409 protein-coding genes, 8 tRNA genes, 1 other RNA gene, 2 pseudogenes and 1 riboswitch (2 of these 421 running past the window's edge) are annotated in these 461,373 nt (G+C 55.5%); of the genes and pseudogenes, 193 read left to right on the top strand and 227 right to left on the bottom strand.

Annotated features, from left to right (window positions below; all coding sequences use genetic code 11):
- Nucleotides 1-913 carry the 3' portion of a metallophosphoesterase gene (locus tag ACFPDR_RS06450; RefSeq protein ID WP_376910918.1) on the top strand. 212 nt of this gene lie to the left of the window's left edge, so the window shows 913 of its 1,125 coding nt (coding positions 213-1,125); its start codon lies beyond the left edge, outside the window; its stop codon occupies nt 911-913.
- A 22-nt stretch (nt 914-935) separates the two neighbouring features.
- On the opposite strand, the gene ACFPDR_RS06445 is transcribed toward ACFPDR_RS06450, so the two are convergent.
- Complete coding sequence (locus ACFPDR_RS06445) at nt 936-1,712, bottom strand: DNA alkylation repair protein (RefSeq protein ID WP_302356904.1); 777 nt, start codon at nt 1,710-1,712, stop codon at nt 936-938.
- Complete coding sequence (locus ACFPDR_RS06440) at nt 1,709-2,197, bottom strand: MarR family winged helix-turn-helix transcriptional regulator (RefSeq protein WP_022983289.1); 489 nt, start codon at nt 2,195-2,197, stop codon at nt 1,709-1,711. The genes ACFPDR_RS06445 and ACFPDR_RS06440 overlap by 4 nt, the downstream gene beginning before the upstream one ends.
- A 290-nt stretch (nt 2,198-2,487) precedes the next feature.
- On the opposite strand from ACFPDR_RS06440, the gene ACFPDR_RS06435 reads away from it, so the two are divergent.
- Nucleotides 2,488-3,771, top strand: a complete 1,284-nt coding sequence (locus ACFPDR_RS06435) for a pyridoxal phosphate-dependent aminotransferase (RefSeq protein ID WP_009456304.1) — start codon at nt 2,488-2,490, stop codon at nt 3,769-3,771.
- 56 nt (nt 3,772-3,827) lie between these two features.
- Here ACFPDR_RS06435 and ACFPDR_RS06430 read toward each other — a convergent pair whose 3' ends face one another.
- On the bottom strand, nt 3,828-4,730 hold the full coding sequence (locus ACFPDR_RS06430; RefSeq protein ID WP_257112066.1) for a LysR family transcriptional regulator: 903 nt from the start codon (nt 4,728-4,730) through the stop codon (nt 3,828-3,830).
- A 142-nt stretch (nt 4,731-4,872) separates the two neighbouring features.
- Here ACFPDR_RS06430 and ACFPDR_RS06425 point away from each other — a divergent pair, with 142 nt between their 5' ends.
- Nucleotides 4,873-5,274, top strand: a complete 402-nt coding sequence (locus ACFPDR_RS06425) for a RidA family protein (protein WP_257113647.1) — start codon at nt 4,873-4,875, stop codon at nt 5,272-5,274.
- A gap of 31 nt (nt 5,275-5,305) precedes the next feature.
- Here ACFPDR_RS06425 and ACFPDR_RS06420 read toward each other — a convergent pair whose 3' ends face one another.
- Together ACFPDR_RS06420 and ACFPDR_RS06415 are read right to left on the bottom strand one after the other, a co-directional pair.
- Nucleotides 5,306-5,902, bottom strand: a complete 597-nt coding sequence (locus tag ACFPDR_RS06420; RefSeq protein ID WP_257112067.1) for a TetR/AcrR family transcriptional regulator — start codon at nt 5,900-5,902, stop codon at nt 5,306-5,308.
- Nucleotides 5,903-6,358: a MaoC family dehydratase gene (locus ACFPDR_RS06415; RefSeq protein ID WP_035272656.1), complete on the bottom strand. Its 456-nt coding sequence runs from the start codon at nt 6,356-6,358 to the stop codon at nt 5,903-5,905.
- Between the two features lie 729 nt (nt 6,359-7,087).
- On the opposite strand from ACFPDR_RS06415, the gene ACFPDR_RS06410 reads away from it, so the two are divergent.
- Nucleotides 7,088-8,830, top strand: a complete 1,743-nt coding sequence (locus ACFPDR_RS06410) for an ABC-F family ATP-binding cassette domain-containing protein (protein ID WP_376910917.1) — start codon at nt 7,088-7,090, stop codon at nt 8,828-8,830.
- Nucleotides 8,831-8,929: 99 nt separating this feature from the next.
- Here ACFPDR_RS06410 and ACFPDR_RS06405 read toward each other — a convergent pair whose 3' ends face one another.
- The 3 genes from ACFPDR_RS06405 to ACFPDR_RS06395 form a co-directional block, all read right to left on the bottom strand.
- Entirely contained in the window at nt 8,930-9,433 is a 504-nt protein-coding gene (locus ACFPDR_RS06405; protein WP_251196214.1) for a GNAT family N-acetyltransferase, read from the bottom strand.
- A gap of 33 nt (nt 9,434-9,466) precedes the next feature.
- The gene (locus ACFPDR_RS06400; protein WP_009456291.1) at nt 9,467-9,958 is read right to left on the bottom strand and encodes a RidA family protein; all 492 of its coding nucleotides are present in this window, start codon (nt 9,956-9,958) and stop codon (nt 9,467-9,469) included.
- Nucleotides 9,959-10,161: 203 nt separating this feature from the next.
- A complete protein-coding gene (locus tag ACFPDR_RS06395) occupies nt 10,162-10,779 on the bottom strand; it encodes a LysE/ArgO family amino acid transporter (protein WP_251196215.1) in 618 nt (205 codons plus the stop codon).
- 110 nt (nt 10,780-10,889) lie between these two features.
- Between ACFPDR_RS06395 and ACFPDR_RS06390 the strand changes: the two genes are divergently transcribed.
- Nucleotides 10,890-11,789, top strand: coding sequence for a LysR family transcriptional regulator ArgP (locus ACFPDR_RS06390; protein WP_247966652.1), 900 nt, complete (start codon nt 10,890-10,892; stop codon nt 11,787-11,789).
- 112 nt (nt 11,790-11,901) lie between these two features.
- Here ACFPDR_RS06390 and ACFPDR_RS06385 read toward each other — a convergent pair whose 3' ends face one another.
- Nucleotides 11,902-13,410 (bottom strand): PLP-dependent aminotransferase family protein, encoded by a 1,509-nt coding sequence (locus ACFPDR_RS06385; RefSeq protein WP_376910916.1) that lies wholly within the window; start codon nt 13,408-13,410, stop codon nt 11,902-11,904.
- A gap of 105 nt (nt 13,411-13,515) precedes the next feature.
- Between ACFPDR_RS06385 and ACFPDR_RS06380 the strand changes: the two genes are divergently transcribed.
- Nucleotides 13,516-14,169 (top strand): FMN-binding negative transcriptional regulator, encoded by a 654-nt coding sequence (locus ACFPDR_RS06380; RefSeq protein WP_226349402.1) that lies wholly within the window; start codon nt 13,516-13,518, stop codon nt 14,167-14,169.
- Between the two features lie 132 nt (nt 14,170-14,301).
- Entirely contained in the window at nt 14,302-14,763 is a 462-nt protein-coding gene (locus tag ACFPDR_RS06375) for an Rrf2 family transcriptional regulator (RefSeq protein ID WP_088452992.1), read from the top strand.
- Nucleotides 14,764-14,819: 56 nt separating this feature from the next.
- Here ACFPDR_RS06375 and ACFPDR_RS06370 read toward each other — a convergent pair whose 3' ends face one another.
- The 3 genes from ACFPDR_RS06370 to ACFPDR_RS06360 all read right to left on the bottom strand — a co-directional run bounded on the left by ACFPDR_RS06370 (nt 14,820) and on the right by ACFPDR_RS06360 (nt 17,328).
- Nucleotides 14,820-15,515: a class I SAM-dependent methyltransferase gene (locus ACFPDR_RS06370; protein WP_376910915.1), complete on the bottom strand. Its 696-nt coding sequence runs from the start codon at nt 15,513-15,515 to the stop codon at nt 14,820-14,822.
- Between the two features lie 93 nt (nt 15,516-15,608).
- Nucleotides 15,609-16,544 carry an NAD(P)/FAD-dependent oxidoreductase gene (locus ACFPDR_RS06365; protein WP_376910914.1) on the bottom strand — a complete coding sequence of 312 codons (936 nt, stop codon included), beginning with the start codon at nt 16,542-16,544 and terminating at the stop codon, nt 15,609-15,611.
- A gap of 160 nt (nt 16,545-16,704) precedes the next feature.
- A complete protein-coding gene (locus ACFPDR_RS06360; RefSeq protein WP_035272643.1) occupies nt 16,705-17,328 on the bottom strand; it encodes a glutathione S-transferase family protein in 624 nt (207 codons plus the stop codon).
- Between the two features lie 230 nt (nt 17,329-17,558).
- Between ACFPDR_RS06360 and ACFPDR_RS06355 the strand changes: the two genes are divergently transcribed.
- A complete protein-coding gene (locus ACFPDR_RS06355; protein ID WP_376910912.1) occupies nt 17,559-17,885 on the top strand; it encodes a plasmid mobilization protein in 327 nt (108 codons plus the stop codon).
- 172 nt (nt 17,886-18,057) lie between these two features.
- On the opposite strand, the gene ACFPDR_RS06350 is transcribed toward ACFPDR_RS06355, so the two are convergent.
- Nucleotides 18,058-19,752, bottom strand: coding sequence for an SMEK domain-containing protein (locus ACFPDR_RS06350; RefSeq protein ID WP_376910910.1), 1,695 nt, complete (start codon nt 19,750-19,752; stop codon nt 18,058-18,060).
- A gap of 276 nt (nt 19,753-20,028) precedes the next feature.
- Here ACFPDR_RS06350 and ACFPDR_RS06345 point away from each other — a divergent pair, with 276 nt between their 5' ends.
- The 24 genes from ACFPDR_RS06345 (at nt 20,029) to ACFPDR_RS06230 (ending at nt 41,592) form a co-directional block, all read left to right on the top strand.
- On the top strand, nt 20,029-20,256 hold the full coding sequence (locus tag ACFPDR_RS06345; RefSeq protein WP_376910908.1) for a hypothetical protein: 228 nt from the start codon (nt 20,029-20,031) through the stop codon (nt 20,254-20,256).
- A gap of 19 nt (nt 20,257-20,275) precedes the next feature.
- Nucleotides 20,276-20,611 carry an H-NS family nucleoid-associated regulatory protein gene (locus ACFPDR_RS06340; protein ID WP_376910906.1) on the top strand — a complete coding sequence of 112 codons (336 nt, stop codon included), beginning with the start codon at nt 20,276-20,278 and terminating at the stop codon, nt 20,609-20,611.
- An 89-nt stretch (nt 20,612-20,700) separates the two neighbouring features.
- A complete protein-coding gene (locus tag ACFPDR_RS06335) occupies nt 20,701-21,378 on the top strand; it encodes a TrbM/KikA/MpfK family conjugal transfer protein (RefSeq protein ID WP_376910904.1) in 678 nt (225 codons plus the stop codon).
- Between the two features lie 9 nt (nt 21,379-21,387).
- Nucleotides 21,388-22,050: a lytic transglycosylase domain-containing protein gene (locus tag ACFPDR_RS06330; RefSeq protein WP_376910902.1), complete on the top strand. Its 663-nt coding sequence runs from the start codon at nt 21,388-21,390 to the stop codon at nt 22,048-22,050.
- Between the two features lie 29 nt (nt 22,051-22,079).
- Nucleotides 22,080-22,478, top strand: coding sequence for a hypothetical protein (locus ACFPDR_RS06325; protein WP_376910900.1), 399 nt, complete (start codon nt 22,080-22,082; stop codon nt 22,476-22,478).
- A gap of 236 nt (nt 22,479-22,714) precedes the next feature.
- Nucleotides 22,715-23,038 carry a hypothetical protein gene (locus ACFPDR_RS06320; protein WP_009454265.1) on the top strand — a complete coding sequence of 108 codons (324 nt, stop codon included), beginning with the start codon at nt 22,715-22,717 and terminating at the stop codon, nt 23,036-23,038.
- Between the two features lie 3 nt (nt 23,039-23,041).
- Complete coding sequence (locus ACFPDR_RS06315) at nt 23,042-23,398, top strand: type IV secretion system protein VirB3 (RefSeq protein ID WP_376910898.1); 357 nt, start codon at nt 23,042-23,044, stop codon at nt 23,396-23,398.
- 11 nt (nt 23,399-23,409) lie between these two features.
- Nucleotides 23,410-25,863, top strand: coding sequence for a VirB4 family type IV secretion/conjugal transfer ATPase (locus tag ACFPDR_RS06310; RefSeq protein WP_376910897.1), 2,454 nt, complete (start codon nt 23,410-23,412; stop codon nt 25,861-25,863).
- A 78-nt stretch (nt 25,864-25,941) separates the two neighbouring features.
- Nucleotides 25,942-26,304 carry a hypothetical protein gene (locus tag ACFPDR_RS06305; RefSeq protein WP_376910895.1) on the top strand — a complete coding sequence of 121 codons (363 nt, stop codon included), beginning with the start codon at nt 25,942-25,944 and terminating at the stop codon, nt 26,302-26,304.
- 98 nt (nt 26,305-26,402) lie between these two features.
- Nucleotides 26,403-27,089, top strand: a complete 687-nt coding sequence (locus tag ACFPDR_RS06300) for a type IV secretion system protein (protein ID WP_376910893.1) — start codon at nt 26,403-26,405, stop codon at nt 27,087-27,089.
- A 12-nt stretch (nt 27,090-27,101) separates the two neighbouring features.
- Nucleotides 27,102-28,040: a type IV secretion system protein gene (locus ACFPDR_RS06295; RefSeq protein WP_376910891.1), complete on the top strand. Its 939-nt coding sequence runs from the start codon at nt 27,102-27,104 to the stop codon at nt 28,038-28,040.
- Nucleotides 28,041-28,134: 94 nt separating this feature from the next.
- Nucleotides 28,135-28,281, top strand: coding sequence for a conjugal transfer protein (locus ACFPDR_RS06290; protein ID WP_094197160.1), 147 nt, complete (start codon nt 28,135-28,137; stop codon nt 28,279-28,281).
- The gene (locus ACFPDR_RS06285; RefSeq protein WP_249459640.1) at nt 28,274-28,960 is read left to right on the top strand and encodes a virB8 family protein; all 687 of its coding nucleotides are present in this window, start codon (nt 28,274-28,276) and stop codon (nt 28,958-28,960) included. Before ACFPDR_RS06290 ends, ACFPDR_RS06285 begins: the two co-directional genes overlap by 8 nt.
- 20 nt (nt 28,961-28,980) lie before the next feature.
- The gene (locus ACFPDR_RS06280) at nt 28,981-30,093 is read left to right on the top strand and encodes a TrbG/VirB9 family P-type conjugative transfer protein (protein WP_376910888.1); all 1,113 of its coding nucleotides are present in this window, start codon (nt 28,981-28,983) and stop codon (nt 30,091-30,093) included.
- On the top strand, nt 30,090-31,202 hold the full coding sequence (gene virB10 / locus ACFPDR_RS06275) for a type IV secretion system protein VirB10 (protein WP_376910886.1): 1,113 nt from the start codon (nt 30,090-30,092) through the stop codon (nt 31,200-31,202). Before ACFPDR_RS06280 ends, virB10 begins: the two co-directional genes overlap by 4 nt.
- Nucleotides 31,171-32,193: a P-type DNA transfer ATPase VirB11 gene (gene virB11, locus ACFPDR_RS06270; protein ID WP_376910884.1), complete on the top strand. Its 1,023-nt coding sequence runs from the start codon at nt 31,171-31,173 to the stop codon at nt 32,191-32,193. Before virB10 ends, virB11 begins: the two co-directional genes overlap by 32 nt.
- Nucleotides 32,194-32,208: 15 nt before the next feature.
- The gene (locus ACFPDR_RS06265; protein ID WP_268379034.1) at nt 32,209-32,475 is read left to right on the top strand and encodes a hypothetical protein; all 267 of its coding nucleotides are present in this window, start codon (nt 32,209-32,211) and stop codon (nt 32,473-32,475) included.
- A 134-nt stretch (nt 32,476-32,609) separates the two neighbouring features.
- Nucleotides 32,610-33,548, top strand: a complete 939-nt coding sequence (locus ACFPDR_RS06260; RefSeq protein ID WP_376910881.1) for a TrfA — start codon at nt 32,610-32,612, stop codon at nt 33,546-33,548.
- 654 nt (nt 33,549-34,202) lie between these two features.
- A complete protein-coding gene (locus tag ACFPDR_RS06255) occupies nt 34,203-34,625 on the top strand; it encodes a hypothetical protein (protein ID WP_376910879.1) in 423 nt (140 codons plus the stop codon).
- 42 nt (nt 34,626-34,667) lie between these two features.
- Nucleotides 34,668-35,411, top strand: a complete 744-nt coding sequence (gene stbB, locus ACFPDR_RS06250) for a StbB family protein (RefSeq protein ID WP_376910877.1) — start codon at nt 34,668-34,670, stop codon at nt 35,409-35,411.
- The gene (locus tag ACFPDR_RS06245; protein WP_376910875.1) at nt 35,404-35,838 is read left to right on the top strand and encodes a hypothetical protein; all 435 of its coding nucleotides are present in this window, start codon (nt 35,404-35,406) and stop codon (nt 35,836-35,838) included. Before stbB ends, ACFPDR_RS06245 begins: the two co-directional genes overlap by 8 nt.
- 62 nt (nt 35,839-35,900) lie before the next feature.
- Complete coding sequence (locus ACFPDR_RS06240) at nt 35,901-37,490, top strand: helicase HerA-like domain-containing protein (protein ID WP_376910873.1); 1,590 nt, start codon at nt 35,901-35,903, stop codon at nt 37,488-37,490.
- Between the two features lie 37 nt (nt 37,491-37,527).
- Nucleotides 37,528-40,452 carry a MobF family relaxase gene (gene mobF / locus ACFPDR_RS06235; protein ID WP_376910871.1) on the top strand — a complete coding sequence of 975 codons (2,925 nt, stop codon included), beginning with the start codon at nt 37,528-37,530 and terminating at the stop codon, nt 40,450-40,452.
- A 534-nt stretch (nt 40,453-40,986) separates the two neighbouring features.
- Complete coding sequence (locus ACFPDR_RS06230) at nt 40,987-41,592, top strand: hypothetical protein (protein ID WP_376910869.1); 606 nt, start codon at nt 40,987-40,989, stop codon at nt 41,590-41,592.
- A gap of 106 nt (nt 41,593-41,698) precedes the next feature.
- On the opposite strand, the gene ACFPDR_RS06225 is transcribed toward ACFPDR_RS06230, so the two are convergent.
- From ACFPDR_RS06225 to ACFPDR_RS06200, 6 genes and pseudogenes are all read right to left on the bottom strand, one after another.
- Nucleotides 41,699-43,432, bottom strand: a complete 1,734-nt coding sequence (locus ACFPDR_RS06225; RefSeq protein WP_376910867.1) for an ATP-binding protein — start codon at nt 43,430-43,432, stop codon at nt 41,699-41,701.
- A 9-nt stretch (nt 43,433-43,441) separates the two neighbouring features.
- Nucleotides 43,442-44,536 carry an SIR2 family protein gene (locus tag ACFPDR_RS06220; protein ID WP_376910865.1) on the bottom strand — a complete coding sequence of 365 codons (1,095 nt, stop codon included), beginning with the start codon at nt 44,534-44,536 and terminating at the stop codon, nt 43,442-43,444.
- Between the two features lie 96 nt (nt 44,537-44,632).
- Nucleotides 44,633-45,583: an endonuclease domain-containing protein gene (locus ACFPDR_RS06215; RefSeq protein WP_376910863.1), complete on the bottom strand. Its 951-nt coding sequence runs from the start codon at nt 45,581-45,583 to the stop codon at nt 44,633-44,635.
- Nucleotides 45,584-45,791: 208 nt separating this feature from the next.
- Complete coding sequence (locus ACFPDR_RS06210; protein WP_376910861.1) at nt 45,792-46,073, bottom strand: helix-turn-helix domain-containing protein; 282 nt, start codon at nt 46,071-46,073, stop codon at nt 45,792-45,794.
- Nucleotides 46,070-46,372: pseudogene (locus ACFPDR_RS06205) on the bottom strand (type II toxin-antitoxin system RelE/ParE family toxin). The gene ACFPDR_RS06210 and the pseudogene ACFPDR_RS06205 overlap by 4 nt, the downstream one beginning before the upstream one ends.
- 74 nt (nt 46,373-46,446) lie before the next feature.
- Nucleotides 46,447-48,330 (bottom strand): ParB/RepB/Spo0J family partition protein, encoded by a 1,884-nt coding sequence (locus tag ACFPDR_RS06200; RefSeq protein WP_376910859.1) that lies wholly within the window; start codon nt 48,328-48,330, stop codon nt 46,447-46,449.
- Nucleotides 48,331-49,735: 1,405 nt separating this feature from the next.
- Here ACFPDR_RS06200 and ACFPDR_RS06195 point away from each other — a divergent pair.
- Complete coding sequence (locus tag ACFPDR_RS06195) at nt 49,736-49,903, top strand: hypothetical protein (RefSeq protein ID WP_376910857.1); 168 nt, start codon at nt 49,736-49,738, stop codon at nt 49,901-49,903.
- A 60-nt stretch (nt 49,904-49,963) separates the two neighbouring features.
- Nucleotides 49,964-52,060: a hypothetical protein gene (locus tag ACFPDR_RS06190; RefSeq protein WP_376910855.1), complete on the top strand. Its 2,097-nt coding sequence runs from the start codon at nt 49,964-49,966 to the stop codon at nt 52,058-52,060.
- A 138-nt stretch (nt 52,061-52,198) separates the two neighbouring features.
- Here ACFPDR_RS06190 and ACFPDR_RS06185 read toward each other — a convergent pair whose 3' ends face one another.
- The 4 genes from ACFPDR_RS06185 to ACFPDR_RS06170 all read right to left on the bottom strand — a co-directional run bounded on the left by ACFPDR_RS06185 (nt 52,199) and on the right by ACFPDR_RS06170 (nt 58,121).
- A complete protein-coding gene (locus tag ACFPDR_RS06185; RefSeq protein ID WP_376910853.1) occupies nt 52,199-53,863 on the bottom strand; it encodes a UvrD-helicase domain-containing protein in 1,665 nt (554 codons plus the stop codon).
- Entirely contained in the window at nt 53,860-55,764 is a 1,905-nt protein-coding gene (locus ACFPDR_RS06180) for an ATP-dependent nuclease (protein WP_376910851.1), read from the bottom strand. The genes ACFPDR_RS06185 and ACFPDR_RS06180 overlap by 4 nt, the downstream gene beginning before the upstream one ends.
- A gap of 110 nt (nt 55,765-55,874) precedes the next feature.
- The gene (locus ACFPDR_RS06175) at nt 55,875-57,332 is read right to left on the bottom strand and encodes an SEC-C metal-binding domain-containing protein (RefSeq protein WP_376910849.1); all 1,458 of its coding nucleotides are present in this window, start codon (nt 57,330-57,332) and stop codon (nt 55,875-55,877) included.
- A gap of 522 nt (nt 57,333-57,854) precedes the next feature.
- Nucleotides 57,855-58,121, bottom strand: coding sequence for a transcriptional regulator (locus ACFPDR_RS06170; RefSeq protein WP_003802952.1), 267 nt, complete (start codon nt 58,119-58,121; stop codon nt 57,855-57,857).
- A 508-nt stretch (nt 58,122-58,629) separates the two neighbouring features.
- On the opposite strand from ACFPDR_RS06170, the gene ACFPDR_RS06165 reads away from it, so the two are divergent.
- Nucleotides 58,630-59,817 carry a tyrosine-type recombinase/integrase gene (locus tag ACFPDR_RS06165; RefSeq protein ID WP_376910847.1) on the top strand — a complete coding sequence of 396 codons (1,188 nt, stop codon included), beginning with the start codon at nt 58,630-58,632 and terminating at the stop codon, nt 59,815-59,817.
- A 64-nt stretch (nt 59,818-59,881) separates the two neighbouring features.
- Here the strand turns inward: ACFPDR_RS06165 and ssrA are convergent.
- Nucleotides 59,882-60,243: a transfer-messenger RNA gene (ssrA, locus tag ACFPDR_RS06160) on the bottom strand.
- 144 nt (nt 60,244-60,387) lie between these two features.
- On the opposite strand from ssrA, the gene sstT reads away from it, so the two are divergent.
- The 7 genes from sstT (at nt 60,388) to ACFPDR_RS06125 (ending at nt 67,336) form a co-directional block, all read left to right on the top strand.
- Complete coding sequence (sstT, locus tag ACFPDR_RS06155) at nt 60,388-61,614, top strand: serine/threonine transporter SstT (protein ID WP_060186886.1); 1,227 nt, start codon at nt 60,388-60,390, stop codon at nt 61,612-61,614.
- A 158-nt stretch (nt 61,615-61,772) separates the two neighbouring features.
- Nucleotides 61,773-62,405, top strand: a complete 633-nt coding sequence (locus ACFPDR_RS06150) for a LysE family translocator (protein WP_376910844.1) — start codon at nt 61,773-61,775, stop codon at nt 62,403-62,405.
- A 333-nt stretch (nt 62,406-62,738) separates the two neighbouring features.
- On the top strand, nt 62,739-63,242 hold the full coding sequence (locus ACFPDR_RS06145; RefSeq protein ID WP_009456284.1) for a nucleoside 2-deoxyribosyltransferase: 504 nt from the start codon (nt 62,739-62,741) through the stop codon (nt 63,240-63,242).
- Nucleotides 63,243-63,436: 194 nt separating this feature from the next.
- Nucleotides 63,437-64,285: a MurR/RpiR family transcriptional regulator gene (locus tag ACFPDR_RS06140; protein ID WP_115633882.1), complete on the top strand. Its 849-nt coding sequence runs from the start codon at nt 63,437-63,439 to the stop codon at nt 64,283-64,285.
- Between the two features lie 287 nt (nt 64,286-64,572).
- Complete coding sequence (locus tag ACFPDR_RS06135) at nt 64,573-64,884, top strand: DUF485 domain-containing protein (RefSeq protein ID WP_009456280.1); 312 nt, start codon at nt 64,573-64,575, stop codon at nt 64,882-64,884.
- Nucleotides 64,881-66,545, top strand: coding sequence for a cation acetate symporter (locus tag ACFPDR_RS06130; RefSeq protein WP_376910841.1), 1,665 nt, complete (start codon nt 64,881-64,883; stop codon nt 66,543-66,545). Before ACFPDR_RS06135 ends, ACFPDR_RS06130 begins: the two co-directional genes overlap by 4 nt.
- A 128-nt stretch (nt 66,546-66,673) precedes the next feature.
- Nucleotides 66,674-67,336: a response regulator transcription factor gene (locus ACFPDR_RS06125; protein WP_035272636.1), complete on the top strand. Its 663-nt coding sequence runs from the start codon at nt 66,674-66,676 to the stop codon at nt 67,334-67,336.
- Here the strand turns inward: ACFPDR_RS06125 and ACFPDR_RS06120 are convergent.
- Nucleotides 67,323-70,766 carry a NahK/ErcS family hybrid sensor histidine kinase/response regulator gene (locus tag ACFPDR_RS06120; RefSeq protein WP_376910839.1) on the bottom strand — a complete coding sequence of 1,148 codons (3,444 nt, stop codon included), beginning with the start codon at nt 70,764-70,766 and terminating at the stop codon, nt 67,323-67,325. The genes ACFPDR_RS06125 and ACFPDR_RS06120 overlap by 14 nt on opposite strands.
- A 30-nt stretch (nt 70,767-70,796) precedes the next feature.
- Here ACFPDR_RS06120 and ACFPDR_RS06115 point away from each other — a divergent pair, with 30 nt between their 5' ends.
- Together ACFPDR_RS06115 and ACFPDR_RS06110 are read left to right on the top strand one after the other, a co-directional pair.
- Complete coding sequence (locus tag ACFPDR_RS06115; protein WP_376910837.1) at nt 70,797-71,231, top strand: hypothetical protein; 435 nt, start codon at nt 70,797-70,799, stop codon at nt 71,229-71,231.
- Entirely contained in the window at nt 71,228-72,937 is a 1,710-nt protein-coding gene (locus tag ACFPDR_RS06110) for a sulfate adenylyltransferase (protein WP_083053316.1), read from the top strand. The genes ACFPDR_RS06115 and ACFPDR_RS06110 overlap by 4 nt, the downstream gene beginning before the upstream one ends.
- A gap of 111 nt (nt 72,938-73,048) precedes the next feature.
- Here the strand turns inward: ACFPDR_RS06110 and speE are convergent, their stop codons facing one another.
- Both speE and ACFPDR_RS06100 read right to left on the bottom strand, forming a co-directional pair.
- Complete coding sequence (gene speE / locus ACFPDR_RS06105; RefSeq protein WP_376910835.1) at nt 73,049-74,326, bottom strand: polyamine aminopropyltransferase; 1,278 nt, start codon at nt 74,324-74,326, stop codon at nt 73,049-73,051.
- Nucleotides 74,327-74,500: 174 nt separating this feature from the next.
- Entirely contained in the window at nt 74,501-75,586 is a 1,086-nt protein-coding gene (locus ACFPDR_RS06100) for an ATP-binding protein (protein WP_230940667.1), read from the bottom strand.
- Between the two features lie 852 nt (nt 75,587-76,438).
- On the opposite strand from ACFPDR_RS06100, the gene ACFPDR_RS06095 reads away from it, so the two are divergent.
- Both ACFPDR_RS06095 and ACFPDR_RS06090 read left to right on the top strand, forming a co-directional pair.
- On the top strand, nt 76,439-77,062 hold the full coding sequence (locus ACFPDR_RS06095; RefSeq protein ID WP_321217079.1) for a helix-turn-helix domain-containing protein: 624 nt from the start codon (nt 76,439-76,441) through the stop codon (nt 77,060-77,062).
- Nucleotides 77,063-77,264: 202 nt separating this feature from the next.
- Complete coding sequence (locus ACFPDR_RS06090) at nt 77,265-78,971, top strand: methyl-accepting chemotaxis protein (protein ID WP_376910832.1); 1,707 nt, start codon at nt 77,265-77,267, stop codon at nt 78,969-78,971.
- Nucleotides 78,972-78,976: 5 nt separating this feature from the next.
- On the opposite strand, the gene ACFPDR_RS06085 is transcribed toward ACFPDR_RS06090, so the two are convergent.
- Entirely contained in the window at nt 78,977-79,552 is a 576-nt protein-coding gene (locus tag ACFPDR_RS06085) for a TMEM165/GDT1 family protein (protein ID WP_009456260.1), read from the bottom strand.
- A 1-nt stretch (nt 79,553) separates the two neighbouring features.
- Nucleotides 79,554-79,730: riboswitch (yybP-ykoY riboswitch) on the bottom strand.
- 90 nt (nt 79,731-79,820) lie between these two features.
- Here ACFPDR_RS06085 and ACFPDR_RS06080 point away from each other — a divergent pair.
- Complete coding sequence (locus tag ACFPDR_RS06080) at nt 79,821-81,383, top strand: glycosyltransferase family 39 protein (protein ID WP_376910829.1); 1,563 nt, start codon at nt 79,821-79,823, stop codon at nt 81,381-81,383.
- Nucleotides 81,384-81,388: 5 nt separating this feature from the next.
- Here the strand turns inward: ACFPDR_RS06080 and ACFPDR_RS06075 are convergent, their stop codons facing one another.
- Nucleotides 81,389-82,297 (bottom strand): LysR substrate-binding domain-containing protein, encoded by a 909-nt coding sequence (locus tag ACFPDR_RS06075; protein WP_009456252.1) that lies wholly within the window; start codon nt 82,295-82,297, stop codon nt 81,389-81,391.
- Nucleotides 82,298-82,422: 125 nt separating this feature from the next.
- Here ACFPDR_RS06075 and ACFPDR_RS06070 point away from each other — a divergent pair, with 125 nt between their 5' ends.
- Nucleotides 82,423-83,049: an FMN-dependent NADH-azoreductase gene (locus tag ACFPDR_RS06070; protein WP_026483011.1), complete on the top strand. Its 627-nt coding sequence runs from the start codon at nt 82,423-82,425 to the stop codon at nt 83,047-83,049.
- Between the two features lie 303 nt (nt 83,050-83,352).
- Here the strand turns inward: ACFPDR_RS06070 and ribA are convergent, their stop codons facing one another.
- Entirely contained in the window at nt 83,353-84,024 is a 672-nt protein-coding gene (ribA, locus tag ACFPDR_RS06065) for a GTP cyclohydrolase II (RefSeq protein ID WP_080748089.1), read from the bottom strand.
- Between the two features lie 310 nt (nt 84,025-84,334).
- On the opposite strand from ribA, the gene ACFPDR_RS06060 reads away from it, so the two are divergent.
- Together ACFPDR_RS06060 and ACFPDR_RS06055 are read left to right on the top strand one after the other, a co-directional pair.
- Nucleotides 84,335-84,847 (top strand): hypothetical protein, encoded by a 513-nt coding sequence (locus tag ACFPDR_RS06060; protein WP_035272627.1) that lies wholly within the window; start codon nt 84,335-84,337, stop codon nt 84,845-84,847.
- A gap of 81 nt (nt 84,848-84,928) precedes the next feature.
- The gene (locus tag ACFPDR_RS06055; RefSeq protein WP_115633886.1) at nt 84,929-85,627 is read left to right on the top strand and encodes a cytochrome b/b6 domain-containing protein; all 699 of its coding nucleotides are present in this window, start codon (nt 84,929-84,931) and stop codon (nt 85,625-85,627) included.
- Nucleotides 85,628-85,780: 153 nt separating this feature from the next.
- On the opposite strand, the gene ACFPDR_RS06050 is transcribed toward ACFPDR_RS06055, so the two are convergent.
- Complete coding sequence (locus ACFPDR_RS06050; protein WP_035272623.1) at nt 85,781-87,427, bottom strand: ABC1 kinase family protein; 1,647 nt, start codon at nt 87,425-87,427, stop codon at nt 85,781-85,783.
- A gap of 265 nt (nt 87,428-87,692) precedes the next feature.
- Here ACFPDR_RS06050 and ACFPDR_RS06045 point away from each other — a divergent pair, with 265 nt between their 5' ends.
- Both ACFPDR_RS06045 and ACFPDR_RS06040 read left to right on the top strand, forming a co-directional pair.
- Nucleotides 87,693-88,544, top strand: coding sequence for a neutral zinc metallopeptidase (locus tag ACFPDR_RS06045; RefSeq protein ID WP_060186892.1), 852 nt, complete (start codon nt 87,693-87,695; stop codon nt 88,542-88,544).
- 75 nt (nt 88,545-88,619) lie between these two features.
- Nucleotides 88,620-88,695: transfer RNA gene (locus ACFPDR_RS06040), tRNA-Lys, on the top strand.
- Nucleotides 88,696-89,011: 316 nt separating this feature from the next.
- Here ACFPDR_RS06040 and ACFPDR_RS06035 read toward each other — a convergent pair.
- The 3 genes from ACFPDR_RS06035 to ACFPDR_RS06025 form a co-directional block, all read right to left on the bottom strand.
- Nucleotides 89,012-90,316 (bottom strand): MFS transporter, encoded by a 1,305-nt coding sequence (locus tag ACFPDR_RS06035; protein ID WP_376910827.1) that lies wholly within the window; start codon nt 90,314-90,316, stop codon nt 89,012-89,014.
- Between the two features lie 36 nt (nt 90,317-90,352).
- Complete coding sequence (locus tag ACFPDR_RS06030) at nt 90,353-91,231, bottom strand: TauD/TfdA dioxygenase family protein (RefSeq protein ID WP_115633888.1); 879 nt, start codon at nt 91,229-91,231, stop codon at nt 90,353-90,355.
- Nucleotides 91,232-91,319: 88 nt separating this feature from the next.
- Nucleotides 91,320-91,796 (bottom strand): MarR family winged helix-turn-helix transcriptional regulator, encoded by a 477-nt coding sequence (locus tag ACFPDR_RS06025; RefSeq protein ID WP_009456231.1) that lies wholly within the window; start codon nt 91,794-91,796, stop codon nt 91,320-91,322.
- Nucleotides 91,797-93,265: 1,469 nt separating this feature from the next.
- On the opposite strand from ACFPDR_RS06025, the gene glnK reads away from it, so the two are divergent.
- A complete protein-coding gene (gene glnK / locus ACFPDR_RS06020; RefSeq protein ID WP_009456229.1) occupies nt 93,266-93,604 on the top strand; it encodes a P-II family nitrogen regulator in 339 nt (112 codons plus the stop codon).
- A gap of 14 nt (nt 93,605-93,618) precedes the next feature.
- Nucleotides 93,619-94,860, top strand: a complete 1,242-nt coding sequence (locus ACFPDR_RS06015) for an ammonium transporter (protein ID WP_083053308.1) — start codon at nt 93,619-93,621, stop codon at nt 94,858-94,860.
- A gap of 118 nt (nt 94,861-94,978) precedes the next feature.
- On the opposite strand, the gene ACFPDR_RS06010 is transcribed toward ACFPDR_RS06015, so the two are convergent.
- Nucleotides 94,979-95,431: a c-type cytochrome gene (locus ACFPDR_RS06010; RefSeq protein ID WP_083053307.1), complete on the bottom strand. Its 453-nt coding sequence runs from the start codon at nt 95,429-95,431 to the stop codon at nt 94,979-94,981.
- Between the two features lie 98 nt (nt 95,432-95,529).
- Nucleotides 95,530-96,906, bottom strand: coding sequence for an adenylosuccinate lyase (purB, locus tag ACFPDR_RS06005; RefSeq protein WP_009456227.1), 1,377 nt, complete (start codon nt 96,904-96,906; stop codon nt 95,530-95,532).
- 235 nt (nt 96,907-97,141) lie between these two features.
- On the opposite strand from purB, the gene ACFPDR_RS06000 reads away from it, so the two are divergent.
- Nucleotides 97,142-97,753 carry a glutathione S-transferase family protein gene (locus ACFPDR_RS06000; RefSeq protein WP_009456225.1) on the top strand — a complete coding sequence of 204 codons (612 nt, stop codon included), beginning with the start codon at nt 97,142-97,144 and terminating at the stop codon, nt 97,751-97,753.
- Between the two features lie 59 nt (nt 97,754-97,812).
- Here the strand turns inward: ACFPDR_RS06000 and ACFPDR_RS05995 are convergent, their stop codons facing one another.
- The gene (locus tag ACFPDR_RS05995) at nt 97,813-98,658 is read right to left on the bottom strand and encodes a helix-turn-helix domain-containing protein (RefSeq protein WP_376910822.1); all 846 of its coding nucleotides are present in this window, start codon (nt 98,656-98,658) and stop codon (nt 97,813-97,815) included.
- An 83-nt stretch (nt 98,659-98,741) separates the two neighbouring features.
- Between ACFPDR_RS05995 and ACFPDR_RS05990 the strand changes: the two genes are divergently transcribed.
- Nucleotides 98,742-99,836 carry an alpha/beta hydrolase gene (locus ACFPDR_RS05990; RefSeq protein WP_376910820.1) on the top strand — a complete coding sequence of 365 codons (1,095 nt, stop codon included), beginning with the start codon at nt 98,742-98,744 and terminating at the stop codon, nt 99,834-99,836.
- Here the strand turns inward: ACFPDR_RS05990 and ACFPDR_RS05985 are convergent.
- From ACFPDR_RS05985 to ACFPDR_RS05960, 6 genes are all read right to left on the bottom strand, one after another.
- Nucleotides 99,823-100,635, bottom strand: a complete 813-nt coding sequence (locus tag ACFPDR_RS05985) for a sulfite exporter TauE/SafE family protein (RefSeq protein WP_009456212.1) — start codon at nt 100,633-100,635, stop codon at nt 99,823-99,825. The genes ACFPDR_RS05990 and ACFPDR_RS05985 overlap by 14 nt on opposite strands.
- 9 nt (nt 100,636-100,644) lie before the next feature.
- Complete coding sequence (mnmA, locus tag ACFPDR_RS05980) at nt 100,645-101,760, bottom strand: tRNA 2-thiouridine(34) synthase MnmA (protein WP_009456210.1); 1,116 nt, start codon at nt 101,758-101,760, stop codon at nt 100,645-100,647.
- Between the two features lie 216 nt (nt 101,761-101,976).
- Nucleotides 101,977-103,398 carry an FAD-binding oxidoreductase gene (locus ACFPDR_RS05975; RefSeq protein WP_060186901.1) on the bottom strand — a complete coding sequence of 474 codons (1,422 nt, stop codon included), beginning with the start codon at nt 103,396-103,398 and terminating at the stop codon, nt 101,977-101,979.
- Nucleotides 103,399-103,424: 26 nt separating this feature from the next.
- Nucleotides 103,425-104,519, bottom strand: a complete 1,095-nt coding sequence (gene aroG / locus ACFPDR_RS05970) for a 3-deoxy-7-phosphoheptulonate synthase AroG (RefSeq protein WP_269465265.1) — start codon at nt 104,517-104,519, stop codon at nt 103,425-103,427.
- A 485-nt stretch (nt 104,520-105,004) separates the two neighbouring features.
- Nucleotides 105,005-105,235: a YbdD/YjiX family protein gene (locus tag ACFPDR_RS05965; RefSeq protein ID WP_376910817.1), complete on the bottom strand. Its 231-nt coding sequence runs from the start codon at nt 105,233-105,235 to the stop codon at nt 105,005-105,007.
- A 1-nt stretch (nt 105,236) separates the two neighbouring features.
- Nucleotides 105,237-107,324 carry a carbon starvation CstA family protein gene (locus ACFPDR_RS05960; protein ID WP_083053303.1) on the bottom strand — a complete coding sequence of 696 codons (2,088 nt, stop codon included), beginning with the start codon at nt 107,322-107,324 and terminating at the stop codon, nt 105,237-105,239.
- A gap of 520 nt (nt 107,325-107,844) precedes the next feature.
- Between ACFPDR_RS05960 and ehuB the strand changes: the two genes are divergently transcribed.
- The 4 genes from ehuB to ehuA all read left to right on the top strand — a co-directional run bounded on the left by ehuB (nt 107,845) and on the right by ehuA (nt 110,962).
- Nucleotides 107,845-108,711 (top strand): ectoine/hydroxyectoine ABC transporter substrate-binding protein EhuB, encoded by an 867-nt coding sequence (gene ehuB / locus ACFPDR_RS05955; protein WP_035272602.1) that lies wholly within the window; start codon nt 107,845-107,847, stop codon nt 108,709-108,711.
- A 102-nt stretch (nt 108,712-108,813) separates the two neighbouring features.
- Nucleotides 108,814-109,485 (top strand): ectoine/hydroxyectoine ABC transporter permease subunit EhuC, encoded by a 672-nt coding sequence (ehuC, locus tag ACFPDR_RS05950; protein ID WP_009456199.1) that lies wholly within the window; start codon nt 108,814-108,816, stop codon nt 109,483-109,485.
- Nucleotides 109,486-109,487: 2 nt separating this feature from the next.
- On the top strand, nt 109,488-110,180 hold the full coding sequence (gene ehuD / locus ACFPDR_RS05945) for an ectoine/hydroxyectoine ABC transporter permease subunit EhuD (RefSeq protein WP_083053302.1): 693 nt from the start codon (nt 109,488-109,490) through the stop codon (nt 110,178-110,180).
- On the top strand, nt 110,177-110,962 hold the full coding sequence (gene ehuA / locus ACFPDR_RS05940; RefSeq protein ID WP_009456195.1) for an ectoine/hydroxyectoine ABC transporter ATP-binding protein EhuA: 786 nt from the start codon (nt 110,177-110,179) through the stop codon (nt 110,960-110,962). Before ehuD ends, ehuA begins: the two co-directional genes overlap by 4 nt.
- 48 nt (nt 110,963-111,010) lie before the next feature.
- On the opposite strand, the gene ACFPDR_RS05935 is transcribed toward ehuA, so the two are convergent.
- From ACFPDR_RS05935 to ACFPDR_RS05905, 7 genes are all read right to left on the bottom strand, one after another.
- The gene (locus ACFPDR_RS05935) at nt 111,011-111,466 is read right to left on the bottom strand and encodes a DUF1330 domain-containing protein (protein WP_247966632.1); all 456 of its coding nucleotides are present in this window, start codon (nt 111,464-111,466) and stop codon (nt 111,011-111,013) included.
- 21 nt (nt 111,467-111,487) lie between these two features.
- Nucleotides 111,488-112,096: a DUF2239 family protein gene (locus tag ACFPDR_RS05930; protein ID WP_203145638.1), complete on the bottom strand. Its 609-nt coding sequence runs from the start codon at nt 112,094-112,096 to the stop codon at nt 111,488-111,490.
- 372 nt (nt 112,097-112,468) lie between these two features.
- The gene (gene thpD / locus ACFPDR_RS05925) at nt 112,469-113,392 is read right to left on the bottom strand and encodes an ectoine hydroxylase (protein WP_035272589.1); all 924 of its coding nucleotides are present in this window, start codon (nt 113,390-113,392) and stop codon (nt 112,469-112,471) included.
- Nucleotides 113,393-113,410: 18 nt separating this feature from the next.
- Nucleotides 113,411-113,803, bottom strand: a complete 393-nt coding sequence (locus ACFPDR_RS05920; RefSeq protein ID WP_009456191.1) for an ectoine synthase — start codon at nt 113,801-113,803, stop codon at nt 113,411-113,413.
- The gene (gene ectB / locus ACFPDR_RS05915) at nt 113,803-115,110 is read right to left on the bottom strand and encodes a diaminobutyrate--2-oxoglutarate transaminase (RefSeq protein ID WP_009456189.1); all 1,308 of its coding nucleotides are present in this window, start codon (nt 115,108-115,110) and stop codon (nt 113,803-113,805) included. The genes ACFPDR_RS05920 and ectB overlap by 1 nt, the downstream gene beginning before the upstream one ends.
- Before the next feature lie 97 nt (nt 115,111-115,207).
- Nucleotides 115,208-115,765 carry a diaminobutyrate acetyltransferase gene (gene ectA / locus ACFPDR_RS05910; protein ID WP_376910811.1) on the bottom strand — a complete coding sequence of 186 codons (558 nt, stop codon included), beginning with the start codon at nt 115,763-115,765 and terminating at the stop codon, nt 115,208-115,210.
- A complete protein-coding gene (locus tag ACFPDR_RS05905) occupies nt 115,762-116,289 on the bottom strand; it encodes a MarR family winged helix-turn-helix transcriptional regulator (protein WP_376910809.1) in 528 nt (175 codons plus the stop codon). The genes ectA and ACFPDR_RS05905 overlap by 4 nt, the downstream gene beginning before the upstream one ends.
- A gap of 427 nt (nt 116,290-116,716) precedes the next feature.
- Here ACFPDR_RS05905 and yddG point away from each other — a divergent pair, with 427 nt between their 5' ends.
- Nucleotides 116,717-117,628: an aromatic amino acid DMT transporter YddG gene (gene yddG / locus ACFPDR_RS05900; RefSeq protein ID WP_203145636.1), complete on the top strand. Its 912-nt coding sequence runs from the start codon at nt 116,717-116,719 to the stop codon at nt 117,626-117,628.
- A 162-nt stretch (nt 117,629-117,790) separates the two neighbouring features.
- Here yddG and tldD read toward each other — a convergent pair whose 3' ends face one another.
- A complete protein-coding gene (tldD, locus tag ACFPDR_RS05895) occupies nt 117,791-119,251 on the bottom strand; it encodes a metalloprotease TldD (protein WP_009456184.1) in 1,461 nt (486 codons plus the stop codon).
- A gap of 528 nt (nt 119,252-119,779) precedes the next feature.
- Here tldD and ACFPDR_RS05890 point away from each other — a divergent pair.
- Nucleotides 119,780-120,127 carry an H-NS family nucleoid-associated regulatory protein gene (locus ACFPDR_RS05890; RefSeq protein ID WP_009456182.1) on the top strand — a complete coding sequence of 116 codons (348 nt, stop codon included), beginning with the start codon at nt 119,780-119,782 and terminating at the stop codon, nt 120,125-120,127.
- Between the two features lie 95 nt (nt 120,128-120,222).
- On the opposite strand, the gene ACFPDR_RS05885 is transcribed toward ACFPDR_RS05890, so the two are convergent.
- Complete coding sequence (locus tag ACFPDR_RS05885) at nt 120,223-120,870, bottom strand: DUF4136 domain-containing protein (protein WP_060186909.1); 648 nt, start codon at nt 120,868-120,870, stop codon at nt 120,223-120,225.
- A 163-nt stretch (nt 120,871-121,033) separates the two neighbouring features.
- On the opposite strand from ACFPDR_RS05885, the gene pepN reads away from it, so the two are divergent.
- Nucleotides 121,034-123,712 carry an aminopeptidase N gene (pepN, locus tag ACFPDR_RS05880; protein WP_083053297.1) on the top strand — a complete coding sequence of 893 codons (2,679 nt, stop codon included), beginning with the start codon at nt 121,034-121,036 and terminating at the stop codon, nt 123,710-123,712.
- The gene (locus tag ACFPDR_RS05875; protein WP_009456167.1) at nt 123,709-124,734 is read left to right on the top strand and encodes a class 1 fructose-bisphosphatase; all 1,026 of its coding nucleotides are present in this window, start codon (nt 123,709-123,711) and stop codon (nt 124,732-124,734) included. Before pepN ends, ACFPDR_RS05875 begins: the two co-directional genes overlap by 4 nt.
- A 254-nt stretch (nt 124,735-124,988) precedes the next feature.
- On the opposite strand, the gene ACFPDR_RS05870 is transcribed toward ACFPDR_RS05875, so the two are convergent.
- On the bottom strand, nt 124,989-125,975 hold the full coding sequence (locus ACFPDR_RS05870) for a quinone oxidoreductase family protein (RefSeq protein WP_060186911.1): 987 nt from the start codon (nt 125,973-125,975) through the stop codon (nt 124,989-124,991).
- Nucleotides 125,976-126,123: 148 nt separating this feature from the next.
- On the opposite strand from ACFPDR_RS05870, the gene ACFPDR_RS05865 reads away from it, so the two are divergent.
- On the top strand, nt 126,124-126,984 hold the full coding sequence (locus ACFPDR_RS05865) for a DMT family transporter (RefSeq protein ID WP_009456164.1): 861 nt from the start codon (nt 126,124-126,126) through the stop codon (nt 126,982-126,984).
- A gap of 4 nt (nt 126,985-126,988) precedes the next feature.
- Here the strand turns inward: ACFPDR_RS05865 and ACFPDR_RS05860 are convergent, their stop codons facing one another.
- The 3 genes from ACFPDR_RS05860 to ACFPDR_RS05850 form a co-directional block, all read right to left on the bottom strand.
- Entirely contained in the window at nt 126,989-128,059 is a 1,071-nt protein-coding gene (locus tag ACFPDR_RS05860) for a tartrate dehydrogenase (RefSeq protein WP_060186913.1), read from the bottom strand.
- A gap of 128 nt (nt 128,060-128,187) precedes the next feature.
- Nucleotides 128,188-129,126 (bottom strand): 2-hydroxyacid dehydrogenase, encoded by a 939-nt coding sequence (locus ACFPDR_RS05855; RefSeq protein ID WP_060186914.1) that lies wholly within the window; start codon nt 129,124-129,126, stop codon nt 128,188-128,190.
- Entirely contained in the window at nt 129,126-130,628 is a 1,503-nt protein-coding gene (locus ACFPDR_RS05850) for a helicase HerA-like domain-containing protein (protein WP_035272578.1), read from the bottom strand. The genes ACFPDR_RS05855 and ACFPDR_RS05850 overlap by 1 nt, the downstream gene beginning before the upstream one ends.
- A gap of 139 nt (nt 130,629-130,767) precedes the next feature.
- Between ACFPDR_RS05850 and ACFPDR_RS05845 the strand changes: the two genes are divergently transcribed.
- From ACFPDR_RS05845 to ACFPDR_RS05800, 10 genes are all read left to right on the top strand, one after another.
- Nucleotides 130,768-131,499, top strand: a complete 732-nt coding sequence (locus ACFPDR_RS05845) for a YebC/PmpR family DNA-binding transcriptional regulator (protein WP_026483044.1) — start codon at nt 130,768-130,770, stop codon at nt 131,497-131,499.
- A gap of 47 nt (nt 131,500-131,546) precedes the next feature.
- The gene (gene purD / locus ACFPDR_RS05840; RefSeq protein WP_022983309.1) at nt 131,547-132,836 is read left to right on the top strand and encodes a phosphoribosylamine--glycine ligase; all 1,290 of its coding nucleotides are present in this window, start codon (nt 131,547-131,549) and stop codon (nt 132,834-132,836) included.
- A gap of 21 nt (nt 132,837-132,857) precedes the next feature.
- A complete protein-coding gene (hemF, locus tag ACFPDR_RS05835) occupies nt 132,858-133,763 on the top strand; it encodes an oxygen-dependent coproporphyrinogen oxidase (RefSeq protein WP_376910801.1) in 906 nt (301 codons plus the stop codon).
- A complete protein-coding gene (gene nadD / locus ACFPDR_RS05830; protein ID WP_035272573.1) occupies nt 133,754-134,371 on the top strand; it encodes a nicotinate (nicotinamide) nucleotide adenylyltransferase in 618 nt (205 codons plus the stop codon). The genes hemF and nadD overlap by 10 nt, the downstream gene beginning before the upstream one ends.
- Before the next feature lie 8 nt (nt 134,372-134,379).
- Entirely contained in the window at nt 134,380-134,784 is a 405-nt protein-coding gene (rsfS, locus tag ACFPDR_RS05825; protein ID WP_009456142.1) for a ribosome silencing factor, read from the top strand.
- Nucleotides 134,785-134,857: 73 nt separating this feature from the next.
- A complete protein-coding gene (gene rlmH, locus ACFPDR_RS05820; RefSeq protein WP_009456141.1) occupies nt 134,858-135,328 on the top strand; it encodes a 23S rRNA (pseudouridine(1915)-N(3))-methyltransferase RlmH in 471 nt (156 codons plus the stop codon).
- 24 nt (nt 135,329-135,352) lie between these two features.
- Nucleotides 135,353-135,964, top strand: a complete 612-nt coding sequence (locus tag ACFPDR_RS05815; RefSeq protein WP_026483047.1) for a Maf family protein — start codon at nt 135,353-135,355, stop codon at nt 135,962-135,964.
- Between the two features lie 150 nt (nt 135,965-136,114).
- On the top strand, nt 136,115-136,888 hold the full coding sequence (gene dsbG, locus ACFPDR_RS05810) for a thiol:disulfide interchange protein DsbG (protein ID WP_321387176.1): 774 nt from the start codon (nt 136,115-136,117) through the stop codon (nt 136,886-136,888).
- Between the two features lie 21 nt (nt 136,889-136,909).
- Complete coding sequence (locus ACFPDR_RS05805; protein WP_376910797.1) at nt 136,910-137,212, top strand: hypothetical protein; 303 nt, start codon at nt 136,910-136,912, stop codon at nt 137,210-137,212.
- A 131-nt stretch (nt 137,213-137,343) separates the two neighbouring features.
- Nucleotides 137,344-138,114, top strand: a complete 771-nt coding sequence (locus ACFPDR_RS05800; protein WP_009456452.1) for a MipA/OmpV family protein — start codon at nt 137,344-137,346, stop codon at nt 138,112-138,114.
- Between the two features lie 7 nt (nt 138,115-138,121).
- Here the strand turns inward: ACFPDR_RS05800 and ACFPDR_RS05795 are convergent, their stop codons facing one another.
- The 6 genes from ACFPDR_RS05795 to ACFPDR_RS05770 form a co-directional block, all read right to left on the bottom strand.
- Nucleotides 138,122-138,499: a translation initiation factor gene (locus ACFPDR_RS05795; RefSeq protein WP_137430170.1), complete on the bottom strand. Its 378-nt coding sequence runs from the start codon at nt 138,497-138,499 to the stop codon at nt 138,122-138,124.
- 248 nt (nt 138,500-138,747) lie between these two features.
- Nucleotides 138,748-140,202, bottom strand: a complete 1,455-nt coding sequence (locus ACFPDR_RS05790; protein WP_035272563.1) for a YdgA family protein — start codon at nt 140,200-140,202, stop codon at nt 138,748-138,750.
- A gap of 78 nt (nt 140,203-140,280) precedes the next feature.
- Nucleotides 140,281-141,156 carry an NAD(P)-dependent oxidoreductase gene (locus tag ACFPDR_RS05785; RefSeq protein ID WP_035272561.1) on the bottom strand — a complete coding sequence of 292 codons (876 nt, stop codon included), beginning with the start codon at nt 141,154-141,156 and terminating at the stop codon, nt 140,281-140,283.
- A 117-nt stretch (nt 141,157-141,273) separates the two neighbouring features.
- A complete protein-coding gene (maiA, locus tag ACFPDR_RS05780) occupies nt 141,274-141,921 on the bottom strand; it encodes a maleylacetoacetate isomerase (protein WP_115633901.1) in 648 nt (215 codons plus the stop codon).
- A gap of 33 nt (nt 141,922-141,954) precedes the next feature.
- Nucleotides 141,955-142,926: a 4-hydroxy-3-methylbut-2-enyl diphosphate reductase gene (gene ispH / locus ACFPDR_RS05775; RefSeq protein WP_115633902.1), complete on the bottom strand. Its 972-nt coding sequence runs from the start codon at nt 142,924-142,926 to the stop codon at nt 141,955-141,957.
- Entirely contained in the window at nt 142,926-143,402 is a 477-nt protein-coding gene (locus ACFPDR_RS05770; protein WP_230940668.1) for an FKBP-type peptidyl-prolyl cis-trans isomerase, read from the bottom strand. Before ACFPDR_RS05770 ends, ispH begins: the two co-directional genes overlap by 1 nt.
- A gap of 49 nt (nt 143,403-143,451) precedes the next feature.
- Between ACFPDR_RS05770 and radC the strand changes: the two genes are divergently transcribed.
- The 8 genes from radC (at nt 143,452) to ACFPDR_RS05730 (ending at nt 152,762) form a co-directional block, all read left to right on the top strand.
- Nucleotides 143,452-144,123 carry a RadC family protein gene (radC, locus tag ACFPDR_RS05765; RefSeq protein WP_022983307.1) on the top strand — a complete coding sequence of 224 codons (672 nt, stop codon included), beginning with the start codon at nt 143,452-143,454 and terminating at the stop codon, nt 144,121-144,123.
- 93 nt (nt 144,124-144,216) lie between these two features.
- Complete coding sequence (locus ACFPDR_RS05760; protein ID WP_009456462.1) at nt 144,217-145,059, top strand: MurR/RpiR family transcriptional regulator; 843 nt, start codon at nt 144,217-144,219, stop codon at nt 145,057-145,059.
- Nucleotides 145,060-145,330: 271 nt separating this feature from the next.
- Nucleotides 145,331-146,749, top strand: coding sequence for an MFS transporter (locus tag ACFPDR_RS05755; RefSeq protein ID WP_137430166.1), 1,419 nt, complete (start codon nt 145,331-145,333; stop codon nt 146,747-146,749).
- Between the two features lie 38 nt (nt 146,750-146,787).
- The gene (locus tag ACFPDR_RS05750; protein WP_060186922.1) at nt 146,788-147,465 is read left to right on the top strand and encodes an aspartate/glutamate racemase family protein; all 678 of its coding nucleotides are present in this window, start codon (nt 146,788-146,790) and stop codon (nt 147,463-147,465) included.
- A 28-nt stretch (nt 147,466-147,493) separates the two neighbouring features.
- Nucleotides 147,494-148,819: an MFS transporter gene (locus tag ACFPDR_RS05745; RefSeq protein ID WP_302356933.1), complete on the top strand. Its 1,326-nt coding sequence runs from the start codon at nt 147,494-147,496 to the stop codon at nt 148,817-148,819.
- Between the two features lie 352 nt (nt 148,820-149,171).
- The gene (locus ACFPDR_RS05740) at nt 149,172-149,438 is read left to right on the top strand and encodes a type B 50S ribosomal protein L31 (protein ID WP_009456467.1); all 267 of its coding nucleotides are present in this window, start codon (nt 149,172-149,174) and stop codon (nt 149,436-149,438) included.
- Between the two features lie 135 nt (nt 149,439-149,573).
- Nucleotides 149,574-151,334, top strand: a complete 1,761-nt coding sequence (locus tag ACFPDR_RS05735) for an ArnT family glycosyltransferase (RefSeq protein ID WP_376910792.1) — start codon at nt 149,574-149,576, stop codon at nt 151,332-151,334.
- Between the two features lie 9 nt (nt 151,335-151,343).
- Nucleotides 151,344-152,762, top strand: coding sequence for an MATE family efflux transporter (locus ACFPDR_RS05730; RefSeq protein WP_115633905.1), 1,419 nt, complete (start codon nt 151,344-151,346; stop codon nt 152,760-152,762).
- Between the two features lie 218 nt (nt 152,763-152,980).
- Here ACFPDR_RS05730 and ACFPDR_RS05725 read toward each other — a convergent pair whose 3' ends face one another.
- The 4 genes from ACFPDR_RS05725 to ACFPDR_RS05710 all read right to left on the bottom strand — a co-directional run bounded on the left by ACFPDR_RS05725 (nt 152,981) and on the right by ACFPDR_RS05710 (nt 158,098).
- Nucleotides 152,981-154,258 (bottom strand): quaternary amine ABC transporter ATP-binding protein, encoded by a 1,278-nt coding sequence (locus ACFPDR_RS05725; protein ID WP_009456471.1) that lies wholly within the window; start codon nt 154,256-154,258, stop codon nt 152,981-152,983.
- Nucleotides 154,255-155,112 carry an ABC transporter permease gene (locus ACFPDR_RS05720; protein WP_009456478.1) on the bottom strand — a complete coding sequence of 286 codons (858 nt, stop codon included), beginning with the start codon at nt 155,110-155,112 and terminating at the stop codon, nt 154,255-154,257. The genes ACFPDR_RS05725 and ACFPDR_RS05720 overlap by 4 nt, the downstream gene beginning before the upstream one ends.
- 164 nt (nt 155,113-155,276) lie before the next feature.
- Nucleotides 155,277-156,320, bottom strand: coding sequence for an ABC transporter substrate-binding protein (locus ACFPDR_RS05715; protein WP_009456480.1), 1,044 nt, complete (start codon nt 156,318-156,320; stop codon nt 155,277-155,279).
- 539 nt (nt 156,321-156,859) lie between these two features.
- Nucleotides 156,860-158,098: a class I SAM-dependent methyltransferase gene (locus ACFPDR_RS05710; RefSeq protein ID WP_035274497.1), complete on the bottom strand. Its 1,239-nt coding sequence runs from the start codon at nt 158,096-158,098 to the stop codon at nt 156,860-156,862.
- A gap of 350 nt (nt 158,099-158,448) precedes the next feature.
- Here ACFPDR_RS05710 and ACFPDR_RS05705 point away from each other — a divergent pair, with 350 nt between their 5' ends.
- The 12 genes from ACFPDR_RS05705 to ACFPDR_RS05650 all read left to right on the top strand — a co-directional run bounded on the left by ACFPDR_RS05705 (nt 158,449) and on the right by ACFPDR_RS05650 (nt 171,907).
- Nucleotides 158,449-159,597 (top strand): Bcr/CflA family multidrug efflux MFS transporter, encoded by a 1,149-nt coding sequence (locus tag ACFPDR_RS05705; RefSeq protein WP_088452995.1) that lies wholly within the window; start codon nt 158,449-158,451, stop codon nt 159,595-159,597.
- A 140-nt stretch (nt 159,598-159,737) separates the two neighbouring features.
- Nucleotides 159,738-159,974: a 50S ribosomal protein L28 gene (rpmB, locus tag ACFPDR_RS05700; protein ID WP_003802782.1), complete on the top strand. Its 237-nt coding sequence runs from the start codon at nt 159,738-159,740 to the stop codon at nt 159,972-159,974.
- Nucleotides 159,975-160,009: 35 nt separating this feature from the next.
- Nucleotides 160,010-160,177: a 50S ribosomal protein L33 gene (gene rpmG / locus ACFPDR_RS05695; RefSeq protein WP_003802781.1), complete on the top strand. Its 168-nt coding sequence runs from the start codon at nt 160,010-160,012 to the stop codon at nt 160,175-160,177.
- Nucleotides 160,178-160,389: 212 nt separating this feature from the next.
- Complete coding sequence (gene leuS, locus ACFPDR_RS05690; protein WP_060186926.1) at nt 160,390-163,050, top strand: leucine--tRNA ligase; 2,661 nt, start codon at nt 160,390-160,392, stop codon at nt 163,048-163,050.
- Nucleotides 163,051-163,052: 2 nt separating this feature from the next.
- Nucleotides 163,053-163,685 (top strand): LPS assembly lipoprotein LptE, encoded by a 633-nt coding sequence (gene lptE, locus ACFPDR_RS05685; protein WP_026483068.1) that lies wholly within the window; start codon nt 163,053-163,055, stop codon nt 163,683-163,685.
- 2 nt (nt 163,686-163,687) lie between these two features.
- A complete protein-coding gene (gene holA / locus ACFPDR_RS05680; protein WP_060186927.1) occupies nt 163,688-164,749 on the top strand; it encodes a DNA polymerase III subunit delta in 1,062 nt (353 codons plus the stop codon).
- Between the two features lie 68 nt (nt 164,750-164,817).
- Nucleotides 164,818-166,113 (top strand): glutamate-5-semialdehyde dehydrogenase, encoded by a 1,296-nt coding sequence (locus ACFPDR_RS05675; RefSeq protein WP_088450488.1) that lies wholly within the window; start codon nt 164,818-164,820, stop codon nt 166,111-166,113.
- A gap of 3 nt (nt 166,114-166,116) precedes the next feature.
- Nucleotides 166,117-166,533, top strand: coding sequence for a CopD family protein (locus ACFPDR_RS05670; protein ID WP_035272539.1), 417 nt, complete (start codon nt 166,117-166,119; stop codon nt 166,531-166,533).
- A 10-nt stretch (nt 166,534-166,543) separates the two neighbouring features.
- A complete protein-coding gene (locus ACFPDR_RS05665) occupies nt 166,544-169,312 on the top strand; it encodes a THUMP domain-containing protein (RefSeq protein ID WP_376910787.1) in 2,769 nt (922 codons plus the stop codon).
- 214 nt (nt 169,313-169,526) lie between these two features.
- Complete coding sequence (locus ACFPDR_RS05660) at nt 169,527-170,045, top strand: RDD family protein (RefSeq protein WP_026483072.1); 519 nt, start codon at nt 169,527-169,529, stop codon at nt 170,043-170,045.
- A gap of 43 nt (nt 170,046-170,088) precedes the next feature.
- Complete coding sequence (gene hslO / locus ACFPDR_RS05655) at nt 170,089-171,000, top strand: Hsp33 family molecular chaperone HslO (RefSeq protein ID WP_009456504.1); 912 nt, start codon at nt 170,089-170,091, stop codon at nt 170,998-171,000.
- A 79-nt stretch (nt 171,001-171,079) separates the two neighbouring features.
- Nucleotides 171,080-171,907 (top strand): hypothetical protein, encoded by an 828-nt coding sequence (locus tag ACFPDR_RS05650; protein ID WP_353639636.1) that lies wholly within the window; start codon nt 171,080-171,082, stop codon nt 171,905-171,907.
- Between the two features lie 231 nt (nt 171,908-172,138).
- On the opposite strand, the gene ftsB is transcribed toward ACFPDR_RS05650, so the two are convergent.
- The 4 genes from ftsB to ACFPDR_RS05630 all read right to left on the bottom strand — a co-directional run bounded on the left by ftsB (nt 172,139) and on the right by ACFPDR_RS05630 (nt 176,148).
- Nucleotides 172,139-172,444 carry a cell division protein FtsB gene (gene ftsB, locus ACFPDR_RS05645; RefSeq protein WP_009456508.1) on the bottom strand — a complete coding sequence of 102 codons (306 nt, stop codon included), beginning with the start codon at nt 172,442-172,444 and terminating at the stop codon, nt 172,139-172,141.
- 45 nt (nt 172,445-172,489) lie between these two features.
- Nucleotides 172,490-173,776: a phosphopyruvate hydratase gene (gene eno, locus ACFPDR_RS05640; RefSeq protein ID WP_009456510.1), complete on the bottom strand. Its 1,287-nt coding sequence runs from the start codon at nt 173,774-173,776 to the stop codon at nt 172,490-172,492.
- 354 nt (nt 173,777-174,130) lie between these two features.
- The gene (locus ACFPDR_RS05635; RefSeq protein ID WP_052159446.1) at nt 174,131-174,577 is read right to left on the bottom strand and encodes a MarR family winged helix-turn-helix transcriptional regulator; all 447 of its coding nucleotides are present in this window, start codon (nt 174,575-174,577) and stop codon (nt 174,131-174,133) included.
- 2 nt (nt 174,578-174,579) lie between these two features.
- Nucleotides 174,580-176,148 carry an MFS transporter gene (locus ACFPDR_RS05630; protein WP_035272762.1) on the bottom strand — a complete coding sequence of 523 codons (1,569 nt, stop codon included), beginning with the start codon at nt 176,146-176,148 and terminating at the stop codon, nt 174,580-174,582.
- 163 nt (nt 176,149-176,311) lie between these two features.
- Here ACFPDR_RS05630 and ACFPDR_RS05625 point away from each other — a divergent pair, with 163 nt between their 5' ends.
- Nucleotides 176,312-177,037 carry an SDR family NAD(P)-dependent oxidoreductase gene (locus ACFPDR_RS05625; RefSeq protein WP_251196851.1) on the top strand — a complete coding sequence of 242 codons (726 nt, stop codon included), beginning with the start codon at nt 176,312-176,314 and terminating at the stop codon, nt 177,035-177,037.
- A gap of 125 nt (nt 177,038-177,162) precedes the next feature.
- Here ACFPDR_RS05625 and ACFPDR_RS05620 read toward each other — a convergent pair whose 3' ends face one another.
- The 8 genes from ACFPDR_RS05620 to ACFPDR_RS05585 all read right to left on the bottom strand — a co-directional run bounded on the left by ACFPDR_RS05620 (nt 177,163) and on the right by ACFPDR_RS05585 (nt 184,446).
- Nucleotides 177,163-177,447, bottom strand: coding sequence for a DUF1330 domain-containing protein (locus ACFPDR_RS05620; RefSeq protein WP_009456520.1), 285 nt, complete (start codon nt 177,445-177,447; stop codon nt 177,163-177,165).
- Between the two features lie 18 nt (nt 177,448-177,465).
- Nucleotides 177,466-178,317, bottom strand: coding sequence for a 3-deoxy-8-phosphooctulonate synthase (gene kdsA / locus ACFPDR_RS05615; protein WP_009456521.1), 852 nt, complete (start codon nt 178,315-178,317; stop codon nt 177,466-177,468).
- Between the two features lie 76 nt (nt 178,318-178,393).
- Nucleotides 178,394-178,774, bottom strand: a complete 381-nt coding sequence (locus tag ACFPDR_RS05610; RefSeq protein ID WP_009456523.1) for a VOC family protein — start codon at nt 178,772-178,774, stop codon at nt 178,394-178,396.
- An 88-nt stretch (nt 178,775-178,862) separates the two neighbouring features.
- Nucleotides 178,863-180,509 (bottom strand): CTP synthase, encoded by a 1,647-nt coding sequence (locus ACFPDR_RS05605; RefSeq protein WP_009456525.1) that lies wholly within the window; start codon nt 180,507-180,509, stop codon nt 178,863-178,865.
- 148 nt (nt 180,510-180,657) lie between these two features.
- Nucleotides 180,658-182,436 carry an aminopeptidase P family protein gene (locus ACFPDR_RS05600; protein WP_376910781.1) on the bottom strand — a complete coding sequence of 593 codons (1,779 nt, stop codon included), beginning with the start codon at nt 182,434-182,436 and terminating at the stop codon, nt 180,658-180,660.
- A 93-nt stretch (nt 182,437-182,529) separates the two neighbouring features.
- Nucleotides 182,530-183,183 carry a CoA transferase subunit B gene (locus ACFPDR_RS05595; RefSeq protein WP_009456529.1) on the bottom strand — a complete coding sequence of 218 codons (654 nt, stop codon included), beginning with the start codon at nt 183,181-183,183 and terminating at the stop codon, nt 182,530-182,532.
- Between the two features lie 19 nt (nt 183,184-183,202).
- Nucleotides 183,203-183,901 carry a CoA transferase subunit A gene (locus tag ACFPDR_RS05590; RefSeq protein WP_009456533.1) on the bottom strand — a complete coding sequence of 233 codons (699 nt, stop codon included), beginning with the start codon at nt 183,899-183,901 and terminating at the stop codon, nt 183,203-183,205.
- A 122-nt stretch (nt 183,902-184,023) separates the two neighbouring features.
- Nucleotides 184,024-184,446 carry an acyl-CoA thioesterase gene (locus tag ACFPDR_RS05585; protein WP_009456536.1) on the bottom strand — a complete coding sequence of 141 codons (423 nt, stop codon included), beginning with the start codon at nt 184,444-184,446 and terminating at the stop codon, nt 184,024-184,026.
- Between the two features lie 182 nt (nt 184,447-184,628).
- On the opposite strand from ACFPDR_RS05585, the gene ACFPDR_RS05580 reads away from it, so the two are divergent.
- On the top strand, nt 184,629-186,275 hold the full coding sequence (locus tag ACFPDR_RS05580) for an electron transfer flavoprotein-ubiquinone oxidoreductase (protein WP_060186497.1): 1,647 nt from the start codon (nt 184,629-184,631) through the stop codon (nt 186,273-186,275).
- Between the two features lie 85 nt (nt 186,276-186,360).
- On the opposite strand, the gene ACFPDR_RS05575 is transcribed toward ACFPDR_RS05580, so the two are convergent.
- The 3 genes from ACFPDR_RS05575 to ACFPDR_RS05565 form a co-directional block, all read right to left on the bottom strand.
- Complete coding sequence (locus ACFPDR_RS05575; RefSeq protein ID WP_031232600.1) at nt 186,361-187,248, bottom strand: DMT family transporter; 888 nt, start codon at nt 187,246-187,248, stop codon at nt 186,361-186,363.
- A 164-nt stretch (nt 187,249-187,412) separates the two neighbouring features.
- Nucleotides 187,413-189,398, bottom strand: coding sequence for an acetate--CoA ligase (gene acs, locus ACFPDR_RS05570; RefSeq protein ID WP_376910777.1), 1,986 nt, complete (start codon nt 189,396-189,398; stop codon nt 187,413-187,415).
- A 97-nt stretch (nt 189,399-189,495) separates the two neighbouring features.
- Entirely contained in the window at nt 189,496-190,800 is a 1,305-nt protein-coding gene (locus ACFPDR_RS05565) for an MFS transporter (RefSeq protein ID WP_026483086.1), read from the bottom strand.
- 346 nt (nt 190,801-191,146) lie between these two features.
- On the opposite strand from ACFPDR_RS05565, the gene ACFPDR_RS05560 reads away from it, so the two are divergent.
- On the top strand, nt 191,147-191,866 hold the full coding sequence (locus ACFPDR_RS05560) for a C40 family peptidase (protein WP_026483087.1): 720 nt from the start codon (nt 191,147-191,149) through the stop codon (nt 191,864-191,866).
- Between the two features lie 112 nt (nt 191,867-191,978).
- On the opposite strand, the gene ACFPDR_RS05555 is transcribed toward ACFPDR_RS05560, so the two are convergent.
- The 3 genes from ACFPDR_RS05555 to ACFPDR_RS05545 all read right to left on the bottom strand — a co-directional run bounded on the left by ACFPDR_RS05555 (nt 191,979) and on the right by ACFPDR_RS05545 (nt 195,051).
- Entirely contained in the window at nt 191,979-192,326 is a 348-nt protein-coding gene (locus ACFPDR_RS05555; protein ID WP_259672468.1) for a DUF2325 domain-containing protein, read from the bottom strand.
- 194 nt (nt 192,327-192,520) lie between these two features.
- Nucleotides 192,521-193,471, bottom strand: coding sequence for a CysB family HTH-type transcriptional regulator (locus tag ACFPDR_RS05550; protein WP_009456554.1), 951 nt, complete (start codon nt 193,469-193,471; stop codon nt 192,521-192,523).
- A gap of 86 nt (nt 193,472-193,557) precedes the next feature.
- Nucleotides 193,558-195,051: a CoA-acylating methylmalonate-semialdehyde dehydrogenase gene (locus ACFPDR_RS05545; protein WP_009456555.1), complete on the bottom strand. Its 1,494-nt coding sequence runs from the start codon at nt 195,049-195,051 to the stop codon at nt 193,558-193,560.
- Between the two features lie 165 nt (nt 195,052-195,216).
- On the opposite strand from ACFPDR_RS05545, the gene ACFPDR_RS05540 reads away from it, so the two are divergent.
- Nucleotides 195,217-196,110, top strand: coding sequence for a LysR family transcriptional regulator (locus ACFPDR_RS05540; protein ID WP_035272524.1), 894 nt, complete (start codon nt 195,217-195,219; stop codon nt 196,108-196,110).
- A gap of 61 nt (nt 196,111-196,171) precedes the next feature.
- On the opposite strand, the gene lptF is transcribed toward ACFPDR_RS05540, so the two are convergent.
- Nucleotides 196,172-197,281: an LPS export ABC transporter permease LptF gene (gene lptF, locus ACFPDR_RS05535; RefSeq protein WP_035272521.1), complete on the bottom strand. Its 1,110-nt coding sequence runs from the start codon at nt 197,279-197,281 to the stop codon at nt 196,172-196,174.
- 56 nt (nt 197,282-197,337) lie between these two features.
- On the opposite strand from lptF, the gene ACFPDR_RS05530 reads away from it, so the two are divergent.
- From ACFPDR_RS05530 to epsC, 4 genes are all read left to right on the top strand, one after another.
- Nucleotides 197,338-198,831: a leucyl aminopeptidase gene (locus ACFPDR_RS05530; protein WP_035272520.1), complete on the top strand. Its 1,494-nt coding sequence runs from the start codon at nt 197,338-197,340 to the stop codon at nt 198,829-198,831.
- A gap of 2 nt (nt 198,832-198,833) precedes the next feature.
- The gene (locus ACFPDR_RS05525) at nt 198,834-199,256 is read left to right on the top strand and encodes a DNA polymerase III subunit chi (RefSeq protein WP_376910772.1); all 423 of its coding nucleotides are present in this window, start codon (nt 198,834-198,836) and stop codon (nt 199,254-199,256) included.
- Between the two features lie 81 nt (nt 199,257-199,337).
- Nucleotides 199,338-200,048 carry a Bax inhibitor-1/YccA family protein gene (locus tag ACFPDR_RS05520; RefSeq protein WP_374697267.1) on the top strand — a complete coding sequence of 237 codons (711 nt, stop codon included), beginning with the start codon at nt 199,338-199,340 and terminating at the stop codon, nt 200,046-200,048.
- A 266-nt stretch (nt 200,049-200,314) separates the two neighbouring features.
- Nucleotides 200,315-201,244, top strand: coding sequence for a serine O-acetyltransferase EpsC (gene epsC / locus ACFPDR_RS05515; RefSeq protein WP_374697268.1), 930 nt, complete (start codon nt 200,315-200,317; stop codon nt 201,242-201,244).
- 245 nt (nt 201,245-201,489) lie between these two features.
- On the opposite strand, the gene rarD is transcribed toward epsC, so the two are convergent.
- From rarD to ACFPDR_RS05415, 20 genes are all read right to left on the bottom strand, one after another.
- On the bottom strand, nt 201,490-202,395 hold the full coding sequence (rarD, locus tag ACFPDR_RS05510) for an EamA family transporter RarD (protein ID WP_376910769.1): 906 nt from the start codon (nt 202,393-202,395) through the stop codon (nt 201,490-201,492).
- A complete protein-coding gene (locus ACFPDR_RS05505; protein WP_203145618.1) occupies nt 202,392-202,997 on the bottom strand; it encodes a PIN domain-containing protein in 606 nt (201 codons plus the stop codon). The genes rarD and ACFPDR_RS05505 overlap by 4 nt, the downstream gene beginning before the upstream one ends.
- A 1-nt stretch (nt 202,998) precedes the next feature.
- Nucleotides 202,999-203,589, bottom strand: coding sequence for a DNA repair protein RecO (gene recO / locus ACFPDR_RS05500; RefSeq protein ID WP_026483095.1), 591 nt, complete (start codon nt 203,587-203,589; stop codon nt 202,999-203,001).
- Nucleotides 203,582-204,472, bottom strand: coding sequence for a GTPase Era (gene era / locus ACFPDR_RS05495; protein ID WP_026483096.1), 891 nt, complete (start codon nt 204,470-204,472; stop codon nt 203,582-203,584). Before era ends, recO begins: the two co-directional genes overlap by 8 nt.
- Nucleotides 204,469-205,227: a ribonuclease III gene (gene rnc / locus ACFPDR_RS05490; RefSeq protein WP_009456563.1), complete on the bottom strand. Its 759-nt coding sequence runs from the start codon at nt 205,225-205,227 to the stop codon at nt 204,469-204,471. The genes era and rnc overlap by 4 nt, the downstream gene beginning before the upstream one ends.
- Nucleotides 205,227-206,111 carry a signal peptidase I gene (gene lepB / locus ACFPDR_RS05485; protein WP_009456564.1) on the bottom strand — a complete coding sequence of 295 codons (885 nt, stop codon included), beginning with the start codon at nt 206,109-206,111 and terminating at the stop codon, nt 205,227-205,229. Before lepB ends, rnc begins: the two co-directional genes overlap by 1 nt.
- Nucleotides 206,112-206,175: 64 nt before the next feature.
- The gene (gene lepA, locus ACFPDR_RS05480; protein ID WP_009456571.1) at nt 206,176-207,969 is read right to left on the bottom strand and encodes a translation elongation factor 4; all 1,794 of its coding nucleotides are present in this window, start codon (nt 207,967-207,969) and stop codon (nt 206,176-206,178) included.
- 243 nt (nt 207,970-208,212) lie between these two features.
- Nucleotides 208,213-209,721, bottom strand: a complete 1,509-nt coding sequence (locus ACFPDR_RS05475; RefSeq protein ID WP_060186494.1) for a DegQ family serine endoprotease — start codon at nt 209,719-209,721, stop codon at nt 208,213-208,215.
- 24 nt (nt 209,722-209,745) lie between these two features.
- Nucleotides 209,746-210,771, bottom strand: a complete 1,026-nt coding sequence (locus ACFPDR_RS05470) for a MucB/RseB C-terminal domain-containing protein (RefSeq protein WP_230940648.1) — start codon at nt 210,769-210,771, stop codon at nt 209,746-209,748.
- Nucleotides 210,768-211,265 carry a sigma-E factor negative regulatory protein gene (locus tag ACFPDR_RS05465; RefSeq protein ID WP_009456577.1) on the bottom strand — a complete coding sequence of 166 codons (498 nt, stop codon included), beginning with the start codon at nt 211,263-211,265 and terminating at the stop codon, nt 210,768-210,770. Before ACFPDR_RS05465 ends, ACFPDR_RS05470 begins: the two co-directional genes overlap by 4 nt.
- Before the next feature lie 6 nt (nt 211,266-211,271).
- Nucleotides 211,272-211,874 carry an RNA polymerase sigma factor RpoE gene (gene rpoE, locus ACFPDR_RS05460; RefSeq protein WP_009456579.1) on the bottom strand — a complete coding sequence of 201 codons (603 nt, stop codon included), beginning with the start codon at nt 211,872-211,874 and terminating at the stop codon, nt 211,272-211,274.
- Nucleotides 211,874-212,059, bottom strand: coding sequence for a hypothetical protein (locus ACFPDR_RS05455; protein ID WP_226349219.1), 186 nt, complete (start codon nt 212,057-212,059; stop codon nt 211,874-211,876). Before ACFPDR_RS05455 ends, rpoE begins: the two co-directional genes overlap by 1 nt.
- A 274-nt stretch (nt 212,060-212,333) precedes the next feature.
- The gene (gene fabF / locus ACFPDR_RS05450; RefSeq protein ID WP_021446869.1) at nt 212,334-213,566 is read right to left on the bottom strand and encodes a beta-ketoacyl-ACP synthase II; all 1,233 of its coding nucleotides are present in this window, start codon (nt 213,564-213,566) and stop codon (nt 212,334-212,336) included.
- A gap of 140 nt (nt 213,567-213,706) precedes the next feature.
- A complete protein-coding gene (gene acpP, locus ACFPDR_RS05445) occupies nt 213,707-213,946 on the bottom strand; it encodes an acyl carrier protein (protein ID WP_003800961.1) in 240 nt (79 codons plus the stop codon).
- Nucleotides 213,947-214,130: 184 nt separating this feature from the next.
- Nucleotides 214,131-214,874, bottom strand: coding sequence for a 3-oxoacyl-ACP reductase FabG (gene fabG, locus ACFPDR_RS05440; protein ID WP_021446870.1), 744 nt, complete (start codon nt 214,872-214,874; stop codon nt 214,131-214,133).
- A complete protein-coding gene (gene fabD / locus ACFPDR_RS05435; protein ID WP_376910762.1) occupies nt 214,875-215,813 on the bottom strand; it encodes an ACP S-malonyltransferase in 939 nt (312 codons plus the stop codon).
- Between the two features lie 46 nt (nt 215,814-215,859).
- Nucleotides 215,860-216,837 carry a beta-ketoacyl-ACP synthase III gene (locus tag ACFPDR_RS05430; protein WP_009456588.1) on the bottom strand — a complete coding sequence of 326 codons (978 nt, stop codon included), beginning with the start codon at nt 216,835-216,837 and terminating at the stop codon, nt 215,860-215,862.
- Between the two features lie 25 nt (nt 216,838-216,862).
- Entirely contained in the window at nt 216,863-217,951 is a 1,089-nt protein-coding gene (gene plsX / locus ACFPDR_RS05425; protein ID WP_009456590.1) for a phosphate acyltransferase PlsX, read from the bottom strand.
- A gap of 41 nt (nt 217,952-217,992) precedes the next feature.
- The gene (gene rpmF / locus ACFPDR_RS05420; protein WP_003800968.1) at nt 217,993-218,175 is read right to left on the bottom strand and encodes a 50S ribosomal protein L32; all 183 of its coding nucleotides are present in this window, start codon (nt 218,173-218,175) and stop codon (nt 217,993-217,995) included.
- A 74-nt stretch (nt 218,176-218,249) separates the two neighbouring features.
- Nucleotides 218,250-218,771, bottom strand: coding sequence for a YceD family protein (locus ACFPDR_RS05415; protein WP_060186491.1), 522 nt, complete (start codon nt 218,769-218,771; stop codon nt 218,250-218,252).
- A gap of 340 nt (nt 218,772-219,111) precedes the next feature.
- Between ACFPDR_RS05415 and ACFPDR_RS05410 the strand changes: the two genes are divergently transcribed.
- Genes ACFPDR_RS05410 through ACFPDR_RS05400 form a run of 3 tightly spaced genes read left to right on the top strand, consistent with a single transcriptional unit; the run spans nt 219,112 to nt 221,212 of the window.
- Nucleotides 219,112-219,666 carry a Maf family protein gene (locus ACFPDR_RS05410; RefSeq protein ID WP_021446872.1) on the top strand — a complete coding sequence of 185 codons (555 nt, stop codon included), beginning with the start codon at nt 219,112-219,114 and terminating at the stop codon, nt 219,664-219,666.
- A 12-nt stretch (nt 219,667-219,678) separates the two neighbouring features.
- A complete protein-coding gene (locus tag ACFPDR_RS05405) occupies nt 219,679-220,401 on the top strand; it encodes an SAM-dependent methyltransferase (RefSeq protein WP_137431422.1) in 723 nt (240 codons plus the stop codon).
- Between the two features lies 1 nt (nt 220,402).
- Nucleotides 220,403-221,212, top strand: a complete 810-nt coding sequence (locus ACFPDR_RS05400) for an N-acetylmuramoyl-L-alanine amidase (protein ID WP_137431423.1) — start codon at nt 220,403-220,405, stop codon at nt 221,210-221,212.
- A gap of 42 nt (nt 221,213-221,254) precedes the next feature.
- On the opposite strand, the gene ACFPDR_RS05395 is transcribed toward ACFPDR_RS05400, so the two are convergent.
- Genes ACFPDR_RS05395 through ACFPDR_RS05380 form a run of 4 tightly spaced genes read right to left on the bottom strand, consistent with a single transcriptional unit; the run spans nt 221,255 to nt 224,489 of the window.
- Nucleotides 221,255-221,863, bottom strand: a complete 609-nt coding sequence (locus ACFPDR_RS05395; RefSeq protein ID WP_376910758.1) for a sulfite oxidase heme-binding subunit YedZ — start codon at nt 221,861-221,863, stop codon at nt 221,255-221,257.
- Entirely contained in the window at nt 221,863-222,816 is a 954-nt protein-coding gene (msrP, locus tag ACFPDR_RS05390; RefSeq protein ID WP_026483107.1) for a protein-methionine-sulfoxide reductase catalytic subunit MsrP, read from the bottom strand. The genes ACFPDR_RS05395 and msrP overlap by 1 nt, the downstream gene beginning before the upstream one ends.
- A gap of 54 nt (nt 222,817-222,870) precedes the next feature.
- Entirely contained in the window at nt 222,871-223,524 is a 654-nt protein-coding gene (locus tag ACFPDR_RS05385) for an HAD family hydrolase (protein WP_009456607.1), read from the bottom strand.
- A gap of 2 nt (nt 223,525-223,526) precedes the next feature.
- On the bottom strand, nt 223,527-224,489 hold the full coding sequence (locus ACFPDR_RS05380; protein ID WP_264180248.1) for an RluA family pseudouridine synthase: 963 nt from the start codon (nt 224,487-224,489) through the stop codon (nt 223,527-223,529).
- A 488-nt stretch (nt 224,490-224,977) separates the two neighbouring features.
- Between ACFPDR_RS05380 and ACFPDR_RS05375 the strand changes: the two genes are divergently transcribed.
- Nucleotides 224,978-228,319: an Rne/Rng family ribonuclease gene (locus ACFPDR_RS05375; protein ID WP_321387184.1), complete on the top strand. Its 3,342-nt coding sequence runs from the start codon at nt 224,978-224,980 to the stop codon at nt 228,317-228,319.
- A gap of 487 nt (nt 228,320-228,806) precedes the next feature.
- Here the strand turns inward: ACFPDR_RS05375 and accD are convergent, their stop codons facing one another.
- The 4 genes from accD to ACFPDR_RS05355 form a co-directional block, all read right to left on the bottom strand.
- Nucleotides 228,807-229,685, bottom strand: a complete 879-nt coding sequence (gene accD, locus ACFPDR_RS05370) for an acetyl-CoA carboxylase, carboxyltransferase subunit beta (RefSeq protein WP_035272491.1) — start codon at nt 229,683-229,685, stop codon at nt 228,807-228,809.
- 117 nt (nt 229,686-229,802) lie between these two features.
- Complete coding sequence (gene trpA, locus ACFPDR_RS05365) at nt 229,803-230,636, bottom strand: tryptophan synthase subunit alpha (protein ID WP_009456611.1); 834 nt, start codon at nt 230,634-230,636, stop codon at nt 229,803-229,805.
- Between the two features lie 16 nt (nt 230,637-230,652).
- The gene (gene trpB / locus ACFPDR_RS05360) at nt 230,653-231,852 is read right to left on the bottom strand and encodes a tryptophan synthase subunit beta (protein ID WP_009456612.1); all 1,200 of its coding nucleotides are present in this window, start codon (nt 231,850-231,852) and stop codon (nt 230,653-230,655) included.
- 75 nt (nt 231,853-231,927) lie between these two features.
- Nucleotides 231,928-234,222 (bottom strand): RelA/SpoT family protein, encoded by a 2,295-nt coding sequence (locus tag ACFPDR_RS05355; protein WP_115633918.1) that lies wholly within the window; start codon nt 234,220-234,222, stop codon nt 231,928-231,930.
- 83 nt (nt 234,223-234,305) lie between these two features.
- Here ACFPDR_RS05355 and ACFPDR_RS05350 point away from each other — a divergent pair, with 83 nt between their 5' ends.
- Nucleotides 234,306-234,824 carry a flavodoxin family protein gene (locus ACFPDR_RS05350; protein ID WP_021446876.1) on the top strand — a complete coding sequence of 173 codons (519 nt, stop codon included), beginning with the start codon at nt 234,306-234,308 and terminating at the stop codon, nt 234,822-234,824.
- Between the two features lie 181 nt (nt 234,825-235,005).
- On the opposite strand, the gene pncB is transcribed toward ACFPDR_RS05350, so the two are convergent.
- A complete protein-coding gene (gene pncB / locus ACFPDR_RS05345; RefSeq protein ID WP_035272486.1) occupies nt 235,006-236,181 on the bottom strand; it encodes a nicotinate phosphoribosyltransferase in 1,176 nt (391 codons plus the stop codon).
- Between the two features lie 240 nt (nt 236,182-236,421).
- On the opposite strand from pncB, the gene fdxA reads away from it, so the two are divergent.
- The 6 genes from fdxA (at nt 236,422) to ACFPDR_RS05315 (ending at nt 241,438) form a co-directional block, all read left to right on the top strand.
- The gene (gene fdxA / locus ACFPDR_RS05340) at nt 236,422-236,745 is read left to right on the top strand and encodes a ferredoxin FdxA (protein ID WP_009456619.1); all 324 of its coding nucleotides are present in this window, start codon (nt 236,422-236,424) and stop codon (nt 236,743-236,745) included.
- A 212-nt stretch (nt 236,746-236,957) separates the two neighbouring features.
- Nucleotides 236,958-238,181, top strand: a complete 1,224-nt coding sequence (locus ACFPDR_RS05335; RefSeq protein ID WP_009456621.1) for a polyhydroxyalkanoate depolymerase — start codon at nt 236,958-236,960, stop codon at nt 238,179-238,181.
- 52 nt (nt 238,182-238,233) lie between these two features.
- Complete coding sequence (locus ACFPDR_RS05330; protein WP_009456623.1) at nt 238,234-238,875, top strand: RnfABCDGE type electron transport complex subunit B; 642 nt, start codon at nt 238,234-238,236, stop codon at nt 238,873-238,875.
- Complete coding sequence (gene nth, locus ACFPDR_RS05325; RefSeq protein ID WP_026483118.1) at nt 238,872-239,510, top strand: endonuclease III; 639 nt, start codon at nt 238,872-238,874, stop codon at nt 239,508-239,510. The genes ACFPDR_RS05330 and nth overlap by 4 nt, the downstream gene beginning before the upstream one ends.
- A 244-nt stretch (nt 239,511-239,754) precedes the next feature.
- Nucleotides 239,755-240,468, top strand: a complete 714-nt coding sequence (locus ACFPDR_RS05320; protein ID WP_035272484.1) for an ATP-binding cassette domain-containing protein — start codon at nt 239,755-239,757, stop codon at nt 240,466-240,468.
- Between the two features lie 328 nt (nt 240,469-240,796).
- Nucleotides 240,797-241,438: an OmpW/AlkL family protein gene (locus tag ACFPDR_RS05315; protein ID WP_009456629.1), complete on the top strand. Its 642-nt coding sequence runs from the start codon at nt 240,797-240,799 to the stop codon at nt 241,436-241,438.
- Here ACFPDR_RS05315 and ACFPDR_RS05310 read toward each other — a convergent pair.
- From ACFPDR_RS05310 to ACFPDR_RS05295, 4 genes are all read right to left on the bottom strand, one after another.
- Nucleotides 241,435-242,217, bottom strand: a complete 783-nt coding sequence (locus tag ACFPDR_RS05310; RefSeq protein WP_026483121.1) for an ABC transporter ATP-binding protein — start codon at nt 242,215-242,217, stop codon at nt 241,435-241,437. The two genes, ACFPDR_RS05315 and ACFPDR_RS05310, sit on opposite strands and share 4 nt — an antisense overlap.
- Nucleotides 242,214-244,046, bottom strand: coding sequence for an ABC transporter permease subunit (locus tag ACFPDR_RS05305; RefSeq protein ID WP_052159445.1), 1,833 nt, complete (start codon nt 244,044-244,046; stop codon nt 242,214-242,216). Before ACFPDR_RS05305 ends, ACFPDR_RS05310 begins: the two co-directional genes overlap by 4 nt.
- A 5-nt stretch (nt 244,047-244,051) precedes the next feature.
- Complete coding sequence (locus tag ACFPDR_RS05300; protein ID WP_035272757.1) at nt 244,052-245,089, bottom strand: branched-chain amino acid ABC transporter permease; 1,038 nt, start codon at nt 245,087-245,089, stop codon at nt 244,052-244,054.
- 138 nt (nt 245,090-245,227) lie between these two features.
- The gene (locus tag ACFPDR_RS05295) at nt 245,228-246,397 is read right to left on the bottom strand and encodes an ABC transporter substrate-binding protein (RefSeq protein ID WP_009456635.1); all 1,170 of its coding nucleotides are present in this window, start codon (nt 246,395-246,397) and stop codon (nt 245,228-245,230) included.
- A gap of 339 nt (nt 246,398-246,736) precedes the next feature.
- Here ACFPDR_RS05295 and msrB point away from each other — a divergent pair, with 339 nt between their 5' ends.
- Genes msrB through ACFPDR_RS05275 form a run of 4 tightly spaced genes read left to right on the top strand, consistent with a single transcriptional unit; the run spans nt 246,737 to nt 248,751 of the window.
- Entirely contained in the window at nt 246,737-247,132 is a 396-nt protein-coding gene (msrB, locus tag ACFPDR_RS05290; RefSeq protein WP_009456637.1) for a peptide-methionine (R)-S-oxide reductase MsrB, read from the top strand.
- Nucleotides 247,129-247,695, top strand: coding sequence for a septation protein A (locus tag ACFPDR_RS05285; RefSeq protein ID WP_009456639.1), 567 nt, complete (start codon nt 247,129-247,131; stop codon nt 247,693-247,695). The genes msrB and ACFPDR_RS05285 overlap by 4 nt, the downstream gene beginning before the upstream one ends.
- 7 nt (nt 247,696-247,702) lie before the next feature.
- On the top strand, nt 247,703-247,966 hold the full coding sequence (locus ACFPDR_RS05280) for a BolA family protein (RefSeq protein ID WP_088450531.1): 264 nt from the start codon (nt 247,703-247,705) through the stop codon (nt 247,964-247,966).
- A gap of 8 nt (nt 247,967-247,974) precedes the next feature.
- Nucleotides 247,975-248,751: a peptidylprolyl isomerase gene (locus ACFPDR_RS05275; RefSeq protein WP_026483124.1), complete on the top strand. Its 777-nt coding sequence runs from the start codon at nt 247,975-247,977 to the stop codon at nt 248,749-248,751.
- Nucleotides 248,752-249,051: 300 nt separating this feature from the next.
- Here ACFPDR_RS05275 and ligA read toward each other — a convergent pair whose 3' ends face one another.
- Genes ligA through smc form a run of 3 tightly spaced genes read right to left on the bottom strand, consistent with a single transcriptional unit; the run spans nt 249,052 to nt 255,728 of the window.
- Nucleotides 249,052-251,139, bottom strand: coding sequence for an NAD-dependent DNA ligase LigA (gene ligA / locus ACFPDR_RS05270; protein WP_376910752.1), 2,088 nt, complete (start codon nt 251,137-251,139; stop codon nt 249,052-249,054).
- Nucleotides 251,136-252,158, bottom strand: a complete 1,023-nt coding sequence (locus ACFPDR_RS05265; protein WP_021446882.1) for a cell division protein ZipA C-terminal FtsZ-binding domain-containing protein — start codon at nt 252,156-252,158, stop codon at nt 251,136-251,138. Before ACFPDR_RS05265 ends, ligA begins: the two co-directional genes overlap by 4 nt.
- Before the next feature lie 45 nt (nt 252,159-252,203).
- Complete coding sequence (gene smc, locus ACFPDR_RS05260; protein WP_376910751.1) at nt 252,204-255,728, bottom strand: chromosome segregation protein SMC; 3,525 nt, start codon at nt 255,726-255,728, stop codon at nt 252,204-252,206.
- Nucleotides 255,729-256,228: 500 nt separating this feature from the next.
- Between smc and lplT the strand changes: the two genes are divergently transcribed.
- Nucleotides 256,229-257,539, top strand: coding sequence for a lysophospholipid transporter LplT (gene lplT / locus ACFPDR_RS05255; protein WP_376910750.1), 1,311 nt, complete (start codon nt 256,229-256,231; stop codon nt 257,537-257,539).
- 123 nt (nt 257,540-257,662) lie between these two features.
- Here lplT and ACFPDR_RS05250 read toward each other — a convergent pair whose 3' ends face one another.
- Both ACFPDR_RS05250 and tsaB read right to left on the bottom strand, forming a co-directional pair.
- Nucleotides 257,663-258,586: a uracil-DNA glycosylase gene (locus ACFPDR_RS05250; RefSeq protein ID WP_376910748.1), complete on the bottom strand. Its 924-nt coding sequence runs from the start codon at nt 258,584-258,586 to the stop codon at nt 257,663-257,665.
- Nucleotides 258,583-259,815, bottom strand: a complete 1,233-nt coding sequence (gene tsaB, locus ACFPDR_RS05245; protein WP_376910747.1) for a tRNA (adenosine(37)-N6)-threonylcarbamoyltransferase complex dimerization subunit type 1 TsaB — start codon at nt 259,813-259,815, stop codon at nt 258,583-258,585. The genes ACFPDR_RS05250 and tsaB overlap by 4 nt, the downstream gene beginning before the upstream one ends.
- Nucleotides 259,816-260,092: 277 nt before the next feature.
- Here tsaB and ompR point away from each other — a divergent pair, with 277 nt between their 5' ends.
- A complete protein-coding gene (gene ompR, locus ACFPDR_RS05240; RefSeq protein ID WP_003801024.1) occupies nt 260,093-260,827 on the top strand; it encodes a two-component system response regulator OmpR in 735 nt (244 codons plus the stop codon).
- 35 nt (nt 260,828-260,862) lie between these two features.
- A complete protein-coding gene (locus ACFPDR_RS05235; RefSeq protein ID WP_162473399.1) occupies nt 260,863-262,272 on the top strand; it encodes an ATP-binding protein in 1,410 nt (469 codons plus the stop codon).
- 62 nt (nt 262,273-262,334) lie between these two features.
- On the opposite strand, the gene ispF is transcribed toward ACFPDR_RS05235, so the two are convergent.
- On the bottom strand, nt 262,335-262,820 hold the full coding sequence (gene ispF / locus ACFPDR_RS05230) for a 2-C-methyl-D-erythritol 2,4-cyclodiphosphate synthase (RefSeq protein WP_021446886.1): 486 nt from the start codon (nt 262,818-262,820) through the stop codon (nt 262,335-262,337).
- Complete coding sequence (gene ispD / locus ACFPDR_RS05225) at nt 262,817-263,518, bottom strand: 2-C-methyl-D-erythritol 4-phosphate cytidylyltransferase (protein ID WP_376910746.1); 702 nt, start codon at nt 263,516-263,518, stop codon at nt 262,817-262,819. Before ispD ends, ispF begins: the two co-directional genes overlap by 4 nt.
- A gap of 29 nt (nt 263,519-263,547) precedes the next feature.
- On the opposite strand from ispD, the gene mfd reads away from it, so the two are divergent.
- On the top strand, nt 263,548-267,027 hold the full coding sequence (gene mfd / locus ACFPDR_RS05220; RefSeq protein WP_376911060.1) for a transcription-repair coupling factor: 3,480 nt from the start codon (nt 263,548-263,550) through the stop codon (nt 267,025-267,027).
- A gap of 199 nt (nt 267,028-267,226) precedes the next feature.
- Here the strand turns inward: mfd and serB are convergent, their stop codons facing one another.
- Nucleotides 267,227-268,078 (bottom strand): phosphoserine phosphatase SerB, encoded by an 852-nt coding sequence (serB, locus tag ACFPDR_RS05215; RefSeq protein WP_009456669.1) that lies wholly within the window; start codon nt 268,076-268,078, stop codon nt 267,227-267,229.
- 171 nt (nt 268,079-268,249) lie between these two features.
- On the opposite strand from serB, the gene ACFPDR_RS05210 reads away from it, so the two are divergent.
- Nucleotides 268,250-269,365: an NAD(P)H-dependent flavin oxidoreductase gene (locus tag ACFPDR_RS05210; RefSeq protein WP_115633925.1), complete on the top strand. Its 1,116-nt coding sequence runs from the start codon at nt 268,250-268,252 to the stop codon at nt 269,363-269,365.
- Between the two features lie 131 nt (nt 269,366-269,496).
- Here ACFPDR_RS05210 and ACFPDR_RS05205 read toward each other — a convergent pair whose 3' ends face one another.
- From ACFPDR_RS05205 to ACFPDR_RS05110, 20 genes are all read right to left on the bottom strand, one after another.
- Entirely contained in the window at nt 269,497-270,030 is a 534-nt protein-coding gene (locus ACFPDR_RS05205; protein WP_009456672.1) for a DUF2818 family protein, read from the bottom strand.
- Nucleotides 270,031-270,042: 12 nt separating this feature from the next.
- Complete coding sequence (gene nuoN, locus ACFPDR_RS05200; RefSeq protein WP_083053262.1) at nt 270,043-271,521, bottom strand: NADH-quinone oxidoreductase subunit NuoN; 1,479 nt, start codon at nt 271,519-271,521, stop codon at nt 270,043-270,045.
- Between the two features lie 11 nt (nt 271,522-271,532).
- The gene (locus ACFPDR_RS05195; RefSeq protein WP_026483134.1) at nt 271,533-273,020 is read right to left on the bottom strand and encodes an NADH-quinone oxidoreductase subunit M; all 1,488 of its coding nucleotides are present in this window, start codon (nt 273,018-273,020) and stop codon (nt 271,533-271,535) included.
- Nucleotides 273,021-273,032: 12 nt separating this feature from the next.
- Entirely contained in the window at nt 273,033-275,036 is a 2,004-nt protein-coding gene (gene nuoL / locus ACFPDR_RS05190) for an NADH-quinone oxidoreductase subunit L (RefSeq protein WP_060186471.1), read from the bottom strand.
- A gap of 15 nt (nt 275,037-275,051) precedes the next feature.
- Nucleotides 275,052-275,360 (bottom strand): NADH-quinone oxidoreductase subunit NuoK, encoded by a 309-nt coding sequence (gene nuoK / locus ACFPDR_RS05185; protein ID WP_026483136.1) that lies wholly within the window; start codon nt 275,358-275,360, stop codon nt 275,052-275,054.
- A 2-nt stretch (nt 275,361-275,362) separates the two neighbouring features.
- Nucleotides 275,363-276,004, bottom strand: coding sequence for an NADH-quinone oxidoreductase subunit J (locus ACFPDR_RS05180; protein ID WP_009456678.1), 642 nt, complete (start codon nt 276,002-276,004; stop codon nt 275,363-275,365).
- Between the two features lie 18 nt (nt 276,005-276,022).
- Nucleotides 276,023-276,511, bottom strand: a complete 489-nt coding sequence (gene nuoI, locus ACFPDR_RS05175) for an NADH-quinone oxidoreductase subunit NuoI (protein WP_003801051.1) — start codon at nt 276,509-276,511, stop codon at nt 276,023-276,025.
- A gap of 17 nt (nt 276,512-276,528) precedes the next feature.
- Nucleotides 276,529-277,602 carry an NADH-quinone oxidoreductase subunit NuoH gene (gene nuoH, locus ACFPDR_RS05170; RefSeq protein WP_060186470.1) on the bottom strand — a complete coding sequence of 358 codons (1,074 nt, stop codon included), beginning with the start codon at nt 277,600-277,602 and terminating at the stop codon, nt 276,529-276,531.
- 1 nt (nt 277,603) lies between these two features.
- Nucleotides 277,604-279,934, bottom strand: coding sequence for an NADH-quinone oxidoreductase subunit NuoG (gene nuoG, locus ACFPDR_RS05165; protein ID WP_035272463.1), 2,331 nt, complete (start codon nt 279,932-279,934; stop codon nt 277,604-277,606).
- A gap of 14 nt (nt 279,935-279,948) precedes the next feature.
- On the bottom strand, nt 279,949-281,316 hold the full coding sequence (gene nuoF / locus ACFPDR_RS05160) for an NADH-quinone oxidoreductase subunit NuoF (protein ID WP_009456684.1): 1,368 nt from the start codon (nt 281,314-281,316) through the stop codon (nt 279,949-279,951).
- Nucleotides 281,313-281,807, bottom strand: coding sequence for an NADH-quinone oxidoreductase subunit NuoE (nuoE, locus tag ACFPDR_RS05155; protein WP_026483139.1), 495 nt, complete (start codon nt 281,805-281,807; stop codon nt 281,313-281,315). Before nuoE ends, nuoF begins: the two co-directional genes overlap by 4 nt.
- Before the next feature lie 29 nt (nt 281,808-281,836).
- Entirely contained in the window at nt 281,837-283,090 is a 1,254-nt protein-coding gene (locus ACFPDR_RS05150; protein ID WP_003801056.1) for an NADH-quinone oxidoreductase subunit D, read from the bottom strand.
- 5 nt (nt 283,091-283,095) lie between these two features.
- Entirely contained in the window at nt 283,096-283,707 is a 612-nt protein-coding gene (locus ACFPDR_RS05145; protein WP_009456690.1) for an NADH-quinone oxidoreductase subunit C, read from the bottom strand.
- Between the two features lie 26 nt (nt 283,708-283,733).
- Nucleotides 283,734-284,210, bottom strand: coding sequence for a NuoB/complex I 20 kDa subunit family protein (locus tag ACFPDR_RS05140; RefSeq protein ID WP_003801059.1), 477 nt, complete (start codon nt 284,208-284,210; stop codon nt 283,734-283,736).
- 147 nt (nt 284,211-284,357) lie between these two features.
- A complete protein-coding gene (locus ACFPDR_RS05135) occupies nt 284,358-284,717 on the bottom strand; it encodes an NADH-quinone oxidoreductase subunit A (RefSeq protein WP_003801061.1) in 360 nt (119 codons plus the stop codon).
- A 603-nt stretch (nt 284,718-285,320) separates the two neighbouring features.
- Nucleotides 285,321-286,496 carry a porin gene (locus ACFPDR_RS05130; protein WP_137431432.1) on the bottom strand — a complete coding sequence of 392 codons (1,176 nt, stop codon included), beginning with the start codon at nt 286,494-286,496 and terminating at the stop codon, nt 285,321-285,323.
- Between the two features lie 621 nt (nt 286,497-287,117).
- Nucleotides 287,118-287,202 (bottom strand) — tRNA-Leu (locus ACFPDR_RS05125).
- A 226-nt stretch (nt 287,203-287,428) separates the two neighbouring features.
- The gene (secG, locus tag ACFPDR_RS05120) at nt 287,429-287,836 is read right to left on the bottom strand and encodes a preprotein translocase subunit SecG (RefSeq protein ID WP_115633929.1); all 408 of its coding nucleotides are present in this window, start codon (nt 287,834-287,836) and stop codon (nt 287,429-287,431) included.
- 18 nt (nt 287,837-287,854) lie between these two features.
- The gene (gene tpiA / locus ACFPDR_RS05115) at nt 287,855-288,595 is read right to left on the bottom strand and encodes a triose-phosphate isomerase (RefSeq protein ID WP_115633930.1); all 741 of its coding nucleotides are present in this window, start codon (nt 288,593-288,595) and stop codon (nt 287,855-287,857) included.
- 158 nt (nt 288,596-288,753) lie between these two features.
- Entirely contained in the window at nt 288,754-289,728 is a 975-nt protein-coding gene (locus ACFPDR_RS05110; RefSeq protein WP_035272457.1) for an NAD(P)H-quinone oxidoreductase, read from the bottom strand.
- Nucleotides 289,729-289,961: 233 nt separating this feature from the next.
- On the opposite strand from ACFPDR_RS05110, the gene ACFPDR_RS05105 reads away from it, so the two are divergent.
- Both ACFPDR_RS05105 and ACFPDR_RS05100 read left to right on the top strand, forming a co-directional pair.
- Nucleotides 289,962-290,051 (top strand) — tRNA-Ser (locus ACFPDR_RS05105).
- A 12-nt stretch (nt 290,052-290,063) separates the two neighbouring features.
- Nucleotides 290,064-290,149 (top strand) — tRNA-Leu (locus tag ACFPDR_RS05100).
- A gap of 226 nt (nt 290,150-290,375) precedes the next feature.
- Here ACFPDR_RS05100 and ACFPDR_RS05095 read toward each other — a convergent pair.
- From ACFPDR_RS05095 to ilvB, 7 genes are all read right to left on the bottom strand, one after another.
- Nucleotides 290,376-292,091, bottom strand: coding sequence for an amidohydrolase (locus ACFPDR_RS05095; RefSeq protein WP_376910738.1), 1,716 nt, complete (start codon nt 292,089-292,091; stop codon nt 290,376-290,378).
- A gap of 378 nt (nt 292,092-292,469) precedes the next feature.
- A complete protein-coding gene (gene pnp, locus ACFPDR_RS05090) occupies nt 292,470-294,608 on the bottom strand; it encodes a polyribonucleotide nucleotidyltransferase (protein WP_035272454.1) in 2,139 nt (712 codons plus the stop codon).
- Between the two features lie 89 nt (nt 294,609-294,697).
- Complete coding sequence (rpsO, locus tag ACFPDR_RS05085) at nt 294,698-294,967, bottom strand: 30S ribosomal protein S15 (RefSeq protein WP_003801068.1); 270 nt, start codon at nt 294,965-294,967, stop codon at nt 294,698-294,700.
- A gap of 166 nt (nt 294,968-295,133) precedes the next feature.
- Nucleotides 295,134-295,901, bottom strand: a complete 768-nt coding sequence (gene pssA, locus ACFPDR_RS05080) for a CDP-diacylglycerol--serine O-phosphatidyltransferase (RefSeq protein ID WP_035272453.1) — start codon at nt 295,899-295,901, stop codon at nt 295,134-295,136.
- Between the two features lie 408 nt (nt 295,902-296,309).
- Nucleotides 296,310-297,326: a ketol-acid reductoisomerase gene (ilvC, locus tag ACFPDR_RS05075; protein ID WP_009456705.1), complete on the bottom strand. Its 1,017-nt coding sequence runs from the start codon at nt 297,324-297,326 to the stop codon at nt 296,310-296,312.
- Between the two features lie 215 nt (nt 297,327-297,541).
- The gene (gene ilvN / locus ACFPDR_RS05070; RefSeq protein ID WP_003801075.1) at nt 297,542-298,033 is read right to left on the bottom strand and encodes an acetolactate synthase small subunit; all 492 of its coding nucleotides are present in this window, start codon (nt 298,031-298,033) and stop codon (nt 297,542-297,544) included.
- Nucleotides 298,034-298,043: 10 nt separating this feature from the next.
- Nucleotides 298,044-299,765, bottom strand: a complete 1,722-nt coding sequence (gene ilvB / locus ACFPDR_RS05065; RefSeq protein ID WP_035272452.1) for a biosynthetic-type acetolactate synthase large subunit — start codon at nt 299,763-299,765, stop codon at nt 298,044-298,046.
- Between the two features lie 440 nt (nt 299,766-300,205).
- Here ilvB and ACFPDR_RS05060 point away from each other — a divergent pair, with 440 nt between their 5' ends.
- Nucleotides 300,206-302,491, top strand: coding sequence for an FUSC family protein (locus tag ACFPDR_RS05060; protein ID WP_115633931.1), 2,286 nt, complete (start codon nt 300,206-300,208; stop codon nt 302,489-302,491).
- Nucleotides 302,492-302,763: 272 nt separating this feature from the next.
- Here ACFPDR_RS05060 and yaaA read toward each other — a convergent pair whose 3' ends face one another.
- The 3 genes from yaaA to ACFPDR_RS05045 form a co-directional block, all read right to left on the bottom strand.
- Nucleotides 302,764-303,549 carry a peroxide stress protein YaaA gene (yaaA, locus tag ACFPDR_RS05055; RefSeq protein WP_376910735.1) on the bottom strand — a complete coding sequence of 262 codons (786 nt, stop codon included), beginning with the start codon at nt 303,547-303,549 and terminating at the stop codon, nt 302,764-302,766.
- Nucleotides 303,550-303,628: 79 nt separating this feature from the next.
- On the bottom strand, nt 303,629-304,411 hold the full coding sequence (locus ACFPDR_RS05050) for a 3-hydroxybutyrate dehydrogenase (protein WP_088450555.1): 783 nt from the start codon (nt 304,409-304,411) through the stop codon (nt 303,629-303,631).
- A 362-nt stretch (nt 304,412-304,773) separates the two neighbouring features.
- Nucleotides 304,774-304,863: transfer RNA gene (locus ACFPDR_RS05045), tRNA-Ser, on the bottom strand.
- A 299-nt stretch (nt 304,864-305,162) separates the two neighbouring features.
- Between ACFPDR_RS05045 and ACFPDR_RS05040 the strand changes: the two genes are divergently transcribed.
- Nucleotides 305,163-305,573: a hypothetical protein gene (locus ACFPDR_RS05040; protein WP_026483205.1), complete on the top strand. Its 411-nt coding sequence runs from the start codon at nt 305,163-305,165 to the stop codon at nt 305,571-305,573.
- Between the two features lie 176 nt (nt 305,574-305,749).
- Entirely contained in the window at nt 305,750-306,058 is a 309-nt protein-coding gene (locus ACFPDR_RS05035; protein ID WP_026483206.1) for a hypothetical protein, read from the top strand.
- Nucleotides 306,059-306,138: 80 nt separating this feature from the next.
- On the opposite strand, the gene serS is transcribed toward ACFPDR_RS05035, so the two are convergent.
- The 4 genes from serS to ACFPDR_RS05015 all read right to left on the bottom strand — a co-directional run bounded on the left by serS (nt 306,139) and on the right by ACFPDR_RS05015 (nt 312,055).
- The gene (serS, locus tag ACFPDR_RS05030) at nt 306,139-307,485 is read right to left on the bottom strand and encodes a serine--tRNA ligase (RefSeq protein ID WP_371476437.1); all 1,347 of its coding nucleotides are present in this window, start codon (nt 307,483-307,485) and stop codon (nt 306,139-306,141) included.
- 141 nt (nt 307,486-307,626) lie between these two features.
- Nucleotides 307,627-308,940 carry a replication-associated recombination protein A gene (locus tag ACFPDR_RS05025; RefSeq protein WP_009456739.1) on the bottom strand — a complete coding sequence of 438 codons (1,314 nt, stop codon included), beginning with the start codon at nt 308,938-308,940 and terminating at the stop codon, nt 307,627-307,629.
- Between the two features lie 123 nt (nt 308,941-309,063).
- A complete protein-coding gene (gene lolA / locus ACFPDR_RS05020) occupies nt 309,064-309,690 on the bottom strand; it encodes an outer membrane lipoprotein chaperone LolA (RefSeq protein ID WP_060186456.1) in 627 nt (208 codons plus the stop codon).
- On the bottom strand, nt 309,680-312,055 hold the full coding sequence (locus ACFPDR_RS05015) for a DNA translocase FtsK (RefSeq protein ID WP_376910733.1): 2,376 nt from the start codon (nt 312,053-312,055) through the stop codon (nt 309,680-309,682). Before ACFPDR_RS05015 ends, lolA begins: the two co-directional genes overlap by 11 nt.
- Before the next feature lie 43 nt (nt 312,056-312,098).
- On the opposite strand from ACFPDR_RS05015, the gene trxB reads away from it, so the two are divergent.
- Nucleotides 312,099-313,055, top strand: a complete 957-nt coding sequence (trxB, locus tag ACFPDR_RS05010; protein ID WP_009456742.1) for a thioredoxin-disulfide reductase — start codon at nt 312,099-312,101, stop codon at nt 313,053-313,055.
- A complete protein-coding gene (locus ACFPDR_RS05005; RefSeq protein WP_376910730.1) occupies nt 313,042-313,809 on the top strand; it encodes a Smr/MutS family protein in 768 nt (255 codons plus the stop codon). The genes trxB and ACFPDR_RS05005 overlap by 14 nt, the downstream gene beginning before the upstream one ends.
- A gap of 249 nt (nt 313,810-314,058) precedes the next feature.
- On the opposite strand, the gene ACFPDR_RS05000 is transcribed toward ACFPDR_RS05005, so the two are convergent.
- The 4 genes from ACFPDR_RS05000 to ACFPDR_RS04985 all read right to left on the bottom strand — a co-directional run bounded on the left by ACFPDR_RS05000 (nt 314,059) and on the right by ACFPDR_RS04985 (nt 317,604).
- The gene (locus ACFPDR_RS05000; RefSeq protein ID WP_009456744.1) at nt 314,059-314,385 is read right to left on the bottom strand and encodes a tetratricopeptide repeat protein; all 327 of its coding nucleotides are present in this window, start codon (nt 314,383-314,385) and stop codon (nt 314,059-314,061) included.
- A 215-nt stretch (nt 314,386-314,600) separates the two neighbouring features.
- Nucleotides 314,601-315,647: a peptidase M29 gene (locus ACFPDR_RS04995; protein WP_088450567.1), complete on the bottom strand. Its 1,047-nt coding sequence runs from the start codon at nt 315,645-315,647 to the stop codon at nt 314,601-314,603.
- Nucleotides 315,648-315,715: 68 nt separating this feature from the next.
- The gene (locus ACFPDR_RS04990) at nt 315,716-317,047 is read right to left on the bottom strand and encodes an MFS transporter (protein ID WP_235484276.1); all 1,332 of its coding nucleotides are present in this window, start codon (nt 317,045-317,047) and stop codon (nt 315,716-315,718) included.
- 59 nt (nt 317,048-317,106) lie between these two features.
- Nucleotides 317,107-317,604 carry a flavin reductase family protein gene (locus ACFPDR_RS04985; protein WP_009456753.1) on the bottom strand — a complete coding sequence of 166 codons (498 nt, stop codon included), beginning with the start codon at nt 317,602-317,604 and terminating at the stop codon, nt 317,107-317,109.
- Between the two features lie 291 nt (nt 317,605-317,895).
- Here ACFPDR_RS04985 and ACFPDR_RS04980 point away from each other — a divergent pair, with 291 nt between their 5' ends.
- Nucleotides 317,896-318,201 (top strand): Dabb family protein, encoded by a 306-nt coding sequence (locus tag ACFPDR_RS04980; protein ID WP_376910728.1) that lies wholly within the window; start codon nt 317,896-317,898, stop codon nt 318,199-318,201.
- A gap of 147 nt (nt 318,202-318,348) precedes the next feature.
- Nucleotides 318,349-319,245 carry a PaaX family transcriptional regulator C-terminal domain-containing protein gene (locus ACFPDR_RS04975; protein ID WP_083053247.1) on the top strand — a complete coding sequence of 299 codons (897 nt, stop codon included), beginning with the start codon at nt 318,349-318,351 and terminating at the stop codon, nt 319,243-319,245.
- 14 nt (nt 319,246-319,259) lie between these two features.
- On the opposite strand, the gene ACFPDR_RS04970 is transcribed toward ACFPDR_RS04975, so the two are convergent.
- The 3 genes from ACFPDR_RS04970 to icd form a co-directional block, all read right to left on the bottom strand.
- Nucleotides 319,260-320,594, bottom strand: a complete 1,335-nt coding sequence (locus ACFPDR_RS04970; protein WP_376910726.1) for a carboxylesterase family protein — start codon at nt 320,592-320,594, stop codon at nt 319,260-319,262.
- A gap of 3 nt (nt 320,595-320,597) precedes the next feature.
- The gene (locus ACFPDR_RS04965; RefSeq protein WP_035274528.1) at nt 320,598-321,833 is read right to left on the bottom strand and encodes an acyl-CoA dehydrogenase; all 1,236 of its coding nucleotides are present in this window, start codon (nt 321,831-321,833) and stop codon (nt 320,598-320,600) included.
- A gap of 308 nt (nt 321,834-322,141) precedes the next feature.
- Nucleotides 322,142-323,398 carry an NADP-dependent isocitrate dehydrogenase gene (gene icd, locus ACFPDR_RS04960; protein WP_026483219.1) on the bottom strand — a complete coding sequence of 419 codons (1,257 nt, stop codon included), beginning with the start codon at nt 323,396-323,398 and terminating at the stop codon, nt 322,142-322,144.
- Between the two features lie 267 nt (nt 323,399-323,665).
- Here icd and ACFPDR_RS04955 point away from each other — a divergent pair, with 267 nt between their 5' ends.
- A complete protein-coding gene (locus ACFPDR_RS04955) occupies nt 323,666-324,094 on the top strand; it encodes a DUF1841 family protein (RefSeq protein ID WP_009456762.1) in 429 nt (142 codons plus the stop codon).
- A gap of 14 nt (nt 324,095-324,108) precedes the next feature.
- On the opposite strand, the gene ACFPDR_RS04950 is transcribed toward ACFPDR_RS04955, so the two are convergent.
- Nucleotides 324,109-324,477 carry a c-type cytochrome gene (locus ACFPDR_RS04950; RefSeq protein ID WP_026483220.1) on the bottom strand — a complete coding sequence of 123 codons (369 nt, stop codon included), beginning with the start codon at nt 324,475-324,477 and terminating at the stop codon, nt 324,109-324,111.
- 16 nt (nt 324,478-324,493) lie between these two features.
- On the bottom strand, nt 324,494-324,850 hold the full coding sequence (locus ACFPDR_RS04945; protein ID WP_009456766.1) for a c-type cytochrome: 357 nt from the start codon (nt 324,848-324,850) through the stop codon (nt 324,494-324,496).
- A gap of 217 nt (nt 324,851-325,067) precedes the next feature.
- Here ACFPDR_RS04945 and ACFPDR_RS04940 point away from each other — a divergent pair, with 217 nt between their 5' ends.
- Genes ACFPDR_RS04940 through ACFPDR_RS04930 form a run of 3 tightly spaced genes read left to right on the top strand, consistent with a single transcriptional unit; the run spans nt 325,068 to nt 327,709 of the window.
- Complete coding sequence (locus ACFPDR_RS04940) at nt 325,068-325,925, top strand: AAA family ATPase (protein WP_009456767.1); 858 nt, start codon at nt 325,068-325,070, stop codon at nt 325,923-325,925.
- Nucleotide 325,926: 1 nt separating this feature from the next.
- On the top strand, nt 325,927-326,547 hold the full coding sequence (locus tag ACFPDR_RS04935; protein ID WP_115633938.1) for a GNAT family N-acetyltransferase: 621 nt from the start codon (nt 325,927-325,929) through the stop codon (nt 326,545-326,547).
- Nucleotides 326,537-327,709 (top strand): vWA domain-containing protein, encoded by a 1,173-nt coding sequence (locus tag ACFPDR_RS04930; RefSeq protein WP_009456769.1) that lies wholly within the window; start codon nt 326,537-326,539, stop codon nt 327,707-327,709. The genes ACFPDR_RS04935 and ACFPDR_RS04930 overlap by 11 nt, the downstream gene beginning before the upstream one ends.
- 126 nt (nt 327,710-327,835) lie before the next feature.
- Here ACFPDR_RS04930 and ACFPDR_RS04925 read toward each other — a convergent pair whose 3' ends face one another.
- The 15 genes from ACFPDR_RS04925 to ACFPDR_RS04855 all read right to left on the bottom strand — a co-directional run bounded on the left by ACFPDR_RS04925 (nt 327,836) and on the right by ACFPDR_RS04855 (nt 342,375).
- Nucleotides 327,836-328,549 carry a DUF2968 domain-containing protein gene (locus ACFPDR_RS04925; RefSeq protein ID WP_235332504.1) on the bottom strand — a complete coding sequence of 238 codons (714 nt, stop codon included), beginning with the start codon at nt 328,547-328,549 and terminating at the stop codon, nt 327,836-327,838.
- 61 nt (nt 328,550-328,610) lie between these two features.
- Nucleotides 328,611-330,014: a sigma 54-interacting transcriptional regulator gene (locus ACFPDR_RS04920; RefSeq protein ID WP_009456771.1), complete on the bottom strand. Its 1,404-nt coding sequence runs from the start codon at nt 330,012-330,014 to the stop codon at nt 328,611-328,613.
- A 20-nt stretch (nt 330,015-330,034) separates the two neighbouring features.
- Complete coding sequence (locus ACFPDR_RS04915) at nt 330,035-332,107, bottom strand: pilus assembly protein TadG-related protein (protein ID WP_083053243.1); 2,073 nt, start codon at nt 332,105-332,107, stop codon at nt 330,035-330,037.
- Between the two features lie 34 nt (nt 332,108-332,141).
- Nucleotides 332,142-332,630 (bottom strand): DUF3613 domain-containing protein, encoded by a 489-nt coding sequence (locus ACFPDR_RS04910; protein WP_052159417.1) that lies wholly within the window; start codon nt 332,628-332,630, stop codon nt 332,142-332,144.
- A 25-nt stretch (nt 332,631-332,655) separates the two neighbouring features.
- Nucleotides 332,656-333,654, bottom strand: a complete 999-nt coding sequence (locus ACFPDR_RS04905; RefSeq protein ID WP_302356966.1) for a tetratricopeptide repeat protein — start codon at nt 333,652-333,654, stop codon at nt 332,656-332,658.
- 5 nt (nt 333,655-333,659) lie between these two features.
- A complete protein-coding gene (locus tag ACFPDR_RS04900) occupies nt 333,660-334,640 on the bottom strand; it encodes a type II secretion system F family protein (RefSeq protein WP_226348973.1) in 981 nt (326 codons plus the stop codon).
- 9 nt (nt 334,641-334,649) lie between these two features.
- The gene (locus ACFPDR_RS04895; RefSeq protein ID WP_060186403.1) at nt 334,650-335,573 is read right to left on the bottom strand and encodes a type II secretion system F family protein; all 924 of its coding nucleotides are present in this window, start codon (nt 335,571-335,573) and stop codon (nt 334,650-334,652) included.
- The gene (locus ACFPDR_RS04890) at nt 335,574-336,908 is read right to left on the bottom strand and encodes a CpaF family protein (RefSeq protein WP_051316243.1); all 1,335 of its coding nucleotides are present in this window, start codon (nt 336,906-336,908) and stop codon (nt 335,574-335,576) included. It lies immediately after the preceding gene.
- Nucleotides 336,909-336,935: 27 nt separating this feature from the next.
- Entirely contained in the window at nt 336,936-338,213 is a 1,278-nt protein-coding gene (locus ACFPDR_RS04885; RefSeq protein WP_238441763.1) for an AAA family ATPase, read from the bottom strand.
- Nucleotides 338,214-338,230: 17 nt separating this feature from the next.
- Complete coding sequence (locus tag ACFPDR_RS04880) at nt 338,231-339,565, bottom strand: type II and III secretion system protein family protein (RefSeq protein ID WP_203145588.1); 1,335 nt, start codon at nt 339,563-339,565, stop codon at nt 338,231-338,233.
- Between the two features lie 84 nt (nt 339,566-339,649).
- The gene (cpaB, locus tag ACFPDR_RS04875) at nt 339,650-340,603 is read right to left on the bottom strand and encodes a Flp pilus assembly protein CpaB (protein WP_115633944.1); all 954 of its coding nucleotides are present in this window, start codon (nt 340,601-340,603) and stop codon (nt 339,650-339,652) included.
- Entirely contained in the window at nt 340,603-341,091 is a 489-nt protein-coding gene (locus ACFPDR_RS04870; protein ID WP_035272108.1) for a TadE/TadG family type IV pilus assembly protein, read from the bottom strand. Before ACFPDR_RS04870 ends, cpaB begins: the two co-directional genes overlap by 1 nt.
- Entirely contained in the window at nt 341,088-341,627 is a 540-nt protein-coding gene (locus ACFPDR_RS04865; protein ID WP_137431152.1) for a TadE/TadG family type IV pilus assembly protein, read from the bottom strand. Before ACFPDR_RS04865 ends, ACFPDR_RS04870 begins: the two co-directional genes overlap by 4 nt.
- The gene (locus ACFPDR_RS04860; RefSeq protein WP_371476421.1) at nt 341,609-342,112 is read right to left on the bottom strand and encodes an A24 family peptidase; all 504 of its coding nucleotides are present in this window, start codon (nt 342,110-342,112) and stop codon (nt 341,609-341,611) included. Before ACFPDR_RS04860 ends, ACFPDR_RS04865 begins: the two co-directional genes overlap by 19 nt.
- Nucleotides 342,113-342,183: 71 nt before the next feature.
- Entirely contained in the window at nt 342,184-342,375 is a 192-nt protein-coding gene (locus ACFPDR_RS04855; protein ID WP_115634052.1) for a Flp family type IVb pilin, read from the bottom strand.
- A 761-nt stretch (nt 342,376-343,136) separates the two neighbouring features.
- On the opposite strand from ACFPDR_RS04855, the gene ACFPDR_RS04850 reads away from it, so the two are divergent.
- The 9 genes from ACFPDR_RS04850 to ACFPDR_RS04810 all read left to right on the top strand — a co-directional run bounded on the left by ACFPDR_RS04850 (nt 343,137) and on the right by ACFPDR_RS04810 (nt 355,984).
- Complete coding sequence (locus ACFPDR_RS04850; RefSeq protein ID WP_321217348.1) at nt 343,137-344,810, top strand: ShlB/FhaC/HecB family hemolysin secretion/activation protein; 1,674 nt, start codon at nt 343,137-343,139, stop codon at nt 344,808-344,810.
- 338 nt (nt 344,811-345,148) lie between these two features.
- A complete protein-coding gene (locus ACFPDR_RS04845) occupies nt 345,149-346,873 on the top strand; it encodes a collagen-like triple helix repeat-containing protein (RefSeq protein ID WP_240688256.1) in 1,725 nt (574 codons plus the stop codon).
- Nucleotides 346,870-347,460, top strand: coding sequence for a MarR family winged helix-turn-helix transcriptional regulator (locus ACFPDR_RS04840; protein ID WP_226348979.1), 591 nt, complete (start codon nt 346,870-346,872; stop codon nt 347,458-347,460). The genes ACFPDR_RS04845 and ACFPDR_RS04840 overlap by 4 nt, the downstream gene beginning before the upstream one ends.
- A gap of 232 nt (nt 347,461-347,692) precedes the next feature.
- Entirely contained in the window at nt 347,693-349,642 is a 1,950-nt protein-coding gene (locus ACFPDR_RS04835) for a collagen-like triple helix repeat-containing protein (protein ID WP_376910722.1), read from the top strand.
- A 103-nt stretch (nt 349,643-349,745) separates the two neighbouring features.
- Entirely contained in the window at nt 349,746-350,462 is a 717-nt protein-coding gene (locus tag ACFPDR_RS04830; protein ID WP_376910721.1) for a hypothetical protein, read from the top strand.
- Between the two features lie 107 nt (nt 350,463-350,569).
- Nucleotides 350,570-351,448 carry a hypothetical protein gene (locus ACFPDR_RS04825; protein ID WP_083053238.1) on the top strand — a complete coding sequence of 293 codons (879 nt, stop codon included), beginning with the start codon at nt 350,570-350,572 and terminating at the stop codon, nt 351,446-351,448.
- Between the two features lie 107 nt (nt 351,449-351,555).
- On the top strand, nt 351,556-352,431 hold the full coding sequence (locus ACFPDR_RS04820) for a hypothetical protein (RefSeq protein WP_376910720.1): 876 nt from the start codon (nt 351,556-351,558) through the stop codon (nt 352,429-352,431).
- Between the two features lie 12 nt (nt 352,432-352,443).
- Nucleotides 352,444-352,968: a MarR family winged helix-turn-helix transcriptional regulator gene (locus ACFPDR_RS04815; protein ID WP_376910719.1), complete on the top strand. Its 525-nt coding sequence runs from the start codon at nt 352,444-352,446 to the stop codon at nt 352,966-352,968.
- 175 nt (nt 352,969-353,143) lie between these two features.
- The gene (locus ACFPDR_RS04810) at nt 353,144-355,984 is read left to right on the top strand and encodes a M16 family metallopeptidase (protein ID WP_376910718.1); all 2,841 of its coding nucleotides are present in this window, start codon (nt 353,144-353,146) and stop codon (nt 355,982-355,984) included.
- Nucleotides 355,985-356,099: 115 nt separating this feature from the next.
- On the opposite strand, the gene dnaJ is transcribed toward ACFPDR_RS04810, so the two are convergent.
- The 5 genes from dnaJ to hrcA form a co-directional block, all read right to left on the bottom strand.
- Nucleotides 356,100-357,233: a molecular chaperone DnaJ gene (dnaJ, locus tag ACFPDR_RS04805; RefSeq protein WP_009459542.1), complete on the bottom strand. Its 1,134-nt coding sequence runs from the start codon at nt 357,231-357,233 to the stop codon at nt 356,100-356,102.
- A gap of 102 nt (nt 357,234-357,335) precedes the next feature.
- Nucleotides 357,336-359,261, bottom strand: coding sequence for a molecular chaperone DnaK (dnaK, locus tag ACFPDR_RS04800; protein ID WP_035272098.1), 1,926 nt, complete (start codon nt 359,259-359,261; stop codon nt 357,336-357,338).
- A gap of 185 nt (nt 359,262-359,446) precedes the next feature.
- Entirely contained in the window at nt 359,447-360,037 is a 591-nt protein-coding gene (grpE, locus tag ACFPDR_RS04795; protein WP_376910717.1) for a nucleotide exchange factor GrpE, read from the bottom strand.
- A gap of 116 nt (nt 360,038-360,153) precedes the next feature.
- Entirely contained in the window at nt 360,154-361,239 is a 1,086-nt protein-coding gene (gene hemH / locus ACFPDR_RS04790) for a ferrochelatase (RefSeq protein ID WP_247966570.1), read from the bottom strand.
- Between the two features lie 63 nt (nt 361,240-361,302).
- Nucleotides 361,303-362,316: a heat-inducible transcriptional repressor HrcA gene (hrcA, locus tag ACFPDR_RS04785; RefSeq protein WP_009459549.1), complete on the bottom strand. Its 1,014-nt coding sequence runs from the start codon at nt 362,314-362,316 to the stop codon at nt 361,303-361,305.
- Between the two features lie 127 nt (nt 362,317-362,443).
- Between hrcA and ACFPDR_RS04780 the strand changes: the two genes are divergently transcribed.
- A complete protein-coding gene (locus ACFPDR_RS04780; RefSeq protein WP_009459550.1) occupies nt 362,444-363,343 on the top strand; it encodes an NAD kinase in 900 nt (299 codons plus the stop codon).
- A 6-nt stretch (nt 363,344-363,349) separates the two neighbouring features.
- On the top strand, nt 363,350-364,999 hold the full coding sequence (gene recN / locus ACFPDR_RS04775) for a DNA repair protein RecN (RefSeq protein ID WP_226348989.1): 1,650 nt from the start codon (nt 363,350-363,352) through the stop codon (nt 364,997-364,999).
- 175 nt (nt 365,000-365,174) lie between these two features.
- Here the strand turns inward: recN and fur are convergent, their stop codons facing one another.
- Nucleotides 365,175-365,630, bottom strand: coding sequence for a ferric iron uptake transcriptional regulator (fur, locus tag ACFPDR_RS04770; RefSeq protein WP_035272094.1), 456 nt, complete (start codon nt 365,628-365,630; stop codon nt 365,175-365,177).
- A 113-nt stretch (nt 365,631-365,743) separates the two neighbouring features.
- Here fur and ACFPDR_RS04765 point away from each other — a divergent pair, with 113 nt between their 5' ends.
- The 3 genes from ACFPDR_RS04765 to ACFPDR_RS04755 all read left to right on the top strand — a co-directional run bounded on the left by ACFPDR_RS04765 (nt 365,744) and on the right by ACFPDR_RS04755 (nt 368,355).
- On the top strand, nt 365,744-366,244 hold the full coding sequence (locus tag ACFPDR_RS04765; RefSeq protein WP_196784070.1) for an outer membrane protein assembly factor BamE: 501 nt from the start codon (nt 365,744-365,746) through the stop codon (nt 366,242-366,244).
- A gap of 25 nt (nt 366,245-366,269) precedes the next feature.
- On the top strand, nt 366,270-367,061 hold the full coding sequence (gene dapB, locus ACFPDR_RS04760; protein ID WP_026483245.1) for a 4-hydroxy-tetrahydrodipicolinate reductase: 792 nt from the start codon (nt 366,270-366,272) through the stop codon (nt 367,059-367,061).
- A 475-nt stretch (nt 367,062-367,536) separates the two neighbouring features.
- Nucleotides 367,537-368,355 carry a sterol desaturase family protein gene (locus ACFPDR_RS04755; RefSeq protein WP_009459555.1) on the top strand — a complete coding sequence of 273 codons (819 nt, stop codon included), beginning with the start codon at nt 367,537-367,539 and terminating at the stop codon, nt 368,353-368,355.
- A gap of 14 nt (nt 368,356-368,369) precedes the next feature.
- Here ACFPDR_RS04755 and ACFPDR_RS04750 read toward each other — a convergent pair whose 3' ends face one another.
- Complete coding sequence (locus ACFPDR_RS04750) at nt 368,370-369,092, bottom strand: GntR family transcriptional regulator (RefSeq protein ID WP_026483247.1); 723 nt, start codon at nt 369,090-369,092, stop codon at nt 368,370-368,372.
- Between the two features lie 136 nt (nt 369,093-369,228).
- Between ACFPDR_RS04750 and ACFPDR_RS04745 the strand changes: the two genes are divergently transcribed.
- From ACFPDR_RS04745 to ACFPDR_RS04735, 3 genes are all read left to right on the top strand, one after another.
- Nucleotides 369,229-369,954, top strand: coding sequence for an alpha/beta fold hydrolase (locus tag ACFPDR_RS04745; RefSeq protein ID WP_137431160.1), 726 nt, complete (start codon nt 369,229-369,231; stop codon nt 369,952-369,954).
- Nucleotides 369,951-371,198 carry an iron-containing alcohol dehydrogenase gene (locus ACFPDR_RS04740; RefSeq protein ID WP_376910715.1) on the top strand — a complete coding sequence of 416 codons (1,248 nt, stop codon included), beginning with the start codon at nt 369,951-369,953 and terminating at the stop codon, nt 371,196-371,198. The genes ACFPDR_RS04745 and ACFPDR_RS04740 overlap by 4 nt, the downstream gene beginning before the upstream one ends.
- Before the next feature lie 154 nt (nt 371,199-371,352).
- Nucleotides 371,353-372,714: an MFS transporter gene (locus tag ACFPDR_RS04735; protein WP_203145580.1), complete on the top strand. Its 1,362-nt coding sequence runs from the start codon at nt 371,353-371,355 to the stop codon at nt 372,712-372,714.
- Between the two features lie 100 nt (nt 372,715-372,814).
- Here the strand turns inward: ACFPDR_RS04735 and ACFPDR_RS04730 are convergent, their stop codons facing one another.
- Nucleotides 372,815-374,104 (bottom strand): C4-dicarboxylate transporter DctA, encoded by a 1,290-nt coding sequence (locus ACFPDR_RS04730; protein ID WP_088450611.1) that lies wholly within the window; start codon nt 374,102-374,104, stop codon nt 372,815-372,817.
- A gap of 172 nt (nt 374,105-374,276) precedes the next feature.
- Here ACFPDR_RS04730 and ACFPDR_RS04725 point away from each other — a divergent pair, with 172 nt between their 5' ends.
- Entirely contained in the window at nt 374,277-374,948 is a 672-nt protein-coding gene (locus tag ACFPDR_RS04725; RefSeq protein ID WP_009459563.1) for a GntR family transcriptional regulator, read from the top strand.
- On the opposite strand, the gene murB is transcribed toward ACFPDR_RS04725, so the two are convergent.
- On the bottom strand, nt 374,945-375,955 hold the full coding sequence (gene murB / locus ACFPDR_RS04720) for a UDP-N-acetylmuramate dehydrogenase (protein ID WP_137431162.1): 1,011 nt from the start codon (nt 375,953-375,955) through the stop codon (nt 374,945-374,947). The genes ACFPDR_RS04725 and murB overlap by 4 nt on opposite strands.
- Nucleotides 375,956-376,270: 315 nt before the next feature.
- On the opposite strand from murB, the gene ACFPDR_RS04715 reads away from it, so the two are divergent.
- The 7 genes and pseudogenes from ACFPDR_RS04715 to ACFPDR_RS04685 all read left to right on the top strand — a co-directional run bounded on the left by ACFPDR_RS04715 (nt 376,271) and on the right by ACFPDR_RS04685 (nt 382,710).
- Nucleotides 376,271-376,346: transfer RNA gene (locus ACFPDR_RS04715), tRNA-Gly, on the top strand.
- 42 nt (nt 376,347-376,388) lie between these two features.
- Nucleotides 376,389-376,462 (top strand) — tRNA-Cys (locus ACFPDR_RS04710).
- 37 nt (nt 376,463-376,499) lie between these two features.
- A tRNA-Gly gene (locus ACFPDR_RS04705) sits at nt 376,500-376,575 on the top strand.
- Between the two features lie 97 nt (nt 376,576-376,672).
- A pseudogene (locus tag ACFPDR_RS04700) lies at nt 376,673-377,896 on the top strand (IS3 family transposase).
- A 279-nt stretch (nt 377,897-378,175) separates the two neighbouring features.
- Complete coding sequence (locus tag ACFPDR_RS04695; RefSeq protein WP_376910713.1) at nt 378,176-379,750, top strand: DUF262 domain-containing protein; 1,575 nt, start codon at nt 378,176-378,178, stop codon at nt 379,748-379,750.
- Nucleotides 379,743-380,555, top strand: coding sequence for a PIN-like domain-containing protein (locus tag ACFPDR_RS04690; RefSeq protein ID WP_376910712.1), 813 nt, complete (start codon nt 379,743-379,745; stop codon nt 380,553-380,555). Before ACFPDR_RS04695 ends, ACFPDR_RS04690 begins: the two co-directional genes overlap by 8 nt.
- A 304-nt stretch (nt 380,556-380,859) precedes the next feature.
- The gene (locus ACFPDR_RS04685) at nt 380,860-382,710 is read left to right on the top strand and encodes an esterase/lipase family protein (RefSeq protein WP_376910710.1); all 1,851 of its coding nucleotides are present in this window, start codon (nt 380,860-380,862) and stop codon (nt 382,708-382,710) included.
- A gap of 51 nt (nt 382,711-382,761) precedes the next feature.
- Here the strand turns inward: ACFPDR_RS04685 and ACFPDR_RS04680 are convergent, their stop codons facing one another.
- From ACFPDR_RS04680 to ACFPDR_RS04650, 7 genes are all read right to left on the bottom strand, one after another.
- Nucleotides 382,762-384,168, bottom strand: coding sequence for an efflux transporter outer membrane subunit (locus ACFPDR_RS04680; protein WP_376910709.1), 1,407 nt, complete (start codon nt 384,166-384,168; stop codon nt 382,762-382,764).
- Nucleotides 384,165-385,349 carry an HlyD family secretion protein gene (locus ACFPDR_RS04675; protein WP_238441756.1) on the bottom strand — a complete coding sequence of 395 codons (1,185 nt, stop codon included), beginning with the start codon at nt 385,347-385,349 and terminating at the stop codon, nt 384,165-384,167. The genes ACFPDR_RS04680 and ACFPDR_RS04675 overlap by 4 nt, the downstream gene beginning before the upstream one ends.
- Nucleotides 385,350-385,364: 15 nt before the next feature.
- Nucleotides 385,365-387,017, bottom strand: coding sequence for an MFS transporter (locus ACFPDR_RS04670; protein WP_083053213.1), 1,653 nt, complete (start codon nt 387,015-387,017; stop codon nt 385,365-385,367).
- Entirely contained in the window at nt 387,014-387,613 is a 600-nt protein-coding gene (locus tag ACFPDR_RS04665; RefSeq protein WP_009459745.1) for a TetR/AcrR family transcriptional regulator, read from the bottom strand. The genes ACFPDR_RS04670 and ACFPDR_RS04665 overlap by 4 nt, the downstream gene beginning before the upstream one ends.
- A 216-nt stretch (nt 387,614-387,829) precedes the next feature.
- Nucleotides 387,830-388,414 carry a hypothetical protein gene (locus ACFPDR_RS04660; protein WP_374697356.1) on the bottom strand — a complete coding sequence of 195 codons (585 nt, stop codon included), beginning with the start codon at nt 388,412-388,414 and terminating at the stop codon, nt 387,830-387,832.
- Between the two features lie 120 nt (nt 388,415-388,534).
- Nucleotides 388,535-389,701 carry an MFS transporter gene (locus ACFPDR_RS04655; RefSeq protein WP_115633956.1) on the bottom strand — a complete coding sequence of 389 codons (1,167 nt, stop codon included), beginning with the start codon at nt 389,699-389,701 and terminating at the stop codon, nt 388,535-388,537.
- Between the two features lie 62 nt (nt 389,702-389,763).
- Complete coding sequence (locus ACFPDR_RS04650; protein ID WP_060186383.1) at nt 389,764-390,279, bottom strand: MarR family winged helix-turn-helix transcriptional regulator; 516 nt, start codon at nt 390,277-390,279, stop codon at nt 389,764-389,766.
- A gap of 158 nt (nt 390,280-390,437) precedes the next feature.
- Between ACFPDR_RS04650 and ACFPDR_RS04645 the strand changes: the two genes are divergently transcribed.
- Nucleotides 390,438-390,962, top strand: a complete 525-nt coding sequence (locus ACFPDR_RS04645) for a DinB family protein (RefSeq protein ID WP_376910705.1) — start codon at nt 390,438-390,440, stop codon at nt 390,960-390,962.
- A 175-nt stretch (nt 390,963-391,137) separates the two neighbouring features.
- Here the strand turns inward: ACFPDR_RS04645 and ACFPDR_RS04640 are convergent, their stop codons facing one another.
- The 3 genes from ACFPDR_RS04640 to ACFPDR_RS04630 form a co-directional block, all read right to left on the bottom strand.
- Nucleotides 391,138-393,336, bottom strand: a complete 2,199-nt coding sequence (locus ACFPDR_RS04640) for a TonB-dependent siderophore receptor (RefSeq protein WP_376910704.1) — start codon at nt 393,334-393,336, stop codon at nt 391,138-391,140.
- 106 nt (nt 393,337-393,442) lie between these two features.
- Nucleotides 393,443-394,618: a Bcr/CflA family efflux MFS transporter gene (locus ACFPDR_RS04635; protein ID WP_376911059.1), complete on the bottom strand. Its 1,176-nt coding sequence runs from the start codon at nt 394,616-394,618 to the stop codon at nt 393,443-393,445.
- A 147-nt stretch (nt 394,619-394,765) separates the two neighbouring features.
- Nucleotides 394,766-395,710, bottom strand: coding sequence for a helix-turn-helix transcriptional regulator (locus ACFPDR_RS04630; RefSeq protein ID WP_371476386.1), 945 nt, complete (start codon nt 395,708-395,710; stop codon nt 394,766-394,768).
- A 265-nt stretch (nt 395,711-395,975) separates the two neighbouring features.
- Between ACFPDR_RS04630 and fdnG the strand changes: the two genes are divergently transcribed.
- From fdnG to ACFPDR_RS04605, 5 genes are all read left to right on the top strand, one after another.
- Complete coding sequence (gene fdnG / locus ACFPDR_RS04625; protein WP_376910701.1) at nt 395,976-399,068, top strand: formate dehydrogenase-N subunit alpha; 3,093 nt, start codon at nt 395,976-395,978, stop codon at nt 399,066-399,068.
- Nucleotides 399,065-399,979: a formate dehydrogenase subunit beta gene (fdxH, locus tag ACFPDR_RS04620; RefSeq protein ID WP_376910699.1), complete on the top strand. Its 915-nt coding sequence runs from the start codon at nt 399,065-399,067 to the stop codon at nt 399,977-399,979. The genes fdnG and fdxH overlap by 4 nt, the downstream gene beginning before the upstream one ends.
- On the top strand, nt 399,963-400,616 hold the full coding sequence (locus ACFPDR_RS04615; RefSeq protein WP_203145569.1) for a formate dehydrogenase subunit gamma: 654 nt from the start codon (nt 399,963-399,965) through the stop codon (nt 400,614-400,616). The genes fdxH and ACFPDR_RS04615 overlap by 17 nt, the downstream gene beginning before the upstream one ends.
- Nucleotides 400,613-401,485: a formate dehydrogenase accessory protein FdhE gene (fdhE, locus tag ACFPDR_RS04610; RefSeq protein ID WP_376910696.1), complete on the top strand. Its 873-nt coding sequence runs from the start codon at nt 400,613-400,615 to the stop codon at nt 401,483-401,485. The genes ACFPDR_RS04615 and fdhE overlap by 4 nt, the downstream gene beginning before the upstream one ends.
- A gap of 291 nt (nt 401,486-401,776) precedes the next feature.
- Nucleotides 401,777-402,679 (top strand): alpha/beta hydrolase, encoded by a 903-nt coding sequence (locus ACFPDR_RS04605; RefSeq protein WP_376910694.1) that lies wholly within the window; start codon nt 401,777-401,779, stop codon nt 402,677-402,679.
- A 48-nt stretch (nt 402,680-402,727) separates the two neighbouring features.
- On the opposite strand, the gene ACFPDR_RS04600 is transcribed toward ACFPDR_RS04605, so the two are convergent.
- From ACFPDR_RS04600 to ACFPDR_RS04550, 11 genes are all read right to left on the bottom strand, one after another.
- A complete protein-coding gene (locus ACFPDR_RS04600; protein WP_137431174.1) occupies nt 402,728-404,479 on the bottom strand; it encodes a DUF4153 domain-containing protein in 1,752 nt (583 codons plus the stop codon).
- 106 nt (nt 404,480-404,585) lie between these two features.
- On the bottom strand, nt 404,586-405,503 hold the full coding sequence (locus ACFPDR_RS04595) for a hypothetical protein (protein WP_137431175.1): 918 nt from the start codon (nt 405,501-405,503) through the stop codon (nt 404,586-404,588).
- Nucleotides 405,504-405,588: 85 nt separating this feature from the next.
- On the bottom strand, nt 405,589-406,284 hold the full coding sequence (locus ACFPDR_RS04590; RefSeq protein WP_376910691.1) for an RES family NAD+ phosphorylase: 696 nt from the start codon (nt 406,282-406,284) through the stop codon (nt 405,589-405,591).
- Nucleotides 406,277-406,951, bottom strand: a complete 675-nt coding sequence (locus ACFPDR_RS04585) for a hypothetical protein (RefSeq protein ID WP_376910689.1) — start codon at nt 406,949-406,951, stop codon at nt 406,277-406,279. The genes ACFPDR_RS04590 and ACFPDR_RS04585 overlap by 8 nt, the downstream gene beginning before the upstream one ends.
- Nucleotides 406,952-407,265: 314 nt before the next feature.
- Nucleotides 407,266-408,420, bottom strand: coding sequence for an iron-containing alcohol dehydrogenase (locus tag ACFPDR_RS04580; protein ID WP_088450643.1), 1,155 nt, complete (start codon nt 408,418-408,420; stop codon nt 407,266-407,268).
- Nucleotides 408,421-408,431: 11 nt separating this feature from the next.
- Nucleotides 408,432-409,094: an ABC transporter ATP-binding protein gene (locus ACFPDR_RS04575; RefSeq protein ID WP_009459228.1), complete on the bottom strand. Its 663-nt coding sequence runs from the start codon at nt 409,092-409,094 to the stop codon at nt 408,432-408,434.
- On the bottom strand, nt 409,084-409,833 hold the full coding sequence (locus ACFPDR_RS04570; protein WP_009459230.1) for an ABC transporter ATP-binding protein: 750 nt from the start codon (nt 409,831-409,833) through the stop codon (nt 409,084-409,086). Before ACFPDR_RS04570 ends, ACFPDR_RS04575 begins: the two co-directional genes overlap by 11 nt.
- On the bottom strand, nt 409,830-410,816 hold the full coding sequence (locus tag ACFPDR_RS04565) for a branched-chain amino acid ABC transporter permease (protein WP_021446921.1): 987 nt from the start codon (nt 410,814-410,816) through the stop codon (nt 409,830-409,832). Before ACFPDR_RS04565 ends, ACFPDR_RS04570 begins: the two co-directional genes overlap by 4 nt.
- The gene (locus ACFPDR_RS04560) at nt 410,813-411,709 is read right to left on the bottom strand and encodes a branched-chain amino acid ABC transporter permease (RefSeq protein WP_035272061.1); all 897 of its coding nucleotides are present in this window, start codon (nt 411,707-411,709) and stop codon (nt 410,813-410,815) included. Before ACFPDR_RS04560 ends, ACFPDR_RS04565 begins: the two co-directional genes overlap by 4 nt.
- A gap of 254 nt (nt 411,710-411,963) precedes the next feature.
- Nucleotides 411,964-413,262 (bottom strand): ABC transporter substrate-binding protein, encoded by a 1,299-nt coding sequence (locus ACFPDR_RS04555; protein ID WP_035272059.1) that lies wholly within the window; start codon nt 413,260-413,262, stop codon nt 411,964-411,966.
- A gap of 100 nt (nt 413,263-413,362) precedes the next feature.
- Complete coding sequence (locus tag ACFPDR_RS04550; protein ID WP_376910684.1) at nt 413,363-414,838, bottom strand: NAD-dependent succinate-semialdehyde dehydrogenase; 1,476 nt, start codon at nt 414,836-414,838, stop codon at nt 413,363-413,365.
- 325 nt (nt 414,839-415,163) lie between these two features.
- Between ACFPDR_RS04550 and ACFPDR_RS04545 the strand changes: the two genes are divergently transcribed.
- Entirely contained in the window at nt 415,164-415,937 is a 774-nt protein-coding gene (locus ACFPDR_RS04545) for an IclR family transcriptional regulator (RefSeq protein ID WP_376910682.1), read from the top strand.
- 100 nt (nt 415,938-416,037) lie between these two features.
- On the opposite strand, the gene ACFPDR_RS04540 is transcribed toward ACFPDR_RS04545, so the two are convergent.
- Nucleotides 416,038-416,646 carry a hypothetical protein gene (locus ACFPDR_RS04540; protein WP_376910680.1) on the bottom strand — a complete coding sequence of 203 codons (609 nt, stop codon included), beginning with the start codon at nt 416,644-416,646 and terminating at the stop codon, nt 416,038-416,040.
- A gap of 88 nt (nt 416,647-416,734) precedes the next feature.
- Here ACFPDR_RS04540 and dbpA point away from each other — a divergent pair, with 88 nt between their 5' ends.
- Both dbpA and ACFPDR_RS04530 read left to right on the top strand, forming a co-directional pair.
- Complete coding sequence (gene dbpA, locus ACFPDR_RS04535; protein WP_009459240.1) at nt 416,735-418,135, top strand: ATP-dependent RNA helicase DbpA; 1,401 nt, start codon at nt 416,735-416,737, stop codon at nt 418,133-418,135.
- Nucleotides 418,136-418,444: 309 nt separating this feature from the next.
- A complete protein-coding gene (locus ACFPDR_RS04530) occupies nt 418,445-418,891 on the top strand; it encodes an OsmC family protein (RefSeq protein ID WP_376910677.1) in 447 nt (148 codons plus the stop codon).
- Nucleotides 418,892-418,936: 45 nt separating this feature from the next.
- Here ACFPDR_RS04530 and ACFPDR_RS04525 read toward each other — a convergent pair whose 3' ends face one another.
- A complete protein-coding gene (locus tag ACFPDR_RS04525) occupies nt 418,937-419,890 on the bottom strand; it encodes a LysR substrate-binding domain-containing protein (RefSeq protein ID WP_009459251.1) in 954 nt (317 codons plus the stop codon).
- A gap of 385 nt (nt 419,891-420,275) precedes the next feature.
- Between ACFPDR_RS04525 and hcaE the strand changes: the two genes are divergently transcribed.
- From hcaE to ACFPDR_RS04465, 12 genes are all read left to right on the top strand, one after another.
- Complete coding sequence (gene hcaE, locus ACFPDR_RS04520; protein WP_009459253.1) at nt 420,276-421,634, top strand: 3-phenylpropionate/cinnamic acid dioxygenase subunit alpha; 1,359 nt, start codon at nt 420,276-420,278, stop codon at nt 421,632-421,634.
- Nucleotides 421,631-422,179, top strand: coding sequence for a 3-phenylpropionate/cinnamic acid dioxygenase subunit beta (gene hcaF, locus ACFPDR_RS04515; RefSeq protein ID WP_035272051.1), 549 nt, complete (start codon nt 421,631-421,633; stop codon nt 422,177-422,179). The genes hcaE and hcaF overlap by 4 nt, the downstream gene beginning before the upstream one ends.
- A gap of 28 nt (nt 422,180-422,207) precedes the next feature.
- Nucleotides 422,208-422,528 (top strand): 3-phenylpropionate/cinnamic acid dioxygenase ferredoxin subunit, encoded by a 321-nt coding sequence (gene hcaC, locus ACFPDR_RS04510; RefSeq protein WP_376910674.1) that lies wholly within the window; start codon nt 422,208-422,210, stop codon nt 422,526-422,528.
- On the top strand, nt 422,525-423,340 hold the full coding sequence (gene hcaB / locus ACFPDR_RS04505; protein WP_060186371.1) for a 3-phenylpropionate-dihydrodiol/cinnamic acid-dihydrodiol dehydrogenase: 816 nt from the start codon (nt 422,525-422,527) through the stop codon (nt 423,338-423,340). The genes hcaC and hcaB overlap by 4 nt, the downstream gene beginning before the upstream one ends.
- Nucleotides 423,340-424,626 carry a 3-phenylpropionate/cinnamic acid dioxygenase ferredoxin--NAD(+) reductase subunit gene (gene hcaD / locus ACFPDR_RS04500; RefSeq protein WP_376910671.1) on the top strand — a complete coding sequence of 429 codons (1,287 nt, stop codon included), beginning with the start codon at nt 423,340-423,342 and terminating at the stop codon, nt 424,624-424,626. The genes hcaB and hcaD overlap by 1 nt, the downstream gene beginning before the upstream one ends.
- A gap of 14 nt (nt 424,627-424,640) precedes the next feature.
- Nucleotides 424,641-425,588, top strand: a complete 948-nt coding sequence (locus tag ACFPDR_RS04495; RefSeq protein WP_376910669.1) for a 3-carboxyethylcatechol 2,3-dioxygenase — start codon at nt 424,641-424,643, stop codon at nt 425,586-425,588.
- Nucleotides 425,589-425,620: 32 nt separating this feature from the next.
- Nucleotides 425,621-426,475 (top strand): alpha/beta fold hydrolase, encoded by an 855-nt coding sequence (locus ACFPDR_RS04490; protein ID WP_060186368.1) that lies wholly within the window; start codon nt 425,621-425,623, stop codon nt 426,473-426,475.
- Nucleotide 426,476: 1 nt separating this feature from the next.
- Nucleotides 426,477-427,274, top strand: coding sequence for a 2-keto-4-pentenoate hydratase (gene mhpD / locus ACFPDR_RS04485; protein ID WP_009459271.1), 798 nt, complete (start codon nt 426,477-426,479; stop codon nt 427,272-427,274).
- Nucleotides 427,275-427,299: 25 nt separating this feature from the next.
- Nucleotides 427,300-428,244, top strand: a complete 945-nt coding sequence (locus ACFPDR_RS04480; protein WP_203145562.1) for an acetaldehyde dehydrogenase (acetylating) — start codon at nt 427,300-427,302, stop codon at nt 428,242-428,244.
- A 17-nt stretch (nt 428,245-428,261) separates the two neighbouring features.
- A complete protein-coding gene (dmpG, locus tag ACFPDR_RS04475; RefSeq protein ID WP_115634055.1) occupies nt 428,262-429,296 on the top strand; it encodes a 4-hydroxy-2-oxovalerate aldolase in 1,035 nt (344 codons plus the stop codon).
- Nucleotides 429,297-429,438: 142 nt separating this feature from the next.
- Complete coding sequence (mhpT, locus tag ACFPDR_RS04470; protein WP_009459273.1) at nt 429,439-430,683, top strand: 3-(3-hydroxy-phenyl)propionate transporter MhpT; 1,245 nt, start codon at nt 429,439-429,441, stop codon at nt 430,681-430,683.
- 362 nt (nt 430,684-431,045) lie between these two features.
- Complete coding sequence (locus ACFPDR_RS04465; protein ID WP_371476359.1) at nt 431,046-431,666, top strand: hypothetical protein; 621 nt, start codon at nt 431,046-431,048, stop codon at nt 431,664-431,666.
- Nucleotides 431,667-431,708: 42 nt separating this feature from the next.
- Here the strand turns inward: ACFPDR_RS04465 and ACFPDR_RS04460 are convergent, their stop codons facing one another.
- Complete coding sequence (locus ACFPDR_RS04460) at nt 431,709-432,881, bottom strand: fimbrial protein (protein WP_081055412.1); 1,173 nt, start codon at nt 432,879-432,881, stop codon at nt 431,709-431,711.
- Between the two features lie 366 nt (nt 432,882-433,247).
- On the opposite strand from ACFPDR_RS04460, the gene ACFPDR_RS04455 reads away from it, so the two are divergent.
- The 6 genes from ACFPDR_RS04455 (at nt 433,248) to ACFPDR_RS04430 (ending at nt 444,150) form a co-directional block, all read left to right on the top strand.
- On the top strand, nt 433,248-433,811 hold the full coding sequence (locus tag ACFPDR_RS04455) for a fimbrial protein (protein ID WP_009459276.1): 564 nt from the start codon (nt 433,248-433,250) through the stop codon (nt 433,809-433,811).
- Between the two features lie 67 nt (nt 433,812-433,878).
- The gene (locus tag ACFPDR_RS04450) at nt 433,879-434,634 is read left to right on the top strand and encodes a molecular chaperone (protein WP_376910663.1); all 756 of its coding nucleotides are present in this window, start codon (nt 433,879-433,881) and stop codon (nt 434,632-434,634) included.
- A gap of 129 nt (nt 434,635-434,763) precedes the next feature.
- A complete protein-coding gene (locus ACFPDR_RS04445) occupies nt 434,764-437,439 on the top strand; it encodes a fimbria/pilus outer membrane usher protein (RefSeq protein WP_376910661.1) in 2,676 nt (891 codons plus the stop codon).
- Nucleotides 437,440-437,465: 26 nt separating this feature from the next.
- Nucleotides 437,466-440,228: an ATP-binding protein gene (locus ACFPDR_RS04440; protein WP_376910659.1), complete on the top strand. Its 2,763-nt coding sequence runs from the start codon at nt 437,466-437,468 to the stop codon at nt 440,226-440,228.
- Nucleotides 440,229-440,324: 96 nt separating this feature from the next.
- Nucleotides 440,325-443,468, top strand: coding sequence for a hybrid sensor histidine kinase/response regulator (locus ACFPDR_RS04435; protein ID WP_376910657.1), 3,144 nt, complete (start codon nt 440,325-440,327; stop codon nt 443,466-443,468).
- Between the two features lie 22 nt (nt 443,469-443,490).
- Entirely contained in the window at nt 443,491-444,150 is a 660-nt protein-coding gene (locus tag ACFPDR_RS04430; RefSeq protein ID WP_035272032.1) for a response regulator, read from the top strand.
- 32 nt (nt 444,151-444,182) lie between these two features.
- Here ACFPDR_RS04430 and ACFPDR_RS04425 read toward each other — a convergent pair whose 3' ends face one another.
- On the bottom strand, nt 444,183-445,181 hold the full coding sequence (locus ACFPDR_RS04425) for an EAL domain-containing protein (RefSeq protein ID WP_080748062.1): 999 nt from the start codon (nt 445,179-445,181) through the stop codon (nt 444,183-444,185).
- Between the two features lie 160 nt (nt 445,182-445,341).
- Nucleotides 445,342-446,460 (bottom strand): fimbrial protein, encoded by a 1,119-nt coding sequence (locus ACFPDR_RS04420; protein WP_376910653.1) that lies wholly within the window; start codon nt 446,458-446,460, stop codon nt 445,342-445,344.
- Nucleotides 446,461-446,862: 402 nt separating this feature from the next.
- On the opposite strand from ACFPDR_RS04420, the gene ACFPDR_RS04415 reads away from it, so the two are divergent.
- Both ACFPDR_RS04415 and ACFPDR_RS04410 read left to right on the top strand, forming a co-directional pair.
- Entirely contained in the window at nt 446,863-447,045 is a 183-nt protein-coding gene (locus tag ACFPDR_RS04415) for a hypothetical protein (RefSeq protein WP_003803240.1), read from the top strand.
- Nucleotides 447,038-448,450: an amidase gene (locus ACFPDR_RS04410; RefSeq protein ID WP_376910650.1), complete on the top strand. Its 1,413-nt coding sequence runs from the start codon at nt 447,038-447,040 to the stop codon at nt 448,448-448,450. The genes ACFPDR_RS04415 and ACFPDR_RS04410 overlap by 8 nt, the downstream gene beginning before the upstream one ends.
- A gap of 373 nt (nt 448,451-448,823) precedes the next feature.
- On the opposite strand, the gene ACFPDR_RS04405 is transcribed toward ACFPDR_RS04410, so the two are convergent.
- Nucleotides 448,824-450,170 carry a PLP-dependent aminotransferase family protein gene (locus tag ACFPDR_RS04405; RefSeq protein WP_376910648.1) on the bottom strand — a complete coding sequence of 449 codons (1,347 nt, stop codon included), beginning with the start codon at nt 450,168-450,170 and terminating at the stop codon, nt 448,824-448,826.
- A 219-nt stretch (nt 450,171-450,389) separates the two neighbouring features.
- Here ACFPDR_RS04405 and ACFPDR_RS04400 point away from each other — a divergent pair, with 219 nt between their 5' ends.
- The 3 genes from ACFPDR_RS04400 (at nt 450,390) to ACFPDR_RS04390 (ending at nt 453,532) form a co-directional block, all read left to right on the top strand.
- Nucleotides 450,390-451,586 (top strand): MFS transporter, encoded by a 1,197-nt coding sequence (locus ACFPDR_RS04400; RefSeq protein ID WP_371476344.1) that lies wholly within the window; start codon nt 450,390-450,392, stop codon nt 451,584-451,586.
- Between the two features lie 327 nt (nt 451,587-451,913).
- Complete coding sequence (locus ACFPDR_RS04395; RefSeq protein ID WP_052159406.1) at nt 451,914-452,276, top strand: hypothetical protein; 363 nt, start codon at nt 451,914-451,916, stop codon at nt 452,274-452,276.
- Entirely contained in the window at nt 452,273-453,532 is a 1,260-nt protein-coding gene (locus tag ACFPDR_RS04390; protein ID WP_266108039.1) for an FKBP-type peptidyl-prolyl cis-trans isomerase N-terminal domain-containing protein, read from the top strand. Before ACFPDR_RS04395 ends, ACFPDR_RS04390 begins: the two co-directional genes overlap by 4 nt.
- Before the next feature lie 190 nt (nt 453,533-453,722).
- Here ACFPDR_RS04390 and ACFPDR_RS04385 read toward each other — a convergent pair whose 3' ends face one another.
- From ACFPDR_RS04385 to ACFPDR_RS04355, 7 genes are all read right to left on the bottom strand, one after another.
- On the bottom strand, nt 453,723-454,475 hold the full coding sequence (locus ACFPDR_RS04385; RefSeq protein ID WP_021446930.1) for an SDR family NAD(P)-dependent oxidoreductase: 753 nt from the start codon (nt 454,473-454,475) through the stop codon (nt 453,723-453,725).
- A gap of 109 nt (nt 454,476-454,584) precedes the next feature.
- Complete coding sequence (locus tag ACFPDR_RS04380; RefSeq protein ID WP_060186352.1) at nt 454,585-455,337, bottom strand: SDR family NAD(P)-dependent oxidoreductase; 753 nt, start codon at nt 455,335-455,337, stop codon at nt 454,585-454,587.
- Nucleotides 455,338-455,374: 37 nt separating this feature from the next.
- Nucleotides 455,375-458,122, bottom strand: a complete 2,748-nt coding sequence (locus ACFPDR_RS04375) for a DUF3141 domain-containing protein (protein WP_376910644.1) — start codon at nt 458,120-458,122, stop codon at nt 455,375-455,377.
- 25 nt (nt 458,123-458,147) lie between these two features.
- Entirely contained in the window at nt 458,148-459,332 is a 1,185-nt protein-coding gene (locus ACFPDR_RS04370) for an acetyl-CoA C-acetyltransferase (protein WP_009459302.1), read from the bottom strand.
- Between the two features lie 70 nt (nt 459,333-459,402).
- Complete coding sequence (gene phbB, locus ACFPDR_RS04365; RefSeq protein ID WP_026484632.1) at nt 459,403-460,149, bottom strand: acetoacetyl-CoA reductase; 747 nt, start codon at nt 460,147-460,149, stop codon at nt 459,403-459,405.
- Between the two features lie 5 nt (nt 460,150-460,154).
- On the bottom strand, nt 460,155-460,595 hold the full coding sequence (locus ACFPDR_RS04360) for a phasin family protein (RefSeq protein ID WP_230940634.1): 441 nt from the start codon (nt 460,593-460,595) through the stop codon (nt 460,155-460,157).
- A 54-nt stretch (nt 460,596-460,649) separates the two neighbouring features.
- A protein-coding gene (locus tag ACFPDR_RS04355) for an ABC transporter permease (RefSeq protein WP_021446932.1) crosses the window boundary here: on the bottom strand, nt 460,650-461,373 show its 3' portion. 401 nt of this gene lie beyond the right edge of the window; only the last 724 of its 1,125 coding nucleotides appear in the window; the start codon falls outside the window, past its right edge; its stop codon occupies nt 460,650-460,652.

Genomic DNA, 461,373 nt, shown 5'->3' with positions numbered 1-461,373 from the left:
CGTCCTGCTGGCTGCCTGCTTTACCTTGATCACCGATCTGGCAGGTTTGCTGATGCGCGTTCTGTACAAGCCAGCCGGGCTGCTTCTGTTGCGCTCCTCTACCTTGCGGGGCATGCTGGGCATCGCAGCGGTCAGCCTGTCCGCACTGGGTGTCTGGCAGGCAGTGCAAGTCCCCGAGCTCAAGTCCATCGAAGTAAAGGTCAAGGGCCTGTCCCCAAAGCTGGATGGTTTCAAGCTGGTGCAACTGACTGATCTGCACGCCAGTCGTCTGCTGCAAGGCCCCTGGATACAAGCCATTGTTGATAAAACACAGGCTTTGAAACCGGACCTGATCGTCATTACTGGTGATCTGGTCGATGGCACGGTGAAAGCGCGCCGCGATGATGTCGCCCCCTTGCAAGCCCTGTCTGCCCCGCAAGGGGTGTGGGTAATTGCAGGCAACCACGAGTACTACACCCAGTACCAACCCTGGATCGAGCACTTCAACAGCCTTGGGCTACGTATGCTTCTGAACGAGCACAGCATTATTGAACAAGACGATGCTGCTTTTGCTTTGGCTGGCATTACCGACAAGTCGGCAGCCGTGCATGGGCAACCCATGCCCGATGTGGCTGCAGCAGTCGCCGGGATCCCTGCTGGCATGCCCATCATCATGTTGGCCCACCGCCCTGACACCGCCAAGGAAAGCGCTGCGGCCGGGGCGGCCTTGCAGTTGTCGGGCCATACCCATGGCGGCCATATTGTGGGCATGCACAAGATCGTGCAGATGGCCAATGATGGCTATGTGGGTGGACTGTATCAAGTGGGGGATATGCAGCTGTACGTCAGCTACGGTGCCGGACTGTGGGCGGGCTTCCCGCTGCGACTGGGGCGCGCCTCAGAAATCACCTTGATTACCTTGCGCGCCTCCTGATTCCAGGACTGGAACCGGAGCATCAAGACACGCTGCGCAGCGCCCGTCGACACAGGCGCTGCACAGCAGCATTATCTGGCGCTTGCATCTGCCATTGAGCACATAGATCACGCACCCACTGCGGCTGATCCTTGGCCGCATCATTCAAGAAATTGGCTACCGAGTCCTGCACATACACACTGCCATCCCGATACAAGAGCTCAAGAATCGGCAACATGCGTTCCGGTTCTTTTTTCAGGATGGCAATATGTGCGCACCACACTCCCCGAGGGCGCAAAGCCTCACACGCAAAACGACGCAGATATTCCGAGTCTGAGCGCGCCCACTGCTGCAAGCTCTGAATCGACGCATCCAGCTCGGCCACCAAATGAGGACGTACCGCCATCCAGGACCATTCACGCACACCAAAATGCGCATCATCAGCCAAAGGGCACAGTACCTCCAGGCGCTGAGGCACACTTAAGGATGCACGGGCTCCCACCATAAAGCAGGCCCAGCCCCGCACCACATCAGCCGGGTGATCCAAACAGCGCGTCCAGGCCATCTCGCCATACGTGTCCAGCAAGTATTCCCCAATGGCTTTCATGCGCTTGAGAATGCCCAATTGGGCCAGGGTGTCGATGTGCTCTGCGCCCTGCTCATCCAATTCCGGAAATACGGTCGCCACCAGCACGCGCTGATCGATGGCCAAGGACTCGGTCAGAGTAAGACCCTGGATTTCCCCCTTGGACAGAGCCAGCAAAATATCAGCCGGTATATCCGCAACCTTGGCATAAGCCTTGCGGTTCTCGATACTCATGACGCGTCTTCTCCGCCAGCGGCTTTGTTCAACAAGGCGCTAAGCTGGGTGCACTCCGCCTCGGACAAATGCCGGAACAATTCGCCTATCCACTGGGCGTGAGTTCCTACCAGCGTCCTGGCCAACTCCGCCCCCTGAGGGCTGAGTTTCACCATGACAGAACGCCGATCGGTCTGGGCCGCAAAGCGCTGCACCAAGCCCGCTTTCAGCAGCCCATCCACCAGAGTTGTGACAGTCGCCCGCGTCACGCCTGCCCGTTCAGCCAGGATGTGGGAAGGCATCCCGTCGGGTGCTTCCTCCAGCAGGAACAAAAGTACAAAACGGGCTTCACTCAAGCCATGGGGCGCCAACAAGGCGGCGCAGTCCCGATCAATACGGGCAGACAAGGACAGGAGCTGAAAACACAGAGACATGCCCTGAACATTGACGCCCTTTTGCTGCTCTGCGTGCGAGAGCAAGGCCCGATATTTCGCTTCCAGTTTCATAGTTCGACATCAAATGATTTGATGTCGAATCTTAATCTCAGAGCGCTTCAAAAACAAGAAAAATAAAGGAGGGCTGATTTCACATCATGCCAATCCAATCCATAAAGCGGAATATGTCCAGGTAGTAAGGAGCCTATCGACAAAAGAGTGTCGCCAAAATTCGACAATGCCACATTTTAAGCTTGATGCTTACAAGACAGGCTCACGCATGCGGTAAGGTATAAGGCTGGTCAGGCATCAGCCCTGCCACCGTTCATTAGCAGCACACATGGAATCCGATTACCAGCATCATGAATAGCATCAAGAAATCGAGCAAATTGGCGAATGTTTTGTACGATATTCGCGGCCCCATCATGGACCGGGCCAAACAAATGGAAGACGAAGGCCAGCAACTGATCAAGCTCAATATCGGCAACTTGGCGGTATTCGGTTTTGACGCCCCGGAAGAAATCCAGCTCGACATGATCCGCAACCTGCCCAACTCTTCGGGCTACTCGGATAGCAAAGGTATTTTTGCCGCGCGCAAAGCCGTCATGCACTACACCCAGGAGCAAGGGATCAAGGGCGTGACGCTGGAAGATATTTACCTGGGCAATGGCGCCTCTGAGCTGATTGCCATGGCCACCAACGCCCTGCTGGACGACGGTGATGAACTGCTCCTGCCCATGCCCGACTATCCGCTGTGGACGGCTGTAACCAGCTTGTCCGGCGGTACACCCGTGCACTACTTGTGTGACGAATCCAAAGGCTGGATTCCGGACCTGGACGATATCCGCTCCAAGATCACCCCACGCACCAAGGGCCTGGTTGTCATCAACCCGAACAACCCCACCGGCGTGCTCTACCCCGACTCGGTGCTGCAAGCTCTGGTCGATATTGCTCGCGAATTCAATCTGGTGCTGCTGGCCGACGAGGTCTACGACAAGGTCCTGTTCGACGACATGAAGCACACCGCCATGGCCAGCCTGTCCAACGACGTACTGACCCTGACCTTCAACTCCCTGTCCAAGAGCTACCGCGCATGTGGTTACCGCGCAGGCTGGCTGGTGATTTCGGGCGACAAGAAAGCCGGTGCCGACTACATCGAAGGCCTGAGCATGCTGGCCAATATGAAGCTGTGCGCGAACGTGCCCGGCCAATGGGCCATTCAGACCGCCTTGGGCGGCTATCAAAGCATTAACGACCTGGTATGCGAAGGTGGACGCCTGCGCCGTCAGCGCGATCTGGCTTACGAGTTGATCACCGCGATTCCCGGGGTCAGCTGCGTCATGCCCCACGCTGCCCTGTACATGTTCCCGCGTCTGGATCCCGAGGTTTATCCCATCAAGGACGACCGCCAATTCTTCCTGCAACTGCTGGAAGCCACCCGCGTGATGCTGGTGCAAGGCACGGGCTTTAATTGGCCTCATCCGGATCACTTCCGCATGGTGTTCCTGCCCCACGAGCCGGACCTGCGCGAGGCCATCAACCGCATCGCCAAGTTCCTGAAAGACTACCGTATCAAGCACGGTACAGAACGGCCTGAGTTTGCCCAGGCGACCATTCCAGTCGTAGACAGCGCCGAAGCTGAATAAAAATCGGATTCAATGAAAAAAGCCAAGGATTCATTCTCCTTGGCTTTTTTTGGCACTCAAGATACTTGAGACAATTGCTCCGCAACCCAATCAATAAAGACACGCAGCCGAACATTCGTATGTTTGCTGCGATGAAAAGCCACATACAAGGGCATAGGGTCCATCGTCCAATCCGGGAATAACGCGATCAGGCGCCCTGCTTGCACCGCTTCCTTGGCCAAATACGCCGGCAGGCAAACCAGCCCCAAACCCGCTTCACCCGCTGCCAGATAGGCATTGCCATCATTCACGGCCAAGCCATAACGGCCTGGCAAAGAAACCCGTTCTTTATCGCGACGCAAGGCATAAGGAAACGGTTTGTTCTGATGTTCCCACAGGTACCCCACCATTCGATGTGCAGACCCGTCCAGCTCTTCAGGATGCACAACGGTACCAAACCGCTCCAGATACAAGGGTGCAGCATAGATGGACAGATGCAGCGCCCCCACCCGCTTGGCGATCAAGGACTGGTCCTGAATATGACCACCTCGAACCACACAGTCCATGCTTTCATCGAGCAGATCTACCGTCTTGTCGCCTACGCCCATATCCAGCTGAATATCCGGGTAGCGTGCGTAGAACGACGGCAAGGCTGGCACCAGCACACGGCTGGCTAAAGGGCTGGGCACATCTACCCGCAAGCGGCCACTGGGCGAAGCCAAGGCTTGGGCCAGATCCCGCTCACTGTCTTCCAGATCGGCCAGCAATTGCACCACACGCTCAAAATAAAGTGCCCCAGCGCTGGTCACACTGACCTTGCGCGTCGTGCGATGCAGCAAGCTCACCTGCAAGCGTGCCTCCAATTGCTGCACCAGATGCGTGGCCCGGGTTCGGCTCAGATGCAAAGCTTGGGCCGCCTTGGTAAAGCTGCCCGTTTCCACCACCTTGGCAAAGGTACGCATCGCTTCGAAACGGTCCACGTATTGTCTCCAATCAGTTGCATTGATTGTTTGGATTATAGAAACAGTGTTGTCTGCCATCCAGCGTTTATCTGTCCACGCACAAGACCTACAGTGCATAACTCAATGAACTTCACCTGCCCAGCAGGCACTGGAAAGCATGATGACTACCTTACGCCAAGCCGTCTTTCCCAGCGAACGCCAAGCCTTGTATGAGCGTGGTCACTACTCACCGGCGATTCGTTCCAATGGCTTTTTGTTTATTTCTGGCCAGGTCGGCAGCCGCGAAGACGGCTCACCCGAGCCGGACCTGGAACAGCAAATACGCCTGGCCTTTGAGAACCTCAATACCGTGCTGGCCGCAGCAGGTTGCAGCTTTGCTCATGTGCTGGATGTGACGCTGTTTTTGGTGAACCCGGAAGCCAATCTGGAAACCCTGTGGAAGGTTCTGCCGGACTACTGGGGTGATGCGCCCTACCCGGCGTTGACAGGTGTAGGGGTGCCTTGGTTGTCAGGCTTTCAGTTCGAGATCAAGGTAGTGGCACAACTGCCCGAACAAGCCTGATACGCAAGCTCTTGTCGCCTTTATCGATAGGCTAATCGTGCTGATCGGACTCACTGCCAGGCAATGCAGCTAATACCGCAGCCTGCATACTTTGCGTAAACGCGGTATCGCCCATGGCCCGACTGATCATCCCTGTCCCCAACATGGCGGCAAACAAGAGCATGACTTGCTCTTCGGTCTGCTCGGCACACGCTTGCATGGCAACGCCACGAAACTGCTCAAACAAGCTCTCTACGCCTTCACTGTAAATTGCCGTGGTCTGCGCATCCGCAGGCAGGCCGCTGGCCAGGGAAGAAAAGGCCAGGATCGGGCAGCTTTGGGTTTGAGGACGGTGCTTGAAATATCGCCGCATCAAGGCTTGAAACCCTTGCACGGCGTCCTGTTCATAGCGCTGGTTGATACGCTCCCAGGATTCGGAAGACTGGGTAAAAGCAAATCGGGAGGCCTCGTCAATCAAAGCCTCCTTGGAGACAAACTGCTTGTAGAAAGCGCCTGCCGTCAAGCCCGCCTCTTTCATGATGTCCCCGATCGAGACCCCTTCCACTCCATGTTTGCGAAACAGTCGGCAAGCCGTCTCCAGCACCCGCTCGCGGTTGCGTTCGGCCTGCTCACGCGAGACACGCCCCATTCAAACCTCCGGACGACGAAAGGCAATCAGCTTGGCAATCAGGCGCTGGCACACCTCATTGTTCTGATTCAGGGTGTGAGACTCCACCACTACCATGCCTCTGTCCGCTTTGGAGCGGGAGGGCTGAATGTCGATGATTTTACTGAGCACATGCAAGACATCGCCAGGGCGCGTAGGCCGTGGCCAATCGATTTGCCCGCCTGCACCAATAATCCCCTGACTGAATACCAGGCTGTCCACCAAAAGCTTCATGGTAATGGCGGCGGTATGCCATCCACTGGCGGCCAGCCCCTGAAAGAACGTGCCCTTGGCCGCCTCTGCATCCAGATGGAAAGGTTGTGGATCAAACTGGCGGGCAAAGCTGATAATTTGCGCTTCATCCAGAGCATGTTCTGCGCTGCGAAACTCCATTCCCAGGGCCAGATCCTCAAGATAGACAGGTGCTTTAAGGCTCATCCGAATACTCTCCAGAAAGTGTGTGAGTGCGCGTCGCTGCCCGCGTAAATAGATTATGGATGGCAGCTATTCTTGCACAGCTTTCCTGGGAAAGCAAGGATAGATTATGGTCATACTCTATTTTTAAAATGGTAATAATTCTGCTTTTTTTACTGCGGAACAACCCATCCAGACGCTTGCAAGCAGGTGCCTGAACACCGAAAAACAGTCTAAAAACCAGTTCCTTGCGGCCAGATGAAGGCACAGTAGCCAGTGACACACCCGTCAGGCACCCCCCTGCTACTACAGGGACAATGCATCTTGAATGCTACACACCCCTCCAAAAACCAACGCCTGAGTTTTCTATCGTTCTGCTTCCTGATTACAATCACACTCTTGCGGTTTTGTCGGGACGAACGGTGTTTCATACCCGTCTTTCTTTCCCAGGCACAACCAGTCCTTACCCTGCCCTGAGGCCACAAGCTTGTTGATTCAACAAGTCTTTTGTACCCGCTTCAAGCATGGCTAACCCATTGATTAAGAGGAGATCCTACACCTATGTGCACATTCATTTATGCACTCTTCTTTGGTATAGAGAACGGCTCAAGTTTTCGATTTCGCAGCGCGATAATCTAGACTTGAGCGAAGCATTAACTTACTGAAGGACTTCACTCAGGCCTCAAGAATTATCGTCAGCTTCTATTGACGAGGATGCGCTGTACCCGCGCACCCAAAAAACTTGAGCATGTCATGAGTACTTTACTGTCAGTCCACTCACTCTCTTACGAAACCCTTTCCGGTCCTTTATTCAAAGAAATTGCCTTCACTATCAAGGCCGGAGATCGAGTTGGACTTATAGGCCACAACGGTTGTGGCAAAAGCACCTTAATCAGCCTGCTTTGCGGCGAACTGACGCCCAGGCAAGGCAGTATTTCACTAGCAAACCACTGCATTCTGGCGCGTGTTGAGCAATACCTGCCAGCGGATCTGCACGCCTTGAGTTTGCTGAACGCCGTACTGGCTGCCCTGCCCGCAGAGCAGCACGATACGGGTGCCTGGCGCGCAGAAAGCTTGCTTGGCGAGATGGGCTTTCAGGAACTGGACTGGCATACCCAGGTCAGTGCCTTAAGTGGTGGGCAATACACTCGCCTGCTGCTGGCACGGGCCTTGATTACCCAGCCTGATCTGCTCTTGCTGGACGAACCCAGCAACCATCTGGACTTGCCTTCCCTGCTTTGGCTAGAAGGCTTTCTAAGCAGTTGGCGCGGCACATTTGTGCTGGTCTCTCACGACCAGCGCTTGCTGGATCGCGTGTGCAACAGCACCATTATTTTGCGCGATCGTACGCTGTCTTTTTTCTCTCTACCCTGCTCGGCTGCGCGTGAAGCGTTGCGCAATCGAGATGAGGCGGATTTGCGTCGTTATCAAGGCGAGCAAAAGGAAATTGATCGCATCGAACAAAGCGCAAAACGCTTGGCTATCTGGGGACAGGTCTACGACAACGAGACCTTTTCCCGCAAAGCCCAAAGCATGGAAAAGCGCCTGTCCAAACTGCGCGAAAACCAGACCGATCTGACGGATGGCACACCCTGGACCTTGCAGCTGCATGGCCTGGACATGAAGGCAGATCGCCTACTGGATATTGCAGATATGGTCGTCAGCCCGGCACAGAACCTGCCTGCTCTCTTTCAAGCCCATGGCCTGCAAGTGCGCAGCGGGGATCGCATCGGATTGGTCGGTCGCAATGGTTGCGGTAAATCCTCTTTATTGCGTCAGCTATGGCGCTACTGGCAGGACGAGGCGGACATGGACGGGCTGAAGTTTCACCCGCAATGCCGCATTGGTTATTACGACCAGGACCAACAGCAACTGGATGGTTCCAAGACCTTGCTGCATGCCTTGCAGGACTTTTCGCCCTTGCCGGACGATGTCAGGAAAATGGCGCTGATCAGTGCCGGTTTTCCTTATCTGCGGCATGCACAGAAAGTGGATAGCTTGAGTGGTGGCGAGCGTGCTCGGCTGATGTTTATTGCCCTGTCGCTGGCCAACTATCATCTGCTCTTTCTGGACGAGCCAACCAACCACCTGGACCTGGACGGCAAGGAAGAACTGGCAGAGGAACTATGCGAATTCAAAGGCGGTTTTATCCTGGTCACCCATGACCGGGAGCTGCTGGAGAAAAGCTGCAATCGCTTCTGGCTGGTGGACGAAGGTTCCTTGACGGAAATGCAGGACTTGACGCAGTTGTATGCCGCTCTGATCCAGACAGATCAGCCAGAGAAATCCTCACCCATCCTCAGTCCGGGCCCAGGGAGCACAACAAGGGCTCAATCAACCCCCTCCAGCGACGACACATTGCTGGAGCAACTGATTGAACTGGAAAGCAAACTGGAGGCTGATCTGGCACGCAAGCCCAAGCATCAAAAGCCTGGCTTGCAAGAGGTCTGGCAAGCGGAAATCCACAAGCTGCGCCAAGCCTTGAACCTGGAGTAATCCAGACCTTATGCCTTGACTGCTCAACAGATCCGGCAAGGCATAAAAACAGCCCCTTGTTGTCAGATTCAACAAGGGGCTGTCTGTATCAGCTGGGCTTCAGTCTGCTAAATCCAGCACCAAGGTCTGCGACATCAAGGACGAACCCTCACGCAAAGGCTCGGGCTCTCCGCTGGGCACAAAGCCGTAACTCTCATATAGCCGGACGGCTGCTTCATTCGTCAGGGTCACGCCTAAGCGAACACCGGCTGCTTGCCTGCTTTTTGCCCATTGCACTGCGGTATCCAGCAGAGCAAAACCCGCTCGCAAACCTCGCGCCGACGGCGCCACCCACATCTGATAAATATCGGCCAGAACAGGCTCTGAGGCAGACAACTTGCACCAGACCAGGCCGCAAGCCTGCCCCTCTTTTTCAGCGAACAAGACGCGGTCCGTCTCGGACGCACAAGCAGCTTGAATCCGCTCCTGCCAGAAATGCTCTGGATGTGTGGACTCCACGGCATAGGTACTCCCAAATGCATCGGGACAATCACGCAAGGCGCCAAGACGCAATGCTTGATACGTGCGCCATTCCCGCCCCTGAACCGGACGAATAGAGATCACAACACATCCTTTTCAAGAAAAATCTGGCGGCGATCAAGGCCGTACAGCCGTCACCTCCAGCTCGACCAGCCAGCCTGGGTTCACCAGAGCCTGGACCGCCATGGCTGATCGCACAGGCAGATTTGGCTGCTCCTTGGTTCCAAAGTACTTGGAATAGCCTGCCATGAAGCCGTCAAAATCCAACTTGCCACCCTCCGGAGCAACCAGGAAGGCCTGCATCTTGATAATGTCCCCTACCGACATGCCCATGCCTTCCAGTTGAGCCTTGATCTGCTCCATGATGGACTCGGTTTGCTGCTGCATATTGCCATAGGCTGCCGTGCTGGCTGCATCAGCCGACTTGTCACGCACAGCGGGAACGGTACCGCTCAAGTACACCGTGGTTTTACCGGCAGGCACTTCCACTGCCGTCAGAATCGGGAAATCCGAATTGGGAATAGGATGGCGCTTCACATCCTGCGCCAACGCCGGCGCAGCCAGACTACTGATCAGAGCAGCAGAGGCAAGCATCTTCACGACATTCATAGTTTTCTCCTGATTGAAGGTGTAAAAACCAAGACTTCATTAGGTACAAGCTCTTCCCTAAAGCCTATTTAATTTCAGAAAGCCGCTCTAAAGTTCAGACAGTTATCTTTTGATTCAAAAAAACTGTCTTTCTGTAGTCTGTGCAGCGGGCTGTTATCCAGGCAGCAATCGCATCCACAGAAAATATCTAAGGAGTCCAAGGCTTAATGCAAAGGCCTCAACAGCAATAAAGCACACAAAGCCAGCATGAAAACAGCAATGCTGCCATCCAGTACACGCCAGGCCAACGGCTGACGAAACACAGGTTGCAGCAACCGCGCCCCATAGCCCAAGGCCAGAAACCAGCTGGCACTGGCCGCACAGGCCCCCAAAGCAAATGCCCACTGCAAGTTACCGGGATAAGGCGTGGACAGACTGCCCAACAGCACCATCGTATCCAGATAGACGTGGGGGTTCAAAAAGGTGAACGCCAGACAGGTCAGCAAGATACGACGACGATTGCGCTCGCTCCCCTGCCCGGCCATCAGGCTTCCTTTACCAGTCCAGGCCCGCTGCGCGGCCAGCAGCCCATACCAGGCCAGAAAAGCCGCGCCACCAAAGCGCAGAACTTGCATCAAACCAGGCCATTCCCGTACCAACGTACCAATGCCAGCCACGCCTCCCAGAATCAGGACAATGTCGGCCAGCGCGCAGATTGCCACCACCAGCCCCACATGACTACGCTCCAAGCCCTGCCGCAACACAAAGGCATTTTGAGTGCCGATAGCCATGATCAGGCCCGCCCCCGTCAGAAAGCCAGTTGCAACAACAGAGAAGAACATGCCAGCCATCCACAGAATTGAAAAACTGCGTTATGGTGCTGTCATTTACGGTTTAAGAAAAGCTAATTATTCTTCACTTAATTAAGAATAATTAATCAAACAAGCCAATTATGGATCTGCTGCACCCACAACTACGAGCATTTACGGCCGTCCTGGAAGAAGGCAGTTTTGAAGCAGCCGGGCGCAAGCTGTACATCACCACCTCAGCCATCTCGCAGCGTATCAAAGCGCTGGAGGACAGACTGGGGCAAGTGCTGGTCCTGCGCCAGCCGCCTTGTCGTCCAACACCGGCGGGAGAGTTGCTGCTGCGTCGTGTACGGCCCATGCAGGTTCTGGAAGCCGAGGCCGTCGCAGACTTCCTGCCAGAGCAAAATGGCCCACGACGGCCTATCGCCATTGCGGTCAATAGTGACTCGCTGGACACCTGGTTTCTGGAAGCCTTGTCCCGGCTAAGTCAGGAATATGGCTACCTGTTTGATGTGCGCGTGGATGACCAGGACCACACACTGGAATTGATACGCAATGGCTCCGTGCTGGGCGCGGTCACTGCCGAACCTGCCCCCCTTCAAGGCTGCGAGGTGCAGGCCTTGGGCATCATGCGCTATCAGGCCATTGCTTCTCCCGAGTTTGTGGCCCGCCATTTTGGATTGGGAATAGACGCAGCATCCCTGGCTCAAGCCCCCATGATCGTCTTTAACCGCAAGGACGAATTACAGTGGCGCTTTATACGCCAAATCACGAATGAATCCGTAGCCCCTCCCATCCACTACCTGCCCACCTCCACCGGCTTTGTGAAAGCAGCGGCTTTGGGCCTGGGATGGTGTCTGGCACCCGACTCCATGGTCAGCGATGCCTTGGCCGCCGAAGAGCTGGCTTTAGTCGCCCCCGGCCTGTGGCTGGATGTGCCTTTGTATTGGCAACATGCGGCTATCCGCTCCGACACCTTGCGCAATATGGGTAGAGCCCTTCAAGAAGCGACCAGCACCACATTGCTGCCGGCGCCTTCTTGAACAGCTCTTTGAGGCCCGTACGGGGAAACAATGGATGAAGTTTTCCACTTCAGGAAGATGGCAGAAGTCTGACTCATGCCGGCTCTTGCCACAGACTTGTCGAGAACAGCACTCAGGACTTTCGTTTGGTTCTGGAAGGTCGGGCAAGCTCAGAAATAATGCGCGCCAGCTTCTGCGCCGCTTCCTTCATTTGCTCGGGACTGAATGCGCTCAAACCCAGAATCAGTCCCGAAGGCCCCTGCCCAGCGTGATACATGGGTGAGACGGGACGCACTGCCACGCCTTCCTTCATGGCCCGCTGCGCCACCACCACATCATCAACCGGCGAGGCCAGCCACAAGACGGAATGCATGCCTTGATCGCTTGGCTGCAAGCTGGCCAAGTCACTGGGCAAAACCTCGCGCACAATCTCAAAAAGGTGGTTACGACATTGGGTGTAGATCCCGCGCATACGCCGAATATGGCGCTCCAGATGCCCCTCTGAAATAAAGCTGGCCAAGACATGCTGGTCTGCACTGGGCGGATGCCGATCCAGCAGAACGCGCGCTCCGCAAAAAGCCTGGACCAACTGCGGCGGCACAATCGCATAGCCCAGGCGCAGCGAGGGAAACAACACCTTGCTGAAGGTCCCCAGATAGACCACTCGCTCCGGGTCCAGGCCCTGCAAGGAAGGAAAGGGATGACCACTGTAGCGGAACTCGCTGTCGTAATCATCTTCGACAATCCAGGCGGACCTATCGCGTGCCCAGGCCAACAAGGCATTGCGCCGCGCCATGCTCATGGGCATGCCCAAAGGATATTGATGCGAGGGAGTGACAAAGGCAAGCCGCGCATCTGCTTGCAAACGTATGCCCGCAGCCACATCCAGCCCCTCTTCATCCACAGGTACACGAACCATCCGTTCCGGCGAACCTATCGTATTCAAGATCGCGGTAATACCGGGATAGGCGGGGTTCTCTACCCAGGCAAAATCCTGCCTGCCCATCAACACCAGACAAGCCAGAAACAAGCCCTGCTGTGTACCCGTCGTCACAATGACCTGCTCCGCCTCGCAGCGCACCGAGCGTGACCGGCGCACGTACTCTGCGATAGCCTCTCGTAAAGGCAAGGCGCCTTGAGGGTCCCCATAACCACCCGGCGCGCCCTGACCATGGGCCCGCAAGCGATTCCCCAAGCGTCGCCAGATGGGGCCTGGCGCGGCGGCACCCAAGGGGATCGACACGGCAAACGGGGCAGAGGGCAAAGGCTGAAATTGAGCCGCAACCGTATTGAATGGCTGGGCGGCAAGTGGTGCAGGCTGGGCAGGCAGCGATGCCGTCCTGCGCTTCTTCGGCCTTGTTTCGGGATTGGCCAGCGAGTGAGCGATGTAAGTGCCTACGCCCGGCGAGGACTCCAGAAAACCTTCGGCAATCAGTTGCTCGAAAGCCTCTACGACCGTGCCGCGGGCGACACCCAGGGACGCTGCCAAGGCTCGTGTGGAGGGCAAGGGTTCACCCGGCTTGAGCGCACCGTTTTTTACTGCTTCGCGCAACTTCTGCGCCAACTGACGGCCCAGGCCCCCTGCACTTCGGTCCAGTTCGCCAAGGGAAGGAATCTTTGGATTATGAGCAGTACGAGACATGAATTGTGGTCCATAAAAATAGCGCCAAACTGGTACAGATCAATGATCCAGAATAGACCAATAATAGACACATTGATCCTGAATCCCAAGCCAAGAAAGACAACGATGTATATCCCCGCTCACTTCAATGAATCCCGGCCTGAACCACTGCACGAGCTGATCGCCCAGCATCCCCTGGGCATTCTGGTCGCCCATGGCAAAAGCGGATTAAGCGCGAATCACCTGCCCTTCATGCTGCATCCCCAGGAAGGTGCACAAGGAGTACTGCACTGCCACGTCGCCAGAAACAATCCCGTCTGGCAAGACCTGGAAAACGGCGACGAAGTGATGGTGATATTCCGTGCAGGAGACGCCTACATCTCCCCACAGTGGTTTCCAAGCAAACTGGAAACACACAAGCAAGTCCCGTCCTGGAACTACATCGTGGTACACGCCTATGGGCGAGTAAGAATACGCGATGAAGAACGCTATGTTCGCGGTGCCGTGGCACGTTTGACCCGCATCCACGAAGCCAGCCAGCCCGTGCCCTGGAAGATGACGGATGGCCCCAAGGACTATATCGACGCCATGCTGAAAGCCATTGTCGGAATTGAAATCGAGATCACTCGGCTGATCGGCAAAACCAAGCTGAGCCAGAATAAGGAGGCTCGGGATGTGGAGGCCGCATCAGCAGCATTAATCAGCCAGGGAGATCATTTCATTGGCAGTGCGATGCAGGCGGTGGCAGCAGAAAAACGGGCACAAGAGGCCAAGAAATAAGCAAGGTGACGGCCAACTGCAAAGTACAAACCACCCCGCTCGGACTATCCCCTTATTGCTACTTATAATGTGACATCGTGCACCGGGACACCCTCCCCCCTTCCTTCCCCGGTGCATTACAAGGTCAAGAATATGAGAAGTGATAGTCGGCTCTCCCGCATGCTGCATGTTTTGCTGCACATGGCCAGGCACGATCAGCCATTTACCTCCGAGCAAATCGCCACCATGCTCAGCACCAATCCCGTGGTCGTCCGACGCACCATGGCGGGCTTACGCAAGGCGGGTTACGTGCGCTCCGAAAAAGGCCACGGGGGCGGCTGGACACTAAGCTGTGATCTGCAAGAAGTCACGCTGCTGGACATACACAAGGCGGTTGGGGGACCGCGTATCTTCTTTATCGGCCACGAGAACGAGAACCCAAGCTGCGGTGTCGCCAAAGTGGTTAACGCCGCCTTGGGCGATGTGCTCAAGGAAGCAGAGGCCCTGGTCATGCAAAGGCTGGAAGCCATCCCCCTGGCAGAACTATTGGCCGAGTTTGAGCAGCTCTATAAGGCAGAAATGGCAGAGCTGGACAGGAAAATGGCGGAGCAATAATCCGCAGGCTCTGCTTGGTTCAGGGCAGAATCAATACAAGAGCAAAGGCTGAGCAATTAGGCCTGATCATCCGCATAGGCTACCCAACCCCGGAACGAGAGCCCTGCATAGAACAAGGCTGGTGCGGTGAACCCGGCCTCCCGCAACAAACCCTCTTCCTCCTGCGGGCTTAACAGCGTCAAATGCCGGGCCATATTTGATGCAGAACCTATCGCTTCCACCGTAGTTTCCGTCCCTGTAGCAAAGGCGATGGATCGGGCTAGCCAGTCCTCAGTTGCCCCCTCCTCTGGCCGACAATGATGGGCCACCACAAGCGCCGCCCCCGGTTTCAAGCGTGCGAGCAAGGACTTCAACAGCGACAAGCGCTCTGCTTTTGACAAGAAATGCAGAGTCAGCAGACAAGTAGCACCATCAAACAGCTCCAGCGGTGCATCGTCCACATAGCCTGGTATCAAATCCACTTGCGACCCCAAAGGCCCTAGCACCTGGGCCGCCAGATCCAGCATGGCTTGCGAAGGATCGACTCCCACGAAAGACCAATCCGGGCGGGCTTGCACAAAGGACTTCAACTCCAGCCCGCCACCTGCTGCCAGGACCAGAATCCTGGCATTGCTCGTTACCCGTTCGGAAAGCAGGATCAAGGCCATGCGATGAAGATCATGGAAGCCAGGAATGCGCTGTGGTGTTGTATCGGCATACCGAGCGACCAAGGCAGGATCGCTAAAGGGCTGGACGGAAGTGGGTGTCTTCATTGAAATCCTGAGCGGGTGGTAAGCAATGGCATGGGTACACCCTATGCCATTACTCGGTCTGCGTGGAGTTTGGCGCTGGACATTGCTCTGGCCTCATGCAGCCTTTTCCGAGCTGGCTCCAGCCTGCTCCGCCAAGCCATAAATCAAGGAATGATGTGCCCCACCCGCCGCCATTACCCCCGCAGCGGCAGAGATGGTGGCATTAGCCATGGGACTGGCGGCATCACCGGCCGCAAACACACCCGGCACGGACGTGTGCTGCATGGGGTCCACAGCAATAAAAGACCCCGTAGGGCCCGCTGTCAGCTTGCAACCCAACTGTAGGGCCAGGTCGCTGGCCAGCTCTGTTTTGGGCGCTACAAACAGGCCGGAAATAGCCACGATTCTGCCATCCTGCAAACGCACTGCCTCCAGCCCAGGCTTGCTTCCCAACAGCTCTGCAATCGGTGTCTTTTCGATCTGGACGCCACGCGCTATCAGTTGGACTTCCTGCTCTGCACTCGGTGTAAATGCAGCTTGAGTAAACAACGTGGTCGGCCCCCAATCTGGCACCAGCATGGCTTGATGTATAGCCAGCTCGCTGCTGGCCAACACACCCAACGGCTGCTGGTTCAGCTCAAAGCCATGGCAATAAGGACAATGCAGCACGCTGCTGCCCCAACGCTCCTGCACACCGGGAATATCAGGCAAGCTGTCCTTGACGCCAGTGGCCAGAATCAGGCGACTCGCACGGACTGTCTGGGCGTCCTCGGTCAATAGCTGAAACCCACCCTCAATGGCATGAACCTCCACAGCACGCCCGGCTCGCTGCTCGACCGTCTCGTACTTCGCAAGCTGAAGTTTTGTCGTCGCCATGATGGCCGCCGGAGCCTGCCCGTCTTGCCCCAGAAAACCATGAGAGGCCTGGGCAAAGCGATTCCGGGGCTGTCCCGCGTCCAATAAAAGTGCGCGCCGCCGCGCCCGACCCAATTGAATCGCCGCAGCCTGACCCGCAAAACTGCCACCGACGATGATGATGTCGAAGTCCATAAGTTCACCTTCTCTTTAACGTATCTTTTCATGTTACTTATTAGAGAAAAACAGGTCAACTCATGAAACTATGTTTGTTACGATTTTGATTCGGGAATAGGAAGAAAGGCGTTACGCCATGCCGAACACAACGCAACGCAACGCATATAAAGAATGCCGTTCAGGCAGCGGCCTCGGCTACCGCTTTGCGCACGGCTTCACGCGCCCCTACCCGCTCCAGATAAGCACTTAGCTTGGGAAATTGGCTCATATCGACTGCATCCCCCTCCAGCCAACCACCTACTGTATACAGATAAGCATCAGCTACGCTGAACTGATCGCCCAACACCCAGGGCCCCACAATCAAGGACTCCAGATAAGCCGCACAAACCGTCATGTTCTGCGGCACCTTGGCGCGCATGGCTTCTTCCGCCGCTGGATCATCTGCCCAACGAGAGCCACGGCGCTTATGTGCGTGGGCCACATGCACCGTGGACGCCAGATAGCTATGCAGCTCCTGCATACGGGCGAATCCAAAAGGATCATTCACAGGCGCCAGCTTGGCATCCGGAAAGCTCTGCGCCACAAAAGCCAGCAAAGCCGGAGTTTCCGTCAAAGCCCCCTGCTCTGTCACCAGTGCCGGCACACGCCCCTTGGGATTGACGCGCAGAAACTCCGGGCTTTGCTGTTGATTCGCACCAAAATCCAGCTTGACCACATCAAAGTCAGCCCCTGCTTCATGCAGTGCAATATGAGTTGCAAGCGCGCAGGTCCCTGGCGCGGAATAGAACACCCAACGAGACATGTCGATCTCCTTTTGTCCATAAAACGAAAGGATCATTATGACGCTGAAGCCTTGTTGGGCAAGCAGAAAACAAAAAACCCAACAGCCGTTAAGCTGTTGGGTTTCTTGGGATATCTTGGTGGAGTCGGGGGGAATTGAACCCCCTAACAATCACCAGTTGGCGCGTCTTTCCACGTGACTCCTGTCATGTGCGTGTCATTTCTCACCCTTTTCACTATCAGGAGCAGCCTATGGCAGAACCTCTGTCGGAACTGTTGCGCTTACGCATAACGCCATCGCAACGCCAGCACCTAAACGAAGCAGCGGCCTTGGCCGGGCTATCTTCATCAGAATATGCCCGCCAACTGCTGACCACTTCTCAATCCATGCAATCAGAGCTGGCGTCACTGCGCCATGCTCTAGAGAATCTACTGGATCAACACTCGCCAGCCACTCAAATGGAAACCCTGATGCTGCTGCGGATCTTGGTCCAACCCGAACAAGTCAGCCAAGTACACAAAAGCATGTTAATCATCGGGCAAATCCCAACATATTATGCGGATGTCACTGAGGCTTGAACTTCAGTGGCCCAATTTTGATCACCCCCTACCCAACTGGTGCCAGCAAAGTGTGTGTGAGCCATGTATAGGCTTCAAAACCGACTTACTTTGCTTTTTCGAAGCGGGTAGTCACGCTCGAAAAATTTCAATGATACTCGCTGCTTTCTCAGCAGCAGCAAACACTTTTCTACTACGGCAAGATGTTATCTTTCAACTCTTTCAAGGAAGGCAGCATATCAAGCTCAACATAAAGCTTCTTCGCTTCCAAAAAAAACCTCTTAACCTCTTCGTCTTTTCCCTTTAATTTATTCACAATAGCCATATTTGCATAAATATGAGCACGCAAATTAGGGTATAAATTATTTTCCTTTCTCATCCCTTCTCTAAGTTTTTTCTCTGCCTCATCAATAAAACCCTCTCTAATCATCAGAGAACCCAGATTCAACAGACCAGCTACTTCCGAACGATAATCTTTATTCTCCACAGCAATATCCAATGATTTTTCTAAAAAAACCCTTCCGCTATAATAATCTCTAATTTGAATATATATATTTGATAAATTTCCGTAATGACGCGCCAACTCAGTCTTTTCTTTAAGCAGCTCAGCAATCTCAACCGCCTCATTCAGATTAGATATTGCCTCCCTAAGCAAAAACTCCTCATTATTTTTTTTTGCCTCATGCCTCAGGCGAATTGATATATTCGTAAGAATATTACTCTTTTTTAATCTCAATAAATTTTTTTCATCAATATCCTGCTCCCTAGAAACAAGAATTCCAATTAAATCATATGCCTCATCCAGCAGTTTCTTTGACTCCAAAAAATTAGAAATATTGTTATAGCAGCTTGCAAGATTATTCAGATTATTTACTTTCTCTTTATTATCAATACCACCATTCAGAGCCAATGCCTCTTTAAAACAATCAACCGCCTCCTTCCAGCGAGATCGGTTCTTATAAAGCACACCCAAATTCCCTAAAACATGCACTCTATCCTTGAGGGATAAATCAGCAGAATCAAGACAAGCCTTGAATATATTTTCTGCCTCATTCAATTTCCCAATTTTCATAAGATTAAGCCCACGAATATTTGCATATTTAATATTCCCAGAATTCAGCTCAATCGCTCTCCTATAATGAAGCTCTGCCTCGACTGGATTCACTAAAGAGTAAATTTCCGCCAAGCTATATATTTCATCTGATGCATTATCATATATTTTCTTTGCCCAACAATCTAACTTAGCTTTCGCTTCATCTCTTTTATTTTTTTTTATTAATTCCAAAATTTCTAATTGAACCCCTGAACCTGAAAGGCCTGCATAACGCCCCTCTATTTCAGCCATGATCAGTCTATCTTCATTACCTTCAAAATATGGAAGTTTACTAGATATATGATTCCTCACAACAATCAATACATTTCCCACCATTTCTAAACTTTTAATTGATTTTTTTGCAATCACTACCACATCACTGAAATCAATAATGTCATCATTTTTATTGAAATTCATACCCTTTGGGCTCGAAACAGAATAACTTTTCTGCTTAGGCAAAAGCATAAATAAAATTAATCTATTTATTTTATTATTAAACCCATTTCTTTCAACACAAGAAAAAGTATCTTTTATTTTTTTTATCCCAGTTTCCGCTGTTACCTGCACCCCTATTTTATTCACCTCATCCATTAAATCAATACAAGGGTAATTACTCCTTTTAATATTTAAATTAAATAGCTCCCACCCATTTAGAGCATTCAACAAATCAGCAACCAAACCCTCCGCAGATATATTCACATCCACCAATCCGAGCTTAGCTTTACACCTTATATAACTCTCAAAAACCGAGAGAATAAAAGTTATTTCATCAACCATCTTATCAATTTTTAACATTATTTCACCGCATTAATTTATTATTCTACTCTTCAACAACACCTAATTTACATTACTCAATAAAGATCCACTCCCCTCTCTAAAAAACACCCTCACGACTAACTAATAGACAGCAATCATAAATCCTTATTATCTTTCTGGCCAATATCTTCCGCCAGCCATAATCCATTAATATTATTCAATACAGGACTTCAAAAATAGACCATGCAAATTACGTGAGTCTAAAAAAAAACCAGTTTCCCTGCAACATATTTACTTACAAAAAATGGAGTTCATATGAAACCCGCATCTAAAGAAGGCAAGCAACAATCCAGTGGTCGTGCCTTCATCCTCGGAATAGTAGCAACACTTATTGTTCTTTCTGCCTGGAACTCTATCCCTGAGTCTGGCGGAAGTTGGATCTTGCAAGCGATCGCCTTTCTTGCACACCTATTCATGTGGTTTTTTATGATTGCCGTCATCACCAAGTTTTGCTCGTCACTCTGGAGATGGCTCACTCGTTAACACAACAACAAGGATCATCATGATCAATGACCTCAAGACCGTTTCAGAAATCAACGCAGAAATTTCCCGCCTTCAGCGTAAAGCGGAAGTTATCAAACGCAAGACCCGCCAGAATGTACTTGCTGACATCGTACGAACCATGCGGGACAACGACCTAACCATGGACGAGATTGCACAGGCCTTTCGCCATCCTGGTGTTAAGCCAAATACCTCGCCCACAGTCAAATACAAACACCCAAGCGGTGCAACTTGGTCAGGCAGAGGCCGTACCCCAGGCTGGATGAAAGCAGCTGAAGCCGCAGGTGAGTCGCGTGAACGCTACCTGCTTCCCACCCCGTCCACCAACCCGCAGTAATACAAAAGAAGGGCATCTCCCCTTCCGCCCTCTTCCTTCCAGTCGTTCTGTGGCCCAGCGCCATCGTCTTCTATCCATTTGGAGTAATCATGAAACAGCTCCCCATTTCATTGGGTGCGCTAGCGTTGGCCTGCGCGTCCACCTCTTATGCTCAATCGTCCGAAGTCTTGACTGGACTTCCCGGATTGGCTTGCGAGGCCGTCCTATGCCTGTCCAGCAGCCTGCAACCAGGCGAATGCACCGCCTCTTTCGATCATTACTTTGACATTCGCAAATACGCCAAAGGCATGCTCGACTGGGAAGCCACTGTAGACGCTAGACGTTTTTTCCTAGGTATGTGCCCAGTTGCATCTGAACCCGGCATGTCGGTACGTATGGATGCCATCTCTCGCGGAGCAGGCAAATGCGATCCTGACTATCTCAATGCGACATATGGGCAAGACATCTACCGCTACCGGATGGTGGGCTCTAATTATCTGGGCATACCCGCCATTCGGGACTTGTCCCTTATCAAGACAGTCACCCTTACTAAATTGCCCAATTACTGCGTTGTCTACAACGACCATGAATGGACATACGACTTGAGCATTAAGTACGTCGGTGATCCAAACCGTGGGGGCTATTGGGCTCCAGCCAGAGACTACGTATCAGCCCAATCAAAATGGAATGCTGAACACACTGGTAGTTGGGCCAACAATTGGCACTACTCGTTTGAAGATCCTCGTCGCAATATCGATGACACCGCGGGCACTGGAAACAACCATTGAGAGAGAGCCGTGCTAGCAGAATTCGCACTTTTGGCCGCCACATGTGCGCCCAACATTCATGAAACGACGTTATCGGCCCTGGTACGCCATGAATCAAAGGCCCAGGTATATGCCATTGGCATAAACAAAGGTAAACGACTAGCCGAACAACCAACTGACTACGAACAAGCCGCACAAATTGCGAACGATCTCCTTGATCGTGGCATTGACTTTGATGCGGGTCTTGGTCAGATCAATGTTCGCAACTGGTCTTGGCTTGGATTGACGACAGAAACAGTCTTTGATCCTTGCACAAATCTGAAAGCTGCTCAAACAGTTCTGACGGACTGTTATCGGCGAGCCTTACGACAGTCAGCCGATGAGCAGCAGGCTCTACGCTCTGCCTTGTCTTGCTACAACACCGGCAATTTTGAGCGTGGCTTTAGCAATGGCTATGTTGGGAAAGTTCTAGCGCAAGCTGGAGTGAAAGTACCAGCTCTCAAAGCTATTAAGCATGAGGCTGTAGTCGTCGCGGAAGAATCAAGGCAGCAAAAACCCAGGAAAACGGGAAAACCAGATGGCTTTACCGGAAAGAGAGTCACTGATGGTTTCGTCAATACAGAAAACAAATCGTTGGAAGCACCTATACAAAACGAAGTCACACCAGCGTTCCTAGTACAGCCCTCAGCCTAACCAACTCCAAAACTCCAAAGGATATTTTTATGAAACTGACACCTCTTAGGGCTCCCTTATCTGTCAATAAACAGAACCGCTTCACTCGCAGTCTTCTTGCGGTCATGTCTTTGCTCTGGAGCTCCCTTATCGGCCTGTGCGTTTTTCTGGGCTTGCCCATCCTTGGTTTTATGCTAAGCCGAGGGAGCAGTCATGAAATCAACGACTTGCTTACTGAAGTGAATATTAATTACTTGCTAGACAAACTTATTCAGATGGATTGGGTGAGCTTGGGGATCTTGTACGGCTTTGCCTACGGCCTATTCTCGCTTTTAGTAAAGCATCGTGAGTACTTTGAGCAACTTCGGCAACGTCGTTTGGCCAAGCGGATGGCGGGTCAAGGGGCTGGTGCGGCCCACAGCCTATCGGGCGAGGACACGGCCCCTTGACGCGACCGTAGCAACATACGCTATTTCCGAGGACAGGGGCGAAGAGACAACGTCTCGTAGTTCACTGATCCCGAGGTTACCGTCGGCGAGGGCGGAGAGTTCAGAGAGGCAGCGCCTCTTTGCTTACGGCCGCAAATACCGGCCACCAGTTTTTATCAGCGCCCATTCGGGCAAACACATCCCTTTTCTTAACCAAAATGCCCGGTGTTTTCTGACACCAGGCCAAGGAGCTATGCATGTTTGTTAAGCAATACCTGACCCGTTTAGCGCAAAACCATGTCGTGCGCCATGTTTACCAGTCGGCCATTGTGGCAATGCTGACCACCAACATGGCCTACGCCCAAGCGATTGGGGGCTTGAATAAAGCAAAAACGACACTGGAAGCGCTCCGTGACGCTCTTATCATTATTTTGCCCATCGCCTGCGTGATTGCCGGTCTGGTGATCTGGGTCCTGTACTCCGCTGAGATCATGCGTAAAGAAGATGCCACACGCTGGGCTATTGGCGTTATTGGCGCAGGCTCAGTTATCGAAATCGTGGCGCTGCTCTGGAGAGGTTAAGACATGGCAAACAACTCAGACAACTACGATGATGACGAAACTGAACTAAAGCCATTTCACTATCTCGTGTTCAACGGTTTAGGTAGAAAGCCAACATTCATGGGGGTACCCACCATGGTCTTCCTCGGCACTTTGTCCTCTGTCGCCATCTTGGCCATGTTCGTCGGTCTGTACATGTGGGCCACCTTGATCTTTGTAATCCCATGGCTGGCCTGGATTACAAAATCTGATGACAAAGCCTTCGAGATCTGGGGGTTGGAGCTGAAGACACGACTCAAAAACCGCAATAAAAGTTTTTGGAATGGTTCCAGCTACGCCCCAACCTCATTCTCAGCGCGCCGCCCCTGGCGCCACAAATAAAGGAGTAAGTAATGAACGCGCTGACTTTGAAGGAACGTCCGGTATCACATTACGTACCGTACTCACACCACGTTACTGACGAAATTATTGCGGACAAAGGCAATGAGTACCTGGCGGTCATTAAGGTCAGCGGACGCTCCGCCATGGCCGCCAGCCTGGAAGATCAAAATGACTGGCTTGAAGCGTTACATAACGTCCTTCGTGGTTTGCCACTCGGCAAGCTGGGCTTATATACGCATATCGTCGGTCGCTACGTGACTGAATACCCAAACAGCCAATTCTCACAAGTCTTCGCCCGGCAGTTCGATGACTCCTATCGCGCAACCTTCAATGACAGAAATGCCTTGAAGGTCAACGAACTCTACCTGACCGTCTCTATTCATCCCGTAGCAGATGAATTACTGGGCGTGATGGCATCGCTTGAAAAAGCATCTCCTGAACGTCTAAAAGCATGGCAAACCGAATCCATTGAGGATCTGAAAGGGGCTGTTCGCGCCATTCTTGCTGGGCTGCATCGCTATGACGCTGAAGTCCTGAAAATTGTGGATCGAAATGGGTATGCGTTTAGTGAGCCAGGTGAATTTTTTGGATTCCTGCTCTCTGGTGAATGGCATGCAGTGCCAGTGACGGATGGCTACCTGTGGGACAGCTTGCCGTCTGCGCGACCCGTATTCTCGCGCTATGGCGAACTAGGTGAAATCAGAACCCTTACCAGGAAACGAAAATTTGGCATGCTTGAATTGTTTCGCAAGCCGGGACAAGTACGGCCTGGCCACTTGGACTCTATCTTGTCCAGCCCTTATGAGTATGTCATCACTCAATCTTGGGGCAGCTTCACCAACTCGGCTGCCAAAAAACTCGTCAAAAAGCATAAGAAACTACTTCAAGACTCTAATGATGATGCACCGGGTCAAGTCAAGCAGTTAAAGAAAGTGATCGAAAAGATCGAGACTGGCGACCTTGGGCTGGGTGATCATCACGCAACCATGTTGATCTGGGGAGACGACGGTGATTCACTGCGCCGCTCCATGTCCGATATGAGAGCAAGGTTCGCCGATCGCGGTTTAGTTGTTAAACCACTTGAGAAAGCCCTGGAGGCGGGCTTCTGGTCGCAACTACCAGCGAATTGGAGTTGGCGAACTCGTCCTGTAGCCATCACTAGCGAGAATTTGCTTTGCTTGAACAGCTTCCACAACCAGCTCTCAGGCAAAGCAACAGGCAACCCGTGGGGGCCTGCCGTAACGATGTTTAAGTCAGTTGTAGGTGCCCCCTTCTTCTTCAATTACCACGTCTCACTTGAAGAGGTCGACGAGACTGGCCAACGACGACCCGGCAACACCTTGATCATTGGATACACCGGGACCGGCAAAACAGTGCTGCAAGGTGTATTGCTCACTCAAGCACAGAAGTTTGGTGCAACGGCGCTTATCTTGGACAAAGATGAAGGACTCCATGTACTTGTATTGGCCCTGCGTGGGCAATACTTCACTCTCCGTTTGGGTTTACCGACTGGCTGGCAGCCTTTCCAACTGGACCCGACACCCAAAAACATGGCCTTCATGCGCCAATTGGTGGCGCACCTAGCCGGACTTCGGGGTGAAACGGTCTCTACCAAGGAAGCAAAAGACATTGCGAAAGCAGTGGAAATGCTAATCCTGGAAATTGACAAAGAAGATCGAGGTATCCATACCCTTCTCCAGTATCTGCCTGACTACTACCAGGAAGAAGGACAGCAGCTCACCCTGCATAAGCGCCTCTTGCCATGGAGGCGTGACGGTGAATATGGCTGGGTCTTCGATAACCCGACAGACAGGCTAAATCTGGAAGTGCCTGAAGGACACAATCCCATTTTTGGCTTCGACCTTACTGAAATCCTGGATGACGAGCATGTTCGCGGCGCAGCGACGATGTACATACGACACCGCAGTCAGGCTCTGCATGATGGTCGACGGATAATCAATTTGGTTGATGAGTGCCAACATCCTTTGAAAGACAAACACTACCAGGATGACATGCAGGACGCGGTTAGGACCATCCGTAAAAAGAACGGTGTGCTGGCGTTCTCCACCCAGGAACCAGAGGCCATTGCAGAAAACCCGGTCGGACCTTCGATTATCCAACAGGCCGGAACCCTCATTTTCCTTCCAAACCCACGAGCAAAGCGCGAAACCTACATGAAGGACTTTGGGCTAAGCGCTAGAGAGTTTGAGCTAGTGAAACAACTTGGAGAAAAAAGCCGTCAATTCGTCGTCAAACAGGGTTCCAGCGTCACGGTCGCCGAGTTGGATCTATCTACATGCCCTGAAGCTCTTTTGGTTTTTTCCGGCAGCCCCGACATGGCCACCATTGCTAAACAGGTGATTGCCGAGGTTGGCGATGACCCAGCCACATGGTTGCCCCTTTACGTCAACCGGGCTGAACAAGCTCGTAAAGGTGAAGAAACAGTCGAGCTGACTGGTCATTAACTTAATCGCGTAATTATTAATTTCTTAGCTATTATTGCGAGGTTAATTAAATCCAATATCTATTGAATGGAGCCCAGCATGAATAAACGAAAATTTATATTTATTTCCGGCCTAATTGCAATCAGCCTAATTACTGGCTGCCAAACAAAAGAAGAAAATTTCGCAGGATACTGGCTCCAAAACAGCGACAAACGCCCTGTTTCCATGTACATCAAACCTGACGGCAGTGACTTTCTTGTCAATATCAATCAACTTAATTTCGGTCGATTTTCAAGAGATATTGAAAAAGGGATATACAAAGGAAACGGAATTTTGACAATAGGAGAAAAAAAGCAAGTCAAATACAGTGGTGATAATGATTCATTAAGTGATGTTGATGATGAAACCATCACATTCAAAAGAGTGACAGCGGATCAATACAAAGCAGCCAGCAGTCACTAGACTTAATCCAATCCTCTAGATCCCCCCTTTGATGGCCAGTTTTTACTGGCCATCTCCTTGCGCCGTCCTGGCGTATCCATGTATACCTCGGAGCAATTATGAAAAGCATTTCTGCGCTTGCAGCAGGGCTTTGCCTTGCCTTTTCACTTGTATCACCCAGCTACTCAGCCGGTGGCATTCCTACCTTGGATGTGAACTCAATCCCCCAACTCAACGCCTTGCTGGATCAACTGGAGACGGCGCGTGCTCAGCTCCAACAAGCGCAAGCACAAGTTCAAGCACTAACCCACTCCTCGGGCTTTGGCTACATTCTTGAAAATGCCGATGTTCGGCGAATGATGCGGGAGTCACTACCTAGTGATGCCTCTGCGCTCCTCAATCGCCTGGATGGCCAGAACTCGACGCTTTCAAGCTCTATCAGCGCCATAGCTGAAGACGTCAATGCACCGGTGAACTTCCAACAGGACTCTAAGGCGCTTCGTGAGCGATCTGTACGCATTGCGGCGACAAAAAAGGCCATGTCTGAACAGGCGTACAACGCGATGACGAAACGACTTGAGACGATTGATGGCCTCCAGGCCCAAATCAATCAAACAACTAACCCGAAGGAAATCGCAGAGTTGCAAGCTCGCATTGCGATTGAGCAAGCGAACATTCAGGCAGACCAAACCCGTATTCAACTGGCAGAACAACAGTTTGCTGCCGAATCGGCACTACTGGAGGAGCGCGGCAATGTCGTCTACGGGGGCTGGTTTGGCGGCAGAAACAGACCAGCAACTCCATAACTGGAGATCATTATGGCTTTTGATGCAAACAGAATATCCGAGCCAGCCAACATTGACCGGATTGGCGAGTGGTTGATGAGGCAAGTAGATGTCGTTTTGAATACCGCCATAGCGACACCCATTGAGCAACTAGCCCGGGCCTTGGCTCCGATCATTGTCGTTGGGCTAACCCTGCAATTTTTGTTCTACAACATGGCCATTATGCGTGGCTATGGGAACATGACCGTCACTGAGCTGATGTGGAAAGCAATGCGAGTGGCACTCATTGCGGGAGTCGCAACAGCCGGTGGTTTCTATCAAACCAATATTGTCGATGTCATGATCTCCTTGCCTGACGATGTTGCCGGTATCGTCGCAGGCGGCAATACCTTCTCCGACAGTATCGACACCCTTCGGGCAAGGACCGAATCAGCAGCAGCCACCATGGAAGACTCAGAAACAAACTGGTATCCAAGCAGCAAGAACATCCTGGTCAATATCTATGCAAGCTTCTTAACTGTAGTCACCGCGATAATTAGTGCCTCTGTAGCGGTGCTGATGATTGTCGTCAAAGTTGGTATGGCCTTAGTGGTAGCAGCCGGGCCATTTTTCATAGCCGCATTAGCATTTGAGCGCACAGAACGGCTATTTGACAGTTGGGTGTCACAGGCTCTGAACTTTGTGATCCTGGCATTACTAGGCGCACTGATCATGTCTATTTTGCTAGAGCTAACCCTCTCGTACATAGCCATGCTCATACGGCTACTGACCGAAGGAGACACATCACTTCTTTCATTGATCGCTGGGTACTTTCTCGTGGGGATTGCCACGATTGTCATCATCGTTATGTTGCCTGGCCTTGCCCAAAGTCTTTCCAGCGGCTTTGGTGCCCAATTTGGCCTTGGCAGCGCGGGTCGCGGGGCCATGAATGCCATGCGCGCTGGTAGCTTGATTCGGAAGCTGATTCGCTAATACATCCTTAACTGCGCTACAGCACCACCCATTTCCTCCTCAACTCTTCCATAAAGCCCAACAGTCTACATAGCTGGGCCAGGAGTCATTCCCGATGAAAATACAACTTGCCGCGGTGGCTTTGGCCGCCGTGATGGCTGGTTGCGCCTTTACGCCGCCAGCCCCACCACAACCAGCTGACTCACCACGAGTCCCGGTCAATCTCACGGCCCCTCTGTCCAGCGGAGGTAGCCATGAGTAAAAAGCTCCGAACCATCGATGTCGCTGAAGAGCTGGAAAAGAGCCGGGGGCTGGAACGTGACTTGAAGACCGAACTGATTTCGAGCCGTCGTCGAGCTCATCGACTCAATATTTTTCTTGGCGTTTTGGCATTGGCAGGCGTCGTTGCCGTAGCAGGCTTAACCCCTTTGAAAGAGCCAGCAAAACCGCACATCATCCGTGTCAATGACACAACCGGTGCCATTGAACACATCACCAGCCTGGGCGATACCCCTGAAAGTTATGGTGAACGCATCGACAAGTATTTTCTGAATACCTACGTCCTGAATTGCGAAGGCTATAACTGGTACACCATCCAAGCGCAGTTTGACACCTGCGCTCTGCTTTCTTCACCGCCAATACAGGCCCAATACGGCAAGCGATTTGAGGGTCCTAACGCTCCTACTGAGCGACTTGGCCAGCTTTCAAATCTGGATGTTGAAGTTCACTCGATCACGATGGGCGCCAATCAAACCGCTACGGTTCGATTTAGTACCGCTCAACGGGACGTCAGCTCCGGCCGCAATGAAAAAGAGCGTCACCAGATTGCCACCGTCGCATACGAATACCTCCAGGTGCCCTTAAGCGAATCAGTTGCTCGACGCAACCCTCTCGGCTTTCAAGTTATCCGCTACGACTTAGCCGCAGACCTTTCACGTTAAATCCCCTTGAAGGAGTACCCATGAACCGATTTGCCAAAACGGCATTTGCGGTGGCACTGGCGTGCCTGGTCGCTACGCCTGCACTCGCCCTAGATCTGCCCAAACAAGCAGGCACTGACCACCGGATACGCTACGCCAACTACGACCCTCACAATGTCACCCAGCTGGATTCCGTGATCGGTGTGGGAACAATGATTGAGTTAGAAGAAGGCGAAAACTATCTGTTTCATGTATTCGGTGACAGTGAAGCCTATGAATTTACCGAATACACCAATCATCTGTTTCTCAAGCCTGTGGTTGATCAAGCTGATACCAACTTGATCGTAGTCACTGACCGCCGGAACTATACCTTCCGAATCGAGTACCACAACGAGCGGGAGACAAAGCAAGCCCTCTATAAATTGATCATGCGCTATCCCGACAGTGAAACGATAGAAGCGCGCCAACAGCAACATGAACAAACCGTTCAAGCCGCATTTTCTCAGGTAGGTCTTCCAGTGAACTGGCAAGCATATTCTAAGAGTGGCGACCTTGATTTAGCCCCGATACACGCTTGGGATGACGGCCATCAAACCTGGATGCAGTTTGCACCAACCGCCGAAATCCCCGCCATTTATCGAGTCACTGAAGATGGCCAAGAAGTGCTCACGAATTACCACATGGCCGATCACAGAACGATGGTGCTACATCGCACTAGCGCACGTTGGCATATTCGGCTCGGAGGCAATGTAGTCGCAATCCATAACGCCGCATTTAGACAGACACCCACAAAGCCACATACAGGAACAGCCTCTCCCTCTGTCGAACGTGTCGTCCATGGTGTTAAACCGCTTTCCCTGCCCTCCTCTGCTGGCCCTGCCGCCACTGCCTATCCGGCTCAACCGGCTTACGATCCGCAAGCTTTTGAACTGGGCCCCGAACACATAGAACAAAAGGACGGCAAAACGCTCATGACCTTCAGCTCAAACCGTCTGCCAATCGTCCAACCAGTCAATGAGCAGGGGCAAGCATACGCCGCAACCACCACCATTCGGCCTGGAAACATATTGCTCATCGAGAGCAATGCGGATGCTTGGCAAGCACAGAGCCGTGGTTTGACTCACATTTTCAAAACGGAGGAGTATTTGAAATGAGCCTCAACCAAACCAACTCACATGACGTTGATGATCGGGGGCCAAGCGACACCGGAAGTACGCGTCGCCCCTTGCCTCCGGGTGCCCGTGGCTTTCTGTGGCTCTGCCTCGTGATCGGTATCTGCATCATTGCAATCGTCATCTGGAACATGACAGGCACTCGTGCTGAAGCCCCTGTTGAGAATGCAGACCCTACCACCAGTGGCATCAGCAACTTGCTTCGATTACCTGAGCTAAAGGCGCAGCCAAGCCCTACACCTGCATCTAAGCCAGATACCTCTACGACTGATACATCGTCTCAAGAGCAAACTGGCACCATCACGTTGCCCATGATCCCAAGCCTGATCAATGGTGTTGATGCTCGACGGCTACGCAGTCCGCTACGCGCTCAGAACAATGAACAGGGGCAACAGCACACACAACAGAACGTCGGGACCTCAGTAACGGCTCAAGATGATGCCGGTCCATTAGCGAGTCAATTACGCCCGTTAGAGCTTGCTCCTTCTGTGGCGGGACAACTAGGGAATCGTAATTTCTTGATTACCCAAGGCACGATGATCGATTGCGTCATGCAAACTCGATTAGTTACCGCGCAGGCAGGAATGCTGACCTGCAACGCCACCCAAAACGTCATGAGTGCGAACGGGAAAGTCGTCCTTATTGATGCTGGAACCAAGTTTGTTGGTTATCAAAGCGGTGGCATCGAACAAGGTCAACCACGCGCATTTGTGACATGGCATCGCCTTGAAACACCCAGTGGCGTCATTCTCAACCTCGGCTCGCCGGGGACGGGTCCGTTGGGTGAGGCGGGCGTTGACGGTGCCATTGATCACCACTTTTGGGATCGCTTGGGCAATGCCATTTTGCTCAGTCTCCTCGGCGACTTAGGCAATTGGGCATCGAATCAAGGAAACAAGGGAGACGGCAATATCAGGTTTGATAACACCCGTGAGGGTGGCCAAGAAGTCGTTGCCAAGATTTTGGAGCACTCACTGGATATTCCCCCCACCTTGTATAAGAACCAGGGCGAACGAGTCGGAATCATGGTCGCCCGCGACTTGGACTTCAGTAAAGTTTATGACCTCAAACCCACCACTTACCGTCAATAGTGTGGACCGAGGGATTGCGGTTCGGGCGGCCTTACGGCCACTCGAACCGTATCTTAAAGACCCCGCTATTTCAGAACTTGCGATCGTGCGCCCCTACTCCGTATTTGTGCGTCAGCACGGAGCCTGGCATGAGCACGAGTGCATGCCTTTGACCTTATCTAGCTTAGAGGGTCTATCGCTCTCACTGTCTGTGTATAACGGCTTGGCACCAGCTCCCATCATGTCGGTCATACTGCCTGACGGTGAACGGGGACAAATCGTACAAGCGCCTGGATGCCTGGATAACACCATGGCAATCAATATCCGCAAGCACACCCAGCTAGTCAAAACACTGGATGAGCTGGAAGCAGAAGGCGCTTTCAACGAGGTTTGCGACAGCCTGGATCTACTCGACGAAAGCGGTCTAACACCGACTGATCACCTCCTACTTCAACTAAAAAACGAAGGTCAGATTGCACGTTTTCTGCATGAGGCAGTTCAGACTCGCCGCAACATCATCGTTGCTGGCAAGACCGGCTCTGGGAAAACAACCTTTGCCCGCTCCTTGATAGAACGTGTGCCACTAGAGGAACGCATCATCACGATTGAGGATGTCCATGAATTAATCCTCCCCAACCACAGAAACTTGGTACACATGCTCTATGGCGGTAGCCACGGCCGTGTGACAGCGACCGACTGTGTTGCGGCATGTATGCGCCTATCACCTGACAGGATATTTCTGGCCGAATTACGTGGTGGTGAAGCCTGGGAGTATTTGGTTGCTCTCAATACGGGTCACCCAGGATCCATTTCAACGACACACGCAAACAGCTCACTGGATACCTACGACCGCCTGGCCTCATTGATCAAGCAGTCGCCGACTGGTGGCCAGCTAGATCTGGCGACCATACAGGCCTTCCTGCGAAACACAGTCGATATCGTCCTGTTTTTTGATCGTTTCAAACTACGTGAGATTTTCTATCAACCACGCCGTCGAGACCTGAGCACTTGATTAGAGGAAATCGATATGAATGAACCCTATGAAGGCATTGGCTTCGCCGTCTATTCCTACAACTTGATGGCCGATGTCTACAACGACGGCCGAGCGGAACGAAAGAACCTAGAGCAAATCGCATCCGACATTGATGCCAGCTACCCGTGGGATGAGCGGTACGGTTGGCGCTACAAAGAATGGTTACGCGCCCGACGAGAGTTCTTTGAGGAACATGGGCTGCCAGGTCTTCAACCGCGTCGTAGTCTCAAACTGGGCAACGAACTTTCGGTTTATCGCTGAACGTCTGTACCAGTCCCTCTGCAACGACTAACCGCTACGCACGCTCTACGTGCATGAAGCGGTTTTTTTATTGAACGGCACAGGGGCGCGTATCCAAGCAGCAGCGGCCCTGTGCCCATGCTATTTGGATTGTCATGCCTTCGCAAAACCATCATTCCGCTGCCCGCTTAAAGGATGCCCTTAGCCGTCTGGCTAAGACAGCCAGTACACGAACAGCTACTCAGTACACACAGGACGAACAGGGGCCCCTACAACTGGAAAAACCGATGTTCAAACGTATCTACTTACCGGGTATCGGCGAAAATATACGAGCAATGCCCAACTACATTGCACGCAGCGGCATCTTCGCACCGATAGCTCGCGGCCACCGCACTATCCACGATGATGCTATGTTCCTGCGCAATGAGCGAGTTGTCATCAAAGGTTCGGGCAAACAGCTAGGAGAGGGCCATGCCGACATCTGGATGCACGCCATGTACCTGCAAATGACTTGCCCCGCTGGTCAGCGCCCCATAGTGAACCGAGCTGATTTTTTACGTGCGCTAGGTCGTCCTGTAGGCGGTAGTCAATATGAATGGCTCCATAACGCCATAAAAGACTTGGCCAGATTTACCCTGTCAATCGAGGCCAGTCGATCGAACGGGACTCTTAAATATAGCTTCGGCAACCATCCTTCAAGCCGCCTCTTGGCCATGATCGGCGGCTTTGATTATGACGATGAAGACAGTGAGTACACACTGTATGTAGACCCTCGCTGGGCACAGATTTTCGGCAACCGCGAATTCACATTGATTGACTGGTCTACGCGGCAATGCATGCGTCACGAGCTGTCTAAAAGTCTCCAGCGATTGATTGGTACGTCAAAGGATGAAGAGCAACGCTACAGCCTACAAATCCTTAAAGAACGCGCTCAATACAAAGGACGCTTACGCGACTTTCGCCCAGCACTAGAACGAGCCATCAATGAACTAGCAGAACTTGGCTTAATCCTTGCCCCTCGCATCGAAACGAGTCGACGCGGGGTCGAGCAAGCTGTTTGGTATCGCGTCAGCGACAAACCCCATCAAGCCTAGAAAACGTCACTGATTAGCCGACTTACATCGGCATAGCGTCGCGCCAGTTGGTCATGAAATGACCGGATTTGCCATGTGGATAACTTGCTCCAAGAATCGGCATAGCATCGCGCCTCATCGGCATAACGTCGCGCTTTATCGGCATAGCATCGCGCTTTGTCGGCATAGCATCGCGGTTACATTTCCAAAACCCTTTATGCATGCGGGTTTCAGAGCCTCTGTTACACCTCTACCTTCTTCTACCTATTTTCTACCATATAGGGCTGTGGATAACTCACTTGCTCCACCTTATTTAAGTTACATTTCAGAAACAATCTCCCAGCGCAACATTTCGCACCTTCGGGACGTAGTGCATGTGAACCACATGCGTATCACGTCAGTCCCCCACGCTAATCGCGTGGGGGAAAAGTAGCCGCCAAAAGAAGATTGGTCCCCACCCTATCGGGCGGGGATAAGTATCCCCCTTGGCCGCGGAACCCCTGCCGGGTTCCCTGTCCAGTCCTCCCAAGGTCGGACTGCGGCCTCGACCCTTCCCCAGGGGCCTTGCCCCCCACGCCCATCACCGGGCGCGGCTCCCCCTGCGCGGCCTGCCGCGCTTTTGTCTTCAACGTGGAAGGTGACATTTACCTTCCAACACAACCAGGAACCCTACCCATGCAACTTGACCAATTCGTCGAGCAATTTCGTCGCGCATTGGCCGATGCTGACCCACGCTCAACCAAAACAGCCCGCATACGCCTGCTGTTGCCCATCATCGAACGGCGGCTGGAAAACGGTTCGTCATATGCCGCGATTGTCGAAGATCTCGACTCAGTCGGGATATCCGTTTCGCGATCGGTCTTTGCCAGAACAATCTGGCGAATACGACATGCAAAGAATGCCGCTTCGGCACCACTACCCCTCGTCGCAATAGGGGTACAAGCCTCACAACCGCCACCAGACTCACCCGCCGTTCAAGGCCGTCCTAGTTCCATCGAATCACCCGCTGACTTGCGCAAATTCCGCGAGATGAACATTGATCTGGATGCACTGCGCGAAGAAGGCCGCGCTATGCGAGCCGGGCCTAAATCCTCTTAACCCCAGCTTTAATTCACCCTCACAACCTGAAGGAAAACTCTCATGAAAATCGCTGTTCTGAACTACACCGGCTCGGTCGGTAAAACCGTCGTTGCGTCGCACCTGCTAGCCCCACGCTTGAATCATGCCCAGATTTTCGCTATCGAATCGACCAATGAAACAGCGGGCGATCTGGGGCTGGATGTAGACCAATTGCGCGGGATACAGTTTGGCAAATTGTTCCGTGATTTGCTCACGCTGGACGACGCCATCGTGGACGTTGGGGCATCAAACATCGAGGAGTTTTTGGCGCATATGTCGCGCTACGACTTGTCTCACGAAGAGATTGATCAGTTCGTTCTACCGGTTGTCCCAACAGGCAAAGCACAGCGAGAAACCATCAAGACCGTTGCCGCCTTGAGCGGCCTGGGCGTGCCAGCACATCGAATTCGCGTGCTGTTCAATCGTGTAGAAAGCGATGTGGATGAAGAGTTTCTAGCGCTGCTGACCTACGCCAAGAAAACTGGCGAATTCATCGCCAATCCAAACGCTGTCATTTTCGAGAATGAGGTGTTCGAGCTGCTGGCCGATAAACGCATCACTATCGCATCGATACTAGCCGACCAGACTGACTATCGTCAGCAATTGCGCGAGGCGGACCCCAAAGACCGAAAACGCATCTCACACCTGTCGGACATGCATGCGTTAAAAGCGTTAGCCCGCCCAGTAGATCGTCAGCTTCATCGTGCCTTCCAGGCCTTATTCGAGGAGCTGCTGCCCGCCACCAACGGAGCTTCGCATGAGTGAAGAAAAAACCGCACGGACCAAGCTGGATCTGTTGTTTCAGGAAACCTTGGGGGATGTGGCTGGACTGATCGAACGCACAGAACGCGTCAACGACAAACTGCGCGAAACCGCCACCGCGCTACTGGCCGGTATTGAAGCCTTTTCCGCCGCCAATGCACAGCTACAGGCCTTGCCCGAGGATCTGGCCAACACGCTGGGGGCCGTGCTCGATCGCGCCAGCATGGATCTGACCGATCAAGTGGTGCACAACGTGCAAGGCAGCCTTTCACCTATTCGCGCTGAGTTGAAGCTGATCAGTGCGGACACAGCCCGATACGCAAAATTTGCACATATCTCGGCACGCAAGATGGCCATCCTGGCGTTGGTAATTGGGGCAAGTGCAGGGGTAGGCGCCACCACCCTCTTTTTGCACTTTTTTGCTTCATAGACGCGGCTGCATGCCTTTGCCTTGGGACTCAGCCCCTGGGCATATCTTTTCAAGGATTCTTTATGTCACCGATTACGAGACGACGTTTGTCTGTCCTGATGATTGTTGCATTCCCACTTCTGGCATGGATAACGGCCGCAAGCTTGGCCAGCGGGGTGGCCGTCAACCGTTGGGATGCACGAACTACTTGGCATCTACTGATAGCAACCGCCCAGTACCCGGTCCTCTATATTCCCCCTGCCATTGGGTTCGCTTTGTCACTGATTGCCGTTATTGCGTTAAGCAGAATGTTTAAACGCACAGCCGGTTTTGAAGGCGACCGATTCACACGACATATCCGGGGAACAAAAGTCGTCCCTATCGCCAAGCTCCGTTCGCAATGTACAGACCGAATACACCGACAGGTAGATGTGGCCTCTGTACCGATGCCTGTCAAAGTTGAAAACCTTCATTCCCTGATCGGTGGAGCAACTGGGAGTGGTAAATCCGTGGTGCTTCGCAGAATGGCCAAGTCCGTGCAAAAACGTCGGGACCGAATGTTTGTGATTGACCCCGATGGCGATTTGCTCAGCAAGTTTTGGAAGCCGGGCGACATCATCCTCAATCCATACGATGCTCGTTCACCAGGCTGGGCGTTCTTCAATGAAATTCGGGCGGAATATGACTGGAAACGCCTATCCCATTCAATGGTACCGATGAGCCAGGACAAGAGTGCAGAAGAATGGAACGATTACGGACGTTTGTTGCTGCGCGAGACCGCCAAGAAACTCTACACCGTCACTCCTGACAAAGCACACATCGACGAGTTGTTCCGGCTATGTACGATTGAGGACCCTGCCAAGCTCAAGGACTACCTGGAAGGCACATTGGCTGAATCGCTGTTTGTAGGTTCATCTGAGGCCAGTAAAGCGCTTTCAAGTGCTCGCTTTGTACTGTCGAACAAGCTGTCCGAGCACACCAGTATGAAATCCGGCTCATTCTCTATTCGTGACTGGATTGACGATCCCAACGGTGGGAATTTGTTCATCAACTGGCGCGAAGACATGGTGACCGCGATGAAGCCATTAGTCTCGTCTTGGGCGGACGTGTTCATTACGGCGGTCCTGTCCTTACCCGAAGATGCAAAACGACGCTGGTGGTTGTTCATCGATGAGTTGGCCAGCCTGGACGCCCTTCCCTCATTGGAGGATGGGCTGACCAAGGGCCGTAAAAAAGGCTTGCGTATCGTCGCTGGCCTGCAAAGCACGTCCCAACTGGACTACATCTACGGCGAGAAGAAGGCTCAAACGATTCGCGCCAGTTTTCGTAACTTGCTGGTTCTGGGCGGATCTCGCACTGACCATGAAACCGCTGAGGATCTGAGCAAGAGCCTGGGCGAGCATGAGGTAGAGCGTCATAAATATAGCGTCTCTCGCTCCGTCGGTGATCGCAATACCAATGATCAAAATACGCCGGTCACAGAACGGGTGGTAACCGCCGCGCAGATTCAAGCCTTCGATGATTTAACTGGCTATGTTGCCTTTGCCGGTAAGTACCCGATCTCACGGTTCAAGTTGCAGTTTCAACCCTTTACTCAAGTGATCGAGCCGTTCATTGAGTCGAACCAGCTCAAACGCATTGCCCGCTCAACACAAAGCACGGCTGAAGCGTAGCGACAGCCTGCTCTAGTCTTGCCAGTAGGAACACAACATGATTACTAAAGAGGTTTTACACCGCTCTGGGGCAGCCAAGCATTCGCACTACTATGGTGACCAGGCCGATGACTACTACAGCCGTGATGGCCAGGCCGCCCTTTGGCAAGGCAAAGGAGCCCAGATGCTTGGCGCATCGGGCGCGGTCGATACCCAGCGCTTTCATGCCATGTTGCGCGGCGAGTTCGGCCGTGGCGTGAATGCTGGCAACAGTATCCGTCACGACTCCCAAGCCCGCTCTGGCTTGGATCTGACGATCTCAGCACCCAAAAGCGTCTCGCTGCAAGCCTTGATCGGTGGCGATGAGCGCATCATCACTGCCCATGACCGAGCGGTTGAACGTGCATTGGCCTACGCAGAGCAGCATTTTGCACAGTCACGCCAAACCATCCGTGGTAAATCACAGGTGGAAAACACCGGCAATCTGATCATCAGTAAATTTAGACACGAAACGGCCAGAGCCACAGACAACTCCCCGCCGGACCCGCAGCTCCACACCCACGCCGTCATCATGAATCTGACCCAGCGCCAGGACGGTAGTTGGGCAGCGCTGAACAACGATTTACTGGTTCAATCCCGTCCGCTCCTGGACTCGATTTACATGGCTGAATTAGCCAAAGAGTTAACCGCCATCGGCTACGATCTGCGCTTTGAAAAAAACCATGTTGAGCTGGCGCATATCACGCGTGACCAGATCGAGCACTTTAGTAAACGCAGTGCGCAAATGAACCAGCGTCTGGCCGATGTAGGCATGGACGGTCCCACCGCCTCTCATGCGCAACGCCAAATGGCTGTGCTAGCCACACGTCAGCCTAAAACACAGGAGTTCACCCGCGATCAGCTACACGCTGACTGGACGTCGCAGTCAAAGGACATTGGGATCGACTTCCAAAGTAATCTGCACACCTCCAAAGAACGCGCCAAAGATCTGGCCAGTCTTACACGCCACTCACCTGAGCCCGAGACGCGTCAGCGCATTGCCGATACCGCGATGATTTGGGCCATCAAGCACTTGGCTGAGCGCGAAACAGTCATGAGCCAATCCGCATTGTTCAGTCATGCGCTGCGCCATGGGGAAGGAGCCGTCAGCGCAGAGCAACTACGACAGTCTCTAAGTCGCCTGGTTGCACGAAACGAGCTGGTGGCCAGGGCCTTCCATTACCGAAGCAGCTCTGACCATGAAGCCAAACCGCGCACACGGCAGGCCTGGGCGCAAGAGCTAGTCCAACTGCGCGGCATCTCCATAAATAAGGCCCTGCAACAAGTCGATCAGGCCATCGATGTCGGTCGGTTGACACCTACTGAACCACTCTTTGCGACCCAGACGGCATTGCGCAGTGAACGCGATGTCGTCTCCATGATGCACGCGGGACGCGACAAGGTAACGCCGGTGCTAGCGCGTGATCAATTGCAAACGGAGTTAACCGATACCACACTCACACCAGGCCAGCGCAGTGCCATCGAACTGATGCTATCAGGCCAAGATCAGGTGATGGGCGTACAAGGATTGGCCGGAACAGGAAAATCATTTGCACTACAGGAAACCAAAGCATTGTTAGAGGCGCGTGGATATCGCATGATCGCCCTAGCCCCTTACGGTTCACAGGTCGCAAATCTACGACAGGACGGCATTGAAGCGAACACGGTCGCCTCTATGACAACAGCCACCGAGACCGAGCGCCTGGATAACAAGCTGGGGGAAAAAACGGTGGTCGTTATTGACGAAGCTGGAGTCATTCCGGTGCGCGAAATGCAAAAGTTGCTACACCGCTTGCAGCCCAGCGGTGCTCGCATCGTATTGCTCGGAGACACTGGCCAGACCAAAGCAGTCGAGGCCGGGCGGGCATTTGCACTGCTACAAGAACAAGGCATGAAAACCGCCCTCATGGGGGATATTCAACGTCAGAAAAGCAATGTACTTAAACAAGCGGTTGAACTGGCTGCCGTTGGCAAAGCCAGCGCATCGCTCAAAGTTCTGGAAAATCATATCGTCCAGATCGACGATCGCATCACAAAACGGAATGACGGCACCCAAATCCGCGACAGCAGTCCACGTTATGAAGCGATCGCACGCGAGTACGTCAACTTGTCCGATACCGCACAAGCCAATACGCTCATTGTCACTGGGACCAATCACTCTCGTCGGGCCTTGAACCAACGAGTACATGAGCTCAGAGGTCTGAACGGCAAAGGACGGCAATACCGCCTACTCACGCGACACGACACCACCCGCGCCGAGCGCCGCTGCGCCAAGTACTACACGGTCGGCGATATTGTCCAGCCCGAGCGCGATTACAAGAATGGGATGAAACGCGGCCAACTGTATGAGGTGATCGAATGCAATCGCTCCACCGATAGGCTGATCGTTTTACCCCTGCGCCTCGATTCTGGCCAGGAAGCTCAGCCCATTGAAGTGATCCCGAAAACGATGAGCACTTTATCGGTCTATCACCAGCACGCCGCCGAAGTGTCCGTGGGTGACATGGTTCGGGTCACTCGCAACAATGCCGAGCTCGACCTGGCCAATGGGGAGCGCTATGAAGTACTCGGTATTGCGCAGGACTCGGTGACCATTGCGGCCAATGGCCGAGCCGTCACCTTGTCCGCAGATCAACCTCTGCACCTGGATCATGCTTATGCAACGACGGCCCACAGCGCCCAGGGCTTGACCTGCGATCGCGTGCTCTACAACGCGGAAAGTTTTTCACGCACCACGGCCCAGGACACCTATTACGTGAGTATTTCGCGTGAACGCCATCAGGTTACCGTCTTCACGGATAACGCCACGCTGCTCCCAAAGGCAGTCAATAGAAAGGCATACAAAGGACTGGCTCACGACTTGCTGCCAACCCGTAGCAATACCAAGCCGCACGAACTTAACCGGGCCAAACCCGAGAAGCAGCATACCGAACTGGAAATTTGAGGATTAGGCCATCAAATGGTAATTAGTTGGTAATCAATTAACGACTATTGGTAATTGCTTGGTAATTACCTGTCTATGGATTGGCGTCTATTTGGTAATTATTGGGTAATTGGCTAGTTTTCAACCCTTGTCTACAGGCTCAAATGCCACATGCGTACCCCATAGAAATGCTGTGTTTACTGGCTTATAGATAATTCTGTTGCTCAATTTGTTCCACACTACCTAAAGTCGCCAACCTTTTGAAAGCCCGCACTCATGCGGCTTTCGGCACCCCGGCAGGGGTGCGTCCTGTGTGAGACCTTAAGGGCTACAAAGAGCGCCAGCTCATTGTGGGACTTTTGGTCTCTTGCCTGGTCCTCAGACCAGGCAGCGTCACCATGATGGGGCCCCGGCAACGCCGGGGAAACTCACTATCCCAGAAACTTCGATTTAGCTGCTGCTAGACAGAGCGGCCAGATAGTCACGCCTTCATCTCTACGACGGGGGCTTCACCAAGCAGTGCATAAAGCTGCACGCAATAGGAGATTCACGACGATGGAAAAAAAACTCAACAATGAAAATGACAGTACCAAACGCAAATCAATAGATGATCACGAGCGACGGCGACAAGCCGAAAAGTCACGCGCGGTTGAACAGCAAAGGCGAACCAATACCATGGACGGACCTCGATTATTTCGTGATGTGATGATCAAACTGGAACTCCAGCGGCAACCGGCTGAGCGTGAGCACATCAATATGAAACTTTATGAGGCCAGTATGTCATTAGAAAAATTGACATCAACCGACCACGCAAGAGAGGATCAGCGAAATTTTGAGTCTCCAAAATCTGAACATCAATTTGTGCATGAAGAATCTGAGGGATTTCAAGCCTATGACCGCGGTTATGCAGCAGGCCTGAAGGCACAAGAGATGACCGTTGCAGGACTGAAAAATCCAGACGTACTTGAAGGCTATATCAAAAGGCTGGAGGGACATCGGACAAATCTGTACATCGGAAAAGATGTCAAGAATGCACACATATCACAGACGACTTTTGAGCGAGTCAATCAGCTATTGACACCCGCTTATGAGAGTAGACTGCATAACATGGAGGAGCAAAGTCTTGAAGTAAAATCGAACGATCCAGAACTTGACCGCTAAAAACTTACTGCCCACAAGAAGCAACGAAGGCCACCCGAGAGATGGCCTTCGTTGTATGCAAATAACGTGAGAATCAGATAATTATTGCTTCTCGCCCAAAGTTACTTTACTGAATGTTTTGCTTACGCCAGTTATCTACTGCAATCGATAGGCGTTTTTCGTTGACTGGTTTTTGCCATTCATCCCAGAAATTGACCGTGCCGCTATTCGGTTTATTTATGGGCTCTTCGATCCTGATTCTGCTTGGTAGCAAGCTCGCATCTCCAACAACCAAGGCCTCTCCTGTATCAAGAGTCGGCAAGATGTCGCTGAAGCCCCCGAGGCTATCGGGCAGGAGTCTCTTGATAACTCCCTGATCCTCTGCGTTAGTCAGCCTCATGGATACAAAGTTGCTACATTGACTGAGCATCGTTTTATTCACCTCGGAAGGACGCTGGCTTATAACGACAAGGCTGACGCCATACTTACGGCCTTCCTTGGCGATTCGCTCGAAAATATCCAGAGAGATATCGTCAGCTGATTCTGCCATGTTTCGTTGAGGCATGTAGAGGTGCGCTTCATCGCAAAGGAGAGCGATAGGATGGCGCAGCTCGGATGGCGTCCACTGTTGGACAGAAAATGTGACACGCGCAACAAGGGAAACGATAAGCGGGAGAACGTCAGATGGAACTTCGGAAAAATTGATGATCTTGATACCAGCTTTACCATTCTCTTCAGAGCTTCCAAGCACGGCAGTTGTGAACTTATCAAGCCAGCTAAAATCCAGAATGTCCCCGCCACCATTGAACATGAAGCCAAGGCGCCTATCGGAAATTTTATTCTCAAGTCGTGAAATCATCCGAGCGAGCTTTCCAAAAAAATCACCCTGCTTTTCCTTCCCGGACGATGCACCTGGAACCATCTCCACATTGATATCGTTCAGCCTCTTCATCAGAATATCCAGATCAAATGGAACCGGGCTGTCTACAGTGAAGTGCTTCAGAATTTCCTTCTGACTACCATCCTCTAGATATTTTCTTTTGGCTTGGTTGATTTCGCGAGACATGATCATGGCTTGGTTAGGCGCATTCTGATCGCTACGGTCAACAAACATTGCCACGAGTGCTTCATACGAAAGTAGCCAGTAAGGCAGATAAAGCACTCCATTATCAATGGTACGTTTAGCTTCAACATCTGCGGGGCCAGCAACCTTGAAATGCTGAATCCCTTTGCCTATCAATGGAGCATACTCACCGTGAAGGTCAAAAACGATGGCGTTAGCCGTAAATAGCCCAGCCATCTGCTCTATGATTCTAGCTGTCGCCCAAGATTTACCAGACCCTGTGCTGCCGCCTATGAAAGCGTGGCGTTGAAAAAACTTATTACCATTAAGATAGGCAACAGCATGCTCGTCTAGTGTGTACTTGCCTAGCGTTAGAGCATTGTCATCAGCTGAGACACTGGAAAGCGTACGCATAAAGCTAGTAAGGTTGTCGCTCTCTAGTGAAAAGCAATTAGCGTCGATTTCTGGAACACTCTCCAGAGTGCGGCGAAAAACGTTTTCTCTTTTTCCATCACGATCCAGCATCGTGCCAATCAAGGCGATTTTGCACAGATTCAATTCCGAGGATTGCTCGCTAATTCCATCATTGACAATATCTTCGATGCTACGCTTACGAGTAACTTGGGTGATGAGACCGATGAGATGCTGTCCAGGCCTACTGCTTTGAAGTACGGCCAAGTGGTTGACTTGCAATTTTTTTAGTTGGTCAACATTTCCCACTTCCACGATAACGTTTGTAGTGTCAACGGAAGCAACCTTACCTAGCGCGTCTTCATCCCTAAAATTAAATATCGGCATCTCTTCTTCCTACATGATGAGTGACAAGTAACCCTCAAGACTCCAGATATTTCTTTCCACGATCACTGGAGTCTTATCCAAAGAAGAGTAGACGATGGACTGATCGTCTGATTCTCCACGCTCAATTGCCAGGTAATTCTGCACTTTGCCACCAGTAACTAGCTTCCTGGCGGCTTCTGAAAGTGAATGAGTGATAATCGTAATCGGGCTATTCTGCCTCTGGCATCTGGCCATGAGTTTAGGCTGAATGTGCTCATCATTGAAACCATAACCAATGCATAAATAGGATTTCGCCGAAGTAATAGCTTGGTCAGCACTGTGAATGATTGAACGGTATGGCTCTAAATGTGTAGTTTGGTATTTTTGAGTGCCAGGGGTAACGATTTCAGGCTTGTAATTGACGGGTATTCCTTGAATGTTTGAAATTGCCACAATGTCCTCGAGTGGCGATTTAAACCAATCCAGCGACCCGTGAACCTTCCAGATATTGACTCTTCGGGCAGAATTGGTCTCATTTGGGGCGGCTAGTTGCCGGAAAAACCCGTGCGTAAAGCCAGTAAAATGGTGAATTCGCTCTTGATCACAGGCATATTCTGCAAGCCTGTCGTAATTAGTAGTAATTATATTTAATTTTGTAAGACTGCTTTTGAACATGTGGCGGAGCAGTCGGCTAAGCGGGAACATTCCCTGGTTCTGGAGACTTTCGTTAAAAACTTGAATGTCTTCAGCGTTGATGAGAGACCAGGTTGAATGGATAATTCTGGATGTTAATTCGGCTGTAACTGCCACTTGGTGTAGTGCCGACTCCAGATCAACGCCTGCATTTAAGACTTCACAGAATTTTCCCCAAGTTTCTGTCTCACCAGCGGATAATTTTGAAATATCGGTATTTGCGACTAAGTGCTGCGCAAGCGCCCACATCCCAGACATGCCATGGGCAGCCGATGCACCGCTGCCCAGGATGATAAGTGGAGCTTGGTTATAATAGTCTTGCGCTTGTTTTTCAAATTTTAGCTCTGGCAAAATTCCATCCTTGATATTGTGGCAATCCCAAAATCGGCCATGAAAACCTATCAAGTCTCGAAGAAAAACACCATATGACATTGATAAATCGGTTCTCTAATTAGAGCAGTGACTTTTGATCTGCCCCTAATGTGTGTTTTGTTAGGCGGTAGACCAAATATCATTTAGCGATTGACCTCATAACTCATAAACATTAAGTCCCATTGATGTGCCAATTGGGTACCAAACATCCTGCCAACGAACGTGGGCCAAGTCAGTCTCTGCAAACGCAGTCTCATCATTGCCTTTTCTGAGAATTTTTCCACCAGAAAGGAACTTGACTACATGCCTACCCAACTGATTTTCCCTAAACCCCTCGGGCAAAACAGATCGTAATGGATAAACGTATACAGGGTCATCAGCTACTAGGTAGAAATCATCAAAAAAATGAGAAAAACTCACCATGTGGTTCCCTAGCTCTAACGAATACCACTCATCTGCAACGATGTTAATTCTGACCTCACCTTTCTCGTATTCTTTTACCGTTCCCTCCAAATAACTGATTTCCTCTTGCTCCTCAGGAGGGAGAAACACAAATGCCGTAATAAAAGATTTTTCGTGAAGCCAATCAACGGCGTGGGGGATGAATTTTTCCAGAGACGGAAATTCCAACGATTTGTTCGGATGAAGCTCCCTATAGAATCTGAATGCTTCTGACATCTGACGAACCAGAAACCTGTAATCGATATACATGACACGATACTTAGAAGGCGCTCGTTGCATGCGTTCTTTGTAGATTTGCCGTACCTCTGCGACGCAATTCGTTGGGCTTCTATTTACTTCCCTGCCTGTAAATCTGATTACAGTGTAACCAGCCCTTGTTAGATACCTCTGTCTCACAGCGTCTTTTTCAAGCTGCTCTTTGGATGAATGAAACTCATGCCCATCTAGCTCAATAATTAACCGAGCGTCTTTCAAAATGAAATCGACACGGTAACGGCTGTGTTTCTCAAGGTCTCCAAACCAATGTTCCTTTTCAATGAGCTCGGCCATCTCATCAAGAGCATTACTAAATTTATCTTCAATAAATGACTGACCTCGATCCTTATACCAACTGGGTGGCACTTCTGGTTTCCCTGGATATTTCATGGCATCTTTTGAAATTCTAACCTTTACGATACAAGCCCAGTGGGTCGGTGTAGCTACACTAAGATACTAACGCTGGGGGCAACTTTGAGGATCTGCTATTAGAAAGAGCCTCAACGGCTAGTTGTGGCCGAAAACAGCCCTCCACTGTAATTTTAAGCCGAGATCAAATCTGACAGAGTCCACCAGATTAAGCCTAGTTTTCTATAAATCAGGTAACCTCCAACACCCGCATTTCAATATGAAATCCGGCTGCTGCCGCCATATTCACCAATAAGTCAAGACCAAACAAATTGATCTTGCCGCGCATTAGATCAGAAATACGTAGTTGCGTCACTCCGAATAGTTTGACTGCTTGTGCTTGGCTCATTCCGGTACGTGTGATGGGATCCTTTAATGTAGACAGTAAAGCAGAACGCAACTTCATGTTTTCCGCTTCTTCCGGGGGATCGTCGATGGCATCCCAGACACTAGTACATCGTTGGTTGCTCATTGATGTATCTCCTTTAGCAAGTCACGGTAGCGCTTCGCAGCCAAGTCCAAATCAGCTTTACTAGCTCTCTGAATCTTTTTCTGAAAACAGTACAACACATAGACAGCATCTACCTATTTGGCGATGCAGAAAATCCGAAACACCCCTGCAGTATCCTTAATCCGAACTTCTCTTACCCCTTTCCCGACCGTATTCATAGGCTTCCAGCCGTCCAGTTCCTTACCGTTTTGCACGTGGTCAAGCTGATAACCTGCCCAACGCGTAGCTTCAAGAGGAAAGGCTCGAAGTCGAATAAGCATGACTCTAGTCAACCACGAGATAAGCATTTATATCGTTCAGATGCTACCCCACAGTGGGGTAGCACTTCCGGAAATCAGTCTTTGATTGCCATAATTGATGGTAGCCAACCAGTACCATCCAAGGCTTGCTCTGCCGCTCCCACCGCCTCTTTCTTCTTCATCCGCACTAATGATGCAGCTTGCTCGGGCGAAGCTGCTATAGAAACCACTTCCACCAAACGATCTTTTGAGACGTGACTTAAGTAGGTTTCCCCCGTAGCACTCCACCACTCAGGTATTTGTACGTCCAACAACCCGGCCAGTTGATCAAGTGTGGCCGCCTGACTGGACTCCTGATGTTGGATGCCCTGCACGGTAATAGCCACCAAATAGGCCAATAGTTCAAGCAGTGTCTCGGTATCTTGACTCAGCGCCCAGGCCAACTCGCCACCGTCGCTACCTGGAGTAATCACATCACCCCAATGCTGCTCGATACGTGCTAACTCTTGGCCTGCGCGGCTTTCCGGAAAGTCTGGCGCGTCTGCTGCCAAGGGCTCGCAACTGGTTGAAATACCCAATCCAAAGCCACCGTGACTGTAATAGCCAGCGCCATAATGACGACGCGCCAGTTGAGCGACCAGCACAGCCAAGGCCACATTAGGATTGTTGGCCAGGGCAGCTTGCACAATGGCCGTTTTATTGGCGGTCAACTGGCGCACCAAGCGTTCAGAATGCATTGGACGGGTCTTCACTGCCGGCAGGGAAACACGCCCTACTCCCTCAGCGTCTTGTTGCTGCTCCTGAGCTTGCGCACGATCTTCCGGGCGAATCAACCCTTCAACTATGTCCAGTACACCTTGGTAATCCAGACGGACAATACAACCTGCTACGTTTTTCTGACTGTCGGTATAGGCTTCGCACTGGTTTTCAATCGCACGGATTTGCTCTTGTAGTTCGTCAAGCTGCTGATTCAATGCTTGCCATTCATCTTCATCAGCCTTTTCTTCCTCGTCTTCAAGAATCGCTATGTCATGCATCAGCGTTTTTTCTTGGATTTGCAACTGGTCAATCGCCGCCGCTTGCTCCGGCGTCAAATCAACCTGCTCAGGATAAACACGTCCATAGCGATTGCTGACTGGTTCAGAATCAAGTGTGACCTCTGCCCAAGCCCAGCCCTGCGCCCTCAAACTGGCAGCAGTATCTTGCAACTTGTTGAGCGCCAGTCGATCAACCAAAGCTCTATCAATTAGATAGATACCGTTCAGGTCATCTTCATCAGCAAACAAATCTCTCGTGACCCCGCCGCCAGCCGCTTGATAAGCGTCCAGGCCGATAAAATGCACCAGCCGGTGATTAGCTGTCATGGCTTCTTCAAGCATGCCGCGAATAACACGGGGGCTCTTTCGGTCCCACATATTTAGATTGGAATAGACCTGCACTTGACGATCTTGGTTGTCAGTCATTGCATACGCCATCAGCGCATCCAGAGGCAATTCATTGTCACGATATGCTTGCATCAAAGCGGGTGCCACTCGCCCTAACTGCAAGCGACGGCGCACAACGGTTGCGGTGACGCCAAACGCGGCAGCCACATCTTCAATGATTTTGCCTTGTCCGATCAGCTCAGCGAATGCTTCAAACTCGTCTGCCGGGTGCATCTGCTCACGCTGCACGTTCTCAGTAATCGACACAAGCAAGGCATCTTCTTCATCGTAGAGATTGCCTGCGACTAACTGTCCTTCCGGCCAACGCCCATCCTCCAACAAATGATGGATTGCCTGCAAACGCCGTCCCCCTGCTATAACCTCATGGAAACCGCGTTTTTTGCTTTTGACTACCGCCAGGGCATGAAGCAAGCCGACAGTCGCAATCGAGTCAGCCAGTTGTGGCAACGGTGTCTGACTTGCGGTCTTGCGAGCTTGGTATTGCTCCGAGACAACCAGTTTGCGCGGGTCGAGCTCAATAGCTTTATGTTTCATGATGCGTACTCTCTCTGAATCAATGAACAGTCGAATTGCCAACCACAGGCAATGACTCGGAAAGGAGCGCGGACAATAGTCCCAACTGGGCAACGGTCAACCCTGGTAAACGAAAGGGTGTTGCGGTCGCATGGGCTTCTCGCCATTCCTGGGCTAATTTGATAAGATCAACTTGCATTACGTGAACTCCTTCAAGGTTGTGTGATGCCTGCCCCTGTTTCGGTTGCTGCCGAACAGGGGCTTCTTTATGCTGTGTGTATATAGAAAAATCCAACGAACACCGCGCATTCAGGCAAGGTTGATGACTGGCCCCAATCATCGCTATTTCGTGGGCCAAAACGAGGGTCTAGTGGGTCATGGCCAGAACTGAAAAGAACAGCCCCATTTGGCTTGACCACATAGTGAGTTTCAGATGTTTCATCATCGTCCTTCACGGTTACGATGTACCCCTTATGCCGAGTTTTCTGCGCTTGCATGAATCACCCCTTTAAACATTCCAAGGATTTACCGCTGACCGGGATCGAAGATTCCGAGCCCGATTCGTAGATATGTGTTGCGTTCTACATTTCGGCTTGCGGTGTGTGCCGCCGGTCTCGTTAGTTCGTCGCCCTTGCCGTGCCGAACCATGGAAGGACAAACGGAAAGGGACCGTGGAATAAATAGGGAGCGAAGCGAGCGGTTTATGCCGCGAAAGCCCTTGGCGTGCGGGCCTGGAATGGTACGGTCGGCGTTGTTGGGGCGACGGACTGACGAGATCGGATTCGCGGTAGCCCAGTAATGAGAGGACGCAACACAGCCGCGCGGCGAGCGCCTTCTGTGCGCAGCGCACCAACTAGGCCGCACCGCGGCCCTGGCAAGCAAAGCGCGCAGGCCCAATAGGGCCGGAGGTGTAAAGGATCGTTAACCTAGGAGCTGATGAAATCCGTAGGGATTCAGTCGAGCCGCTTGCGTGGCAATAAAGCCTAGCCCGTCAAACAGACACACTCAGCGCATAGTGGCATAGCTCAACTTTTGACTAAAAAAACCGATCCAAAGTCAGTTAATTATGTACAAACCCATACTTGATCTGACAAAACCGTAAGGTAGGAGACGCCCCGAAGCCAACGTCCACTCTGCCGTAAGAGGCCGTTCAAGATGATATCCCTACCGTTTGCGAGTGCCCCTCTAGGGCAGTTACGCGTTGACACACTCCTAAATGAAGTACCTACAGGGTTGCGGCTCTTTATTTTTGCTAATAACTAATGTCTTGCATAACTGATCTCGTATCTCGCACGCATTGATTGCTACCGCAACAACGTTTCGGCAGAGGTTCCCCTTTACGCTAAGGATCGGTTGCGTTATTATGTTAGGCCACCTGCGTCAAAAGAAAGGCGCACATCCTACTGAATTCTGTCGGAGTTTTGTCATGACTGTTGCCGAAATGATCGCTGCTGCCAAAGCGTCTGTCGACGTCGACACAGATCGTTTGGACGCTCTGCGTGAAGTTGTTGCTGACGCCTCAAGGATCTACGAGGAGGAGACTACTCGCAAATTCGCGGCTCCGGAAGACTTCGCACGTACATATAGCCTGTAAGCATATTCCGCGTCTCAGCAGCAGCCCTAGGGCTGCTATTTTTTTGCCTAAAAAGATAAAATGATTCCATTTTTGGTTTGTGCATTTCAGAAATCGACATTCAGCAACCTAATCAAGGAGTGCATCAACTCCGATTTCTTAGATATTTTTAACAAGCCACAGATAGATTACATCTTTAGATACCTAGAAGAGATAGGAGCAAAATCTGTCGTTCTTGAGTATAACTATATCGACAAAGACTATCTTGACGATTATTCAAAATTTTACGTCCGTCGATTTAATAGCTCTGGACACACCTGCTCTCGATTACATTTCTTCTCGAAAGAACTAGACCACCAGCAGTTAGAGACGTTACTGAATGGCAATGTCGAGCCTAAAGAGCATACTGATCTTCAGTCGACATATCTTGGCTTCATGGTGATCAAACCACTGCCAAAGACCTTTATCGGAAGAACGTGTTTAAAGCAGTATTCTGAAACGATGGGGCCCTCGCAGAGCAAATTCTCACTTCTATCGCGGCTCTACCATGTCAGCTTCTTTGGTGTACCCTTGACAGTCAACTCCATTGCCTTCCAGGAGCAAGACAAAATCGTCGCAGCATGTGCGACCACATCAATCTGGTGTGCCCTGAATGCGATGTTCTGGAAGCAAGTACGCGAGATTCCATCCTGCAGTCAGATCACCACAGATGCAATAAATTTCATCGAAGGGTCTAACAATAGCTTTCCGAACAAGGACCTTTCGAACAAGCAGATACTACGTGCACTCGATGTGGAAGGCCTGCGGCATCATTTCGAGAGCCTCAAGAGGATTTCTGCGAAGGACTTGGTTGAAACAATAAAATGTTATATAGACAGTCGCATTCCAGTCATCCTTGGAACGTCCGTATTTTCCGCGGATGAAACTGGGGAAATAGCGAAGTTTAAAGGAGCCCACGCTGTAACGGTTCTTGGTTACAAAGTGTCGGAGTCAGATCAAATTTTTCTCTATCTTCATGATGACCGCCTCGGTCCCTTTGTGCGCGCGGCACTGGTCAGCCTAGACGAAGATCAAAGAAAAGAAGTTGCCACAAATAATCTGACTTGTGGCATCAAGCTCCAAATGAAAGAGAAAGGTGAATGGCTTCCACCGCATGAGTGGCTCGTCCCCGAGCACCTGATTGCTGCGACAAACAGAAAAGTGCGGATTCCTCTTTCCTCCGTGCAGCGCACCTGCCGGTCTATCATCAGGCTTCACAAGAAAGAAGTGAAATTGCTTAAGGCTAACGTCAAGAGTGAATCGAATAGTCCTAGCGATCTTAGCCAAATCGACTTTCGAATCAGGTTGCTGGAAATATCCGACCTAAAAAAGGTTGTTTGGGAGAGAGGTTCGCTAGTTAACTGTCAGCCTCCAGAGTCGACAGCGACGTACGGGATTCAGCGATTGGAGTTTTTAACCTCGAGTCTGGCGCGTTTTCAATGGATAGTCGAATTTTCATTCCAAGAGAAACCGGCTTTCGATATGTTGATAGATGCCACCGATATTCCTCAAGGAGATGCAGTATCTGCAATCCTGGTTCGAGATAGTCTTAGCGCGGATGCCATCCTAGCGCTGATGTTGAAATACGCCGACTCGACCACTTCTCTGGAGATTTCTGACGCTGATCCGGACTTTCTCAGTTCCTTTCTGCGGAAACTCCGAAAGCCCAAGAAAGAATTGAATATGCATCTAGATGAGACGTTCGGAAAGCTGAGGGCGCCACGGTATTTTAAGGCTCCTGAGGTCGCCGAGGGTGATCTGCCAGTAAATCCGTCCGCTTCGAGTTTTTATGATGCCTCTGAGAAGTCTCTTGAAGACTTGTTCCCGGCCCTCCTGGAAAATGAGAATGCGCACTCGTTGATTTGGGTTATCACTCATGATGGATCATTGGTTATAGCTGATGAGGTTCCTGGTATTGGACACCCACGACTTACAGGCTTCCGACCTGCCAGAATTGCAGGTGAGCTCAAAAGGGCATCTGGGAAATGGATTATCAATGGAAAATCCGGGCGTTATAGCGGTGACTACGAAAACAAACAGGCTTTGCTTGACAATGCATTGCGTCATTTCAAGAGCATATTCCCGAGTTCACGAAATGATCTGACCGTAGATAATAACTTTACCGGATCTAGTTCCTAACGACGTTGCACGGCGATGCACGTTGACAGGATGACGCCTACCGCAGCTTGCCTTGACTACGTCGGGCGGATTTCTGGCCCCCCCCCTGCCCACTAAGGTTCACGTACTACGGTCAATCCCAATAGTTATTATGTTTTCCTAGGTAAATGCTCTTACATAGTCAAGGTATTCAGTTTTAGCCGTTCTCCGCACTTCCCAACGCCGCGTATGCCCTTCTGGGCGTTCCCGCTGATCTACATGGGTGATAACCAATCTTTTTTTGGCACGGGACACTCCAACAAAGAAAGCGCAGTGATTCTCATCCTGGTTACCAAAGAAACTTTCATTTTCAACGGCCATAATAATGACCGAATCAAACTCCAAACCCTTACTCTTATGTATAGTCAAGATTCGAACTGCCTGATCGTCAGAAAAGCGCCCTAGGGCTCTAAGTAAGTCAGGATCTAGGTTTAGCAGCTCTTCAATTCGCATCTTAGTATCACGGATAACCTCTCTAAGTCGAGCACGTGATTCATAGTCTGGGGAAAGCGACATCAACGTCTCAAGACTAACTTCCTTCAAAAAGGGAACCACAAGATCCCACCATCCCAAGAAAGGCTCACCAAGTAGTTCTGCAGTAACCACTTCTTTTCTTTGCCGCCTGATAAACCGATCAAAACTCTTGCGAGCGCTTGACTGAGTCTCTTCATCAGAAAACGGGAGCAGTTGATTCATAACTCGAGTCCATGCCTTAGGCTCACGCTGGCCATAAAGACAAGATAAATAGTCAACAATCAAACGGGCTGCCGGCTCAACGGTAATGTCTTGCATCTGTTGCTCGTTGCGAAAAGGAACTCCAACTGCCTCTAATGCAGTCATAAGATGGCTAGAGTACAAGTCAAGCTGACTGCGGATGAGAATCGCAATTTCTGCAGGCGGTATTTTTTCAGTTTTAATCCAGCCGTCAATAACACTTGCAAGGTAATCTGCTTCCTTACGACAGTTCTCAAAGTGCAATGCAAACACCTCTCCTCCGTCATAACCAAGCATTTCATCAGGCATGACAGAAGAAGGGTCGAGCCTCCGGATAATCTCATTCTGTAATCGCAGCAAGCGCGGTTTAGACCGAAAGTTGCGGTACATGTTAAGCGGGGTAGCAGCAAAATCGATAACAAAAACCTGGAAAATACCATCCATGGCCCCTGCCCAACCCATAATTTTCTGCTTCGTATCACCCACAGCAGTTAGGCGGACACTGCTGCCTTGAAACGCGAGCTTCAACAACTCGTACTGTAAATTAGTACAATCTTGGAATTCATCTAGAAAAACGTCACTGTAGGTTTGACGTATAGCATTTCGCGCTAGAGCTGACTTCCGCAAAATCTCAATTGACAAAGGAACAAGGTCGGCAAACTCAATTTCCTGGCGGGACGGCTTCACCTTGCGTTCAACAATTTTATAGTTAACGTCCAGCGCAAGGGTACCCGTCAATATAAGACGGAAGCGATCAATGATGCGCTTGGCAAATGCGTGAAAAGTATAGCTATCAAACCGTATCGCAAGTTCTGAACCACAACGCCGTCTCACTCGTTCCTTCAGATTACTACTGGCATCAACCTTGAACGAAATAGCCAAAATACGTTTGGGATATCGACATATGCCAGTACGTAGTAGAAAGTCTGCCCGCTGCGCCAACATTTCTGTCTTTCCCGCCCCCGGGCCAGCTGTAAGTGCGAGACTTCGCTCCTGCTCCTTAACCGCAAGCAAAGCATTTGGTTCGAGTACTAGCCCATCAGCGGGACTCCAAACATCGATGGCGATCACTCGGGCAACTCCTTTAGCTTTGCTACGACCGCATCAGCTAAACGTCCGATTGATAATGGAATAGTCGCAAGCAGGCTCTTATCGCTAAGTTTAGCTAGAGCTTCAATGTGGGCAGCAGGCTTGCTCGCTAGTTTGAATCTACGGTGATAGATACCAAACAAAAGCTGTTCGTCTTCGCTGTATTGACTTACCTCGTGATGGCTTTTTCCAAGAACAGCCTTGATCATCGACTCGTCTGGCTTTTCTGCCTCAACAGCATAAGCATCTGGATAAGCTAGCATCATTGAAAAATCCAGATCCATCGGATACGAGAAATAGACACCCCGTTCCTCAAAAAAATCCACATACCATGCATAATCCCGAACTTTGTAATTTGGATCATCCCAACGGGGAATACTATAGCCGCCAGTAAGAACCTTGCTTGGCTCGTATGCCGCCAACTGGTCATTAACGTACTGAAATCGTCCCCACCCTGCTTGATAGCGCGCAACGTCCAGATCAAGCAGTGTTAGATAAGGTATTTCCAAAGCTGACAACAAGCGCCAGAAATGATTCACATGGCGCCCGCCTAAAGGTGCTATTGAAACCGCTGCTTCATCAACTAGAACCCCTTTAGCCTGGAGAAGACGAGGCAATACAATCTCTTCGCTATCTCCCTCACCCAAAACCACAAGACGGGAGAAATAGACTTCTGGAAATGCTTGCACAGCCTCACGCACAAACTTGTGAGCGTCACTCGCAGTATTCGGTAACTGAATACGTGTGACACGTGATGTCCGTTCTTTGTTTAAGCGCAGATATCGAATAAGCTCTGGAGCGACACGCCTGAGCATAGACGGCGCATGGGTTGCAATTAAAGCTTGCGCGTCCCCGTCACCAACCATCCTGTTCAGCGCATTGACTATCCTTCCTAGAAAATGCGGCGACAAACTGTTCTCCGGTTCCTCGACTGCAACCACAGTAAAAACAGGCGGACGCAACTTGTCTACATCAAATGAATCATTCTCTGCAGACAAGACAGCACGTCCAATTGCTTGCGAAGACAGCACAAGAGAAAGATATAGCATTGATTTCTGACCGTCACTCAGCCGTGAAAAATCAACTAACTGCTCATCGTGTCCTGGAGAGAAAGACACAGACATGTGTCTTAACAAAGCCTCAATCTCTGACGCGACAAAGGTGAGCTTCGGATCAGCAAAAAAACTACCTTTATGCAAATCCCCCCACGCTGCCTTCAAACTTATGCTAAAAGCACTGATTGCCGAATTCGATGCCAAACTGCCGCTAATTTGATCGGTAAGCCCCTTGATAGTACTTCGCTCAGCATCCCAGTTAACTGCACGCAGCATACGGCCAAGCAAAGCATTAGCGCCATAAGCAATATGATCAGCGGGGTCACGACGCGCTGGTAAGTAATGAACCTGAATATGATTGCGCTCAGCTCTAGGTACCTGCGCCGTATTCAATGGCGAACCATCGGGATCAATGTCCAATACGTAAACCAAACTTTCCTCTATGTCTCCATCCAACCCCATGACGGCGGTGTGACGGAAACGCACGCGCGGTACACCATCCACTTCGTCGAGGCGCATATGACCAAAATGAGGTGCAACAGTACTGTTGTCTCCATCATTAGCAAGCTCCGGAAAAAAGAAGTCGACCTCAATCCATAGCTGACGCTCAACAGGAGGAACCACCTCATCAAATGGAACATGAAAGTCCGATCTCACTATACGACGCAGCGATGGATCGAAGGCAAAAAGCCGACATAAAGCCTGAAGCGCAGCCGTTTTACCTGAGCCATTTGGACCAATCAGATAGGTAATTTCCTCCAGCGTAAGCTCAGTTGGCGTTGCACCAAAAGACTGAAAGTTAAACAATCGGATTGCTTGAAGCTTCATTAATTAACTCCGCTTAGGCCAGCCACTTAAGAAATTTATAAAAACATTGAGATAGAAGACCTGACAGTTGACGCTTACAACATCAGCTTTGAATTAGCGCTTGTGCTCAGTCATGGTCGGCAGCACTTTTTGTATTTCTTACCTGAGCCACAACTACACGGCTCGTTCACTTTGGGCTGCTTTGGGCGAAGTGTTTGGATGGGGGGACGCACAGAACGAACTGGAGCATTTTTTCCAGTGAAGATGCCTTGTTCTTCCATTGCCTTTAGCGTCTGCGCTTTCAAGTCTTGCGGCATATCAGGATAGGCGTCAACGACCAAAACTGTCTCAGATCCTCCCACTGTTTCCTTTGGGTCAACCCCAAGGACAACGATTTCGTCATACTCCGAAAATTTTACTTGGGCAGACAGCGCATATAATTTCATCCAATCCAGACGCTCTTTGCGATAGTCATCATAAGACTCATGACTTTTTAATCGTGGATAGATCAAGAAGATGTAAAGCCGACCCCGATTCGACAACGAATACGTCACACGCACTGTCACTGCCTGGCTAGGTGCAATACTGAGAATATCAACAAGCAAACGTCCCAGCATGGAACGAGAGATTCGGTTCTCAGCGGCCAAAGTACGCACAGCTCGCTCATGAACCTGAAGCGACTGATCCTGTGCTTCTCCAACTGTAGCAGTCAATATGGCTCGGGAAAAATCGTCGGTAAGCCGTTTCCATGCACCTGCGTAACGTCGAGCCTCCGCATGGTGAGCATATTCGGGCGACCTCAAAAAATTACGCCACAAGTGCTCTTCAAGAGCCAACGCTTCCGGAATCTCGACGACAGTTCTAGGAGGCCTCTCAAAAAAACCACCAAACCCCTCCTCACCCATATTAGCCAAGTAGGCACAGAGAAAGTCCTCCTCCCCACAAAAGTGAACTAACCGCTCTCCACGAATGGCGCGCTCTCGTACGAGAAGATAGTCTATGAAGTCCGGACCGGTATCCAGCTCAGACATCAATAGAAACAACGACTCCTCATCAAAAACATGAACAAAAGTCTTCGCCCGATCAAAGTCCCCAATCGTAAAAGGATGCGCGAGCATCTCTTTCTCATCAAAAGACGCATTAAAGATAAATGTTCCCGTACTCTGAAACTCCACACCCTCGTCGTTGAAATGTTCAAAATAGCGTTCCCCTGGTTGGCACGAATTTCTGCAGATAGCAACCAAATGTATCCTAAGGTCTGGGGTATTCAACATAAATGGAAACGGCTGAGTACATTTTGCATCTAGGAACAGGGAGCCACGTCCGGACTTGATATACGCCTCAGCGCCTCGTAGTTGATCAACTGAGTCACGTACTGATTTCCGAAACCACCGCGCCCACGCCGTATGGATATCTCTAGACTCGGGGAACTTAATATCCTTCTCGGAAAAAATGATGACATCACGCTCAAAGAACACAAGAAGGTCAGCCACTTCGTGGGCAAAAGAACGACCTCTCTTCTGGATAAGGCGTTGAACAGACGCATAGCTCCAAAGCCCGAAAAAAGAAGCCTCGGCGAGCTTAGCCAAGGCCTCTTCGCCTGGCGTAGACCCACCTTCTTTGTGTATCACCGTAAGCATAAGTGTCGCAGTATTTATCAAGCTAAAGCATTAAATAAGAAGGCAAATAATACCTGCTGTTTTCATTCAATTCAAAACCACACTAAATCAGACATAACAACTAAGCCCTAGCATGTACTCGGCATGCCTATTTACATCGAAATTGATCAGAAAACGCTCAAACCGAGCACAGATTTTTCAAAGCAAAACACACAAAGAATAAGTAATTTTACCAATCCACCCACACTGAATTTCCCGCTTAAATCCAACCTTCCACAAAGCCACAGACATGTTACACAAATAAAAAATTAGCCGCCAGATAATGAGAGTCAATAGCTTTATTAATATATCTAAAAAACACCTATTAGAATCAATCAAAAATAAAATATTACTATCCTAATATTTTCAGTAGCCACAAAAAAGCCCACTGTAAAGTGGGCAATTTATTTAAATAGCGTTATGATCTAAGTTTTTTGACTCGTAACAAAATTGTTATTTTTCTCTTAGTTCTGGCCAAATCTGATGCCAATCATCCGGCCGTAGCTGCTTGCGAGTCACTTGTCCACCTGTTATCTCCTCGATTTCCACACATCGAATGATCGGCACAGGCCGCTTTCCAGACGCCCAGTTGTTGAGGCTCACAGGGGTGACACCCAGTCGCTCAGCCAACGCCACTCCGCTGCCAACAATTTTAATGGCACGCCTCACATGATCAGATCCATCTGTATTTTCGGACGGGGATTGATTATCAAAATTCATAAAGCACATTTAACGAGCAGAGAGCTGTTGACTAAAATTAGACAACGGCTAATAATACGATCAATTGCTAAGTAATAGCAGCTCTTTAACAACCTAAATCGATAAATACCGCGCCCTACCCCACTGGTAAGCGACTGCGCGGCTGCCCGACACACCACGGAGGCAGAAGATAAATCTGTGAAAAATCAGTGTCCCTCGGGCTTGTAGGGTAGGCAATAAGAGAGGTCAACACTGACGACCCAGCAATCTTGGGCGCCGTACTGTCGTGAGACAGCCTTTCGAGGATGGCGGGTAATTCTCGACAAACTAATTCGATTCCCTGAGTTAGTTCTCCAAACAGTAAAGTGGATCATTAAGCAGGGCACGATGCAGCTTCAGCTGTACGTGCCCACAATCTTCTGGCTGTTGCCAGACTGAAGCCGTCTAGCACACAGCGTTATTTTGGGCTTCACATGAAGTTCTGGAATTTTTACTGCCTATTAGCGGCAGTGACGGATCTCAGTACCTTATGAGCAAAAATAGTTGCGGTGTCACTCCCGCCTCAAAAACCAGTATTCAAATTTCATTTCAGTATGGTGGAGTACGTTATCGGGAGATTATTCCGCTAATCCCAACTCCTAAAAATCTTGAGGTAGCCCAGAAAAAGCGGTCTGTTATTCTAAGCGCCATCAAAGATGGGACATTCGAATATGCCGCTCATTTCCCAAACAGCCCTAGAGTTAAAAAACACATAACTACTAGTGGCCACACTGAGAAAATCTCCAACTACCTCACACATTGGCTCCGTTCACAAAAAGCTGTTTTAAAGGCATCTAGCTACGAAGGCTACAGAAAAATTGTGGACAATCTGATTGTTCCTCAATTCGGCGACCTTTTGCTCCCTCAGTTAAAACGACGGGCAATCAAAGAGTGGCTAGAAACAATGCCATGCGGAAACAAACGACTGGTCAACATCCAGAGCGTGATACGCAAAGCACTTTCAGATGCGGTTGACGACGAGCTGCTTGATATCAACTGCATGGCCAACTACTGCTTCCAACGCAAAGCCAAAGTCAAAGAAGTCGACGATATCGATCCGTTCACACTGTCCGAGCAAACTTCTATCCTGGCCACCGCTGACCCACAGCTACGGCATCAGATACAGTTTGCGTTCTGGACAGGTGTCCGCACGAGCGAACTCATCGCCTTGAACTGGGCTGATATCGACTTCGATCGAAATCTGATCAATATCCGTCGAGCCATTACCCAGGCAGCCAAGGGTGTAGCCGAAACCACTAAAACCATGGCAGGACGCAGACAAATCAAGATTCTGGCTCCTGCTCTGGAGGCCCTCCTCTCTCAACGGCAATACACGGCGAACAAAGGCGAAGCTATCTTCCTCAATCCACGCACCAACCAGCGATGGACAGGTGACAAGCCAATCAGAGATACCTGGACCCAGCTACTCAAAACAGCTTGTGTTCGCTACAGATGGCCTTATCAAACCAGGCATACCTATGCCTCAATGATGCTCAGCGCCGGAGAGAACCCCATGTGGGTCGCTAAACAAATGGGACATAGAGACTGGACGATGATTGCCAAGGTCTACGGAAAATGGATGCCTGACGCGAACTCCCAAGCCGGGGAGAAGGCGGAGGCCACTTTCGGGACCCAAGTAGTACGCAACCGACTCATCGCTCTTCACTCAACACAATAAAAAAAGATCGTGTCAGAAATTCTGACACGATCTTTTTTTAACATACTGATTTTTCAAGAAATTTTGGTGGAGTCGGGGGGAATTGAACCCCCGTCCGCAAGCCGTCCACAGACAGTTCTACATGTGTAGTCAATTAATTTTAAGTTTTAACCTTGGACTGTGCCAATTGACAGGCCTTTCCTTGGCGATCCACTAAGTTTTAGAACCGGACTTCGTGGCGCAGGCCGATTCGATTCTTTGTAAATAACACTGCTGTAGGTTGCCCTACCTAACCCAAAGACAAATTAGTGCAGTGGCCCAGCCTTAAGCGGCTAGAGCGAAACGCTCGTCGTTGGCGTTTGTAGTTTTCCAGTGGATTTACGAGCGTACTGGTGCTCGACACGCCCTGATCTGCTTCTTGACCCACGTCGAAGCCATGTCGACCCCATGTGGATTAGCAACCATATCACATCGGCTACAAAATGTATAGCGCCTAGTGCTAGAATAACCCTCTTCCGCGCTCTGGCTGAGTCCTCGCCAGAGCGTTTTTCACGTACTTCACGCCTACCCATTTGTTTGGAGTCGCTTTTCATGGCCCATCCCGCCAATCAAGCCAGAGGCCCATTAGGCTTTATCCTGCACGGCAGTCTTGTTACTCAAATTGTGATCGGTTTGGTCGCCGGTATTTTGCTGGGACGCTTTGCTCCCGATGCCGCGCACTCGATCGCCCTGCTGGGCCAATTATTTGTCTCTGCCTTGAAGTCGGTTGCGCCGATTCTGGTGTTTGTTCTGGTGATGTCTTCCATTGCCAACCAAAAAGCCCAGTCCTCCACCCGCATGGGTCCTATTTTGCTCTTGTACGTGCTGGGCACCTTCCTGGCTGCACTGATTGCCGTAATCGCCAGCTTCGCCTTCCCCGTCAAGCTCAAGCTGGATCTGGCCGATGCCACCTTGAACCCTCCTGGCAATATCGTTGAGGTATTGCTGGATCTGCTGACCAGCATTGTGGTGAACCCGGTTGATGCCTTGCTCAACGCCAACTACATGGGCATTTTGGCCTGGGCTATTGCTCTGGGCCTGGCACTGAAACACGGCTCGCAAGGCTCTCGCGACCTGCTGACCGATATGGCCAATGCCGTGTCGTCCTTGGTGCGCCTGGTCATTCGCTTTGCACCGCTGGGTATTTTTGGTCTGGTAGCAGTCACTATTGCTGAATCGGGCTTTGATGCGCTGCGCCAATACGGTTTGCTGCTGCTCGTGCTGGTAGGCTGCATGTTGGTGGTGGCTCTGGTCATCAACCCCTTGATCGTGTTTGCCAAGCTTCGTCGCAACCCCTACCCGCTGGTATTCACCTGCCTGCGTGAAAGCGGTATCACAGCCTTTTTCACCCGCAGTTCTGCGGCCAACATCCCTGTGAACATGGCTTTGTGCGAACGCCTGGGCCTGCATAAAGATACCTACTCGGTGTCAATTCCACTGGGTGCCACCATCAATATGGCCGGTGCTGCCGTCACGATTACCGTCTTGACGCTGGCTGCGGTGCACACACTGGAAATCCCGGCTGACCTGCCTACCGCCCTGTTGCTGAGCCTGGTGGCTACCATTGCGGCTTGCGGTGCGTCTGGCGTGGCCGGTGGCTCTTTGCTGCTGATTCCACTAGCATGCAATATGTTCGGAATTTCCAACGATGTCGCCATGCAAGTCGTTGGTGTAGGTTTCGTGATTGGGGTGGTGCAAGACTCGGTAGAAACGGCCTTGAACTCCTCGACCGACGTGCTGTTTACCGCTGCGGCAACACTCGAACCAGGCCGTGCCTGATTTGATATCTTGACGCACAAGGGGCCAGCCATTCAGGCTGGCCTTTTTTGTAGGCCGATCAAGCAACGCCTGATTGCCTCAGCCCAAGCACCCGCCGCCATGCTTGAGTGCGCAGGCACTCAATGCTTCTGCAATCAGACTCTTACCAAGGAATCTTCGTGGATTTAGCCAGCCTTTCTCTGTATATCGTTGCAGTATCGGCCGTCACTATCATGCCGGGTCCCACCATGCTGCTTGCCTTGAACAATGGTGCACATGGCGGCAAACGGATCGCAGCATGCGGTATTGCGGGTGCGGCGCTCTCGGACCTGATTCTGATTGCTGCTGTCGGCTGTGGACTGGGCGCGCTGCTGCTTGCCTCCGAGCAGCTTTTCACAGTGGTGAAGTGGATAGGTGCGGCGTATCTGCTCTATCTGGCCTATGGTCTCTGGCACGCTCCGGTCAGATCTATCCAGACGGACACTCCCACGGAAAAAGTTCGGACGGGTCGCGCGGCTTTTCTGCGATCTTTGCTGGTTGCCCTGTCCAACCCTAAAGCGCTGCTGTTCTTCTCTGCATTTTTGCCGCAATTCATTCGTCCGGAAGAAGCGATTGCCGTTCAGTACATCACACTGGCCTTGGTCACAGCCCTGATTGATATGGCTTTAATGACTGTCTACGCCGTGGGTGGCCATCACGCCATGCGGCTGCTTTCCGGCAAGGCTATGCGTTGGTTGAACCGGGCTTGTGCTGGCATGCTGGCAGGTCTGGGTATTGCGTTAAGTCTGTATCGACGCGGTAATGCCAACTGAAGATCGCAACCTCCAAGGAAAACAAGGGACCTGAATCGGTCCCTTTTTCTTATGTGCTGCAACCCAGTCTTGCCTACCACAAGACTGCACCTCACCATCCGTGACGCTAGAGCAACAGGCCAAACGACAAACCGCAAACCCGTGCCAGGTCCTTACACCCAGCGCCATGTTCAGGCTGATGGGATCGTATATCATCATTCAGATGGCCACCACGAATAGCCTGCTATGGGTTCAGAACAGCCATGTCTCACAAATTCCGGTTTGCCCCAGCGGCCAGCAGCCCAGCCTGAACCGGCACGATTTCCCTTCACCCCGAATCAACAAGGAGCCAAGATGAAGCGTATCTATTTAGCGGGTCCTGATGTGTTTTTCAGCGATGCCACCGAGCGTGCCAAGCTGCACAAGCAATTGGTACGAGACTTTGGCTTCAAGCCCTTGCATCCCGTTGATCAGGAAGAGATCGAGGCCTCGGCTATCTACCACCACAATATTCGTCTACTGGACCAAGCCGATGCGGTTCTGGCCAACATCACGCCCTTTCGAGGCGCAGAGATTGATACCGGCACCGCTTTTGAAATCGGTTACGCCGTAGCCCAGGGCCTGCCTGTTTTTACCTACCGCTCTACCGCCGATACCGTTCTGGACACCGTACGCGAGCACTACAGCCCAGTTGTGCTGGACCCGGCCAGCCAGATCTGGCGTGATCGCAATGGTGCGCTGATCGAAGACTTTGGCCTGCCCTCGAACTTGATGGTGGCGATCAGCACGGAGTTTGTACACGGCTCCTTTACGGATGCCCTGATCGCCGCACAGGATTATTTCAAAGCTATTGGCTAATTCATTTTCGGAAAAAATACTGCTGATTAATCAATCACAAGCAGTCAAACAGAGTCAAAATTAAACGGTTTTCAGGGAAATTAAACGCATCTTGTACTCAGGTATGATGTGAACTTGAAATTCCCTGCCCGTACACAGGAACCACAATTGGTTCCCCGCCGCACCCGCTTTTCCTGAATCAAAAAAACAGGGCTATGCCCAGCACCATGCCAGACACCAGCAACATCTCTTTTCTTGATCGTGTACGCGCTATTCTTAGTGATCTCCCCGCCTCCGAGCGACGTCTGGCCCAATTCACACTGGATTTCTCGGGTGATTTATCCAGCTACAACGCCTCGGAACTCGCCAGTCTGGCCCAAGTTTCCAATGCCACTGTCACACGTCTGATCCGTCGTCTGGAATACGCCAACTACGAAGCGGCACGCAAGCAGATTCGCACGGAAAGAACGGATGACTCCTTCACCTCGGTCCACCAGCCGCTATCTCCGGGCGAGGCCGCCTTGCACTCACACTTGCAGGAAAGCTATAGCAAGCTGGGCAATACCTATCGGCATCTGTCCCATTCTGTTCTGCAGGAAGCCAGTCAGGCCATCAGCCGTGCGCGGCAGGTTTGGCTGGTGGGTTTGCAGGCAAACTACTTTCTGGCCGGGCATTTTTACTGGCATTTGTCCAAACTCATGCCGGGCGTACGGCTTATCCCCGGAGCGGGGCAAACCGTCTCCGACTACCTGGCCGACATTCAGCACCAGGATGTCGTGATTGTTTTTGATTTGCATCCACGCCCCAGCCACATGCCGGAGCTGATCGGACGCCTGGAAACACGCTGTGCGGACATCGTGCTGATCACCGACCAGGATTACAAAGAGCGGCCCAAAACCCGCTGGTCCCTGCCCTGCCAGCCTGGGCCTGAAGCGCTGCCTGATAATTCGGTGGCCGTTGCCAGCCTGTCTCATCTGCTGCTGTCCGAAATACTGAAAGTACGTGGCGCTGATCGCCGTGATGAATCAGAACAAGAACTGGCCACCGCTGACGCGCTGTTTTGAACTAACAAAAAAACTCCCTTTTCAAGCTCTGCAAGCTACTCAGAGCAGAAGAGACCAGCTCTTGTGCCTGTGCGTCTCCTGCATCATTTGCCCCGCCCAGCTAAACCAAGGCTCCAAAATCAGAGCCTTCTCCCCCCTCATCTACGACCAAAGTCGCCTGTTGGGAAAAGTTGATTCGTTCTATACATGCTGTACACAGAGCGCCCTCAAGCGCCAACTCTCTGTACACGCCGTGTTTAGAGAGCCTCGATGCCAAGAATCATCAAACCCCATAAGGAGACATAAGAATGAGCTCAGCCAATACTGTCGTGACGGCAGTAACTCAGCACCCTGCCTATCAAGAACTGCTTAGAAGACGCAACCGCATGAGCCTGATTTTTTTCGGCTTGACCGTGATTGTGTACGCCGGTTTTATCTTGACCCTGGCCTTTGACCCCGAACTTTTCAGCCGTTCTGTCGGTTCCATGACCATGACCATTGGCGTGCTTAGCGCCGCCATTGTGCTCATTAGTGCCGTCGTCCTGGTGTCCACCTTCGTCTACATTTCCAACAAGGTGTATGACCCCTTGCTGGCTCAAATCATGAAGGACGTGACATGAAGAAACTACTTCTGAGCCTGGGCCTGTTTGGCATGGCCAGTGGCAATGCCATGGCAGCCTCTTCCGGCCAGGCCAATACCTCTGCCATTGTGATGTTCCTGATCTTTATTGCCGGGACCATGGTCATTACCTGGTGGGCGGCCCGCCGTACACGCACCACGTCCGACTTTTACACCGCCGGTGGCGGTTTGACCGGCTTTCAAAACGGCCTGGCAATTGCCGGGGACTATCTGTCCGCCGCTTCTTTCCTGGGGATTGCGGGCATGGTGTACGTCAGCGGTTTCGACGGCATGATTTACGCCATCGGCTTCATGTTCGGCTGGCCGGTTGTGATGTTCCTGATTGCAGAGCGCCTGCGTAATCTGGGCCGCTACAACTTTGCCGACGTCACCTCGTTTCGCCTGTCGCAAAACCCCATGCGGATTCTGGCGGCCAGTGCCTCCCTATTGATCATCGCCCTGTACCTGATCGCGCAAATGGTCGGCGCTGGCAAGCTGATCGTGCTGCTGTTTGGTCTGGACTACAACGTGGCCGTGGTGATTGTAGGTTCGCTGATGATGATTTACGTCACCTTTGGCGGCATGACGGCCACCACCTGGGTGCAAATCATCAAGGCCGTACTGATGTTGTTCGGTGCCACGCTGATGACAATTCTGGTTCTGGCAGCATTCTACTGGGATGTGGACAGCATGCTGGCCGCTGCCGTGGAAACGCACCCTACCGGACACGCCATTCTTGAGCCCGGCGCTGCCGTCAGCAGCAACCCGCTGAACGTGCTGTCCCTGGGTATTGCGCTGGCCTTCGGTACCGCAGGTCTGCCCCATATCCTGATGCGTTTCTTCACTGTAGCGGACGCCAAGGAAGCCCGCAAATCCGTGATCTATGCCAGCAGCTTTATTGGTTACTTCTACCTGCTGACCTTCATCATCGGTTTCGGTGCGATTGCCTTGCTGGTCAAGCATCCCGAGTACTTCCAGACGGGTCCGGACGGCTCCTTCAATATGCTGACCAACCTGATTGGCGGCACCAATATGGTGGCGGTGCACCTGGCCAATGCAGTAGGCGGCAACCTGTTGCTGGGCTTCCTGGCAGCAGTTACCTTCGCCACGATTGTGGCCGTGGTTGCAGGCTTGGCCTTGGCCGGTGCCGCCGCCATTTCGCATGACCTGTACGCCAACGTCATTGCCAAAGGCCGCGCCACCGAAAAAGACCAGATGCGCATTTCGCGTATCTCCACAGTGGTGTTGGGTGTGCTGGCGATTTTGCTGGGCATTATCTTTGAAAACCAGAACGTCGCCTTCATGGTGGGCCTTGCCTTTGCCATTGCAGCCAGTGCCAACTTCCCGGTCCTGGTGCTGTCGATTGCCTGGCGTGGCTGCACCACGCGTGGTGCCACCATTGGCGGTTTTCTGGGCCTGGTCACCGCCACGGTGTGGGTGGTCCTGAGCAGCACGGTGTGGGTGGATGTCTTCGGTTTTGCCGAGCCCATCACCCCCTTCCCTAACCCTGGCATCCTGTCCATTCCGTTGGCTTTCTTCTCGATCTGGCTGTTCTCGACCCTGGATAACAGCGCACGCGCTGCCAAGGAACGCGAAGCCTTCGAAGCTCTGACCGTACGCAGTCAAACCGGCATTGGTGCTGCCAGCGCCAGCGCTCACTAAGGCTTTTACGCTGATTCAATCAGCACGCTGGAACAGAAAACAGGGCATTTCGGTGCCCTGTTTTTACTGATGTGCAGCTCATCCTGGCAGGCACCATTACAGAAACTTGAACATGGCATAATCCTCACATGAATGAACTGCTCATTGCTGACGATCACCCACTATTTCGTGAGGCGTTACGAGGCGTCGTCGCCAACCTGTTTCCCGGCACGGCCATCTACGAAGCGGATCGTATCTCCAATTTGTATCCCCTGGTCGACGACCATCCTGACGCCGATCTGCTCTTGCTGGATCTGGATATTCCAGGGGCAATCGGTTTCAGCGCTCTAGTCCATTTACGCGCGACCTACCCCTGCCTGCCCATCATTCTGGTCACCGCCCATGAAGAGGCACGCTTCATGCGCCGCGCCATGGATCACGGAGCCATGGGCTTCATCCCAAAATCCATTGATGCACAGACGCTGGGCGTAGCCCTGCAGGTGGTTCTGGATGGTGGCACCTGGTTGCCGGAAATCGGCTCTTCCTCTCCGGGCATCAGCCTGGACGAACGGGAGGTCGCGGCGAAATTGCGCGAGCTGACACCGCAACAATTTCGCGTTCTGCAAATGCTCAGCACCGGGCAACTGAACAAGCAAATTGCCTACGAACTGAATGTCTCGGAAGCCACCATCAAGGCGCACATGACGGCCATCCTGCGCAAGCTCGGTGCTTCCAATCGCACTCAGGCCGTCTTGATGGCCAGTCATCTTGGCCTGAATCAGGACGAATCTCAGGACGCTAATACGTTTTAATTTGTGCGGCCAAAAAAGCTCGCAGTGAAGCGGGCTTTACCGGCTTGGTCAGCACCAGATAGCCATATTGTCGAGCCGCTGCTTTCAGCTCGTCGCTACCATCCGCCGTCAACAAAGCGCCTTGCGCATGAGGCAGATGCAGACGCAATAGTTGCAGTGCCTGCAAGCCGTCCAGCCTATCATGCAAGTGATAATCCACCAGCAAGACATCGGGACTCAAGGCAATTTTCTCCAAAGCGCTATCTACCGTATTGGCGGTGATAATTTGTGCTCCCCAACGCCCCAGCAGCACTTCCATACCCGCAATAATATCCAGATCGTTATCCAGACACAGCACACGCAAGCCTGTTAAAGGCAAGCCATCGGCTGGCTTGCTGGACTCGTTATTTTGCTGACTGCTGGCCTGCGTAGCGTCACTCAAAGGAACGCGAATGGAGAACATGCTGCCACGCCCCACTTCGGATCGCACATCCAGCGTGTGCCCCAGCAAGACCGCAATACGTTGGCAAATGGACAGGCCCAAGCCCAGGCCACGGCCATCCCAATCGAAGGCTTGTTCATAGCGATGAAACTCCGCATAAATCTGCTGAATATGATGTGGCGGGATACCTTGGCCTGAGTCCCAGACCTGAAACTCCAGCTCCTCGCCCCGGACACGCACGCCAAACACCACTCGTCCTTCCTGGGTGTACCGCAAGGCATTGGCCAGGAAATTCTGCAGCACGCGCCGCAACAGACGATGGTCGCTATACACCTGTAAAGGTCGAGCATGAATCCGCAACTGGATACCACGTCGTGCAGCCATAGGAGCGTATTGGTCTGCCAAATGCTGCAGCAAATGCTGCACATTGATCACGCCCAGATCCGGCTTCAAGGCTCCGGCATCCAGACGGGAAATATCCAGCAGGCCTTCCAGCAATTCCTCCGCCGTACGCAAAGAGGTATCGACTCGTTCGGCCAGATTGGGCATCTCCGCCAGGTCATTCGTATCGCGCAAGGCCGACGCAAACAGACGTGCCGCGTTAATCGGTTGCAGCACATCGTGGCTGACGGCCGTCAGGAATCGGGTACGAGACTCCTGAGCTTTTTCCGCCTCCTGCGTACGCACCGCGACACGCTGCTCCAGGCTGTCGTTCATCTCTCGCAGCTCGCGCTCCACGCGCTTGTAGTGCGTGATATCGCTATAGCTGGTGACATAACCGCCGCCCGGCAAAGGCCGCCCCCGCAGCTCGATCACCTGCTTGTCATTCAACATACGCTGAGTCACATAGGAAGAGCCTTCGCGCATGAACTGAATACGACGTTCTATGGCTTGTTCCACCCCTATGCTTTCCACGCCATCGACCTTGCCCCGCTCGGCATTAAAGCGAATCAGGTCCGCCACGGACCTCCCCACGTACAACATGCTGGGCGGGTAATCGAATAACTGCTGATAGCGCTGGTTCCAGGCGACCAGCCGCATGTCCGCATCCACCACACTGACACCCTGATCAATGTTCTCCAGGGTGGCCAGCAAAATATCCCGATTGAAACGCAGTTCCTGCCCCGCCTCATCCAGCACGGCCATGATGGCAGCCACCTCCATGCCCGAACCACGCAAGGCGCTGGTCAGCACCAGGCGCGCGGACGCGGCCCCCACCGCAGCTGCCAGCAATAGCTCCGTGAAATGCACCCAGGAACTATCCGCCCGCAAACCAGGCTCCAGCGATTGCTTGGCCTGTCTGGCCTGCGTTTCAAAAGCCCGCTTCGCCATTTTTTTACCAACGATACGCTCTGCCAAAAGCAGCAAATCCTGGACCGACAAATCCCCATAAGAATGACGGGCCGCCAAGGTCTGCCGCTCCGCATAAGGATTAAGAAACGGTTCGGCCCGCAAGCGCTCTCCCAAGCCCGGACGCCGGCGCCAGGACACCCACAAAAAGGCGCTGATATTGCACAGCAGGGACCAGAAAGTGCCATGTGTCAGCGGGTCCCAGCCCTCTACGCCAAAAAGTTGATAAGGGCGCAGCCAGGACAGGCCAAATGGCCCGTGATACAACCAATCATCCGCCAGCCAGCCCACCTCGGTCAGCGTCGGCAAGAGCAAGGTATAGACCCAGATGGCAAAGCCCAATAGCAGTCCGGCCTCTACGCCCTGTCGACTGGCACCGCGCCAATACAAACCACCAATCAAGCCCGGCCCAAACTGCGCAACCGCCACAAAAGCCATCAGCCCATACGCGGCCAGGGTCGTATCGCTGCCGCTGAGCATGTAATAGCCGTAAGCCACACCCGCCAGCGCCATGATGGCGACACGGCGTATCCATAGCACTGTGGAAGCCACCGTACTTTGCTGATACTGCGCCCAGCCACGACGCAGCAACAAAGGCATCACCAAGTCATTACTGACCATGGTTGAGAGCGCCACACTGGTCACAATGACCATGCCAGTTGCAGCCGAAAAACCGCCTATGTAAACCATCAAGGCCAAGCCAACCTGGTTTTGCGACAGGGGCAAGGCCAGCACAAAACTGTCCGGTGCCACGCCCTCGCCCCCGACGCCAAACAGGCTGACCCCTGCAGCAGCAATAGGCAAGACCATGACGCTGACCACCAGCAGATACGCCCCAAACAACCAGCGCGCCCGCCGTATATCCACCACGTCACCACATTCCACAATGGCCACATGGAACTGACGGGGCAAACAAATAATCGCGGCAAAGGCCAGCAAGGTTTGACCGACAAAACCCACCGGCGGACTGTTCTCGAACAGTGTGCTGACGGCCCCCACCATATTCAGTTCAGTCTTGCCAAACCAGCGAAAGGCGAACAGGCCAACCGCCACCAAGGCCACCAGTTTCACCACGGACTCAAAGGCCACGGCCAGCATCAAACCCGGTCTATGCTCGGTCGCGTCCACCTGGCGTGTTCCAAACAGAATGGAAAACAAGGCCATCAAAATCGCAACATACAAGGCCGGATCGCCAAACAGCCCGGCGTGAAACTCCGTCCCGGCCAGCACACTCAAACTCAAGGCCACCGCCTTGTATTGCAGGGCCAGATACGGCACGGCCGCCACCACGGCAATCCCCGCCACCATGGCCGCCAAGCGCTGCGAGCGCCCATAACGACTGGCCATGAAGTCCGCAATGGAAACCGTGTTCTGGGATTGAGCCACCAGCGCCAGGCGTTCAATAATCCGCCAGCCAAACAGCAGCATCAGCATGGGGCCAAGATAAATAGGCAGAAAACCAATGCCATAGCGCACGGCCGACCCGACCGCGCCGTAAAACGTCCACGACGAACAGTACACAGCCAGGGCCAGGCTGTAGACCGTAGGTCGCAACCAGGGGCGCTGAGTATACAAAGGATTCCTGTCCCCGAACCAGGCAATGGCGAACAAAATTGCGGCGTAAATCAACGAGGCCAACACCACCCAAGCTGGCGTCATCTGCACTGTCTCCTACTTTGGTATAACGCGATGATTTTTCTCGCGATTGTGAGTAATACTAAGACAGTTCCAGCAGGATCTGAGCTCGGAAAACTAGGGCTTATCACCTATACCCAATTTGATTTTCAGGACAGATCTCCTGGGGCAAGCAGCACCCGCAGCATCATGAGCCACGGTGAGGAGCACCTCACGCACCGACAAACCCGGAACGATGCCTGCATTCCTGTCCTCATGTCGCATTTAACAAGCGCAGCACAACGATGCGCAGGCGGTATTCAAGCCAGCGCTGCATCACCTGTTTGGACGAAGAGCTTTCGTCTGGCATCACAAGAAGAAATAGAGCGTTTGAAACCGGGGAGTCACTGCTCCAGTCCAGAACTCATCTATCACTCGCAAACGAAAAACGCCCCGACAAAAAAACTATCTTTCATCGTCATGCGGGGCAAATTAAAGGAGGCAATATGAACCACTCAACATTGAACTTTGATCGCTATCCACAGCAACCGCACGGTGGAACACTGGTCAACCAGGTTGTCCCGGAGGATCGCGTCAAGGACGAGATCGAACGTGCGCGCACCCTGCCCAGCATCCGCGTGGATCTGGAAGCCGTCATCACCATCGAGATGATTGCTACGGGCGTGCTCTCCCCCAACAAAGGCTTCATGAACGAGGCCGACTACAACTCCGTGCTCAAAGAGGGTCGTTTGAGTAATGGTGTGGTGTGGCCTGTGCCGCTGAGCTTCGCCCCGATTGGCGATCGCAACCGCGACATTATTAAAGGACTTTCGGTCGGCTCTGAAGTGGCGCTGACCAATAGCGACAACGAGCCGGTAGCCATCCTGAGCATCGAGGACATCTTCTCCTACGACAAGGAGCAACGCGCTCAGCAACTGTTTGGCACCACGGACAGAAATCACCCCGGTGTGGACTCCATTTACCGCCGCATGGGCGATGTGTCCCTGGGTGGCACCTTGCACCTGCTGCAGCGTGTGGACTGGGGCCCGTTCGAGAAGCTGCGCCGCGAACCCAAAGACACGTGGCGCCTGTTCTACGAAGAAAAGAAATTCAATTCCGTGGCAGGCTTTATCACCGGCGCAAACCCGCTGCACCGTGGCCACGAGTACATTCACCGCAATGCGCTGGAAGGGATTGATGGCCTATTCCTGCAGCCACTGGTAGAGATGGCCAAGCGTGAATACGTGCGCCACGAGTTCCGCATGATGGCCTACCGAAACGTACTGGATACCTACTACCCCAAGGACCGTGCCATCCTGTCACCGTTGCGCGTCACCTATATTTTTGCTGGCCCACGCGAAACCATTTTGCATGCCCTGATCATGAAGAACTATGGGTGCACCCACGCCTTGATTGGTCGGGATCACGCCGGGATTGGCAGCTACTACGACAAGTACGCCAGCCACAGTATTTTCGATCAGTTCAGCCCCAAGGAAATGGGCATTGATGTGCGCCTGTTCCACGAAGTGTTTTACTGCACGCGTTGTGCCTGCCATGCCACCTCCGAGACCTGCCCTCACGATGATCGCTTCAGGCTGACCATCTCCGGCACCGGCATTCGCGAGATGCTGCGTCACGGCATCATGCCGCCCAAGGAAATTTGTCGCCCTGAATCCATTCTGCCGGCCATGCAAGGCGTACAGCCCAAAGGACTGTGCGAGGAAGGCGAAGCAATCCAGCCCGTCAGCAAAGTTATCCAGAGCATGTTCCCCTACTACACCCAGTACACCCGTCTGGGCGGGGCCAAGCGTAGTGAACCGCTGGATCCATCTCAGTTGACGGTGCGCGATCTGGAAATCGCCAGCCACGACGTGCGGCACCATGCGGGAGATATCTACAACGGGGTGTACACCGAGTACAGCGCCGTGGTGGATCACAACCGCAGCATGCAAGCCGCCTGGATCGAGGATGCACGTGCTGCCCTGCGCTTCCAGCAGGAACGTCTGATCAGCGATCTGGAAGAAAAGCAGCAGCAAGCACCGGAAGAAGCCTCGGACGAGTTCATGTATCAGGACAAGCAGGAAGTCGTGCGCGAGCTGCATTCGGCCCGCAGCTTGCTGGATGATATTCCGACCGTGATTTCTGCCAAGCAGTTGACCACACGCACCTGGAACGTCCTGCCTTACCAGCGCTATCGTGGGGCGGATAAGGAATAAGGCTCTATCCAGCTTCCCCCTGAACAGAAAAAGCCCCTGACCTTAACAAGATCAGGGGCTTTTTCATCACGAAATCTGCCCGAAGGCAGACTCAAACTGTCCAGAACCTGCTCAACAGACCTCTTCCAGATTGACCTCATTCACAGGCATCAGGCGGCGGTAGAAAGTAGGCAGTGCAAACAAGGCGCCATGAATGTCAGCGTTGTAGAACTGCAGGGAATCCTGGTTCTCGTTGCTCATACGCTGCTCCAGTCGTTCCTGGATTTGATCGGCGGAGAAAGCACGCGGGTTCAGCTCGTCGGAGGCAATTGCCAGCCCCCAGTAAGAGCCGTACAGCGGGATATGCAGACCGTAGCCATGCACTTGTGCAAACACACTGGCGAGGGATTCGCTCAGGTTCTTGACCTGCTGACTTTCGTGGAAAGGCGAACCCAGGTGCAATACCAAAGCACCACCACTTGCCAGCGCACGTTTGCAGGACTCAAAAAAGGCAGTCGTGTACAAGGGACCGGCCGGAGTTTCGGGGTCGGTCAGGTCCAGATAGATCAAGTCAAAGCGTTCCTGTGTATTGGCCAGGAACTTCGCGCCGTCTTCGATCTGAATTTGTACACGCGGGTTATCAAACGCCCCCTTGTGAATGGACTGCAAGTGCTCGCGGGCCACCTCGATCACTTCCCCATCCAGCTCAACCAGAGAGACTCGCTCCAGGCTGGGGTACTTCAACAACTCTTCCAGGGCTCCACCATCCCCACCGCCCACAATCAGGGCACGGCGTGGATTCGGGTGAGCCATAGCGGCCGGGTGAATCAGACCTTCGTGGTAGAAGAACTCTTCGGCCTCGGAAGTCATCATGCAACCGTCCAGGCGCAAGGTCTTACCCAAGGTTTCGGAACGCAGCAACTCCAGACGCTGAAAAGCAGTCTGGCGCTCCAGCAAGCGCTCGGTGAAGCGAAAGCCGTACAGTGCATCCTGATTCAGGTTTTCCGTCAGCAGTTCACCAGCATGGGCCGGGCCATCAGCCTCGCCACGCCACAAGCGATTACGCTGGGCTTGGCCGGGCTTGAAAGCCTGCTCAATACCGTCAATCAGGCGGGTCGCCTTGCCCGAATTGTCCTGCATGAAATTGCAGACATAGACGTCCAGCGTCACGCCATCACGCTCTGGCCAGGTATGGATGGCCAAGTGAGACTCGGCCAATAACAGTACCCCGGTAACACCACCAGGCTGCCCTTCAAATTCGGGAAATGCCTGCCACTCTTCACCAACAATCGTCAGCCCTGCATCAATAGTCTGCTGACGGCAAAAATCAGCCAGTTTCTGGGCATCGATCAGCAGCTCCGGGCTGCATGCACATTGGTAAAGGTCTGCGGTCAAGTGCAAGCCTTGCATAATCGTGTGCTCCTTTAACAGATTTTGCGCTCCCTACCAACGAGACGACCGCAACGTAAAAACTTCAAAGCGAGGTGCACCTGGAATGGCGATCACCTCGCTTCATCGAAAAGAGCGCAAATTGTACCTTATATCAAACTTAAATATATGAAAATAACCCTATTTTAGGGAAGATTAAGGTATATACGACGCGGAAGGCAGCAGAACCAATTCCATGACCAAATGCGCTCCTGGACCCGGACGGTCCTTGAAATAGACTCTGCCCCCGTGGTGGTGAACAATCGAGCGCAAAATGGACAAGCCCAGACCGCTTCCTTGCACCTGTTGGCCGGGCAGGCGATAGAACTTGTCAAAGACCTTCTCTTTATAGAGCGGATCAATTCCCGGCCCTTGATCCAGGACCTCTATCCGAGCCCAACCGGTTTCGCCCGGCTGCAAGCGCAGGGTCACCATGGTGTCTGGCGCGGAGTACTTCAGGGCATTTTCCAGCGCATTGCGCAGAGCTACCAATAAAGGAACGATATCCACCTTGGCCCATAAGCCATACTCGGGCACATCCAGGTAAATGCGGTGGCGCTGTTCGTGAAAGGGGCGCAGACTCAGGCGCAGCACAGCACGCAAATCGGACTCGCGCCATTCCTGCATGCTCGTCCCCTCGTACTCCATGCGATTCAAGCGCGTCAAATCATCCAGCAGCACATCAACGCCACGAACCTTTTCATGTAATTGAGAGTAGATCTTGCTGGCCCAGGCTGACGGGGTTGTCTCCAGTTGCAGCAATTGGATATAGCCGCTGATGGCGGCCAGCGGAGAGCGTATTTCATGGGCAGCCATGGCAAAACAGTCGGCACGATCGCGCTCCTGTTGCATTTTTGTGCTGACATCGCGAATCATCAACAAAGTTGCGCTGTCTGAATCGGAGGCCGCATAGGCATGAAACTCCAGGGCACGGGCCTGTTCCCCTTCCCCATCCCGGTGCATGTAGTAAAAAGGATTTTTTTCGCGGTTAATAACCTGACTAATCCCAGGGAGCAAATACGCTAAATCTGCCCGTATTCCTTTTTCCAGATTCTGGAAAAAATCGATTAAATCATCGTTGTCATTGGCCAATTCCGGCGTATCCAGCAAACGCCGCATGGCCCGATTACAACCCTCAATTCGCCCACAGGAATCGAACATGACAATGGCATCGGGCAAGGCATCCAGCATTTGCTCAAAGCGATGTGCTTTTTCATAAGCCTGTCCCGGCCATTTAGGCACGCTCGCTCGGTCAAACAAACGTTGCCCGATCAAAAAACTGGTAAATAGTGTGAGCAACAAGCCAATCCCCTATTTTCGTCCCAAAACAAGCACCAGGCCTGCCTCAGTGTGGTTTCAATCTCCATGCGACAAAAAGCCAGTCCAGCGGATAAACCAAGCATTTTTCTAGATGGGATTACTGATCTGCCAATGCCTTTGCATCAGCCTGGGTGAAAAAACGGTTAAACGCCTAATAAATAAATTTCATAACAATCAGGCGGAACAATAAGAAAGGGATTAGTACTTTTTAAAAGTTTTACTCCAAAACCACCGCCCATACTGCTTAACGGCAGAAACAGCCGTATCATAAGGCGCATAAATTTTCTTTGAGGAAACAAGGGAACTTGTACAAAATGGATTCCTATTTATTTCATAAAGACTGACCAGGATCAAGACTAACGATAAAAACAAGTGCTAGGGTGCTAACACCCTTTTTCTCGGCCCGACAAGCCGAGCACCGCCCGGACCCGCCCGTAACATCAACACTTATAAGTGTGTTCAGCTCCCCACACTGGGCCCGTCCGGTAACACGACAGCGCAAGGGATACGCGTAAAATCAGCAAGGCGAGTCCAGGTTCACAGGCCCGCCCGATTGAAGTGAGTCCCTGATGAAGCATGAACATCTGAAAATCGGAGATATTAGAAGCATGTGTGTCGAATACTCTGCCTATCACTTGGCGTGAACAGGCCACTTCCCATTGCCATTAGTAGTATTTCTGTACTTACTAATACCGTCTCTACACTCTGCACTGCTACATCGGGGCCCATAGCCTTTCTTTCCCCGGTCTGGCCTGCTTTCATTTTGTTGACTCCATGAACGACGCCGTTTACTCCACTCGGCAGGCTGCTGATTTACTAGGTGTGTCTGTACGCACCGTACAACTTTGGGTAGAAGCCGGAACCCTGAAAGCCTGGAAAACCCAAGGCGGGCACCGACGCATCGACCGCGATTCCGTACAAGCCATCTTGCAAGAGCGCCGTGGGCAAACCAGCCCCCCGACGCCTGATGCTCCGATCACTCCCAGCCTACCTGTTTGCAGCAGTGAACCCTGCCTGCGCGTACTGGTCGTTGAAGACGACCTGGATTTGCTGGCGATTTACCGCATGGCCATGGAACATCTGCCCTTCCCGGTCGAATTGCGCTGCGAACAAGATGGCCTGAAAGGTCTGATTGCTGCCGGCAATTTCTACCCCGATGTGCTGATCGTGGACCTGAACCTGCCCAAACTGGATGGTTTTGCCATGCTCAAGGCGCTGGCCGATGCCCCTGAAACCGAACATACCCAGATTTATGTGATTTCTGCATTGAGCGCCGCCGATATTCACGCGCGTGGCGGTCTGCCCGGCAAAGCAACAGCCCTGGCCAAGCCCATTCCCATTGCCCTGCTCCTGCAACTGCTCAGCGAAGCCTTCCACGCCCAATACTTGCCCTCCTGAGCACGTCCTCTTCCCTTTATCAGCCAGGATCAATTTTTTCAATTTCGATCTTTTTGTGACAAAAATTTTCATTTGATTATCATTTTTTTATTTTTAGACATAAAAAACGAATCAAATGATACTATTCACGAAAATTCACAACAAGAAATTGATCCGTTTATCTCGAGTCTTTTGCTGATACAAAAATACAAAGGGAAAGGCTATGCGCAAGAACCTACCAATTACCGGCATCGAAACCGAGCTGCTGGACGAGCAATATCTCATTTCCAAAACTGACCTGGCCGGCCGCATCATTTATGCGAACCCGGCCTTTGTCGAGGTGAGCGGGTTTAGTCGGGAAGAATTGATTGGCGAGCCTCACAATATCGTGCGTCACCCCGATATGCCATCCGAAGTTTTTGCAGATTTGTGGCATACCTTAAAACAGGGCCGTTCGTGGGTGGGGGTGGTAAAGAATCGCCGTAAAGACGGCGGTTTTTATTGGGTTCTGGCCCATGCCAGTCCCATTATTGAACAAGGGGAATTAACCGGCTTTGCGTCGGTTCGTGTGCGCGCAAAACCTCAGGATATTCAAGCAGCTGAACAGTTTTATCAGGAATTGCGCGAAGGTCGAAATCGTTCCCGAACGATACGCGCTGGCCAAATTACGGCTCGCAGCTGGCGTCGCCCTTTTGCCGGCCTTCGTTTCCTGGCTGGTCCCAGTTTGCTGGCCGCCTTTTTACGAAAAGGCCTGTTGAATCTGGGTATTACCGGCGGGATTATTGCCATGATCCTGAATACGGAAATGCCACAGCAAAGCATGATCCTCCTGGCCAGTTCTCTGGGGGTGGGGACACTGATGATTTTGGGCTATCAGGCCGTGCTGATGCGACGGGTTTTGGGATCGTTTAAAACGGCCACGCACATCGCCCAACAAATTGCCGCAGGCAACCTGACAGTCAACACACGCGGACCCGCTGTGAAGAAGCTGGAAACGCTGGGCCAGAATCTGGATCTGATGCGTAAGAGCCTGATGAGCATTAGTACCGACGTGGACCATAGCTGCAGCAACAATCAAATGGTGTCACGCAAGCTCTCGGATAACAGCGCCCTGCTGGAAGCACGCACTCACGAGCAAGCGGCCTCCATGCAGCAGACCACTGCCAGTATGAGCTCCTTTGGGCAAGCCGTTCTACAGACCGCGGAAAACGCCAAGGCCAGCCACGAACTGGCTAGCCGCAGCGCGGATATCGCGGGTCGCGGGAACGAGGCGGTTCAGAAAGTCAGCTCATCCATGCAGCAGATTCTGGAAAGCTCGCAGCATATCGGCAATATCGTGTCGATGATCAATAACATCGCCTTTCAAACCAATATCCTGTCGATCAACGCCTCAATTGAATCGGCCCGCGCCGGAGAGGCCGGTAAAGGCTTTGCGGTGGTTGCCTCTGCCGTGCGTTCGCTGGCTCAGCAAGCGGCTCAAGCGGCCGATGAAATCAAGCAACTGGTCACCGAAACCCAAACCCTCAGTGCTGAAGGTGCCACCCACGCCGCCCATGCGGGGCAGACCATGCAGGAAATCCTGACATCCGTGTCTGAGGTTGCGGGTTTGATGGGTGAGATTTCTGCTGCCACCAGCGAGCAGAGCATCGGTTTGGGCCAGTTGACCCAGGCCTTGAAACAGGTGGACCAAATCACCAGCGACAATGCCGCTCTGGTCCATGACTTGAGTGAAACAGCGCAGGAACTGAACCAGAATGGGGCCGAACTGCAAGAGGCTATCAGTGTCCTGAATCACGGAGAAAGTGCGCATACTCATCCACCCACTCGCTCTGCTGCCCCCTTGATCCTGGCCCCGGTTGTGAAAATGGACGCCGCTCGTCGCAAACCAGCCCACCCAGGCCGACTACGACAATTGGCATCCAGTACCTGAGTTCGCTAAAAGCCCAGGCTTTCAGCCCCTCCCAACAAGGCCAGCACGCCCAGCACAGCAAAGATACAGGCAGCAATCCGGTGTACCAACTGAGTCGGCAAACGGCGGGCAATGCGCTCGCCAAACAAAACGGCAGGTGCATTGGCCAACATCATGCCCAAGGTCGTGCCCAGCACCACCAAACCGAACTCTTGATATTTAGCAGCCAAAGCGACCGTCGCAATCTGTGTCTTGTCGCCCATCTCGGCCAGGAAGAATGTCACCAGCGTGGTGCCAAAAACACCAAAACGCGTACGGGTGGCTTCGGCATCATCGATCTTGTCAGGAATCAGAATCCAGATGGCCATGGCCAGAAAGGAAATACCCAGCACCCAACGCAGCACTTCCGGATCCAGCAAAGCGGGAACCCAAGCACCAATGGCGCCAGCCAGACCGTGATTAACTAAGGTTGCTATGAAAATAGCGAGAATGATGGGCCAAGGGCGTTTGTAGCGGGCTGCAAGAATAAAAGCCAACAATTGGGTTTTGTCCCCAATTTCTGCCAAGGCAACCACACCCGTGGAGATAAACAACGCTTCCATAACAACTCCTGGCCGGATAAGAGACAAATGACCACAAACCCTCCCGGCCAAACGCGAAGGTCCATGGTCAAAAGTCTTGCCAGGCTAAGTTGCTATCAGCGCCATGACCCTGTGTAGGTCAAGTATGTTGACGCTGATCTTCGGTAAACCGAAGCGGCTACTCCCTAATGACGAAGCGCATCGTAGCCCAGATTAAGACGCCTGTCCAATCGGGGCTTTTCAACGCACAAGAAGTACACTTGCTTATTTTCACGCTTTCACCAGACGCATGACTGCCCAAAACCCAGCATCGGCTCAGCCCAACACCTACCAGCGCTATGTGCTGCTGTATCTGTTATTCATGATTTTGCTGTGGACCGTTTTGATGGCGATTAGCCATAAAGCCCCCGATCTGGACGGCATGGAAGAACTGGTCTGGTCGGCCAGTTTCGAGCTGGGCTATTTGAAGCATCCGCCCTTCCCAGCGTGGGTAATGGCCGCCTTGACCAGCGTAGTCGGACGCCCGGCATGGCTGACCTTTGCCGCGGGCATGACAGCTTCGGTGCTGGGGCTATGGTTTATCTGGAAACTGGCCTGCGAATTTCTGAATCCCGAACGCGCCTTCATGGTCTTGCTGATCAGTTCTGTCAGTATTTACTTTTCCTTGCGCGGCACCATTTTTAATCACAACACGGCACAACTGTGGTCCGTAACCGCCGCGACCTGGTTTTTCTATCGCGCCAGCCGCGACCAGAAACCGGCAGACTGGTTATGGCTGGGCGCCGTCGCTGCGCTGTCGACGGTCACCAAATACAGTGCCGTGATTCTGTTCACCGCCTTCTTTTTGTATTTCCTGCGCAGCGGTATGTGGCGTCAGCGGCAGACCTGGATAGGGCTGGGCTTGGCCCTGCTTGCCTATGTGCTGGTCTTGTCGCCCCATCTGTACTGGCTGGTGAAGCACGACTTCGCCCCCTTCCGCTATATGGACGGCTCGCTGGAAACACATACCCGCTGGGAGGCCTACAAGGAACTGCTGGCGTTTAGCCTGGACCAGCTGGGGAGACTAAGCCCCATGGTTGTGGCCATGATTGCGCTGGGTATCTGGAATCGTCGCGACAGGAAAAAGCTGGCCCCATCCGACGCGGCCTTGCAAAACAAGCAACGCTACGCCGATGATATTTCCCGCAGCGACAAGCAATTCCTGCTGTGGGTGGGCCTGACTCCGATCGTCAGCACCGTCTTGATTTCAGCCATGATGGGCACCCGTCTGGTCGCTTCCTGGGCCACCACTTTCTTTGTTTTGTATGGCTTTTTTGCTCTTTGGGTCATGCACGGCAAGGACAAGATCCAGCTGCGGCGCGTGGCTATTATTGTGATCGTGTTGCAGATATCGCTGGCATCGGGCTACGCCTTGGCTCGTGGCCCATTGGCCTGGCATAAAGGTAGGGACTCTCGCTCCACCTTCCCCGGCCCGGAAGTGTCTGCCCAAATGCAAGCCATCTGGAACGAACACATGCCCGGCATCCCACTTAAAGTCGTCGTAGCCGATACCTGGCTAGGCGGCAATATTGCCGTTCATGCCGGCCAGGATGTGATGGTCTTTATTGATGCTGACCCGGCTGCTTCACCTTGGCTGACACTCCCGCAGGATATGGAATGCGGCGCTCTGATTGTGTACAGCATCCAGACCCGTGGGAAACCTCCCGCATCCTTGCTCCAGCTGTACGAGCAAGCCCCTATCAAGGGGCAGGCCGAGCAGCGCTGGTCTTCCGAACGCAGTCCCATGATTGATCTGAACTGGGCCATTCTGCCCGCACAACGCAGTTGCCCCTTTACAGCCACTGCCCGCTGAATCACTTAAATTTTAGGGTGATGCACCGGCAGTTGCTCACCCAGATAATCCAGAAAATGTCGTACCGCCGGGGCCATGCCTCGGCGGGAAGCAAACACAGCGTGAATAATCCCCGGCAAGGGTGCCCACTGTGGCAATACCTGCACCAGGCGTCCGGCTTTCAAGGCCTCGCAACACATATAGTCGGGCAAGATACCCACACCTATGCCCTGCTCCACCCCTTCACGCAACGTCAGCAAATCCGAGGCCATATAGCGCGGCCTGTGCGTTACCGTCAGGCTGGCGCCCTCGGGACCATACAGCTCCCATTCGTTTTGACCTTGTCGGGCCGACATAGCCACCGTGGGCAATTTCACCAAATCAGCCGGGCCGCGCACCGGATCAAAACGCGCCAGCAGTTCAGGCTGAGCAACCAGAATTGCCCCTGTTTCACCCAGGCGCTTGACGATATAGCTCGCACTATCACTTAAGGTGCTGCGCACTCGCAAAGCCACATCAATCCCGTCCGCCACCGGATCAACCACCCGGTTGCTGACTTCCACCTCCAGCTCAACCTGAGGGTAGCGAATCAGAAACTGTGCAAACACGGTCGACAAGACCGTATGGGCCAAGGTGACCGGGCAACTGATACGCAAGAGACCACGCGGTTCTTGCTGCACTTGAGCCACCGCAGAATACGCAGCTTCGGCCTCGTCACGCATGGCCTGGCAATGGCGCAGGAACACCTCTCCAGCAGGGGTCAGAGACAGGCTGCGCGTGGTGCGTTGCAGCAGGCGCACACCGACTTCAGCCTCAAGACGGCTAAGACGTCGCGATACTCGCGATGGCGGCATGCCCAAGTGTCGGGCAGCAGCACTAAAGCCGCCACGCTGTACCACTTCGGTAAACAGCACCATGTCATTTAAGTCATACATACAGGGAAGTTTTCCAGGATTACAGACAAAAGTAGAATAATCTTTCTCAGAAAAACCGGCTTATCAAAGGTATGGGCATCAAACATAATGACACCATTCCTTCATCGCTTTGGACACCAAACATCATGAAACTGCTACACGTAGACTCCAGTATCACCGGCGCCAACTCCGTTTCCCGCGAACTTTCGCAATTTGTGGTTGATCAGCTGCGCCAGCAAAATGAGCAAGTCCAAGTGGAGCATGTAGATCTGGCCCTGAACCCGCCACCTCACTTTTCGGCTGACTCCCTGGGCATGCGTCTGGGTCTGGACCCAGCCACCCTGAGCGAGCGCCAGCGTGCCGAGAACGCCATCACCGAACAATACCTGAGCCAGTTCCTGGCTTCCGATGTGGTGGTGATTGGCGCCCCCTTCTACAACTTCACCATTCCTAGCCAACTGAAAGCCTGGATGGACCGTCTGGCTCAAGCTGGCCGCACTTTCCGCTACACCAGCAATGGCCCGGAAGGTCTGGCTGGCGACAAAACGGTTTACCTGGTTCTGAGCCGTGGTGGCATCTACTCCGAATCGGAGCAAGGCCAGGCCATGGAACATCAGGAAAGCTACCTGCGTGTGATGTTCGGCTTCATGGGTGTAACGGACCTGCGTATTGTGTACGCCGAAGGCCTGGGCAAAACCCCAGAGCTGCGTGATCAGATTGTAGAGAACGCCAAGGCCAGTGTCAGCGCCTTGCTGGAAAAGAGCCCTGCCTAAGACCGGGAAGGCCTGGTTCGACCAGGCCTTGGCTGTTTAGTTCTGCACAAGCAGCCACCCGCCCCTTCAGCGCTCAAGCCTGAGCAAACAAAGATAAAGCCGGATCCCAATCCCTGTGTGGACATCGGATCCGGCTTTCTCTTTTGCGTTGCCTGCCGGCAGGCAGGCAGGCAGCACATTCTGATCGCGCTGAATCTCCACCAGAGAAAAACACAAAGGGCCAATTGATGGCCCTTTGTGTTGATACCGCGATAAGCAGGAACGAAATCGGAGCAGAATCAATTTCTGCCCGCGCGCCCCTTTTTATTCGTCTGTTTCCAGCCAGTGGCCCAAGCGCAGACGCTTGGTGTTCAGGTAAGCCTCGTTAAAGGGATTACCTTCAATTTGATGCGGCACACGCTCCACCACATCAATGCCAATTTCCTGCAGGGTTTTTACCTTGCGCGGATTATTGGTCATCAGACGCAGCTTCTGGATACCGACGTGCTCGAGCATATCCTTGCAAATATCATAGCGACGCATATCCGCAGGAAATCCCAGCTTCTCGTTGGCTTCCACCGTATCCGCCCCCTGATCTTGCAGGTTGTAGGCACGGATCTTGTTCACCAGACCAATACCCCGCCCTTCCTGGCGCAAATACATCAAGGCACCACGGCCTGCCGTAGCAATACGTTCCAGCGCCAATTGCAGTTGAGGGCCGCAATCGCAGCGCAGGCTGAACAAGGCATCGCCCGTCAGACACTCGGAGTGGACACGGGCCAGGACAGGCTCGCCGTCGGCCACATCCCCCAGGGTCAGCAAGACGTGTTCTTTTTGATTGCTGCGCTCTACAAATACATGGATTTGGAATACGGCCCAGGGGGTAGGCAAACGGCTGGAGCTGACGTAGTCCAATAAAGCGCCGGGTTTGGCCTGCTGGGCAGCCAGCGTGGAGTCCGATTCTGATGCCAGTGCGGCATCCGGGATGGATTGCATAATGAGTCTCTGCTGCAACGAAGAAATGCGGCTTGGCCCCATCCGGGGCAACCTAGCAATGATAGCCCAATTCACTCCATTTCTTTAAGCCTGAGGCAAGATGCTTTTCAGGACTAATTTCGCCAATGCCCCTATGACACAGACATGAAACATTCACCTTATGTGCCTATCCTTATAGCGAAAAGTTCTGCGATCCGGTATTCTACGCAACAAGAAAATACATAAAATGTTATGAAACTTACAAATACAGATGATCTATGGCGCTTTGTGTTTTTCACTGAGCCTTGATCATCCTCTTACTTGATTGATCATGCCCGCCACTAAGGTCGTTATTCGTTATGTTGTGATTGGGCTCGGCTTGGCCCTGCAACCGTTTGTCGCCCATAGTGCGGCAAGCCAGACCTGGCCCCAGCCTCCTTCTCAATTAAGTCTGGACAGCCCCTACGGCACCTTGCAAGTGAGCCAAAGCGATTATGTCTATGAGGCACAACTGCAACTGGACTCGCAAATCATCGCGCCCGAACTCAAGGGCTTGATCAATATTCCCTACGCCTTCAGACAATCCAACAACCAGACAGCGTTGATTTCGGTGGACAACGGCCTGGGGGGTTGCTCGATTTATTATCACTGGGTCACAGTGTCATCCAAGGGCTATACCGTCTCGCCAGCGTTTGGGTCTTGCAGCGCACAAATTCGAGTACGCCACCAGGGCCAAACCCTGATCATGGAAACCCCCAGCCTGGATAATCCCACCCTGATCGACGAGTACCGTTACGACGGTCGCAAGATCAGTTTGCGCAAGCGCAAACACCGCGCTCAATAAGAGAAGGAACCCGCGGCGGAAAACGGACTCCAAGACAACACTGACTATAATCAGATGTCTTAGTCTCTCCGGATTTTCCCTATGCACGCCTCCTCGACTCGCCCTTTACTCATCTGGGATCTACCCACCCGCCTGTTCCACTGGCTGCTCGTGATCAGCATCGTGGGCTGTTTTGTGACGATCAAGGTTGGCGGTTTGTGGATGGACTGGCACGTACGCTTTGGCTTGCTGGCCCTGGGGCTGCTGGCATTTCGTCTGGTCTGGGGCCTGATTGGTGGTTACTACTCCCGCTTTAGCCACTTCCTGCCCAACCCTGTGCGCAGCCTGCGCTACTTGCGTGACAAGCCCGCGGTTTACCCCGGCCACAACCCCATCGGTGCCTGGTCCGTCTGGATCATGTTGATTGTGTTCGGTTTTCAAGCGGTCTCGGGCCTGTTTGCCAATGACGACATCTTCACGACTGGCCCTTTGGCCTATCTGAGCAGCGACTGGTCCAAAACCCTGACCGGCCTGCACAAAGCCAATGAATGGATCATGCTGGCCATTATTGCCTTGCATATCCTGGCTATTTTCCTGTATCGCGTGTTGCGTGGTCAGAAATTAACCAGCGTCATGGTCAAGGGCAGCATGCCGGTTCCCGCCGATGCCAGCCTGCCTGCCAGCAAAGACAGCTGGAAAACCCGTTTTCTCGCTCTGATCATTGTGGCGCTGATTGCCTGGGGTGTGTACTGGATGACAGGTCTGGCACCCGTAGGCGGCGGCATGGACGACTTTATGTAAGCCCGACTTATCCCCAGAAGCTGTGAATAAACCTGGGGATAATGCGGGGACTGTTTGGGCTGAGCCGCATTTTTACTAGCCGTCTTTTAAACTGGACGGTGACTAGCCGCTTGAGCACTTCCTGCGCAGAAAGCGACGGCCTCAAGATACTTCTTAGCGCCGTCGCCAAAATCCCCACAAAACCAGAACCAGGCCCAGCACAGCGGCTAATAAACCCGCCCAGCTGAAAATAGTCAGACCCAGCCATGCGGGACCGCGCGTAACCAGCACCGGACCCAAAATCAATACAAAAGCCGCCGTCACAATCGCAATGGCCAGACGGGTGGCCGCCTTTTCCAGCGACGAGGCCAGACGCGGCATTCCCTCGATTTGAATACGCGCCGAGATCTTTCCTTGCCGCACCCTATGCATCAACAGACGCAGCAATTGGGGCGCATCCATGGCCAACTGCCGGGACTCCAGCAAACTGCGTTGCAGGTCCGCATAAACACGACGTGGCGAGTACTGCTTGCGCATCAAGCCCATAATCACGGGCTGCGCGACTTCGACCACATCAAACTGCGGGTCCAGACGCTTCAGCACACCGTCCGCCGTGATAAAAGCCTTGAACAGCAAGGCCAGATCCGGCGGCAGAATTAAATGGTTCTCGCGCGCCAGAGCCATGAAGTCCAGCAAGGCAGCCGAGATGGACAACAGCCCACTGCTTTGTCGGGCTACATAACGCTGGGCACTTTCTTCCAGACGGCTCCAATCAAAGTCCTCTGCCCCGGACCAGTCCAGCAAGGTCGTTGCCACCCCATCTGCCTGTCCATCCACAATCGCCCGTAGCAACACCAGCAATTGCTGGCGGCGACGTTCCGTCAAATGGCCCACCAAGCCGAAATCAATAAAGGCAACCTTATTGCCCGGCAAGGCCATCATATTGCCGGGGTGCGGATCAGCATGAAACAGCCCGTCCTCCAGCACCATATGCAGGAACGCCAAGGCACCTCGGCGGGCCAATAATGGACGATCCGCCTCAATAGCTTGCAACTGTGCCTCTTGAATGGGCGAGACCCCGGGGACAAACTCCTGCACCATGACCGTCGCGCTGGTCCACTCCATATAGACACGCGGAACCACGATGTCCTTGAAGGGCTGCATGTTCTCGCGCACCGCCAAGGTATTGGCCGCTTCGCGGGTGAAGTCCAGCTCATCGGCAATGGCTTCAGCCAGGGCACGCACGATATCGTAAGGGCGATACTCGGGCAGCAGGCCTTGTTGCTGGACCAGGCGGGCAATCTGTTTCAACAAACGCAAGTCAGCCTGAATCAGTGGCTCCAGACCAGGGCGCTGCACCTTCACCACGACTTCGGTGCCATCCCGCAAACAGGCGCGATACACCTGTGCCATGGAGGCCGAGGCCAGCACCTGGGTGTCAAAGCGCGCAAAGGCTTGCTCAACCGTTTGCCCCAAAGCCTGCTCCAGCTCGGGTCTGATCGTTTCCCAAGGCACCGGCGCGGCATGACCTTGCAGCTTCTCCAGCTCCTGTGTCCACTCCAACGACAGCAAATCATTACGTGTAGCCAGAATCTGACCCAGCTTGATAAAGGTCGGACCCAGCTCTTCCAGCGCACGTCGCAAACGTTCAGGTGCCGAGCGCTCGGGCATTTCGGCCGCCACCGGGGTCTTGTTACCGGGCAGGAGGTCCGACAAGCCCAGGCGATGCATCACATCCCCAATCCCGTATCGAGCTATGACCGCTCCAATGGCACGGACTCGTGCATGGTCGCGCAAGGCCAACAAGGTTCCTCCCAACATACTCGCTCTCCAGTAGGGTACGCTCTGAGAAAAGTAGCATACCGCAGTGTCCCGGTGACTTACTTATCCACTTATCCACATTTTCAGTGGGCAAGCTCGGGGATAGCCTTTGGACAAGTCACATTAAGCCAAGCAATTCAATGACTTGTCATGGTGGGGTAATTAACGCCCCCTACCCGTTTTCCGATGACAAGAATCGAAAATGCCCCTGCTCTATCCACGGAAATCAGAGTACATTGACGTTTTCCAATTCAAGGAGAGCGTGATGCGTCTGGATAAGTCTCGCTCCAGCCGTAATGTCGAGGACCGCCGTGCCAATGGGCCACGATTGAGCGGCGGCAAGATCGGCTTGGGGACAATCGTGCTGGCCCTGGTGGCCATGTACTTTGGGGTGGATCCCAGTGTGGTGCTGAACCTGGCCGACGGCCCTACCAGCGCCCCTCAGTCTCAACCCGTTGCAGCCTCGGATGCACAGGGCCAAACCATTGCCAAGATCCTGGGCGAAACCGAGGATGTCTGGCGTGATGTTTTTGCCAAGCAAACCAATGGCAGCTACCGCGATCCCGTGCTGGTGCTGTACCGGGGCGCTACCCCGACCGCCTGCGGGGCGGGTCAATCTGCCATGGGGCCGTTTTACTGCCCTGCCGATCAAAAGCTTTATATAGACTTGGGCTTTTTCACCGAGATGGAGCAAAAGATGGGCGTCAAGGGCGACTTTGCCCCTGCCTATGTGATTGCGCATGAAGTGGGCCACCACGTTCAGAACCAGTTAGGCATGATGCGTCGTGTCGATGAGGCCCGTCGCAGCGGCTCAGCCTCCCAGGCTCGTCAAGCCTCCGTACGCCTGGAGCTTCAGGCTGATTGCTATGCCGGTATTTGGGCAAACCACGCTGACGCGCAACGCCAGATTCTGGAACCAGGCGATATTCGCTCGGCCCTGGATGCCGCTCAAGCCGTAGGCGATGACACCTTGCAAAAGCAATCGCAAGGCTATGTGGTCCCCGATTCCTTTACCCACGGCAGCTCGCAACAACGCATGGCCTGGTTCATGGAAGGCTATAAAACCGGACAGCTGAAAATGTGCGACACCTTCACCCGTCCTGACCCGGTCTCCTGATAAACGTAAAATTATGTAACCGCGTCTTGCGCTAGATAATTTCCGTTCTATAATCTTTTTCTTCGCAGGAAACGGGGGTCGTTAGCTCAGTTGGTAGAGCACTGGACTCTTAATCCATTGGTCGACAGTTCGAGTCTGTCACGACCCACCACATGTCCTGCTGCTTACGGCACACCATGCCGTAACACCGTAAATCAGCCCGCTACTGCAGCGGGCTTTTTTGCGTCTGAACACTATCCCTGAGAAGCTCAAGGGCCCTGCCAATTTTTGAGTGGCAGGGCTTGGGTGACAATACTGCACACGGTCAATAGTCGTGGCACCCCTTCTGTAATTCGGTCATGAAGCGGCCCGCATGAAACCCGTCACACTTGCCATCATCTTTTCCTGAATCTCCATACTGTCCATCCAGGCAAGTGTATAGAAAAACACGGTAAGCAGTGCCACTCTGCGTTCTTCAACACCCTGCCTTAAACAGAAGCCGAACCACTCACAGGACTTCCTGCCTTTGCCTGAATCTGCGACAGTGTGCGGGAGGGATCCACCAAGACAAAACCCAGCACGGCTCCCAGCAGCAAAAGTACGGCCGTCAAGGCAAAAGCCTGGTGAAAACCGGCAAGACCTGGCTCGGCCTGAATCAGTCTTCCCATCACAATCGGTGCAACCAGACCCGCTGTTGTGGACAAGGAATTGGTGATGGCCAATGTAGAACCTCGCTTTTCGATTGGGCTGATTTGCGCTGAGATTGCCGAACAAAGCACAAAACCGACCTGGGGGAAACTCAAGCCCAAGGCGATCAGCACAATCCCCGCTGTTGGACCCGGCTTCAAGTAAGCGGCCGCCAGCAGGCACAAGGCCCCTGCCAACAAGAAACCTACCGTGACCAGACTGCGTGCCACTCGGGACGAATACCCCTGACGCAAGAAGCGGTTGGACAGGTAAGAGCCGCCCGACACAATCGGGATTGCCACAAAAATACACAGGGAAAATAGCCATCCAGCCGTGTCCGACGAGAAGTTCAGACCGCGTTGCAAATAAGCGGGTAACCAGGTAAAGACCAGTGCAGCACACCAGTACGCTACCCAGTACATCAGCAGGTTGCCGATGAAACTACGATTCAAAAGCACATCACGGTACGAACAGCGAGACTGCGGCTTGCTCTTGCCAACGGCGGGCGCCGGATTCGCACTGATGGGACCATCCTTGCCCAGCAAGGCCCATACCACCAGCCACATCAGCCCCGCTGCCGCTGTCACCCAAAACACCGAGCGCCAGCCGTGGCTGATGGTCAAATACCCCACCAAGGGGCCAGCCAGCAGCATGCCCACCTGCCCACCCTGCATCACAATGGCCGTAGGCCAGGTACGCTCCTGATCCGGGAACCACTTGTAGCAAGCATGCAAGGCCAGGGGATAGGCAGGCCCTTCCCCTACTCCCAGCAAAATGCGACAAGCCATCAAGGCAATAATCGTGCTGGCTCCCATAGCGATCGGAACCTGGGCTACAGACCAGATAATGACCAGCCCCACCAGCAGCAAACGCGAGGACACCGTATTGGACACAAAACCCACCACAATGCCCGAGATCGCAAACAGGAAGAAAAAGCTGCCTGCAATGGTGCCAAACTGCTGTGGCCCGATGGCCAGCTCCTCCATCAACGGCACAGCGACCAGACCAAATATCGCCTTATCGGCAAAGTTGATCACCATGAACAAAAACAACAAGAACACCACGACGTAGCGCTGTCCTGGGAAATACTTTTTCTGGTTTTCCATGTCTCCCCCCAACTTGTCAAAAGTGCAGCGATACGATCAATAAGGACGGTCACCAATAATGGTGGCTCGGGCCATTTTGCGGGGCAAAGGAAAATAGTCCTGAACGGCATAATGCTGAGTGGCCCGGTTGTCCCAAAACGCAATGGTGTGAGGCTGCCATTTCAAGCGCACCTGATACTCCGGGTGACGGGCCTGATCCACCAAATACTGCAGCAGGAAATGAGCGCCGCTTTGCAGCTCGGGCATGCCACGGAAAAAGCCGGTTTCGATGTAATTGGCCAGATGGGTAGTCCAGCTGCTGACATACAAAATCCGCTGGCCAGTTTCTGGATGAGTGCGCACCACAGGGTGAGTCTGCGCTGGAAAACGATCTCGCAACGCAGCTCTGTCTTCCTCGGGGATACGGTCTATGAAACCGGGCAATAAATCGTGTACGGCTTCCAGCTCGTGCAAAATATCTTTGATGTGAGGCGGCAAGTTCTCATAGGCCAGTGCCATATTGCACCAGATCGTATCGCCCCCGGCGGGTGGACATTCAATGCAACGCAGAATGGAACCCATGGAAGGTTCGGCCCGCCAGCTGACATCGCTATGGTAGATATTCTCACGCCCCGGCTGCGTGTTATTGCCCCCCAGCAGCACCAGCTCGGGATAGTCCGGATCGTGTGGAAAAACCGGGTGCACTTCCAGCTCACCAAAGCAACGGGCAAATGCAACATGCTGTGCCGCATTCAAAGGCTGGTCGCGAAACACCAGCAATTGATGCTTCAACAACAAGGCGCGCAGCTCCTGTACCTGCGTATCCTCCAGGGGCTGAGTCAAATCGACACCCGCTACCTCGACACCGATAGCGGGCGACATGATTGTGGTTTCCAAGCGGCTGGCTGCGATTGGGCTGTCTACGACCTGCGTCATGATCCTCTCCTGAATATTGTTTCGTTTCAAACGAAACAATATTAGCGTGAGAAATATCCAGCACAACTCGGTGATTACCCTTGAGACTTCAAATATGTGCGTCGCCGCTGAAATCGCTGCCAAAGCGCTGGACCATACGGTTCTCCAGGCGCGTCATCATCTCTTTAAAGGAGCTGAGCTCTTCCTGGCTAAGCACGGACGTCAGCTCCTGCTCCAGACCCAGAGCGATGGGCACAATGCGATCGTGCACTTGCTGGCCCTGCTCGGTCAGACACAGCAGATTGCTGCGCATATCGTTTTCATTATCGCGACGAGCAATTAACTGAGCGGCTGTCAGGCGAGAAACGGCACGGCTGACCTTGGCCTTGTCCATGCTGGTGCGCTCGGTCAAACTGCCCGAGGTCAGGGTGCCATAGCGTCCCAGGGTCGCAATGATGCGCCACTCTGGAATGGACAAACCAAATTGCTGTGCATGCTGACGCGCAAAGGTCACCGCAATATGCGAGGCCAATATCGTGACTTGATAAGGGAGAAAATTCTCCAGGTCCAGGGTGGTTTTTTCCAACTCGCTTCCCAAGGCGCTAGTCCGCTTTCTGTAAGGAGTTTGATCATAGCATCGCCAGGCAATGGCTTCGCCGATTGGCTACCCAGCTTCTTTTCGATGCAACAAGAAAAAACAAGAGCGGCCTGCCCTGCAGTCATAGTTGTTTACTTTAGCTGCGCCCTAAATCCGATACGCTGGAAGATCACTTCAGTCAGGAGATGTTCATGCTAATTGCCATTGATCCCACCAAAGCGCCCGACACCACTCCTCCCGGCAAAACGCCCAACCCCGAGCCGGACCCTAAAAAGATTCCTGGCAATGAGCCGCCATCCAAAAAATAGTCAAAGGCCAGAGCTTTTGACGCTGGTATTTGCAGGAATTTGAACACTTGCTCGCCATACGCAGGTCGCATGTCATTACATTGAGATGCGGCCTGAAACGGCTGTCACATTTTCTGCAGTACAGTGAATCGTGGTGATATTTATTACAAACCATCACCCTACGCTAATTGGCAAGCCAGTTTGCAAACGCTATTACATCAACCACAAAATTATTTGAGGAGCATTGTATGGCCCAGCTAGACCGAGGCACCATGTGCATCATGTGCCAAACCCTTCCACTATCGCAACCCAACGCTCAACGACATCCTTACCTCAAACCCATCAGACGAGTAGATGACACTGACGAACCAAGCACCGAAAGTCTGTATCACTGCACTGTTTGTCACACCCATTGGCTATACCAACGCGACAAATGGGACGCCTGCCTGGGATTCAAATTATGGCAAGGAGGCCTGCAGGCATTTAACCGGCGGCATGTACCGCTTACTTTCCCCACTCAGAGCACAGACAGCAAAAAAAACCAGAAAGCACAATGGTCCTGAGCTGCTCTCTTGATCCTTGCTAGTCGCAGAACTAGCTCTATCGATACACGGGCAGCGCTGACATGCGGGCTGCCCTGTGGATCCTCCTGGTGCCCTGCCTGCCATTCAGACACAGCAATTCCAGCACGAACAGGTCTGTTTTGCCTACTCTGCAGCCGGTCATTTTTCTGAACCGAATGTTGCAAAGTTAAGACTATTAAAAAAAAATGCGCACTTGTTGCGCCGCAACATATATTATTTTTCCATAGTCGTTGTTCCTGCGGTGGTGAGATGAGCGGAGACAGGCGTCACAGAGCGCTGCTGTTATCTCGCTGCCCACCGACTAGGCAAGACCGGGGTCACGTGCCTAGCTAGCTTACTCGCCTTGCCGGAATTGTGTTGCTCTTCAACCTACAACACAGGTCCGCTTGCCTACCACTTGCGTTCGCGCTGTCGCACACCCTGCTGACAGCCGGAGAGTCGCTCAAACCGGCGTTGCCCGGTTGCACTCAAGCCATCCACCAGGATTACCCATCCCGGTCGGCCCCCTCTCAACCGTCTCCTACCCCTCTCGGTGTTCCTTTGCATCCGCAAGGCCAGCTTGCCTGTGTTTACTTCAGGAACACCTATGAAATTGATTACCGCCATCGTCAAACCCTTCAAGGTTGACGAGATACGCGAGGCCCTTTCCGATCTGGGCATACAGGGGATGACGCTTACCGAGGTCAAGGGATTTGGTCGCCAGAAAGGCCACACCGAGCTTTACCGCGGTGCGGAATATGCAGTCGACTTCCTGCCCAAGATCCGCATTGAACTGGCTATTCCCGACGAGCAGTTGCAAAGCGTTCTGGAGGCCATTCAAAGCAGTGCCCGCACCGGACGTATTGGTGACGGCAAGATCTTTGTCCAGCCGCTGGACCATGTCATCCGCATCCGCACCGGCGAATGCGATGAGCAAGCCCTGTAATCGGAGACTCCATCATGAACAACGCTGATCTATCGTGGATGCTGGTCTCCACGCTTCTGGTACTGATGATGGCCGCGCCGGGCCTGGCCCTGTTTTACTCAGGGATGGTGCGTCAAAAAAATGCCTTGTCCATGTTATCCCAGACCTTGCTGGTGTTCAGTCTGGGGGTGGTGCTGTGGTTTATCTATGGCTACTCACTGGCCTTTACCGCTGGCAATCCCTTGATTGGCAGTTTCGACAAGGTCTTGTTCAACGGCATGTTCACCGCTGCTGACCAACAGTTCTCCATGTCGGGCACCTTGCCTGAACTGCTGTTTGCGTCTTTTCAGGCCACCTTTGCCGGTCTGACTTGCGCTCTGGTTGTCGGTAGTCTGGCAGAACGTACCCGCCTGTCCGCCATCCTGGTCTTTACCGTGATCTGGTTCACTTTGGCCTATCTGCCCATTTGCCATATGGTCTGGTTTGCCGATGAACAGAACGGCGGCTTGCTCAACTCCCGTGGCGCGCTGGACTTTGCCGGTGGCACGGTGGTGCATATCAACGCCGGTATTGCCGGTCTGGTCGGTGCCTGGATGATTGGCCCCAGACTGAACTACCGTCGTGAAGCCATGCCACCTCATAACCTGCCCCTGACCTTTATTGGTGCTGCTCTGCTGTGGGTAGGCTGGTTCGGTTTCAACGCAGGCTCGGCTTTGTCGGCCAATGAAAATGCCACGCTGGCATTCTTCAACACTATGCTGGCAGCCGCCATCGGCGTTGTGGCCTGGACTTTGGGTGAATGGATCAGCAAAGGTCATCCTTCCTTGCTGGGTGCCTGCTCAGGTGCGATCGCAGGTTTGGTCGGCATTACTCCGGCAGCCGGTTTTGTGGCTCCTTCCGGCGCACTGGCCATTGGCCTGATTACCTCCCTGGCGTGCTTGTGGGGTGTGAATGTTCTGAAGCGCTGGTTACGCGCCGACGATACGCTGGACGTTTTTGGCATTCACGGTTTGGGCGGGATTGTGGGCGCTTTGCTCACAGGTCTGTTCAACGCACCTGTTCTGGGTGGTCCTGGTACTGCCGCTGGTAACAGTATCTGGATGCAGTTGTGGATTCAGCTCGAAGGCGTGCTGGTTACGCTGGTCTGGTCCGGTGTGGCTGCCTGGATTGCCTTCACCATTGCCAAGCTAGTCTGCGGCGGTTTACGTGTCGATGCTGACCACGAGCGCGAAGGTCTGGATATCCGTACCCACGGTGAAACGGGTTATCAACACTGAGATCCCATCATGATTCTTGCCAATCTTGCCTGCAGGCAAACTGCTCCCTTCAAACACAGGCACAGGCCTAAAAGAAAAGCCCTCTTTCGAGGGCTTTTTTTATAAGCAAACCAGTTGCTTATTTTTCTTTACGGTAAGCGTCGTGACAAGTCTTACAGGACTTGCCCACATTACCGAAAGCCACGCGGAAGGCATCAAAGTCGCCCGAATCGGAAGCCACTTTCAGCTTGTCGATGGCAGCGGTGAAATCATCGGTAGCTTGCTTGAAACCCTGAGCATCGCTCCAGGCCTCAGCTTTGGTCTCGCCGCCTTCGGTACCAGCGCCAAATGCGCCCCAAGGCAAAGCCGCCAAAACCGTCAGCACTTCTACGTTTTTAGCGATTGCAGCCGCATCATACGGTGCTTCTTTTTTGGCCACGGGAGCCATACGACCAAAGTGCGAGCCAATCAGCGACATGCTGGCTTGACGGTAGTTCACGGCCTGTTCTGGCTTAGCAAACTGGGCGGTAGCAGGCGTGACAAACGCAGCGCACAAGGCGGCAGCGGCAGTCAGAAACGCGAATTTTTTCATGTGAACTCCTGTGTGATGAAACATAAAACACTTCATAAAGCACTGGCTCAAGAAACCCGGCCGGCTGTGCCCTTGTGCAAGAACACAGCCGTTTGGATTTAGATCGCCTGGGCCAACTTTACTGCCACGCCCAGATAGCTGCGTGGAGTTAGCTCAAGCAAATAGGTTTTAGCGTCGGCGGGCAGTTCCAGACCGCCAATAAACTCGCGCAACGCTTCCTGAGTAATACCACGACCACGTGTCAGGGCTTTGAGTTGCTCGTAAGGCTGGGGCAAACCGTAGCGGCGCATCACCGTTTGAACCGGCTCGGCCAGGATTTCCCAGCATGCGTCGATGTCCGCATCGACAGCAGCGGCGTTCAGTTCCAGTTTGCCCAGACCACGCAGGCAGGCGTCGTAAGCCACCACGCTGTAACCCAGAGCCACGCCCAGGTTACGCAGCACGGTCGAGTCGGTCAGGTCACGCTGCCAACGGGAGATAGGCAGCTTTTCGGACAGGTGACGCAGCATGGCGTTGGCCAGGCCCAGGTTGCCTTCCGAGTTTTCAAAGTCAATCGGGTTGACCTTGTGCGGCATGGTGGACGAACCGATCTCGCCTTCTTTGAGGCGCTGCTTGAAGTAACCCAGGGAGATGTAGCCCCAGACGTCACGGTTGAAGTCCAGCAAGATGGTGTTGGCGCGGGCGATGGCGTCAAACAGAGCGGCCATCCAGTCGTGGGGTTCGATCTGAATGGTGTAGACGTTTTGCGTCAGACCCAGGCCAGCCAGCACTTTCTGGCTGAAGGCTGGCCAATCAATTTCGGGGTAAGCCGAGAAGTGAGCGTTGTAGTTGCCGGTGGCACCATTCATTTTGGCCAGAGGCTGGACCGCAGCAATGGCCGCAATGGCGTTTTGCAGGCGAGCGGCCACGTTGGCAAATTCCTTGCCCATGGTGCTGGGGCTGGCTGGCTGACCGTGGGTGCGCGAGAGCAAGGGCTGCTCGGCGTGCAAGCGGGCCTGAGCCTTGATGGCATCGCACACTTCTTGCAGTTGCGGCAAGATTACTTGTTCACGAGCGCGCGTCAGCATCAGCGCATGCGAGGTGTTGTTGATGTCTTCAGAGGTGCAGGAAAAATGGATGAACTCAGCCGCAGCGGACAGCTCAGCGTGGTCGGCCACTTTTTCTTTCAACCAGTATTCCACGGCTTTCACGTCGTGGTTGGTGGTGCGCTCGATGGCTTTGATGCGGGCGGCATCGTCTTCCGAGAAGTTCTGCACCAGGCTCTTGAGTACCTCGCGAGCTTCGGCGGAGAAAGTAGGCAGTTCGGGCAGACCCGCGTCGGACAGGCCGATCAACCAGGCCACTTCGACCTCTACGCGATGCCACATAAATGCGGCTTCGGACAACAGGCCACGCAAGGGGGCGGTACGGCTGCCATAACGCCCGTCCAATGGCGACAAGGCATTCAGAGTGCTCAGGGTATCGGCTATGTGCATCGTTCTACAGAAAAGAAGGGGGAATAAAGTCAGCCCGCATTCTAACATTGCAGGCTGGCACCCGTATGCCACGCGTTCAGCATGGGGTCAGAATGCGACGGCTGTTCGAGGCTTTGACGAATAAACCACAGTTTTCCAACATTGTTTCCAGCGACAGGTTCAGGCCCGGCCTGCGGGACGTTCGCCCATAGGTTCCTGCTATACTTTTTGAGCCTGCAACTTTTGATAGCTTTTTATGAAACTTCTAGCTTCCCTCACCAGCCCATACGCGCGCAAAGTGCGTGTTGTCATGGCGGAAAAAAAGCTCGACTACGAGCTGATTCTGGAGGATGTGTGGGCCGATGACAGCGATATTCTGAAGCACAATCCACTGGGCAAAGTCCCCTGTCTGATTATGGATGATCAGGCAAATCTGTTTGACTCCCGCGTGATCGTCGAGTATCTGGATACCCTCTCGCCCGTCGGCCGCCTGATTCCCCAAGCCGGACGTGATCGCGCTGCAGTCAAATGCTGGGAAGCCATTGCCGATGGCTTGCTTGATGCCTGCGTTGCCATCGTGGTGGAAAAACGCCGTCCCCAAGAGCTGCGTCTACCCGCCTGGATTGACCGCCAAAACAGCAAGATTACCGCCGCCCTGCAATCCATGAACAACACCTTGGGTGACCAGTCCTTTTGCATGGGCACCAGCTTTAGCCTGGCCGACATTGCCGTAGGCTGCGCACTGGGTTATCTGGATCTGCGCTTTCCTGAACTGGACTGGCGCTCGCAGTACGGCAATCTGCAACGCCTGGATGAAAAACTCCAAGCGCGCCCCTCGTTTGCCAGCACCTTACCGCCTACGCAGTGAGCGTTGCGCCAGCAAGCCAGGGCCCATTCTTTTGAATGGGTTTTTTTATGCCTGCTGGTTCAGGCCTCGCCCAGCAATCGGTACATCCAGAAGGCCTCATCAGACTTCATGCGCTGGGCGAACTGGGCAGGTGAAAAGCCCGAAACCCGTTTAACCTCTCTGCCAAAATGAGACTGGTCGCTATACCCGGCTTGCAACGCCACATCAGACCACACCGGATTTTCCTGCTGCTGCACCAAGGCAAAAGCACGCTCGGCACGCACATACAGCTGCAGCTCACGCTGGCTCTGCCCGGCCCAACGCTTGAATTGCCTTTGCATCTGACGCAAGCCCGTTCCCGTGCGTGTTGCTGCCATCCTCATCCCCAATGCCGTCAACCAATGATGCAAGGTGGCAGCACCTTCTGTCGCCAGACAGCCATGAGCACAACGATGAATTGCCGCCTCCAGTTGTTCGAATAAAGGGGCTTCTTCTGTGCCAGCTTGTCCAAGTGTCTGACAGCTGGCAGCGGGCAAGACCTGATCCATGGGCAGTACCTGATCCAGAAAGTCGCTGGCCTCGATACCAAACACACGTTTCAAGACATCCGGGTACAGTCCAATCGAAATCGCATGGACAGGCCCCGGAGACCAGCTAATGGAAGGTGTGCGCGAAGGCCCGGCAAACAGCATGCCGGGCAGGGGCTCTGACAGTACCGGACTCCCTCCATCCACGGGCGTCTGCACCATGTGCAGCTGGCCATGGAAAACCCAGGACAACACCACCAGGGGCGAAGCCGGATAACAGTTCAGACGTTGCTGCGGCAGCAGATGCAGAGCACGGGTATCACGCTCCACGCCCATATGGATAATGGACGCCGTTTTTCGGCTGGGGTGATGCAAACGGGCACAAGGCAAAGCAGACATGGGAGGTCGTTTCCGTTCTATCCGGCCCAGGCAAGCCGGGCCACACTGAAAGTCCTTTTATCCTACTTCAGCCCCGCCCTTTTATGCCCAAAACTATCTTGCAAGGTTCCTGGTCTCATCGTTGCCGAAGCGCCCTCGCCCTCTGGGCCACCACCATAGACGTACTGGCTCGACGTATCATCGCCAAACCGCTAGTGCCCGGCTGGTCCGTGCCTTTTGAAATCGCCACCCTGTTCTATCGCAAGCAGTTCAACCACGCCTTCCGCTTGCCAACCATAGCTGAAGGCCGCGCCTATTTCGACAGCTTGTACACGATTGCCGAACCGGACTTGCCCGTCCAGATGCAGGCCAGCACGTCCCCAGAACCACGGGGTGACTGGTTCATTCCAGATCGCCCGAACAGCAGCAAAACCATCTTGTACTTTCATGGCGGCGGCTATGCTTTCTACCCAATCGTGTCGCGCCACTTCATTCGTCTGCTGGCCTACAAGCTGCAAATACCCATCTTCGCCGTGGACTACCGCCTGACCCCGGAGCACCCTCACCCGGCCCAACAGGAAGATGCGCTAGACGCCTACCGCTATCTGCTTGGACGTGGAATCCCCGCCCAGGATATTGTCCTGGCAGGCGACTCGGCAGGCGGACACCTGGTGCTGATGAGCTTGGTCGGCCTGCGTCAAGCGGGACTGCCCCAACCTTCTCTGGCCTTGGCACTAAGCCCCTGGACGGATATAGGACGACGCGGCGCCAGCCAGTTTGGTCATGATCGCTACGATATGGTGCAGGGCTATCAAACGCTGCGATACGGTCAATGGCTAAAGGGCAACGGCCCCTGGAGTGATGATCGGCTCTCGCCCATTGCACAGGATCTGCGCTATCTGGCCCCCATCTACATTCAGGCAGGCGGCAAGGAAATTCTGGTCGACATGATCCGGGATTTTGCCCGAGAGGCGCACAAGCAAGGGGCCAATATACGGCTGGATGTCTGGCCGGATATGACGCACGAATTTCATGCTTACGGCAGCACACTGCCGCAAAGCGAGCAGGCAATGACTGCGCTACGGACAGCAATTCACTGGACAGCTGGGGGAGTTTTTGAGCCGGCAGAAGAAACCGAGCTGAATGGGCTGGACTGTGCGTATGGCAAAGTCCAGCCAGAAAACATCAAGCCTGTGTGATGGCCTGCGTAATCATGTAGATCGCCAGCACAGTCAACATGCCAGCAAAGATGCGCTTGAGCGTCACCTGATCGATCTTGTGGGCCAGACTGGCCCCCAGGGGGGCGGTACAAATACTGGTGGCCGAAACAATCAACAAGGCCGGCCAGTAGATAAAACCAATCATGCCGGGGTGGCTGCCAAAGGTGGCCTGCCCGGACCAGATATAACCCACGCTATTGGCCAGAGCAATGAAAAAGCCCAAGGCGGCCGAGGTAGCGACGGCCTGCCGCACAGGCACATTGCCGCGCAGCATGAAGGGGACAGACAAGAAGGCTCCACCCGCCCCCAGCAGACCGGACACGAAACCGATCAAGGCTCCCATGGCAGCAATCCAGAATGGGGCTGGCAAAGAGCGGCCTTGCACCGGGGCCGACTTGCGTGCCATTTTGGAGGCCGAATACAGGACGAACACACCGAACACAATCGCCAGCGCCGTGCTGTTGATCATGGCAAAAATCGCGCCGCCCGACAGCAGCCCGCCCAGGATCAGGCCGGGCACCATGACCTTGACCACATCCCAGCGAATGGCACCATGTTTATGGTGCGCCCTCACACTGGACAAGGAGGTGAACAGAATCGTGGCCATGGCCGTGGCAATGGAAGCATGCACGGCCAGCTCTTGCGGCACACCAAACAGCGGTAGCAGGAAAGTCAGGAACGGCACCAGAATCATGCCTCCGCCAATCCCCAGCAGCCCGGCGGCCAAACCAATACCGGCACCCAGCACCAGCAAACTGATGACAAGAATGGGATCCATGCCCGCCTCTTATTGAATAATGCCGCCGCCCAGGCAGCGGTCACCGTCGTACAGGACCACGGATTGGCCCGGCGTTACGGCCCATTGGGGCTGATCAAAATGAAGAGACAGGCTGTCGCCTTCGGCAGCCAGGATCGTGCAGGCCGCATCGGCCTGGCGATAACGGGTCTTGGCATGGATCGGGCCCAGCGCTGGCGGATGGCCTGCTACCCAACTGGTCTGCTCGGCCTTCAATTCAGACTGCAACAGCCAGGGGTGATCGTGCCCTTGCACCACATACAGCGTGTTCGTGGCCAGATCCTTGCGGGCGGCATACCAGGCGTCGGCGGTACCGTCTTCGCGCTGCTTGCCCTTGACACCACCAATGCCCAAACCCTTGCGCTGACCATAGGTGTGGAAAGCCAGACCCACGTGCTGACCCAATACCTGGCCTTCCGGTGTTTTGATAGGACCGGGTTGAGTGGGCAGATAGCGATTCAGGAACTCGCGGAAAGGACGCTCACCAATAAAGCAAATGCCGGTCGAGTCTTTTTTAGCCGCATTGGGCAGCTTCAGTTCCTCGGCAATACGGCGTACTTCCTGCTTGTTGATCTCGCCCAAGGGGAACAAGGTGCGCGACAGCTGCGCCTGGTTCAGGCGGTGCAGAAAATAACTTTGATCCTTGGAAGCATCCAGACCTTTCAACAATTGATAGTCGGTGCCGCCCCCGGCCATGGGCACGCCACGCACACGGGCGTAATGGCCGGTGGCAATCCAGTCGGCGCCCAAGGTCATGGCGTGATCCAGAAAGGCCTTGAATTTGATTTCCGCATTGCACAGAACATCGGGATTCGGGGTGCGACCTGCCGAATATTCCCGCAAGAACTCCGCAAACACGCGGTCCTTATATTCCGCAGCGAAGTTGACCGCCTCGATCTCGACCCCGACCAGATCGGCCACGCTGGCCGCGTCCAGCCAATCCTGGCGCGAAGAGCAAAATTCGGAGTCATCGTCGTCTTCCCAGTTCTTCATGAACAGGCCCACGACTTCATAGCCTTGCTCTTTAAGCAGCCAGGCCGAGACAGAGGAGTCCACGCCGCCGGACATTCCGATAACGACGCGACCTTTTTTGGTGGAAATAGTCATTGCAGTGATGATGAGAGGTGCCGCAGCAAGCAGACCGATGGTCTGGCACGCACCTGACTAACTAAAAAAGGCATTGTACGCCTGCGCTGACGCATGTACAGGCAGACATCGCCAGTGCTTGGGGTTTCTGGAAAACTGTGCTGCCCAGGACACAAATAAAAAGCCCGAACACGCGGTCCGGGCTTTCAGGGCGGCTCAAGTGTGGCTCAAGCGCGATCAGTCCAGAGGACGCGGGGGCAACATCTTGCCGGGATTCATGATGTTGCGAGGATCCAGCGCCTGCTTGATGCTGCTCATTACATCCAGTGCATCCTGACCGTGCTCGGCCAGCATGAACTCCATCTTGTGCAAGCCCACACCGTGTTCGCCGGTGCAGGTGCCCTGCATGGCAATGGCACGCTCTACCAGACGATGGTTCAAGCGCTCGGACTCGTCCCACTCTTCCTGACTATCGGCGTCCAGCAGCATCAGGACGTGGAAGTTGCCATCGCCCACGTGACCCACGATGGTGTACGGGAACGGAGCCTGATCCATATCGGCCGCAGTTTCTGCCACACACTCTGCCAAAGCGGAAATGGGAACACAAACGTCCGTGGTGCTGGAGCGGCAGCCGGGACGCAGTTGCAAACCGGCAAAGTAGGCATTGTGTCGCGCCGTCCACAAGCGGGAACGATCCTCGGCCTTATCGGCCCACTCAAAATCCATGCCGCCGTTATCACGGGTGATTTCCTGAACCACCTGAGCCTGCTCCTGCACACCGCTGGGGCTGCCGTGGAATTCAAACAGCAGCAAGGGCGACTCTTTCAGCGTCAGCTTGCTGTAGGCATTGGTGGCACGTACGGCGGCCGTATCCATGAATTCGACACGCGCAATCGGGATACCCATTTGAATGACCTCGATCACGCTTTGCACGGCAGAGCGCAGATCGGGGAAATTACAGATAGCCGCCGAAATGGCTTCGGGCTGCGGGTACAGACGCACCGTCACTTCGGTAATGATGCCCAGCGTGCCTTCGCTACCGATGAACAAGCGGGTCAGGTCGTAACCGGCAGAGGATTTCTTGGCACGGTTAGCCGTATCAATAATGCGGCCATCTGCCGTCACAACCTTTAAAGTCAGGACGTTTTCGCGCATGGTGCCGTAACGCACGGCATTGGTACCCGACGCACGCGTTGCGGCCATCCCGCCCAGGCTGGCATCCGCACCGGGGTCGATGGGGAAAAACAAGCCCGTATCACGGATGTGCTCGTTCAAGGCCATGCGTGTCACGCCAGCTTGCACTGTGGCGGTGAAATCTTCGGCATTAATCGCCACGATCTCATCCATGCCGGACAAGTCCAGGCTGACGCCACCTTGAATCGCCAGAAAATGCCCTTCCAGCGAGGAACCAGCCCCGTAAGGAATCAGGGGCACATGGTGTTCATGACAATGACGTGCCACCCAGGCCACTTCTTCTGTGCTGCGAGCAAAAACAACCACATCAGGCAGCATGGGTGGATACGGCGATTCATCCCGTCCATGGTGTTCACGCACAGCGTGAGAAAGCGAGCAACGCTCTTGGAACTGAGCCTGCAAGGCTTCTACAAAACCTTCAGGTAAAGGGCGCCGCGCTAGGTCGGCATGACCGGGAGCATTCATGAGCATTCCAAAAAGGCAAAACCCTATTATGAGTGGCTAAGTGCCCCCTCTTCAAGAGCGACTCGCGCCTGACGACGCTGACGCACCGCTTCAGCCAGTTTTTCCAGAACCACCACCGTGTCATCCCAATCGATGCAACCGTCGGTAATGCTTTGGCCGTAGGTCAAAGGCTTGCCTTCCACCACGTCCTGACGGCCGCCTACCAGATGACTTTCGATCATCACGCCGCAGATACGCATATCGCCGCCCGAGATCTGACCAGCAACATCGGCCAGCACTTCGGGCTGACGGCGGTAGTCTTTATTACTGTTGGCGTGGCTGGCATCGACCATCACACGCGGCACCATGCCGGCCTTGATCATGGCCTGGCTGGTTGCCTCAACGTTTTCAGCGTCGTAGTTCGGCGTCTTGCCACCGCGCAGAATCACGTGGCAATCGTTATTGCCCACGGTGGACACAATGGCGGAGTGACCGCCCTTGGTGACCGACAGGAAATGGTGCGGCTGGGAAGCGGCCTTGATCGCGTCCAGAGCAATACGGATATTGCCATCCGTGCCATTCTTGAAGCCGACGGGGCAGGACAATCCGGAGGACAGTTCACGGTGAACCTGGCTCTCTGTCGTACGAGCACCAATGGCACCCCAGGAAACCAGATCAGCAATGTACTGGGGAGTAATCATGTCCAGGAACTCGCAGCCAGCGGGCAAATCCAGCTGGTTGACGGCCAGCAGCAATTCACGCGCCGTACGCAAACCCTGATTGATGTTGAAGCTGCCATCCATGAAGGGGTCGTTGATCAGCCCTTTCCAGCCCACGGTGGTACGTGGCTTTTCGAAGTACACGCGCATCACAATTTCCAGCTCGGGGGCAAAGCGCTTGCGCTCGACCGTCAGGCGACGCGCGTAGTCCATGGCGGCTTCGGTATCGTGGATGGAACAAGGACCCACCACGACCACCAGACGATCATCGCGTTCGTGAAGGATCTTGTGAATGCTGCGGCGGGCCTTGTGAACCGTCGTCGATACAGCAGAGGTACACGGGAACTCGCGCATCACATGGGATGGGGGAGACAGCTCCTTAATTTCACGAATCCGTAAATCATCAGTATTGTGCGACACGATTGAACTCCAGTTGGTTTGCCAGGTCCGGGGGCAAACGAAAAAAAAGCCGCCCGGTCTATGCTGGCGGCTTATTTCAGGATTTAGGTCTTACTTGTGTTTGGTGCAACCCGTCCTTTCCTCCACCAGCGGCATCGGAAAAGCATAAAAATAAAAGAAGAAAACGGGGGTTGCGAAAGTCATGGGAAAAATCCTAACACAGTTCCTGACGCGCCGCCAACAAAACCAGCAAGATTCATCCACAAAAACGCAGAACAACAAAATATTTATACCAACAGGACCCTAAAAAACACCATCAAACGAAATCATTGTTTCGTTTTGAGTTTTTTATTGGCCCTTTTGTTTCGTGTTATCGCGAAAAACCACGATAAATCGTTTAGATGCCTTGTTTGTCTTATTTTTACATCTACATACAAACCTGATGGCACACTGCCAGGCACAAATGCAAAAGGGCCAGAACACTGGGTTCTGGCCCTTAGCCGCCTAATTTAGCAGCAGGCTATACGCCCTTTGCCACCATACCGGGCTTGCTGTCTCTCCCGGAAAAACTCGGCGTACTCCATCGGTTTCTGATCCGGGTGGTTCACCCGCATATGATTCAGATAGGTTTCGTAATCAGGCACGCCCACCATCAGACGCAAGGTTGTGGCCAGATAACGCCCGGTGCCCCACCCTGCCTGGGCACTGCGCGAAATGGCTCCTGTCAATAATCCTTTCATATCAAGCTCCTGCTGCCGCTTGAGCCGGTAATGGCTCGTACGGAGTCTCGGCAGAATGCGGCTCCGTGCTGCGACGTGCTTTCAGCACGCAACGGATGCCAAAGAACACCATGCTCAAGACCACAAAGATGAACAGACCGCACAAGGTGGAGTTCACGTAATCGTTGAAAATCACCTGTTGCATCTGCTCCAGAGATTTGGCCGGTGCCATGACAGTTTGTTCCGCCAGACCTTTTTGATAAACCTTGGCGTGGGCCAAAAAGCCAATCTTGGGGTCGGGGTGGAACATTTTCTGAAAGCCTGCCACCAGCGTGCAAATCAGCAGCCAGATAGTGGGAACCACGGTCACCCATGCGTAGCGGTCTTTCTTCATCTTGAAGAGCACCACCGTACCCAGTACCAATGCCACCGCTGCCAGCATCTGGTTGGCAATACCGAACAAAGGCCACAAGGTGTTGATACCACCCAGTGGATCGACCACACCCTGATACAGGAAGTAGCCCCACGCCGCCACGCACAAGGATGTGGCAATCAGGTTGGCGACCAGCGACTCCGTACGCCGCAAGCCCGGCACAAAAGTACCCATCAAGTCTTGCAGCATGAAGCGACCTGCACGCGTACCGGCATCTACCGCCGTCAGAATGAACAGGGCCTCAAACAGAATGGCGAAGTGATACCAGAAGCTCATCATCGCCGGCCCGCCGATGACGTTATGCAAGATGAAGGCCATGCCCACCGCCAGGGTAGGAGCACCACCGGCACGGGAAATAATGCTGTTTTCACCCACGTCGCTGGCCATTTGGGTCAGATCAGCGGGAGTAATCAGGAAGCCCCAGCTGGACACCACTTGTGCGGCCTGCTCAGGCGTGGTGCCAATCAAAGCGGCTGGGCTGTTCATGGCGTAGTAAATGCCGGGCTCGATCACGCAAGCCGCAACCAGGGCCATGATGGCTACAAAGGACTCCATCAACATACCGCCATAGCCGATATAGCGCGCCTGGGTTTCGTTTTCGATCATCTTGGGCGTGGTGCCCGAGGAAATCAAAGCGTGGAAACCGGACACGGCACCGCAAGCAATGGTAATGAACAGGAAGGGGAACAAGCTGCCGGACCAGACCGGGCCTGTGCCGTCAATAAACTTGGTGGTCGCTGGCATTTTCAGCTCGGGCGCCACAATCACAATCCCGATGGCCAGACCCACAATCGTGCCAATTTTCAGGAAGGTGGACAGATAGTCACGCGGAGCCAGCAGCAGCCACACGGGCAGCACAGCAGCAATAAAGCCGTAAATAATCAGCGCCCAGGTCAGCTCCTCGCCATTCAGGGTGAAGAAGGGCCCCCAGGTCGGGTGGGCCGCCACGTTCTGACCATAGACAATCGCAGCCAGCAGGAAGATCAGCCCGATCACCGAGACCTCGCCAATACGGCCCGGCCTCAGGAAACGCAGATAAATCCCCATGAAGATAGCCAGCGGAATCGTCGCTGCCACCGTGAAGGTGCCCCATGGCGAGTTGATCAGAGCTTTGACCACAATCAGCGCCAGCACGGCCAGAATGATGACCATGATCATGAAGGCGCCAAACAAGGCAATCACACCGGGCACCGTGCCCAGTTCGGACTTGATCAGATCCCCCAGCGAGCGCCCGTCGCGGCGCATGGAGATGAACAGAACCGTGAAGTCCTGCACCGCCCCCGCAAACACCACACCGGCCAGAATCCAGAGCATGCCGGGCAGATAACCCATTTGCGCAGCCAGCACTGGCCCGACCAAAGGGCCAGCCCCTGCAATGGCGGCAAAATGGTGCCCGAAGAGCACATGCTTATTGGTCGGCACATAATCCAGACCATCGTTATGACGCCACGCTGGCGTCATGCGGGTCGCGTCCAGCTCAAAGACCTTGCGAGCAATGAAACGGCTGTAATAACGATAGGCAATTAAATAGACGCAGACTGCGGCGACTACGATCCATAGAGCATTGATGCTCTCCCCCCGGCTTAGTGCCACCGTTCCCAGGGCAAAAGCCCCCAGCACCGCAACCAGCACCCAAATCAGATGCTGTTTTATAAAACCGCCCTCTTCTCTGCTCATAGAGCCTCCACGATTTTGCATTAAGTAAGCCTGTCACCAACTTTTTCTTCTGGCCGCGCTTCTGATCTGAAGAAGTCGCCAGCTGCCTGTACAAGAGACGCAATACCGAGTGTGGCAGGCGTTCTTGCGGGGTCAGCACAGTCGTTTGGTACCGTGCATTTCCCGAACCGGCAGGGTTTGAAAGCGCGCCAAAGCGCACTTTCCAAAAGGGTGTCGGCGCGCCCGAAGACGCGCCGAACTCATTCATGAATCAATCTGGGGTAGGCATAAGCCAGGCGCTTTTGAGAGGACAAGCGCTCTTTAATCCTTGGGAGCATAGTGAAAACACGTACTCAAGACACCACGCATTTTCCCTAAGACCTGCCACTTTCCTTATATAGAAAGGCTAAGCAGACCCTTTACTCGATAGTTTCTATACATTTAATTTGAGTACGAATGATTTTATAAGCTATGATTTCCCTGCAAATCTTTCGTAAAACAAATCATTTATAACGAAATGGTATAGGCGAGAAAAGGACTCATGATGAAACTACAATCCAAGCCCCTCTGCGCGTTGGCCTTTGCCCTGCTGGGCACCCTGGCTGCCGCCTCCAGCGCCCAGGCAGTCACGCTGGAACAAGTCAAAGAGCGCGGCGTGATTCGCGTCGCCGTTGCTAATGAAATTCCGTACGGATACATGGACATGTCCGGCAAAGCCCAAGGCGCTGGCCCCGAAGTGGCCCAGGCCATCATGGAGCGTCTGGGCGTCAAAGAAATCAAATGGGAAACCGCTAATTTCGGTTCCCTGATCCCCGGCCTGCAAGCCAAACGCTTTGATATGGTGGCCGCCGAAATGGCCATCCTGCCGCAACGTTGCAATACCGTGCTGTTCTCCGAGCCCAACAGCTCCTACGGTGAAGGCCTGCTGGTCGCCAAGGGCAACCCCAAGAACATTCACTCGTACGAAGACTTCGCCAAGACTGATCACAAGATCGCCATCATGGCCGGTGCCGATCAACTGGAAATGATGCAGGCCCTGGGCGTGCCCGATAACCGCATGATCACTATTTCCAACAACGCGGATGCGATCTCCACCGTGGCAACCGGCCGTGCCGATGCCTATGCCGCAACTGGCCAGACTGCCAGTGATCTGGCCTCCAAAGGGGGCGGCAAAGTCGAGCTGGCCGCCGAGTTCAAGGACCCCATCATTGATGGCAACCCGGTTCGTAGCTGGGGCGGCTTTGCCTTTGCCAAGGAATCCGAAGACCTGCGCGACGCCGTGAACAAGGAACTGGCCGAATTCAAGAAAACCGATGAATGGAAAGCCATCCTGAGCAAACACGGCTTTACCGAAGAAGACGCCAAGCACTCATTTGAGAAATCCACGGAACAGCTGTGTAAAGCCTGATCCTTCACCTGCGGGTAAGGCGGCCGCACGGGCCTGCGCGGCCCCTTGCAAGGGCCGACAGCGCACTGAAGGTGTACCGCCTGCCCTTGTCTGGAACCTGATATGGATTGGTTAAGTTACAGCTCGGCCCTGATGGACGGAGCCTGGGTCACCATACAGCTCACTCTGTATTCAACCGTGGTGGGAGCCATCGCCTCCTTTGCCCTGGGCATAGGCAGGCTGTCCCACTCGGTGGCCCTGCGCTCGCTGTCCGTCACGATTATTGAAGTTTTTCGCGGCACCTCTTTATTGGTACAGCTGTTCTGGCTGTACTTTGCCCTGCCCATTCTGGGCGAGTCCATGGGTCTGGACTGGCGTCTGGACCCGGTCGTGGCCGGCACCCTGGCCCTGGGCCTGAACATTGGCGCTTACGGTGCCGAAGTGGTGCGCGGTGCCATCCAGGCCGTGCCACACTCCCAACTGGAAGCGGCCAAGGCCCTGGACTTTACAGAGCGCCAAACCCTATGGCGCATCAGCCTGCCCCAGGCCATCCCAGAGATGATGCCCAGCTTCGGGAATCTGGCCGTGCAAAATCTGAAAGACACCGCCCTGGTCTCCCTGATCAGTCTGGGCGACTTGAGCTTCAGAGCTGAGCAAATACGCAACTTCACCCAGGACAGCACCACCATCTATACCCTGCTCTTGCTGATGTACTTCGGCATGGCACTGGTGCTGACCGTCCTGATGAAATTGCTGGAACGCGCAACCGGCCGCTGGCGTGCGCAAAGGAGCTGAACATGCTGTTTGGTATTGAATGGGACACCAGCAGCAACGGAGCATTTGCGCTGTCTATCCTGCCTATTTTGCTTAAAGGCTTATGGGTCACCATCCAGGCCGCCGTACTGGGCTTTGGTGTTGCGGCTGTCTTGGGACTGATTCTGGCAGGCCTGAAAAGTGTGCGTCTGCGCCTGATTTCCTGGCCCGCCTATGTGCTGACCGAATTCCTGCGCGACACGCCTTTGCTGGTGCAATTATTTTTCCTGTACTACGTGCTACCGGACTACGGGATTGTGCTGCCCGCCTTTCTGACCGGCGCACTGGCGCTGGGGGTGCAGTACAGCGCCTATCTGTCCGAGGTCTACCGAGCCGGTCTGGAGTCCGTTACCCATGGCCAGACTGAAGCAGCCCGCGCACTGGACATTTCCCCGCTGCGTACCTTTATGGTCATCACTCTGCCCCAGGCCATCCCGCGCATCATTCCGGCCATGGGTAATTATCTGGTGTCCATCATGAAAGACGTGCCTGTACTCTCTGTTGTATCGGTACTGGAAGTTCTGAATGTGGCCAAGATTATCGGTGACCGTACCTTTAACTACATCATTCCCCTGTCCATGGTGGGCGGCCTGTATCTGCTGCTGACCCTCCTGGCATCCGCTGGGGTACGAGCGCTGGACCAGCGTTTGCCCAAGCAAGGAATCCCCCTGCGATGACTGACTCTACGAACCCCATCATTCAATTTGACAATGTCACCAAGAAATTTGGTGATGTCACCGTGCTGGACGCCTTGAACTTCCAGGTCGAACCAGGTGAAAAAGTCACCATCATCGGCCCTTCCGGTTCCGGTAAATCCACCGTGCTGCGCATTCTGATGACGCTGGAGACCATCGACGAAGGTGTCATCACGGTAGCGGGCAAACCCCTCTGGCACGAGCGGGTCGATGACAAGCTGGTGCCCGCCAGCCAGAACCACTTGCGCGAGATGCGCAAGGAAATGGGCATGGTGTTCCAGCAGTTCAACCTGTTCCCGCATATGACGGTGATGCGCAATGTGACTGAAGCGCCCACCCATGTGCTGGGCCTGTCCAAAGAACAGGCGCGCGAACGGGCCACCAAGTATCTGGATCTGGTGGGCCTGATCGACCATGCCGACAAATTCCCCAGCCAGCTCTCTGGCGGACAGCAACAGCGCGTGGGCATCGCCCGGGCCCTGGCGATGGAACCCAATATTCTGCTGTTTGACGAACCTACCTCGGCTCTGGACCCGGAACTGGTGGGCGAAGTGCTGGGCGTGATTCAAAAGCTGAGTCAGGAACAGGATCTGACGATTCTGCTGGTGACCCACGAAATGCAATTTGCCAAGGAAGTCTCAGACCGCGTCTGCTTCTTTGATAAAGGCGTGATCGTGGAGTCCGGCCCGCCTGAACAAGTGTTCTGCCATCCGCAGGAAGCGCGGACGCAGGCGTTCTTGAGCAACTTTATTCAGGCGGCTTGAACACTTGCGCTCTACGTCACTTGGAGGTGGCTCTGCCCTGAGCCACCTTCAAGCAGCTTTGGCCGAAAAGGTAGCCATCTCCTGCAAAGGCAACAGGCGGGAATCCTCAAGCGCTGCGCTACGATGAGCCAGCCCTTTCAAGTAGTCCGTATTATCAGCAAAAGCCAGAAAGGAATCCGCGCTTTGCTGCTTAACCAGCATGGCCAGATCCCAGCGCTCCTCTTCTGGCCCAATCAAGAATGACCCGCCAGAACCCAAAAATAAAAGCTGGCCACCACTTGCGTGCAGAAATGGCAGAGTGTGTTCGATATATCGCTCAAACGCCTCTGCTCCACTGATGGGTGTTTCAGGAGCCAGTTCTGGACAAGCGCAGTAATCCGCCACACGGCGAAAGCGCAGCAGATTTAACATGGTGACGCTGCCCTGCAAATGACGCATGACAAAAGCACGGCCTGACGCCTGTGTCGGCTCCAGATACACACGCGGCTCAGGATTGGCATTCATGATCTTTGTCCTCAAATCTTGTTAGGCCGAAAGTGTCACCGGAGTTTCAGCCAGCTTGATCGCATGCTCCCGCACATCTTCCGGCCAGCCAGCCAGCAGGGTTTTGAAGCGCTCCAGCTCATCAGCAAACAAGGCTCGCATCGCTTCCTCAAAGCCAGGCAAATCTCCACCGATTGCCGTCATGAAGTTATAGGCTCGTTCCTGCGCCTGGCGACGCTGATCTTTGGCGGCGCTGGCACGGCGAGCTTCTTCAACCAGTTTGCGTAGCGCAACCGATGCCCCTCCGGGTTGAGTCGCCAGCCAATCCCAATGTCGTGGCAACAAGGTCACTTCACGAGGAATCACGCCCAGCTTAGGGCGACCACGGCCGCGTGGAGCTTCTTCCTCTGTCTGCTCGACCTCTACTTCAGGAGCATCCACTGGCGCATAGCGTTGCGCCAGCTCTTCGTCCGTCCCTTGGGTGTTCACATCCACAAAACGACCTGTCACATCGTCAAAGATCAGCACGGGATCGTTAACCCGGCTCTCCAGCACTTTCTTCACGGCCAGCACATTGGTCAGCATGGGACCGGACGCGATACGGCGGTGGCCCATAAAGCTGGTGTAGGTATTGGGGTAAGTCGTTTTCATGTCAAAACCAGAGCTTCAAGTAAGAAGGTTCTATTTTTACCCGGATGATATTGATTCGTCAATATTATCCGGGTAAAAATAAACAATTGTTGCTAATTGGGTGCATTAACACAGTTGATCCCGTCCAGCAGCCATCACAAGGACTCCTGGACATGCCGAGTCATATCTGATGAGCATCTCCGATAACTGCTTTTCCGGACGCCGGCCAATCAGTACGGTGCAGACCCGTCATTTACCAACGCCCGCCCCCAGACGCTGGCCGTTCCCCTCTTCTTCACAATCCTGAGCCCACAAAAAAACGCCCCCTGAAATAAATCCAGGGAGCGTCTTATCCGGCCAGGTCTGCGCACAAGGCGCAGACCTTCTTTCTGCCTAGGACTCCAGCAGCGGTCCGTTCAACGGCGTCAGGACAGGGAACTGCCCGCGAGTGGCCACATGCGCAGGACGGGGTGTCAGCCCCTGCTTGGGATCACCCACGCAGTTTTCCACGCTGTTATAGACCGTAAACACATTGGCTCGTGGCCAAGGCGAGATATTGCTGGCCGAGCCGTGCAAGGTATTGCAGTCAAAAAAGATCACCGAACCGGCCTTGGCAGTAATGGCTTCAATGCCACCCTGATCCACCAGCAAACGCAGGCTGATCGGATCGGGTACGCCATACTCCTGCTTGCGCAAGGACTCCTTGTAATGGTTGTCCGGCGTTTGCCCCGTGCAGGAGATGAACTGACGGTGTGAACCCGGCACCAGCATCAAGGGGCCATTGCACACATTATTGTCCGTCAGCAGCACCGAGCAACTTAAGGCGCGCATTTGCGGCATGCCATCTTCGATATGCCAGGTCTCGAAATCCGAATGCCAGTAAAACTCCTTGCCGGTAAAGCCCGGTTTCAGGTTGGCACGGGACTGATGCACATACACCTCCGAGCCCAGAATCTGGCGGGCCACATCCAGTACACGCGGGTCGCGCACCAGGCGGGCAATCAGCTCGCTTAACTCGTGCACTCGAAAGATCGAGCGCACGGCCTGACTGCCCTTTTCCACCACCGCTTCTTCACGCGACAAGATGCCGGGATCGGTGCTCATGGCTTCCACATTGCCCAGCAAGGCTTGCACTTCCTGCGCATTGAACAAATCAGGCAGCAGCAAAAAGCCATTGTCCTCGTACTCCCGCAGCTGGGACTTGTTCAAAGGCTGGCTACCTACCGGATCCGGATACACCACCGGCTCCTGGCGGCTGACGATGGCCGCCGTTCGTTCTGTACGGGATGTGTACAGATCGCTCATGGTCACTGTCATCATGCTCTCCTTAGGTCTTCAGTCTTCCACGATGGCTGGGTAAACCCCTTTCTCATCGTGAACCTCCTGACCGGTCAGGGGCGGATTGAACACGCAGATCACTCGCAGCGGCTCTTTGCCACCGCGCAGATAGTGTTCATCGTGCTGGTCCAGGGCATAGACTACGCCTGGACCCAAATCGTATTTCTTGCCGTCGGCAACGGTTTCGATTTCGCCATCGCCCTCGATGCACCACACCGCTTCCAGATGATTCTGGTAGTGGATGTGGGTTTCGGTGCCAGGAAATATAACGGTTTCATGAAAGGAAAAACCCATGCCGTCTTTCTTGAGCAAAACACGGCGGCTGACCCAGGTGTCTGTGCGCACCTCGTCACGGGTTCCAATCACATCTTGTACGTTCTTGACCAACATTAGCGTGCTCCTCCAATCTTCAGAATCTTGGCCTGGCTGCCGCGCTTGGACAGGCACTGGGCCACGCTGCGTTCAATAATGTCCAGGCCTTGAGTCAGCTCTTCATTGCTGATCGTCAGGGCAGGCAGCAGCTTCAGAACTTCGTCGTGGGCGCCCGAGGTTTCAATCACCAGACCCTGCTTGAAAGCCTGTGCAGCAATTTCATTGGCCAGACCGGCACCGGGCGGCGTCACCAGGCCCTGGATCAGGCCGCGACCACGTACGCTCAAACCACGATCTGGATAGCTGTGCACCAGGTTTTCCAGCCAGTCGCGCACTTGACGCTCCTTACCCTGGATCTCGGCTTCAAAGTCCTCGTTGGCCCAGTAGCTTTCCAGAGCTTGAGCCGCAGTCACGAAAGCCAGGTTATTGCCACGGAAGGTGCCGTTATGGGCGCTGGGTTTCCATACGTCCAGTTCAGGACGCAACAAAACCAGAGACATGGGCAAGCCAAAACCGGACAAGGATTTGGACAAGGTGATGATGTCAGGGCTGATACCGGCCTGCTCGAAGCTGAAGAAACGGCCCGTGCGACCACAACCGACCTGAATGTCATCGACAATCAGCAGCATATCGTGCTCGCGGCACAGACGTTGCAGTTCACGCAGCCAGCGCTGTGTAGCAACGTTCACACCCCCTTCACCTTGCACGGTTTCCACGATGACCGCGGCAGGATGGTCCAGACCACTGCTGGGGTCTTCCAGCAAGCGCTCCAGATAAGCCATCGTATTGACGTCCGGTCCCAAGTAGCCGTCATAGGGCATGAACGAGGTATTGCCCAGGGCCACACCCGCTGCACTACGAAACTTGGAGTTCGCCGTCACTGCCAGGGAACCCGTGCTGACGCCGTGGAAACCGTGCGTAAAGGAAATCACATTCTGGCGCCCCTTGACCTGGCGTGCCAGTTTTAACGCCGCCTCCACGGCATTGGTGCCGGTAGGCCCCGTAAACTGCAAGCGGTAGTCCCACCCGCGCGGTTTGAGCAGCACTTTGTCCACCGTTTCAAGAAAGTATTTCTTGGCGCTGGTGGCCATGTCCAAACCGTGTACCAAGCCGTCGGTGTTCAGGTATTCAATCAGCTTTTCTTTCAGATGGGGATTGTTATGCCCATAGTTGAGCGTACCGGCTCCACTGAAAAAATCGATGTATTGCCTGCCTGACTCGTCCTCCAAAACCGAGCCTCGGGCTTTGTTGAAAATGACCGGGAAGGACCGGACGTAGCCCCTTACTTCAGACTCCATCCGGTCGAATATTTTTAAATCAGTCATATTTCCTCTCCTGGTTATAGAACGGCGTGTCTTGAGCCGACAAACAACAATCAGCGAACCAGACCGGCTCTACCGTTCATTTGCGTAAAGTCCCCTCTTATCCAGAGTCCAAGGGGCCGATTCGTAATAGAGGTTCTGCCTCGTGAGCCTGTGCGGCAAACAAGGCGGTATCAAAGAATTCCTGTTCCTGCATGGGAGCGCCCCAACGCCGGGCCATGGCCGCAAACAGGCCACGCGAAGCCCGGTTACCGGGGCTGACCGTCGTTTCCAGATAGCGCAAGGAACGGCCACGCAGACGCTGTCGCAGATGCTCCAGCATGGCCTGCCCCAGACGACGCCCACGGGCGCGCTCATGCACGGCCACTTGCCACACAAAGAGCACATCAGGACGGTCGGGGAGAAAGTAGGCAGAGATGAAACCGTCTATTTTTTCCCCACGCTGCGCGACAACGCAGGTCTGGGAAAAGTGCTCGCTGAGCAGCAAATAGAGATATTCAGAATTCAGATCCAGTGGCGGGCTGTCGGCAATCAGCTGATGGATTGCGGCCGCATCACGCAACAGGGGCGCACGCAGTATCAGCGCCGGGTCACTGGGGGCAGGATCGGCGGCAGTGATGCTGCCTGCCGAGCTGCCCGGACTAGGTCGGTCCGTCAAACCACCAACCCGGATTCGGGGGGTACATCCCCTTCCGGGACCTCAAGAATAGGCGAGGCCGTATCGTCGGCCTCCAGCACAACATCCGGGTCAGCATCGAGCAAGCGCACAATGCGCTCCAGGGACAAGGTCATGGTGGCCTGTTCCAGCTCGGGCAACTCTTTCAAGGCGTCCGACAACTTCTTTTGCAAGGGGGACGGCGTATCGCGTGCCAGGGTCTCCCCTTCTGGTGTCGCACTGACAAATACAATGCGTCGATCTTCACGACCACGCTCGCGCAGCACCAGCTTCTTGTCTTCCAGGCGGTCCAGAATACCAACCACGGTGCTGGGGCTGACGTGCATTTCGCGGCTGATGGCCGTGGCCGTCAACGGGCCTTTTTCGATAATGGTGCGCAGGCAGATCAACTGGGGCGCGGTGATATTGCTGTACGCCGACAGTTGCCTGGAATGCAGGGCAATCGAGCGCGTGATCTGGCGCAAAGCCCGCAAAATTCGTAAATCGTAGTGTTGATTTGTGGTCATTTAATTAGCCAAACAAAATAATTCAGCACGATTAATTCGTGTTGAAATGATATGCCTAGAAAAGATTCAAGTCAAACCGATTTACACTCAAAATCATAGAGAGCATAAACAAGAGGTTCTGACTCAAAGTCCAAAAAAATGTAAGTACCCTGGCTTACGGGGGTGGACCAGCAAGGCGCAGAAAATCCCCTGCCTGCTCCCCTTTTCGCCATGAGTGGCTCGAGCCGACACGCCGCTTACAGTAAACTGCCACGAGCCCTTGCCGTGGGGGCCTGTCGGTTTTCACTCAAGACCGGGTGTGCCGCGTCACAGCCCTGCTTGCAAACCGGCACAGTCTGATACAAACCCGGTCCATTAACCCATAAGTCTCTTGGCCAAGTAAAGCCTGCTGCTGTTCTCGCCGTGCCTTGCAGACACTGAAACCCGCATGAAGCAATCTGATAAGGCAACCCTGATTGGTCTGATCGCCATTGTTCTTTGGAGCATGATTGTCGGCCTGATACGCAGCGTCAGCGACTACCTGGGTGCGACTGGCGGCGCCGCACTGATCTACACCCTGGCCTCTGTCTTTCTTCTTTTATCGCTTAGCTGGGTACGCTTGCGCGACTTTCCGCGCCGCTACCTTATCTGGGGAAGCGTTCTGTTCGTCTGCTATGAGCTGTGCCTGGCTCTGTCCATTGGCTACGCCCACAACAGCCAGCAAGCGATTGAAGTGGGAATGGTTAATTATCTGTGGCCCACCTTTACCATCGTGGCCGCTATTCTGTTCAACAAGCAAAGAGCCAACTGGCTGATCGCGCCAGGCCTGCTCTTGTCCATGATGGGTATCAGCTGGATTCTGGGCGGTGAGCAAGGTTTGAGTCTGCACGGCATCTGGCTGAATGTGCAGGACAACCCCTTGAGCTACGGCCTGGCCTTTAGTGGCGCACTGATCTGGGCGGGCTACAGCACCATGACTGCACGCATCGGCCAGGGCAAAAATGGCATTACCTTGTTTTTCATGCTGACAGCCACCGTCTTGTGGATGAAATATCTAGGCCAAGGAGCACCTGCAATGACCTTTACCCTTCCAGCACTGATCTACTTGCTGCTGGCGGCCATGGCGATGGGCTTTGGCTATGCGGCCTGGAACGTGGGTATTTTGCACGGCAATGTCACCATACTGGCCGGCGCCTCCTACTTCATTCCAGTATTGTCAGCCGCCCTGTCTACTTTTTTGCTGCAGGCTCCCTTGACGCCCAGCTTCTGGCAAGGCTCGGCCATGGTGTGTTCGGGCGCCTTGTTGTGCTGGCTGGCCATCCGGGTCTGCAAACCCAGGCCAATGAAAAGTGCTACCTGAAAAACCATATTCATTAATCCGGGCACGGCTGTGCCTGATGAGCAAAAATCAAAATTAAATTCTATTTGCTGCACTGCAATAAAAGCAGCATAAAAAAACCGCCCAACCTTGAATTAAGGGGGGCGGTTCTTTTTATCTATTTTGATTAGCCAGCAAATTAAATCAGGCGGTTCCACCTACGGTCAGATTTTCCATCCGCACGGTAGGAATACCGACTCCAACCGGAACGCTTTGACCTTCTTTACCACAAGTCCCCACTCCTGAATCCAACTGCATGTCATTACCGATCATGCTGATTTGGTTCATGGCATCGGGGCCGCTACCAATCAAAGTGGCACCTTTGACGGGATACATCAGTTTGCCGTTTTCAATCACCCAGGCTTCCGAGGCCGAGAAAACAAACTTACCGCTAGTAATATCGACCTGGCCGCCACCGAAGTCTACGGCATATAAACCCTTTTTAACCGAGGCAATAATTTCCTGAGGGTCTTTATCGCCACCCAACATAAAAGTGTTGGTCATGCGTGGCAAAGGAAGGCTGGCGTAGGACTCGCGTCGACCGTTGCCCGTAATGGCAGCGCCCATCAGACGCGCATTATGGGTGTCTTGCAAATAGCCTTTCAAAATACCGTCTTCAATCAAGACGGTACGTTGTGTGGCATTGCCCTCATCATCCATATTCAAGGAGCCACGGCGGTTTTCCAGGGTGCCATCGTCAATGACGGTCACGCCCTTGGACGCCACGCGCTGGCCAATACGACCCGAGAACAGGCTGCTGCCACGACGGTTAAAGTCCCCTTCCAAACCGTGGCCCACGGCTTCATGCAGCATGACACCTGGCCAACCTGGGCCCAGAACCACCGTCATCTGACCGGCAGGTGCGGGTTTGGCTTCCAGATTCGTCATGGCCGAACGCACGGCCTTATCCACGTAGCTGCGCAGCATATCGTCGGAGAAGTAGGACAGATCAACCCGTCCACCACCTGCCGCCGAGCCGCGTTCACGGCGGCCATTTTGTTCAACAATGACCGACAAGGACAAATGCACCAAGGGGCGTACATCGGCGGCCAGACGACCATCGCTACCGGCCACCAGCACGACATCGTATTCCGCACCCAGACTGGCCATGACCTGCACCACGCGCGGGTCCGCTGCACGAGCCAAGGCATCCAGTCGCCCCAACAGGGCTACTTTTTCAGGAGCAGGCAGGCTGGCAATAGGGTCTGTGCCCGTATACAAGGTGGGGCGCTGCGTGTCGGCTGGCACCAAAATGCCGCTTTTACCTGAACCGCCCTGGCGGGCAATCGAGCGCACCACGCGGGCCGAAGACAACAAAGCCTCGGGGCTGAGGGAATCCGAATAGGCAAAGGCGGTTTTCTCGCCACTTAATGCGCGCACACCCACGCCCTGCTCAATGGAAAAGCTGCCGCTTTTGACGATTCCTTCGTCCAGCGCCCAGCCTTCGCTGCGGGTGTACTGAAAATACAGGTCGGCATAGTCAGCCTGATGGGTGAAGATCTCACCGAGCGCGCCGGACAAATGGCTTTCATTCAAGCCCCAGGGCTCAAGCAACAGTCCACGGGCGCATTCCAGGGCATTGATAGCCGGATCAACTAACTTCATCGTTTATTCCTACTGACAGATCCCCGGCAAACCCATGGCTGCAAGGGACGAAAATGGGTACCAAAAGACGTGCTGACATCAACTTGGCTTCCGTCCATCTGAGCATTAAAACAGAATGTGCCCCCGTATGCGATGCCGACGTACTGATCGGGCAGTTTCCTGGCTTTCAGAACCATGAATCAGCCTGTTGAACTAATAGGTTCAAAAATTCCAATTACGACATTTTCTGATACGGAATTAAAACTATTTTAAAATCTTCCTAATTAGAAACCCACCTATATGGTTTTGATATAAACCCATTCAAATTCATGATAACCCCTGATTAGATTAAATAATCAAGAGCCATTGAATTGTCTAATGACCTTAAATAATTACAAAAACCAAACACCTTTTTGATTAAGCGTTTATTTTTTATCCAAACCACTTATCTTTTCAAGAAAATCAAAGTACACTGTTTTCGCATGATAAACACGAGCTTGTACAGGCAGGGTTTATCAGATAACTACAATCATGAAACAGGAATCCCATATGTCAGTCGAAACTTACAGCTCCGCGAAGCAAAAGATAGAAAAAGAGATTCTGCGTCTGCAAAAGCAGATGAAATCCCTTCGAGTCAAACAGCGTCGTCCTGTCATCGCGTCTATCGTCAAGTCCATGCAAGATAACGAGATCACGATTGAAGAAGTCGCTGAAGCGCTGGAAAATTCCGCCCGCCGCGGCGCTGGTGCTGGTTCCAACGGCCCTAAAACCAGCCTGCCTCCAAAATACCGCCACCCCGGCACCCAGGACACCTGGACGGGCCGTGGCCGCCCACCACGCTGGATTATCGATGCTGAAGCCAATGGTCGCAGCCGTGAAGAGTTCCTTATCAAATAAGTTTTGGGAACCAAACAAAAGAAAGGGACCGCTTGAAAAAGCGGTCCCTTTCTTATTGATATAAATCCCCTACATAATGCCGGGGTTCTGGCGACTCAATCCCGAGCTAAAGGATATCGGATATCAATCACTTGTCCATTATTACCCGGGAAACCATCAAATATGGCCTGGGACAAAAACGGCATCTGCTGGTCCAGGTTGTCGGAATGGCTATAAGACACGGCGGTGGCGCGATACACTTCCGCGCCCGAGTTTTGATTATCTGTAATGATTACATTTAGATAATTTTTATACACAGTGACAGGAACATTCACTACATTCGGAGAATAAAAGAAACCTCCGCCCCAACCATCATTTGGCGCATAATAGCCGCGCCCGATTCCCCACGCCGATGGACCATAAAAACTATCTGCAAATTGAGGCACCCAGCTTTGTTCTTGCGGATTGCCATAATCCATTTGCACTACAAAACGCGCAGACTTCAGATCCGCTGCTTGCACCAGTCCGGTCACACCAATAGAGGCCCGTACAGAATCTGCAAAAGACTGGTATTGCAGACTACTGCTTTTGTCCGGCGAGGACTTGATGTAATAGGTATCGCCACTGGTCGCCGTGGGCCATTGCTGATAACGCGTCAATTTGGCGGACCAGCTAGGCGCAGCGCAAGCCGTGGTCAAAACCGCCAATACCAGGCTCATCAGGCGTAGGGCGCGCCAGGAAACCCCTTCAGAAAATAACGTCATAGTTTCACCCTTGCTTGTTTTTCGCTTGCACGTTCAAGCCCGATTAATGGCAGCGCCGTAGCGCCGACGAACAATTAGTTTACTGCCTGTTTCTGGCGTCCAGTGTGGGCGTTCAAACAACATTACAATAGACCATCTTTTTCGATTGTCGGACCAGGATCACATGCGCACAGACACCTTACCTACGATCTCCCGCCACGATTACCAGCCCTACCCTTATCAAATAGATAAGGTACGGCTGGAATTTGATTTGGCGGCCGAGCAAACCTTGGTTCGTCTGGCTTTTCGAGCCAGCAGCCGGGACGGCCAGATCCGCCCCCTGGTACTGGACGGCGAAGACATTGAACTGCTTGAAGTCAGCCTCAACGGGGTCGCCCTGACCGCCCAGGATTACCAGCTTGATGAACAGGGCCTGACGCTCTCGCCCCAGACCGCAGAATGTGATCTGGTGCTGGTAAGCCGTTGCCGCCCCCAAGACAACACCATGCTGATGGGCTTGTATGTCTCGGGCCAGAACCTGTTTACCCAATGTGAAGCCCAGGGCTTTCGTCGTATTACCTTCTTCCCGGACCGTCCTGATGTGATGTCCCGTTATGAAGTGGTCCTGCGCGGCGATGCAAAGCTCTATCCTTATCTGCTGTCCAACGGCAATTTGCTGGAAAGCACTACGCTGGACGATGGACGCAGCCAGGCCATTTGGGAAGACCCATTTCCAAAGCCTTCTTATTTATTTGCACTGGTTGCTGGCGACTTTGATGTGCGCGAACGCGAAATCAAAAAAGCCAATGGCCAGCCTGCCCTATTGCAGGTTTATTGCGATCGTGGTGACGGCGATAAAACAGAATGGGCCATGGAATGCCTGGAACATTCGGTACGCTGGGATGAGCAACGTTTTGGGCTGGAACTGGATCTGGACCGCTTCATGATTGTGGCCGCTCGCGACTTCAATATGGGCGCGATGGAGAACAAGGGCCTGAACATCTTTAATGCCGCCTACGTGCTGGCCGATGCACAAAGCACTACCGATGCGTCCTTTCACGCCGTGGAAGCAGTTATTGGCCATGAGTACTTCCATAACTGGACCGGCAACCGCGTCACTTGCCGCGACTGGTTCCAGCTTTCCCTGAAAGAAGGTCTGACGGTTTTCCGCGATCAGGAGTTTTCGGCTGACATGCTGGCTCAAGGGCTGGACGGCGCTCAAGCCGCCAGCGCCCGCGCCGTCAAACGCATTGATGATGTCAGCGTCCTGCGCGCGGCCCAGTTCCCTGAAGATGCCGGCCCAATGGCTCACCCCATCCGCCCCGAGAGCTATCAGGAAATCAGCAACTTTTACACCGCCACAATTTACGAGAAAGGTGCGGAAGTCATTCGCATGCAGCACACCTTGCTGGGTGAAGAAAACTTCCAGGCTGGTATTCGTGAGTACTTCAAGCGCCATGACGGCCAGGCAGTCACTTGCGACGATTTCGTGGACAGCATGGACAGCGTATATCGCCAGGTCAAACCCGGCCAAAGCCTGGAGCAGTTCCGCCGCTGGTATCAGCAAGCGGGAACGCCACGCGTTCAGGTCAGCCTGCAGCACGACCCTGCCACTCAAACCGCTACGCTGACCCTGCGTCAAAGCAATGCGCCCGCCGGGATCGAAAACAAATCCACACCCAAGCCACCTTTGCACATCCCCTTTGCCTTGGGCATGCTGGATCAGCAAGGCGCACCACTGACCCTGCACCTGGATGGTCAGCAAGGCGATACGCTGGTACTGGATTTCACGCAAGCCGAACAAAGCTGGACCTTCACGCAGATTCCTGAGGCGCCCGTCCTATCCTTGTTGCGCAATTTCTCTGCGCCTGTGCGGGTGGACTACTACCGTCCGGATTCCGAGCTGGCCTTGCTGGCCCGTCACGACACGGATCCATTTGCACGTTGGGAGGCGGCTCAACTGCTAGCGACCCGTCTGATCTTGTCCTCGGCATCGGGACGCACACCGTCGGCCGCACAATTGGCGACCGTGGTGCAAACCTGGCATGCACTGGTCCAAGACCCGGCCTTGAGCCCTGCTTACAAGGCGCGCATCCTGTCCCTGCCCAGCGAGCGCGAATTGCTGGAACAAACCAAGCCCATGACCCCGCGCGCCGTGGTTCAGGCCCGTCGTCAGCTGCAACGTGAGCTGGGCCTGGCCCTGACTCCCTACTGGCAGGAACTGTATCAGTACCTGAGCCTGGAACAAGCCCCGTACAGCCCCGACGCCTTGCAGGCTGGCCAGCGCTCCTTGCGCAATCTGGCCCTGAATTACCTGCTGGTTGCCGGTGTGAATACCGGCCCGCAGTTGGCACGCAATCAATACGATCAGGCCACCAATATGACTGATCGCATGGGTGCCTTGAGCGCTCTGGTGAATTACGGTGACCAAGAGGATCGTCAAGACGGCCTGGATGACTTTTTCCAGCGCTGGCAGGACAATCCTCTGGTGCTGGACCGCTGGTTCAGCTTGCAGGCCACCGCCCCCAGCACGCAAGTTGCCCAGGTGCGCGCCCTGATGCTGCATCCCGCTTTCTCGATGCGCAATCCCAACCGCGCCCGCTCTCTGATTTTCCAGTTCTGCATGAATAATATGCAGGCTGTACACACGCCGGAAGGCTATGCCTTCTGGGCTGAGCAAGTCATTGCCCTGGACAAGCTCAACCCGGAAATCTCTGCCCGTCTGGCCCGTGTGTTTGATAACTGGGCCCGCTTTGAACCCGAAGCCCGCGACCTGCTCAAGGCAGCGCTGGAGCGTATTCAGGCCGAACCTGGCCTGTCGGGCAATGTGGCCGAAATCGTACATAAAGCATTAACTCTTTGACCTCGGAGTCTGTCTTGAAGAAAAACCTTACTCAGTATCTGGTGGAGCAACAGCGCCAGAAGAAAACGGTCACCGCCGACGTGCGCCTGCTGCTGGAAACAGTGGCTCGCGCATGCAAGGCCATTGGCCATGCCGTCAGCAAAGGAGCGCTGGGCGGCGTTCTGGGTTCTCTGGACTCCGAGAATGTCCAGGGCGAAGTTCAGAAAAAGCTGGATGTGCTGTCCAACGAAATCCTGCTGGAAGCCAATGAATGGGGCGGTAACCTGGCGGCCATGGCCTCCGAGGAAATGGATACCCTGCACCGCATTCCCGACTACTACCCCAAGGGCGAAAACCTGCTCTTGTTCGATCCGCTGGATGGCTCGTCCAATATTGACGTGAACGTGTCCATCGGCACGATCTTCTCGGTCCTGAGCGTCCCACCTGAAGCACGTGATCGCGTCATCGAAGAGCAAGACTTCCTGCAACCCGGCGTGCGTCAGGTTGCCGCCGGCTATGCCATTTACGGCCCGCAAACCATGCTGGTCCTGACTGTCGGTGACGGCGTCGCCGCCTTCACCCTGGACAAGGAAATGGGCTCCTGGGTGCTGACCACCGAGCGCATCACCATCCCCGAGGACACCTCTGAGTTCGCCATCAATATGTCCAATATGCGTCACTGGGAAGCCCCGGTAAAACGCTATATCGACGACTGCCTGGCTGGCCCGGACGGCCCACTGGGCAAAAACTACAATATGCGCTGGATCGCCTCCATGGTGGCCGATGTACACCGCATCCTGACCCGTGGCGGTATCTTCATGTACCCTCGCGATGCCCGCGCCTCCGGTCGCAAGGGCAAGCTGCGTTTGATGTACGAAGCCAACCCCATGAGCTTCCTGGTCGAGCAGGCCGGTGGCATGTCGATTGACGGTACACAGCGTATTCTGGACGTGCAACCTACCGAACTGCACCAGCGCATTGGTGTGATTCTGGGTTCGCGCAATGAAGTCGAGCGCGTGCGTCAGTACCACGAGCAAGGCTGATTCCTGTCCGCTGAATCTCAGCGGCTGCCGCACTGCTAAATAAAAATGGCCTCCGCTAAGGAGGCCATTTTTTATAAGTAGAACTATTGGGGCTGCGTGCTTATCGGGCTTTCAAAATACCTGACATACAAATCGGGACATCAGGAAAAACAAGCAACGCCAGAAGAGTGGATGCCTGACTTACACCTGTTATATCAAGCGCAGCGCTGAGCAAGGGCTAGCTGTTCATCCCCCTTCTTACCCGATAATCCGCCTTAATCCAGCGTCAACACCGTCGAGCCCGTGGTACGACGCCCTGCCAATTCCTCATGGGCCTTGGCAACCTGATCCAGCGGGAAACGCTGACCGATCAGCGGCTTGATCTTGCCTTGCAGCACCAGCTCGAACATTTCGTCAGCGGCATCTTGCATGGTTTCCTGTGTAGGCACATAAGCCCCCAGCACAGGACGGGTCACATACAAGGAGCCCTTCGATGCCAGCGTCGCCAGACTCACACCGGTTACCGGGCCGGAGGCATTGCCAAAGCTGACCATCAGGCCACGCGGCTGCAAGCAATCCAGCGAGCGCTCCCAGGTATCCTTGCCCACGCCGTCATATACGACAGGTACTTTCTGGCCATTGGTCAGTTCCAGCACGCGCTGCACCACGTCTTCGTGGGAGTAATCAATCACTTCCCACGCACCGTTCTCTTTCGCCAAAGCGGCTTTCTCGGGACTGGACACCGTACCGATCAACTTCACGCCCAAAGCACGTGCCCATTGGCAGGCGTACAAGCCCACGCCACCCGCAGCGGCATGAAACAGAATCGTCTGGCCTTCATGCACGCGATAGGTCTGGCGCAGCAAATACCAGCACGTCAAACCTTTGAGCATCATGGCCGCCGCCTGCTCAAAAGTGACGCCATCAGGAATGCGTACCACACGATCAGCAGGCACATTACGGGCCTCGGCATACGCACCCAGCGGGCTTTGACCGTAGGCAACACGGTCACCCACTTTCAGATGCGTGACGCCCGAACCGACTGCTTCCACAATGCCGGACGCTTCAAAACCCAAACCATGCGGCAAGGGATTGCTGTAGAGGCCATTACGAAAATAAATGTCGATAAAGTTCAAGCCCACTGCTTTTTGGCGTATGGTGACTTCCTTCTCCTGCGGAGCGGGCAGCTCTACCGAAGCCCACTGCAATACCTCCGGACCACCATTACGCTCAATCCGTATCGCCTTAACCGTCTGCGTCATTGTTTTACTCCTTTGATGAGGGGCCCGTAGCAATGTCTTAGAATAATGCCTTGCTCTTATTGCCTGCCCGACCCACTAGCCCTATCACTGGCTGATATAAAACACCAGAATAGCCTAAATTGACTCCTTTTTTCTCGGATCGCTTTCCATGACGCATGGACGTGCTCTGGCTGCCATTCATGTGGCCGCCGTTCTGTTCGGACTGACCGGCATTTTTGGTGAACTCATTCAGGTCGGCGCCATGCTGATCACCGCGGGCCGAGCCAGCTTTGCAGTCCTGGCCTTGTTTATCAGCATTCGCTCTCAAGGGCGCGGTTTGGGTCAGGGCATGAAAACAGCGGACTTTCGCACCCTGCTAATGGCCTCCATCATGCTGGCCATTCACTGGGCCACTTTTTTTGTGGCCGTCAAAGTGGGCGGCGTGGCCATTGCCACCTTGGGCTTTGCCAGCTTCCCGGCCTTTATTACCTTGTGTGAATGGGCCGTACTGCGCGAGCGCGTTACCGTATCGGAGTGGATCATTCTGGCCTTGGTCACCGTGGGCTTGTTGCTGGTGACCCCCTCTTTTGATTTCCAGGATCAATCCACCATTGGCCTGGCCTGGGCCATTGCCTCCGGCTTTACTTTCGCCATGTTCACCCTCATCAACCGACGCGCAGCCAAGCATCTGTCTGCACAGCAAGTGGCCTGGTGGGAAAACCTGTTTGTCGCCCTGATGTGCTGGCCTTTTGCCATACCGCTGCTGGGCGACAGCACGCTGGTGGACTGGGTATGGATTGCACTGCTGGGGGTGTTTTGTACGGCCTTGTCGCACTACCTGCTGGTCTCTGCGCTAAGCGTTCTGAATGCTCGCAGTGCCGGGATTGTGATCGCCCTGGAACCTGTCTACGCCATCGCTTTTGCAGCGCTGCTTTTCGCTCAATACCCCAGCAGTCGTGCGCTGCTGGGTGGCGCCATCATGATTGGAGCCATCACTTGGGCAGGCTTGCGCCCACCCAAGTCCAACTGATGGCTTAGGCCATCGCTTCCAACACTTGGGCGATAGCCTCGCCTACTTGTGTTGTGCTGGCCTGACCACCCAAATCAGGGGTACGTGGGCCATTGGCCAGAACCTGCTCAATGGCTTGCACTACTTCGGCGGCTGCCTGGGGGTAGCCCAGGAAATCCAGCATCAAGGCACCACTCCAGATCTGACCGACCGGGTTGGCAATGCCCTTGCCATAAATATCCGGTGCCGAGCCGTGCACGGGCTCAAACAAGGAGGGGAATACGCGTTCGGGGTTCAGGTTGGCCGACGGTGCAATGCCGATGGTGCCGGTACATGCCGGGCCCAGATCGGACAAGATATCGCCAAACAGGTTGGAAGCTACAACAACATCAAACCAGTCCGGGTGCTGCACAAAGTGTGCACACAGAATATCGATGTGATACTTGTCCCATTTCACATCCGGGTATTGCTCGCCCATGGCGGCCACGCGGGAATCCCACCAGGGCATGGAAATCGAAATACCGTTGGACTTGGTCGCAGCAGTAACGTGTTTACCGCGTTTTTTAGCCAGTTCAAAAGCGAACTTCAAGACTCGGTCCGTACCCGTGCGGGTAAAGACACTTTCCTGAATCACCACTTCGCGCTGCGTGCCTTCAAACATGATGCCGCCGCTATTGGAGTATTCACCTTCGGTGTTCTCGCGCACGATAAAGAAATCGATATCACCGGGCTCACGACCTGCCAGTGGTGAACGCACACCAGGCATCAAACGCACAGGACGCAAGTTGATGTATTGATCAAATTCACGACGGAACTTGAACAGAGATTCCCACAGCGAAACGTGGTCGGGAACCAGATCAGGCCAGCCCATGGCGCCAAAGAAAATGGCCTCGGTATCCATTAATTGGGCTTTCCAGTCCGAAGGCATCATGGTGCCGTGCTTTTGGTAGTAGTCCGAGCTCCAGTCCAGCACTTTCCAATCAAAATTGATGGCGTGACGGTGAGCGGCCACTTCCAGAATACGCAGCCCTTCAGGCATGACTTCCTTGCCGATCCCATCTCCCGCGATCACGGCAATACGATGAACTTTACTCATTCCTCTTTCCTTGTGGTTTTACATGGCCTCCACGGCCTTATTCTGAAAAGACGCTGCTCTGTTCACAAAACAGCAATTAGCCTGCCAGCTTCCACGGTGCCGGCAGGCTAGTCCAAATCGGTTCAGGATTAATAGCCCTGACTGTGATTCACCCGACCAGTCGCAGGCTTGCCTTGCTGCAAAAGCTCGATGCGCGAGCCAATTTGCTCCAATGCCAATTCACGAACGGTGATACCCGAAATATGAGGCGTAACCATCACAGAAGGAATACCCCAATACGGATGATCGGCTGGCAACGGCTCCTGGGTAAAGGCATCCAGCAAAGCGCCTGACAGATGACCGCTCTTCAGGGCGTCCAGCACATCGGCATCGACCAAGTGGCCACCGCGAGCCACGTTGATCAAATAGCCACCAGGCTGCAAATTCGACAATACGTCGCGGTTGATCAAACCTTCTGTTTGCGGAGTCAGTGGTAAGGCGTTGACCAGGATACGGCTGGCAGAGACGCACTCTTTCAAGCCCTCTTCACCGGCATAGCAAGGGAACTCCGCCTCGTGCAGACGACGCGACCAACCATGTACGGGATAGCCCAGACTGGCGATGACCTTGGCAATCTTGCTGCCAATCGCGCCCAGCCCCAGCACAGCGACTGGCCATTGGCGGCGGTCGATCGGGCGGTAGGCTTTCCACTTTCCTTCACGCGCCTGTTCCTCGTAGGGCTGAAAACGGCCTACCGCACGCAGCACGCCATACAAGGCATATTCGGCCATTTGCTCGGCCATGCCCGCATCTTCCAAGCGGTACAAAGGCATCTCGGCCGGGATGGTCCCTGCGACGGCATCCACGCCCGCCCCCAGATTGAAGGTGGCGCGCAAATGGGGTTCTTGCTTGAACAAGGCCGCATCCGGCTGCCAGACGATGGCGTAGGTCGCCCCGGTGCTGGGCTGACCCGCTACAAACTCATCAACTTTCCAATCGGGATAGGCTTTGCGGAATTCATCCGCCCAACGTGTTGTTTCTGATGGCCTTGTGGTGGCAACAATTAAATGAGGCAGTTGCGTGGGCATTAACGTTTCCCTCCAAATAAAGAACCCAATACCCCACGCAGCACTTTGGTGGCAGCCCGTTTGGTCTCGGTTTTGATCATGCTTTGCACCAGGCCGTCCTTCTTGCCACCACGCGGCCCGGTTGATCCAAACAGAAAGTCATTCACAACGCCCATCAGGCCGTCGTCCTTGCCTGCCGCCGCTCCCGGCTGCGTGGCACCCGCGGCACCATTGGCAGCCGCATCAGCCGCTTTTTTGGCCAGCACCTCGTAGGCGGATTCGCGGTCAATTGCCTGGTCGTACTTCAAGCCAAACAAGGACGCCTGTCGTACCGTTTGCCGCTCCGCATCGGTAGCAGGGCCAATGCGGCTACCCGGAGCCACCAGCCAGGCACGCTCGGTAGGCGTGGGAATCCCCTTGGCATCCAGCATGGACACCAGGGCCTCGCCCACACCCAATTCGGTAATGGCCGCTTCAATATCCAGACCGGGATTGGGGCGCATGGTTTGCGCTGCTGTCTTGACGGCTTTCTGATCACGCGGTGTAAAGGCGCGCAAGGCGTGCTGTACTCGATTACCCAGCTGACCCAGAACGGTATCGGGAATATCCAGCGGGTTTTGTGTCACGAAATAAATACCCACACCTTTGGAGCGGATCAGACGCACAACCTGCTCGACTTTTTCCAGCAAGGCCTTTGGTGCACCTGTAAACAATAAGTGGGCTTCGTCAAAGAAGAAAACCAGACGCGGTTTGTCCAGATCGCCCACTTCCGGCAGGCGCTCGTACAGATCGGCCAGCATCCACAGCAGGAAGACCGCATACAAGCGGGGGGACTGCATCAGCTTGTCGGCTGCCAGCACATGGATCATGCCGCGCCCGGCCGAGTCGGTACGAATCCAGTCCATCACATCCAGCGCTGGCTCACCAAAGAAGCGATCCGCCCCCTGCGTTTCCAGGCGTAGCAAGGCGCGTTGGATTGCCCCCACACTGGCTGCCGCGATATTGCCATACTGATTGCGCAGCTCGGCAGCACGGTCCGATACGTCTTGCAGCACGGCGCGCAAATCCTTCAGGTCCAGAATCAACTGGCCCTCGTCGTCTGCCAGACGAAAGACGATATTGAGAATCCCTTCCTGGGTATCGTTCAACTCCAGAATCTGGGACAGCAGCAAAGGCCCCATGTCGGAAATCGTGGCCCGGACCGGATGGCCCTGCTCGCCAAAAATATCCCAGAAGGTGACCGGGTTCGCCCCCCAGGCTGGCTCGGGCAGGCCCAGCTTTTGCAGACGCTCCTGCAACTTGGGATTGGGTTGGGCGGCCTGGGAAATCCCGCTCAAGTCGCCTTTGGCGTCGGCCAGAAAAACCGGCGTTCCCAGACGGGAAAAGGCTTCGGCCAGTACCTGCAAGGTGACGGTTTTCCCCGTCCCGGTGGCCCCCGTAATACAACCATGCCGATTGGCCAGCGCAGGCAACAGGTAAATGGGAGTATCGCTATTCTGAGCAAGCAAAATTGGATCAGCCATGATTGTTTGTTCTCTTCCGGATAGAATGCCAAGTGCCTAGATTCTAGCGACTTTCGCCCAAGCTCGGGCCTTGTCGCGCAGACAGGTTAAAATAGATCTGTTTTTCTTTGAACGTAGTCTACTGAATTGGTAATACTTTATGGCCGGACATAGTAAATGGGCGAATATTCAGCACCGTAAAGGTCGTCAAGACGCAAAACGGGGCAAACTTTGGACCAAGATCATTCGTGAGGTCACCGTGGCCGCACGTGCCGGCGGCCCTGACCCCGAGTCCAACCCACGTTTGCGCATGGCCTGGGACAAGGCAACCGCTGCCAATATGCCCAAAGACAACATTCTGCGCGCCATCCAGCGCGGCGCAGGCGGCGCGGACGATGCCAACTACGAAGAAATTCGCTACGAAGGCTACGGTATTAACGGCGCGGCCGTGATTGTGGACTGCATGACCGACAACCGTCAGCGCACGGTCTCGGATGTGCGTCACGCCTTTACAAAAAATGGCGGCAATCTGGGTCTGGATGGCTCGGTGGTGTTTCAATTCCGCCACTGCGGTCAGTTTCTGTTCGCTCCGGGCACTTCGGAAGACACGATTATGGAAATCGGCCTGGAAGCTGGTGCCGACGATATCGTGACCGACGAAGAAGGCCTGATCGAAGTGCTGTGCGCTCCTACGGACTACCCGGCTGTGCAAGCCGCGTTCCAGGCCGCTGGTCTGACGCCTGAAGTGGAAGGCGTGGTCATGAAAGCCCTGAACGAAACCGAACTGAGCGGCGACGATGCCGTCAAGATGCAAAAACTTCTGGACGCACTGGAAGGCCTGGACGATGTCCAAGAGGTCTACACCACCGCCGTCATGGACGAAGCCGAATAAGCTATTTCTGAAAACTCCTCTTTGCGGGCCCTGCCCGACTCATCACTATGAAGCTACTTGTTGTCGGCAGCGGCGGCCGTGAACACGCCTTGGCATGGCGCCTGGCCCAATCTGCACGCGTGCAGACTGTCTACGTTGCCCCGGGCAATGGCGGTACCGCGCGTGCCGAACGTATTGAAAACCTGGCCATCACCGATATCCAGGAACTGATTGCCTTTGTGAAGCAAGAAAAAATTGCCTTCACTGTCGTCGGCCCGGAAGCACCGCTGGCCGCCGGCATTGTGGACGCCTTCCGTGCGGCCGGTCTGAAAATCTTTGGTCCCACCCAGGCTGCCGCGCAGCTGGAAAGCTCCAAGGACTACGCCAAAGCCTTCATGGTGCGCCACAACATCCCGACGGCAGCCTACGCCACCTTTACCGATCCGGACGCCGCCAAGGATTACATCCGTCAGCAAGGCGCTCCCATTGTGGTCAAGGCCGATGGCCTGGCCGCTGGCAAGGGCGTGATTGTGGCCACCACGCTGGAAGAAGCATTGGGCGCCATTGACGACATTCTGGGCGATGGCCGCTTTGGTGCCGCCGGTGCCCGCGTGGTCGTGGAAGAATGCCTGACCGGCGAAGAAGCCAGCTTCATCGTGATGTGCGACGGCAAGAATGTGCTGCCCATGGCCACCAGCCAGGACCACAAACGCCTGAAAGACGGCGATCAGGGTCCGAACACGGGCGGCATGGGGGCTTACTCCCCCGCCCCTATCGTCAGCCCCACGCTGCATAACCGCATCATGCGCGAAGTCATTCACCCCACCATGCAAGGCATGGCCAAGGAAGGCTTGCCCTACTCCGGCTTTCTGTACGCGGGCGTGATGATTGACGATGGCCCGGACGCTACCCGCCCCATCAAGGTGCTGGAATTCAACTGCCGCATGGGCGACCCTGAAACCCAGCCCATCATGATGCGCATCAAGAGCGATCTGACCGAAACCTTCGAACTGGCTCTGGCTGGCAAGCTGGACGAGGCCACTATCGAATGGGATCGTCGTACCGCCATTGGCGTGGTACTGGCCGCGGCCAACTACCCCGAAGAGCCTCGTACTGGTGATGCCATCACGCAATTTGCGAAAGACACCGACGAGTGCATCACCTTCCATGCAGGTACGCAAATGAAAGACGGCACCGTGGTCACCACGGGTGGTCGGGTACTGTGTGTCACCGCCATGGCCGACTCCATCCGTCGCGCTCAGGAAGCCGCTTACGAGGCCATTTCCCAAACGCATTTCGACGGCAAGCAATTTCGCACCGATATCGGCTGGCGCGCTCTGCCCAGCAGTGAATCCTGATTGTCGCAGCAAGGTCTTTTCATGTCTTTACCCATTGATACCGTCCAGGCTTATTTCCGTCAGTTGCAAAGCCACATCGTGGACACTCTGGAGCAGCTGGATGGCACGCCTTTCGAGTCGGACCAGTGGGATCGTCCAGAAGGCGGTGGCGGTCTGTCCCGCCTGCTGGAGAACGGCCCCGTGTTCGAGCGGGCGGCCGTTCTGTTCAGCCATGTCAAAGGCCACACCCTGCCTCCATCGGCCAGCGCCCACCGCCCCGAACTGGCAGGACGCCCCTGGGAGGCCATGGGTGTTTCGCTGGTGATTCACCCGCGCAATCCCTTTGTGCCCACCACCCATATGAATGTGCGCATGTTTGTGGCCCAGGCCCAGACAGCGGATCAAGAGGATGTGTTCTGGTTTGGCGGCGGTCTGGACTTGACGCCCTACTACCTGCACGAAGACGATGCCCGCCATTTCCACCAGGTGTGCCACGATGCTCTGACGCCGCACGGTGCGGATTATTACCCGCGCTACAAGCGCTGGTGCGACGAATATTTTTATCTGAAGCACCGCAACGAGACCCGTGGCATTGGCGGCATTTTCTACGACGACCTGAACGAGCCCGGCTTTGAAGCCAGCTTTGCCCTGACCCGCTCCGTGGGCAATTCCTTTACCGATGCCTATGCACCTATCGTGCGTGCCCGCATGGATCAGGAATACACCCAGGCGCATCGAGACTTCCAGGCCATTCGTCGCGGCCGCTATGTCGAATTCAATCTGGTCTTTGACCGTGGCACCCTGTTTGGCCTGCAATCGGGTGGCCGTACGGAATCCATCCTGCTGTCCATGCCACCCCAGGCGAACTGGCGCTACAACTGGTCGCCTGAACCCGGCACGCCAGAAGCGGCCCTGGCGCAATACCTGGTGCCTCGCGAATGGATTTAAAGCGTGTCGGGCTCCTGGGTGGCAGTTTCGACCCCATCCATAAAGCTCATGTAGCGCTGGCGCTTGCTGCGTTTGACCAACTGCAGCTGGACCAGGTTCAGTTGCTGCCCGCTGCCCAGCCCTGGCAACGCGACGCCTTGGGTGCCAGCACCCAGGATCGTTTGGTCATGGCCGAGCTGGCCGCCCAAAGCCATCCGGGCTTGCAGGTCAACCCCGTAGAGATCGAGCGCGGTGGCCCAACCTACACCATCGACACGGTGCGCAGCTTGCCCGCCGGGTCGCGCTACTACTGGATTTTAGGCAGCGACCAACTGCATAATTTTTGCAGCTGGAACGACTGGCAAGAAATTCTTGAATACGTCGAGCTGGCTGTTGCCCAGCGCCCCGGCAGTCCTTTGGAGACGCCCGTCGCCTTGCAGCAGGAACTCAGTCGACTTCAGCGCCGTTTGCATCAGATTGACTTTCTGCCCATGGACATCTCGGCCACCCAGATTCGGGAGCGAGTGCAGCGCGGTGACAACATCGCCGCCCTGGTCCCGGAAGAAGTCGCTCAATACATTGACAAAAAACGGCTCTATCTTTCCCACCCACAGGCGCGCCCTGTATAGTTCTTTTTATGAATATAGAAACACTTCAACGACTCGTCATCGATGCCCTCGAGGACGTCAAAGCTCAAGACATCAAGGTCTTTAGCACTACCCACATGACCGGCCTGTTCGATCGTGTGGTCATTGCCAGTGGTACTTCCAACCGGCAAACCCGCGCTCTGGCCCAGAGCGTGTTTGACAAGGCCCGCCAAAACAAGGTCGAAGTCCTGGCCCATGAAGGCGAAGACACCGGCGAATGGGTGTTGCTGGATTTGGGTGACATCGTGGTGCATTGCATGCAGCCAGCCATCCGCCAGTACTACAACCTGGAAGAACTTTGGGGCGAGCGCCCTGTCGAAGTGGAACTGCTGCCGCAATCGCGCCAGGTTCCACCGGCTGGCTTTTTTGCCAGCGCCGACGAAGACGAAGACTAAACCCTTCCTCTGTCCTGTCGGCAATACCCGGGCCGCAGCTTACGATGCGGCCTTTTTTCTTTTACGACATTTCATGAAACTCATTGTCATCGCGGTAGGTCAGCGCATGCCCGACTGGGTGGAACAAGGCTGGCAGGAATATGCTCGCCGCATGCCCCAGGACTGCGCCATCGAGCTGCGCGAAATCAAGGCCGAACCCCGTACCAGCGGCAAGACGCCTGCCCAGATGATGCAGGCCGAGGCCAAACGCATTGAAGCGGCCATTCCCGCCCAGGCGATGCGCATCGCCCTGGACGAACGCGGCAAGGACCTGACCACCGTCAAGCTGGCTCAGGAGCTGGAGCGTTGGCGCAGCAGCGGTCAGGATATTGCCATTCTGGTCGGTGGCCCGGACGGACTGGATGCGGCACTCAAGCAAAGCTGCCACGGCATGTTGCGTCTGTCCTCCCTGACCCTGCCCCACCCCTTGGTACGTATCTTTCTGGCCGAGCAACTGTATCGCGCCTGGTCCGTCATGACCGGGCATCCTTACCACCGCGCCTGAACCTTCTTTTAGTCCTGGTTTCTTATGCCTTTTCAGCCCATCTATCTGGCCTCAGCCAGTCCACGTCGCCACGATCTGCTCAACAGCATCCAGATCACTCATGAAGTCCTGCATGTGCCCAGCCCTCCGGGCGAGGATGAACCGCGTCTGGAACAGGAAGCGGTGCTGGATTATGTCCGTCGCACGGCCCGTGACAAGCTGCTGCGCGCCCTGGAATGGCGAGCACAGGACAGCAGTCTGGATCAGGAGCGCGCTATTTTGAGTGCCGACACCACGGTCTGCATGGACGAGACCATATTTGGCAAACCTGCTGATCTGGCCGATGCCGCACGTATCTTGCGCGAGCTCTCGGGCCGCCGTCACAAAGTGATGACCGCCTTGTCCCTGGGCGTAGGTGGTGTGGAGTTTGAAAGTATCAGCATCAGCGAAGTCAGCTTCAAAACGCTGAACGAACAAGAAATTGCGGAATACTGCGCCAGCGGCGAGCCTATGGGTAAAGCGGGAGCCTATGGCATTCAAGGTCTGGGCGGTGCTTTTATCAGCCACTTGAGTGGCAGCTATACCGGCGTAATGGGCTTGCCTGTTCACGAAACCTACCGCTTGCTGGAACTGGCCAATCTGAAGATCCGCGCCTAAAGACCGGCTAATACAGAGAAACAACCTGATCAGAACAGGAATGGGGAACTATCCAGGCAAGGTCTAGTCCCATTCTTTTATTCCATTTGGATCTTAGTATATATTTTCTGGATATATACATTCACCGACTGTTTTGCAGGATTAACCACCATGCCGCTTTCCTCTTTTTCGATCCGTCTTGCCTTGGCCGGTTTACTGTGCGCCAGCACCGTCGTCCAAGCCGCCGACCGCCCCGCTGCCTTGAAGGCCCTGGAAGAGCAAGGGCTATCCATTGTGGGCGAGTTTGATGCTCCCGGTGGCCTGAAAGCCTGGGGTGCGTATAGCGGGAATCGCGCATTGGCCATCTATAACCTGCCCGACGGGCAGCACATGATGGTGGGCACCATGATCGATGCCAAGGGTGAAGAGGTACGCCCGGCCGGTCTGGACGAACTGGTGCAACCCGCCATTGCCAAGGACATGCTGGGCAAGCTGGAAAAATCCCGCTGGATCAAGGATGGCGACGACAAGGCGCCACGCGTGGTCTACGTTTTTACCGACCCGAACTGCCCTTACTGCATGCAGTTCTGGCAAATGGCTCGCCCCTGGGTTGAGTCCGGCAAAGTACAGCTGCGCCACGTCATGGTGGGCATTCTGGCCCCCAGCAGCAGCCTGAAATCGGCTGCCATCCTGGCCGCCAAAGACCCCACCAAGGCCTTGAACGAGCACTCTTTGGCCATGCTGAAAGATCGCAGTGCCGGTGTGAAAGGCCTGGACAGTGTGCCCAATGATATTGAAGCCGATCTGACCCGCAATGAAGATCTGATGATGGGCTGGGATTTGCGTGCCACCCCCGCCATGGTCTGGCAGGATGAGCAAGGTCGCGTTCAAATGCAGACCGGCGCTTCACCCGACATTACCGAACGCGTTTTTGGCCCACGCTAATTTCAAGCAGGACGTTTATTCATGAGCACTCGTGTTCTCTTGCATGCCCCCACTGCCCATGCCCTGGAGCGTGCCCGCAGCAATGCGCGCAACTTGCTCAAGGACATACCGGATGCCCAGATTCGCATCATCGCCAATGCGCAGGCCGTTAAAGCCTGCGTAGAAGGCGCGGAACACGATTGCGACGCCTACACCTACCTGTGCCCCAACACGCTGCGCAATCAGTCCCTCAGTGCGCCAGAACGCTTCCAAACCTTGGAGCAAGGGGCCATCACCGCCCTGGTGAAACTACAGACGGAAAACTGGATTTACATTCGAGCCTGATGGGGTGTAGGGCCAGAACAACAGACCATACTGGCCGGTCATGATTCTGCCTGCCCCCGCCCAAACCTTGATACGATAGCTAAGCTCGCGACAAGCGGGCCTGTTTTTACCCGTATCACAAGGAATCCGTCATGCCCACCCTCGTCCGTTCTGCTCTGCGTCCCTGCCTTTTACTGGCTTTATGTGCTTTAGGAACCAGCCAGGCACTTGCACAGCAAACTACCGTGGGTGTCGGTGTTGGCTTTGCCCCCAAGTACGAAGGGGCTGACAGCTACGACGGCCGTTTCTACCCGCTGCTCTCGCACCGTAACGGCCACTTTTTCCTGGCTCCCAAAGCAGGCATGCCTGCCATCGGTCTGCAAACCAATCTGACAGACAACTGGACTATCGGTACTTACGCCGCTCTGGCCCGTGCCCGTAAATCCGGTGATGCCGACCGCCTGTACGGAACTGATGATATTGATCGTCACGGCAATCTGGGTGTATTTACTGCTTACCAACTGGGCAATGCCAAGATTGAAGGCAGCTACTACCAGGCACTGAAAAGCGGTTATGGCGCCACGGCCGTTCTGGATTTGAGCTACCGCCTCTGGAACGATCAGGACAGCAGCTTCTCGCTGGGTGCCGAATTGAAATGGTCCAACGAAAAAGCCATGCGCACCTATTTTGGCGTGAAGTCGCATGAAGCTGCTGGCAGCAATGGACAACTGCGCACCTACCGCCCTGACGCTGGTTTGCGCTCTTATGCTTTGTACGGCCAGTACACCCACAAGATCAGCGAAAGCTGGTCCCTGCAAGGTCTGCTAGGCGTGAACACCCTGGGTGAAGAGGCCAAAGACAGCCCGCTAGTCGAGAAGAAAAGCAGCGTCTTTGGTGGCGTAGGCTTGGGCTACAGCTTCTAAATTCCTGTCAGGGTCTGCCGACCCGCTTGACCGTCAAGCCGTTGTGCTCCAGGCGTGCCTGCACAACGGCTCGATGATCGCCCTGAATCTCCAGCGTTCCCTCTTTCAGCGTCCCGCCCGCTCCACAGGCGTTCTTCAGTTCCTTGACCAGCGCCTTGAGCTGCTCCTCGGGCATCACCAGGCCCGTTACCACGGTCACTCCCTTCCCTTTTCGCCCTTTGGTTTCCAGACTCAAGCGCACCGGCCCCTGAGTCTGAGACAGGCTTTGCTCGCGCCGATTCTCCTCGCAACGACATTGCTTTTGTGGCTGCCCGCAATCAGGACACATACGCCCTTGTTCCGTGCTGTACACCAGCCGAGACAGCTGATCCGATAAGCTGGCCATAAAACCTGGCTCCCTTCGCTGATTAAATAAAAAAGGCCCCCACGCTGCGCCTTTGGCTTGCGCTCCACCTCGCGGCTTGCATGCCGCTCGGATTCGCCAGGCACACAGCAGTCCGCAATGGACTACTGTGTCCGGGCTCATCCCCAAGGGGGCTTTTTACCGGGGGCGCCGAGCCTTGGGACGGCCCGACAGTAAAAAAAAGCCCACCGAACTTCGGTGGGCTTTACGCTGGACCAGGCCCAGACGAATTACATCATGCCCATCAGGACCAGACCAAGCAATTGCTCGGAAGTGAAACGCTGGCCGTTGATGTCGAACACGCGATCCTTGCCGTCGTACTTGATGGCCGTGGAAATGCCGTTCTCGTCATTCTTGACCATATTGGATTCAGCGTAAGGAGCGACAGCCGCATCCAGAATCATGTCCAGCATGGCAGCATTGCCTTCTTCAGGCGACAGGCCTTCAGCCTTGTCCATATCGGCAGCCAGGCCACGCAGCATGGGCTTGGAAATCAGAACATCCAGCTGAGCAGCAGGAATGGCTTCGATCCACATTTCAGGGCTGGTTTGCAGCTCTTGCAAAGTCGCATTGGGCTTTTGGAAGTCCATACGCAGTGTGGCTTTGGACTCGCCAGCGGCGGTGTACCAACGCAGAGGCTCAACACGCAGCACAGGTTTGTGCTCCAGCGCCTGCAGCACCAGTTCCATCATCTTCTGAGCCGTTGGGCCATCTACCGAGTCCATATCGTTTTGCAGATTGGAATCGGAAATCAACTTGGACAGGGCGGAGATTGCAGGTGCGTAAACGCGGTCAAAGTTCATCGACAGCTCAACCGAACCCAGCTTGACCTTGTCTTCAAACACCAGATCAGTCAGCGCGTAAACAACCTTGGTATCACTGACGGAGTCTTTGGTGACCGCATCGGAATTGATGGCGATCTGCTTGAAAGTAATACCATCGGTCTCGGCAGATTGCATCTTGACGTCATCGACGCTCAGCTTGCCGACCTGGGTGCCGCTGACATTGATGTCACCGTCTTGCTTGAAGTCCACCACGAAGTTGGAGGCTTCCAGCTTCAAGGGATCTGCGCTGATGTCATCAACAAACAGCTTGGGGAAGCTGCCGGTCACAACAATATCTTTGCTCTTGCCACCGGCTTTGGTGCGCAATTGACCGCCGCTGAAGTCTACTTTGACTTCGTCGCCTTGGTGCTTGATGGCTTCAAAATGCACATTGGAGTCCACGGCACCGTCAAAACCGACCAGGCTGTCCGCCCACAAAGGAGTCTTGTCGCCCGTCAGCTTGTACCAGCCTTCGGTGTCTTTGGTCTTGACCAGAGTGCTGTGCGACAAGGCGGCAACAGGGGTGAAGTTGCCCAGAGCCATTGCCGACATAGGCAGCGGGCCATGGCTGATCTTGTCATCAAAAGTCAGCTCCAGAGGCTTCTCTTCAGCGTCGGAAGGCTTGATGGTGATGGTGTAACGAGCAGTAGAGGAAAATACGCCACGTTGGTAGTCCACCACGTTCATGACGACCGACTCGCTCATGCCCATTTGCTGCATCTGCTCGGCAGCCAGGGTATTGAACTGGGCCACTTTCTCACCCACCAGCGCTTCAGTTTTCTTACCGGTGTACCAGGTCGAACCGCCGTATGCGGCCGCTAACACGACAACCAGTGTGACCAGCCCTGTACTTTTCTTCATGACTTCCCTTTTGTAGACCTACAGTCCCAACTTCAAATAGCCGACATAATACCGAAACTAAGTTTGACTGATGGTAGTTTATTCCCCGTAATTGTAACTATTCACATGCGTAATGCGAGCGACATCGTCTGCGCCCAAGCCCAAACGATGGGCCGCACGATAGGTTTGCTGGGCTGCATGAGCCACTGGCATGCTGGTGTGACTGGCACTGGCCAGCTCCGCCACGGTATTCAAATCCTTCAACATGGTATCGACCGACGCTTTTACTTGATTGTCGGGCGTAGTCATGCGCGGCACGAACAATTGCAGCAAAACCGAATCGGCCCAACCACCCCCCAGGGCCTCACTGATTTTGGAGGCGTCCACGCCATTGTCATTGGCCAGGCTCAAGGCCTCGGCGATAGCGGTCAAGGTGGTGGCCACAATGGTCTGATTGCATAACTTTGTTACTTGGCCGGCCCCTACCGCCCCCATCAAGGTGACGCGCTGCGAATACGCGGCCAGCACCGGACGAACACGATCCAGCTGCGCCGCCTGCCCGCCCACCATGATGGCCAGCGTGCCTTGTTCTGCTCCGCCTACACCACCGGATACCGGAGCATCCAGCCAATGAGCCCCGCAACGTTGCTGCAATTGGGCAGCCATCTCGCGTGTAGCCTGTGGAGGAATCGAGGAATGGTCCACCACAATCCGCAAGGCTCCCTGTACCGATGCCAGGCCCTGCTCGCCCAGGACCGTGTCGTGCACCGCCTGCGCATCGAAGACGCACAGGAACACGGCTTCGCACTGCTCGGCCATTTGCGCCGGGGTATCGCACCAGTGAGCACCGGCTTCGATCAGGGCTTGCCCCTTGTCCTTGGAACGATTCCAGATACGAACCTGATGACCGGCATTCAACAAGCGGCGCACCATAGGCTGACCCATACGGCCCAAACCACAAAAACCAATATTCATGTCTCGTCCTTTACGCCCCCAACATCATCCAGCCAATTGAAACGGGGCAAGAAAAACCCGCCTGTCAGGCGGGTGAAGTCTGGTCGGCCCAACAAGGGACCGCCCTTATGCTGATACTCAAGCCGCGTCGGGCTGGCGGTCGGGGGCCGCTTCCTGAAAGGCGGACAGCTCCAGACATTTTTCCTCCACAGCCAAGAGGCGTGGAAATATGCTGAGATCAATGTCAAAACGACGGGCATTGAACATTTGAGGAATCAGGCAGATTTCGGCAAGACCAGGAGTATCGCCAAAAATAAAATCATGATCTTTTTTGCCATGGCGCTGCACCAAGGCTTCCAGGCCTTCCAACCCTACGCTGACCCAATGGCGATACCATTGATTGCGAGCATCTTCCTGGGCGTGCAGTTCGTTTTTCAAATACTGCAACACGCGCAGATTATTCAGCGGATGAATATCGCAAGCCACGGTTTGGGCCATGGAACGTGCCCAGGCCCGCTCTGCCGACGCTTTGGGCAGCAAAGGCAGCTCAGGATAGCGTTCGTCCAGATATTCCAGGATGGCCAGGGATTGCGTAATGATCAGACCATCATCATCCAAAGCGGGCAGCAGTTGCACGGGATTGACCTGCACATAATCGGGCTGATGCTGCTGACCACCATCCTTGAGCAGGTGTACAGGCTTGATCTGGTAGTTCAGACCCTTGAGGTTCAGACCAATCCGCACCCGGTAAGCAGCGGAACTGCGAAAGTAGCTATACAGAATCATCTTGTCTCCTGTCCACCCTGCAAAAATCGTTTTTTATTTGTTCAGGCTTTCAATCTTGCGCGACAGCTCTCGGGGCAGCGGGAAGGCAATGTTTTCTTCCACACCATCCAGGGCCCGCACTTTACCTACGCCCAGTTCCTGCAAGCGCTGAATCACCTGATTCACCAGAACTTCCGGAGCAGAAGCGCCGGCCGTCACACCCACGCGCTTTTTACCGATCAGCCAGGCCGGATCAATCATTTCCGGTTTATCCAGCAGATAGGCTTCAGCCCCCTTGCGTTCGGCGACTTCGCGCAAACGATTGGAGTTGGAGCTATTGGTACTGCCCACCACCAGGACCAGATCACACTGAGGAGCCATGATCTTGACCGCATCCTGACGGTTCTGTGTGGCATAACAGATATCGCTTTTCTTGGGTTCCACAATATTGGGGAAGCGTTCACGCAAGGCCTGGGCCACAACTGCCGCATCGTCCACGGACAAGGTGGTTTGCGTCACAAAGGCCAGCTTGTCGGGATCGGCCACTTTCAGGTTGGCGACGTCCTCGGGCGTTTCCACCAGGTACATGCCGCCATCAGCCTGCCCCAGCGTACCCTCGACTTCAGGGTGTCCGACGTGACCAATCATGATGATTTCCCGGCCTTCGGCGCGCATGCGAGAGACCTCGATATGCACTTTGGTCACCAGCGGACACGTGGCGTCAAAGACTTTCAGGCCACGCTTTTCGGCATCGTCACGCACCTGACGCGATACGCCGTGAGCCGAAAAAATAACGATTGCACCCGAGGGAGCCTCGTCCAGCTCTTTAATAAAGATCGCCCCTTTATTGCGCAGGTCTTCCACCACGTAACGGTTATGGACGATTTCATGGCGCACGTAGATTGGTGCACCGTGCAATTCCAAAGCGCGTTCGACAATATCAATCGCGCGATCGACCCCAGCACAGAATCCACGGGGCTGGGCCAGAACAACCTCAGCGTTCTGAACGGGAGTAGCTTGACTCATTACAGAATCCCCAAAATATGAACATCCAGGCGCAAAGCCACACCGGCCAAAGGATGGTTGAAATCGAACAAGGCGGTCTTGTCGTCGATTTCCTTGAGCACGCCCGAATAGCGACTGCCATTAGGGGCGGCAAACTCAACCATATCACCGGGCACGAATTCCGCGCCTTCGGCGGCGTTGCTGGCCAGCATTTCGCGAGTGATGCGCTGCAAGAGGTCCGGATTACGGGCGCCGTATGCATCCTCGGGAGTAATGTCGAGCTGAAAGCGCTCGTCTTCACGGTGACCCAGCAGTTTCTCTTCCATACCGGGGGCCCACTGACCATTGCCCAGTTGCAAGGTCGCCGGGCGGCCCGTAAAGGTATCCGCAAATACAGAGCCTGCCGCCGGGCCACTGGCCAGCTCTATACGATAGTGCAAAGTCAGGTAGGAATCCTGACGGACAATTCCAAGCTCGGAACTAGCAGAGTTACTCACGATCGCTCACTATAGAAAATCATTCAATTACCGCATTTTAGCGTTTCTTATGGCCACATCCACTTTACGCCGCCAAGGGCCCCGTGAGCGCATGTTGGCGCACGGCCCTGCCTGTCTGAGCACCCCGGAACTGCTGGGCATTGTCCTGCGCACCGGTACACGCGGGCGCAATGCTGTCGAGCTGGGCCAGATGTTGCTGGACCATTTTAACGGACTCAAAGGATTATTATCGGCTGATGCATCTGCCCTGCGCCAACTGGACGGAATCGGGCCGGCCAAATGTGCGGAACTGTTGGTTATCCGGGAACTGCAACGCCGCTGTGCCCTGGAATCACTCACGGACTTGCCGGTGCTGAACCAGGCGGACAAGGTGCGCGAATATTGTCTGGCCCATATTGGACATTTGCCTGTGGAGCATTGCCTGGCCCTGTTTCTGGACAATCAGCTACGACTGATCTGCGCCGAGGAGATCAGCCGGGGCACAGTCAACCAGGCTTCAGTCTACCCACGGGAGATTTTGCGCGCCGCCCTGCGTCACCACAGCTGTGCCATTATTCTGGCGCACAATCACCCTTCCGGTGCCGCCTATCCCAGCGCCTCTGATATCCGGCTGACCCGGCACATTCGTCAGGCACTGGCTTTGGTCGATATACGCTTGCTGGACCACATTATTGTCACGCCCAGCCAGACTGTCTCCATGGCCGAGCGCGGAGATCTATAGACGGTTCAGGGCGGTGAATGCCACCTTATTTTTGATACAGTTCCATGAGCTTCCCCGTAAAATCCAGAACACACTACAAGAGTACGGAGCGCCATGTCTGATCCCGCCGTCAAGTCCTTTGTTGGACGCGTACGTGACATTCTTCACGATCTATCCCCATCAGAGCGACGTCTGGCGGAATTTGCCCTGGACTTTCCGGGCGACCTGGCCGGCTACACCGCCTCGGAGCTGGCCTCCCTGGCCAATGTGTCCAATGCGACGGTCACCCGCTTTATTCGACGCCTGGGCTACAGCAATTACGAGGCCGCCCGCAAACAAGTGCGCTCCGAAAAGAAAGCAGGTTCACCCCTGTTGCTGGCAGCCACTGAAACAGAAGCCGAGCGCTCGCTGGCCACACACTTGCAGCAAAGTCAGAACAACCTGGCCGCTACCTATAGACGCATCCCCGACTCGTTGCTGAAAGAAATCGCCCAGGCCATTCTGGGTGCGCGCAAAGTATGGGTTCTCGGGTTTCGATCCAGCCATGCCCTGGCCAATTACTTTCGCTGGCAGTTGCTGCAAATCGTCCCTGAGGCTCAACTGATTCCCGGCCCTGGCGAGACCATGGGGGAACATCTGGCAGGCATACACGCTGACGATGTCGTGGTGATTTTTGCCCTGCGTCGCCGGGTGCGCAATATGGATCAGCTGATTGGGCAGATGGCGCAGCTGAACCCGAATGTGTTGCACATCACTGACCAGCTCAGCCCGGAGAAAAGTGCTTGTCGCTGGACTCTGCGCTGTGATGTCCAATCGCCTGGTGTGCTGGATAACCACGTGGCGGTGATCGGGCTGTGCCATCTGATCCTGAGCCAGGTGATGGATCAGGCCGGTCCTGCCGGGCGTCGTCATCTAGGCTTGGTGGAGGCTTTCCACGACAGCTTTCTGGAGCTGTAGACCGCTACTCTCGTATTGCAGGCCCATATCAGGCACTCCGTAGACAAGCCAGCCCAGAAGTTTCATGGCTGGAATCAGATAAGGATCATACGCAAACGGCGATGATCCTTTTTTTTATTAAAAATCCTTGTATATCAACGCCCTGCTCCGACAATCTGCAGACACTGCAAAATCTTTCTCGTTTACCCTAGTTTTGAAAATATTTTTTCATACCAATAATGATTGAAAAAATAATGCTGGGCTCATACACGCCCTGAAACGAGGAGAAACCATGTCTAGCAAGCAGCAAACCTTGCCAGCCGATACCGGGCAGGTACAGGCCAGTTCTACGGCCAACAATCACACGGTTCAGCAGCAACTGGAAAACTCGCTGGAAACCATAGGCGTCACCAACTCGCACCGCAAAGTGCTGGCCCTGATTTTGCTGGGCGTCCTGTTTGACGTGCTCGAGCAAAATGCCGTGGGCCTGGTCGGCCCGCTGCTGCAGGAACACTGGGGGCTGACGCCTCGTGATGTGGGGTTTCTGAACACCTTGACCTTCGCTGCTGCCGCCCTGGGGCGTTTGCTGTCCGGCTATATCGCCGATCACTACGGTCGCCGCGTCATGCTGACCATCAATCTGGCCCTGTTCACGCTGGGCGCCCTGATCTGCGCCCTGGCCCCCAGCTACTGGGTACTGGGCCTGGGTCGCATGATTGTCGGCTTTGGTCTGGGTGGCGAAATCTCGATTGCCGTCACCATGCTGGCCGAGTTCTGTTCCTCGCGTTTTCGCGGCACGGCTGTCGGCACGATCAACGTCGCAGGTGGCGGTCTGGGCAATATGCTGGCCCCGGCCTTCGGCTTGCTGGTCTTCACCCTCTTTCCCGGCCCTGAAAGCTGGCGCTGGGTGTTTGGCCTGCTGGTCATGCCTGCCTTCATGGTGCTGTTTTACCGTCGCTACATTCCTGAAACGCCCCGTTTCCTGGTGTCGCAAGGGCGTATCGAGGAGGCCAATCAGGTTTTGAATATTCTGGCCTCGGGCAAGCTGGGCCGTCACGTTGCCAATCCCTATCCTTATTTGCACAGCGGCCCGCAGGCACAAAAAGCAGAGCGGGTGCGTTTGAACGAGATTTTTCAAGGCCCATTGGCCATGCGCACCCTGGTGACCGGCATTGCCGTGTGCATGACCTATGGCGCACAGCTGACGGTTCTGACCCTGATGCCTACCCTGCTGGTGGAGCAAGGCTATTCTTTGGTGAAAAGCTATACCTTCACAATCCTGATGCAGTCGGGCAGCCTGCTGGGTGCCTTGACCGCCTCTTACCTGGGCTCCCGCGTGCCTCGCAAGCGCGTCTTCACCTACGGAGCGTTACTGGCTTGCGCCAGCGGTCTGGCCTTTGGCTTCCTGAGTTTCAATATCTACCTGGTGCTGCTGTTCGGTGCTGCTTTCCAGTTCTGCGTGCTGCTGCTGAACACCACGATCTGGATTTTCTCCCCCGAACTGTATCCCACCCGCGTCCGCGCCTTTGGCACCGCCTTCATTCTGGCGCTGGGCACCCTGGCGGGCGCCTTTATCCCTACGCTTAGCGGCTGGGTGCTGGAAGGCTACGGTGTAGCCGGCATGTTCACCTTGATGGCGGGCATGTACATCACCTTTGCCGCTGTCCTGCAGTTGGCGCCCGAAACCTTTGGTCGCCCCCTGGATACCTGATTCACTTAAAAAGCCGCCTTGCTGCGGCCCTTGTATTTATGTCTCATACCGTACTGCTCATCAACCCCAATACTTCCCGTCCCACCACGGACATGATGGTGGCGCTTGCCCAGGCTTGTTTCCAGAGCCTGCAGCGCCGCGACATCCAGGTCCGGGGGCTGACCGCCCCTGAGGGACCAGGCATGTTGACCGAAATGGAAGAACTGGAGCAGGCCGCCGCCATATCCAGGCACCCGCAGGTGCTAGCCCAGGCGCAAGACGTTGATGGCGTCATCGTCGGCGCTTTTGGAGATCCCGGCCTGCAATCCCTGACTGAACGCCTCACGGTTCCGGTCATCGGCATCGGTCAGGCCTCCATGGTGCTGGCTGCCCGAGCAGGCACGCCTTTTGGCATTGCCACCACCACCCCCGGTCTGGAGCAATCCATTCTGGATCAGGTACAGCGCTATGGCTGGAGCGAACAATTCTCCGGCCTGCGCCTGACCCCTACCGCCCCACTGGATCTGGCCCAGGCCCCTGATCGTCAGGATCAGGAACTGGCCGATAGCGTCGCGGCATGTATCGAACAGGACGGTGCCCGCGCCGTCATCATCGGCGGCGGCCCACTGGCCCAAAGCGCCCAGGCCCTGCAAAGCAGGCTGGCTGTGCCGGTGATCAATCCCATCATTGCTGCCTGCGAGCTTATGGCCGAGCGCCTGCCCCCAGATCAGCCATAACACGCTGTACCACACAAGGAGACACCCCATGACAAGCAGCACCCTTGCGCACGGAAGTCAGGCTTTATCCGCCAGCAAGCAAGAACTGGATCAGATTTACAAGAAAGTGATGTGGCGCATTTTGCCCTTCATCTTCTTGCTTTGGATGCTGGCCTGGATAGACAGGCTCAATATTGGTTTTGCCAAGCTGCAAATGCAGCCCGAACTGGGGTTTTCCGAAACGGTTTACGGCATAGGCGCTGGTATCTTCTTTCTGGGCTACTTCTTTTTTGAAGTACCCAGCAACTGGTTGCTGCTGCGTATTGGTGCGCGCAAGACCCTGGCCCGTATCGCCTTTGGCTGGGGGCTGATCTGCGTGCTGATGATGTTTACCAAAACAGCCGCTTACTTTTATGTGATGCGCTTTTTGCTCGGGGCTTTTGAAGCGGGCTTCCAGCCCGGCGTGCTGCTGTTTCTGACCTTCTGGTTCCCGGCCCATCGACGCGCCAAAGCCTTTGCGGTCTTTATTTCTGCCTCGGCAGTGGCTTCGGTTGTGGGCGCGCCCCTGGCCGGTTTCATCATGACGCGCCTGGATGGTGTCAATGACTGGTCCGGCTGGCAATGGCTGTTTCTGCTGGAAGGCCTGCCCACAATTTTCGCGGGTATTCTGGCGGTGATGTTCATCGTGGACAGTCCGGAAAAAGCCAGTTGGTTAAGCCAGCGTGAAAAAGACCTGATCAAGCAGGAGCTGGTGCTGGACGCCAAGGCTGCAGGCCCACGCGAGCACAGTTTCAAGAAAGCCCTGGGCAATACCGATCTGTGGACCCTGACCCTGATGTTCTTTGGCATCGTGGCGGCCAACTCCACACTGGCCTTTTTTGCCCCCACCCTGGTGCGCTCGCTAGGGCCAACCGACCCGCTGCAAGTTGGTTTGCTGGTTGGCCTGGTCTATGTCTTTGGGGCGATTTTCCAGCTGGCGCTGGGTTTTAGTGCCGACCGTCGACGCGAAGCCCGTCTGCATACAGGAATTCCCGTCATCATTGGCGCAGTCGGTCTGGCAGGCGTGGGACTCTTCCTGGGCAACAACACGACCATGGCCTTCATCAGCCTGATTATTGCCGTGTCCGGCACCATGGGTTGCATTCCGGTGTACTGGCAACTGCCTAACGCCGTTCTGGCAGGCTCGGCAGCAGCTATTGGCGTGGCCTTCATCAACTCGGTCGCCAACCTGGCCGGCTTTGGCGCGCCCTTCATGTTGGGTGCCCTGAAAGACGCCAGCGGTAATTTCCAAAGCGGTTTGTGGATTATTGCGGCACTTGAGCTGGCGGTCGGCATCTGGATTCTGTCTTTCCGCAAGCGCAAACAGATCGACTGACGACCTTATCGACCATCAAGCAAGACGCCCCGAACCCTGACAATCTCCGGGTTTCGAGACCTGAGGCCTATCATTAGGCGGCTCCTTGTTGCACTTGTGCCGCGCTTTGATGGAGTTTTCTTTGAAAAGCGGCGGCTCAATGCTAAAATTTCAGGCTTCATCGGATACGTGGCAAAAAGTCTTTAGGCATTATTCAATCGGGCAGGATGTCAAAACCCAAACCCGGTTAAAAAAACAGCCCTCTAGCTTTTTAGTGCCGGTACTTACAAGATTGGAAATCTGCCCTGCGCAGCTTTATTTTTGTAAATACGTGCCTTGCTGGCGGTCCTTATTTGTTAAAACAGGAATCATCATGAAAGAAGGCATTCACCCAGAATACCGTGACGTGGTGTTTCTGGACCTGCAAACGGGCAACTCCTTTATCACCCGTTCCACTGTCCAGACTCGCGAAACCACCGAAAAAGACGGTCAGACTTACCCGCTGTTCAAGTGTGACGTGACGTCCGAGTCGCACCCCTTCTACACGGGCGCTCAAACCCGTATCGTGGAAACTGGCCGCGTTGAAAAATTCCGCGCCCGTTTTGCCCGTACGGCTGGTACCGTCAAGAAAGGCGAATAAGCTCTCTTTCTCGGCATACCGCGTTCAGCGCAAAAAAGGCAGCTTCGGCTGCCTTTTTTTTACCGCACATTTCCCGGCCAAGGCGCCCCCTTTGCATTAAGATAGGGCGAATCAACAGACTGTTTTACCCTAGACGTGTCATCCAGCCTCATACCCACCTCTACCCCTGCTCGCCTGACTGCTACCGCTGCCGTCAAACTTCCCCGATTGGTCCTGCTGGTCGTTGGGACTATTTACATTCTTGCGGGTCTGTTTTTCCGTGATCCCTGGAAGGCAGACGATGTCATCGGGCTGGCAACCATGCTTACCGCTTTGTCAGATCCCAGCGGTCAGGCCCTGTTGTTGCCGCAGGTGGGCGATCTGGCACATGCCCAGGACGGGCCGCTGACCACCTGGCTGGGTGCCCTGTTCATTACGCTGTTTGCACCGCTGCTCAAGCTCTTTACCTCCGAGCTGAACGCCAATATTGTGGCGTCCCGACTGCCTAACCTGCTGTGGTTCGGCATGCTGGCGGCTTCGGTCTGGCACAGCGCCTACTGGCTGGCTCGACGCCCTGAGGCCCAACCGCTGCGCCTGCCCTTTGGGGGCGAGCCCTCGCCCACGGCCTATGGGCGCATGATTGCCGACGCCACCTTGCTGCTGACGGTAGCCACGGTCGGCATCCTCTGGCGTATGCACGAAACCTCGGAAGTGCCAGCCATCATTGCCTTCCAGGCTCTGGCTTTGTACAGCCTGGTGCGCATGTTTGACCGTCCCGCTTCCGGTGCGATCATGCTGGGCCTGTCTTTGGGCGCCTGCTTCCTGACCCGTGGCTGGCTGGGCGCGGGCCCCATCATGCTGGCCACCGTCCTGTGCTTCATTCCACGCGGCCCCTTGCGTCAGCACAACCAATGGCTGGCCCTGAGTGCCGTCCTGACCCTGGCCATCATCATGGCCTGGTGGATTCCCGCCAAACGCGTCAGCGTGTACTGGACTGAACAGTGGCGTCTGTGGCATCTGGCCGCCTGGGGCTGGGCGGGTTTCAAGGAACAACTGAATAATCTGCGTGACTTGCTGTGGTTCCTCTGGCCGACCTGGCCTTTGGCACTGCTGGCACTGTGGCAGTGGCGCAGCTGGTTCAAGGCCCCACATATTTATGTGCCTGCCATCAGCCTGCTGGTCCCGCTGCTGAGCCTGCTGTTTATCCGCGATGCCTTCGAGCCCGAATACGCCCTGCTGGTCGTACCTTGCGCCGTCCTGGCCGCGTTCTCGCTGCCCACCTTGCGGCGTGGCGTGGTCAATACGCTGGATTGGTTTGCCATCATGTGCTTCTCGCTGACGGCAACCACAGTCTGGCTGGGCTGGATTGCGCAACAAACCGGCTGGCCACGTCAGATTTCGCACAATATCGCCCGCCAGACTCAAGGTTATGACACCTTTATCTCCTGGCCGGTCATGATTATTGCTGCGCTGGGTACGCTGGCCTGGATCGCCCTGGTACGCTGGCGCCTGTCCACCAACCCGCCAGGGCTGCTGCGCGGCACGGTCTTGTCTGCAGGTGGCCTGATTACGACCTGGCTCCTGCTGGTTACCCTGTGGATGCCCTCGCTGGACTACGTACGTAGTTACCGGGACGTCTCCGGTGAACTGTCCGCCGCCCTGCGCGAACACAGGCAGCCCGGCGAATGCCTGCGCTCCTGGGGCCTGGGTTCGGGACAACGAGCCTCCTTCCTGGTGTTTAACAACATCAAGATCAATTTCGACAACCGCTGCTCTTTGGTGCTGGAACAGTTCTCCCTGCGCGACCTGCAAGATGGCAAGGCCCCCATTCCTGACAATGCGGTCCAGCTCTGGCAAGGTAAACGCGGGCCAGATCGTCACGAGGCTTTCCGTCTGCTGCGAGTACAAGCTCAGTAAGTTTCAATCATGTCCTCCGTGTTTCATCACAACTGGAAAGGCCAGGCAGGCCAAATCCTGCGTCAGGCCTGGCCTGTGCTGGTCGGCTCCTGGGCGGGTATCGCCTTTGGGGTGCTGGATACCGTTATGGTCGGCCACAGCAGTCCGGTCGACTTGCAGGCCATGGGCCTGGGCGTATCCATTTACATCACCGTCTTTATTGGCTTGATGGGTGTCATCCACGCCCTGATTCCTATCATTGCGCAGCAATTTGGCGCGCGCCGCCTGACTGAAGTAGGCCGCTGGTGGGGGCAAGGTGTGTGGCTGGCCCTGTTGCTGACCTTGATCGGCACCCTGGCGCTGGCCTTTCCCAATATCTGGCTAAGCTGGTCCGGCGATTTGAGCCCTGAGGTTCACGACCGGGTGACCTGGTATTTGCGCAGCCTGATTCTGGCCCTGCCCGCCTCCCTGGTTTTCCGAACGATTTACTGCCTGGGCACGGCAACCTCTCGCCCCAAAGCCGTCATGCTGATCAATCTGTTCAGCGTGGCCTTCAAGGCCCTGTTCAACTGGATGCTGATTTTCGGGAAATTCGGTTTACCAGCCATGGGAGCCGTCGGTTCGGGCCTGGCGACCACCGTGGTTTCCTGGCTAATGCTGGCTGCTGGCCTGTGGCTGCTGCGCGCCGACCGCTTCTACAAGCCCTTTAGCTTGCGACTGGGCCTGCCTAGCTGGACGGCGCAGAAAGAACTGCTGCGCCTGGGCCTACCCATGGGCGGCTCTTACCTGATCGAGATCTGTGCCTTCAGCTTCATGGCTTTGCTGGTAGCCCGCGAAGGGGTCTTTGCTTCGGGTGCACACCAAATCATGGCCAATCTGGCCGCTGTCTGCTTTATGGTGCCCATGGCCGTGGGTGTTGCTGCGGCCTCGGTCAGCGCTCAAGCCATTGGAGCCGGGCAATATCATCGTGCCCGCCATGTGGGAATGTTAAGTCTGGGGATTGTGCTGGCGGGGGTCACGTTGACGATCAGCCTGCTGGTTCTGCTGCGCCCTACCTTGGCCCATGCCTATACCGACGATGCCGACGTGGCCCTGCGCGCCCTGCTCTTGCTGCAACTGCTGCCCTTCTTCCACTTTTGTGACGCGTTCCAGTGCCTGATTTCCTATCTGCTGCGCGCCTATAAAGTGGCTTTTGTCCCCATGCTGCTGCAATTTTTTGCCTTGAGCGTGCTGGGCTTGGGTGGTGGCTGGTGGTTAGGGTTTGGACCGGCAGCCGGATCACTGGAAGGGGTCATTCAGTGGCTGGCGCCGGGTGCGCCTGTGGGTGCGGCCAGTTTGTGGACCATGTCCAGCCTGGGCCTGGGGGCCTCGGCCTTGCTGCTGCTGTTCTGGTACAGCCATATTCTACGTATCTACAATCCGGCAAGACGCAAGGCGCGGGCGTCCTAACAAGCAAAGCATGAGCTGCTGGCATTCAGCTCCATGGCAGACTCAGACATCCAGCGGCTCTTTGCTCTTTGCTCTTTGCTCTTTGCTCTTTGCTCTTTGCTCAGCAGTAGAAGCCTAAGGCCAAAATAAGCCAAACCGTGAAAGCACAAACAAAAAAAACGGGGCCAGTTATTCAACGGGTCCCGTTTTCTTTACCGCTTTAGCAAGACAAGGCTAACTCAGGCAGCAGGTTTACTGCCTTCAATTGCTTCCACGATCTTGGCAGTATCGCTCGGAGTCGACTCGGCAGCCGCATCCGGCGACGCTTCAACCGCATCAATAAGCGGGCTGACCAGGTCCACAACCTTGCTGCGCGAGAGCAGGCCCAGGAACTCGTCGTTCTCGCCCGTGACGGCCAAAGGTTCGCTGCTACGCAGCAATTGCCCCAGGATTTCATCCAGACCCATGGTGGCGGGCACGGAACTCATCTCGTCCACAAAACCGGAAATATCCCGTGCACCTTGCTGCACCGCCTCTTGAGCACTGGAACGCATCAAGACACCGGCCAGACGCTTGCCATCGAGCACAGGCGCATAACGCACGCCCCGTTCGCTCAAGCGCTCCAGCGCATGAACAGCACGGGTACGCATGGTGAAGGTCAGCGTCTTGCTGGAATCGCGCACCGCATGAGCAGCGTTCAGCACTTTGCTGCGGTTCACATCCTGCAAGAAGGCCTGCACATAATCGCTGGCGGGCGAGAGCAGAATATCCTCGGGCGAGCCTTCCTGGATCAGTTCACCATCTTTAAGAATGGCAATCCGATTGCCCAGACGCAGCGCTTCGTCCAGATCATGCGTAATAAACACAATGGTCTTGTTCAAACGGGCCTGCAGTTCCAACAACTGGTCCTGCATTTCACGTCGAATCAGCGGATCCAGCGCAGAGAAGGCTTCGTCCATCAGAAGAATGTCGGCATCGGTGGCCAAGGCACGTGCCAGACCCACACGTTGCTGCATACCGCCAGACAACTGATGCGGATACTGATTCTCGAAGCCTTGAAGCCCTACCTGCTCCAGCCAGTAAGTGGCTTTCTCTTCACGGGCGGCACGTCCTATGCCCTGCACTTGCAGACCGTAAGCCGCGTTCTCCAGCACCGTGCGATGCGGGAACAGGCCAAAACGCTGAAAGACCATGCTGATCTTTTGCTGGCGGAACTGCATCAGCGCCTTGCCATCCAGGCTCATCACATCCACATCATCGACCAGAATCTGCCCGGCTGTCGGTTCGATCAGGCGGTTGAAATGGCGGATCAGGGTGGACTTGCCCGAACCGGACAAACCCATGATGACGTAAATGCTGCCATGTTCAATGGACAGGCTGATGTCACGTAGCCCCAAGGTGTGGCCGCTTTTGGCCAGTAGCTCGTCCTTGCGCACACCGTTGCGGGCCTCTTCCAGCCAGCGCTCGGGTTGGGAGCCAAAGATTTTGTAGATATTGCGAACTTCAATCTTGCTCATGAGGCCTCCCGTGTCTGAAATCGGCGGCCAAATTCTTGTGTGATACGGTCAAACAGAATAGCCAGCAGCACAATACCCAAACCGGCCATCAGGCCACGGCCTACTTGCAGTCGGTTGATACCTTGCAGCACTTCGTAGCCCAAACCTCGCACACCAATCATGGAGGCGATCACTACCATGGCCAGCGCCATCATGGTTGTCTGGTTAATACCCGCCATGATGTTGGGCATGGCCAATGGCAATTGCACCCCGTAGAGCTGCTGCCAGCGGTTGGACCCGAAGGAGCGCGAGGCTTCCAGCACTTCGCTGTCGACCAGGCGTATACCCAGATCGGTCAGACGAATTACCGGCGCAATGGCGTAAATAATGGTGGCAATCAGGGCGGCGATCTTGCCCAGGTTGAACAGCATCACTACCGGAATCAGATACACAAAGCTGGGCATGGTTTGCATCACGTCCAGCACCGGCATCATGATGCGGCGCAGCCAGTTGAAGCTGGCCATCAACAGACCTAGCGGTATGCCTATCAGGACAGACAGGAAAACGGCCACGATCATCAGCGCCAGGGTCTGCATGGCAGCATCCCACAGGCCGATCAAACCAATGACGAACAGCATGGCACCCATGGCCACGGAAAACAGGACGCGACGGCTGGCAGCCCAGCCCAGAACGACCACCACCAGCACAACGGCCCACCAGGGACTGCTGCGCAAGATGGACTCCATAAAGACCAGCATGTCCAGCAAAGGCTGGGTCATGGCGCGCAAGGTACTGGAATAATTGGCAACCAGATCACCCACGAACTGATCGATGGGCAAACGTAAGGCGCGCGGATCAATCAACTCAGGAAACATAAAAAACACTCCGTAAAACTCGTGCATGCGGCGCGGGCATATCGCCCGGCCATGAGCCTGCCGGCCACAATGGGACCAGGCAGAAAAGCGAGGTACGGCTCAGTACCCGCACCCACATGGGGTGCAGTCACCGAGGCCGGCCTCGCCCTACAACGACACGAATACTAAAGAGCGGCTTTTACGCGCTGAGCCACTTCCATGGGCACCCACTTGGACCAGGTGTCCTCGTGCTCTTTCAGGAACCAGTGCGCCACATCCTCAGGCTCGCCTTCGGTTTTTTCCATGTGGGCCATGGTGTCGTTCATCAGCTCCAGGGGCATGCTGACATTGGCCAGGAAGGCCGTCAGTTCGGGAGCCTGCTTGGAGAACTCCGTATTCACAGCAGTGAACACCGGATTTTCGGGGTAATCGCTAGGCTCTGGATTGGCACAATCCGGGTCCGTCAGACACCCGTGCTTTTTCTCGTCATAAGCGGGCAGTTCCAGCTTGACCAGATCCATGGAGCCCACCAGCGGTGTCGGATACCAGTAGTAGAACACCACGTTTTCCTTGCGCTGATAAGCAGAGGTCAGAGCCGCTTTCTGCGTGGCACCCGTACCGGGCGAGAACAAGGTGAAGGTATCACCCAGCTTCAGGGCATTGAACAGATTGCCGCTGACCACTTCACAACCCCAACCTGCCGGGCAGCCATAGAAGCGGCCTTTACCGGGTTCTTCAGGGTCCTTGAATTCATCCTTGAACTTGGGCAAGTCCGCAGCGGACTTCAATTCAGGCAGGCGCTCGGCGGTGTAGCGTGGAATGAACCAGGCTTCGCCACCCATATAAATATCGCCAATACGTTTTACATTTCCCTTGGCTTCAGCCTGTTTCCAGGGGTCCGCCACACTGTTGAGCCAGATTTCAGTGTTGACATCCAGGTCGCCTCGCTCCAATGCGGCCAAGGCCGGAAGCGTCTCGACCGAGATGACCTCAGTCTTGCAGCCATAACCCTTGTCAGCGATAAAACGCTCGACTTCAGTCAAGACCAGATTGGATTCCCAATTCATGCCGCCAAAGCGAACCGTGCGGTCCAGTTCGCAGGCAACCGGGGTAGCGGCTTGTGCGGCGGACGACAAACCCAGCAACACGCTGGTCAGCACAGAGGCTTGAATCAGGGGAAAGCGGTGCAAGCGCGACTTGGCACCGGCGTGAGGGAAGTATGAAGACATGATGCTCCTCCTTGAGTTACTGTGGACGCGTCCTGCATGATCAGTCGGCGCCAAGGCTAAAGGGGTGTGCGGAAGACGATGCTCTTATCGCCAATACATACCTACGTATAGAGCGAGTGCCAGGCACTCACGAAAAACCCGGAACAATATTCAGGGCTGAGCCCTTCTTGTACTGTTCGCTGCCTTGACCGAAACAAAACGGCTGGGCCAGGGTTACACCGCGCGGGGCGATGATTTGGTGCGAATAGAACACGCAGTTTCAGGCGGTTCTAGATCGAATTGATGAATCTGGTAAGGAGGCCATTCTACGGGCCTTTGCAATCAAAAACAAATTCTTACCGCGCAAAACCATCAAAATCTTGGAATATGTCAATGGCAAAAACGCAACAAAACCCTTGTTTGGCGTGGTTTTAGCGTTTTTCTAAACTTTTTTTTGTTACTTATTAATTCAGAATTGATGGAGTGGCGTAAAAGCAGCCCCAAAAAAGACAAATGACAAGGCCTAAAGCCTTGTCATTTGCCCCTCCAGACCGCGCCCTCTAACGCTGGTACATATAGTCCCGACGCCATGGATACACCAGGTCTGGCGCGTAATCCAGCTCCTGTGCCCGCCCAGCACTTTGCGCCTGAGCCAAAACTTGATGCAGGGCAATCCAGCCATGCTCAAAACCCATGGCGCAACCAGCCAGATAAACCCGGTAAGCACGCAAGGATTTTTGACCCTGCTCGGAATCCAGCGTGGCCTTGGCCTTGTCCAACTGACTTTCCAAGGCATCGCTCCAGGCCCACAACGTGCGCGCATAGTGCGGACGCAGATTCTCAATGTCCAGGCCTTCCAGACCACCTTCGGCCAGATGACGCAGCACATGGCTGATATGGGTCAGCTCTCCGCCGGGGAAAATGTATTTCTCGATAAAGTCGCCCATCCCGGCACCCAGCTGGCTATTGTCCACGCCACCGGCCGTAATGCCGTGATTCAGAATCAAACCACCGGGTTTGACCAAACGGCGCAACTTGTCGAAATAGGCGCTGAGCTGGGCGCGGCCCACGTGCTCGAACATCCCGACCGAGGCCAGCTTGTCATAAGGCTTGAGTTCATCCAGCTCGCGATAATCCAGCAACATCATGCGGGCCCGGCCCGACAGACCTTTCTGCTCGATCAGCCCGTTCACATAGGCATGCTGGTTACGGGACAAGGTGATGCCCGTCACGTCCACATCGTAGTTCTCAGCCGCCCACATCAGCAGCCCGCCCCACCCGGCCCCCACATCCAGAAAGCGCTCGCCCGATTGCAGACGCAGCTTGCGGCAAATATGGTCCAGCTTGGCTTCCTGAGCCTGCGCCAGCGTCATGTCCGGTTCGCGGTAATAGGCGCAGGAGTAGACCCGACGCGGGTCCAGCCACAAGGCGTAGAAATCGTCCGATAAGTCGTAATGAAACTGGATCTGTTTGGCATCCCTTTCCTGGGAGTGACGCCAAACCGAGGTCAGGTGCTTGACGATGGAAGTCAGCCAGCCTGCCTGGGCAGCGTCAACCGGAGAGCCCGGCAAAATATCCGCTGCCAGCTGCATCAGATCCCGCATGGAGCCCTCAAAGTCCATACGCCCTTCCACGTAGGCTTCTCCCAACTGCCCGGATTGCCCTGCGGCCAGCTGCGCCAAGGTGGCATTATCTTTAATAATCAGATGAACCGCTGCATCAGCCGTGCCAACTTGCTCGCCGTTGGGCAAGGTCAGCCGAACCGGGATGCTGAGTTGATCTAATTTGGCCTGGACCATTGATGAAATTGAACTCAACTTCGCCTCCTTGTATGTAAACAAACAAAGATGACAATGTGTCGCCTCTTTCGACACACCGCCCGTAAGCTGTCAATCCTGTAGCCTAATACAATCAGCCCCTGAATCCGTTGCGTCAAAGTCACGAATCATGTGCTTCACACCTAAAGCACTTAGACCGGAATTGACCTTGCCCCATGCTAAACTGCCTGCCTTTGGCCCATTGCATCGGTTTGCATTGATGCTCGGCACAGGGTAGTGGGTTCAGGCTCTCGGCCAGGATCTGCCCCACCTTAATACTTGGCCCGATGACACGCAACCACTCCCCTGCATTTCCCCCTTGGCTCATCTTGATGGGGCTGCTCACTGCCCTGGGGCCCCTGGCCATTGATATGTACCTGCCCGCCTTCCCGGCAATGGCTCAGAGTCTGAACACCTCGGCGGGCATGGTAGAGCGCACGCTGGCGGGTTTCTTGCTGGGTGTGGGCGTGGCTCAATTAGTGTACGGCCCCATGGCCGACCGCTTCGGGCGCAAGCTGCCCTTGCTGCTGGGCGTGCTGATTTTCACCACCGCTTCCTTTTTCTGTGCACGCGCCAGCGATATTGATGAATTGACCGTGTGGCGCATTGTGCAGGCCTTTGGCGGTGCCGCTGGCATGGCTATTCCCCGTGCCGTGATCCGGGATCGTTTCGAGACCCGTGAAGCCGCCCGCGCCCTGTCCATGCTGATGCTGATTATGGGCGTCATGCCTATTCTGGCCCCGCTGATCGGTGGTCAGATCCTGCTGTTTAGCGACTGGCGCGGTATTTTCTACTTCATGGCTGGCTGTGGCGTGCTCTTGTGGCTGCTGACTTTTTTCACCATGAAAGAGTCCCTGACCCCCGAACGAGTCCTGCCACTGCAACCCAAACTGATTGTCCATAATTACAGTGCCTTGTTACGCGACCGGCCTTTCATGTTTTATTCGCTGGCCGCCGGTTTCAGTTCTGCAGGCATGTTTGCCTATATCGCCGGATCGCCACGCGTCTTTATTGATTTATTTGCAGTCGAGCCGCGCCATTTCGGTTTTTATTTTGGCGCGAATGCCGCCTGTCTGATTGTTTTCTCTCAAGTCAGCGCCCGTTTGCTCAATACGTACAGCCCGCCCACTTTGCTGCGCGTGGCACAGGGACTGCAAGTGATCTTTACCCTGCTGGGTGCCGTTCTGACCCTGCTGGGCGTACTGGACCTGACCTGGCTGATGGTGACGCTGATGGGCTTTATGGCGTGCCAAGGCTTTGTGAACCCCAATTCCGCGGCCCTGGCCCTGTCTGAACAAGGCCATCGCCTGGGAACGGCCTCGGCCCTGATGGGCGCTTTGCAAATGCTTTGTGGTGCGCTGGCCGGTTTTGCGGTCAGCAGCTGGTCCTCTTCCAATGCTTTGCCATTGACCGCCGTATTGGCCAGTTGTGCCGTCTTATCGTGGCTGTTTGGCCGCAACGCAGCAAGGAAAGCACGGTAAAACTTGATCTAAGTGATTTTTCCATATTAGAATAATCTTCTTTGTACCCCAGCACTGGGGTTAACACGATCCTAATTTTACAATCGCCCGCGGCTTTTTTCGTTTAGCGGAGGCTGATTTAGATCTCAAGGGGTATGACCATGGCACGCGTATGCCAAGTGACCGGAAAAGGCCCAATGTCGGGCAACAATGTTTCGCACGCCAACAATAAAACCAAGCGTCGCTTCCTGCCAAACCTGCAGTCCCGTCGTTTCTGGGTTGAAAGTGAAAACCGCTGGGTTCGCCTGCGCGTTTCCGCTAACGCTATCCGCACCATCGACAAGAACGGTATCGACTCCGTTCTGGCCGAAATGCGCTCCCGCGGCGAAAAATACTAAGCTGCGCTTCTTAAACATTTAACCAGGAGCTCATCATGGCTAAAGGTATACGCGAAAAAATCAAACTCGAATCGTCCGCCGGCACCGGTCACTTCTACACCACCACCAAAAACAAGCGCAACATGCCTGAAAAGATGGTGATCAAGAAATTTGACCCCGTCGTTCGCAAGCACGTCGAGTACAAAGAAACCAAGTTGCGTTAATTCGCGCACCGCTCCTGCAGCGGATTGGTTTTCAAAAAAAGCCCCTGCCCTGCAGGGGTTTTTTTTGCCCTTCACAGGCTGCTGTGACAGGCCTGCCTCCTGTCTGCCATTACGCTCATGCACACTGCCCACCTTGCAGCCGTCCACAGCGAGATTTGCCCCGTATAATGGCGGATACTCCTTTACTTTTGTCTAAAACGGTATTGCCACTCATGCAGGAACGTTACAACCCCAGCGAGGTTGAACAACTCGCTCAGCAAAACTGGACCGATCGGGACGCCTATCGCGCCGTCGAAAATGCCACCGCTCCCGATGGCTCGCTCAAACCCAAGTTTTACGCATGCTCCATGCTGCCCTACCCCAGTGGCAAGCTACACATGGGCCACGTGCGCAACTACACCATCAACGACATGATGGCGCGCCAGCTACGCATGCGCGGTTTTAACGTTCTCATGCCCATGGGCTGGGATGCCTTTGGCATGCCCGCTGAAAACGCCGCCATCAAATCGCAGGTTCCGCCCGCCAAGTGGACTTACGACAACATCGCCTACATGAAAAAGCAGATGCAGGCGATGGGTCTGGCCATCGACTGGTCGCGTGAAATGTGTGCCTGCGATCCCGAATACTACAAATGGAACCAGTGGCTGTTCCTGAAGATGCTGGAAAAAGGCATTGCCTACCGCAAGACCCAGACTGTGAACTGGGATCCGGTGGATCAAACCGTTCTGGCCAACGAACAGGTTATTGAAGGCCGTGGCTGGCGCTCGGGCGCGCTGGTTGAAAAGCGTGAAATCCCCGGCTACTACCTGCGCATTACCGACTACGCTGAAGAGCTGCTGGACACCGTGAAGACCGGCCTGCCCGGCTGGCCCGAGCGTGTGCGCCTGATGCAGGAAAACTGGATCGGCAAGAGCCAGGGTGTGCGCTTTGCCTTCCCTCACGATATTCGTGACGAGCAAGGCCAACTGATTCAGGACGGTCGTCTGTACGTGTTCACCACCCGCGTGGACACCATCATGGGCGTTACCTTCTGTGCTGTTGCCCCTGAACACCCGCTGGCTGCCCTGGCTGCCCGCAACAATCCCGAGCTGACTGCCTTTATTGAAGAATGCAAGAAAGGCGGCACCACGGAAGCCGACATGGCCACCCGTGAAAAAGAAGGTCTGCCCACCGGCCTGAGCGTCAAGCATCCACTGACCGGTGTAGACGTTCCTGTCTGGGTCGGTAACTACGTCTTGATGAGCTACGGCGACGGTGCCGTCATGGGCGTGCCTGCTCACGACGAGCGCGACTTCGCCTTTGCCCTGAAATACCAATTGCCTATTCAACAAGTGATTGGCGTTGAAGGCAAAGAGTACGACGCCACTCAATGGCAAGACTGGTACGGCGACAAGCAGCAAGGCCAAACCATCAATTCCGGCAAGTACGACGGCCTGGCGCATGCCGCCGCCGTGGACGCAATTGCGGCAGACCTGAATGCTCAAGAGCTGGGCGAGAAACAAACCACCTACCGTCTGCGCGACTGGGGCATTTCCCGTCAGCGTTACTGGGGCACCCCGATCCCGATCATCCACTGCGAGGATTGCGGCCCGGTTCCCGTTCCAGAAAAAGACCTGCCCGTGGTTCTGCCCGAAGAGCTGATTCCCGATGGCAGCGGCAACCCGCTGAACAAGCACGAAGCTTTCCTGAAGTGCACCTGCCCTTCTTGCGGCAAGCCTGCACGTCGCGAAACGGACACCATGGACACCTTTGTGGACTCGTCCTGGTACTTCCTGCGCTACACCACGCCCAAACTGAACGACTCCATGACCGATCCACGCACCGACTACTGGATGCCCATGGATCAGTACATCGGTGGTATCGAACACGCTGTGCTGCACTTGCTGTACGCCCGCTTCTGGACCAAAGTCATGCGCGACATGGGCCTGGTCAAGATTGACGAGCCCTTCACCCGCCTGCTGTGCCAGGGCATGGTGCTGAACCACAGCTACACCCGCCGCACACCTCAAGGTGGTATCGAGTACTTCTGGCCTGAAACCGTCGAAAACGTCTACGACGAAAAAGGCGCGATTATCGGTGCCCGTTTGAAGAGCGATGGTCAGCCCGTGCAATACAACGGCATCGGCACCATGTCCAAGTCCAAGAATAACGGCGTGGACCCCCAATCCCTGATCGACACGCTGGGCGCGGATACCGCCCGCCTGTTCATCATGTTTGCCAGCCCGCCAGAGCAAACCCTGGAGTGGTCGGATTCGGGCGTGGATGGCGCCAACCGCTTCCTGCGTCGCCTGTGGGCCTTCTGCTATAACCACGCCGATGCTCTGCGCGCTGGCAACGCCCAACAAGCCACCGACTGGAGCGATCTGGATGCGGCCGCCAAGCGTACCCGTCTGGAAATTCACTCCTTGCTCAAGCAAGCCAATTACGACTACGAGCGTATTCAATACAACACCGTGGTTTCGGCTTGCATGAAGATGCTCAACACCCTGGAGCAGACTCAATGGGAAGACACTCCCGCCGCACAACGTGCACTGGCTGAAACCACGTCCATTCTGTTGCGCGTGCTGTACCCTGTCGTCCCTCACATCACCTGGCAGTTGTGGCGTGAACTGGGTTGGGCAGACAGCCTGGGCGATATGCTCGACGCCCAATGGCCTGCTGTGGATGAACAAGCCCTGATTGCCGACGAAGTGGAGCTGATGCTGCAAGTCAATGGCAAGCTGCGCGGTTCATTGGTCGTGCCTCAGGGAGCGGAAAAAGCCGCCATTGAACAAGCCGCAGCCGAACACGCTGCCGTGCTCAAGTATCTGGAAGGCCGCCCCGCCAAGCGCATCATTGTGGTGCCTGGCAAACTCGTTAACGTCGTAGGTTAATCATGCACCTAGCCCGCCTGCTTCCTTCCAGCTCCTTGTCTGTTCCTGCACCCAGGTTCTGGGGACTGGCGGGCTTGATGATCCTGCTCAGTGTTGTTCTGACAGCGTGTGGCTTTCACCTGAAAGGGGTAGCCCCGCTGCCGTTCGACACGATTTACACCAACATTACGGACAACAGTGCGTTTGGCGCGAATCTGCGTCGAACCTTGTCGGCCAGTTCACCGCAAACCCGCTTTGTGGAGCGCCCGCAAGACGCTGAAGCCATCTTGCAACAACTCTCCCACAGCCGTAATCAACGCGAAATCTCCATCAACGCCAAAGGCCAGGTGGAAGAGTACGAACTGCAACTGACCTTTGTGTTCGAGCTGCTGGACGCCAAAGGCCGCGTGATCCTGCCGCCCACAACACTGAACGTCATTCGTGAAGTACCGTACGATGCCGAGGCTGTACAAGCCAAAGATAGCGAAATCGAGATGATTTTCCGCGATATGGAACAGTCTTTGATCAATCGCATTGTGCGTCGCTTGAGTTCGCCCGACGTGACCAGCGCCTACCATTACATAAGCAGCCAACCAGAGGCCAGCTCCATGGAAGAGATGGAACTGCTGCCCACTCGACAACAGGCTCCGCTGTAAGAATGGGACGCAGGGCCGACCACGACACCTTGCTGCGCGAGCTGGCCACGCCATCCGCAGCCTTTCAACCGCTTTATGTGGTGTCCGGTGACGAGCCTCTGTTGCTGGTTGAAGCGGCGGATGCGGTGCGCGCCCGCGCCCGCCAGGACGGCTTTACCGAACGCAGCAGTTTTACCCTGGATGCACGGGCCGACTGGTCGCAGCTGTTTGCTGTAGCCCAGAACATTTCCCTGTTTGGCGATCAAAAACTGGTGGATGTCAATATTCCCAGCGGCAAACCTGGCAAGCCAGGCGGCGACGCCCTGCAAAAGCTGTGCGAGCTGATCAGCGGGGGGCAAATGGATGGCACCAGCTTTCTGATTCAACTTCCCCGGCTGGACAAAGCTACACGCAACAGCAAATGGTGTCAGGCTCTGGAACAAGTGGCCTGCTGGGTTGATATTCAGCCCATCAACCGCAACTCTCTGGCAGGCTGGATTGCCCAGCGCCTGAAAGCCCAGGACCAAAGCCTGGAGCGCAACAGCCTGGAATGGATGGCTGACAAGGTTGAAGGCAACCTGCTGGCCGCCCATCAGGAAATTCAAAAACTGGCCCTGATTTACCCACCAGGCCAGCTTAGTCAGGAAGAACTGGAAAACGCGGTTCTGAACGTAGCCCGCTACAGCGTGTTTGATCTGCGTGACTCCATGCTGGCAGGTCACAGTCAACGCGCCCTGACGGTGCTTGATGGCTTGCAGGCAGAAGGCGAAGCCCTACCCCTGGTCTTGTGGGCTGTAGGCGAAGAAGTGCGTACCTTGGCCCGCTTGTCACAAGCGCGTCAGCAAGGACAGGACCTGTCCAACCTGTTTCGCCAATACCGCATTTTTGGCCCGCGTGAAAAACTCGTTCGTCAGGCCCTGGACCGTATCCCGCCTCAAAGCTGGCCCGCTTCGGTTCTGCATGCACACGATATAGACCGTTTGATCAAAGGCCTGCACCCCAACGGACGTCAGCAAGACCCGTGGGAAGAAATGCGCCGCCTGACCATGCGTATCGCGGTCGCGACACAAGCGCCCCGCCGTTAAGCGTCCGATACCCCTTAACTTCTTAATTGTTGCGATAATGCTCTCTTGAACCGGAGAGTTACACGGCTATGAACGATATCACCCAGTCCTCTGCCGCCACCCAGGTCGGCGATCTGTCTTCCATGATGCAAGATTTGGGCAAGCGCGCCCAGCTTGCTGCCCGTCGTATGCGCGCCGCTACAGGCAAAGCCAAGGCCGACGCCCTGCGCTATATGGCTGATGCCCTGATTGAGCAAAAAGCCCAGTTGCAAGCAGCCAACGAGCTGGACTTGCAAGCGGCACGTGAACGTCAGATTGCCCCGGCCATGATCGAACGCCTGGTCCTGTCCGACCGCGCCCTGGAGATCATGACCACCGGCCTGCGTCAAATTGCCGATATGGATGATCCGGTTGGCCAGATCAGCGCCTCGCGTACCCGCCCGAATGGCATGCGCGTGGCTCAGATGCGTGTCCCTTTGGGTGTCATCGGCATCATTTACGAGTCGCGCCCCAATGTGACTATTGACGCCGCTGCCCTGTGCCTGAAATCGGGCAACGCCACGATTCTGCGCGGTGGTAGCGAAGCCTTTCATTCCAACCAGGCCCTGGCGCAGATCATCTCCAGCAGCCTGGAACGTGCTGGTTTGCCCAAAGAAGCCGTGCAAGTGGTTCCCACCACGGACCGCGATGCTGTTGGCCTGCTCGTAACCATGAACGACTACGTGGACGTCATTGTCCCGCGTGGTGGCAAGAGCCTGATCCAACGACTGAGCGCCGAAGCCACGGTTCCTCTGATCAAGCACCTGGACGGCAACTGCCACGTCTATGTGGACGAATTTGCCGATCTGGAAAAAGCGACCCGCATCGTATTCAACGCCAAGACCTACCGCTACGGTATTTGCGGCACCATGGAAACCTTGCTGGTTCACCGCAGCATTGCACCCGCTTTCCTGCCAGAAATGGCCCGCCAATTGCAGGAAAAAGGGGTGGAACTGCGTGGCTGTGAGCAGACCCGTGCCCTGGTTGCCAATGTGGCCCCTGCTACCGAGGAAGACTGGGAAACCGAATTTGCCGCGGCCATTCTGGCAATCCGCATTGTGGACTCCATGGACCAGGCCATGGACCATATCGCACAGTACAGCTCCGAGCACACCGAATCCATCGTGACGGAAAACCTGAGCCTGGCCGAACGCTTCCAGCGCGAAGTAGACTCCAGCTCCGTCATGGTGAACCTGCCTACCTGTTTTGCCGACGGCTTCGAGTACGGCCTGGGTGCCGAAATCGGCATTTCCACCAACCGTCTTCATGCCCGTGGCCCGGTCGGCCTGGAAGGCCTGACGACCTACAAATGGGTCTTGCACGGCAATGGCCAAATGCGTGGTTAAATCATGCTTTGGCTAAAAACATTTCACATCTTGTTTGTGACCTCCTGGTTTGCAGGGCTGTTCTACTTGCCCCGCATCTATGTCAATCTGGCCCAGGAGCAAGATGCCAAGACCTATGAAACGCTTCTGGGCATGGCCCGGCGCCTGTATCGCTTTATGGCTCCTCTGGCCATTTTGACTTTGCTGACAGGCCTGGGATTGTTTTTGTATTACGGCATAGGCAAAGGACAGGGCTGGATGCACGCCAAACTGACCCTGGTCTTGATCCTGTTTGCCTTTCACGGTGTGTGCGGACGCTATCTGCGGCAGTTCCAGCAAGGGCAACAAAGCCGCTCACACGTATTCTTCCGCTGGTTCAATGAAATTCCGGTCATCGTTCTGCTGCTGGTCCTCATCCTGGTGGTTATAAAACCCTTCTAATACCTTATTCATGTCAGACCAATCTGAACGCAAGACACTAAGCCTGAACCCAGGCACTAAAAAGAAAGCCAGCAATGCGGAACCCCGCGTGCGCTCGGGTGCGCGCGCACGTGCAGCCAGCCTGCAGCAAGACCGCCAGGGCGGCCCCAAGCGCGAGGCCCGCCCCTACGTAGAGAAACGTGACCAGGACCGCCGCGAGCGCCCTTCTTTCAACCGCGACCGCGCAGATCGCCCTCAATCGGGCGAGCGTCGCGAATTTTCCGGTGAACGCCGTGAGCGTCCCGCATTTAACCGTGACCGCGACAGCCGTCCACAATCAGGCGAGCGTCGTGAGTTCTCCGGTGAACGCCGGGAATTCTCGGGCGAACGCCGTGAACGCCCCGCATTCAACCGTGACCGCGACAGCCGCCCACAATCAGGCGAGCGTCGTGAGTTCTCCGGTGAACGTCGGGAATTCTCGGGCGAACGTCGTGAACGACCCGCATTCAATCGTGACCGCGACAGCCGTCCACAATCGGGTGAGCGTCGTGAGTTCTCAGGTGAACGCCGGGAATTCTCGGGCGAACGCCGTGAACGTCCTGCATTCAACCGTGACCGCGACAGCCGCCCACAATCGGGTGAGCGTCGTGAGTTCTCAGGTGAACGCCGGGAATTCTCGGGCGAACGCCGTGAACGTCCTACATTCAACCGTGACCGCGACAGCCGCCCACAATCGGGTGAGCGTCGTGAATTCTCCGGTGAACGCCGTGAGCGTCCCGCATTCAACCGTGACCGCGACAGCCGTCCCCAATCGGGCGAGCGTCGTGAGTTCTCCGGCGAGCGCCGCGAGCGTCCTGCATTCAACCGCGATCGTGACAGCCGTCCGCAATCGGGCGAACGTCGTGAATTCTCCGGTGAGCGTCGTGAACGTCCTGCATTCAACCGCGATCGTGACAGCCGTCCGCAATCGGGTGAACGTCGTGAATTCTCCGGTGAACGCCGTGAGCGTCCCGCATTCAACCGTGACCGCGACGGCCGTCCGCAATCGGGCGAACGTCGTGAGTTCTCCGGCGAGCGTCGTGAACGCCCCGCATTCAACCGCGATCGTGACAGCCGTCCGCAATCGGGTGAACGTCGTGAATTCTCCGGTGAACGCCGTGAGCGTCCCGCATTCAACCATGACCGTGACAGCCGTCCGCAATCGGGCGAACGTCGTGAATTCTCCGGTGAGCGTCGTGAACGTCCTGCATTCAACCGTGACCGAGACAGCCGCCCTCAGTCTGGCGAGCGTCGTGAGTTCTCCGGTGAGCGTCGTGAACGCCCTGCATTCAATCGTGACCGCGACAGCCGCCCTCAAACAGGCGAGCGCCGCAATTTCTCGGGTGAACGCCGCGAGCGTCCAGCCTTCAAGGGCGACAAGGAATCTTCGGAGCGTACCCCTGCCGGCAAAATGCCCAGCAAGCTGTTTAGCCCGGCCGGTGACTCCGATGCCTTTCCTCAATATGTCTCGCCTATTCAGCGTGTAGACAGCCCCCAGGCCCCCAAGCCCGGTCAGCGCCTGCCCGATAGCAATATCGAGCAAAACGAGCGCGTCCAGGTCAAGGCTCTGCAAGGGGAACGCTACCGTCTGTTTGCTCCCTGCCCACAAGGGCTGGAAGAAGCGCTGTCGCTGGAACTGCAAGCACTAGGCTACGAGAACGTTCAAACCGGCCGTGCGGGCTGCCATTTTGATGCGGACTGGATCGGTGTCATGCGTGCCAACCTGTCCTCGCGACTGGCGACACGCATTTTGCTGGAAGTCTCGCACGCTCCTGTCACCAACGAAGAGGACATTCTGGCCCTGGCTCGGGTGACTCCCTGGGAACGCTGGTTTGGCCCCGAGCAGACACTGCGTGTCGACACCTCGGCCGTACGCAGCCCCATGCAAAGCTTGCAGTACTGCAATCTGCGCGCCAAAGACGGGATTTGTGACCGCCTGCGTGATCTGGAAGGCGCACGTCCTTCCATCGATACCGTACGCCCGGATGCCAAGGTGCATTTGTTCCTGGACGAGACCAGTGCCACCTTCTACCTGGATACCAGTGGCGAGTCCCTGTTCAAGCGCGGCTGGCGTCACGACAAGGGCGATGCGCCTTTGCGTGAAAACCTGGCAGCGGGCCTGCTGGCCCTGTCTGGCTGGGACCCCAGCAAGCCTTTGATCGACCCCTTCTGCGGTAGTGGCACGATTCTGATCGAAGCCGCCTGGATGGCTTTGGGAGCGCCTCCCGGCATCTGGCGCCCCTTCCACTTCGAGCGTCTGCGCTGCCACGACCAGCGCTTGTGGCGTGATATCAAAGACGAAGCGCGCTCCATGATCGCACCTCGTCTGGATACTCCATTGATTGGCTACGACATCAACTCCACCGTTCTGGATGCAGCCCGTTCCAACCTGGAACGCTCGCACCTGACGCTGGAGACGATTCGCTTCGAGCAAGGCGATGCCCTCAAGATTCGTCCAGAAACGGAAGCCGGCTGGATTGTCACCAATCCTCCTTACGGCGAGCGCCTGGAACATCAGGACGAGGACTTCTGGCCAAACTGGGCCAGCAACCTCAAGCAAAACTTCGCCAACTGGAGCGTGAACATGATCAGCAGCGACCTGGAGCTGCCACGTCATATGCGCCTCAAGCCCAAGCGTCGTTACCCGCTGTACAACGGTGCTCTGGATTGCCGTCTGTTCTGCTTTGACATGGTTCCGGCCAGTTATCGCAATAACGAGACAGCCTCGGACGCCAGCGAAGACTCAGCCAGCGCCGAATAAGCGTCAAGCCGTCTTGTACAAGGCAACAAGGGCCAAGTCCATGAAAATGGCTTGGCCCTTGTTTATTGAGACAAGCCCCCCATATCTTGATTACTTTTCTACCCTTCTGGGGCCCGCCCGACTCCATGCCTTCTGTTCCAGCCCCGAACCGGCAGCATTCCGTTAGGCAGCGATATACGCGATAATGGCAGTCTCCCCTGCCTCAAGACGCACCATGACACCCACTTTCACTACTCCTGGCCGCTGGCGACGCTTTGCCTGCATGATGTATGAATCCATCCTGCTATTTGGCGTTATTTTCACCACCGGCTATCTGTTTGACACCTTGACCCAAAGCCGTAGCGGCCTGGATCTGCGTCATGTGCGTCAGGTCGTTTTATTTATTGCGCTGGGGATTTATTTCGTGCTGTGCTGGCGCAAAGTGGGCCAGACCCTGCCCATGAAAACCTGGCATATGCGACTGGTAGACGAGCAAGGTCAGATTCCTGCCCTGCGTACCCTGCTGCTGCGTTATATTCTGCTATGGCCCCTGCCCTTGCTGGGAGCTTTGCTGGTTCAGCTTCTGTCTGGCTACACAGGCTATGCGTCCACGGACCTGCTTATCGTGTTTACGCCTTTTCTGAACTTCATCTGGACCTGGTTCGACAAAGACCAGCAGTTCCTGCACGACCGTCTTAGCAAGACTCGCCTGATCGATGCGCGCCCTACCCGTGTTACTTCGGCAGCCACCTGAGCAGGCAGGCTGCCTCTTCATTTTTTAGTAGTACAGCAAAGTCATGACTGACATTTTAAAAAAATACTTGTTCGCCGACCAAAGCACACGAGCCCAGATTGTTCATCTTGAGCAAGCCTGGCAAATGGGTCTGGAACACCAGCACTATCCTGCCTGCATCCGCGACTTGCTGGGCGAGCTGGTAGCCGCTTCGGTACTGCTGGCGGGCAACCTCAAGTTTGACGGCTCCCTGATTTTGCAAATCCAGGGCGACGGCCCGATCGCCTTGCTGGTGGTGGAATGCACATCGGACATGGACATACGCGCAACGGTGTCGCTGCGTGAGAACCATCCCGTGCCCCAAACTGGCACCTTGCAAACCCTGCTGAACCCGCAAGGCCAAGGTCGCTTCACCGTAGTACTGGCCCCGCGTCAAAGCAGCAAGGATTTCCGCCCCTACCAAGGCGTGGTGCCTCTGGAAGGCGAGACCGTTGCCGAGGTTCTGCAAACCTATATGCGCACCTCCGAGCAGTTGGATACCCACCTGTGGCTGGCCGCCGACGAAAACCGTTGTGCAGGGCTGTTGCTGCAACGTATCCCGCCCCAAGGCGGCCACAGCCTGGCGCAAAACCTGGACACCTGGGAACGCGCCCTGGCGCTGGGCTCCACCGTCCAGACACAAGAATTGCTGCAACTCGATAGCGACACCTTGATTCATCGCCTGTTCTGGGAAGAAGACCTACAAGTCTTTGAACCTCAGTCCGTGCGCTGGCATTGCCCCTGTTCCCGTCAACGCGTCAGCAATATGCTGCGCATGCTGGGCCGGGCAGAAATCGAGCAAATGCTGGCAGAACAAGACACCATCAATGTGTCCTGCAACTTCTGCGGCAAGCCCTATCAGTACGATGCAATTGACTGCGCGTCCCTGTTTGTCGACAAGGGCGATACCCAGCCTGGTGACGATACCCTGCACTAAGCAGAAACCGCTACGAAGGACTACACCCGCACAAGTCCTTCTACCAAGCTAAAAGACACTCAGCCATGATGGCAACATCATGGCTGATTCTTTTTCCTCACCCCATCCTCAATCTGGTTTGGCTGGCGCTCACATCATGGGAGCCCTGCTTGCAATCATCCTGCTGAGCTGGCTGGTGCTGGACGTGCTGACGCTGTACTCCTTGCGCGTACGCCTGCAACACGGTCTCTTGCATGCCGCTCGCCAAGCCAGCGTGCAGCATGCCCGACCTGAAACCATTGCCTCGGCATTCAGCCAAACACTGGCCGCTGCCAAAGTGCCGCTACACGATCAGTGGCAGATCCAGATCCTGTCGCCCTCACCACAGGCCTTTATGCTGCATGGCAGGCCTTCCCGGCTTCATGTGGGGCGTACAAGCATTACCCAGGGCTGGCAGGCACAACAGGCGGATCTAGCCAGCCACGGCGGCCCCAGCATCTACCAGGCCAACACATTGCACTTGTACCTGCTATATGCCCATAAGCCGGGCCCTCTTTCCTTGCTTCGCCTGCTACCCAAGCTTGCCGCCAGCATGCCTGGCCCTTCAGGTTCGGCAGCGGTCTGGCTACGCCTGGAAATCAGACACCCCATGCAGTCCGATGCCGTGCAGTGGGATGACTTGGCTGACGGTCGGGTCGTCTATGCCCAGCAGACTGAAAACGAGCTTGCCTTGCCAGTTTCCCAAACAGGCTGGTCCACAGACCTGGAGCTAGCAGAACCGCCATCAACGGACGGGGATGGCCGTCTGCCATCATGGGATAGCCCTGCTCAAGGATCAGGTGGTGCTTCCCCTTCTCCAGGGCCTGCCGCCCCCACACCAGACTCAGGAGGAGCTGACTACTCACCTCCAAACCCTGCTTGCTACTAATCGCCGAGCCAGCCAGAGCGGGTGGCGGGCGGCGGGCGGCGGGCGGCGGGCGGCGGGCGGCGGCAGCATAGGACGCGATCAACGCATTCCTGACCCAAGCGGGAAACAGACGTACAGTCGCCGCAATAAGCAGTTGTGGCCGTAGTCGGGACAGCAATAAGGGAACAAAGAAGAATTATCAGAAATGAACTGGCTGATCAGCCGTTCCAGCAGCGCCTTGCGCGCTACTTCTTAACGTGGGCTGCTTGTCGTGGCAGCCGAACCACCGGGAGGCACGATTTGCACAAAGATCTCGCCTTCACGCATCATGCCAAACTCGCTACGGGCGCGCTCTTCGACTGCATGGGTACCCGAGCGTAAATCCTGAACCTCGGCCAGCAAGGCGTTATTACGCGCCGTCAGGGCTTCATTGGTTTCTTTTTGCGCAACCAGCCTGGTCTGCATTTGCCGTACATCCAGCCAACCGCCTTTGCCCCACCATAAAGCGTAATGGGTTACCAGGGTCAGGCACAGCAGAAGCAGGACGATAAGGCGCATGGCGATATAAGAACCGGGTCTTCCGACCCGGTTCATCAAACAGAATTAGCGCAGATTATAGAACGCTTCGCGACCTGGGAAGGTAGCAACTTCTGCCAATTCTTCTTCAATACGCAACAACTGGTTGTACTTGGACATGCGATCGGAACGGGACAGGGAGCCTGTTTTGATCTGCATGGCATTCGTAGCCACAGCGATATCCGCAATCGTGGAGTCTTCGGTTTCACCCGAGCGGTGCGAAATCACGGCGGTGTAACCAGCGCGCTTGGCCATTTCGATGGCAGCAAAGGTTTCGGTCAGGGTGCCGATCTGGTTGATCTTGATCAGGATGGAGTTACCGATACCCAGCTCAATCCCTTTCTTCAGGATCTTGGTGTTGGTCACAAACAAATCGTCACCAACCAACTGGATCTTGTCACCCAGTTGCTGGCTCAGAATGCGCCAGCCGTCCCAATCGTCTTCGGCCATGCCGTCTTCGATGGAGATGATGGGGTACTTGTCGCACCAGTTGGCCAACAGATTGGCAAAGTCTTGCGAGCTCAGGGACACGCCGCCTTCGCCAGCCAGGTGGTATTTGCCGTCGCGGTAGAACTCGGAAGCGGCGCAGTCCAGGGCCAGAGCGATCTGGGTGCCAGGCTCGTAGCCAGCTTGTTCGATAGCGCGCAGGATCAGTTCGATAGCGGCTTCATGATTGGCCACGTTAGGAGCAAAACCACCCTCATCGCCCACAGCGGTGGACATGCCTTGATCGTGGATCAGGCCTTTCAGGGTGTGGAATACTTCTGCACCCATGCGCAGCGATTCGCGGAAGCTCTTGGCACCCACGGGCATGATCATGAATTCTTGCAGATCCAGGGTGTTGTTGGCGTGTGCACCACCGTTGATGACGTTCATCATCGGCACGGGCATGGCCATGGCACCACTGCCACCGAAGTAGCGGTACAGGGACAGACCCGAATCATCAGCAGCGGCACGGGCCACAGCCATACTGGCAGCCAGCATGGCGTTAGCGCCCAGGCGGCTCTTGTCTTCGGTGCCGTCCAGCTCGATCAGGGTACGATCGATAAAGGTTTGTTCTTGAGCATCCAAGCCCATCAAGGCTTCGGAGATTTCTGTGTTCAGGTTCTCGACAGCGCGCAAAACACCTTTGCCCAGGTAACGGCTCTTGTCACCATCACGCAGCTCCAACGCTTCGCGAGCGCCAGTGGATGCACCAGATGGAACGGAGGCACGCCCCATAGCGCCCGATTCGAGCAATACATCACACTCCACCGTTGGATTACCACGGGAGTCCAGAATCTCGCGGCCAATAATATCTACGATTGCACTCATGATTTTGACAGTCCTGCCTGAAGTAGCATTAAGCTAGATAAGTTAAACAATCCTGCTGCCGGGCATATCGCCGTAAGTCGATGTGAAAATCAGCTTGAAAAGGCGCCTAGCCTGGAAGTTGAAAAGATCAGCAAGCGCGACAGCTATAGTGCAATCAGCGCCCCCTGCCCTCCTGCTAAAACAGGATTGTACCTGCCCATGACACAGCCGTGCCATGTCTGGTCCCGAAAGCTGGAAAAAAGCCTGGATTCAAGACCCTGCCTTCATCCTGATCGAAACCGGCACGTGTTTATTATCACCAGAAATTCCGAGACTAGGCGGCGTCTCTGTAAATACAAAAAGTACCGATACGTCTCAAAGTAAATCTTTGTCGGCCGCTTTCAACAAGGCGCTTTCCCAATTGCCCAGCAAGGTGATCAACTGATTCAGATCCTGATCAGAGAAGTCTTGCAGCATGGCTTCCACCAGACGACGACGCCGGGGCAGGGTGGCTTCCACCAGCTCGCGGCCAGCGGGGCTTAGACGCACATTGGTCAGCCGGTTGTCCTGCTCATCCGTGAAACGCTCGACCAGCCCCAGGGACTCGATGCTTTTAAGCTGCCGTGTCACCGCAGCCGGATCAATGCGCAGCAGACGCACCAACTGCTTTTGAGACAAGCTGCCCTCTTCCTGGTACAAGGAAATCAGGATACGCCAGCGTGGCAAGGGCATCCCCAACTGCTGATCAAATGCCGCCATCAGGCTGCGATACGTGCGCCCCAGCTGCTGAGCCGCTTGAAGTTGCGGAAATTCATTCATCATGTTCAAGACTGTTCTTGACGATTAAAACGTATCGGTGGCACTTTGCGTACCCAATAAAAACACCAGACTATCAGCAGCAAGGTCACGGCCATCCCCATATTGACGGCATGTGCCAGGGCGTCGCGGGCCAAGCCCAGATACACCTGCCCTTCCTGCCCGGCCTGCTCCAGAAACTGCGTCTGCTGACTCACACTCATCAGAACTTGCGGATCTTGCAGGGAGTTGACCAGGCTTGTGGGCAAAGCCGCCAATTGCGTGCGGATGGCCTCCCCATACTGATAATTGATCAGGGTTCCGACCACAGCAGTACCCAACATGCCACCCACCATGCGCATGGACTGTAGCATGGCCGTGGCAATGCCCAGCATGGAGCGTTCCACAATTTCCTGCGCAAATACCGTCAGATTGGGCATGATGCAACCGACCCCGGTGCCAGCAATAGTGGCATAGATCACAAAATGCCAGTGCGGATCGGTCTTCTTGATGAACACCATACCCAGGCAGGCGATCGTCAACAGCACCAGACCCAGATACAGCATCAAGGTAGGACGACGCAGGCGTGTAATCGTACGGCCATTAATGATACTGCCCACCGTAATGAACACGACCAAGGGTGTGATCAACAAACCGGCGGTTTGTGGTCGCAGCCCATACCCCCCTTGCAACAACAAGGGCGCATAGAACAAGAGACCAAACAGAATAAAGCCCAAGCCCGCAGACAGAACCAGCAAAGAGAATTGGGCTGGGCTACTGAACAAGACCAGGGGCAGCAAAGGTTCTGCCACCCGTCGCTCCCAGGTCACCAGCAGAACAAAAGCGGCCACACTGCACAGGCCAAGCAAAACCATCAAATAGCTGCCCCCATATTGCGGCAGCAACTCTACCAGCAACTGGATACAGGCCAAACCGACCATCAACAAGAAAGCACCCAAATAATCCATGCGGACCTGGGTTTGACGAAAATGACGGATCTGCGGCAAATAGCGATAGACAAAATACAGGCTTAACAAACCCACGGGCAGATTCACATAAAACACGGAGCGCCAGCCATAGTGCTCGGTCAGAATTCCGCCCAGAAAGGGCCCTATCCCGTTCGCAATCCCAAAGGAAGCGCTCAGCATGACTTGCCAGCGCAAACGCACACGGGGGTCAGGAAACAGATCAGGCACACAGGCAAATGCGGTCCCCACCAGCATGCCCCCCGCAATCCCTTGCAAGGCACGTGCCAGTACCAGCTGCAACATGCTTTGCGCCATGCCGCAGAGCACGGAAGCCAGGGTAAACAAAACGATGGACACCAGCACAAAGCGGCGGCGTCCATAAAAATCTCCCAGACGGCCAAAAATAGGCACGGTAATCACTGAAGTCAGCAAATACGCCGTTGCCACCCAGGCATACAGTTCAAAACCATGCAGCTCGGAGACAATGGTGGGCAAGGCTGTCCCGACCACGGTCTGATCAATTGCCACCAACATCACCACAAAGCACAGCCCCATCATCGCCAGTATGGACTCTGTGACTGACAAGACCCGCCCCGGCGTCTTTTGTGCTGTTTCCGATACGTTTACCATTTCAATTGACCATGCAATTATTGCCTAGTCAACAATTTTACGAGAGTGATAAAAACCTGACAAGCGCTGCCTGAATCAACCCTTATCCCGGCATCCCGGTACACAATAGCGACCATCCGGAAAGCACCGCTTTCCAAGCACATCCTCCCCACAGGAAAACAGTATGAATATCATGATTGTCGGTGCCAGCATGGGGCTGGGACGCGCCTTGATGGACGGCCTGGCCCAAGACGGCAACACGCTTTATGGCGTGGCTCGCCGGACACCCGCACCATCGGCCAGCCCGCTCAGTCCCGATCCCGGCATCAATCAACACTGGGTCAGTGCCGACTTGTCCCAGCCTGAAGCCGCCAGCCAATTAGCAGCCGCCTGCCCGGAATCACTGGACGTCCTGATTTATAACCTTGGGATTTGGGAAGACACTGCCTTCAGTGAGGACTACGATTTTCTGTCGCAAAACGATCAGGCCATCCGTCGTCTGGTCGATGTGAATCTGACTGGAGCCTTATTGGCCATACGTCATCTGCTGCCTCATTTACTGCGCAGCAAACAGCCCCGCCTGATTCTGACTGGTTCCACCTCGGGTCTGCGTCAAAGCGGTCGCCCAGAAGTTGCCTTCGGAGCGACAAAATTTGCCTTGAATGGTTTGGCAGACAGTCTGCGTGAAGGCTATAGAGATCAAGGCCTGGCCGTCACTTGCCTGCAACTGGGCTACCTGAATACGGAAGACGGCCTGGATGTGCCACTGCACGCCGCCGCAGAGCGTGACCAGGGCGAGACGATTCCAGTGCATGACGTGCTCACGATTGTGCGTAGCCTGCTGCAACTGTCTCCCGCCAGCTTCATACGTGAGCTGACCCTACCAGCCCTGCGTGATCCGCGTTTCTAAACAGCCACACAACTCCTTCCTGCCATCGTGCTCAAGAAGGTCGGGCTGTGTCCCTGCAAGCATCAAAAAAGGGAGTGTTTTCACACTCCCTTTTTCCTGCCTGACTACATGGCGTAGTCCGCTTCTTACAGACCCTGCACCACGTACATCGTCATGTTGGCAGCACCCTCACGTGCTTGACGAGCACGGCGGTATTCCTCGGAATCGTGGAACGCCTGGGCCTGTTCCAGTGTGTCGAACTCCATAACCACGGTACGCAAAGGCGCATTGCCTTCCAGGGTGACCGTTTCACCGCCACGTACCAACACTTTCACGTTGTGGGTTTTCATGGCAATGCTGGAAAACTCCTGGTACTGCTTGTACTGCTCGGGGTTGGTTACTTCGACATTAGCAATCAAAAATGCGGACATAGTGTCTCCAAACTACTTTTAATAGCCGTGCTGTAAGGCACCGCTGTTTTTAACAATCGAATCGATCTGCTGCAATGTCCGCAGCAAGTCTGCCATCTGCGACAGAGGGACAGCATTCGGGCCGTCAGACAAGGCCTTGTCCGGGTTAGGGTGAGTTTCCATGAACACGCCCGACACACCCGCTGCGACAGCAGCACGCGCCAGGACGGGCACAAACTCACGCTGACCACCCGATGTCGTGCCCTGCCCGCCCGGCAACTGTACCGAGTGCGTGGCATCAAACACGACCGGGCAATCCGTGGCGCGCATGATCGCCAGGGACCGCATATCGGACACCAGGTTGTTGTAGCCAAAGGAAGCACCACGCTCACAGACCATGATGGTGGAGCCATCTCCGCCCATTTCCATCGCTGCCGCACGTGCTTTTGCCACCACCTGCACCATATCCTGAGGAGCCAGGAACTGGCCCTTCTTGATATTCACAGGTTTCAGGGTAGCAGCGCAGGCCTGAATAAAGTCGGTCTGACGGCACAGGAAAGCCGGGGTTTGCAGCACATCCACGACGGCCGCCACATCATCGACCTGGTCCTTGTCGTGCACATCGGTCAGGACCGGCACTTTGTAGTGCGAGCGCACATCCGCCAGAATCTGCAGACCTTCGGCCATGCCGGGGCCACGATAAGACTTGTCCGAACTCCGGTTGGCCTTGTCAAACGAGCTTTTGTAGATAAAGGGGATACCCAGAGCCGAGGTAATCTCGGCAAGCTGGCCCGCTGTATCAAACGCCATTTGACGCGATTCAATCACACAAGGGCCAGCGATCAGAAAAAAGGGCCGATCCAGGCCAACGTCGTAACCGCATAAATCCATAATAGACCTCGTTTCAGTATTTCTGCATTCTCCCACATTCCTGACGGCGCTGCTGCACCGCAGTGCAGCAAGCCTGTCAGCCCAATCGTTCGGAGATTTCGATCAGGTTCAAGTCCGGGTCGCGCACATAGACTGAGCGAATCGGGCCGGTAGCTCCTGTACGCTGCACCGGCCCTTCAATAATGGGCCAAGCTTGTGACTGCAGATGCGCGATCACCTGCTCCAGCGGAATGCTGGCAATAAAGCACAGGTCCAGCGCCCCCGGCACCGGCAAATGCGCCTTGGGCTCGAACTCCTGCCCACGCACATGCAAATTGATCTTTTGCGAGCCAAAGCTGAAGGCAATGCGTCCTTGCCCAAAGACTTCCTGCTTCATGCCCAACACTTGTGTATAGAAATGGGTCGTGGCTTGCGGGTCGGTACAGGTCAGCACCAAATGATCCAGCTGTTCGATCATGATTACTCCCAGGAAAGCGGGCAACACACTCTGTCGCCCCGAATGAAAAAGCCCGCGTAGCGCGGGCCTTTTCAGTCATACCAAATTATCAGGCTGATTTTTTCTGGTGGTCCAGAGCAGCTTTGATATAGCTGGTAAACAGCGGATGGCCATCACGCGGAGTGGAAGTGAATTCCGGATGGAATTGCACGCCCATGAACCAGGGATGATCAGGCAGTTCCATGATTTCCGGCAGGTTCTCGGTAGGAGTACGAGCGGAAATCACCATGCCCACTTCTTCCAGACGTGGCACATACAAGGTATTCACTTCGAAACGGTGGCGGTGACGTTCATTTACTTCCGGACCGTAAATGGCTTCAGCACGCGAACCTGGCTTCACTGGGCAACGCTGTGCGCCCTTGCGCATGGTGCCGCCCAAATCGGAGGAACCATCACGGTGCTCAATCTTGCCTTCGCGGTCTGCCCATTCGGTAATCAAGGCCACAACCGGGTGCACGGCCGATGGATCGAATTCAGTCGAGTTCGCGCCCACCAGATTGCCCACATTACGAGCAAATTCAACCACCGCCAATTGCATGCCCAGGCAGATACCCAGGAATGGCACGCCGTTTTCACGAGCGTATTGAATGGCGCGAATCTTGCCTTCGGTACCGCGTTTGCCAAAGCCGCCTGGCACCAGAATGGCGTCCAGACCTTTCAGGCAATCGGTGCCTTCGTTCTCGATGACTTCGGAATCCAGGTACTCGATATTGATACGGGTACGGGTGTGAATACCGGCGTGAACCAGTGCTTCGCTGAGCGACTTGTAGGATTCGGTCAGGTCTACGTACTTGCCGACCATACCGATACGCACTTCGTGCTCCGGATTTTCCAGGGCCTGTACCAGACGATCCCACATGGACAGATCAGCCGGTGGAGGCGACAGCGCCAATGCATCGCACACCAGGCTGTCCAGGCCTTGCTTGTGCAGCATGGCTGGAATCTTGTAGATGGAATCCGCATCCCACACCGAAATCACGGCGTCCATGGGCACGTTGGAGAACAGCGAAATCTTGGCCAGTTCGTCGTCAGGAATGACGCGATCCGCACGGCACAGCAAAGCGTGTGGGTGAATACCGATTTCACGCAGCTTTTGCACCGAGTGCTGGGTAGGTTTGGTTTTCAGCTCGCCTGCCGATGCAATGAAAGGCACCAGCGTCAGGTGAACAAAAGCGGTGTTGTTACGGCCCAGACGCAGATTCATCTGGCGGGCAGCTTCCAGGAAAGGTTGGGATTCGATATCACCCACTGTGCCGCCGATCTCGACGATGGCAACATCGGCCTCACCATTGTAGGCAGCCTTGGCGCCACGAATGATGAAATCCTGGATTTCGTTGGTGATGTGCGGGATAACCTGCACGGTCTTGCCCAGATAGTCCCCGCGACGCTCTTTGCGCAGCACGGATTCGTAAATCTGGCCCGTGGTGAAGTTGTTGACCTTGCGCATGCGAGCGGAAATAAAGCGCTCGTAGTGGCCCAGGTCCAGGTCGGTTTCCGCACCATCCTCAGTAACAAACACTTCACCGTGCTGGAAGGGGCTCATGGTGCCCGGATCTACGTTGATGTAGGGATCCAGCTTGAGCATAGTCACGCGCAAACCGCGGGACTCCAGGATGGCAGCCAGGGATGCAGCCGCAATACCTTTGCCCAGGGAGGACACAACGCCTCCCGTTACGAATACATATTTGGTGGTCATTATAAAAGGCGCCTGAGGTCAAATCAGGCGATAGCGGGAAATTTGGATTATAACGGCAAGCGCCCATGCTTGGCGACCCGACTAGTGGCATTTCACAGCGGAAATACCACTAGCCCTTGCAGCTATTGACAAGAGCAGAGGGTGGCGATCAGATCGCCTGCGTCCTTTGCTCAAGCCACTTGCGTGCATCCCCCTGAACACGAGGCAAGAGACGTTCACGCACTTGCTGATGATATTCATTGAGCCAGTTACGCTCGGCAGCCGTCAGTAGTGCGGCATCTATACAACGCGTATCAATGGGGCACAGGGTCAGGGTTTCAAAACGCAGGAACTGCCCGTACTCGCTGCGCAGGGCCGGAACCGCCGCCACCAGATTCTCGATGCGAATGCCCCATTGGCCGGGACGGTACAAGCCAGGCTCGTTGGAAGTAATCATGCCGGCACGCATGGCGGAATGAGGCCCGATACGACCGCGCCAGGAAATGGACTGCGGGCCTTCATGCACATTCATGAAGTAACCCACGCCATGGCCAGTGCCATGACCGAAGTCCAGGCCCTGCTCCCACAAAGGCTGACGGGCCAGTACATCAATTTGCTGACCGGCAATGCCTTCCGGGAACACCAGCATGGACAAGGACACCATGCCTTTGAGCACCAGCGTGAAGTCACGAATCTGCTCGGCAGACACCTGACCTACCGGCACTACACGGGTAATGTCGGTCGTCCCACCCTGATACTGCCCACCTGAGTCGATCAGCAACAGGCCATTACCCTCAATACGGGCATGGGACTGCTGGGTAGCCTGATAGTGCGGCATGGCACCATTGGCGTTATAGGCGGCAATCGTACCAAAGCTGGGGCTGACAAAACCTTCCTGACGAGCACGGGCGGCGCAGATATGTTCATCCACATCCAGCTCATTGACATCGCTTTGCTGTTCAAACCAGGCAAAGAACTCGCACAAGGCAGCGCCGTCTTTCTCCATGGTTTCGCGCACATGATCCAGCTCGGCATCGGTCTTGCAGGACTTGAGCAATTGAGCCGGGTTGATGTATTCGACCACATTCAGATGCGCTGCCAGCTGGGCAGCCCAGGCCGTGGTCCGAGCCATATCCAGCAAGATGGGCATGGATGCCGGCAAGGCGCGCATGAAGGAGGACAGTTCGGTATAGCCTTGAACTTGCACGCCATCCGCAGCCAGCGCCTCCTGTATGCCTGCTGACAGCTTGTTGCTATCCACAAACAGAAACGCCTGATCCGGGCCTATCAGCAGGTACGACAGGAACACCGGGTTATAGGACACATCGCTGCCGCGTAAATTCAAGGTCCAGGCAATATCATCGAGCGCACTCAGCAAATGCCAATGTGCCCCCTGCTCCTGCATGGCCGCCCGCGTGCTGTTCAAGTTTTCCTGACGAGTGCGGCAGGCAAACGGGGGTAAATGCTCCACCACCTGACCAACAGGTGCAGCAGGTCGCTCCGTCCAGATCGGGCTGAGCAAGTCGGCCTCCAGCACCCACTCCAGCTCTGGCGTCGCTTTTTGCCAGGCCAGCAGACTTTGTGCCGACACCGACTGGCTATCCAGTACCACCCGTGATTGAGCAGGCAGATGCTCGGCCAGCCAGTTGGCTGGCTCGGGCACCCCGGCCTCGCCCGCCCGTTGCAATTGAATGCCGCTACCTTCCAATTCCTTGGCCGCCTGTTCCCAATAACGGCTATCGGTCCACAGACCGGCCCAATCCGCTGTCACCACCAGCAAGCCCGCCGAGCCAACAAAGCCACTGAGCCATTGACGGCTTTTCCAGCGATCAGGCAGGTATTCAGACAGATGGGGGTCAGATGTAGGCCAGATACTTGCCTGCACGGACTGAAATTGCATTTGTTCGCGCAGCGCCTGCAAGCGTGCGGCAACGGGGGGATGGGCCATGCCAACTTCCTTTACATAAACAGCGTTCACGCACCGATCAAGCATAAAAAAAGCTCCGACTCGCGCCGAAGCTTTTTTAGCCAGAGAGACCGATCAGGCCAAAGCACTGACGTCTAGCGGGACGCCTGTCTTGGACTGAATGTACTCAAGGCTGACTTCTGGTGCCAACTCAAGCAACTTTAAACCATTTTCCGTCACTTCCATCACCCCCAGATCGGTAATGATGAGGTCAACTACCCCCACGCCCGTCAGGGGCAAGGTGCAAGAAGGCAGAATTTTCAGGTCTTCCGTGCCGTCTTTCTTGGTGGCTACGTGTTCCATCAGAACCACGACACGGCCAACGCCAGCAACCAGGTCCATGGCACCGCCCATGCCCTTGATCATCTTGCCGGGGATCATCCAGTTGGCCAGATCACCCTTTTCCGACACCTGCATGGCACCCAGAATCGCGATATTGATCTTGCCGCCACGAATCATGGCAAACGAGTCTGCCGAGGAAAAGATGGACGAACCGGGCAAGGTGGTGATGGTTTGCTTGCCGGCGTTGATCAGGTCAGCGTCAATCTTGTCCTCAGTCGGAAAGGGGCCGATACCCAGCAAACCGTTTTCCGACTGCAGCCAGACCTCAATGCCTTCGGGCACGTGGTTGGCAACCAGCGTAGGCAAACCGATACCCAGATTGACGTAAAAGCCGTCCTGAAGCTCCAGAGCGGCGCGTGCCGCCATTTGATCTCTATTCCAAGCCATTATTATCTTGCCTCGCTAATCAGGAAGAACGAACGGTACGCTGTTCAATGCGCTTTTCGGGCTGGGCATTGAGCACGATACGGTGCACATAAATACCGGGCAAATGCACATCATCCGGGTCCAGGCTGCCGGTCTCGACAATTTCCTCGACCTCGACAATGGTGATTTTTCCAGCCATGGCCACGTTCGGGTTGAAGTTGCGCGCGGTCTTGCGAAACACCAGGTTGCCGCTGCGGTCGGCCTTGTAAGCTTTGACTAGCGATACATCGGGCACCAGGGCCTCTTCCATCACGTATTGCTGACCGTTGAACTCGCGGATTTCCTTACCGTCAGCCACGATAGTGCCCACACCCGTTGCGGTAAAGAACGCAGGGATGCCTGCGCCACCGGCACGCAGCTTTTCAGCCAGTGTGCCCTGAGGAGTGAACTCCAGTTCCAGCTCGCCCGCCAGATACTGGCGCTCGAACTCCTTGTTTTCGCCCACATAGGAGGAAATCATCTTGCGGATCTGGCGTGTTTCCAGCAACTGACCCAGACCAAAGCCATCCACCCCGGCATTATTGCTAATGCAGGTCAGGTTTTTGACTCCGCTATCGCGCAGCGCAGCAATCAGCGCTTCGGGAATTCCGCACAGGCCGAATCCACCTACAGCGACTGTCTGTCCGTCGGCAACGACCCCCTGCAACGCCTCCTTGGCGCTTGGATAGACTTTATTCAATTGACTCTCCAATAACTCTTTAATTGGCCTAAACAGCAAACTTTGTCCAATACTGCCGCTATGCACCATACAGTGCTATCAGGCATTCTACGACTTGACTATGCTTTCCGTATACGTAAAGCTTAACCCTGAAAAACCGAGTGTATCTGTTTACGCTCATCTTCGGTCCAAGGTTGTGAGCCGCCTTGGGGGTTAATGGACACGAGCACACAGCGGCCACGTGCATAAATGACATCAGCTTGATTTGCGTCACATACAAAGACTTCCAACTCAATGCTGCTGCCACCGACTTTCAGCAATTTGTGCACAATCCGCACAGTGGCCGGATACAGGACCGAACGCAGGAAATCCAGGCTGGCGTGCGCCAGCACCCCGGTACGTGGAGAAGGTGGCACCATGCCCAGCTTCATCATTAACTGGACACGGGCTTCCTCGATGTAGCGAAAGTAGACCGTATTGTTAACATGATTCATGGCATCCAGATCGCCCCAGCGCACGGCAATATCAAAAGTGGCTCCTGCACCAGAATCTACTACTTGTGTCATTACATGCTCTCCTTACTGATATTTACTGATGAAGCCGGAAGCCAAGGGGCACTGCCTCTGGCCTCTGAACTCAAAACGGGATTGCTCAGACTACAATACAATCGACCGTACGCACAGTACACGAATTTCACCCGCCAACAATCAAGAACAAAGCGCTAAGCCGTAATAGGAGATCAGCAGCAATGTCTGAACGTGAATCGATGGAATATGACGTTATTATCGTCGGCGCTGGCCCTGCAGGCCTGGCCACCGCGATACGTCTTAAACAGCTCGCCCAAGAAAAAGAACAAGAAATCAGCGTCTGTGTCCTGGAAAAAGGCGCTGAAGTGGGTGCCCATATCCTGTCAGGCGCAGTCATGGACACGCGCGCCCTGGACGAGCTGCTGCCAGACTGGAAAGCGCAAGGCGCTCCTATTTCGGTAGAAGTGACTGAAGACAAATTCCTTTTCCTGACCGAAAAAGGCGCACGCAGCACCCCGATGTGGTTGCTGCCTGACTGTTTTAAAAACCATGGCAATTACATTGTTCGCCTGGGCAATGTCGTGCAATGGATGGGTGAACAGGCCGAGGCCCTGGGCGTGGATATTTTCCCCGGCTTTGCCGCTGCCCACATTCTGTATGACGACAACGGCGCGGTCCGTGGCGTCCTGACGGGCGATATGGGTGTGGCCCGCGACGGCACGCACACCTCCCACTATCAACCCGGCATGGAACTGCTGGCGTCCTACACCATTTTTGCCGAAGGTTCGCGTGGCCACCTGGGCCGTGAGCTGACCGAGCGTTTCAAGCTGGACGAGTCCCGCAATGCCCAAAGCTACGGCATTGGCATTAAAGAATTGTGGGAAGTAGACCCCTCCCAATCGCAGCCCGGCCTGGTGATCCACACCGCTGGCTGGCCACTGGATTCGGACACCTACGGCGGCTCTTTCCTGTACCACCTGGATAACAATCTGGTCATGGTCGGGATGGTAGTCGGTCTGGATTACGCCAACCCCTGGCTGTCTCCCTTTGAAGAATTTCAGCGCTACAAAACCCACCCTGCCCTGCGCGCCACGTTTGAAGGCGGCAAGCGCATTGCTTACGGGGCTCGCTCCCTGACCGCCGGTGGTCTGCTGGCGCTGCCCAAGCTCAGCTTCCCCGGTGGTGCTTTGGTCGGTTGTGATGCCGGTTTCCTGAATGCTTCGCGCATCAAGGGTAGCCACGCTGCGATCAAATCCGGCTCCCTGGCCGCTGAGGCCGCTTTTGAAGCCTTGCAAGCCGGACGCAAGCAAGACGAGCTGTCACAATTTGCCGAAAAGTTCAAACAGTCCTGGCTGCATGAGGAGCTGAACAAGGCCCGCAACTTCAAGCAATGGTTCAAGAAAGGCCGCTCGATTGCATCCGTCATGACCTTTGTGGAGCAAGGCCTGTTCAAAGGAAAAATGCCTTGGACACTGCGCAACAACAAGCCTGACCACGCCTGTTTGCAGCCTGCAGCCGAATGCGCGCGTATCGACTACCCCAAGCCAGATGGCAAGATCACCTTCGATCGTCTCAGCTCCGTGTTTATTTCAAACACCAACCACGAAGAAGACGAACCTGTCCACCTGACGCTGAAAGATCCGTCCGTTCCTGTGGCGGTGAACCTGGCTCGCTACGGTGGCCCCGAAGCCCGTTTCTGTCCGGCTGGCGTATACGAGTTCATCAAGACTGAAACCGGCGACGACAAGCTGCAGATCAATGCACAGAACTGCGTGCACTGCAAAACCTGTGACATCAAGGACCCCACCCAGAATATCGTCTGGGTTCCCCCGCAAGGCGGCGAAGGTCCGGTGTACAACGGCATGTAAAAACAACTCTGGCCTTGGTGTCACCGCCAAGGCCAGAAGTATTAATGTCGAAAAAGCCACCCCTCAGGGTGGCTTTTTTTTTGCTCTATGACTTGCGAGATCGGCTGGGCCAGTTCACTACGAACAGCCCCAATAGAATCAGGCCTGTCCCCATTAACTCCAGTTGAGTTGGCCATTCGTCCAGCAACAGCCAGGCCAGCAAAACAGTCAGTGCAGGCACGCCCAGACTGGACATCCCCGCCAAGGTCGCGCTGACACGACTGACTACCGCCATCCACAGCAGCCAACCTACCCCAGTTGCAATCACGCCCAGGTACAGAACGCCACTGAACATCTGCCATTCCATCACGATAGGACGCTGGGAAATCAGAAAGCTCAAGGGCAGAACAATCACAATCCCCAGAAGACACTGCCAGACTGTGGCATTGAGCAGCTCCACTCGATGACGCTCAAATAGCTGTTTGGAGAAAACCGCCCCCAAGGCCCAGCTCACGCCACTCAATGTCGCCAGAACCGAACCAAGTATGCCGCCCATTCCTTCCCAGGGCGCAATCAGAAGCATCAAGCCCAAAATCGCGGGCACCATACCCATTACGTGACGTTTCTGAGGTCGTTGCCCCAACATGGGCCAGGACAACAGCAGAATCCAGATTGGCATGGTGTAGGCCAGGGCCACCATCTTGCCTGCCCCACCGGCTTGCAAGGAAAACTGGCTAAGCAGTTGAAAGCCGGTAGTCTGGAAAATGGCAACACCCAGGCTCAGCTTCCATGGCGTAGGCCGTAAATGCCCGCCTTTAAGACGCAGCACCAGCCATAAAAAAACAAATGCCACCGCATAGCGTGCTGCAATCAGATCCACTGGCCCGATGTAGACAGTCATCGCCTTCATCACGACCCAGCTCATGCCCCAGGTCAGTACCACCAAGCCCATCAGCGCCAAAGCGCCCCTGTCTGCCTGCTGTTCCCCGCTCAAACCTTTCCCCTTTTCTTTGAATTCATGGACCGATGTTTTGGCCACGGACTCAATGCTAGGCTAATTCCACACTGCGCAGGTTTTCAGTAACAAAATAATCAGGAGAAATAAAAAAACCCTGGCTCTGCAAAGAAACCAGGGTCAAACAGGAACTACCAAAAAAATTAGTGTGCTTCGGACAACTGATCCAGAATGGCCGGATTCTCCAGCGTGGATACGTCTTGGGTGATCGGCTCGTTATTGGCAACAAAGCGCAGCAAACGACGCATGATCTTGCCCGAACGTGTCTTGGGCAGGTTTTCACCAAAGCGGATCTCACGAGGCTTGGCGATAGGACCGATTTCCTTGCCTACCCAATTGCGCAGCTCAGTGGCAACCTTGTCGGCCTCTTCGCCGGAAGGCAGATCGCCATTCAGCACCACATAGGCCACAATGGCTTCACCTGTCGTTGGGTCAGGCTTGCCCACAACAGCGGCTTCAGCGACCAGCGGGTGTGCCACCAGAGCAGACTCCACTTCCATCGTGCCCAAGCGGTGACCCGAAACGTTCAGCACGTCGTCGATACGGCCCATGACCCAGAAGTAACCGTCAGTATCACGCTGTGCGCCGTCACCGGCCAGGTAATAGCCTTTCAGCTCGGGTGGGAAGTAGCTTTTCACGAAACGGTCTGGATCGCCCCAGATGGTGCGGATCATATTGGGCCAAGGCTTGCGAATGACCAGGAAACCGCCATTGCCGCGTTCCGCTTCTTCACCCACCTCGTCCACAATGGCAACGTCCATGCCGGGGAACGGCAGGCCGCAGGAACCGGGTTTCAGGGGAGTGGCGCCAGGCAAGGGAGTAATGACGTGACCGCCGGTCTCCGTTTGCCACCAGGTATCCACAATGGGGCAACGCTCGCGGCCCACATTCTTGAAATACCACATCCAGGCTTCGGGGTTGATGGGTTCACCCACCGAACCGATGATGCGCAGGGTGTCCAGATTGTATTGCTTGGGGTGAATGGCCTCGTCCGCTTCGGCTGCCTTGGTCAAGGAGCGAATAGCGGTAGGTGCGGTGTAGAACACCGTCACGCCGTGGCGTTCAATCATGTTCCAGAAACGGCCGGCATCCGGATAGGTAGGCACGCCTTCAAACACAACCTGCGTCACGCCGGCAGCCAGAGGGCCGTAAGTAATGAAGGTGTGGCCTGTTACCCAACCGATATCGGCGGTACACCAGAACACATCGCTGTCCTTGGCATCAAAGGTCCACTGCACGCTCAGCATGGCACCCAGCAGATAACCTGCCGAGGAGTGCTGCACGCCTTTAGGTTTGCCCGTAGAGCCGGAGGTGTACAGAACAAACAGAGGGTGCTCTGCATTCACGGACACGGCTGGGCACTCGCTACCTTGACCTTTGACAGCATCTTCCCACCACAGATCGCGACCTTCATGCCAGGCAACGGGACCGCCCGTGCGCTTGTACACAATGACGTGACGCACGGCTTCGCAGTCACCGCCGCTCAGGGCTTCGTCAACTGCATTTTTCAGGGGGATGGCACGGCCACCACGACGCTGTTCGTCAGCGGTAATTACCAAGGAGGCACCCACGTCCACGGCACGTTCGTGCAGGCTCTTGGCCGAGAAACCACCAAACACGACGGAGTGAGTAATACCCAAACGGGCACATGCTTGCATGGCCACAATGGCCTGCACCGACATGGGCATGTAGATCAGGGCACGTTCGCCCGTCTTGTAACCCAGGGCTTTCAAACCATTGGCAAACTGGCAAACCTGTTCATACAGTTCGCGGAAGGTCACTTTGGTGACTTCACCACCGTCGGCTTCAAAGATCAGTGCAGTTTTGTTTTCAGTGGGGGTGCCAAGGTGCTTGTCCAGACAGTTGGCCGAGACGTTCAGCTCGCCATCATGGAACCACTTGTAAAACGGGGGCTTGCTGTCGTCCAGAACCTGGGTAAAAGGCTTGGTCCAGACCAGACGATCGCGGGCCAACTCCGCCCAGAAACCGGGGTTGTCCTGCTCGGCTTTCTGGCAAAGCTCCTGGTAGGCCGCCATGCCAGCAATGCTTGCTTCGCGTTCCAGTTTGGGGAACACGGGAAAGACTCGGCTTTCCGACAGGACGGATTCAATAGACGTTGGACCGCTCATGGTGTTGGCTCCTTTATTTTCCAGATTTGGTGTTTTTTTTGGGCCACGCATGGGCAGCCCAGCTTAATTTTATATAAACGTAACGCGCCTTACTTACTCAATCCTGACAACTGAGATCGGCTTGATTCTTGGCCAAAATGCCGCGCTGAAAATTCAAACGCGACAGGATCAGCAGGCCCGCCAGAAAGAATAATCCCGTGCAGGCCAGAGCCAAGCGGTGGTTCCCGCCGCTTAGCCAAGTCACCAGACCGTAAGACAGCGGACCACATACTGCGGCCAGTTGAATGGCAAAGGTCCACAAGGCAAAAAACTCAGCCAGACGACTCTTGGGAGCCAGCAGTCCAACCATGGCTCGCCCCGCACTTTGGCTACTCCCTATGCATAGCCCGGCGACGGCTGCCGCCGCCCAGAACCCGGCCAAGGAACGCGTGCTGACAGCAATTCCCACCATGACCAGCCAGGCACACAGCGTCAGTGCCAGAGCACGTCTATGGCCGATGCGATCCTGCACATGTCCAAACAACAAAGCCCCCACGGCAGCCGCAATATTGACGGTAAAGATCAGCGTCATGGTTTGCGCCATGGTGAAACCCATGGCCTCGGTGGCGTACACCGCCGACAAAGTAATAATGACGGCAATCCCGGCTTGATAGGCAGCACCACATAACAACAAGGTGCGGAAATCGGGAAAATGCTGATGCACATCACGCGCCGATGCAATCAGGCGCGACAACATGCCCTGCTGCTCTGCCCCGCTGGGTGCACTGCGTTCGCGCAGAAACAGAAAAGAAGGCAAGGCTGACAAGGCAAACAAGGCAGCCGTAATCAGGGCGATACCGGGCACATACTCTTGAGCCGTCCATCCTTGCGATGTCGCCCAGGTCAGAAAAGCCAGGGAAAGGCCCAAGGCCAACATGCCACCAAAATAACCAAAACCCCAGCCCCAACCGGAGACACGCCCCAAGGCGTCAGGCCGGGCAATTTCCGGCAAGAAAGCGCCGATGATGGACTCGCCTATGCAATAGCAATAATTGGATAAAGCGATAAAAACCAGGGCCCAGACAATGTCATTGGGACCGGCCCAATACAGCATCACGGTTGCCGACACACAGCCTATGGTGCTGCTGAACAAAAGTCGCCTTTTGCCTTGACGTGCATCGGCTTTTGCACCGAGCCCCGGCATGGTCAACATGATGCTCAAATACGAAGCGGACAAGGCCAAGGTCCACGCCAAGGTAGCCCAGCTGCGGCCTTCGGCGACGACACCAACAAAATAGGCACTGTAAACACTGGTCAAAATGACGGTGGTGTAGCCAGAGTTTGCGAAATCATACATAGCCCAAGCCCACAACTCGCGCAGCCGTACTCCTTCGTTTAGGGCTTTCCCTAGGGCTTGTCCCATAAATCGCATCATTCAATCCCTATAAACAGTAAAACTTCGCTCTATTTCGGCTAACTTTCAACAAGTCAGCAAGAACAGCACTGGACCCATGCACAGGGCCTGAAAACCGCTGTCAGCCGCACTTTGCAACAGTATGATTCAATCGCAAAATACACTCCTACAATGCTTTACGGTGCAATTATCATCCGGTACACTGCCAAACATTCAACGCACAGCAACGTCCGGCAAAGTATGGTGCTTTTAGCCATACTTACAGCCCTGATACCCATCAATTGCTGCTAATTTCAGCAAAAATAGGCATCAAGGTTGTGCTGCTGCCCACCAAGTCCTTAAAAAAGCCCTGGTCATGCCGCCACATTACCTGAATCCACCCGCACTTTTGCACATTACCTATCGCAGCGCCAAGTATCTTTTGTTAGCCGGCGCGCTCGCTCTGACAGGGTGTGCCACCACTGGAACTCAACAGTCCAGCCAGAACAAAGATCGTGCAGAACTGGATCACGGCTATTACGCCGACTACGAATTCCAGACCGAGTCCGACCCGCTGGGTACATATCTAGCTAACCGCGCTCGCAATGACATCAATATTGCGTACAGCAGCGATCGTCGCCAAGGGCGCGCCGAAAGCCGCAGTAGCCAAGCTTCTTCCTCTACCCACGGCCTTGCCAACGCCGCCCTGAACTTCCTGGGCGTGAAGTACAGTTTTGGTGGCGATGCTCCCAGCACTGGCTTTGATTGCAGCGGTTTGGTGTCCTACGTGGCTGAAAAGTCCCTGGGTCTGAAACTGCCCCGCCAATCCAAGGACATTGCCAAAGAAGGCACTTCGGTTAACCGTAGCGAGCTGCGCAAAGGTGACCTGGTCTTCTTCAATACTCGTGGCGCTCGTTTCTCTCACGTAGGCATTTACCTGGGTGATGACAAATTTGTCCACGCCCCTCGCACTGGCGCTGTTGTCCGCGTCGAGAGCATGGAAGTGGGTTACTGGAAAAAACGCTATAACGGCGCACGCCGCCTGGCGGCTGCCGATACGCAGCAGTCCGAAGCTCGTTTGCGTAGCGTCAAATAAGACCGACCTGCTGCCAAACCGGCAGCACACAAAAAAGCCACTGTTTCATAACAGTGGCTTTTTTTTAATCTGTAAAGATTCCTTCTTTGCCCCAGTAAGTCATGCCGCCAATCTAGTGGCTCTTGGACTTACCGAGCGGACAAGATTCACAATAGCCGCATTGGGTTAAGGCTTGCTTCATGCTACAAACCGAGCGTCGGCAGGCAACTACTCGAATACCGGACTTCAAGGCAGCAGCCCGGAAGGTTTTCATGACGTTGTGACCCAAGAAGTCGGTCAGCAAAATCAGCAAATCGGTGCCGGAAGGCAACTGCAGGGTTTTTTTCTGGTGGGCTGGATCACGCCCGCTAATATGATGTTTGATCGAGATATTGTGGATCTTGAGCAAGTCAGGAATGTTCCCCAGACGGTCTGCTCCAACAACGACTGCACTGACGTATTGAGACACAGGAAGCTCCATTGGCTAAGAAAGTTGGATAATGATAATCATTCTTATTATCATAGTCAATTGAGTCGATAGCTTGTTTCAATTTTTACTTATAGCCTTTGACCATAAGCTCTCACCTGCCCTGCAAAACCACGCCGACCGCACAAACAATAAGGGCCACCGTGGAATCACGATGGCCCTTATTGCCAACTAAACAGTGGCTAGTTCTACAACGGGCCACCAGCTTGTTTCTCATCCAGAGCGCTCAGCACCACATCCCGGGTCAATTCCGGTGCCAGCATCTCCAGCAGTTCAAAAATATAGTCACGCAGGAAAGCCCCGGCTTTCACCGCCACCTTGGTGTGGTGTGCGCCAAACAAATGCCCTGCTGGCAGGCCCACCAGACCCTTATCACGACGCGGATCGAACGCGATGCCCGCGATGATACCGATACCCAGACCGACATCAACGTAGGTTTTGATCACGTCAGCATCAATAGCTTCCAGCACAATATCCGGAGTGATGCCGTGCTTGGCAAAGGCCTCGTCGATCGAACCTCGGCCCGAGAAAGCATGGTCGTAAGTCACGATGGGGTATTGCGCCAGGGTTTCAATGGACAGCTGCTTGTTGGCAGGCAGATCAGCCAGTGGATGGTCCGGCGTCACCACCACCGTATGCTCCCAGGTGTAGACCGGCAAGGCGACCAGGCCCGGCGTCAGCGCCAGGGTTTCGGTAGCGATGGCCACGTCAGCCTGCTCGTGTATCACCATCTGGGCCAGCACAGGCGGGCTGCCTTCAGCCAAGGACATATGGACCTTGGGAAAGCGACGGCGGAATTCAGGGATCACCTTGGGCAGCAAATATCGTGCCTGGGCGTGGGTACAAGCGATCACCAAGGTGCCTTCATCACGGCGGGCGAAGTCGTCGCTGACACGCTTGAGGTTGTCGATCTCGCGCATGATGCGGTCGATCACCTCGGCGACAGCTTCGCCCGGTCGGGTCAAGCCCTTAATGCGTTTTCCATGACGTTCAAAAATCTTGATGCCCAGTTCATCTTCAAACTCGATGATCGCTTTGGACACCCCCGGCTGGGAGGTATAGAGCGAGCGAGCGGCTTCAGTCAGATTGAAGTTACGTCGGATGGTCTCTCGGACAAAGCGGAATTGTTGAATATTCATATGTTAATAGCCCCAGGTACAGGGCTATTATATGTAATAAGGAACAGCTCGCTTATTGCATTAAGTTATATATATAGATTCAACAATTACGTCATGCTGATTGTTGTATTCATCGTATTGGCATGAGCTTGCCAACGGGCCGTCACGGTTTTGGTCTGTGTCCAGAACTGAACGGCTTGTTTGCCGTTCGGACCCAGGTCACCCAACTTGGACGCACGCGAGCCAGTAAAGCTGAACCAGGCCACCGGCACAGGGATAGGAATATTGATACCGATCTGGCCTACGTCGATACGGTTCTGGAAGTAGCGCGCATGGCCGCCGTCCTGGGTGAAGATGGACACGCCATTACCGTTGGGGTTGCGGTTGATGAACTGCACCGCCTCTTCCAGCGTATTGACACGCACAATGCACAGCACGGGTCCGAAGATTTCTTCTTCGTAAATGCGCATATCGGCTTTCACATCATTGAAGATGGTTGGGCCGACAAAGTTACCGCTTTCATAGCCAGGCACTTTCACGCCACGGCCATCCAGCAAGAGACTGGCACCTTCCTGTACACCGGCTTCAATCAAGGATTCCACACGCTGGCGAGCACGCGGCGAGACCAAGGGGCCCAGATCGGCCTGACGGTCCGTACCTACGTTGACCTTCATGGTGGCAGCACGTTTGACCAGTTCATCAACCCACTCACCAGTTTCGCCGACCATCACGGCTACCGAGATCGCCATGCAGCGCTGGCCGGCCGCGCCAAAAGCAGCGCCCAGCAATTGGTTGATCGCCACATCACGATCCGCATCAGGCATCACAATGCAGTGGTTCTTGGCGCCCATCATGGCTTGCGAGCGCTTGCCAGCTTCAGTGGCACGACGGTGAATTTCGGTGCCAACAGCTGTCGAACCAATAAAGGACACAGCCTTGACTTCAGGATGGGTCACCAGGGCATTGGCAATATCTGCACCTCCGTGGACCACGTTCAGCACGCCTGGAGGCAGGCCAGCTTCCAGAGCCAGTTCAGCCAGCATCAGACTGGCGCTAGGATCCTGCTCGGAAGGCTTGAGCACGAAGGTATTACCGCAAGCCACAGCCAGCGGGAACATGAAGCAGGGCAGCATCACCGGGAAGTTGAACGCGGTCACACCGGCACACACGCCCAAGGGCTGGATCAGGGTGTAGACATCAATACCGCCCGCAGCGTTTTCTGCGTATTCGCCCAATTGCATCGAAGCAATGGAACACGCGTATTCGATCACTTCCAGGCCGCGGCCTACTTCACCTTCAGCGTCAGGCATGGTCTTGCCGTGTTCACGCGAAATGGCTTCAGCCAGCTTGGCACTGTTTTCACGCACCAGACGCTGCAGATTCAGCATGACGCGCATGCGCGCGCCCTGGCTGGAATGGCGCCAGCTCTCATAAGCCTTGGCCGAGCTGGCAATAATGGTTTCCAGCTCTTCCATCGTGGCGTAAGGCACTTGGGCCACGACTTCCTGGGTGGCTGGATTGAGCACATCGTCCCAACGGGTGCTCTTGGATTGAACATGTTGTCCATCGATCAGCAAAGGTACACGAACCACTTCCGTCATAGCATGTCTCCAATGAATTGCTCAGGCGGCTAAGCCTTATTTGTTATCCCACTTGTATGAGGGTTCTCATCGAGTGTAGAAGCCTCAAGACCCGTTTACCATGTTGAAAAATGCACAGGAGCTGGGCATTTATGCACAAGTCTTTTTCAGGGCGGGCCCATCACGATGGACTGGGATAATCTGCGTTACTTTCTGGAAGTGGCCCGCTGCCAGCGTATCAGCGTTGCCGCTCAACGGCTGGGCGTTCAACACAGCACCGTGGCACGCCGTATCCAGGCACTGGAGCAGGAACTGGGCTTGCGGCTGTTCCACAAGTCCACGGTCAGCGGCTATAGCCTGACCAGCGAAGGGCAGAATCTGCAGCAACGCATGGAGCCGGTAGAAAGCCGCTTGCTGGCGGCTCGCGATGCGATTACGGGCAAGGCCAGACCCTTGACCGGCAAGCTGCGCCTGGGCTGCACTGAAGCCTTTGGCAGTTATGTCCTGACGCCCTTGCTCAGCATTTTCCAGGCCCAGTATCCGGAGCTGACCCTGGAGCTGTTGCCTGTACCCCGCCCTATCAGTCTGTCACGCCGGGATGCCGACTTGGCCATTGCACTGGAGCGCCCCCAACGCGGCCCTTACTGGTGTACGCGCCTGGCAGACTACAGCTTGCGGCTCTATGCCCATCAGGATTATTTGAACAGCCATCCGCCCATAGAAAGCGTGCAGGATTTGTCCCAGCATCGCTTTATTGCCTATGTGGATGATCTGGTGTTCAGCGACAGCCTGCGCTATCTGGAAGAAATCGTCAGATCTGCAGCCGTGCGCTTTCGCAGCACCAGCGTGATTGCGCAGTATCAGGCTACCTTGCAGGGACAAGGAATTGCCGTTCTGCCCTGCTTTCTGGCAAAAACCGATCCGCGCCTGCGTTGTGTTCTACCCGACCAGGTGGAATTGCGTCGACGCTTCTGGATGTTCTGTCATGAGGAGCAGCGTCAAAATCCCAGCCTGACCCGGCTCTGGCACTTTCTGAAGCAGTCTGTTCAGGAGCGACAAGATTTGCTGGATGGAGCTTGAATCGCTCAATCAAGCTAGAAGTAACAGGTACAAAAAAGGGGCGTCACGCCCCTTTTCTACTTCAGCTTGTCGCTGGTGGTTTAGGTGCCTTGATGCGCAATTTACGCCACATCATGAAGACCATGATCAGCAAGAAGATCGCGTGGACCAGCCACAAACCGATTTCAAAACCCAATTGGCCATTACGAATCCAGCCGCGCGAGAGGTTGATCAGGTTCATATAGAGCAGACCTACCAGACCAGCCACCAGAATATTGCCTGAGCGTCCCATCCTGGGATTCACCGCTCCCAGAGGAATCGCCAGCAAGGCCAGATTCAGTGCCGCCAGGGGCAAAGCCAAGCGCCACATGATCTGTGAGCGCGCCTCGGCATCGTCATCACTGAGTAACAAGGTGGTTTGACGAGCCTTGATCTGCTGCTCGGCGCGGGCGCGAATCGTTTCAGCGGTATTGCCTGCATCACGGCTCTCCAGACGCATGCCGTAACTTTCGAAGTCCACCATACGGAATTCGGCCTGACCGGGCTTCAAGTCGTAGCGATGGCCTTCGCTCAAGACCAGAAAGCGATCGCCATTGGGCTGCTCTTCCATGCGAGCACTTTGCGCAGTCACAATGCTGAGCCACTGCGGGTCGATCACGCGGGCGATCACATTACCCAGCTCATCCCCTTCTTTTTCTGGGGAGTCGGCGTAAAACACACGGGCACCATCATCGGACTCGATGAACTGCCCGGCGGTCACTTTACTCAGGTCCGAGCGCTGCTCAAAACGCTGGCGGTACTCGGCAATCTGACGATAAGCCCAGGGCGAAGCCTGCAAGGTCAGAACGGCAATCAGAATGGCAACCGGCACTGCACACTGCAAAACGGGCGTTACCCAGTTTTTCAAGGACAGGCCGCTGGCAAACCAGACCACCATTTCGGATTCCCGAAAGCTGCGCGTCACGGTGGTGAGCACGGCAATGAACAGGGAAACGGCCAGAATAATCGGCAAGGCGGTAATACTGGAAAAGGCGGCCAGACCCAGCACCACGTCAGGGCCAATCGTGCCATTGGCCGCTTCGCCTAACAAACGCACCAGAAGTACACTAAGCCACACAATCAGCAAAGTGGACAGTACAACGCCACTGTGACTTAAGATTTCGGATACCGCAGAGCGTTTAAATAGAGACATATGAGAATTTGCGAGATAATCGCAGGTACGATTTGCGACACACTGAGGATAGTTGAATGGAATTTAGCACACAGACATCCGCTTCTTTGCACCAAATTAAGACGGCCGCACTAGGCGTAGGCGTCTTTGCCGAGGGCATTCTAAGCCCCGCAGCGGAACTTATCGACCGCGCCAGCAACGGAGCTGTGAGCGCTGCTGTCAAAGCCGAGTTTAAAGGCAAGCCCAATACCCACCTGGTGCTGCGCAATCTGCCCGGTGTTAAGGCCGAACGCGTTATTTTAGTCGGCTTAGGCGCTCAAGAGGAATACAAAGCAGCAACTCATACGCAAGCCCAGGCCTGCCTTGCTTCTTACTGCCTGAAAGCAGACCTGAAAGAAGCCGTTTCTGCCCTGGCCAGCATTGATTGCAAAGGCACCACCTTGCGCAGCCGCGCTCAGGACGCTGCCGTGGCCGTATGCCGCGCCAGCTACCGCTACACCGCCACGTTCAGCAAGCCCGAACCTGCTCCCCAACTGAACCAGTTCCTGCTGTGGACGGCCCGCACCCAAGCCAGCGAAGCCAAGGCGGGTCTGGAGCAAGGTCAGGCCATTGGTAACGGCGTCAACCTGACTCGCTTGCTGGCCGACCTGCCCGGCAATATCTGCACTCCTACCTACCTGGGCAAAACCGCCAAGCAGTTGGCCAAGGAATTCAAGACGCTGAAGGCCGAAGTGCTGGAGCGCAAGCAGATTGAAGCCTTGAAGATGGGCTCGTTTCTGTCGGTGGCCAAGGGCTCGGATGAACCGCCTGCGTTCATCGTGCTGCGCCACACCCCCAACACCAAGACCAAACACGAGGACGGTCCTATCGTTCTGGTGGGTAAGGGCCTGACCTTCGACTCGGGCGGTATTTCCATCAAGCCAGCCGGCAATATGGACGAGATGAAGTACGACATGGGCGGTGCTGCCAGCGTTCTAGGCACCATGCGCGCCATTGCCGAACTGAACATCGACCGTGAAGTGATCGCCGTGGTGGCTTCTTGCGAAAACATGCCCAGCGGCCGCGCCAATAAACCGGGCGACGTCGTGACCAGCATGTCTGGCCAGACCATCGAGATCCTGAACACGGACGCCGAAGGCCGTCTGGTTCTGTGCGATGCCCTGACCTACGTCGAGCGCTTCAAACCCGCTGCCGTGATCGATATGGCCACCCTGACCGGCGCTTGCGTGGTCGCTCTGGGCCACGTCAACACCGGCCTGTTCTCGACCGACGACGACCTGGCTGATGAACTGATGCAAGCTGGCAAGCAAACGGGTGACACGGCATGGCGCATGCCCATGGACGACGCTTACCAGGAGCAACTGCGCTCGAACTTTGCTGATATGGCCAATATTGGTGGCCCACCAGCCGGTTCGGTAACCGCTGCCTGCTTCCTGTCCCGCTTCACCAAAGCGTACCGCTGGGCTCACCTGGACATCGCCGGTACTGCCTGGCGCAGCGGCAAGGACAAGGGCGCCACAGGCCGTCCCGTGCCTTTGCTGGTTCAGTACCTGCTTAATCAGTGTCGCTAAGCATGAGCCGCGTCGATTTCGCTTTCGGCGCGCCAGATCGCTTGCGTATGGCCTGCGAGGTCGTGCGCAAGCACTACGAGGCGGGCCGTCAGGTGGTGGTGTATCTTTCCGATGCCCGCCAACTGGCCCGTTTCGATCGCCTGCTCTGGGGTTTTGAATCCACGGCTTTTGTCCCGCACGTCGGTGTGGAAGACCCCTTGGCAGCCACTACCCCTGTTTTGTTGACCAGTGCCGCCCCCGTGCCCTCAGGTGAGCAAAGCTGGCTGTTGAATCTGGATGCCCAATGCCCGCCCGGTTTTGAACAATTCCCGCGTATATTGGAAATTGTCTCCGAACGGGAAGCTGACCGTACCCAGGCTCGCGAACGCTGGCGTGTCTACCAGGCGCAAGGCTGCCAAGTGCATGCTCATAAACTGGGTGCTTGAATAATAAAGAAGATTCTTGATTATTCAGGTAGTTGTCAGTTATTCTTGACCACTGATCTCTCTGTATTCTAAGGACTCATCATGAGCGAATTTCGTCAATCAAGCTTGCCTGAGCATAACGGCACCCTGGGCGCCCAGTCGCTGATTGCTCGCAATCGCGTCCTGCGCAACACCTACTGGCTGCTGGCCCTGTCCATGATTCCCACCGTGCTGGGAGCCTTGCTGGGCCTGTCCTCCGGCATTAACCGGGTTATGGGCGCCAGCCCAGGCCTGAGCGCCATTGTTTTCCTGGTCGGTGCTTTTGGCCTGATGTTCATGATCGAAAAGAACAAGAACAGCTCGCTGGGTGTCGCCCTGCTGATGGCCTTTACCTTCTTCATGGGTGTGATGCTGTCCCGTCTGCTGGGCTTTGTCCTGGGCATGGGTAATGGCGCACAACTGATCATGCTGGCCTTTGGCGGTACCGCCGCGGTCTTTGGCGCCATGGCAACTATTGCCAGCACCACCAAGCGTGATTTCTCCGGCATGCAGAAATTCCTGTTTGTCGGTGCCGTTATCTTGCTGGTTGCGGCCTTGGCCAACATCTTCCTGCAACTGCCTGCGCTGATGCTGACCATCTCCGTGATGGCTATCGGTATCTTCTCGGCCTTCTTGCTGGTTGATCTGCAGCGCGTCATCAACGGTGGTGAAACCAACTACGTGTCGGCTACCCTGGCGATCTATCTGGACGTCTACAACATTTTCAGCAACCTGCTGGTGCTTTTAGGCGTGCTGGGCGGTAACCGCGAATAAGATCGCGGACCCCGCACTCCCCAAGCCCCCTTTTCGAAGGGGGCTTTTTTTATTATCCGCACGCTCAAGCACGCTGGCTTGAAAACCTGACCATGCCCCTCATCTGCTTGATCTTGCCCCAAGCTCATGGGGTCTTGAAGCGGCACGACCAGGCCTGAGCCATGGCAAAGGGAATCACCCTGACGCAGCGCCCTGTTTTTCGTGTCCTTGCTCAGACGCGCGGGTATAGTAAACCTTGTAGAAAATTTCCCCTTTGGAGAACACTGGTGGCAGTCTTTGAAACTCAACATATCGTCGACAATCTGCGCGGGGCCCGCGAAGAATGGCGACAGGCGCATCAACGCTTGAACGAGCTTGAAGGCCAGGAATTTCCGTCGGTACAAGCTTTGATTCAAGTGACCGAACAGCTCAAAGGCATTCTGTTTCCCATGCGCCTGGGCAGCCCGGAGCTGCGTCGCGAGTACGAAGATCACTTTGTCGGCCACCACCTGGGCCAGGCGCTCAATACGCTGCTGCAACAGGCGCGTATCGAGCTGCAACGCGCTGCCCTGCTCCGTGGCGACAAGCACGACCGTGAAACCATTGAAGAGCAGGCCCACAAAGCCATTCAGGCCTTTGCCAACAAGCTGCCAGACCTGCGCCGCACCCTGGATCTGGACGTGGTTGCTGCCTATCAAGGCGACCCGGCTGCCCGCAATGTGGACGAGGTACTGCTGTGCTATCCCGGCCTGCTGGCCATGATTCACCACCGCATCGCCCACGCTCTGACCAATCTGGGACTGCCCCTGACGGCGCGCATTATTGCAGAACTGGCCCACAGCCAGACCGGTATTGATATTCACCCCGGCGCGCAAATTGACCATTCCTGTTTCATCGACCACGGCACCGGCGTTGTGATTGGCGAGACCGCCATCATCGGCAAGCGGGTTCGTATTTATCAGGCCGTCACCCTGGGTGCCAAGCGCTTTAGCAAGGACGAAAAAGGCTTGCTGCTGAAAGGTCAGCCACGTCACCCCATCGTGGAAGACGACGTGGTTATTTACGCGGGTGCCACCATCCTGGGGCGCGTCACTCTGGGTGCAGGTTCTACGATTGGCGGTAATGTCTGGATTACGGAAGACGTACCAGCGGGTTGTTCGGTGACCCAGGCAAATTTGTTGCGCAATCAACCTGACTGCCCGGAGAAACTGCGCTAAGCAGCCTGCTTATATCGCGCAGGACCCAGTCTGGCACGGCCCGGACTATCTCCTCTAGAAGAGCCCCGCAGTAAAAAAAACGACTCCTGTCATGTCCTTCCAAAAAGCATGGATAGCTATCCAACTTTGGAGAGGGTCTTTCAGGAGTCATTTTATATTGGGTTCTGCATCATTCAGGAAGCCCCCAGAACGTCTGGGCAGACGCTAACTGCCCTTCAGCACTGGCTGGTACTAACAAGCAGAGTTTACGCCTTGGGAGGCGGCACAGGCGGTCCGGGTCGCCACATCTTGATGAAACCTTCCATAGCCATCAAGGAAATGGCAATCCAGATCGGAATATAGGTCCACCACTGATTCGCGTTCATGGGCTCGTCCAGCAGCAAATACGCCACCCAGAACAAGAGCACCGGCTCCACATAGCCCAGAATGCCAAACAAGGCCAAAGGCAACTGACGACTGGCAGACAGATAGCTGACCAACGCAACCGAGCTGATCAGGCCCAGAACCGGGACCTGCCAGATCAAGCGAGGCTGATCCGCGAACAGGCCCCACATCTGCGTGTCTTGAACAAATAGCAGCCAGCAAGCTGGCAGGAACAAGAAGCTCAGATCAAACCAGAGTGAAGCCAGCGAGCCCAGACGCAGATAACGGCGCAGCATGAAATAAGGTGGATAACCCACAACCACCACCGCTGTCGCCCAGGAGACGCTCCCTACGCGGAACAGCTCGTGCAGCACACCCACGCCGGCCAATGCCACAGCAATCCACTGAATGGTGCTCAATCTGTCTTTGTAGATCACCCGCCCTACCAGCACCATCATCAGCGGCAAGAGGAAGTAGCCCAGGGACACGTCCAGCGCCATCTGGTGCAAAGGCGCCCAGACAAAAATCCAGAGCTGCACCCCGACAAGGGCTGCAGCCAGCAAGAGCAAGGCAAAATAGCGCCAATTCCCGGGCCAGTGACGCAGTACCCAACGCACTTCCCGCCAGCGTCGTGCGCGAGTGATCACCAAAGCCAAGGCCGGCAGCCCCAGCACAATACGCCAGGCAAAAACCTGCTCGCCACTAAGCGGCTGCAAGACGGTGGCGTAGTAGTACAGGCAGGCAAATAACGCTGAGGCCAGGACCGACAGCAAAACACCTTGCTTCATGAGTGCGCCTCGCCCATTTTCTGACGCCGCAAATAAGCCTGCCCCACACTGAACAGACGATCGCGCTTTAACAAGGTATGCGTATCCAGTGCCTGCGCTTCGGGCGTCAGCATCAAAGCAGGCAAACCATCCAGCAAACGCTGCATCACATCCGGATGAGCGGCCATGAGCAAACCCAAAAACTGATCCGGCTCCCACAGGCTGATTCCCAGACGTCGCAGCTCGGAACGATTAAAGTCTTTCAGATTACGGGTCAGGATGCCGACCAGCTGATCGGGATAACGCTGCTGTGCCAAACGGGCAGTGGCGATCACATGCCAGTCCTTGGCATCGGAGTAGCGCAAGTCCTTCTTGAACTCGCTGCTATCGCCTAAATCGGCTTCGGGGTAACGCTGTTGCAGCGCTTCCCACTGCTCCTCGATAGAGGTGGGCATGACTTTCCACAGCCTGCCCGCATTGCGCCGCCATTCGTCCCCGATCACCGGACTCCAGACAGGCTTGAACAACTGCTCGTCAGCCAGGGCCAGGAGCAAGCGGCGCAGTACGTTGGAGATCAGTACGCAGGTATCCAGAACCAGCACGGAAGGAAGGGAGACGGCCATATCAATAGCGTTGCAGCTGCATAAGAACGGAGCGGGTATGCAAGGGACGACCCAGCAAGCTGTTCAGGCGTTCACGCAAGCGTATGCGCAACTCAGGCTCACCAACAGGATCGTCGAAGTCTGGCGTGGCTTCATCAAAGCCATACCCGGTTTCGGTCAGCAGCACCCACTCAAAGCGCCGCAAGGCCCCCGCCACGGGTGGACGAGGTATCTGGGCCAAGTGCACCAGAGCCTCTTCGTAGGCATCGAACAAAACAGGATGTGGGTCTTCACGCGGCAACAAACGAATCAACAATTCGTTCATGTACCAGGCCGACATCAGAGCACGACCTTTCAAGGGGCGAATCCCGGCGCAGTCCGCCCGTGTCAGCGTTTTGACTTCATTTTTGCCCGACCAGGCCAATAACAAAGGCTGAAACACAGACAAAGCAGGCCGCAAAATGGAATGCGGCCTTTTGGCGCCTTTCGCGACCAGAGGCACCAGCCCGTGGTTACGCGTAAAGGCATGACAGATCAGGGACGTTTCACGCCAGGCACTGGTGTGCAGTATGTAGCCCGCTTCGTCCTGAAAGCGATGACGGGGATTACTCATACCCCAGGTCGCGCAGGACCGCTTCACGATCGGACCAGCCCTTGCGCACCTTGATATACACATCCAGGAACACGGGCTTGTCGATCAGCTTGGCAATATCTTGGCGAGCTTCCGTAGCAATGCGCTTCATGTGCATGCCACCCGCTCCCAACAGAATCGGACGGTGGCTTTCGCGTTCTACGACCACGCAGGCCGAAATACGCGCGCCCTGCTCGTTCTCGTCCCATTGTTCGATAACCACGGTACACCCGTACGGCAGCTCGTCACCCACCAGGCGGAAGATCTTCTCGCGCAGCAGCTCCGAGGTAATGAAGCGCACCGAGCGGTCGGTAATGGTGTCAGCGTCAAACATGGCCTCACCTTCAGGCAGGCGGGAGGCGATCTCGTTCAGCAAAGGGTCCAGTTGCAGGCGCTTGGCAGCACTGACCGGAATCACGGCACCGTACTCGAACTCCTGCGACAGGCGGGCGATATAAGGCAGCAAATCATTCTTGCTTTTCAAGGCATCAACCTTGTTGATGACCAGAATGGTCTTGCCGCCTTTAGGCAGCATGGGCAGCAATTCGGCGTCCGAAGCGGACCACTTGCCGGCTTCAACCACATGCACCACCACGTCCACATCGGCCAGGGCCTGAGTCACGACGCGGTTCATCATGCGGTTCATGGCACCGCCGTGCTTGGTCTGAAAACCGGGGGTGTCCACAAACACCATTTGATCGTGATCACGCGTCAGCACACTGTTGATGCGGTGACGCGTGGTCTGCGCCTTGCGCGACACGATCGAAATCTTGCTGCCGATCAGGGCATTGGCCAGCGTGGACTTGCCGACATTCGGTCGTCCAACAATAGCCACGAAGCCGCAGCGAAAAGGGGTCTCTGTCATTCTGTTTCCTGCGACACTGCCACGGGCAATGTCAATTGTGAGGGGCGACGATGGCGACTGGCGCGCGTCGTCTTGGCTGGAAATTCAGCTTCTAAAATAGCAATGGCCTGCGTCGCGGCGGCTTGTTCAGCCGCGCGACGGCTGCTGCCACTGGCACGAACATGGATGTTGAGCTTGGCGATCGTGCATTCGATATCGAAGAGCTGATCGTGGGCTGCGCCATGGGTGGCCACCACGGTATACACCGGCAAATCCAGCTTGCGACCTTGCAGCAGCTCCTGCAGCAAGGTCTTGGGATCTTTCCCCAAGGTTTTGGGGTCCACATCTACCAGCATGGGCTCATAAAGCTGGGTGATGACGGTTTGGGCTTGCGTAAAGCCCGCGTCCAGAAAGACAGCGCCAAAAATGGCTTCCAGCGCGTCTGCCAGAATGGAGGGACGACGGAAACCACCGCTTTTCAGCTCCCCTTCCCCCAGACGCAAATAATCCGACAAACCCAGACGGGTAGCGATTTCCGCCAGAGCGGCCTGTTTGACCAGATTCGCTCGCAGGCGGGACAGATCGCCTTCATCAATGCGTTGGAAACGGTCGAACAACAAGGCCGCAACCGTGAAGTTCAAGACCGAATCCCCCAGGAACTCCAGCCGCTCGTTATGGCGAGCGCTGTGGCTACGATGGGTCAAGGCCTGCTCAAGCAGGCCTGTGTCTTTGAAGGAGTAGCCGATAGCGGCTTCAAGCAAAGCAAGACGTTTCATTAATGGAAGCGACCTATACGGCTAAGTTCGCGGAAATTCATCCAGATAAAGAAGGCGCGTCCCACAATATTCTCATCGGGCACAAAGCCCCAATAACGACTGTCCAGACTATTGTCGCGATTATCTCCCATGACAAAGTAATTACCTTCGGGCACCACACAAGAGATACCGTTGGAGAAGTACTCACAGGAGTCGCGGTTGGGGAACGCCACGATAGGCATCAAACCCTGAGGCTGAGTCTTGTTCAGCAAGATGTTGTGCTGCACTTTGCCCAGCTCTTCCAGATAGCGCCCAATGTAAGCGGAGCGATCCGGCTCGTAGTAATCGCCACTGCGCACTTGGGTAATGACTTGACCATTCACGGACAATACCTTGTCGCGGTACTCCACGCGGTCACCCGGCACACCAACCACACGCTTGATGTAATCCACTGTGGTATCAACGGGATAGCGGAACACAATCACATCGCCACGCTCGGGATGGCCCAAAGGCACAACCTTGGTACCACTGACAGGCAGGCGAATGCCGTACTCGTATTTGTTCACCAGAATCAAATCGCCATTTTTCAGCGTGGGCAACATGGAGCCCGACGGAATGCGAAAAGGCTCGATGATAAAAGAGCGCAATACAAACACGAACAGAATGACTGGGAAAAAACTGACGCCATACTCAATCCACCACGGCATGCGGTTGGCCTGGTCATAAGCGTCCTGGCGCAGTTGCTGCAAGTGCTCGGGGTCTTGAGCTGCCGTTTCCGGTACCGCCTGCATCGCGGCCTGCGCACGCGCCAGACGGCGCGAGCGCAGGGAGAAACGATCCAAAAACCAGATTGCGCCGGTCAGTATCAGCAGTACAAACAAAATCAGAGCGAAATCCCAGCTCATCGGTTTCCTTTAAAGAAATTAAAGCAGTCCTGGCTGTGGTCGGCTTGAGCTGCCGACCAGAGCATTACTTATCCTCGACCTGCAAAATTGCCAAAAAGGCTTCCTGCGGAATTTCCACGTTCCCAACTTGCTTCATCCGCTTCTTACCGGCTTTTTGCTTCTCAAGCAGCTTTTTCTTACGAGAAATATCGCCGCCATAACACTTGGCCAGCACGTTCTTGCGCAATGCCTTGACGTTTTCGCGAGAAATAACTTCGGCGCCAATGGCAGCCTGAATCGCAATATCAAACATCTGCCGCGGAATCAGAGAGCGCATCTTGGCGACCACTTCGCGTCCACGGTAACGGGCGTTGCTACGGTGCACAATCATGGACAGGGCATCAACCCGGTCGCCGTTGATCAGGATATCAACCTTGACCACATCGGCCGAACGGTATTCCTTGAACTCGTAGTCCATGGAAGCGTAGCCGCGCGATACCGATTTGAGTCGGTCAAAGAAGTCCAGCACGATCTCGGCCAGAGGCATCTCATAGACCAGGTTCACCTGACGGCCATGATAGGTCATATTTAACTGCAAACCGCGCTTGGCTGTACACAGGGTCATGACCGGGCCTACGTATTCCTGCGGCATTAGCAGCGAAACCACAACAATAGGCTCGCGCACGTCTTCGATATGGGCCACTTCCGGCATGCGGGAAGGGCTTTCAATCATCAAGACTTCGCCGTCACGACGCTCGACCTCGTACACCACCGACGGTGCGGTGGTGATGATATCCATGTCGAATTCGCGCTCCAGACGCTCCTGGACGATTTCCATATGAAGCAGGCCCAGGAAGCCGCAACGGAAACCAAAACCCAGCGCCTGGGACACTTCGGGCTCGAACATCAGGGACGAGTCGTTCAGCTTGAGCTTTTCCAGAGAGTCGCGCAGCTGGTCGTACTCACTGCTTTCCACCGGGTACAAACCGGCAAACACCTGAGGCTTCACTTCCTTGAAGCCCGGCAAGGCTTTTTCAGCCGGTTTGCCGGCCAAAGTGATGGTGTCACCAACCTTGGCGTGTTCCAGCTCTTTAATGCCGGCAATAATGAAACCCACCTCGCCTGCAGACAGATGAGGACGGTTTTCAGACTTGGGGGTAAAGACACCGATATGCTCGACCAGGTGCGTCGCACGGGTGGCCATCAGCAGAATTTTTTCCTTGGGCTTGAGCACACCGTTGACGATGCGCACCAGCATGACCACGCCCACGTAATTGTCAAACCAGGAGTCAATGATCAGGGCTTGCAAGGGAGCGGTCGGATCACCCACTGGCGGGGGAACACGCGCCACGATGGTTTCCAGGATCTCGTCGATACCCAGGCCGGTTTTCGCACTGGCGGCAATTGCGTCACTGGCATCAATGCCAATCACGTCTTCCACTTCCTGGCGAGCTGCATCCGGGTCAGCCGAAGGCAAGTCCATTTTGTTGAGCACTGGAATCACTTCCACGCCCTGATCCAAAGCGGTATAGCAGTTGGCTACAGTCTGCGCTTCCACACCTTGGGAAGCGTCCACGACCAGCAAGGCACCTTCACAGGCCGACAAGGAACGGCTGACTTCATAGGAGAAGTCAACGTGGCCGGGGGTGTCGATCAGGTTCAGGTTGTATACCTTGCCATCCTGAGCCTTGTAGTGCAAAGCGGCGGTCTGGGCCTTAATCGTGATGCCACGCTCTTTCTCGATGTCCATCGAATCCAGAACCTGGGTCGACATCTCGCGGTCGGCCAGGCCACCACAGCGTTGGATCAGGCGGTCAGCCAAGGTCGATTTGCCATGATCGATGTGGGCAATAATAGAGAAATTGCGGATGTGATCCATAAACCCGTTAATAAACAAAGAAAATGTTGAGGCGCAATGCCAGAGAGACGGCACAAGAAAGGGGCGCCCATGACGCCCCTTTTCAGTCCACGCGCCGAAAACGCAAGACCCGTCCTGTCAGACGGGCGCACGTGGAGCCAGTATCCATTCGGGGCAAACTGCCCCCGCGAATAGCGGCGGAAAAACTCCGGCCCCTGGCCGGAGTTCATCAATGACTACCATTTTAGCCGTTTTACAGAATTTTTATTTCGATGGCGTAATCAAAACCCATTGCGACTGCCCTGCACGCAAAACCAGCAAGGCTGCTGCTTTGGATTTATCCAAGGAAGCCACCATTTTAGCGTATTGATCCGGCGTCCCTACGTCTTTATCGTTGACACGCAAAATCAGGTCACCAGGCTGCAGACCGGCTTCGCTGGCAGGGGCCGTGGCCTCTGTCACCTGAACCGCACTTTCCACGCCCAAACGCTTCAGATCAGCAGCAGGAACTGCCGTCACTTTCAAGCCAAAGGCATCGGCCGTGCTGGCAGCAGGATTGTCTTTCTCGTCCTTGGCGGCAGCAGTTGGGCTGCTGGAAGGCATTTCTTCGACATCAATCTTGATGGTCTGCAACTTGCCCTTGCGCCAGATTTCCAGTGTGGAGCTTTGACCAGGCTTGGTGCCTCCCACAATACGGGGCAGGTCTGTCATTTGATCAATGGTGCGACCGTTGAACTTCAGGATCACGTCGCCAGACTGAATACCGGCCTTGGCGGCAGGACCGCCCTCTTCCACGCTGCTGACCAAGGCACCCTTGCTGTCTTTCAGACCCAGCGCGGTAGCGACATCATCGGCTACCGGAGTGATCTGCACACCGATACGACCGCGAGTCACCTTGCCGTCAGACTTGAGCTGCTCGACCACATTCATGGCTTCGTCGATAGGAATGGCCAGGGAAATACCCATGAAGCCACCGCTACGCGAAATGATCTGGGAGTTCACACCCACTACTTCGCCATTCAGATTGATCAGCGGACCCCCGGAGTTACCGGGGTTCACAGCCACGTCGGTCTGAATGAAAGGCAGGTAATCGCCCGTTTCACGGTTGATGGCGCTGACAATCCCGGAAGTCACGGTGGATTCCAGACCGAAGGGCGAGCCAATAGCCAGAACCCACTGTCCTTTCTTGAGCTGCTTGGAATCACCGATCACCATGGGCTTCAGGTCTTTGGCTTCGATCTTGATCAGGGCCACGTCGGTGCGCTCGTCCGTCCCGATGATCTTGGCTGGATATTCCTTGCCGTTGCTCAGCGTGACGAAAATGCCATTGGAGTCGGCCACCACATGGTTATTGGTCAGGATGTAGCCGTCAGCAGAGATGATGAAACCCGAACCCACACCACGTGGCACTGTGCGCTCTTGAGGCTGCTGGCCTTCATTGCCACCGCCACGAGGGCGCTGCGGCGCCATGCCGGGCGGCATGAAATCGGGCCCAAAGAACCAGCGGAACATATCATAAGGATCCGAGCCCGGACCCATGGCGGGGGAGCGCACCCGGACGGCCTCGGTGGTACGGATATTGACTACTCCATCCTCGGTCTTGGCAACAACGCCAGTAAAGTCAGGCAGCCCCAGCGTCGTGCTCTGGACTTGCTCGGTTGTCGTGACAGGCTGAGCCTGCGCGTAGGCCATAGGCGCACCCGCCGCCAGCATCACGGCCGCCGTCAAGGCCGAGAGAACAGGAATACGCATTTTTTGACTCGATTTTTCCATTCAAAGACTCCTGGTGGACGATAGTCAATGTGTCCGGGATAGAGGGGTGAACTGGGTACCTTCCAGCAAGGCGCGCAAGGTCTGTACAGGTACGGCACCCGTGCTGGTCAAAACATAATCATTAATGCGACTGCGGTACATATTCATGGAGCCACGGTGAAAGGCACCCAGGCTGTTTTCTTCTGCTTCAGGGGTCCCTACCTTCTCCAGAAACACGGAAATGGCAGCCAGACCATCAGACAACATCAAATGGGTAACCTGACGCCCCGCACGCATGGGCCGGAGCATTTCGGACCGCAAGGTAAAACCGGCAGGCATGGCCAGATGCCAACCCAGCTCGTTCAAATCTATTTTTCGTACTTCGGGTTCGACCACTTCCCACTTGCTGGGGTTCCAACTGGTACGCAGTTCCTGCAAATCCACCTGCTCGCCAAAGGCAACAGAGGCAAAAGCGATCTGATCCACTACCTCTTGTTGTGGGTCCAGAGTCTGCATTTTCAATAGCAAATGATGATCGGTATCGGCACACACGCGGTAGCCGTAACGCTGATCATCCTTGGGAACCAGCTCGATCAGGTCGCAAGGGCGACCGGCCACGCGCTCGCGCGATGGCAAGCGGCGCATATCGTAAAAATTGGGTAATTGGCTGACATCACCAACCAGAAAACTGGGAAAGCGTTCGTTTTCACGACGCTCGATCACCACCATTTTCTTTTCGGGAATCAGGCATTGGGTGACTTCGTTCTGACGCAGAAACTCGCGCGGCTCGCCGTCCAGAATCTCCAGACGCTCGCGCTCGCCGGTACCATCAATAATGTGGACCAGTTTCATGGACTGGCTGGCCTGATCCTGGGTGTAAATAATGACCCCGGAATAATCCAGGTCACGCGCCGCTTTATGGACTTTCTGCAACCAGGGCAGATCCAGGGGCTCCAGCCCGCTGGCATCCTGAGCCAGTACAGGTGTGCACAGCACCGCCAGAGAAAGGGCAAACAAGCCCTTATAGAGACGCGCCAAGCCCATCTGCGACGGCATACGTACAGACCTCATTGACCCAGGGCTCCACTTTCAAAGGAAACATGGCGTACCGGACCGGTACCAACAAAGTCGCGGTGCAAATCCGCGTAATCATTCCAGAGCTGATCATCCTGGGCGCTGGCCACCAGCGTGCCTGGCACGGAGTTCACCCCCATATACGGCAGGCCTACCCACAAGGCGGCAGCCACGGCAGCCACCACGGCCAGGCCGCTGACACCATAGCGCTGCACCAAGGGTCGTTTCATGGCATTCGGGGCGAGCACGGTAGGCTCTTCGTCAATTGCTTTGGACAGACGCGCGTAAAAGCGATCCGACGTACGGATCGCCAGCGCATCGGTACGCATGACGTCACCAATCAAATGGTAGGTATCCCAGACTTGACGCCCGTAGGGGGAGTCCAGTTCCTCGGGGCGTATTTCAGCCTCGCCATCCACCCAGGAAGACACGGCGGCCTCCCAGGCATTGAGTTGATCATCATCGGAATGGGATTTCAGGGCTTGCATCATCAATCCTTACCACCGTCGTTCACTATCTTCACCATCGAGTATGGGACGCAATTGCGCAGCAATGGCGTCACGGGCTCGAAAGATGCGTGAGCGTACAGTTCCTATAGGGCAGTCCATGGTCTGAGCAATATCTTCGTAGCTCATACCTTCTATTTCACGTAGCACGATAGCCGTCCGCAACTCTTCGGGCAGTGCCTGGATCGCTGTATTTACCGTTTCAGCAATCTGGCGACTGACCATCATGGATTCTGGCGTGCTTATATCGCTTAGGTTGTCGATTCGGTCAAAAGTTTCACCTTCTTCAGTTTCGACGTTCTGCAAAGTATTGGGACGTCGGGCGGCCGAGGCCTGCCAGTTACGGGCCGTGTTGATCGCAATGCGGTACAGCCAGGTGTAAAAAGCACTCTCGCCCCGGAACTGGGGAAGAGCTCGGTACGCTTTGATGAAGGTTTCCTGAGCCACGTCCTCGACTTCAGACGGGTCACGTACCATGCGGCTGAGCAGACGCATGATCTTGCGCTGGTACTTCAGTACCAGCAGGTCAAAGGCTCGCTTATCCCCACGCTGAACACGTGCAACTAGTTCGGCATCGGTATCGCGTTCACTCATTAAGAATCCTTATTCTGAGCACGGACCTGATGAGACAGTCGGTTGGCACATAGAGACAAGGCCCACCAGTCCTGCTGCGACTGGGCGCGGCGCCATACGGTCACGGTACGGCAAGCCTTGGTGCAATCACGGCGCAAACGCAAGGTCATGAACCAGGCACAACGCCAGATCTGCTCTATTTGCACGGACTCCTTTGCTGCCCCCTCGCACTGCAAGGAGTATAGCCCTGCACGATGCGCTAGTGTAGCGCGCTCATCCCATGCCCCACGACTGCGAGCATACAAAAAATAAGCCCACAAAGCACCTGCCAATATTGCCAGGGCCCAGGGCCATTGCCAGCTAGACATTGTCCAGGCCAGGCCTGCTGCAAGCAAGGCACAGACAAAAGCGCCCAGTCGGCGCACCGGAGCCGGAGCTCCGATCGACCAGGACTGGGCGTTACGAGTGGGGCAGTCTAACTTAGCGAAGACGACGAACCACCATCGAACCGTTAGTGCCGCCAAACCCGAAAGAGTTGGACAGAGCAACATCAATCTTCATGTCACGCGCCTGGTTGGCGCAGTAATCCAAGTCGCAGGCAGGGTCCTGGTTGAAGATGTTGATGGTTGGAGGCGAGATCTGGTTATACACCGCCAAGGTGGTGAACACCGCTTCAATACCACCGGCCGCACCCAGCAGGTGACCCGTCATGGACTTGGTGGAGTTGACCACCAGCTTGTAAGCGTGATCGCCAAAAGCCAGTTTCAATGCTTCGGACTCGTTCACGTCGCCCAGTGGCGTAGAAGTACCGTGTGCGTTGACGTACTGAACTTCGTCAGCGTTGATGCCACCGTTACGCAAGGCATTCATCACGCCACGACGCGGACCGTCACGGTCAGGCGAAGTGATGTGGTGAGCGTCAGAGCTCATGCCGTAGCCGGAGAACTCGCCGTAAATGCGTGCGCCACGTTTCTTGGCATGCTCGTACTCTTCCAACACCAGCACACCAGCGCCCTCACCCAGTACGAAGCCGTCACGGTCCATGTCCCAAGGACGCGAGGCTGTTTCAGGATCGTCGTTACGGGTGGACAGAGCACGCATGGCGGCAAAACCGCCAATGCCCAGAGGGGACACGGTGGATTCGGCACCGCCGGCAATCATCACATCAGCGTCGCCATACTCGATCAAGCGAGCAGCGTCACCAATGGAGTGCAGACCAGTTGTACATGCCGACACAACAGCGTAGCTAGGACCTTTCAGGCCCAGGCCGATGGACAGTTGGCCAGACACCAGATTGACCAGGGAGCCAGGCACAAAGAACGGAGAAATCCGACGTGGGCCCCGTTCCAGATAATCTTTTTGGGTTTCTTCAATGCGGGGCAAACCACCAATCCCCGAACCGACGATAACGCCCACACGCTCAGCATTGATGCTGTTGATATCCAGACCGCAATCCTTCCAGGCCTGCATACCTGCCACCACGCCGTAATGGATAAAGGTATCCATCTGCTTGGCTTCTTTGGACGAAATGTATGGTGTTAAATCAAAATCCTTGACCTCACCCGCTATCTGGGCTGTTAGGGCCGAAGGATCGAAACGGGTAATACGCCCGATGCCCGAACGCCCATTGACGATGTTATCCCACGCGGTAGGAATATCGTTGCCGACCGGGGAAACAATACCCAGCCCGGTAATCACGACACGTCGTTTCACGGATGACTCCTAAACACAAAAAAAGCGGTTTAAAGGGAATAACTGCGTCTTGCAAGCTAAAGCCGCCGGGCACAGGCTACTCTCTGGAAACCGCTCTGGAGCGAGGGCGTGCACAATGCCGCCCACCCTCTTAATTGAACTTACTGCTTGCTGTGAGAATTGATGTAGTCCACAGCTTGCTGGACCGTCGTGATTTTCTCAGCTTCTTCGTCTGGTATTTCGGTTTCGAATTCGTCTTCGAGCGCCATCACGAGCTCGACCATGTCGAGCGAGTCGGCACCGAGGTCGTCGAGAAAAGAAGATTCGTTTTTGATCTCGGCTTCGTTAACGCCAAGTTGTTCAGCGACGATCTTCTTGACGCGCTGTTCGATGCTTTCCATGCAGATTCTCCAAGTTGGGAAAAATTCCCGCAAATTATAGCCAATCCATACTGCTAAGAGGGATAAGCTATGACAAAAAACGGCGTTCTTGTATGAGGCCCAACGTTATTCTTACAACGCCGGCTCAAGCAATAGGCCCCAAATAATCCCGCAATTTTACCTCAGCCGGGCGCGATGCCAAGCCTTACATGTGCATACCACCATTCACATGGATGGTGCTGCCCGTAATATATTGCGCTTGCGACCCGGCCAGGAAGGCTACCGCATTAGCGATATCTTCAGCAGCACCCAGTCGTCCCAGGGGGATTTGCGACAAAATTGCCGCCGACTGCTCAGGGGTCAGAGAGCGTGTCATGTCCGTATCAATAAAGCCCGGAGCGACACAATTAACTGTAATGTTACGGCTACCGAGCTCGCGCGCCAAGGCACGGCTCATGCCAGCCACGCCTGCTTTGGCAGCTGCGTAGTTGGCTTGACCTGGGTTACCGCTCTCGCCCACCACCGAAGTGATGCTGATGATACGGCCCCAGCGGGCTTTCATCATGGGGCGGATAACGGCACGCGACAGGCGGAACACGGCACTTAGATTGGTCTGGATAACGGCATCCCAGTCTTCATCTTTCAAGCGCATGGCCAGGTTGTCACGCGTAATACCGGCATTATTAACCAGAATGTGCGGGCCACCGTCTTCTTTGCTCAAAGCCGAAATCAGCGCTTCGCAAGCAGCCGGGTCGTCCACGTTCAAAACATGGCCGTAGCTGCCATTCTGATCCAGCACAGCGGAAATCGCCTGTGCGCCGGACTCGGAAGTAGCGGTACCAACCACCTTGGCACCTCGTGCCATCAATTCTTTAGCAATCGCCTGACCGATACCGCGCGATGCGCCGGTTACCAGTGCAGTCTTGCCGCTTAGGTCCAATTCTTGCATTTATGCTCCCTCCAGGGCTTCCAAAGTGGCCTGCAAGGACGCAGGGTCGCTGATCGACAAGGCGACCAGATCACGGTCAATACGCTTGACCAGCCCCGTCAGCACTTTGCCTGGACCACACTCGACCACGTGGGTGACTCCTTGAGCCTTCATGGCCTGGATAGTCTCAACCCAGCGCACGGGATGCCAGGCCTGACGGACCAGCGCATCTTTAATCTGTTCGGGGTCGGTAGGCGCGGCTACGTCCACGTTATTGATCACGGAAATAGCAGGCGTTTGCACTTGAACCGAGGCCAGAGCCTGGGCCAGCACAGCAGCTGCCGGTTCCAACAGACTGGAGTGGAAAGGAGCCGATACAGGCAGCACCAAGGCACGCTTGGCACCGGCTTCTTTAGCCAGCGCACATGCACGATCTACCGCTTCCACATTCCCGGCTATCACAACCTGAGCAGGCGCATTGTAGTTAACAGCCTGAACAATCTGCTGTCCCTCAGAGGCACGAGCACACACATCGCGCACTTGATCGTCATCCAGACCCAGCACGGCAGCCATGGTACCGACACCCACAGGTACGGCAGCTTGCATGGCATCGGCACGGATGCGAACCAGCGGAACCGCTTGTTCCAGGCTCAGAGCACCGGCAGCAGTCAGGGCCGAGTATTCACCCAGGCTATGACCGGCCATCACGGCAGGAGCAGGACCACCAGCCTGAATCCAGGCCTGGTACATGGCCACGGCGCTAGCCAGCATGACAGGTTGAGTATTGGTAGTCAGGTTCAGAGCCTCGGCAGGCCCTTGTGCTATCAACTGAGCCAGGTCCTGGCCCAGCGACTGACTGGCTTGTGCAATGGCTTGCTGTACGACAGCAGACTCGGCCCAGGCATCGAGCATGCCTACGGACTGCGAGCCTTGTCCTGGAAAGACAAACGCAATTTTCATGGTAGAAAAACCCAAAGAGATGAGGCGGTAATCCGGATCGCGCTACTTAGCAGCGGACCAGCACCGAACCCCAGGTAAAGCCGCCACCCACGCCTTGCAACAGCGCCAGATCACCGGCACGGATACGACCATCCCGGCGAGCGGCATTCAGGGCCAAAGGCACACTGGCTGCCGAGGTGTTGGCATGTTGATCAACCGTGATAACCACCTTCTCGGAGGGGATACCCAGCTTACGACCTAGAAAATTGATGATACGAACGTTGGCCTGGTGCGGCACCAGCCAATCGATATCGGCCAGAGAGACGCCAGCCTGTTCGCAGACTTGATTGGCCGAAGCGGCCAGAGAAGTGACAGCCAGCTTGAACACAGCCTGACCATCCATACGCAGGAAGGGATCGCCCACTACCTGACCGTGCGAGACATTGCCTGCCGCGCACAAAATACCCATTTGACTGCCATCCGCATTGAGCTGGGCAGCCAGGACACCGGGTTCATCGCTGGCTTGCAGAACCACAGCGCCCGCACCGTCGCCAAACAGGACGCAGGTAGAGCGGTCGTTCCAGTCCAGGATGCTGGAGAACACTTCGGCACCGATGACCAGCGCATTGCGCGCACGGCCGGCCTTGATCATGGCGTCGGCAGTCGTCAGTGCATAGACAAAGCCGCTGCACACCGCTTGTACGTCGTACGCGGCAGCGCCCTTGTTGCCCAATTCGGCCTGCACCAGACACGCGGTGCTGGGGAAAACGTAATCGGGAGTGGAAGTAGCCACCACAATCAGGTCCAGATCCTGGGCAGCAATGCCCGCATCTTCCAGCGCCTGACGCGCGGCCTGGGTTGCCAAGTGGCTGGTACGGACACCGGGATCGGCAAGATGACGCTGATGAATACCGGTACGCTCGACAATCCACTGATCGGAGGTTTCGATACCCTTTTGAGCCAGCTCCACCGCTAGATCATCGTTAGACACAATCCGAGGAGGCAGGTAGCCGCCTGTACCGATAATCTTGGCAAATATCGTCATTTTATGTTCCCGATCAAGCCCGTTCTTATGAGGACGAGGGCTCTGAAGTATGGCGTGTATCTGGTTCGCCGCTTTGCTCTTCATGCAAGTTCACACTTTGCATGATGCGTTCGACTGCCTGGCTGGTACCGCTGAGCAGACCATTGAGCACCGCACCGCGGGCCCGTTGCAAAGCATAACCGAAAGCGTAGGCATCGGCAGAACCATGACTCTTGATAACAATACCGCGTAAACCCAAAAGGGCCGCACCGTTATGACGGCGATTATCCACCCTGTCGCGGAAACGATTCAAGACAGGACGAGCCAGCAAAGCGGACACTTTGCTCAATGGGTCACGGGTAAATTCGTCGCGCAGCATACTGCCGACCATCTTGGCCAGCCCTTCAATGGATTTAAGGACCACATTGCCCACGAAACCGTCGCACACGACCACGTTGACGGTACCTTTGCAGATATCGTCACCTTCTACGTTGCCGTAAAAATTCAGTCCGCTGGAGCGCAACAGTTCAGCCGCCTTTTTGACGACCTCGTTGCCTTTGATGACCTCTTCCCCAATATTGAGCAGACCCACGGTGGGACGCTCATGACGATCCACAATACTGGCCAGAGCAGATCCCATAATGGCGAACTGCAGCAGGTGTTCTGCGGAGCAATCCACATTGGCACCCAGATCCAGCATGATCGTGGCCCCGCCCTTTTGGTTCGGGATGGACGTGGCAATGGCTGGGCGATCAATCCCATCCAGAGTTTTGAGTACGTAGCGCGAAATTGCCATCCATGCGCCGGTATTGCCCGCAGAAATGCAGGCATCAGCTATCCCATCCTTGACGGACTGGGCAGCCACTCGCATGGAGGAGTCTTTTTTGCGGCGCAGGGCCACCTCGACCGAATCGGCCATGGTGACAACTTCGGATGCGGGAAGAATGTCGTACCAGGAGGTATCGACATTACCTTGCGCACGCAATGTTTGCTCGATGGCCTGAGGCTCGCCAACCAATAAGCAGTGCACATCCGGATAGCGCTTGGCAAAAAGCAGCGCTGCAGGGACAGTGACGGATAAACCGATATCGCCGCCCATGCAATCGATGGCAATACGTATTTTTTTGTTAGACATCAAGCATGCAACCTATGTTGCTTGCAACGACAAAGAGACTATTACTCGTCGTTCTTTGTTTTCAGCACTTTACGGCCACGGTAGATGCCGTTAGGGCTGATGTGGTGACGCAGGTGCAGTTCGCCAGTCGTAGGCTCGATAGCCGTCGAAGGACCAGTAAGCGCGTCGTGCGAACGACGCATGTTACGCCGGGACGGGCTCTTTTTATTCTGCTGAACAGCCATGATGACTCCTGTAGATGGACAACCCCGAATAAATGGGTGCAGCCCGAAAAAATTAACGAATTAGTAACAAACAATCAAGACTTCTTGAGCGAGCCCAATACGGCAAACGGGGACGGCCGCTCAAAGGCGGACTCATCCAGGTCTTCAGACTTGGCTTCCATGGACAGCGACTGCGCGTCGGGACAAACCTCATGGCGCGGCACATAAGGCACGCTAAGAATCAGCTCGTCCTCGACCAGTCCCAGGACATCCAACTGGCCTTCACACAAGATGCGATCAGGACCTTCCGTATCGTCATCATCCAGCTCAAGTTCGTCCTCGGTTGCCACAATCTGTACTTCGTTGGAAATATCGATGGGCCACTCAAAAGGCTTCACACAGCGCTGGCATTCCAAAATGACACTACCTTTGGCCTGCACATGCACAAAACGACGCCGGGCAGAATCTTCCCGACCCGACACACTCCAGTCAATGCGCAAATCGCCTTGATCGGGCAAATCGGATACCAGACGAGACAAATCTTCCACCAGCACCTGACCCGACATTTCCTGAGGGGCACGGGCTAGATTCAAGGTGTCGATATACTGTGTCGTCATAAGTATGCTTAGGGCATCAAACCACGGTTTTACCAGGATCTGGAACCGCTTGTTTGTTCTGCTTTATTTGTCGCTTTCGCTTGTTTGCTGCTTGCTTGTTTCACTGCCTTGGTATCGCTTGGGGGCTCTACCACTTTTTCTTGTACTGCTTTTTTTCCTGCCCCTCGGTATTGAAGCATGTAAAGCGCAGTCGGCAAACCGCCAAGCTAGCCTACAACCATTTCAATAACGAAGAAAACATTAGATAATACCGTGCTAAGCACAAGGCAGTCAAACCAAAGCACAGCTAAAACACACTATGCGTCTCATCCTTGCATCAAGCTCAGTCTATCGCCGCGCTATGTTAGCGCGTTTGGGCTTGCCTTTCACCTGTCAGTCTCCTGACATTGATGAAACCCCACTTCCCGCAGAGGCTCCCGCCCAGCTCAGCCTGCGTCTGGCGCGTGAAAAAGCGGCCCGTATCAGCCAACTGAACCCAGGCGCGCTCGTGATCGGCTCCGATCAGGTCGCCACATCGGGCCAGGACGCTATTGGCAAGCCTGGCGACCATGCCGGTGCGCAGAAACAACTGCGTCGCCTGAGCGGTCAAGACATCGATTTCCATAGCGCTTTATGCGTGACAGATGGCCAGGAATTTCTGTGCAGCGATATTGTTACCAATTGTCGTTTTCGCGCATTGAGTGATGAAGAAATCGAGCACTATTTGCTGCAGGAAAAACCGTATGACACCGCTGGCAGCGCCAAGGCCGAAAGCCTGGGTATTGCCCTGATGGAGTCCATGCGCTCGGACGACCCAACCGCTATCATTGGCCTGCCGCTGATCGAGCTGTGCACCATGCTGCGTCACTTTGGCTTGAACCCCTTGCGCCCCACCCTTTTGCCCCCTTCCGTTTAGGACTGATACGCCATGCCCCAAGCCGCCCCTTTGCACCTGATCCCCGTAGGCTTAAGTGAGAGCCCGATCAGCGGCTGGCTACCCGCCGACGTCAAGGCTTTGACGCGCGAACTGACCGTCTTTATTGCCGAGAACGCCAAAACCGCCCGTGCTTTCCTGAAACTGGTTGAGCCCGTGGTACCTCTGCAAGAAATCACTATTCACACGCTGGACAAGCGCGGCAACAAACCCGGTGAAATGCGTGAGTGGTTGAAAACAGCCCTGCAAGGTCAAGCCATTGGTCTGGTATCGGAAGCTGGCTGCCCCGCCGTCGCCGACCCCGGTGCGCTGGTGGTTGCCATGGCCCACGAAATGAAGATCCCCGTGCGCCCTCACGTTGGCCCCTCTTCCATTTTGCTGAGCCTGATGGCCAGCGGCCTGGACGGTCAGCAGTTTGTATTCCACGGCTATGCGCCTGTAGATGGGGCCGCTCGCGCCAAGCAGCTCAAGCAATGGGAAAGCCAGTCCCAAGCTCTGAAACAAACCCAGATCCTGATCGAAACACCTTATCGCAACCAGGCCATGTACAGCACCTTGCTGCAGTCCCTCAAGCCCACAACACGCTTGTGCCTGGCTCGTGACCTGACAGGTACACGTGAATTGGTCCAGACTGCCACCATTGAACAATGGCGCGAGCGCCAGCCGCCTGCCCTGGACAAAACCCCCTGCATTTTCCTGTTTCTGGCTGGTCGTTAAGATGAAATCCCTGTCTTTTCTTACACCCGCCTTGAAGCGCAGCGTTCAGATTAGCGTACTTAGCCTGACGGCCTTATTGGCGGCCTGTGGCAGTAGCGGTCCCTTCAAACTTGATGACAGCTATAGCGCTCAGGGCCAGAACAGCCGAGTGCGTTATCTGGTCATGCACTACACCGCTGGCGACCACGCCACCTCCTTGAAGGTGCTGACGCAGCGTGATGTCAGCGCCCATTACCTGGTCAGCGACGAGCGCCGTCCCACTGTCTACCGTCTGGTTCCAGAGGAACGCCGCGCCTGGCATGCAGGTCTGGGCTCCTGGTACGGTTTCACAGACCTGAATACCGGCTCTATCGGCATCGAAATCGTTAATATGGGCCGCTTGGCAGATGGTCGCTGGGCTCCGTATACGTCCGGGCAGATTGAAGCAATCAAAGCACTGCTGAAAGACCTGGCTCAGCGCCATGGCGTGTCTGCCCGCAATATTATTGGCCACAGCGATGTTGCCCCACAACGCAAGCTGGACCCCGGCCCTCATTTCCCCTGGAAGGAACTGGCCCAAGCAGGTATAGGCCGCTGGTACAAGGAATCACAGGCCCGAGCACTGCAGGCGCAGTACGCCACGCGTCCCCTGCCCTCTGCCGCTCAAACCCAGGCCCTGCTGCGCAAAGCAGGCTACGAAACGCCTGACAGCGGCATGTTCGACAAGGCCACACAAAACGTGATCGCCGCCTTCCAGATGCACTACCGCCCAGCCCGCTACGACGGCACTTTGGATGCCGAAACAGCCGCCATTCTGCAAAGTCTGGATTGATAAAAAAACAGGTAATGGGCTTATGCTCATTACCTGTTTTGCTTAGTGCGCTGTCTTATTCAATACGGGCCAGCGGCGCAAAACCAGCAAGCCCATCAGAACCAAACCATAGACATAAACTTCCACCACATCATTTTTACCAGTACGAATCAGGTAAAAGTGCAGGATGGAAAGGACCGCCGCCAAATACACGGTTTGATGCAAGCGGCTCCAACCACGACCCAAACGTTTCTGCCAGCCATGCGTGGAGGTCAGGGTCAGGGCCAATAAAATCAGCACAGCCACTACCCCGATCGCAATCAAGGGCCGCTGCATCACGTCCTGCCACATGGACAGCCAGTCGCCCGAGCGATCCCACCAGGCCCAGGCCAAGGTATGCAAAGCTGCATAAAAAAAACTGAACAAGCCCAACATGCGGCGCCAACGCACCAAGGCGGGCTGAGCCAGCAAACGCCTTACAGGACTTAAAGCCAGGGTCAGCAGCAAGAGTACCAAGGCCCAGATCCCACTGGATCGGGTCAAAAATTCAGCTGGATTGGCACTTAGGCCATTGTTGAAACCCAACCATACCCAGCGCCCCAAGGGAAACAAGCCCAGCAAGAATACCAAGGGCTTGAGCCTATCCAACTGCGCAGCCTTCCAGGTACTCATCAGTAGTAACGCCTTAAGTCCATATCGGCATACAGACCTGCCACGTCTTCGGCATAGCCGTTAAAAGGCAAAGTCGGCTTTTTGGTGGCGAAGAATCCCGAACCGATGACACGTTCAGTGGCCTGGCTCCAGCGGGGATGCGGCACTTCCGGGTTCACATTGGCGTAAAAGCCATACTCATGCGGAGCCACCTTCATCCAGCTGGACTCGGGCATGGTGTCCGTCAAGGTGATGCGCACCAAAGACTTGGCCGATTTGAACCCATACTTCCACGGCACGATCAGCCGCACCGGCGCTCCATTCTGAACAGGCAGGCTTTTTCCGTACAGACCGGTAGCCAGCAGAGTCAAAGGATGCATGGCCTCATCCAACCGCAGCGCCTCCACATAGGGCCAGGCCAAGATACGAGAGCGTAGACCCGGCATGGTTTCCGGGTCCGCCGCTGTTTCAAACCGAACAAAGCGGGCCGAGCCCTGGGGCGACGCCTGCTTTAGCAAGGCCGACAAGGAATAGCCCACCCAGGGCACCACCATGGACCAGGCTTCAACACAACGCAGACGATAAATACGCTCTTCCAAAGGGGCCAGCTTCAATATCTGGTCCATATCCAAGGTAAGCGGCTTGTTCACCAAACCGTCAATCTGCAAAGTCCAGGGTTCAGTCTTGAATTTCCCCGAATGGCGGGCAGGATCTTCCTTGCCCGTGCCAAATTCGTAGAAATTATTGTAGGAGGTGACATCGGACTCGCTGGTGGGCATATCGTCCAGTTTCCAGCGCTGGGAAGGCGTGAACGACAAGTCCTGCCCTACCGGGACCGCCTGAGCCCGACCCGGCAAGCTGGCCGCCAGGGCCAAGGCGCCGGGAGCCTGCAAAAGCAGGCGGCGGCGCGCCCGCCAGACCGACTCGTCGGTAATTTCAGAGGGACGTATGGGCTGCGAACGTGATTTGAACATCTCCATCTCCTGAACCTGTCTGGCAAGATGGTCGTCAAACCGACTTGCCGCCTATTAAATCCGTGCCAATACCCAATCGCGCATTTGCGCCACATTATCAACCATGACCGTGGGCTCAGCCTTGGCCAGGGTTTGAGGATCATGCGCGCCGTAAGTGACAGCCACGCTATCCATGCCCGCATTGGCCGCCATATGAATATCGTGCACGGTATCGCCCACCATCAAGACCTGCTCGGGCTCCAACATCAATTCGGCCAGCAATTGATGCAGCATTTCCGGGTCCGGCTTGCTGCGGGTTTCATCTGCACAACGGGTAGCATCAAAAAAAGTGCTGAGATTGACCTGCTGCAGCACTCTATCCAAACCTTGACGACTTTTACCCGTTGCCACTCCTAAGGCAATCTGGCGGCCCCGAAGTTCACCCATGAAAGGCAAAATTCCGTCAAACAGCTTGATATGCGGGTCACGCTGCATAAAGTGATGACGATAACGCTCCAGAAACAGCGGCATCTGCTCGGCAGTCAAATCCGGCACAGCGCGATACAAGGCGCTTTCCAGCGACAAACCAATAACCCAGCTGGCTTGCTGAATCGAGGGCACAGGCAATTGCAGATCCGCACTGGCCAACTGAATAGAACTGGCAATTGAGTACGTCGAATCCATAACTGTGCCGTCCCAATCAAACAGAACGGCGGCGTAACGCGTCATAACTACTTCTCCAAACGCTCAAGAACGGCCTGACAGGCAGCCGGCAAGGCGGCCTCCAGAACCAGAGGCTGTCCGGTGACAGGATGATTGAACTCCAGGCGTCCCGAATGCAGGAACATGCGCTTGAAGCCCTGGCGGGCGAATTGATCGCGAATGGCGTCGTCGCCATACTTGTCGTCGCCCACAATCGGAAAGCCCGAATGGGCCAAATGAACCCGAATCTGGTGAGTGCGGCCGGTTTTCAGCTCCGCCTGCACCAAAGTAAAGCGGCCAAAACGGCGCTGCATGGTGATGATGGTATGCGCAGGCTTGCCTGTGGGGTCAACCTTGACGCGCCGCTCCCCGCTTTCGGTCAGCCAGCGCAGCAAGGGGAAACGGATATGCTGGCGATCGTTCACCCAATCGCCCTGCACCAGCGCCCAATAAAACTTGCGTGCACGGATTTCGCGGAACATATCGTGCAAACCAACCAGGGCAGCACGACGCTTGGCGATAATCAGCAAACCGGAGGTATCCCGGTCCAGACGGTGGGCCAGCTCCAGAAAGGGCTCCTGAGGACGGGCAGCACGTAACTGCTCGATGACACCGAAAGACACACCACTGCCACCATGCACGGCAACACCGGCAGGCTTGTCGATGACCATCAGGTGCTCGTCCTCGAACACCACCGGGAAAACGGCAGCGGGAACATGACGCGGCTGCTCGGGCTCGGGCAGACGCAGCGGCGGAATGCGCACCATATCGCCGTCCTGCAAACGATAGTCACTGCTGATACGGCCTTTATTCACGCGCACCTGACCGCCACGGATCGCTTTGTAAATGTGACTTTTTGGCACCCCTTTACATTCACGTAACAAAAAATTATCTATACGCTGACCTGCCCGCGTTTCATCAATGCGTAATATTCGCACTTGAGGGGCTGATCTTTGTGATTCATGAGGTTTGCACATAACAAAAAGGGGCATATAATCGCTTCAGCCTATGGAAGCTGAGACTGGGTCCAGCGTAGAGATGCAAAGGGTGCGTCTCCGTTGGATGACCAAGGACTGATAATTGTATCCTTGAGTTCCAGCTTCCGGGTCATAAGGTCGCCGGGGTGAGTCCGAAATAGCGAAAGTCGTGTGGCAAGAAGGCCCGCTTTCCAAGAGATGTTTTCCTCCCGCGTGCGGCGCTGAATTCCTGCACAGATTGTCCCGCTCTTTTGCACCAGCCGCATGATTTATGCGGCTGCCGTTCCCCCAGCAATTTTATATTCGTCAAACACACACCGTGACTCTGACCCCCCTGCTGATTGAACTTCGCGCTTTGGCGCGACTCGTGCCTCCCAGACTATAAGCCGGTAGGCCGATTTTGCCTGCCTGCACCAAACTGATGCAGCTATAGCGCTACACACCTGTGACCCGCGGTCGTGCGCCGATATTTCGGTGCTCCATGACAACGGAGATCCACACTCATGAAACGCATGTTGTTCAATGCGACGCATCAAGAAGAACTACGCGTCGCCATTGTCGACGGTCAAAAACTGATTGACCTCGACATCGAAACAGCCGGGCGCGAACAGCGCAAAGGCAATATCTACAAAGGGGTCATCACCCGCATCGAACCCGGCCTGGAAGCCTGCTTCGTCAGCTACGGTGAAGAGCGTCACGGCTTTCTGCCATTCAAGGAAGTAGCTCGCAGCTACTTCAAGGAAGGGGTTGATGTACGCAGCGCCCGCATCCAGGACGCCCTGGTTGAAGGCCAGGAACTGATCATCCAGGTTGAAAAAGAAGAGCGTGGCAACAAGGGCGCTGCCCTGACCACCTTCATTTCCCTGGCAGGCCGCTATCTGGTTCTGATGCCCAACAACCCCCGTGGGGGTGGCGTATCGCGCCGCGTTGAAGGCGAAGACCGCCAGGAACTGCGCGAAGCCATGGACCAGCTGGACATCCCGCAGGGCATGAGCATCATCGCTCGCACCGCAGGTATCGGCCGCAGCGTCGAGGAACTGCAGTGGGACCTGAACTACCTGATGCAGTTGTGGACCGCCATTGACGGCGCTGCCCGCGACAATGCAGCTCCTATCCTGATTTATCTGGAATCCAGCCTGGTTATCCGGGCCATCCGCGATTACTTCTCGCCCGATATTGGCGAAATCCTGATCGACACGGACGAGATTCACGAGCAGGCCGCCGCTTTCATGAGCGTGGTCATGCCCGACAATCTGCATCGCGTAAAGATGTACCGCGATGACATCCCGCTGTTCTCGCGCTTTCAGATCGAACACCAGATCGAAACCGCCTACTCGCGTACCGTGCAATTGCCTTCGGGCGGTGCTGTCGTTATCGACCACACCGAGGCCCTGGTTGCCATTGACGTGAACTCGGCTCGCTCCACGCGTGGTGCCGACATTGAAGAAACCGCCCTGCGCACCAACCAGGAAGCCGCCGACGAAGTGGCCCGCCAGTTGCGTTTGCGTGACTTGGGTGGCCTGATTGTTATCGACTTTATCGATATGGAAGACAGCAAGAACCAGCGTGCTGTCGAACAACGCCTGCGTGATGCCCTGCACCTGGACCGTGCTCGCGTCCAGATGGGCAAGATCTCGCGCTTTGGTCTGATGGAACTGTCCCGTCAGCGCCTGCGCCCTGCCCTGAACGAAGGCTCCCACATTACTTGCCCACGATGCACCGGCACTGGCGTCATTCGCGATGCCGAATCCAGCGCTCTGCATGTACTGCGTCTGCTGCAAGAAGAAGCCATGAAAGAAGGCACAGCCGCCCTGCACGCTCAGGTGCCGGTGGATGTGGCTACCTTCCTGCTGAACGAAAAACGCGCTGACATCACCAAGATCGAATCGCGCCTGAACATTGCCCTGATCCTGATTCCGAACAAGAATCTGGAAACCCCGCACCACATCATCGAGCGCCTGCGCCACGACGACCCACGCCTGGATGAACTGCGCAGCAGCTACGAGCTGGTCCAGCAGCCTGAGCAGCAAGACAGCCTGGTGCCGCACCGCAGCCACGAAATCAAGCCTCGTCCAGAAGCCCTGGTCAAGAGCACCACACCGGCCCAGCCAGCTCCCATGAGCAAGCCTGCTGCCGCCGCAGCCGCCAGCGCCGCTGCTAGCGACAACAAACCCGGCCTGCTCAAGCGCCTGCTGAACTGGTTGTCCGGCGCACCTGCCGAACCCGTGGCCGAGACCACCAAATCCGAAGGCAGCAAATCGTCCTCTGGCCGCCGCCAAGGTCGTCCCGGCCAATCCAATAGTGGCCGTGGCCAAGGTGGTCGTGGCCGTCGCCAGTCCAACCGCCCGGAAGCGGCTCAGGAAGAAAAAGCCAGCACGGAAAGCACCGGGGGGAATACCCGTGGTCGCCGCCGTAACGCCTCAGCAGGTAACGAATCTGCTCTGGAAACTCCACAAAGCGCCAACACGACGCCCGCCACTGCCGACGAAGGCAGCAGCAACAGCCGCAACCCACGCAACCGCCGTGGCCGTGGCCGTCAACGCCGTGAAGAAGGCAGCGCAGAAAACGTCGAGCTGAACAAAGACGTCGCCAGCACAGAAGCCCAGCCCGATCAGGCTGCTGCCGCAGTGGCCAGCGTCGCCGCAGTGGCTGCCGTGGCCGCCACCAAGCAAGAAGCGCAAAACCGCGCTGAACAGCTGGCCGAGGCTGACAGCTCTGATACCAGCGACAACTCGGATGCCGAAACCGACGAGAACAGCGAAAACGGCGCTCTGGACCCAGAGCGCAAACGTCGCCGTCGTCGTAGCCGTCGTGGTCGTCGCAATACCGACGCCAACGCCGTAGCCGAGAACGAAGAGAACAACGAAGAAGGCAATACCAGCGCCTACGTTGCTCACGAAACACCTAGCTTCAACCCCGCTGCCCTGGATGCCCAGGAACAAGCTGCCGCCCAAACCGCAGCAGCCGAGCCTGAACAGCCACAAGCAGCCGTAGAGGCACCGGCAGCCCAAGAAGCCGCTCCTGTCGCCGTAGAGGCCTCTGAAGAAGCTCCTGCCGCTGCTCAAGCCGCACAACAAGCTGAAGAAGTCGCTACGACCCCGGTAAACGCTGTTGAAACCGCTCCAGCCCAGGAAGAAGTAGCCACTCCAGCCGTTCAGGCCGAAGTTGCTCCAGAAGCTCCAGCCGCAGAAGAAACCGTTGCTCCTGTGCAAGCAGAAGCTGCCGCCGAACCTGCCAAAGCAGAAGTGACCGAAGCTCAAGCTGAAGCTGTAGAAACAGCCGCAGCGCCCGCAGAAACGCAAGCCGCAGCAGAAACCCCAGCCGTTGAAGCCGCTCCAGTGGAAACTGCAGCCGTAGAAACCGCTACTGCCCAGGAAGAAGTTGCTGCTCCAGCCGCTCAGGCCGAGGTAGCGCCAGAAGCTCCTGCCGCTGAAGAAGCTGTTGCTCCTGCGCAAGCAGAAGTTGCTGCCGAACCAGCCAAAGCAGAAGCCACCGAAGCTCAAGCTGAAGCCGTGGAGACAACTGCTACTCCCGCAGAAGCACAACCAGCAGTTGAAGCCCCGGCCGTTGAAGCCACTCCAGTGGAAACCACAGCCGTAGAGACTCGCGTTGAGACTCAAACGACTGCAGCTGCAAAAGCCCCTGCTGCCGAACAAGCACAGAAGCCCACAGCCGCCCCTCTGGAAGCCGTACTGAACGCAGCGGGCATCGAACTGGTGGAAACCGTTCGCTCGGCAACACAGGACGACTACCAGCCCGCACCAGTGCGCCTGGGTCGCCCACGCAAGCAACGTGCTGCAGAAACCGAGAACAGCGAGCCGCTGCAACAGGTCGAAACGCAGTAAACAGCAAGACTAAAAACGCCGCCCTTTGGGGCGGCGTTTTTTTTTCCTCTCGTATCCATAAAGAGCAGCCATCCAGGCTCCTTCTCCCTCTTCTTGAGCCCTCTGCGATATTCCTTTTTTCTTGGTGTGGGGAGTACGACTCTGGGGCGAGTCAGGGACTTGGCCGCGGGCTATTGAACAATCCAGGGTGCAAGCCCAGTGCTGTTCGAGCCAGACGCTTGTACTTGGTCCGGGGGACCAAGTACCTGGCGAGTTCACTGGGCGCCTGGATTGTTCAATAGCCAAGGGTACCCGTGCGCAGCACGGGCCAAGGCCCCGCCCCAGAGCCGTACTCCCCACACCAAGAAAACCAAGCCAATCTCACCCTGAGGTCTCCACCCAGAAGCCTATGCTTCAATAACACAAACCTCTCTACCCAAAAAAACAGCAGCCCAAAAAAACGCCACCTAAACCCAGGTGGCGTTCTTCTTTAGCAATTCCTTGGCAATCAAGAATGCCGCGACACAGCCTCAGCAGGCTGACGAGTCAGCAAAGCCAGCAACTCGGCCAGCTCACGCTGCAGCTCGCGACGATCAACCACCATATCGATAGCGCCCTTCTCCAGCAAGAACTCGGCACGCTGGAAGCCTTCGGGCAGTTTCTCGCGCACAGTCTGCTCAATCACGCGAGGACCGGCAAAACCGATCAAGGCATTAGGCTCGGCAATCACCACATCGCCCATAAAAGCGAAACTGGCCGACACACCACCCATGGTGGGGTCAGTCAAAATGCTGATAAACGGCAAACCCGCATCCGACAATTCAGCCAAAATAGCCGTCGTCTTGGCCATCTGCATCAGAGAGAACAAGCTCTCCTGCATACGCGCACCACCCGAAGCGGCCACGCAAATAAAAGGACTACGGTTGGCAATAGCCGCCTGCACACCACGTGTGAAACGCTCGCCTACCACGGAACCCATGGAACCGGCCATGTATTCAAACTCGAAGCAGGCCACCACGGCAGGCACAGACAGAATCGTGCCGCTCATGACCACCATGGCTTCAGTTTCGCCCGTCTGCTTGGCCGCCTCGGAAACGCGCTCGGTGTACTTGCGCGAATCGCGGAACTTCAAGGGGTCCATAGGACGGGTGTTGGAACCAATCTCGGTCTGGCCTTCGGGGTCCAGCAAGGACTTGATCCGGGCACGAGCACCAATGCGCATGTGATGGCTGCATTTGGGGCAGACATTCAAGGTGGCCTGGAGATCTTCCTTGTAGAGCACAGACTCACACGACGGACATTTCACCCACAGCCCTTCGGGAACGCGACGGCTGCTTTCGGGGTTACGGTTAATTCGCGGCGGGAGTATTTTCTCGATCCAGCTCATTGTTAGATCCTGTTTTCGCCTGGCCGGCACCCGGCCCACCAAGCTCTTTATTCTGAAAAAAAGCGCCTGTTCCTAAAGAACAGGCAGATGATTCTATACGCGGAATAGGTATTTAGGCTAATTATCCAGTGCCTGACGTATCTGTGCGAGCCATTGGCTGGCTGCTGCAACCGCAGCCGCATCCATATCCTTTTGCTCTTTGCCAGCGTTCTCCTGCACAGCCTGTTCCATGGTCTGGATCAGCTTGGAGCCAATGACAACTGCATCCGCACTACGGGAAATAGCTTTGGCGCTTTGCGCGTCCCGAATCCCGAAACCCACTCCGACCGGAATTTTGACGTGCTGACGAATACGCTGCAAGTGGTGTTCCACATCAGCCACATCAATCTGGGCCGAACCGGTCACACCTTTCAGGGACACATAATACACATAGCCCTGCGCCAAAGCGGCTACCTTGGCAATACGCTCGTCCGTGGACGTAGGCGAGAGCAGGAAAATAGTATCCACGCCCTGCTCGGTCAGCAAACGGGTGAAATCCTCGGACTCCTCAGGTGGGTAGTCCACCGTCAGCACACCGTCCACACCCGCCTTGCCTGCCATGACAGCAAATTCAGCCTGACCGATACGCTCAATAGGATTGGCGTAACCCATCAGAACAACCGGCGTTTCCTCGTCGATCAAGCGAAACTGCTGCACAATCTCCAGCACTTTACGCAAGCCCACACCACGGCTGATGGCACGTTCAGCCGCTTGCTGAATCACCGGGCCATCGGCAGTGGGATCAGAAAACGGTACACCCAATTCAATGACATCTGCCCCGGCCTGACGCAAGGCATGCATCAAGGCCACGGTAGCGGGCACCGAAGGGTCTCCGGCCGTAATATAAGGCACCAGGGCACAGCGCCCGTTCAAACCTTCAAACGTCTTTTTCAGACGCACATTACTCGACATATCCGTTCCCGATTGCTTACAGAGTCAAGCCGCCGTACTCGGCGACCGTGTGCATGTCCTTATCACCGCGACCGGACAAACTGACCAGGATGATTTTATCCTTGGGCAAAGTCGGGGCAATGCGAGCCGCATGCGCCAGCGCGTGCGAGGACTCCAGCGCGGGCATGATGCCTTCGATGCGGCAGCAATCGTGAAACGCTTTCAGGGCGTCTTCATCGGTGCAGGTGGCGTATTGCGCACGGCCACAATCTTTCAGCCAGGCGTGCTCGGGACCCACACCGGGGTAATCCAGGCCAGCCGACACCGAGTGCGTAGGCATGACGTTACCGTCATCGTCCTGCAGCACATAGGTACGGTTACCGTGCAGCACACCCACCATGCCCTTGTTCAGGGAAGCCGAGTGCTCCAGCGTATCCAGACCGCGGCCAGCCGCTTCCACTCCGATCAGCTCCACATCCTTGTGCTCGATGTAGGGGTAGAAAATGCCCATGGCATTGGAACCACCACCCACCGACGCCAAAACGTAGTCCGGCTGACGACCGGCGTCCTGAGGCATTTGCTCCACGCACTCGTCACCGATCACGCATTGGAAGTCGCGCACCATCATCGGGTAAGGATGAGGTCCAGCCACCGTACCAATAATGTAGAAGGTATTGCTGATATTGGTGACCCAGTCGCGCATGGCTTCGTTCAGCGCATCTTTCAGCGTGCGCGAACCGGATTCCACAGGAACGACCGTCGCACCCAGCAACTTCATACGGTACACATTGGAAGCCTGACGGCGTACGTCTTCGCTACCCATGTAGACCACACACTCCAGACCATAGCGGGCGGCGACCGTAGCCGTTGCCACGCCGTGCTGGCCTGCACCGGTTTCAGCAATAATACGGGGCTTGCCCATGCGGCGAGCCAGCAGAATCTGACCGATACAGTTGTTGATCTTGTGTGCGCCAGTGTGATTGAGATCTTCGCGCTTGAACCAGATCTGAGCTCCACCTAGTTGCTCCGACCATCGACGGGCATGGTACACGGGGCTGGGACGACCGACAAAATGCTTGAGTTCGTAGTGAAACTCGCGCAGAAACTCAGGATCGTTCCGATACTGTTCGTAGGCTGCTTTCAACTCGTCCAGGGCGTGGACCAGCGTTTCAGCGACAAACGAACCACCAAACTGACCAAAATGTCCATCCGGGTCGGGCAAGGTATAGGTTTTCAAAGCTCGCTCTCTTGATTGACAAGAACAATCGCGGGCACAACGCCCGCGAGGTTTAGGTTTACCGATTTTAGCAGTTCAGGACGAGTAGCGGCGGGCGCTGACGCCCGATAACTCGTTCAAGGCCGCTAAAGCCTTTTGAATTTGCTCGCCATCACGCACTTCAATAGTAAATATCATGCGCGTCAACGAGCGGCGACTCAAGGTGTTGATACCCGTTACGTTCAAACGCAGGCGGGCAAACACCTCCGAGAGATCACGCAAGAGGCTGGGATGCTCCTGAGCCTCAATGGCCAGATCCACGGGATACTGAGTATCCCCCGTATCGCCCCAATCGACGCTAATAGCCCTTTCAGGTTGTCGATCAGCCAGTTCCTGGTAGGACTTGCAGTCGGCACGGTGTATGGACACTCCCCGGCCACGAGTCACAAAACCGGCGATCAGATCAGGGGGTGCGGGACGGCAGCAACGGGCCAGTTGCGTCATTAGCGAATCCACACCCACCACCAGCACGCCGCTTTTCCCGGTCTTGGAAACACTTTCCCGGGCCGCATCAAACACACGCTGTACGGGCTCTTCCTCCTGCACATCTTCACGGAACAAGGCATCCACCTGGCGCAGGCTGAATTCATCCTTGGCCACGGCAACATACAGGTCATCTGCCTTGGCAAAGCCAAGCTGTTGCGCCATCTGCTCCAGGTTCACAGCCGTACGACCCAGCCGTTGCAACTCTTTTTCGACCATGCTCTGGCCTTGGGAGATGCGCTGCTGCAATTCAATCGCGTTGAACCAGGCGCGCACCTTGGAGCGCGAGCGTGGGCTGGCCAAAAAGCCCAACTGCACGTTCAGCCAGTCACGCGATGGACCGCCGGATTTAGCCGCCACAATCTCTACCGTCTGACCAGTCGACAAGCGCGTGGACAAAGGCACCATCTGCCCATCAACCCGCGCACCCCGGCAACGATGGCCCAGATCGGTATGCAGGTAGTAGGCAAAGTCCACCGGCGTCGCCCCCACAGGCAGCTCGATAACCCGAGCCTGCGGCGTCAGCACATAAATATGTTCGTCTTCCTGAGCCTTCAAAGGCCTGCCAACAGCCGGTTTCTTGCTGGCAACGGGCTCTACTACCTTTTCGGAAGCCGAATCTTTGCTGCTGTCTGCTTGCAGGCCAGGCTCGGTAGCGTTCGAGGTGGACGCCTCCCTGTCCCAGGCCAGCAATTGACGCATCCAGGCGATCTTTCTATCGTCCTCACCATCGGCCACCTGCTGTCCGCCTTGGGCTCCAGCCTCCTTGTAGCGCCAGTGGGCAGCCATCCCGTATTCCGCGAACTGGTGCATGTCGCGCGTGCGGATCTGAATTTCATAGCAGCGCCCCTGTGCATCCGCAATAACGGTATGCAGGGAGCGGTAGCCATTGGGCTTGGGCCGGGAGATGTAATCGTCAAACTCCTCGGGCACCGGCGTCCACAGCGAATGCACCACCGCCAGGGTGTGGTAGCAGCTGCGCTCGTCATCAACAATGACACGCAAGGCGCGCAGATCAAACAACTGATCGAAATCCAGATGCTTGTTGCGCATCTTGTTCCAGATACTGAAGATATGCTTGGGCCGGCCTGAAACCTCAGCCACGATATGCTCGCGTTTCAAGGCTGCCAGCAGTTGGTCGCGCACCTGACTGATCAGGGTTTCGCGCTCTACGCGCTTGTCTTCCAGCTTACTGGCAATATTCTTGTAGACCTCGGGATTCAGAAAGCGAAAGGCCAGATCTTCCATTTCCCACTTGATCTGCCAAATCCCCAAACGATTCGCCAAGGGCGTATAAAGCTCCAGCGTTTCACGCGCAAACTCGACCGGGCAGACGGTCTTGGACTGCCGATACCAGCGCAAGGACTGCAGGCGCGACGCCAGACGCATCATCACAATGCGCAAGTCAGCGGCCATCGCCAGCAGCATCTTGCGCTTCATTTCCTTTTGATCGCCCCCGCCTGTCTGCTCCTTGGCCTGACCTGTCAACGAGCCCAGACGGTACAAGGCGCGTGAGCCACGTACCAGCGTCATGACTTCGGCACCAAAGGCTTTCTGAACCGGGTCCTGCTTGACCTCCGGCCCAGGAGCAGGAGTGACGGCCAGCAAGGCGCTGGCACGGGTTTGAGCGTCCACACCCAAGCCAGCCAAAATAAGCGCGACCTGAGCGCAATGGCTGTCCAAGGGTTCGCCGGTACTTCCGGCCAGATCCAGCAAAATAGGCCCCGCCCAGTCGGCAGCCGCCTGCAATAGCGTACGCCCTGCTTCATCCAGTCCGTGGCTGGCTTGCGCGAACCATTGAGGATTGAAGGCCGACTCGGCCATAGGGGGAGAAGCGGTGTGATTCATGTGGATTACGTCGATGTGGCCACTCAGCGCTGAAGTGGCTCTCTATACTGTAGACGCTAGTCTATCACCGCGAGTAAGAGCTTATGAGTCTGAACACATGCCGCCAGCTTCTGTTGATTTGGCACTCCCGTACCGGCGCCGCCCGTCAACTGGCCGAACAGGCCGAGGAAGGCGCGCTGCAGGTCCTCAAAGAACTGGGCGAGACAGAGCAGGTCTGTATCAAACGCTTGCATTGTGATCAGGTGCAAGCACAGGATTTGCGCGATTCCCACGCCTATTTGTTCTGCGCGCCCGAGAATCTGGGCAGTCTGAGCGGTGCCATGAAAGAATGTCTGGACCGGAACTATTACGAGGTGCTGGATCAACTCAACGGGCGTCCTTATTCCGCCCTGATCAGTGCGGGTAGCGACGGACAAGGTGCGCAACGGCAACTGGAGCGGATTTGTACGGGCTGGCGGCTGGAGCTGGCCGCCCCCATCCGTATCTTCAATTTTCACGCCCAGACGCCAGAAGCCATTCTGGCTCCCAAGACCTTGAGTGAAGAGCAAATTGCCCAGGCTCGGGAAGCCGGTGGGCATCTGGCGGCACTGCTGTGTCTATGAAAAAGCCCTTTGCGTGTGCAAAGGGCTTTGATTCAAACTTTTAGTGCTATAGCTTTATCGCTTTAAAACGATGCCGCCCGTCTGAAATCACGAGCATCACTGACTACGATGCCCTTAGCTCCCCTACCCAAGCAGCATTTGCCTCAAGCAGCAAGGACCTCAAGAAGGGAAGCCTCAAGCTCTAAGCCGGAGGCAGCTGAAAAACCTGCCGCAAGTAAGCCAGATACGCCGGATCATCACACATGGTCTTTTCAGGCGCATCCGAGACTTTCGCCACGGGCTGGCCATTGCAACGCACCATCTTCATGACAATCTGCAAGGGCTCATGGCCCAGGTCATTGGTCAGGTTGGTGCCTATCCCGAAAGACACCTTGCAGCGGCCTGCAAAACGCAGGGCCAGCTCAATGGCTTTGGGTATGGTCAAACCGTCAGAGAACACCAAGGTCTTGGTACGTGGATCGGTACGGTTGGCCTGATAGTGCGCCAGCAAGCGCTCGCCCCAAATGAATGGGTCACCCGAGTCATGGCGAGCACCGTCAAACAGCTTGCAGAAGTACATGTCAAAGTCGCGCAGGAAGGCATCCATGCCGTAGACATCCGACAAGGCAATACCCAAGTCACCGCGATACTCTTTGGCCCACACTTCCAGAGCAAAAATCTGCGAGTCACGCAAACGGGGGCCCAGAGCCTGACAAGCCTGCAAGTATTCGTGCCCCATCGTGCCCAGCGGCGTCACCCCATACTTCATGGCCAGCCAGACGTTACTGGTGCCCGCAAAGTGCGGCTTCATCTGCTCGATCATGGTAGTGACCACTTCTTCGTGCCACTGCTTGGAAAAGCGGCGGCGCGTACCGTAGTCAGCCACACGAAAGTCGCTCAGGGCCGGATCATCCACCACCAGCCGCATCTTGGACTGCAGACGCTCGCGCCCTTCTGCCCATGGCGGCTGCGGACATTCGTTGCGAAAGTAAACCTCGTTCACAATGGCCAGCACCGGGATCTCGAACAGGATCGTGTGCAGCCAGGGCCCCTGAACCGAAATTTCGATCTCGCCGGGCACATCACCGGCCTGCACCTGAATGCAGCGCTCGGGCAGGTGGAACAGGCCCAGAAAATCGACGAAGTCGCTTTTGATAAAGCGCAGGCTACGCAAATAATCCAGCTCGGCGTCTGAAAAACGCAACTGGCACAGTGCGTGAATTTCCGCCCGAATCTCGTCCAGGTACTGGCTCAAATTAATATTGGGAGTACGGCACTTATAGCGATACTCCACGTGCGCAGCCGGGAAATGATGCAAAACAACCTGCATCATGGAAAACTTGTACAGGTCAGTATCAAGTAAAGAGGTAATGATCATCACAAACCTACCGATTTTGATTGCGCAACCATAGCACGGGCGCCAGTTCTTGCGTACAGCTATCTAGCAGGTGAGCTATTGCGCCATCTCAATAAGCAAGAAGCTGAATATTCGTTAAAATCGAAAGATTCGATTTAAATCCCATTTTTATCGTTCAGGCCCTGTGCGTTGTCGCGCACCCCATCCACGGCCCTTTGCCGTGACTGACCGCCTTAGCGATACCGCAGGAGTGTTACTGAAATGACCCACGTCGTCACCGAAAACTGTATCAAGTGCAAATTCACCGATTGTGTGGATGTGTGCCCCGTCGACTGTTTTCGTGAAGGCCCGAACTTTCTGGTGATTGACCCGGACGAGTGCATTGACTGCGCCGTCTGTATTCCCGAATGCCCGGCCAATGCCATTTTTGCTGAAGAAGATGTGCCGCAGGATCAAGTTCCCTTCATCGAACTGAACGCAGAACTGACGCCTATTTTTGCCAGCATCAACCGCTCCAAGAAACCGCTGGAAGATGCGGACGACTGGAACGGTGTGGAGAACAAACTACAGTATCTGGAGCGCTAAGCCCTTCGCTCGCTCTATAGAAGTCCGACCCGGTGGCTGCGTTCCTATCCAGCCACTCTTGCGCCCAATCTCGCCTTTTGATAAAAAAACTTGCCGCACTGCAGCAAGGGAAAATCCCAAGTACAGAGGAACGGTAAACGTCGTATTGTTTCCCACAGGAATAAGCATATACATTCCTCTGTATCAAATTAGGCAACACCAAGGCGCACATTATGCTTTACGATCTGCACGAACTTCAGCGGTCCTTTCTGGCCCCGCTGGCTGCCTTTACCGGCACCAGCTCCCAATGGTTCTCCAACCCATACAGTCCACTGGCCTACACGCCCCTGTCGCGCCAACTGGCGGCGGCCTCTGAACTGGTACACCGTATCGGCAAGGATTACGAAAAGCCAGCCTGGGGGCTGAACGAAACCCGGATCGACGGCCAGACCGTTGCCGTGCGCGAGGTCGAACACCTGAGCAAGCCCTTCTGCAAGTTGATCCACTTCGAGCGTGATCACCCCAAAGCCGCTCAGGACCCCACAATTTTGCTGGTAGCCCCTTTGTCCGGCCACCACGCCACCTTGCTGCGTGAAACCGTACGTGCGCTGTTGCCCGATCACTCCGTCTATGTCACCGACTGGATTGATGCCCGCATGGTGCCCCGTTCGGCCGGCCCCTTCCATCTGGACGATTACGTTCTGTATGTACAGGAGTTCATCCAGGCGCTGGGCTCGAAGGTGCACGTCATGTCGGTTTGCCAACCCACAGTGCCAGTACTGGCTGCCGTCTCGCTAATGGCAACCCGCCGCTCGGCCGTGATGCCGCGCAGCATGATCATGATGGGTGGTCCCATCGACACGCGTCAGTCGCCTACGGAAGTGAACCGTCTGGCCACGACCAAGTCCTACTCCTGGTTTGAAAACAACCTGATTCATCGCGTGCCCACCAAGTACCCCGGTGCTCACCGTCGCGTGTACCCCGGCTTTTTGCAGCATGCCGGCTTTGTGGCCATGAATCCGGATCGTCACGTCAGCTCGCACTACGATTTTTATCAGCACCTGATCAAGGGTGATGATGACGACGCACAAGCACACCGCCGTTTCTACGACGAATACAATGCCGTGCTGGATATGCCCGCCGAGTTCTATCTGGACACGATCCGCATTGTGTTCCAGGAGCACCGCCTGCCCAAGGGCCAATGGCACGTGCATGGCGAACAGGTTCGTCCACAAGATATTGATGGCGTAGCCTTGTTCACCATTGAAGGCGAACTGGACGATATTTCCGGCCAGGGCCAGACCCATTCGGCTCAAGCGCTGTGCGCAAAAATTGCCCCTGAACTCAAGCAACAATTCACCGCACCCAACTGTGGGCATTACGGGATTTTCTCCGGAAGTCGCTGGCGCACGCTGATCTGTCCTAAAATCAGGGACTTCATCCGTCAGCACAACTGATATTTGGCTTAGGCCGTTTCTGACGGGGCCAGATGGCCCCGTTTTTGCATTCATGTCCGACACCTTAATACGGCGCATTGACGCCCTGCTCCCTCAAACCCAGTGCACCCGCTGTGGTTACGACGCCTGTCTGCCCTATGCCCAAGCCATCGCGCTTGAGGGCGAGGCCATCAACCGCTGCCCGCCAGGCGGGCAGGAAGGCGTACAAGCCCTGGCCGAGCTGCTGGGTCGTGAGGCCCTGCCCCTGGATCCGTCCTGTGGCGAATTCACCGGCCCCAGTCGGGCGGTGATTATCGAAGAACACTGTATTGGTTGCACCTTGTGCATCCAGGCCTGTCCGGTGGACGCCATTATTGGCGCCAACAAGCTGATGCATACCGTGCTGGCCGATCGCTGCACGGGCTGTGAGCTCTGTGTACCACCCTGTCCGGTGGACTGCATCAGCATGGTGCCCACCGACGACTGGAGCGCCGAACAGGCCGCTCAAGCACGCCTGGATACCGAACAGCGCCGGGAGCGCCTGCTGAATCGCCACAAGGAAAGCTCGGACCTGGCGGCCCGTACCCTGGCCAATAAACCCGTTCTGGCCAATGATGCCGATCAGGCTGATAAACGCGAGGCATCCATCGCCTCTGCCCTGGCTCGCGCCCGTGCCCGCCGTGCCAGCAAGACTGCAAGCGGAACCACACCATGAACGCTGCCAAGCGCTACGAGATTTTCAGTCGTTTTCAGGCTGCCAACCCCAAACCCACCACCGAACTGGAATACGCTGACACCTTTCAGCTGCTGATTGCCGTGATTTTGTCGGCCCAGGCCACTGATCGCTCCGTGAACCTGGCCACAGCCCGATTCTTTCCCGAGCATGGCACGCCCGAAGGAATTCTGGCCATGGGTGAAGAAGGCTTGCGCGAGGCCATCAAGACCATCGGTCTGTACAAGACCAAGGCCGCCAATGTCATCAAGACCTGTCAGATGCTGCTGGACTTGCATCAAGGCAAGGTTCCCTGTGATCGCGCCGCTCTGGAAGCGCTTCCCGGTGTAGGTCGTAAAACTGCCAACGTGGTCTTGAACACCGCGTTTGGCCTGCCCACCATTGCGGTAGACACACATATTTTCCGTGTAGCGAACCGCACCGGCATTGCGCCCGGCAAGAACGTGGTCGAAGTGGAAAAGAAGCTGGAGAAAGTCATACCCAAGCCTTTTTTGCTGGACGCCCACCACTGGCTGATTTTGCATGGCCGCTACATTTGTGTAGCCCGCAAGCCCAAGTGCCCCCAGTGCGGCATCTCGGATTTATGCGACTTCAAACCGAAAACCGTTAACACTTAAGTAACACATACCCGGTTTAACAACATTTGTTTACCAAACAGTGCATTAAACCGGACCATCCTATGACAAACCCGCATAGTTTTGCTTCGTCGGCGCTTCCATACTGAAACGCATGAAGGACTCTGCCTATAGTTTGCTGGCGATGGAATCACCGCGGTAAGAGGCAAAGGACGCGTAACGGGTTCCTGCGCCGACCAGCCAACGTACAGGCCCATATTGACGACTCACGACAAGGAGCGTTCTCATGACACGGGCTGCCCTGGATATTGAGAATCTGTACGCCTGGCACCGAGAGTTCCCGCTCTTGCGCGGTTTGAATTTGCAGGTCGCTTCCGGCGAAATCTGCACTGTCTTGAGCCGCAACCGGGCCGGCCGCAGCGCCATGCTACGCGCCATCGTGGGTTTAACGGATAGCCGCCGCGGCTCCATCCGTATCCAAGGCACCGAAGCCATTCACCTGAACCAGCATCAGCTGGCAGATCTGGGCGTGGGCTACAGCCCCTACGAACAAAGTATTTTTACCGGCTTGAGCTGCGAGGAAAATCTCCTGCTGCCACCTGCCATAGGCACAGCCCTGGGTGGTGGAATGTCGCTGGTACAAATCTATGAACTATTGCCCAGTCTGGAGCAGCGTCGCCACCATATGGCTACCCACCTGTCTACTGGGGAACAAAAGATACTGGCGATTGCGCGCTTGCTGCGCACGGGTGTGAATCTGCTGCTTCTGGACAAGGTATCCGAGGGCTTGGCCCCGGTGCAGGCCCAGACACTGAGCAAGTTGATCTGCACGCTGCGCAATGAGGGCTACACCATTGTGCTGGCCGAACAATGCCCGCAGTTCTCGGCAGAGTTCAGCGATCAGTTTCATGTGCTGGAACAAGGGCAAATTATCGAGCGATTCAGCCGCAACGAATTAAGCCATAAATACGAAGCCCTGCACGCACTCCTGAATGTATGAGCACTTGATTCGCCAAGCTCCAAACCTGCGTCTTCCCCCTGCTTGTCCTTGCCTGGAAGGCAGGTACAGGATCCCAATAAACAGGCATCCCGAAAAGTGGAAAAATGCCCAGAAATAACCGGACGGGTTCCAAGGCTTTCCATTTCCGGGCTGTTACCAGGTGATGCTAAAAACAGACATAGCGGCCAAATTGGCCCCGCATGAATTCTGCTTACTTGATCTACAACAAGGTCAGGCGGCCAACTACCTCTGAAGCTTGCTTTGGATCAAATCCGCAGGCCCAGCCCTCATGCACTCTGTAGGCTTTACACACACCTACGGAGCTCCTATGAAATCCCGCCACTTGATTCCAGGTCTGCACCTGTCCTTGCTTGCTGTTGGACTGGCCGCTGTTTTGTACGCGCCTCAAGGCCAAACACACGAAGCGGGTGATTTCTTGCTCAAAGGTGGCGTGACCTGGGTATCCCCAAAATCCAATAACGGCTCTGTGGCTGACGGCACCGTCAAGCTGGACGTAGGCAATAATGCTCGCCCCAGCTTCTCGCTGACCTACATGGCCACCCGCAATATTGGTATTGAGCTGCTGGGCGCTTTCCCCTTCCAGCACAATATCGACAGCAATCTGGGTCGTATCGGCAAGACCAAGCACTTGCCCCCAACCCTGAGCCTGCAATACCACTTCCTGCCTGACAGCGACTTCCAGCCCTATGTGGGTGTGGGTGTGAACTACACCATGTTCTTTGACACCGAGTCGCGCGGTGCTCTGGCGGGTTCCGACCTGAAGCTGAAAAACAGCTGGGGTTTTGCAGCCCAGGTCGGTGTGGATTACAAGCTGGACAAGAACTGGTTCCTGAATGCTGACGTGCGTTACATCAGCATCCGCCCAGACGTGAAGCTGAACGGCCAGTCCATTGGCAAAGCCAAGCTGGACCCCGTGGTTGCCACCATCGGGGTCGGCTACCGCTTCTAAGCTGTCGCCTCTTCCTGCTCGCGTTTGCCCTGCCCCAAGCCCAGATAGCTTTCTATCACTCGGGGATTATGAGCCAGGTCAGACGCGGGCCCTTGCAGCACCACATCGCCCGTCTCCAGAACATAACCGTAGTCAGCCACTTGCAAAGCGGCACGAGCGTTTTGCTCGACCAGCAAGATGGCCACGCCGGTACTGCGCAGTCGGGCAATGATCATGAAGATCTCCCGCACCACACGCGGCGCCAGGCCCAGACTGGGTTCATCCAGCATCAGCACTTTGGGTTGCGCCATCAAGGCACGGCCTACGGCCAGCATCTGCCGCTCCCCGCCTGACAAAGTCCCTGCCAGCTGTGTACGACGCTCTTTCAAGCGGGGAAACAAGGTGTAGACCTTGTCCATGGTGTCGCGCCAACCGGGATGGCGGGCACGATACAGGCGAAAACCGCCCAGCAGCAGATTGTCTTCTACTGTCATGCTGCCAAACAGCTCGCGACGCTCTGGCACCAGGGAAATACCGGCCGCAACGCGACGCTCCACTTCCCAATGGCTGATCTCCTGCCCTTCGTACTGCACCGAGCCTGTGCTGCGGCCCACGCTAGGCAAGGAGCCCATCATGGAATTGAGCAAAGTGGACTTACCGGCGCCGTTGGCACCAATCACGGTCACAATGCTGCCGGCACGCACGTCCAGGCTGGCACCCATCACCGCACTGACTTTGCCGTACTGAGCCGCCAGATTGTCTACCTTCAGAATAATGTCTTTCGATTGTGCCGAACTCATAGCGCTGCTCCTGCCGAGGCGGGCTCATTGACCTGATCCAGATCCAGGTCGTCATCAATACCACCCAGGTAGGCTTCCAGCACGGCTGGATTTTCCTGAATTTCCTTGGGCAAACCTTCGGCCAGCTTGGTGCCAAAGTCCATGACCACCAGCTTGTCCGTCAAATTCATGACAAAGTCCATGTCATGCTCCACCAGCAGAATGCTCATGCCTTCGCTACGCAGCTGATCCAGCACTTTGGCCAGTTCCTGCTTTTCCTTGTAGCGCAAGCCGGCAGCCGGTTCGTCCAGCAGCAAAAGCAGCGGATCAGAAGCCAGAGCACGGGCAATTTCCAGAATACGCTGTTGGCCCAGGGCCAGATTGCCCGCCTCTTCGTACAGGTAGTCACCCAGACCCACACGCTGCAGCTGAACAGCCGCTTCGTGCAACAGCTCGGCTTCGCTGCGACGCTCGGTATGCAGGACGGCGGACACCACACCGACATTCCGACGCAAGTGAGCGCCCAGTGCCACGTTCTCCAGAACCGTCATGGTAGGCAGCAATTGCACGTGCTGGAAAGTACGGCCCACGCCCAGACGAGAAATCTCGCGTGCAGGTTTGCCATCAATCCGCTGCCCCAGAAAGCTGACCTGACCACTGGTGGCCGACAGCACGCCGGTAATCAGGTTAAAGGTCGTGCTCTTGCCCGCACCGTTAGGACCGATCAGGCCCATGATCTGACCTGCATTCAAGGTGAAGCTGATGTCATTCACAGCCACCAGACCACCGAACTCCTTGCGAATCTTGTTCACTTCCAGAACCAGCGAACCGGCCTGCGGACGCTCACGTTGAGGCAAAGCCTCGGCTTGTGGGGGAGCAGCCTGATGACGCTTCTGTGCACCGAAAACCTGTTCCCAGGCCTTGTGCAGAATGGGCCACAAACCGTCGCGCGCGTACTGCAAGATCAGAACCATCAAGATGCCGAAAACGATCAGCTCGAAGTTGATGTCGGTATTGAGCAGCTTGGGCAACCAGTTCTGCAACTGGTCTTTCAGGCTCAGCACCAGGGCCGAACCCAGAACGGCACCCCAGACACTGCCTGCTCCGCCCAACACGGCCATGAACAGGTATTCAATACCGTAGTTCAAACCGAAGGGGCTGGGCGAGACGGCGCGCTGGTAGTGCGCGTAGAGCCAACCGGACACACAAGCCAGCAAAGCGGCGTAAACGAACACGATGACCTTGTAATTGGCCATGTTCACACCAAAGGACTCGGCCATGCCGCTGCCGTGCTTCAGAGCGCGAATAGCACGTCCGGGACGGGAGTTCAGCAAGTTACGCGTACCCCACATGGCCAGCAAGGCAAAGGCCCAGATCAGGTAGTAAATATCCCGACCGGAGGACAGGGAAATACCGAAGAACTCCAAAGGAGCAATACCGGAAATACCATCGTACTGCCCCAGGAACTCCAGGTTACCGAACAGGTAGTACAAGGCCAGACCCCAGGCCAAGGTACACAGGGGCAGGAAGTGACCGGACAAGCGCAGTGTGATCGCGCCCAGAATGTAGGCCACCATCATGGTAATGGCCATGCCAATCAGCAGATTGAACCAGGGCGACCAGCCCAGGCGAGCCGTCAGGTACGCCGTAGTGTATGCACCCAGGCCCACAAATGCAGCCTGACCAAAAGAAGTCAGACCACCCACGCCAGTCAACAACACCAGACCCAGCACGACCAAGCTGGTCAAGCCAATATAGTTAAGCTGGGTAATCCAGAATTCGGGCGTTGCGCCCAGCTGCGGCAAAACCAATAGAACCGCAATAAATAGTAGCGTCAGCCAGTGTCTCATGTGATTTACTCCTCATCATCCACGTGCTTGCTACCGAAGGAGCGCCACAACAACACCGGTATCACCATGGTAAATACAATAACTTCTTTGTAGGCACTGGCCCAGAAAGAGGAAAACGCTTCCAGTACACCCAGGAACAAAGCGCCCAGCAGGGTGACGGGGTAGCTGATCAGGCCGCCAAAGATTGCAGCCACAAAGCCTTTAAGACCAATCAAAAAGCCCGTGTCGTAGTAGATGGTCGTTACAGGCGCAATCAGCATGCCTGACAAGGCACCGATGGCCGCAGCCAGAGTGAAGGTCAGGGAGCCGGACATATTGGTGCTGATACCCACCAGACGGGCACCACGACGGTTCACCGCCGTTGCACGCAGGGCGCGACCGTAAAGGGTCTTACCAAAAAAGCCCCACAAGGCCAGAATCAGGACCACGCAAGCGCCCATCACAAAGAAGGTTTGAGCGGACCAGCTCACTGCACCCAGGGACACTTCACCTTCCATGAAGGGAGGCGTGCGCCAGCCTTCCGGACCGAAGAACACCAGGCCCAGACCCGTCAGCGCGAAGTGCACGGCGACCGAGGTAATCAGCAGCACCAGCACACTGGCTTCGGCGATAGGCTGGTATACCAGGCGGTAGACCATAGGGCCCAGAGGAATCACCACCGCCAGCGAGAACAGCACGGCCACCCACAATGGCAGCTCCGAGCTGACAATGGCGGGAGCGGCAAAGTAAACCGCGACGGGGATCACGATATTGACCAGAAACTTGCGGGGCATGCCGGCCAGGCTGCGGCTGCGCAAGGCAGAGAGCAACTCCAGCAAGAACACCAGCGCACCAGCGATCAATAGCAAAATAACGGTTCCCGGCATGCGGCCATTGACCACAAAGGCCAGGGTCAAGGCGCCAAAGGTGACGAACTCACCTTGCGGGATAAAGATAACGCGGGTAACCAGGAAAACCAGAACCAGGGCGAGCCCGAGCAAGGCATAGATGGCGCCATTCAATATGCCATCCTGCAACAAAATTAAAGCGATGGTGGTATCCATGTCGGACAACATCCTGTACAACAAAAAGGGCAAAGGGCTTACGGCAAACGCAGGCCTGTAGCGGGAACGGGTGCCAGGCTCAGCCAGCACCCGCCTTGGAAAAAACCGGCTCTTGAGCCGGTTTTTGCCTGTCAGATATTACAGATCAGGCTGATACGTCCATTTACCGTCGACCACTTTCACAATCACGTGGGCACGCTTGTCCAGACCGGCGTGGTCCGTTGCAGACATATTGAACACACCTTGGGAAGCAGCCAGTTCCTTGGTTTGCTCCAGAGCATCACGCAGGGCTGCGCGGAACTCGGGGGTACCTGGCTTGGCGCCGGACTTCAGGGCTTCCGGAATGGCTTCGGTCACGAGCAGACCGGCATCCCACATGTGACCACCAAAGGTATTGATGGAACCAGCGCCGTATTTGGCTTCGTATTTTTCCTTGTAGTCCATGGCGGTCTTTTTCACCGAGCTGCTGTCAGGCAGTTGTTCGGCAACCAGCAAAGGACCGGCTGGCAAGATCATGTCGTTACAGTCTTTGCCACACACACGCAGCACGTCGCTGTTGGCGGCACCGTGTGTCTGGTAAATGATGCCAGCGTAGCCGCGACCTTTCAGTTCGCGCTGGGGCAAGGCAACAGGGGTGCCGGAACCGGCGATCAGAACGGCATCAGGCTTGGTGCCCAGCAGCTTCAGAACCTGACCGGTCACGCTGGTGTCGTTACGACCGTAGCGCTCGGCGCCCAGCACTTTGATGCCTTTGGCTTGAGCGGCTTCGGTAATCACGTTCAGCCAGCCGTCACCGTAGGCGTCGTTGTAGCCGATAAAGCCCAGGGTTTTGACGTTCTGCTTGACCATGGCATCAGCCAGGGCGCCAGCCATCAACTGGTCATTCTGAGGAGTCTTGAACACCCAGGTACGGGCGCCTTCCACAGGATCAACAATCTTGGCGTTGGCGGCCACACTGATCATGGGAGTCTTGGTTTCGCCGGCAACGTCCACCATGGCCAGGGAACCGGGGGTCACGGAAGTACCGATCACCACGTCCACTTTGTCATCGGTGATCAGCTTGCGCATATTGCGTACGGCTACGGTGGTATCGGTTGCATCGTCCAGAACGATGTACTCGATTTTCTGGCCGGCCACTTCAGTAGGCAGCAGGCTGACTGTATTGCGCTCAGGAATGCCCAGCGAGGCCGCCGGTCCTGTCGCTGCCACCGTCACACCCACCTTGATCTGCGCGGACACGGCCACGGGCAGGCTCAAGGCCAGGGCTGCAGCCAATGTCGTCAGGCGACCAGTAGTAATGCAGTTCATCCTTTTCTCCCAAATTTTGTTCATTGTTGTGGACCGATTCAACGGTCAAAAAATCGTAATACAGATAATCACCAGCACATACCAGAAACGTATCAAGTCACGAGAATTTCAGATATTGGTGTTTACCTTAAATATTAAAAGTTTAAATAGTGCACTAACTAAAGTGATAGCTCACTAATTAAGTGCCCTGTGCCGCGATTTTCTTCACTGGAGAGCCTACTGGAGGTCAGGAAGATCTGCACTTTGGAACCCTCTGTTCCAAACGCACTCTAATTGTCGATTACTATGTAGGACTGCACCTCCTGTAGGCATTGAACTGTTTTTCATAAGGCAGCACACGTGGAAAAAGTACGTAAAACAGACGCTGAGTGGCGCGCCCAGCTCAGCCCCGAAGAATTCTATGTCACCCGTCAGAAAGGGACGGAGCGCCCCTTTACCGGCCGCTACTGGGACACCACCACGCCCGGCATCTACCGCTGCGTCGGTTGCGGCACACCCCTGTTTGCCTCGGACACGAAGTTTGATGCCGGTTGCGGCTGGCCCAGCTACTTCACGCCCCTGAACCCGGACAATGTGCGCGAGGAGCTGGATACCAGTCACGGCATGCGCCGTACCGAAGTGCTTTGCAATGTCTGCGATGCTCATTTGGGGCACGTCTTTGAAGACGGTCCCCCACCCACTGGGCTACGATATTGCATTAACTCTCTATCCATGACTTTTGAACCCGAAGCATGAAGAAGCTCTTATTTGATCTATTCCCGCTCGTACTGTTCTTTCTGGCGTTTCGCTTCTCCGACATTTATGTCGCCACCGGCGTGGCCATGGCCGCCTCAGTCCTGCAGATACTGTGGCTGAAGCTCACCAGCAAGGCGATCGAGACCTCGCACTGGATCAATCTGGCCGTCATTGTGGTCTTTGGCGGTGCCACCCTGTTTTTCCACAATGATGTCTTCATCCGCTGGAAACCCACGGTGCTGTACTGGATCTTTGCTCTGGTGCTGCTGGGCGGACGTTACCTGATGCATCGCAATCTGATGCAAAAATTCATGGGCACCCATCTGGTCTTGCCCGGCCATGTCTGGGACAAATTAAACCTGGTCTGGGCAAGCTTTTTTGTCGCCATGGGCCTGGTCAATCTGTACGTTGCCTTCTCGGGCCACTTTACCGAATCCCAATGGGTCAACTTCAAGGCCTTCGGCCTGCTGGGTTTGATGCTGGTGTTTGTCGTTGCCCAATCCTTGTGGCTGGGCCGCTACCTGCAAGACTCTTCCGACAACTCCACTCCCCCAAAATCCTGATTTCACCATGACAGACGCACTTGCTTCCCTGATTCACGAACGGCTCCAGACACTGGAACCGTCGGAGCTGGACATCATCAATGAGTCCCATCTGCACGCTGGCCACGCCGGTGCACAAGGTGGTGCAAGCCACTTTCGGGTGATCATCGCCTCGAAACAATTTGATGGAATTTCAACACTGGCACGACACAGACTTGTGTATGATCGCGTCCACGATCTAATGCCTTTCCCGATTCACGCATTGGCTATTCAAGCCAAAACCACCGCTTAAGGATGCTCATGAAACGTATTGCCGCATTTGCCCTGACCTGCGCTATGGCTGCTCCCGTCTATGCACAGACGATTGCCACCGTAAACGGCAAAAACCTCACGCAAAAAGACCTGGATCAGTTCGTCGCCGTTCTGGTCGAGCAAGGCGCCAAGGACTCGCCCGAGCTGCGTGAGCAAGTCAAACAGGAAATGGTCAACCGTCTGGCTGTGGTGCAAGCCGCTGAAAAAGCCGGTATCGACAAGACCAACCAGGTTCAGCAAGAGCTGGAACTGGCCCGCCAGAGCATTCTGGTCCGTGCCCTGATGGCTGACTACCTGAAAAAGAACCCCGTCACCGACGCCGACCTGACCAAGGAATACAACACCATCAAGGCGATGGAAGAAGGTCAGCAGGAGTACAAGGTGCGCCACATTCTGGTCAAGGACGAAGCTGCCGCCAAAGATTTGCTGGCCAAGATCAAGTCCAAGAAAATCAGCTTTGCTGATGCCGCCAAGAAAGACTCCATCGACACCGGCAGCGGCCAGCAAGGCGGCGATCTGGGCTGGGCTCCTAGCTCCACCTACGTGCCCGAGTTCGCTCAGGCTGTAGAGAAGATGAAAAAAGGCGAGCTGAGCGCTGCACCTGTGCAGTCGCAGTTTGGCTGGCACATCATCCAGGTGGACGATGCTCGCCCTGTGACCTTCCCCGCCATGGCCGAAGTGAAGCCTCAGCTGGAAGAAATGATGCGTCAGCGCAAGCTGGCTGAGTACCAGCAGAAAATCCTGAAAGAAGCCAACATCAAGTAATGGCTTTGCAGGCCGCTTTATCATCCCGATAAGGCGGCTTGCAGGAAAAACAAATATGGCGCCTCAATGGCGCCATATTTGTTTGTTGTGCAGGTCGTTCATGCGGTAATTAAAAGCCCAGATCACTGCTGAACCACCACCAGGACTATTCAACGCGCATTAAAACAAAAGGCAGTGCGTGCTTAGCGCACTGCCTAAAAGTCGAAAAATAGCTACCAGAGCAAATATCCTGCTGACTCATAGACTCTTGGCAAAAAAGCTAAGCCTGCAAGGTGGCAGAACTTCACTTCTTCCCCTGCGCTATTCACCCGCCAGTAAAGCCAGGAACTGGGCTTCGTCCAGAATAGTCACGCCCAACTCCTGCGCCTTGGTGAGCTTGGAACCCGCCTCTGCACCTGCCAGCACATAGGCCGTCTTTTTGGAAACCGAGCCACTGGCCTTGCCCCCTGCTTCCAATACACGGCGTGTAGCTTCGTCCCGGCTCATACTGGGCAGCGTACCCGTAATGACCACCGTTTTGCCCGCCAACGGCAGATTAGCGCTATTGGCGCGGGCTTGCGCCTGTTGAGGTGTGACCCCAGCCGCCAGCAGCGCATCCAGGGCCTCACGATTATGCGGCTCCTGGAAAAAGTGCCGTACGGAAGCTGCTACAACCGGGCCCACCTCATTGACTTGCAGCAGCGCTTCTTCATCAGCCTGCTCCAAGGCTTGCAAGGAACCAAAATGCTGCGCCAGATCGCGCGCCGTGGTCTCACCCACATGGCGAATGCCCAAGGCGTAAATCAAGCGATTCAAAGCCGGCTCGCGCACTTTATCAATCGCCTCGATCAGATTCTCGGCCGATTTGCGTCCCATACGCTCCAGTAGCACCAACTTTTCGACTTGCAGCTTGAAGATATCGGCCAAGGTATGCACCAGCCCGGTTTCCACCAACTGATCCACCAGCTTTTCACCCAAGCCTTCAATATCCAGCGCTTTACGGCTGGCGGCGTGAATCAGGGTTTGCTTGCGCTGGGCAGGACAAATCAGACCACCAGTACAACGCCAGGCAGACTCCCCTTCCAGACGCTCCAGTGCCGACTGACAAGCGGGACACTCCTTGACCATCTCGAAAGGCACGCTGCTCTCAGGACGCTGCTCCAACACCACAGCAACCACTTCAGGGATCACATCACCGGCACGGCGTACCACGACGGTATCGCCTGCTCGCACATCTTTGCGACGCACTTCGTCTTCGTTATGCAGCGTGGCATTAGTGACTGTGACACCGCCCACAAACACCGGCTTCAAACGTGCGACGGGTGTGACAACCCCGGTACGGCCCACTTGAAACTCGATACTCTCCACACGCGTCATTTCTTCTTGGGCGGGGAATTTATGAGCAACGGCAAAGCGCGGCGCACGGGCCACATAGCCCAGAACACGCTGCGCAGCCAAAGAGTTGACCTTGTAGACCACACCGTCAATTTCAAAGGGCAAACCGGGACGACGTTGCTGGGTTTCACCATAGAAATCCAGCAGGCCCTGCACGCCCTTCACAACTTTACGGTCGCGGCTCAACGGCATACCCAGGCTTTCCAGCCAGTCCATCATGCCCGATTGGGTATCACGAGGTAGTGCCTCGCCAGCGGTTTCCACAAACAAGGCACTTTGCGGCTGATTCGCGGCAGGCATGGGGCTGACCTCACCCCAACCATAGGCAAAAAAGCGCAAAGGCCGTTTAGCAGTTATTTTCGGGTCCAGCTGACGCAAGCTGCCTGCGGCCGCATTGCGCGGATTCACAAATACTTTCTCGCCACGCTTGGTCTGGTTCTCGTTCAGGCGCTCAAAGTCCGCCCGGTTCATCAGAACCTCGCCTCGCACCTCCAGCACGGCAGGCAATTGTGCCGCATCGCCACGCAAGCGCAGAGGAATGGACTTGATGGTGCGAATATTGCTGGTGACGTCCTCGCCCGTGGTGCCATCACCGCGAGTCGATGCCTGTACCAACAGACCTTGCTCATAGCGCAAGCTGATCGCCAAGCCGTCAAACTTGTATTCGGCCAGATAATCTACCCGACGGTCCAGTCCCACCACACCTGCCTCGACCAGGGTATCGGCGACACGCTTGTCAAAGGCCTGAACTTCTTCAGCATCAAAGGCATTACCCAAGGACAGCATGGGGACAGCGTGCTGAACCGTATCAAAACCGTCCAGAGGCGCTGCACCCACACGCTGTGTGGGCGAGTCCGGAGTAATCCATTCCGGGTGCTCGGCTTCCAGCGCCAGCAGCTCGTTCATCAATGCGTCGTATTGCGCGTCCGAAATGCTGGGCGCATCCTGAACGTAATAGGCCCAGTTATGCTGGGCCAGTTCTTCATGTAACTGCTGTACTCGCTTCAAGCTCACGAAAAAATCCTGCCTGTACGTTCCTGGCCTGCTGTAAAGCCAGCCTGCTCCAGGCGTTCGTACAGATTACTTAGTTGTTCATCAATGTTTTGGTCGGTGCTCTCGGGCAAGGGGCGACCTTGATCATCCAGCACCACGCCGTCCAGACGGCTGGCCAGATCACGGGCCACCGTTGCCATGCGGCTGAAGGCATGATCGTCCGCCGGGCTGTTGGGCAAATCCAGCAGCAAGTCGATACGCTCAATGCTGGCCGACTGAATATCTTTGGGCTGGACACCATCGAACATGGCGGTGAAACGAGGCTGTCCCGAATCTGCCAACCAGGCCAGTTGCTGGCCAAAGGGCAGAAAGCCGGCATCCTTGACCATTTGAATCACGGACGAGGCAGGCATGGGGCCAGGCAAGCGCACCGACACGCCCACCAGGGCATCCAGATCAGCGCAGGTATTATCCAGGGCAGCCGCACGACGCAGCACATCATCCTGTTCCGGACCTTCTACCGAACCATCAAACTGCTGTGCCAGCGCTTGCGCAGCCATCCAGACCTGCGACCACTCAATCGCCGACAAGGGGCCACTACGGTTGGCCAGCAAAACGGCAATCTGCATGCTGGCGTAGGACTCGCCCGAACGCAGGCGAGCACGATGACCGCCCCCTTCGCATTCCGCGAAATAACGCACAGGCTTGGCACCGGTACGCGATACCGATTGCAAGGCCTGAGCCAGATCCTGAGCATCCACGGGCTGGCTGAAACTGATATCGATAACGGCCTCGGTCGTGCAGTCGGCCTCGGCCGCATCGTGCTCACCGTCAGCAGACGCAGAATCGCCGCCACGCGTCATGCTGGGCTCGCGGCGCTCCAGCTCGGTGAGCTGGCTCATCAAGGGATCGGTATCCCCATCCGGGAATTGGCTTTGCATCTGCTGGCGCACTCGGCGGTCTTGCCACCAGTTAAAGACCACCACGAGCAAGATGAGCAAAATGCCCAATAAAATCAGTGCGATTTGCAAATCACTCATTGTCAGTTCCGTCGAATCAACACTAGCGGATTAAAAAAAACAGGCTTACACACTGCTCATTTGCATGGCAGCGTCTACGTCCACTGCCACAATTCGGGATACACCTTGCTCTTGCATGGTGACCCCGATCAGTTGTTTGGCCATCTGCATGGCAATTTTATTGTGAGAAATAAATAAAAACTGGGTTTGGTCACTCATGCTGGCCACCAGATTGGCATAGCGTTCGGTATTCGCATCATCCAGTGGCGCATCCACCTCGTCCAGCAAACAAAAGGGTGCGGGATTGAGCTTGAAGAAGGCAAAAACCAGCGCTGTCGCTGTCAATGCCTTTTCACCACCAGAGAGCAAATGAATCGTGCTATTGCGCTTGCCTGGTGGCTGAGCCATGACCTGCACCCCAGCTTCCAGCACTTCATCGCCCACCATCGTCAGTTTAGCCTCTCCACCACCAAATAGCCTTGGGAAAAGCTCGCCAAAGTGCTGATTAACGATGTTGAATGTTTCCATGAGCAACTGGCGCGTCTCGCGGTCAATCTTGCGAATCGCATCTTCCAGAGTCTCGATGGCATCACTCAAATCTTTATGCTGAGCATCCAGATAGGTCTTGCGTTCCTGGGCCGTAGTCAGCTCCTCAAGGGCCGCCAGGTTCACCGGACCCAGGCCTTCAATCTGGCGCGAGATGCGCTGCACTTCAGACTGCAACCAGCCCACACGCTGCCATTCCGGTGTCTTTTCCTGTAACAAGCTCCACAGTTCGGAACGGTTTACCTTTCTGCTGTCCAGCTGTTCAGCAAACTGTTCGACCGCCAGACGCGACGCTTGTTCCTGCAACTGCAATTCAGTGACTTGCTCGCGCAAGGGGGCCAGATTCTTTTCGTTCTCGGCACGGGCCTGTTCATGCTCACGCAATTGGGCAGCCAGCGTATCGAGTTGAATTTTTGCCAGACGAACGGCTTCTTCACGTTCGGCACGCAACTCCAGGGCATCTTGTAAACCGGCTTGTGCGGCGGACGCATCCAGATCCAGCAGTTCGCCTTGCAAACCCTCCAGCTGACCGGCCGTGCGTTGTGCCTGCTCCTGCGCCAGGGCCAGATTGCGCTGCAGTTCGGCCATGCGCTGCACCAAAGCACGCTCGGCAAATTGGGCATCATGCACGGCGCGCTCACGCTCGTGTACGGTACGGCGGGCCTGTTCTGCCTGTTCGGCGCCCTTCTCGCCTTCCATCTGCGCTTCGGCAAACACGCCCTGATGTTCGGCCAGCTCTTCATCCAGCGTTTCAAAGCGGGCCTCGAACTCCTCGCGGTTCGCCTGCAGCTCTTCGCGCTGTACTGCCAGTTCTTCCAGCTCTTCGTTGATGCGACTACCACGCTCTTGCGACTGCTGCGCCTGTTGGGCCAACTTGGAGTGCTCCAGCTGCACATCGTGCATCCGAGCTGTCAGCTCGCCCACGCGGGCCCGGGCCGGAACCAGGCCGTTACGCACTTGCTGCAAGGCCATTTCGGCCTGGGTGCTGGTATGGCCCAGTTCATCGACAATCAGTTGAGCGCCGCGCAGCTCGCGCTCCAGATGAGCAATTTCCTGCTGACGTGCCAGCATCCCGGCTTGTTCGGAGTCGGGTGCATAAAAGCGAATGCTGTGCTTATCCACCAAATGGCCGTCACGCACCACGATTGCCATTTGATCTGTCAGTTGATCGCGCAAGCTCAGGGCCTGCTTCAAATCCTGACAGACATAAACCTGGTGCAACCAATTATCCAGCAAGCTGCGCAAGCCACCCTCTTGCTGTCGCAACACCGAAGTCAACAAGGGTAAATCCAGGGCAGGCTTGGCCGGCGCTCCCGCCTCGGGCAACTGATAAAAACTTAAACGGGCCGGTGGTGCATCACTGGCGAAAGCTGCGGCCATATCCAGGCGGCGCAGCTCCAAGGCCGTCATGCGCTCGCGCAGCACAGCCTCCAGCGCGGTTTCCCAACCTTTTTCCACGTCCAGGCTTTGCCATAGACGCTTCATGCTCTCCAGTCCATGCTTGGCCAGCCAGGGTTCCAGAGTTCCCTTGCGCGCCACATCCTCCTGCAAACGACTCAAGGCCAGATGACGTGCTTCCAGACGGGCCATATCCTGCCCGCCTTGCAAGGCTTGCTCCTGCGCCTTCTTGCGCTCCTCTTCCAGTCGAGGAAGCTGGGCCTCCAGATGCTGCATATGTTCCTGAGCTTGCTGCAACTGATTTTGCAGCATGTTCAGATCGCCTTGCAGGCGCTCCAGATTGTCCGGGTCCGGGGCATTGAGTTCGCGCAATTCCTGCTTCAAGCGCTCCTGACGCTGCTCCACGCCTTGGATCTGACGGTCGGCATCACGCTGCGATTGTGCAGCCAGGGCCAAGTTCTGCTCCAGACGAGCCAAAGCCATGCGCATTTCGTCGCGACGCTGGGCTTGCTCGCGTACACGCAACTCCAGATCGGGTAAGGCTCCTTGAGCCTCTTCCAGCAAAATCTGTAATTCTTCCAGCTTGAGTGCTGCTTCCTCGCGTTGCTGCTCGCTATTTTCCAGCTCCAGCTGGCAGTGTTCCTGTTGTTCAATCCAGTCGTGCTGCTGTTGTTCCAGCTGCTCACGGCGCTGCGCCATACGGCTGCGCGAATCCAGCACGTGGCGAATTTCTGCTTCCAGGCTGGACACTTGAGAGCCCGCCTCATACAACTGGCTTTGCGCCAGATGCAAGGCATCGCCAGCCTGTAAATGAGCTTGTCGCTGCGACTCCAACGTGGATTCGGCATGCCGCAAACCGGCAATGGATTCTTCCAGCTTGGTCTGAGCCTGTTCAATCGCCAGGAAACGGGCTTTTTGATCGCTCTGTGCATTGGACTCTTTCAGCAGCCACAGCAGGTTTTGCTTGAGCTCACCGTCTTGCTGCAAGTCACGATACTGGCGTGCCACTTCGGCCTGCGCCTGCAATTTCTCCAACTGCGCATCCAGTTCTCTTTGAATGTCTTCCACTCGCAGCAGGTTTTCACGGGTATCGCGCAAGCGGCTTTCTGTTTCGCGACGACGCTCCTTGTAGCGCGACACGCCTGCGGCTTCTTCCAGAAACACACGCAGTTCTTCCGGCTTGGCTTCAATCAGGCGGTTGATCATGCCCTGCCCGATGATGGCGTAACCCCGCGCCCCCAAGCCCGTACCCAGGAAGATGTCGTGAATATCACGCCGGCGAACAGCCTGATTGTTCAGAAAGTAGCTGCTGGTCCCGTCGCGGCTCAGGACACGCCGTACCGAGATCTCGGCATAAGTGCTCCACTGACCCGAGGCCCGCCCTTCAGAATTATCGAAAACCAGCTCAACCGATGCGCGGCCCGCCGGTTTGCGTTGCGAGGAGCCATTGAAAATCACGTCCTGCATGGACTCGCCACGCAGCTCGGAGGCTTTGCTCTCGCCCAGCACCCAGCGCACCGCATCGATGATGTTGGATTTTCCACAGCCGTTGGGCCCGACAACGCCAACCAACTGACTGGGAGTTGGGATGGAGGTCGGGTCCACAAAGGATTTGAAACCAGCTAGTTTGATCTGGGTTAGACGCACAGGGTAGAAGTCAGCTCAGAAAAGACCAATTTGAACAGGCGCACAGGCGCATCTTGATCTGCCCGGCACCGCGAGTCGTATGATACCGCAGCACCTGCCACCCACAGCAAAACACGCCAAAAAACAAATGAAAACCACGGCACGGCTGCTGGGATGATAAGGCAGTAAACTCCCCCTTGCCGTCAAGTCCTGTTTACCCTGCTTGGCAAGCAGGACAAGAGTGTCAGACAGGGCATTTACAATAGCGCTTTGCCAGCGCCCGCCCGGCCAGAAAATCCGCGCAGACAGATAGCCGCAATGAATTTCTGATACCACTGCCCCCGCAGTCCCTGTTATTCTTGCTCCCCATCTCTCTTCGTAAATTTCACACCGGCTCAGGCTTGGTCAGAAAAACCATGAGGAGCCGCCTTGAAAAAGCTCCCCAGGCCTGACACCTGGCTTTGATTCGTGCTCTGCAGTCTCGAGACTGCACCTATGGGCACACGTATTCGGGATGTATTTTGAATAAAGGATTTTATCTGGTCATGGCCGCGCAGGCATTGTCGTCAGTTGCCGACAATGCCTTGCTGATTGCCGCCATCGCCCTGATCGCTGACCTGCACGGACCTATCTGGATGGTCCCCATGATGAAATGGTGGTTTGCGCTGTCCTACGTGCTATTGGCCGCTTTTGTAGGGGCCTTTGCCGACTCGTATCCCAAGGGCCGGGTGATGTTCGCCACCAATGCCATCAAGCTGATAGGCTGTATGTTGATGTTCTGCCACCAGTACTTTGGCATGAACGACTCCCAGCAGCTGGTTCTGGTCTTTGTCTCCTACACCATGGTAGGTATCGGTGCTGCTGCCTACTCTCCCGCCAAATACGGCATCGTCACCGAAATGCTCAAGCCCGAACAGTTGGTCAAGGGCAATAGCTGGATTGAAGGGCTGACCGTTCTGTCCATCATCGGCGGCACCGTGCTGGGCGGCATTCTGATCAACCCGTCGATCGCCAGTTCGCTGGCCGAACACCCCCTGATTGCACCTTTGGCCCAGACGCGTGCCGAAGTCGCTATCTTGCTGATTTCCTTTATCTACCTGTCGGCAGCGCTGTGCAACCTGCTGATTCCCCGCACCAATATCGACTACCCGCCCCAACAAAAGAACCCCATTCTGCTGCTCAAGGAATTCCGTACCTACGTACATATTCTGTGGCGTGACAAGCTGGGCCAGATCTCGCTGGCGGTAACCACTTTATTCTGGGGGGCCGGTGCCACACTGCAATTCATTGTGATCGAATGGGGCGCTCAACATCTGGGCTACCGTCTGGACCAGGCCTCGGTGCTGATGGGCGTAGCCGCATTGGGTACGGTCTTTGGCGCCGTTTTTGCAGCCCGCGTTCCCCTGAAGAAATCACTGGCCGTTCTGCCAGTGGGCGTGGCAATGGGCTTTGTGGTTCTGCTCATGCCCTTGGTACACGAAAAATGGGCGGTCTACACCCTGCTGATGGGCATTGGCGGCTTGTCCGGCTTTTTCGTCGTTCCCATGAATGCCCTGCTCCAACATCGCGGGCACGTCATGTTGTCGGCCGGTCACTCCATTGCCGTGCAGAACTTCAATGAACAGTTGAACATTCTGTTCATGCTGGCGCTGTACAGCCTGCTGCTGTGGCTGCGTTTGCCCATCAACTACATCATTGTGTTCTTTGGCCTGATGGTAGCGTCCTTGATGACGGTATTCATCATCTGGAAAAACGCCAATCTGCGCGCGCACCCCGAGCTGGAAGCCTGCATAGGCCAGGAAGGTCATGGGCAGGCCTTGACGGCCAAGTAAGGGACAGCCCCAAAAAGGCACTACACCCCAAAAGTTGGACATGAATCCAATCTTTGGGGTGTTTTTCCATGATGACGTCTGACGAAGCAACTAAGCGCTAAAAGCCACCTGCAAGAACTGAGATCAGGACTGGCCCTGCAACTCGCGCAGCAAGGACAAATCCCGCCAGGCATTGGCTTTGTGCTGCGGGCGCAGCAACAGCGAGGCAGGATGGTAAGTCACCACCAAAGGCAGGCTACGACCCTGGGCATCGGTATACGTCAGGGCCTGGCCCCGCAAAGCCTCCAGATCTTCATCACGACCACTTAATGCCACCGCCGCCAAATGGCCAACGGCCAGCAAGCGACGTGGCTGTACCAAGCGAATCTGCGCATCCAGAAAGGCCCGACACGCGGCCAGTTCCTCTTGGGTAGGTGGACGGTTGCCCAAGGGGCGGCATTTCACCAGATGCGTTTTATAGACCGAAGCATCAGGAATCGCGCTATTGAGCATGGCTTGCAAAAGCAGCCCGGCTTTGCCGTCAAAAGGCTGGGCGCTGCGATCATCACTGGTGCCCGGCGCTTCACCAATAATCATCCAGTCCGGTTCAGATAAGAGTTCTGAACCAAATACCACTTGAGCGCGGCCCGTATGCAAACCGCATTCCTGACAAGCCTGTACCTGCTCCAGCAAGCTGGCCATATCCTGGGCTTTTTCGGGCTGAATCAGTACAGCAGGCCGCTGCACGACCTCCTCCACAGGAGCCGCTGCAACAGGTCGAGCGCCGGATTTACGCAAAACTGCTAGCGCCTGATCACGCGCCGACATGGCATCAGTAGCCGCTGCGGGAGCTGAAACAGGCGCGGGGCTGCCTGCATCACCCAGATTTCGCCCTGCCAACTGAGCCGTTTGCGGTGCCGCTGCGGCCTCTTGCGCAGGGGCTGCGGCAATGGCGGCGGATTGCACCAGAGGCTGTGCCTGCGGCAGACGCGCCAGAAAAGCACGCTCCAGCCCCAACTCCAAAAGCCAGGTGCACTGCAAAGGAGAGATAGGCTGAAAATCGATCATGCCCCTGCCTTGCTGGCCAGATTCAGACTCATCAAGACCGCGTCTTCACGCTGTCCATCGCCCAGCGGATAGTAGTTTTTACGCAGACCATCCGCCTTGAAACCGTACTTCTGATACAAGCCAATAGCTGGCGCATTCGAGGCCCTCACTTCCAGAACCACGCGTTCCAGCTGATGCTGACGAGCCCACTGCAGGCCGTCATCCAGCAATTGCCGAGCCAGACCGCGCCGCTGCTGTTCAGGGGCCACCCCAATCAGCAAGAGTTCGATCATATCGGGAGCTTGCAGCCAGATGGCATAGCCTTGCACCTGGCCTTGTTTATGAATGATTCGGGAGCAGTACGCGCTATTGCCCAGGGCGTCCGTGAAGTTGCCAGCCGTCCAGGGATGGCTTTCCACACGACGTTCAATATCCAGCACGGCGGACACATGCCCGGCCTGCATGGCTTCAATTTGTAGAGGTTGATCCAGAGCCGCCGGGTTTCCGCCCAGGCCCTGCTCACGCTCCTGGATGGTGTAGGCGACTTTCTCGCGCACATACAGCGGCATGGCCAGATCCGGGGAGATCCCCCGTCCTTCATCCAGATCATGCAGAGCCAAATGCGCCACGCTGGCACCTGTTGCACGCCATGTCTGGCCCACTTCCCAACCCTGCGCAACGATAGCTGGGGCCAGATCAGGAAACTGCTCCAATGCGTCACCGACGACTTGAATAGGCTGCTGCTCTGCGATCAAACCCTCAGCCTGCAAACGGGCGATCCAGGTAGTGACCTGCGCGGCATCCAGCAAGACCGGGCTTTGCAGCACAGACCAGGACTTCTCAGCTGTCCAGCAGTACACAGCCGCGTAGACCTCTTGCATGCGCGCATCCTGTGCCACCACATAGGCTGTGCCCTCTACAGGCGTACCGCAAGCAGCAGCCGCCAGTAAGGAGGAAACGGGCAGCACCGGCAAATCTAGAGCAAAAGCCATACCTTGAGCTACACCACAGGCCACGCGCAGGCCGGTAAAACCGCCAGGGCCTTGGCCGAAAGCAATCGCCGTCAGAGCGTGCCTGTCCAGACCGGCCTGCTCCAGCAGTTGCTCGGCCATGGGCAAAAGGCGTTCGGCATGATCGCCAGTCCCCTCGTGGCTCAGCTCCACCAGCGAAATACCCGCTTGGGTGCGAGACAACAAGGTCAGTTCACAGAGATTGGAGGAAGTCTCCAGGGCAAGAATATGTGCATCCATCGCGCTATTTTAGTTTAAGCAGACTCAAAATAGGCAGCTCCCTGGGATCGGACAAGGACAAAGCAGTCCATCATGGAATTTCGGGTGTATTTGCCCTCTGGCCGCTCTTTTTTTGACCTGACTCAAGCCGGGCTGTCAAACTGTTTGCCACCATATAATCTTCTGTGAAGCCAGTCCAAATCCGCTGCAAGGCGCATAAATAGTACAAAACGCTTAATGTGTAATATTTTTCTACACCCCCCTATACGCGGTTTCTGATGCCTGTTACATTTTCGCTATGAATACGCCGACCCCCCCCCTCACCCGCAAAATCCTTGTCGTTGACGACGATCCCCGGCTGCGCGATTTATTGCGCCGCTACTTGTCTGAACAAGGGTTCAACGTTTTCGTCGCCGAAGACGGTAAAGAAATGGCCAAACTCTGGCAACGCGAGCATTTCGATCTGCTGGTACTGGATCTGATGCTGCCAGGCGAGGATGGCCTGTCCATCTGTCGTCGGCTGCGCGGCGGACACGACAACACCCCCATCATCATGCTCACTGCCAAGGCCGAAGAAATCGACCGTATCGTGGGCCTGGAGATGGGCGCCGATGACTACCTCATCAAACCTTTCAACCCCCGCGAACTGCTAGCCCGTGTCAACGCTATCTTGCGACGCCGTGGTACCGAGGAACACCCCGGCGCACCTAGTCAGGAAAATGAATCGATCGAGTTCGGCCCCTATGTGCTGAACCTGTCCACACGAACACTGACACGCAACAACGAAGTCGTCCCCATCACAACGGGCGAGTTCTCCGTGCTGAAGGTGTTTGCCCGTCATCCCAAGATCCCCTTGTCGCGCGACAAACTGATGGAACTGGCGCGTGGCCGCGAATACGAAGCTTTTGACCGCAGCCTGGACGTGCAGATTTCGCGTCTGCGCAAGCTGATCGAACCCAATGCCTCCAAGCCCGTGTTCATTCAAACGGTCTGGGGTCTGGGCTACGTTTTTGTTCCAGACGGCGGTAACTGACCTTGTCTTCCGGTCAGCAAGAAGGGCGGCCCGCCGTGGCCGCCCAACGCCGAGCAACAAAAAACTCAAGTATCCGGCTGGGTTTATTCAGCCGGTCTTTTTTATTGCTCGCAGCGTTGATGCTCGTCAGCCTGGGTGCCTGGCTGCAAGTATTCTTCAGTATGGAAGAAGGCCCACGCGCAGCCCAAATGGCGCAGCGCGTGGCGTCCATTGTCAGCATCACCCGCTCGGCCCTGGTGTACGCGCCCCCGGCGGTACGCCCTGCCCTGTTGCTGGATCTGGCCACCAAGGAAAGTCTGCGCGTACAACCACGCGAGAACACGGACGAACTGGAACCCTTGCCGCGCTCCAACTACTGGCAGCACGTCTCTACCGAAGTGCGTGGCGCACTAGGCAGCCAGACCTTGATCATGTGGTCGGTCAACAGCGTACCGGGCATCTGGGTTTCCTTTGATATCAATGAAGATCAGTATTGGCTGGTCTTTGATCGCGAACAATTAAGTCTGACTGCCGGCGTGGAATGGCTGGGCTGGGGCGCTACCGCCTTGCTGCTGGCCTTGATTGGTGCCGCTGTCAGTGTGCGTTTTGTGAACCGGCCTTTGGCTCAGTTGGCCAAAGTGGCTCAGCAACTGGCCCGTGGCGAAACCCCCAGTACCCTGCCTGAAAAAGGTCCGGTTGAAATCCGCGACATGAATATTGCCTTTAACCGCATGGCGCGCGACATTCGCCAGACGGAGGCCGACAGGGAAATCATGCTGGCCGGCATTTCGCACGACTTGCGCACACCGCTGGCGCGCATGCGTCTGGAAATTGAATTAAGCCAGGTATCGGACGAAACCCGCGCCGCCATTGACGAGGACCTGGCCCAGATTGACCACAGTATTGGTCAACTGATGGAATACGCCCGCCCCGCTGCTGCCGTTCCTGAACATGGCATTGATGTTTCCGCCGTGCTCAATGATGTCTACGAACGCGAACGCACGCATACCGAATCACTGGGTGGGATTTTGACAGCCTCCGTCGAACCCAATCTGTATGCCCGCATCAGCGCCCACGACTTGAAACGCATCGTATCCAACCTGATCGAAAATGCCCGTCGCTATGGACGCAGTCCTGAGGATGATCGGGCACGCATTGAGCTGTCGGCGCATCAGCATGGCAATATTCTGGTGATTGCCGTCAAGGATCAGGGAGCCGGTATTGAAAAAGGCGATATCCAGCGCCTGCTGCGCCCCTTCTCGCGCGGCGTCTCTGCACGCACAGGCGTCAGTGGCGCAGGCTTGGGACTGGCTATTGTGGAGCGTTTGCTGGGACAAGTTGGCGGCCACTTCGAGCTGGTCAGTGCTCCGTCCGAGGGCTTGACCGCCCGCATTCAATTGCCCCGCATCCGCGCCAGTCGTAATGCGCCTGGAACCCAGGGCGATAAAGACACCAAAGCTTCCTGAGTACCATGAGCCTTGGGCAGGGGACAGCCCTTGCCCAAGGCCGGACTCAGTCCCGCAGTCGATCAAGCACGGTACAACAAGGCAACTGAGGTCACCGCAATCCCTTCCTGGCGTCCCACAAAGCCGATCGCCTCGTTTGTTTTTCCCTTGATGTTCACACTGCCGGGTTCCAATTGCAGATCGGCCTCGATATTGGCCACCATCGCCGGAGCATGTGGTGCGATCTTGGGTTTTTGCGCATGAATCGTGGCATCCACATTGCCTACCAACCAGCCAGCCGCACGTACCTGCTCATAAGCATGGCGCAGCAGCACTCGACTATCGGCCCCCTTGTATTTTGGGTCCGTGTCCGGAAAGTGACGACCAATATCTCCCAGGCCTGCCGCCCCCAGAATCGCATCGGTAATCGCATGCAGCAAGGCATCAGCATCCGAATGCCCCATCAGGCCATGCGTATGCGGAATGGTGACGCCGCCCAAAATCAAAGGTCGGCCTTCGCACAGCACATGCACATCAAAACCTTGTCCTACGCGAATCGGCATGCTCATAACCATTTCTCCATCAATTCAAAATCTTCAGGCCAGGTGACTTTAAAATTCCGCGCCGAACCCAATATCAATAAGGGTTGGCTGCCCGCCAACTCCATGGCGCTGGCCTCATCCGTCACCGCAAAACCCTGTTCTTTAGCCGCTAGCAGAGCCTCACGCAAAGTATGGGCAGGAAACAGCTGGGGAGTCTGCGCTAACCACAGTCCATCTCTATCCACTGTTTCCTGCACCGCAGCTGGCTCGGCGGGCGTTGCGCGCTTGACGGTATCAGGCACGGGTAAAGCCAGCAAGCCACCGCGTTGCGCCTGCAAGCAGGCATCAATCAGCCCCGCCAAAGCCCTCCTGGGCAAACCGGGACGAGCAGCATCGTGAACCAGAGCCCAGGCTTGTTCGTCCTTATCCAGGCCCTGCAAGGTATTGAGCACTGTTTCTGCCCGCGTTTCCCCACCACAAGGCAGACAAATCGTGCGCGGCAAACCTTCCAGTGCGGCGGCGGCCCAGGTATCACCGGGGGCCACGGCCACCCGCACCTGGCTGATGCGCTCATCAGCCAGCAAAGCCTGTACCGAGCGGCGCAACATGGGCTGCCCACCCAGCAAACGGTATTGCTTGGGCAAGCCTTGCGCCTTCGTGGCAGAATCCAGGGCGCGCGAGCCAATACCGGCGGCTGGAACAATTGCAATCAAGGTAGTCTTCATAGGTGGGTGATTTTATAATGACAATCCTGATGGAAACCGAAAAACAGCACTCCCTGTCCCTGCCCAGCACCCAAGATGTGCTGGCTGCCTTACGCCCCGGTCAACGCTACTCGCAGCCCATGCCCCCCGGCTCGGGTGATGCCTGCCTGATTGCCGACCTGGCCCGCCAACATAAAGCGCCTATTCTGGTGCTCTGCGCCGATCCCTTGACGGCCCAAAGGCTGGCCGAGGAGATCCTGTTGTTTGGCCCCGCTCTGCGCGTGCGCCAACTGCCGGACTGGGAAACACTGCCGTACGACAGCTTCTCTCCGCACCAGGATCTGATCTCCGAGCGTTTGCGCACCTTGCATGCCCTGACCATGCACGAGGTCGATGTACTGACGGTCCCCGTCACCACCGCCTTGTATCGTCTGGCACCGCCCTCCTTTCTGGCCGCCTACACCTTCTCATTCCGCCAGGGCGACGAGCTGGATGAGGCGCAACTGCGCGCCCAGTTGATGTTGGCCAACTACACCCATATGACACAGGTCAGCGCTCCAGGCGAATTCAGCATTCGCGGTGGCCTGATTGACCTGTTCCCTATGGGTTCAGTGCTGCCTTACCGTCTGGACCTGTTCGACAACGAAATTGAAAGCATACGCAGCTTTGATATCGACACCCAGCGCAGCCTGTATCCGGTCAAGGAAATCCAGCTGCTACCCGGCCGTGAATTCCCCATGGATGAAGAGGCGCGCACGCAATTCCGGGCGCGTTTCCGCGAGTTCTTTGAGGGCGATCCTTCACGTGCCCTGCCCTATAAAGATGTAGGCAACGGCATTGCCTTTGCCGGTATTGAATACTATCTGCCGCTGTTCTTTGAAGAAACGGCCACCTTGATGGACTATGTGCCCCAAGGCAGCCTGGTCATTACTCACGGGGATGCACAAAACGCGATTGGCCGCTTCCAGAGCGATACTCATAGCCGTTTTTCCTTCCTGAAGAACGACCGTGAACGCCCGATTCTGCCGCCAGAAAGCCTGTTTTTGTCAGACGAGCAGTTTTTCAATGGCATCAAGCCTTTCAGCCGCCTGAGCCTGAGCGCACAGGCTGACAACCAGCCTATCGCTCATCCCGATTTCGAGCCTTTGCCTGTGGTCGCGGTGAACCGACGCGACAAGGATCCATTGGCTCAACTGCGGCAAGAAGTGCTGGACCCGAAAAACCGGACCGTGCTGTGTGCGGATTCGGCAGGTCGTCGGGAAACGCTGCTGCAGATGCTGCGTGAACATGATCTGTCACCCGCAACAGACTGCCAGAGTCTGGCCGATTTCCTGGAGTCAGACGCGGCTTTTGCCCTGGTCGTCGCACCTTTGTCGCGTGGCTTTGCCTTGGTGCATGACAGCCTGAGCCTGCTGACTGAAAACGACCTTTACCCCACCCAGACTCGCACCCAAAGCAGCCGTCGCCGCAACGAGCGCAGCAGCGATGTGGAAGCCATGGTGCGGGATCTGTCCGAACTGCGTGAAGGCGACCCCGTCGTTCACGCCGAGCACGGGATTGGACGCTACTGCGGCCTGAAAGAAATGGACCTGGGCGAAGGCCCGGTCGAGTTCCTGCACCTGGAATACGCCAAAGGCAGCACTTTGTATGTGCCCGTAGCCCAGTTGCACGTGATTGCCCGTTACAGCGGTGCTGATCCCGAGCATGCACCTTTACACCAGCTCGGCTCCGGCCAATGGGATAAGGCCCGCCGCCGCGCAGCGAAACAAGCACGTGACAGCGCTGCGGAATTGCTGGCCCTGTACGCTCAGCGCGCCGCTCGTGAAGGCTTCAAGTTCAAGCTGCCACTCAATGACTATCAAGCCTTCTCCGAAGGGTTTGGCTTTGAGGAAACACCGGACCAGGCCGCTGCCATTGAAGCCGTCGTGAACGACATGACGTCCGGCCAGCCTATGGATCGTCTGGTCTGCGGGGATGTGGGCTTTGGTAAAACCGAAGTCGCCCTGCGTGCCGCCTTTCTGGCCGTGGCCAATGGCAAACAGGTTGCCCTGTTGTGCCCAACCACTCTGCTGGCCGAGCAACATGCGCAGACCTTCTCGGACCGTTTTGCCGACTGGCCTATCCGTGTTGCCGAACTGTCCCGCTTCCGTTCGACCAAGGAAACACAGGCCGCGATTGCGGGCCTGCGCGATGGCAGCGTAGATATTGTGATTGGTACGCACAAAATCCTGTCCTCGGATGTGCGTTTCAAACAACTGGGTCTGGTCATCATCGACGAGGAACACCGCTTTGGTGTGCGCCAGAAAGAGGCCTTGAAACAGCTGCGTGCCGAAGTCGATATCCTGACCCTGACCGCGACACCTATTCCACGCACCTTGGGCATGTCCCTGGAAGGCATACGGGACTTTTCCGTCATTGCAACGGCACCGCAAAAACGTCTGGCGATCAAGACCTTCGTGCGTCGTGAAGATGGCAGCACCATACGCGAAGCGCTGCTGCGCGAATTGAAACGCGGTGGTCAGGTCTACTTCCTGCATAACGAAGTCGAGACCATTCACAACCGCCGTGCCCGTCTGGAAGAACTGGTGCCAGAAGCCAGTATTGCAGTGGCCCACGGCCAAATGCCGGAACGCGAACTGGAAGCCGTCATGAAGGGCTTCTACCAGAAACGCTACAACGTACTGCTGTGTACCACGATTATTGAAACCGGCATTGATGTACCCACGGCCAATACCATCGTCATCCACCGTGCGGATCGCCTGGGTCTGGCTCAACTGCACCAGCTGCGCGGACGAGTGGGTCGATCCCACCACCAGGCTTATGCCTATCTGCTGACCCCTGGCGAGGATGCCATCACCAGCAATGCGAAAAAGCGGCTGGAAGCCATTCAAGCCATGGAAGAGCTGGGTGCAGGCTTTTTCCTGGCCATGCACGATCTGGAAATTCGGGGTGCCGGTGAAGTGCTGGGCGAATCCCAATCCGGCGACATTCAGGAAGTGGGCTATTCCATGTATGCGGATATGCTCAACACGGCCGTCAAAGCCCTGAAAGCGGGTGAAGAACCTGACCTAGACTCGCCCTTTGCCTTGCAGTGCGAAGTGAATCTGCATACTTCTGCGCTGCTACCAGCCAACTACTGTCCGGATGTGAATGCCCGTCTGGGCCACTACAAAGCCCTGTCACACGCCCGTACCGAAGACGACATAATCCACATCCATGAGGAGCTGATCGACCGCTACGGCCTGCTGCCAGAAGCCGGCGAAAACCTGCTGGCCGTGCATCGCTTGCGTATCAAGGCCGAGCCTCTGGGTATTGTGAAAATCGATGCCAGCGAAGCTCAAGCGACGATTCAGTTTTCCTCCAAGCCCAATGTGGACGCGGTCAGCATTATTGAACTGGTGCAAAAGAACAAGCAGGTACGCCTGGCTGGGCCGGACAAGCTCAAGGTTGAAATTACCAAAGGCGAGGAAATCAAGAACCGTATTCAAGCCGTGCGTAATGTCTTGAACAGCTTGCGCAAAGAGAAGTAAGCCTTAACAACAAGGCTAGGATATAAAAAAGAGCGCTGCCCAAGGACAGCGCTCTTTTATTTTTGACAGCCAAACTCCTGCCTTGTGCGTTTACGCTGGTGAGCTTGAAGGCCTATATACAGACCAACTCTTGGTAAGCCTTGAGTTTGGGGCGCCCACCTTCATTCTTTCGCCAGACTACGCTGACGATCCGCCGACATCAAACGTCCAGGCGGAACCAGTTCAACACGGCATCCAACGGAGAGTGATTCAAGGCAAAGCTGGCTTGCTCCTGCACCACCGGCTTGGCACGATAAGCCACCGAGTACTTGGCCTTGGACATCATGGGCAAGTCATTGGCCCCATCTCCAATCGCAATACACTGCTCTGGACCTGCACCCAGCTCAGCCGCCAGTTCCTGCAGGAAACGGGCTTTAGCCTGACCATCTACAATTGCGCCCAACACTTTACCGGTCAGCTTGCCGTCCACCACTTCCAAGGTATTGGAGTGGGCGTAGCTCAGACTGAAACGGTCTTTCATGCGCTCGGTGAAGAAGGTGAAGCCCCCCGACACCAGCAAAGTTTTCACCCCGTGGGCATGGGCCGTCGCAATCAAACGATCCGCACCCAGGTTAGGCTGCAAGCGCTCTTCATAGACGCGAGTCAGATCGCTGACCGGCACACCTTCCAGAAATGCGACACGGCGATTCAGACTCTCGGTGAAGTCCTTGATTTCGCCGCGCATGGCCGCTTCAGTAATTGTGGCAACCTGCTCCTTGCGGCCAGCCATATCAGCAATCTCGTCAATACATTCGATATTGATCAGCGTGGAATCCATGTCCATTGCCAGCACACGCATTTCTTTCAGGCGATCAATCTGCTCCAGAAAAGCAAAATCCATCGCGCCGGTCTTGCACAGGGCCTGCACCTCAGCGCGTTGCGTAGCATCTGCACCCAGCAGGCGCACGGCGGTAGGACCCAGCTCCTGGACTCCATCGGCCTGCACCACTGCCGCAATTTTTTCGATGATGGCGCTATCCAGGCGCGGCCCTTGAAGAATGAGATGAGACATCAGATCGTCCACAAAGCAAGAAAATACAGCACAGCCACTGTGCCAAAAGACGATTATTGTAGCCTGCTGCAGCCCCGGCACGGCCCTGCCAACAGGCGACAATGTCAGTTTTCAGCCTGAACTCATCCTGCTACGATAAAAGCTATCGCGAAATGACCGAGGACGCCCTCCATGTACATCTGGCCCAACAATACCTTGCTGGATCTGCTCCACATCGAACATCCCATCGTTCAAGCCCCTATGGCCGGCGCCCAAGACAGTGAACTGGCCATTGCCGTTGCTCGTGCTGGCGGTCTGGGCTCTCTGGCCTGCGCCATGCTCAGCCCGGAACAGATTCGGGAACAAGTAGGCTTGTTCCGGCAAGCCGTATCGGCCCCTATCAATCTGAACTTCTTTTGTCATGAAGACCTGCGCCTGGAGCCAGAGGCTCTGCAAGAGTGGCGTCTGCGCCTGATGCCTTACTACCAGGAATACGGCCAGGACCCCAATCAGGAATTGCCCAAAGCGGCACGCGCGCCCTTCTCCAGTCAGCATGCAGAATTGGTCGAAGACCTGAAACCCGAAGTCGTCAGCTTCCACTTCGGCTTGCCCTCCCCCGAGCTGGTCCAGCGTGTGAAAAAAGCCGGTGCCCTGGTCATGTCCAGCGCTACCACGACAGCTGAGGCGGTCTGGCTGCAAGAGCACGGCGCCGACATCATCATCGCCCAGGGTCTGGAAGCCGGTGGCCACCGTGGCATATTCCTGGACGATAAAGTGCATACACAAGTGGGCACCATGTCTTTGGTTCCCCAGATTGCCGATGCCGTCACTATTCCCGTGATTGCGGCCGGTGGTATTGCCGATGGACGCGGTATTGCCGCCGCCCTGGCCTTGGGCGCCAGCGCGGCTCAAATTGGCACGGCCTACCTGTTCTGCCCTGAATCCAAGATCACTCCACTGCATCGCGAAGCCCTGTCCAATAGTCGCTCGGACGGCACAGCCTTGACCAATCTGTTCTCCGGTCGCCCTGCCCGCAGTATCCGCACTCGTCTGATGGATGAAATCGGTCCTTTAAGTGCCAGCGCTCCGGTATTTCCCCATGCGGGTTCGGCTCTCAGCCCGCTGCGTATCGAAGCTGAAAAACAAGGTCGTACCGAATTCAGTTCCCTCTGGAGCGGACAAAGCGCTGCCTTGGGTCGTGCCCTGCCTGCCGAGGAACTGACACTGGTTCTCGCCCAAGAGGCTCAGGGCGTCTGCAAGCGTCTGGGCGTGGCTGGCGCTACCCATGCTCCCCTGGACAAACCTTGATCGATTCTGCGGGCTGCACACGCGGTGTGCAGCCCCTCACATGCGTCAAAGCCAGCCGCTGACGGCATGGCCCAGACATTCAGGACAAAAAAACCTCGCAAAATTGCGAGGTTTTTTTCATGCATTCAGCACTATTCAAACTTGCCCTTGGGGTGACGCATCAAATAGCGATACACAAAGCCGGGGTACGCCATCACCAAAAACAGAGCAAAGGTAATGGTGTAGAACACCCAAGTTTGCTTGAACGGGTTACCGATACTGGCTTCAAAAGCAAAGCCGAACGCACCCATAATCCCGTAAAAAGCACAGACTTCCAGAAGGCGAGAAAAAAAGCCTTTGGAAACTTTCTGATGGCGAGAGCGCCAGGCCGGGAAGTAAAACATGGCCCCCACCAAAGCCAGACCCAAAAACAACTTGCCCAACATGACTGGCAAGGAGCTCAAGCCGGAGCTGGAGGCAATCACCGTGTAGATTCCCAAACCCAAAGCAGCCAGCACGGCCAGGTACACAAGGCCAACAATCAGTTGCAGCCAGGGCGAGAGACCTGAGCGCTCGCCCGGCATGGACCAAGGCAAAACCAGCAAGGGCTTTTCCACGAGAAACGGCAGATTAGCCGTAATCACGGAAAGAACAATCAAGACCCAGATGGAAAGGCTTTGATCCATAGTGCTACCTACTTAAAACTGCAAGGAAGACTGAATCACGCGGATGCAGGTGTCCATCAAGCCACCAGGCAACACGCCCAGGCCGATAATCAGAACGCCGTTTACCAGCATGACCAGCTTGGTCAGCAAGCCCGTTGCCACAGGATGCTCCTCACCTTCAGGTTCGTCGAAGTAAACAACCTTCACGACACGCAGGTAGTAGAAAGCACCGATCAAGGACATGATCACGGCAAACACAGCCAGCCAGACATAGCCTGCACCCACCACAGCTTGCAGAACACTCAGCTTGGCAGCAAAGCCGGACAGCGGAGGAATACCAGCCAGGGAGAACATGGACAGCAGCCAGATCAAAGCCAGACCAGGGTTACGGCGGTTCAGGCCTTTCAGGTCGCTGATGTTTTCGCATTCAAAACCGCGACGGCTCAGGATCAGGATCAGACCGAAAGTGCTCAGGGTGGTCAGAACATAAATCACCACGTAGAACAGCGAAGCACCGTAGGCTTGAGAGTGAGTCTCGCCATTGAACACGCCAGCCAGCAAGCCCAGGAAAATGAAACCCATGTGCGAGATGGTCGAATACGCAAGCATACGCTTGAGATTCTTTTGCATGATCGCAGTCAGGTTACCCAGAGCCAGCGACAGCACGGCCATGATCAGCAACATGGGCTGCCAGTCCACGGCAATACCGTGCAGGGCTTCAACCAGGAAGCGCATGGTTACGGCAAAAGCAGCCAGTTTGGGAGCAGCACCGATGATCAGGGTAACGGTAGTAGGAGCGCCTTGATAGACGTCCGGTGTCCACATATGGAAAGGAGCAGCCGTCAATTTGAAGGCCAGACCTGCCACAACAAACACCACACCGAAGACCAGAGCCAGACGCTCGGCTTGACCGTTAGCGATGACCTCAGCGATACGTGGGAATTCCAGATGGCCGGTAGCGCCAAAAATCATGGACATACCGTACAGCAAGATACCCGATGCCAAGGCACCCAGAACGAAGTACTTCAACGCCGCTTCAATGGACTGACGGTGTTCACGACGCAGCGCAACCAGTGCGTACAGCGCAAAGGACATCAGCTCCACACCCAGATAAGCGGTCAACATGCTGTTGGCCGAAATCATGATCATCTGGCCCAGCAGAGCCATCAGAGTCAGGGTGTAGAGTTCACCACCGCGTTCCATCATGTCGCGCTGTTCGGCGTACTCACGACCGTAGATCAGGGTAGCGGCCACGGCTACACACGAAAGCAGCTTCAGAAAGTGCGCCAACTCGTCTGCGACGAACAGGCCACCAAACGAGACACCGCTCACGCCCTTGGACCACTGCCAGGCTACGCTGGCCGCAACCACGGCAAGCGTCAACAGGCTCAGAACAAACGTCGAGTGGCGCTGTTTGTGTTTGCTGAACGCATCAAAAATCAGCACACACGAAGCCAGAACCAGGAGCAGGATCTCGGGCAAAGCCAGAGAAAAGTTAAAGGTAGTATCCATAGTGATTCGGCCTACAGTTTCGAGATGGAGACGTGTTGCAGCAACGCTTCAACCGAAACGTGCATGACCTCGGTAAATGGCTTGGGATACACACCCATGCCCAGCACCGCAATCGCCATTACGCCAAGAACGAAGAACTCACGGCCACTCAGGTCGCTCATGCCGGCAACATTGTCGTTACCCACGGGGCCAAAGGCCACGCGCTTGAGCATCCACAGCGAGTAAGACGCGCCTGTAATCAGCGCTGTTGCAGTCAACAGACCGATCCAGAAGTTGTACTCCACCGCGCCCATGATGACGGTGAACTCACCGATAAAGCCGCTGGTGCCTGGCAAACCGCTGTTGGCCATCGAGAACAGCACAAAGAAGGTAACGAAACGAGGCATCACCTTGACCACACCACCGTAATCGGCGATTTGACGGCTGTGCAGACGGTCGTACAGAACACCGATACACAGGAACATGGCACCGGACACGAAACCGTGCGAGATCATTTGCATGATCGCGCCTTCCATACCCGTGGTGTTGAACACGAAAAAGCCCAGCGTGACAAAACCCATGTGAGCCACAGAGGAGTAAGCCACCAGCTTTTTCATATCGTCCTGAACGATGGCGACCAGACCAATGTAGATCACCGCGACCAGAGACAGGGCAATGATGATTCCGGCCAGACCTTGCGAAGCATCAGGAGCGATGGGCAGGGAAAAGCGCAGGAAACCGTAAGCACCCAGTTTCAACATGATGGCAGCCAGCACCACGGAACCACCAGTAGGTGCTTCCACGTGGGCATCCGGCAACCAGGTGTGGACAGGCCACATAGGCACCTTCACAGCAAAAGCCATGAACAGAGCAGCAAAGATCAGCACCTGAGTGGTGTAATCCAGCGGCACTTTATGCCAGGTCAGGATATCGAAAGTACCGCCGGACACATTCCACAAGTAGATGAATGCGATCAGGGTCAACAGCGAGCCGAGCAAGGTGTACAAGAAGAACTTGACCGATGCATACACGCGGTTCGGACCACCCCAGATACCGATGATCAAGTACATCGGGATCAGCGTGGCTTCAAAGAACACGTAGAACAGCAAGCCATCCAGAGCGGCAAACACGCCAACCATCAGACCCGACAGGATCAGGAAGGCACCCATGTATTGCGCCACGCGGTTCTTGATCACCTGCCAGCCCGCCAGCACCACGATCACCGTGATGAAAGCGGTCAGCAGAACAAACCACATGGAAATACCGTCCACGCCGAGGTGGTAATTCACCTTGAAGGCATCAATCCAGGGGGCCAGCTCGACAAACTGCATGTCGGCCGTACCGGGATTGAAGCCCGTGTACAGAGGAATAGTGACAACAAGACCGGCAATCGAACCCAGCAGAGCCAGCCAGCGGGTGAAGGTGGGACGATCATCACGCCCCAGAGCCAGCACCAACAGGCCAGCGACGATAGGTACGAAAATCGCCAGCGTTAACCAAGGAAGAGTAGAAGACGCCATATCGCTAGCCATTTACCGAACCGTCAGTACAAAAAAGGATAAGAGCGCCAGGATCCCGAGGATCATGGCAAAGGCGTAGTGATAGACATAGCCGGACTGGATATGACGGCTGATTGCAGCCACCCAGCCCACTACGCGTGCACTACCGTTGACCACCAGGCCGTCAATCAGACCGCGGTCAGCACCTTTCCAGAGGCCCGTACCCAGGCAGCGAACGCCACGAGACAGCACTTGCTCGTTGAACCAGTCAACGTAGTACTTGTTCTCCAGGATACGGTAGATAAAAGAGCAGTTCTTTTTGATAGCGGCAGGCAAAGCAGGATTAACCAGGTACATGTACCAGGCCACCACAGCACCAGCCACAACCAGCCAGAATGGCAATGTGCCAAAACCGTGTACGGCGTAAGCCATCCAGTCGGTCCAGTGCTCGGCCAGCGTTGCCATTGCAGGATGGTCAGGCAGAACCGTCACAATGCCTTCAAAGTAGCCACCGAACAGCAATGGATCAACGAACCAGATACCGGCGAAGATCGACGGAATGGCCAGCAGAACCAGAGGCAGCGTAACCACCCAAGGCGACTCGTGAGGGTCGCCACCGTGAGCGTGATGGTCGTCGTGGCCATGCGACTCGTCGTGCTTGACGTCACGGAAGCGCTCTTTGCCGTGGAATACCAGGAAGTACAGACGGAAGGAGTACAGCGAGGTGACGAACACACCGATCAGTGTGGCGTAGTAAGCGTAGGTCGAACCCCAGATACCGGCTTCGCCTGCGGCTTCGATGATGTGCTCTTTCGAGTAGAAACCCGAGAAGAACGGCGTACCCACCAGAGCCAGCGTACCGATCAGGAAAGTCAGCCAGGTAATAGGCATGTACTTGCGCAGACCACCCATATTGCGGATGTCCTGATCGTGGTGCATACCGATAATCACCGAACCAGCGCCCAGGAACAGCAAGGCTTTGAAGAAAGCGTGTGTCATCAGGTGGAACACAGCAGCCGAGTAAGCCGAAGCACCCAGAGCGACCGTCATGTAACCCAGCTGGGACAAGGTGGAGTAAGCCACAACGCGTTTGACGTCGTTCTGGATAATACCCAGCAAGCCCAGGAACAAGGCACCCGTTGCACCGATCACGATGATGAAGGACAGCGCGGTTGTCGACTGTTCAAACACAGGCGAGAAACGAGCCACCATGAAGATACCGGCCGTCACCATGGTCGCGGCGTGAATCAGCGCCGAGATAGGAGTAGGACCTTCCATGGAGTCAGGCAGCCAGCTGTGCAAAGGAACCTGAGCCGATTTACCCATGGCACCCACAAACAGGGCCAGAGCAGCAACGGTCAGCAATTGCCAGTCAGTACCGGGGAATGTCATGGTGCTCAGTTCCTGAACCTTGGCGAACACGTCGCTGTAGTTCATGGAGCCGGTGTAGGCGTAGAGCAAGCCAATACCCAGAGCAAAACCGAAGTCACCCACACGGTTGACCAGGAAGGCCTTCATGTTGGCAAAAATGGCAGTCTTGCGCTCGTACCAGAAACCGATCAGCAGGTAAGACACCAGACCCACCGCTTCCCAACCGAAGAACAGCTGCAGCATGTTGTTGGACATGACCAGCATCAGCATCGAGAAGGTAAACAGCGAGATGTAGGAGAAAAAGCGCTGGTAGCCCGGATCATCCTTCATGTAGCCAATGGTGTAGATATGCACCATCAGCGACACGGACGTCACCACCACCATCATCAGGGCAGTCAGCTTGTCGATCAGAAAGCCGATATCCCACTGAATGCTGCCAATGGTGATCCAGGTGTAGACCGGACCGTTGAAGGTCTGGCCTTCCAGAACCTGCAACATGACCATGACCGAGCCGATAAAGGAAATCAGCACGCCCGCGATCGTAATCAGGTGAGCGCCTGTCTTGCCGATAAATCGACCCAGAAAGCCGGTACCGAACAAACCGGCTAGCGCCGAACCCACCAGGGGAGCAAGCGCAATCGTTAAGTAAAGATTTATGGAGTTCATTAGTGTGCTATCCCATCAACCCTTGAGCTGGTCGAGATCCTGGACATTGATCGAATTAAGGTTACGGAACAACAGAACCAGAATTGCAAGACCAATGGCCGCCTCGGCCGCAGCGACCGTCAGGACGAAAAAGACAAACACCTGACCTGCCTCGTTGCCCATCCAGGTGGAGAAGGCCACAAAGTTCATGTTGGCCGACAAAAGAATCAGCTCAACAGACATGAGCAAAATAATCAGGTTGCGACGGTTCAGGAAAAAGCCGAACAGGCCGATCGTGAACAGCACAGCGCCCAGGACCAAATAGTGCGCAAGCGTCAGCGTCATCATCATTTGTCTCCTGGCACGACAGCGTCAGCCGAACTGGACGCCGACGGCTTTTCGGTTTGAGAAGGAATGGAAACCATGCGCAGACGGTCTTGCGAACGAACCTTGACTTGTTCGCTGGAGACGGTGCGTTTGACACCTTCACGTTTACGCAGAGTCAGTGCAATGGCCGAGATCATGCCAACCAGCAGCACAATGCCACCGAGCAACACCGCCAGCACGTACTGGGAGTACATCAACTCGCCAATCACACGGGTGTTGTTGTAGTCCGCAGCCACCGCGGCAGCAGGTGCCGTTGTGAACCACAGTTTGGTCAGCACAAAGCCCATTTCCAGAACCATGATGGCGCCGATCAACAGCCCCATAGGCACGTGAGCCTTGAATTTCTTGGCAGCGGATTCCTGACGAACGTCCAGCATCATGATGACGAACAGGAACATCACCATCACGGCGCCCACATAGACCACCACCAGCAAGAGGCCCAGGAACTCGGCGCCCATCGTGATCCACATCATGGCGGCCGTGAAGAACACCAGAATCAAATGCAATACGGCTGTAACCGGATTCTTGGCAGCGATCACGCGATACGCGGCCACCACCATCACCAGCGCCAGCACATAAAACAGAACAGTAGTAAATAACATGAGTGTAGAGCTCCGGCCTTAGCGATAAGGTGCATCTGCGGCACGACGACGAGCGATCTCGTCTTCGTAGCGGTCACCAATAGCCAGCAGCATGTCCTTGGTGTAGTACAAATCGCCGCGTTTTTCACCGTGGTACTCGTGAATGTGCGTTTCCACGATCGAATCGACCGGGCAGCTTTCTTCACAGAAACCACAGAAAATACACTTGGCCAGATCGATGTCATAACGCGTAGTACGACGGGTACCGTCCTCGCGCTCTGCCGATTCGATCGAGATGGCCATGGCGGGACATACGGCCTCGCACAGTTTGCACGCGATGCAACGCTCTTCGCCGTTTTCGTAGCGACGCAAAGCGTGCAGACCGCGAAAACGTGGCGAAGCGGGCGTGGTTTCGACGGGATAACGCAGGGTTACCTTGCGCTTGAAGAAATACTTCCCCGTCAGGCGCATGCCTTTGAGCATCTCGGACAGCATCAGGCTGCCAAAGAAATCTTTGATTGCTTCCATAATCTTGCCCCTTAGCCTTAATGCCAGATGTTCCAGGGCGTCTGCATCCAGATCGCCACAATAACCAGCCAAACACCGGTCAGCGGGATAAATACTTTCCAGCCCAAACGCATGATCTGGTCATAGCGGTAACGTGGGAACGTTGCACGGAACCAGATGAACATGGAGACCACGACAAAGGTCTTCAGACCCAGCCACAGCCACCCCGGAATCCAGGTAAATGGAGCGAACTCGACAATGGGAGTCCAGCCACCCAAGAACATGATGGACGCCAGAGCAGACAGGAAAATCATGTTGGCGTATTCGCCCAGGAAGAACAGAGCGAAACCGGTACCGGAGTACTCCACCATGGGACCGGCCACAATTTCCGATTCGCCTTCCACCACGTCAAACGGGTGACGGTTGGTTTCAGCAACAGCGGAAATCACGTAGATCACAAACAGTGGCAGCAGAGGCAGCCAGTTCCAGGACAGGAAGTTCAAGCCCTTATCCGCAAAGTAACCCTGAGTCTGGCCAAGCACGATGCCCGACAGATTCAGCGTGCCGGAAACCAGCAACACGGTAATCAGCACGAAACCGATGGCCAGTTCGTAGGACAGCACCTGAGCGGCTGCGCGCAGACCACCCAGCAAGGCGTACTTGGAGTTGGAAGCCCAACCGGCCACGATCACACCGTACACACCCAGCGAAGTAATCGCCAGAATGTACAGCAGACCGGCGTTAACGTCGGACAGAACCACATCGGGGCTGAAAGGAATCACAGCCCAGGCAGCCAGAGCAGGCATCAGCGTCACAACCGGAGCCAACAGGTACAGGACCTTATTGGACTTCGCTGGAACGATCAGCTCTTTGGTCAGCAGTTTGAAAACGTCAGCGAAAGGCTGCAGCAAGCCGCGGTAACCAACACGGGTTGGTCCCAGACGAACGTGCATGAAGCCGATCATCTTGCGTTCCCAGTAAGTCAGGTAGGCAACACACAGAATGACGGGCACAGCGATGGCAACAACCTTCAGCAGCGTCCACACCACATACCATGCGGTCGGACCCAGCAGGTCCGTGCCGTAGCTATTGATGGCAGAGAGAAATTCCATGTTATGCACGCTCCACTGTCAATTGACCGAATGCGCTACCCAAAGCGGCTGTTTCAGAAAAAGCGGTGGCAACACGCACCGAGTTCAATGCCACGGTGTCATCCAGCTGAGCTGGCAGGCTGACTTCGCCTTGCGAAGAACGAACCTTTACCAGATCGCCGTCAGCCAGACCCAGTTGGGCCAGCGTGGCAGCGGCCATGCGAGCCGTAGGTGCTGCCGAAGCAGGTGTTTCCTGCAAGGGAGCCGAACGGCGCACCAGCGCATCGCTACGGTAGATAGGCACATCTGCCACACGCTCCAGACCGCTTGCTGCAGGCAGAACGCTGGCAGCCAGATTGATCTGGTTGGACAGACGCGATTCCACACCGGCAGCCATGACAGAGTCACGAACCGATTCCGAGGTTTCATCGTCAAAACCATCCAGCTGGAACAGATTGCCCAGCACGCGCAGAACCTTCCAGGCCGGACGTGTATCGCCCACAGGAGCAGCAGCACCCTTGAAGCTTTGTACACGGCCTTCGGCGTTCACGAAGGTGCCGGAGGTTTCAGTGAAAGGAGACACGGGCAGCATCACATCGGCCCACTGCTCGGCAGCGGAACGATAGGAAGTCAGCGCGACCGAGAAGGTGGCGGACTTCAGTGTTTCTACTGCACGTTCGCCCAGATCGCTGTCCAGTGCTGGCTCAACATTCAGAACCAGGTAAGCACGCAGGGTTTGAGCCAGCATTTGCTCGGCAGTCAAACCGCCCTTGCCCGGTACGGCGTTAGCCAAGTAGCCACCCACGGTGTTACCACCGGCAGTCAGGAAGCCCAGCTTGGCACCGCTAGCCTGTGCAATCGCATTGGCGTTGGCAGCAATTACGCTAGCCTGATCCGAGTTGACAGCCATATTGCCCAGCAAGATAGCGACGCGTTCGCCGGAAACCAGGCTGTCAGCAATCTGCTGAGCTTCAGCAGAAACTTGCACGCCTTCCAGACCCGCAGGAACTGCGCTGTCTTTGGCTTTGGCAACGGCAACCAGCACTTGAGCCAGAGAGTTGGCCAACTGGCTGGGAGCAACCGTCATGCGGCCAGCAATCGCATTGAACAATGGATTATCGGCAGCCGAATCAATAAAGGAAACTTGAGCGCCACGTTTGACAGCCTGACGCAGACGCTGGGCCATCAAGGGGTGATCTTTACGCAGGAAGGAGCCCACGACCAGAACGCGATCGAGCTCGTTCAAGGCGGTCAGAGGCATACCCAACCAAGGCACACCGGCCAGAGCACCATCCAGACGGGCATCGGTCTGACGCAGACGGAAGTCCACGTTTTCGGTACCCAGAGCACGACCCAGACGAGCCAGCAAAGCCAGTTCTTCAGTCGTGGAGGTAGCCGAACCAATACAGCCCAGCTGATCTGCACCAAACTTCTCGCGCACGGCGTTCATGCCGGCAACGATGGTTTGCATGGCGTCGTTCCAGGAGGCTTCGCGCCACTGGCCGTCATCACCGCGCACCATGGGGCGAGTCAGACGATCTTCGGTGTACAGGCCTTCGTAGGAGAAACGGTCACGGTCGCTGATCCAGCACTCGTTGACTTCGTCGTTCTCGAAAGGAACAACACGCAGTACCTTGTCCATCTTGGCTTGCAGCACCAGGTTGGCACCTACGCTGTCGTGCGGGCTAACGCTGCGACGACGGGCCAATTCCCAGGTACGGGCATTGAAGCGGAAGGGTTTGGACAGCAAGGCACCCACGGGGCAAACGTCAATCATGTTGCCCGACAATTCAGACTCGACTGCGCGACCCACAAAGGTGGTGATTTCAGCGTGCTCGCCGCGGTTGAGCATACCAACCTCTTGAACGCCGGCGATTTCTTCGCCAGTACGCACACAGCGGGTGCAATGAATGCAACGCTGCATGGCTTCGGTCGAGATCAGTGGGCCCATGGATTTGGCGGCCACAACGCGCTTTTCTTCCTTGTAGCGCGACTCGGAGCCACCGTAACCCACGGCCAGATCCTGCAGCTGACACTCACCGCCCTGATCGCACACGGGGCAATCCAGGGGGTGGTTGATCAGCAGGAATTCCATGACGCTTTTTTGAGCGGCAATGGCTTTTTCCGAACGAGTACGCACAACCATGCCGTTGGTGACGGGAGTGGCGCAAGCAGGCAAAGGCTTGGGCGCTTTTTCCACGTCCACCAAACACATGCGGCAGTTGGCGGCAATACTCAGTTTTTTGTGATAACAGAAGTGCGGCACGTAGACCCCGGCGTCATGGGCAGCCTGAATGACCATGCTGCCTTCCGGGGCGTCAACTTTAATGCCATCGATGGTGAGTTCTACCATTACGTTGTCCTGGCCTACAAATATTGAGGCACCACACAGCCTTTATGCTCGATGTGGTGTGCGAACTCGTCGCGGAAATGCTTAACGAAACTGCGCACCGGCATGGCAGCAGCATCACCCAGGGCGCAAATGGTGCGACCCATGATGTTCTGTGCGATGTCATCGAGCATGTCCAGATCTTCTGGGCGACCTTGACCGTTCTCGATACGATGCACCATGCGCCACAACCAGCCTGTGCCTTCCCGGCACGGCGTGCACTGGCCGCAGCTTTCGTGATAGTAAAAATAGGACAGGCGCAGCAGGGACTTGACCATGCAACGAGTCTCGTCCATCACGATGACAGCGCCCGAACCCAGCATGGAACCAGCCTTGGCAATGGAGTCATAGTCCAGGTTGGTCGCCATGATGATGTCGGCGGGCAAAACGGGCGAGCTGGAACCACCAGGGATCACAGCTTTCAGTTTGCGACCGTCGCGCATGCCGCCTGCCAATTCCAGCAAGGTGGCAAACGGTGTACCCAGAGGCACTTCGTAGTTACCGGGACGCTCTACGTCGCCAGTAATGGAGAAGATCTTGGTACCGCCCGCATTGGGGATACCCACTTCCAGGTATTCCTGACCGCTGTTGCGCAAAATCCAGGGTACAGCCGCGAAGGTTTCAGTGTTGTTGATGGTTGTCGGCTTGCCGTACAGACCAAAACTGGCCGGGAATGGTGGTTTGAAGCGAGGCTGGCCCTTCTTGCCTTCCAGGGACTCCAGCAGCGCAGTTTCTTCACCGCAAATATAGGCACCGTAACCGTGGAACGCATGCAGCTGGAAGCTGAAATCCGAACCCAGGATCTTGTCACCCAGAAAGCCTGCCGCACGGGCCTGTTCCAGCGCTTCTTCAAAACGCTGATAGATTTCGAACACTTCACCGTGGATGTAGTTGTAGCCCACGGTAATACCCATGGCGTAGGCTGCAATGGCCATGCCCTCGATCACGATGTGCGGGTTGAAACGCAGGATATCGCGGTCTTTGAAAGTGCCGGGTTCGCCCTCGTCGGAGTTACATACCAGGTACTTTTGACCGGGCAAGCTGCGGGGCATGAAGCTCCACTTCAAACCCGATGGAAAACCTGCACCACCACGACCGCGCAAGGCCGAAGTCTTGACTTCAGCAATCACGTCTTCGGGCTTCATGCCGGTAGTCAGTACTTTACGCAGAGCTTCATAGCCACCGCGCTTGACGTACTCTTCCAGGCCCCAGTTATCGCCGTTCAAACCAGCCAGAATCTGTGGCTGAATATGACGATCATGAAAAATCATGCTGCGCGACAGGTCGCCACCAGGGTTAGGTTCCAATCCCTGTGCGAACTTGCGCAGAATGTCCGGTGCAATCATGCCGATTCTCCGTGTGTCTTCAATTCTTCGAGCATGGCATCAATGCGCTCGGCTTCCATGCGCACGCACATGTGCTGATTGTTCAGCAGCATGACGGGCGAATCACCACATGAACCCATGCACTCTCCCATGATCAGGGAGAACTGGCCGTCCGCCGTGGTTTCACCGTATTCGATACCCAGTTTCTCTTTCAGGTACTCGCCAGCCTTGACGCCATCACGCAGCGCACAGGGCAAGTTGGTGCAAACGGAAATAGTGACGCGGCCAACGGGCTTGGTGTGGAACATGTTGTAGAAGGTCGCAACCTCCTGCACAGCGATAGGCTCCACGCCAATGTATTGGGCCACATCCTCGATAATTTCTGGCGATACCCAGCCTTTTTCCTGCTGGGCAATGGCCAGGGAGGCCATGATGGCAGAGCGACGTTGATCTGCCGGGAACTTGCTCAGTTCCTTATCTATCTGTTGGTAGGCTTTTTCGGAAAGCAACATAATTCGGTTCCGTTTTTCCAGGCGCGACCTTAGCGGTCGATCTCGCCAAACACAATGTCCTGCGTGCCGATGATCGTGACCGCGTCGGCAATCATGTGACCGCGGCTCATTTCATCGAGGGCCTGCAAGTGGACGAAGCCCGGAGCACGGATCTTCATGCGGTAAGGCTTGTTACCGCCGTCAGATACCAGATAAATGCCAAACTCGCCCTTGGGATGCTCCACACCGGCATACACTTCGCCAGTAGGCACGTGCATACCTTCGGAGAACAGTTTGAAATGGTGGATCAAGTCCTCCATCCCGGTTTTCATGCGTTCGCGCGATGGCGGCGCCACTTTGTGGTTATCCGTGATGACAGGACCGGGGTTGTTACGCAGCCACTGTACACACTGACGGATGATGCGGTTGCTCTCGCGCATTTCTGCGATACGAACCAGGTAACGGTCGTAAGAGTCACCGTTGCGACCCACAGGAATATCAAATTCGACGCGATCATAGACTTCGTAGGGCTGCATCTTGCGCAGATCCCACTCCACGCCCGAACCACGCAGCATGGGGCCGGTAAAGCCCAACGCCTTGGCGCGATCAGGATCAACCACGCCCACGCCCACCAGACGCTGCTTCCAGATACGGTTATCGGTCAGCAGGGTTTCGTATTCGTCAACACAAGCGGGGAAACGATTGGTGAAGTCTTCAATGAAGTCCAGCAAGGAACCTGAACGCGCTTCGTTCATGGCTTTCAGTTCTTTGTCGGAGCGGTATTTGTTGGCCTTGTACTGAGGCATGGTGCCGGGCAGATCGCGGTAAACGCCACCAGGACGGTAGTAGGCCGCGTGCAAACGGGCGCCGGAGACCGCTTCGTAGCAGTCCATCAGGTCTTCACGTTCACGGAAGGCGTACAGGAACACGGCCATGGCACCCACGTCCAGCGCATGCGAACCGACCGACATCAGGTGGTTCAGGATGCGGGTAATCTCGTCAAACATGACGCGGATGTATTGAGCACGCAACGGCACCTCAACACCGACCAGACGCTCCACGGCCATACAGTAAGCGTGCTCGTTGACCATCATGGACACATAGTCCAGACGATCCATGTATGGCAGGGTTTGCAGGAAAGTGCGGTGCTCAGCCAGCTTTTCGGTGGCACGATGCAACAGACCAATATGGGGGTCAGCACGCTGAATGACTTCGCCGTCCAGCTCAAGCACCAAACGCAACACACCGTGTGCGGCTGGGTGCTGAGGACCAAAGTTCAGGGTGTAGTTTTGAATTTCTGCCATGATGCTTATCGCCCAATTCCGTAATCGTCCTCGCGCACCACTCGTGGCGTGATTTCACGCGGCTCGATGGTGACGGGCTGGTAAATGACCCGCTTCTGCTCGGTGTCATAGCGCATTTCGACGTAGCCGGAGATGGGGAAGTCTTTGCGGAACGGATGACCGATGAAACCATAGTCGGTCAGGATGCGACGCAGATCAGGGTGGTTCTCGAAAATAATGCCGTATAGGTCAAACGCCTCGCGCTCGAACCAGTTCACCGACGGCCAGACCTCGAACAGGGTTGGCAAAGCGGGGAAATCGTCGTTGGGCACAAAGCAGCGCACACGCAGGCGCCAGTTGTGCTTCAAGGACATCAGGTGCAGTACAACGGCAAAGCGATGGGGAAACTGAGCCGATGCAGCCTGATAGGTGGGCGCTTTCCAGGCGGAATAATCAATCCCGCACAAGTCGATACAGGTCTCAAAGCGCAGATCAGCGTGGTCGCGAAGCAATGTGCAAGTGTCGACCCATGCATCAGCGGGCACTTCCAAAGTGAGTTCATTGCGCGCTTGCGTCAACGCAGCCTGCTCGCCAAGGATAGAGAGCAAGTTGGTTTTTAAAGTTTCTAGCCGTGTCATAGTCTTGTTTAGCCTGTTCTAACCGTTCAGCGTGCGATGGTATTGGTCAAGCGGATCTTGTTCTGCATTTGCAGCAAGCCGTAGACCAAAGCCTCAGCAGTCGGAGGGCAGCCTGGCACGTACACATCTACCGGCACGATGCGATCACAGCCGCGAACGACCGAGTAGGAGTAGTGGTAGTAACCGCCACCGTTGGCACAGGAGCCCATGGAGACGACCCAGCGTGGCTCGGCCATCTGGTCGTACACCTTACGCAAGGCGGGTGCCATCTTGTTGCACAGGGTGCCCGCCACAATCATCAAGTCAGATTGACGTGGGCTGGGACGGAAAATAATGCCGAATTGGTCCAGATCATAACGAGCTGCACCAGCGTGCATCATTTCCACTGCACAACAGGCCAGACCAAATGTCATGGGCCACATGGACCCTGTTTTTGCCCAGTTCAGAAACTTGTCTGCACTGGTCGTCACAAAACCTTCTTTGAGAATGCCGTCGATAGCCATAGTAGTTGCCTTTTGCCGGATCAGACCCTGGGAAGCCCCGGCCTATCCTGTTGCTGACCAAACCCGCTGTCATCAAGACGCATCCTCGTGCCCCTTATGCCCAGCAGCAGACGCGAAAACCCCTAGCAGGGTTCTCTATGGATGGGCTTACTCCCAGTCCAGAGCGCCTTTTTTCCATTCGTAGATAAAACCGACCGTCAAAACGGCCAGGAACGCCATAACGGTCCAGAAACCGACCAGGCCTACTGTTCCATTGGCCATGGCCCAGGGAAACAGAAAAGCGATTTCCAGATCGAACATGATGAACAGAATCGCGATCAGGTAGTAACGAATGTCCACCTTCATGCGCGAATCGCCGAATGCTTCAAAACCGCATTCGTAAGGAGAGAGCTTTTCAGCATCGGGCCGGTTTGGACCGAGCACTCGACCGACTAAAAGTAGAGCCAGGCCAATCCCAGTGGCGACGATGATAAATAGCAAAACGGGAAAGTACTCTTGCAGGTTCATGCAAAGCATCCAATCGCAGTAAATAAACTCTTGGATTGTAGCATTTTGAGAGCACAGTTTTGGGGGATAACCCCAAACCATTACATCTATGCACGGGTGTTGCACCCATGCCGCAAAAACTGTCAGCTACCTGACCAAAAACCCTTCAACTATTGATTATTTACTTTATTAAGGGTTGCGATTTCAAGCGCTGATTAATTATCTTACCCGCTTTTGTAAGGAAAATGTCAGCCACAACAGCCAGGAAAACGATTTTTCGCGCTTATTTTGTAAGCAAGACAAACAAGACCGAGCAGTCGGAATAATAGATAGGCAAGCACAACACACAAGCGATTCGGGCACCAGGCACAGAGGAGCACAGCAACGGCGTATTCAACAGATCCGCACACAGAACCGCAAGAGCGAGGACAAGCACATACCAACAACCCCAGAAGCAACAGCCCCAAAACAGCCCAAGAGCCGCAATCCAAACAGACCGACCTGAACACCCTAAACAACGAGCAATAAAAAAGCCATCCCGAAGGATGGCTTTTTATACTTCTTCAGCTCAAGCAAGTCCGAAGACTTGCTCATCGCAATGCGTAGACATGCTACGCAAATCGATTAGAACTGGTGACGCAGACCAACGCCGACCAAAGTCGACTTGCCATCAGGCAGGAAGTGCACGTTCTTGGCGTAAGAACCGATTGCGTACACGTTGGTGCGCTTGCTCAGTGGGTGGCTGTAACCCAGGCTGAAAGTGTGCTGTTTCTTCATTTCCCACGATGGGGTGTTGCGATCCAGCGACTCTGGAGCCGAACGAGGATCAGCCATAGTCCAAGAACCCATCAGAGTGCCAGCGCCAACAGGAGCAGACAAACCAACCAGGTATGTATTTACTTTCAGACCTTTCAGGTTGCTGGTGTCAATACCAACACCGCTGAAGGACTGAGCTTCAAACAGGCCGTCACGAGTTTGACCGAAAGCCAAGTGAGCTTTCACAACTTCAAAGTCGTAGCTACCGCCGATGTTCCAGGACTTGACAGTGTCGCCGCCAGTCACAGGATCACCAATTTGATTGCGGATTTCACGAGTCTTGTACTGATCGTATGTCAGAGCAACACCGATTGGGCCGTTAGCGTAGCGCAGACCGGTAGTGATACCGCGCTGGTTGCGCTCCAGACCATCCTCAGCGCTTGCGCTGTTGGTGATCTTGTACTCCTGAGGACCATCAGTGTTGAAAGAGTAACCAACGCCGAACTGGAAGCCGGAGAAGTTAGGGGTTTGATACATGATCATGTTGTCGTAACGAACGGTGTTAGCAGCCGTGAAAGCAGCACCGATGTTAGCTTGATCAAAACCACCGCCGAATGGATCGGCTACGCCTGGCAGATACTTGGAGGCGATGTTAGTCTGACGACCGAAGTCCAGTTGACCCCAGCTGTCACCAGCCAGACCCAAAGTGGCCTGACGGCCGAACAGACGGTCACCTTGCTTGTGAGTACCGGTACCCAGATCGAAACCACTTTCCAGAACAAACACAGCGCGCAGGCCGTCACCCAGATCTTCAGAACCTTTCAGGCCCCAACGGTTGCCGGACTGGATGCCATTGATCATGCCGGTTTTTTTCTGGCTAACGGATTCCAGACCATCACGGTTAGAAGCGTAGGAATCGGTACCCTTAAATTTCTGGTAACCGATACCACCGTCCAGAATACCGTACAGGGTGACAGACGTTTCTGCGTGTGCGACGCCAGCGAAGCCGGCCATCAGAGCAGCAGCGAGCAGAGTCTTTTTCATGTAAGAAATCTCCGTAGATTTGAGTAAATCAGAGCAGCCCAACTACAACAGTGCTGCTGCTCTTTCTAACTCCGCGATGGGAAGTTAACGCTATTGCATCAAAATTCCCGTCGCTTGACTACGAAACCCTTCGGAAACGTGAATCTTTGTGCACAGCTTGTTGGCTATACACAACAAAAACCCACTTGAAGCCGCTTTCCATGCCGCATTGAGCAAGCACGACAATTAGCAGGCTAAAGCCGGAATCTTCTTAAGAAGTTGCTTTAAGTGATCCGAGCAATCGGTTGCCAATGCTGGTTTTCTGCAAACAAGGCAAAAAATGAAATCGGCACCGAAAAAGACAAGATCGCCGACCCCAGCCTATCGAGAGCCAAAGCTGGCTACTCAATCCACCTGATAAATTCTCACATTATGAGAATTAACACCAACATAGGATTCAGCATGCACTGACCCAGTTCAATCACTTTCCTGGCAATCAAGAACGGGTTCCGGAAATCAAACGCAAGCAACTTACACAAGAAGGCAAAACACCCAAAAATTGGCGAAAAAAAAACCTGCCCTTGCCAGGATCAGGTTTTATTTCCAGGCTCCGCAATCGCAGAACTTTTCAACTTTTTTGTTTGGTGCCGACGACGAGACTCGAACTCGTACAGCTTTCGCCACTACCCCCTCAAGATAGCGTGTCTACCAATTCCACCACGTCGGCAAGCAATCAAGACAGCGATATTAGCATGACAAAAGTAAAGCTGTCAGTACAAAACAGCCCAAAACACCTAAAAAAGCACGTACTCAGGCATATTCCACACAAACAACGCCAAATAGACAAAGCCCGCCATTAGAGGCGGGCTTTGATATCGTATTTTCCGATCCTGCTTTTAATCCTTACCGTCTTCTATATATAGAGCAGCATTGAATCCCCAAGCAGATCGAACTTACTCAGCAGCAGGAACCGCAGGAGCGCTTTGCTCAGGAGCTGCTGAAGGTACAGCAGCTGGCACAGAAGCGTCAGGGGCCGGAACCGAAGCTGCACCCGATGGAGCTGCGCCAGGAACAGACGATTCGTAACCCTGCATCACGCCCGCATCTACTTTCTGCGCAGGATGGTGAGCAACCCAAGCCAAGCCACCGGTGGACACAAAAAAGACGATTGCCGCCCATTTGGTCATGCGCGACAAAAAGTTCGCCGCACCTGCCGCACCAAACACACTCCCTGCCGAGCCGCCACCAAAGGCCGAGCCCATATCAGCGCCCTTGCCTTGCTGCAACAGCACCAGACCAATAATCAACAGCGAGGAGATAACCTGCACCGCCATCAGAACGGAAGACATCCAATCTTGCATTTAAAGACTCCAGACCCTTTAAGCGGCCACAATACGTAAAAATTCTTGCGCATCCAAAGACGCACCACCCACCAAGGCACCATCAATATCCGGCATGGCAAACAGCTCGGCGGCATTATCCGCCTTCACGCTGCCACCGTACAAAATACGCAACTGATCCGACCCCATATAGGCGCGAATCTGTTGATGCATTTGCTGCGCTTGCTCCGGCGTTGCAGTCAAGCCCGTACCAATAGCCCAGACCGGCTCATACGCCAGGACCAGTTTGGATACCACTTCCGCCCCAAGAGCTTTGATGGGTTCAAGCTGATCTTGCACCACACAGGTTTCCTGCCCCGCCTCACGATCGGCCAACTGCTCGCCAATACAGACAATAGGCGTCAAGCCCGCATCCAGTGCCGCAACAACTTTTGCGGCAACCTGAGCGCTACTTTCCTGGTGATACTGACGGCGCTCGGAATGCCCGACAATCACCCAGCGACAGCCGATATCAGCCAGCATTGCCGCCGAGATTTCCCCCGTGTATGCACCCTTGGCGTGGACACTGACATCTTGAGCGCCGACCGCTATGGTCGAATCTTTCAAGATACCTGCCACCTGAGGCAAATACACATAAGGAACGCATACAAGCACATCACAATCTGCCTGCGCACCAGGCTGAACGAGCAGTTCTTGCAGCAGACGGCTGTTGCCATCAAGCGAGCCATTTAATTTCCAATTACCCGCAACCAGTCGTTTACGCGAAGAATGTACGCTCATTGCTCCCTTGATGCCAGTCAAAAAGTTACACCAACGCCCACAATCAAGGCGCAGCTAACCGGCTATTGTAGCGCGTGCTAATCCGTTTCGCGCATATTTGACAGAAAATTCGTTTCAGAACAGCAAGAAAAAGGGTGGCTGCGCCACCCTTGCTGCTTTTATGGAACAAGAATGATCTTGCCCACCTGCTCACCCGCCTCCATCATGGCATGCGCTTCGCTCGCCTTTTCCAAGGGGAAAGTGGCATGAATCAAGGGACGTACCTGCCCTGCTTCCAGCAAAGGCCAGACACGCTCTTTCAGAGCCTGCGCCAGTTGCGCCTTGAACTCGACAGAGCGGGACCGCAAGGTTGAGCCAGTGATAGTCAAGCGACGACGCAGGATCTCCCCACAATTAATCGTGGCCTTCACCCCACCCAGCAAAGCAATAATGACGATACGACCGTCATCAGCCAGACACGTCAAATCCCGGTTGATGTAGTCGCCAGAGACCATATCCAGAATCACATCAACGCCACGGCCGCCTGTTTTGCTTTTGATGACGTCTTCGTAAACCTCGGTTTTATAGTTGATGCCGATCCCGCCCAAGCGATTAATGGCCTCCACGCGCTCATCACTGCCTGCCGTGGCATATACCGTATGCCCCAGAGCCACTGCCAACTGGATAGCTGTTGTCCCAATTCCGCTGGCACCGCCATGCACCAGCAGGGTTTCACCCTTGCTCAACTGACCACGGTCGAACACATTGCTCCAGACAGTGAAGAAAGTTTCTGGCAGCCCCGCCGCCTCCAGCAAGCTGAAACCCGCAGGAATAGGCAAGCATTGCTGTACTGGCACCACACAATACTCGGCATAGCCACCACCAGTGACCAACGCACAGACCTGATCCCCAATCTTGAACTCACTGCCCTGCACATCGCCCGATACGATTTCACCGGCCAGTTCCAGGCCGGGAATATCAGAGGCACCAGCCGGCGGCGGGTAAGCGCCTGCTCGTTGCAAGACGTCCGGACGGTTCACGCCCGCCGCCAGCACCTTGACCAGCACTTCACCCGGACCTGTTTGTGGCATGGGACGCTCGCCCACTTGCAACACTTCCGGCTTTCCAAACTCGGTAATCTCAACAGCTCGCATACCTACTCCCTGATATCTAGACTATTTTTCCAGCGCGGCTGCAAGCACTAACCATAAGCAGCCGCCTTACCTGCTGCAATCTATCACAGGCACTGGCATCAACGCCCTATTCCAGCCATGAAAACAGATTATTTCGATGACGCTGGCAAATTTATACGTTACACTTTAAGGCTTTCCTGGCCTCCGTGCTTTTTTGCGCATGTGACTTGTCAGGAAGAAAAGCCCAACAGACAGGAAGCGTGCCAGAGCGGTTGAATGGACCGGTCTTGAAAACCGGCGATGGGGTAACCCATCCGTGAGTTCGAATCTCACCGCTTCCGCCATCATCTCCCGCTGCATCCATGGCGGAATTGGTAGACGCAAGGGACTTAAAATCCCTCGATCTTTGATCGTGCCGGTTCGATTCCGGCTGGATGCACCATAGACCTGAAGCGGTCTGCACTGATACATAAGCCTTGAATTTGCCCAAACCTGCGTTGGTTTTGCAGCAAAAACCAGGCGACAAAAAGCCCACTACGCATAGTGAGCTTTTTTGTTTCACCAACCATCGAATGGGGCAGTAACCATCTGCCGCTATATAAGCCGCATACGGCATACACACTGCCTGTTCAAACCCTGTCAATCAGAAAAACACTGCCAGGCTCCTTCTACGGAGCTGCGCCGTAGACCTGCCGACCGGCAAAGTAAGTCGCCAGAACCTGAGTGTCTTTCAAAGCCTCTACATCTACCTCCAGCACATCGCGATCCAACACGATAAAGTCTGCCTGCTTACCCACCTCCAGAGAGCCAATTTCCCTCTCCATTCGGATAGCCCTGGCCGCGTTGATGGTATAGGCCCTAAACATACTGTCTTTATCCATACGCTCGCCTGCATTCAAACCGCCATCCGGCCCAGAGCGTGTCATTGCATGATGCATGGCTTCCCACGGATTCGCCGTAGAAATAGGCCAATCACTGGCACCCACAATCACCGCTCCATGCTGCTGCAGCGACCGAGCTGGATACTGACCCTGAAACTCCGAATCAGGAATATAAGGCTTGACCAGATCAAGCAGATAGTTATCAAGCTCGGCCCAGTGCAACTGCATGACAGCCATCACATCAAGCTGTTTAAAGCGGGGATAATCAGCCGAGCTTACCAACTGCAGATGCGTAATGGAATGCGGTACACCACTGCTGCGCTTTTTGCGCGCCGACTCAATAGCATCCAAAGACACACGCACAGCCCTGTCGCCCAAAGCGTGGATATGCACCAGCCAGCCACGCTGATCAATAGCATCAACCAGCTGCGTCATTTTGCGCTGCTCCAGCAGCAGCTCGCCCTGCTTGCCAGAGTTTTCATAGCGGCCCAGCAAGGCTGCGCTTTGAGCCGGATACTCCAACACCCCATCAGCAAACACCTTGATACCCGGCAAACTCAGATTAGGGATGTGCGCAAAGCGCTTTCGGACACCATCAAGCCGCTCCAGATCCGCAGCATCACTCTCCGGACTGGCCACCAGCAAGGCAGCAACATGAGCAGTTAATAAACCCGCTTCTGATAAAACCCGGTAAGCCGGCAATATGCCCTCTCCAACACTGCCAAGAGATCGAGAAAACAACGCCTCCCCCGGCCCGGCGTTGGCCGCCGGATCCATCCAGGCCGTAATGCCATAGCGATTATTGGTTTCAACAGCGATTTTTGCAGCTGCCAGTAGCTGCTTTTCAGCTGGTTTGGGCAAGATCACCGTTACCTTATCCAGGCCAGCATCCACCAACACCCCATCAGGCTGTCCATTACTGGCCACACCGATGGTGTGTTGAGACTTCGCAGGCAATGACTGCACGTAAGCAGCGTCAATTCCTGCCTTTTCACGCATTGCCTGATTCGCCCAGGCCGTATGATAGTCAGCCCCCATCAGCAACACAGCCTGATGCTGCCAAGCCCCAGCATCCAGCAAATCGCTCAATGACTCGGGCGCAGACCACACCGCTGGATTCACCCCAAACACCACCATAGGCACATCTGGTCCGGACTCTTTTTCCACCAGCCAGGTTTGCAATTGCTGAGCGAGTTCAAGCGGACTGAGCTCTTGATCCTCCAGGTTTGGCGCCAAAGCAGCCAGGCCCGCAAAAATAGCGTGGGAGTGCGCATCAATCAGGCCAGGCATAACGCGTCGACCCTCAAGGCTTAGCATGCGAGTTTTCGCTCCCTGATAGTGCAAGACCTGTTCGCTCTTGCCTATGGCCAGAATTCGGCCGTGGCTCACGGCCATCGCCTCGGCATCAGGTGAATTGGCATTAGCGGTATAGATCTTCGCGTCCAGAAAGATCGTATCAGCGACTTCATTAGCGCCAACGCTCCCCGTAGACCCAACTAGCATCACAGCACACAAGCACCTGAATAGCCTGTTTATCCCCATCATTGACTGTCTCCTGCATCAGCTTTTGATCATGCTCGGCCAGTACCCACCCAAGCGACAACTCAAACTTGGATCAGCATGACATCGCATCACTCCCTGTTTATGGATTTTATGATTTCGACATCCAGACAGCGCTTAATAAAGCTCTGCAAACCCAAGACAAGCGCTACCAGAGCCCGTGACAGATTTCCTCTAAAGCACGGAAGGCCAAGGCTTTAGCCAGAATGCACAACGTTTAAACAAGGCGCACTCAAACCAGCTCCCTCCAACCCCGGGCAATGCCAAACGCAAAAAACCCGCCTTTCGGCGGGTTTCTCTTCAAGCAGACTGCAAGCGCTATCAGGAAGCAGCAGGAGCAGCTGGGCCGCCTTGAGCTTCGATACCGCCGATAGCCTTGATCGACAGACGCAGACGGCCTTTCTCGTCAGCCTCGATGACCTTGACCTTAACAACCTGACCTACTTTCAGCACGTCATTGATGTTGGCGATACGGTAGTTGGCAATCTCGGAGATATGCAGCAAGCCGTCACGGCCTGGCAGCACTTGCACAATCGCGCCAAAGTCCAGCAAACGCATCACTGGGCCTTCGTATTCCTGACCCACTTCCACTTCAGCGGTCAGTTCCTTAATACGGCGCTCGGCTTCGCGGGCCTTGTCCAGATCAGCACTGGCGATCGTGATGGTGCCATCATCCGAAATATCGATCTGTGTGCCGGTTTCTTCGGTCAGGGCGCGGATGGTTGCACCACCCTTACCAATCACGTCACGAATCTTCTCGGGGTTGATCTTCACGGTCAGCATGCGAGGCGCGAATTCGGACATCTCGGTACGGGAACCGTCGATGGATTCTTTCATCTTGCCCAGGATGTGCATACGGCCTTCGTGAGCCTGAGCCAATGCAACCTGCATGATTTCCTTGGTGATACCCTGGATCTTGATATCCATCTGCAAGGCAGTAATACCTTTCTCGGTACCGGCAACCTTGAAGTCCATATCGCCCAGGTGATCTTCGTCACCCAGAATGTCGGTCAGCACAGCAAACTTGTTGCCTTCCTTGATCAGACCCATGGCCACACCAGCCACGTGATCCTGCACAGGCACACCAGCGTCCATCATGGACAGGGAGCCACCACACACAGATGCCATGGAGGAGGAACCGTTGGATTCAGTGATCTCGGACACCACGCGGATGGAGTACTGGAAGTCTTCAGCGGCTGGCAGCAAGGGGGTCAAAGCACGCTTGGCCAGACGACCGTGACCGATTTCACGACGCTTGGGAGCGCCGAAACGGCCAGCTTCGCCAGTGGCGAATGGAGGCATGTTGTAGTGCATCATGAAGCGATCGCGGTACTCGCCCATAATCGAATCAATGATCTGCTCGTCTTGCTTGGTACCCAGAGTGGTGACCACCAAAGCCTGAGTTTCGCCACGCGTGAACAAGGCGCTACCGTGAGCACGGGGCAGAACGCCCAGACGGATGCTGATAGGACGAACGGTACGGGTGTCGCGACCATCAATACGGGACTCGCCGCTCAAGATGCGCGAACGCACGATCTTGCTTTCCAGGTCGAACATCATGTTTTCGACGGCAACCATATCAGGCTGATCCTGACCGGCGGCTTCAGCTTGAGCCTTGACCGTTTCTTTAACCTGAGCGTAGACAGCGCGCACTTGCTCGGTACGAGCTTGTTTTTCGCGAGTCTGGTAGGCCTGTGTCAGACCTTCTTCAGCAGCAGCGGTTACCGCAGCCAACAGGCTTTCGTTAACAGCAGCAGGCTGCCAATCCCACTCGGGCTTGCCAGCTTCTTCAACCAGTTCGTGAATGCAGTTGATGGCTGCTTGCATTTGCTCGTGAGCAAACACCACACCACCCAGCATGACTTCTTCGGACAATTGCTTGGCTTCGGACTCAACCATCAGCACAGCCTGCTCGGTACCAGCCACAACCAGATCCAGAGCCGAAGATTTCAGCTGAGTAGCGGATGGGTTCAGCACGTACTGACCATCAACGTAACCCACACGGGCAGCGCCCACAGGACCGTTGAAAGGAATGCCGGAAATAGCCAGGGCAGCCGAGGCGCCGATCATGGCAGCGATATCAGGATCAATTTCAGGGTTGACCGATACCGTGTGAATGATGACCTGAACTTCGTTGTAGAAGCCTTCAGGAAACAGAGGACGCAGTGGGCGGTCGATCAGGCGGGAGATCAGGATCTCGCGCTCGGATTGACGGCCTTCACGCTTGAAGAAACCACCAGGGATCTTGCCAGCGGAGTAGGTTTTTTCGACGTAATCAACGGTCAGAGGGAAAAAGTCCTGACCCGCTTTCGCTTCGCTTTTGCCAACAACAGTGGCCAACACAACAGTGTCTTCAATCGAAACCAGCACGGCACCTGACGCCTGACGTGCGATTTCCCCGGTTTCCAGAACGACGGTATGCTCGCCGTACTGGAAAGACTTGGTGACTTTATTGAACATTAGGAGAATCCTTACAATAAAAAAACCGTGCACACAGCGAAACCAGTTCGCCGAATGCACGGTTGTTTAGCGGGGAGCCAGCCCCGGTATCACTTACGCAGACCGAGTTTTTCGATCAAAGCACGGTAAGCGTCTGGATTACGACCTTTCAGATAATCCAGCAATTTGCGACGACGGCTAACCATGCGCAACAGACCACGACGGGAGTGGTGATCTTTGTTGTGAGCCTTGAAGTGGCCGGTCAATTCGTTGATGCGAGCGGTCAGCAAAGCCACTTGCACTTCTGGGGAGCCTGTATCGCCTTGTTTACGCTGAAACTCGGAAACGATATCGACTTTTTTGATATCTGCAACTGCCATTTTATTTAGCCTCTAAGACTTGCGTTAGGACCGAGGTGCCCTAACGTGTTGAAAATGAGATTGAGTGCACCGGGCCCATCAGGCCAAGTGCAAGCAAACGATTATAACGAAAAACCGGACAAGGCGTTAAGCATTTCGGCCAGCTGGCCTGCCAAAGCCGGGGATTTTAGTTGTTTCCACGCCGAAGTCGTGCCAAAGCACGGGCTCGACGCCAGCGCCAGGCCATCACAAACCAGCCCGACAAGCCATACAGGCAGAACAGGCCAAACAGGAAGACTGGCGGATCTGTAGAGACAAACACGAAGACCAGCACAAAAAGCAGCATGACCCAAAATGGCACGCTACGGCTGATCGCAAAGGACTTACCGCTGTAGAACGGCGCATTGGAGACCATGGCCAGGCCGGCATAAATGGTTAAACCAAAGGCAACCCAGGGAATCACATTCACTTGCAAGGACAGCTTGTTGTCCACCGCCAGCCAGACAAAGCCAGCGACCAGAGCAGCGGCCGCCGGGCTGGGCAAGCCCTGGAAAAAACGCTTGTCGACCACTTCAATATTGGTATTGAAGCGGGCCAGGCGCAGCGCACCACCGGCTACGTAAATAAAGGAAGCCAACCAGCCCCAGCGGCCCAATCCCTGCATGGCCCAGACGTACATGACCAGCGCGGGCGCTGCACCAAAGGAAATCATGTCTGCCATGGAGTCGTATTGCTCACCAAAGGCGGACTGAGTATTGGTCAAACGAGCAACCCGCCCGTCCATACCATCAAACACCAGCGCCAGGAAAATGGCGATGGCTGCCGCCTCAAAGCGGCCATTCATGGCCTGCACAACAGCATAAAACCCCGCGAACAAATTGGCGGTCGTAAATGCGTTGGGCAGAAGATAGATGCTACGCCGACGACGGGTTTCATCATTGAGCAAATTGGGCATAATTTATGCTTTAAGAGTTGTTGCTAAGGACTGAACACTCGAATGTAGCATTGTCCCCAAGGCTACAGAGTGCAAATAATTCCAGCATATATAAGCCAGAGCGAACAGAAATGGCCAAGAGGCCTGCGGCCAGGGAGTTCATGGATAAACAGTAGATTTTATCGAATCCGCTTGCGCACCACCCCAACAGGGGCACGATGGTCAAACCAAGCACTGCATTTTATCGCGCCCTCACCAATACGGCTATAAGACGAGAACAAGGCGCTTCCATCCTTTTTTTAGCCCCAGCAGAGGCGGCGCTGAAAGCCAAATTTTTGCAGCAATAAAAAAAACCGGCTGACGCCGCAAGACGTCAGCCGGTTCAGGCTCAAGACCAGGGCAGCTTATGAGGTTGCCCCGATATCAAACTTAGTTCTTGGACTTGTCGACCAGCTTGTTAGCGGCGATCCAAGGCATCATGGAGCGCAGCTTGCTACCCACTTGCTCGATCTGCGATTCGGCGTTGATACGACGACGCGAGATCAGGGTAGGAGCGCCGGCGGCGTTTTCCAGGATGAAGTTCTTGGCGTACACGCCAGTCTGGATGTCTTCCAGGCACTGACGCATGGCTTTGCGGGTTTCGTCGGTAACAATCTTCGGACCGGTCTCGTATTCGCCGTATTCGGCGTTGTTGGAGATCGAGTAGTTCATGTTGGCGATACCGCCTTCGTAGATCAGGTCCACGATCAACTTCAGTTCGTGCAAGCACTCGAAGTAAGCCATTTCAGGAGCGTAACCAGCCTCAACCAGCGTGTCGAAACCAGCCTTGATCAGCTCAACCGCACCACCGCACAGAACAGCCTGTTCACCGAACAAGTCGGTTTCGGTTTCTTCGCGGAAGTTGGTTTCGATGATACCGGCACGGCCACCGCCGTTAGCCGATGCGTAAGACAGAGCCACGTCGCGAGCAGCGCCGGTCTTGTCCTGGTAAACAGCGATCAGGTGAGGAACGCCGCCGCCTTGGCTGTAGGTGCCACGCACAGTGTGACCAGGAGCCTTGGGAGCAATCATGATGACGTCGATATCGTCACGTGGCACAACTTGGCCGTAGTGAACGTTAAAGCCGTGAGCAAATGCCAGAGCGGCGCCGGGCTTGATGTTCTCGGCAACCTGGTTGCGGTAAACCTCGGCAATGTTTTCGTCAGGCAACAAGATCATGACGACGTCAGCGCTCTTGACGGCTTCAGCCACTTCCTGAACTTTCAGGCCAGCGTTCTCGGCTTTGCTCCAGGAAGCGCCGCCTTTACGCAGACCAACAACCACGTTCACGCCGGACTCGTGCAGGTTCAGGGCGTGGGCGTGGCCTTGCGAGCCGTAACCGATGATGGCAACGGTCTTGCCTTTGATCAGGGAAAGATCACAATCCTTGTCGTAGAAAACTTTCATTTCAGGTGCTCCAAATTTAATAATTTCGCTTAAACAGCAATTCGAGAATGGCCGCTCATGCAGCAGCGGCACAAAAAGGACCTTGACTCATTACTTTCAGAACAGGGCCACCGCGGTCTACACAGCGTCAGGCCGTGTTTACCCTTTATAAGGAGCTGCCTTGAAAAGCAGCTCCTTGAATAAAAGCGGTAATTATGTCCTGAAAAAGCCTTGGCTTACAGCTTTAAGACACGTTCGCCACGGCTGACACCAGAGACCCCGGTGCGCACTGTTTCAAGAATGGCCGTACGATCCAGCGCATTGATGAAAGCAGCAATTTTGTCTTGAACACCGGTCAATTCGATGGTGTATGTCTTGTCCGTAACATCAATGATGCGACCGCGGAAAATATCCGCCATGCGCTTCATCTCTTCACGTTCCTTGCCCACCGCCCGCACTTTGATCAGCATGAGTTCACGCTCGATGTGTGGGCCTTCGGACAGATCCACCACCTTGACCACGTCAACCAGACGGTTCAAGTGCTTGGTGATCTGCTCGATGACGTCGTCCGCCCCTCGGGTAACGATAGTCATGCGAGACAGGGTGTCGTCCTCGGTTGGAGCGACCGTCAAGGTCTCGATGTTATAGCCACGGGCCGAAAACAGGCCGACCACACGGGACAGTGCGCCGGGCTCGTTTTCCAGAAGGATAGAAATGACGTGTTTCATGATTCTCTCCTTACAGATCGTCCGGGCCCAAGAGCATTTCTGTCAGGCCGCGGCCTGCTTTCACCATCGGGAACACGTTTTCGGTTTGGTCCGTGATGAAGTTCAGAAATACCAGGCGGTCTTTGTGCGTGGTGAAGGCTTCGCGAATAGCGGGGACCACATCGGCTGGCTTGTCGATCTCCAGACCCACATGACCATAGCTTTCCACCAGTTTGACAAAGTCAGGCAGTGCATCCACGTAAGACTCGGAATAACGCGAGCCGTAGTCGATTTGCTGCCACTGGCGCACCATGCCCAAATAACGATTGTTCAGGCAAAGAACCTTGGGGCTCAAGCGGTACTGTTTACACGTAGACAGTTCCTGGATGTTCATCTGAATGGAGCCTTCACCCGTGATGACGGCAACATCCTGACCAGGGTTGGCCATTTGCACACCCATTGCGTAAGGCAAGCCCACGCCCATCGTGCCCAGGCCACCGGAATTGATCCAGCGACGAGGCTTATTGAATTTGTAGTACTGAGCCGCCCACATCTGGTGCTGACCCACATCAGAAGTCACGAAAGCGTTGCCGCCCGTCACTTCCCACAGGGATTCCACCACGTATTGCGGCTTGATCAGCTCGTCCGACTTGGCGTAGGCCAAGGAGTTCTTGCCCCGCCAGACATTGATCTGTTTCCACCAATCATTCAGGGAGGGCTGGTTCTGCGATTCCTGACGGCTTTGCGCATACAGCTCATTGAACTCGGTCAGCACGTCTTTGACACAGCCCACGATAGGCACATCAACTTTCACGCGCTTGGAAATTACCGAAGGATCAATATCAATATGAATGATCTTGCGTGGGTTCTGACCGAAGTGGCGGGTATTACCAATCACTCGATCATCAAACCGTGCACCCACTGCGATCAGAACGTCGCAATGCTGCATGGTCATATTGGCTTCGTAAGTACCGTGCATGCCGGGCATGCCGATGTACTGATCCGCCGTACCTGGATAGGCACCCAGACCCATCAAGGTAGTCGTGCAAGGAGCACCGCTTAACTTGACCAGCTCATTGAGCTCACTGTCAGCATTACCCAGCACCACACCACCACCAACATAAATCAGCGGGCGCTCGGCGCTATTGAGAATCTGGACGGCTTTCTTGATCTGCCCCTGATGGCCTTTGGTCACAGGTGCGTAGGAACGCATCTTGACCTCGCCACGCTTGGGCGTGTATTTGCACGTTGCGGTCGTAATATCTTTAGGGATATCAATCAGCACAGGACCAGGACGGCCTGTCGTGGCAATAAAAAATGCCTTGCGAATGGTATCGGCCAAATCACGAACATCGCGCACCAGGAAGTTGTGCTTGACGCAAGGACGGGTGATACCGATGGCATCACATTCCTGGAAAGCATCTTCACCAATTGCCTGGGTGCTGACCTGCCCACTGATGATGACCATCGGAATGGAGTCCAGGTAAGCGGTCGCAATACCGGTGACGGCATTGGTGACGCCCGGGCCACTGGTTACCAGTGCCACGCCAACTTTTTGGGACGAACGGGAATAGGCATCCGCAGCATGAACAGCAGCCTGTTCATGACGCACAAGAATGTGCTGGAAGCGGTCCTGCTTGAAGATTGCGTCGTAGATATAGAGAACGGCACCACCCGGATAACCGAAAACGTGTTCCACGCCTTCGTCCGCGAGCGTGCGCACAACAATATCTGCGCCATTTAATTCAGACATGAGTTTTCCTTTCAGTCTTGCTCTGCAATATCGACTGACCACGACGGTCCGAGCTTGAACCGATGTCAGCAACATGATCTGGCGCTTCATGGCCCACAGGACCACACCACCCAGACACATTACCGTCCGGCCTGCACTCTTCGACACCCAGTGCGTGCATACAAAAACGTATGCGTTAGCTTGAAACGGAAGTCCTGGCATCCCACGCTTGTGACGCGGCCAGCAACAAAGTTTTTAGGCGCAAAAAACCGGGCGGATGGCCCGGTTAACAGTGCCTCGCTACAATTTGCTCGGATAAGGAGCAAAAACACCTGGTTACTTTACCTTGACTGCACAAAGCGAGCAACTGTGATTGTTGGTAAAGTGCAAAAAAACAGGCTTAAAGCTTGCATACGTAAAACGATATACTGTCTACCTATGACGAGCTGTCCGGGTATTTTATGGCATCGCCCATCCCACAATTAAAACAATTCCTGTATAGCCACTATTTTTTCGGCGGACTGCGCCAGTCCATCGGTGTGCTGTTGCCGGTCATTATTTTGGGCCGCTTCTTTGGTCACTATGACATTGGCGTCATTGCGTCCATGGGTGCCACCTGCGTTGCCATCATTGACCAACCCGGCGGCCCACGCCGCTATCGCAACAATGAAATGCTGGGCGGTATTGCGCTGGGCACGGTCACCGTTGGCCTGACAGGTCTGGCCTCCAGCTCTCCCCTGCTGCTGGTCCTGTGCGTACCGTTTCTGTGCTTTCTGTACAGCATGTTCTCCGTCTTTGGTCGTCGCGGCGGGCTGATCGGCTTTGCCGCCCTGCTGCTGATGACCTTGACGATGCGCTTTCCCATGCAGCCTCACGAGGTATTGGCGCACACGCTGTATTCCTTTGCCGGTGGTCTGTCCTATTACTTGTTCAGCACCCTGTTCCGACGCTTGTTCTGGTATCGGGAAGAGCGCCAGACACTGGCGGTAGCCCTGTTTGCCACGGCTGAATACATGGAAGCGCGCTCGCAATTCTATGACTCCACCTCGGATCTGGACGCCTGCTATAGACGGCTGATCAATCTTCAATCCAATATGACCGAAAAGCACCAGGCCGCCCGCGATGTGGTGCTACGTGAACTGCCGCGCGGTTATGGACGAGGCGATCACCACCGCAAGGCACTGCTGACAATCTTCTTGAATATGGTCAGCATTCTGGACTCGCTGGTCGCGACCTATACCGACTACACCGTCCTGCGCCGTCAGCTTTCCGACAGCGATTTCATGGTTTTTGCGCGTGATGGCTTGCACAAGCTTTCGTTGGATATTGGCCGCATTGCCATGAATGTTTCACGAAGCGCTCGCACCACCCGTCGCTCCAGCGTCAAAGCGGAAATCCGCGCCATGGAATACGAGCTGGAGAAGTACAAACGCCAGGGCATGTCGCAAACAGACCCGGAAACCTACGCCCTGCTAGTCCAGGTCTTGCGCCGACTGCGTAACCTGAACCGTATTGTGGACAGCATGGCAAGCCTGTCACATCGTGCCAGCCAGAACCTGCCAGTCGATCAGTACCTGAATAAATCGCTAAGCCGCATGCTCTCGCGTGAAGAACTGCGTTTGGGCATGCTCAGCAGCAATATGAAGCTGAAGTCCTCGCACTTCCGCTATGCGGCACGAGTCAGCATTGCGTCCATGGTGGCCCTGGGAGTTGGCGCACTCAGCGCCCATTTCCAAAGCGAACTGGGCCTGGTCAGCGCCCTGACAGCACACAGTTACTGGATCATCCTGACGATTCTGGTCATTATGAAGCCAGGCTTTGCCATCACGCGCCAACGCAATGGCTGGCGCCTTTTTGGCACGGTACTGGGCTGCGGGGCGGCCTTCCTGCTCCTGAAGCTAACGGACAACCGCGAGCTGTATCTGATCGCCATGTTGCTGGCCTACCTGCTGGGTAACAGCCTGGTTCAGCTGAACTTCCTGCTATCGGCCCTGTTCAACACAATCTTTGTGATTTTGTCCTTCCAATTCCTGTCCACAGGCGGCTCCTTCATTATTGGAGAACGTCTGGTGGATACGCTGATTGGTTGCGGTATTGCCATGGCCGCCAGTTACTTGCTCCCCAACTGGGAATCCAGCGCCATGACAGGCCTGGCCCGAGCAGCCTTGGCCGCCAACAAAGAGTTCTGGCGTGCAGGGCTGGAATTCGCTCGCTTGAGCCGCCTGCATAACCAGATCCTTAAAAGCGGTCAGGAAGGCGAACCCACCATGACAGAGGCTCAGAAAAACCAGGTGGATCTGGACTTGATGGAAGCCGACACCGCCTGGCAAGTGGCAAACAAGAACGTACACATTGCCTTCAGCAACTTTGCCTCGGCCTTTTATCGCATGATGGATGAACCAGTTAGCCGACAAGCCAATGTATCCCTGCTGAATAACCTGCTGATTCAGAACCACGTACTGGCCTCGCAGATCAGCGCCGCTGCCCCGCTTCTGGCTAATTTGAGTCAGATTCCGCCAGGCATCCAGAACTCCCTGGATGCCATTGGCGCACTGATTAACGACCAGGATGCCGACCCGCCTGCTTCCATCGAAACCGACGGTGAGCTGGCCATGCTGGCCTACCCTATCCGTCAGATGGTCAAGGCCGCCCAACTGATACGTCAAGATATGAGAGGCCTGGAATACAGCGCTGGCCCGCAACTGCCGCCTGAGCGCAAGCAGGAACTGAAGCAGCAAGGGGCCTGATGGCCATGCCATGTCCCGTATACATGTGGAGCTCGTTGTCGGGACCAAATAAACAAGAACTCAAAGCACAAAGCACAAAGCACAAAGCACAAAGCACAAAGCACAAAGCACAAAGCAAAAGAGCATAGGGTGCCAAGCCCTCCTCAGTTCGCAGGACCAAAAATAAAAAGGCAAGGCGCAAATACATGGCCTTGCCTTTCTTTTTTACCTGCAAGACCGCAGATCAGCTAAAGAGCTGTTCTTACGGCGCAAGCAACAACGCTAACTACTTATCAAGCCTTGGCATCCTGCTCGGAGCGACGGAACACCAGCTTGTCCTCGCTGGAGAGCTCAGGCTGGAATACATACCCCTCGCGATCAAACGCCTTCAAGCCTTCCACTGTTTGCACACGCTTGTCGATGACAAAGCGGGCCATCAAACCACGGGCTTTCTTGGCGTAGAAACTGATAATCTTCCAGACACCGTTTTTCTCGTCCTGGAAAACGCACTGAACCACACGGGCACGCAAGGCTTTTTGATCGACCGCCTTGAAATACTCTTCGGAGGCCAAGTTCAAGACAACGGGCTTGGCTTCGCCTTCCTGACGCTCGTTCAAATAATTGGCAATCCGGCTGCCCCAGTAAGCGTACAAATTGGCACCTTCGGGATTCTTCAAGCGAGTGCCCATTTCCAGACGGTAAGGACGCATCAAATCCAAAGGACGCAAAGCACCGTACAAACCGCTAAGAATCACAATGTGGTCCTGCGCCCACTTCAGCTCCTTGTCCGACAAATCCGTTGCAGCCATGCCCTCATACACATCACCATTAAAAGCCAGAATGGCCTGACGGGCATTGGAGCGGTCAAACTTGGGCTCCCACTCCCGGTAACGCTGGACATTCAAGCGCGCCAGGTCGTCGCTCAGCTTCATCAAGTCGGCAATATCCTCTTCGGACTGAGTGCGCAAAATATCAATCAAGCCTTGCGCCTGCTCCACAAACAGAGGCTGAGTTTCCAGCTGCGTGCGTACAGGGGAATCGTAATCCAGCTTTTTCGCTGGCGAGAGCAATAACAACATGCGCCTATATCCTTTCTATCCAAACAGATAAAGGGCCATGCCCTTTATCTGCCATCTACAAAACACGCTTTGACAGCAATTAGCGAGCCGTCCAGCCACCATCCAGACTTAGCGTCGTACCCGTCATTTGGTCTGCGGCGGCAGACGACAGGAACACAGCAGCACCGCCCAATTGCTCAGGAGTCACAAACTGCAGGGAAGGTTGTTTCTCAGCCAGCAGCTCTCGTGCGGCAGCTTCAATATCAATCCCTTTTTGCTGGCTGATAGCTTCGATCTGCTTTTCCACCAAGGGAGTGCGTACCCAGCCCGGGCAGATTGCGTTGCAGGTAATACCCTTGCCAGCATTTTCCAGTGCGGTCACTTTGGTCAGACCCACGACACCATGCTTGGCAGCCACATAAGCCGATTTATTTACCGATGCCACCAGACCATGTGCCGAGGCGATATTGATAATCCGCCCCCAACCCTGCTTTTGCATGATGGGCAAGGCAGCCGCGGTGCCGTGGAAGACGGCTGACAGGTTCAAGGCAATGATGGCGTTCCATTTGTCGACAGGGAACTCTTCGATAGGCGCGGTGTACTGAATACCAGCATTATTGACCAGAATATCCAAACCACCCAAGGCCTCTGCCGCCTTGACAATAAAGTCACGCGTGGCCTGTGCGTCGCTCAAATCAGCATTCAGATAATAGGCTTTGACACCAAACTTGGACTCCAGCGTGCTGCGCTCGCGCTCGATATCTTCAGGCTGACCAAAACCATTGATCACCACATCTGCACCGGCTTTCGCCAACTCGGTGGCCATGGCCAGACCGATACCACTGGTCGATCCTGTTACGACCGCTTTTTTACCTTTCAGCATAGATACCTCGTGAGTATGGACAACAGGGAACTGAAACCCCAAGTGTACTCGCCGGCCTGCACTGCCGGGAAATGCAATGGGCTCGTTTTGTCCGCAATCATCAAGGCTTGCAAAACAAGGCCAAACACCATCGGACCACGTACTAGCGCATTACCCCTAGAACTTCGGCCTGCGCGGGGAAAAGTCGGCCATACACAATGTTGCGGATGAGTTTTCCGAACATCGGCCGCGACTGACACTTTTACCTTAACGTTCTTATGTGACAAAACGGCAAATAAACCATGCTGAGAGAGCAGCAGGATGGTCAAACCAGCAGAAAATAAAAAAGCCCTTGAATAATCAAGGGCTTTCAAAATTCCAGGTGGCGGACAGGGTGGGATTCGAACCCACGGTACGCTTGCACGTACGCCTGATTTCGAGTCAGGTACATTCGACCACTCTGCCACCTGTCCGCGATTGCTTATATGGTTACAAGCAAGCCCATAAATATAGATCAAAGAACACTCTTTGACAAGCACTAAAGAGACATAGCACTTGCGTCAAAGAGCGGAGTTTCCTGATAAGACCAGCCACTCAAACCAAAGAGCTCTTTTCAATCAAGGGTTTACCCTCTGTTTTGGCCTAATTCACTTGTTCACCCTGAGCCGCAGGCCTATATTGGAAACACACATTGATGCATCGCAGCTCTGCCTCTCCAAGGCAGTCCTTGTAATTCCGGCGCAGCTTGCTGGACTTGATAAAAGGAATTGTCATGCAAACCTTCCAATGGATTATCGACGCCAACGGCGACGGCATATACAGCCTGAATGAGGTTCTCCAGACTCTGCGCTGGGCTTTTCGGATACCAGGCAGCCTGGTAGTTGAAACCTTGGGCTCCATCCCGGTTCTGTCTGATCTACTGCGTATCCAGGCTTCAGAAGCGACAGGCTACGCTTCTTTGAGAGGCGGACTGGTCAATATCCTGTCGTTATTCTTCTGGGCCGCACTCTGTCTCTGGTTTCTGGAAGTCAACTCCAAGCCACGTGCAGAGCCTGCGCAGCGCAACGTACGCCATGCGCCACACTTGAACAAGCAACTGGATTCTGTGCACGGTCGGCAACTACACGCGAACTACAACCGGCGCCCTGTCCGCCATCGTCAGGTTGAACGCCATACCTTCTAGATGCACTCATGCCCTCCTGCCGAAAAAGGAGAAACATGTGTTAAGAAAGGTAAACCCCTGGCATAGCGCATACGAGCCGTGTTGCGTTTGGAAGTGCTTTGCCAGGATTACCTAACGTTTGGACTACAGGTTTTAGGCAACAATCGCTGCAGCTAGTGTCATTAGAGGTGCAGCTTATGAAAAAACTACTATTAGCCGGTTTAATGGCCTTGAGCACCAGCGCCGCCTCTGCGGGCGGTGTAAATGTCGATATCAATGTCGGTATTCCGGGTATCGGTTACGGGCCGATCTACTACCCACCCGCTCATGTTGTGGAACGCCCGGTTTATGTCGCCCCACCCCCAGTGGTTTACCACCCGCCACGTTACGTCTATCGTCCCGGCTACGTGGAATATGGTCGCTCCAACAAGGAATGGCGCAAGGAGCAGCGACGCGCTCACAAGCGCTGGCGCAAACAGCAGGAGCGCTACTGGGATGATGACTAATCCATCACTACGGAACCATGAATGAAAAAGGGCTGAGGACCACACAGGTCATCAGCCCTTTTTCCATTCGGACAGATACTTTATTTGGCCGGCACCAGACGTTCCAGTCCGCCCATATAAGGACGCAGAACCTTGGGCACAATCACGCTGCCATCTTCTTGCTGGTGGTTTTCCAACACAGCCACCAAGGCGCGGCCTACGGCCAGGCCAGAGCCGTTCAGCGTATGCACAAACTCCGGACGTGCCTTGCTGTCGGCACGGAAACGCGCCTGCAGACGACGAGCCTGGAAAGCCTCGCAATTCGACACCGAGGAGATCTCGCGGAATGTGTCCTGGGCAGGCAACCACACTTCCAGATCGTAGGTTTTGGCAGCAGAAAAGCCCATATCGCCAGTGCACAGTTGCACTACACGGTATGGCAGTTCAAGAGCCTGCAGAACGTGCTCGGCATGACCGACCATGGACTCCAGCGCCTCGTAGGATTTTTCAGGATGAACGATCTGCACCATTTCAACTTTGTCGAACTGGTGCTGACGGATCACGCCACGGGTGTCTCGGCCACCGCTACCGGCTTCCGAACGGAAACAAGGCGAGTGAGCAGTCAGGCGGATAGGCAGATCGTCACCGGCCAGAATCTCGTCACGCACAGTACCGGTCAGGCTGATTTCGGAGGTCGAGATCAGGTACAGGTCTTCAGGCTTGGATTCGGTCGGATCGGCTGGCTCGTTGTCCTGACCACCTTTGGTGACCCAGAACATATCGTCCTTGAACTTGGGCAATTGGCCGGTGCCATACAGCGTGGACGCGTTCACGATGTATGGGGTGTAGCACTCGGTATAGCCGTGCTCTTCCACCTGGGTATCCAGCATGAACTGAGCCAGAGCACGGTGCAAACGCGCCAGTGGGCCACGCAACACCATGAAGCGAGCGCCTGCCAGTTTGCGGGCAGCTTCAAAGTCCAGGCCAAACTGCTCGCCCAGGTCCACGTGATCACGCGGTTCGAAAGTGATGTGCGCAGGCTTGCCCTGATCATCTTTAGGACCAGGAACCCAGCGACGCACTTCGACGTTGTCTTCTTCGGACTCGCCTACCGGCACGCTTTCGTGCGGCAGGTTAGGAATCGTGGCGAACCAGGAGGACAGCTCGGCCTGCACTTGGGACAAGTCCTGCTCCAGCTGCTTCAGGCGCACCGGAATTTGCTGGGATTGAGCCAATGCTTCGCTGGCGTCTTCGCCCTTGGACTTGAGCTGGCCGATGCGTTTGGCCAATGCATTGCGCTCGGCCTGCAAGGTTTCCGTTTCCACCTGTACCGCTTTGCGGCGGGCTTCCAGCTGCTGGAAACGCTCGGTGTCAAATTGCACGCCACGTTTCGCCAGGCCCTGTACCAGCGGCTCCAAGTCTTTGCGTAATTGGTTCAGATCTAACATTTAATAGCCATATAGGTGATGGTTCAATCCCGATTGATCTGGTGATTTTAACCACAAGCCACCACAAGCGCAGCACAGCGCAAGCAGTACTGAGGTATCGGGAAATACGGGGGTGACAGGTCAGGCAACGCCTGTCCTGTCTTAGGTGTCTTTTTTACCGGCCTGCTCATCCAGCTGACGCAGGCGCTCCATTTTTTCAGCAATCTTGATTTCCAGACCACGAGGCACAGGCTGATACCAGTGGGGATCGGGAATGCCGTCCGGCAAGTAGGTCTCACCCGCCGCGTAGGCATTGGGCTCGTCATGAGCATAGCGATACGCATGACCGTGACCCAGCTCTTTCATCAGCTTGGTCGGCGCGTTACGTAAATGCACAGGCACTTCGCGACTTTTATCCTGCTTCACAAAGGCACGGGCCTGGTTGTATGCCATATAACCGGCATTGCTCTTGGCTGCGATCGCCAGATAAATCACGGCCTGCCCCAGCGCCAGTTCTCCTTCGGGGCTACCCAGGCGCTCGAAGGTCAAGGCAGCATCGTTGGCAATTTGCATGGCGCGCGGATCGGCCAGACCGATATCTTCCCAAGCCATACGTATGATACGGCGCGATAAATAACGGGCATCTGCTCCGCCGTCCAGCATCCGGGTCAGCCAATACAAGGCAGCGTCCGGGTTGGAACCACGTACCGACTTATGCAAAGCAGAAATCTGGTCGTAGAAGTTGTCGCCCCCCTTGTCAAAACGCCGGGAGTTCAGGGTCAGCGCATTTTGCAGGAAGTCTGTCGTGACCAGCTCGGTGCCGGAAGTCTTGGCGGCCGTATTGGTCTGCTCCAGCAGGTTCAAAAAGCGTCGGGCATCGCCGTCGGCATAACCGATCAAGGTGTCGACGGCTTGATCCTCAAACTCCAGGCCATCCAGGGCATTTTGTTCCTGTACACGGCGTAGCAGGAGTTTGAGCTCATCATCCGTCAGGGACTTGAGCACATAGACTTGCGCCCGCGACAGCAAGGCCGAATTAACCTCGAAGGACGGGTTTTCCGTGGTGGCACCAATAAAGGTCACCAAGCCGCTTTCAGCATAAGGGAGCAGCGCGTCTTGCTGAGACTTGTTAAAGCGGTGTATCTCGTCCACAAACAGGATGGTGTGCTTGCCCATGGCCAGATTCTGCTGGGCCTGCTCCATGGCGGCTCGGATATCTTTCACGCCTGAAAAGACGGCGGACAAGGCGATGAACTCGCATTCGAATGCACTGGCCGTCAAACGTGCCAACGTGGTTTTACCCACGCCGGGAGGCCCCCAGAAAATCATGGAGTGTGGTTTGCCGGACTGAAAAGCCAAACGTAGTGGCTTGCCCTCGCCCAGCAAATGAGACTGCCCCACCACCTGATCCAGGGTTTTGGGGCGCAGTGCTTCGGCTAAGGGTGCGGCGGGTTCCTGAGCGAACAAATCACGCATGGCGATCGCCCTTCCTAAAATGGCAAGACCTGGCCAAGAGGACCAGGTCTGTATTGAAAACTTGTTTTGTCAAAGCCAGCCAACACTGACCCTGATGATAGCTGCACAAAAACAGAATGTGCCTCAAGGCATGGAGACGACATCCACTCCGGCAGGAGCCTTGAACGTGAAGGTACCCAAGGTAATCCGAGGGTTCGGTTCCAAGCCGGTGAAGTCGATATACGTGGTTTGCCCGAACGAGTCCTGTAACTCCAGACGACGTGGCTCACGATCCTTGAAGCCGATGTCTACGTAGGAAAAGCCGGCATCGCTTTGCAAAGGCGTGGCTCGGATCCACTCCAGCCCATCCCGTGCATCTTGCTCAACCAGACGGAAGGAGTCTTCCAGATTGCCAGTACCAAACAAGATCGCAGCAGGCGAAGCGCCGATGGACTGGTCCACCCCACGCTCGGTGACCTGGGCCAGATCCGGGTCGTATTGATAAAGCAGCTTGCCGTCAGACACGATCAACTGTTCATAAGGGCGTTGCACATGCCATTTGAACTGACCGGGACGCTGAAACACGAATTGCCCAGATTGCGGCGCACCTTTGGACTGGCCGTTGCTATCGACCGTACGCTGGGAAAACTCGCCTTTCGCAGCACGCACATCTTGTACAAAAGAGCGCAATTGCTCGCTGGCCGAAGCGGCCATGGTCAAGGCAGGTGTAGCGGCCAGCAACATGCTGACCAGCAGTGTCTTAATCTTCATCTTTGGCACCTCCTGCGGGGACCAGAATTTCACGGTTACCGTTAGGCTGCATAGCCGATACCAGACCGGCTTGTTCCATTTGTTCCAACAGTCGGGCTGCCCGGTTGTAACCGATACGCAAATGACGCTGCACCGACGAAATCGAAGCGCGACGATTCTTGATAATGACTTGAACAGCCTGGTCGTACAGCGGGTCCGCTTCAGCATCGACCATGCCAGTAGCGGGGTTGCCCCCCTCACCCGATTCGCCTTCGACAGCACCTTCCAGCAGGCCTTCGATGTAATCAGGTTCGCCGTGTTCTTTCAAGTGTTCAACCACGCGGTGAACTTCCTCGTCGCTGACAAAAGCGCCGTGCACTCGTTTAGGCAAACCTGTACCGGGCGGCAAATAGAGCATATCGCCCATGCCCAGCAAGGTTTCCGCACCCATCTGATCCAGAATAGTGCGCGAGTCAATCTTGGAGGACACCTGAAAAGCGATACGGGTAGGAATGTTCGCTTTGATCAGACCTGTAATTACGTCCACACTAGGGCGCTGAGTAGCCAAAATCAGGTGAATACCAGCCGCACGGGCCTTCTGGGCCAAACGAGCAATCAACTCTTCGATCTTCTTGCCCTGCACCATCATCAAGTCTGCCAACTCGTCAATAATGACGACAATCATGGGCAGAACAGACAGCGGCTCGGGAGCGTCCGGCGTCAAAGAGAAAGGATTGGGGATAGGCTCTTCACGCTTTTGCGCCTCGCGTATCTTGGCGTTGTAACCAGCCAGATTGCGCACGCCCAGCTTGCTCATCAAGCGGTAGCGTTTTTCCATTTCGGCCACACACCAGTTCAAGGCGTTGGACGCCAGACGCATATCCGTGACCACCGGCGCCAGCAAATGAGGAATGCCTTCATAGACACTCATTTCCAGCATCTTGGGGTCGATCAGGATCAGGCGCACGTCTGCCGGGTCTGCCTTGTAGAGCAGCGACAGAATCATGGCGTTAATCCCCACGGACTTACCGGAGCCGGTTGTACCGGCCACCAGCAAGTGAGGCATCTTGGCCAGATCCGCCACCACAGGCTTGCCGGCAATATCCTTGCCCAAAGCCATGGTCAGCAAGGAAGCGCTGCTGTGATAGGTTTGCGAGCCTACGATTTCCTCCAGACGCACCATTTGGCGGCGGGGGTTGGGCAGTTCCAGGCCCATCAGGTTTTTTCCGGGAATGGTTTCCACCACCCGTATGCTGACCAGACTCAAGGCACGGGCCAGGTCTTTGGCCAGATTCACGATCTGGCTGCCCTTCACGCCGGTGGCAGGCTCAATCTCGTAGCGCGTAATGACCGGCCCCGCCTGGGCGGTCACCACCGTCACCGCAACACCGAAGTCCGACAATTTCTTTTCAATCAGGCGCGAGGTGAACTCAATGGTTTCCGGCGACACCGTTTCTACATTGTCAGAGGCGGCGTCCAGCAGGGACAGCGGAGGCAAATCGCCCGCTTCGCCAGCCTGACGAGGCGCCTTGAACAAGGTCTGCTGCTTTTCTTTCTCAACGCGCTCGGATTTGGGCACAGCCACAAAAGCAGGTTCGATACGCACAGGCTGTTCGTGTACCAGTTGCTCCTGCTTGGCGACCACGCTTTCCGTACGCTCGGCACGTTTGACCTCGCCCACGCGACGATCCTGACGGGCCGACCACAAAGTCATCACACGGCGAATCGCCCCTTCGATGAAGCCGCCCAGACGTTCTGCCAACGTCAGCCAGGAAAAACCGAAAAACAAACTGGCCCCACCGGCGAGCAGGCCCATCAGCACCAGAGAGGCTCCACCAAAGCCTATCGAAGTTACTAATAGTTGCGATAATAATTGGCCCAACTGCCCACCAGCCCCCGCAGGGAGCTGCCATTGCTGGCCCAGGTCTTTAAAAAACAGCGATTCCAGGCCCATGCTGCCCAGAAACAAAAAGAAAAAGCCTATGCCAATTTCCCAGCGCACCCGAGGCAGAACATCCTCGTTTTTTGTGCTGGGCAAGAGCAAAGCAGTCAGACGGTAAAAGCCCACGGCCACGCGCTGCACCAGCAGCACCACCCAAAGCCAGGCCGTCAGACCAAACAGAAACAAGAGGAAATCGGCGATGTGGGCACCAAAGATGCCCCCGCCGTTTTGGGTCAGACCCGAGTGCACGGAATGCGACCAGCCGGGATCGCCCGGATCCCAGGTTGCCAGTACCAGGCCCAGCCAGGCTGCCAGAGCAGCGAAGATAATCCACCGTGCTTCGCGCAGCAGTCCTGTCAGGCGCTGTTGCAGGGCTGAAGGCCCATTACGCACATTTTTGGATGACCGGGACGAACGAGGGGATGTTGCAGGTATTCTTGCCATGGACTCATTATAATTGGAGATCGTCTTTTTCGGATTTTCTGTGATGTCGACTACTAAGCACGCAAAAGTACTCATTCTGGGCTCAGGCCCGGCCGGCTATACCGCAGCGATCTACGCAGCCCGCGCCAACCTCAACCCCGTCTTGGTCACTGGCATGGAGCAAGGTGGCCAACTGATGACCACCACGGATGTAGATAACTGGCCAGCCGATGCCCAAGGCGTCCAGGGACCTGATCTTATGGCACGTTTCCAGGCTCATGCGGAACGATTCGAAACAGAATTAATCTTTGACATGGTGTCCTCGGTTGATCTGTCCACCCGTCCCCTGACCCTGAATGGTGATAGTGGCACAGTCTACACCTGCGATTCGCTGATTATTGCGACAGGCGCCTCGGCCCAATACCTGGGCCTGCCAACCGAGCAGGAATTCATGGGCCGTGGCGTGTCCGGTTGCGCAACATGTGATGGTTTCTTCTACAAGAACCAGGACGTGGTCGTGGTCGGTGGTGGCAATACCGCCGTGGAAGAAGCTCTGTACCTGTCCAATATTTGCAAGACCGTGACCTTGATTCACCGTCGCGATACCTTCCGTTCCGAACCCATCCTGACCGACAAGCTGATGGACCGCGTCCAGAATGGCAATATCCAGCTGAAACTGCACAGCGAACTGCAAGAAGTGCTGGGTGACGCTTCGGGCGTGACAGGTGTGCGCATCATCAATAACCAGACCCAGGCCACTGAAGACCTGGCTGTGACTGGTGCCTTTATCGCCATCGGCCACAAGCCCAACACCGGGATCTTTGAAGGCAAGCTGGAGATGCACGACGGCTACATCACGACTCGCAGCGGTCTGAAAGGCATGGCCACCATGACTTCCGTTCCTGGCGTTTTTGCCGCGGGCGATGTGCAAGACAATATCTATCGTCAGGCCATTACCAGTGCAGCCAGCGGTTGCATGGCCGCCCTGGACGCACAGCGCTGGTTGGATGAAAACAAATAAGCCCAAAGCCGTAGGGCGTAGTCTGGCAGACCTGAAGAAGTTACAAGGTCAGGTCCGCCAGGATCTCAATCCGCCCCCGGCCCCCGCCCGTCCCCAGGCTCGCAAGCGCCCCCGCCCACCGGATCCCGGTGGCAAGCCAGCCAAACTGGCTCCTGCCAGTAATGCTACAGCGGCCCAAGACCTCGTTTCCTTATTGGACCCCAGCGACAGGGCCTGGCTACGCCAGTCCATGCGGGACGTCGCCCCCTTGAAAAAACGTGGTCAAAGCGTACTCATGAGCCGTCCTGCGGCTAGCCCGGAACAGTTGGAGCAACGTCGTCGCCACGCGGTAGGTGCGCCCACCAGTACGCCAGCCCTGCCCCAGGCCTCTGACCAATATGTCAGCGTGCAAGGTGAAAGCAACGATATACGACATTTGCGTGCTGGCTGTGGCACCGATGTCTTGCGCGATCTGGAACGCAACCGTTGGCCGATTGAGTCCAGCCTGGATTTGCATGGCTCGGATCTGGAACAGGCCCGCGAGCGACTGGACAACTTTCTGCGCTCCTGTCTGGAGCACGGCGTGCGCTGTGTACGAATTGTCCATGGCACGGGCTACGGCTCGCGCAATGGCGAACCCGTTTTGCGTCATGCCGTGCGTCGCTGGTTAACCCAGCTGCCCAGCGTTCTGGCTTATATGGAATGCGCGCCCAACGAAGGTGGGCAAGGTGCCGTCAAACTGGTGCTGCAAGCCATGTCCGAACCCGGTGTTTGATTTTTTCCATTAGGTACAGACGTAAAAAAGGCCAGCTTTCGCTGGCCTTTTTTTTGTTGTTGTTATGTTGTACTGCCTATTGCTTTTATAATAGTGACCGTTTTATTTCGGTCTTTATTGCCCAGCGTTGCGGGGCTATGTCTCCTCACCTGCATGAAACGTATTGTGCCCCATTTATAAAGCTGTCACACTTAGGGAATGCACTGATACCCGCATGGTAAGAAAATATCAGTCGCCCATTCGCAGTCTTTATTCTGCTGCCTGGTCCAAAGCCTTCACGGCCCGCTTCAAAAACACCTGCATTTCTTTCTCAGCCTGCTTGTCGCCCTGCTCTTGGGCAATCACCAAGCCCTGCTCCAGAATTTCCCTGGCCTGTTTGAATTGCTCCAGGTTCACCAGCACCCGGCCCAACAGCTTCCAGGCTGCGGTGTAACGCGGATTCATTTCCACGGCTTTGGACAAATGTTCGCGAGCCGCTTCCAAATCGCCCTCGCCCATACAGGCATTGCCCAGACCAAAGCGCAACAAGGCATTATCCTTGCCTGCCGCCAGTAGCTTCTCCAATCCTTCGCGCATAATCCGTACCCTTGAAAACAAAGCAAGGCTGGGTCGCGCTGCCTTCACACAAAACAAAATAGCAGCAACGACACGCCTGCACAGCTTGATGACTATTGAACCATCTAGCCATAAACCATTGAGCTTGGTTTTGTACCACGGAATATCAAAGGGCGGCCTCAGCCGGCCGGGCTCTGTAGGCCCATTCGCCTGCTAGTACCGCCCTGGCTAGCGCTTTAGGCCAGATCGCCTTGCAACACCCCCTTGCTGACGACTTCACGGCCATCCAGGCTAACCGTGCAATTGCGCATTGGGTAGTCGAAGTGGCAATCGGAGAAACGGCCAGCCGCTGGATTTGCGCCCGTAGAGAAAAGGAAGTTACCGGCAAAGGCGCGCAACTCGGTTCCGTTGGTATCGCGCTTGTCATACATAGCCATGGAGTCCCAGCGTGCCGCCGGCGCCATGCCCCAGCCCACATGACTGACCGCATAGGCATCCTTGTCATTCCAACTGGCGTAATAGGAGCGGATCAAATCGGCATCCACGCCCTTGCCCTCAATAGCCACGACATAATCGTTTTCGATGCGCAAGGTTACGGCTGATTCCAGATAGCGCTTGAAGGTCAGGTTCACATCCCCGCTATCGAGCACCAGCGTGCCATTCACACTGCCATTGCTGGGGTAGCAAATGCACAGGCCAGCAGGCCAATACCCAAAGCTGCCCGGCTTGTCGGCAATCCCGGCACTGCCGCGCCCGATCACACCCGCCAGGCTGACCGTCAGGTCCGTGCCGGCTTCGGAGCTAATGTGCATAACACTGGCATCGGTAATCAGCTTGCCGCCAATATCGCACTTGCTTTGCAAATCAGGACTGGGTTTGACCCGTTCCAGAATCTCGGGATGCTCGTCGCTAATCATCATGATGCGGGCACCTTTGGCCAGCAGTGCGGCACGCTCGGGCGAATGCAGCAGCCCTTCTACGGTGCAGTCCACAATGAACTGGCTGCCTGCCAAAGCCTGGACAATCGGGCCCATACCTTCCAGCGCCAAAGACGTCCCGGTCGAGCGCAGGGCAATATTGCTTTTCAGACGTGGCGAGACCAGTTTCACATGGCAAACCCGTGCCCCCATTTGCGTCAGGGCCAACTCAGCCAGCTCGGCCAGCACGGAGCGCGATTGCGTCTCGGACAGCACGACTGCCATTTCGCCGGGTTGTACTTTGCATAGTCCAAACACTTCTACAAAATCAGCAATCCATTTGCCTTCAATATGCTCACGCAACATCTCACTACTCCTTGAAAATTCAAAAAAGGCGCTGCACGGCTCTTTCAGCCGGGCAGCGCCTGTACACATCAGTCGTGCAAATCCTTGCCCTTGGTCTCGGGCGAGGCAATGGTGGCCCACAGGGCCAGAACGCACAGGCCGATCAGGTACCAGTCAAAAACCTGCTTTTGATTGATGGAATGCAGCCAGGCTTGCAAATAGGGAGCGGTCCCGCCCGTCAGGGCACCAGCGACCGAATAGGGCAAGCCCATGGCAACCGCACGAATGCGAGTCGGAAACTGCTCGGGGAAAAAGGCCGGCATGATGGCGGTGGGTGCCGAGATCAACAGCATGCCGCCCGCCATGAACACCACCAGACGCCAGATCTCGCCCTGGCCGCCGGTCAGCACCATGGTCAGCGGGATGATGCTGATGATTGAACCGATGGAGAAGAAATACCAGTTCGCCTTGCGACCAAAACGATCCGAAAATGCGCCCCAGAAAATCAGGCACAGAATCAGGAAAAGATTGGCCCCTACCCCCACCCACATCACTTTGGCGGCAGGCATGCCCAGGGAGGTAATGGCAAAGGTGGGCGCCATGATGGCCCAGACGTAATACAGCACGGTGCCGCCGGCCGACAAGGCAAATACGCGCAAGCAGGCACTGCGATACTTCCAGACCTCCGACCAGAACACACGTGCGCCCGGGCGTGCCGTTTTGCCTGCCGCTTGCGCTGCGGCCTGGCGGGCTTTGAACATTGGGGTTTCATCCAGCTTTCTACGCAGATACAGCGCATATACCCCCAAGGCCCCACCCAAGACAAAAGGCACACGCCATGCCCAGGCCCGAACAACATCCTCACCCAGCAGACTGGTCAGACAGGCACTTAGCAACACAGCCGCCAATACCCCGATCGTGACAAACACAAACACGGAGGAAGACCACAGCCCACGTTTATGAGCAGGCGCCATTTCGGTGACATAGGTGAAGGAAGAAACCACCTCCCCACCGTGGCCAATCCCTTGCAACAAACGGCCCATCAACAAAAACAAGGCAGCAATCGGCCCCACCATGTCATACGTAGGAGCAATACCAATCACCAAACTGCCCAAGGCTGTCACCAGCATGGACAGGGTCATGGTGAAACGCCGCCCCTTGCGATCGGCCAACCAGCCAAAAAAGATGCCTCCCAGCGGGCGCATGAAAAAACCCACAGCAAATACCGCCAGTGTGCCCAGCAAAGCCGCCAGCGGGTCCTCACTATGGAAAAACTGCTTGGCAAAATAAGCGGCAAAAATCGAATAAGCCGTCCAGTCGTACCACTCCAGGGCGTTACCCGCCCCAACCCCCAAAATAACGCGTCGACGCTGCGCGGCAGTCATGGGCTGCTCGCGCAAAGATGGTGTATGTGCGTCCAAGAGATGTCCCCTTCACTGTGATAGTTATGCTTCTTGTTTATTGTTTTTGATCCGGTGGCTCAGGCCACCAACTGCGTGAAACGAGAACGATGAAAGATCAGTGGCGAGATTTCGCGCTCGATCTGCACATCGTGGATAAGCAATTGCACGGCATCGTGGTCCCCGGCGGGATGCACTTGAAAAACACTGCAGTCAAACCAGACTGATGCCCCTTGTATATGGACGGCCCCCTCCTCGGTCAGCTCGACCTCGATATCGCTGAATCGGCTGTCCTTGTCCGGTCCGGCCAGCTGACGGCAAATAGCCGCATGTTCAGCACTCAAAATTGACACCCCCAGACGCGAGGCGCGAGACAGCAGCGCCCAGGTCGAGGAACTTTTCTGCACAAAAAAGGCGGCCAAAGGCGGATCCAGCGAAACCCCTACGGAAAAACTGGACGCAACAATGACTTGCGGCTTGCCATCGAGTACGGCGGCTATGGCCGCTACCCCGGATGGAAAATGTCCGAAGGCTTCGCGCACCACCCTGGCTCCCAACCCACTTATGTTTTCTTTCATGACGATGACTCTGCTCAGGCGTTAAAGACCCAAAACCCAAAATGAGGCGAGCTCTGCGACAACACACTCGCTTGGCCTAAATTCTGTTTCGATCGTCATTTATTTGCAATAACAAAATAGGCAAACAAGGATGGTTTTTGTTGAATTTAGGTATTAACCCTATGAAAATTCGTCGTTTTAAAAGCTATAGGCCTATACAATTCAACCGAATATTATTGCGTATTATCTTTCGTCATTATTTATTTGCAATAATTAATGAGCCTAAAACCTCTCGGAATCCACAAGGACAGCATGTATCTACATATCGTTTTGATGGCACCCCACACCCCTGTCAGCCCGGAACTCGCCCCCAAGCTGGACCAAGCCTTTATCCGCATACATCAGGAATGCTCCGGCATAGAACGCTTTGAATGGGTGCCGAACCTGTCACTCAGCTCGGCGCGCTACAGCCATGCCCTGCTCTCTGTATTCCACACTCAAGAAGCACTGGACGCCTACAGACAGAGTGATGCTCACCAGGCCATGCTGGATGCCATCGCCCCGCACATTCAGGACATCGTCGTGCTGGACAGCGTGCTGGAGAAAAGCCTGCCCTAAGAAGCTCAAGCTGGCGCCCTGGCAAACAGGACGCAAGCAGCCCCAGTGCGGCTACGCTAGCGCCGCCGGGGCACGCACGGTAAAATGGCCCGCTACAAACCTACTATCAAAAATGGGTAGCAATCAGCCCCACCACCGGAAAACAGAATGAAAGCAAGCGTCGCGATTGATGAGTTCATCGCTAGCCGAGACCATGGCGAGCACGAGCAACTTGCCCCGCACCACTACATTCTGACGCTCTACGGTCTGTTCGCCCGCCCCACCGGCGTCATCATTCCCGTGGCCAGCGTGGTTCAACTACTGGCCGACCTGGGTGCTGAACCGTCCAGCGTGCGCTCCGCCATTTCCCGGCTCAAGAAAAAAGGCGTACTAGTTAGCCAACAAGCCGCCTCGGGCAAAGGTTATGCCTTGGCGGCCGAACTGGAGCCGCATATGCAGGCCGGTGACGAGCGGATTTTTTCCTCCCCCTCCATGAACATTCGGGACCCCTGGCTGCTGGTCTCCTTCTCCGTTCCGGAAAGCGAACGCCAGAACCGTCACAAGATTCGTACAGGCTTGGCTCGCATGGGGTTTGGCACGGTAAATGCGGGCCTGTATATAGGTCCGGCGCGCTTGCAGGCAGAGGCTGTCGAGTACATACGCGAGCACCAGCTCTGGCCCTATATTGAGCTGTTCACCTGCGAACCCAGCGGCCTGAGCGATATTCAGGAAAAAATCTCCCGCTGGTGGAATTGGGACAAGCTGGCCAATGAGTACCAGTCCTTCTTGAACTCGTATCAACACGAAGTTGAGGCGTGGCAAACCGCTTTACGCCAAGGCACGGCCGACCCTTTGGAAGCCTTCCGACTCTATATGCCTATGGTGACACGCTGGCGCAGACTGCCCTTTCTGGACCCAGGCCTGGCACCCGAGCTATTGCCAGACAACTGGGTAGGCAATACCGCCCGCAAATTGTTCGGTGACTTGCATCGACTGCTTAGTCCCTTGAGCTCGCAACACGTGCAGCAGGCCATTCCAAACTGGAAGGCCCGCGGCACGGAGTAAACCTGCTCCTTTACTCAGGCCCCTGCAAAGCGTGCGATGTCGCCCATCAAATCCTGGGCGACGCGCTCAAACCGCTCCGGCGTCACCCCCTGCATCATGGGTGCATCCTGCCAGGCCCGGAAGTTGCCAAACTGGAAAGGCAAATCAAAACAATGCCCGCTGAACACCGCTTCAAGCGGGCTTTGTTCCATGAAGTCACTCCAGACCACCGAGCGCCCCGCTGCTTTCAGACTAGCCGCATACTGCGTGGGAAAACGCTGAAACTGCAACCAGGACGACGCGGCCACCACTTGCTGATACGGCGTCAGACCCGATCCCGCTCCGTGATACACCCCATTTCGCAGCAGGCTGTCTGGCAAGTCTCCCACAGGCCATACACCCAAAGCCTGATCGACCTGCTCTTGCGTCGCCTGCCGATGAAAAGGCACGTCAAAAAAGAACACCGAGGACTCTTGGGCAGTACAACGCAGATACACCGCCTGCGCATGGCAGGCTTGTGCCGCCCAGTCAGGATTCAAGAAGTCGGGCGGCATCCCGGCGCTGGCCACAGGCAAGAATGCCGAAGGAGCATGAGCCAAACGTGGCGGCTCTTTGTCCAAGGCCATCATGCCGTGCTGCATCAAGATATCCACGTTCGCCGTCAGCCACTGATCACCCAGGCTTTGTCGCAGGCGCTCTGTGGTTTTTCTTTGTTGCTCGGGTGACCAAGGCGTGCGCGTTCCCATGCTGAGCAAAGCCACACGATCAATCCAGCCTCGTGTGGACTCCAGCACGCTGAGCAAATGCGCATACCAGCCACCCGCCGATTGCCCCATCAAGGTAATCTTGTCCGGGTCTCCGCCAAAGGCATGGATACGATCTTTCATCCACTGCAGTGCCAAGAGCAGGTCGGCTGCCGGCAAAGGCAAATCGTCAGCCTGTGCATCGCCCAGGTGCCCCAAGGCACCCAGACGGTAACTCACATTGACCACCACCATGCCCTGCGCTGCCAGGCGGGTGCCGTCATACCAATCCAAAGAGGCGCCGCCACTCATCCAGGCTCCACCGTGGATAAAGAACAGCACAGGCAGACCTTGCGCTTGGGCGGGAGCCCACACATTCAGAAAATAAGCATCTTCAGATTGCGGATTGGCACTGCCTGCGCCCATCACCGCCGCAAGGCGGCTGGGGCGTTGCGGGAATACGGGCACCTGATCCAGAGAGGTCGCTGCCACTCGCCCCGTCGCCGCCTGCGCCGCTTCAAAACGACGCGTACCCTGGGCGTAACGCAGGCCATACCAGGCCTGCACCTCTACGCCATCGGCATGACAACGTCGCGAGGGAGCATTGACCAGCAATGTCGCCGTCATGGTTTAGAGCTTGTTGGAAATGTAAGGCGTACCGGTCATGCCGTTACCGTGTAGCTCATAACCCATAGGGGCGGTAATCGAAGCATGGCGAGTACCTGTATTGATATCCCGCCACATGCGGCCCAGCAAACTGTTTTCCGCAAAAGAGGCCGTGCCATGTAACCAGCACAGATTGTTCACCGCATCCACCAGTTCGTGTCCGGCATGGCCGATTCCGGCGCGGTGACGAGCACGTAGCTCCAAAGGCATGGGCACGGTGCCAGAGGCAGCAGCATCAATTTGAGCCGCAGCGCGTTCCAGCAATAAGCGGGCACCATCAATCTGAATACTGGCCGTTCCCAGGTTCTGCACAAACGCCCCCGAATCCGACTGCTTCTTGTAATGGGTATAGGTAATGCCGCGCTTGCCACTGACACCAGTAGTGAAATCCACGGCGGCTTGCGCGGCCCCTAAAGATGGCGCTTGAATGCAGGTGGACATGGTCAGGTGCGGCGTCAAACGACGACCAAATGTAGCCAAGGGATCTTGCTCCTGCACATCACCCATCAATTGCTGAAACGTAATCAGGCGCTCTTTGGGCACCCACAGGTTTTCTGCCACCATGGTGTTGGAGCCCGAGCCGCGCATACCGATGGTGTACCAGGTATCCTGAATTTCAAACTCATCACGACGCATCAGCACAAAGCCCACGGTGGGCTCGACCTGCTCGTTTTCCTTGATGAACAAAATCCCCAGTGCCCAGTCCGAGTGATTGCTGTTCGAGGCAAAAGGCCACTTGCCCGTAATGCGCCAGCCATCGCCATCCGGCGTTGCCGTGCCTTGGGGTTGGGCAAAAATGGACGCCGCACGGATTGGACCGTCTGCAAACACCTCATCGAGCATGGCATCGCTAAAGCGGTTGGCCAGCATGACCGAACCATTAGAGATCACCACACACCAGGCTGCTGCCGGATCGTAATAGCCCACGGCGCTGGCACATTGCAAGAGCATCTCCGCCCCACCCTCATAACCGCCGTAGCGCTTCAAGGCCGAAATGCGCCAGGCCCCGGTGGACTCCAAAGCCTGAACCGCCTCGTCTGACAACATGCGATTACGGTCAGCCTGCGGGGCCAACTCACGTAGCAGCGGGCCGATCTCATGGATGCGCTCCAGAATCTCCTCTGTCTCCTGACGGGATGGTGCCTGGGTAACGGTGATCCGCTCGCGCTCGGCGACCAATGTAGCTCCTGTGATAGTCATAACAGCTCCTTAGAATTATTTGATATGGCAAATTTATAGCTATCGTCAGTTAATCGCAATATCAATAATCATGGAAACCGCTAAACCCGCTTGTTTTATTGAGTTTATTCGGGTTTTCACCTAGTAAAAATCATGCGCCAAGCTTATTTTCAATTGCATAAAACTAACGATCAAAAATATTTTGAGCACAAGCAAAGCAGAAAAAAGAGAGAAAAAATGGCCTGCGCCAGCATGAGACAAAAAAAAACCGCCGACCCGAAGGTCGGCGGTTTCTCATGCAGAAAACCGGCTTTAACAGCCTGTATTCATTACATGTTTTCGATCATGACATCGCCAAAGCCGGAGCAGGACACTTGAGTCGCGCCTTCCATCAGACGGGCAAAGTCATAAGTCACTTTACGCGAGGTGATGGATTTTTCCATGCTGGAGATGATCAGGTCAGCAGCTTCGGTCCAGCCCATGTGACGCAGCATCATTTCGGCAGACAGGATCAGCGAACCGGGGTTCACGTAGTCTTTGCCAGCGTACTTGGGAGCAGTACCGTGGGTAGCTTCGAACATGGCCACGGAGTCGGACAGGTTGGCACCGGGGGCGATACCAATACCACCCACTTGAGCAGCCAGAGCGTCGGAGATGTAGTCGCCGTTCAGGTTCAGTGTGGCAATAACGTCGTACTCGGCAGGACGCAGCAGAATCTGTTGCAGGAAGGCGTCAGCAATCGAATCCTTGACGATAATCTCGCGACCAGTCTTGGGATTCTTGAATTTGCACCATGGGCCGCCGTCGATCAATTCAGCGCCAAATTCTTTTTGAGCCAGTTCGTAAGCCCAATCACGGAAGCCACCTTCGGTGAACTTCATGATGTTGCCCTTGTGAACGATGGTCACGGAAGAGCGATCGTTGTCGATGGCGTACTGGATGGCCTTGCGCACCAGGCGCTCGGTACCTTCGCGGGAAACAGGCTTGACACCGATACCGGAGGTATTGGGGAAGCGAATCTTGTTCACGCCCAGGGTGTTTTGCAGGAAGTCGATCAGCTTCTTGGCGCTTTCGGACTCGGCAGCAAATTCAATACCGGCGTAAATGTCTTCGGAGTTCTCGCGGAAAATGACCATTTCGGTCTTTTCTGGCTCACGCACAGGCGAAGGAACACCCTTGAAGTAGCGCACTGGGCGCAGGCAGACGTACAGGTCCAGTTGCTGACGCAGGGCCACGTTCAGGGAGCGGATGCCGCCGCCTACGGGAGTGGTCAGAGGGCCTTTGATGGACACGACGTAGTCTTTAACGGCATCCAGAGTTTCTTCTGGCAGCCAGACGTCGGAACCGTACACCTTGGTGGATTTTTCACCGGCGAACACTTCCATCCATTCGATCTTGCGCTTGCCGCCATAAGCCTTGGCAACAGCAGCGTCGACCACTTTGATCATGACTGGCGAAATATCCACGCCCGTACCATCACCCTCGATGTAAGGAATAATGGGTTGATCGGGAACATTCAGGGAAAAATCCGCGTTAACTGTAATTTTCTGCCCCGACGCGGGGATCTTGATATGCTGATAGGACATGGATGCTCCAGTTGTGCTCCAATATTAGGGATAGCTAAACACGGAACGCTTTCGCGTTTCCGAAGTCTTATATAAGAGTTTAACTTAATTCGCGCGTATTCAGGCACCTGTAAACTCAAAGCTTGCCAAAAATGCTTGCATTCTTGGCAACTTATCCATTCTACACGGCCCCGATTGCAGCTTGTGCCGGCCTTGCGCCCCCACCATTTCACGCAAAACACGCGCCGAAGATTCGCATTTTCTGACTATTTTTATCTCGATTCCACCATGTTCAACCCCTCTCGCGAGCAGGTTCGCCAATTTTTCATTGAAGCTTGGGACAAGCACCAAAGTGGTCATCTGCTGACCGCTCTGGAAACCATGGCGGTGGATCTGGTGCAACAGCACCCTGAATACCACGACGACTTGCGCAACGCCGACGCCGTCAACCAGGACTATTCCGTGGAGCAAGGACGCAGCAATCCCTTCCTGCATCTGTCCATGCACCTGGCTATCAATGAACAACTGTCCATTGACCAGCCTCCGGGCATCAAGGCAGCGTATCAGCGCCTATTGACCCGACACGATCAGCACGCCGCAGCGCACATCATTATGGAAGCGCTGGGCGAGGTGATCTGGGAAGCACAACGTCTGGGGACACCGCTGAACAACGAGCGCTATATCGAATTGATTTTGCGCCACAGCACGCGCGACTAAAGTCGCAGGCTGCCTTACTTTCTATTGCTCAAGGGGCCGGGCTGACGCGACAGCCATACGGAGATACTGTCGATATCCGCCTGGCTCATGGTATTGGCCATAGCCCCCATAACGGCATTCTTGCGGATATTGGACGTTGCCGGTGCCCCGGCCTGCCCACGCTTGTAAGCCATCAAGGCCTGCCGCAAATAATCGGCATGCTGACCGGCCAGAATGGGATATTCCGGGTTCAAGGGCGTTTTCGCATCGTCACCATGACAGGATGCGCAATTCAGATTCTTCCAGGCTTCCCCGCCGGCCTTGGCCAGATCCTCAGCGGCTATTGCCTGACCGGCCACCCCGGCCATCAGCCCCATTGCTACCAGCAAGACTGTTTTTCTCATAGGTGCCTCCCCGTCCTCAAGGTTTGTTGCCCGCGTAGTACGCGGCAATATCCGCCATGTCCTGTTCGGACAAGCTCAGCGCAATGGCTTGCATGGTGGGGAAGGTTCGAGCGCCGCTGGCATACTCCTTGAGCGCTGCTTCTATATAAGCAGCCCCCTGCCCGGCAATCATGGGGACGTGATAGACCTCGGGAAAGCTGGCCTTGTAACCGGGCAAGCCATGACAGCCTATACACATGGAGATCTTGTCGCGCGCCGCCTCGGGATTGGCCTTGATCGGCTCGGAATCCTGCGCCTGGGCTGCCCAGGGCAGACAGGAGCTTGAGGCCAGAAGAAAGAAAGAGACATACCGCTTCATTTGCAACTTCATCATCGCTATTCGCTTTGTCGTGGAGTTGAAAACGGTCCGGGTCAGGCTCTGCGTCTATTGCAGCAAAAAAGGAATCAACGCGACACCTGGCTCTGTGATGCTGACCGACGAGTACTGAGTCGATTGTATGATAATTGCCAAGGATGACTGATACTAGTATTTATACCCGAGTTTCTATTCTTGACAGATCAACATTTTAAGTACAAGTTTGAGCCGATTTATGACTACTACGACCCGTTTTGAAGGCACCGATCAGTACGTTGCCACCGATGATTTGAAGCTGGCCGTCAACGCCGCTTTGACGCTACAACGCCCTTTGTTGATCAAAGGTGAACCCGGTACCGGCAAAACACTGCTGGCCCTGGAAGTGGCCCGTGCCCTGGGACGCCCCCTGCTGCAATGGCACATCAAGTCCACCACCAAGGCCCACCAGGGCCTGTATGAATACGATGCGGTGTCGCGTCTGCGTGACTCCCAACTGGGAGATGAAAAAGTTCGCGACATTGGCAACTACATTGTGCAAGGCACATTGTGGCAAGCGTTTGAGTCCGAGGAACCCACGGTTGTTCTGATCGACGAGATCGACAAGGCCGACATCGAGTTCCCCAACGATTTGCTGCAGGAACTGGACCGCATGGAGTTTCATGTCTATGAGACTCGCCAGACCGTCAAGGCGCGCCATCGTCCCTTGATCATCATTACTTCCAATAATGAAAAAGACCTGCCCGACGCCTTCCTGCGCCGCTGTTTCTTCCATTACATTCGCTTCCCCGAGCGCGAAACCATGGAACAGATTGTGGCGGTGCATTACCCCAATCTGCGCAGCGACATTCTGTCCAGCGCCCTGGATACCTTCTTTGCTCTGCGAGATGTCCCCGGTCTGAAGAAAAAGCCGTCTACCTCGGAATTCCTGGACTGGCTGCGTCTGCTGCTGGCCAACGATATTCCTGCCGATGCCCTGCACGAGCTGGATGAAGGCTTGCCCCCTATGGCCGGTGCCTTGCTGAAAAACGAACAGGACTTGTCCTTGATGCAGCGTCTGGCCGCCATGAGCCAACGCAGCCAGCGCCGGAGCTGATATGCAAACAAGCGCTTTTTCCCAGCCATTGGCTCCCGTGACGCTGGAAGGATGGGGAGTCCGTCTGGAGCCTTTGCAACTGGCGCATGTGGAATTGCTGGAAGCCGCCGCTGCCGATGGCGAACTTTGGAATGTACGTGTAACCAGCGTGCCCGCCCCCGGCCAGGCCCAGGACTATGTAAAAAAGGCGCTGGACGGCCTGGAGCAAGGCCATATGCTGCCCTTTCTGGTGCGTGACCTGAGAACAGACCGGGCTGTCGGCACTACGCGCTATCACGACATTATTGCGCCAGTGGCCCGCCTGGAAATCGGCTATACCTGGTACGCCCGCAGCGCCCAGCGCAGCCACGTCAATACCGCGGCCAAACTGCTCCTGCTGCAACATGCGTTCGAGACCTTGGGAGCCGGAGTCGTGGGCTGGCGTACCGACCACCTGAATTTCAAATCCCAGCAAGCCATCACCCGGCTGGGAGCGCGTTTCGATGGTCGTGTCCGCCACCATGCCATCCGCCGCGATGGCACGATACGCGACACCATGTTCTACAGCTTGATGGCAGGCGAGTGGCCCGATACCCGCGCCCACTTGCTGGACAAACTAAGGCAGCACAGCCATGTTGCTTGATTTCTTCTACCACCTGCGTGAACGTGGCCTGCCAGTGTCCATTCAGGAACACCTGACGCTGCTGGACGCCTTGTGCAAAGGCATCATGCCGCCCACGCTGGACGATTTTTATCATCTATCCAGACTGGTTCTTATCAAAGACGAAACGCTTTACGACCGCTTTGATCTGGCCTTTGGGGAGTTCTATCAGCCGCAGCTGGAAGCGCTGGCCAAAGATAAAACCCTGCCCGAGGACTGGCTGCGCAAAACCCTGACGCGCAACCTGACTCCGGAACAGAAAGCCGCACTGGAAAAGCATGGCTTGGAAAAGCTGCTGGAGATGTTCAAGGAACGTCTGAAAGAGCAGCAAGGGCGTCATGCAGGCGGCAACAAGTGGATTGGAACCGGCGGCTCCTCGCCGTTTGGACATGGTGGCTATCATCCCGAAGGTATCCGCATTGGTGGCCCTTCGGCAGGGAACCGTACTGCTATCAAGGTCTGGGAAAAGCGCGAGTTCGTGGACTACGACGACCAGCAAGAGCTGGGCACACGCAACTTCAAGATGGCGCTACGTCGCCTGCGACGCTTTGCACGCCAAGGTGCCCCTACCGAGCTGGATCTGGACAGCACCATACGCGAGACGGCTCGCAATGCGGGCATGCTGGATTTGCAAATGCAGGCCGAGCGACAAAACCGCGTCAATGTGCTGATGCTGCTGGATATAGGCGGCAGCATGGATGACCACATCGCCCAGGTTGAATCCCTGTTCTCGGCTGCGCGTTCCGAATTCAAACACCTGGAGGCCTACTACTTCCATAACTGCGTGTATGAATCGGTATGGCGGAACAATTCACGCCGCCAAAGCGAACGACTGGAAACCTGGGATTTGCTGCGCAAGTACAACGAGGACTGGCGCGTCATTATCGTGGGCGATGCCACCATGAGTCCTTACGAGATCATGGCCCCAGGTGGTTCTGTCGAGCACTACAACAAGGAAACCGGCGCAGCCTGGCTGCAAAGACTGAACGACCACTGGCCACGTATTGCCTGGCTCAACCCCGAGCCGCAGGCTTACTGGCCGTACCGCCAGTCCATTGCCATCATTCAGAATCTGATGTCCGACCATATGTACCCCGTCACCAGCGCAGGGCTGGAAGAGGCAATGCGGTACTTGTCGCGGTAGCATCAGACCTTTATCAAGCAGCAAGTTAAAAGACCCGAATTTCGGGTCTTTTTTTATTTACGATTAAAAAACCCGCAGAGTCTTGCGACTGTGCGGGCTTTCAATCAGGCTTTGCTATTGCAGCGATCAGCGACCTCGTTGACGCTGCAACATCCCGGCACGCTGTCGCTCCAGATCCTTGATCTGACTCTGCAATTCACGCAACTGCTCTCGGGCTTCACGCTCTTGTTCGGCCAGCGCCTGGGCTTCGCGACGGGACTCCTCGCGCTGAGCAATGGCCAAGGCCTCTTGCTGACGCTGCAACGCCAAGTCGTTCTGCAGCACGGTCAGTTGATCGGCGCTTTCATTCAATTGCTTTTCAGCCTTGGCAACTTCAGCCTGCAGCTTGATGCGCTCCAGATCGGCGGCGGCATAATCCACCGTGTCCTGACGGTACTGGGTGTACATGCGCTCGGCCAGGGATTCGTCGGTGGTCTTGAAGACGCGCCAGAACTCACGCTGCTGGAACAGGGCCACGTAGTAGGTCATGCTTTCGGCAGAGAACAACAGACTGGCACCGAAGCGACCGTTATAGGCGGTACGCAGCTCTTGCACGGCACGGGCCTGAATCAACTGCTGCAACTGAGCCACAGTGGTGTTTTGATAAGCCGGGGCCGCTGCGGGCGCTGGAGCAGCGGCTGGAGCCGCAACCGGGGCTACCTCTTCAACCTCTTGTTCCTGGGTTTGCGCGACCACGGGCCGCTCTGGCTCCTGCACCAAAGACACCGAGCTGCACGCTGACAAGAAAAGAAGTCCCCCCAAGGACAGCAACACCGCCGTCTTCTGACTAAGGTTCACCATACCCATCCCTTGATAAACAATTTTTTTGTGTTTAGCTTGATACACAGAATCAGCCCGTATTCTAAACGCGGCTTGTCGCATCTTGTGCCTTTATGTTGAATTTGCGCATCTTTTCCCACAAAACTTTACGAGAAATCCCTAATACGGCAGCGGTATCCTGCCGTCGCCAGTTCTGGGTATCCAGAACCGAAATAATACGTGCACGCTCTTCCTGCTCCTGTGCGCTCAGGCTGATGACGGGCTCGGGCCGCTCCAGAATGGGCGCACCTTCAGGCAAAGCCAGAGCCGGGGCCATAACGGGGGCGTTGAAACGCTCCAGCACTTGCCGCAACTGCACCGACTCCCAGGCCCCAAACTGCTTGCTCATGACAGCAACGCGCTCCACCAGATTAGCCAGCTCGCGCACATTGCCGTTAAAGCGCATGCTGCCCACCGCATCCAGAACCCATTGAGGGATGTCCTCGACGTCACACTCCAGGGCCTGTTCCAGCAAGGCGCAGAAAATGGCGATTTTTTCCTGGGAGCCACGCTGCTCCAGATTCGGAATCAGCAGCTCCACCACGGCCAGGCGGTAATACAGGTCTGCACGGAACTGGCCTTGTTGCACCAGCCCCAACAGGTTTTTGTTGGTGGCAGCCACCATACGAAAATCTACTGGGATCTGTTGTGTCGATCCCAGGCGCGTTACCGAACGCTGCTCCAGCACCCGCAGCAGCTTGACCTGCTGGTGCAAGGGCAAGTCCCCGATCTCATCCAGAAACAAGGTGCCTTGATCCGCCTGCTCGAAATAACCTTTATGAGCACCAATAGCACCAGTAAAAGCCCCTTTCGCGTGGCCGAAGAAGTGGGCTTCAAACAGTCCCTCAGGCACCGCCCCGCAATTCACCGGAACAAAGGGCCCTTGCGCTCGTGAAGAACGCTCGTGCAGCAATTGAGCGATGCGTTCTTTGCCCACACCTGTTTCACCATGAATCAAAACACTGGCCCCGCTATCGGCGTACATATCCGCTTCAGCAATCAAGGCCCGCATCACAGGCGATACGGCTACTAATGGTTGAGGACCACCTTGCCCTTCGCGCTCGACCTGTGCGGTCAGCCCGGCCAGCTTGGCCACCAGGGTACGCAGCTCGGCCTGACTGAAAGACAGCGGCAAGGTATAGGAGTAGGCCGAGGGGTAAAAACGCGGGTCGTAGCCTCGGTCCTCCGAGGCCACCCAGATCACTGGAATGGCGTGCTCGACCAGCCACTGGTGCTGTTCAAAACGTCCCTGGGCCATCACACTGACGGACACCAATGCAACCGCATGGCGCGTGGGATGACGCTCGGCGTCCAGCACCAGGGAAGGCTCTACGCGCATGACCGCTACCGAACTGGGTTCCATGGCGCGCTCGGCACGCGTCACCAGATCGGAACTACCCTCCCAGACGTATAAAACGGGTTCATTACCCATAAAGCTGACGCTCATTGCTGTATTCGCCTCCCGCCCTATTGCACCAGATAGGCAGTACCGCACTGCACATCATGAAGTTTCACATCCGCCTCGACCAGGCTCAGGCCCAGCAGCTTCAGCAGTTCTTCCAGCAGCGCGCTCAAACCTTGCAATACAGGGTCTAACAAAGCGACAACCAAACTTAGAACGGCACCCACCAGGTTGGAGTCTTTAAAGACCAGCACCTCTACCGCGCCTGTCCGGCATTCGCGCATGGCTTTCTGGCCACCTATACCGCCAATCACACAAGCCAGATCGCTCAAGGGAGCACCCAGCAGGGTTGTCAGCAAATTATCGACAAAGCCCAGAGTTCCGCCCAACACACCAATCAAACCGTTCTGGCTCATGGTGCGGGACAGTTGCTCCATGCGTTCCTTGGACCAGTTCATCTCGTTCACAACGGCAGAAATTGAGCGGCCCGCCCCATCACCGACCAGACTTTCTGCCATCTGACGTTTACCGGAAGCGCCACTCCAGGGCGTGTTCAGCAAGTCGCCCAGAATGCCCGACAGAACCGCATCGGAGAGCAGGCGCACACTGCGGGACAAGTCCAGCTGAGTTGCGTTCACGGTTGCTTCCGAAGGCTCGCCCGGAGGCGCGGTCAGCGTCACATGAACCGGGTTTTTGGTATCAATCAGGGGCAAGGTGACTTTGGCAGTCAAAGGCAAGATACCCAGCACATTGATGACACGATGGCGCTGAATCTGCCCGAAGGATTCGTCCTTGCAGCTATTGCTGGTCGAGAAGAAATCCGAATGCGGGAACTTGCCCAGACACACATTCACCAAGGAGGATTTGACCGCAATCGTGGCCTGATTCTCGGCAATCGGGGCACGGCAGATATTGACGAGCTCCCCAGTGGCTTGGGACAACTCGATAATGACCGGCAAGCTGACTTCGGTTCCCAGCACCTTCAGGATCGGGCCGGCCAATGGAATCTTGGAAGTATCCAGATTCAGATAGACTCGCACACCTGCCGAGTTCGCTTTAGTGCCTATCCCGCCCATGGCGATGCTGGGCGGCTCCACAACCCGCACTCGCAAATCCAGGGCGTTATTGAACATATTGGTCAAACCGGAAGGCAGCGCAGTCAGGTTCAAATCAATCAGATTCTTGCCATTGGCCACCACCAGTCCCGTGTTGACCAGTTGCAGCACGTCCAGGTTCACATTCAAGGCCGACAAGGGATCCACACCATCGATCAAGGCCAGAATACCGCCCTCACCCAGCAGTTTGACGGGCAAATCCAGAGGCCCGACGCCCAGCAACAAGCGGATGTATTCCTGCAAGGCCCCAACGTCCAGACCCAGTGTTTTTTGCTGGTCCAGCAAGGCCAGACTGGCACTTAGCAAATCGGCCAAAGTCAGCTGCTCCAGCCGGGCCAATTCTTCAGGTGTACCCACTCCTGCGATAACCGTGGCGGGCAATCCCAAGGCTTTCAACAAACCGGAAGGCGTAATCTTGGCATTGACCAAACCGGCCGAGTCCAGCACCGTCAACTGGTCCGGGCGCAGGCCCACGCCGCGCAGCAGGTTATAGACCAGACCATTGCGCTTCAAGGACAAAAGGCGACTGCCCACGGAGAAGGTCGCAACCGGCTCACTGTTCTTGGCGGTGGCAACCGCCTCAATCACCGAGGAAGTAAAGAAAGGGAACAGGGAAGGCGGCTGATAGCTCAAATGCACGCGCACGGAATCAGCGGGCAAGGAAGAAACAAAACGCTGGGCCGGATCACTGTGGCTGCTATTCCATTTACCGCAAAAGACTTTGGCACCATCGCCCGTCAAACCCGCAGCAGGCGAATCGGGCTGGCTATTCAGGCTGAACCTGGCCATGCTTTCACCTTGCTGGCAGCCCAGCGCATCCCCGGAACCCAAGGCCTGCGCCCCCGCCAGTGCAGCCAGGTCAGCCGCGTTTTGCAGCCCCCGCTTCACATGGAAGTTATGCCCCAGGTGCGCCGCCCCCAGCAACACCAGCCCCACCAGTAACGCGGCGGCTGCAGGCACAATAATGGAACCTTGCTGCTTATGTGCCTGCTCGCTCTGGGTTCGAGTTCTTCCCCATTTCATCTCGCTCTCCTGACCCACTCCAGCCCTGTGGGCTTTAATCACTGCCGTTTGTTTTGATGCGCTCTTTCATGTACTCAGGAATGGGATGCTTGAAGCTCTCCAAATAGCGCTCCCAGGCCAGATTGGCTGCCGCACCATGCACCGGCAAGACCTTGCCTTCTCGGTCCGGGTCGGCCTGCATGCTGAGCAGGCTGCGGGTATCAGGCCCCACCTCGATGCGCGGCGGAATATGGCGGCGCTCGTTCTGTACATGCACAGGCAGGCCCTCCACTTCAGGCCAAGGGTGTACTTCCTCATCACTCAAGCGGTACTTCTCGTAAGGCTGACGCTCAGCAGGCGCTGTTTCTGCCGCCGGAGCGGCCGGTGTGTGCACACCCTGATTGCTGGCCGCTGCCGGGCTGGTGCTGACCGGGTAGGTGCTGGTGCCTGAAACCATGGTTCCAGTCAGCGGAGCTTGTGTCTGCGCCCAGGCACTACTGGCCATCAACAAGGTGCAGCAGGCCAAAATGCGGGATCGGTTCATTGCGATATCCTTGAAAAAACGGCAATCAATTCATTGACGAAGACACAGGGCCCAGGCTTTCCAGCAAGGGACGGTTCAAGCCCGCTTGCGTAGAAGAAACCACAACCGCAGCAGGACGAGTCACGGCCGGGTTTGGTGCCTGGGCGGATCGGTTCAAGACCACCTGGCCCATCGCCGTCGGAGTAGCCGGACTCAATGCCACCGCCTGGGCTCTGGCCTGCTCATCCTTTGCAGCCGCTGCCATGCGCAGCTCGTGTTGTTTCTGCATTTGCTGACGGGCGTGCAATTGCTCCAGATCCTGTCCAATCTGTTCGGCCATCTGCACAATGGCTTGCTGGGTTGCGGCGTCCATACCTGCTTGCTGCATCACAAAGCCAGCCCGTTGCGTTTCCTGGCTGACCAGCAAATACAAGGCCATATTGCTCAGTATCTTGGGGTTATCCGGGGCCAGTTCGGCCGCCTTGCCCAGGGCCAGACGTGCTTCCTGAGGGCGACCGGAACGCAAGTAGGCATAAGCCAGATCGCTTTGCACAATCGCATTCGTGGGGTCTTGCCCAGCCGCTTGCTTGAGGAAATGAGCAGCCTGATCAAAGTGTTCTTGCGAGCCAGCAATCAAACCCAAACCTTGATAAGCCCGTCCGGCCACCGGCGTATTCAACAGGGCCTTGAAGGTGTGCGCTGCCTGCTCCAGCTGTCCGGTTTGACGCTGTGCTTCAGCCCGCAACACCATGACCTCCGGGTCTGCGCCATATTCCTTTTCCATGGCTTCGGCATAGGCCAGGGACGCAAAGTAGCGGCCCTGTTTTTGCGTCTCTTCCAGCATGCGTACCGCCATCTGCTTGTCTGTCGGTCTGCGCTTTTCCCAATGCTCAATTTCCTTGCTCTGCAAGAAGGCTTCCTGTTCCTGTTGCTGACGCACCAGCTCATAGGCGGAGTCCGTGGTGGAACACGCCACCAGCAAAGTACTCCCCAAACCCAGCGCAGCCCAGCGCATCAAGGGACGAGTCCATATCGACATTTTCATCAAAGTCACCCTCCGGCCACTTGGCTCAAGCCACGGAACAAGGCCAGAAAACCTGACCCCGCAGTAATAATCAACAAGGCAGGCAGCAAAGTCAGCACCATGACGCCCGTCATCTTTACAGTCAGTTTGCCCACCTTGGCTTTCAGCTCCAGGCGACGCTGCTCGCGCAAGCGCACACCGAAGCGGTGCAGGGGTTCCTGCATCGCACCACCGTGCTGGTCCACCTGCACAATCAGGCGACAGATCACGGCCAGATCCTCGTTGGTAAAGCCGCTGGCAATCCGCTCCAACGACTGTTCACGAGTACGACCACGGGCATATTGCTCGACCGCAATGGTCAGCTCTGAGCCCATGACGGGAATCACGTCATGGAACTCGCGCTCGATAGTGTGCAAGGTCTGGTCCATGGACAGGCCCACGCCTTGCAGCAAACGCAGCAAATCCACAAACAGGGGCAACTCCGCAGCGATACGCAGACGACGTTGCGAGACCCGGCGCGCCAGCCACCATTTGGGCAGCATCCAGCCCAGGGCAAAGCCAATGAACACAGACACAAACGGCACATACTCATTCAGCCTGCGAGTCATGGGCAGCAAGCTGAACAGGACAATCAGAACGATGCTCAGGCCGACTCGACTCAGGACGAAATACTGCCGCGCCACATCAATGTGCTTGAAGCCTGCATTCATGATGAGTACGCGATCTTCCTCGCTAAGCAGGCTGGACCCGAAGCGCCCTTTCAGCCAGCGCTCGCCCAGACTGCCTGCCTGCATCTTGATCTGTTCCACCGTCTGGCGAGATTGGCTGGGCGCCTGCGTCATGTTCGGCGCGCCTTTCAGGCGTTCATCCACCGCCTGGCTCAAACGCATGGCTTGCTGACGCTGCTGCCAATGGTTGTGAAACCACAAGGCAAACAGAATCAGGCCAGCCAGAGCGCAAGCCACAGCTCCCCAGACCAGAACGGTTTGTGCTTCCAAGGCCATCATGTCTTGCTCCTAGACATTGCGTGCCATCCAATACAGCCAATAACAGCCCACACACTGCAAGACTGCTGCGAACAGCAGCATGCGAAACCCCACCGGGTCGTTCCACATCGTCAGGAACAGCTCGTTATTGAAAATCAGAATGTAGACACCGATCAGGATCGGCAATAACGCCAGAATCCAGGCGGACAGGCGCACCTCGGCAGACAAGGCCACCAACTCGCTGCGGGCGTTTTCCCGGTCTCGCATGAAGCCGGCCATACGTTCCATGGTCTGATCACTGCGACCGCCAAAACGCATTGCCACACTGATTACAGCGGCAACCAGAAAGAGCTCGTGCAAGCCGTGCTGACGCGAAACAGCACGCAAGGCTACGTCCAGATCCTGCCCGGAACGGTGCAGGGAATTTGCATCCTGCAATACCTGGCCCAGGGGTTGTGGCGTGTTGTCAGCCGCATTCAAAAAGGCCGCTCCCATGCTGTTGCCAATGGTGATCAAGCGCACCATCAGATCCAGAAAGTCCGGAATTTGAGAGACGATTTTGCGGTGTCGCTTATCGCTGCGAAACCACAAAAAGGTATAGGCGCCCAGTACGGTGGCAAGCAGCATGGCCCCACCTGCAACCGGCCCGACAAAAGCCAGCAACAAAGCAGGCGGCACCAGCGTGCCCAACAGAAGAATCAGATAAAAACGGCGTGAAGGCTGAATGCCGGTGCGCAGCATGAACTCCCGCCAGCCTTTGGGTGCTCCCAACCAGGCATCCTGCGTACTAGGCTGGGCTCGTACGCTACTTTGCACCGCCGGGCGCAAAGCCAGCTGCTGCTCGAGCACCTGTGCCGAACGCTGGGCCTGCTGACGCTGAGCACCCTTGGCCCAGAGCAGCACCGCGCCCAGCATCAGAATCACAGCCGCCAAAGCGATATACAAAGCCATCATTTAGCGTCTCCAATCCCAGAAACCACCGCCTTCTTTAGGCGTGTTGTCCTGAGCCTGAACCTGCTCATTAGCCAGTTGATCGCGGTACTGCATCAGCTTGCGGGTATGAGGATGAATGCCCAGGCTGACCCAGCGATCCTGCTCGGTGCCATCATCCAGCACATAGGATTCGTGGCGATACAGCTCTTGCATGGCAATCACACCATCGCCCATGCCGGTAATTTCCGTAATGGACAGCACCCGGCGCTTGCCATTGGGCAGGCGGCCAATCTGAATAATGAAGTCCAGCGCGCTGGCGATCTGTCTGCGCAAGCTGTCCTCGCTGCCCTGAAAGCCCGCAAACCCGGCCAGCATTTCTACGCGATACACACATTCGCGCGGCGAGTTGGCGTGGATCGTGGCCATGGAGCCTTCGTGACCAGTATTCATGGCTTGCAGCATGTCGATGACCTCGGCACCCCGCACTTCCCCCACGACCACCCGGTCCGGACGCATACGCAAGCTGTTGCGCAGGAGTTCGCGAATCGAGATTTCGCCGCTGCCGTCATACCCGGCCTGACGTGCTTCGAGGCGCACCACATGCGGGTGATTCAAGGCCAGTTCGGCGGTATCTTCCACCGTTACGACACGCTCGGTTTTGGGGATGTAAAAAGCCAGGGCATTGAGCAAGGACGTCTTGCCGGAGCTGGTCCCGCCAGAAATCAGAATATTGCAACGCGATTTCACTGCGGCTTGCAGCAGCCGGTCCACCGGCTCGTCAAACGCGCCCAAACGCATCAAGTCTTCAGGCTTTAGCGGGTCCTTGCGGAACTTACGGATAGAAACCATGGGGCCATCCACCGCCAGGGGATGAATGACCACGTTCAGGCGGCCACCATCGGGCAAGCGGGCATCCACCATCGGAACCGACTCGTCCAGTCTGCGTCCCAACGGAGCCAGAATACGGCGCACGATACGCAGCACATGCTGATCATCCGTAAACCCACTGGGTTCCTGGCCCAACACGCCACCGCGCGACACAAACAGCTTGTCGTAACCGTTGATCAGAATATCTTCAACCGCCGGGTCCTCCAGCAGGTCTTCCAAAGGCCCCAGGCCCGCCAGTTCGCGGGTCAGCGCCTGCACGATCTCGCGCACTTCCTGTTCGTTGACGGGCACCCGTTTCAACCGAACAAAGCTGGCCAATTCGATGCCAACAAAATCCTGTATGGCCTGCCGTGTCCAGCGACCAAACTCGGCTCCCAACTCTTCGATGCGAGCCAGCAAATGTTCATGGGCCTGTTCCCGGACCTGAATCAGGTCGGGACGCCCACCGAGCAATGAAGTATTGTTCATGCCTTACTTTTCCATGCTTGGGCCTGTTCAGCCCCCGAACCTGAATTTCAACCGTCCCAAAACCGTACTGACCTTGTTTTGTGACAGCCCCTGCCTGCGCCCCGTCAAACCCGATGCCAAACTTTGCAAGGCACGGGTATAGGGGTCCTTCTCATCTACTTGCACCAGAATCTTGCCCAGACCGGCGCTGCGCATATGCCCAAGACGCCGATCCGGCAGCACGGCGGCCAACTCCAGATCAAAGCGCTCGGCAATGGCCTGCCCAGAAAAACCGTAAGCTGGATCAAACTGATTCACCACCAGACGCACATTGGCCAGCGCATCGAACTGCGCACGCAAGGCCATGAACTCGGCCAGAGACACCAGCGCCCCCATGCTTTGGTCTGTGACCACCAGCACCTCGTCCACCAGCGATTCCAGTTCCACCAGAAAACGCGGATTGGGAAAACCGCCAGCATCAATCACCAGGCAGCCCATGCGTTCACGCAAATAACTGCACAAACCCAGCGAATCTTCCAGACTGATTTGATTCAAGGTATTCACATCGGCGGGCAAAGACAGCAGGTTCAAGCCGCTGCTGTGTTGTGCCAGTGCCGAATGCAACATGGTGTCGTCCATTCGATGACGCTGTGATGCCGCCTGAATGAAGTCAAATTCCGAACCCAGGCCCATGTACAAGGCACAGTCCCCGGTAGGTGCTCCCAGATCCAGCAAACCGACTCGCTCGGACAGCGGCACCAGTTCAACCGGCAAGGGCTTGGCCGACGTCAAACCTCGTACTTCCTTGCCCATGCGGTTCATCTCTTGTTGCAAGAGCCAGGCCAGACTGCTGGCAGCGGTACTGCAACCGACACCAATACGCGCGCCCATCAACAGCACACTGCGAAAAGGCTTGTCCAGCAAAGGGCTGTGCTGGGTCTGACCCAGCTTTTCAATCAATATCTGCAACTGATGATGCAGATCTTCGTTCGTGTCCAGGTTCAGGAACTCGTTGGCACCCGCCCGCAAGGCATTGACGGGGCCTTGGGGCACGGATGCCCGCCCTACCGCCACACGCTGCACACTGGCATCGAGCCGCGCCAGACTGCGTACCAAACTTACTACCTGTCCGTTCTCTTCCCCATGCTGTCCATGAACAAAGTCAAAAAACACCAAAGGTTCCGCTTGCTTGGCCAGCTCCCGGCGCAAACTCTCGGTCGTGGGCTCAATCGCCCTTACCGTCAGGAGCCCGGCAGCTGCCGTGTTGATCATCACAGCCAGCTCGGGGTGCTCTGTACACAAGAGGTATTCCCGATATCGTTGCACGTCACCACTCCACGCGCTTAGCGCGAAAACCCTGGCATCTGCTCGTAACCATGGCGGCCCAGCAAGAAGTAGCCCCAGGCATTGGGTGCGTCATCCAGTTTTTCCTGACGACCACCCGGCAAGGCAATCGTGGCGCCTTTCTGGATAGGTTTGATCAGACGGGGAGTGACGACAATGACCAGTTCCAGCTCTTTCTGGCTGTACTGCACGTTGCGGAAAAAACTACCCAGAATCGGCAAATCCCCCAGGAAGGGAATCTTTTTGACGGCAGCGGCGGTTTGGCGCGACACCAGCCCGCTGATGATGTAGCTTTGGCCATCACCCAGCTCAATAGTTGTATCGGCTCGACGGGTACGCAAAGAAGGCATCACCCCGCCACCGGGCATTTGCACCACATTCGAGTAATCCAGATCACTGGCTTCAGGGGCAACCTTCAGGGCAATACGTTCGGGAGACAGCACCGTTGGCGTTACCGTCAGACCGATCCCGAAAGGTTTGTACTCCACCGTCGTTGTTCCCAAACCGCCCGAACTGGGGATAGGAATTTCGCCACCGGACAAAAAGCTGGCGCTATGACCTGACATGGCCACCAAAGTCGGCTCGGCCAGCACACGGGCCAGGCCATTTTGCTCCAGCAGATTCAAGGTCGCACTGAAGTTGCTCGAGTTGTACCCCAGGCTCAATCCACCCGTTAAAGCCTTGGGCAACAAGTTCACCCCGCCCGACCAGGGCTTGCCGCCAATGGCATTGGCACTCAGGCCAATGTCTTTCATGACTTCGCGGGAAACTTCCACCACTTTGACTTCCACCTGCACCATGCCACTGGTGCTGACCTCGGACAGGTCCAGCACCGGCGCATCCGGACCAGTGCCGGAGCGTGCGGCGGCCATGGCATCCTGGTGATCCAGCAAAGAGGGGCTGCTACCCGTAATCAAGGACTGCTGCCCGGCGCTGGACACCTGCGCCGACATGGGGCGACCCGCCTGTGCCAGTTGCTGTTGCACTTGACTGGTCACCTCAATCGTCCAGCGATCCGGATTCGTGCGACCAGGCATCCAGACACGCAAATCAGCCGTACCCGCGCGTTTGCCGATCAGGAGCACCTCGCCGCGCTGCCCGGCCGATGCAGACAGAATTTGCACATCCGCCACGCTTTCATCGCTGATCGCCACACGCTGCGGAACTTGCGACAAGCGCAAAATATCCTGATCGTTGGCCACCAGACGTATCACCTTCTGACTGGCGCTGGTTTGGGCCGTTTGCGCCATCACCGGCACCGGTGCCAAACCCGACAAGCAGAGCGCATACCAGCACCCCAAACCCAGACCTGCTTTTTTGATTTTCTGTCTCATGTGTTTAATCCATGCTGCCTTGCGTCGCGTCTCGTCAGCCCTCACAGGCAGGCTGACCCGTCCCCACAACAAGCTCTGTATTGCTTAATACTGAATGACCTCTAAACGGCCCCCGCGAATAACTTCCGTGCGGCGCGGCGGCGCAGCATGCGGTTCTCCGCTGGCCAGGGCTCGTGCCTGCACCTGTTCTTTTTCGGTCTGGCTGATTGCAAATTCACGCAAGCCCAAACCGGCCATGGCGCGGTTATCCGGCAGTTTCAAGGCATCGCGCTGATCCGCATCCAGACCAGCACGCGCGGGAATCAGACCCGCAAATTCAGGGAACAAGGAGGCGTCCGGCAAGCTCTCGTCCTTGGGAGCACGCAAGACCAGTTGCAGGCTGCCGCTACGGCTGGCCAGCAGGAGTTCGTTCACCGACTCCAGGGGGACGGCCAGCATGGCGTGGCGCGCCTGAGTCTCGGCACGATTCGTCGCATTGGCCTCTGCCGGATCTGGCCCGGACAGCGAAGCGCCGCCATAGGCCAGCACGCGCACACGCGACATCAACAGGCGGGCCTGGGTGTCATTGACTTCGTTGTTGCTGTTAAAGGTAATGAAGATATCGACCAGATCGCCCGGCTCTACCCTGTGGCTGGCGCCAGTAATCACATCAATGGGAATGGTGACGGCGCGCTCACCCTCTTCCAGATAGCTGGCCAGACTTTTGGCGATGAAGCTGCTTAACACTGGCTGCCCTTGGCCCAAGTCAAAACGCAGGGTTTTCCCGCTCAAGGCTTCCAGCGTGTTGAAAGACTGGGCAGGGGCCGCAGGCCACTGCGCCAATTCCAGGGCATCAGCCTGCAAGGTTTCCCCCGCTTTCACATCCCGTTTGAGCACGACCACCGCCTGCAAGTTGGCCGCTGGCTCTACGCTTTGCGTGCTGAGCACAGGCTGGACCACCTCGGGTTTGGGCTTCATGCCCAGGTACAAGGCAAACGCAACCAATACGGCTGCGATCAGCAATAAAAGGACTGCCGCCCCCTTCATAATGCCGCTCATTAATGTGGTCTCCTGAGTACGAGTAGTGTCTTGGCGCTTAAGCTGCGCAATTGATCTGCCTGACCCTCTTCAGGCCTGAACAGATCCAGGGTTTGAGAAAGAATTCCGGGTTCAAGCTCCAGCTTCAGGGAAAGCTGGGCGCAGTCATACTGAGGCTCCGAGGCACAAGCCTGGGATTGAACATCCGCACTCAGGTCGCCAAACCAATGCAAGAACGCGTCGCTCTTGGCTTGGCCCCTGCCATAGTTCCTGGCCAGTTCCTGATTTATAAAAGGCGCGATCTCATCGGCATTCTTGACCTGCATCGTCGCTTGGCGAGAAAGATCGCCGACCAGATGGTCCATTTTTTGCTTGGCCAGAAACAAGGAACTGAAGGTGATGATGCCGCTGAAGATCAACAACAGAATCCCCACCATCAAGGCAAACTCGATGGCAGCAACACCTTGCTGACGTTGTGCAGCAGAAAGGAAACAGGCGGCACGTGTCATGGCGTGTCTCCCGCTGTGCCCACTTCACCAGCAACCAGCAGATTGATCTGCGCATTGCCCTTTAACTGTTCGGGCACAACCAGCGCAAACAAGGTATCGGGAGCAAAACGAGGAATCAGGGGGGCTTGCAGGTAGTCGTACACAATCCCCACACGCAGCTCATCACTGAGCAAATCTGTGGTGATGCGAACATGCTCACTGCCTACCCAAGTGCTTAGCCACTGCACCTGATCGGCGGCCACTTCCTTGGCCCGATTTACTCGTGCTTGCAGGCGATCCGGACTGAGCATGGGGCCACCCGGACCTGCGCCTGGCTCCAGCAAAGCAGCGCGGGCACCGGATTCGGCCGCAAAATTAAGAGACTGCTGCGCGGTCATGATCAGACCGAACGTCAGCAAGCCATACATGAAAAGAAACAACAATGGGAAAACGAATGCAAATTCCAGTGCGTAGGCTCCGTATTGGTATTTTTTATCTACGCCACGCCGTTTTGCTAATTGGCCCTCTCGTGGGGGCTTTATTGATTTTGCATCCATACCCACCCCATTGTTGCAAGGGATAACCAGGCCCCTAAAGGCACACTACGCGCCTTGACGCGGGTTCCCGGCAAAGCAAATCCGTACTTACGTTCCAAGGATGGAATCAGCACCAGCACCAAGGCATGCAAACCCGCCAATACCGTGCCAAACAACACCACCATGCCTGCTTCCTTCCACCCCAGGGCCAGGCCCAGCACGGCCATCAGCTTCACATCGGCCGCACCCATCAAACGCAATAACCAGATTGGATAAAACACGATCAAGGCGGCGGCAAAACCGATCAGGGAGTCCCCCCAGCCCGCCACCCATCCCCAGGGAAGGCCATAGGACACACTGACAAAAACCTTGTGCAACAGAACCGCCAAACCATAAAAAACTAATAAGGCATTAGGGATTTTCCGGAGCTTCAGATCGCTATAGATAATCCGAGAGGAAAAGAAAAGCAGAATAAAAATAAAGGAAAGCTTAATTAAAACGGGCATAAGCATCAGCCATTCAAGCTAAAAGGCACAGCCAGGATTTAAATGGCTGATGCTCAAACAAGACTTACTCTTTAATTTGTCCCACTAGCTTCTGTTGCACCACTAACGGCCTCAGAGACTTTTTGGAACATTGCCTTCAAGTCTGTTCCCACTGCGGTCAATGTCGCTATGATCGCCACAGCGATCAGCCCTGCGATCAGGCCGTACTCAATAGCCGTTGCACCGTCTTCATCGTTCCAGAATTGCTGAAGTTGAGTCTTCATGACTGTCCCCATTCAAAAAGAAAAAATTACCCTCAACAGCGAGGATTCAAGGCCCCTTGGGGCACAACACTTTGCCAACTTTGGCAACTTCCACTGCTAACTGTTATCAATTTTTGTATTTTTCAGTTGAAATCATCTTAAACCCATGTATGTATCTGTTTTTACTAGGGTTTACGTGTAACAAACATCAAATACACAAACGAATTCTAGCCCAAAGATACGAAAAACGCATGATTGTGTATTTACAACAGCCAATTTCCCATAGAAAAAGGCCAAAAAACAGCTAATTTGAAACCTTTACTTACCTGTATTGTGTCGAAGTTTGTTAATGTTACTGTTTTTATCATTTCAGAATGCAACAGAAAAACTGACCGGCTACTGCTGCAAGACGTCTGCAAGCCAGCTTTAATTACTTGAAAGAAAGTAGCTTTTTTTCAATTTATTGCTGTTAGCAAGGGAAAACCCGCGCAGCCCCAACTAAGCATGAATACAGACATACAAGACTGTTTGCTAACGAGCTAAATCAGGGCTATTTTTTTTACGTTTCAAAATGTAATAGTTAAAGTGTTTTAAAGCACTAAGAGGAAATACCCTGCTTTCAAACAGCAAAAAGTGACAGCGAAGTTAAACTACGGCACAGTAGAAAAAAGCGCCCGATTTACAGCGAATAATGATTAATGAATATGAATCCCAAGCATCACTTGTCACTGGCCTTCCTTAGAAAAAAAAATCCCAGCCTGATTGTGAGCTTGGGATTATTTATGGGGCTGGCCACTACTGGTTCAGTAAGTTGGGCGGACGCCCCCTTGCGGGGGAACCCGGTCGACTCTTTGCCGCCCATTAATGCACCGGCCCCCAGCACGCGTGCGCCATCTCTAAACATTCCGCCCGCTGCCGCCCAGACTCAATTGCAGCAGCAACTACAACTGCAAGTGGTGGTGCGCAGCTTTGATGTCAGCGGCAGTCGCAGCATTCCTTTTGAACAGATCACCGCGATTCTGGAACCGCTGGCCGGTAAAACGCTTAGCATTGCCCAGCTGATCAACGAGGTGAACAAGATCACCGCCCTGTATCAGCAGCAGGGCTACCCCCTGTCTTTTGCCATCTTGCAGCAACAGGACTTTGCACAAGGACACATCAAGGTCACGGTGGTGGAAGGCCATGTAGGCAGTGTTCGTATTGAAGGCGATCCAGGACGCAGCCAGGCTCGCATCGAGCGTATCGCCAAAGCCATGGTGGATGAAAAGCCGCTTACCCAGCGCACGCTGGAGCGCACCATGAATCTGCTGCGCACCGTTCCGGGCCTGAAAATAGATCCCAAGCTGGACATGCCCGTACGTACTGATGGCGCCTCCGAGCTGGTCATCAATGCACAGCACAAATCTTTCAGCGCAAATGCCAGCGTGGCGGAAATGGGCTCCAGCAAACAGGCTCTGGTGCAGTTAAGCGCCAATAGCCTGACGCCTTTGGGCGAAGAGCTGAAGCTGACTGCCGCCATCCCCACCAGCTCTGAGGACGTGAAGTACGTCAGCGGCAACCTGACCATTCCCCTGACCGGTAATGGTTTGAATCTGGAGATTGATGGCTATCACTACCGTTCCAAGCCGCGTGATGAAGTTCTGGAAAGCCAGGGCTGGAACCGCAAGGTCATCAACGAACGTATCGGGGCGGCAATCAGCTATCCCTTTATTTTGAACAATCAACGCAGTCTGAAAGGCACGGCAGGTTTTTATGCCAGTCGCTCCCTGGACGACTACACCCACAAGACGCTGGACAATGTCTGGATCGAGAACACCACCGACGTACGCGCCCTGAAGGCTGAGTTGCGCTATACCGATGCCTCGCAGCGTCAATCTCGCGAGGTCAATCTGGGGGTGTACAAGGGTCTGGATGCCATGGGTGCCCGCAAGTCTCTGAACACCTACTTGCAACGTGATGCCGAGTCCGATCTGGACTTGGACTTCACCCGCTGGACCGCCTCTTTCAAGCAGAATCTGGCCTTGCCAGGGCAATTTGGCATGAGCTTTTCGGCCAGCGGCCAGTACAGCTCGAACGTCCTGCCAAACTCCGAACAGGTTTCTTTTGGTGCCTGGCGACATGGCTATGGCTATCCGCAAGGCGAGCTGGCTGGCGATAAAGGCATAGGCGCCACGCTGGAAATCAATCGACGCTTTACGAACTCCTCCACCTGGCTCAACAACATTCAGCCCTATATTGCCTATGACTGGGCACGCGCCTGGTACAACCTGGAGCGACTGAACAGCTATAACAATCGACGCCTGCGTTCCGCTGCCATTGGTGTACGGCTGTCCAATAACAAACACTATCTGTTTGACATCAACGTCGCCAAACCGCTGGGCGATTTGCCGGTTAACTCCGACAAACGCAAAGTACGCTTGAACACCAACTTTCTGTTCTTCTACGACGGTTTTTAGCAGGCATCCTGCCGGTACCCTTACTGCCGATTTTTCCCCAAGGCCATCGCAAGATGGCCTTTTTTGTTTTCCATTTCGGCAGATTCCGGCCTCAGGTGTTACGAAAAACGTTACGTAACAGGAACGGAACACCCCACAAAAACAGCCCTAAACACGCTCACACCGACCCTGTTTTTTGATGAAATCCTGATCCACAAAAACCAGAAAAACTCACAACACATTGATTAACAACAATAAAAATAAAACACAACAACAAAAACAGAACTTGGCACGCTACTTGCTTCATGTCTATCAACAGCCCTTGAAGGGCGTGCTTACACTTCAAATCGGAGTCAGACATGAAAGCAAGGAATTCAGCAAGAAACGCCTCGGTACACCGCAACTTGCAACGTGCCGTTGTCGCTACATTGGTCATCAGCGCCGCCGTTCTGGCCGGTTGCTCCTCGCGCGGCGGTGTTCGCGACGGCCTGGATGTGTCGGTTCGCCCCCCTGTTGTTGACCCTAACCTGCCCAAGCCCGGTGACGGCGGTACCGGCGGTGGCGACAACGGCGGCGGCAATAACGGCGGAAACAACGGCGGTGGCAAGGACACTAGCCTGACCCAAAATGCACTGGGCAATCTGGGCCAGGCTGTCGACAACGTAGTGCCTTTGAACCTGAGCAAAACAGGCAATCAACTGGGCAAAACGCTGGATGGTGCGCTCAAACCCGTTACCAATATCGTGACGGATGCCACACGCACCGTCGGTGGTGTGACCGGACTGGGGCAGCCCGTCAACGGCTTGACTACTCAAGTCGGCGGTGTAGTGACCAATCTGGGCGATCAACTGGGCAAAACCGGCCTGCCCCTGAACCTGGGTGAGGGTGCGGGCGGTCTGCTGTCCCACTTGGGTCAAGCCGTGGGTTCGGTCGGCGGCTTGCTGGTCAACGATCCCAAGAATCCCAATCCACTGGGCAACACCTTGCACCACGCCACCAAAGGCATAGAAGTGCTGACCGGCTCCTTGCTGGGAGAAGGCAGCCTGCTGCATCCATTGACAGCGCAGCTAGGCCTGGGGGGTATCTTGCTGGCAGAGGGGGGAGAGCCTGTCCTGCAGCCTGCACTGGGCAATATCGGACAAACCGTAGATAACATTCTGCCACTGGGGCTGAACCCTATTCTGGGTGATGTGGGCGGTGCTTTGGACAACACGGTAGCGCCTGTGGTTGCCACCGTCACCAATGTGACCCAACAAGTGGGTGATGGCCTGGGCGTTGGCCGACCCATCAACGCCTTGCTCGGTGGTGTTGGCAGCGCTTTGGGTAATGTGGGCAGCCAACTGGACAATGCAGCACCTCTGGGGCTGGGCGGTGTGGTAGGCCATTTGGGTCAGGCCGTCGCCTCGGTGGGTGGTGTACTGCACAAGACTGATGCAAATACCAACCCCCTGGGTAATACCTTGAATCACGCCACCCAGGCCGTCGCCTCCCTGACGGGCGGACTGGGCGGTATCACAGGTGGAGAAGGTGGTGGCTTGCTGGCACCCGTTACCGGGCTGTTAGGTGGTGTGGGTGGCGGCGATGGTGCTAGCGGTGGATTGCTGGCCCCTGTCACCAGCTTGGTCGGTGGACTAACTGGTGGCTTGGCTGGCGGCGACGGCGCGAGCGGCGGCTTGCTCTCCCCTGTCACCAATCTGGTCGGTGGATTAACTGGTGGCTTGAGTGGCGGTGACGGCGCGGCCGGCGGCCTGCTCTCTCCCGTCACCAATCTGGTGGGCGGTTTGACTGGTGGCCTGACGGGTGGTGATGCCTCCAACGGTGGCTTGCTGGCTCCTGTCACGGGTCTTGTGGGTGGCATCACAGGCAGTGTTTCGATCGGTGGTGGCGCAGCAGCGGAAGGTCAGGCTGGTGGTGGATTGCTGGCACCCGTTACCGGTTTGGTCGGTGGTCTCGTCGGTGGCCTGACAGGTGGCGTCAACGTACAGGCAAACGCTGGCGCAGCCGGCGGCGAACAAGCCAATGGTGGTTTGCTGTCCCCGGTAACTGGTCTGCTCGGTGGCTTGCTGGGAGGTGGCCGGAAATGATGAATAAAGTCATGAACCCGGTCAGTTTGCCAGTGAGCTTTCATCCTGGCGCCCAAGGCGCCGGGGCTCGCTCCAACTGGTCCTCACACAGCGATGAGCAAAGCATGTTGTCAGAAAAGATGTTGATGGATCTGGGCAAAATGCTGGGCCGTCAGTTCACCATCTACGCAGAAGCCCTGAAAGCCAGCTTGGCCGAAGAAGCGAATATCCCCTTGAATGATTTCAAAGCACTGGAATACATCATGGAATTCGATGCATTGCCTACAGGTCAGTTGGCTCATTTGATGGACTTGAGTGCCAGCGGTGTCAGCGCCCTGATCAACCGTCTGGAACACAGGGGCTACATTACCCGCGGCCGCCACCCCCTGGACAAGCGTGTGATTGCCTTGCATCCGGTAATGGACAAATGCCGTGAAGTCCTGGCTGTGAAGGAACGTGCTATCAACCAGGCGATCAACACGGCAGCGAATCAAAACCCTGCCCAGCTGATTGCCATGTACGACTTTCTGGTCGACAGCATGAGCACCTTCAGGCAAAACACCAAAGCCTGGCTGGATGCCAAGGCCCTGGTGCCACGAGCCTCCTGAGCACCCTGCTCAGCCCCTTCGGAACCGCTGCTTGTCAGCGGTTCTTTTTTTGTTACGTAACACGTTCCGCCCAGCCCCTAAAACCCGTAACAAATAGCCCTCTTTTTTTCCTCTACTTTTCGCCAAACCCAGCTTACATGCGGCCTGCAGGCAAGCCAATAAATTGGCACGTGAATTGCTTAACTAGACTCAGGAAGCAAGCAAGTCCCCCGATCATTTATTGGAGCAAGCAATGCATAAAAATACAGACAGCAAGAAACCAGGCCTGCGCCTGACACTCCTGGCCACCCTGATGGCCAGCACTTTAGCGCTGACTGCCTGCGGCAGTTTATCCGGTGGTGGCAGTAGTGGCAGCGGTGGCGGCGGATCGGAAACCCCCACCAATCCAGGCCCAGGCACTGGTGGCGGTGATAACGGCGGCGGCGACAACGGCGGTGGTGACAACGGCGGTGGCGATAACGGCGGCGGCGACAACGGTGGTGGTGACAACGGTGGTGGTGACAACGGCGGTGGCGACAACGGCGGCGGTGATAACGGCGGTGGCGACAACGGCGGCGGTGACAACGGCGGTGGCGACAACGGCGGCGGTGACAACGGCGGTGGCGATAACGGCGGTAATCCCCCCACGCGTACGCCGGGCCCACTGGAAACCACTCTGAATAATGTAGGTGAAGCCGTCGACAACGTCCTGCCAGTCGGCTTGCAAGATACCGGCGGCAAGCTGGGCAAAACACTGGATACCGTAGTCGCTCCTGTCGTGGACACGGCAACAGGCCTGACTCAACAAATTGGTGGCGCAACCGGCTTGGGCCAACCCATCAATGGTCTGACACAGCAAGTTGGCGGCGTCGTCACCAACTTGGGCGAGCAATTGGGTAACAGCGGCCTGCCCCTGAATCTGGGCCAGGGTGTTGGAGGCTTGCTGAGCGGTCTGGGCAATGCCGTGGGTAGCGCAGGCGGCCTGCTTCACGCTGATGCAAACAATCCTAAGCCGCTGACAGCCGTACTGGGCCATGCAACCAGCGGTGTTGCTGCACTGACAGGCTCCCTGCTGGGTGAAGGCAGTCTGCTGTATCCCCTGACAGGACAATTGGGGCTGGGCGACTTGCTCAATGGTGCTGATGCTGCCCCTATCCTGGAACCTGCCTTGGCAAATGTAGGCCAGACAGTCGACAACATTTTGCCCATTGGCTTGAACCCCATCCTGGGCAATGTCGGCGAGACCCTGGACACCGTAGTCGCTCCTGTTGGTGCAACGGTCACTCATGTCACCCAACAAGTGGGTGACGGTCTGGGTGTTGGTCAGCCTATCAATGCTTTGCTGGGTGGCGTAGGCAGCGCCCTGAGCAATGTGGGCACGCAGATTGATGGCGCAACCCCACTGGGTCTGGGCGGCACCGTTAACCATTTGGGTCAGGCTGTTGCCTCGGTCGGTGGCCTTTTGCATAAAACAGATACCAACACGAACCCGCTGGGCAACACCCTGAATCACGCCACACAAGCTGTCGCCTCCTTGACTGGCGGGCTGACAGGTAATGGGGAAGGCGGGCTGCTCTCGCCAGTAACCGGCTTGCTCGGCGGACTGACTGGCGGTTTGGGCGGTGGTGATGCTGGCAACGGTGGCTTGCTGGCCCCTGTGACCGGCCTGCTCGGTGGTTTGACGGGTGGTCTGGGTGGCGGCGACACAGCCAACGGTGGCTTGCTGTCTCCCGTGACGGGCCTGGTCGGTGGTTTGGTAGGCGGCCTGGGCGGCGGTGAGGCAGCCAATGGCGGTTTGCTGGCGCCCGTGACGGGCCTGGTCGGTGGTTTGACTGGCGGCCTGGCAGGCGGTGATTCAGCCAATGGCGGTTTGCTGGCACCCGTGACAGGCCTGGTCGGTGGTTTGGTGGGCGGCCTGGGCGGCGGTGATGCGGCCAACGGCGGCCTGCTGGCTCCTGTCACGGGTCTGGTAGGTGGTTTGACTGGCGGCCTGGCAGGCGGTGACGCTGCCAATGGCGGCCTGCTAGCACCTGTGACCGGCCTGGTCGGCGGGCTCCTGGGCGGCGGTGCAACTGTTTCCGTAGATACCAGCGCCTCGGGCAGCGTCAACGCTGGTGGTGGAGCCGCTGCAGGCACCAACAATGGCGGCTTGCTGGCACCGGTAACCGGACTGCTCGGTGGACTGCTGGGCGGCCCTCGCTAAGCACGGGGGATGGGGCGTACACCGCCCTATTCCTTAACCCCAGGATCTCCCTCAGTTCTGCTTGAAATGGCTGAGCAATCCTGATCACTAGATGGAGTAAGTCATGACTAGAAAGACACGTTTTGCATCCAGCGGGATCATGTTGCTCAGCCTGACAGCCAGCCTGTTTTCGCTGACCGCGCAGGCCCAAGTTCTAGAAAGCAGTCTGGGCAACTTGGGAAGGGCGGTTGACAATCTTCTTCCCCTTGAACTGGAACCGACAACAACACTACTGGGTCAGGGCCTGGACAACTCCGTTCTAGACTACGTCCAATTCGAGGTGACGTTTGAAGTTTTGCACAATCAACTTCATTCCTGGCTCAAGCCGGGGCAGGTGTTAAGCCCCGCGCTGCAGTTGGCACATGAATCACTCGACTCTCTGGGTGACGCCGTGGCTGCTACCGATTTGCCCTTGCAAGCAGGACAGGCTGCATCGGGACTGCTTCATGGCGTAGGCAATGCCGTTCTCAGTACAGGCGGCCTGCTCTACGACGTCCCTAATGAACCTAATCCCCTGGCGTCCATATTGGGACATGCAACCAACGGAATTGCTGCGGCTACAGACGCTTTACTTCAAGGGAATACTCTTTTGTCTCCCTTGCCAACCTTATCACCCGACTCGGCCCCACGAACAAGCCTGAATACGGGAACCACCGATGGTCTGCTTGCCCCCGTCACGAATGTCCTTGTCGGTCTTAATGGAAATGGAGACACCAGCAATGGCGGCCTTCTGGCCCCCGTAACAGGGCTGCTCGGTGGTTTGCTGGCCCCCCCTCGCTGAACAAGACGGGCGAATGGGGCCTGCACCGCCCTCTTCCTGAATCCCGGGACTTCTCGCATCGCTACCTGAAATGGCTAAGCAATCCTGAACACTAGATGGAGTAAGTCATGATTACAAAGATACGCTTTGCATCCAGCAGGACCATTTTATTCAGCCTGCTGGGCCCCTTACTGGCGCTGTCTGCCCATGCTAGCGGACCGGCAATGGATCACCAAGCCCCCCCTTCAGTTTCAAATATTCCGGCACACCTTATTTCAACTGCAGAGGCGACCAGCCCAGCAGAAATGACGCTGAGAAACCTGGATAGAACTGTCGACATTATCTTTCCAAACAGACCTAACTACTTTCACCTGGAACAGCCACTCTTGGTAGAGGAGATTCGACAGATTTCGGATTACGAAAAACGCATATATGACGCCATTGACTTAGGTTATGTCGTTTCCAAAACAGGAGAAACAATCAACATTGTGTCAAGTGACGCTGTCGATATCCTGGAAGGAGTTATTGAACAATCCGATCTGCCTTTCGGTCTGGGCGAAGCATCTGGCTTGCTCGTTCACAGCGTAGGCGATGCAATTGGCAGTGCTAGCGGATTGCTATATGACGCAACCGACACCCACTATCCATTAACGTCAGCCCTCAGTTACGTCACCGGCGGGGTGGCAGATGCAGCCACTGCTCTCTTACAGAACGACAATCAGCTGCAGTCTCTAAGTGGCTTGCCCACGAACAATGGCTTGTCAGCTCCAGCTGGACATCTGCTTGCTGGGCTGACGGGCAGCTTATCCGCAGTGAATGCTAATTCCACAGGCGTGCTAGCACCAGTGACCGTTTTGGCAGAGGGCCTGCTTCACCCGATTTCTCATCCCTCTACTAACGACTCCACAGGGACAATCAACATCGTAGACAACAGCTCTGCAGACCAAAACGGGCTGCTAGCCCCCGTAACTGGGCTGCTCGGCGGTCTGCTGGGCGCTTCTCGCTGAACCGGACAGGAGAATGGGGCACACACCGCCCCATTCCCTAATCTCAGGGCCTCTCTCATCTCCAGCGGCAATGTCTGAGCAATCCTGATCACAAGATGGAGTAAGTCATGACTACAAAGACACGCTTTGCCTGCAGCAGGATCATTTCGCTCGGCCTGACAACTAGCCTGGTTTCACTAAGCGCGCAGGCCGACATCGTGGGTATCAACAGTCTGCCCCTGCCAGTATCCAGTACATTTGCTACGAGCTTGATGAATGTCGATCCAGCACTCGATAAAGTACCTCTGATGGAGCAGCCCGGCCCCCTCCTATCCCTTTACGAGGTACTTTATTCCGCTGCAGATTTTGAACAGTTTTACCAGACGGCTGTCTATATAAGACAGGAAGTTGACGATCTGGCTCAAGAGCTTGAACTAACGTCGCTTCCCCTGAATGCAGGACAAGCTGCCGGGCCAGTACTCCGCGTCGTTAGTGACACTGTTGGCAACGTTGGTGACCTGGTCAGAAATAATCCGGGCAGCCCTTACCCAATTAGCAGCACGCTTACCGATTTAACAGGCAGCCAAGCCAATGCAACAGGCGCTCTGCGTCAAGGTGGAGTTCAAGCACCTGCCAACAGCCGGCCGCTCGATGGTCTGGCAAGCAACAATCCTGGCAACGTAAATCTCCTCTCCCCCGTCACCAATCTGGTCAACGCTGCGGGCGGGGGCTTGCTCAACACCGACACAAGCAATAACGGCCTGCTTGCTCCGGCCAGCAATCTGCTGGCCGGACTGGCAGGCGGCTTGCCCAATACACCAGACAGCAATAATGGTTTGTTGACGCCTGTCACAGGCTTGCTGGGCAATATCTCGACCAGCCCCGTAAATAAGGCGCAGGCATCACTGCCTGCGGACAGCTCCACAACAACAGCAGCCAATAGCAGTTTGTTGAGCCCCGTCACGGGTCTGCTCAGCGGACTGCTGGGTGGCGCACCACATTAAGGATTTGTGCGTATGCCAGATAAACAGACACTGACCAGGGCCTGGATCGACACCGATCCTCCGGATACGGTGCTGTCAGGGCATATGCGAGGCGACATTGTGCGCATGATGGTGCGTCAGTTCGATGTCTATATGGAAGCCAACAAGCACGAACTGGCACAAGAAGCGGGCCTGAGCCTGAACGAATACAAGGCACTGGAATTTGTACTGGAGCTCAAACACTTGTCGCCGGGCAGGCTGGCCCAGCTCCTGCACCTTAGCCCTAGTGGCAACCACGCCCTGATTACCCGCCTGGAGCACGCTGGTTATCTGACTCGCAAGCCACACCCTCGCGATGGACGCATGACTTGCCTCTACCCCAATCAGGAACGATGTAAACGCCTGATCGCCAATATGGAACACGCTGCGCAGCACATTATCAAGGCCACTGCTCAGCACAATCCGGGCCAACTGGCCGCCTTGCACGAGTTTTTGACCGGCAGCATCGGCCATCTCCGTCATGATGCGCTGCACAGACTCAAGCGCAAACCTGACTGAAGATCAGGGACCGGTTTCTTGCTGTTTTGCCCACCAGTACCCCTGGTGGGCTTTTTTTCGATGGTGCAGGACATTTGCGAGAGAAGTCGCCTACCCAGCCAAACGGCCCCATGCTACAAAAGACACTGGTCGGCTTGGCTGGCTTTTTCATCGCTAAAACCGTAAGGATGTGTTCATGAAACTCTCTGTACTGATTGCCGCCCTGCGCCTGCGCCATCTTGCAGGGGCTGCGCTGCTGTCCACTTCGCTGGCAGCCTATGCCCTACCCGCAGGTCTGGCCCAAGGCCCCTCTGTCGAAGGCGTCACTCAATACACGCTGGACAATGGCTTGCGCCTTGTTCTGGCCCCAGACGATTCCAAACCTACGACCACCGTCAACATGACCTACCTGGTCGGCTCGCGACACGAGAACTATGGGCAAACCGGCATGGCTCACCTTCTGGAGCATATGCTGTTTCGCGGCACCCCCACCCTGCGCAATGCTCTGGGAGAATTTTCCAAACGTGGCCTGGAAGCCAACGGCACCACCTCCAGCGACCGTACCAATTACTTTGCCAGCTTCGCCGCTGATCCCGAGACCCTGAAATGGTATCTGGACTGGCAAGCCGACGTGATGGTCAACGCTCTAATCGACAAGCAGGATCTGGAAGCGGAAATGCCCGTGGTACGCAATGAAATGGAAAGCGGTGAAAACAGCCCTTTCCGTGTTCTGATGCAAAAGCTGACAGCCGCTGCGTACCAATGGCATAGCTACGGCAAGACCACGATTGGCGCCCGCTCCGACGTCGAAAACGTGGATATTGAACAACTGCGCAAGTTCTACCACGACTACTATCAGCCCGATAATGCGGTGCTGTTTGTGACCGGGCAGTTCGACACCGATCAGACTCTGGAGCACATTGCCAAGGCCTTTGGCTCCATACCAAAACCGACTCGCACGCTGCGCCCCGAATACACGGTTGAACCCGTGCAAGACGGTACCCGCACAGTCACCTTGCGCCGTCACGGTGGTGCGCCCCTGATCATGTCGCTGTACCACCTGCCCAGCGCTGCCAGCCCGGAATACATGGACTTGAGCCTGGGCATCAGCGCCTTGGGCGACACCCCCAGCGGACAGTTGTACAAGAATCTGGTCAACAAGAACCTGGCCACCAGCGTATTCAGCTTTGATTCCGAAAGCCACGATCCAGGCTACGCCCTGTTTGGTGCGGAGCTGAAACCTGATATGGATCAGCAAAAGGCCTTGAAGGTCATGAATGACACGCTGGAAAGCCTGGCCAAATCCCCGTTGAAAGATACGGACCTGGAGCGCATCCGCAGCCAGTGGATGACGGGCTGGACACAAACTTATGCCAACCCCTCCAGTCTGGCCAGCGCGTTATCCGAAGCCGCGGCCAGCGGCGACTGGCGTTTGTTTTTCCTGCAGCGCGACCGGGTCGAAGCTGCCAAGCTGCCCCAAGTTCAAAAGGCGCTGGAAACCTGGCTGGTCGCCAGCAACCGCAGCAATGGCTTGTACATCCCCACAGAAAAACCGCTGCGAGCTCCTGAAGCCAGCACCGTTGATGTGGCCAAGCTGGTCCAGGACTACACCGGCAAGGATGGCGGCAAAACGGTAGAAGCCTTTGATCCTAGCCCTGCCAACATCATGGCTCGCACCGATCTGCAGCCCTTGTCCTTGGATAAGGATCTGGGCGAAGTGAAAATGGCCCTGCTGCCCAAGGGAACTCGTGCGGAACGCGTGGAGGCTCGCTTGTCCTTCAAGTTTGGTTCACCTGATCAGCTCAAGAACCAGACCGCTACCGCTGCAGCCGTCGCCAGCCTGCTGAGCACCGGCACCAAGAAACTGAACCGCGAACAGATTTCTGATCAGTTCACCGCCATGCAAACCCAGTTCAGCACCAGCGGCTCCAATGGTCGCTTGTACCTGAGCTTGTCCTCCAACCGCGAGAACCTGCCCAAAGCCATTGCTCTGGCGCTGGACGTGCTGCGCAATGCAAACTTCCCCGAGGACGAGCTGAAGAAATATCAGCAAGCCGTGGTCACCGATCTGAAATCGGCCAGCACTGAACCTGCTGCTTTGGCCAGCCAAGCGATTGAACGCTACACCAACCCATGGCCCAAAGACGATATCCGCTACACGCCCAGCTTTGAAGAAGGCATAGAGCGAGTCCAGGCGATTAACATCAAACAGGTGCGGGATTTCCATCAAAAATTCTACGGTACGGGTGATGTCGCCTTTAGCGCCGTGGGTGACTTTGACAAGGACGAGGTTCGCAAGGCGTTGGCCGATGGTTTGAAAGGCTGGCGCAAAGCCCCGACTTACCAACGCCCGGACGATCCACTACAAACTGTGGCTCCCAAGATCTTTGACATCAACACGCCGGACAAGGCAAATGCTTTCTATCTGGCGGACTTGGGCCTGAAACTGCAAGACAGCGATGCGGACTTTCCAGCTGTCTATCTGGCCAACTATTTGCTGGGCCTGTCTGAAACCTCGCGCTTGTGGAACCGTGTGCGCGTAGAGGATGGCTTGTCCTACAACGTACGCAGCCAGGTGGATGCGTCCAGCTATGAACCCAAGGGTTCGTGGACGGTCTATGCCATTCACGCTCCCAGCAATAGCGATAAGTTGAGCAAGACTATCGACGAGGTCCTGGCTCAAACACTGAAAGACGGCTTTAGCGAGCAAGAGGTCAAGGAAGGTGTGAATGCCTTGCTGAACTACCGCCGCTTGTCGCGCAGCCAGGACACCGTGGTCAGCAGTGCGTGGTTGAATTACCTGGATCTGGGCCGCAGCTTTGAATGGTCCGAGAAAATGGACCAGGATCTGCAAAAGCTCAATGCGGAGCAAGTCAATGCGGTTTTGCGCAAATACCTGAAACCCAAGGAAATGGTCGTAGCGATTGCCGCTGACCATGAGCGTCAAAAGCAAGGTGCCGCCACGCCAGCACCTGAAACCGCAGAACAGGCTCCGGTGACAGCGCCGGCTCCAGAGCCACTGGATGCCCAACCTTGATCAAGCCAGCAACCCCGCTTGCCTGAACTTTGAGCAGGCGTAAAAAAGCCCGGTACAAAAGTACCGGGCTTTTTACTTTCTACTTGGCGACTCCTTGCTGGAGCCCTGCCAGGATTCAGGAGAAGAAACCCTTCACCTTGTCCGTCCAGGATTCGCTTTTGGGCGAGTGCTTGACGCCACCATCGCTCAAGGCCTGTTCAAACTGACGCAGCAATTTCTTTTGCTCTTCGTTCAGACGTACAGGTGTCTCGATTTGAATGTGGCAGTACAAGTCACCGGGGTAGCTGGAACGCAAACCCTTGATACCCTTGCCACGCAAGCGGAAGGTCTTGCCCACTTGGGTGCCTTCAGGGATGGTGATTTCGCCACGCCCTGTCAGGGTAGGCACTTCCACCGTTCCGCCCAAGGCCGCCGTGGTAAAGGGGATGGTCAGTTCGCAATGCAGGTCCTCGCCATCACGCTGGAAAATACCGTGCGGCTTGATGCGGATTTCCACATACAAGTCACCGGCAGGACCACCGTTAACGCCAGGCTCACCATTGCCGCTGGAGCGAATGCGCATGCCATCATCAATACCGGCTGGAATCTTGACCTGCAAAGTCTTGGTCTTCTTGACCTTGCCTTCGCCGTGACACACCACGCAGGGATCAGGAATTTCCTTGCCGCTACCGTGACAGGTCGGGCAGGTTTGCTGCATGCTGAAAATGCCCTGCTGCATACGGACCGCGCCACTACCTTGGCAAGTGCGGCAAGTCTGTGCAGAGGTACCGGGCTTGGCACCCGAACCCGAGCAGGTTTCGCAGTTTTCCCAGCTTGGTACACGAATTTCAGTATCAAAACCGGCTGCTGCCTGCTCCAGGCTGATATCCAGCGAATAGCGCAAGTCCGCGCCACGGTAAACCTGAGGGCCACCGCCACGACGTCCGCCGCCACCACCAAAGATTTCGCCAAATATATCGCCAAAGGCGTCTGCAAATCCGGCCCCGCCCATGCCGCCACCCATACCGCCCATGCCGGCATTGGGATCGACTCCGGCATGACCATAGCGGTCATAGGCTTCGCGTTTCTGTTCGTCGGACAGGATCTCGTAAGCTTCCTTGGCTTCCTTGAACTTTTCCTCGGCGTCCTTGCTATCCGGATTACGGTCAGGGTGGAACTTCATGGCCAGCTTGCGATACGCCTTGCGGATTTCATCCTGCGTCGCATTTTTGGCCACACCGAGAATTTCGTATAAATCGCGTTTTGCCATGTTTGATTAACGACGTCCAAACGCCGCTGTTTGAATAATAATGCCCGATCTCCAGCGTATGCCGCCAAAGATCGGGCCAGGGAACCTTATTCAGGCTCGCAATTACTGATCGCGTTTGACTTCTTTAAAGTCAGCGTCGACCACGTTCTCGTCGGCGGGCTGCTGGGCTGTGCCTTCAGCACCTTCCTGTGCTGCGGCTTGAGCCTGCATGTCGGCGTACATCTTCTCGCCCAGTTTCTGCGAGGCCACACCCAGTGCTTCCACCTTGGCGTCGATGGCTTCCTTATCGCCTTCTTTCAGAGTTTCCTCCAGATCAGCGATGGCCTTTTCGATGGCTTCTTTTTCTTCCGCTTCCAGCTTGTCGCCGTAGTCCGTCATGGACTTGCGGGTGGAGTGAATCAAAGCCTCGGCCTGGTTGCGTGCAACCGCCAGTTCAGCGATGCGGTGGTCTTCTGCTGCGTTGACCTCGGCATCTTTCACCATGCGCTCGATCTCCTCGTCGGACAATCCGGAGTTTGCCTTGATGGTGATCTTGTTCTCTTTGCCTGTGCCCTTGTCTTTGGCGGACACGTGCAAGATACCGTTGGCGTCGATGTCAAAGGTCACTTCAATCTGTGGCAGGCCACGTGCTGCTGGTGGAATGCCTTCCAGGTTGAACTCGCCCAGAGCCTTGTTACCGGCAGCGATTTCACGCTCGCCCTGGAACACCTTGATGGTCACCGCAGGCTGGTTGTCGTCAGCCGTGGAGAACACTTGCGAATGACGCGTAGGAATCGTGGTGTTCTTCTGGATCATCTTGGTCATGACGCCACCCAGGGTTTCAATACCCAGGGACAGAGGAGTCACGTCCAGCAACAAGACGTCAGTACGGTCGCCCGACAGGACAGAACCTTGGATGGCTGCACCAGCGGCAACAGCTTCGTCAGGGTTGATGTCTTTACGTGGGTCACGGCCAAAGAACTCTTTAACGCGCTCTTGCACCTTGGGCATACGGCTCATGCCGCCGACCAGGATCACGTCGTCGATTTCCGAAACCTTCACGCCAGCATCCTTGATGGCAACACGGCAAGGCTCGATCGTGCGTTCGATCAGGTCCTCGACCAGCGCTTCCAGCTTGGAGCGAGTGATCTTCAGGTTCAGGTGCTTAGGACCGGAAGCGTCTGCCGTAATGTAAGGCAGGTTGATTTCGGTCTGCTGCGTAGAAGACAGTTCGATCTTGGCTTTTTCAGCGGACTCTTTCAGGCGCTGCAAGGCCAGCACGTCTTTGGACAGATCAACGCCGCTTTCTTTCTTGAACTCGTCGATGATGTAGTCGATGATGCGCTTGTCAAAGTCTTCGCCACCCAGGAAGGTGTCACCGTTGGTGGAGAGCACTTCAAATTGCTTCTCACCGTCGATATCGGCGATTTCGATGATGGACACGTCAAACGTACCGCCACCCAAGTCGTACACAGCGATCTTGCGATCACCCTTGTCAGCCTTGTCCAGACCGAAAGCCAAAGCTGCGGCGGTAGGCTCGTTGATGATGCGCTTGACTTCCAGACCGGCAATGCGGCCTGCATCCTTGGTTGCCTGACGCTGGCTGTCGTTAAAGTAAGCAGGCACGGTAATCACGGCCTCGGTTACTTCTTCGCCCAGGTAGTCTTCGGCGGTTTTCTTCATTTTGCGCAAGATGTCGGCGGACACTTGCTGAGGTGCCATCTTCTTGCCTTGAGCTTCCACCCACGCGTCGCCGTTGTCGGCGGCAGTGATGGTGTAAGGCACGTGCTCGATGTCTGTCTGAACTGCCTTTTCAGTGAACTTACGACCGATCAAGCGCTTGACAGCGAAGATAGTGTTGGTGGGGTTGGTGACCGCCTGGCGTTTGGCAGGAGCGCCAACCAGGATTTCGCCATCCTGCATGTAAGCCACGATGGAAGGGGTCGTACGACCGCCTTCGGCATTTTCGATAATACGAACCTGGTCGCCATCCAACACCGATACACAGCTATTGGTGGTTCCAAGGTCAATACCAATGATTTTGCCCATGATTTTTTACCTGACTAAAAGATTGATTGCGAAAGCAAATTATTTGATGAAATGCATATGGGGAACTCTGCGTGCATTTCAAGAGCAATGGCCTTATTTTTTTACCGTGCAAGCGGCTGATCCGAAAAAGCAGTCAAAAACGCCTTAATTCAGGACAGCCTGCGCGCACAGACAGGCTGGCTCTATTACTTGGGGGCCGACACCATCACCAAGGCTGGACGCAGCACGCGATCCGAAATGGTGTAGCCCTTTTGCAGCAACTGAGCCACTGCACCTTCTTCAAACTCCGAAGGCACGGCCGAAATGGCTTGGTGCAGGTGCGGATCAAACTTGTCACCGGCTTGTGGAGCCACTTCTTTCAGGTTGTTGCGCTCAAAAGCCTTGTTCAGTTGACGCAAGGTAGTTTCCACGCCTTCTTTCCAGGCGTCCGTGCTTTGCTCGGTCTGGGCCAGAGCCGCTTCCAGGCTGTCACGCACGGGAATCAGGCTTTCAGCAAAGGACTCGGTGCCGAACTTGCGGGCTTTAGAGACATCATCCTCCGCACGGCGGCGAATGTTTTCCACTTCGGCCTTGGCACGCAGCAGTTGGTCGTAGTACTGCGACACTTTTTCCTGGGCCTGAGCCAACTCGGTGGCCAGATCAGCCGAACTTTCTTCGGGCTGCTGAGCCAAAATCTCTGGCTGTTCGTGCTCGGGGGTGCCCTGTTGTACCTGTTCAGGCGTGTTTTCCGTCACTTCCCCGTCCAGAGGCTTATTGGGATCGGCATGTGTAGCCATTCGATGTATCTCCACTACAGAATTCGTTGATCGCATAAAAATGGGGGCATCTGCCCCCAGTTCAAGACCCGCCTGCATATTTTGCTGGCCAGCCCCTTGGAAAACGTCCAATACCGCTATCCGGCTGGCACCAGACGGCTGGGCAGCCAGCCTCCCAGATGCTGCACGGCCAGCCGTCCCAGGCCCTCAATCCATTGCGGATCGTCATTCAGGCAAGGTATGTAATGGAACTCACGGCCACCTTCTTCCAGGAAAGCGTCGCGGCATTCCACCTGGATTTCTTCCAGCGTCTCCAGACAATCGGCCAGAAAACCGGGGCAGACGGCATCCACACGCCCCACCCCCTGCTTGCCCCATTCGCGCAAGGTGGGCTCGGTATAGGGTTCCAGCCAGCGCTGCGCGCCAAAGCGACTTTGAAATGCCATGTGCACTTCTACGGCAGGCTCATCCAGCGCCGCACGCAAGGCATCCGCCGTTTCACGGCAGTCACGGTAATAAGGGTCGCCCAGTTCCACGCAGCGGCGCGGCAAGCCGTGAAAGCTCAATAGCAGACGCTCTGGCTTGCCATGTTCATCCCAGTAGCGGCGTATCTGTGCCGCCAGCGGGCCAATGTAGTCCGGGTGCGTATGGTAACGCTTGAGGAAGCGCAGCTCAGGTTGATTGCGCTGTTTTCCAAGGTGCTCCGCCACGCAATCCACCGCCGTAGCCGTGGTGCTGGCTGCATACTGCGGGTACAGGGGCAAGCTCAAGATTCGTTCGCAACCCGATGCTTTCAATTTATCCAGACCACTGGCAATGGACGGGTTGCCATAACGCATACCCAGCTCCACCTTCACATCATGGCCTTGCGATTGCAGCAACTCTTGCAGGCCATCGGCCTGTGCCTGGCTGTAGACCAGCAAGGGCGCGCCTTGTGGCAACCAGATATCCTTGTAGCGCGGTGCCAGCTTGCTGGGGCGGCGCGGCAAGATGAACAGACGCAGAATGATCTGCCAGAGCGGCTGAGGGATTTCAATGACGCGGGGATCTGACAGGAATTCCCCCAGGTAGCGGCGAATGGACGCAGCATCGGGCTGGTCCGGCGTGCCCAGATTGACCAGCAAGATACCGATGGGCCCGGCCTCGCGTACCGGAGCCTGATCATTGAACATATCGGCGTCCTGCGCTTCGGGCAAATAAGGAGAAGCAAACAACTTGGGCATGATGATTAGTACGTTAGACAGCCTGATTGCCCTCAGCCCAACAGCAGGCCGAAGGTCCATCCCTTAACTGGCAGAGTGATGGCTCAGGGCATTGGACAATAGCCGGGCCGTAATGTCCACGATAGGAATCACACGATCATACGCCATCCGCGATGGCCCGATCACACCCAGCGTCCCCACGACCTTGCCATCCACGCCATACGGCGCGGTAATGACGGACACATCATCCAAAGGTAAAAGCTGCGAATCTCCGCCTATATAAATTTGCACGCCATCGGCCTGACTGGAGACATCGAGCAAGTGCAGCAGATCGGTTTTCTTCTCGAACAAGGAAAACAGACGGCGCAAACGGTCCATGTCCGCCACCATCTCGGTCACGTTCAACAGCTTGCTTTCACCGGCGATGACCACCGCTTCTTCGCTATCGGGCTGATGGCTGCCCACATCCACCGCCTGTTGCATCAGACGCGAAATGTCCGCCTGCAAGGAGCTGAGCTCCTGCGACAAGGCCAGCTTGACCGACTCGAAGGACATGCCCGAGAAATGCTGATTGAAAAAGTTGCTGGCCTCGACCAGCTCCTGCTCCAGATAGTCGCGCGGGACAAACAGGATGCGGTTTTGCACATCACCATCCGGCGTGACGATAATCAGCAACACCCGTTTGTCAGACAGGCGAATAAATTCAATCTGCCTGAAGGTCTGGGCTTTTTTCGGCGCCAGCACCACACCGGCAAACTGCGACAGATTCGACAGCAAGGAAGCGGCAGAACTGACCGCCCGGTTGGGCTCGTCAAAAGGCAGGTACTGGCTAAGGTTGCGTGCATCGGGCCGCTCGAAACGCTCGGCAGCCAGGAGGCGATCCACAAACAGGCGATAGCCTTTGGGCGTAGGAATGCGCCCCGCCGAGGTGTGGGGGCTATGAATCAGGCCCAGGCCTTCCAGCTCGGCCATCACATTACGAATCGTGGCCGGGGAAAAATCAAAAATGGTCGATAAGGTACGGGACCCTACCGGCTGACCATCGGCGATGTAACGCTCGATCAGCACCTTCAACAAGGCATTTGCTCTGTCATCCATGTCGCGTACGTCACTTAAAAACACCAGCTCTGCATGATAAAGGGGAGAATCTTACAGCCAAGCCTAGAGTGGCAACTCTATAATCCACTGATCGCCATTATTTCATCAATCATAAGGTTTTCGCCCCATGCATTTCAAAACGGTTGCCATTGTTGGCAGATACCAGGACTCCGGCTTGGATGCGCCCATCCGATCGCTGGCTAAAACCCTGGTCAACACTGGTTGCTCGGTGCTGCTTGAGGCCACAACCGCCCAGAATGCCGGTATTACCGAATTCCCCATCGGCGATTATGCCCAAATTGGCGAGCGCGCCGATCTGGCTATCGTGATGGGCGGGGATGGCACCATGATAGGCGCTGCGCGCGAATTAGCCCACAGCAAGGTTCCCCTGATCGGGATCAACCACGGCCGCCTGGGCTTCATTACCGACATTCCCCTGGATGACGCCAACGACGCCTTGCTGCGCGTGCTGAAAGGCGAATACGACATTGAAGAGCGCTCCATGCTGGAAGGCCGCGTGGTGCGTGACGGGCAAGTGCTGTATTCAGGCGTGGCCCTGAACGATGTGGTCATCAACCGTGCCGGGCGCGGCGGCATGATCGAGCTGCGTGTCGAGCTTGACGGCGTATTCATGTACCGCCAGCGCTCCGACGGCCTGATCATCTCCACCCCCACGGGCTCCACGGCCTATGCGCTGGCGGCCAGTGGTCCCTTGCTGCACCCTTCCCTGAAGGCATTTTTGCTGGTCCCCGTTGCTCCGCAAACCCTGTCGCACCGCCCTATCGTGCTACCCGACACAGGCACCCTGAACTTGACCATTACGGCTCTGGGCCGGGTGGAATCGGGTGGCAGCGTGCACTTTGACATGCAAACCTGGTCGGACTGTCAGCAGGGAGACCGCATTGACGTGCGTCGCTCCCAGGACACCATTCGCTTTATCCATCCCAAGGGCTACAGCTTTTTTTCCACCCTGCGTCAGAAGCTGGGCTGGAATCACATCCCTTTGCCTAACGACGAAAACGAATAAACCCCTATGCTCCGTACCCTGCACGTTCGAGACTTTGTGATCGTGGATCAAGCCACGATTGATTTCGACTCCGGCTTCACGGTTTTTTCCGGGGAGACCGGCGCTGGTAAATCCATTCTGATTGACGCGCTCTCCCTGGTGCTGGGGGCACGCGGCGATGCCAAAGCCATCCGCGAGGGCTGTCCGCGAACAGAAGTCAGCGCGCACTTCGATTGTGAACAAGACATTCAGAGCTGGCTGAGCGAGCGTGACTTCGATGTCGCGGACGAGTTGATCTTGCGTCGACTGATCGACCTGCAAGGTCGCAACCGCAGCTACATCAATGGCAGCGCTGCAACCCTGACTCAGTTGCGCGAACTGGGTGAATTGCTGGTGGATATCCACGGCCAGCACGCTCATCAAAGTCTGATGAACCCTCAAAGCCAATACGATCTGCTCGACAGCCAAGGCGGCCATTTACCCCTGGCGCGCCAAGTGGCGCAGTCCTGGCAGCAATTGAGCCAGGCACGCAAAGCCGTCGAACAGGCCAGTCAAAGTGCTGAGCAGGGCAAACGAGAGCAGGAGCGTCTGGAGTGGCAGATCAACGAGCTGTCCAGCCTGAATCTGCGTGCTGGTGAATGGGACCAGTTGCAACAAGAACACACCCGCCTGTCCCATGCCCAGGCCTTGATTGACGGCAGTGCCTTGGCCCTGACGGCTCTGGATGGCGAGGAAACCTCGGTACAGCAACTGCTGGGCAAAGCCAGCCACGAAATGAGCGCCCTGCTGCGTCATGACCCAGGCCTGCAAGCGATTGTGGATGCCTTGGAGTCGGCACAAATTGCCGTCACCGAAGCAGCTTCGGACTTGAACAGTTATCTAAGCGATATGGAGCTGGACCCCGAGCGTCTGGCGCAGGCAGAAGAACGGGTTTCTGCCATTTTCAGTGCCGCACGCAAGCTGAAAGTGGAGCCCGAAGAACTGCCCAGCCTGCTGGAAACCTGGCAGGAACAGCTGGCACAGCTGCAACAGTCTTTTGATCTGGAAGCCTTGCAAGCCAAGGCTCAGCAGGCTGAAAAGCAGTACCAGGAGCTAAGTAGCAAGCTAAGTGCCGCAAGACGCAAAACCAGTGTGCAACTGAGCAAACAAGTCAGCCAGGCGATGCAGTCCATGGCCATGCAAGGCGGTCGCTTCGAGGTCGCCCTGACCGCTTGCACACCTCAGGTTCACGGCGCAGAGCAGGTGGAGTTTCTGGTGGCTGGTCACGAAGGGGTAACACCACGTCCGCTGGCCAAAGTGGCCTCGGGTGGTGAACTGGCCCGAATTTCCCTGGCACTGTCTGTTATCGCCAGCCAGGCAGCCCGCGTGCCTACCTTGATTTTTGACGAGGTGGATACGGGTGTCGGTGGCGCGGTGGCCGAAGTGGTGGGACGCTTGCTGCAAGAGTTGGGGGCACGTCATCAGGTCTTGTGTGTGACCCACCTGCCCCAAGTGGCCGCTTGCGGCAACCATCATTTGAAGGTCGAGAAAACGACCGAGCAAGGTCAGACCTTTTCCTCTATCCGTCCTTTGACGCAAGACGAACGCGTGGACGAAATCGCCCGCATGCTGGGTGGTCTGGAAATTACGCAAACAACGCGTGAACATGCGCGGGAAATGCTGGCACGTCAGCGTTAAGCAATTTTGAAACGCAAGCTAAACCACCAGCGCCGAAGCAGCTGGTGGTTTTTTTGTATCCAATCGTGAGGCCCTATGATCCGGATCTGATTGTTCTTTGAATTTTCAGGATGCCGCCCTGGCTATCCTGCCCCCAATCATCAGATCCCGCACCGGCGGACCCTCTACAAAGGGATTAACTGCGCAAGGTAGGCTTGGCCTGCTTGCCTGCTTCCGAGCACTTGGGGCAAATGCCGTACAGCAGCATGGTATGGCTCTCCAGCACAAAACCGTGGTCTTTGGCGACCTGGTGCTGGCGGGCTTCGATATTGCTGTCGGTAAACTCTTCCACAACGCCACAATTGGTGCAGATCAGGTGATCGTGGTGATCGCCATCATTCAGTTCAAAGACGGCTTTGCCGCCGTCAAACTGGCTGCGCACCAAAATGCCGGCTTGCTCGAACTGGGTCAACACACGGTAGACCGTGGCCAAACCAATATCGACTTCTTCGGCAATAAGCAGGCGGTATACGTCTTCAGCGCTCAGGTGGCGTTGACCGTCCTGGTCGGAGCGGCGAAAAATATCCAGAATCTTCAGGCGCGGAAAAGTCGCCTTAAGCCCCATGTTCTTCAGTTCATTTTGATCGTTCATGGCTAAATTATCGCATCTTGATGGGGATGGATCTCAAGTCCGTCCTGGTTGAAAACCAGCTCGTCTTGAGGCGGTTCAATGCGCAATTCATGCGCTTTTTCCTAAACCCTTATATGATAACGATTTTATTCCTACTGGGGCATTTCGTGCAGAAGAAGGCCAATTCATTCACTCCTGTCATCCGCGCCATACTCGCAGCCAGCCTGGCTGCCGCCGCCCTGAGCGCTTGCGGATCCTCTAAATGGGGCTTCCCATACCGCGCCGACATTCAGCAGGGGAACTGGATCACTGCCGAGCAAGTGGCCCGCCTGCAATCGGGGATGACACGCGAACAGGTTCGTTACCTGCTGGGTTCGCCCACCTTGCAGGACATTTTCCACGCCGACCGTTGGGACTACCCTTACCTGAACAAGCCTGGCTACGGCAAGAGCGAGCAGCGCACCTTTACCGTCTGGTTCGAAGGCGACACTCTGGTTCGCTGGGAAGGCGACGAGCAACCTGACCGCCAACCCTTCGAGCGCAGCGACACAGGCAAGAAACACACCCCGCCCCCCGCTGACGCCGACCAAGCCGCCCCAACGCCCAGCGTGAGCGGCAACCAGCCCACGCTTTAAGCTTTACGTTAAGGACACTGGATACATGCGCATTGCCATTGCTGGCGCAGACGGCCGAATGGGCCGTATGCTGATTGAAGCTGTTTTGAACAGTACCGACCTGACACTGGCCGCGGCCTTGGACCACAGCGGCTCCAAAGCCATTGGTCAGGACGCAGGAGCCTTTCTGGGTAAAGACACAGGTATCAAAGTCACGGACGACCTGAACGCCCTGGCCCAGGCAGATTGCCTGATCGACTTCACCCGCCCTGAAGGCACCATGGCCCATCTGGACGCCTGCATGCAGCACGGCACCCGTCTGGTCATTGGCACTACCGGTTTTTCCGAAGCAGAGAAACAACAGATTCTGGCGGCTGGTCGCGAGATTGCCATTGTCTTCGCCCCGAACATGAGCGTAGGCGTCAATGCCACCCTGAAGTTGATTGAAATGGCGGCTGCCTTGCTGAACCAGGGCTACGACGCCGAGGTGTTTGAGGCCCACCACCGCAACAAGGTGGATGCGCCATCGGGGACAGCTCTGGCTATGGGCGAAGCCATTGCCAAAACCTGGGGTGAATCCCTGAACGATGTAGCCGACTGGGCCCGTCACGGCCACACCGGTGCCCGTCAGGATGGCCGCATTGGTTTCTCCGTCGTCCGTGGTGGCGACATTGTGGGCGACCACACCGTGTTTTTCTGCGGCGAAGGCGAGCGCATCGAAATCTCGCACCGCTCCAGCAGCCGTGCTGGCTATGCCAACGGCAGCCTGCGTGCAGCCCGTTTCCTGGGCGATAAAAACACTGGCCTGTACAACATGCAAGACGTGCTGGGCCTGTAAGTTCCTGACTTGCAAACGCTCTGACCAAAAGCCGGCTTTCGAGCCGGCTTTTTTTATCTTCGCTTAACAGAGCCTCCTCCTGTTGGCTACTTTCCGAAAGTGGCCACGCTGGATTGATCTGGCCAGCACCTATCCCTTTGCCTTTGCCTTTGTCCCTACTCTTTACCTTGCTTTGTCCTTCACTCGTCCTTTCCTCTCCTGCTCCAGCCTTGATCCAGTGTGTCCCGTCCTGCCCCTTCCCAACTCGCCTCATCACAAAAAAGCAGCTCCAAGCTCGCCAGTAAAACGGCAAAACCAGCCCTGAGCCCAGCCTGAAAAACTGCTCCACCAAACGCTGTGGCGTGTTCTCCCCTTAAGTCGCCCCCTTGTCACATTCCCTCCCCCCTGTTTTCCCTGCTTGACGCAGAAAAAAATATCACTAATATGTTAGTTGGATATTTAAAGAATAAACCTTTTCCCGCAGGAGACAACCGACATGATGAGCGAACGCCAACGCAAGTTCCGAGAGGACTACAAATCCAACATCAGCCCCGCCTACAACGGCATTGTTCACGTGGTAGTGACCTATATCGTGGGCTTGGCAGCGATTTACTACAGCATCACCCAGCTAGGCCCGGTAGGTTGGGAATGGCTGATTGTGATCCCCGTTTTTCTGGCGGGTAATTTTGTTGAATGGGCCATGCACCGTTATGTGATGCACCGACGCATCAACATCATTGGATTGCGGGAAATCTACGAACGCCACACCCGCCAGCATCACCAGTACTTCACCGACAACGAAGCCACAATTGATTCCAGCAAGGAGTTCCGGATTGTGTTTTTCCCCTGGCGCGTTCTGGCCACGTTGGGGGTAGGCGGCGGGATTCTGGGCTGGCTGGCCGCAACCATCATCAACCCCAATGCAGGCTATTTTGTATTCATGACCATGGTGGCGCAGTACCTGGTGTACGAGGCCTTTCACTACTGCTGTCATGTGCATGAGAACAGCTTTGTACGCAATATGCCCTTCATCAACACCATTCGCCGCCACCATACCGCCCACCACAATCAGGGCATCATGATGAAGTACAACATGAACCTGACGTTCCCGATCGCCGACTGGGCCATGGGCACTACGGATCTGCGTCGCGGTCTGCTTGGCCACCTGTTCAATGGCTATAGCGAAAAGCACGTCAAGGAAGAGCTCAAGCCCATTATTCGCCGTTTCCGTTTTGAAGATACCGGCGACACCACGGACGGCCCAGCCTTGAAAAAAGAAGAGGCCCACGCCCTGGAGCGTGGCCTGGCCAGCTAAGGCCCTGCCTGTCCTTACAAGCTGGAAATCAGGGTCGTGCGGGCGAGTTCTTCGATGTAGTCCATCAAGAGATCCAGGCTTTGACCGGCCTGGTCCATATCGCCCCCGGCAATGGACATCGCCAAGTTGGCATGCAGTCTGCCCATCTCCGTTAAATCCGGATTTTGCTGATAGTGGCAGAACCAGAAACGACGGGATAGCCCATGTGTCAGACGCATCGCTGCCTCGGCAAACTCATTGCGAGCCGCCTCGATTTCCAGCTCATTCAACCGTCGATCTGCCCGGATAAAACTGACTTCATCGTTCTGGGTGGCTGCTTCCAGGAAAGCATCATGCAAGCTCTTGAATTGCTCGCGTTGATCGCGTGTCGCCCGTTTGGCCGCACTACGGCAGATCAGACGCTCGATCTCCCGTCGCGTCTCGATCAGGCGCAGTTGCTTGGGCATGTCCAGCTCTGGAATCAACAGCCCACGCTGCGGCAAGACCAGCATCAAATGTTCGCGTGCCAGCCGTTGAATGGCCTCCCGAATCGGCGTGCGGCCAATCTCGAACATCTGGCTCAAGGTCAGCTCGGACACGATGCTGCCCGGCGGCAGCTTCAGGGTAATGATGGCTTCTTCCAAACGCTCATAAGCAATGTCTGTGAGCTTGGGCTTGGGTTCCGTCAAGGCCTTGATGTCCAGCACCTCATCTTGAGCCTGCCCTTTTCCCGCTACCTTCCGCTTGCTTGTAACCATGCTGACCCTGCCTTTAAAACGCAGCGTTTGCTGCTGACACCCAAACTCTGACGCCTGCTCTGGCCCTGCAAGTACAAGGCCGGAACTGGGCAACAGCCTCATATCTTAGTTGTATTTATCTACTCCAGGAAGCCACATGAGCATTGCCTGCGATTCAAAACAAACCACCATCATTGCCGTGCATGGGATTCAGGGCACCCATCGCAGCTGGTTGCCAGTAGTCAACGCCAGCTCGAATTTGATGTCCTGGCACACCCCGGACTTGCGAGGCCGAGGCGATGCCTTTCGTGGCTCCAGCCAGGAAGATTACGGGCTGGACGGCTTTGTGCAGGATCTACGCGCCAGCATTCAAGCCTTGCCTGAACACACGCCCTATGTCCTGGCAGGCTGGAGCCTGGGCGTCTCAGTGGTGCTGCAAACCTGTCTGACTTTACTGGACGAACAGGCCCCACTGCCTCAAGCCCTGCTGTTGTTATCGGGCACAGCCAGCCTGAACCGGACTCAATGGTTCAAGGCCCAGGACACGCCTGCCTTGCTGCAAGAAATTGCAGAACGGGAACAGCGCCTGGGCCTGCTGGAGGCCGCAGGTCATCAAGATGTGGCCTGGACCTGGCTGGCTAATCGGCACCACGACCTGTATGCGCAACTTCCCCGTATTTCCATCCCCTCTTTGATCATCCATGGCGAACAGGATCAGGACTGTCCCATTGAGCACGCCCACCGGTTGGCGCAGGCACTGCCACAAGCCACCTTGCACAGCCTGCCTGATGCGGGCCACAGCATCCTGGGCTCACACACTGAACTAATCGCCTCATTGATAGACCCCTTCTGCTCTCTACACACCGCAAGGACTGCCGTATGAACACACACGTTTTCTTTTGCCCACCACCCCGCACCCTGATGGGACGCGGCTGCCGCCATGAACTACCTGCCTTGATTGCCCACCTGGGCTGGCGTCGCGGCTTATTGATTACCGACCGTTTTTTCACCATTCAAACCACCTGGGTTCAGGACCACATCGCCGCCTGTAGAGAACAGGGAATTGAACTTGTGGTTTTTGATGGGGGCGAGCCAGATCCTTCCACTACCTTATGTGATCAGGCCACGCTGCAAGTACGTGCCCACCTGGCCGATCACCCTATCGATTTCGTATTGGCGTTGGGCGGCGGCAGCAATATAGATCTGGCTAAAGCCCTGTGTCTGACCGTCCCCACCGGGGAGCCCATACGCACCTACAGCGGGACCTGGCCCGCCCACACCAAGCCCTTGCCCTTGATCGCCCTGCCCACCACCTCCGGCACGGGATCAGAAGCAACACCGGGAGCCATTCTGGTCGACCCCGACAATGCCACCAAAATTGCCGTCATGGGCAATGCGCTGCGTCCCGCCATTGCAGTCATCGATCCGGAACTCAGCGATAGCTGCCCACCCCGCGTCACTGCCGACGCCGGTATCGATGCCCTGACCCACGCGATTGAATCCTTTGTGACGCAGGATGCCAGCCTGTTTGATCGTGGTGGCAGCCCCGACCCTGGCTATAGTGGCCGATCCAGCCTGACCATGATGTTTGCACGCGAGTCCATACGCCTGTGCGGCCAGTACATGCTGCGAACCTATCGCGACGGCACCGACACTGAAGCCCGTGATGGCATGGCCAGCGCCAGCTACTATGCCGCCCTGTCCTACGGCACGGCAGGTCTGAATGCGGTGCACGGCATTGCCTACGCACTGGCAGGTTTGACGCATCAATCTCACGGCACCACCAATGCCGTGCTGCTGCCCTACGTTCTGGACGAACTGCGTGAAACCCGCGCCTCGGAATTGCTGGAAGTCGCCCAACTACTGGGCATGCCAACCGGCAAGCCGGAAGATACCTTACTGGCTCTGCCTGCCTATGTGCGGTCGCTGGTCGAACAACTGGACATCCCCTCTGACCTGAGCCAATGCGGCGTACAAGAGCATCAGCTGGAGCGCCTGTTGAGCGACGCCCTGCAAGTGACTCGTCTTGCCAAAGTCTTCCCGGTTGCTGACTGCACCAGCGCCTATCAACGCATTATTCAACACGCTTTTGAGGGCTCTTTAGCCGGAGCACTGACCCATAATTAATTAGCCAGCTAAGTACATACCATTATTTAATCTTAAAATGAACACCACTAGTATCCATGTAATATATCAGTAGAAGAAAAAAGGCCTGCCATGGCCTGACGGCAGGTCACCTATACATAAACCCGCCACAAGAGCGGACCTACAGGAGACACCTATGACAGCCGTATCCCCCAATGTGGCCAATCGCCTGGAGCGATTGCCCATGACACGCTATCAACGCATGCTGTTCGGTATTATCGCGACCGCCTGGTTCTTTGACTCCATGGACCTGGGCATCATGACTTTTGTTTTAGGTTCCATCAAAGCAGAAATGGGGCTCACCACCGCGCAGGCGGGGATGCTGGCCAGCTCCAGCTTTTTAGGCATGTTTTTGGGTGCTGCCATTGCGGGCATGCTGGCAGACAAGTACGGGCGCAAACCTGTCTTTCAATGGAGCATGATTTTTTGGGGCGTAGGCAGCCTGGCCTGTGGCCTGTCCCAAAACGTCGAGCAGTTGATGGCGTTCCGGGTGCTGCTGGGGTTTGGCATGGGAATGGAATTTCCCATCGGCCTGGCCATGGTCTCGGAGATCGTGCCCGCTAAAAGTCGCGGTCGGTACATCGCGATTCTGGAAGGCTTCTGGCCGCTGGGCTTTATCAGCGCCGGGATTCTGACCTACCTGAGCCTGGACTATATAGGCTGGCGCGGGATCTTCATTGCCCTGTCTATCCCTGCCCTGTTTGTGTTTGTGATCCGCCGTTGGGTTCCTGAGTCCCCCCGCTGGCTGGAAGAAGCAGGCCATAACGACCGCGCCGAACAAGTCACCACGGCCTTTGAACATAAAGTTATTCAGGCCAACGGCGGCCAGGCCCTGCCCTCTCCCCTGCCTCCCACCCCTTGCGAGAAGCTTAAGCGTGGCGCGCTGTTTGCCCAGCTTTGGCAAGGCCAATACGCCCGCCGTACCCTGATGCTGTGGATGCTGTGGTTCTTCTCCTTGCTGGGCTACTACGGTCTGACCACCTGGCTGGGCGCACTATTGCAACAAGCCGGATATGAAGTCACCAAGTCCGTTACCTACACCATCTATATTTCCCTGGCCGGTATTCCAGGCTTCATCTTCTCGGCCTGGTTGCTGGAGAAATGGGGTCGCAAGGCAACCATGGTCTTGATGCTGTTCGGTAGCGCCGGCTGTGCCTTTATCTATGGCCACGTCGCCACCAGTCAGGCGCCTGTTGCTCAACTGATTGGCGCTGGTTTGTGCATGCAGTTCTTCATGTTTGGCATGTGGTCGGTTTTGTATGCCTACACCCCCGAGCTGTACCCCACACGGACACGCAGCACAGGCGCGGGCTTTGCCTCTTCCATTGGCCGACTGGGTTCCTTATTCGGACCGCTGCTGGTGGGCTTTATCCTGCCCTGGACCGGTCATGCAGGCGTTTTCACCTTGGGGGCTATTTCCTTTTCTATTGCAGCGTTGGTGGTGATTGCATTGGGGGTGGAAACCAAGGGGCGTTCGCTGGAGGAAGTTTCAGCTTAATGCTCTGATTTAATTGATGATTAGTAGACTTAAGGCTCAATAAAAAACCCGTTTCAGCCGATTTGGCTGACACGGGTTTTAAGCTCATGAACGGCTCGGCTTAATTGCCATTACTGTCCTGGCTCAGATCAACGTGAACACGCCCATCCAAAACAGCATGAGCCCGCTCTCGGTCCACGTCACCTTCCCAGGCGCCCACCACCACGGTTCCTACGCAATTACCAATCAAGTTGGTCAAGGCCCGCGCCATACCCATGAACCAGTCAACGGACAAAACCAGCACCAGACCAATGGCCGGAATAGCAGGAACCGCACTCAAGGTCGCTGCCAGAATCACAATGGCAGACCCCGGCACACCGTGCGCCCCTTTGGAGGTCAACATGGAAATGGCCAAAATGGTCATCAAATCGATAAAGGACAAGGGGGTATTGGTTGCCTGTGCAATAAACACGGCGGCCAAGGTCAGGTAGATCGAAAAACCATCCAGGTTAAAGGAATAACCTGTTGGCACCACCAAACCTACAGTGGATTGCTTGATACCCATACGCTCGAGCTTGCGCATCACTTGGGGCAAGACGGCATCAGACGACGCTGTGCCCAGTACAACCAGCAATTCCTCGCGCAAATACTTCAACAGCTTGATGATGCTAAAGCCGGTCATGCGCAGGATCAGCCCCAAGACGCCCAGCACAAAAATGGCGCACGTCACATAAAACAGTACAACCAGCAGGCCCAGCTTGCCCAAGGTGCCAAGCCCGTATTCGCCAACCGTAAAAGCGACGGCTCCCAGCACGCCCAAGGGTGCCAAACGGACGATGAAACCAATAATTTTGAAGAACACATGGGACAGCGTCTCTACCGCCGATGCTACCGGACGGCCCCGCTCCCCCAGCAAGGCAACCGCCAAACCGAACAAAATTGCAATCAGCAGCACCTGCAAAATATCGCCTGACGCAAAGGCATCCACAAACGTCGTCGGAATAATCTTCATTAAAAACCCGACGGTATCTGTGCTTTGCTCCACTCGCGAGGTATATGCAGCCATGGCACTGGCGTCCAGGGTACTGGGGTCTACATTCATCCCATGCCCAGGCGTAAAGAAGTAGCCCAGCAAAATGCCCAAGGCCAAGGCAAAGGTGGTGACAACCTCAAAGTAAATCAGGGCCTTCACCCCAACACGCCCCACCTTCTTCAAATCGCTGCTGCCACAAATTCCGTGCACCACGACACAAAACACCAAGGGAGCCACGATCATTTTGATCAGCTTGATAAAACCATCACCAAAGGGTTTGAGCGAGGCGGCGAAATCCGGCCAGATCACACCCGCCAGGACTCCCAGTATCAAGGCCACAATGACCTGTCCAAACAAGGTTCTGTACAAAAAACGCATCGTTGTCTCCTGTTGTTTTGTAAGCGCTGCCGTGTCGCTACCAGCAATCCATCAATCTAAAATCTCATCTGACATGTCAGCATATATTCAATATGAAATACCGAATATAATTAAAATCGAATATGCACAAGCAGTCGTAAAAACCCCTACAAGTACAAACCGGAGACGCCAAATGAGTATTCCCTCCTCCTCTGATGACACTTTGCTGGCCACCCAGGCGTTTCAGGCATTTCGTCATTTATTGGCTACAGGGCAGGTTCGCGCGGGGCAGATGGTGTCGATGGCGGAGCTGATGAAATTAAGCGACTTCCCTCTGGCCCCAGTGCGTGAAGCGGTCAAGCGCGCGGCGGCTGCCGGGCTGGTGTCCATCCTGCCCAAGCGGGGAGTGCTGGTTCTGGAGGCAACCACGGAAGCGCTGCGGGAATGCTTCCAACTGCGCTGTGTCTTTGATCAGGAGGGGGCCAGGATACTGGCTAGCTGTGCCAAGCAGCCCGCATTGGAGAGCTTGCGGGACAAACACGAGAAGATTCTGGAGCAGGCACAAAGCGGCCTTGTTACCACCGCTTTGCAGATTCAGGCCATGGAAGTGGACTGGGCCTTGCATCGCTATCTGGCTCAAGCGCTGCAGAACCGCTCGGCCATGACGATCTACGAAGAGAACTGTGATCGCATCAATGTTCTGCAGCACTCGCGCCGCCCATTACCCGAGCGCATTGTGCCCGCCATGAAGGAGCATTTACAGATTCTGGATACGCTACAGGCAGGAAACCCCGAAGCGGCCATGGAAGCCGTGCGCCACCATCTGGCACAAACTCTGCGATGGTGGGGCGCGGTCGATGTTTAATTGACAATAACGGGCTCTTGTTCCAACTCCACGCCGAAGCGTTCCCGAACAGAACCCCGAATCGCCTGGGCCAGGCGTTCAATATCATGCGCAGTTCCGCCACCATGATTCACCAGCACCAAAGCCTGGCGATCGTGCACGCCCACGGCACCATCACGCTTGCCTTTCCAGCCACACTGGTCAATCAACCAGCCCGCCGCTAGTTTGCATTGGCCCTGTCCAACTTCATAAGAAACCAGATTGGGCCATTGCTGCTTCAAGGCATCACGCTGCTCGGTCTGCACAAGGGGATTCTTGAAGAAACTGCCCGCATTACCCAAGACACGAGGGTCAGGCAATTTTTGACGGCGAATCTGGCAAACCGCATCAAAAATACGTTGAGGGTCTGGCTCCCCCGCCAAATGAGCTTGCTTATTAAGATCGGGGTACTCCAGCACCGGCTTCCACTGACGCGGCAAGGCAAAGCGCACCGCCAGAATCAACCAGCTCCCGGCCGGGTCGTGCTTGAAGCGACTGTCTCTATAAGCAAAGCCACACTCGGCCGCAGACAGTTCCACCTCTTTGCCTTCCTTAAAACTCCAGGCCAGTACACTGTGCACCCGCTGCTCCAGCTCCAAGCCATAAGCACCAATATTTTGTACAGGCGCAGCACCTACCGTACCGGGAATCAAAGCCAGGTTCTCCAGACCGGGCCAGCCTTGATTCAAACAATACTGCACAAAATCATGCCAGCATTCACCCGCCTGCGCCTCCACAATATAGGCATCGTCCCGCTCTTGCAGTAAACAGATCCCTTTGCTTTCTACCTTGATCACCAGGGCATCAACGTGCTCGGCCAGCACCACATTGCTGCCACCGCCCAGCACAAAGATACGCTCCCCCTGCTCCACCAGCGCTTGCAAGGCAGGCAGCTGGGTAACATTGTCATACACCACCAGGTCGCGCGCGCGGCTGCCCAAACCCAAGGTATTAAAAGAGCTCAAATCCACATTACGCTGCCTGTCCACGGCCCTGTCCCACCATCAAAGAAAGCAGTAAGCATAGCTCGGACAGACAATTTTCCGGAAAAATTTACAGAATCTATTGACAAGCTTCTTTGCTGCAGTCTATAGTTACGTTCTTGCTTAGCGCAGCGTCGGTTTCGCAGCAAAAAGCAGTTTGAAGGCAGGCTAGTTCGTTAGGCAGTACTGATAAAAAGCTTAAGCAAAATATCAAAAACGCTTGACAAACAAAGATAGCCACTCTAAACTAGCTTTCTTTACTTAATAAGCAATAGCTAATAAGTAAAACGCTGAAAACAGATTCAATCTGCACAGCAAAATGCGGGAGTAGCTCAGTTGGTAGAGCGCAACCTTGCCAAGGTTGAGGTCGCGAGTTCGAGACTCGTCTCCCGCTCCAGATTCCTAAGGGAAGCCTAGGCTTCCCTTTTTAATCGACCACGGCGCAATGGCAGAGTGGTTATGCAGCGGATTGCAAATCCGTCTAGGTCGGTTCGATTCCGGCTTGCGCCTCCAGTAATTCTGGTCACAAGTCGGTAGTGCAGTAAAAAATGCGGGAGTAGCTCAGTTGGTAGAGCGCAACCTTGCCAAGGTTGAGGTCGCGAGTTCGAGACTCGTCTCCCGCTCCAAATTCAAAAAGCCCAAACTTCGGTTTGGGCTTTTTTCTTTTCCGTGACCCGTCCTGAATTACATTGACACTTTTTCCCTTTCTTGAAGGAGAGTCAATTGGGACAAGGAATCCGCCGTAGCCAGCGCGATTACAGCCTGGCTTTTAAATTTCGTGTTGTTGAGCAAGTTGAACAAGGCAAGCTGAGCTACAAGCAAGCTCAGCAACACTATGGTATTCAAGGTTGCTCGACCGTTTTAGTATGGTGCCGTAAACACGGCTTGCAGGACTGGACCTCGCCCCGAGGCCGACGCAAGCCCGGAGCGGCCATGCCCAGTACATCAAACAAGCCGTTAACCCCCGAGCAGCGTATTAAAGAGCTGGAGAAGCAACCGCACGATGAAAAGCTGAAGTCGGCCCTGTTTGAGAAGGTCATCGAGATCATGCGAGACGAGCACGGGATCACGGTAAAAAAGTCCTCGGGCAAGCTATCGGTGGTGGTCAAGTCCCCGGACTGAGCATCCAGAGAGCTTGCCGCTTTATCGGCATCAGTCGCCAAGCGTATTACCAGCGGTGCCAGCGAGAGCGGACCGCTACGCGCTAGGCCCAGCAGGTGATTGAGTTGATGCAGCCGATCCGGCTGCATCAACCTCGCCTGGGCACGCGCAAGCTGCATCATGTACTTCGTACCCGCCTTGCTTACCCCATAGCAGGGGATCGCTTGTTTGCGATTCTGCGTAAGGCACATTTGCTTGTGCCACCCCAGCGGGCCTACCACAAGACCACACAGAGTCATCATCGTTTCTGGCGTCATCCCAATCTGCTCAAAGAAGCTCCCCACCAAGTGGAGCCCACCGGGCCCAAGCAGGTCTGGGTGGCTGACATTACGTACCTGCCCACGCGCAGCAAGTGTGCGTACCTGAGCTTGATCACCGATGCCTGGTCCCACAAAATCGTGGGCTACCATGTCCCTGCCAGCTTGCAGGCCGAAGAGGTCAGCCGAGCCTTGAACATAGCGGTGCGGAGTCGTCATACTCGTACGGCCTTGATTCATCATTCTGATCGTGGAATTCAATACTGCTCAAGTCCACTATCAAGCCCTTCATCGTCGTCATGGCCTGGTGTGCTCCATGACGGACGGCTATGACTGTTACCAAAACGCCTTGGCTGAACGGGTCAACGGCATTCTGGAGGGGGAGTTCTTGCTCAATCGTCCTGCCGATCTAGCCCAGGCCAGCAAAATAGTGGCTCAATCGGTGCGTATCTATAACCAGGAAAGACCTCATACCGCCTTGAAATACAAAACGCCTGATGCAGTGCATCAGGCGTTGTTAGTGCAGTAAAACCTGTCAACCTATTTTAGGACTGGACAAGCCCAGCCTGCTTGCTAGTAAAGGGCTTACAGCGAGAGCTCGACACTCAGTTACTTTCTCTCTAATTGAAATAACCACCAAGCCCTTAAAGCCACTGACTCTTCAGGTCAAAGTAGCCGTATTATACGTAGATATCGCACCTCCTCTAGCAAATTACACTCTGCTATCATCGGAGAGTCAACTCACTTTCTTTAAGGTGCTACTTTGCCAACCCCGATAAATGCTTCAGCCACCACTGCCGGCGCGCTGATGTCGAATTCTCGCTTTGAGATTCCGCACTACCAGCGTGAATATTCATGGCTAGACGATGAAGTATCCGATTTCTGGTTAGACCTAAAAAATGCTCTCGGAGAAGAGTCCTATTTCCTTGGATTGGTCATCCTAACTGAGGAAGGTGCGACGAAGCAGGTGGTAGACGGACAACAACGAATTCTGACGCTAACATTACTTGCTGCGGCTTTATATCACGAAGCCATTGCTAGAGGCCGTAGAGCATTAGCAGAAAGAATACAAGCGGATTTCTTACGATCAATAGACTACGAAACAGATGAAACAAATCCGCGAGTCATCTTGTCTGATAAGAGTGATAACGAGACACTTCAAAAAATACTAGCCGATGGAGTTGGGTCCAGTCCCCGTATAAATGAAGAAGAATCCTTGTCTGCGCGGATGCAGCGCGCCTTTGAGTATTTACGTACAAATCTCAAAAATGACTTGAGTCAAGACCCATTCAAGCGCTTAGGCTTATGGACGGATTTCATTACAAACAAGTTGTATTTCGCCGTATTTACACACCCAGATCCCGCTTCGGCCTACAGAGTGTTTGAAGTGATTAATACCCGAGGTTTGGAGCTTACCACCGCAGACTTGCTAAAAAACTATATCCTGAGCCAAACTCCAAAAAGTCAGCGGGAAGATAGATACGCTGAATGGCAAACGATGGCTCGTCAGTTTTCCGCAACCGGCACCAACAACTTCGTCCAATTCATTCGCCATGCTGTCACAGTGGAAGCAGGTCACATTTTGCCAAAAGATCTTTATGATTTTCTAGCACAACGGCCTACCCACTCAACTCGCAAAGCACCATCCCCCGTTCAGCTCATGCAAACGCTTGAAAAACATCTGCCTCTCTATATGCAGATGATAGACCCCTCACTTCCCGGGCCAGCATGTTCTGAAACACTCAAAATATTCGCATCACTAAATAGTCTAGGTGTAATTTCAGTTCGCCCGATATTACTTGCCATCGCAGCGACAGACAATTCTATCGATGGCATGCAATATATCCTTAAATTAGTGGTTAGACGAATAGTCGTTGGCAATCTCGGAACAGGTAACGTAGAACGCAAATTTGGAGAAGCTGCGCGGTTAGTGACCGAAGAAAAAAACTGGAAAGCAGCTGAACAAGAGCTTACGGAACTAAATCCATCGTCAAAAGATTTTAGTGACCAAATTCATCGTCGCTCTTTTAACAAAGCTGTTATGTCTTTTTTAAGACACTCTATAGTAGAGTTAACAACCACCCCAATAATGCAAGGCACTCTTCACTACATCTTTCCACGTCAAGGGCCGCTATGGGAGCGTTTTAGCGAAGAAGATGCCTCTTTTTGGGGGAGCACGCTAGGAAATACATTTCTTTCTACCTTGGACAAACGTCCACAAGCGGCAGTTGACTGGCCAGGTACGAGAGAAACATTGCTTAAACACGGAATTACTGGTGAGCTAACTAAAAGGATTGAAGAATATGCTTTCTGGGATTCTGAGTCGATTGAGGACATGGGCAAAATCCTATCGAAATCAGCAACTAGAGTGTGGTATGACTGAACACTACAATGAAACTAAGCTACTAGCGCTTCTGGAAAACATTTTGGATAGAAAAATCAAAATAGACAGCTTAGGAGCATTAGCAACGGCAATAAATCATAAATCAGCACCAGAAAGCATAAATTTAAATAAAACAGCAATAGGAATTGATGCCAATGTGTTTTTAAGGCTTTCAAAACATAAAAACATAGAAGATATTATTGACTATTTCAATACATCCCATACTGCTCCACTTATTCTTCCCGGGCAATCTATCCAAGAATTTTGGAACAATCAGCTATACGTGGTTGATACAGTTTCAGCCTCACTGAAAAAGAAATTTGATACATTAAAATCAGAGACAGAAAAAATTTCTGAAGACTTCAACAGCTTTTACAGAGAATTTGAAAAAACCTTCGATTCTTTTGAGAATGACTATGGGTATATCTATGAAGAAAAAACAATCCGCTCAACATTGAGCCTGCTAGAAATGCTTCGGGGGCGTGCTAACGTAACATATATACCTCGTGAGCGTTTTCACCGCATCGCAGAAAATCGAAAACGCACTCGCACCCCCCCTGGATTTAAAGATGATGGACATGGAGATTTTTACATATGGGCCGAATTTTTGTTTGGACTACTGAAAGAAAAAGAGTTAAATAAAGAATTTAACCATATTGTATTTTTAACGAATGATCAAAAAATTGATTGGAGTAGAAACGGCATTGCCCACCCCATATTAACGGCAGAAATTCAAGCTACATTTAATATTTCACTTGAAATATGGAACCTAGAAAAACTATGGAATGCCATCAATAAAAGTTAAATAAAATAAATCATTTTAAAAAACCATATAGAAGCAATATAATCAAATAGTTACTATAAAATTAAAACCCAACATCAAATCCAGACTCTCTAACCACATATAAAACTAACGAATAATAAACTTGCTCCAACTCATTATGGGTTGACGGGTTTATTGCAAGACGCGCGCCCTCCAGCTGCCCTCAAAAGAGATGATTTCGTCTACTTTCCCTTCCTCAAAACAGCCTAACTCAAGGTCAATGCGCTCTACATTCGTTCATTTAACAGCACTCGTGCTGGGCCATTCAAAGGAAAATGGCAAGGTGGTGGCAGTTGCTTTAGCATCACTGGCTTTAACAGGCTGCGCCGGCGTCAAAATCGCCACTGTCAGCACCGAGGACTACATTGCCCAACGCCGTGGCGACATTCTTACCACTAATAAACTCAGCGCCTCCGCACGCGATACGCTGACCAGTCTGGCTATCGCGCCCGAGCAATGTGCTAAAGATATTCCCCACTGCTCTTCCAGGCTGACAGAGCTGTGGAATCTGGACACCGAGCAGCGCATGGCCACCTTGGCCGAGATCTGGACGCAAGAGGCCTTGCGCTTGCAAGGTCGGCGCAATGCCCGGCCAGACTTCTCGACCGAGCTGTTCGATGCCTATCTGCAAAGCGCCCGCTATGCCTACGCCTATCTGTTCTTCACGGATCGCAGGCCAGGAGACCGGGCATTTGAAGACCGCCAGACCCAGGTGCGTGACTACTACAACTACGCGGTACAGCAAGCGACCATGCTGCTGTTTGCCAAGTATCACGACACCAGCTACGCCTTCCAGAAAACTATCGAGATTGGTCGGTGGCGTATTCGTGGTGATCTGTCCCAGGTACGCGATGCCGCCGCCCCTCAGCCCCATGAGCTGATTCCGGCCTCCCAATTAACATTCCGCGGGGTGCGCAGCATTTATCGGCGCGACGGTTTTGGAGCCGAGATGGTGGTCGTGAACGAGTCAAAGGATGTCACGCCGAACAGCTTTCAAAGCACTTATAGCGAGCCGCCCTTCCAGGCAGTGACGGGGATTATTACTTTCCCCGGCGAAACCCTGTCCCAGGTTCTGCAAACTCGCGACGCCACCATTATTGGCTACGATCCGTACCAGCAAACCAGCGTCAAGCTGAAAGACGTGCAAGTGCCCTTGGCGGCCAATTACACCTCTGCCTACGGGCTATGGCTGGCGCGCTCGGACTTCTCGACCCAGGCTTTGCGCACCGTCCTGGGACGGGACGGTGGTATTGAATCCCCGCATGTGTTCCTGCTGCAACCCTATGACCCGAATCGCCGCGTCATCATCATGCTACACGGCCTGGCCAGCAGCCCGGAAGCCTGGATTAACGTCGCCAATGAGGTGCTGGGCGATGAGGAATTACGGGATCGCTATCAGATCTGGCAGGTCTACTATCCAACCAATCTGCCCCTGCCCTACAACAATGCCGAGATTCGCAAAGCCCTGACAGAAACCTTCCGGCATTTTGACCCGGACAGGAAGGCTATCGCCTCGAACAATATTGTGGTGATCGGTCATAGCATGGGCGGTGTACTGGGACGTTTGCTGGTGTCCTCGTCCGATAATCTGCTGGAAGACGCGGCCCGCGACCGTTATCAAATGGATGATGTCAGCATTGCCAGAATGAATCAGGAGTTTGGCAATGTGGTGCACTTCTCTCCCCTGCCCGGCGTGACGACAGCCATCTTTATTGCTGCGCCTCACAAGGGCACGCCGTTTGCAGGAAATCGTATTTCACGCTTGGCGGCAGCACTGATTACCTTGCCGGTTACGGTGGTGACTCAACTCAACAAACTTAGCCAGGTGGCGGTTGGCAATACGCCCGCCAAAGACGAGATGCTGATCCTGCCCAATGGCGTGGAAAGCCTGCGCGACAGCGATCCATTCATGCAGATCACCTCCAAAATGCCGATCTCCACGCAAGTGCGGTATCACAGCATTATCGCCAACGACACGCCCAAAAAAGACCTGCTGTATTCGGACGATGGGCTGGTGCCTTATCAAAGCTCTCATCTGCCCGGCGCGACGTCGGAGCTGGTGATTCCGTTCTCCCACAGTGTGCAGGAGACGCCCGAGGCAATTCTGGAAATTCGGCGGATTTTGCGGGAGCAGTAGCAGCAAAACACATGCTCCACCTGACAGGGCCCCTCTACCGACTCTTTCAAGTTACTCCCGCTTCATCGCCTTTTCATAATCCCAGCCGCCACCCAGCGCCTTGTACAGATCCACCATATTCTGCAACTGGTTTTCCCGCACGGCGATGACCTGGTTTTCTGCCTCGTACAGATTCCGCTGCGCATCTAGTTGTTCCAGATAAGACGCATAGCCAGCCTCATAGCGATTGCGGGCGTGTTCCAAGGAGCGCTTCAAGACGTCCCGACGCGCGGTCACGTGGCTTAACTCTTCCGCAAAACGACGCTGGCCCGCCAAGGCGTTTTCCACTTCGGAAAAGGCCGTCAAAACAACGCCGCGATACGCAAAGGCCGCCTCATCGCGCTGGGCTGTTGCAGAATCAAACTGCGCCTGCAAACGACCACGGTCAAAAATTGGTGCCAGAATGCTGCCACCCAAACTCCAGATCTTGGTCGGGTCATAACTCAAGGCGCTGACGTACAAAGCCCCTGCCCGTGCCGACAAGGAAACCTGCGGCAAAAAGGCAGCCCGGCTGGCTGCCATGGACGCGTCCTTGGAAGCCAAACCGAGCTCTGCTCGCGCAATATCAGGACGGCGGCGTAGCAGCTCGGACGGCAAGCCAGAGCCCGGTGCAGGCAGCTCTAAAGCCGACAAGGTGGAACTGGCGCTCTGTTCATAAGCCGCAGGCAATTCCCCGGACAAGAGGCGCAAAGAGTTGTGATGACGGCTAATCGCCAATTCCAGCTGTGGAATATGCTGCGCTACCGCTTCCAGCTCGGACTGGGCCTGGGTCAACTCCAGCTGGGAGATATAGCCCGCATCAAACTTTTCCTGCGCCAGGCGCAAGGCTTCTGTCCGGGAGGTAGAGGTGGCCTTGGCCTGCTGCAACTGTGCATCCAGACCCAGCAAGGCAATATAGGTACGTGCTGTCTCGGAGGCGACGCTCAAGGCAATGGCATCATAATCCGCCTGCGTAGCAGACAGTTTGAGTTCAGCCGCTTTCGCCTGCGAACTCAAGCGCCCCCATAGATCCAGCTCCCAATTCAATTGCACGGCAGGCTGTACCGCACGGCTGATTGCCATACCGCCAGGCCCCAGGGCCCGCTCTGCATGCACGCCTGTGTCAAAGGACAAGGAAGGGCCCAAGGACGAATCCGCCAGCTGCACGGCCGCCCTTGCCTGTTCGATCCGGGTAGCAGCACTCAAGATATCGTTATTACGTGCCAAGGCAGCTTCTACAAGTGCACTCAAGCCGGGATCGTTAAAGGCTTTCCACCAGGCCGAATCAACGACTGTGCCTTCAGAGGATGCCCCTATCCACCCGGACGGCACGGTTACCTGCGCCTGCTCGGGTGCGACCCGGTAAGCAGGCATACAGCCGGACAACAGCGCCGCAGCACTTAACAAGGCCATGCCATACGTTCTTGCAGACAGGGTCATTGTTCATGCTCCTGTTTTGTTTGATCAGGCTTATCGGAAATATCCACCTTGGCAATCACGGACATGCCGGGTCGCAAACGCTCCATACCGGGCTGATCCGCATCGATAGCAATGCGTACCGGCAAGCGCTGAACAACCTTGGTGAAGTTGCCACTGGCATTATCCGCGCGCAGCACAGAAAACTCGGAGCCCGTGGCCGGGGCAATACGCTCTACATGACCTTGAAACTCTGTGCCATCCAGACCATCAACGGTGAATCGGGCCAACTGCCCCACATGAATACCCGCCGTCTGCGTTTCCTTGAAGTTCGCCACTACCCAACGGGTATCCGGCACCAGAAACAGCAGTTGCGAACCTGCCGTCACATACTGCCCCTGACGCACAGACGCTTCGCTGATCTGACCGGCTGCGGGCGCGGTCACCACGGTGTTATCCATATCGATGCGAGCCAAACCCAAGGCGGCTTCAGCGGATTTCACCTTGGCCTGCAAGGTCGCCCGAGCCACCTCGGTGGACTTGATGGTTTCTTCGGCAATCGCAATGTTTGCCTTGGCTTGCAGCATATTGCCGCGCCCCAGCTCGGCAGTCGCTACAGCCTGATCTCGCTCTCGCACCGAGATCGAACCTTTGTTTGCCAATTCCCTGGCACGATTACGATCCGCCTCGGAGCGACGGGCTTCAGCCTGAGCAGACACCAAGGCCGCCTTGCGAGCATCCAGGCTGGCGCGGTTCTGTGCTTGGGCTTGATCCAGATTCGCCAACTCAGCCAAAGCCGCATCCAGTTGAGCCTGCGCCTGATGCAGTTTTTCTTTATAAATGCGCTCATCAATGCGCACCAAAGGCTGGCCCGCCTGAACTCGCTCAAAGTCCTGCACCAATACCTCGGACACATAACCGCTTACCTGCGGTGCCAGCACCGTCATCTGCCCACGTACATAGGCGTTGTCGGTAGTGACGCGAGTGGTGTTGAACGGCCCCAGGTTCCAAGCCCACAAGATCAACAGCAAACCTCCCAACAATACAAAGGCCATCGCAATGACACTGCGTTTGCTGGGTTTGATGATCTTGGGCGGCAGAGAAGGTTCAGTATTCGGACCCAGCTTGCCATCGTTATCCGAGTCTGTCGGCGCGGCAAGCTCACTATTGCGATCCTGATTTTCAGATGAAGTGTCTTGACTCATAAATACGGACCAGGTTTAAGAATTCGAAGAAGTGCCAGCAGCGGCTTGCGCTCGTCTGGACTGAATAGCGGGGCCAGCGGCCAGCAACACGGGCCACAGCAAAAAGCCCGTCGCCAGAATGCCAATCAACAGAAAAACATCGTTGTACGCCCTGACACTGGCCTCGCGGCGGGCAATCTGTGCCAACTGAGCCGTGCCCGTCGCCGCCCTCAACATGGGATCAGTCACCATTGGCCCCACCGCCTGTTGCTGCTGTTTCAGACGATTGGCCACCAAAGGCTCAGCCACATTCACATGGCTGACAATGGCCGCGTAATGATGCTGCTGGCGCTGCTGCTGAAACGTGCTCAAGGTCGCGGTGCCCATCAATCCGCCCAAAGTCTGAGTGACATTGAGCAGCACAATAAAAGTCACGATATGGTCAGGGCCATACTTGAAGGCTTGCTTGAAGCCAATCATCACCAAAGGTCCCATGAACATGCCCGCGCCAATGGACAGCACGAACTGGCTATAGAAAAAATCCTGCGGGCGGTCCAGACTGGTACGCCCAAAATCCATGAAGCTGGACACGCCAATCAGCAAAATCGCGGCAAACACCTGTACCAGAATCGTCTTGGGCCCAAAAGTGACGGCGCTGAGCACAATCCCGCACACAATGCCCACAAACACCACCCAGAACAAAGGCTGCATCTGCTCCGAGCCCATGCCCAAACTGCGCAGCATATTAACCATGCCGTAGTTCTGCTCGGTCGTGATGAAGCGCAAAATCATGGCCCCGACGGCAAAGTAAATGGTGGAACCCTGCGCCAACCACCGCACTTTCAGCAAAGGATTGACGCGGTGATATTCCAGAAACGAACAGACGGTGAACAGGAACAAGGACGCCATCGCCATCCAGGCCAGGCTTGTGTCGTTGAACCACCAGCGGATATAGCCTTGCGTCAAGAATGCGATCAGCAAACCGGCAGCCGGAGCAAACAAGGCAAAAGCCAGGAAGTCCAGTTTTTCAAACGCCTTGATCTGATAGCCGGGGGGCAACTTCAGCAGCACTACTGCCGCAAAGGAGCACAAGGCCATGCCCGCCTCAAAGCTATACAGGCCGTGCCAATTCCCCAGCTCTATCAAGGACGGCGACAGCACCCAGGCCAAGGGCGTCGCCATTTGCGTGATACTCACTCCCAGCACCAAAGCCTTACCTAGCAGGCGTCTGGGGAAAGCTTGCAGCATGTACAAGACGCCCAGGGTGCTGGCCGCCGCACCAGAAAACCCGCTGGCACCACGCAGAAAAATCAGCGATTCAGCACTATTAATGGATAAATGAAGCAAAGCCAGAACGGCATACAAACCCAGGCCTATCTCGGCAAACAGGCGCATGCCATATTGCTGCCTGAACTTGAACACCAGCAGATTGGCGGTGATATTGACCATGGCATAGGCTGCGGGCAACCAGGCTGCCTCGGAGGGCGTCAACCCCAGCTCCCCTTGCAGCGTCGGCAAATTCACCGACACCAGGGCATTACCCAAACCACCTGTCAAACCAACCAGAATCGCAACCAGACCATAAGCCACACGGATATGCGATTCATGATGAGGTGCCGATGGCGAGCCCGGCATGAAGGGCTTTTCATGGTCTTCCCAATGCGGGTGCGGCTTGATGTACTGACTCATTCAGGCTCCCAATCAGGAGCATTACGGTCCACCTGCAACAACACGCCTTCACACAAGAACTTCAGCGAGCGTTTTACGAACAGCAGCCTTTCCTTGTCCGTGCGCCCCCGCAAGCTGGCAGCCAGCATGCCAATCAACAAGGGAATGTCCGTGGGCTGCAAGGCCGGGTTGCACTGCCCGGCAGCCTGCCCCATTGCCAAGGGTTCGCGCGCCAGATCAACCAAACGGGCACGCACCCCCACAATGGTGGGGTGATTGGGATCAATCGCTTTCCAGTAATCGGACATGGGAGCCGACTCCAGCGCGAACCCTGCCAGCACCTGCATCAAGACCTTGAAATCCTGAGCATTGCCTTTGCGCTTGCTTAAGAAGCGCTCTTCAATCCGGTCTGCTGCCCGTATCAGCAACGCCTCCATCAAGGCAGCCCGATCAGGGAAATTGCGATAGAGCGTCGCCCGTCCTACCCCTGCCTGCGACACAACCTGATCCAAAGGGGCCGTGACACCACACTTGCTAAAGACCGTGTTAGCCGCGTCCAGCAACAGTTCCCGGCGTTCCAAGGCATCAGAACGATTAGGTAAATTCCGGTTTTTCATTCCGAAATTATACGGACAGTTTTGTCCGCTTAAAAAGGCATCAAGCTAAAAAAGCTGTAAGAAACGATATTCCATATATGAAATAAAAGCTGAGGAAGGCTTGAATCCAACACGCGCGGTCTTGGCCTGAACGGCTAAAACTGCGCTTGCACAAAGGCCTTCCAAACCGGAACCGGGGCCTTGTCAACGTAGCGTCAAATACTCCCTGGAAGCAGCTTAAACACCTTTGGTGCCCTTAGCAAAATCCGTCTTTTGCTGCTTCAGCCAACCATCATGCAGCCACTTCTCTGTCTTGCGATGACCAGGGAAAGTAACCCAGGTAATGTCGCGCTCGAACACCATGGGCTGCTCATCCGGCCCAACAATGACCCAGAACCACAGGCGATCCTCCAGGTTGCGCGCCTTCACTTTCATACCGGTCAAGGCCACTGTTTCGGTACGACCATTCCGCTCTACACGGATAGGCTCATCATGGGTATCGACCCAATGAATCTCCATTTTTGGCAACAGGTCAGGGGCATGCTCCTTCAAGAAAGCACGAGCGATCGCCTCACTACGTTCAGCGCTGGGCAAGGGCCGATCCACCAGGTCCAAAGAGATATGCGCAAAGCCCTTCAGCCGCCCGGACTCAGACACTACAGAGCTGAAGTGCTCACCTTCCAAACCTGAATTTCGACCATCTTCACGCTCATAACGAGTCAATACAACGGCTTCACCATCCACGCTGACAGCCCGCTGGGCCACTTGAACGTAAGCCTCAGGAACAAAGGCGGCAGCCGGATTGTTGATTGTGGTACTCATGACATTCTCCGTAGTAGAAAGACTGTTCTGTGTCTGCACAGGAAAAGCCCAGGCAGCTTGCAACGTTGCAACAGCAAGCACAGCAGAAAGGGGAAGACGAACTCGCATCGTTGTGAACTCCTAGTTGGAAAAAACGGCGTAGATCGCGCAGATGGCCAATACACCGGCAAGCAGCAAATAGGTGCTGGCCAAAGTCATATCCGCAGTCTGTTGAGCCAGCCATGGCCCCAGACTTGCGCCAATAAACAGCACAAAGGTGTAGAGCGACACGGCCAATCCCCGCACCGAGATATCGCTGACTGCTGCCACTCGGGCAATCAGGCTAGGAACGCTGATGCCCAGCCCGGCCACAAACAGGAAACTGGCACCCAGCAAAGCCATCAGGTGCTCTTCCCCTGCCCATGCACTCAAGGCCAAGCCAGCAGCGGCACACGCTAATCCAGAGCATAAGGTTCGCTGAGGCCCTAGCTTCGGCATCACGACAGCCACCAGCAGGGGCATCAAAAAAGCAGGCGCCACCACAGCCCGTGTCATCAAAGGAGACATTCCCAACTGCGCAAATTGCATCCCGAGCTTGCTATCCAAAGTCATGTAGAAAGCAACGAAACACATCAGCAGGAAGAATGCAGGCAGGTAAACACGACGCAGTCGTGCATCAGCCAACAAGCCACCTATGGCTTTGTAATTGCTGAAAAATCCGCTTAAGCCTTGGCCCGCCTGCATATCAGCGGGTTTCTTCCACAGGCACCAGGCCGTCAAGGCGAATACAAGACACAGCGGCCAAAAGGCAGCCGCCAGCCCCCAAGGTCCAGCAACCAGTCCGCCATAAATCTGCCCCAGCAAACCAGCGGAAAGAAATGCCGTACTCATCCAGGCCACACTCCACACCCTTTGACGTGGGCTACCCCGCTCTGCCAGATAGGCAATCGCTACGGGAGGGAAAGAAGAAGCCGCCAAGCCCTGCAACACACGGCCGACCATTAGGGACCAGGAGGTACTTGCTACGGCCAGCACCACCGTCGCACCCACCAGGGCCAGCAGGCCTGCGACCATAACATTGCGACGCCCCACTCGATCGGACAGGGGACCAAAGATCAGAAACCCGGCTGCGTAGGCAAACCCAAAACTGCTCACCATGCCCGTCGCATCAATGCCATGGCTTTGCTTCAAGACTCCAAGAATGGGCAAAGGCAGGTAAAGCAGCGAAACAACCGCTAAAGCGCAGACAACCATCAAGGCACGCAAACCTGTCCCGACAGCTTGCGGATCACTAGCAGATACTTTCATGATAAATGTTCTTAGCTGTTATACAGCAAGCTACATATTTATTTAAAAAAAACGGCCGACAATCAGCCGCCGCTTGTCTTGGGCAAGATGCCTTGTTGATTGAGCTTGAGCATCAAGCGCACAAGCACATCGCGTTCTTGCGCGTCGAAATGACTCATCAGCTCAGCAACCCACACATAGTGAGCCGGCAAGGCTTTACCCAAAACCTGGGCCCCATGCTCTGTCAGGCGAACCAACCAGGCACGACGATCCTGAGGGTGCTGCTCCCGATCACATAAACCGGCAACTTCCATGCGATCAATAATGCGAGTCATCGTCTGCGACGTAACCGACACCCCATCTGCCAGCGTGCCAATGCTCAAGCCATCCGGATTGCGTTTGAGCAGAATCAGCACAAAAAACTGTGTCTGCGACAAACCGGAAGTGCGATCAAGATTGGCCTCAAAAGCCGACAACATTTCACTGGTAGCCGAAGCCCAGATAAGCCAAGCCTGCAACCCATCCACATCCGGGTTGCGGTACTCGACGCCCATCTTTACCAGAGTGTCGTAGCTAGGAAGGTCTTTGAGTTCAAACATCACGCTGCCACATAATTATCATGGCTGAAATGTAGCTGACTACTTATGTTTGGGTCAAGTGAATTGATGAGGCACAAGTCTGAAGAAGCAGATCCGTCTTGATCCATACTTCCTTTTAATCAAATAATCCTTGTACTGAACCTTGGCCTGGAAAAAACATGACACCCCAAACCGCCATCCGCATGGCTTCATATAACAGCCAAATGAACCGCCGTCTTTACGATGCGGCGGCCAGTCTTTCAGCGCAGGACTTGCATCAGGAACGCGGGGCTTTCTTCGGTTCGCTGTTCAAGACCATGATGCACATTGCGGTGGGGGACACCGTCTGGCTGCACCGCTTTGCCGAGCATCCTGATGCTCACGCCTTGCGCGAGCAAATCGGCGTATTTGCCAAGCCACGCGCACTGGACCAGCAGTTGTTCGACACCTTGGCGGAACTGGATCAGTACCGTCACAAGCTGGACCGGATCATTATTGATTGGGCCGCCACGCTGACACCGGAGCAACTGGGCCAAACGCTACGCTACAGCAATATGGCGGGCCAGAGTATGGAGAAGGATTTTGCGCTTTTAGTGACGCACTTTTTTAATCACCAGACTCACCATCGCGGTCAGGCCAGCACCTTGTTGTATCAGGCAGGTGTCGATATTGGGGTGACTGATTTATTGGCTTTGGTGTCCTGAGTTTGTAGCCCGCAGGCCTCAAAGCAGACCGACAGCGCTGTACTTGTAGCTCAAGGACTACAAGATCTCGGTGTCCGAGATGCAGCAAGCAACCTATCCGCTTCCAATAAAAAAGCCTGCTTGGCGATGACAAGCAGGCTTTTGCATCAGGCTCTACTGCCTGCACCTTTCTCTCTTAATACTGCGCCCGCAAGGACAGCATCACGTTCTGGGGCGCCCCATACCAGCCCTGGTTATAAAACCCGATCTGCGAGTAGTACTTTTTGTCGAACAGGTTATTCACGTTCAGGGTGGCGGACATGCGCTTGTTGAAGTCATAGCGCGCCATCAGGTTGACGATGGCATAGCTGCCCTGCTTTACCTTGACCACTTTACGGCCCGGTGCGGTCGCATCCTGGTACATGCGGTTTTGCCAGTCGATACCACCACCCACTGTCAGCCCTTGCCAATCGCCCTGCAAGCGATAGGTGGTGTAGAGCTTGAACAAAGTACGTGGCTTGCTAGTGTTGATGGGTTTGCCTTGTGCATCCTTGGCCGTGAAGGTCGTCAAGCTGCTGGCCAAGCTCCAACCGGGCATCAACTCCCCGCCCAGCTCCAGCTCGATACCTTCTACCTTGGCTCCCGACACGGGGCGATAAGCGGGGGTATTGGGAGGCGCGCCGATCACGTTATTGCCAGTGGCTTCGGCAAGATTGTCCTGGCGGGTCTGGAACACGGATACCGCCCCATTCAAGCGGCCATCCAGCCAAGCGGCCTTCAAGCCCAGTTCGTAGCTTTTACCCGTGATGGGAGCCAGAAGATCACCCTGTTCGTTGCGGGCGTTCTGCGGTTTGAAGATTTCCGTATAGCTGGCGTAAGCCGTGTAGGTGTCGTCAAAGTCGTAGATCAGGCCGGCATAAGGGATGAACTCATTGCGATTGCGATACTGGCGTTTGGCACCAAAGTAGGTCTGGTCCGTCTCCCAGTTACTCAAGCGTCCACCTACCATCAAGCGCAGATTATCCATCAAGGAAAAACGCCCTACGGCATAGGCACCAGACTGTCTGTTGCTCATGTCATCCGCCTGGGAGGGCTCGCCTGACCACACGGGTTCGGGCACGCGACCCGGCTGATAAAAACTGCCCGCATCCGGCAAAGGTGCCAGGGCGCGATACTGCGGGAAGGAGACGCGGTCCTGAGACATCATCCAGCCCACAGAGAACTCATGCTCTTTACCGAACAGCTCGAAGGGGCCGGACAAAGAGGCATTGAATGCCTTGCGACGCACATCCCCCTTGTAATAGGAATAGGAGTTGGCAGTACCCAAGCCGGTTTCCCGATCCGGGTAGCCGCCTCGGAAAATCTGCTTCATGGATGCATCGGTGTGCGACTGGTTATAAGTCAGGCGCAGCTTCAGCTCATTGGCGAACTGATGGCTTAAATCCAGAAAGCCTGTGGTGGTGTCATTCTCGATACGCGACCAGTCCGTATTGTTGGAAACGGAACGCTTGAAGTCTGTACGCGAACCATCGCTATAGAACAGCGGGAAACCACTGCCAAAGCCATTGTTCGAGCTGGACTGATAGGCCACGCCACCGGTCAACTCCATGCCCGGCATCAGATCAGCCGTAATCACGCCATACAAGGTGCGCGTCTTGGTGTCCTGCAAACTGGTGTAGCTGTTGGCCTTGCCATAAGCACCCACAATACGCCCGCGAATACGGCCATCTTCGGTAATGGGTGTGGAAACATCGGCATAGCCACGGGCAAAGTCCCAACTGCCTACGTCCACGCCCCCCGATGCTGCAAAATCACGCAAGGGACGCTTGCGTACATAGTTGACCGAGGCCGAGGGGCTGCCCGCCCCCGTCATCAAACCTGTCGCACCGCGCACCACTTCAACCCGATCAAACACCACCAGGTCCAGATTGCTTTCACCAAAAGCCCAGGGCGAGAGCACAGGCTGGGTCCAGCCATCAAATTGATAGTTATCGATACCAAAGCCACGCGAAGAAAAGGAATAACGGTTGGTATCGCTGCGCGTCACGGAAATACCCGGGGCGCTTTGCAGGGCATCGGCCGTTGTCTGCATACCGCGATCTTCCATCATCTGGCGGGTCACCACACTGACCGACTGCGGTGTTTCACGAATGGACAGTGACAAACCCGTGGCTGTGCTCATTGCCTTGGTGGTGTAGGACTGGCTGGTTTCGGTCACCCCCGGATCTCGATTGCCTTTAACCGTAATTGTGGACAGCTCTACGGGGGATTGATCAGGAGCCTTGTCCTGTGCCCAGGCTGGGTTGCCCGCGGCCGCCAGCAGCATGGCGGAGCGAGTAAGAGGTGTCAGCAAACGCACTCGCAGGCGAGCAGAGCTGGAAGAAACGGCAAACATGAAGGTGGATCTCAGCAAAGGTTTTAGATGCGAACAATTATCATCTTCATGCTTGAGAGCGATGTATTCACAAACGCAAAAACGCTATGCCAAACATCAGTCCTGCCTATGACACGGCCCGATTTGCACGCTTTTGCAGCCAAAACCAGGCGACAAGACTGGCAACTACGGCCAACAGCATCGCGGCCGCCATGCGCACAGGCTGCCCGTAAACCCAAGGTACGCACCAGCCACTGACCAGGGAAAAGGTAGCCATCTGACAAAACCCCAGCAAGGAAGCCGCCAGCCCTGCGCGTGCGGGAACCTGCGCCAAGACCTGCATGGTCATCACCGGAAACAGCATGGCCAGCCCGGCGGCAAAGAATGCCGGCAACCCGACCGCCCACAGCAACGCGGGTTCTGCAGCACGTGCCAGGTAGGCGACATAGGCCAGGCAGCTCCCCAGCATCAAGCCATAGGCACAAGTAATCAGCTTGCGCGCTTCCCAAAGACGGGAGAGCTGAGCCGAGGCCAAGGCTCCCGCGCTGGCCCCAATCACCAAGGGCACGAACAAGGCCGCAAACGCGGTCTCGGGCAGCTTCAAGGTATGGGTAATGAAATCAGGCGCGGCACCAATCAAAAATGCCTGCACACCGATCAACAAGCTCAAAGCCAGGCTCATCCCCATAAAAGGGATATTGCGCAACAAAAGCCATAGCTCGACCCGCAACTGCGACCAGACCAAAGGCTGACGTCTGGACGTCGGCAAGGTCTCTGGCAGGCGCAGCGCACACAAGCAAGCCGCCAGCGCGGCCAATACGGCCAGCATCCAGAACACCGAGCGCCAGCCCAGATGGGCGATCAACTGCCCGCCCACAATCGGCGCCAGCGCGGGCGAGACATTGAACACCAGCAAGATATAAGAAAATGTGCGCTGCGCTTGCTGCCCCTGATAGCAATCACGCACCATGGCCTGCCCGATGACCAAGCCAGCTCCGGCGGACAAACCCTGCAAGACACGGCCCGCCAACAAGAACGAGAAGCTGGGCGCTACAGCCGCCATCACAGAACCAGCCACATAAACCAGCAAGGAAACCAGCACCACTGGCTTGCGTCCCCAGGCATCGGAGAAGGTACCGTGCAAGAGCAACATGGCCGCATACGCAGACATATACACACCCAGGGTCTGCTGCACGCTGTGTGGCGGCACATTGAATTCCTGTTCCAGAGCGCTGAATGCAGGTAAATAGGCATCAATGGTGGCCGGTGCCACGCAGGCCAGCAGGCCCAACATCAAAACCATCAAGGGATACGGAGGAAGCAGGAAAGGCGGCACAGTCACATACAAAAAGAAGCGGCCCACAAGGGGCAGGGTCTTTCAGCATGAGCGATGCAAGCACCGTCGGGGAATGCGCAATGCCTGAAGAGCTTTGGGCAATGACGGGACAGCCTAGTTCAATTCGCTGGGTGAGATGCCATAGCGCTCACGGAATGCCGTGGCGAAGTTGGTGGCATGGCGATAGCCTACATAGTGCGCTGCCTGCTGTACGCTCCAGCCTTGTGCCAGATACTCTCGCGCCAGTTCCAGCCTGCGCTCACGCAGCCAGCCAAATACCGAGCATTGATAGACCGCCTGAAACTTCACCCGCAAAGTGCTGGGACTCATGCAGGCCAGTTTGGCCAGATCTGCCAAGGTGTAGTCCTCGCCAGGCGAATGGTAGAGGCGCTCTCTGACACGTTCGAGCAATTGCCGGTCGCGCGCGGAGACGGGGGAATCTTTTTCTGTTTCTCGGGCCAGGCCATCCAGCGCATGCGCCAGCACTTGCAAACTGACACCCTCCAGCAGCAGATTGTGCAAGGTGCCCTGCCAGGGACTGTCTATCAACTGATCGATCGCGCTCAACAAATGCGGGGGCACCGCCCAGCGTTGCAATCGTATCCGCGAAGAACCCATGACGTTGGCCAGCATCTCTCCCAAGGGCGAGTCCGCCAAGCTGTCAGGCGTATGTAAAGTGATGTTCAAGCCACGCAGACGCTGCCCAGCAGGATGAGTTCCTGTCATGGCCACCGCGTCCGCATGTGCAATGGTGGCCCCACTTTGAGCCATCATGCTGACCGTGTTCTGGCTGGCGAGCTGAGTCTGCGCTCGACCCTGCAGCATGACAATGGCCGAGAACTGCGGCGCGGCCAAAGAGGTCGCCTGGTATTGGTGGTGAGTGATGATGTCTGAAAGCACCATCTTCATGCCGGGCCGGACCTCGTATTCCTGCACGCGCCCTTCGGCAATACAAACCTGCTCCATGTCCTGCTTGGGTCCGTTGTAATCCGGCAAGCAATAGCGAAAACCCGTCGGACTACCGAGTCGGTCAAAGTCCGATACCGTAAATCTGATCATAGGAGTGTGGGAGCAAGCAGCCCGAGCCAGGCCCGCAAATAATTCTTTAATGGCGCGGATGGCAGGAAAGAGTGAAATAGACCACATGAGAATAGCACACATTCTCAATTATATGGCGACTTCCACATTCCCCTTTATGCCACAACTATTGCCTTTTCAAGGACCTATATGCCAATAGCCGGGCACCCTATAAGCATGCTGCTATAATCCGCCCCGGCAATTAGTGATCCTTTTGCCACTACCTTTTTTGCAAGAAGAATCCTTCATGAATAACACCGTGCCAAGTTTTGGTCGGCGTCAATTTCTCAAAATTCTTGGTGCTGGGGCAGCTGCGCTGTCGGCTACCGCGATGGGACTTTCGACAGCCGCCGCTCAAGTTCCTGCAGCCGTCCGGCCCTACAAACTGCTGCGCGCCAAAGAAACTCGCAACAACTGTACGTACTGTTCAGTCGGTTGCGGCATCCTCATGTACTCCATGGGCGATGGCTCCAAGAATGCGAAACCCCGTATCTTTCACATTGAAGGCGACCCGGATCATCCGGTCAGCCGTGGCTCGCTTTGCCCGAAAGGCGCTGGCCTGCTGGACATGATCCACTCCAAGAATCGCCTGCTGCACCCCGAATACCGGGCGCCCGGCTCCAAGGAATGGGTCAAGATCAGCTGGGAAGACGCTACGCGACGCATTGCCCGCTTGCTGAAGGACGACCGCGACGCCAACTTCATTGCCAGGAACGAGAGAGGTCAGGTCGTGAACCGCTGGCTGTCCTCAGGCTTTCTGGCCTCCTCGGCAGCCTCCAACGAAACCGGCTTGCTGGACTTCAAGTTCACTCGCGCTTTGGGCATGCTGGGTATCGATTGCCAGGCGAGGCTCTGTCACGCCCCCACCGTCTCGGCCCTGGCCCCCAGCTTTGGGCGCGGTGCCATGACCAATCACTGGGTGGACATCAAGAACGCCAACGTGGTGATCGTGATGGGCGGCAATCCCGCCGAAGCCCACCCGGTCGGTTTCAAATGGGTGATCGAGGCCAAGATCAAGAACAAGGCCAAGGTCATTGTGGTGGACCCGCGCTTTAACCGCACGGCGGCCGTGGCGGACATCTTCTCGCCCATCCGCGCTGGCTCGGACACCGCCTTTTTGATGGGTATGGTGCGCTGGCTGCTGGAGAACGACAAGATTCAGCACGAGTACGTGCGCTCTTACACCAACGCCTCCCTGATCGTGCGCGACGACTTCACCTTTGACGAAGGGGTGTTCTCGGGCTTCAACCCGCAAACCAAGGTGTACGACAAGTCCTCCTGGACCTATGCGGTGGACGAGAACGGCGAAGTGATGCGCGACATGAGCATGACGCATCCACGTTCCGTGCTGCAGCTGTTGAAAGCCCACGTGGACCGCTACACGCCCGAAGTCGTGGAGAACATTACCGGCGTCAAGCAGGCCGATTTCCTGCAGATTGCCGAAATCATTGGTTCCTGTTCGGCCAAGAACAAAACCCTGACCTGGCTGTATGCGCTGGGCTGGACGCACCACACGGGTGGCGCACAGATTATTCGTGGCGCTGCCATGATCCAGCTTTTGCTGGGCAATATCGGCATGGCTGGCGGCGGCGTGAACGCCCTACGCGGCCACTCCAATATCCAGGGCTATACCGACCTGGGCCTGCTGTCCTTGCGTGTGCCAGGTTATATGAACCTGCCCTCGGACAATCAGCAGACGCTGGCGCAGTATCTGGAAGAAACCACGCCCAAGGATGTGTTGCCCGGTCAGGTGAACTACTGGAAAAACACACCCAAGTTCTTCATCTCCTTGCTGAAGAACCTGTACGGCAAGCACGCCACGCCAGCCAACGATTTTGCCTTTGACCTGCTTCCCAAGTGGGATCGCAGCTATGACATGCTGGCCTACTTCGACATGATGTATGAAGGCAAGGTCAACGGTTACTTTGCGCAGGGCTTTAATCCGCTGGCCGCGATGCCGGACAAGAACAAGACGTCCAAGGCTCTGTCCAAGCTGAAGTTCCTGGTTATTGTGGACCCGCTGGTCACCGAGACCTCGAGCTTCTGGCGCAATGAAGGCCAGTTCAACGACATCAAGACAGAAGAAGTGATGACGGAGGTGTTCCGCCTGCCATCGAACTGTTTTGCTGAAGAGGACGGTTCCATCGTGAACTCGGGCCGCTGGTTGCAGTGGCACTACGCCGGGCAGCAACCTCCAGGGCTGGCCCGTCATGACCCCAATATTCTGGGCGAAATCATGATGGAGTTGCGTCGCCTGTACGAAGAGGAAGGCGGTGCCTGTCCCGAGCAGGTTCTGAGCATGACCTGGGACGCCGATACTTATCACGACCCACACTTCCCGCATCCCGAAGAAGTGGCCAAAGAGGCCAATGGCTATGCGCTGGCTGACGTGTTCGACGACAACGGCAAGCAGATCCTGCGCAAGGGCCAGTTGCTGGACAACTTCGCGCAACTGCGCGATGACGGCACCACGCAAAGCTACTGCTGGGTATTTGCCGGCTCCTGGACGGAGAAAGGCAACCAGATGGCCAATCGGGACAATACCGATACGGGCCTGGGCAATACTCCCGGCTGGGCCTGGGCCTGGCCGGCCAACCGGCGCATTCTGTACAACCGTGCATCCATGGATGAGATGGGCAATCCCTGGGATCCCCAACGTCAAATCCTGCATTGGGATGGCAAGCAATGGACCGGGGCCGATATTCCGGACTTCCCGGCCAACCTGCCTCCCGGTAGCCCTGCTGCCCCGTTCATCATGCTGCCCGAAGGTCTGGGCCGCCTGTTCTCGGAAAAAGGCATTAATGACGGCCCCTTCCCGGAGCATTACGAGCCGGTAGAAAGCCCGATTGCCAAGAACCCGCTGCACGAAAAGGTGACACACAACCCAACGGCACGGATTCTGTCCAATGATGCCGAGCGCATGGGCAACCGTCACGACTATCCGTATGTGGCCACCACCTACTCCATTACCGAACTGTTCCGCCACTGGACCAAGCATTCCTATCTGAATGCCATGTTGCAGCCTGAACAGTTTGTGGAAATTGGCGAGCAACTGGCCGCTGAAAAAGACATCCGTCACGGCGACACCGTCAAAGTCACCACCAAGCGTGGCTACATCACAGCCAAGGCCGTGGTGACCAAGCGCATGCGGACCCTGACCGTTGCGGGTCAGGAAGTGCAGCAAATTGGTATCCCCTGCCATTGGGGCTTTGAAGGTGAAACCCGCAAGGGCTTTCTGGCCAATACCCTGGCCCCCGGCGTAGGCGATGCCAATACGCAAACACCGGAGTTCAAAGCCTTTCTGGTCAATGTCGAGAAAATGAAGGGAGCCACGGCATGAATTCGCAAAACATAGTGCGCCGTTCGGCCACCAACTCGGTCACGCCTGCCCCGCAGGTGCGTGACCACCAGATGGAATTGGCCAAGCTGATTGACGTGTCCATCTGCATCGGCTGCAAGGCTTGTCAGGTGGCCTGCAATGAGTGGAACGACTTGCGTGGTCAGGTTGAGGAAAACGTCGGTGTGTACGACAACCCCAGCGACCTGAGCCCCGACAGCTGGACCTTGATGCGTTTTACCGAACACGAGGACGAAGCAGGCAAGCTGGAATGGCTGATACGCAAGGACGGCTGCATGCACTGCGAAGACCCCGGTTGCCTGAAAGCCTGCCCGGTTCCCGGTGCGATTGTTCAATATGCCAATGGCATTGTGGATTTCCAGTCCGACCTGTGTGTGGGCTGCGGTTACTGCGTGGCGGGCTGTCCGTTCGACGTGCCGCGCATCTCCAAGAAAGACAACAAGGCCTACAAATGCACGCTGTGCTCGGACCGCGTCACCGTGGGCCAGGCACCTGCTTGCGCCAAAACCTGCCCCACCGGCGCGATTGCGTTTGGCTCCAAACAGGAAATGAAAGATCTGGCCTTGAGCCGTATCGAGGACCTGAACGAGCGCGGTTATGAAAACGCCGGCCTGTACGACCCGCAAGGCGTAGGTGGTACCCACGTCATGTACGTGCTGCAACACGCGGACGATCCCCAGCGCTATGCCGGTCTGCCCAAAGACCCGCACATCAGCTCGGTGGTCGGTGGCTGGAAAGATGTGCTCAAACCCGCTGCAACGGTGGCAGGCGCCGTGGCTGTCGCAGGGATGGCAGCGCACTTTATTGGCGTAGGCCCGAACAGTGTTAACGAGGACCACGAGGACACAGAGGCAAAGGCATCTGAAGGAGGCGATCATGGCCAAGAAAAATAATCTTGTTCTGCGCACCAAATTCCCCGAAAGACTGTGCCACTGGGCAGTAGTGCTCTGCTTCTTTCTGGCTGCAACGTCAGGGCTGTCCTGGTTTTACCCTTCTTTTTCCTGGCTCAGTTCCTTCCTGGGCACACCGCAACTGGCCCGCGTCCTGCATCCCTTTCTAGGGATCGCGGTTTTCGTTGGCCTTTGCTATATGTTTGTGCGTTTTGTGAAGTACAACTTGCCAGCAAAAACTGATCTGATCTGGTTCCGTAATGTCAAAGGCGTGATCCTGAATAACGCCAAACAGCCTTTGCGTATCGGTAAATACAATGCCGGTCAGAAAGTGCTGTTCTGGCTGATCATGCTGTCCATCGTCACGCTGCTGGTATCGGGCCTGATCATGTGGCGCGCGTACTTTGCCGAGTTCTTCAGCATTCCCGTGTTGCGCCTGGCCATCCTGATCCACTCGGTCGCCGGAATTGGTTTGATCTTGCTGATTCTGGGCCATATCTATCTGGCGATCTGGGTGCGCGGCTCCATCACCGGCATGGTGACCGGCTATGTCTCCAAAGCCTGGATACGTCATCACCACGACCGCTGGCATGATGAATTGCAGGCTGCAAAAAAAGATGCGAAGGAAGGCAAGGCATGAACGAAATCCCTATCGTCCGCTCCGTGCCGTCGGAAGCCTCCACCCGGCATTTTGATCCCATCCTGCGGCCCGAACTGCACGAGCTGTACACCGCCCGCGCAGCCCGTCTGCGCGAGCTGGCTCAAGGCCATGAGCTTGAGGCCTATCTGCAGCTGGCTGCCGATATTGCTCAGGCACAGGCCCAGGTTTCGGAACAAGCCCAATCGGATGCCGATGCCGTCGATCCTGTTGCCATTGCTCGTCAGGGTGCCTGGACAGCGCATCTGGACGCCCTGCTGGAGCAGCTTGCTCCCAGCGCCTCGCCCGCTATCAGCCCTCATCTGGATGCGCTGCGCGCCATGAGCACCCAGGCACGTCGCGAGGCAGGCCTGGCCTTGGCACAAAACCAGTTCGACGCCGTCTCCCAGGCACTGGCTCCGTTTTTATGGGCCGCCTTGTCTCTGGAAGTTGCCCTGGCCGCACGAGCTCTTCCCTTGCCTGCAAACAGCAAGGAAGAGTCTGCCAGTTGTCCGGTTTGCGGTGGCGCCCCTGTTGCCAGCCTGATCCACAAAGGCACGCGCCAAGGCTTGCGCTACTTGCACTGCTCCCTGTGCGAGTGTGAATGGCATATGGTTCGTGCCAAGTGCACGAACTGCGCCGACGCCGGCGATCTGGACTATCTGAGCTTTGAAACGACCGAGGCGGTCGTCCGTGCAGAAAGCTGTGGTCACTGCCATAGCTATCTGAAAGTCATCTCACAGGAACGCGATGCGGCAGCAGAAAGCGTCGCCGATGACCTGGCCAGCCTGGTGCTGGACGATGCTGTGACCGAAGAAGGTTATGGTCGCACGGGTTTGAACCCCTTCGCCTTGCCCGATCAGGCCCTGTAAAGAAACGCCCGGACTGGCTCAACGCTGATCCGGGCTTTTTTTATATCCGCTTCGCTACCAGCCTCACACTCTATACACTCCTCTCTCGTGGCTGCATCATCACAAGAACAGGCAGCCAAGACCTGATAGCAATTTGCAAGCTCCAAATAACCAGCAATAGGTCATCGACAGCTGAGCAGTAGCGCCCTCATAATATAGATACGATTTGTTGTCCGGATATTTGTTTTCTACCAGACAGCACACTCTATAATCAAGAATGATTCCTGTTCAGCATTCTATATTCCGACCCTGATGAAGACCTCCCTGCCCCGCTTTCTGATCAGTGCCGCCACGCTCTGCCTGGCGTTCACACTTCCCACCCACGCCCAGCAAACCCAGCGCCCCTGGAACGAAGCAGCAGGCCCCTCCATCGTGGACCAGCAACAAAGTCTGTACCGTTTTGAGACGCTGATCATGTCCTCGGAAGACGGCCAGCGACACTACAAAATACAGATAGGCACGCCCAACCGCCCCGCTCCCGCACGCGGTCATCCGGTGATTTATATGGTGGATGGCAATGCCGCCATGGCCAGTATTGATGTGGACGACCTGAAAGCCATCAGCGCCTTGTCTGCCCCGGTCCTGGTTGCCATTGGCTACGACACCGAAGCGCGCCACGATGTGATTGCCCGCGCCTTCGACTACACGCCTCCCGTTACGGAAAACGGCGTCAGCAAAACGGTAGAAGTACGAGGTCGCTTAGGGGGCGGTGCAGATATTTTCCTGGACTACATCGAAACGCATATCAAGCCGGCGGTAGAAGAACGCGAACCTATTGATCGCTCCCGCCAGACGCTGTGGGGTCACTCCTATGGCGGCCTGTTCACCTTGCATACCCTATTCACCCACCCTGATCTGTACCAGCGTTACGTCGCGGGAGATCCTTCCCTGTGGTGGCATGACGGGATTCTGGTCAAGACCGCTCAGGCCTTTAATACCTCGCTGGCCAAGGACAAGCAAATTGCCATCATGGTGGGCGGACAGCGCAGAAATACCTCCATGAGCAATACGGCAGCTCAATGGTCTACGCAGGATCTGGCCAAGCATCTGCAAGATGCAGGGTTGAATGTCAGCTACGAAAACTTCAGCGAACTGAACCATGGGCAAATGCTGGCGGCCTCATTGAAACCAGCACTCAGAATTGCCGCTCAATAGCGATGCCCACCGGGGGCATCACTACTGAGCAAGGTCAGCCCCCTGCCTTCAAGGGCGCTGGCCCACGCCAATAAAGCCACCATCTGGTAGTTTCAGCACATTGAAAGGGGCTGGTTCAATGACTGCCCCCTTGGCGTAAATGCCATCAATAATGACGCCCATATTGTCCAGAGACAAACCGGGCGTAAAGGCCGTCGCCTTCTCCCATTCCCCCTCCGCCGTCTGCACAAACACGGCCCCATTGCTCATGGGGTTGTTGACCGACAGGACAATCGCTTCTTCCCCTGCTTCACCCGGCAACAAATCTGCAAATACCAGCAAGCAACCAGCATGCTCACCGGGAGTTCGGGTCTCGCAGGCCTTGACCAAATAGGCAATATCCCAGCCTGGATACTTTTCAATAAAAGACTGGCGCAAAGGGTGATCAGCCGGAGAACTTGGCAAGGAACCGAGCAGCATCTCTCGCCCCTTGTCCTCGCCTATTTCCCAGACCTTCAGCTCCTGATCCGGTACTGTGCCGTCTTCCTCTTGTCCGACTTCTTTATCCAGTAAATTCTTGTTGACGGCATACTCCACCGCCTCTTGCCCCGGCAGCCCCCAATACATTCGCATTTGTGTATCGGGGAAATCATCCGCTGCCAGCGTACCGGCCTCCAGCCTGGCTACTTGAGAGGCAGCAGAAATGGCTTCAGGAGAAGCAATGCGCAGCAGCCAGATCACTGCCAGAACAATCAACACCAAAGCCATGCCAACATTGGAGCGACGCACTCGCGCCATCCAGCGTTGAGGATGACAGGCAGCCCAGAAATAGCTCACCCCATAGCCCGCCGCGACCAGCGCTGCCGTCGTTACCAGAACGCGGCTTGGTGTCCAGCCATATTGAACAACCCGAGCCCCTATCGCCCACAAGGCCACGCCCGCCAGCACCGGCATGACAAAGCCCAGCAAACGAGCAGAAACGCGCAACAAAGAAGTGGCGCTGGCATTCGTGTCCTCGTCCGCGACAACCGAAGACACCAGCGTCGAGGCCCCCAGAACGGCCGCCACGCACAAGGCCGCCAGTGGCAAGCCTTCACCCGTGCGCCAGGGCAAGGCGACAATAAACACCACCATCACCACCAGCAAAACAGGGGTCAGCAAACGCAGCAGCTTCAGCAACAGAATCGGGGACAGATAGCCGCCCTCCGAATCCGAGGCCAGCGCCAGACCTGCTCCCACCAAAGCACCAGAAACCACAGCCGCAACTGCGGGTTCCATCAAGACGTCCCCCAGCAGGCTAATGCCGACAAAGCTGAGCAGCATATGGCAAGCCATCAGCACGCCCCAAGCCAGGCCGCAAAAGAACAAGGCCACCGCCCAGGAACACACCATGGACCAGCTCAGCTCGAACAGGCGGCGGTAATTCGCCCAGTCCCGTGCACGTTCTATCAAAATAGCCAGAAATGGCAGAGTGATCGTCGTTAACAGACCTATGGCCACCCACATCTGCGGTGCCCGCCAGAACAGATCCGCCTCGGCATATCCACCTAGTCCCTGCAAGATCAGCACACCGCTGACTAGTCCCAGCCCCACGGCAGCCAACAAGGCTTTGGACAGAGTCACGTGCATGAGCAGGGTAAAGGAGGCAACACCAAAAATCCCCACTGCCAGCAACAAGGAGACCCAGATCCGCTCATGCGTCACAGGCGCCATCATCAGCTCGCTGAAGGCGACCCACTCAAGCAGGCCCAGCACCGCACCAGCCAGACACAAGATCAGGGTGCGCCGGTTTTGTAAGGAAGAAAGGGTAATCGCAATCATGGTGAGTAAAAAGCAGTCGATTCAAGAAGGACAGCACAGGAGGAAGACCCACGCTACATCCCGCAGAACCTAGCTAGTTTAATACCGCCCACCTTGTCGCCCTGCGTCAAGAGGTAAAAATCTGCTCAGTCCTTTCTCGTGCCGAGCTACTTAGTTGAGTGAGACCAGGTCGTATACCTTTTCGAGTAGAAATCTCCATGTCCTCCTGCAACAATGCCAAGCGCACTGTCTCCCAAGGGATCTCAGAAACTTCTTCTGCTGATTCCTCCAAAACGATAACTATCTGCTCGCCCGCACTCTTACCCTTCATTGGCCATTTAAGAGTTGCTTTCACTTTCTGCGGCCCTACCGTATTCGCATTTTCATCAACAGAAATAAAATAGTCGTCAATACCAATATTCTTTGCCAACGTACTATCTTTACGAGAAAAAACGACGAAAGGATCCTCGCATGGCATCCCACTGTCACTAAGGGATCCAATATATTGCGCTATTTCATCCGCTTTTTTTTCAGGCAAGAAATCGACTTTACTCACCCACAGCTGGGCCTCCCTTACACTCTTTCCCGAGTTTTTCTGAGCTGCAACTCGAATCTTCAATAAACGCTCTAGCTCTGTTTGATCAATCGGGATAAGCCGCTCATCTGCCAGCATCTTGTCAACAAACCCTCTACTTTGTTTCAACAGAACCGGATCATCCGACAACACAGAAGCCTCTGAGAGCTTACTTGTGTTCTGGGTCATGTTGGCAGAGCCCACCAAAACATGCGTTGATGTCAAAACTAGTTTGGCATGCAAACCCGTAAAGCTAAAGAGTGTGACACCAGCTTTAAAAAGACTCTCTAAAGCAATGGCTGACACAGCACCACTAGCCACATTCACATTAGAAGCATCACAGATCAGGATATCGCCCTCTCCCAAACCCAAAAGGTCCGCCGTAACATAAGCAACAACGACGACCATCTCCCCTGGCTCCTTGATTTTCTTCATAGAAGGCCAGATAGACTTTGTCAGCAACTTCATCATATGGAAAACCCTAAAAACAGACTAAAACTACTTATACGGGATCTACTTCAAATAGTTTATAGATTGAGGCCAAGCCCCCATTTACTTAAACATCGCCCGGAACGATCATGACGCCGATCCGCTCGGCAAGCTCCAGCACGGCATCATAGGTGGCTGAGTCCTCACTCAAACTCAACGATATCCCCTGCGATTTCAAGATACTTTTAGCGACACGATTCCCAAAGAGCATCACGGCTCGCGCCGAATCGTCCTGCCGGGACACCCAGCACAAGCCTTGGGCTTGAGGGCATTGCTGATAAATCGCGGCAGCCCACAGGCGGGTTGCCGGATATTGATCTTTTTCAGTGTCGATCAGTTGCTTGCGTGTCACACCCAGTTTCCTTAGCGGAACGCTGGCCAGATCCACTAAAACCAAAGGCGCGTTCAGCAGCACGGTGGAATGCACCTGCCCCAACAGCTTTTTCTTGTCATAGCTTTTAAAGCCTGCGGCGTGCGGAACGTCATGAAAGACAGTCTCCATCATGGCGCAATCGCGGCTGGTGCCACCGTACAAGGTGGGAATCGGCTTGCCCTGTTCATCCTGAATCGGACTGAAACGCGCATTGCCCTGCGTGCCCGGATTGAACTGAGTCGCCAAATATTTATCTTGATGAACGCGATGCAGTAACTGCCCTTTGGGCCAGTCCATCAAGGTCAGGCGCAGCTCACCGTCCGGAACGGGGATTACCGTTACCCCCTCCACCGGGATGTGCTTTTTATCCAGAGCCGCAGGCTTAGCCATGAGCCACGGCTTGCACTTCGTCTTGCGCAGCGGCGATGACCTTTTCCGGCGCAGAAATCAACAAGTCCTGCGGGCGCTTGCCACCCAAGAAGCTGTTGTTGGACATGAACCAGTAGGCCATGCCCCAGCTGTCTTTATGCCCGGCCAGAATCTCCAGAACCTGAGCCAATGGTTTGGCAGGACGGAAGCTGGTAGCCGGGTCCAGGCCATAGCCAGGAAAGTAATCCGCGCCACCATGATTGATGGCAAAAATCTGCCCCTGCTTCTTCCACTTATTAGGCTGGGCGCTAGGGTTGCGGGTGCTTAAGCCCGCCAGTTGCGCCACATCAGCAGCACTAAGCCAATCCCCGCTTTCCAACACCGCGGTGCGGGCCTGAACCAACATGGCGGCTTCTTTCAGCAGACGGGGCGATGGTGGCGTGCGGGGCACCAGCACTTCAGCCAGACGCTCCAGCGACTCCTTGTCCTGCCGCTCCTGCAAGACCTCGAACATGGACGAGGCCACATTGGTGAAGTTCTCGGCCAAAGCCTTGAAAGCGGCGGGCTTGATGTGATCGAAAGCCAGCACCAACACCTGCTCGGCCTGCGAACGGCCCAAGCGAGCTTTAACCTCTTTGGGCGTACCCACCAAGGTCGAGACACTGGGACTACTTACCAGGACGCTCATGGATATACTCCTTGAAGGTTATTTATGATGATTAATAATACCATAACCCTAATAACCTAAAAAATCACGACTAGTACAACCAGCCCATCCCAAAGTACGACCTGCTCGTTCGTTCTGACACTCATCAAGCAGACACCACACCGTTATCCTGCCGCCTACCAAAGCGGAAATCGAAGCGTCATAGCTCACAGCTACTCCCCCTAACTTCCACTCCCTCTCTATTAACGTCGCTACCACCATTTCGCAGGCAAAAAAAAGCCTGAGCCGGCACAGCACCAGACTCAGGCAAAAAGGTTTCCGCTGTTAGCGGTCTATCAGAACGCGGCGCTGTAAATAGCGAATGCGTCGTCTTCAGTCACGTCGCGGGGGTTGTTGCCCAGCAGACGGGTTTGTTTCATGGCTTCCTGGGCCATACGGCGCAGGTCGCTTTCCTTGATGCCGACTTCGCGCAGTTGGCGCTCGATGCCGGTATCAATGGCGATCTGTTCCATGAAGTTGATGAAGGCCTCAGTCTTGGAGGCTTCATCACCCTGGATGCCGGGGATCAGCACTTCCGCCAGTTCGGCATACAGCGGGGCTGCGGCCGGGGCGTTAAAGCGCAGAACGTGTGGCAGGACCAGCGAATTCGACAAGCCGTGTGGCACGTGGAAAATACCGCCGATCGGGTAAGCCAATGCGTGTACGGCACCCACGGGAGCGTTCGCAAAAGCCTGACCAGCCAGTGTGGCACCCAGCAAGATGTCCTGACGAGCCTCGGCATCCTGGCCGTTGCGACAAACGTGCACCAGTTTGCCGCCAATCAGACGCAGGGCTTGTTTGGCCAAATTATCCGACAGCGGGTTTTTCAGGATACGGCTGGTGTAGGCCTCGATGGCGTGCACCATGGCATCAATACCGGTCGCCGCGGTGATGCGCGGTGGCAAGCCCAATGTCAGTTGCGAGTCCAGAATGGCCAGGTCTGCGTACAGCTCGGGAGCCACCACGCCGGATTTGGTGGTTTCGCCGGTGGTCACGATGGAAATAGGCGTCACTTCCGAGCCTGTTCCCGCCGTGGTCGGGATCTGCACCAAGGGCAGGCGCGAGCCGCGCACATTATCAATGCCGTACATCTCTTGCAGGGGCTGGTCTGACGCCAGCAGGACGGCCAGCAATTTGGCCACGTCCATGGACGAACCGCCACCCAGGCCAACAACGATTTCCGTTTTGGCCTGGCGAGCGCGCTCCGTTGCCTGCAAAACAATGTGCTCTGGAGGATCGGCAATAACATCGTCAATCACTTGCACGGTCCAGCCGTTGGCTTTCAGATCAGCCAGGGCAGGATCCAGCAAGCCGCTTTCGTGCAGGAAACGGTCAGTCACCAGACAAACGCGCTCTTGCGAGTAGCGCTTGCGCAGGATCTGACCGAGCCGGGCAGCGGCTCCGCTTTCAACATAAATAGCGGGGGTGGTTCTGAACTCGAATGCCGACATGGGCTTTCTCCTTATGGTATGGCGGGCTGCGGTACTTCGATACGGCCGCGGTCCATCCGGTAGGTGTAATCAATCACATTGCCTGCGTGCTGCAAGTCAGCACCGGACAACAAGGCACTGAAGCCCTCTTTGCTCAACTCGCCCACCACTTCTGCAATACGCTTGGACAGCGCAGGAGCAACGCCTTCAAAAGGCTCGTCCAGCAAAAGCAGCTTGTCAGCCGTCATCAAGGCTCGGCCAATGGCGACCAGCTTTTGTTGACCGCCCGACAATTGCAGGGCGCGGCGTGGGCCAAATACTTTCAATTCAGGAATGATGCGCCAGACGCGATCCAGACGCTCTTCAATGTCCTGGGATTTCAGGGCCCAGGCGGGCAGGCGAATGTTCTCTTCCACGCTCAGCTCGGGGATCAGTTTGCGATCCTCGGGGGCAAAGCCCATGCCCAAACTGGTGCGACGGTAAGCGGGCATCTTGGCCAGTTCCTGACCATCAAACATGACCGAGCCACTGTCCACAGCCAGCAAGCCCATCACGGTGCGCATCAGCGTGGTTTTACCCGCACCGTTACGACCGGCCAGACCCACGATCTGGCCTTGGCGCACTTGCAGGTTTACCTGGCGCAGGATGCTGGTGGGGCCAATACGTACATCCAGATTTTTGACATCAAGCAGCATTATCGGCCTCCTGTTTATTGCGTCCCACCGGCTCGCCGATGATGTATTCACGGACCTGCTCATGGGCCAGCACTTCGTCCGGAGTGCCGTTGGCCAAAATGGTGCCGTCGTAGAAAGCCAGCACGCGATCGCTGTAGCGACGCACGATTTCCATATCGTGCTCCACAAACAGAACCGTCACGCCAGCATCACGAACCACTTTCATGACACGGTCCATCACTTCAAATTTCTCGTCACTGGCCACACCACTGGTGGGCTCGTCCAGCAACAGCACTTTAGGCTGGGCCACCATGGCCAAAGCAATGTCCAGCAACTTGCGAATCCCTTCAGGCAAGGTGCCGGCCTGGGACTGGGCGAAGGCGCTCAGGCCGAAACGCTCCAGAATCGCACTGGCTTCGGACAAGGGTTGCTTGGCCACGCCCAGGGCAATTTCCACGTTTTCCAAGGCGTTCAAGGAGGTGAACAGCTGAGGAATCTGGAAAGAACGGGCGATCCCCATGCGGGTCACTTCCCGGGGTGGCAAACCCGTGATCTCGCGACCGGCAAAAAAGATATTGCCGGAGTCCGGCTTCATGTAGCCGGTCAACATGTTCACGAAGGTGGTTTTACCTGCGCCATTGGTACCGATCAGGCCCGTAATGGTTTGCGCATGGATATCAACGGTCATATCGCGCGCAGCGTGGACAGCGCCAAACTGCTTGCACAAACCTTTAGCAGAAATCAAGGGTGACTGACTCATGAGCGGGCCCCTGTCGGTGAAGAAGAATCGTTGGAGGTAGCCGCTGCATTGCGACGGTTCAGAATACTGATCAGGCCACCGGGCAAGAACACAATCAGGGCCAACATGCTGACACCCATGACAATCTGCCAGGTGTTAGGAGCATATTGGTAAGCCAGTGTGCGGATCAGCTCCAGGCTCAGCGCACCCAGGAAAGGCGCGTAAGCGTTACGAGTACCGCCCAGCACAGCAATAAAGATGAACTCGCCCGAAGTGGTCCAGAACGCCAGTTCAGGGTCCACGTGACCAATGCTCAGCGAGGACAAGGCACCGCCCAGACCAGCCAGAGCCGCCGCCAGCACGTAGCTCAGGTGAATATTGCGGTAAGCCGAAGCACCCAGGTATTCAACGCGAATTTCATTGTCCTTGATGGCTGGGCCCAGACGACCGGCACGGCTGCGCAGGAAACCTTGCATGGCCCACAGCACAAAACCCACCAGCACCACGGTCAGGACGAACACGCCTGGACGCGAGAGGGTTTCAGCAAAGGCACCCCACATGAAGGAAGGCGCGTGCACGTTAAAGCCGTCACTGCCACCCAGGCTGGGGTTACGCACCAGCAAGCCGTACATGATCATGGACAGGGCCAGGCTCAGCATGGCGAAGAAAATATCGCGGTAGCGAGCCAGCAGAAACCCCAGAACCCAGGCCAGCAGCGCAGCGCAAGCAGCGGCAAATGGCAGCAGGATTACGGCTTCACGCCAGTCCAGGTAGTTCATGGCCATACCTACACCATAGGCGCCGATGCAGTAGTACAAGCCTTGACCAAAAGAGGCCAGGCCGGAGCGCAGCAAGAGCACCACGCCCAGGGCAACCAGGCCCTTGGCCAGCGCCACCGTGATCAGAAACTGCCAGGATGGCAGGCCAAAGCCCACAATCAGGGCGGCCACCGTAATGACCAGGGCAATCATGCCCTGCTTAAGCGTAATGTTGGTCTTGTTCATATCTTTCGGGCCTCGGCGGCAGCAAACAATCCTTTAGGACGGACGGCCAACACCAGTGCCATTACCGCGTAGATGGAGAAGAGTTCAATTTCAGGCCAGTAATGCACGGCAAAAGAGCGCACCAGGCCCACAATCACAGCGCCCAGAGCAGCACCAGGCAAGGAGCCCAGACCACCGATCACGACCACGGCGAAAGCCATCACGATGACTTCCACGCCCATGCCGGGAGCGACAGAGATGGTAGGAGCCGTCAGCGCACCCCCCAGGGCGGCCAGCGTGGCACCAGCAATAAACGTCAGCAGGAAGTAACGTTGCACGTTAATGCCCATGGCCTGGCTGACTTCGCGGTCATGAATCACGGCCAGCAAGATGCGGCCTTGACGCGAATACTTCAGGAACAAGGTCAGGAACAGGCCAGCCAGAATGGCAGCCACAACAATCACAAAGCTGTAGGTGGGGTAGAACAGGTCGCCGAATTCGACGTTACCCAGCAAACCATAAGGTTCGGCGATCACATAAGGATCCACGCCCCAGACCAGCTTGACGGTATCTTCCAGGATCAGGAAGACCGCGTAGGTAATCAGCAAAGAGACAACAGGTTCTTCCTGGTAGAAGAAGCGCAGCAGGCCATATTCAATGACCAGCCCCAGCACCAGACCGGCAATAACCGCGGCCAGGATCAGCATCAAATAGCTGCCGTATGGGCTTTGATCGGTAGAGAGCCACTGCGTCACCATGGTGACAGCGGTATAGGCGCCAATGGTATAGAGGCTGCCGTGGGCCATGTTCAGGATCTTCATCACACCATAGATCAGCGTGAGTCCGACCGCGACCAGAAACAGCCAGGCGGCGTACATGATGCCATCTATTAGGGCAGCAGAAAGAAGAGACATAGTCGGTTTCTGTGGAAAGGGAATAAAAAATGCCACCACGCCGCAAGCTCGGTGTACTTCTCCTTATGGGAGAAGCCTTTACCTGGCAAGCAACTCGGCGGTAATGCACGTACCACTGGCGACGCCTTCGGTGTCCCCCCTTACAGGGAGCCTTAACCTTGGGAGCGGCCCGGCGGTAAAAACCGGACATGCAAAAAACGGTCTTGCATGCCCGGATTGTCAGGGCAGCGTCCTTTTCAGGACGTCTGCTCGGATCAGTACTTCAGACCACCCTTGATCCAGTCGATGGACTTCACGCCTTCGGGTGGAGTGACTTCTTCAGGTTTGAAGTGACGCAAGTCGGTGTAGCTGATCACGCCTTTATCGTTTTTCACCACGCCCAAGGTCGTACCTTGAACAGCCTGGTGGCCTTTACCCAAGGACATGGTCACGTCGCCCGATGGGCTCTCGAAGGTCAGGTGCTCGAATGCAGTAACCACTTGTTCGGTGGAAGGGGTTTTGCCTTCGTTGGCAGCCTGGGCTTTTTCGTAAGCCGCTTTCAGACCCAGCAGAGTTTGCGTCATCTTGTAGGACGGGTAGCTAGGATCTGCATTGAACTGTTCGCGGTAGCTGGCACGCAACCAACGGTTCAATTCATTGTCAGGAGCGAAAGCAGCGTGTGGGCCACGAGCACCGATGATGGTGCCAGTCGGGATCTGGTTGTTGGCACGGTGTGTTGCCGTTTCACCGGCGGTCAGCACGGTCAGGGTGTTGCGGAACAGACCGCGTGGCAGAGCCTGCACCACGAAGCCTTCCAGATCACCACCCCAGAAGCTGGAGTGAATCACTTCAGGACGGGCAGCCATCAAGGACGAGATTTCGGCGTTGTACTGACCAGCGCCCAGCTTGGGCATTTGCGAGGTCTTGGCTTCTACACCGGGCTTGAGGGCTTGCAGTGTGCCTTCAAAGTCGTGCCAGGCATCCTGACCCCAGGCGTAGTTCTGGTTGATACCGGCGTAGCTCTTCAACTCGGGGTTGCGCTCCAGCACAAAGCGGGCAGCAGCCACGTTGTCCATGGTGGCGTGGGCCACAGGACGGAAAACGTACTGGTAGCTGGCGTCTTCAAACAGGCGGGGTGTACCGCAGTCGAAAATCAACGTCAGTTTTTTCAGCTCTTCAGCAACGGGGGCCACGGCCAGGCAATCGCCCGAGGAAATGTAGCCAACCACGATGTCCACGTTCTGTTGCTGAACCAGGTTGCGGTATTCGCTGACCTGTTTGGCGGTGCCGCCGTTCTCGTCAATGAAAACCAGTTCAATCGGTGCGCCACCCAGACCCTTGGTGTTGTAAGGGGCAGGTACTTTACCTTCATTCAATTGGGCAGCTGTCAGTTCAGCGGCATTTTTGGCTGGAACGCCAAACGGGCCGGAGGCAGCACCGGACAAGAAAGTCACCACACCAATCTTGATGGGTTTGACATCATCAGCGTTGGCAGTCGTGCTGGCCATCAGGCCAGCGGTGGCCAGTGTCAGGGCCAAAGTCAATTTTCGTGGGGTTGCAGACAGGATAGACATAGCGTCTCCTTTATTTAGCTTATTGTGGGGTTCTGCTGATGGGGCGCTCTATATATAAGAGCGGCCCCCTTCGCTGCGCTGGGCGCGGGCATGTATCAACTTACAGCTGCTGGCACATGTATTTGATTTCCAGGTACTCGTCGATTCCGTAACGGGAGCCTTCGCGACCCAGACCGGATTGCTTGACGCCACCAAAGGGAGCCACTTCGTTGGAAATCAAACCGGTATTGACGCCAACCATGCCGTACTCCAGCGCTTCGCCCATGCGCCAGGCACGTGCGTTGTCGCGGGTGAACAGGTAGGCAGCAAGACCATATTCGGTGTCATTGGCCATCGCGATCGCTTCAGCTTCGTCTTTGAAGCGGAACAACGGCGCCACAGGGCCAAACAATTCTTCACGGGCCACGCGCATGGCCGGTGTTGCATTACCCAGCACGGTGGGCGAGAAGTAGGTACCGCCCAGAGGATGAGGCTGGCCACCTTGCAGAACGCTGGCGCCATTTTCAACGGCGTCATCAATCAATTCGCGCAAACGATTGACGGCTTTTTGCTCGATCAGCGGACCTTGCTCCACGCCCTCTTCCATACCGTTGCCCACTTTCAGGGCAGCAACCCGTTCGCTCAGGGCTTTGGCAAAGCGATCGTAAATACCGTCTTGCACCAGGAAGCGGTTGGCACACACACAAGTCTGACCGCTGTTGCGGTACTTGGAGGCCATGGCGCCTTCGATGGCGGCGTCCAGATCCGCATCGTCAAACACGATGAACGGGGCATTACCACCCAGTTCCAGCGACAGACGCTTGATGGTTGGAGCACACTGCGCCATCAACAAACGACCCACTTCGGTGGAGCCGGTAAAGGACAGCTTGCGCACAATGGGGCTTTCCGTCAGAGCGGCGCCCACCACACGGGATTGACCGGTGACCAACTGGAACACACCAGCAGGGATACCCACGCGCTCGGCCAGTACGGCCAGCGCCAGGGCAGTCAGGGGAGTCAGGTCGGCAGGACGAACAATAATGCTGCAACCCGCAGCCAGAGCTGGCGCTACCTTGCGGGTAATCATGGCCGCAGGGAAGTTCCAGGGAGTGATGGCAGCGCACACACCGACGGGCTGCTTGACCACCACAATGCGTTTGTCCGCTTGGGGGTGGCCGACCACGTCGCCATATACACGCTTGGCTTCTTCGCTGAACCATTCCACAAAGGAAGCGGCGTACAGCACTTCACCACGAGCCTCGGCCCAGGGCTTGCCCTGTTCCATGGTCATGATGGTGGCCAGGTCGTCCGCGTTGGCAACCAGCGCATCGAACCAGGCGCGCAACAGCTTGGCACGCTCGTGCCCGCTACGTGCCTTCCACTCGCGCTGGGCCACTTCAGCATCGCTGATGACCGCTTCGATTTCCGCTGTGGCCAGGCTGGCGACATTGGCCAGGCACTCACCCGTAGCAGGATTAAGAACGGCGAAGGTATTGCCATCGCCTGCCGAGACCCAACCCTGAGCGGTCCAGGACTGATCTTTTGCCAGGCTGGGATCCTTCAGTTTGCTAATCAATGATGCCGCGATATTGTTCATTATGCTGAACCTGTTTCTCTTATAGTGAACTTGGTAGAATTATAGGAGCCGAAAAATCGCGACGTCAACGAATCGGCTTACGGGTTTACCCGTAGAACATCAGTCACCGTATTTTTTGTTTTGGGGCATTTGAAGGCACAATGTAGAGTTGGCATCCCGACAGCAAATCTGGCCTAATTCAGGGCCTGTACGCCTGGTCTATGGGCTGATTGCCCTATGAGATGCTTCTGGCTGTGCTGACAGAACCCTGCCCCTGTTCCCAGAGTTCAGCCCTGTCCATCCGGGCTTATTGGACTTCCTGTGTGTCGTTATGGAGTTAGTCGTAGTGGAAGAGAAGAAACTGGTTCCGGCTGTAGTACGTGCAGTCACCGTACTGGACGAATTGGCGGCCTCGCCGGAGCCCCTGTCATTTACGGACCTGGTCAAACGCCTGGGTATGCCCAAAAGTTCCTTGTATGGTCTGTGCACCACCTTGCTGGATCTGCACCTGATCCGTAAGCTGGAAAATGGCAGTTTCACCCTGGGTACACACGTGATGGGCTGGGCCAATGCCTTCCTGTCTCAGCTGGATCTGACGCAGGAGTTTTTTGCCGCTTGGGACGATATGCGCGTCCTGCCTGAAGAGACCATCACCCTGTCCATTCTGGATGGCGAAGACGTGGTCTACATTGCCTGCCGCAACGGAACTCGCCCGCTGGGTTTCACCTTCCGTGCCGGGATGCGCTTGCCTGCGGTCTATACCGCTACCGGCAAGGCCATGCTCAGCACCTTGCCGGGATCGGATCTGGAGCAGGCCTTGAATCACCCCTGGCCCGAACCGCTTACCGTGCATGGCCCGCGCAGCAAGGAAGACTTGATGGTGGAATTGAACGATGTGCAGCGCCTGGGATACTCCGTGGACGCCTGTGGCGTACGCGACGGCATGCACTGCTTTGGAGCTGCCGTGTTTGATTCCAATAACCGCGCTGCCGTGGCCGGAGTGGCCGTCAGCTTGCTGACCCAGGAAGCCGATGAAGCAGCTCAGCGCCGTGCCGGTGAAGCCATGCGCAAGCTGGCTAATCGCCTGTCAGAACGCCTGGGGGCGTCGCGCAAGGCATAAGCTTTTTCCAGCCTGCACAGCACGTTATAAAAACAAGGGGCGGCATCAGCAGCCCCTTTTTGTTTGAATTATTTCTTGATCCAGAAGGCGGTAGCGGCATCTACCCTGAAGTTTGTTTATAAAGCGCAGGCCTATGAACCCTGGCCTGGACTGTCACCCCCTCCAGACATTGCAAGAAAGCCAGTGAATCGCAGGAGCCCCCTGCACTGCCAGCCCTGCTTGCTTGCTTGCTTGCTTGCTTGCTTGCTTGCTTGCTTGCTTGCTTGCTTGCTTGCTTGCTTGCTTGCTTGCTTGCTTGCTTGCTTGCTTGCTTGCTTGCTTGCTTGCTTGCTTGCTTGCTTGCTTGCTTGCTTGCTTGCTTGCTTGCTTGCTTGCTTGCTTGCTTGCTTGCTTGCTTGCTTGCTTGCTTGCTTGCTTGCTTGCTTGCTTGCTTGCTTGCTTGCTTGCTTGCTTGCTTGCTTGCTTGCTTGCTTGCTTGCTTGCTTGCTTGCTTGCTTGCTTGCTTGCTTGCTTGCTTGCTTGCTTGCTTGCTTGCTTGCTTGCTTGCTTGCTTGCTTGCTTGCTTGCTTGCTTGCTTGCTTGCTTGCTTGCTTGCTTGCTTGCTTGCTTGCTTGCTTGCTTGCTTGCTTGCTTGCTTGCTTGCTTGCTTGCTTGCTTGCTTGCTTGCTTGCTTGCTTGCTTGCTTGCTTGCTTGCTTGCTTATCAACATCCAATCATCTTCCCCGCTTTCTATTTCCCAGCGATCGGCCCGCAAACGGTAAACTGTCGCTAAATCCTTTATTTTGCAGTTCTTTTTGATGTCACCCATCGTGCCCCATACCTCTTTCAGTACCCTTCCCCTTCTGCCCGCCTTGCTTGAAACCCTGGATAGCCTGGGTTTTGAAAAAATGACGGCCATTCAGGAACAAAGCCTGCCCTTGATTCTGCAAGGCCGCGACCTGATCGCCCAAGCCAAGACCGGCAGCGGCAAAACCGCCGCGTTTGGCCTGGGTCTGTTGCAAACCCTCAACCCCAGCAAGCTGACTCCGCAAGCCCTGGTGATCTGCCCCACGCGCGAGCTGGCCGATCAGGTCACCACGGAACTGCGTCGTCTGGCCCGCCAGATTCCTAACGTGCGCATGCTGACTTTGTGCGGTGGTGTGCCTTCACGTCCGCAAACCGAAGCCTTGCGCAATGGTGCGCACGTGGTGGTGGGAACGCCGGGCCGTATTCAGGACCATCTGGAGCGCGGCAATCTGGACTTGTCCGCCCTGAAAACATTGGTCCTGGACGAAGCCGACCGCATGGTAGATATGGGCTTTCACGATGACATCGTGGCCATTGCCTCGCACTGCCCACCCCGCCGTCAAACCCTGCTGTTCTCCGCCACTTATCCGGAAAATATCCGCAAGCTCAGCGCCCGCTTTCTGAAAAACCCTGCAGAAGTCAAAGTGGAAGCGCTGCACGATGCCAGCCAGATCGAACAGATCTTTTATGAAGTTCACCCTGAGCAACGTCTATCTGCCGTGGTGACCCTGCTGGAGCACTTCCGCCCCGCCTCTACCCTGATTTTCTGCAACACCAAGATGCGTTGCCAGGAAGTGGTGGAAGAACTGCAATCCGAAGGCATCCAGGCCCTGGCTCTGACCGGCGACCTGGAACAACGTGATCGCGACGAGATTCTGGTGCAGTTCTCCAACCAGAGCTGTGCCGTGCTGGTCGCGACCGATGTGGCGTCACGCGGTTTGGACATTCAGAATCTGGGGGCCGTCATCAACGTAGACGTCACCAAAGACAGCGAAGTGCATATCCATCGCGTGGGTCGGGTCGGCCGGGGTGATCAGAAAGGCCTGGCCCTGAATCTGGTCTCGCGCAGCGAGCAGCGCTGGGTGAAGTTGATCGAGGAGTTCCAGGGCAGCGAAGTGAAATGGAGCAATCTGAAAGGCTTGCGCCCTCAGTCCAAAGAGCCGCTGCGCGCCCCCATGATGACGCTGGAAATTCAGGGTGGCAAAAAAGACAAGCTGCGCCCCGGCGACCTGCTTGGTGCCCTGACCCGCGATGTGGGCCTGAAAGGCGAGCAGGTTGGCAAGATTGCGATTACCGATGCCCGTTCCTACGTGGCGCTGGACCGCAAGATTGCACGTCAATACTTTGACCGCATTGCCAACGCCAACATCAAAGGCCGACGCTTTCGCATGCGCTTTGTAGAAGATAAATAAATAGGACAGCGACAGTCCCTGAACCAAGGACCGGCAACGCCAGCACCATAACCTATTGGAAGCAATAGCCAGTGCCGTTGCCGAGTCTGCAAGCAGCAGCTCGTGCCATACCAGGCAGTTATTAGCTTAGGCAGCTAATTTTCAAAATAAATGCCGCAGCCAAAAAAATATATAAACTACCTTTCAAGCCCAAAAGCGCCGCACGCTCCCACCGGAGCACACTAAAGCACACCCATATCCAATTTTAAAAAAGAGACAGAAGCCTGGAATCATTAGCCAATTAACAAGCTATAAGCAAAAGGAACAGCCATGAGCATCCACGTTTTTTCTGCAACCGCAACGTTAATAGACCAACTAAAGATTGAATGCACTTCCAGGGATTTTTCCATTGTTCTGGATGAACCCGGCAAGAGAGATAATGGCAGCGGCGGGATGACTCCCCTGGAGGCCCTGCTTTCAGCAATTGGCTCCTGTAAATGCATTGCTGCAAAAAGCTTTGCAAAGAGTCAAAAAATTGACTTAATCGACATCAAAATCGAGATGGACGGTGAAATAGACACAGATGGCTTCTACGGGATCAATAAAGAGGCCAAAATGGGATTTCATAAAATTACGTGCAAATACTATATCCAGGCCAATAACAGTGATGAAGAAATAGAGGAATTCGTCAACTTCATTGAAAGAACCTGCCCAGTTCTGGACACAATAATAAATACGCCTGAACTGTCAAACGAGATCCACATTATCAAACAGTAAGATAGAGCCCGTATTTTTGAAAAACGCCCTCGCCTGTATGTGCAACTACATACAGGCGATTTTGCTGGGAGCCAGTTTCAAATGACTGGCAGCCGAGGGGCCCGAACCGTGCCAGCGAGCCAGCTCCCGTATACGTTCAATCAGGCTGACCGCGGCCTCGCTCATGCAGCCTGTATCTCGTGGATAGGCCATCAATAATTCACAGCGCGGGCCGCCACCGATCAAGGGGCGCGACACCACATTCTTGGGCATGAAGTATTCCGCGTAGGTAGGCAGCAAGGTATAGCCCAGGCCAGCAGCGACCAGATTAATACTCATCAGGGGGTTGGCCGAGTTATAGGTGTGCTCGGGCACCACTTTATGATGAGCCAGATAGCGGGCCAGCACATCGTGCATGGAGCGGCCATAGGAGCGATCCACCGCAATCATGGGCAAGCGATTCAGGCGTGCCGGCGGGATCAGACTATAAGCCTCCAGGCTATGCCCCTGGGGTAGATACACTCGCAAGGGCTCATCCAGCACCACTTCGCTGAACACATTGGTGGCGCGCACCGGGCCGCGCATGAATCCCAGGTCCAGCTCGCCACGCGCCAGGGCTCCCTCCTGCTCATTGGAAGTCAGGCTGCGCAACACTACATCGACCTGAGGAAAGGCTGCACGAAAAGCGGGCAGCACTGCTGGAAAGATACGCACCTCGGCCGCGGGCACAAAGCCTATCGTCAGCACTTCCCGCGCCTGCGAGGCCGCCTTGCCGGCCCGCTGTACGGCCTCCTCCACCTTGTGCAGGATCTCGCGCGCGTCATCCAGAAAAATCACACCTGCTTCGGTCAATTCGACTTTACGGCGCGTGCGGTTCAGCAAGGGATAACCGATCTCTTCTTCCAGATTTCGGATCTGCTCGCTCAAGGAGGGTTGAGAGGTATACAGCCGCTCGGCAGCACGGGTGAAATTCAACTCTTCCGCGACTGCAACGAAGTAACGCAAGTGTCGCAACTCCAAGTTTGTCTCCTGTCAAATTGATCGTTCCCTGCCCGGAACGTACCCGCACAGCGTTGGACGCAGCCTGCTGTGAGGACCAAAACAAGCCTTTCTTTTAGGCACTATTGTCGCCGCTCCCACGCCCTGAAAAGCAGACCCAATCTTCAATGCTGCAGCGCAGCAATCATAGCTAGCGTAAACCCTAGGTGTCGCCAAAGCCGCATCAATACTGGCCTGAAACCGAAACCCACATGCAAGCAAGGGGTTTTAGAGGGACTTATCGGGTTTGCCGATCACCCGATCTAAAGCAAGTATTGGTCGGATTCATTTCAAGCTTCTACATTTTGCCGCTAGCGACAAAAACCTGTTTTGCAAAAGCACGCATTGCAATAGCGAGGAGCAAACGATGGGAATCAACCCTGAAAAAATCGAAGCCTTGGTCGATGCACGTAATGGACGCGTCACCCCCTCCATTTACACCGACCCGGATATTTATGAGCTGGAGCTGGAGCGCATCTTTGGCCGCACCTGGCTGTTCTTGTGCCACACCAGCCAGATTCCCAAAGCGGGAGACTTCTTCAATACCTATATGGGCGAGGACCCGATCATCGTGGTTCGTCAGAAAGACGGCTCGATCAAGGCCTTTCTGAACCAATGCCGACACCGCTCCATGCGCGTGTCTTATGCCGACTCGGGCAATACCAAAGCCTTTACCTGTCCCTACCACGGCTGGAGCTACGGCACCAACGGCGATCTGGTGGATGTACCGCTGGAGCCGCGCGCTTATCCGCAAGGCTTGTGCAAGGAAAAGTGGGGCCTGCAGGAAGTAACCCGCGTCAAAGTATACAAAGGCCTGGTCTTTGGCAATTGGGACGCCACAGCGCCTGATCTGGAAGAATACATGGGCGACATTGCCTGGTACCTGGACGGTGTGCTGGACCGACGCGAAGGCGGCACTGAAATCATCGGTGGTGTTCAGAAATGGACCATCGAATGCAACTGGAAATTCCCCGCCGAACAGTTTGCCTCCGACCAGTATCACGCCCTGTTCTCGCACGCCTCTGCCGTGCAAGTGCTGGGCCAGAAACCCGGTGACGAGGACAAGGCTCTGGGCGCCGGACAAACCGCACGCCCGGTTTGGGAAACCGCCAAGGACGCCGTCCAGTACGGCCAGCGCGGCCATGGCAGTGGCTTCTTCTTTACCGAGCAGCCTGACGCCAACGTGTGGGTGGACGGTGAAGTCTCCCAGTACTTCCGCGACACCTATGCCGAAGCCCACGAACGCCTGGGTGAAGTCCGCGCCCTGCGCCTGGCCGGTCACAACAATATGTTCCCTACCCTGAGCTGGTTGAACGGCACCGCCACCCTACGCGTCTGGCATCCCCGTGGCCCCAATCAGGTAGAAGTCTGGGCCTTTTGCATTGCCGATGCAGCCGCTCCCGACGATGTAAAAGCCGCCTTCGAGCGCAGCGCTACCCGCGCCTTCGGTCCCGCCGGTTTCCTGGAACAGGACGACTCCGAGAACTGGGCTGAAATCCAGAAAATCCTGCGTGGTAAACGCGCTCGCGGCACGCAACTGTGCATGGAAATGGGTTTGGGCAACGAAGGGCTGCGCAGCGATGGCGTACCCGGTGTGACCAACTACATCTTCTCCGAGACCGCCGCCCGTGGCCTGTACAAGTACTGGGCCGACCTGATGGTGTCCGAAACCTGGGATGAAGTACTGGAACGCAGCCGTGCCTACGAAGAGGAGCTGGTGAAATGAGCGCCGTCATTCAAGAGCCAAGCCAAGCTGCCATCGTCGACATGCAGCTGCATCACGAGATTGCCGACTTTTTGTACCAGGAAGCCGAACTGCTGGATGACTGGCAGTTCCGTGACTGGCTGGACCTGCTGTCCGAGGATGTGCACTACCACATGCGCAGCACGACCAATGCGCAAACCCGCGATCGTCGGCGCAGTGTGCAGCCACCGAGCACCTGGATCTTCAACGACAACAAGTTCCAGCTGGAGCGCCGCGTTGCACGTCTGGAAACCGGCATGGCCTGGGCGGAAGAGCCACCCTCCCGCACCCGTCACTTTGTGAGCAATCTGCGTATCCGCCCAACGAGCGATGGCCAGGGCTACGAGATCCGCAGCAACTACATCCTGTACCGCGCTCAGAAAGAACGGGATGAGACCTGGTATGCCGGCAAACGCATTGATTGCGTGCGCCGCAGCGACAACCGCTTTGGTTGGGAGCTGTACGAACGCGAAATCGTTCTGGATCAGGTCGTCATTACCTCCCACAACTTAAGCGTTCTGTTCTGAACCCGCTTATTTTCCGATGTTGATTGATATGACCCGCATTACTGCATGTGAAACCGGTGCGCTGGCCGATGGCGAAGCACTGAAGATAGACACCCCCGAGCGCCAGATCGCCTTGTTCAATATCGCTGGCACCTTCTACGCCACGGACGACCGCTGTACCCACGGCAACGCGTCCATGTCCGAAGGCTATGTCGAGGACGACGGCACCGTGGAGTGCCCCTTGCACGCTGCCCGCTTCTGTCTGAAAACGGGCGCGGCACTGTGCCAGCCCGCCACGGAAGCGCTGCGTACCTATCCGGTCATCATCAGCGAAGGCATGGTCTATATCGATCTGGAGACCCAGGCATGAAAGGCTGGCTTGAAAACGAAGTCGCACTGATCACCGGAGGCGGCTCCGGCCTGGGCCTGGCTCTGGTGGAGCGCTTTTTGAAAGAAGGGGCCAAGGTGGCCGTGCTGGAACGCTCGGCAGAAAAATGCGCCCAGCTGGAGCAGCACTTTGAAGGCAAGGTGCTGGCCGTCCAGGGGGACGTGTGCAGCGCGGCCGACAATCAAAAAGCGGTCGCTGCCACAGTGGCCCGCTTTGGCAAGCTGGACTGCTTTATCGGCAATGCGGCTGTCTGGGATCACGGCGCACGCCTGATCAACACCAGCATGGAGCAATTGGACAAAGGCTTTGATGAGCTGTTTGCCATCAACGTCAAAGGCTATCTGCTTGGGGCCAAAGCGGCTGCCGCCGAGCTGGTGAAATCCTGCGGCAGCATGATCTTTACCTTGAGCAACTCCGCCTTCTACGCCGAAGGCGGTGGCCCTTTGTACACCGCCAGCAAGCACGCGGCGGTCGGTCTGATCCGTGAACTGGCATTCGAGCTGGCCCCCAAGGTACGCGTCAATGGCGTGGGCCCTTGCGGCATGAAAACCGATCTGCGCGGACCGCAGGCTTTGGGTCAGCAAGACACCCGCATCATGGACTCACGCTCGCCCGATGCAATCAAGGCCATCCTGCCCCTGCAGTTCTTCCCCGAACCGGAAGAATTTACCGGCCCCTTTGTGCTGCTGGCATCACGCCAGAACAACCAGACGCTGACCGGCGTCATGATCAATGCTGATGCGGGCCTGGGTATCCGGGGCATCCGCAATGTGGCTGGCGGTCTGGAGCTGTGATGCAAGCCCCCCATATCCTCATTATTGGAGCTGGGCAGGCCGGCACCACAGCAGCCGCCGAACTGCGCAGCCGTGGCTTTCAAGGCTCGATCACGCTGGTCGGTGATGAGCCTCATCTGCCCTATGAGCGTCCGCCGCTGTCCAAGGACGCCTTGCTCAACCCCGAACAGGCCCAACTGACACTGCACCCCGCAAGTTTCTACCAGGAACAGAATATCGATCTGAGACTGGGCGTACGTGCTGTGGCCATTGATGCTCAAGCTCGTCAGGTCAGTCTGTCCAATGGTGACAGCCTGAACTACGACTCGCTGCTGCTGGCCACCGGTGCGCAGGCCCGACGCCTGCCCGAACTGGATGCTTTGGGTTCTGTATCGCATGTGCTGCGCACCCTGGACGATGCCCATCGCATTCGCGCCCAGATCAAACCGGGCAGCCATGCACTGCTGGTAGGGGCTGGCGTGATTGGTCTGGAGCTGGCCTCCAGCCTGGTCGCCATGGGCGCAACTGTCGAGCTGATCGACCCGGCCACCCGCATCATGTCGCGCAATGCTCCCGAAGTCTTGAGCGATTACTTGCTCGGCGTCCATCAAGCGCGCGGCGTCCACGTTCATCTGGGCACCCATGTCGAGCATGCAAGCCTTGAAGCTGAACAAAAAATTGCTTTGACACTCAGCAACGGCAAGACACTGCAAGGTGATCTGCTGATTTACGGCGTAGGCGTCACCATAGACACCTGCCTGGCTGACAGTGCCGGGCTAAATACCGAGCAAGGCGCCGTGGTCATTGATGAGCATGGCCGCAGTTCCTGCCCAGGCATTTATGCCGCCGGCGACACCACCGTTCAGATCGGACTGGATGGCCGCTGGCAGCGGCAGGAAACCTGGGAGAACGCCAACCGCCAGGCCGTGATGGCTGTGTGCCACATGCTGAACCAGGAACCCGCCAAAGCCACTCCCTCCTGGTTCTGGACTGATCAATGCGACCTGAATATTCAATTCGCCGGGGAGATGCAGGCGGCTCATTGGGTCCTGCGTGGCTCACTGGAGCAAACGCCCTTTGTGCTGATCGGCCTGGACCCGGAAGGTGCCATCTGTGGCGCCATCACCATCAACCAAGGTCGCGACATGCGTCCCTTGAAGGAATTGATTGAACAAAGAGCCATCTTGCCATTGGAGGTCTGGGCCGATACCACCCAGGCCCTGCGCAATCTGGCCAAACAGGGGGCGAGCCTTGCGCTTGCCGCACAAGCCGCGGCTCCATGCGTCGCGGCCCCTTCACACTCATAAAACAGGAGACCGGGATGCAGGCACATCTGGAGTGCTTATCGCACACCCCCTTGCTGGGTCATCACGACCCGGCACAGGCCGTGCTGGACGAAGTCTTTGCGGTACAAAAAGCCGCCCGCGAGCGCATTGCCGCCTTCAAACCGGATTTGATCGTGCTGTTCACGCCCGATCACTTCAATGGTTTTTTCTATAACGTCATGCCCAGCTTTTGTATCGGCACAGGTGCCCATGCGATTGGGGATTTTAGCAGTCTGGCCGGGCGCTTGAACGTGCCCTTCGAGCTGGCTACCGACTGCGCCACCCATGTCATCAATAGCGGTGTGGATGTGGCGATTTCGCACGATATGCAGGTCGATCACGGTGCTGCCTATCCGCTGGAGCATCTGGTAGGCAGTCTGGATCAGTACCCGGTTATTCCGGTGTTCATCAACTCGGTAGCGGCCCCCCTGCCCACGTTCAAGCGTGCACGCCTGCTGGGTGAAGCCATCGGTCAATGGGCCCGTTCTACCGGAAAACGCGTGCTGTGGCTGGGTTCCGGCGGGCTGTCCCATCAGCCCCCCGTGCCCGTTTACGCCGAAGCGCCCGAACCCGTGCGCCGCTCTCTGGATGGCGAAGGCTACACCCTGTCGCCCGAAGCCCGTGCCGCTCGCACCCAGCGCACGATTGATGCTGGCAAGGCTTTCACCCAGGACCCCTCGGTGTTGCATCCGCTTAACCCCGAGTGGGACCAGAACTTTCTGGATCTGCTGCAAACGCAGCGCTATGCCCAGCTCGATGAGGTCGCCAACGACGAGGTCTCCGCCCTGGCAGGCCGCAGCGCCCACGAAGTCAAAACCTGGGTAGCCGCCTTTGCCGGACTGTCGGCCTATGGCCCTTACGAAGCAGGCCATCGCTACTACCGTGAAATTCCCGAGTGGATTGCTGGTTTTGGCGGCTTGTCCGCCCATCCCAGCAAGAACTGAAATCCACCACAACAAAACATCAGGAGATTGTCATGAGTCTTAATGAAGCTGATTACAGCCGTTTCGCGACCGTGGTCGAGGAAGGCAAGGAACTGCGCATTCACTACAACGATCTGGGCCAGGGCGAACAGACCGTCGTCATGCTGCACGGCTCGGGCCCCGGTGCAACCGGTTGGGCCAACTTCAACCGCAATATCGAACCCCTGACCCAGGCCGGCTATCGCGTCTTGCTGATTGACTGCCCCGGCTGGGGCAAGAGCGACTCCATCGTCAACAGCGGTTCGCGCTCGGATTTGAATGCCCGTGTCGTCAAAAGCATCATCGACCAGTTGGGCATAGCCAAGATTCACATGCTGGGCAACTCCATGGGCGGACATAGCTCGGTGGCCTTTGCCCTGACCTGGCCCGAACGTGTGGCCAAACTGGTTCTGATGGGCGGCGGCACAGGTGGCATGAGCCTGTTCACCCCCATGCCCAGCGAAGGCATCAAGCTGCTGAACGGCCTGTACCGCGAACCTACGCTGGAAAACCTGAAGCGCTTTAACAATGTCTTTGTGTTCGATGCCAGCGTTCTGACCGAAGAACTGCTGCAAGCCCGTCTGAACAATATGCTCAGCCGCAAGGATCACCTGGAAAACTTCCTGAAATCCCTGGAAGCCAACCCGCGCCAGTTCCCCGACTTCAGCCCGCGCCTGCCCGGCATCACCGCCCCCACCCTGATCATCTGGGGCCGTCAGGACCGTGTCGTTCCTTTTGACACCGGCCTGCGCTTGCTGGCGGGTATCCCGAACTCCGAGCTGCACGTCTACAACCAATGCGGCCACTGGGCGCAATGGGAACACGCCGAGAAGTTCAACCAGCTGGTGCTGGACTTCCTGGAGCGTTGAGATGAGCGAATCATCCATTGAACTGCTGGACACGCTGGCTGCCCGCCTGCGCCAGGCCGAACACAGCGGTCAGGCCATTGAACCGATCCGCGCTCTGATCGGTGAAGACAATGCCCAGGCCGCCTATGACATCCAGCGTATCAATATTGCTCGTGGCTTAGCGCAGGGACGCCGCCTGACGGGCCGCAAGATCGGCCTGACCAACCCCAAGGTGCAAAAGCAGTTGGGCGTGGACCAGCCCGACTTCGGCGCCCTGTTTGCCGACATGGCCTATGGCGATGGCGACACCGTCCCCTTCGAACGTGTATTGCAGCCCAAGATCGAGGCCGAAATCGCCCTGATTCTGGAGCGCGACCTGCCCCACGCCGACACCAGCTTTGCGGATGTCGCCACCGCCGTAGGCTGGGTCATGCCTTCTTTGGAAATTGTGGGCAGCCGCATCGAAAACTGGGACATCCGCTTTGTCGATACCGTGGCCGACAACGCCTCCAGCGGCCTGTATGTGCTGGGCGGACCCGCCCGTCGCCTGGATGGTCTGGACCTGCGCGCCGCCCGCATGACTCTGCTGCGTAACGGCGAAGCGGCCTCCAGCGGCAGTGGTGCCGAGTGCCTGGGCCACCCCTTTAATGCAGCCGCCTGGCTGGCCCGCACCCTGGCCAAACTGGGTGATCCGCTCAAGGCCGGGGATGTCATTCTGACCGGCGCTCTGGGCCCCATGGCGCCGGTGGCCAGCGGCGATCACTTTGAAGCCGTGATCGAGGGCATAGGCTCGGTATCGGTCACCTTCAGCGCAGGCTAAGTCCTCTTTGTTCGGAGTAACACACATGACAAACCCCAAAATTGCCGTCGCCATTATTGGCTCGGGCAATATCGGCACCGACCTGATGATCAAGGTACTGCGCCAAAGCAAATACCTGAGCATGGGTGCCATGGTCGGTATCGACCCCAGCTCGGACGGCCTGGCCCGTGCGGCACGGCTGGGCGTGCCCACCACCCATGAAGGTATTGAAGGGCTGCTGAAGCTGCCCAACTTCCAGGACATTCGTATTGTGTTCGATGCCACCAGTGCCGGGGCCCATGCCCGCCACAATGCGCTGCTGCAAGAACACGGCATCAAGGTGATTGACCTGACGCCTGCCGCCATTGGCCCGTACACCGTGCCCGTGGTGAACCTGGAAGACAATCTGGACGCGCCCAATATCAATATGGTGACCTGCGGCGGACAGGCCACCGTGCCCATCATCGCGGCCATCTCGCAAGTCACCCCCGTGCACTATGCGGAAATCATTGCCTCCATCTCGTCCAAGTCGGCCGGTCCCGGCACGCGCGCCAATATTGACGAGTTCACGGAAACCACCAGCAAAGCCATGCAAGTGGTAGGCGGCGCACAGGTAGGCAAAGCCATTATTGTGCTGAACCCGGCCGAGCCCCCGCTCCTGATGCGCGACACCATCTACACCCTGACTGATCCGGGCAAAGAGGCTGAAATCGAGCAATCGGTTGAAGCTATGGCAGCCCAGGTTCAGGCCTATGTGCCCGGCTATCGCCTCAAGCAAAAAGTGCAATTTGACCTGATCCGGGAAGACCAGCCCATCAATGTGCCCGGTCTGGGCTTGCGCTCCGGTCTGAAAACGTCGGTCTTTATCGAGGTGGAAGGTGCGGCCCATTATCTGCCCGCTTACGCAGGCAATCTGGACATCATGACCAGCACCGCCCTGGCCTGTGCCGAGCGTCTGGCACAAACCCGCTTGCTGACGCAGGCCGCATGATTAGCAAGGACACGAACATGGCACACGATTCACAAAAAAAACTGTTTATTTCCGATGTGACCTTGCGCGACGGCAGCCACGCCGTGCGTCACCAGTACAGCGTGCAGAACGCCATCGACATTGCCCGTGCCCTGGACCAGGCCAAGGTGGACTCGATTGAAGTGGCCCACGGTGACGGGCTGTGCGGCTCCAGCTTCAACTACGGCTTTGGGGCGCACTCTGATCTGGAGTGGATCGAGGCGGTGGCCTCGGTCGTGCAGCACGCCAAGATTGCCACCTTGCTACTGCCGGGCATTGGCACCATTCATGATCTGAAAGCCGCCTACGACGCCGGCGCACGCATCGTACGCGTTGCCACGCATTGTACGGAAGCGGACGTCAGCAAGCAGTACATCGAATACGCCCGCTCGCTGGGCATGGATGCCGCCGGCTTTTTGATGATGAGCCACATGACCAGTCCGCAGCATCTGGCCGAACAGGCCAAGCTGATGGAAAGCTACGGGGCAACCTGCTGCTATGTGGTCGACTCGGGCGGTGCCCTGAACATGAACGATGTGCGCGAACGCTTCCGGGCCTTCAAGGATGTACTCAAGCCTGAAACCCAGACCGGCATTCACGCCCACCACAACCTGTCCCTGGGCGTGGCCAACAGCATTGTGGCCGTTGAAGAAGGCTGCGACCGCATTGATGCCAGCCTAGCAGGCATGGGCGCCGGTGCTGGCAATGCACCGCTGGAAGTCTTTATTGCGGCTGCCGAGCGCATGGGCTGGAACCATGGCACCGATCTGTACACCCTGATGGATGCCGCCGACGACATTGTGCGGCCCCTGCAGGATCGCCCGGTCCGTGTAGACCGTGAAACCCTGGCCCTGGGTTACGCCGGTGTCTACAGCAGCTTCTTGCGCCACAGCGAAGCCGCAGCCAACAAGTACGGGCTGAAAGTCGTGGACATTCTGGTCGAACTGGGCAAACGCCGCATGGTGGGCGGACAGGAAGACATGATTGTGGACGTGGCCCTGGATTTGCTGCAGCGCCAAGGCGCCACAGCCTGATTCCGAGACTCTAAAAAAAAGTTCTACCCCCGCTCAGCGCTGCCTTGCCACGCGGTGAGCGGGTTTCTGCACCCTGAATTCGGGGCGGGCAGGGGGCAGAAGCAACAAGAAAAACGTCCCGGTCAACCGAGGAGACATAGCAATGACACATACTCAAGGCCGCAGACATGCGGTCATCACCGTGGCGATCTGCTTTCTGATCGCCGTTATCGAAGGCATGGACATCCAGGCCGCTGGTATTGCCGTGAAAGGCGTAGCAGCAGAGTTTGGTCTGGATAAAACCTACCAAGGTTATTTTCTAAGTGCGGGCATTCTGGGGCTACTGCCCGGCTCCCTGATGGGCGGACGCTGGGCCGATAAATACGGTCGCAAGGCCGTGCTGATTGCCTCGGTCGCCATCTTTGCCCTGTTTACCCTGTTCACTGCCTGGGTCAATAGCCTGGCCATTCTGTTGATGGTGCGCTTTCTGGCTGGAGCCGGTCTGGGCGCGGCCATGCCCAATCTGATTACGCTGGCTGCCGAATCCGTCAAACCAGAACACCGTGCCCGTGCAGTGGGCATGATGTATGCCGGCATGCCTGTTGGGGCCGCCATTCTGTCACTGGTCGCCGCCTCCAACTTTGGTGAAAACTGGAAAAACATCTTCTATCTGGGCGGCCTGCTCCCCCTGCTGGTTATTCCTGTCATGGTATGGTTCCTGCCCGAATCACGCGAGTTCCTGCAGGCTCGACAAAGCCCTGCTGTCGTTCAAGGGCGCTTCCAGGATCTGTTCAGCAATGGTCTGGCCACCCGCACCCTGCTCTTGTGGGTCAGCTATTTTTTCACGCTGATGGTGGTCTACCTGATGCTGAGCTGGCTTCCTTCCCTGTTCCAGGAGCTGGGCTTTAGCCGCAAGCAAGGCAGCACAGCCCAATTCTGGTTCATGGTCAGCGCAACCGTGGGCACCGTCTTGTTAGGGTATCTGACCGACCGCTGGCACAAAACCCTGGTTATTGCACTGATGTACGGCGGTATTCTGGCTGGTTTGTTAAGCCTGAACGCCGCATCCGGCCTGACGCAGATGTATTGGGCTGCCGCACTGACGGGTGCGTTTGTGATTGGTTGCCAGGGCGTCTTGTATGCCTTTGGCGGTATTGTCTACCCTACTTCCGTACGTGCCACTGGCGTCGGCACCGCTGCAGCCGTTGGCCGTATCGGCGCAACGCTGGGTCCAACCCTTGCAGGCATGTTGCTTAGCCAGGGGTATGGAGCCGCTGGCGTCATCAGCTCGGCAATTCCCTGCATTATTGTTTCGGCCTTGTGCATGCTGCTGGTAGTCCGTCAGATCAGTCAGGAGCAGGCAAGAGCATCCGGCAGCCCCGCCCTGCCAGCCGCTGGAAAAGCTTGAGAACAGAGCCAATTGCAGCTTGGAATCCAGCTGCAACCTGGATACCAACCCTCCTGGAGTCAGCCCTTGCATCAAGGGCTGCGTTCTACCTGGAAGACGCACCCCACACATACGTAGTTCCCCAAGCTTGAATTCGTCTTCAAGCTTGGGGGCTGCTCGGGGGGAGTGCTCCCTTTTTCAGCGATTTCCGTCTGTGCAATCCACCTGGCCTCACTGGTGGCAATCCCCGACAAGAATGAAAACAAGAATAAAGAATGGCGGGATACAATGGCCGGCTGCTATTTGGCAGCCGAGATTTTTATAGCCAGGCTTGGCGCTGCAGCAGAAAACAACAAGGTGCCTGGCCCTGCACGGAAACACGGATGATGGACACAGTAATTCTTCTTCTGGTCGCCGCAATAGCCCTGCACTTTGTGCGGGCACGGTATCAACGCGGACGCATTATCTTGCTGGGTCGCCACTTGAGCAGCTTCCAGCTGGAACGCCATATGGAAACGCTGACGGAAGGCTATACCCGCGCGATTGGCGAGCAGGACCCCTCACGCCAACTGCAGGTGTTGGAGATGTTTGCCCAGACCGAAAACGCGGTAGCCACCCAGATTCAATCTCTGGCTGACCTTCTGCAAAAAGAACCAGCAGAAAACACCCGAGTAGGCATGCTGCCCTTTTGCGTGCCCTATGCCGAACGCATCATCCCCTCCATGACGCGCGACTTCCGCCAGCTATTGCAGATTCATGCTGCCGGGCTGCGTCATATGGTGGACAACCCCGAACAGCTGGACCCAAAAAGCCGGGCCTTTCATCTGTCCGCCGAGCTATACCTGTTTCAACACAGCTGCCACTGGTTCTGCAAATCCCGAACAGTGGCAGATGCACGCCTGCTGGCACGCCATAAGGTGACACATCAAAAGGTGCTGGAGTCCGTGTCCACCCAAACCCGCAATGCCTATTTACGCTGGCAGGCACCCGCCACCAGCAAATAAAAAAAGCGGAGCCCCTTGGCTCCGCTTTTTTCTTCCTGCGTATCAGGGATACACAATCACAAAAGTTGCAGCCGCTTCCAAAGGCCCCGGTCTGACATCTGATTCGGTTTTATTGGGCAGCCGTACATACTGAGCGGTAAAACCGGTAGACAGTACAGCACCATCCGTCAGAGCCGGCCCTACAGAAGGCGCATAACGCGACGGCACCCAGGAGCCTGAAGGCGCAGGACCAAAAGGCAGGGGGTCAGATTCACCGCGATGAAACAAACGTATCCCGACTGCCGGATTGCTTGAGAGCAAATAATTTTTATTCGTTGCACTATCCCTGGTGTCGGTGAAATAGATATTCAGTTTGGTGTCTTTGGTACAACCCGTTCCCTCAATCAAGAAATGGGCTTGCCCTGACGCACCTGAAGAGCGACTTGCACCTGCAGGCACAATCTGACCGGGATCAACGGGTCCCAGAACCACATTTTGAGTCAAGGTACTGGTCGAGAACTTACAGCTAGGCAAGGCAGGTTTGGGCAACTCAGGCACTTGCACGGTGCCGGTCAAAGCCGCCATGGGGTCCACGAACCCATTAATACAAAGCTGTGCATTAGCCGTGCCCTTTTGATTGGCTGTCATAACAAGGACTTTATTGGCTTCAGTAAAGGTCAGTTTGCCGCCTTTATATACCTTGTCATCAATAACCACCAGTTCAAAACTGTAGAACTGGGCCAGCGTGTAACTGGCCGTTGTTCGCGCTCGTAGCACAGAAATCCACGGGCTACTGGAAATAATCGTTCCCTGCGGAGCACTTGGTCCGATTGGCGTCAAAGAGACAGTGGAGGCGTACCCCGCCCAGCGAACGACCAAACCCAACCCTGGCATCCCGCTCAAGGGAACTGCTTGATAAGCGTTATCCACTATCTGCCCGCTTGCATAGACATCCACTGTTTCGCCGTGGGCAATGGGCATGTAGTACTCAGCATAGGCAGACGTACGCCCTACAATATCGCCATTTTTAAAGACGGTGCCGCTAGGGGCCATGCTCCAGCTTGAGCGTGCCGTCAGGTCTCGGGACCTGAAACAGCTCGTTGACTGAGCCTGGACCTGGCCCATCCCGACAAGCAAGGCAATGGGCAGCATCAATGCTTTAGCCCACACGAATCGCTGGCGGGAAAACTCCTGTTTCCTGAATATACGGTTCCACATATCACGCATCTCATTCATCAAAATTCGTTTCCAACCCCTATCGGGGCCAATTAATGATGAAATTTTAAAAGCGCAGTCTATTCAATTATTTAAGATTATTCCTAGAGTTATTTTTCCGCTCTTAATTGATACTCAAACCCAATCAAGCTTAATCGTCAAGAATTGCAAACCAAGCAAACAAGCCACTTGACAGAACAAAACAATTAAAAAAAACATTCTCAATTAATAGGACTGCATTTTAAGAATAGTCCTAAATCTTTTCCCCGATTGATTTCCTAAACTTCAATTGTGCCCAAACAGAGCACACTCCTGGGAACCTTAGAGCGCCCCAAGGCGTACAACAAGGTTGCTTCGTTTGTCCAACAATCGGAAGTCAAATCAATCATGAAAAAGATCCTTTTCGGCCTCACTATCCTTTCCGCTTTTGCTGCTGCCGGTGCTCAAGCCGAATCCACTATCGGTGCCCGCGGCAACATCAACTTTGTAGGCAGCATCAACGCTGACAGTTGCACCGTGCGTTCTCCTGGTGCTTCCAGCTCCGGTGCCAACATGCTGGTCGATATGGGCCCTGTGTCGGCCAAGACTCTGGGTACGGAAGCGACGCCCGCTACCTCCGCAGGCGGCATCACCTCGATCTCCAAGAACATCGATATGCAGATCGAATGTGCCACCGGCACCAAAGTTGAGCTGAAGCTGGCTCCTACCGCGACCTCCGGCAAGGGTATTGCTGTCACTGGCGGCGCCCAGAACGTGCAGATCATGCTGGTCAGCGACCAAACCATTCTGGACTTCACCAGCGGCACCGCCAAGCTGGAAGCTCCTTACGCTGACGGCGCCATCAACATTCCTCTGACCGCCTACTACACCCGCAAGGCCGGTGCTGAAGTTGCTGATGTTGTCGGTGGCCAAGCCAACGCGACCGTTGCCTACGAGCTGTCTTACGAATAAGACTGCCTGAACCTCTGGCGAAGGGTGATCCCTTTCGCCAGAACCAACCCCTCAAGGAGAATGAACCATGTCCATCTTAACTTTCAAGAAACTGGCTTTGGGATGTCTGGCCCTGAGCGCTGCGCTATTGAGCAACCAGGCTCAGGCATCCATCTCCTTGAGCGGTACCCGCCTGATCCTGCCCGAGAAGCAGCAAGAAGCGTCCATTGTGGTTCGCAACGACAATTCGCCCATCCTGGTTCAGTCCTGGCTGGAAACGAATACCGATCACGATCAAGCAGAACTCCCCTTTGCCATTACCCCTGCACTGGTCAAAGTTGCCCCTAACGGCCAGCAAGTGATGCGTGTGCTCTATGCCGGTGGTGATCAGGGCCTGCCTCGTGACCGCGAAACCGTGCTCTGGCTGAACATCCAGGAAATCCCGCAACAAAGTCCCGGAGACAATCAGCTGCAGATAGCCATTCGCCAACGCATCAAATTATTTTTCCGTCCTGACGGCTTGCCCGGTTCGGCCGCCCAGGCCCCTGTCGATTTGCAGTGGTCCGTGGTCAACGCTCAGGGCGCACCTATGCTGGAGATCCACAACCCCAGCGCTTACCACGTGTCCATGTCCACCCTGCGCAATGCCAAGGGCCAGGAAATGGAAGACCCCGGCATGATTGCCCCTGGCCAGACCCGCCGCGTGCCCTTGGGTCGCTCCGCCGCACAAGACACCTTGCAGTTTCGTGCGATCAGCGACTACGGCAGCGCCGATCCCTATGAAGTTCGCCTGAACGGCCAAAGCAAAGTTCAGGCCCGCGCCTTGAGCTCGGACACTCCGTAAGCCGGCGGCACGACCCGCCGCCCACTCCCCGCTTCTCACGTCTGACCCTTTCGGCTACTGGCACCCGGCCAGTAGCAGGAGCCCTTGCACGTCTTCAAATCGTCAATCACGCCCCCTGGGTGCAGAGTCATGTTCACAAAAAACCATCTGTTCTGCCATCGCGTTCATCCCATCAGCCGCCAGCCACTGGCCGCGTTGCGGATTGCCTTGCTGCCCTGCATGGTATTTGCAGCTTGTGCTGCCCAGGCTCAGACGACCTCCTCCGTTACCGTGCCCGCTCCCGAAGAAAACAAGACAGAGCCCGTACAAGTTGCTGCTCTGGATAGCGGTGACTCCATGGCATTTAACATGGCCTTCCTGCAAGGCAACGCCTCCACCGCCGACTTGCGCACCCTGCTCTCAAGCAGCAACGTCGCTGAAGGCGTACAGCGCGTGGACCTGTACGTGAACCAGCAGCGTACCGGACGACGCGACATCACCTTCAAACGCAACCCGCGTACGGACGAAAACGAACCCTGCTTTGACCAGGAGATGCTCGAGCAGATCGGGATTGATCTGAGCAAATTGCCCGCTCCCGTGTCGGCCAAGTCCACCTGCTTGCGTCTGCCCGAAATTGTGCCTGACGCCACCGTGGTCTACGAAAGTGCCCAATTGCGTCTGCTGCTGAGTATCCCGCAGATCTACCTGAGCCCCAGCAAACGCGGTTATGTTGATCCCTCTTTGTGGGACGAAGGCCAGACAGCTGCCTTTGTGAACTACGGTGTCAATGTGCGCCGCGATCAAAGCAAAGGCATGTCCGCCACCAACCACCTGAGTGCAGACCTGCGCCTGGGTGTGAACATCGGCCCCTGGCGCATACGCAACAACTCCTACTACACCTCGGGCACCAATCGTTCCAGCTCCTTTACCAGCCAGAACACTTACGCCCAGCGCGATATCGTGTCCCTGAAAAGCCAGTTGCTGGCCGGGCAGACGTATACCCGCTCGCCCCTGTTTGACAGTGTGCGCTTTATGGGTGTGCAGATGCTCTCGGACGAGGCCATGCGCCCCGACAGCGAGCAGGGCTACGCGCCGGTTATCCGTGGCACGGCCGAAAGCAATGCCACGGTGGAAGTACGCCAGAACGGCTATGTGATCTACACCACCAACGTCGCCCCCGGTCCTTTCGCCATCAGTGACCTGGCGCCCTCGGGCTCGAACGGTGATCTGGAAATCACCATTATCGAAGCCGATGGTTCGCGTCGCATCTTGCGCCAGGCATTCTCTGCACCGCCCTTGATGGTGCGTGAAGGCCGCCTGAGCTATGACATCGCCGCCGGTCAACTGCGCCTGAACGACGAAATGCAGGAGCGTCCCCACTTTGTCAGCGGCTCCATGCTGTATGGCGTCAGCGCCAACACCACCCTGGCCGCCGGGGTGCAGGTCTCCAAAGACTTCAATGCCTATTCCCTGGGGGTCGGCATGAACACCCAGTTGGGTGCGGTCTCGCTGGATGCGACCCGCTCCACCAGTCGTGTCCAGGGCCAGCAATCCCAGGGCACCAGCATGAACCTGCGTTACAACAAGTTCATCGAGGCTACTGGCTCGAACGTGTCCATCAATATGCGTCACGACTTGAGCCGTGGCTATCGCACCCTGTCCGATCACGTCACCGCCACAGAAGCACCAGCGCACCTGCGCCTGTACGGTCAACGTGACTCGCGCCAGCGCATCGATGCCAATATCAGCCAACCTGTAGGCGGTGGCAATCTGTACCTGAGCGCTTCCTACAACAAGAACTGGGAGAACAACTCCTCCAATAGTTTGTCAGTGGGCTACAGCAACCATATCGGCAAGGTGAACTACAACCTGTCGTACACCCGTACCCGTAACCTGCAGTCTTCCTTTGGTCCTTCGCGCTCGCACGACAACGCAGTCATGCTGACTCTGAGCATTCCTCTGGGCAGCGGACCAAATGCGCCACAAAGCTTCACCACGGTCAGCCACGACAATAGTGGCAATGCTGTCCAGGCCGGTGCCAGCGGCCTGCTGCCTACCGAGCGCGAGATCAGTTACGCCGTCGCTGGTGGCCGCAGTGCTGCCGGTGAAAGCAGTGCCTCGGTCAACGTGGGAACAGCAAGCTCTTTTGCCCGTATGAATGCCGGCTACTCCTATGGCAATCAACACAGCTCCGGCAACTTCTCGGCCAATGGTTCGATTGTGGCGCATAGCGGCGGGGTGAACCTGGGTCAGGCTCTGGGCGAGACCATCATGCTGGCCAAAGTAGAGCCGCCTGTAGCCGGGGTAGGCGTATCCAGCCACGCAGGTGTCAAGACCGGCTCGAACGGCTACGCCATCATCCCCAATGCCACCCCCTACCGCAGCAACCACGTCAGCCTGGATACACGCAACGCCCCGCGGAATGCCGAATTCGACAACGCCGTGCAGCAAATCGTCCCTACCCGCGGTGCGGTTGCCCTGGCTACTTTCAAGGCCGAAGTCGGTTACCGCGTACAGTTTGAATTGCGCGATGAGCAAGGTGCAGCGTTGCCCTTTGGCGCCATGGTGCGGGATGCCGCCGGCCAGCAACTGGGCATGACCGACCCGCGTGGCCGTATCCTGACCATGGTCTCCCCTGAACAAATGCGCGGCTATCTGGATATCAGCCGTAATGGTCAGCTGTGTCGCGCCCGCTACGAGCTGGCCGAACAAGCCGAAAGCCTGAACTATCAATTGCTTCGCCTGAACTGTGTCAAGCGTGAACCTGATCCCATGCTGCCCGGCGATCTGGCCAAACAAGGCGCAAGCCAGGACGGAACAGTATGAGGCCCGTTCAGCTAAGAGGCAGCCCCATGCGAGAGAACCTGCCCTGCATGCAGGTTCCTCGCTTTCCCAGCGTCTTGCTGGGTGCCTTGTCCTTAATCCTTATCCTGTGTGCCTCCTTGGGCACCGGGGCATATCTGTATGCATCGGCTACGCACCTGATTTCCGAGTACCGTCGGCAACTGAACAGTGCTGCCGACCACGCCCAATTATTTTTTGACCAGCGTGAAGTCCTGCTGCGCGCCGTGGCCGCAGCAGCGGTTTCTCCCGACACCGTGCAGCTCTCGTCCAATAGACAAAACCTGGAAACGCTCGACACCCCGAATAATGGCTCAGCCGATCACTACGTCTTTTTACTGACGCGCCGCCATTGGAATGCCATCCATCGCACAGGCACCTTGCGATACAGCGAGCTGGATCCTGCCCGAGACTACCGTCTGGAGCGCGACGGCCAGCGCCGGTTCTGGGAACCACAGGTGGATGCGCTAGCCACACGCCTGAACACCATCAATAAACAGCCTCACGCCCGGCAAGTTCCCGTGCTCTGGCTACACCAGGACAATGACTCTTTCTCGCAGTTGGTGGCTTACACCCCGATAGACAGAGAAAACCGTCAGGGAGCCTGGTTGGGTCTTGAACTGAACAATATCGACCGCGCCCTGACCTTGACGCCACCACCACCTGGCACGGAATACATTTTGTTCGATATACGCGGGCAAGCTGTTTTGTACAGCAGCTCCCCGCCTGATGCGTCCGAGTTGCGCTGGGTTCAGCAGGACTACTTTGGTTTTGACGGCAAAGGCTGGCCCAAACATATCATCCTGAGCAAATCCATTGGGACGGGCGGCCTGCGCGTACTCTACGCCCTGCCCACCAAACAGCTATTGCACGACGGCCGCAATGCCTTGATCACGGCCTTGCTGACCCTCACCGTCTTTACCACCGTTGTTCTGGTCGGCGCTTGCCTGATACGGAGGCGCTTGTTGCTGCCTGCGCGCCAGCAGCAACAAAGCCTGGTCGATAGCGTGTCCTTGAATCGCAAGCTGGTTGCCATGGCTCCTGTCGGCCTGGCCCTGGTCGACGCCCAAGGTGAAGTGGTTTTTCAAGAAAACCTGCAGGCACGCACCTGGATGCAAGGTGATGATCAATGGCGTACACGCTTACCCGGTGAGCATGAGCCCAGCACATGCACCGACGTTACCCTGAAGGATGGGCGCAGTGTACGTGTCCATGCCATCAGCTTGCATTACCGCGGACAGCCCGCGGCTCTGTGCTCCATTATTGACGTCACCGCTGAGAAAGCCGAAGAGGCTGCCCTGCGCCACTCCCGCCAACTGGCCGAGAACGCCAATATCGCCAAAACTCAATTCCTGACCACCATGAGTCATGAAATCCGCACGCCCCTGTACGGAATTCTAGGGACGCTGGAGCTCCTGTCTCTATCCGAAAAGCAGCAACACCCTTCGCCCTATCTGGACACCTTGCGCCGCTCGGCCGAAACACTGTTCCGGGTAGTGGGTGAATCGCTGGACCTGTCTCGTATTGAAGCGGGGCACGTCACTCTGGAACCGCGCGAATTCTGTGCGCAGGAGCAGGTGGATGAAACTATTGCAGCGTTTGCTGCAACCGCACAAAACAAGGGCTTGCTACTGTATTCCATCACCCCAGTCAGGGCCCTGGTTCCCACTATTGGTGATCCCCTGAAGATTCGCCAGATTCTGAGCAACCTGATCAGCAATGCCATCAAGTTCACCACTTCTGGCCATGTGGTGCTGCGTCTGCATACTGAACCCCAGCCGGGCAACCGCCTGTCACTGCGCTTTCAGATTACGGACTCCGGACAGGGCATCAGTGCAGAGGTTCTGCCCAAACTGTTCCTGCCCTATTTCAGCCTTAACGAAGGTGGTGCCAACAAGCAGCCTGGCACGGGTCTGGGCTTGCCCATTTGTCAGCGCCTGGCCAGCCTGATGGGCGGCTCTCTGTCCGTGGTCAGTGAACCGGGCCTGGGCACCAGTATCACGTTCGAAGTTATTCTGCCTGTGGCCTCCCCGCCCGGCACAGCTCCGGCTCCCGAGTCCAAATTAGCATTCCGCCCCGTCTATGTGACTGGAGACATCCCGGAAATCGTCTCCAACGTCAGCAAATGGCTCCGTCATTGGGGTGCCTATGCCCTGCCCTACACCGGGCAAGTCGCCAAACCGGGGGCTGTGCTGGTGCATAGCTGGCCGTCTTTTGCCACCAGTACACCTGAGTGGACAGGCCGCCAGGTCATGGTTCAACCCAATACCCAGACCCAAACCCCTCAAGCCGATAATCCTGACTGCTTCTACACTGCCTCGACCGCCATGGAACACATCATGCAAGCGGTGCAGCAGGCTCAAGCGCTCGATTGCGCGCCTCAGCCGACCAAAGAGACATTAAAACCCTCCGTACGCCCCCAACGTGTACTGGTCGTGGACGACAACCCGGTTAACCGGCAAATTCTTCAGGAGCAATTAACTTTGCTGGGCTGCACGACTCATCTGGAAGCCAGCGGCGAAGCCGCCTTGACACTGGCAAACAAAAATCAATTTGATATTGTGTTTACAGACCTGTTCATGCCCGGCATGGACGGCTACTCTCTGGCCCGCGCCTTGCGTTCGGAAGGCTACCAGGGACGCATTATTGGCATTACCGCCAATGCCATTTTGGATAAAGACAAAGAATGGTCAGCCGCAGGCATGGATGCCCTGCTGATCAAACCTCTGCCCATGGCCGCCTTGCGCGATAGCCTGCAGCCTCCGACCCTCTAAACCAGCCCGACCAGCCACAAATGCTACGTCGCTACCGCGGCGCAGGGCGGTATGATACGGCAGGAATTGCCCAAATCGGCGACCTCACGGAGAACCATGGCCAACTCACCTTTTAATCGTATGACGCGGCGCTCGCGTGGACACACGCGACTATTGCTTAGCGTTATTCCTGTCTCCTTCGTTTTGCTGGGCGCTCTGGTCGTAGGCGGCCAGCATTTTTTCAGCCAGGAGCGCCATCGTCTGAAATCCGATTTCGCCGTGACGGTGGCCTATATCCACGAACAGGAACGATTTTTAGCGCAGCTCAAGGCAGATGCCGCCAAACTGCAAGCCGGGCCGGAGCCAGAACCTCCACCGGTAGAAAGCGGCCGTTCCGTGAGTATCTGGCGGCCAACAGCCAGCGTCTCGTTTTCCATGATTTGCGAGCAGCACTGCCGCGCCCCCAAAGAGGCCTACGGAACCTTGGGGGCCGATCTGGCCGACAGCTTTGCGTCCTTTTGGGCCAGATCCTATTTTCCGTCCGGCTACCTGTTCCTGTTCCATCCCGACATGGAGGACAGCCTGAGCATTCCGGAGCTGGAATCCTCCCGCACAGATACGGTCCTGCCTATTGCGTCGCACAAAGAAGCACGCGACCACGTCCAGCCCTGGAGCACGCCTTTACCCAGTCCACAAGCAGTGAAGTGGGTTTCCCTGCCCGACCACCCCTTGCATATGCTGGGCATCATCCCGGTTGCCTTGCCCGGACTGCCCGTACCTGGTGCAGACCCGGCCCGATTCCAGGCCATGAGTCTGTTTGACAAAGGCAGGCTGCGGGAATTTTTCAATCAGTCCGAAGCGCCTGTCGGGTATCGATTCTGGCTGCACCATACCCAGCAAGGTTTGCTGATCGGTAAAAACGACTCCCCTGATTTGCAGCACGATGGTTTTAGCATCAGCTGGCGGGGCCTGGCCTTTCAAATGAGCGATCCCTCCGGCACCTGGACAGGGCGCTACCTGATCAGCCCCAGTCAGTTGCTGGACAGCACATGGGTGCCCCTGGGCACGGTCGTGTTTTTATTGCTGAGTTTGCTGGGCGGCATGGCTTATGCCCGCTGGTACGGGCGCCGTGTGGTGGAGCCAGCACGTCAGGCCCAACGTGCACTGCTGGAAAGCCGGGACTTCAACCGCAGCATCATTGATACCTCGCCGGTAGCTCTGTGCGTGATCAGCAAAGAAAAGCGGCAGATTATTTTTGGCAATGCCCAGGCACTGGAATGGCTGGGGCTGGATGCGGGGGATGTATTACCTGAACAGGCACCGCTAGCCTTGGCCCTGAACACCTTGCAGCAACAGGGAGCGCAGGCCACCGAAGGCAAAGTAGATTTAGCAGATGGACGCAGCCTGCATTTGGCCTGCGCACCCAGCCGCTACCATGAGCAGGACGTTCTGCTGTGTGTGTTGATGGACCTGACGGCACAAGAAGAAATCCAGCGTGAACTGGAACGCGCGCGCGCGGCCGCCGATGAAGCCAGTACGGCCAAGTCCGCTTTCCTGGCCACGATGAGTCATGAGATTCGCACGCCTCTGTACGGCGTTTTGGGCTCCCTGGAGTTGCTGTCCATGACCGAATTAAATAGCCAGCAGCATCAACAGGTAGACCGAATTCAAGGTGCCTCGCGCCAGTTGTTGCAGATCATCAGTGACATTCTGGATATCAGCCGGATTGAAGCGGGCCAGACCCATGTGCAGTCGGTGCCCCTGGACCCGATTGCTTTGGTCCAGGATTGCACCGCCACCTATACCGCCATGGCTCAGCAAAAAAACCTGCTGCTGTTTTGCCATATAGACCCGGATGTCCCGTCCTGCGTCCTGGGCGATCCTCTGCACATACGTCAGATTCTGAGCAATCTGATCAGCAATGCCGTCAAGTTCACCCAGGCAGGTCACATTATTGTGCGACTGCGTCTTGAGCAGATTGCCCAAGGAAAAGCCCAATTAATGTTTCAGGTGGCTGATAGTGGCGTGGGCATTGAGCACGAACGACAGGACAAGCTGTTTACCCCCTTTTATGTCGCCCATGCGGGCGAGCACACCATACGAGGAGCAGGCTTGGGCCTGTCCATCTGTGCCCGTCTGGCCGAACTGATGGACAGTCAGATTCAGTTAACCAGTGAACCAGGACTGGGCAGCAGTTTCTCCTTTACGCTGAATCTGGACATAGAGCCCAAAGAGGCCCAAACCCGCCCTGCCCCGAACCTGCATGGCATGAAGCTGCATGTGCGAACACCCCATGCCGAATTGTCCGAGTCGATCTGCAATTGGCTCATCCGCTGGAATGCCCAGGCACAAGCCCTGCTGCCCAGCGACTCTCTGACAGGCCAGGCCGAAGAGATCTTGCTGGATGTGATGATGCCCGGCAGCCAGCCGGTACCTCATTGGCTCGGCCCCTACCTCAGTGTCTCGGCACGCGATGGCAGTAGTACCTTGCCCGAGGCGGATGGCACCAGTCCCGAAAGCATCGCTCGTTCCCTGGAGCGCTGGCGGGCACAACAACATGCCACGCCGGCACAAATCCTGGAGTCCACGCCACCCGCCAAAACAGCGATCAAGCCCCCCAGCCGCCCAGGCCTGCATGTGCTGGTCGCTGAAGACAACCCGCTCAATCAGGCGACCTTGCGGGAACAGCTGGAGCGTTTGGGATATCAGGTAACCCTGGCTCAAGATGGCGAAGAGGCCTTGAGTCTGTGGGATGACAACAACCATGATTTGCTACTGACAGACGTCAATATGCCCAATATGACGGGCTACGAGCTGGCACGTCATCTGCGTGCACAAGGCATGAATGCACCCATCATTGGCATTACCGCCAACGCCATGCGCGACGAAGCCCAGCGCTGTACGCAAAGCGGCATGAACGCATGCCTGGTCAAGCCCATGAATCTGGCCACCCTGAGCAGTCTGCTGGAATCGTTAGCTACCTCACCTGTGCCCAAACGCTATCGGGATATTTTCCGCAGCACCATGAGCAAGGATTTACAGACTCTGGAACAAGCCCTGCAAGAGCAAAACGCGGCGCAAAGCCAGGCCGTCCTGCATCGCATGGCTGGAGCTCTGGTGGTAATGGGTCTGCATGAAATCGCGGACAGAGTGAAAGAACTGGAACAGAATTTCAGGCAAAATACTCAACAAACTAAAACACAAGTTCATACAGCCGCTGCCGTGTGCCAGGCACTACGCGAGCTGATTGAACAAGTCTAGCAAAACAGGCAAGGAAACCCGAATGCCCGCCATTCAGAAACTGCGCGTCATCATTGCAGACGATCACCCATTGATTTTGATGGGGATACGCGAGCTGCTGGGCCGCGATATCAACCTGAGCGTTGAGGCCGTAGCTGCCAGCCCCTCGGAGCTGGTCGAGCACCTGCAGAAAAACCAGCCCGATACCATCATTACCGACTACTCCATGCCCGGCGATGAGCAGTATGGCGACGGGATGCGCTTCATTTCTTATCTACGGCGCCACTTTCCCGACGTCAAACTGATTGTGCTGACCATGGTGTCCAACCCCATGATTATTTCTTCTTTGTACGATGCTGGCGTACAAGGAGTTGTCCTCAAACAGGACGAGCTCTCTGAAGTCCTGGTCGCCCTGCACTTGTTGCGCCAGGGCGTGAAGTACTACCCCGCCAATTTCAAGCAAGATACGCCCAAAGACGTGCTGACCAGCTCGGTACAGGAACGCCTGGAGTCCCTGAGCCCCCGGGAATTTGAAGTCCTGCGCCTGTTTGCCATGGGAGACTCCATCAGCGCCATTGCTGAACAATTAAACCGCAGCATCAAGACTATCAGCGCCCAAAAAGCATCGGCCATGCGCAAACTGAACGTGCATAACAACCAGGACCTGATTGCGTTCTGTACCCAGAACAACCTGTTCTCCTGAATACGCACAAGGCAGGGCCGTGCATGCCTGATTCATGTCGCCCAACGTTGACGCATCCACATATCCAGCTCAAAGGCGGGTGTGGGTTTGGCGAACAAATAGCCTTGAGCATAATCACAGCCCATTTGTCGTAAGCAATCCAGATCCTCCTGCTGCTCTACTCCTTCGGCGGTAACACGCAGGCCACGCTGCTTGGCCACCCGGATCCAGTCTTGTACCTGTTCACTTTGCTCGCGACTGTGCGCCAAGCCATACACACTTTGCCGGTCCAGTTTGAGTTCTGAAAACGGGGCTGACATCAAACGTTCCATTGAGCTGTAGGCCACCCCGGCATCATCTTGCGCCAGCCCAAAGCCCATCGCTACCAGGCGTGAAGCCCCTAAAAACAAGGCGCAGGGCGTCCGGGTGTTGGAGTTTTCCAGCAACTCCAACGTAATCTGGCTGGCCTGCCCCTGCTGTTCCTGTACACAGGCCATCAGACGATCTGGCAGGCTGACATCATCAAGCAAATGAGTAGGCAGGTTCACTGCCACAGGCACCGACAAACCCTGACGACGCCAATAGGCCTGCAAACCTAGAACCTCTTGCAGCATATGCAAGAGCAAAGCCTCGTCCAGGCCATGCTCACTGAACCAGGGCAAAAATACATCGGGTGACAAGACACCCCATTGAGGGTGACGCCAGCGCGCCAGAGCCTCCAACGCAACCAACTGCTGGGACTGCACCGAGACCTTGGGCTGCAGCCACGCCTGAACCTGCTCCTTTCGCAAGGCATCGAGCAAAACAGCCCGCGTAATCAGCATCCCGCCCTGTTCAGGCTGAGCGCACCCGCTACGGCCCGAAAAGCCGTAAGGCCGGACCAGGCGGCTGCTCAAGGCCTTGCTGTCTACCGGAGCTGCGCTTGCTTTAGCAGAACGCCCGACAGCAGGGACAATGCGCCGGGGCATCCACAAGCCGGACTCCGAGCGAGGCTGACGAAGCAAGTTCATCACCATCGTAGGTGGCATGTGAGAAGTGGATGGTGCGAACATGAATGTCCCCGGCTAACAATGAACAGACTGGAATTTCCAGGCCAGAATCGATAACTGAGATCGTAAGATTTCCTGCGGGCTAATGGCCTAGGAATAGTCTGAAAACCCCAGCCCTTGCCAGTGCAGCCCGCTCTTTGTATGAGCGGATGCCCTTACAGGCCTAGTCATACATGAAAGTGACCACGGCCTCGGCCTGCAAACTGCCTGGTGTTACCGTGCCGCTTTGCACATTGGGCAATTGCACATACTGGGCGGTGATAGGCAAATGCATATCAGATAAAGAGCTGCTTGTTGGCCCTTCCACGACGGGGGGCCGGTCCGGCAAAGTAGAACCCACAGGCGCAGGACCAAACTCGATTGGCTGCTGGCTATCCCGGTGATACAGACGCACACCAACCGACGGATGTGAAGAGCGCAAATAATTCTTGGACTCCGAACTGGCACGAGTATCGGTAAAAAAGGCCTTGATCGTGGTACCTGCCGGACAGCCGCGGCCTACCAGTTCAAAGTTCTGTTCAGCGATCCTCCCCTCGCTGCGACTGCTGCCATATGCGGCCAACTGCGAGAGGGTGATGGGCGGCATGGACACCACCCGGTTCAGGTCAGCCGACGAACAGGTGGGCGCTGGTGGTTTGGGCATTTCGGGAATTCCGCCCCCTTTTACCAAAGGCCCCATAAGATCAAGGATCCCATTAACGCAAATTGTGTTTCTGCCTGCCGAACTAGTCCGAGAAACAAAAGCAGTAACTGCCTGCTCATTAGTGACCTCAAGCTTTCCACCTTTATATTTTTCCGCGTCGATCACCACGATTTCGTATTTAAAATAATACGAAATCGTGTAACTTTTTGGGCCTTCTCCGGTCAACATCTTCCCCATATAAGAAACAGAAACCGGGGTTCCGTCAGGACGGACAGAGGACGCAGTAAACGCGTAAAGACTATAAAATCCATTCCAGGAAACTCGTACTCCCACACCAGGTGTCTTGGGCATAGGAATAGCGTTATAGGGGTGATTACCACCGTTCACTCCCCCCGCATCCACACTGGCTTTACGCTCTTTTGACGAATAAAAGAATGTCGCGTTTGTCAATGCTGATGCTATTACCTGACCGTTATAGAATCCATTTCCATAAGGCTCGACTTTCCAGTCATATAAATTCAAATCCGTATTTCTTAGGCAATCCTCACTAGCTTGAGCAACAGCATTCACGGAAAAGCAGGTAAAAAAACCGGCTACCAGTATTGAACATAACTTGCTTTTGCATTTTTTATTTCTCATGGGATTACCTTTTTTTAAATAGGCATGTAAAAAGACCCAGATATAATTTCACCCATTCATACCCCAACAAACCATAAGACTATTCCGATAGTGCTTTTTACCTACTGTCTGAATCTGTGAATCAAGCCGGCTAAAGCGCATAGATCAGAGGCCGGAAAGCTGCAAAATCGACGAGCTTTTCCCGTCCTCGACGTCCTCTGGTAAACCCCAGTATGTTTAGGCATCAATATTTTGTAGATTGAAAAAGCAGACATCTGAGTCTGCCAAAACACATGCATGCGCTGCCAACGTTGCCAGCGACATGCAGGCAATAAAGCCTCACTCCCTGTCACCAGGGGTGGGGCTTTTTTTGTGCGCGTCATTGGCGCATGCACGGTTTTGAAAACGATAAGGAGAGGACAAATGACTGTAAGTGTCAAAGACACCCTGGCTGCAAAAGGAATACACCCCAGTCCCGAACATCTGGCCAAGCTGGAGACCAAATGGCGCGAGATTCAAGCCATGAAAGGCAATCTGGAAGGCATCGCCATTGACGATGCCGACCTTGCTATCAAACACCTGGCCGGAGGGGATCACCATGAATAAGGAATTGCTTGAGCTAAGCGTCATTGAACTGGCGGACAAACTGCGCAACAAGGCTGTTTCTCCTGTCGAAGTGACCGACAACCTACTGGCCTACATCGACAAGTCGAACCCACAGACCAACGCCTACATTTCCGTCACCGCCGAGCAGGCCAGAAAAAGTGCCAAGCAAGCCGAACAGGACATCATGGCCGGCAAGTACAAGGGCGTGTTCCATGGTGTGCCCCTGGCGCTGAAAGATAATATTTACTTTGCGAACGAGGTCACCACCATGGCCTCCAAGATTCACAAGGACTTTGTCTCCAAGGACGACGCCACCGTTGCCACCAAGCTGCGCGATGCCGGGGTAATCTTCACCGGCAAGCTGAACATGCACGAATATGCCTGGGGCATTGACAACAACAACCCGCACTTTGGTGCCGTGCATAACCCCTGGAACCCTGATCGCGTCCCCGGCGGTTCCAGCGGTGGCTCCGGCGCCGCCGTTGCCTCCCACAGCTCTTACAACACGCTGGGTACTGACACAGCCGGTTCCATTCGCATCCCGTCGGCCGCTTGCGGCATTGTGGGCCTGAAACCCACGCACGGACGCGTCAGTAAATTTGGCGTCTATCCGCTGGCCTGGACCCTGGACCACGTTGGCCCCATGTCCAAAACCGTAGCGGACGCTGCCGCGATGCTGGAAGTGATTGCCGGTTTTGATCCCCGCGACCCGACCTGCGCCAATGTCCCTGTCGGCTCCTACCTGAGCGCTCTGAACGGCAACGTCAAAGGCCTGCGCATTGGCATCATCGAAGACTACTTCTTCAAGAATGTCGACTCGGGCATTGAAAAAGTCATTCGCGACCGCCTGACCGACCTGGAAAAACAGGGCGCCAAAGTCATCCCCCTGAACGTGCCTGCCCTGCGCTACTCCGAATGGGCCGAGTTGGCCGTCAGCCTGACCGAGGCGGCGACCATCCACCACCAGGACCTGATCAAACGCCCAGAAGACTTTGGCGGTGACATTCGCTTCCTGTTTGAACTGGGCGAACTGTTCAGCGGCATCGACTACCTGCAAGCCCAGCAAGTACGCCGCGCCCTCAAACAGCAATTTACCGGCACCTTCAGCGACGTAGACGTCATCATCGCCCCCACCCTGCCTTGCCAGGTACCGGACATTGGCGTGGATACCGTCAACATCAACGGAAAAACGCTGGACTTCATCGACGAAGGCATCCGCTTTACCGGCCCCAGCAACCTGACCGGTCTGCCGGCCGTCACGGTGCCCGCCGGTATCTCCAACGGCATGCCCGTAGGCCTGCAAATCATCGGCCCTGCCTTTGAAGAAGCACGCATCCTGAACGTAGCCTACGCCGTGGAATCGATGAAACCCCTGGCAGGACACCAACCCGTTCTGAAGCCTTAAGCCGACCCCGGCCCCACCTGTATGCATAGGCAAACGGGGCCGGTTTTTTTACACCAACAAGCCAGAACCCAGTTTGGGATTCTGGCTTGCTCTTTATGTATTTCCCAAGCCCCTCAAGCCCGCCGCCCGACCAATCGGCGGGTCAGAGTCCTTGCCGCCGGCGAACCATTGCGTAGGGATGCAAGCGCCCTTCTGTTTGACGGGGACGCTTGTGGCTGGTCCGGGGGACCAGTCACCCCCGGAGTTAAGGGCGCGCCCGGAGCAATGGTACGCCAAGGGCACCGGTGCGCAGCACCGGCAAGGGCTCAGCCGATTGGTCGGGCGGCGGGCTTGAGGGGCGTCTTGGCAAAAAAACCCAGATACTGACCAAGAATCAAGCTCCCACACTCACATCCAGACAATCAAACACCGCAGGCATCAAATGCGCCACATTCAATCGCGTCCTGTCCTTGAACTCCTTGCTGACGGCAAACGCACTTCCCGGCATCAGCAAAACCCCTTTGCTCTCCAGCCGCTGAATAAAGTCCGTCAAATCCGGCAGATCCGGATGCCGAATCCACAAGAACATTCCACCTTGCGCCTGCACCTCGAACTCCCAGCCGTATTCTTTCAGTACCTTTTGCGCAACTTGCTGATGCGTCATCAACTGGCGCTGAATCGCCTGCGTGTGCTTGGCATAAGTGCCATCGGCCAGAATCGTATTCACAAAACGCTCGCAAAACCCCGGTACGGCCACACTGGTCAACAATTTCAGACGCAGCAAGGACTCCATCAACTTCGGCCCACAAACCAGATAGCCGATACGCAAGGAAGCCGACAGCGACTTGGAGAAACTGCCTATATAGACCACATGCTCAAAATCCCCCAGCCCCGCAAACGTCTGACGCACACCAGGGAAAAAATCCCCATACACATCATCTTCCACAATCAGAAAATCGTGTTCGGCTGCGCGCTTCAGCACTTCAAAAGCCACCTTGGGATTTAAACCCGCAGCAGTTGGATTATGAAAAGTGCTATTGCAGAAAAAAGCCCGCACTTTGTGAGTCTGCAAAATACGATCCAGCGCCGCCACATCCGGCCCATCCGCCAGACGAGGCACCCCGACAGGTATCCCACCGCACAAACGAATCAGCTTGATCAAATTACTGCTGCAAGGCTCATCCACCAGAACATGATCCCCGGCGCGAATCACCGTGCGCGAGATCAGATCCAAGGCTTGCGTTGCTCCCAGGGTCGTCAAAATCTGCTGAGGAGAAACCTGGATCAAGGTCGATTGACGCAGCAAAAGGGACAACTGCTTGCGTAACGGCAGATACCCATGAATATCGCCATACTCCACCAAACCACTACGGCCAGATCGGGCCGTTTTGCGTATGGCCTTGGCCAGCATATCCGTATCCCGCCAAAGCAGGGGCAACCAACCACAGCCCAGCTTGCACTGCTCGGGCCTGGCCTGCAGCAGTTTAAACAAGGGATCCATCGGGGCTTCGGACGGCAGAATGGGCAGGTCCTCGTTCAAACCGGACCAGCGGGCCACAAAATAACCGCGCCCTTGCAAGGCCTCCAGCATGCCCTCACCCACCAGACGGGTGTACGCACTGACGACTGTGTGATGGCTCAAACCCTCCCTTGCCATCATCTTGCGAATCGAAGGTAACTGCTGCCCTACCGCCCACTCGCCCTGGAGGATGGCGTCCTTCAAACGCTCATGAAAACCCATACCTGCCTGCTCCCCAAACACTGTTAGAAAAAATTAGCTAACAGTTTTCAGGATAGTACACCGACTGTTCGAGACAGGGGCCCCCGACAAGGCCAAAATCCCCACCAGCATGTGCAGACGTGACCAGCATTTTCTCCTGCACATACAGAACGCGTTGCATCACACTTCCGCTGGTCCTGACTGCACGATCAGCCTCAATATCCCTCGCCACGTAGCACCATGACTGCCATCCACCTTCCTTACAGAACCTACCTTTACTTTCTGGCCCAATCCATCAACCTGACCACTGCCGTCATGTCTGTCACCATGGCTGCATTGGTAGGTGGCAGTTTGGCCCCCGAGCCCTGGTTATCCACCGTTCCTTACGGTTTTCAGTTCCTGTTTGTGATGCTCTTTACCTTGCCCGCCTCCAGATTGATGGCTGCCATAGGTCGCAAGAAATCATTTCTGCTGGCAAGCCTGCCTTTGGCTGTATCGGGGGTGGTGGGATATTGGGCGATCGAAATGAAGCAGTTTTCCTGGCTGGTGGCCTCACACGCCCTGCTGGGAATCTATATTGCCTTTGCCAACTTCAATCGCTTTGCGGCCACGGACGGACTGAACAACAGATTGAAACCACGCGCCATTTCATTAGTTGTGGCTGGCGGGGTAGTTGCCGCCGTGTCAGGCCCAATGCTGATACGGGGTTTGAAAAGCAGCAGCTTCGGACAGGAATTTTCCGCCTGCTATGCTGCCTTCACCGTTCTGGCCCTAGTGTCGCTGATACTGAATCTGCTCATCAAAGAAGTAAAACCGAGTCATGGCGCGGCACCCGGGGAAAAAAGCCGTGGCCAGGCACTTGGACTGGTGCTGCACAACAAAACCCTGGCCATTGCCATCTGCATTGCGGCCATAGGTTACGGCATCATGAATCTGCTGATGATTCAAGCTTCCATGCATATGTCCCATCTTCATGTGCATTTCTCGGATATCAGCACCGCCATTCAATGGCATGTGCTGGCCATGTTTGCCCCCTCCTTTTTCACCGGCTTTCTGATTCAAAAATTTGGCCTGAAAACCATTGCCATCAGCGGCATCGTGCTCTTGCTGCTCAGCAGTCTGGCCAATATCGTGGCTCATACTTATACGGCGCTGAGCCTGTCCCTGTTAACGCTGGGGCTGGGATGGAACTTTACTTATGTCGGTGGCAGTGCCTTGCTGAGCAACTGCCTGGAAGGCAAGCCGCAAGCTATGGCGGTACAGGGCTTGAATGATCTGGGCGTCTCCATCTTTGCCACACTGGGTGCCTTTGCCCCTGCCTTCCTGTTCAGCTTTGCTGGCTGGAGCGGCACCAATATTCTGGCCGGACTTATCTGCCTGATGCTACTGCTTCTGTCGCTGATCTATATCCCGCCCCAAACATCAGGCAAGCCATAGATCCGGACCTTACCCACTGAACACGCTAGCGGGCTTTCAAGCCCGCCCCTGCACAATCACGGCTTCCTATGAAAAGCGGCAGGATTTTTGTACTCCTGTCGATAATCGCGAACCGTGAAAATCAGATAGTTCTTAATTTTCTGCCCGCATCTGCATGGTCCAATTCCCGTGCAGCACAAGCCCAGACACTCTGATCGCGCCACGCGAGGCTATCACTTACCACAGGCAGAAATGGCCTGCATGTCCCAACTTGGCTGCAACGCTCGAACTCAATGCTCGTCCCCTAAAAGAATCTGAATAAAGATAGTCGAACGTCTCGAGGTGTTTATGCGATTCGCTGTTCCCGGCGCGGCCATCCTGGTCGCTCTTTTTCTTTCTGCTTGCCAAGCTAGCGCCCCTGTTCGGCCCACCCCGGAATCCGCCGCGTCGGGCAAGGAAGACAAGTGCTTTCAAGAGTTCGCCGCGCTGAAAGAGCTGGACCCCGTCTCTTATGAGAAATATCGACAGCAAATGCAGACCATTGATGAGAACTTTGGCATCTACAAGGCCAATGCATCTCTGATTGATGAAAATGCGTCTGAAATCATGCTGACCGAAGTGAATAAAATGCTTTCCCTGGTTTGCATCCGGATCAACAACGCCGTCTATTCCAATATGGTCGATCGCGTTCAATCCCTGAACAAGCTATGAAAAAGTACTTCAATGCAGCCCTGTGCTGCACCTTGCTGATTTTCTATGAGGCCTCTCACTCGGTTGGAACAGGTTTACTGGACCGCCTGGCCCAGGAAAACATTATTGGCGACGGCCTAGCTCGCCCCCAACCCGCCTCAAATCCAGTAAAGCGAAATACCGTCCCCTCTTTCGCTGTCGATTCTGATCAGGACAACAGCCAAGCCTTGCTCCGCAACGAACTGCATCAAGCCAATACTCAGTTGATCGCCTTGCAACAGCGCCTGTCGGATGCCGAAAACCTGAATAGCCAGCTGCAACAACAACTCCAGCAGCTACAGGCAGAACCGGATGGAGCTCTGGTCCTGGCGCCCATTGCTATCGATCAGGAGCAGAACCAAGCACGGATCAAGGAATTGAGTCAGCGTCTGGAAGAAGAGCTGAGTCAGAAACATGCTTTGGCATCAGAACTGGAAAGCCTGCAAAGAGACCGAAGCCTGGAGCTGTCTAATGGCCAGTCACAAGACAGCAGACTGGCTGCAAATGCGGCTGAAATCACCACCCTCAAAAAAGAAATTGATGGTCTGAAGGAAACAAAACAGGACTTGCAGCACAGACTGGTCGCGCAGGCTCTTACTGCCAGCAAGGCCGAATCTGGCGGAGCCCCCAGGCGCATGATTGTGAATGATGCAGCCTCGTCAGATATCCGCCTTAGCTATGCCATCGGAGCCTGGTATGCGGACAGTGCGCCGCACGAGACACAGAAGCTGGCATCCATTGGCAAAACACTGGATTTGCAAGCCTTCTCACAAGGCTTCAGCGACAAGATCGATCAACGCCTGCAGCTGTCCTCCAGCATCATTTCTGTGGAGCTGGCCAACGTAGACAAGTTATTGGAGCAAGCCATGCTGTCCAAGAACGAGAAACAGGCCAAGTCTGTTCTTGCGGCGGCTGGAGCCGAAAAAGGCGCAATCAAAATGCCTGATGGTGTGGTCTACAAAATCTTGAGCAAGGGCAAGGCGCCCATGGTAACCGCTAGCAGCGACATTCTGTTTGAACTGGATGAGGAACTGGCCACAGGTGAGGTGCTGGCGGCCAGAGAAACCAAAACCAGTCTCACCACGAACTTGCCGCCCCTATTCCAAGATATCGTCAAACAACTGGGTATTGGCGGTTCGGCAAGAATCCATATCCCTATCACCGAGGCTCATGCTGCTACTGGTGTGCTGCCGGGCTCGGTATCGATCACTACCATCAAAATTATTGGTGTGAAATAAGACTGGAATAGAGGTGCCCCATTCCTCCGCATCAAGGATCGAGCCGGATATCAGGTATCGGATGTCGGATGTCGGATGTCGGATGTCGGATGTCGGATGTCGGATGTCGGATGTCGGATGTCGGCATCAGTATATTTTCCAACACAGGATGGCGGCTCCAACACAAAAAAAGAGCCGCCAAACCTGTCGCTTAACGAGCGGTATAGCCCCCGTCGGCCACCAGACATGCTCCCGTCATGAAGCTGGCCCCCTGCGACAGCAGGAAGGCAATGGCATGGGCAATTTCATCTGAATGCCCCAAGCGGCCAATAGGATGCTGAGTCACCAGATCAGCCCGCGCCGCCTCGTCGTAGTCCGACAGAATCGGTGTATCCACATAGCCGGGGTGAATCGTATTGATGCGTATGCCTTTGGAGGAGTATTCCAGCGCTGCGGCTCGGCTCAACCCCACTACCCCATGTTTCGCCGCGTTATAGCCGGGCAAACGGGCATTGGACACCAGGCCCATGATGGACGACATATTCACAATCGCCCCACCACCCGCTGCCAAAATAGCCGGAATCTGATAGCGCAAGCCATAGGCTACGCCATTCAGATTGGTATCGATCAGGCGATGCCAATCATCCAGATCCATCTCCCCAACCGGCTTGGAGCCGCCCAGAATGCCTGCATTATTGACAGCAAAGTGCAAAGCGCCGAAATGCTCAATGGCACAATCCACCAAGGCTTTCACTTGCTCGGGCTTGGTCACATCGGCTACTTGGGCTACCGCCTTGCCACCCGCTTGTTCGATCTCCTTGACCACCTCCTCCAGGGCACTACGATTTCTACCGGACACCACCACAGACAAACCATTCGCAGCCAGCACACGTGCGGTCGCAGCGCCAATACCTGACGTTGCCCCCGTCACCAAAGCAGAGTGACCAGAGAATGAATACTTCATTGTGGAACTCCTTAAAAATAGGCCCCAGTAAAAGTGGGGCCCGGATTTTCGCTGGCTAATTTTGGATTGAAATACTGATTTTGTTCTCGCAGCGACGTGATCCCCCAACTCAAATAGAGGTGTAGCCCCCATCGGCCACCATGCAAGCACCCGTCATGAAGCTGGCACCATCCGAAAGCAGGAAAGCAATGGCATGGGCGATTTCATCCGCATGGCCCAAACGACCAATCGGGTGCTGGGCCACCAAAGCAGCGCGCGCGGCCTCATCAAAGCCCGACAGAATGGGGGTATCCACATAACCGGGGTGGATGGTATTGATGCGTATGCCTTTGGAGGAATACTCCAAAGCCGCAGAACGGCTCAGGCCGACGACTCCATGCTTGGCCGCGTTGTAGCCGGGCAATGTCGGATTGGCAACCAGGCCCATGATGGAAGACATATTCACAATGGCGCCGCCCCCTGCCGCCAAAATGGCGGGGATCTGATAGCGCAGGCCATAGGCTACGCCGTTCAGATTAATGTCGATCAGGCGACGCCAGCCATCCAGGTCCATTTCGCCAGCCGGGCCGGAATCCCCGCCCACACCGGCGTTATTGACGGCAAAGTGCAAGGCCCCGAAATGCTCAATGGCGCAATCAACAGCCGCCTTTACTTGATCAGGCTGGGTGACATCGGCCACATTGCCCACGGCCTTGCCACCGGCCTGCTCAATTTCCTTGACCACGGCCTGCACGGCATCAGCCTGTACGTCGGACACCACGACCGACAAACCATTGGCCGCCAGCATGCGGGCCGTGGCGGCACCAATGCCGGAGGCCGCACCCGTTACCAGAACAGAGTGGCCGGAAAATGAATACTTCATACTCAAAACTCCTTCAAAAATTCATTCACGCCAAATCTCAGGATTTGCGCTGACGAGTCCTGGACGGAGCGCCCGTGCTGGCAGGCTGAGCTACAGCCTTGCTCTGTCCGGATGCTGGCGATGGGCTCATGGCAGGTTTAGATACTGGCGATTTGCTTGTAGCAGGAGCTGCCGAGCTTGAAACGGCGGAGGCTGGAGTCCCAGCAACGCGGGTCGCTTTACCTGTTTCCTTGCTGGGCTCCGCCGATTTGGCCTGGGGTTTGGCCGCTGTATTACCCTCTGCTTTTGTCGTGGCGCCAACCTTGGTATCACCCATGGAGCGAGCAACAGGCTTGTCAGCTGCGGGCTTGGCGGCTGCTTTCACTGGTGCTGTTGCTGCTGTTTTAGCGGTCGTAGCTGGTGACGATGTACCAGTCGATTTCACGACCGTTTTCTGTACTGGCTGGGCCGCCGTTGGCTTTACTGACGCAGGAACAGCCGACTTCTTGGCCACTGCAGGCGTCGTTTTAACAGCTGCTTTCGTTGTGACCTTGCTTGCTGTTTTGGCGACGGGCTTGGTGCCTGCACTGCTCGATTTCTCGCCCTGCTCCTGCTGTTTGGCGGCTGACTCGAACAAGCCAAGAACTTCTTGGGAAGCTTGAGTTACCGCCTCGGAGGCAGGGTCTTGTTCGTCGATGGCGCTGATCAATTGCTTGATCAGGGATGCCACCAGACGAATTTCCTCGGGCGTCTGCTTGCTAAGCAAATGGGGAATCGCTTCCACGGCCTTATGACCGTGGTGCGCCAGCACCAGGGCCTGCTCGCGAATTGCAGCACGCATTTTTTCAATATCAAAATTGCCCGTGTCGTATTGCTCGCGCAAACGCATGGCGGCATGGTGATAACGCTCGTCCACGCTGTTGCGCTGCTTGGCTATATGGAACAAACCACGCAGTGCTGCTTCCAGCAAACCGCCTTCGTTCAACAAGCCATCCAATCTGTGCATTTGCTGGCGTACAAAGGCCAGATGCTCGGGCGAACTACCAGGATGGGGACGCGCCGGGATGGAATCGCCCGGTGCATGACCGGCCAGGGCCATCAGCAAAGGAGAGCCATAGACGGTGTCGAACCAGATCTGATAGATGCTGTCGCGACGATCACGGTAATTATTCAAGACCCGTTCCATGGCCTGGGAGAAATTCTCCTGCGCCTCCAGGAAAGGATTATCCTCATCCACAGTCTGACGCTGCTGTGCGATATTCTCGGCCCATTGGTGGATCGTTGCGGCCCAGGGATGGGCGCTGGTCCAGGACTCGTAAGACAAGCGCATGGGATGCAATGCTTCCAGCAACGCGGCGGTATAAGGCGTAGTCAAAGCTTTTACCCAAGGCTGCAAGGTGCTCTTGTAAAAAGCCAGATTGATTTCCGACAGACGGGCAGCGGCAGCAAAGCGGCGATCAGATTCGGGATCAGGCTGCACAATCTCCGCAATTTCAGCCAGGCTGCTTTGACGCACCGACATCAGATAGGGGTCATTCAATAAGGTGTCGTCGTCGGGCGTTTCCTCGACAGTGGCCCGATAAATTCCGGCGGGCAACAGGTCAATTTGATCAATCGTGCTGGCAAATTTGCGGTGCTCTTTACTGCCCACACTGCCCGACACAAAAATACCCAGGTGCCCGATACGATCATGGGTCGTGAACACAATGGTCTGGTCGTGACTGCGTACATCATCGTCGTCCAGATACAAGTCAGTAATCCAGCCCAGGGCCTGTGCAGGCGGCGTGATGTTGTCGCCAAAGGAACTGAACACCACAATGGGCGAGCGAATATTGCGCAGGTCGATACGGATGCCATCCGACGTCAACAACTGGGCTGTAGACAGCTTGTTGCCAATGAACAGGTTGTCCACGATGTACTGCATTTCCACATCATTCAAAAAGACATAACCCCCCCAGTACTTCTCGAAACCGATATAGCGCTCGGCCTCGGTGTCGGCCTTGGCGTACACGTTGTACTGCTTGGACCACAAGGTATTGGCCGGGTCCAGGTTCTCGAAATTCTTGACCAGCCACGCACCATCAAAACGGCCATTGCCCAGGTCGCTGGTCATAGCAGTCAGCCAGCTGCCGCCCAGCAGACCTCCGGCATAACGCATGGGGTTGCGACCGGCCCAATAGGACACGGGCGCACCGGCCAGAATCAAGGGGCCAAACAGCTCCGGCCAGACGGCGGCGGCCATCATGACCTGCCAGCCCGCCTGACAATTGCCAATCACCACCGGCTTGCCCTGACTTTCCGGATGCAATTCAGCCGCTTTGCTGACAAAGGCAGCATGGGCTCGCATCACATCCTCGACGGTCTGACCGGGAACGGGGTCCGGTAAAAAACCAACAAAGTAACAAGGGTGCCCGGCTTGCAGCGCAGCACCGATTTCACTGTCGGACTTGAAGCCACCGATCCCCGGTCCGTGCCCTGCCCTGGGGTCCACCACCAGGAAAGGACGTTTGCTGGGATCGGTAGGCTGATCTTCCGGTGCCAGAATGCGCACCATCAGATAGTTAACGGGTCGGGGAAGACTCAGGCCCGACATGACCAGTTCAGCCGGGAAGTTCAGCACATTGGGCACCTCAACCTTGCGTTGAGCCTGGTACTGATCCCCGACCTGACGCTCGATATCGGCATACAGAATGGCGCGCTGCCAAGCGTCCACCAGGTACGAGGAGACGGTCTGACCCAGGTTCCAGGGATTCATCATCCAGGAGGACCAGGCCGTGCTGTCGTCACGAGACTTATCTGTCATCATCTTCTCCCTTCCATCAGCTATCTGTTCAAGCGGCCTCAATGGCAATCGCTACGCCTTGACCACCGCCAATGCACAAGGTGGCCAGACCTTTCTGGGCACCACGGCGACGCATTTCATGAACCAAAGTCACCAGCACGCGCGCGCCGGAAGCACCAATGGGGTGACCCAAAGCGATGGCACCGCCATTGACGTTGACCTTGTCCATATCCCACTGCAAGTCTTTGGCCACCGCCAGCGATTGAGCGGCAAAGGCTTCGTTGGCTTCGATCAGGTCCAGTTGATCCAGTTCCCAACCCACCTTCTTCAAGACCTTGCGGCTGGCCGATACCGGGCCAATACCCATGATGGCCGGATCTACGCCCGTGCTGGCCCAGCCACGAATCCAGGCCAGAACGGGCAGGCCCAATTCCTTGGCTTTCTCTGCGCTGGCCAGCAAAAGTACGGCTGCACCGTCGTTGATGGTGGACGCGTTGCCGGCGGTAACCGTGCCGTCTTTCTTGAAGGCAGGACGCAGCTTGGCCAAGGACTCCAGCGTGGTTTGGGCACGCGGCTGTTCATCGGCCTCAACGCGCACAGGGTCTCCTTTACGCTGAGGTACGTCGATGGGGGTAATTTCGTCCTTGAAGCGTCCGGCTTCCATCGCGGCTACGGCTTTACGCTGGGACTCCACCGCAAAAGCATCTTGTTGTTCGCGGGTGATGCCGTAGCGCTCGGCCAGGTTTTCGGCTGTGATCCCCATGTGGTAGTTGTGGAAAGCGTCGGTCAAACCGTCACGCAACAAGGTGTCATCCATCATGGCGTGGCCCAGGCCCAAGCCGGTACGGGCTTTGTGTACAACAAAGGGAGCCAGGCTCATGCTTTCCTGACCACCGGCCAGCACCAGATCGGCATCGCCCAGGGCGATGGCCTGAGCCGCCAGATGCACCGCTTTCAAGCCTGAACCGCAAAGCTTGTTCAGGGACATGGAGGGAACTTCATAAGGCAGGCCAGCGTTCACCGCGGCCTGACGAGCCGGGTTCTGACCAGCGCCGGCGGTCAGAATCTGGCCCAGAATAACTTCATCAATCTGCTCGGCTGCAACGCCCGTGCTCTGGAGCACGGCACGAATCAGTTGTGCGCTCAAATCGTGGGCGGGCACCGTAGACAGCCCCCCTTGAAAACGGCCGATGGGACTACGAGTCGCAGCAACAATGGCGATATCTTTGTGCATATCCATTCCTTTCATAAGTCGCAGGCCCGACAAGCGGGCCCATACAGGCAGCAGCCGAACAGAGTCGGGCTTAGTACATATGCTGGCCGCCATTCATGGCGACATTACTACCTGTCATAAATCCGGCTGCTTCGCTGGCAATAAAGGTCACCAGAGCCGCAATTTCCTCGGGCTTGCCCAAACGGCCAACCGGGATGCCCGCGATAATGCTATTACGCACATCTTCAGGCACGGCCATGACCATTTTGGTGGCCAGATAACCGGGGGAAATTGTGTTTACGGTCACGCCCTTGCGCGCCACTTCCTGAGCCAAGGCCTTGGTGAAACCGTGCATCCCTGCCTTGGCGGCCGAGTAGTTGGTTTGACCGAACTGTCCCTTGCTGCCATTGATGGACGAGATATTGATCACTCGGCCCCAGGTACGCTCCAGCATGCCGTCAATAAAAGGCTTGGTGACGTTGAACACCGAGTCCAGATTGACGCGCAGCACATCGTCCCACTTGTCTTTGCTCAGCTTGCGGAACGTGCCATCGCGCGTAATACCGGCGTTATTGACCAGGATGTCGACTTGCAGACCGTCCTTCTCGATAGCTTGCGCCATTTGCTGGCACGATTCGAAATCGGCCACATCAACGTGATAGCCCTGAAACACATAACCTGCATCGGCCTGCTCTTTAAGCCAGACCTGGGCATCGGCCTCGCTGCGCGAGTGAGTCACCAGGACTTGATGGCCCGCATCATGCAGGGCACGGGCGATCTCTTGGCCCAGACCGCCCATCCCACCTGTCACCAACGCCGTGCGTTTAACCGTAGACATACCGCTTATGCTCCCTTTTTAGTGTCAGAGGCGCTGGCAGCGTTTGCCCAAGGTGCGCCCCACTGCTTGAAAATATCCATCATTGGCACGGCCGCACTGGTATTGCTGACCACCGCCATCACCGACTTCTGCCAGGCTTCCAGCGCTTCCTGCAAACCGGAGGTGAACTCGGTCTGGTTCTGAATCGCTAATTGATTGATGGTCTGGCTGTCGTTAACGCCGTGCTGGAACAAACGCCAGAACGTGTCGGCGGGCAAGGTGGCCAAGGACTGCCAGTTACCCGTTTGCAACAAGCCTTCAATCTCGGCCGTGGTCTGCTCCATGCTGCGCAAATTACTTTTCTGTACGGACTCCAGCCAACGATGGCCGCCCTCCTGCAGCAGGCGCGTGATACGCAGTTGCAACTCAACATTGGCCTTGTACAGATCCAGGGGAAGTGTTTCCATGCTCATCGAAATCTCCTTAAAGGAAAAAAGTGCCCCCTGACGGGGCCCAGTCCATCAAGCCATCTGAGAGATGGTGTTACGAAAACGCCGCAGTGACAGAAGGAACAAAGCCGTCCCGATCACCAGCAGGGCTAAAAAGGGTTGCCATACCGTTTCAATGCCAGCCCCCCGGAACAAGATGGCCTGGCCCAGGGACACGAAGTGTGTAGTGGGAGCCAGTTGCATCAGGTTCTGAACAATTTCAGGCATGCTTTCGCGGGGGGTACGTCCGCCCGAGAGCAGGTTCATGGGCAGCAAGGTCAACATCAACAACAAGCCAAACTGCGGCATGCTGCGCGACAAGGTAGCCAGATAAATCCCCATGGAAGTCATGGCAAACAGACACAGAACGGCGCCGCACAGGAACAAGGGAATGGAACCTTCGATAGGCACGCCCAGCAGACCTCGCACCACAAAATTCAGCGACGCCGCCGTCGCCACCAGGACCACCAGTCCCATGGCCGTGACCTTGGACGCCATGATCTCGCCCGGTGTGACCGGCATCACCAGCAAGTGTTCGATCGTGCCGTGCTCGCGCTCCCGGATCAGGGCGGCTCCGGTCAGAATGATGGACAGCATCGCCACCGAGTTGATGACCTCGGCAATACTGCCGAACCAGGCTTTTTCCAGTGTGGGGTTAAACCGCACCCGCAAGGCCAGATCCACCGGCAAAGTGTCAATGCTGCGATACCGCCGCACAAACTCGTTAACCTCGCCCATCACCACCTGCTGGATGTAG

Source organism: Alcaligenes sp. GCM10023179, from assembly GCF_042653705.1.
In the GTDB taxonomy this organism is placed as follows: domain Bacteria; phylum Pseudomonadota; class Gammaproteobacteria; order Burkholderiales; family Burkholderiaceae_B; genus Alcaligenes; species Alcaligenes phenolicus.
This window is presented reverse-complemented; position numbering and strand designations above follow the sequence as displayed.

Bases quoted from the DNA above. Each gene is read 5' to 3' on its own strand.
- ACFPDR_RS06445 (WP_302356904.1), bottom strand. From the start codon at position 1,712: ATGAGTATCGAGAACCGCAAGGCTTATGCCAAGGTTGCGGATATACCG.
- ACFPDR_RS06440 (WP_022983289.1), bottom strand. From the start codon at position 2,197: ATGAAACTGGAAGCGAAATATCGGGCCTTGCTCTCGCACGCAGAGCAG.
- ACFPDR_RS06435 (WP_009456304.1), top strand. From the start codon at position 2,488: ATGAATAGCATCAAGAAATCGAGCAAATTGGCGAATGTTTTGTACGAT.
- ACFPDR_RS06425 (WP_257113647.1), top strand. From the start codon at position 4,873: ATGACTACCTTACGCCAAGCCGTCTTTCCCAGCGAACGCCAAGCCTTG.
- ACFPDR_RS06420 (WP_257112067.1), bottom strand. From the start codon at position 5,902: ATGGGGCGTGTCTCGCGTGAGCAGGCCGAACGCAACCGCGAGCGGGTG.
- ACFPDR_RS06415 (WP_035272656.1), bottom strand. From the start codon at position 6,358: ATGAGCCTTAAAGCACCTGTCTATCTTGAGGATCTGGCCCTGGGAATG.
- ACFPDR_RS06410 (WP_376910917.1), top strand. From the start codon at position 7,088: ATGAGTACTTTACTGTCAGTCCACTCACTCTCTTACGAAACCCTTTCC.
- ACFPDR_RS06400 (WP_009456291.1), bottom strand. From the start codon at position 9,958: ATGAATGTCGTGAAGATGCTTGCCTCTGCTGCTCTGATCAGTAGTCTG.
- ACFPDR_RS06395 (WP_251196215.1), bottom strand. From the start codon at position 10,779: ATGTTCTTCTCTGTTGTTGCAACTGGCTTTCTGACGGGGGCGGGCCTG.
- ACFPDR_RS06390 (WP_247966652.1), top strand. From the start codon at position 10,890: ATGGATCTGCTGCACCCACAACTACGAGCATTTACGGCCGTCCTGGAA.
- ACFPDR_RS06385 (WP_376910916.1), bottom strand. From the start codon at position 13,410: ATGTCTCGTACTGCTCATAATCCAAAGATTCCTTCCCTTGGCGAACTG.
- ACFPDR_RS06380 (WP_226349402.1), top strand. From the start codon at position 13,516: ATGTATATCCCCGCTCACTTCAATGAATCCCGGCCTGAACCACTGCAC.
- ACFPDR_RS06375 (WP_088452992.1), top strand. From the start codon at position 14,302: ATGAGAAGTGATAGTCGGCTCTCCCGCATGCTGCATGTTTTGCTGCAC.
- ACFPDR_RS06370 (WP_376910915.1), bottom strand. From the start codon at position 15,515: ATGAAGACACCCACTTCCGTCCAGCCCTTTAGCGATCCTGCCTTGGTC.
- ACFPDR_RS06365 (WP_376910914.1), bottom strand. From the start codon at position 16,544: ATGGACTTCGACATCATCATCGTCGGTGGCAGTTTTGCGGGTCAGGCT.
- ACFPDR_RS06360 (WP_035272643.1), bottom strand. From the start codon at position 17,328: ATGTCTCGTTGGGTGTTCTATTCCGCGCCAGGGACCTGCGCGCTTGCA.
- ACFPDR_RS06355 (WP_376910912.1), top strand. From the start codon at position 17,559: ATGGCAGAACCTCTGTCGGAACTGTTGCGCTTACGCATAACGCCATCG.
- ACFPDR_RS06350 (WP_376910910.1), bottom strand. From the start codon at position 19,752: ATGTTAAAAATTGATAAGATGGTTGATGAAATAACTTTTATTCTCTCG.
- ACFPDR_RS06345 (WP_376910908.1), top strand. From the start codon at position 20,029: ATGAAACCCGCATCTAAAGAAGGCAAGCAACAATCCAGTGGTCGTGCC.
- ACFPDR_RS06340 (WP_376910906.1), top strand. From the start codon at position 20,276: ATGATCAATGACCTCAAGACCGTTTCAGAAATCAACGCAGAAATTTCC.
- ACFPDR_RS06335 (WP_376910904.1), top strand. From the start codon at position 20,701: ATGAAACAGCTCCCCATTTCATTGGGTGCGCTAGCGTTGGCCTGCGCG.
- ACFPDR_RS06325 (WP_376910900.1), top strand. From the start codon at position 22,080: ATGAAACTGACACCTCTTAGGGCTCCCTTATCTGTCAATAAACAGAAC.
- ACFPDR_RS06320 (WP_009454265.1), top strand. From the start codon at position 22,715: ATGTTTGTTAAGCAATACCTGACCCGTTTAGCGCAAAACCATGTCGTG.
- ACFPDR_RS06315 (WP_376910898.1), top strand. From the start codon at position 23,042: ATGGCAAACAACTCAGACAACTACGATGATGACGAAACTGAACTAAAG.
- ACFPDR_RS06310 (WP_376910897.1), top strand. From the start codon at position 23,410: ATGAACGCGCTGACTTTGAAGGAACGTCCGGTATCACATTACGTACCG.
- ACFPDR_RS06305 (WP_376910895.1), top strand. From the start codon at position 25,942: ATGAATAAACGAAAATTTATATTTATTTCCGGCCTAATTGCAATCAGC.
- ACFPDR_RS06300 (WP_376910893.1), top strand. From the start codon at position 26,403: ATGAAAAGCATTTCTGCGCTTGCAGCAGGGCTTTGCCTTGCCTTTTCA.
- ACFPDR_RS06295 (WP_376910891.1), top strand. From the start codon at position 27,102: ATGGCTTTTGATGCAAACAGAATATCCGAGCCAGCCAACATTGACCGG.
- ACFPDR_RS06290 (WP_094197160.1), top strand. From the start codon at position 28,135: ATGAAAATACAACTTGCCGCGGTGGCTTTGGCCGCCGTGATGGCTGGT.
- ACFPDR_RS06285 (WP_249459640.1), top strand. From the start codon at position 28,274: ATGAGTAAAAAGCTCCGAACCATCGATGTCGCTGAAGAGCTGGAAAAG.
- ACFPDR_RS06280 (WP_376910888.1), top strand. From the start codon at position 28,981: ATGAACCGATTTGCCAAAACGGCATTTGCGGTGGCACTGGCGTGCCTG.
- virB10 (WP_376910886.1), top strand. From the start codon at position 30,090: ATGAGCCTCAACCAAACCAACTCACATGACGTTGATGATCGGGGGCCA.
- virB11 (WP_376910884.1), top strand. From the start codon at position 31,171: ATGACCTCAAACCCACCACTTACCGTCAATAGTGTGGACCGAGGGATT.
- ACFPDR_RS06265 (WP_268379034.1), top strand. From the start codon at position 32,209: ATGAATGAACCCTATGAAGGCATTGGCTTCGCCGTCTATTCCTACAAC.
- ACFPDR_RS06260 (WP_376910881.1), top strand. From the start codon at position 32,610: ATGCCTTCGCAAAACCATCATTCCGCTGCCCGCTTAAAGGATGCCCTT.
- ACFPDR_RS06255 (WP_376910879.1), top strand. From the start codon at position 34,203: ATGCAACTTGACCAATTCGTCGAGCAATTTCGTCGCGCATTGGCCGAT.
- stbB (WP_376910877.1), top strand. From the start codon at position 34,668: ATGAAAATCGCTGTTCTGAACTACACCGGCTCGGTCGGTAAAACCGTC.
- ACFPDR_RS06245 (WP_376910875.1), top strand. From the start codon at position 35,404: ATGAGTGAAGAAAAAACCGCACGGACCAAGCTGGATCTGTTGTTTCAG.
- ACFPDR_RS06240 (WP_376910873.1), top strand. From the start codon at position 35,901: ATGTCACCGATTACGAGACGACGTTTGTCTGTCCTGATGATTGTTGCA.
- mobF (WP_376910871.1), top strand. From the start codon at position 37,528: ATGATTACTAAAGAGGTTTTACACCGCTCTGGGGCAGCCAAGCATTCG.
- ACFPDR_RS06230 (WP_376910869.1), top strand. From the start codon at position 40,987: ATGGAAAAAAAACTCAACAATGAAAATGACAGTACCAAACGCAAATCA.
- ACFPDR_RS06225 (WP_376910867.1), bottom strand. From the start codon at position 43,432: ATGCCGATATTTAATTTTAGGGATGAAGACGCGCTAGGTAAGGTTGCT.
- ACFPDR_RS06220 (WP_376910865.1), bottom strand. From the start codon at position 44,536: ATGTCATATGGTGTTTTTCTTCGAGACTTGATAGGTTTTCATGGCCGA.
- ACFPDR_RS06215 (WP_376910863.1), bottom strand. From the start codon at position 45,583: ATGAAATATCCAGGGAAACCAGAAGTGCCACCCAGTTGGTATAAGGAT.
- ACFPDR_RS06210 (WP_376910861.1), bottom strand. From the start codon at position 46,073: ATGAGCAACCAACGATGTACTAGTGTCTGGGATGCCATCGACGATCCC.
- ACFPDR_RS06200 (WP_376910859.1), bottom strand. From the start codon at position 48,330: ATGAAACATAAAGCTATTGAGCTCGACCCGCGCAAACTGGTTGTCTCG.
- ACFPDR_RS06195 (WP_376910857.1), top strand. From the start codon at position 49,736: ATGACTGTTGCCGAAATGATCGCTGCTGCCAAAGCGTCTGTCGACGTC.
- ACFPDR_RS06190 (WP_376910855.1), top strand. From the start codon at position 49,964: ATGATTCCATTTTTGGTTTGTGCATTTCAGAAATCGACATTCAGCAAC.
- ACFPDR_RS06180 (WP_376910851.1), bottom strand. From the start codon at position 55,764: ATGAAGCTTCAAGCAATCCGATTGTTTAACTTTCAGTCTTTTGGTGCA.
- ACFPDR_RS06170 (WP_003802952.1), bottom strand. From the start codon at position 58,121: ATGAATTTTGATAATCAATCCCCGTCCGAAAATACAGATGGATCTGAT.
- ACFPDR_RS06165 (WP_376910847.1), top strand. From the start codon at position 58,630: ATGAGCAAAAATAGTTGCGGTGTCACTCCCGCCTCAAAAACCAGTATT.
- sstT (WP_060186886.1), top strand. From the start codon at position 60,388: ATGGCCCATCCCGCCAATCAAGCCAGAGGCCCATTAGGCTTTATCCTG.
- ACFPDR_RS06145 (WP_009456284.1), top strand. From the start codon at position 62,739: ATGAAGCGTATCTATTTAGCGGGTCCTGATGTGTTTTTCAGCGATGCC.
- ACFPDR_RS06140 (WP_115633882.1), top strand. From the start codon at position 63,437: ATGCCCAGCACCATGCCAGACACCAGCAACATCTCTTTTCTTGATCGT.
- ACFPDR_RS06135 (WP_009456280.1), top strand. From the start codon at position 64,573: ATGAGCTCAGCCAATACTGTCGTGACGGCAGTAACTCAGCACCCTGCC.
- ACFPDR_RS06130 (WP_376910841.1), top strand. From the start codon at position 64,881: ATGAAGAAACTACTTCTGAGCCTGGGCCTGTTTGGCATGGCCAGTGGC.
- ACFPDR_RS06125 (WP_035272636.1), top strand. From the start codon at position 66,674: ATGAATGAACTGCTCATTGCTGACGATCACCCACTATTTCGTGAGGCG.
- ACFPDR_RS06120 (WP_376910839.1), bottom strand. From the start codon at position 70,766: ATGACGCCAGCTTGGGTGGTGTTGGCCTCGTTGATTTACGCCGCAATT.
- ACFPDR_RS06115 (WP_376910837.1), top strand. From the start codon at position 70,797: ATGATTTTTCTCGCGATTGTGAGTAATACTAAGACAGTTCCAGCAGGA.
- ACFPDR_RS06110 (WP_083053316.1), top strand. From the start codon at position 71,228: ATGAACCACTCAACATTGAACTTTGATCGCTATCCACAGCAACCGCAC.
- speE (WP_376910835.1), bottom strand. From the start codon at position 74,326: ATGCAAGGCTTGCACTTGACCGCAGACCTTTACCAATGTGCATGCAGC.
- ACFPDR_RS06095 (WP_321217079.1), top strand. From the start codon at position 76,439: ATGAACGACGCCGTTTACTCCACTCGGCAGGCTGCTGATTTACTAGGT.
- ACFPDR_RS06090 (WP_376910832.1), top strand. From the start codon at position 77,265: ATGCGCAAGAACCTACCAATTACCGGCATCGAAACCGAGCTGCTGGAC.
- ACFPDR_RS06085 (WP_009456260.1), bottom strand. From the start codon at position 79,552: ATGGAAGCGTTGTTTATCTCCACGGGTGTGGTTGCCTTGGCAGAAATT.
- ACFPDR_RS06080 (WP_376910829.1), top strand. From the start codon at position 79,821: ATGACTGCCCAAAACCCAGCATCGGCTCAGCCCAACACCTACCAGCGC.
- ACFPDR_RS06075 (WP_009456252.1), bottom strand. From the start codon at position 82,297: ATGTATGACTTAAATGACATGGTGCTGTTTACCGAAGTGGTACAGCGT.
- ACFPDR_RS06070 (WP_026483011.1), top strand. From the start codon at position 82,423: ATGAAACTGCTACACGTAGACTCCAGTATCACCGGCGCCAACTCCGTT.
- ribA (WP_080748089.1), bottom strand. From the start codon at position 84,024: ATGCAATCCATCCCGGATGCCGCACTGGCATCAGAATCGGACTCCACG.
- ACFPDR_RS06060 (WP_035272627.1), top strand. From the start codon at position 84,335: ATGCCCGCCACTAAGGTCGTTATTCGTTATGTTGTGATTGGGCTCGGC.
- ACFPDR_RS06055 (WP_115633886.1), top strand. From the start codon at position 84,929: ATGCACGCCTCCTCGACTCGCCCTTTACTCATCTGGGATCTACCCACC.
- ACFPDR_RS06050 (WP_035272623.1), bottom strand. From the start codon at position 87,427: ATGTTGGGAGGAACCTTGTTGGCCTTGCGCGACCATGCACGAGTCCGT.
- ACFPDR_RS06045 (WP_060186892.1), top strand. From the start codon at position 87,693: ATGCGTCTGGATAAGTCTCGCTCCAGCCGTAATGTCGAGGACCGCCGT.
- ACFPDR_RS06035 (WP_376910827.1), bottom strand. From the start codon at position 90,316: ATGGAAAACCAGAAAAAGTATTTCCCAGGACAGCGCTACGTCGTGGTG.
- ACFPDR_RS06030 (WP_115633888.1), bottom strand. From the start codon at position 91,231: ATGACGCAGGTCGTAGACAGCCCAATCGCAGCCAGCCGCTTGGAAACC.
- glnK (WP_009456229.1), top strand. From the start codon at position 93,266: ATGAAATTGATTACCGCCATCGTCAAACCCTTCAAGGTTGACGAGATA.
- ACFPDR_RS06015 (WP_083053308.1), top strand. From the start codon at position 93,619: ATGAACAACGCTGATCTATCGTGGATGCTGGTCTCCACGCTTCTGGTA.
- ACFPDR_RS06010 (WP_083053307.1), bottom strand. From the start codon at position 95,431: ATGAAAAAATTCGCGTTTCTGACTGCCGCTGCCGCCTTGTGCGCTGCG.
- purB (WP_009456227.1), bottom strand. From the start codon at position 96,906: ATGCACATAGCCGATACCCTGAGCACTCTGAATGCCTTGTCGCCATTG.
- ACFPDR_RS06000 (WP_009456225.1), top strand. From the start codon at position 97,142: ATGAAACTTCTAGCTTCCCTCACCAGCCCATACGCGCGCAAAGTGCGT.
- ACFPDR_RS05995 (WP_376910822.1), bottom strand. From the start codon at position 98,658: ATGTCTGCTTTGCCTTGTGCCCGTTTGCATCACCCCAGCCGAAAAACG.
- ACFPDR_RS05990 (WP_376910820.1), top strand. From the start codon at position 98,742: ATGCCCAAAACTATCTTGCAAGGTTCCTGGTCTCATCGTTGCCGAAGC.
- ACFPDR_RS05985 (WP_009456212.1), bottom strand. From the start codon at position 100,635: ATGGATCCCATTCTTGTCATCAGTTTGCTGGTGCTGGGTGCCGGTATT.
- mnmA (WP_009456210.1), bottom strand. From the start codon at position 101,760: ATGACTATTTCCACCAAAAAAGGTCGCGTCGTTATCGGAATGTCCGGC.
- ACFPDR_RS05975 (WP_060186901.1), bottom strand. From the start codon at position 103,398: ATGAATGCTCCCGGTCATGCCGACCTAGCGCGGCGCCCTTTACCTGAA.
- ACFPDR_RS05965 (WP_376910817.1), bottom strand. From the start codon at position 105,235: ATGAAAGGATTATTGACAGGAGCCATTTCGCGCAGTGCCCAGGCAGGG.
- ACFPDR_RS05960 (WP_083053303.1), bottom strand. From the start codon at position 107,324: ATGAGCAGAGAAGAGGGCGGTTTTATAAAACAGCATCTGATTTGGGTG.
- ehuB (WP_035272602.1), top strand. From the start codon at position 107,845: ATGATGAAACTACAATCCAAGCCCCTCTGCGCGTTGGCCTTTGCCCTG.
- ehuC (WP_009456199.1), top strand. From the start codon at position 108,814: ATGGATTGGTTAAGTTACAGCTCGGCCCTGATGGACGGAGCCTGGGTC.
- ehuD (WP_083053302.1), top strand. From the start codon at position 109,488: ATGCTGTTTGGTATTGAATGGGACACCAGCAGCAACGGAGCATTTGCG.
- ehuA (WP_009456195.1), top strand. From the start codon at position 110,177: ATGACTGACTCTACGAACCCCATCATTCAATTTGACAATGTCACCAAG.
- ACFPDR_RS05935 (WP_247966632.1), bottom strand. From the start codon at position 111,466: ATGAATGCCAATCCTGAGCCGCGTGTGTATCTGGAGCCGACACAGGCG.
- ACFPDR_RS05930 (WP_203145638.1), bottom strand. From the start codon at position 112,096: ATGAAAACGACTTACCCCAATACCTACACCAGCTTTATGGGCCACCGC.
- thpD (WP_035272589.1), bottom strand. From the start codon at position 113,392: ATGACAGTGACCATGAGCGATCTGTACACATCCCGTACAGAACGAACG.
- ACFPDR_RS05920 (WP_009456191.1), bottom strand. From the start codon at position 113,803: ATGTTGGTCAAGAACGTACAAGATGTGATTGGAACCCGTGACGAGGTG.
- ectB (WP_009456189.1), bottom strand. From the start codon at position 115,110: ATGACTGATTTAAAAATATTCGACCGGATGGAGTCTGAAGTAAGGGGC.
- ACFPDR_RS05905 (WP_376910809.1), bottom strand. From the start codon at position 116,289: ATGACCACAAATCAACACTACGATTTACGAATTTTGCGGGCTTTGCGC.
- yddG (WP_203145636.1), top strand. From the start codon at position 116,717: ATGAAGCAATCTGATAAGGCAACCCTGATTGGTCTGATCGCCATTGTT.
- tldD (WP_009456184.1), bottom strand. From the start codon at position 119,251: ATGAAGTTAGTTGATCCGGCTATCAATGCCCTGGAATGCGCCCGTGGA.
- ACFPDR_RS05890 (WP_009456182.1), top strand. From the start codon at position 119,780: ATGTCAGTCGAAACTTACAGCTCCGCGAAGCAAAAGATAGAAAAAGAG.
- ACFPDR_RS05885 (WP_060186909.1), bottom strand. From the start codon at position 120,870: ATGACGTTATTTTCTGAAGGGGTTTCCTGGCGCGCCCTACGCCTGATG.
- pepN (WP_083053297.1), top strand. From the start codon at position 121,034: ATGCGCACAGACACCTTACCTACGATCTCCCGCCACGATTACCAGCCC.
- ACFPDR_RS05870 (WP_060186911.1), bottom strand. From the start codon at position 125,975: ATGACGCAGACGGTTAAGGCGATACGGATTGAGCGTAATGGTGGTCCG.
- ACFPDR_RS05865 (WP_009456164.1), top strand. From the start codon at position 126,124: ATGACGCATGGACGTGCTCTGGCTGCCATTCATGTGGCCGCCGTTCTG.
- ACFPDR_RS05860 (WP_060186913.1), bottom strand. From the start codon at position 128,059: ATGAGTAAAGTTCATCGTATTGCCGTGATCGCGGGAGATGGGATCGGC.
- ACFPDR_RS05855 (WP_060186914.1), bottom strand. From the start codon at position 129,126: ATGCCCACGCAACTGCCTCATTTAATTGTTGCCACCACAAGGCCATCA.
- ACFPDR_RS05850 (WP_035272578.1), bottom strand. From the start codon at position 130,628: ATGGCTGATCCAATTTTGCTTGCTCAGAATAGCGATACTCCCATTTAC.
- ACFPDR_RS05845 (WP_026483044.1), top strand. From the start codon at position 130,768: ATGGCCGGACATAGTAAATGGGCGAATATTCAGCACCGTAAAGGTCGT.
- purD (WP_022983309.1), top strand. From the start codon at position 131,547: ATGAAGCTACTTGTTGTCGGCAGCGGCGGCCGTGAACACGCCTTGGCA.
- hemF (WP_376910801.1), top strand. From the start codon at position 132,858: ATGTCTTTACCCATTGATACCGTCCAGGCTTATTTCCGTCAGTTGCAA.
- nadD (WP_035272573.1), top strand. From the start codon at position 133,754: ATGGATTTAAAGCGTGTCGGGCTCCTGGGTGGCAGTTTCGACCCCATC.
- rsfS (WP_009456142.1), top strand. From the start codon at position 134,380: ATGAATATAGAAACACTTCAACGACTCGTCATCGATGCCCTCGAGGAC.
- rlmH (WP_009456141.1), top strand. From the start codon at position 134,858: ATGAAACTCATTGTCATCGCGGTAGGTCAGCGCATGCCCGACTGGGTG.
- ACFPDR_RS05815 (WP_026483047.1), top strand. From the start codon at position 135,353: ATGCCTTTTCAGCCCATCTATCTGGCCTCAGCCAGTCCACGTCGCCAC.
- dsbG (WP_321387176.1), top strand. From the start codon at position 136,115: ATGCCGCTTTCCTCTTTTTCGATCCGTCTTGCCTTGGCCGGTTTACTG.
- ACFPDR_RS05805 (WP_376910797.1), top strand. From the start codon at position 136,910: ATGAGCACTCGTGTTCTCTTGCATGCCCCCACTGCCCATGCCCTGGAG.
- ACFPDR_RS05800 (WP_009456452.1), top strand. From the start codon at position 137,344: ATGCCCACCCTCGTCCGTTCTGCTCTGCGTCCCTGCCTTTTACTGGCT.
- ACFPDR_RS05795 (WP_137430170.1), bottom strand. From the start codon at position 138,499: ATGGCCAGCTTATCGGATCAGCTGTCTCGGCTGGTGTACAGCACGGAA.
- ACFPDR_RS05790 (WP_035272563.1), bottom strand. From the start codon at position 140,202: ATGAAGAAAAGTACAGGGCTGGTCACACTGGTTGTCGTGTTAGCGGCC.
- ACFPDR_RS05785 (WP_035272561.1), bottom strand. From the start codon at position 141,156: ATGAATATTGGTTTTTGTGGTTTGGGCCGTATGGGTCAGCCTATGGTG.
- maiA (WP_115633901.1), bottom strand. From the start codon at position 141,921: ATGATTCTGTATAGCTACTTTCGCAGTTCCGCTGCTTACCGGGTGCGG.
- ispH (WP_115633902.1), bottom strand. From the start codon at position 142,926: ATGAGTCAAGCTACTCCCGTTCAGAACGCTGAGGTTGTTCTGGCCCAG.
- radC (WP_022983307.1), top strand. From the start codon at position 143,452: ATGGCCACATCCACTTTACGCCGCCAAGGGCCCCGTGAGCGCATGTTG.
- ACFPDR_RS05760 (WP_009456462.1), top strand. From the start codon at position 144,217: ATGTCTGATCCCGCCGTCAAGTCCTTTGTTGGACGCGTACGTGACATT.
- ACFPDR_RS05755 (WP_137430166.1), top strand. From the start codon at position 145,331: ATGTCTAGCAAGCAGCAAACCTTGCCAGCCGATACCGGGCAGGTACAG.
- ACFPDR_RS05750 (WP_060186922.1), top strand. From the start codon at position 146,788: ATGTCTCATACCGTACTGCTCATCAACCCCAATACTTCCCGTCCCACC.
- ACFPDR_RS05745 (WP_302356933.1), top strand. From the start codon at position 147,494: ATGACAAGCAGCACCCTTGCGCACGGAAGTCAGGCTTTATCCGCCAGC.
- ACFPDR_RS05740 (WP_009456467.1), top strand. From the start codon at position 149,172: ATGAAAGAAGGCATTCACCCAGAATACCGTGACGTGGTGTTTCTGGAC.
- ACFPDR_RS05730 (WP_115633905.1), top strand. From the start codon at position 151,344: ATGTCCTCCGTGTTTCATCACAACTGGAAAGGCCAGGCAGGCCAAATC.
- ACFPDR_RS05725 (WP_009456471.1), bottom strand. From the start codon at position 154,258: ATGAGCAAGATTGAAGTTCGCAATATCTACAAAATCTTTGGCTCCCAA.
- ACFPDR_RS05720 (WP_009456478.1), bottom strand. From the start codon at position 155,112: ATGTTTCCTGAGTTGATTGATCCGCGCGCCTTACGTTTGCCCATCGAT.
- ACFPDR_RS05715 (WP_009456480.1), bottom strand. From the start codon at position 156,320: ATGTCTTCATACTTCCCTCACGCCGGTGCCAAGTCGCGCTTGCACCGC.
- ACFPDR_RS05710 (WP_035274497.1), bottom strand. From the start codon at position 158,098: ATGGTCCAGGCCAAATTAGATCAACTCAGCATCCCGGTTCGGCTGACC.
- ACFPDR_RS05705 (WP_088452995.1), top strand. From the start codon at position 158,449: ATGGGGCTGCTCACTGCCCTGGGGCCCCTGGCCATTGATATGTACCTG.
- rpmB (WP_003802782.1), top strand. From the start codon at position 159,738: ATGGCACGCGTATGCCAAGTGACCGGAAAAGGCCCAATGTCGGGCAAC.
- rpmG (WP_003802781.1), top strand. From the start codon at position 160,010: ATGGCTAAAGGTATACGCGAAAAAATCAAACTCGAATCGTCCGCCGGC.
- leuS (WP_060186926.1), top strand. From the start codon at position 160,390: ATGCAGGAACGTTACAACCCCAGCGAGGTTGAACAACTCGCTCAGCAA.
- lptE (WP_026483068.1), top strand. From the start codon at position 163,053: ATGCACCTAGCCCGCCTGCTTCCTTCCAGCTCCTTGTCTGTTCCTGCA.
- holA (WP_060186927.1), top strand. From the start codon at position 163,688: ATGGGACGCAGGGCCGACCACGACACCTTGCTGCGCGAGCTGGCCACG.
- ACFPDR_RS05675 (WP_088450488.1), top strand. From the start codon at position 164,818: ATGAACGATATCACCCAGTCCTCTGCCGCCACCCAGGTCGGCGATCTG.
- ACFPDR_RS05670 (WP_035272539.1), top strand. From the start codon at position 166,117: ATGCTTTGGCTAAAAACATTTCACATCTTGTTTGTGACCTCCTGGTTT.
- ACFPDR_RS05665 (WP_376910787.1), top strand. From the start codon at position 166,544: ATGTCAGACCAATCTGAACGCAAGACACTAAGCCTGAACCCAGGCACT.
- ACFPDR_RS05660 (WP_026483072.1), top strand. From the start codon at position 169,527: ATGACACCCACTTTCACTACTCCTGGCCGCTGGCGACGCTTTGCCTGC.
- hslO (WP_009456504.1), top strand. From the start codon at position 170,089: ATGACTGACATTTTAAAAAAATACTTGTTCGCCGACCAAAGCACACGA.
- ACFPDR_RS05650 (WP_353639636.1), top strand. From the start codon at position 171,080: ATGGCTGATTCTTTTTCCTCACCCCATCCTCAATCTGGTTTGGCTGGC.
- ftsB (WP_009456508.1), bottom strand. From the start codon at position 172,444: ATGCGCCTTATCGTCCTGCTTCTGCTGTGCCTGACCCTGGTAACCCAT.
- eno (WP_009456510.1), bottom strand. From the start codon at position 173,776: ATGAGTGCAATCGTAGATATTATTGGCCGCGAGATTCTGGACTCCCGT.
- ACFPDR_RS05635 (WP_052159446.1), bottom strand. From the start codon at position 174,577: ATGATGAATGAATTTCCGCAACTTCAAGCGGCTCAGCAGCTGGGGCGC.
- ACFPDR_RS05630 (WP_035272762.1), bottom strand. From the start codon at position 176,148: ATGGTAAACGTATCGGAAACAGCACAAAAGACGCCGGGGCGGGTCTTG.
- ACFPDR_RS05625 (WP_251196851.1), top strand. From the start codon at position 176,312: ATGAATATCATGATTGTCGGTGCCAGCATGGGGCTGGGACGCGCCTTG.
- ACFPDR_RS05620 (WP_009456520.1), bottom strand. From the start codon at position 177,447: ATGTCCGCATTTTTGATTGCTAATGTCGAAGTAACCAACCCCGAGCAG.
- kdsA (WP_009456521.1), bottom strand. From the start codon at position 178,317: ATGGATTTATGCGGTTACGACGTTGGCCTGGATCGGCCCTTTTTTCTG.
- ACFPDR_RS05610 (WP_009456523.1), bottom strand. From the start codon at position 178,774: ATGATCGAACAGCTGGATCATTTGGTGCTGACCTGTACCGACCCGCAA.
- ACFPDR_RS05605 (WP_009456525.1), bottom strand. From the start codon at position 180,509: ATGACCACCAAATATGTATTCGTAACGGGAGGCGTTGTGTCCTCCCTG.
- ACFPDR_RS05600 (WP_376910781.1), bottom strand. From the start codon at position 182,436: ATGGCCCATCCCCCCGTTGCCGCACGCTTGCAGGCGCTGCGCGAACAA.
- ACFPDR_RS05595 (WP_009456529.1), bottom strand. From the start codon at position 183,183: ATGGCTTGGAATAGAGATCAAATGGCGGCACGCGCCGCTCTGGAGCTT.
- ACFPDR_RS05585 (WP_009456536.1), bottom strand. From the start codon at position 184,446: ATGACACAAGTAGTAGATTCTGGTGCAGGAGCCACTTTTGATATTGCC.
- ACFPDR_RS05580 (WP_060186497.1), top strand. From the start codon at position 184,629: ATGTCTGAACGTGAATCGATGGAATATGACGTTATTATCGTCGGCGCT.
- acs (WP_376910777.1), bottom strand. From the start codon at position 189,398: ATGAGCGGTCCAACGTCTATTGAATCCGTCCTGTCGGAAAGCCGAGTC.
- ACFPDR_RS05565 (WP_026483086.1), bottom strand. From the start codon at position 190,800: ATGGGACAAGCCCTAGGGAAAGCCCTAAACGAAGGAGTACGGCTGCGC.
- ACFPDR_RS05560 (WP_026483087.1), top strand. From the start codon at position 191,147: ATGCCGCCACATTACCTGAATCCACCCGCACTTTTGCACATTACCTAT.
- ACFPDR_RS05555 (WP_259672468.1), bottom strand. From the start codon at position 192,326: ATGGAGCTTCCTGTGTCTCAATACGTCAGTGCAGTCGTTGTTGGAGCA.
- ACFPDR_RS05550 (WP_009456554.1), bottom strand. From the start codon at position 193,471: ATGAATATTCAACAATTCCGCTTTGTCCGAGAGACCATCCGACGTAAC.
- ACFPDR_RS05545 (WP_009456555.1), bottom strand. From the start codon at position 195,051: ATGACGGAAGTGGTTCGTGTACCTTTGCTGATCGATGGACAACATGTT.
- ACFPDR_RS05540 (WP_035272524.1), top strand. From the start codon at position 195,217: ATGGACTGGGATAATCTGCGTTACTTTCTGGAAGTGGCCCGCTGCCAG.
- lptF (WP_035272521.1), bottom strand. From the start codon at position 197,281: ATGTCTCTATTTAAACGCTCTGCGGTATCCGAAATCTTAAGTCACAGT.
- ACFPDR_RS05530 (WP_035272520.1), top strand. From the start codon at position 197,338: ATGGAATTTAGCACACAGACATCCGCTTCTTTGCACCAAATTAAGACG.
- ACFPDR_RS05525 (WP_376910772.1), top strand. From the start codon at position 198,834: ATGAGCCGCGTCGATTTCGCTTTCGGCGCGCCAGATCGCTTGCGTATG.
- ACFPDR_RS05520 (WP_374697267.1), top strand. From the start codon at position 199,338: ATGAGCGAATTTCGTCAATCAAGCTTGCCTGAGCATAACGGCACCCTG.
- rarD (WP_376910769.1), bottom strand. From the start codon at position 202,395: ATGAAGCAAGGTGTTTTGCTGTCGGTCCTGGCCTCAGCGTTATTTGCC.
- ACFPDR_RS05505 (WP_203145618.1), bottom strand. From the start codon at position 202,997: ATGGCCGTCTCCCTTCCTTCCGTGCTGGTTCTGGATACCTGCGTACTG.
- recO (WP_026483095.1), bottom strand. From the start codon at position 203,589: ATGAGTAATCCCCGTCATCGCTTTCAGGACGAAGCGGGCTACATACTG.
- era (WP_026483096.1), bottom strand. From the start codon at position 204,472: ATGACAGAGACCCCTTTTCGCTGCGGCTTCGTGGCTATTGTTGGACGA.
- rnc (WP_009456563.1), bottom strand. From the start codon at position 205,227: ATGAAACGTCTTGCTTTGCTTGAAGCCGCTATCGGCTACTCCTTCAAA.
- lepB (WP_009456564.1), bottom strand. From the start codon at position 206,111: ATGAGCTGGGATTTCGCTCTGATTTTGTTTGTACTGCTGATACTGACC.
- lepA (WP_009456571.1), bottom strand. From the start codon at position 207,969: ATGGATCACATCCGCAATTTCTCTATTATTGCCCACATCGATCATGGC.
- ACFPDR_RS05475 (WP_060186494.1), bottom strand. From the start codon at position 209,721: ATGGAAAAATCGAGTCAAAAAATGCGTATTCCTGTTCTCTCGGCCTTG.
- ACFPDR_RS05470 (WP_230940648.1), bottom strand. From the start codon at position 210,771: ATGAGGTCTGTACGTATGCCGTCGCAGATGGGCTTGGCGCGTCTCTAT.
- ACFPDR_RS05465 (WP_009456577.1), bottom strand. From the start codon at position 211,265: ATGATGCAAGCCCTGAAATCCCATTCCGATGATGATCAACTCAATGCC.
- rpoE (WP_009456579.1), bottom strand. From the start codon at position 211,874: ATGAGTGAACGCGATACCGATGCCGAACTAGTTGCACGTGTTCAGCGT.
- acpP (WP_003800961.1), bottom strand. From the start codon at position 213,946: ATGGAAAGCATCGAACAGCGCGTCAAGAAGATCGTCGCTGAACAACTT.
- fabG (WP_021446870.1), bottom strand. From the start codon at position 214,874: ATGCAAGAATTGGACCTAAGCGGCAAGACTGCACTGGTAACCGGCGCA.
- fabD (WP_376910762.1), bottom strand. From the start codon at position 215,813: ATGAAAATTGCGTTTGTCTTTCCAGGACAAGGCTCGCAGTCCGTAGGC.
- ACFPDR_RS05430 (WP_009456588.1), bottom strand. From the start codon at position 216,837: ATGACGATATTTGCCAAGATTATCGGTACAGGCGGCTACCTGCCTCCT.
- plsX (WP_009456590.1), bottom strand. From the start codon at position 217,951: ATGTCTAACAAAAAAATACGTATTGCCATCGATTGCATGGGCGGCGAT.
- rpmF (WP_003800968.1), bottom strand. From the start codon at position 218,175: ATGGCTGTTCAGCAGAATAAAAAGAGCCCGTCCCGGCGTAACATGCGT.
- ACFPDR_RS05415 (WP_060186491.1), bottom strand. From the start codon at position 218,771: ATGACGACACAGTATATCGACACCTTGAATCTAGCCCGTGCCCCTCAG.
- ACFPDR_RS05410 (WP_021446872.1), top strand. From the start codon at position 219,112: ATGTTAGCGCGTTTGGGCTTGCCTTTCACCTGTCAGTCTCCTGACATT.
- ACFPDR_RS05405 (WP_137431422.1), top strand. From the start codon at position 219,679: ATGCCCCAAGCCGCCCCTTTGCACCTGATCCCCGTAGGCTTAAGTGAG.
- ACFPDR_RS05400 (WP_137431423.1), top strand. From the start codon at position 220,403: ATGAAATCCCTGTCTTTTCTTACACCCGCCTTGAAGCGCAGCGTTCAG.
- ACFPDR_RS05395 (WP_376910758.1), bottom strand. From the start codon at position 221,863: ATGAGTACCTGGAAGGCTGCGCAGTTGGATAGGCTCAAGCCCTTGGTA.
- msrP (WP_026483107.1), bottom strand. From the start codon at position 222,816: ATGTTCAAATCACGTTCGCAGCCCATACGTCCCTCTGAAATTACCGAC.
- ACFPDR_RS05385 (WP_009456607.1), bottom strand. From the start codon at position 223,524: ATGACGCGTTACGCCGCCGTTCTGTTTGATTGGGACGGCACAGTTATG.
- ACFPDR_RS05380 (WP_264180248.1), bottom strand. From the start codon at position 224,489: ATGCCCCTTTTTGTTATGTGCAAACCTCATGAATCACAAAGATCAGCC.
- ACFPDR_RS05375 (WP_321387184.1), top strand. From the start codon at position 224,978: ATGAAACGCATGTTGTTCAATGCGACGCATCAAGAAGAACTACGCGTC.
- accD (WP_035272491.1), bottom strand. From the start codon at position 229,685: ATGAGCTGGATCGAGAAAATACTCCCGCCGCGAATTAACCGTAACCCC.
- trpA (WP_009456611.1), bottom strand. From the start codon at position 230,636: ATGTCGAGTAATGTGCGTCTGAAAAAGACGTTTGAAGGTTTGAACGGG.
- ACFPDR_RS05355 (WP_115633918.1), bottom strand. From the start codon at position 234,222: ATGAATCACACCGCTTCTCCCCCTATGGCCGAGTCGGCCTTCAATCCT.
- ACFPDR_RS05350 (WP_021446876.1), top strand. From the start codon at position 234,306: ATGAGTCTGAACACATGCCGCCAGCTTCTGTTGATTTGGCACTCCCGT.
- pncB (WP_035272486.1), bottom strand. From the start codon at position 236,181: ATGATCATTACCTCTTTACTTGATACTGACCTGTACAAGTTTTCCATG.
- fdxA (WP_009456619.1), top strand. From the start codon at position 236,422: ATGACCCACGTCGTCACCGAAAACTGTATCAAGTGCAAATTCACCGAT.
- ACFPDR_RS05335 (WP_009456621.1), top strand. From the start codon at position 236,958: ATGCTTTACGATCTGCACGAACTTCAGCGGTCCTTTCTGGCCCCGCTG.
- ACFPDR_RS05330 (WP_009456623.1), top strand. From the start codon at position 238,234: ATGTCCGACACCTTAATACGGCGCATTGACGCCCTGCTCCCTCAAACC.
- nth (WP_026483118.1), top strand. From the start codon at position 238,872: ATGAACGCTGCCAAGCGCTACGAGATTTTCAGTCGTTTTCAGGCTGCC.
- ACFPDR_RS05320 (WP_035272484.1), top strand. From the start codon at position 239,755: ATGACACGGGCTGCCCTGGATATTGAGAATCTGTACGCCTGGCACCGA.
- ACFPDR_RS05315 (WP_009456629.1), top strand. From the start codon at position 240,797: ATGAAATCCCGCCACTTGATTCCAGGTCTGCACCTGTCCTTGCTTGCT.
- ACFPDR_RS05310 (WP_026483121.1), bottom strand. From the start codon at position 242,217: ATGAGTTCGGCACAATCGAAAGACATTATTCTGAAGGTAGACAATCTG.
- ACFPDR_RS05305 (WP_052159445.1), bottom strand. From the start codon at position 244,046: ATGAGACACTGGCTGACGCTACTATTTATTGCGGTTCTATTGGTTTTG.
- ACFPDR_RS05300 (WP_035272757.1), bottom strand. From the start codon at position 245,089: ATGGATACCACCATCGCTTTAATTTTGTTGCAGGATGGCATATTGAAT.
- ACFPDR_RS05295 (WP_009456635.1), bottom strand. From the start codon at position 246,397: ATGAACTGCATTACTACTGGTCGCCTGACGACATTGGCTGCAGCCCTG.
- ACFPDR_RS05285 (WP_009456639.1), top strand. From the start codon at position 247,129: ATGAAGAAGCTCTTATTTGATCTATTCCCGCTCGTACTGTTCTTTCTG.
- ACFPDR_RS05280 (WP_088450531.1), top strand. From the start codon at position 247,703: ATGACAGACGCACTTGCTTCCCTGATTCACGAACGGCTCCAGACACTG.
- ACFPDR_RS05275 (WP_026483124.1), top strand. From the start codon at position 247,975: ATGAAACGTATTGCCGCATTTGCCCTGACCTGCGCTATGGCTGCTCCC.
- ACFPDR_RS05265 (WP_021446882.1), bottom strand. From the start codon at position 252,158: ATGAGTGATTTGCAAATCGCACTGATTTTATTGGGCATTTTGCTCATC.
- ACFPDR_RS05250 (WP_376910748.1), bottom strand. From the start codon at position 258,586: ATGATCGATTTTCAGCCTATCTCTCCTTTGCAGTGCACCTGGCTTTTG.
- tsaB (WP_376910747.1), bottom strand. From the start codon at position 259,815: ATGGATGCACATATTCTTGCCCTGGAGACTTCCTCCAATCTCTGTGAA.
- ompR (WP_003801024.1), top strand. From the start codon at position 260,093: ATGAATACGCCGACCCCCCCCCTCACCCGCAAAATCCTTGTCGTTGAC.
- ispF (WP_021446886.1), bottom strand. From the start codon at position 262,820: ATGAGCATGCCGATTCGCGTAGGACAAGGTTTTGATGTGCATGTGCTG.
- ispD (WP_376910746.1), bottom strand. From the start codon at position 263,518: ATGAAGACTACCTTGATTGCAATTGTTCCAGCCGCCGGTATTGGCTCG.
- mfd (WP_376911060.1), top strand. From the start codon at position 263,548: ATGGAAACCGAAAAACAGCACTCCCTGTCCCTGCCCAGCACCCAAGAT.
- serB (WP_009456669.1), bottom strand. From the start codon at position 268,078: ATGTCTCATCTCATTCTTCAAGGGCCGCGCCTGGATAGCGCCATCATC.
- ACFPDR_RS05210 (WP_115633925.1), top strand. From the start codon at position 268,250: ATGTACATCTGGCCCAACAATACCTTGCTGGATCTGCTCCACATCGAA.
- ACFPDR_RS05205 (WP_009456672.1), bottom strand. From the start codon at position 270,030: ATGGATCAAAGCCTTTCCATCTGGGTCTTGATTGTTCTTTCCGTGATT.
- nuoN (WP_083053262.1), bottom strand. From the start codon at position 271,521: ATGGATACTACCTTTAACTTTTCTCTGGCTTTGCCCGAGATCCTGCTC.
- ACFPDR_RS05195 (WP_026483134.1), bottom strand. From the start codon at position 273,020: ATGGCGTCTTCTACTCTTCCTTGGTTAACGCTGGCGATTTTCGTACCT.
- nuoL (WP_060186471.1), bottom strand. From the start codon at position 275,036: ATGAACTCCATAAATCTTTACTTAACGATTGCGCTTGCTCCCCTGGTG.
- nuoK (WP_026483136.1), bottom strand. From the start codon at position 275,360: ATGACGCTGACGCTTGCGCACTATTTGGTCCTGGGCGCTGTGCTGTTC.
- ACFPDR_RS05180 (WP_009456678.1), bottom strand. From the start codon at position 276,004: ATGTTATTTACTACTGTTCTGTTTTATGTGCTGGCGCTGGTGATGGTG.
- nuoI (WP_003801051.1), bottom strand. From the start codon at position 276,511: ATGGAAGCAATCAAAGATTTCTTTGGCAGCCTGATGCTGTCCGAGATG.
- nuoH (WP_060186470.1), bottom strand. From the start codon at position 277,602: ATGGAATTTCTCTCTGCCATCAATAGCTACGGCACGGACCTGCTGGGT.
- nuoG (WP_035272463.1), bottom strand. From the start codon at position 279,934: ATGGTAGAACTCACCATCGATGGCATTAAAGTTGACGCCCCGGAAGGC.
- nuoF (WP_009456684.1), bottom strand. From the start codon at position 281,316: ATGATTGCACCGGACATTCTGCGCAAGTTCGCACAGGGATTGGAACCT.
- nuoE (WP_026483139.1), bottom strand. From the start codon at position 281,807: ATGTTGCTTTCCGAAAAAGCCTACCAACAGATAGATAAGGAACTGAGC.
- ACFPDR_RS05150 (WP_003801056.1), bottom strand. From the start codon at position 283,090: ATGGCAGAAATTCAAAACTACACCCTGAACTTTGGTCCTCAGCACCCA.
- ACFPDR_RS05145 (WP_009456690.1), bottom strand. From the start codon at position 283,707: ATGACACGGCTAGAAACTTTAAAAACCAACTTGCTCTCTATCCTTGGC.
- ACFPDR_RS05140 (WP_003801059.1), bottom strand. From the start codon at position 284,210: ATGGCTATCGACGGCATTCTCAAAGAAGGTTTTGTGACGACCAGTGCA.
- ACFPDR_RS05135 (WP_003801061.1), bottom strand. From the start codon at position 284,717: ATGAACCTGCAAGAGTACTTTCCCGTTTTGCTATTTATCATCGTCGCC.
- ACFPDR_RS05130 (WP_137431432.1), bottom strand. From the start codon at position 286,496: ATGAAAAAGACTCTGCTCGCTGCTGCTCTGATGGCCGGCTTCGCTGGC.
- secG (WP_115633929.1), bottom strand. From the start codon at position 287,836: ATGCAAGATTGGATGTCTTCCGTTCTGATGGCGGTGCAGGTTATCTCC.
- tpiA (WP_115633930.1), bottom strand. From the start codon at position 288,595: ATGAGCGTACATTCTTCGCGTAAACGACTGGTTGCGGGTAATTGGAAA.
- ACFPDR_RS05110 (WP_035272457.1), bottom strand. From the start codon at position 289,728: ATGCGAGCTGTTGAGATTACCGAGTTTGGAAAGCCGGAAGTGTTGCAA.
- ACFPDR_RS05095 (WP_376910738.1), bottom strand. From the start codon at position 292,091: ATGCTAGTTGGGTCTACGGGGAGCGTTGGCGCTAATGAAGTCGCTGAT.
- pnp (WP_035272454.1), bottom strand. From the start codon at position 294,608: ATGTTCAATAAAGTCACCAAGTCTTTCCAGTACGGCGAGCATACCGTC.
- rpsO (WP_003801068.1), bottom strand. From the start codon at position 294,967: ATGGCAGTTGCAGATATCAAAAAAGTCGATATCGTTTCCGAGTTTCAG.
- pssA (WP_035272453.1), bottom strand. From the start codon at position 295,901: ATGCCCAATTTGCTCAATGATGAAACCCGTCGTCGGCGTAGCATCTAT.
- ilvC (WP_009456705.1), bottom strand. From the start codon at position 297,326: ATGAAAGTTTTCTACGACAAGGATTGTGATCTTTCCCTGATCAAAGGC.
- ilvN (WP_003801075.1), bottom strand. From the start codon at position 298,033: ATGAAACACGTCATTTCTATCCTTCTGGAAAACGAGCCCGGCGCACTG.
- ilvB (WP_035272452.1), bottom strand. From the start codon at position 299,765: ATGTCTGAATTAAATGGCGCAGATATTGTTGTGCGCACGCTCGCGGAC.
- ACFPDR_RS05060 (WP_115633931.1), top strand. From the start codon at position 300,206: ATGGCATCGCCCATCCCACAATTAAAACAATTCCTGTATAGCCACTAT.
- yaaA (WP_376910735.1), bottom strand. From the start codon at position 303,549: ATGTTGTTATTGCTCTCGCCAGCGAAAAAGCTGGATTACGATTCCCCT.
- ACFPDR_RS05050 (WP_088450555.1), bottom strand. From the start codon at position 304,411: ATGCTGAAAGGTAAAAAAGCGGTCGTAACAGGATCGACCAGTGGTATC.
- ACFPDR_RS05040 (WP_026483205.1), top strand. From the start codon at position 305,163: ATGCAAACCTTCCAATGGATTATCGACGCCAACGGCGACGGCATATAC.
- ACFPDR_RS05035 (WP_026483206.1), top strand. From the start codon at position 305,750: ATGAAAAAACTACTATTAGCCGGTTTAATGGCCTTGAGCACCAGCGCC.
- serS (WP_371476437.1), bottom strand. From the start codon at position 307,485: ATGTTAGATCTGAACCAATTACGCAAAGACTTGGAGCCGCTGGTACAG.
- ACFPDR_RS05025 (WP_009456739.1), bottom strand. From the start codon at position 308,940: ATGCGTGATTTGTTCGCTCAGGAACCCGCCGCACCCTTAGCCGAAGCA.
- lolA (WP_060186456.1), bottom strand. From the start codon at position 309,690: ATGAAGATTAAGACACTGCTGGTCAGCATGTTGCTGGCCGCTACACCT.
- ACFPDR_RS05015 (WP_376910733.1), bottom strand. From the start codon at position 312,055: ATGGCAAGAATACCTGCAACATCCCCTCGTTCGTCCCGGTCATCCAAA.
- trxB (WP_009456742.1), top strand. From the start codon at position 312,099: ATGTCGACTACTAAGCACGCAAAAGTACTCATTCTGGGCTCAGGCCCG.
- ACFPDR_RS05005 (WP_376910730.1), top strand. From the start codon at position 313,042: ATGAAAACAAATAAGCCCAAAGCCGTAGGGCGTAGTCTGGCAGACCTG.
- ACFPDR_RS05000 (WP_009456744.1), bottom strand. From the start codon at position 314,385: ATGCGCGAAGGATTGGAGAAGCTACTGGCGGCAGGCAAGGATAATGCC.
- ACFPDR_RS04995 (WP_088450567.1), bottom strand. From the start codon at position 315,647: ATGTTGCGTGAGCATATTGAAGGCAAATGGATTGCTGATTTTGTAGAA.
- ACFPDR_RS04985 (WP_009456753.1), bottom strand. From the start codon at position 317,604: ATGAAAGAAAACATAAGTGGGTTGGGAGCCAGGGTGGTGCGCGAAGCC.
- ACFPDR_RS04980 (WP_376910728.1), top strand. From the start codon at position 317,896: ATGTATCTACATATCGTTTTGATGGCACCCCACACCCCTGTCAGCCCG.
- ACFPDR_RS04975 (WP_083053247.1), top strand. From the start codon at position 318,349: ATGAAAGCAAGCGTCGCGATTGATGAGTTCATCGCTAGCCGAGACCAT.
- ACFPDR_RS04970 (WP_376910726.1), bottom strand. From the start codon at position 320,594: ATGACGGCGACATTGCTGGTCAATGCTCCCTCGCGACGTTGTCATGCC.
- ACFPDR_RS04965 (WP_035274528.1), bottom strand. From the start codon at position 321,833: ATGACTATCACAGGAGCTACATTGGTCGCCGAGCGCGAGCGGATCACC.
- icd (WP_026483219.1), bottom strand. From the start codon at position 323,398: ATGTCCTATCAGCATATCAAGATCCCCGCGTCGGGGCAGAAAATTACA.
- ACFPDR_RS04955 (WP_009456762.1), top strand. From the start codon at position 323,666: ATGTTCAACCCCTCTCGCGAGCAGGTTCGCCAATTTTTCATTGAAGCT.
- ACFPDR_RS04950 (WP_026483220.1), bottom strand. From the start codon at position 324,477: ATGAGAAAAACAGTCTTGCTGGTAGCAATGGGGCTGATGGCCGGGGTG.
- ACFPDR_RS04945 (WP_009456766.1), bottom strand. From the start codon at position 324,850: ATGATGAAGTTGCAAATGAAGCGGTATGTCTCTTTCTTTCTTCTGGCC.
- ACFPDR_RS04940 (WP_009456767.1), top strand. From the start codon at position 325,068: ATGACTACTACGACCCGTTTTGAAGGCACCGATCAGTACGTTGCCACC.
- ACFPDR_RS04935 (WP_115633938.1), top strand. From the start codon at position 325,927: ATGCAAACAAGCGCTTTTTCCCAGCCATTGGCTCCCGTGACGCTGGAA.
- ACFPDR_RS04930 (WP_009456769.1), top strand. From the start codon at position 326,537: ATGTTGCTTGATTTCTTCTACCACCTGCGTGAACGTGGCCTGCCAGTG.
- ACFPDR_RS04925 (WP_235332504.1), bottom strand. From the start codon at position 328,549: ATGGTGAACCTTAGTCAGAAGACGGCGGTGTTGCTGTCCTTGGGGGGA.
- ACFPDR_RS04920 (WP_009456771.1), bottom strand. From the start codon at position 330,014: ATGAGCGTCAGCTTTATGGGTAATGAACCCGTTTTATACGTCTGGGAG.
- ACFPDR_RS04915 (WP_083053243.1), bottom strand. From the start codon at position 332,107: ATGAAATGGGGAAGAACTCGAACCCAGAGCGAGCAGGCACATAAGCAG.
- ACFPDR_RS04910 (WP_052159417.1), bottom strand. From the start codon at position 332,630: ATGAACCGATCCCGCATTTTGGCCTGCTGCACCTTGTTGATGGCCAGT.
- ACFPDR_RS04905 (WP_302356966.1), bottom strand. From the start codon at position 333,654: ATGAAAATGTCGATATGGACTCGTCCCTTGATGCGCTGGGCTGCGCTG.
- ACFPDR_RS04900 (WP_226348973.1), bottom strand. From the start codon at position 334,640: ATGATGGCCTTGGAAGCACAAACCGTTCTGGTCTGGGGAGCTGTGGCT.
- ACFPDR_RS04895 (WP_060186403.1), bottom strand. From the start codon at position 335,573: ATGATGGCTTTGTATATCGCTTTGGCGGCTGTGATTCTGATGCTGGGC.
- ACFPDR_RS04890 (WP_051316243.1), bottom strand. From the start codon at position 336,908: ATGAACAATACTTCATTGCTCGGTGGGCGTCCCGACCTGATTCAGGTC.
- ACFPDR_RS04880 (WP_203145588.1), bottom strand. From the start codon at position 339,565: ATGAGACAGAAAATCAAAAAAGCAGGTCTGGGTTTGGGGTGCTGGTAT.
- cpaB (WP_115633944.1), bottom strand. From the start codon at position 340,603: ATGAGCGGCATTATGAAGGGGGCGGCAGTCCTTTTATTGCTGATCGCA.
- ACFPDR_RS04870 (WP_035272108.1), bottom strand. From the start codon at position 341,091: ATGACACGTGCCGCCTGTTTCCTTTCTGCTGCACAACGTCAGCAAGGT.
- ACFPDR_RS04865 (WP_137431152.1), bottom strand. From the start codon at position 341,627: ATGGATGCAAAATCAATAAAGCCCCCACGAGAGGGCCAATTAGCAAAA.
- ACFPDR_RS04860 (WP_371476421.1), bottom strand. From the start codon at position 342,112: ATGCCCGTTTTAATTAAGCTTTCCTTTATTTTTATTCTGCTTTTCTTT.
- ACFPDR_RS04855 (WP_115634052.1), bottom strand. From the start codon at position 342,375: ATGAAGACTCAACTTCAGCAATTCTGGAACGATGAAGACGGTGCAACG.
- ACFPDR_RS04850 (WP_321217348.1), top strand. From the start codon at position 343,137: ATGGGGCTGGCCACTACTGGTTCAGTAAGTTGGGCGGACGCCCCCTTG.
- ACFPDR_RS04845 (WP_240688256.1), top strand. From the start codon at position 345,149: ATGAAAGCAAGGAATTCAGCAAGAAACGCCTCGGTACACCGCAACTTG.
- ACFPDR_RS04840 (WP_226348979.1), top strand. From the start codon at position 346,870: ATGATGAATAAAGTCATGAACCCGGTCAGTTTGCCAGTGAGCTTTCAT.
- ACFPDR_RS04835 (WP_376910722.1), top strand. From the start codon at position 347,693: ATGCATAAAAATACAGACAGCAAGAAACCAGGCCTGCGCCTGACACTC.
- ACFPDR_RS04830 (WP_376910721.1), top strand. From the start codon at position 349,746: ATGACTAGAAAGACACGTTTTGCATCCAGCGGGATCATGTTGCTCAGC.
- ACFPDR_RS04825 (WP_083053238.1), top strand. From the start codon at position 350,570: ATGATTACAAAGATACGCTTTGCATCCAGCAGGACCATTTTATTCAGC.
- ACFPDR_RS04820 (WP_376910720.1), top strand. From the start codon at position 351,556: ATGACTACAAAGACACGCTTTGCCTGCAGCAGGATCATTTCGCTCGGC.
- ACFPDR_RS04815 (WP_376910719.1), top strand. From the start codon at position 352,444: ATGCCAGATAAACAGACACTGACCAGGGCCTGGATCGACACCGATCCT.
- ACFPDR_RS04810 (WP_376910718.1), top strand. From the start codon at position 353,144: ATGAAACTCTCTGTACTGATTGCCGCCCTGCGCCTGCGCCATCTTGCA.
- dnaJ (WP_009459542.1), bottom strand. From the start codon at position 357,233: ATGGCAAAACGCGATTTATACGAAATTCTCGGTGTGGCCAAAAATGCG.
- dnaK (WP_035272098.1), bottom strand. From the start codon at position 359,261: ATGGGCAAAATCATTGGTATTGACCTTGGAACCACCAATAGCTGTGTA.
- grpE (WP_376910717.1), bottom strand. From the start codon at position 360,037: ATGGCTACACATGCCGATCCCAATAAGCCTCTGGACGGGGAAGTGACG.
- hemH (WP_247966570.1), bottom strand. From the start codon at position 361,239: ATGCCCAAGTTGTTTGCTTCTCCTTATTTGCCCGAAGCGCAGGACGCC.
- hrcA (WP_009459549.1), bottom strand. From the start codon at position 362,316: ATGGATGACAGAGCAAATGCCTTGTTGAAGGTGCTGATCGAGCGTTAC.
- ACFPDR_RS04780 (WP_009459550.1), top strand. From the start codon at position 362,444: ATGCATTTCAAAACGGTTGCCATTGTTGGCAGATACCAGGACTCCGGC.
- recN (WP_226348989.1), top strand. From the start codon at position 363,350: ATGCTCCGTACCCTGCACGTTCGAGACTTTGTGATCGTGGATCAAGCC.
- fur (WP_035272094.1), bottom strand. From the start codon at position 365,630: ATGAACGATCAAAATGAACTGAAGAACATGGGGCTTAAGGCGACTTTT.
- ACFPDR_RS04765 (WP_196784070.1), top strand. From the start codon at position 365,744: ATGATAACGATTTTATTCCTACTGGGGCATTTCGTGCAGAAGAAGGCC.
- dapB (WP_026483245.1), top strand. From the start codon at position 366,270: ATGCGCATTGCCATTGCTGGCGCAGACGGCCGAATGGGCCGTATGCTG.
- ACFPDR_RS04755 (WP_009459555.1), top strand. From the start codon at position 367,537: ATGATGAGCGAACGCCAACGCAAGTTCCGAGAGGACTACAAATCCAAC.
- ACFPDR_RS04750 (WP_026483247.1), bottom strand. From the start codon at position 369,092: ATGGTTACAAGCAAGCGGAAGGTAGCGGGAAAAGGGCAGGCTCAAGAT.
- ACFPDR_RS04745 (WP_137431160.1), top strand. From the start codon at position 369,229: ATGAGCATTGCCTGCGATTCAAAACAAACCACCATCATTGCCGTGCAT.
- ACFPDR_RS04740 (WP_376910715.1), top strand. From the start codon at position 369,951: ATGAACACACACGTTTTCTTTTGCCCACCACCCCGCACCCTGATGGGA.
- ACFPDR_RS04735 (WP_203145580.1), top strand. From the start codon at position 371,353: ATGACAGCCGTATCCCCCAATGTGGCCAATCGCCTGGAGCGATTGCCC.
- ACFPDR_RS04730 (WP_088450611.1), bottom strand. From the start codon at position 374,104: ATGCGTTTTTTGTACAGAACCTTGTTTGGACAGGTCATTGTGGCCTTG.
- ACFPDR_RS04725 (WP_009459563.1), top strand. From the start codon at position 374,277: ATGAGTATTCCCTCCTCCTCTGATGACACTTTGCTGGCCACCCAGGCG.
- ACFPDR_RS04695 (WP_376910713.1), top strand. From the start codon at position 378,176: ATGTCGAATTCTCGCTTTGAGATTCCGCACTACCAGCGTGAATATTCA.
- ACFPDR_RS04690 (WP_376910712.1), top strand. From the start codon at position 379,743: ATGACTGAACACTACAATGAAACTAAGCTACTAGCGCTTCTGGAAAAC.
- ACFPDR_RS04680 (WP_376910709.1), bottom strand. From the start codon at position 384,168: ATGACCCTGTCTGCAAGAACGTATGGCATGGCCTTGTTAAGTGCTGCG.
- ACFPDR_RS04675 (WP_238441756.1), bottom strand. From the start codon at position 385,349: ATGAGTCAAGACACTTCATCTGAAAATCAGGATCGCAATAGTGAGCTT.
- ACFPDR_RS04670 (WP_083053213.1), bottom strand. From the start codon at position 387,017: ATGAGTCAGTACATCAAGCCGCACCCGCATTGGGAAGACCATGAAAAG.
- ACFPDR_RS04665 (WP_009459745.1), bottom strand. From the start codon at position 387,613: ATGAAAAACCGGAATTTACCTAATCGTTCTGATGCCTTGGAACGCCGG.
- ACFPDR_RS04660 (WP_374697356.1), bottom strand. From the start codon at position 388,414: ATGAGTACCACAATCAACAATCCGGCTGCCGCCTTTGTTCCTGAGGCT.
- ACFPDR_RS04655 (WP_115633956.1), bottom strand. From the start codon at position 389,701: ATGAAAGTATCTGCTAGTGATCCGCAAGCTGTCGGGACAGGTTTGCGT.
- ACFPDR_RS04650 (WP_060186383.1), bottom strand. From the start codon at position 390,279: ATGTTTGAACTCAAAGACCTTCCTAGCTACGACACTCTGGTAAAGATG.
- ACFPDR_RS04645 (WP_376910705.1), top strand. From the start codon at position 390,438: ATGACACCCCAAACCGCCATCCGCATGGCTTCATATAACAGCCAAATG.
- ACFPDR_RS04640 (WP_376910704.1), bottom strand. From the start codon at position 393,336: ATGTTTGCCGTTTCTTCCAGCTCTGCTCGCCTGCGAGTGCGTTTGCTG.
- ACFPDR_RS04635 (WP_376911059.1), bottom strand. From the start codon at position 394,618: ATGGTTTTGATGTTGGGCCTGCTGGCCTGCGTGGCACCGGCCACCATT.
- ACFPDR_RS04630 (WP_371476386.1), bottom strand. From the start codon at position 395,710: ATGATCAGATTTACGGTATCGGACTTTGACCGACTCGGTAGTCCGACG.
- fdnG (WP_376910701.1), top strand. From the start codon at position 395,976: ATGAATAACACCGTGCCAAGTTTTGGTCGGCGTCAATTTCTCAAAATT.
- fdxH (WP_376910699.1), top strand. From the start codon at position 399,065: ATGAATTCGCAAAACATAGTGCGCCGTTCGGCCACCAACTCGGTCACG.
- ACFPDR_RS04615 (WP_203145569.1), top strand. From the start codon at position 399,963: ATGGCCAAGAAAAATAATCTTGTTCTGCGCACCAAATTCCCCGAAAGA.
- fdhE (WP_376910696.1), top strand. From the start codon at position 400,613: ATGAACGAAATCCCTATCGTCCGCTCCGTGCCGTCGGAAGCCTCCACC.
- ACFPDR_RS04605 (WP_376910694.1), top strand. From the start codon at position 401,777: ATGAAGACCTCCCTGCCCCGCTTTCTGATCAGTGCCGCCACGCTCTGC.
- ACFPDR_RS04600 (WP_137431174.1), bottom strand. From the start codon at position 404,479: ATGATTGCGATTACCCTTTCTTCCTTACAAAACCGGCGCACCCTGATC.
- ACFPDR_RS04595 (WP_137431175.1), bottom strand. From the start codon at position 405,503: ATGATGAAGTTGCTGACAAAGTCTATCTGGCCTTCTATGAAGAAAATC.
- ACFPDR_RS04590 (WP_376910691.1), bottom strand. From the start codon at position 406,284: ATGGCTAAGCCTGCGGCTCTGGATAAAAAGCACATCCCGGTGGAGGGG.
- ACFPDR_RS04585 (WP_376910689.1), bottom strand. From the start codon at position 406,951: ATGAGCGTCCTGGTAAGTAGTCCCAGTGTCTCGACCTTGGTGGGTACG.
- ACFPDR_RS04580 (WP_088450643.1), bottom strand. From the start codon at position 408,420: ATGTCGGCATTCGAGTTCAGAACCACCCCCGCTATTTATGTTGAAAGC.
- ACFPDR_RS04575 (WP_009459228.1), bottom strand. From the start codon at position 409,094: ATGCTGCTTGATGTCAAAAATCTGGATGTACGTATTGGCCCCACCAGC.
- ACFPDR_RS04570 (WP_009459230.1), bottom strand. From the start codon at position 409,833: ATGAGTCAGTCACCCTTGATTTCTGCTAAAGGTTTGTGCAAGCAGTTT.
- ACFPDR_RS04565 (WP_021446921.1), bottom strand. From the start codon at position 410,816: ATGAACAAGACCAACATTACGCTTAAGCAGGGCATGATTGCCCTGGTC.
- ACFPDR_RS04560 (WP_035272061.1), bottom strand. From the start codon at position 411,709: ATGTCTCTTCTTTCTGCTGCCCTAATAGATGGCATCATGTACGCCGCC.
- ACFPDR_RS04555 (WP_035272059.1), bottom strand. From the start codon at position 413,262: ATGTCTATCCTGTCTGCAACCCCACGAAAATTGACTTTGGCCCTGACA.
- ACFPDR_RS04550 (WP_376910684.1), bottom strand. From the start codon at position 414,838: ATGAACAATATCGCGGCATCATTGATTAGCAAACTGAAGGATCCCAGC.
- ACFPDR_RS04540 (WP_376910680.1), bottom strand. From the start codon at position 416,646: ATGTTGATAAGCAAGCAAGCAAGCAAGCAAGCAAGCAAGCAAGCAAGC.
- dbpA (WP_009459240.1), top strand. From the start codon at position 416,735: ATGTCACCCATCGTGCCCCATACCTCTTTCAGTACCCTTCCCCTTCTG.
- ACFPDR_RS04530 (WP_376910677.1), top strand. From the start codon at position 418,445: ATGAGCATCCACGTTTTTTCTGCAACCGCAACGTTAATAGACCAACTA.
- hcaE (WP_009459253.1), top strand. From the start codon at position 420,276: ATGGGAATCAACCCTGAAAAAATCGAAGCCTTGGTCGATGCACGTAAT.
- hcaF (WP_035272051.1), top strand. From the start codon at position 421,631: ATGAGCGCCGTCATTCAAGAGCCAAGCCAAGCTGCCATCGTCGACATG.
- hcaC (WP_376910674.1), top strand. From the start codon at position 422,208: ATGACCCGCATTACTGCATGTGAAACCGGTGCGCTGGCCGATGGCGAA.
- hcaB (WP_060186371.1), top strand. From the start codon at position 422,525: ATGAAAGGCTGGCTTGAAAACGAAGTCGCACTGATCACCGGAGGCGGC.
- hcaD (WP_376910671.1), top strand. From the start codon at position 423,340: ATGCAAGCCCCCCATATCCTCATTATTGGAGCTGGGCAGGCCGGCACC.
- ACFPDR_RS04495 (WP_376910669.1), top strand. From the start codon at position 424,641: ATGCAGGCACATCTGGAGTGCTTATCGCACACCCCCTTGCTGGGTCAT.
- ACFPDR_RS04490 (WP_060186368.1), top strand. From the start codon at position 425,621: ATGAGTCTTAATGAAGCTGATTACAGCCGTTTCGCGACCGTGGTCGAG.
- mhpD (WP_009459271.1), top strand. From the start codon at position 426,477: ATGAGCGAATCATCCATTGAACTGCTGGACACGCTGGCTGCCCGCCTG.
- ACFPDR_RS04480 (WP_203145562.1), top strand. From the start codon at position 427,300: ATGACAAACCCCAAAATTGCCGTCGCCATTATTGGCTCGGGCAATATC.
- dmpG (WP_115634055.1), top strand. From the start codon at position 428,262: ATGGCACACGATTCACAAAAAAAACTGTTTATTTCCGATGTGACCTTG.
- mhpT (WP_009459273.1), top strand. From the start codon at position 429,439: ATGACACATACTCAAGGCCGCAGACATGCGGTCATCACCGTGGCGATC.
- ACFPDR_RS04465 (WP_371476359.1), top strand. From the start codon at position 431,046: ATGATGGACACAGTAATTCTTCTTCTGGTCGCCGCAATAGCCCTGCAC.
- ACFPDR_RS04460 (WP_081055412.1), bottom strand. From the start codon at position 432,881: ATGAATGAGATGCGTGATATGTGGAACCGTATATTCAGGAAACAGGAG.
- ACFPDR_RS04455 (WP_009459276.1), top strand. From the start codon at position 433,248: ATGAAAAAGATCCTTTTCGGCCTCACTATCCTTTCCGCTTTTGCTGCT.
- ACFPDR_RS04450 (WP_376910663.1), top strand. From the start codon at position 433,879: ATGTCCATCTTAACTTTCAAGAAACTGGCTTTGGGATGTCTGGCCCTG.
- ACFPDR_RS04445 (WP_376910661.1), top strand. From the start codon at position 434,764: ATGTTCACAAAAAACCATCTGTTCTGCCATCGCGTTCATCCCATCAGC.
- ACFPDR_RS04440 (WP_376910659.1), top strand. From the start codon at position 437,466: ATGCGAGAGAACCTGCCCTGCATGCAGGTTCCTCGCTTTCCCAGCGTC.
- ACFPDR_RS04435 (WP_376910657.1), top strand. From the start codon at position 440,325: ATGGCCAACTCACCTTTTAATCGTATGACGCGGCGCTCGCGTGGACAC.
- ACFPDR_RS04430 (WP_035272032.1), top strand. From the start codon at position 443,491: ATGCCCGCCATTCAGAAACTGCGCGTCATCATTGCAGACGATCACCCA.
- ACFPDR_RS04425 (WP_080748062.1), bottom strand. From the start codon at position 445,181: ATGTTCGCACCATCCACTTCTCACATGCCACCTACGATGGTGATGAAC.
- ACFPDR_RS04420 (WP_376910653.1), bottom strand. From the start codon at position 446,460: ATGAGAAATAAAAAATGCAAAAGCAAGTTATGTTCAATACTGGTAGCC.
- ACFPDR_RS04415 (WP_003803240.1), top strand. From the start codon at position 446,863: ATGACTGTAAGTGTCAAAGACACCCTGGCTGCAAAAGGAATACACCCC.
- ACFPDR_RS04410 (WP_376910650.1), top strand. From the start codon at position 447,038: ATGAATAAGGAATTGCTTGAGCTAAGCGTCATTGAACTGGCGGACAAA.
- ACFPDR_RS04405 (WP_376910648.1), bottom strand. From the start codon at position 450,170: ATGGGTTTTCATGAGCGTTTGAAGGACGCCATCCTCCAGGGCGAGTGG.
- ACFPDR_RS04400 (WP_371476344.1), top strand. From the start codon at position 450,390: ATGACTGCCATCCACCTTCCTTACAGAACCTACCTTTACTTTCTGGCC.
- ACFPDR_RS04395 (WP_052159406.1), top strand. From the start codon at position 451,914: ATGCGATTCGCTGTTCCCGGCGCGGCCATCCTGGTCGCTCTTTTTCTT.
- ACFPDR_RS04390 (WP_266108039.1), top strand. From the start codon at position 452,273: ATGAAAAAGTACTTCAATGCAGCCCTGTGCTGCACCTTGCTGATTTTC.
- ACFPDR_RS04385 (WP_021446930.1), bottom strand. From the start codon at position 454,475: ATGAAGTATTCATTCTCTGGTCACTCTGCTTTGGTGACGGGGGCAACG.
- ACFPDR_RS04380 (WP_060186352.1), bottom strand. From the start codon at position 455,337: ATGAAGTATTCATTTTCCGGCCACTCTGTTCTGGTAACGGGTGCGGCC.
- ACFPDR_RS04375 (WP_376910644.1), bottom strand. From the start codon at position 458,122: ATGATGACAGATAAGTCTCGTGACGACAGCACGGCCTGGTCCTCCTGG.
- ACFPDR_RS04370 (WP_009459302.1), bottom strand. From the start codon at position 459,332: ATGCACAAAGATATCGCCATTGTTGCTGCGACTCGTAGTCCCATCGGC.
- phbB (WP_026484632.1), bottom strand. From the start codon at position 460,149: ATGTCTACGGTTAAACGCACGGCGTTGGTGACAGGTGGGATGGGCGGT.
- ACFPDR_RS04360 (WP_230940634.1), bottom strand. From the start codon at position 460,595: ATGGAAACACTTCCCCTGGATCTGTACAAGGCCAATGTTGAGTTGCAA.